Annotated in this window: 417 protein-coding genes, 10 tRNA genes, 6 pseudogenes and 2 riboswitches (2 of these 435 only partly in view); of the genes and pseudogenes, 149 read left to right on the top strand and 284 right to left on the bottom strand. The window is 61.3% G+C overall.

Going from position 1 to position 461,373, the window contains the following annotated elements:
• The 3 genes in view from AB4N98_RS22320 to AB4N98_RS22310 are tightly spaced (at most 1 nt apart) and all read right to left on the bottom strand, a layout consistent with a single transcriptional unit that may run on beyond the window.
• On the bottom strand, nt 1-245 hold the 5' portion of the coding sequence (locus tag AB4N98_RS22320) for a lipocalin-like domain-containing protein (RefSeq protein ID WP_065877597.1). 817 nt of this gene lie to the left of the window's left edge; 245 of the gene's 1,062 nt are visible here — the first part of the coding sequence; it begins with the start codon at nt 243-245; the stop codon falls past the left edge of the window.
• Nucleotides 235-2,697 (bottom strand): ABC transporter permease, encoded by a 2,463-nt coding sequence (locus AB4N98_RS22315; protein WP_460085470.1) that lies wholly within the window; start codon nt 2,695-2,697, stop codon nt 235-237. Before AB4N98_RS22315 ends, AB4N98_RS22320 begins: the two co-directional genes overlap by 11 nt.
• A gap of 1 nt (nt 2,698) precedes the next feature.
• On the bottom strand, nt 2,699-3,367 hold the full coding sequence (locus AB4N98_RS22310) for an ABC transporter ATP-binding protein (RefSeq protein WP_017526998.1): 669 nt from the start codon (nt 3,365-3,367) through the stop codon (nt 2,699-2,701).
• A gap of 276 nt (nt 3,368-3,643) precedes the next feature.
• Between AB4N98_RS22310 and pmrG the strand changes: the two genes are divergently transcribed.
• Entirely contained in the window at nt 3,644-4,318 is a 675-nt protein-coding gene (gene pmrG / locus AB4N98_RS22305; RefSeq protein ID WP_026067206.1) for a lipopolysaccharide core heptose(II)-phosphate phosphatase PmrG, read from the top strand.
• A 188-nt stretch (nt 4,319-4,506) separates the two neighbouring features.
• Nucleotides 4,507-6,189 (top strand): lipid IV(A) 4-amino-4-deoxy-L-arabinosyltransferase, encoded by a 1,683-nt coding sequence (arnT, locus tag AB4N98_RS22300; protein ID WP_460148920.1) that lies wholly within the window; start codon nt 4,507-4,509, stop codon nt 6,187-6,189.
• Here the strand turns inward: arnT and AB4N98_RS22295 are convergent.
• The 7 genes and pseudogenes from AB4N98_RS22295 to AB4N98_RS22265 form a co-directional block, all read right to left on the bottom strand.
• Nucleotides 6,161-6,870 (bottom strand): annotated as a pseudogene (locus tag AB4N98_RS22295) (ATP-binding cassette domain-containing protein). The gene arnT and the pseudogene AB4N98_RS22295 sit on opposite strands and share 29 nt — an antisense overlap.
• Nucleotides 6,870-7,614 (bottom strand): annotated as a pseudogene (locus AB4N98_RS22290) (ABC transporter permease). The pseudogenes AB4N98_RS22295 and AB4N98_RS22290 overlap by 1 nt, the downstream one beginning before the upstream one ends.
• Nucleotides 7,615-7,622: 8 nt before the next feature.
• On the bottom strand, nt 7,623-8,816 hold the full coding sequence (locus AB4N98_RS22285) for a YcaO-like family protein (RefSeq protein WP_460148919.1): 1,194 nt from the start codon (nt 8,814-8,816) through the stop codon (nt 7,623-7,625).
• Nucleotides 8,803-9,603 carry a SagB/ThcOx family dehydrogenase gene (locus AB4N98_RS22280; protein WP_068937406.1) on the bottom strand — a complete coding sequence of 267 codons (801 nt, stop codon included), beginning with the start codon at nt 9,601-9,603 and terminating at the stop codon, nt 8,803-8,805. The genes AB4N98_RS22285 and AB4N98_RS22280 overlap by 14 nt, the downstream gene beginning before the upstream one ends.
• Complete coding sequence (locus AB4N98_RS22275) at nt 9,600-10,457, bottom strand: McbB family protein (RefSeq protein WP_460063616.1); 858 nt, start codon at nt 10,455-10,457, stop codon at nt 9,600-9,602. Before AB4N98_RS22275 ends, AB4N98_RS22280 begins: the two co-directional genes overlap by 4 nt.
• A 918-nt stretch (nt 10,458-11,375) precedes the next feature.
• Nucleotides 11,376-11,528: pseudogene (locus AB4N98_RS22270) on the bottom strand (ABC transporter ATP-binding protein); the annotation flags it as partial.
• A gap of 118 nt (nt 11,529-11,646) precedes the next feature.
• Nucleotides 11,647-12,519 carry a LysR family transcriptional regulator gene (locus tag AB4N98_RS22265; protein ID WP_017528251.1) on the bottom strand — a complete coding sequence of 291 codons (873 nt, stop codon included), beginning with the start codon at nt 12,517-12,519 and terminating at the stop codon, nt 11,647-11,649.
• Between the two features lie 146 nt (nt 12,520-12,665).
• Between AB4N98_RS22265 and AB4N98_RS22260 the strand changes: the two genes are divergently transcribed.
• From AB4N98_RS22260 to AB4N98_RS22245, 4 genes are all read left to right on the top strand, one after another.
• Complete coding sequence (locus tag AB4N98_RS22260; protein WP_017528250.1) at nt 12,666-13,439, top strand: glucose 1-dehydrogenase; 774 nt, start codon at nt 12,666-12,668, stop codon at nt 13,437-13,439.
• A 13-nt stretch (nt 13,440-13,452) separates the two neighbouring features.
• Entirely contained in the window at nt 13,453-14,505 is a 1,053-nt protein-coding gene (locus AB4N98_RS22255; protein WP_460148918.1) for an L-idonate 5-dehydrogenase, read from the top strand.
• Nucleotides 14,506-14,675: 170 nt separating this feature from the next.
• On the top strand, nt 14,676-14,918 hold the full coding sequence (locus tag AB4N98_RS22250; protein ID WP_017528248.1) for a hypothetical protein: 243 nt from the start codon (nt 14,676-14,678) through the stop codon (nt 14,916-14,918).
• A gap of 150 nt (nt 14,919-15,068) precedes the next feature.
• A complete protein-coding gene (locus AB4N98_RS22245; protein WP_116077755.1) occupies nt 15,069-16,277 on the top strand; it encodes a DUF1835 domain-containing protein in 1,209 nt (402 codons plus the stop codon).
• Nucleotides 16,278-16,387: 110 nt separating this feature from the next.
• Here AB4N98_RS22245 and AB4N98_RS22240 read toward each other — a convergent pair whose 3' ends face one another.
• The 21 genes from AB4N98_RS22240 to AB4N98_RS22140 all read right to left on the bottom strand — a co-directional run bounded on the left by AB4N98_RS22240 (nt 16,388) and on the right by AB4N98_RS22140 (nt 36,698).
• The gene (locus AB4N98_RS22240) at nt 16,388-17,161 is read right to left on the bottom strand and encodes an OmpA family protein (protein WP_065877601.1); all 774 of its coding nucleotides are present in this window, start codon (nt 17,159-17,161) and stop codon (nt 16,388-16,390) included.
• A 10-nt stretch (nt 17,162-17,171) separates the two neighbouring features.
• Entirely contained in the window at nt 17,172-17,558 is a 387-nt protein-coding gene (locus AB4N98_RS22235) for a DUF4398 domain-containing protein (RefSeq protein ID WP_223271400.1), read from the bottom strand.
• 174 nt (nt 17,559-17,732) lie between these two features.
• On the bottom strand, nt 17,733-18,155 hold the full coding sequence (locus AB4N98_RS22230) for a RidA family protein (RefSeq protein WP_017528244.1): 423 nt from the start codon (nt 18,153-18,155) through the stop codon (nt 17,733-17,735).
• 11 nt (nt 18,156-18,166) lie between these two features.
• Complete coding sequence (locus AB4N98_RS22225; protein WP_017528243.1) at nt 18,167-19,750, bottom strand: flavin monoamine oxidase family protein; 1,584 nt, start codon at nt 19,748-19,750, stop codon at nt 18,167-18,169.
• A gap of 12 nt (nt 19,751-19,762) precedes the next feature.
• Nucleotides 19,763-20,689, bottom strand: a complete 927-nt coding sequence (locus AB4N98_RS22220; protein WP_017528242.1) for an ABC transporter substrate-binding protein — start codon at nt 20,687-20,689, stop codon at nt 19,763-19,765.
• Nucleotides 20,690-20,706: 17 nt separating this feature from the next.
• The gene (locus AB4N98_RS22215) at nt 20,707-21,480 is read right to left on the bottom strand and encodes an amino acid ABC transporter ATP-binding protein (RefSeq protein WP_460148917.1); all 774 of its coding nucleotides are present in this window, start codon (nt 21,478-21,480) and stop codon (nt 20,707-20,709) included.
• On the bottom strand, nt 21,473-22,438 hold the full coding sequence (locus tag AB4N98_RS22210) for an amino acid ABC transporter permease (RefSeq protein ID WP_017528240.1): 966 nt from the start codon (nt 22,436-22,438) through the stop codon (nt 21,473-21,475). Before AB4N98_RS22210 ends, AB4N98_RS22215 begins: the two co-directional genes overlap by 8 nt.
• Before the next feature lie 16 nt (nt 22,439-22,454).
• Nucleotides 22,455-24,848 (bottom strand): TonB-dependent receptor plug domain-containing protein, encoded by a 2,394-nt coding sequence (locus AB4N98_RS22205; RefSeq protein WP_065877609.1) that lies wholly within the window; start codon nt 24,846-24,848, stop codon nt 22,455-22,457.
• Nucleotides 24,849-25,427: 579 nt separating this feature from the next.
• Complete coding sequence (locus AB4N98_RS22200) at nt 25,428-25,691, bottom strand: DUF6124 family protein (RefSeq protein ID WP_460148916.1); 264 nt, start codon at nt 25,689-25,691, stop codon at nt 25,428-25,430.
• A 799-nt stretch (nt 25,692-26,490) separates the two neighbouring features.
• Complete coding sequence (gene gspD, locus AB4N98_RS22195; RefSeq protein ID WP_065877611.1) at nt 26,491-28,710, bottom strand: type II secretion system secretin GspD; 2,220 nt, start codon at nt 28,708-28,710, stop codon at nt 26,491-26,493.
• The gene (locus AB4N98_RS22190; protein ID WP_116077748.1) at nt 28,707-29,231 is read right to left on the bottom strand and encodes a general secretion pathway protein GspN; all 525 of its coding nucleotides are present in this window, start codon (nt 29,229-29,231) and stop codon (nt 28,707-28,709) included. The genes gspD and AB4N98_RS22190 overlap by 4 nt, the downstream gene beginning before the upstream one ends.
• Nucleotides 29,228-29,839, bottom strand: a complete 612-nt coding sequence (gene gspM, locus AB4N98_RS22185) for a type II secretion system protein GspM (RefSeq protein ID WP_017528252.1) — start codon at nt 29,837-29,839, stop codon at nt 29,228-29,230. Before gspM ends, AB4N98_RS22190 begins: the two co-directional genes overlap by 4 nt.
• Nucleotides 29,814-30,857 carry a PilN domain-containing protein gene (locus AB4N98_RS22180; RefSeq protein WP_026067287.1) on the bottom strand — a complete coding sequence of 348 codons (1,044 nt, stop codon included), beginning with the start codon at nt 30,855-30,857 and terminating at the stop codon, nt 29,814-29,816. Before AB4N98_RS22180 ends, gspM begins: the two co-directional genes overlap by 26 nt.
• Entirely contained in the window at nt 30,854-31,579 is a 726-nt protein-coding gene (locus AB4N98_RS22175) for a hypothetical protein (protein WP_017528234.1), read from the bottom strand. Before AB4N98_RS22175 ends, AB4N98_RS22180 begins: the two co-directional genes overlap by 4 nt.
• Nucleotides 31,576-32,205 carry a prepilin-type N-terminal cleavage/methylation domain-containing protein gene (locus tag AB4N98_RS22170; RefSeq protein WP_017528233.1) on the bottom strand — a complete coding sequence of 210 codons (630 nt, stop codon included), beginning with the start codon at nt 32,203-32,205 and terminating at the stop codon, nt 31,576-31,578. Before AB4N98_RS22170 ends, AB4N98_RS22175 begins: the two co-directional genes overlap by 4 nt.
• A complete protein-coding gene (locus AB4N98_RS22165; protein WP_017528232.1) occupies nt 32,202-32,564 on the bottom strand; it encodes a prepilin-type N-terminal cleavage/methylation domain-containing protein in 363 nt (120 codons plus the stop codon). Before AB4N98_RS22165 ends, AB4N98_RS22170 begins: the two co-directional genes overlap by 4 nt.
• On the bottom strand, nt 32,561-32,992 hold the full coding sequence (locus AB4N98_RS22160) for a GspH/FimT family pseudopilin (RefSeq protein ID WP_267864515.1): 432 nt from the start codon (nt 32,990-32,992) through the stop codon (nt 32,561-32,563). The genes AB4N98_RS22165 and AB4N98_RS22160 overlap by 4 nt, the downstream gene beginning before the upstream one ends.
• A 9-nt stretch (nt 32,993-33,001) precedes the next feature.
• Entirely contained in the window at nt 33,002-33,427 is a 426-nt protein-coding gene (gene gspG / locus AB4N98_RS22155) for a type II secretion system major pseudopilin GspG (protein ID WP_017528230.1), read from the bottom strand.
• Nucleotides 33,428-33,447: 20 nt separating this feature from the next.
• Nucleotides 33,448-34,650: a type II secretion system inner membrane protein GspF gene (gene gspF / locus AB4N98_RS22150; RefSeq protein ID WP_137219787.1), complete on the bottom strand. Its 1,203-nt coding sequence runs from the start codon at nt 34,648-34,650 to the stop codon at nt 33,448-33,450.
• Nucleotides 34,647-36,377: a type II secretion system ATPase GspE gene (gene gspE / locus AB4N98_RS22145; protein WP_068937399.1), complete on the bottom strand. Its 1,731-nt coding sequence runs from the start codon at nt 36,375-36,377 to the stop codon at nt 34,647-34,649. The genes gspF and gspE overlap by 4 nt, the downstream gene beginning before the upstream one ends.
• Before the next feature lie 93 nt (nt 36,378-36,470).
• The gene (locus AB4N98_RS22140) at nt 36,471-36,698 is read right to left on the bottom strand and encodes a hypothetical protein (RefSeq protein ID WP_017528227.1); all 228 of its coding nucleotides are present in this window, start codon (nt 36,696-36,698) and stop codon (nt 36,471-36,473) included.
• Between the two features lie 488 nt (nt 36,699-37,186).
• Here AB4N98_RS22140 and AB4N98_RS22135 point away from each other — a divergent pair, with 488 nt between their 5' ends.
• Entirely contained in the window at nt 37,187-39,925 is a 2,739-nt protein-coding gene (locus tag AB4N98_RS22135; RefSeq protein WP_460148915.1) for a beta-glucosidase, read from the top strand.
• Nucleotides 39,926-40,047: 122 nt separating this feature from the next.
• Here the strand turns inward: AB4N98_RS22135 and AB4N98_RS22130 are convergent, their stop codons facing one another.
• The 3 genes from AB4N98_RS22130 to AB4N98_RS22120 form a co-directional block, all read right to left on the bottom strand.
• Nucleotides 40,048-40,662, bottom strand: coding sequence for a TetR/AcrR family transcriptional regulator (locus AB4N98_RS22130; RefSeq protein WP_065877620.1), 615 nt, complete (start codon nt 40,660-40,662; stop codon nt 40,048-40,050).
• Nucleotides 40,663-40,854: 192 nt separating this feature from the next.
• Nucleotides 40,855-43,260, bottom strand: a complete 2,406-nt coding sequence (locus AB4N98_RS22125; RefSeq protein ID WP_267864589.1) for a TonB-dependent receptor — start codon at nt 43,258-43,260, stop codon at nt 40,855-40,857.
• Between the two features lie 636 nt (nt 43,261-43,896).
• Complete coding sequence (locus AB4N98_RS22120) at nt 43,897-44,223, bottom strand: DUF2388 domain-containing protein (RefSeq protein ID WP_026067284.1); 327 nt, start codon at nt 44,221-44,223, stop codon at nt 43,897-43,899.
• Nucleotides 44,224-44,476: 253 nt separating this feature from the next.
• Here AB4N98_RS22120 and AB4N98_RS22115 point away from each other — a divergent pair, with 253 nt between their 5' ends.
• The 3 genes from AB4N98_RS22115 (at nt 44,477) to AB4N98_RS22105 (ending at nt 45,982) form a co-directional block, all read left to right on the top strand.
• Nucleotides 44,477-45,040 (top strand): acyltransferase, encoded by a 564-nt coding sequence (locus AB4N98_RS22115; RefSeq protein ID WP_068937397.1) that lies wholly within the window; start codon nt 44,477-44,479, stop codon nt 45,038-45,040.
• A 77-nt stretch (nt 45,041-45,117) separates the two neighbouring features.
• Nucleotides 45,118-45,444: a DUF2388 domain-containing protein gene (locus AB4N98_RS22110; protein ID WP_017528219.1), complete on the top strand. Its 327-nt coding sequence runs from the start codon at nt 45,118-45,120 to the stop codon at nt 45,442-45,444.
• 127 nt (nt 45,445-45,571) lie between these two features.
• Nucleotides 45,572-45,982 (top strand): VOC family protein, encoded by a 411-nt coding sequence (locus tag AB4N98_RS22105; protein ID WP_135196121.1) that lies wholly within the window; start codon nt 45,572-45,574, stop codon nt 45,980-45,982.
• A gap of 146 nt (nt 45,983-46,128) precedes the next feature.
• Here AB4N98_RS22105 and AB4N98_RS22100 read toward each other — a convergent pair whose 3' ends face one another.
• From AB4N98_RS22100 to AB4N98_RS22085, 4 genes are all read right to left on the bottom strand, one after another.
• On the bottom strand, nt 46,129-47,085 hold the full coding sequence (locus AB4N98_RS22100) for a cyclase family protein (protein ID WP_020379909.1): 957 nt from the start codon (nt 47,083-47,085) through the stop codon (nt 46,129-46,131).
• A 151-nt stretch (nt 47,086-47,236) separates the two neighbouring features.
• Nucleotides 47,237-48,670: a hypothetical protein gene (locus AB4N98_RS22095; protein WP_017528216.1), complete on the bottom strand. Its 1,434-nt coding sequence runs from the start codon at nt 48,668-48,670 to the stop codon at nt 47,237-47,239.
• A 75-nt stretch (nt 48,671-48,745) separates the two neighbouring features.
• The gene (locus AB4N98_RS22090) at nt 48,746-49,894 is read right to left on the bottom strand and encodes an iron-containing alcohol dehydrogenase (RefSeq protein ID WP_068933789.1); all 1,149 of its coding nucleotides are present in this window, start codon (nt 49,892-49,894) and stop codon (nt 48,746-48,748) included.
• 183 nt (nt 49,895-50,077) lie between these two features.
• On the bottom strand, nt 50,078-51,451 hold the full coding sequence (locus tag AB4N98_RS22085) for a sigma-54 interaction domain-containing protein (protein ID WP_460148914.1): 1,374 nt from the start codon (nt 51,449-51,451) through the stop codon (nt 50,078-50,080).
• 743 nt (nt 51,452-52,194) lie between these two features.
• Here AB4N98_RS22085 and AB4N98_RS22080 point away from each other — a divergent pair.
• On the top strand, nt 52,195-53,691 hold the full coding sequence (locus AB4N98_RS22080; RefSeq protein WP_065877630.1) for a trypsin-like serine peptidase: 1,497 nt from the start codon (nt 52,195-52,197) through the stop codon (nt 53,689-53,691).
• Nucleotides 53,692-54,199: 508 nt separating this feature from the next.
• Here the strand turns inward: AB4N98_RS22080 and AB4N98_RS22075 are convergent.
• The 11 genes from AB4N98_RS22075 to thrS form a co-directional block, all read right to left on the bottom strand.
• Nucleotides 54,200-54,451, bottom strand: coding sequence for an RES family NAD+ phosphorylase (locus AB4N98_RS22075; RefSeq protein ID WP_139113494.1), 252 nt, complete (start codon nt 54,449-54,451; stop codon nt 54,200-54,202).
• Nucleotides 54,384-54,617, bottom strand: coding sequence for a hypothetical protein (locus AB4N98_RS22070; protein WP_175404198.1), 234 nt, complete (start codon nt 54,615-54,617; stop codon nt 54,384-54,386). The genes AB4N98_RS22075 and AB4N98_RS22070 overlap by 68 nt, the downstream gene beginning before the upstream one ends.
• Before the next feature lie 294 nt (nt 54,618-54,911).
• A tRNA-Pro gene (locus AB4N98_RS22065) sits at nt 54,912-54,988 on the bottom strand.
• A 90-nt stretch (nt 54,989-55,078) separates the two neighbouring features.
• On the bottom strand, nt 55,079-55,435 hold the full coding sequence (locus AB4N98_RS22060) for a MerR family transcriptional regulator (protein ID WP_003174972.1): 357 nt from the start codon (nt 55,433-55,435) through the stop codon (nt 55,079-55,081).
• Nucleotides 55,416-55,718, bottom strand: a complete 303-nt coding sequence (gene ihfA, locus AB4N98_RS22055) for an integration host factor subunit alpha (RefSeq protein WP_002553164.1) — start codon at nt 55,716-55,718, stop codon at nt 55,416-55,418. Before ihfA ends, AB4N98_RS22060 begins: the two co-directional genes overlap by 20 nt.
• A gap of 3 nt (nt 55,719-55,721) precedes the next feature.
• The gene (pheT, locus tag AB4N98_RS22050; RefSeq protein ID WP_017528211.1) at nt 55,722-58,100 is read right to left on the bottom strand and encodes a phenylalanine--tRNA ligase subunit beta; all 2,379 of its coding nucleotides are present in this window, start codon (nt 58,098-58,100) and stop codon (nt 55,722-55,724) included.
• Between the two features lie 26 nt (nt 58,101-58,126).
• Nucleotides 58,127-59,143 (bottom strand): phenylalanine--tRNA ligase subunit alpha, encoded by a 1,017-nt coding sequence (gene pheS / locus AB4N98_RS22045; protein ID WP_003234250.1) that lies wholly within the window; start codon nt 59,141-59,143, stop codon nt 58,127-58,129.
• Nucleotides 59,144-59,252: 109 nt separating this feature from the next.
• A complete protein-coding gene (gene rplT, locus AB4N98_RS22040) occupies nt 59,253-59,609 on the bottom strand; it encodes a 50S ribosomal protein L20 (protein WP_005789679.1) in 357 nt (118 codons plus the stop codon).
• A 30-nt stretch (nt 59,610-59,639) separates the two neighbouring features.
• A complete protein-coding gene (gene rpmI / locus AB4N98_RS22035) occupies nt 59,640-59,834 on the bottom strand; it encodes a 50S ribosomal protein L35 (protein WP_002553160.1) in 195 nt (64 codons plus the stop codon).
• Between the two features lie 60 nt (nt 59,835-59,894).
• Nucleotides 59,895-60,446 carry a translation initiation factor IF-3 gene (gene infC, locus AB4N98_RS22030; RefSeq protein ID WP_169850653.1) on the bottom strand — a complete coding sequence of 184 codons (552 nt, stop codon included), beginning with the start codon at nt 60,444-60,446 and terminating at the stop codon, nt 59,895-59,897.
• Complete coding sequence (thrS, locus tag AB4N98_RS22025; RefSeq protein WP_460148913.1) at nt 60,446-62,368, bottom strand: threonine--tRNA ligase; 1,923 nt, start codon at nt 62,366-62,368, stop codon at nt 60,446-60,448. The genes infC and thrS overlap by 1 nt, the downstream gene beginning before the upstream one ends.
• A gap of 356 nt (nt 62,369-62,724) precedes the next feature.
• Between thrS and AB4N98_RS22020 the strand changes: the two genes are divergently transcribed.
• On the top strand, nt 62,725-63,039 hold the full coding sequence (locus tag AB4N98_RS22020; RefSeq protein ID WP_017528208.1) for a hypothetical protein: 315 nt from the start codon (nt 62,725-62,727) through the stop codon (nt 63,037-63,039).
• Nucleotides 63,040-63,328: 289 nt separating this feature from the next.
• Nucleotides 63,329-63,541 carry a cold-shock protein gene (locus tag AB4N98_RS22015; protein WP_003179963.1) on the top strand — a complete coding sequence of 71 codons (213 nt, stop codon included), beginning with the start codon at nt 63,329-63,331 and terminating at the stop codon, nt 63,539-63,541.
• A gap of 73 nt (nt 63,542-63,614) precedes the next feature.
• Here AB4N98_RS22015 and AB4N98_RS22010 read toward each other — a convergent pair whose 3' ends face one another.
• Both AB4N98_RS22010 and AB4N98_RS22005 read right to left on the bottom strand, forming a co-directional pair.
• The gene (locus AB4N98_RS22010) at nt 63,615-63,935 is read right to left on the bottom strand and encodes an I78 family peptidase inhibitor (protein ID WP_017528207.1); all 321 of its coding nucleotides are present in this window, start codon (nt 63,933-63,935) and stop codon (nt 63,615-63,617) included.
• A gap of 144 nt (nt 63,936-64,079) precedes the next feature.
• Nucleotides 64,080-64,385, bottom strand: a complete 306-nt coding sequence (locus tag AB4N98_RS22005; protein WP_017528206.1) for a hypothetical protein — start codon at nt 64,383-64,385, stop codon at nt 64,080-64,082.
• 170 nt (nt 64,386-64,555) lie between these two features.
• Between AB4N98_RS22005 and AB4N98_RS22000 the strand changes: the two genes are divergently transcribed.
• A complete protein-coding gene (locus AB4N98_RS22000) occupies nt 64,556-64,768 on the top strand; it encodes a hypothetical protein (RefSeq protein WP_017528205.1) in 213 nt (70 codons plus the stop codon).
• A gap of 33 nt (nt 64,769-64,801) precedes the next feature.
• Here the strand turns inward: AB4N98_RS22000 and AB4N98_RS21995 are convergent, their stop codons facing one another.
• The 7 genes from AB4N98_RS21995 to AB4N98_RS21965 are packed head-to-tail and all read right to left on the bottom strand — an operon-like array spanning nt 64,802 to nt 71,770.
• A complete protein-coding gene (locus tag AB4N98_RS21995) occupies nt 64,802-65,830 on the bottom strand; it encodes a nucleoside hydrolase (RefSeq protein WP_065877636.1) in 1,029 nt (342 codons plus the stop codon).
• A 27-nt stretch (nt 65,831-65,857) separates the two neighbouring features.
• Nucleotides 65,858-66,262: a D-ribose pyranase gene (rbsD, locus tag AB4N98_RS21990; protein ID WP_017528203.1), complete on the bottom strand. Its 405-nt coding sequence runs from the start codon at nt 66,260-66,262 to the stop codon at nt 65,858-65,860.
• Nucleotides 66,259-67,176, bottom strand: coding sequence for a ribokinase (rbsK, locus tag AB4N98_RS21985; protein WP_116077732.1), 918 nt, complete (start codon nt 67,174-67,176; stop codon nt 66,259-66,261). Before rbsK ends, rbsD begins: the two co-directional genes overlap by 4 nt.
• Nucleotides 67,177-67,199: 23 nt before the next feature.
• Nucleotides 67,200-68,222 carry a LacI family DNA-binding transcriptional regulator gene (locus AB4N98_RS21980; protein WP_017528201.1) on the bottom strand — a complete coding sequence of 341 codons (1,023 nt, stop codon included), beginning with the start codon at nt 68,220-68,222 and terminating at the stop codon, nt 67,200-67,202.
• A gap of 3 nt (nt 68,223-68,225) precedes the next feature.
• Nucleotides 68,226-69,203 (bottom strand): ABC transporter permease, encoded by a 978-nt coding sequence (locus tag AB4N98_RS21975; RefSeq protein ID WP_017528200.1) that lies wholly within the window; start codon nt 69,201-69,203, stop codon nt 68,226-68,228.
• A complete protein-coding gene (locus AB4N98_RS21970; RefSeq protein ID WP_065877641.1) occupies nt 69,200-70,753 on the bottom strand; it encodes a sugar ABC transporter ATP-binding protein in 1,554 nt (517 codons plus the stop codon). Before AB4N98_RS21970 ends, AB4N98_RS21975 begins: the two co-directional genes overlap by 4 nt.
• A 57-nt stretch (nt 70,754-70,810) precedes the next feature.
• Nucleotides 70,811-71,770, bottom strand: coding sequence for a sugar ABC transporter substrate-binding protein (locus AB4N98_RS21965; RefSeq protein ID WP_017528198.1), 960 nt, complete (start codon nt 71,768-71,770; stop codon nt 70,811-70,813).
• 538 nt (nt 71,771-72,308) lie between these two features.
• Between AB4N98_RS21965 and AB4N98_RS21960 the strand changes: the two genes are divergently transcribed.
• From AB4N98_RS21960 to AB4N98_RS21950, 3 genes are all read left to right on the top strand, one after another.
• Nucleotides 72,309-73,397, top strand: a complete 1,089-nt coding sequence (locus AB4N98_RS21960) for an asparaginase (protein WP_017528197.1) — start codon at nt 72,309-72,311, stop codon at nt 73,395-73,397.
• A 189-nt stretch (nt 73,398-73,586) separates the two neighbouring features.
• Complete coding sequence (locus AB4N98_RS21955) at nt 73,587-73,838, top strand: DUF1654 domain-containing protein (RefSeq protein WP_017531144.1); 252 nt, start codon at nt 73,587-73,589, stop codon at nt 73,836-73,838.
• A gap of 4 nt (nt 73,839-73,842) precedes the next feature.
• Nucleotides 73,843-74,532, top strand: coding sequence for an endonuclease (locus tag AB4N98_RS21950; RefSeq protein ID WP_017531145.1), 690 nt, complete (start codon nt 73,843-73,845; stop codon nt 74,530-74,532).
• Between the two features lie 31 nt (nt 74,533-74,563).
• Here AB4N98_RS21950 and AB4N98_RS21945 read toward each other — a convergent pair whose 3' ends face one another.
• A complete protein-coding gene (locus AB4N98_RS21945) occupies nt 74,564-74,929 on the bottom strand; it encodes an SPOR domain-containing protein (RefSeq protein ID WP_068934134.1) in 366 nt (121 codons plus the stop codon).
• Between the two features lie 263 nt (nt 74,930-75,192).
• Here AB4N98_RS21945 and csrA (AB4N98_RS21940) point away from each other — a divergent pair, with 263 nt between their 5' ends.
• Both csrA (AB4N98_RS21940) and AB4N98_RS21935 read left to right on the top strand, forming a co-directional pair.
• Complete coding sequence (gene csrA, locus AB4N98_RS21940; RefSeq protein WP_003192511.1) at nt 75,193-75,387, top strand: carbon storage regulator CsrA; 195 nt, start codon at nt 75,193-75,195, stop codon at nt 75,385-75,387.
• 211 nt (nt 75,388-75,598) lie between these two features.
• Nucleotides 75,599-75,853 (top strand): hypothetical protein, encoded by a 255-nt coding sequence (locus AB4N98_RS21935; RefSeq protein ID WP_065877643.1) that lies wholly within the window; start codon nt 75,599-75,601, stop codon nt 75,851-75,853.
• Nucleotides 75,854-75,873: 20 nt separating this feature from the next.
• On the opposite strand, the gene AB4N98_RS21930 is transcribed toward AB4N98_RS21935, so the two are convergent.
• Nucleotides 75,874-76,551: an HAD-IA family hydrolase gene (locus AB4N98_RS21930; protein ID WP_017531148.1), complete on the bottom strand. Its 678-nt coding sequence runs from the start codon at nt 76,549-76,551 to the stop codon at nt 75,874-75,876.
• Between the two features lie 205 nt (nt 76,552-76,756).
• On the opposite strand from AB4N98_RS21930, the gene AB4N98_RS21925 reads away from it, so the two are divergent.
• From AB4N98_RS21925 to AB4N98_RS21915, 3 genes are read left to right on the top strand one after another with little or no spacing between them, the layout of a single operon-like run.
• Entirely contained in the window at nt 76,757-77,008 is a 252-nt protein-coding gene (locus AB4N98_RS21925) for a DUF2790 domain-containing protein (RefSeq protein WP_017531149.1), read from the top strand.
• Nucleotides 77,009-77,050: 42 nt separating this feature from the next.
• The gene (locus tag AB4N98_RS21920) at nt 77,051-77,722 is read left to right on the top strand and encodes a heavy metal response regulator transcription factor (protein WP_065877645.1); all 672 of its coding nucleotides are present in this window, start codon (nt 77,051-77,053) and stop codon (nt 77,720-77,722) included.
• Nucleotides 77,719-79,161 (top strand): heavy metal sensor histidine kinase, encoded by a 1,443-nt coding sequence (locus AB4N98_RS21915; RefSeq protein WP_223494540.1) that lies wholly within the window; start codon nt 77,719-77,721, stop codon nt 79,159-79,161. The genes AB4N98_RS21920 and AB4N98_RS21915 overlap by 4 nt, the downstream gene beginning before the upstream one ends.
• Here AB4N98_RS21915 and AB4N98_RS21910 read toward each other — a convergent pair.
• The 4 genes from AB4N98_RS21910 to AB4N98_RS21895 all read right to left on the bottom strand — a co-directional run bounded on the left by AB4N98_RS21910 (nt 79,131) and on the right by AB4N98_RS21895 (nt 81,926).
• A complete protein-coding gene (locus tag AB4N98_RS21910; RefSeq protein ID WP_017531152.1) occupies nt 79,131-79,577 on the bottom strand; it encodes an anti-virulence regulator CigR family protein in 447 nt (148 codons plus the stop codon). The genes AB4N98_RS21915 and AB4N98_RS21910 overlap by 31 nt on opposite strands.
• Nucleotides 79,578-79,640: 63 nt before the next feature.
• Nucleotides 79,641-80,255, bottom strand: a complete 615-nt coding sequence (pcp, locus tag AB4N98_RS21905; protein ID WP_460148912.1) for a pyroglutamyl-peptidase I — start codon at nt 80,253-80,255, stop codon at nt 79,641-79,643.
• 7 nt (nt 80,256-80,262) lie between these two features.
• On the bottom strand, nt 80,263-81,213 hold the full coding sequence (locus tag AB4N98_RS21900) for a DUF979 domain-containing protein (protein WP_017531154.1): 951 nt from the start codon (nt 81,211-81,213) through the stop codon (nt 80,263-80,265).
• The gene (locus tag AB4N98_RS21895; RefSeq protein WP_017531155.1) at nt 81,210-81,926 is read right to left on the bottom strand and encodes a DUF969 domain-containing protein; all 717 of its coding nucleotides are present in this window, start codon (nt 81,924-81,926) and stop codon (nt 81,210-81,212) included. The genes AB4N98_RS21900 and AB4N98_RS21895 overlap by 4 nt, the downstream gene beginning before the upstream one ends.
• 344 nt (nt 81,927-82,270) lie before the next feature.
• Here AB4N98_RS21895 and AB4N98_RS21890 point away from each other — a divergent pair, with 344 nt between their 5' ends.
• Nucleotides 82,271-82,891, top strand: a complete 621-nt coding sequence (locus tag AB4N98_RS21890; RefSeq protein ID WP_017531156.1) for a CatB-related O-acetyltransferase — start codon at nt 82,271-82,273, stop codon at nt 82,889-82,891.
• 183 nt (nt 82,892-83,074) lie between these two features.
• On the opposite strand, the gene AB4N98_RS21885 is transcribed toward AB4N98_RS21890, so the two are convergent.
• A tRNA-Val gene (locus AB4N98_RS21885) sits at nt 83,075-83,151 on the bottom strand.
• Between the two features lie 184 nt (nt 83,152-83,335).
• On the opposite strand from AB4N98_RS21885, the gene AB4N98_RS21880 reads away from it, so the two are divergent.
• Nucleotides 83,336-84,619 (top strand): NAD(P)/FAD-dependent oxidoreductase, encoded by a 1,284-nt coding sequence (locus tag AB4N98_RS21880; protein ID WP_017531157.1) that lies wholly within the window; start codon nt 83,336-83,338, stop codon nt 84,617-84,619.
• Nucleotides 84,620-84,776: 157 nt separating this feature from the next.
• Here AB4N98_RS21880 and AB4N98_RS21875 read toward each other — a convergent pair.
• From AB4N98_RS21875 to leuC, 19 genes are all read right to left on the bottom strand, one after another.
• A tRNA-Asp gene (locus AB4N98_RS21875) sits at nt 84,777-84,853 on the bottom strand.
• Nucleotides 84,854-84,958: 105 nt separating this feature from the next.
• Nucleotides 84,959-85,035 (bottom strand) — tRNA-Asp (locus AB4N98_RS21870).
• Nucleotides 85,036-85,090: 55 nt separating this feature from the next.
• A tRNA-Val gene (locus AB4N98_RS21865) sits at nt 85,091-85,166 on the bottom strand.
• A gap of 107 nt (nt 85,167-85,273) precedes the next feature.
• Complete coding sequence (locus AB4N98_RS21860) at nt 85,274-86,038, bottom strand: SDR family oxidoreductase (protein WP_020379919.1); 765 nt, start codon at nt 86,036-86,038, stop codon at nt 85,274-85,276.
• A gap of 11 nt (nt 86,039-86,049) precedes the next feature.
• Complete coding sequence (locus AB4N98_RS21855; RefSeq protein WP_065877647.1) at nt 86,050-87,261, bottom strand: O-succinylhomoserine sulfhydrylase; 1,212 nt, start codon at nt 87,259-87,261, stop codon at nt 86,050-86,052.
• A gap of 65 nt (nt 87,262-87,326) precedes the next feature.
• On the bottom strand, nt 87,327-88,832 hold the full coding sequence (gene purF / locus AB4N98_RS21850; RefSeq protein WP_017530181.1) for an amidophosphoribosyltransferase: 1,506 nt from the start codon (nt 88,830-88,832) through the stop codon (nt 87,327-87,329).
• 41 nt (nt 88,833-88,873) lie between these two features.
• Nucleotides 88,874-89,431, bottom strand: a complete 558-nt coding sequence (locus tag AB4N98_RS21845) for a CvpA family protein (RefSeq protein ID WP_003192538.1) — start codon at nt 89,429-89,431, stop codon at nt 88,874-88,876.
• A 257-nt stretch (nt 89,432-89,688) separates the two neighbouring features.
• On the bottom strand, nt 89,689-90,351 hold the full coding sequence (locus AB4N98_RS21840) for an SPOR domain-containing protein (RefSeq protein ID WP_068931619.1): 663 nt from the start codon (nt 90,349-90,351) through the stop codon (nt 89,689-89,691).
• Nucleotides 90,335-91,642 carry a bifunctional tetrahydrofolate synthase/dihydrofolate synthase gene (gene folC, locus AB4N98_RS21835; RefSeq protein ID WP_017530183.1) on the bottom strand — a complete coding sequence of 436 codons (1,308 nt, stop codon included), beginning with the start codon at nt 91,640-91,642 and terminating at the stop codon, nt 90,335-90,337. The genes AB4N98_RS21840 and folC overlap by 17 nt, the downstream gene beginning before the upstream one ends.
• A complete protein-coding gene (accD, locus tag AB4N98_RS21830; protein WP_017530184.1) occupies nt 91,639-92,559 on the bottom strand; it encodes an acetyl-CoA carboxylase, carboxyltransferase subunit beta in 921 nt (306 codons plus the stop codon). The genes folC and accD overlap by 4 nt, the downstream gene beginning before the upstream one ends.
• Before the next feature lie 247 nt (nt 92,560-92,806).
• Nucleotides 92,807-93,439: a phosphoribosylanthranilate isomerase gene (locus tag AB4N98_RS21825; RefSeq protein WP_017530185.1), complete on the bottom strand. Its 633-nt coding sequence runs from the start codon at nt 93,437-93,439 to the stop codon at nt 92,807-92,809.
• 63 nt (nt 93,440-93,502) lie between these two features.
• Nucleotides 93,503-94,327: a tRNA pseudouridine(38-40) synthase TruA gene (gene truA, locus AB4N98_RS21820; RefSeq protein ID WP_020379920.1), complete on the bottom strand. Its 825-nt coding sequence runs from the start codon at nt 94,325-94,327 to the stop codon at nt 93,503-93,505.
• A 127-nt stretch (nt 94,328-94,454) separates the two neighbouring features.
• Nucleotides 94,455-96,986 carry a FimV/HubP family polar landmark protein gene (locus AB4N98_RS21815; RefSeq protein ID WP_137219791.1) on the bottom strand — a complete coding sequence of 844 codons (2,532 nt, stop codon included), beginning with the start codon at nt 96,984-96,986 and terminating at the stop codon, nt 94,455-94,457.
• Nucleotides 96,987-97,149: 163 nt separating this feature from the next.
• Nucleotides 97,150-98,160 carry an aspartate-semialdehyde dehydrogenase gene (locus AB4N98_RS21810; RefSeq protein WP_017530188.1) on the bottom strand — a complete coding sequence of 337 codons (1,011 nt, stop codon included), beginning with the start codon at nt 98,158-98,160 and terminating at the stop codon, nt 97,150-97,152.
• A 230-nt stretch (nt 98,161-98,390) separates the two neighbouring features.
• Entirely contained in the window at nt 98,391-99,503 is a 1,113-nt protein-coding gene (gene asd / locus AB4N98_RS21805; RefSeq protein ID WP_017530189.1) for an aspartate-semialdehyde dehydrogenase, read from the bottom strand.
• Between the two features lie 64 nt (nt 99,504-99,567).
• Entirely contained in the window at nt 99,568-100,650 is a 1,083-nt protein-coding gene (gene leuB / locus AB4N98_RS21800; protein WP_017530190.1) for a 3-isopropylmalate dehydrogenase, read from the bottom strand.
• A gap of 53 nt (nt 100,651-100,703) precedes the next feature.
• The gene (locus AB4N98_RS21795) at nt 100,704-101,468 is read right to left on the bottom strand and encodes a class I SAM-dependent methyltransferase (protein WP_017530191.1); all 765 of its coding nucleotides are present in this window, start codon (nt 101,466-101,468) and stop codon (nt 100,704-100,706) included.
• 150 nt (nt 101,469-101,618) lie between these two features.
• Nucleotides 101,619-102,263, bottom strand: a complete 645-nt coding sequence (gene leuD / locus AB4N98_RS21790) for a 3-isopropylmalate dehydratase small subunit (protein ID WP_017530192.1) — start codon at nt 102,261-102,263, stop codon at nt 101,619-101,621.
• A gap of 10 nt (nt 102,264-102,273) precedes the next feature.
• Nucleotides 102,274-103,692, bottom strand: a complete 1,419-nt coding sequence (gene leuC, locus AB4N98_RS21785) for a 3-isopropylmalate dehydratase large subunit (protein WP_017530193.1) — start codon at nt 103,690-103,692, stop codon at nt 102,274-102,276.
• A 139-nt stretch (nt 103,693-103,831) separates the two neighbouring features.
• Here leuC and AB4N98_RS21780 point away from each other — a divergent pair, with 139 nt between their 5' ends.
• Both AB4N98_RS21780 and AB4N98_RS21775 read left to right on the top strand, forming a co-directional pair.
• Nucleotides 103,832-104,722 (top strand): LysR family transcriptional regulator, encoded by an 891-nt coding sequence (locus tag AB4N98_RS21780; protein WP_017530194.1) that lies wholly within the window; start codon nt 103,832-103,834, stop codon nt 104,720-104,722.
• Between the two features lie 66 nt (nt 104,723-104,788).
• Nucleotides 104,789-108,067: an EAL domain-containing protein gene (locus AB4N98_RS21775; RefSeq protein WP_460148911.1), complete on the top strand. Its 3,279-nt coding sequence runs from the start codon at nt 104,789-104,791 to the stop codon at nt 108,065-108,067.
• Between the two features lie 3 nt (nt 108,068-108,070).
• On the opposite strand, the gene AB4N98_RS21770 is transcribed toward AB4N98_RS21775, so the two are convergent.
• The 12 genes from AB4N98_RS21770 to uvrB form a co-directional block, all read right to left on the bottom strand.
• Nucleotides 108,071-109,042, bottom strand: a complete 972-nt coding sequence (locus tag AB4N98_RS21770; protein WP_223494558.1) for a hypothetical protein — start codon at nt 109,040-109,042, stop codon at nt 108,071-108,073.
• Between the two features lie 125 nt (nt 109,043-109,167).
• On the bottom strand, nt 109,168-109,629 hold the full coding sequence (locus AB4N98_RS21765; protein ID WP_460148910.1) for a hypothetical protein: 462 nt from the start codon (nt 109,627-109,629) through the stop codon (nt 109,168-109,170).
• A 576-nt stretch (nt 109,630-110,205) separates the two neighbouring features.
• Nucleotides 110,206-111,183, bottom strand: a complete 978-nt coding sequence (locus AB4N98_RS21760) for a tRNA dihydrouridine synthase (protein WP_017530679.1) — start codon at nt 111,181-111,183, stop codon at nt 110,206-110,208.
• Between the two features lie 55 nt (nt 111,184-111,238).
• Nucleotides 111,239-111,673: an acyl-CoA thioesterase gene (locus tag AB4N98_RS21755; RefSeq protein ID WP_017530680.1), complete on the bottom strand. Its 435-nt coding sequence runs from the start codon at nt 111,671-111,673 to the stop codon at nt 111,239-111,241.
• 40 nt (nt 111,674-111,713) lie between these two features.
• On the bottom strand, nt 111,714-112,547 hold the full coding sequence (locus AB4N98_RS21750; protein ID WP_135196132.1) for an alpha/beta hydrolase: 834 nt from the start codon (nt 112,545-112,547) through the stop codon (nt 111,714-111,716).
• Nucleotides 112,548-112,561: 14 nt separating this feature from the next.
• Nucleotides 112,562-113,101 carry a TetR/AcrR family transcriptional regulator gene (locus tag AB4N98_RS21745; RefSeq protein ID WP_017530682.1) on the bottom strand — a complete coding sequence of 180 codons (540 nt, stop codon included), beginning with the start codon at nt 113,099-113,101 and terminating at the stop codon, nt 112,562-112,564.
• A gap of 182 nt (nt 113,102-113,283) precedes the next feature.
• Nucleotides 113,284-113,359: transfer RNA gene (locus AB4N98_RS21740), tRNA-Glu, on the bottom strand.
• A gap of 79 nt (nt 113,360-113,438) precedes the next feature.
• Nucleotides 113,439-113,514 (bottom strand) — tRNA-Ala (locus AB4N98_RS21735).
• Between the two features lie 50 nt (nt 113,515-113,564).
• A tRNA-Glu gene (locus tag AB4N98_RS21730) sits at nt 113,565-113,640 on the bottom strand.
• A 78-nt stretch (nt 113,641-113,718) separates the two neighbouring features.
• Nucleotides 113,719-113,794: transfer RNA gene (locus AB4N98_RS21725), tRNA-Ala, on the bottom strand.
• A gap of 147 nt (nt 113,795-113,941) precedes the next feature.
• Entirely contained in the window at nt 113,942-115,423 is a 1,482-nt protein-coding gene (gene gltX, locus AB4N98_RS21720) for a glutamate--tRNA ligase (RefSeq protein WP_017527824.1), read from the bottom strand.
• A gap of 162 nt (nt 115,424-115,585) precedes the next feature.
• Nucleotides 115,586-117,601, bottom strand: coding sequence for an excinuclease ABC subunit UvrB (uvrB, locus tag AB4N98_RS21715; RefSeq protein ID WP_017527823.1), 2,016 nt, complete (start codon nt 117,599-117,601; stop codon nt 115,586-115,588).
• Nucleotides 117,602-117,945: 344 nt separating this feature from the next.
• Here uvrB and AB4N98_RS21710 point away from each other — a divergent pair, with 344 nt between their 5' ends.
• Both AB4N98_RS21710 and AB4N98_RS21705 read left to right on the top strand, forming a co-directional pair.
• A complete protein-coding gene (locus AB4N98_RS21710) occupies nt 117,946-119,142 on the top strand; it encodes an amino acid aminotransferase (RefSeq protein WP_068935554.1) in 1,197 nt (398 codons plus the stop codon).
• 111 nt (nt 119,143-119,253) lie between these two features.
• Nucleotides 119,254-119,463, top strand: a complete 210-nt coding sequence (locus tag AB4N98_RS21705) for a hypothetical protein (protein WP_017527821.1) — start codon at nt 119,254-119,256, stop codon at nt 119,461-119,463.
• 46 nt (nt 119,464-119,509) lie between these two features.
• Here AB4N98_RS21705 and ptrR (AB4N98_RS21700) read toward each other — a convergent pair whose 3' ends face one another.
• Nucleotides 119,510-120,382, bottom strand: coding sequence for a putrescine utilization regulator PtrR (gene ptrR, locus AB4N98_RS21700; RefSeq protein WP_017527820.1), 873 nt, complete (start codon nt 120,380-120,382; stop codon nt 119,510-119,512).
• A 104-nt stretch (nt 120,383-120,486) separates the two neighbouring features.
• On the opposite strand from ptrR (AB4N98_RS21700), the gene AB4N98_RS21695 reads away from it, so the two are divergent.
• A complete protein-coding gene (locus AB4N98_RS21695) occupies nt 120,487-121,878 on the top strand; it encodes an aldehyde dehydrogenase family protein (protein WP_065877660.1) in 1,392 nt (463 codons plus the stop codon).
• Between the two features lie 173 nt (nt 121,879-122,051).
• On the opposite strand, the gene AB4N98_RS21690 is transcribed toward AB4N98_RS21695, so the two are convergent.
• The 3 genes from AB4N98_RS21690 to AB4N98_RS21680 all read right to left on the bottom strand — a co-directional run bounded on the left by AB4N98_RS21690 (nt 122,052) and on the right by AB4N98_RS21680 (nt 124,160).
• Complete coding sequence (locus AB4N98_RS21690) at nt 122,052-122,528, bottom strand: hypothetical protein (protein WP_017527818.1); 477 nt, start codon at nt 122,526-122,528, stop codon at nt 122,052-122,054.
• Nucleotides 122,529-122,558: 30 nt separating this feature from the next.
• Entirely contained in the window at nt 122,559-123,062 is a 504-nt protein-coding gene (locus AB4N98_RS21685; protein WP_017527817.1) for a hypothetical protein, read from the bottom strand.
• Nucleotides 123,063-123,296: 234 nt separating this feature from the next.
• A complete protein-coding gene (locus AB4N98_RS21680) occupies nt 123,297-124,160 on the bottom strand; it encodes a M24 family metallopeptidase (protein ID WP_223271395.1) in 864 nt (287 codons plus the stop codon).
• Between the two features lie 60 nt (nt 124,161-124,220).
• Nucleotides 124,221-124,414, top strand: a riboswitch (cobalamin riboswitch).
• Nucleotides 124,415-124,529: 115 nt separating this feature from the next.
• On the opposite strand from AB4N98_RS21680, the gene AB4N98_RS21675 reads away from it, so the two are divergent.
• The 3 genes from AB4N98_RS21675 to AB4N98_RS21665 are packed head-to-tail and all read left to right on the top strand — an operon-like array spanning nt 124,530 to nt 127,302.
• Nucleotides 124,530-125,540 carry an ABC transporter substrate-binding protein gene (locus AB4N98_RS21675; RefSeq protein WP_017527815.1) on the top strand — a complete coding sequence of 337 codons (1,011 nt, stop codon included), beginning with the start codon at nt 124,530-124,532 and terminating at the stop codon, nt 125,538-125,540.
• A complete protein-coding gene (locus tag AB4N98_RS21670; RefSeq protein ID WP_065877662.1) occupies nt 125,537-126,541 on the top strand; it encodes a FecCD family ABC transporter permease in 1,005 nt (334 codons plus the stop codon). Before AB4N98_RS21675 ends, AB4N98_RS21670 begins: the two co-directional genes overlap by 4 nt.
• Nucleotides 126,538-127,302 (top strand): ABC transporter ATP-binding protein, encoded by a 765-nt coding sequence (locus AB4N98_RS21665; protein ID WP_116077710.1) that lies wholly within the window; start codon nt 126,538-126,540, stop codon nt 127,300-127,302. The genes AB4N98_RS21670 and AB4N98_RS21665 overlap by 4 nt, the downstream gene beginning before the upstream one ends.
• A 225-nt stretch (nt 127,303-127,527) precedes the next feature.
• On the opposite strand, the gene AB4N98_RS21660 is transcribed toward AB4N98_RS21665, so the two are convergent.
• Together AB4N98_RS21660 and tspO are read right to left on the bottom strand one after the other, a co-directional pair.
• Nucleotides 127,528-128,451, bottom strand: coding sequence for an alpha/beta hydrolase (locus AB4N98_RS21660; RefSeq protein ID WP_460148909.1), 924 nt, complete (start codon nt 128,449-128,451; stop codon nt 127,528-127,530).
• Complete coding sequence (gene tspO, locus AB4N98_RS21655) at nt 128,451-128,891, bottom strand: tryptophan-rich sensory protein TspO (RefSeq protein WP_017527810.1); 441 nt, start codon at nt 128,889-128,891, stop codon at nt 128,451-128,453. The genes AB4N98_RS21660 and tspO overlap by 1 nt, the downstream gene beginning before the upstream one ends.
• A gap of 133 nt (nt 128,892-129,024) precedes the next feature.
• Between tspO and chrA the strand changes: the two genes are divergently transcribed.
• On the top strand, nt 129,025-130,236 hold the full coding sequence (chrA, locus tag AB4N98_RS21650; RefSeq protein WP_460148908.1) for a chromate efflux transporter: 1,212 nt from the start codon (nt 129,025-129,027) through the stop codon (nt 130,234-130,236).
• 121 nt (nt 130,237-130,357) lie between these two features.
• Here the strand turns inward: chrA and AB4N98_RS21645 are convergent, their stop codons facing one another.
• Entirely contained in the window at nt 130,358-130,930 is a 573-nt protein-coding gene (locus AB4N98_RS21645; RefSeq protein WP_135196135.1) for a nucleotidyltransferase family protein, read from the bottom strand.
• Nucleotides 130,931-131,309: 379 nt separating this feature from the next.
• Between AB4N98_RS21645 and AB4N98_RS21640 the strand changes: the two genes are divergently transcribed.
• Complete coding sequence (locus tag AB4N98_RS21640) at nt 131,310-131,549, top strand: DUF6124 family protein (RefSeq protein ID WP_460148907.1); 240 nt, start codon at nt 131,310-131,312, stop codon at nt 131,547-131,549.
• A 3-nt stretch (nt 131,550-131,552) separates the two neighbouring features.
• Here AB4N98_RS21640 and AB4N98_RS21635 read toward each other — a convergent pair whose 3' ends face one another.
• Complete coding sequence (locus tag AB4N98_RS21635) at nt 131,553-131,786, bottom strand: hypothetical protein (protein WP_068935561.1); 234 nt, start codon at nt 131,784-131,786, stop codon at nt 131,553-131,555.
• 191 nt (nt 131,787-131,977) lie between these two features.
• Here AB4N98_RS21635 and AB4N98_RS21630 point away from each other — a divergent pair, with 191 nt between their 5' ends.
• Nucleotides 131,978-132,433 carry a hypothetical protein gene (locus AB4N98_RS21630; protein ID WP_068935563.1) on the top strand — a complete coding sequence of 152 codons (456 nt, stop codon included), beginning with the start codon at nt 131,978-131,980 and terminating at the stop codon, nt 132,431-132,433.
• Nucleotides 132,434-132,555: 122 nt separating this feature from the next.
• A complete protein-coding gene (locus tag AB4N98_RS21625) occupies nt 132,556-132,906 on the top strand; it encodes a DUF7079 family protein (RefSeq protein WP_017527804.1) in 351 nt (116 codons plus the stop codon).
• A gap of 78 nt (nt 132,907-132,984) precedes the next feature.
• Here AB4N98_RS21625 and AB4N98_RS21620 read toward each other — a convergent pair whose 3' ends face one another.
• On the bottom strand, nt 132,985-133,587 hold the full coding sequence (locus AB4N98_RS21620; RefSeq protein ID WP_460148906.1) for a hypothetical protein: 603 nt from the start codon (nt 133,585-133,587) through the stop codon (nt 132,985-132,987).
• Nucleotides 133,588-133,884: 297 nt separating this feature from the next.
• On the opposite strand from AB4N98_RS21620, the gene AB4N98_RS21615 reads away from it, so the two are divergent.
• Entirely contained in the window at nt 133,885-134,841 is a 957-nt protein-coding gene (locus AB4N98_RS21615; RefSeq protein WP_460148905.1) for a hypothetical protein, read from the top strand.
• A gap of 455 nt (nt 134,842-135,296) precedes the next feature.
• Here AB4N98_RS21615 and AB4N98_RS21610 read toward each other — a convergent pair whose 3' ends face one another.
• The gene (locus AB4N98_RS21610) at nt 135,297-136,301 is read right to left on the bottom strand and encodes a tetratricopeptide repeat protein (protein WP_368949255.1); all 1,005 of its coding nucleotides are present in this window, start codon (nt 136,299-136,301) and stop codon (nt 135,297-135,299) included.
• 499 nt (nt 136,302-136,800) lie between these two features.
• On the opposite strand from AB4N98_RS21610, the gene AB4N98_RS21605 reads away from it, so the two are divergent.
• Nucleotides 136,801-138,357, top strand: coding sequence for a methyl-accepting chemotaxis protein (locus AB4N98_RS21605; protein ID WP_460149549.1), 1,557 nt, complete (start codon nt 136,801-136,803; stop codon nt 138,355-138,357).
• Nucleotides 138,358-138,378: 21 nt separating this feature from the next.
• Here the strand turns inward: AB4N98_RS21605 and AB4N98_RS21600 are convergent.
• Nucleotides 138,379-138,489, bottom strand: a pseudogene (locus AB4N98_RS21600) (chloride channel protein); the annotation flags it as partial.
• Between the two features lie 134 nt (nt 138,490-138,623).
• Between AB4N98_RS21600 and AB4N98_RS21595 the strand changes: the two are divergent.
• Complete coding sequence (locus AB4N98_RS21595) at nt 138,624-139,055, top strand: YeeE/YedE family protein (protein ID WP_017527798.1); 432 nt, start codon at nt 138,624-138,626, stop codon at nt 139,053-139,055.
• 2 nt (nt 139,056-139,057) lie between these two features.
• Nucleotides 139,058-139,477, top strand: a complete 420-nt coding sequence (locus AB4N98_RS21590; protein WP_017527797.1) for a DUF6691 family protein — start codon at nt 139,058-139,060, stop codon at nt 139,475-139,477.
• A 23-nt stretch (nt 139,478-139,500) separates the two neighbouring features.
• Here the strand turns inward: AB4N98_RS21590 and AB4N98_RS21585 are convergent, their stop codons facing one another.
• A complete protein-coding gene (locus AB4N98_RS21585; RefSeq protein WP_017527796.1) occupies nt 139,501-139,677 on the bottom strand; it encodes a hypothetical protein in 177 nt (58 codons plus the stop codon).
• A 129-nt stretch (nt 139,678-139,806) separates the two neighbouring features.
• Here AB4N98_RS21585 and AB4N98_RS21580 point away from each other — a divergent pair, with 129 nt between their 5' ends.
• The gene (locus AB4N98_RS21580) at nt 139,807-141,570 is read left to right on the top strand and encodes a S8/S53 family peptidase (RefSeq protein ID WP_460148904.1); all 1,764 of its coding nucleotides are present in this window, start codon (nt 139,807-139,809) and stop codon (nt 141,568-141,570) included.
• Nucleotides 141,571-141,630: 60 nt separating this feature from the next.
• Here the strand turns inward: AB4N98_RS21580 and gbdR are convergent, their stop codons facing one another.
• The 6 genes from gbdR to AB4N98_RS21550 all read right to left on the bottom strand — a co-directional run bounded on the left by gbdR (nt 141,631) and on the right by AB4N98_RS21550 (nt 149,073).
• A complete protein-coding gene (gbdR, locus tag AB4N98_RS21575) occupies nt 141,631-142,716 on the bottom strand; it encodes a choline metabolism transcriptional regulator GbdR (RefSeq protein ID WP_460148903.1) in 1,086 nt (361 codons plus the stop codon).
• A 23-nt stretch (nt 142,717-142,739) separates the two neighbouring features.
• Entirely contained in the window at nt 142,740-144,146 is a 1,407-nt protein-coding gene (locus tag AB4N98_RS21570) for an amino acid permease (RefSeq protein WP_065877689.1), read from the bottom strand.
• A 262-nt stretch (nt 144,147-144,408) separates the two neighbouring features.
• Entirely contained in the window at nt 144,409-145,308 is a 900-nt protein-coding gene (locus AB4N98_RS21565) for a LysR substrate-binding domain-containing protein (protein ID WP_065877691.1), read from the bottom strand.
• Entirely contained in the window at nt 145,308-146,228 is a 921-nt protein-coding gene (locus AB4N98_RS21560; protein WP_065877693.1) for a LysR family transcriptional regulator, read from the bottom strand. Before AB4N98_RS21560 ends, AB4N98_RS21565 begins: the two co-directional genes overlap by 1 nt.
• A 25-nt stretch (nt 146,229-146,253) precedes the next feature.
• Nucleotides 146,254-146,883 (bottom strand): glutathione S-transferase family protein, encoded by a 630-nt coding sequence (locus tag AB4N98_RS21555; RefSeq protein ID WP_017527790.1) that lies wholly within the window; start codon nt 146,881-146,883, stop codon nt 146,254-146,256.
• Nucleotides 146,884-147,027: 144 nt separating this feature from the next.
• Entirely contained in the window at nt 147,028-149,073 is a 2,046-nt protein-coding gene (locus AB4N98_RS21550; protein ID WP_460148902.1) for a 2Fe-2S iron-sulfur cluster-binding protein, read from the bottom strand.
• A 195-nt stretch (nt 149,074-149,268) separates the two neighbouring features.
• Here AB4N98_RS21550 and AB4N98_RS21545 point away from each other — a divergent pair, with 195 nt between their 5' ends.
• Both AB4N98_RS21545 and AB4N98_RS21540 read left to right on the top strand, forming a co-directional pair.
• Nucleotides 149,269-149,727, top strand: a complete 459-nt coding sequence (locus tag AB4N98_RS21545; RefSeq protein ID WP_017527788.1) for a VOC family protein — start codon at nt 149,269-149,271, stop codon at nt 149,725-149,727.
• 62 nt (nt 149,728-149,789) lie between these two features.
• Nucleotides 149,790-150,416, top strand: a complete 627-nt coding sequence (locus AB4N98_RS21540; protein WP_135196141.1) for a glutathione S-transferase family protein — start codon at nt 149,790-149,792, stop codon at nt 150,414-150,416.
• Between the two features lie 24 nt (nt 150,417-150,440).
• Here the strand turns inward: AB4N98_RS21540 and AB4N98_RS21535 are convergent, their stop codons facing one another.
• On the bottom strand, nt 150,441-152,177 hold the full coding sequence (locus AB4N98_RS21535; RefSeq protein WP_068935567.1) for an OPT family oligopeptide transporter: 1,737 nt from the start codon (nt 152,175-152,177) through the stop codon (nt 150,441-150,443).
• 337 nt (nt 152,178-152,514) lie between these two features.
• On the opposite strand from AB4N98_RS21535, the gene AB4N98_RS21530 reads away from it, so the two are divergent.
• Nucleotides 152,515-153,672, top strand: coding sequence for a lactonase family protein (locus AB4N98_RS21530; RefSeq protein WP_460148901.1), 1,158 nt, complete (start codon nt 152,515-152,517; stop codon nt 153,670-153,672).
• Nucleotides 153,673-153,737: 65 nt separating this feature from the next.
• On the opposite strand, the gene AB4N98_RS21525 is transcribed toward AB4N98_RS21530, so the two are convergent.
• Nucleotides 153,738-155,795, bottom strand: coding sequence for a methyl-accepting chemotaxis protein (locus tag AB4N98_RS21525; protein ID WP_017527784.1), 2,058 nt, complete (start codon nt 155,793-155,795; stop codon nt 153,738-153,740).
• Nucleotides 155,796-156,146: 351 nt separating this feature from the next.
• Here AB4N98_RS21525 and AB4N98_RS21520 point away from each other — a divergent pair, with 351 nt between their 5' ends.
• A complete protein-coding gene (locus AB4N98_RS21520) occupies nt 156,147-156,698 on the top strand; it encodes an RNA 2'-phosphotransferase (RefSeq protein WP_026067257.1) in 552 nt (183 codons plus the stop codon).
• Here AB4N98_RS21520 and AB4N98_RS21515 read toward each other — a convergent pair.
• The 3 genes from AB4N98_RS21515 to AB4N98_RS21505 all read right to left on the bottom strand — a co-directional run bounded on the left by AB4N98_RS21515 (nt 156,677) and on the right by AB4N98_RS21505 (nt 158,468).
• Nucleotides 156,677-156,967, bottom strand: a complete 291-nt coding sequence (locus AB4N98_RS21515; RefSeq protein WP_017527782.1) for a DUF3144 domain-containing protein — start codon at nt 156,965-156,967, stop codon at nt 156,677-156,679. The genes AB4N98_RS21520 and AB4N98_RS21515 overlap by 22 nt on opposite strands.
• Nucleotides 156,968-157,048: 81 nt before the next feature.
• Nucleotides 157,049-157,744: a tRNA (adenine(22)-N(1))-methyltransferase gene (locus tag AB4N98_RS21510; RefSeq protein WP_065877701.1), complete on the bottom strand. Its 696-nt coding sequence runs from the start codon at nt 157,742-157,744 to the stop codon at nt 157,049-157,051.
• A 13-nt stretch (nt 157,745-157,757) separates the two neighbouring features.
• On the bottom strand, nt 157,758-158,468 hold the full coding sequence (locus AB4N98_RS21505) for a FadR/GntR family transcriptional regulator (RefSeq protein WP_017527780.1): 711 nt from the start codon (nt 158,466-158,468) through the stop codon (nt 157,758-157,760).
• A gap of 338 nt (nt 158,469-158,806) precedes the next feature.
• Here AB4N98_RS21505 and AB4N98_RS21500 point away from each other — a divergent pair, with 338 nt between their 5' ends.
• Both AB4N98_RS21500 and gudD read left to right on the top strand, forming a co-directional pair.
• Nucleotides 158,807-160,168 carry an MFS transporter gene (locus AB4N98_RS21500; protein WP_065877705.1) on the top strand — a complete coding sequence of 454 codons (1,362 nt, stop codon included), beginning with the start codon at nt 158,807-158,809 and terminating at the stop codon, nt 160,166-160,168.
• A gap of 19 nt (nt 160,169-160,187) precedes the next feature.
• Nucleotides 160,188-161,513, top strand: coding sequence for a glucarate dehydratase (gudD, locus tag AB4N98_RS21495; RefSeq protein WP_017527778.1), 1,326 nt, complete (start codon nt 160,188-160,190; stop codon nt 161,511-161,513).
• On the opposite strand, the pseudogene AB4N98_RS21490 reads toward gudD, so the two are convergent.
• A pseudogene (locus AB4N98_RS21490) lies at nt 161,514-162,640 on the bottom strand (mechanosensitive ion channel family protein).
• Nucleotides 162,641-162,834: 194 nt separating this feature from the next.
• Nucleotides 162,835-164,085: an MFS transporter gene (locus AB4N98_RS21485; protein WP_460148900.1), complete on the bottom strand. Its 1,251-nt coding sequence runs from the start codon at nt 164,083-164,085 to the stop codon at nt 162,835-162,837.
• Between the two features lie 103 nt (nt 164,086-164,188).
• Between AB4N98_RS21485 and AB4N98_RS21480 the strand changes: the two genes are divergently transcribed.
• The 5 genes from AB4N98_RS21480 (at nt 164,189) to AB4N98_RS21460 (ending at nt 168,634) form a co-directional block, all read left to right on the top strand.
• Nucleotides 164,189-165,157: an AraC family transcriptional regulator gene (locus tag AB4N98_RS21480; protein WP_460148899.1), complete on the top strand. Its 969-nt coding sequence runs from the start codon at nt 164,189-164,191 to the stop codon at nt 165,155-165,157.
• A gap of 287 nt (nt 165,158-165,444) precedes the next feature.
• Complete coding sequence (locus AB4N98_RS21475) at nt 165,445-165,852, top strand: hypothetical protein (RefSeq protein WP_017527775.1); 408 nt, start codon at nt 165,445-165,447, stop codon at nt 165,850-165,852.
• Between the two features lie 118 nt (nt 165,853-165,970).
• Nucleotides 165,971-167,011, top strand: coding sequence for an alpha/beta hydrolase family protein (locus tag AB4N98_RS21470; protein ID WP_135196145.1), 1,041 nt, complete (start codon nt 165,971-165,973; stop codon nt 167,009-167,011).
• Nucleotides 167,012-167,184: 173 nt separating this feature from the next.
• Nucleotides 167,185-168,411: an MFS transporter gene (locus tag AB4N98_RS21465; protein ID WP_068935622.1), complete on the top strand. Its 1,227-nt coding sequence runs from the start codon at nt 167,185-167,187 to the stop codon at nt 168,409-168,411.
• 61 nt (nt 168,412-168,472) lie between these two features.
• Nucleotides 168,473-168,634 (top strand): DUF2986 domain-containing protein, encoded by a 162-nt coding sequence (locus tag AB4N98_RS21460; protein ID WP_065877713.1) that lies wholly within the window; start codon nt 168,473-168,475, stop codon nt 168,632-168,634.
• Nucleotides 168,635-168,636: 2 nt separating this feature from the next.
• Here AB4N98_RS21460 and AB4N98_RS21455 read toward each other — a convergent pair whose 3' ends face one another.
• The 3 genes from AB4N98_RS21455 to AB4N98_RS21445 form a co-directional block, all read right to left on the bottom strand.
• On the bottom strand, nt 168,637-169,848 hold the full coding sequence (locus AB4N98_RS21455) for a YeeE/YedE family protein (protein ID WP_460148898.1): 1,212 nt from the start codon (nt 169,846-169,848) through the stop codon (nt 168,637-168,639).
• Nucleotides 169,849-170,023: 175 nt separating this feature from the next.
• Nucleotides 170,024-170,821, bottom strand: coding sequence for a DNA/RNA non-specific endonuclease (locus tag AB4N98_RS21450; protein WP_017527770.1), 798 nt, complete (start codon nt 170,819-170,821; stop codon nt 170,024-170,026).
• Between the two features lie 34 nt (nt 170,822-170,855).
• Nucleotides 170,856-172,121, bottom strand: a complete 1,266-nt coding sequence (locus tag AB4N98_RS21445; RefSeq protein ID WP_065877715.1) for an MFS transporter — start codon at nt 172,119-172,121, stop codon at nt 170,856-170,858.
• A gap of 122 nt (nt 172,122-172,243) precedes the next feature.
• Here AB4N98_RS21445 and AB4N98_RS21440 point away from each other — a divergent pair, with 122 nt between their 5' ends.
• From AB4N98_RS21440 to AB4N98_RS21425, 4 genes are all read left to right on the top strand, one after another.
• Nucleotides 172,244-172,885, top strand: a complete 642-nt coding sequence (locus AB4N98_RS21440; protein ID WP_017527768.1) for a TetR/AcrR family transcriptional regulator — start codon at nt 172,244-172,246, stop codon at nt 172,883-172,885.
• A gap of 87 nt (nt 172,886-172,972) precedes the next feature.
• Nucleotides 172,973-173,494: a sigma-70 family RNA polymerase sigma factor gene (locus tag AB4N98_RS21435; RefSeq protein ID WP_017527767.1), complete on the top strand. Its 522-nt coding sequence runs from the start codon at nt 172,973-172,975 to the stop codon at nt 173,492-173,494.
• The gene (locus tag AB4N98_RS21430) at nt 173,491-174,441 is read left to right on the top strand and encodes a FecR family protein (RefSeq protein ID WP_017527766.1); all 951 of its coding nucleotides are present in this window, start codon (nt 173,491-173,493) and stop codon (nt 174,439-174,441) included. Before AB4N98_RS21435 ends, AB4N98_RS21430 begins: the two co-directional genes overlap by 4 nt.
• 75 nt (nt 174,442-174,516) lie before the next feature.
• Nucleotides 174,517-176,928 carry a TonB-dependent siderophore receptor gene (locus tag AB4N98_RS21425; protein ID WP_135196146.1) on the top strand — a complete coding sequence of 804 codons (2,412 nt, stop codon included), beginning with the start codon at nt 174,517-174,519 and terminating at the stop codon, nt 176,926-176,928.
• 81 nt (nt 176,929-177,009) lie between these two features.
• Here the strand turns inward: AB4N98_RS21425 and AB4N98_RS21420 are convergent, their stop codons facing one another.
• Nucleotides 177,010-177,468 carry an Hsp20 family protein gene (locus AB4N98_RS21420; RefSeq protein ID WP_065877722.1) on the bottom strand — a complete coding sequence of 153 codons (459 nt, stop codon included), beginning with the start codon at nt 177,466-177,468 and terminating at the stop codon, nt 177,010-177,012.
• Between the two features lie 258 nt (nt 177,469-177,726).
• Between AB4N98_RS21420 and AB4N98_RS21415 the strand changes: the two genes are divergently transcribed.
• The 8 genes from AB4N98_RS21415 to AB4N98_RS21380 are packed head-to-tail and all read left to right on the top strand — an operon-like array spanning nt 177,727 to nt 187,049.
• Entirely contained in the window at nt 177,727-178,542 is an 816-nt protein-coding gene (locus AB4N98_RS21415) for an ABC transporter permease (protein ID WP_017527763.1), read from the top strand.
• Nucleotides 178,532-179,800: an ABC transporter ATP-binding protein gene (locus tag AB4N98_RS21410; RefSeq protein WP_017527762.1), complete on the top strand. Its 1,269-nt coding sequence runs from the start codon at nt 178,532-178,534 to the stop codon at nt 179,798-179,800. The genes AB4N98_RS21415 and AB4N98_RS21410 overlap by 11 nt, the downstream gene beginning before the upstream one ends.
• Nucleotides 179,797-181,119, top strand: coding sequence for a polysaccharide pyruvyl transferase family protein (locus tag AB4N98_RS21405; RefSeq protein ID WP_135196147.1), 1,323 nt, complete (start codon nt 179,797-179,799; stop codon nt 181,117-181,119). The genes AB4N98_RS21410 and AB4N98_RS21405 overlap by 4 nt, the downstream gene beginning before the upstream one ends.
• Nucleotides 181,112-181,816: a 2OG-Fe(II) oxygenase family protein gene (locus tag AB4N98_RS21400; protein ID WP_065877728.1), complete on the top strand. Its 705-nt coding sequence runs from the start codon at nt 181,112-181,114 to the stop codon at nt 181,814-181,816. Before AB4N98_RS21405 ends, AB4N98_RS21400 begins: the two co-directional genes overlap by 8 nt.
• Nucleotides 181,817-181,827: 11 nt before the next feature.
• Nucleotides 181,828-184,020: a glycosyltransferase gene (locus AB4N98_RS21395; RefSeq protein ID WP_460148897.1), complete on the top strand. Its 2,193-nt coding sequence runs from the start codon at nt 181,828-181,830 to the stop codon at nt 184,018-184,020.
• Nucleotides 184,002-184,979, top strand: a complete 978-nt coding sequence (locus AB4N98_RS21390) for a class I SAM-dependent methyltransferase (RefSeq protein WP_223494586.1) — start codon at nt 184,002-184,004, stop codon at nt 184,977-184,979. Before AB4N98_RS21395 ends, AB4N98_RS21390 begins: the two co-directional genes overlap by 19 nt.
• 13 nt (nt 184,980-184,992) lie before the next feature.
• Nucleotides 184,993-185,799 carry a glycosyltransferase family protein gene (locus tag AB4N98_RS21385; protein ID WP_460148896.1) on the top strand — a complete coding sequence of 269 codons (807 nt, stop codon included), beginning with the start codon at nt 184,993-184,995 and terminating at the stop codon, nt 185,797-185,799.
• On the top strand, nt 185,796-187,049 hold the full coding sequence (locus AB4N98_RS21380; RefSeq protein ID WP_460148895.1) for a glycosyltransferase: 1,254 nt from the start codon (nt 185,796-185,798) through the stop codon (nt 187,047-187,049). Before AB4N98_RS21385 ends, AB4N98_RS21380 begins: the two co-directional genes overlap by 4 nt.
• A 47-nt stretch (nt 187,050-187,096) precedes the next feature.
• On the opposite strand, the gene AB4N98_RS21375 is transcribed toward AB4N98_RS21380, so the two are convergent.
• The 3 genes from AB4N98_RS21375 to pdxR form a co-directional block, all read right to left on the bottom strand.
• Entirely contained in the window at nt 187,097-187,915 is an 819-nt protein-coding gene (locus AB4N98_RS21375; protein ID WP_223271397.1) for a glycosyltransferase family protein, read from the bottom strand.
• Between the two features lie 284 nt (nt 187,916-188,199).
• The gene (wecB, locus tag AB4N98_RS21370; protein WP_065877733.1) at nt 188,200-189,249 is read right to left on the bottom strand and encodes a non-hydrolyzing UDP-N-acetylglucosamine 2-epimerase; all 1,050 of its coding nucleotides are present in this window, start codon (nt 189,247-189,249) and stop codon (nt 188,200-188,202) included.
• 222 nt (nt 189,250-189,471) lie between these two features.
• Nucleotides 189,472-190,971, bottom strand: coding sequence for a MocR-like pyridoxine biosynthesis transcription factor PdxR (gene pdxR / locus AB4N98_RS21365; RefSeq protein ID WP_065877735.1), 1,500 nt, complete (start codon nt 190,969-190,971; stop codon nt 189,472-189,474).
• Nucleotides 190,972-191,066: 95 nt separating this feature from the next.
• On the opposite strand from pdxR, the gene AB4N98_RS21360 reads away from it, so the two are divergent.
• The 3 genes from AB4N98_RS21360 to AB4N98_RS21350 all read left to right on the top strand — a co-directional run bounded on the left by AB4N98_RS21360 (nt 191,067) and on the right by AB4N98_RS21350 (nt 194,790).
• Nucleotides 191,067-192,293: a benzoate/H(+) symporter BenE family transporter gene (locus AB4N98_RS21360; protein WP_267863786.1), complete on the top strand. Its 1,227-nt coding sequence runs from the start codon at nt 191,067-191,069 to the stop codon at nt 192,291-192,293.
• A 216-nt stretch (nt 192,294-192,509) separates the two neighbouring features.
• Entirely contained in the window at nt 192,510-193,322 is an 813-nt protein-coding gene (locus AB4N98_RS21355; RefSeq protein ID WP_017527752.1) for a DUF1206 domain-containing protein, read from the top strand.
• Nucleotides 193,323-193,995: 673 nt separating this feature from the next.
• Nucleotides 193,996-194,790, top strand: coding sequence for an Abi family protein (locus AB4N98_RS21350; RefSeq protein ID WP_223271398.1), 795 nt, complete (start codon nt 193,996-193,998; stop codon nt 194,788-194,790).
• Between the two features lie 10 nt (nt 194,791-194,800).
• Here AB4N98_RS21350 and AB4N98_RS21345 read toward each other — a convergent pair whose 3' ends face one another.
• The 3 genes from AB4N98_RS21345 to AB4N98_RS21335 form a co-directional block, all read right to left on the bottom strand.
• Entirely contained in the window at nt 194,801-195,553 is a 753-nt protein-coding gene (locus AB4N98_RS21345; protein ID WP_065877739.1) for a ParA family protein, read from the bottom strand.
• Nucleotides 195,554-195,674: 121 nt separating this feature from the next.
• Nucleotides 195,675-195,750 (bottom strand) — tRNA-Asn (locus AB4N98_RS21340).
• 60 nt (nt 195,751-195,810) lie between these two features.
• Entirely contained in the window at nt 195,811-196,707 is an 897-nt protein-coding gene (locus AB4N98_RS21335; RefSeq protein WP_065877741.1) for a LysR family transcriptional regulator, read from the bottom strand.
• 101 nt (nt 196,708-196,808) lie between these two features.
• On the opposite strand from AB4N98_RS21335, the gene lldD reads away from it, so the two are divergent.
• A complete protein-coding gene (gene lldD / locus AB4N98_RS21330) occupies nt 196,809-197,951 on the top strand; it encodes an FMN-dependent L-lactate dehydrogenase LldD (RefSeq protein WP_017527747.1) in 1,143 nt (380 codons plus the stop codon).
• Between the two features lie 281 nt (nt 197,952-198,232).
• A complete protein-coding gene (locus AB4N98_RS21325) occupies nt 198,233-199,159 on the top strand; it encodes a GGDEF domain-containing protein (RefSeq protein ID WP_065877744.1) in 927 nt (308 codons plus the stop codon).
• Nucleotides 199,160-199,180: 21 nt separating this feature from the next.
• Here the strand turns inward: AB4N98_RS21325 and AB4N98_RS21320 are convergent, their stop codons facing one another.
• From AB4N98_RS21320 to trhO, 5 genes are all read right to left on the bottom strand, one after another.
• Nucleotides 199,181-199,981 carry a TenA family transcriptional regulator gene (locus AB4N98_RS21320; protein ID WP_017527745.1) on the bottom strand — a complete coding sequence of 267 codons (801 nt, stop codon included), beginning with the start codon at nt 199,979-199,981 and terminating at the stop codon, nt 199,181-199,183.
• A 47-nt stretch (nt 199,982-200,028) separates the two neighbouring features.
• Nucleotides 200,029-202,494: an EAL domain-containing protein gene (locus AB4N98_RS21315; protein ID WP_135196151.1), complete on the bottom strand. Its 2,466-nt coding sequence runs from the start codon at nt 202,492-202,494 to the stop codon at nt 200,029-200,031.
• Between the two features lie 71 nt (nt 202,495-202,565).
• Nucleotides 202,566-204,368, bottom strand: a complete 1,803-nt coding sequence (locus AB4N98_RS21310; protein WP_017527743.1) for an ABC transporter ATP-binding protein — start codon at nt 204,366-204,368, stop codon at nt 202,566-202,568.
• Entirely contained in the window at nt 204,361-204,996 is a 636-nt protein-coding gene (locus AB4N98_RS21305) for a DsbA family protein (RefSeq protein WP_017527742.1), read from the bottom strand. The genes AB4N98_RS21310 and AB4N98_RS21305 overlap by 8 nt, the downstream gene beginning before the upstream one ends.
• A 3-nt stretch (nt 204,997-204,999) precedes the next feature.
• The gene (trhO, locus tag AB4N98_RS21300) at nt 205,000-205,941 is read right to left on the bottom strand and encodes an oxygen-dependent tRNA uridine(34) hydroxylase TrhO (RefSeq protein ID WP_017527741.1); all 942 of its coding nucleotides are present in this window, start codon (nt 205,939-205,941) and stop codon (nt 205,000-205,002) included.
• Between the two features lie 224 nt (nt 205,942-206,165).
• On the opposite strand from trhO, the gene AB4N98_RS21295 reads away from it, so the two are divergent.
• From AB4N98_RS21295 to AB4N98_RS21285, 3 genes are read left to right on the top strand one after another with little or no spacing between them, the layout of a single operon-like run.
• On the top strand, nt 206,166-208,952 hold the full coding sequence (locus AB4N98_RS21295) for a Tc toxin subunit A (protein ID WP_223494606.1): 2,787 nt from the start codon (nt 206,166-206,168) through the stop codon (nt 208,950-208,952).
• 49 nt (nt 208,953-209,001) lie between these two features.
• A complete protein-coding gene (locus AB4N98_RS21290) occupies nt 209,002-213,819 on the top strand; it encodes a Tc toxin subunit A-related protein (protein WP_460148894.1) in 4,818 nt (1,605 codons plus the stop codon).
• On the top strand, nt 213,816-218,372 hold the full coding sequence (locus tag AB4N98_RS21285) for a SpvB/TcaC N-terminal domain-containing protein (RefSeq protein ID WP_460148893.1): 4,557 nt from the start codon (nt 213,816-213,818) through the stop codon (nt 218,370-218,372). Before AB4N98_RS21290 ends, AB4N98_RS21285 begins: the two co-directional genes overlap by 4 nt.
• A gap of 60 nt (nt 218,373-218,432) precedes the next feature.
• Here AB4N98_RS21285 and AB4N98_RS21280 read toward each other — a convergent pair whose 3' ends face one another.
• The 5 genes from AB4N98_RS21280 to AB4N98_RS21260 form a co-directional block, all read right to left on the bottom strand.
• The gene (locus tag AB4N98_RS21280) at nt 218,433-221,324 is read right to left on the bottom strand and encodes an RHS repeat-associated core domain-containing protein (protein WP_460148892.1); all 2,892 of its coding nucleotides are present in this window, start codon (nt 221,322-221,324) and stop codon (nt 218,433-218,435) included.
• 90 nt (nt 221,325-221,414) lie between these two features.
• Nucleotides 221,415-221,780 (bottom strand): hypothetical protein, encoded by a 366-nt coding sequence (locus AB4N98_RS21275; RefSeq protein WP_460105984.1) that lies wholly within the window; start codon nt 221,778-221,780, stop codon nt 221,415-221,417.
• The gene (locus AB4N98_RS21270; RefSeq protein ID WP_460063450.1) at nt 221,764-224,409 is read right to left on the bottom strand and encodes an RHS repeat-associated core domain-containing protein; all 2,646 of its coding nucleotides are present in this window, start codon (nt 224,407-224,409) and stop codon (nt 221,764-221,766) included. The genes AB4N98_RS21275 and AB4N98_RS21270 overlap by 17 nt, the downstream gene beginning before the upstream one ends.
• Nucleotides 224,410-224,593: 184 nt before the next feature.
• Nucleotides 224,594-224,887, bottom strand: coding sequence for a BolA family protein (locus tag AB4N98_RS21265; protein ID WP_017527735.1), 294 nt, complete (start codon nt 224,885-224,887; stop codon nt 224,594-224,596).
• A 6-nt stretch (nt 224,888-224,893) separates the two neighbouring features.
• Entirely contained in the window at nt 224,894-225,412 is a 519-nt protein-coding gene (locus AB4N98_RS21260; protein WP_017527734.1) for a DUF2059 domain-containing protein, read from the bottom strand.
• 180 nt (nt 225,413-225,592) lie between these two features.
• Between AB4N98_RS21260 and AB4N98_RS21255 the strand changes: the two genes are divergently transcribed.
• A complete protein-coding gene (locus AB4N98_RS21255; RefSeq protein WP_017527733.1) occupies nt 225,593-226,975 on the top strand; it encodes a class II fumarate hydratase in 1,383 nt (460 codons plus the stop codon).
• Here AB4N98_RS21255 and AB4N98_RS21250 read toward each other — a convergent pair.
• The 12 genes from AB4N98_RS21250 to pap form a co-directional block, all read right to left on the bottom strand.
• Nucleotides 226,972-227,928, bottom strand: coding sequence for a DMT family transporter (locus AB4N98_RS21250; RefSeq protein ID WP_017527732.1), 957 nt, complete (start codon nt 227,926-227,928; stop codon nt 226,972-226,974). The two genes, AB4N98_RS21255 and AB4N98_RS21250, sit on opposite strands and share 4 nt — an antisense overlap.
• Before the next feature lie 78 nt (nt 227,929-228,006).
• A complete protein-coding gene (locus AB4N98_RS21245; protein ID WP_068935608.1) occupies nt 228,007-228,966 on the bottom strand; it encodes a fimbrial protein in 960 nt (319 codons plus the stop codon).
• A gap of 78 nt (nt 228,967-229,044) precedes the next feature.
• Nucleotides 229,045-229,581: a fimbrial protein gene (locus AB4N98_RS21240; RefSeq protein ID WP_017527729.1), complete on the bottom strand. Its 537-nt coding sequence runs from the start codon at nt 229,579-229,581 to the stop codon at nt 229,045-229,047.
• A gap of 11 nt (nt 229,582-229,592) precedes the next feature.
• Nucleotides 229,593-230,072, bottom strand: coding sequence for a fimbrial protein (locus AB4N98_RS21235; protein WP_017527728.1), 480 nt, complete (start codon nt 230,070-230,072; stop codon nt 229,593-229,595).
• A 22-nt stretch (nt 230,073-230,094) separates the two neighbouring features.
• Entirely contained in the window at nt 230,095-230,589 is a 495-nt protein-coding gene (locus AB4N98_RS21230) for a fimbrial protein (protein WP_068935612.1), read from the bottom strand.
• A gap of 10 nt (nt 230,590-230,599) precedes the next feature.
• On the bottom strand, nt 230,600-231,172 hold the full coding sequence (locus AB4N98_RS21225; protein ID WP_017527726.1) for a fimbrial protein: 573 nt from the start codon (nt 231,170-231,172) through the stop codon (nt 230,600-230,602).
• 21 nt (nt 231,173-231,193) lie between these two features.
• Nucleotides 231,194-231,943, bottom strand: a complete 750-nt coding sequence (locus AB4N98_RS21220) for a fimbria/pilus periplasmic chaperone (protein ID WP_068935614.1) — start codon at nt 231,941-231,943, stop codon at nt 231,194-231,196.
• Entirely contained in the window at nt 231,940-234,543 is a 2,604-nt protein-coding gene (locus tag AB4N98_RS21215) for an outer membrane usher protein (RefSeq protein ID WP_148674701.1), read from the bottom strand. Before AB4N98_RS21215 ends, AB4N98_RS21220 begins: the two co-directional genes overlap by 4 nt.
• Before the next feature lie 19 nt (nt 234,544-234,562).
• Nucleotides 234,563-235,009: a fimbrial protein gene (locus tag AB4N98_RS21210; protein ID WP_017527723.1), complete on the bottom strand. Its 447-nt coding sequence runs from the start codon at nt 235,007-235,009 to the stop codon at nt 234,563-234,565.
• Between the two features lie 165 nt (nt 235,010-235,174).
• Nucleotides 235,175-235,696 carry a fimbrial protein gene (locus AB4N98_RS21205; protein WP_065877765.1) on the bottom strand — a complete coding sequence of 174 codons (522 nt, stop codon included), beginning with the start codon at nt 235,694-235,696 and terminating at the stop codon, nt 235,175-235,177.
• Nucleotides 235,697-236,167: 471 nt separating this feature from the next.
• A complete protein-coding gene (locus tag AB4N98_RS21200; RefSeq protein ID WP_017527721.1) occupies nt 236,168-237,352 on the bottom strand; it encodes a thiolase family protein in 1,185 nt (394 codons plus the stop codon).
• 107 nt (nt 237,353-237,459) lie between these two features.
• Nucleotides 237,460-238,974, bottom strand: coding sequence for a polyphosphate:AMP phosphotransferase (gene pap, locus AB4N98_RS21195; protein ID WP_017527720.1), 1,515 nt, complete (start codon nt 238,972-238,974; stop codon nt 237,460-237,462).
• A 141-nt stretch (nt 238,975-239,115) separates the two neighbouring features.
• Between pap and mnmC the strand changes: the two genes are divergently transcribed.
• Nucleotides 239,116-241,098, top strand: a complete 1,983-nt coding sequence (mnmC, locus tag AB4N98_RS21190) for a bifunctional tRNA (5-methylaminomethyl-2-thiouridine)(34)-methyltransferase MnmC2/FAD-dependent 5-carboxymethylaminomethyl-2-thiouridine(34) oxidoreductase MnmC1 (protein WP_017527719.1) — start codon at nt 239,116-239,118, stop codon at nt 241,096-241,098.
• Between the two features lie 9 nt (nt 241,099-241,107).
• Here mnmC and AB4N98_RS21185 read toward each other — a convergent pair whose 3' ends face one another.
• Nucleotides 241,108-245,895, bottom strand: coding sequence for an NEL-type E3 ubiquitin ligase domain-containing protein (locus tag AB4N98_RS21185; RefSeq protein ID WP_460148891.1), 4,788 nt, complete (start codon nt 245,893-245,895; stop codon nt 241,108-241,110).
• 190 nt (nt 245,896-246,085) lie between these two features.
• Here AB4N98_RS21185 and AB4N98_RS21180 point away from each other — a divergent pair, with 190 nt between their 5' ends.
• From AB4N98_RS21180 to AB4N98_RS21165, 4 genes are read left to right on the top strand one after another with little or no spacing between them, the layout of a single operon-like run.
• Complete coding sequence (locus tag AB4N98_RS21180; RefSeq protein WP_017527717.1) at nt 246,086-247,858, top strand: N-acetylglutaminylglutamine amidotransferase; 1,773 nt, start codon at nt 246,086-246,088, stop codon at nt 247,856-247,858.
• 3 nt (nt 247,859-247,861) lie between these two features.
• Entirely contained in the window at nt 247,862-249,610 is a 1,749-nt protein-coding gene (gene ngg, locus AB4N98_RS21175) for an N-acetylglutaminylglutamine synthetase (RefSeq protein ID WP_460148890.1), read from the top strand.
• Between the two features lie 31 nt (nt 249,611-249,641).
• On the top strand, nt 249,642-250,826 hold the full coding sequence (locus AB4N98_RS21170; protein WP_017527715.1) for an osmoprotectant NAGGN system M42 family peptidase: 1,185 nt from the start codon (nt 249,642-249,644) through the stop codon (nt 250,824-250,826).
• A gap of 59 nt (nt 250,827-250,885) precedes the next feature.
• Nucleotides 250,886-251,113 (top strand): YheU family protein, encoded by a 228-nt coding sequence (locus AB4N98_RS21165; RefSeq protein WP_003192759.1) that lies wholly within the window; start codon nt 250,886-250,888, stop codon nt 251,111-251,113.
• A gap of 7 nt (nt 251,114-251,120) precedes the next feature.
• Here AB4N98_RS21165 and csrA (AB4N98_RS21160) read toward each other — a convergent pair whose 3' ends face one another.
• Nucleotides 251,121-251,318, bottom strand: a complete 198-nt coding sequence (gene csrA, locus AB4N98_RS21160; RefSeq protein ID WP_017527714.1) for a carbon storage regulator CsrA — start codon at nt 251,316-251,318, stop codon at nt 251,121-251,123.
• A gap of 127 nt (nt 251,319-251,445) precedes the next feature.
• Nucleotides 251,446-252,261 (bottom strand): SDR family oxidoreductase, encoded by an 816-nt coding sequence (locus AB4N98_RS21155; RefSeq protein WP_017527713.1) that lies wholly within the window; start codon nt 252,259-252,261, stop codon nt 251,446-251,448.
• A 327-nt stretch (nt 252,262-252,588) separates the two neighbouring features.
• Here AB4N98_RS21155 and AB4N98_RS21150 point away from each other — a divergent pair, with 327 nt between their 5' ends.
• Nucleotides 252,589-252,741 (top strand): DUF3309 family protein, encoded by a 153-nt coding sequence (locus tag AB4N98_RS21150; protein WP_015885095.1) that lies wholly within the window; start codon nt 252,589-252,591, stop codon nt 252,739-252,741.
• A 52-nt stretch (nt 252,742-252,793) separates the two neighbouring features.
• Here the strand turns inward: AB4N98_RS21150 and AB4N98_RS21145 are convergent, their stop codons facing one another.
• From AB4N98_RS21145 to AB4N98_RS21125, 5 genes are all read right to left on the bottom strand, one after another.
• Nucleotides 252,794-254,881: an LTA synthase family protein gene (locus AB4N98_RS21145; protein ID WP_017527712.1), complete on the bottom strand. Its 2,088-nt coding sequence runs from the start codon at nt 254,879-254,881 to the stop codon at nt 252,794-252,796.
• A 341-nt stretch (nt 254,882-255,222) separates the two neighbouring features.
• Nucleotides 255,223-255,414, bottom strand: coding sequence for a PLDc N-terminal domain-containing protein (locus tag AB4N98_RS21140; protein WP_003172956.1), 192 nt, complete (start codon nt 255,412-255,414; stop codon nt 255,223-255,225).
• A 67-nt stretch (nt 255,415-255,481) separates the two neighbouring features.
• Nucleotides 255,482-256,012: a hypothetical protein gene (locus AB4N98_RS21135; RefSeq protein WP_017527711.1), complete on the bottom strand. Its 531-nt coding sequence runs from the start codon at nt 256,010-256,012 to the stop codon at nt 255,482-255,484.
• A 41-nt stretch (nt 256,013-256,053) separates the two neighbouring features.
• Nucleotides 256,054-256,569, bottom strand: coding sequence for an ankyrin repeat domain-containing protein (locus tag AB4N98_RS21130; protein ID WP_017527710.1), 516 nt, complete (start codon nt 256,567-256,569; stop codon nt 256,054-256,056).
• A 107-nt stretch (nt 256,570-256,676) separates the two neighbouring features.
• Entirely contained in the window at nt 256,677-258,503 is a 1,827-nt protein-coding gene (locus AB4N98_RS21125; RefSeq protein ID WP_017527709.1) for a long-chain-acyl-CoA synthetase, read from the bottom strand.
• 403 nt (nt 258,504-258,906) lie between these two features.
• On the opposite strand from AB4N98_RS21125, the gene AB4N98_RS21120 reads away from it, so the two are divergent.
• Nucleotides 258,907-259,185 (top strand): DUF3509 domain-containing protein, encoded by a 279-nt coding sequence (locus tag AB4N98_RS21120; protein WP_003172952.1) that lies wholly within the window; start codon nt 258,907-258,909, stop codon nt 259,183-259,185.
• Nucleotides 259,186-259,246: 61 nt separating this feature from the next.
• Here AB4N98_RS21120 and AB4N98_RS21115 read toward each other — a convergent pair whose 3' ends face one another.
• The 4 genes from AB4N98_RS21115 to aroC all read right to left on the bottom strand — a co-directional run bounded on the left by AB4N98_RS21115 (nt 259,247) and on the right by aroC (nt 262,517).
• Nucleotides 259,247-259,516 (bottom strand): response regulator transcription factor, encoded by a 270-nt coding sequence (locus tag AB4N98_RS21115; RefSeq protein WP_026067249.1) that lies wholly within the window; start codon nt 259,514-259,516, stop codon nt 259,247-259,249.
• 217 nt (nt 259,517-259,733) lie between these two features.
• On the bottom strand, nt 259,734-260,258 hold the full coding sequence (locus tag AB4N98_RS21110; protein ID WP_017527707.1) for an acireductone dioxygenase: 525 nt from the start codon (nt 260,256-260,258) through the stop codon (nt 259,734-259,736).
• On the bottom strand, nt 260,255-261,463 hold the full coding sequence (locus AB4N98_RS21105; protein ID WP_050553993.1) for an MFS transporter: 1,209 nt from the start codon (nt 261,461-261,463) through the stop codon (nt 260,255-260,257). The genes AB4N98_RS21110 and AB4N98_RS21105 overlap by 4 nt, the downstream gene beginning before the upstream one ends.
• Entirely contained in the window at nt 261,426-262,517 is a 1,092-nt protein-coding gene (gene aroC / locus AB4N98_RS21100; RefSeq protein WP_017527705.1) for a chorismate synthase, read from the bottom strand. Before aroC ends, AB4N98_RS21105 begins: the two co-directional genes overlap by 38 nt.
• A gap of 142 nt (nt 262,518-262,659) precedes the next feature.
• On the opposite strand from aroC, the gene AB4N98_RS21095 reads away from it, so the two are divergent.
• The gene (locus tag AB4N98_RS21095; protein WP_460148889.1) at nt 262,660-263,622 is read left to right on the top strand and encodes an alpha/beta hydrolase; all 963 of its coding nucleotides are present in this window, start codon (nt 262,660-262,662) and stop codon (nt 263,620-263,622) included.
• A 99-nt stretch (nt 263,623-263,721) separates the two neighbouring features.
• Complete coding sequence (locus AB4N98_RS21090) at nt 263,722-264,528, top strand: hypothetical protein (protein WP_065876494.1); 807 nt, start codon at nt 263,722-263,724, stop codon at nt 264,526-264,528.
• Between the two features lie 110 nt (nt 264,529-264,638).
• On the opposite strand, the gene prmB is transcribed toward AB4N98_RS21090, so the two are convergent.
• Nucleotides 264,639-265,547 (bottom strand): 50S ribosomal protein L3 N(5)-glutamine methyltransferase, encoded by a 909-nt coding sequence (prmB, locus tag AB4N98_RS21085; RefSeq protein WP_065876493.1) that lies wholly within the window; start codon nt 265,545-265,547, stop codon nt 264,639-264,641.
• Between the two features lie 240 nt (nt 265,548-265,787).
• On the opposite strand from prmB, the gene AB4N98_RS21080 reads away from it, so the two are divergent.
• The 5 genes from AB4N98_RS21080 (at nt 265,788) to AB4N98_RS21060 (ending at nt 268,563) form a co-directional block, all read left to right on the top strand.
• Nucleotides 265,788-266,378, top strand: coding sequence for a cysteine hydrolase family protein (locus AB4N98_RS21080; RefSeq protein WP_017527701.1), 591 nt, complete (start codon nt 265,788-265,790; stop codon nt 266,376-266,378).
• Between the two features lie 135 nt (nt 266,379-266,513).
• Nucleotides 266,514-266,834 carry a hypothetical protein gene (locus AB4N98_RS21075; protein ID WP_017527700.1) on the top strand — a complete coding sequence of 107 codons (321 nt, stop codon included), beginning with the start codon at nt 266,514-266,516 and terminating at the stop codon, nt 266,832-266,834.
• Between the two features lie 74 nt (nt 266,835-266,908).
• On the top strand, nt 266,909-267,466 hold the full coding sequence (locus tag AB4N98_RS21070) for a Smr/MutS family protein (RefSeq protein ID WP_017527699.1): 558 nt from the start codon (nt 266,909-266,911) through the stop codon (nt 267,464-267,466).
• 78 nt (nt 267,467-267,544) lie between these two features.
• Complete coding sequence (gene folE / locus AB4N98_RS21065) at nt 267,545-268,090, top strand: GTP cyclohydrolase I FolE (RefSeq protein WP_460148888.1); 546 nt, start codon at nt 267,545-267,547, stop codon at nt 268,088-268,090.
• A 101-nt stretch (nt 268,091-268,191) separates the two neighbouring features.
• The gene (locus AB4N98_RS21060) at nt 268,192-268,563 is read left to right on the top strand and encodes a glutathione S-transferase N-terminal domain-containing protein (RefSeq protein WP_068937085.1); all 372 of its coding nucleotides are present in this window, start codon (nt 268,192-268,194) and stop codon (nt 268,561-268,563) included.
• Nucleotides 268,564-268,606: 43 nt separating this feature from the next.
• Here AB4N98_RS21060 and AB4N98_RS21055 read toward each other — a convergent pair whose 3' ends face one another.
• Genes AB4N98_RS21055 through AB4N98_RS21045 form a run of 3 tightly spaced genes read right to left on the bottom strand, consistent with a single transcriptional unit; the run spans nt 268,607 to nt 271,542 of the window.
• Nucleotides 268,607-268,927, bottom strand: a complete 321-nt coding sequence (locus tag AB4N98_RS21055) for an AtuA-related protein (RefSeq protein ID WP_017527696.1) — start codon at nt 268,925-268,927, stop codon at nt 268,607-268,609.
• Nucleotides 268,924-270,249, bottom strand: coding sequence for an acyclic terpene utilization AtuA family protein (locus AB4N98_RS21050; protein ID WP_017527695.1), 1,326 nt, complete (start codon nt 270,247-270,249; stop codon nt 268,924-268,926). The genes AB4N98_RS21055 and AB4N98_RS21050 overlap by 4 nt, the downstream gene beginning before the upstream one ends.
• Entirely contained in the window at nt 270,250-271,542 is a 1,293-nt protein-coding gene (locus AB4N98_RS21045; protein WP_017527694.1) for a CitMHS family transporter, read from the bottom strand. It lies immediately after the preceding gene.
• A 125-nt stretch (nt 271,543-271,667) separates the two neighbouring features.
• On the opposite strand from AB4N98_RS21045, the gene AB4N98_RS21040 reads away from it, so the two are divergent.
• Nucleotides 271,668-272,567, top strand: a complete 900-nt coding sequence (locus tag AB4N98_RS21040) for a LysR family transcriptional regulator (protein ID WP_065876490.1) — start codon at nt 271,668-271,670, stop codon at nt 272,565-272,567.
• 7 nt (nt 272,568-272,574) lie between these two features.
• Here the strand turns inward: AB4N98_RS21040 and AB4N98_RS21035 are convergent, their stop codons facing one another.
• Nucleotides 272,575-273,177: a glutathione S-transferase family protein gene (locus AB4N98_RS21035; protein WP_217855267.1), complete on the bottom strand. Its 603-nt coding sequence runs from the start codon at nt 273,175-273,177 to the stop codon at nt 272,575-272,577.
• Between the two features lie 10 nt (nt 273,178-273,187).
• Complete coding sequence (locus AB4N98_RS21030) at nt 273,188-274,354, bottom strand: aminotransferase-like domain-containing protein (protein ID WP_068937084.1); 1,167 nt, start codon at nt 274,352-274,354, stop codon at nt 273,188-273,190.
• A gap of 82 nt (nt 274,355-274,436) precedes the next feature.
• On the opposite strand from AB4N98_RS21030, the gene AB4N98_RS21025 reads away from it, so the two are divergent.
• From AB4N98_RS21025 to AB4N98_RS21015, 3 genes are all read left to right on the top strand, one after another.
• Nucleotides 274,437-274,865, top strand: coding sequence for a MarR family winged helix-turn-helix transcriptional regulator (locus AB4N98_RS21025; RefSeq protein ID WP_026067248.1), 429 nt, complete (start codon nt 274,437-274,439; stop codon nt 274,863-274,865).
• Between the two features lie 174 nt (nt 274,866-275,039).
• On the top strand, nt 275,040-276,386 hold the full coding sequence (locus AB4N98_RS21020; RefSeq protein WP_017527689.1) for an NCS2 family permease: 1,347 nt from the start codon (nt 275,040-275,042) through the stop codon (nt 276,384-276,386).
• Nucleotides 276,387-276,449: 63 nt separating this feature from the next.
• The gene (locus AB4N98_RS21015) at nt 276,450-277,076 is read left to right on the top strand and encodes a LysE family translocator (RefSeq protein ID WP_017527688.1); all 627 of its coding nucleotides are present in this window, start codon (nt 276,450-276,452) and stop codon (nt 277,074-277,076) included.
• A 283-nt stretch (nt 277,077-277,359) separates the two neighbouring features.
• Here the strand turns inward: AB4N98_RS21015 and AB4N98_RS21010 are convergent, their stop codons facing one another.
• The 3 genes from AB4N98_RS21010 to uraH form a co-directional block, all read right to left on the bottom strand.
• Nucleotides 277,360-278,454 carry a dermonecrotic toxin domain-containing protein gene (locus AB4N98_RS21010; protein WP_460148887.1) on the bottom strand — a complete coding sequence of 365 codons (1,095 nt, stop codon included), beginning with the start codon at nt 278,452-278,454 and terminating at the stop codon, nt 277,360-277,362.
• A gap of 22 nt (nt 278,455-278,476) precedes the next feature.
• Nucleotides 278,477-278,758 (bottom strand): hypothetical protein, encoded by a 282-nt coding sequence (locus AB4N98_RS21005; protein WP_026067246.1) that lies wholly within the window; start codon nt 278,756-278,758, stop codon nt 278,477-278,479.
• Nucleotides 278,759-278,903: 145 nt separating this feature from the next.
• The gene (uraH, locus tag AB4N98_RS21000; protein WP_017527687.1) at nt 278,904-279,257 is read right to left on the bottom strand and encodes a hydroxyisourate hydrolase; all 354 of its coding nucleotides are present in this window, start codon (nt 279,255-279,257) and stop codon (nt 278,904-278,906) included.
• Between the two features lie 380 nt (nt 279,258-279,637).
• Here uraH and puuE point away from each other — a divergent pair, with 380 nt between their 5' ends.
• The 7 genes from puuE (at nt 279,638) to AB4N98_RS20965 (ending at nt 286,535) form a co-directional block, all read left to right on the top strand.
• On the top strand, nt 279,638-280,564 hold the full coding sequence (gene puuE, locus AB4N98_RS20995; protein ID WP_017527686.1) for an allantoinase PuuE: 927 nt from the start codon (nt 279,638-279,640) through the stop codon (nt 280,562-280,564).
• Nucleotides 280,561-281,076: a 2-oxo-4-hydroxy-4-carboxy-5-ureidoimidazoline decarboxylase gene (gene uraD, locus AB4N98_RS20990; RefSeq protein WP_065876486.1), complete on the top strand. Its 516-nt coding sequence runs from the start codon at nt 280,561-280,563 to the stop codon at nt 281,074-281,076. The genes puuE and uraD overlap by 4 nt, the downstream gene beginning before the upstream one ends.
• A gap of 42 nt (nt 281,077-281,118) precedes the next feature.
• Entirely contained in the window at nt 281,119-282,114 is a 996-nt protein-coding gene (alc, locus tag AB4N98_RS20985) for an allantoicase (protein WP_017527684.1), read from the top strand.
• Nucleotides 282,115-282,174: 60 nt separating this feature from the next.
• The gene (locus AB4N98_RS20980) at nt 282,175-282,678 is read left to right on the top strand and encodes an ureidoglycolate lyase (RefSeq protein WP_017527683.1); all 504 of its coding nucleotides are present in this window, start codon (nt 282,175-282,177) and stop codon (nt 282,676-282,678) included.
• A 51-nt stretch (nt 282,679-282,729) separates the two neighbouring features.
• Nucleotides 282,730-284,013, top strand: coding sequence for a urate hydroxylase PuuD (locus tag AB4N98_RS20975; RefSeq protein ID WP_017527682.1), 1,284 nt, complete (start codon nt 282,730-282,732; stop codon nt 284,011-284,013).
• A gap of 159 nt (nt 284,014-284,172) precedes the next feature.
• A complete protein-coding gene (locus tag AB4N98_RS20970; protein WP_065876500.1) occupies nt 284,173-285,519 on the top strand; it encodes a nucleobase:cation symporter-2 family protein in 1,347 nt (448 codons plus the stop codon).
• A 230-nt stretch (nt 285,520-285,749) separates the two neighbouring features.
• Nucleotides 285,750-286,535 carry an outer membrane protein OmpK gene (locus tag AB4N98_RS20965; protein ID WP_017527680.1) on the top strand — a complete coding sequence of 262 codons (786 nt, stop codon included), beginning with the start codon at nt 285,750-285,752 and terminating at the stop codon, nt 286,533-286,535.
• 46 nt (nt 286,536-286,581) lie between these two features.
• Here the strand turns inward: AB4N98_RS20965 and AB4N98_RS20960 are convergent, their stop codons facing one another.
• Both AB4N98_RS20960 and AB4N98_RS20955 read right to left on the bottom strand, forming a co-directional pair.
• Nucleotides 286,582-287,730: a patatin-like phospholipase family protein gene (locus AB4N98_RS20960; protein ID WP_065876501.1), complete on the bottom strand. Its 1,149-nt coding sequence runs from the start codon at nt 287,728-287,730 to the stop codon at nt 286,582-286,584.
• Nucleotides 287,731-287,760: 30 nt separating this feature from the next.
• Nucleotides 287,761-288,696 carry a lipid A biosynthesis lauroyl acyltransferase gene (locus tag AB4N98_RS20955; protein ID WP_065876502.1) on the bottom strand — a complete coding sequence of 312 codons (936 nt, stop codon included), beginning with the start codon at nt 288,694-288,696 and terminating at the stop codon, nt 287,761-287,763.
• Nucleotides 288,697-288,815: 119 nt separating this feature from the next.
• On the opposite strand from AB4N98_RS20955, the gene minC reads away from it, so the two are divergent.
• From minC to AB4N98_RS20920, 7 genes are all read left to right on the top strand, one after another.
• Nucleotides 288,816-289,553 (top strand): septum site-determining protein MinC, encoded by a 738-nt coding sequence (minC, locus tag AB4N98_RS20950; protein ID WP_026067245.1) that lies wholly within the window; start codon nt 288,816-288,818, stop codon nt 289,551-289,553.
• 201 nt (nt 289,554-289,754) lie between these two features.
• Nucleotides 289,755-290,567, top strand: a complete 813-nt coding sequence (gene minD, locus AB4N98_RS20945) for a septum site-determining protein MinD (protein WP_065876503.1) — start codon at nt 289,755-289,757, stop codon at nt 290,565-290,567.
• 3 nt (nt 290,568-290,570) lie between these two features.
• Nucleotides 290,571-290,825 (top strand): cell division topological specificity factor MinE, encoded by a 255-nt coding sequence (minE, locus tag AB4N98_RS20940; protein ID WP_003175252.1) that lies wholly within the window; start codon nt 290,571-290,573, stop codon nt 290,823-290,825.
• Nucleotides 290,826-290,921: 96 nt separating this feature from the next.
• Complete coding sequence (locus AB4N98_RS20935) at nt 290,922-291,557, top strand: RluA family pseudouridine synthase (RefSeq protein ID WP_017527675.1); 636 nt, start codon at nt 290,922-290,924, stop codon at nt 291,555-291,557.
• Between the two features lie 184 nt (nt 291,558-291,741).
• Complete coding sequence (locus AB4N98_RS20930) at nt 291,742-293,031, top strand: M18 family aminopeptidase (RefSeq protein ID WP_017527674.1); 1,290 nt, start codon at nt 291,742-291,744, stop codon at nt 293,029-293,031.
• Nucleotides 293,032-293,276: 245 nt separating this feature from the next.
• Nucleotides 293,277-293,453, top strand: a complete 177-nt coding sequence (locus AB4N98_RS20925; protein ID WP_017527673.1) for a hypothetical protein — start codon at nt 293,277-293,279, stop codon at nt 293,451-293,453.
• A 52-nt stretch (nt 293,454-293,505) separates the two neighbouring features.
• Nucleotides 293,506-295,671, top strand: a complete 2,166-nt coding sequence (locus tag AB4N98_RS20920) for a mechanosensitive ion channel family protein (RefSeq protein WP_065876504.1) — start codon at nt 293,506-293,508, stop codon at nt 295,669-295,671.
• A gap of 59 nt (nt 295,672-295,730) precedes the next feature.
• On the opposite strand, the gene AB4N98_RS20915 is transcribed toward AB4N98_RS20920, so the two are convergent.
• The 5 genes from AB4N98_RS20915 to AB4N98_RS20895 all read right to left on the bottom strand — a co-directional run bounded on the left by AB4N98_RS20915 (nt 295,731) and on the right by AB4N98_RS20895 (nt 300,489).
• Nucleotides 295,731-295,952: an MbtH family protein gene (locus AB4N98_RS20915; RefSeq protein WP_017527671.1), complete on the bottom strand. Its 222-nt coding sequence runs from the start codon at nt 295,950-295,952 to the stop codon at nt 295,731-295,733.
• 82 nt (nt 295,953-296,034) lie between these two features.
• Complete coding sequence (locus AB4N98_RS20910; protein ID WP_017527670.1) at nt 296,035-297,429, bottom strand: aspartate aminotransferase family protein; 1,395 nt, start codon at nt 297,427-297,429, stop codon at nt 296,035-296,037.
• A 171-nt stretch (nt 297,430-297,600) separates the two neighbouring features.
• Nucleotides 297,601-298,368 (bottom strand): N-acetylmuramoyl-L-alanine amidase, encoded by a 768-nt coding sequence (locus AB4N98_RS20905; RefSeq protein WP_017527669.1) that lies wholly within the window; start codon nt 298,366-298,368, stop codon nt 297,601-297,603.
• A gap of 121 nt (nt 298,369-298,489) precedes the next feature.
• Nucleotides 298,490-299,812, bottom strand: coding sequence for an ATP-binding protein (locus tag AB4N98_RS20900; protein ID WP_017527668.1), 1,323 nt, complete (start codon nt 299,810-299,812; stop codon nt 298,490-298,492).
• Nucleotides 299,809-300,489 (bottom strand): response regulator, encoded by a 681-nt coding sequence (locus AB4N98_RS20895; protein WP_017527667.1) that lies wholly within the window; start codon nt 300,487-300,489, stop codon nt 299,809-299,811. The genes AB4N98_RS20900 and AB4N98_RS20895 overlap by 4 nt, the downstream gene beginning before the upstream one ends.
• Nucleotides 300,490-300,665: 176 nt before the next feature.
• On the opposite strand from AB4N98_RS20895, the gene dsbD reads away from it, so the two are divergent.
• Genes dsbD through dsbG form a run of 3 tightly spaced genes read left to right on the top strand, consistent with a single transcriptional unit; the run spans nt 300,666 to nt 303,975 of the window.
• Complete coding sequence (dsbD, locus tag AB4N98_RS20890) at nt 300,666-302,393, top strand: protein-disulfide reductase DsbD (RefSeq protein WP_017527666.1); 1,728 nt, start codon at nt 300,666-300,668, stop codon at nt 302,391-302,393.
• Entirely contained in the window at nt 302,393-303,238 is an 846-nt protein-coding gene (locus AB4N98_RS20885) for a TlpA disulfide reductase family protein (RefSeq protein WP_068937077.1), read from the top strand. Before dsbD ends, AB4N98_RS20885 begins: the two co-directional genes overlap by 1 nt.
• Entirely contained in the window at nt 303,214-303,975 is a 762-nt protein-coding gene (gene dsbG / locus AB4N98_RS20880; protein WP_017527664.1) for a thiol:disulfide interchange protein DsbG, read from the top strand. The genes AB4N98_RS20885 and dsbG overlap by 25 nt, the downstream gene beginning before the upstream one ends.
• Nucleotides 303,976-304,090: 115 nt before the next feature.
• On the opposite strand, the gene AB4N98_RS20875 is transcribed toward dsbG, so the two are convergent.
• Together AB4N98_RS20875 and AB4N98_RS20870 are read right to left on the bottom strand one after the other, a co-directional pair.
• Entirely contained in the window at nt 304,091-316,999 is a 12,909-nt protein-coding gene (locus tag AB4N98_RS20875; RefSeq protein ID WP_460148886.1) for a non-ribosomal peptide synthetase, read from the bottom strand.
• Nucleotides 317,000-317,049: 50 nt separating this feature from the next.
• Nucleotides 317,050-317,802: a thioesterase II family protein gene (locus AB4N98_RS20870; RefSeq protein ID WP_267863798.1), complete on the bottom strand. Its 753-nt coding sequence runs from the start codon at nt 317,800-317,802 to the stop codon at nt 317,050-317,052.
• 303 nt (nt 317,803-318,105) lie between these two features.
• On the opposite strand from AB4N98_RS20870, the gene AB4N98_RS20865 reads away from it, so the two are divergent.
• Entirely contained in the window at nt 318,106-318,657 is a 552-nt protein-coding gene (locus AB4N98_RS20865; RefSeq protein WP_017527661.1) for an RNA polymerase factor sigma-70, read from the top strand.
• A 43-nt stretch (nt 318,658-318,700) separates the two neighbouring features.
• Here AB4N98_RS20865 and AB4N98_RS20860 read toward each other — a convergent pair whose 3' ends face one another.
• The 3 genes from AB4N98_RS20860 to AB4N98_RS20850 form a co-directional block, all read right to left on the bottom strand.
• Nucleotides 318,701-319,714 (bottom strand): GNAT family N-acetyltransferase, encoded by a 1,014-nt coding sequence (locus AB4N98_RS20860; protein WP_065876510.1) that lies wholly within the window; start codon nt 319,712-319,714, stop codon nt 318,701-318,703.
• A 68-nt stretch (nt 319,715-319,782) separates the two neighbouring features.
• On the bottom strand, nt 319,783-320,571 hold the full coding sequence (locus AB4N98_RS20855; protein ID WP_083221583.1) for a substrate-binding periplasmic protein: 789 nt from the start codon (nt 320,569-320,571) through the stop codon (nt 319,783-319,785).
• Between the two features lie 93 nt (nt 320,572-320,664).
• Nucleotides 320,665-321,288, bottom strand: coding sequence for a TetR/AcrR family transcriptional regulator (locus tag AB4N98_RS20850; RefSeq protein WP_017527658.1), 624 nt, complete (start codon nt 321,286-321,288; stop codon nt 320,665-320,667).
• Nucleotides 321,289-321,441: 153 nt separating this feature from the next.
• Between AB4N98_RS20850 and AB4N98_RS20845 the strand changes: the two genes are divergently transcribed.
• The 8 genes and pseudogenes from AB4N98_RS20845 to ppnP all read left to right on the top strand — a co-directional run bounded on the left by AB4N98_RS20845 (nt 321,442) and on the right by ppnP (nt 330,626).
• Entirely contained in the window at nt 321,442-323,220 is a 1,779-nt protein-coding gene (locus tag AB4N98_RS20845) for an acyclic terpene utilization AtuA family protein (RefSeq protein ID WP_065876512.1), read from the top strand.
• Nucleotides 323,221-323,231: 11 nt separating this feature from the next.
• Nucleotides 323,232-324,104, top strand: a complete 873-nt coding sequence (locus tag AB4N98_RS20840) for an SDR family oxidoreductase (protein ID WP_017527656.1) — start codon at nt 323,232-323,234, stop codon at nt 324,102-324,104.
• A gap of 3 nt (nt 324,105-324,107) precedes the next feature.
• Entirely contained in the window at nt 324,108-325,724 is a 1,617-nt protein-coding gene (gene atuC / locus AB4N98_RS20835) for a geranyl-CoA carboxylase subunit beta (protein WP_017527655.1), read from the top strand.
• 16 nt (nt 325,725-325,740) lie between these two features.
• Nucleotides 325,741-326,889: pseudogene (gene atuD / locus AB4N98_RS20830) on the top strand (citronellyl-CoA dehydrogenase); the annotation flags it as partial.
• A gap of 4 nt (nt 326,890-326,893) precedes the next feature.
• Complete coding sequence (locus AB4N98_RS20825) at nt 326,894-327,655, top strand: enoyl-CoA hydratase/isomerase family protein (protein ID WP_017527653.1); 762 nt, start codon at nt 326,894-326,896, stop codon at nt 327,653-327,655.
• 125 nt (nt 327,656-327,780) lie between these two features.
• The gene (locus AB4N98_RS20820) at nt 327,781-329,664 is read left to right on the top strand and encodes an acetyl/propionyl/methylcrotonyl-CoA carboxylase subunit alpha (protein ID WP_065876514.1); all 1,884 of its coding nucleotides are present in this window, start codon (nt 327,781-327,783) and stop codon (nt 329,662-329,664) included.
• 73 nt (nt 329,665-329,737) lie between these two features.
• A complete protein-coding gene (locus AB4N98_RS20815; protein ID WP_017527651.1) occupies nt 329,738-330,280 on the top strand; it encodes a 3'-5' exonuclease in 543 nt (180 codons plus the stop codon).
• A gap of 64 nt (nt 330,281-330,344) precedes the next feature.
• Nucleotides 330,345-330,626: a pyrimidine/purine nucleoside phosphorylase gene (gene ppnP, locus AB4N98_RS20810; protein WP_017527650.1), complete on the top strand. Its 282-nt coding sequence runs from the start codon at nt 330,345-330,347 to the stop codon at nt 330,624-330,626.
• 65 nt (nt 330,627-330,691) lie between these two features.
• On the opposite strand, the gene AB4N98_RS20805 is transcribed toward ppnP, so the two are convergent.
• Nucleotides 330,692-331,498 (bottom strand): MOSC domain-containing protein, encoded by an 807-nt coding sequence (locus tag AB4N98_RS20805; protein WP_065876515.1) that lies wholly within the window; start codon nt 331,496-331,498, stop codon nt 330,692-330,694.
• Between the two features lie 41 nt (nt 331,499-331,539).
• The gene (locus AB4N98_RS20800) at nt 331,540-332,475 is read right to left on the bottom strand and encodes a chemotaxis protein CheV (RefSeq protein WP_017527648.1); all 936 of its coding nucleotides are present in this window, start codon (nt 332,473-332,475) and stop codon (nt 331,540-331,542) included.
• Nucleotides 332,476-333,031: 556 nt separating this feature from the next.
• Here AB4N98_RS20800 and AB4N98_RS20795 point away from each other — a divergent pair.
• From AB4N98_RS20795 to AB4N98_RS20785, 3 genes are all read left to right on the top strand, one after another.
• On the top strand, nt 333,032-333,481 hold the full coding sequence (locus AB4N98_RS20795) for a hypothetical protein (protein WP_017527647.1): 450 nt from the start codon (nt 333,032-333,034) through the stop codon (nt 333,479-333,481).
• A 355-nt stretch (nt 333,482-333,836) separates the two neighbouring features.
• Complete coding sequence (locus AB4N98_RS20790) at nt 333,837-334,730, top strand: sensor histidine kinase (RefSeq protein WP_017527646.1); 894 nt, start codon at nt 333,837-333,839, stop codon at nt 334,728-334,730.
• Entirely contained in the window at nt 334,727-335,386 is a 660-nt protein-coding gene (locus tag AB4N98_RS20785) for a response regulator transcription factor (RefSeq protein WP_017527645.1), read from the top strand. Before AB4N98_RS20790 ends, AB4N98_RS20785 begins: the two co-directional genes overlap by 4 nt.
• On the opposite strand, the gene yegS is transcribed toward AB4N98_RS20785, so the two are convergent.
• From yegS to AB4N98_RS20530, 51 genes are all read right to left on the bottom strand, one after another.
• Entirely contained in the window at nt 335,345-336,265 is a 921-nt protein-coding gene (gene yegS / locus AB4N98_RS20780; protein ID WP_065876516.1) for a lipid kinase YegS, read from the bottom strand. The genes AB4N98_RS20785 and yegS overlap by 42 nt on opposite strands.
• Before the next feature lie 92 nt (nt 336,266-336,357).
• Complete coding sequence (locus AB4N98_RS20775) at nt 336,358-336,750, bottom strand: DUF2802 domain-containing protein (protein ID WP_017527643.1); 393 nt, start codon at nt 336,748-336,750, stop codon at nt 336,358-336,360.
• Nucleotides 336,751-337,233, bottom strand: a complete 483-nt coding sequence (locus AB4N98_RS20770; RefSeq protein ID WP_010208785.1) for a chemotaxis protein CheW — start codon at nt 337,231-337,233, stop codon at nt 336,751-336,753.
• Between the two features lie 81 nt (nt 337,234-337,314).
• Complete coding sequence (locus AB4N98_RS20765; protein ID WP_026067243.1) at nt 337,315-338,127, bottom strand: CheW domain-containing protein; 813 nt, start codon at nt 338,125-338,127, stop codon at nt 337,315-337,317.
• 2 nt (nt 338,128-338,129) lie between these two features.
• Nucleotides 338,130-338,918 carry a ParA family protein gene (locus AB4N98_RS20760; protein WP_017527641.1) on the bottom strand — a complete coding sequence of 263 codons (789 nt, stop codon included), beginning with the start codon at nt 338,916-338,918 and terminating at the stop codon, nt 338,130-338,132.
• A 50-nt stretch (nt 338,919-338,968) separates the two neighbouring features.
• Entirely contained in the window at nt 338,969-339,856 is an 888-nt protein-coding gene (gene motD / locus AB4N98_RS20755; protein WP_017527640.1) for a flagellar motor protein MotD, read from the bottom strand.
• 94 nt (nt 339,857-339,950) lie between these two features.
• Nucleotides 339,951-340,691: a flagellar motor protein gene (locus AB4N98_RS20750; RefSeq protein WP_017527639.1), complete on the bottom strand. Its 741-nt coding sequence runs from the start codon at nt 340,689-340,691 to the stop codon at nt 339,951-339,953.
• On the bottom strand, nt 340,691-341,842 hold the full coding sequence (locus tag AB4N98_RS20745; protein WP_017527638.1) for a protein-glutamate methylesterase/protein-glutamine glutaminase: 1,152 nt from the start codon (nt 341,840-341,842) through the stop codon (nt 340,691-340,693). The genes AB4N98_RS20750 and AB4N98_RS20745 overlap by 1 nt, the downstream gene beginning before the upstream one ends.
• 48 nt (nt 341,843-341,890) lie before the next feature.
• On the bottom strand, nt 341,891-344,131 hold the full coding sequence (locus tag AB4N98_RS20740) for a chemotaxis protein CheA (protein WP_137219827.1): 2,241 nt from the start codon (nt 344,129-344,131) through the stop codon (nt 341,891-341,893).
• Between the two features lie 11 nt (nt 344,132-344,142).
• The gene (locus tag AB4N98_RS20735; protein ID WP_017527636.1) at nt 344,143-344,931 is read right to left on the bottom strand and encodes a protein phosphatase CheZ; all 789 of its coding nucleotides are present in this window, start codon (nt 344,929-344,931) and stop codon (nt 344,143-344,145) included.
• An 18-nt stretch (nt 344,932-344,949) separates the two neighbouring features.
• Complete coding sequence (locus tag AB4N98_RS20730) at nt 344,950-345,324, bottom strand: chemotaxis response regulator CheY (protein WP_003192908.1); 375 nt, start codon at nt 345,322-345,324, stop codon at nt 344,950-344,952.
• A 169-nt stretch (nt 345,325-345,493) separates the two neighbouring features.
• Nucleotides 345,494-346,234, bottom strand: a complete 741-nt coding sequence (gene fliA / locus AB4N98_RS20725) for an RNA polymerase sigma factor FliA (protein WP_017527635.1) — start codon at nt 346,232-346,234, stop codon at nt 345,494-345,496.
• Complete coding sequence (gene fleN, locus AB4N98_RS20720; protein ID WP_003192912.1) at nt 346,231-347,064, bottom strand: flagellar synthesis regulator FleN; 834 nt, start codon at nt 347,062-347,064, stop codon at nt 346,231-346,233. Before fleN ends, fliA begins: the two co-directional genes overlap by 4 nt.
• 104 nt (nt 347,065-347,168) lie before the next feature.
• Nucleotides 347,169-348,485 (bottom strand): flagellar biosynthesis protein FlhF, encoded by a 1,317-nt coding sequence (gene flhF / locus AB4N98_RS20715; protein WP_017527634.1) that lies wholly within the window; start codon nt 348,483-348,485, stop codon nt 347,169-347,171.
• A gap of 12 nt (nt 348,486-348,497) precedes the next feature.
• Nucleotides 348,498-350,612 (bottom strand): flagellar biosynthesis protein FlhA, encoded by a 2,115-nt coding sequence (gene flhA / locus AB4N98_RS20710; protein WP_263290669.1) that lies wholly within the window; start codon nt 350,610-350,612, stop codon nt 348,498-348,500.
• A gap of 272 nt (nt 350,613-350,884) precedes the next feature.
• Nucleotides 350,885-351,094: a cold-shock protein gene (locus AB4N98_RS20705; RefSeq protein WP_017527632.1), complete on the bottom strand. Its 210-nt coding sequence runs from the start codon at nt 351,092-351,094 to the stop codon at nt 350,885-350,887.
• Nucleotides 351,095-351,492: 398 nt separating this feature from the next.
• Nucleotides 351,493-352,629, bottom strand: a complete 1,137-nt coding sequence (flhB, locus tag AB4N98_RS20700) for a flagellar biosynthesis protein FlhB (RefSeq protein WP_017527631.1) — start codon at nt 352,627-352,629, stop codon at nt 351,493-351,495.
• Between the two features lie 3 nt (nt 352,630-352,632).
• On the bottom strand, nt 352,633-353,418 hold the full coding sequence (gene fliR, locus AB4N98_RS20695; protein WP_017527630.1) for a flagellar biosynthetic protein FliR: 786 nt from the start codon (nt 353,416-353,418) through the stop codon (nt 352,633-352,635).
• A gap of 4 nt (nt 353,419-353,422) precedes the next feature.
• Complete coding sequence (gene fliQ / locus AB4N98_RS20690) at nt 353,423-353,692, bottom strand: flagellar biosynthesis protein FliQ (protein ID WP_003175300.1); 270 nt, start codon at nt 353,690-353,692, stop codon at nt 353,423-353,425.
• Nucleotides 353,693-353,696: 4 nt separating this feature from the next.
• Complete coding sequence (fliP, locus tag AB4N98_RS20685; protein WP_017527629.1) at nt 353,697-354,440, bottom strand: flagellar type III secretion system pore protein FliP; 744 nt, start codon at nt 354,438-354,440, stop codon at nt 353,697-353,699.
• Nucleotides 354,440-354,874: a flagellar biosynthetic protein FliO gene (fliO, locus tag AB4N98_RS20680; RefSeq protein ID WP_017527628.1), complete on the bottom strand. Its 435-nt coding sequence runs from the start codon at nt 354,872-354,874 to the stop codon at nt 354,440-354,442. The genes fliP and fliO overlap by 1 nt, the downstream gene beginning before the upstream one ends.
• A 1-nt stretch (nt 354,875) precedes the next feature.
• The gene (fliN, locus tag AB4N98_RS20675) at nt 354,876-355,343 is read right to left on the bottom strand and encodes a flagellar motor switch protein FliN (protein WP_017527627.1); all 468 of its coding nucleotides are present in this window, start codon (nt 355,341-355,343) and stop codon (nt 354,876-354,878) included.
• 56 nt (nt 355,344-355,399) lie between these two features.
• Nucleotides 355,400-356,368, bottom strand: coding sequence for a flagellar motor switch protein FliM (gene fliM / locus AB4N98_RS20670; protein ID WP_017527626.1), 969 nt, complete (start codon nt 356,366-356,368; stop codon nt 355,400-355,402).
• A gap of 9 nt (nt 356,369-356,377) precedes the next feature.
• Nucleotides 356,378-356,878: a flagellar basal body-associated protein FliL gene (gene fliL, locus AB4N98_RS20665; protein WP_017527625.1), complete on the bottom strand. Its 501-nt coding sequence runs from the start codon at nt 356,876-356,878 to the stop codon at nt 356,378-356,380.
• Nucleotides 356,879-357,039: 161 nt separating this feature from the next.
• Nucleotides 357,040-358,374, bottom strand: coding sequence for a flagellar hook-length control protein FliK (locus tag AB4N98_RS20660; protein WP_065878066.1), 1,335 nt, complete (start codon nt 358,372-358,374; stop codon nt 357,040-357,042).
• Nucleotides 358,375-358,461: 87 nt separating this feature from the next.
• Nucleotides 358,462-358,809: an Hpt domain-containing protein gene (locus tag AB4N98_RS20655; RefSeq protein ID WP_065878068.1), complete on the bottom strand. Its 348-nt coding sequence runs from the start codon at nt 358,807-358,809 to the stop codon at nt 358,462-358,464.
• Between the two features lie 30 nt (nt 358,810-358,839).
• Entirely contained in the window at nt 358,840-360,558 is a 1,719-nt protein-coding gene (locus AB4N98_RS20650) for an ATP-binding SpoIIE family protein phosphatase (RefSeq protein WP_017527622.1), read from the bottom strand.
• Complete coding sequence (locus tag AB4N98_RS20645) at nt 360,555-360,860, bottom strand: STAS domain-containing protein (RefSeq protein ID WP_017527621.1); 306 nt, start codon at nt 360,858-360,860, stop codon at nt 360,555-360,557. Before AB4N98_RS20645 ends, AB4N98_RS20650 begins: the two co-directional genes overlap by 4 nt.
• A gap of 116 nt (nt 360,861-360,976) precedes the next feature.
• On the bottom strand, nt 360,977-361,426 hold the full coding sequence (gene fliJ / locus AB4N98_RS20640) for a flagellar export protein FliJ (RefSeq protein ID WP_017527620.1): 450 nt from the start codon (nt 361,424-361,426) through the stop codon (nt 360,977-360,979).
• A gap of 3 nt (nt 361,427-361,429) precedes the next feature.
• On the bottom strand, nt 361,430-362,788 hold the full coding sequence (gene fliI / locus AB4N98_RS20635) for a flagellar protein export ATPase FliI (RefSeq protein ID WP_017527619.1): 1,359 nt from the start codon (nt 362,786-362,788) through the stop codon (nt 361,430-361,432).
• Nucleotides 362,778-363,542, bottom strand: a complete 765-nt coding sequence (gene fliH / locus AB4N98_RS20630) for a flagellar assembly protein FliH (protein WP_065878070.1) — start codon at nt 363,540-363,542, stop codon at nt 362,778-362,780. The genes fliI and fliH overlap by 11 nt, the downstream gene beginning before the upstream one ends.
• A gap of 10 nt (nt 363,543-363,552) precedes the next feature.
• Nucleotides 363,553-364,569, bottom strand: coding sequence for a flagellar motor switch protein FliG (gene fliG / locus AB4N98_RS20625; protein ID WP_017527617.1), 1,017 nt, complete (start codon nt 364,567-364,569; stop codon nt 363,553-363,555).
• On the bottom strand, nt 364,562-366,343 hold the full coding sequence (gene fliF / locus AB4N98_RS20620) for a flagellar basal-body MS-ring/collar protein FliF (protein ID WP_017527616.1): 1,782 nt from the start codon (nt 366,341-366,343) through the stop codon (nt 364,562-364,564). Before fliF ends, fliG begins: the two co-directional genes overlap by 8 nt.
• A 16-nt stretch (nt 366,344-366,359) precedes the next feature.
• Nucleotides 366,360-366,689 (bottom strand): flagellar hook-basal body complex protein FliE, encoded by a 330-nt coding sequence (gene fliE / locus AB4N98_RS20615; protein WP_015885194.1) that lies wholly within the window; start codon nt 366,687-366,689, stop codon nt 366,360-366,362.
• A 530-nt stretch (nt 366,690-367,219) separates the two neighbouring features.
• Nucleotides 367,220-368,596: a sigma-54-dependent transcriptional regulator gene (locus AB4N98_RS20610; protein WP_065878072.1), complete on the bottom strand. Its 1,377-nt coding sequence runs from the start codon at nt 368,594-368,596 to the stop codon at nt 367,220-367,222.
• Nucleotides 368,597-368,602: 6 nt separating this feature from the next.
• Complete coding sequence (locus AB4N98_RS20605; RefSeq protein WP_068938087.1) at nt 368,603-369,814, bottom strand: sensor histidine kinase; 1,212 nt, start codon at nt 369,812-369,814, stop codon at nt 368,603-368,605.
• A 110-nt stretch (nt 369,815-369,924) separates the two neighbouring features.
• Nucleotides 369,925-371,400, bottom strand: a complete 1,476-nt coding sequence (locus AB4N98_RS20600) for a sigma-54 dependent transcriptional regulator (protein ID WP_017527613.1) — start codon at nt 371,398-371,400, stop codon at nt 369,925-369,927.
• A 168-nt stretch (nt 371,401-371,568) separates the two neighbouring features.
• A complete protein-coding gene (gene fliT / locus AB4N98_RS20595; protein WP_017527612.1) occupies nt 371,569-371,865 on the bottom strand; it encodes a flagellar protein FliT in 297 nt (98 codons plus the stop codon).
• Between the two features lie 25 nt (nt 371,866-371,890).
• On the bottom strand, nt 371,891-372,280 hold the full coding sequence (gene fliS / locus AB4N98_RS20590) for a flagellar export chaperone FliS (protein ID WP_017527611.1): 390 nt from the start codon (nt 372,278-372,280) through the stop codon (nt 371,891-371,893).
• 128 nt (nt 372,281-372,408) lie between these two features.
• Nucleotides 372,409-373,776 (bottom strand): flagellar filament capping protein FliD, encoded by a 1,368-nt coding sequence (gene fliD, locus AB4N98_RS20585; protein ID WP_017527610.1) that lies wholly within the window; start codon nt 373,774-373,776, stop codon nt 372,409-372,411.
• A gap of 83 nt (nt 373,777-373,859) precedes the next feature.
• Nucleotides 373,860-374,207 (bottom strand): flagellar protein FlaG, encoded by a 348-nt coding sequence (locus AB4N98_RS20580; RefSeq protein WP_017527609.1) that lies wholly within the window; start codon nt 374,205-374,207, stop codon nt 373,860-373,862.
• A 77-nt stretch (nt 374,208-374,284) separates the two neighbouring features.
• A complete protein-coding gene (locus AB4N98_RS20575) occupies nt 374,285-375,985 on the bottom strand; it encodes a flagellin N-terminal helical domain-containing protein (RefSeq protein WP_135196173.1) in 1,701 nt (566 codons plus the stop codon).
• Nucleotides 375,986-376,260: 275 nt separating this feature from the next.
• Complete coding sequence (locus AB4N98_RS20570) at nt 376,261-377,190, bottom strand: ketoacyl-ACP synthase III (protein WP_116079412.1); 930 nt, start codon at nt 377,188-377,190, stop codon at nt 376,261-376,263.
• A 279-nt stretch (nt 377,191-377,469) separates the two neighbouring features.
• Nucleotides 377,470-379,062, bottom strand: coding sequence for a flagellar hook-associated protein 3 (locus AB4N98_RS20565; protein ID WP_017527606.1), 1,593 nt, complete (start codon nt 379,060-379,062; stop codon nt 377,470-377,472).
• 14 nt (nt 379,063-379,076) lie between these two features.
• Nucleotides 379,077-381,122, bottom strand: a complete 2,046-nt coding sequence (gene flgK, locus AB4N98_RS20560) for a flagellar hook-associated protein FlgK (protein WP_068938085.1) — start codon at nt 381,120-381,122, stop codon at nt 379,077-379,079.
• Nucleotides 381,123-381,132: 10 nt separating this feature from the next.
• On the bottom strand, nt 381,133-382,404 hold the full coding sequence (flgJ, locus tag AB4N98_RS20555) for a flagellar assembly peptidoglycan hydrolase FlgJ (protein WP_032883425.1): 1,272 nt from the start codon (nt 382,402-382,404) through the stop codon (nt 381,133-381,135).
• 4 nt (nt 382,405-382,408) lie between these two features.
• Nucleotides 382,409-383,497, bottom strand: coding sequence for a flagellar basal body P-ring protein FlgI (locus AB4N98_RS20550; protein ID WP_032883431.1), 1,089 nt, complete (start codon nt 383,495-383,497; stop codon nt 382,409-382,411).
• Nucleotides 383,498-383,524: 27 nt separating this feature from the next.
• The gene (flgH, locus tag AB4N98_RS20545) at nt 383,525-384,220 is read right to left on the bottom strand and encodes a flagellar basal body L-ring protein FlgH (RefSeq protein WP_010208725.1); all 696 of its coding nucleotides are present in this window, start codon (nt 384,218-384,220) and stop codon (nt 383,525-383,527) included.
• Nucleotides 384,221-384,272: 52 nt separating this feature from the next.
• Complete coding sequence (gene flgG / locus AB4N98_RS20540) at nt 384,273-385,058, bottom strand: flagellar basal-body rod protein FlgG (protein WP_017527602.1); 786 nt, start codon at nt 385,056-385,058, stop codon at nt 384,273-384,275.
• Nucleotides 385,059-385,115: 57 nt separating this feature from the next.
• Nucleotides 385,116-385,856 (bottom strand): flagellar basal body rod protein FlgF, encoded by a 741-nt coding sequence (locus tag AB4N98_RS20535; RefSeq protein WP_017527601.1) that lies wholly within the window; start codon nt 385,854-385,856, stop codon nt 385,116-385,118.
• 229 nt (nt 385,857-386,085) lie between these two features.
• The gene (locus AB4N98_RS20530; RefSeq protein ID WP_017527600.1) at nt 386,086-387,648 is read right to left on the bottom strand and encodes a sigma-54-dependent phenylalanine hydroxylase transcriptional regulator PhhR; all 1,563 of its coding nucleotides are present in this window, start codon (nt 387,646-387,648) and stop codon (nt 386,086-386,088) included.
• Between the two features lie 257 nt (nt 387,649-387,905).
• On the opposite strand from AB4N98_RS20530, the gene phhA reads away from it, so the two are divergent.
• The 3 genes from phhA to AB4N98_RS20515 all read left to right on the top strand — a co-directional run bounded on the left by phhA (nt 387,906) and on the right by AB4N98_RS20515 (nt 390,346).
• On the top strand, nt 387,906-388,697 hold the full coding sequence (phhA, locus tag AB4N98_RS20525) for a phenylalanine 4-monooxygenase (RefSeq protein WP_217855286.1): 792 nt from the start codon (nt 387,906-387,908) through the stop codon (nt 388,695-388,697).
• A gap of 99 nt (nt 388,698-388,796) precedes the next feature.
• The gene (locus AB4N98_RS20520; protein WP_003192995.1) at nt 388,797-389,153 is read left to right on the top strand and encodes a 4a-hydroxytetrahydrobiopterin dehydratase; all 357 of its coding nucleotides are present in this window, start codon (nt 388,797-388,799) and stop codon (nt 389,151-389,153) included.
• Nucleotides 389,153-390,346 (top strand): amino acid aminotransferase, encoded by a 1,194-nt coding sequence (locus AB4N98_RS20515; RefSeq protein WP_017527598.1) that lies wholly within the window; start codon nt 389,153-389,155, stop codon nt 390,344-390,346. Before AB4N98_RS20520 ends, AB4N98_RS20515 begins: the two co-directional genes overlap by 1 nt.
• A gap of 61 nt (nt 390,347-390,407) precedes the next feature.
• Here AB4N98_RS20515 and AB4N98_RS20510 read toward each other — a convergent pair whose 3' ends face one another.
• Nucleotides 390,408-391,217 (bottom strand): UDP-2,3-diacylglucosamine diphosphatase, encoded by an 810-nt coding sequence (locus tag AB4N98_RS20510; RefSeq protein ID WP_065878084.1) that lies wholly within the window; start codon nt 391,215-391,217, stop codon nt 390,408-390,410.
• Nucleotides 391,218-391,408: 191 nt separating this feature from the next.
• On the opposite strand from AB4N98_RS20510, the gene AB4N98_RS20505 reads away from it, so the two are divergent.
• Both AB4N98_RS20505 and AB4N98_RS20500 read left to right on the top strand, forming a co-directional pair.
• Nucleotides 391,409-392,293, top strand: coding sequence for a DMT family transporter (locus AB4N98_RS20505; protein WP_017527596.1), 885 nt, complete (start codon nt 391,409-391,411; stop codon nt 392,291-392,293).
• Nucleotides 392,294-392,424: 131 nt separating this feature from the next.
• Nucleotides 392,425-392,706 carry a hypothetical protein gene (locus AB4N98_RS20500; protein WP_017527595.1) on the top strand — a complete coding sequence of 94 codons (282 nt, stop codon included), beginning with the start codon at nt 392,425-392,427 and terminating at the stop codon, nt 392,704-392,706.
• Nucleotides 392,707-392,747: 41 nt separating this feature from the next.
• On the opposite strand, the gene AB4N98_RS20495 is transcribed toward AB4N98_RS20500, so the two are convergent.
• Entirely contained in the window at nt 392,748-393,035 is a 288-nt protein-coding gene (locus AB4N98_RS20495; protein ID WP_017527594.1) for an Rdx family protein, read from the bottom strand.
• Nucleotides 393,036-393,118: 83 nt separating this feature from the next.
• On the opposite strand from AB4N98_RS20495, the gene AB4N98_RS20490 reads away from it, so the two are divergent.
• Nucleotides 393,119-395,308, top strand: coding sequence for a patatin-like phospholipase family protein (locus tag AB4N98_RS20490; protein WP_460148885.1), 2,190 nt, complete (start codon nt 393,119-393,121; stop codon nt 395,306-395,308).
• Nucleotides 395,309-395,417: 109 nt separating this feature from the next.
• On the opposite strand, the gene AB4N98_RS20485 is transcribed toward AB4N98_RS20490, so the two are convergent.
• A complete protein-coding gene (locus AB4N98_RS20485) occupies nt 395,418-395,852 on the bottom strand; it encodes a MarR family transcriptional regulator (protein WP_017527592.1) in 435 nt (144 codons plus the stop codon).
• 121 nt (nt 395,853-395,973) lie between these two features.
• On the bottom strand, nt 395,974-398,100 hold the full coding sequence (gene recQ, locus AB4N98_RS20480) for a DNA helicase RecQ (protein ID WP_017527591.1): 2,127 nt from the start codon (nt 398,098-398,100) through the stop codon (nt 395,974-395,976).
• 277 nt (nt 398,101-398,377) lie between these two features.
• Between recQ and AB4N98_RS20475 the strand changes: the two genes are divergently transcribed.
• The 3 genes from AB4N98_RS20475 (at nt 398,378) to AB4N98_RS20465 (ending at nt 402,954) form a co-directional block, all read left to right on the top strand.
• A complete protein-coding gene (locus AB4N98_RS20475; protein ID WP_065878086.1) occupies nt 398,378-398,965 on the top strand; it encodes a UPF0149 family protein in 588 nt (195 codons plus the stop codon).
• Nucleotides 398,966-398,985: 20 nt separating this feature from the next.
• Nucleotides 398,986-399,369: a YbaN family protein gene (locus AB4N98_RS20470; RefSeq protein ID WP_026067239.1), complete on the top strand. Its 384-nt coding sequence runs from the start codon at nt 398,986-398,988 to the stop codon at nt 399,367-399,369.
• A 114-nt stretch (nt 399,370-399,483) separates the two neighbouring features.
• Nucleotides 399,484-402,954 (top strand): hybrid sensor histidine kinase/response regulator, encoded by a 3,471-nt coding sequence (locus AB4N98_RS20465; protein ID WP_017527588.1) that lies wholly within the window; start codon nt 399,484-399,486, stop codon nt 402,952-402,954.
• Between the two features lie 110 nt (nt 402,955-403,064).
• On the opposite strand, the gene AB4N98_RS20460 is transcribed toward AB4N98_RS20465, so the two are convergent.
• A complete protein-coding gene (locus tag AB4N98_RS20460) occupies nt 403,065-404,429 on the bottom strand; it encodes a DNA recombination protein RmuC (protein WP_175404203.1) in 1,365 nt (454 codons plus the stop codon).
• Between the two features lie 175 nt (nt 404,430-404,604).
• The gene (locus AB4N98_RS20455; protein WP_065878088.1) at nt 404,605-404,928 is read right to left on the bottom strand and encodes an SEL1-like repeat protein; all 324 of its coding nucleotides are present in this window, start codon (nt 404,926-404,928) and stop codon (nt 404,605-404,607) included.
• 457 nt (nt 404,929-405,385) lie between these two features.
• On the opposite strand from AB4N98_RS20455, the gene AB4N98_RS20450 reads away from it, so the two are divergent.
• The 4 genes from AB4N98_RS20450 (at nt 405,386) to AB4N98_RS20435 (ending at nt 408,545) form a co-directional block, all read left to right on the top strand.
• On the top strand, nt 405,386-405,691 hold the full coding sequence (locus AB4N98_RS20450; protein ID WP_017527585.1) for a hypothetical protein: 306 nt from the start codon (nt 405,386-405,388) through the stop codon (nt 405,689-405,691).
• Between the two features lie 441 nt (nt 405,692-406,132).
• Nucleotides 406,133-406,357, top strand: coding sequence for a hypothetical protein (locus tag AB4N98_RS20445; RefSeq protein WP_007898912.1), 225 nt, complete (start codon nt 406,133-406,135; stop codon nt 406,355-406,357).
• Between the two features lie 278 nt (nt 406,358-406,635).
• The gene (locus tag AB4N98_RS20440) at nt 406,636-407,118 is read left to right on the top strand and encodes a hypothetical protein (RefSeq protein WP_065878090.1); all 483 of its coding nucleotides are present in this window, start codon (nt 406,636-406,638) and stop codon (nt 407,116-407,118) included.
• 146 nt (nt 407,119-407,264) lie between these two features.
• Entirely contained in the window at nt 407,265-408,545 is a 1,281-nt protein-coding gene (locus tag AB4N98_RS20435) for an OmpP1/FadL family transporter (RefSeq protein ID WP_065878092.1), read from the top strand.
• A gap of 65 nt (nt 408,546-408,610) precedes the next feature.
• Here the strand turns inward: AB4N98_RS20435 and AB4N98_RS20430 are convergent, their stop codons facing one another.
• From AB4N98_RS20430 to AB4N98_RS20340, 19 genes are all read right to left on the bottom strand, one after another.
• On the bottom strand, nt 408,611-409,162 hold the full coding sequence (locus tag AB4N98_RS20430) for a glutathione peroxidase (protein ID WP_017527582.1): 552 nt from the start codon (nt 409,160-409,162) through the stop codon (nt 408,611-408,613).
• A gap of 35 nt (nt 409,163-409,197) precedes the next feature.
• Nucleotides 409,198-409,320: a hypothetical protein gene (locus AB4N98_RS20425; RefSeq protein ID WP_017527581.1), complete on the bottom strand. Its 123-nt coding sequence runs from the start codon at nt 409,318-409,320 to the stop codon at nt 409,198-409,200.
• On the bottom strand, nt 409,317-410,516 hold the full coding sequence (locus tag AB4N98_RS20420) for an MFS transporter (RefSeq protein WP_161979887.1): 1,200 nt from the start codon (nt 410,514-410,516) through the stop codon (nt 409,317-409,319). Before AB4N98_RS20420 ends, AB4N98_RS20425 begins: the two co-directional genes overlap by 4 nt.
• 63 nt (nt 410,517-410,579) lie before the next feature.
• The gene (locus tag AB4N98_RS20415) at nt 410,580-410,984 is read right to left on the bottom strand and encodes a MarR family winged helix-turn-helix transcriptional regulator (RefSeq protein ID WP_017527579.1); all 405 of its coding nucleotides are present in this window, start codon (nt 410,982-410,984) and stop codon (nt 410,580-410,582) included.
• 42 nt (nt 410,985-411,026) lie between these two features.
• Complete coding sequence (locus AB4N98_RS20410) at nt 411,027-411,755, bottom strand: adenosylcobinamide-GDP ribazoletransferase (RefSeq protein WP_135196177.1); 729 nt, start codon at nt 411,753-411,755, stop codon at nt 411,027-411,029.
• Nucleotides 411,756-411,757: 2 nt separating this feature from the next.
• Nucleotides 411,758-412,333: an alpha-ribazole phosphatase family protein gene (cobC, locus tag AB4N98_RS20405; RefSeq protein WP_065878096.1), complete on the bottom strand. Its 576-nt coding sequence runs from the start codon at nt 412,331-412,333 to the stop codon at nt 411,758-411,760.
• Nucleotides 412,330-413,385, bottom strand: a complete 1,056-nt coding sequence (gene cobT, locus AB4N98_RS20400; protein ID WP_116079400.1) for a nicotinate-nucleotide--dimethylbenzimidazole phosphoribosyltransferase — start codon at nt 413,383-413,385, stop codon at nt 412,330-412,332. Before cobT ends, cobC begins: the two co-directional genes overlap by 4 nt.
• Nucleotides 413,382-413,903 carry a bifunctional adenosylcobinamide kinase/adenosylcobinamide-phosphate guanylyltransferase gene (cobU, locus tag AB4N98_RS20395; RefSeq protein ID WP_068938080.1) on the bottom strand — a complete coding sequence of 174 codons (522 nt, stop codon included), beginning with the start codon at nt 413,901-413,903 and terminating at the stop codon, nt 413,382-413,384. The genes cobT and cobU overlap by 4 nt, the downstream gene beginning before the upstream one ends.
• A complete protein-coding gene (locus AB4N98_RS20390; protein ID WP_065878100.1) occupies nt 413,891-415,357 on the bottom strand; it encodes a cobyric acid synthase in 1,467 nt (488 codons plus the stop codon). The genes cobU and AB4N98_RS20390 overlap by 13 nt, the downstream gene beginning before the upstream one ends.
• Nucleotides 415,354-416,343 (bottom strand): threonine-phosphate decarboxylase CobD, encoded by a 990-nt coding sequence (gene cobD / locus AB4N98_RS20385; protein WP_065878102.1) that lies wholly within the window; start codon nt 416,341-416,343, stop codon nt 415,354-415,356. The genes AB4N98_RS20390 and cobD overlap by 4 nt, the downstream gene beginning before the upstream one ends.
• The gene (cbiB, locus tag AB4N98_RS20380; RefSeq protein WP_017527572.1) at nt 416,336-417,244 is read right to left on the bottom strand and encodes an adenosylcobinamide-phosphate synthase CbiB; all 909 of its coding nucleotides are present in this window, start codon (nt 417,242-417,244) and stop codon (nt 416,336-416,338) included. Before cbiB ends, cobD begins: the two co-directional genes overlap by 8 nt.
• Nucleotides 417,241-417,891, bottom strand: coding sequence for a 5,6-dimethylbenzimidazole synthase (bluB, locus tag AB4N98_RS20375; RefSeq protein WP_017527571.1), 651 nt, complete (start codon nt 417,889-417,891; stop codon nt 417,241-417,243). Before bluB ends, cbiB begins: the two co-directional genes overlap by 4 nt.
• On the bottom strand, nt 417,888-419,216 hold the full coding sequence (locus tag AB4N98_RS20370; RefSeq protein WP_217855287.1) for a cobyrinate a,c-diamide synthase: 1,329 nt from the start codon (nt 419,214-419,216) through the stop codon (nt 417,888-417,890). The genes bluB and AB4N98_RS20370 overlap by 4 nt, the downstream gene beginning before the upstream one ends.
• Nucleotides 419,213-419,824, bottom strand: coding sequence for a cob(I)yrinic acid a,c-diamide adenosyltransferase (gene cobO, locus AB4N98_RS20365; RefSeq protein WP_065878106.1), 612 nt, complete (start codon nt 419,822-419,824; stop codon nt 419,213-419,215). The genes AB4N98_RS20370 and cobO overlap by 4 nt, the downstream gene beginning before the upstream one ends.
• A 79-nt stretch (nt 419,825-419,903) precedes the next feature.
• Nucleotides 419,904-420,149, bottom strand: a riboswitch (cobalamin riboswitch).
• Nucleotides 420,150-420,246: 97 nt separating this feature from the next.
• Complete coding sequence (locus tag AB4N98_RS20360; RefSeq protein WP_017527568.1) at nt 420,247-420,786, bottom strand: C40 family peptidase; 540 nt, start codon at nt 420,784-420,786, stop codon at nt 420,247-420,249.
• Between the two features lie 144 nt (nt 420,787-420,930).
• A complete protein-coding gene (locus AB4N98_RS20355) occupies nt 420,931-421,560 on the bottom strand; it encodes a C40 family peptidase (protein WP_065878108.1) in 630 nt (209 codons plus the stop codon).
• 209 nt (nt 421,561-421,769) lie between these two features.
• Nucleotides 421,770-422,474: a DnaA regulatory inactivator Hda gene (gene hda / locus AB4N98_RS20350; RefSeq protein WP_017527566.1), complete on the bottom strand. Its 705-nt coding sequence runs from the start codon at nt 422,472-422,474 to the stop codon at nt 421,770-421,772.
• 203 nt (nt 422,475-422,677) lie between these two features.
• Entirely contained in the window at nt 422,678-423,751 is a 1,074-nt protein-coding gene (locus tag AB4N98_RS20345; RefSeq protein ID WP_065878111.1) for an AI-2E family transporter, read from the bottom strand.
• Nucleotides 423,752-423,790: 39 nt separating this feature from the next.
• A complete protein-coding gene (locus AB4N98_RS20340) occupies nt 423,791-424,828 on the bottom strand; it encodes a DUF2066 domain-containing protein (protein WP_068938079.1) in 1,038 nt (345 codons plus the stop codon).
• Between the two features lie 356 nt (nt 424,829-425,184).
• On the opposite strand from AB4N98_RS20340, the gene purM reads away from it, so the two are divergent.
• The 7 genes from purM to AB4N98_RS20305 all read left to right on the top strand — a co-directional run bounded on the left by purM (nt 425,185) and on the right by AB4N98_RS20305 (nt 433,622).
• Nucleotides 425,185-426,243: a phosphoribosylformylglycinamidine cyclo-ligase gene (gene purM / locus AB4N98_RS20335; protein WP_065878114.1), complete on the top strand. Its 1,059-nt coding sequence runs from the start codon at nt 425,185-425,187 to the stop codon at nt 426,241-426,243.
• On the top strand, nt 426,243-426,893 hold the full coding sequence (purN, locus tag AB4N98_RS20330; RefSeq protein ID WP_017527562.1) for a phosphoribosylglycinamide formyltransferase: 651 nt from the start codon (nt 426,243-426,245) through the stop codon (nt 426,891-426,893). The genes purM and purN overlap by 1 nt, the downstream gene beginning before the upstream one ends.
• 8 nt (nt 426,894-426,901) lie before the next feature.
• Nucleotides 426,902-427,615 (top strand): DUF3108 domain-containing protein, encoded by a 714-nt coding sequence (locus tag AB4N98_RS20325; protein ID WP_017527561.1) that lies wholly within the window; start codon nt 426,902-426,904, stop codon nt 427,613-427,615.
• 307 nt (nt 427,616-427,922) lie between these two features.
• On the top strand, nt 427,923-428,111 hold the full coding sequence (locus AB4N98_RS20320; protein WP_017527560.1) for a hypothetical protein: 189 nt from the start codon (nt 427,923-427,925) through the stop codon (nt 428,109-428,111).
• Nucleotides 428,112-428,360: 249 nt separating this feature from the next.
• Nucleotides 428,361-430,289, top strand: coding sequence for an IucA/IucC family protein (locus AB4N98_RS20315; RefSeq protein WP_137219833.1), 1,929 nt, complete (start codon nt 428,361-428,363; stop codon nt 430,287-430,289).
• Nucleotides 430,279-431,490, top strand: a complete 1,212-nt coding sequence (locus AB4N98_RS20310) for an MFS transporter (protein WP_065878117.1) — start codon at nt 430,279-430,281, stop codon at nt 431,488-431,490. The genes AB4N98_RS20315 and AB4N98_RS20310 overlap by 11 nt, the downstream gene beginning before the upstream one ends.
• 11 nt (nt 431,491-431,501) lie before the next feature.
• Nucleotides 431,502-433,622, top strand: a complete 2,121-nt coding sequence (locus tag AB4N98_RS20305; protein ID WP_017527557.1) for a TonB-dependent receptor — start codon at nt 431,502-431,504, stop codon at nt 433,620-433,622.
• Between the two features lie 92 nt (nt 433,623-433,714).
• On the opposite strand, the gene AB4N98_RS20300 is transcribed toward AB4N98_RS20305, so the two are convergent.
• The 7 genes from AB4N98_RS20300 to AB4N98_RS20270 all read right to left on the bottom strand — a co-directional run bounded on the left by AB4N98_RS20300 (nt 433,715) and on the right by AB4N98_RS20270 (nt 441,444).
• Complete coding sequence (locus AB4N98_RS20300; RefSeq protein ID WP_017527556.1) at nt 433,715-434,260, bottom strand: DUF2058 domain-containing protein; 546 nt, start codon at nt 434,258-434,260, stop codon at nt 433,715-433,717.
• A gap of 25 nt (nt 434,261-434,285) precedes the next feature.
• Nucleotides 434,286-435,119, bottom strand: a complete 834-nt coding sequence (gene mazG, locus AB4N98_RS20295) for a nucleoside triphosphate pyrophosphohydrolase (RefSeq protein ID WP_460148884.1) — start codon at nt 435,117-435,119, stop codon at nt 434,286-434,288.
• A 65-nt stretch (nt 435,120-435,184) separates the two neighbouring features.
• Nucleotides 435,185-437,431: a GTP diphosphokinase gene (gene relA / locus AB4N98_RS20290; RefSeq protein WP_017527554.1), complete on the bottom strand. Its 2,247-nt coding sequence runs from the start codon at nt 437,429-437,431 to the stop codon at nt 435,185-435,187.
• A 122-nt stretch (nt 437,432-437,553) separates the two neighbouring features.
• Complete coding sequence (rlmD, locus tag AB4N98_RS20285; RefSeq protein ID WP_065878119.1) at nt 437,554-438,906, bottom strand: 23S rRNA (uracil(1939)-C(5))-methyltransferase RlmD; 1,353 nt, start codon at nt 438,904-438,906, stop codon at nt 437,554-437,556.
• Nucleotides 438,906-439,808, bottom strand: coding sequence for a cysteine synthase CysM (cysM, locus tag AB4N98_RS20280; protein ID WP_017527552.1), 903 nt, complete (start codon nt 439,806-439,808; stop codon nt 438,906-438,908). Before cysM ends, rlmD begins: the two co-directional genes overlap by 1 nt.
• Before the next feature lie 130 nt (nt 439,809-439,938).
• Entirely contained in the window at nt 439,939-440,544 is a 606-nt protein-coding gene (locus tag AB4N98_RS20275) for a tRNA-uridine aminocarboxypropyltransferase (protein WP_065878121.1), read from the bottom strand.
• Between the two features lie 6 nt (nt 440,545-440,550).
• Nucleotides 440,551-441,444 (bottom strand): LysR family transcriptional regulator, encoded by an 894-nt coding sequence (locus tag AB4N98_RS20270; RefSeq protein WP_017527550.1) that lies wholly within the window; start codon nt 441,442-441,444, stop codon nt 440,551-440,553.
• A 150-nt stretch (nt 441,445-441,594) separates the two neighbouring features.
• On the opposite strand from AB4N98_RS20270, the gene speB reads away from it, so the two are divergent.
• The 3 genes from speB to AB4N98_RS20255 are packed head-to-tail and all read left to right on the top strand — an operon-like array spanning nt 441,595 to nt 444,506.
• Nucleotides 441,595-442,545 carry an agmatinase gene (gene speB, locus AB4N98_RS20265; protein ID WP_017527549.1) on the top strand — a complete coding sequence of 317 codons (951 nt, stop codon included), beginning with the start codon at nt 441,595-441,597 and terminating at the stop codon, nt 442,543-442,545.
• Nucleotides 442,545-442,970, top strand: coding sequence for a YybH family protein (locus tag AB4N98_RS20260; RefSeq protein ID WP_065878123.1), 426 nt, complete (start codon nt 442,545-442,547; stop codon nt 442,968-442,970). Before speB ends, AB4N98_RS20260 begins: the two co-directional genes overlap by 1 nt.
• 21 nt (nt 442,971-442,991) lie before the next feature.
• Nucleotides 442,992-444,506, top strand: coding sequence for a purine-cytosine permease family protein (locus tag AB4N98_RS20255; RefSeq protein WP_460148883.1), 1,515 nt, complete (start codon nt 442,992-442,994; stop codon nt 444,504-444,506).
• Nucleotides 444,507-444,517: 11 nt separating this feature from the next.
• Here the strand turns inward: AB4N98_RS20255 and AB4N98_RS20250 are convergent, their stop codons facing one another.
• Together AB4N98_RS20250 and ptrR (AB4N98_RS20245) are read right to left on the bottom strand one after the other, a co-directional pair.
• The gene (locus tag AB4N98_RS20250) at nt 444,518-444,640 is read right to left on the bottom strand and encodes a PA1414 family protein (protein WP_003193089.1); all 123 of its coding nucleotides are present in this window, start codon (nt 444,638-444,640) and stop codon (nt 444,518-444,520) included.
• A gap of 141 nt (nt 444,641-444,781) precedes the next feature.
• The gene (gene ptrR, locus AB4N98_RS20245) at nt 444,782-445,675 is read right to left on the bottom strand and encodes a putrescine utilization regulator PtrR (RefSeq protein WP_065878127.1); all 894 of its coding nucleotides are present in this window, start codon (nt 445,673-445,675) and stop codon (nt 444,782-444,784) included.
• Between the two features lie 104 nt (nt 445,676-445,779).
• On the opposite strand from ptrR (AB4N98_RS20245), the gene AB4N98_RS20240 reads away from it, so the two are divergent.
• Nucleotides 445,780-446,985, top strand: a complete 1,206-nt coding sequence (locus AB4N98_RS20240; RefSeq protein WP_068938077.1) for an MFS transporter — start codon at nt 445,780-445,782, stop codon at nt 446,983-446,985.
• Here AB4N98_RS20240 and AB4N98_RS20235 read toward each other — a convergent pair.
• From AB4N98_RS20235 to AB4N98_RS20225, 3 genes are all read right to left on the bottom strand, one after another.
• A complete protein-coding gene (locus tag AB4N98_RS20235) occupies nt 446,897-448,339 on the bottom strand; it encodes an NCS1 family nucleobase:cation symporter-1 (RefSeq protein WP_065878129.1) in 1,443 nt (480 codons plus the stop codon). The two genes, AB4N98_RS20240 and AB4N98_RS20235, sit on opposite strands and share 89 nt — an antisense overlap.
• 198 nt (nt 448,340-448,537) lie before the next feature.
• Nucleotides 448,538-448,936 carry a DUF2177 family protein gene (locus tag AB4N98_RS20230; protein WP_017527543.1) on the bottom strand — a complete coding sequence of 133 codons (399 nt, stop codon included), beginning with the start codon at nt 448,934-448,936 and terminating at the stop codon, nt 448,538-448,540.
• Nucleotides 448,937-448,988: 52 nt separating this feature from the next.
• Entirely contained in the window at nt 448,989-449,825 is an 837-nt protein-coding gene (locus AB4N98_RS20225; RefSeq protein WP_017527542.1) for a CvfB family protein, read from the bottom strand.
• Between the two features lie 323 nt (nt 449,826-450,148).
• On the opposite strand from AB4N98_RS20225, the gene AB4N98_RS20220 reads away from it, so the two are divergent.
• The 3 genes from AB4N98_RS20220 (at nt 450,149) to AB4N98_RS20210 (ending at nt 452,189) form a co-directional block, all read left to right on the top strand.
• Entirely contained in the window at nt 450,149-450,328 is a 180-nt protein-coding gene (locus AB4N98_RS20220) for a hypothetical protein (RefSeq protein WP_017527541.1), read from the top strand.
• 205 nt (nt 450,329-450,533) lie between these two features.
• On the top strand, nt 450,534-451,256 hold the full coding sequence (locus AB4N98_RS20215; protein WP_065878130.1) for a TorF family putative porin: 723 nt from the start codon (nt 450,534-450,536) through the stop codon (nt 451,254-451,256).
• 66 nt (nt 451,257-451,322) lie between these two features.
• A complete protein-coding gene (locus AB4N98_RS20210; protein WP_017527539.1) occupies nt 451,323-452,189 on the top strand; it encodes a DUF6279 family lipoprotein in 867 nt (288 codons plus the stop codon).
• On the opposite strand, the gene copD is transcribed toward AB4N98_RS20210, so the two are convergent.
• The 5 genes from copD to AB4N98_RS20185 form a co-directional block, all read right to left on the bottom strand.
• Nucleotides 452,186-453,067 (bottom strand): copper homeostasis membrane protein CopD, encoded by an 882-nt coding sequence (gene copD / locus AB4N98_RS20205; RefSeq protein WP_460148882.1) that lies wholly within the window; start codon nt 453,065-453,067, stop codon nt 452,186-452,188. The genes AB4N98_RS20210 and copD overlap by 4 nt on opposite strands.
• A complete protein-coding gene (gene copC / locus AB4N98_RS20200; RefSeq protein WP_017527537.1) occupies nt 453,064-453,450 on the bottom strand; it encodes a copper homeostasis periplasmic binding protein CopC in 387 nt (128 codons plus the stop codon). The genes copD and copC overlap by 4 nt, the downstream gene beginning before the upstream one ends.
• 50 nt (nt 453,451-453,500) lie before the next feature.
• A complete protein-coding gene (locus tag AB4N98_RS20195; RefSeq protein WP_065878134.1) occupies nt 453,501-454,319 on the bottom strand; it encodes a copper resistance protein B in 819 nt (272 codons plus the stop codon).
• A 10-nt stretch (nt 454,320-454,329) separates the two neighbouring features.
• On the bottom strand, nt 454,330-456,042 hold the full coding sequence (locus tag AB4N98_RS20190; RefSeq protein WP_217855291.1) for a copper resistance system multicopper oxidase: 1,713 nt from the start codon (nt 456,040-456,042) through the stop codon (nt 454,330-454,332).
• Nucleotides 456,043-456,166: 124 nt separating this feature from the next.
• Nucleotides 456,167-456,556, bottom strand: coding sequence for a hypothetical protein (locus AB4N98_RS20185; protein WP_017527534.1), 390 nt, complete (start codon nt 456,554-456,556; stop codon nt 456,167-456,169).
• Between the two features lie 152 nt (nt 456,557-456,708).
• On the opposite strand from AB4N98_RS20185, the gene AB4N98_RS20180 reads away from it, so the two are divergent.
• Entirely contained in the window at nt 456,709-456,984 is a 276-nt protein-coding gene (locus tag AB4N98_RS20180; RefSeq protein ID WP_017527533.1) for a hypothetical protein, read from the top strand.
• Nucleotides 456,985-457,035: 51 nt separating this feature from the next.
• On the opposite strand, the gene AB4N98_RS20175 is transcribed toward AB4N98_RS20180, so the two are convergent.
• The gene (locus tag AB4N98_RS20175) at nt 457,036-458,382 is read right to left on the bottom strand and encodes a DEAD/DEAH box helicase (RefSeq protein ID WP_003193110.1); all 1,347 of its coding nucleotides are present in this window, start codon (nt 458,380-458,382) and stop codon (nt 457,036-457,038) included.
• A gap of 193 nt (nt 458,383-458,575) precedes the next feature.
• On the opposite strand from AB4N98_RS20175, the gene AB4N98_RS20170 reads away from it, so the two are divergent.
• Nucleotides 458,576-459,874, top strand: a complete 1,299-nt coding sequence (locus AB4N98_RS20170; RefSeq protein WP_017527532.1) for a mechanosensitive ion channel family protein — start codon at nt 458,576-458,578, stop codon at nt 459,872-459,874.
• Nucleotides 459,875-459,895: 21 nt separating this feature from the next.
• Here the strand turns inward: AB4N98_RS20170 and AB4N98_RS20165 are convergent, their stop codons facing one another.
• A complete protein-coding gene (locus tag AB4N98_RS20165) occupies nt 459,896-460,762 on the bottom strand; it encodes a carboxylate/amino acid/amine transporter (protein ID WP_017527531.1) in 867 nt (288 codons plus the stop codon).
• A gap of 203 nt (nt 460,763-460,965) precedes the next feature.
• A protein-coding gene (locus AB4N98_RS20160) for an FMN-dependent NADH-azoreductase (protein WP_017527530.1) crosses the window boundary here: on the bottom strand, nt 460,966-461,373 show its 3' portion. Its footprint extends 192 nt past the window's final position; only the last 408 of its 600 coding nucleotides appear in the window; its start codon lies off the right edge, out of view; it ends in the stop codon at nt 460,966-460,968.

Raw genomic sequence — 461,373 nt, 5'->3', positions numbered from 1 at the left:
AGCGTCCATTGCACCCCGAATACGTTGCCCTGTGCGTCCTTGAGGTTGGCGGTGACGTACCACCACTCGATCCGAAAACCGTCATGGGGGCCGTGGTCGTCTGGAAAGCTGAACACCTTGCCCGGCACCACCTGGGCAAAGTCCGCCGCATCATTGCCCAGGCCCGCGAAGCTCTGCGCCGGCGCGGGGGCTTTGTCGCAACCGGCCAGCAGCAAAGCGGCGCACAACAACGCTTTAACCTTCATGGGCAAACGTCCTCAACAAGTCTGCCGGACGGCTGCGGTACAGCTGCCACAGTGGCCACGCCGATGCCAGCAATGTCGCCAGTAACGCCAGCCCGAGCAGTTGCGCCAACTGCCACGGGAACACCTGCAACGGCAGGCGCCAGCCAAAGGCTTGCACGTTGATCACCGCATCCAGGCACCACGCCAGCAGCAGGCCCAGCGGCACCGCCAGCACCAGGGTGAGCACCGCCAGCAGCCAGGTCTGCCCCAGGTTCAGCAGCATCAATTGCCGGCGCGTCACGCCCAGCGCCCACAGCGGTGCGAGTTGGCCCAGGCGGCTCTGGCTCTGGGTCAACAGGCTGATGAACAGCGCTACGCCGGCCACGCCCAACGTCAGGCTATTGAGGGCCGCGGTGGCGGCGAAGGTGCGCTCGAACACTTGGCTCGACCAGCCTTTGAGTTGCTGCTGATCGATGATCCGGCTGTCCTCCAGGGCAAATGCGCGCTGCACTTCACGCACCAGCGGCGCCACGTCGGGCGCGGCGACACGCAGGTTGAAGCGTGCCGGCGAGAGTGTCGGCCAATGCGCCAGCAGGTGCTGCGAATTGACCAGTATGTGGCCCTTGGGGTTGCCGTAGTCGGCGTAGATCGCCACGACTCTGGGCGACCATACACCTTGCGCTGTTGGGATAGGGAGCACATCCCCCAGTGTCACTGAAAGGCGACGCGCCAACTGCTCGCTGAGCATCAGCGTGTCGTTTGTGTGCAATTGGTCCCACGGCTGGTCTACAGCCTCCAACAACGGCCAATGCTGACGATAAGTAGGGTCATCGACCACCCCGAACAGGTCCGCCGGCCAACCCTGTATTTGCACGGCGACTTGCCAGGTGGGGAGCACCGCCCTTACCCACGGCTGTTGCGCCAGCCAGCCGCCGAGCTGTTCGGCCTGGGCCGGGGTTTGCGGGTTGAGGTACAGCTCGGCGGTGAGGCGTTGTTCCAGCCAGTTGTTGAAGGTATGGCGAAAGCCCGATGTCATCGAACCCGCGCCGATATTCGCGGCCAGGGCCAGCAGCAGAGCCATCAAGGCCAGGCTCAGCGCCGGCAACTGCTGGCGGCAGTCGGCGAGAAACCATTGGCCGAGCACTGAGCGGCTGCGCCCGAGCACGGCGTTGAGCACGCCATTGAGCAGCACCGGCAAACCGAGGGCCGCGCCAAGCAGCAACGCCGCCATCAGCACAAAGCCGGCCGCCAGGCTATCGCCCAGCCACAGCGCCAACAGTGCGATCAGCAGCGCGGCCGCCGCCACCCCACCCTGGCGTTGCAACCAACGGCCATGGGCCTCATGCCACGCCTGGTCGTTGGCCAGCGCCAGCAATGGCAAGCGCGCGGCCCGCCACAGGCTGCTTGCGCCGGCAAGCAACGCGCCGAGCAGGCTCAGGCCCAACCCCGCCAGCCACCACCCCGGGCTCAGGCTCAATTGCCCCGGCACTTCGGCGCCATACAAGCCGCGCAGGCTGGCGGCCACATCCGGCAGCAACAGGCTGGCCAGCCCGTAGCCGCTGGCGACGCCGAGGATGCCCCCGAGCAGCGCCAACGCGGCCAACTCCACGCCCAGGCTGAAGATCAAACGCCGCGCACTGACCCCACAGGCACGCAAGGTACGCAGCAGCCCGCGCCGTTGTTCCAGGGCCAGGCCGATGGCGGCGTGCACGATAAACAGCCCCACCACAAACGAGAGGAAACCCAAGGCGTCCAGGTTCAGGTGAAAGCTCTCGGTGAGGCGCGCCAGGTTATTGTCCTCGGCCTGGCGCAGTTGCAGGTCGGTGGGCGGCGTGGGCTGGCCGGCGGCGAACGCCTTGTCTACCAGCAGGCGCGACAGTCGCCCGGGCATGTCGAGCAGCGGTTGGGCGAAGCTGATATCGGTCAACAACAGGCCGGGCGCCATGTCCGCCTGGGCTTGCAGGGGCGGCAGGCGCTGGCCATTGAGCGTCAGTGGTTGCATGCCTTCCTGCAAACCCAGCGACCGCAAGGTCTGCGGGGCAACCCAGGTGCGTCCCGGCGGGTCAAAGAAGGCCAGCAGTTGCGCCTGGCTCAAGCGTTGCCCCGCCACTGTCGCGCTGCCGGGCAACGACAACGGCTCGATGCCCATCAATTGCAGGCGCACATCCTCATGGCCCTGCAACTGCACCCGCCCTTGCACCACCGGCGACACCGGCCAGCCGGTGCGGCGCAGTTGCGCAAACAACCCCTCGGGGAAACTCGCCGAGTCCGCAGCGCTGAGGCTGGCCTGGGCTTCGCCGCCGATCAACTGGCTGGCGCGCGCGTAGCTGTCGCGAGCCTGGCTGTTGAGGGCCTGCACCCCGGTCAACAGCGCCGTGGCCAGCCACAGCCCGGTGAGCACGCTGAAAAACTGCACCGGATGGCGTCGCCAATGGCTGAGCAACGCGCGTAGCGTCCAATAAAACACCGCCATCTCAGCGCGCGTCCGCAGGCACGATATGGCCATGATGCAACACCACCTGGCGGTCCAGCCGCGCCGCGATGCGCGGGCTGTGGGTGACCATCAACAGGCTGGCGGCGCTGTCCCGCAGCAGGTCCAGCAGCAGTTGCAGCACCTCGTCGCTGGTAGCCTCATCCAGGTTGCCGGTGGGCTCATCCGCCAACAACAAGCCGGGCCTGGATGCCAGCGCGCGCCCTACGGCGACGCGCTGTTGCTGGCCGCCCGAGAGTTGTTCCGGGTAGCGCTTGAGCAAATCGCCCAAGCCCAGGCGCTCGACCAGATGCGCCTGCCAGTGCGGATCAAAACGCCCCGCCAGCCGGGCCTGGAACGCCAGGTTGTCGTCGACACGCAAACTGCCGATCAGGTTGAACTGCTGGAACACCAGGCCGATGTCGGTACGTCGCCACTGGGCCAGTTGCGCTTCGCTCATCTGGTCGAGGCGCTGCTCACCCACCTGGATGCTGCCGCGGTCCACTCGGTCGAGCCCCGCCACCAGGTGCAACAACGTGCTCTTGCCGCTGCCCGACTCGCCCATCAACGCCAGGCTGCTGCGCTCGGCCAAGTGCAGGTCGACCCCCGACAGCACCGCCAATGGGCCTTGGGGCGTGGCATAGCTTTTAAACACGGCGTGCACCTGCAACATGACAACACTCGTTTGATGGGGGGCAATCGAGGATAACGGCTATGTATTGATCCTACGCAAATTTTTCACATGGATTTCACCGGTTGCCCACTCCCCCCGCTTTAAATTACCGGTCAAGCGCCACGCGTCGGCAACTTGTTAGTTACAACGCCTGGCAACTTTTTTAACCGCCACGTGTTCAGCGAAAAGACAGCAGCCCTATGACAGCCTCCTGTTTCACTGCGGCGAATAGCCGACACGTTGCGCCAAACAAATACAACATTGCCAACAGCGCCCATGGTGAATGAAGTGGTTGACCTTACCCTGACCAAACCACGTTCGCGCCGGGCTTTTTCCAAGCGCCTGCAACGGCTGTGGCTAGGCATTAGCGTGGTCACCTTGCTGCTCGTGTGCAGCCTGCTGTGGCCGGCGTCCCCACGGAACCTGGGGGTGGGCGATCGTCTCCTGACCTCGCAAGTGATCCCCCTTTGGCGCGACGGCGAAGTGATTGTGCTGGTGCGCCATGAAGAGCGCTGCGACCGTTCGAGCAACCCGTGCCTGGGCCCGCTCGAAGGCCTCACGATCAACGGCAGCCAACACGCGCAGACACTCGGCAACGCCTTTAAATCGCTGGGCATGGCCCAGAGCGACGTGCTCGCCAGCCCCGCTATCCGCACCGCCCAGACTTTGCGCTTCATGTTCGACAAACATGAGCTGACCTCCGGCGAGAGAGCCGTCTGCGGCGCAGCCATGGGCGAAGAATTGCTGCGCTACAAACAGCCTGGGCGCAACCTCGTATTCATCACCCACAGCGGCTGCATCGCCGACTTCGAAACCAGCCTGGGCTTCCCTCGCGCCAGGTTCCCCGAGTACGGCAGCGCACTGTTCGTACAGGTTTTGCCCAATGGCAAATTCAAGACCCTGGGCATCATGAATAACCCCGACTGGCCCGCTGCCCTCAAACAATTCTAAGTCATCGCGCCAACGCGATTACCGCCCATGTTCAGCAAAAAGACAGGCCTGTTCTGGCATGTTTAATTGCGCCTTTTAACTAAGAACTTCATGACTTATTCACGTTATTCAATAAACGCTGTGAACACTTGCGTGATGACTTCATCGCTTAAAAACCTCAACTTTGAACGTCAAGGAGCGACGTGTTCGTGAACCGTTTAACCCCCCTGCCGGTGCTGCTCTTGGCTCTCGCCGCGTTTTATCTATTACCCCTGGGCCTGCACGGTTTGTGGACCCCGGATGAAACTCGCTACGCCCAGATCAGCCAGGAGATGCTCCAGAGTGGCAACTGGGTGGCGCCGCACTTCATGGGCATTCGCTATTTCGAAAAACCGGCCGGCGGCTATTGGCTGATCGCCCTGGGCCAGGCCGTGTTTGGCCAGAACCTGTTCGGCGTGCGCATTGCCTCTGCGCTCACCAGTGGCTTGAGCGTGCTGCTGGCCTACCTCATCGCCCGCCGCCTGTGGAACGACCCGCGCAAAAGCTTCGCCTGTGCCCTGCTATACCTGAGCTTTGGCCTGATCGCCGGGCAGGCCGGGTATTCGAACCTCGATCCGCAGTTCACCTTGTGGGTCAACCTCAGCCTCGTGGCATTGTGGTTTGCCCTCGACAGCAGCACCCCACGCAGCCGCCTGGGGGCTTGGGCCGTGTTGGGGTTTGCCTGCGCGATGGGTTTCATGACCAAGGGCTTCCTGGCCGGGGCGCTGCCGGTGTTGATCGCGCTGCCGTACATGCTCTGGCAACGGCGCCTGGGCGAGTTGCTGCGCTATGGCCCGCTGGCGATCTGTGTCGCGGTGCTGGTGTGCTTGCCGTGGGTGCTGGCCATTCACAGCCAGGAGCCGGACTTCTGGCGCTTCTTTTTCTGGAATGAACACATCCGCCGCTTCAGCGCCGACAACGCGCAACACGTGCGACCGTGGTGGTTCTTCCTGCCGATCATCGCCGTGTCCTGCCTGCCGTGGGCCGGGTTGCTGCCCAGCACCCTGCGCGCCACCTGGCAGCAGAAACGCCAGCCGGCCATCGCTTTCCTGGCGCTGTGGCTGTTGCTGCCGCTGGTGTTCTTCAGCCTGAGCAACGGCAAGCTGCCAACCTACATCATGCCGTGCCTGCTGCCGCTGGCGTTGCTGATGGGGCATACCTTGAGCGACCTGCGGCGCCTACGCCAGGCCCGCACGATCTGCCTCAATGGCCTGCTCAACTTCGTGATCGGCATGGCGGCCATGGTCGGCCTGATCTATCTGCAAATCGCCAGGCCCGTGTACAGCAACAGCCACGCCGAGATGTTCAGCCTGTCCCTGGCGTTTATCGTGTTGCTGGGGTGGATACTCACCAACCTGCTGCAAGCCTTTCGCCCGTTGACGCTGTGGGCCATGCCGGTGCTGGGTATCGGCCTGTTGGTGATTCTGTTGCCGGCGAGCATGCCGCAAGTGATCGCCGATAACGAAATGCCCGACACGTTCGTCTCGGAGCATCAGCAAGTCCTGCAACAGACCCACGCCCTGCTTAGCAACGACCTGAGCCTCGCCGCCGCCCTCGCCTGGCGCCTGCAACGCCCGCAAGTGGCGTTGTATGACACCGAAGGCGAGCTGCGCTACGGCCTGCAATATGCCGATTCGGTCCACCGCAAGATCGACCTGGACCAGGTGCAAGCCTGGCTCAAGGACGCCCGCCAACAGGGGTCGGTCGGCGTGCTGATACGCGTCGGCAGCACCAGCGAAATGCGCGAGGCCGGGCAACTGCCACCGGGGGGCAAGCGCTATTACAAAGGGGCACTGGAATTGATCGTGTATCCACAACTCCCCCTCACGAACGCAGGCTCGCCGCATGAATAAACGCCTCATCCAGGCTCTTGGCCTTGTACGCACTCATAAAGCCTTGCGCATCATTGAAACGATTGAAGCGCCGCTGGCTGAGCATGTAGAAGTCATCGCAGTGCGTGACGATCTCATCGACGTTATGCGATGAAACCAGCACCGCGACACCGTCTGCCGCCGCCCCCTCCAGGCATCGCCAGATGTGGTAGCGAAACTCGGGATCTACACCTGCGGTGGGCTCATCCAGTATCACAATGTCAGCATTGGCGCAGAGCAGCGACAAGGTGAAAAACCAGCGCTTTTCTCCGTAGCTGCAGAGGGAGGACTTTTTGTTCCAGAGTTCGCAATACCGCTGCGCAATGCCTGGGCTCCATTTTTCGATTTGATTGAGCGCGTGCTCTTGCGTGACCTTCGTTTCTGAGCAAAAAAGCATGACCATCTTGAAAATGTCGAACATGCGCAACACAGCGGGCGTGCTGATGACTTGCGAGAGGTAAAGCAGCTTCGAAAAAGAGTTGTTTATCTCGCCGCCATGCCTTTTTTCAGGCCACACATCACGTCAAAAAACGTGGTTTTACCGGAACCGTTAGGACCCAGCAGACCAGAGATCGAACCTGCCTCAACCTCCAGCGAGGCGTTATGAAGCACGGTATGCGATGCATATCGAACATCAAGCGAGTCCACAATGAGCCGCGCCATTAGTAACGACTCCAAACGGGATTAATCAATAAAAAGCGAAACATCAGCCCCCATGAAAGTACGAGACAAACCACCACCACCACAACAACCCACCCGCACTCCGTCACGCCAACCAACATAACTCTATTTGCCCACCACATCGGATTAAAAAACCGGACCAAGGCAAGCGTTGAGTTTAAGGAGCCGATACTTACGATTCCAAGCGCCAACATCCCAAGGGACAACATGGAGAAAACCGTACTCGCATTCTGAAAGCCCACTGGGACCAGGGTTAACAAAAGCGAAGGTATGGAAAACAGCAGAAAACACACATAAAACCGCCCGACGACAACGAGATACTCGGCTATATCTACCGCGCCAAACGAATAACGTGTCAGCAGGTAGAACACAGAGCAATACAGGATTGAAACAATCGAATACGCGAGAAACTGCCCGGCAAGGAAAATAACCTTCGTGCGACCTGTATAGACAAAAGACCGCAGAAAACCGCTCTCTCTGCGACCCACGATGTAAAACGCCAGCCCGAACAACGCAACACTTGATGCGACAAAAGCGTAGAACCATGAAGTGTTCGACAAATAATCGCCAGCCCCCCCCCATCACTGGCGCCCTTGTGTAGGCAATCAGGTAATAGGTAACGACCGGAGAAATCACTGTCCAAAACAATGCAACAGGTTCTTTTAACTGTTCTTTGATAAATAACAGCGCTAACAAAACAGGCTTCGACAGGGCGTACGGGGTCATGATTCACCTCATGGAAACGGAACCATTTTTTCTAACCGAGACTGGAGTATTGAAGATTTAAACCCTTTAGAGTACTTATTGATCGAATTAAAGTTTCTTGAATTATTCATATGAAGAAATAAATCAGGAGAAATAAATTTAACAAAAACGCCTCCCCCTCCATCAACCCCTCCAATTGTTGAATAAAAATATCCAGCAACATCCATTCGCCTCAATACAAACAAGAACTCAGAAACGGTGAAATCCTGCAAAGACCTACAACCTCCGCACTCTACAACATCGGTAATCTCTTGGTAGGTCTCGTAAACATTGCAACCTAGAAAGTAACGTATATATGAATCTTCAAGCATTTTTTCTTCAGAATCAGTTGCCTTGAATAAATTCATAAAACGAAAAGTCTGCCATAACTCCAGCAAAGACTTCTGCATAGCCACCGCCAATTCCGACGCATAAGCCATTCCTGCGCAATATTTTACGTAATGATTAATGTTCTTTTGCCCATATACAACCAGTACGCAAAACCCTGGAAATCTAGTATCAGATATATCTAAAAATGTAATTTCTCCTGAAGCCGCCAGAGCTTTATAGAGTTGCCGAACGGATTGCCCCTTCAATAACTCGCCCGTCTCAACAGTAGAGATTCGAGAGCAGCATTTCTTCGTGAGCCAGAACCTAACAAGAAATTGACGCTCCAGATATTCCTTTATTGCTCCTAAGAAGGCAATATTGGGATTCCAGTGAAAGCTGCATCCACATGTATCCCGAAGAGGATAAAGCAAGCTATCCTCACCTAGACTATGCGATGACAGTGAAATACAGGCAGTAGGGATAAAACACTTGGAAAAGTCTGAAGACCTGATCACTTCACTTAAAGCGAACTCATGCTTCTCAATATCAGAAATGGACATTTTTTTAGATGCCGTCTGAACGAATGCTCTTGCAAAGCCAAGAACCTCACGCCCCGATAAAAACTCACTCAGACGACCACTCCTTCTTGAAGTAACTTCTCTATAAAAATGACGGCGCTCAAAATATTCTCCCAAAGCAGTTTTAACCGAATTTGAGCCTCCTCCAACACCGTTCCCATTCACCGAGAGGAAATCTGAAACCTCGGCAGAGTGAGGTAAAGTGAGAATACATGCAGGTTGAAAAAGGAGGGTGCCGGGCAAATCAGGCTTATGCATTAGATTAATAAGTTTCATTTTGCCTACCTATAAAATGAACGCATACTGGGAAGAACAAAGCTGGATTTATTCCTAGAGCCCTACAAAGCATCGTATCGGTATATGCAGACCATAGTCTACACGCCAGCCCCAAAGATTTAGCTTGCAGTTCGACGAGCATGTAAATTGAACCAATCTCCATCAGTGCCATCCGGTACCCGCGATACCGATACTTGAATAAATTTTTAGGCATATAGATTGCGTAAATGAGCGCCAAGCTTGGCGTTCCAATATTATTAAACGAGGACAACAGCGCCGCTTTTAGTTCTTCAATATCAGTTTCAATTTGCATCACTTCAAATTTACGTGACCGGGGGAGTAAGTGAAGGATTTTTCCGGCACTGGGCCAATTAGAGTTTTCCTCAGTAAGCGAACAGAGGAAAATTTCCGCAGGGTAAAGCGCTCCCGCGCTTGGATATCCTCGCTTGTATGAGTCCTGGCTCTTTGAAAGTAAAGGACACATTAGTTTTTCAACGTCAGAAAATTCTAAAGGCAACGGTAAAAAATGCTCACACGACTCATTTCTACACAACGATTCTTCTCTGTTATCTTGGGGCAATTTTATTGTTAAATCCAGATCCGGATAAAAAGCCAGCTCATTCCCAGTCAATTGGGCCAAATGCTTTTCATCCAAACGATGAAGAATGGTACGATCTTTGAACGCCTTATGAAAAATAAAATTCCCTTTATAATGAAACTCTAGCACATCATCATACACTGAAGAATTTATAAATCTGAGATAGTAATCATGTGGAATATTTTTCATCCCTCCACCCTCAAGCAATCACACATATACCAGTGAGAATTAGATTCTTCGAAAAGCTGACCGTCTTTCAATTGAAGATATGAGCTATACAGAACGTCATCTTGATACTTACATCCGTCGTTATGCTCAGTGAAGAATTTTATCTTTCTGATAACTGCACCGATAACGATCATTTCCTGATAAAGACTCAGCGCTTTAGCAGGAATCCCTACACGTCGACTTTTGCAAAAAGCTAGGGCACTTGACCAACTGTTCTTTGCCGGGGCTATCGACTCATTATTAATTAATCTATCCACAGCACAGAAATGACAAGGATTTCCTATTTCCTGAATGTAAGGCTGACCAATACAAAAAACACTGCCCATCTGCCAACAGACGCTTATAGCGCTCTTTGGCGATGCATGCGCAAGTTTAAAATATAAGCTTCGGATACTTTCATAATTATATGAATGGCACAACAAGACAATAAAGCACTTGAACGGCCGTACCGCTTCAACCAGTTCACTTGAGAATGACTTAAATTCCAAGCAACCAGATAACTCCTCACCAAATAGGGCCTCAATATCAACCTGGCCTTTCCACTCATGAACCACTATCGTCTTTTCAAAATATATCTCATCAATACATTTGAACGGAATAATTCTTTCTAAAAAATCAAACGCATCACTTTGAATCAACCCATTTTCCGCGAGCAATTCATCTAACTCAATTTTCGTCATTACGTTCGACAATTTTAACTTTCGAAGCACATTTAGCAGAGGCTGAGAATGGATTTTTGAAATCCCGACATCAGACACTACAAGACTTTCCGTTTCAAAGTTTAAAATTTCATAGCTGGGTATGATTATATTCATCGAACGATCTCCTGTAGAGGTTTTCTGGCAAACCAGAAAACCTCATTAGGTGAGTGGAGACTGAATCTATTCATCCGCAGCTGGATGCTCCGCTATCGAATTATGGCAGCCACCACTTCCTCCATTACATCCTCCGCCACCACCACATCCTCCGCTCCCCCCGCACCCGCCTTGGCTCCCAGACCCTCCGGCGTTATCTACATAAGGGTTGAACCCATACTCACTTTCGAAACTAAAAACAAACTCTCCAAACTCTTCAATGTTCATTTCAACTCTCCACTTTTTTATTTACAACTCTGACCTCCAATCGCTTATCAACAAGCGACAAAACCAAATCTAGCCGCTTCAAAAAAAACTGCAATATTAATAAAAAACTCACGTACGAAATTTAACCCAAAGCATTAGGAAATTTCACTCAACAATTTCGGACGAAGAATAGTTGCGCAAAACACTAAAAAGCACTTCTTGCCATACATCAAAAATCTGTTTCTTTATTAAATTAATAAGTTAGACGTAATCAGACTAAAAGAAGAAATGACCGCTCTCGAAGGCATTTTCTTTTAGCAAACTGGGCATTCTTCAAAAATGCAGCAGACAATCCGACAAATGGCAAAATCCACTCCGCTTTTACGAACGGTATTGACCCTCACCTGTATAAAAAACCATGCGTGTAAAGCGTTTCAAAAACGTTACTGGCTAGGCTTTGTCCCGCCTACATCTAGGCCGCAGGGCATGCGGTAGATGTCTGCTTGCTGTCAGACCGTTAAGGGAGCCAGAGCCCTCACTGAGGATTAGAAAGTGGCGTGCTGATACGCGTCGACAGCACCAGCGAAATGCGCGAGGCCGGGCAACTGCCACCGGGGGGCAAGCGCTATTACAAAGGGGCACTGGAATTGATCGTGTATCCACAACTCCCCCTCACGAACGCAGGCTCGCCGCATGAATAAACGCCTCATCCAGGCTCTTGGCCTTGTACGCACTCATAAAGCCTTGCGCATCATTGAAACGATTGAAGCGCCGCTGGCTGAGCATGTAGAAATCATCGCAGTGCGTGACGATCTCATCGACGTGTGACGGTTCGAACAACTCTCTAACTGAGGCCCCGCGATCCAAATGTGGGGGCTTGCTCCCGATGGCAGTGGGTCAGCTATAAATGCATTCACTGCCCCTACCGCCCCTCCACTCACAATCACTCCCCAAACAACTCCCCAATCAGGTTGAACACGGTGCTCTTCACCGCACTGTCCAGTTCGGTCCAGGCCAACCCGGTGCTGGCCTTGAACGCGCCCAGTTGCAGAGGCCGCGACACGCAGTTGGTCGGCAGCGCCCGCGCCGCCTGCTCTGGCAATACGCCAATGCCCAACCCGGCAGAGACCAGTGCAAGCATGGTGGTGAACTCGCCCAGTTCGGCAGCGATCTGCAAGGGCATGCCCAGTGCCTGGATAAATTCATCGTAAAAACCCGGCGCATAGCGACGCGCGAGGATATACACGGGCAGGTCGAGCAAATCGCTGGGCAGCACGCAGGGCTGCGCCGCCAGCGGATGGTCCGCCGGCAACGCCACACAAAAACTTTCCTGTAGCACCGCGCGCGTCTGCACGCCGGGATGTGTGGCGGGCAGGCGCATCAGGCCGAAATCCAGCAGGCCGTTTTTCAACGCGGCGGCTTGATCGGGGCCGGGCATGTCCTTGAGTTCCAGCTCGATGCGCGGGTAGCGCTGGTGCACCGCGCGGATCAACTCGGGCAGCCATTGCGGCAACACCGACGAGACAAAACCCAGGCGCACACGGCCGATTTCACCACGGTTGGACGCCCGCGCCGCATCGGCCGCCCGTGCGGCCTGATGCAAGGTGGCCTGGGCTTCGGGTAAGAACACACGGCCGGCTTCGGTCAGCGTCACCGAATGGCGATTGCGGTCGAGCAGGCGCACACCCAAGCCACTTTCGAGCAATTTGATCTGCATGCTCAGCGCCGGCTGCACAATCGACAATTGCGCGGCGGCCCGCCCGAAATGCAGCTCCTGGGCCAGCACCACAAACGCCCGCAAGTGCTTGAGTTCCATCCCGCCTCCTCGGTTATCACAAAAATTGATCAGCCGATCATAAATGAATATTGGCCCCCCACCGCGCCTTGGGGTGAACTAAGGTCACTCGCGATGATTGAAGATGAGTTTGCTTATAACAATAAGCACGTCAGGAGACAGGCTCCATGCACAGCGTTTTAGATAACTTCCGCCTCGACGGCCGGCTCGCGCTGGTCACCGGTTCCAGTGCCGGCATCGGCCTGGCCATCGCGCGCGGTCTGGCCCAGGCCGGGGCGCGGGTGGTACTCAACGGGCGAAACCGCAGCACCTTGCGTGACGCGGCCGCCTTGCTCACGTTGGAGGGCCTGGAGGTGCACACCCAGCCGTTCGATGTGACCGACAGCGCGGCGATCCAGGCCGCCGTTGCGAGCATCGAGGAGCGCCTCGGCCCGCTGGAGATTCTGGTGAACAACGCCGGCATGCAACGCCGTGGGCCGCTGGAAGACTACAGCGAGCACCACTGGCGCGAGCTGATCAGCACCAACCTCGACAGTGCGTTCCTGGTGGGCCAGGCCGTGGCGCGGGCGATGATCCCGCGCAAGCGTGGGCGCATTATTAACATCTGCTCGGTGCAAAGTGAGCTGGGCCGCCCAGGCATTGCGCCGTATGCGGCAAGCAAGGGCGCGCTGAAGATGCTGACCAAAGGCATGGCGATTGATTGGGGCCCGCACGGGCTGACGGTCAACGGCATCGGCCCCGGTTATTTCAAGACCGAACTGAACGCCAACCTGGTGGCCAACCCCGAATTCAGCGACTGGCTGGTGCAACGCACGCCGAGCCGACGCTGGGGCGACGTGGCCGAACTGGCCGGCGCGGCGGTGTTTCTGGCCAGTGACGCGGCCAGTTTCGTCAACGGCCATATCCTGTATGTCGACGGCGGCATCACCGCATCGCTGTAACCCGGAGAAACTCATGCACGCTATCGTCTGCTATGCCTCAAAAGACCTGCGGGTCAGCCCTCAGGATGAACCGCAAACCCTCGCCCCCGGCCAACTGCGCGTGCGCATCGCCCGCGGCGGTATCTGCGGGTCGGATTTGCATTACTACCAACACGGCGGTTTCGGCACTGTGCGCCTGCGTGAACCGATGGTGCTCGGCCATGAAGTGTCGGCGGTGATCGATGCCGTGGGCGTGGACGCCGGGCCGTTCAAGGTCGGCCAGCGCATCGCGGTCTCGCCGTCGCGCCCCTGCGGCGGTTGCCGTTATTGCCAGCAGGGCTTGCCCAATCATTGCCTGAATATGCGCTTCTACGGCAGCGCCATGCCCTTCCCGCATGTCCAAGGCGCGTTTCGCCAAAGCCTGGTGATCGAAACGCACCAGGCCCATCGCCTGGCCGACCACGTGACCCTCGCCGAAGGTGCGCTGGCCGAGCCGTTGTCGGTGGGTTTGCACGCCATCCAACGCGCCGGCGCGGTGTTCGGCAAGCGTGTGCTGGTGACCGGTTGCGGCCCCATCGGCAACCTGCTGATCGGTGGTTTGCGCGCAGCGGGCGCGGCTGAAATCGTCGCCGTGGACTTGTCGGCCAGCGCCCTCGCCTGCGCCGAAAAAATGGGCGCCAGCCGCACCCACAACCTTGCCGACGGCAACGATGCACTCAAGCGCTACACCAGCGAAAAAGGCTACTTCGATGTGATGTTCGAAGTGTCCGGCAGCGCCCAGGCCCTGCGCAACGGCCTGGAATGCATCGCCCCGCGCGGCGTGTTGGTGACGGTCGGGTTGGGCGGTGACGTGACGCTGCCGCTCAACCTGCTGGTCAGCCGCGAGATCGACCTGCGCGGCACCTTCCGCTTTCATCCGGAATTTGCCCAGGCAGTGGATTTGCTCAACCGCCGGATCATTGATGTACGGCCGGTGATCTCGCACACCGTGCCATTCGAACAGGCGGTGCGGGCATTTGAGCTGGCGGCGGACAAGACCCAGGCGATGAAGGTGGTGTTGGATTTTGGCGTGAGCGATCTGGATTAACGCCCGTTTGTGACTTTGCTGTGGGCGCGGTGGTTGCCAGGCAGTGCGACTTTTGCCTGAAAAAATCAAACTATCGCCACCTGCGCGGTTCAGAACTTCAGGTTCCGGCACCGCGCTGCCACACGCGAGCCAGCGCCTCCTGTGAAACTTCAGAACATGGAGCACGCCCCTTGATCGCACAAATCATGATCGCCGCCCTCGGCGTCGTCGCCATCTGGTTCAGCCAGAGCAAACGCCTGAAGGTGCGCCGCTACGCCTGCCTGTTCGGCATGGCGGGCCAGCCGTTCTGGTTCTGGTCTTCGATCAATGCCGAGCAATGGGGCATCGTATTGCTCAGCTGTTTCTACACGGTGGCGTGGGCCAAGGGCATCAAGACGCACTGGATCGACCGCAAGCCCGATGCGCGCGCCTGATTTGCAATCGCGCACCGCACTGCCTATATTTGCCGCCTGGCGCTCTCTACGCCACCTTCCGCGGAAAGGGCTGCGCCCAAGACAGTGAAGCACCCTCTTATTTCTACGACTCCACACCTTAAAGCGGAAAGGTTTGTGCAAGGAGCTCGTATGTCGCAACGTCCCGTCACCTCCAACACCGATGGCCGTCTGAACCTTGAGCAGCAGCGCAAGCGCGCCAAGGAACTGTTATCCCAGCTCAAGACCCAAGACCCGGCAGCCACGCTATCCCAGGCCCAATGGCAAGTCGCCAGACAGCTCGGTTTCAGCAGTTGGCCCAAGCTCAAGGCGCATGTCGACGCCCTCGACTTCGCGGCTCGCCACCCGGGCTTCGATGCCAGCGATGAAGCGCGCACCACCCACTGGCGTTGCGGCAGCGACATTGCCCACACACTGAAGGTGGCAGGCTTCAAGGGCCGCTTCCGGATGCTGACCGACCCGCTGTGCATGGGCCCGGTGCGCGACCTGCCCCGCCAGGCATTCCACGACATGCGCGGCGCGTTCATCAGCCGGGCCTTCGCCATGGACGAAACAGACACCACACGCCGCGTGGTCGACGAATACACCCAACTGCAAACCCTGGCCAGCGCCGAACACAGCGTGCTGTGGTGCGAGGCGGATGCCTATGACCAGCTGTTCCTGATCCGCGCCCTGGCCGGTCTCGAGCAGGCTCCGCCCAGGCTGGAACTGATCGAGGTGGACCGCATTCCCGGCGTCGAGCGTTTTATCGGCATTGGCCAACTGGCACCGGATGTATTGGCCTGGTTATGGCCGCAACGGCGCGTGATCGATGACGACGCGGTTCACCTGGCCAAACAGGCCTGGGCGGCGTACTGCGACAGCTCACCCATCGCACTGGCGCAGTTGGCCCATGCCGAGCACACCGCCCTGCCGCTTATGGCACCCGCCCTGTTGCGCCAGTTGCAGGAATTGCCGGGGCTTGAGGACGGCCTGTCGCTGACCGAACGCCTTGCCCTCACTTACATCGCCGAAGCCGGGCCGGTAGCGTTCGGCCGGGTGTTCGCCGAGTTGATGGCCAAGCGCGAGCCGCTGCCGTTCCTGGGGGACATGATGTTTCATGCGCTGCTGCGGCCGTTGATCGATGGGGCACAGCCGTTACTGCTCGAAACCGAGGCCCACCTGCCATGGCCTCAGCGCAGGCTGGCGTTGACGCCGTTGGGAAGCGAGGTATTGAGTGGCAACGCCAACTGGATAGCCCACACCCAATCCGAGCGGTGGGTAGGCGGTGTTTGCACGCGGCCGGGTGAGGCGCATTGGGCGTTGGACCGCCACCTCAAGCCGGTGTGGCGCGAGCGCTAGCAACGCGCCCTGACGTGGCTGCGTCTGCAGCGTGGGTGACACACCGCACACGCAGCCGCGCCAAAACCCCGCAGCGGCTACGCAAAGGGCTCGTCCATGAGCGTCGAGACTCAGCGGCGAGCACTGACCGCCGAGGCACCGTTGGACACGATCACTTCCACGCGGCGGTTCAGCTGGCGCGAGTGTGCGCTCAGGTTGTCAGCGACCGGGAACTGCTTGCCGTAACCGGTTACCGTCACGCGCTCGGCCGCGACGCCGAGCCGTTGCAGGCCACGGGCGACCGCCTGGGCACGTCGCTCGGACAAGCTCTGGTTGAAAGCATCAGCCCCCGTGCTGTCGGTGAAACCTTCCACGCGCACCTGGCGCTCCGGGTTCTGTAACAGGAAATCCGCCAGCCCCTGAAGATCACGCGCGCTGGCGGGCTTGAGGTCGGCCTTGGCGGTATCGAACAGCACATCCCCAAAGGTGATGACCTGGCCACGCTCGGACGGCTTGGCCTTCATCGCCTGTAAAGCCTTGAGCTGCGCGGTGCGCACATCAAGCTGTACCTGGGTGCGGTCGGCCGCGATGTTGTCGAGCTGGGCATCGGTTGTGCGACCAATGATGGTCTGTTCCGCCAGGGCGATTTTCTGCGTGGCGAGGTAGGCCAACTGGTTGACCTGCGGGTCGGTGCGACTGTGCAGGGAGAGTTGATTGGCGCGGTCCAGCGCGTTGGCGGCAATACGGGTTTCAACCGCCGCCAGGGTATTGGACTCGGGCTTTTGTTGCAGGTCGGAGAACTGGCTGCGGGCTTGCAGCAGTTGCGGGTTTTCCGGCGCAGTCGCACAACCGGCCAACGCCAGGCTCAGGACCGACAGGGCAGGAATGAAAAAAATGGCACGCATGGCAAAGTCCTCAGTGGGTGGTCGCGGGGGCGTTGAGCATTTCTTGCTTGAGCACCTGGATGCCCTCCCGCGCCTGCTTCAAGACCTGTTGTTTACGCGCGGCATTGGCCTTGACTTCGGCCAGGTTGGCGTCGGCTTCGATCTGCTCGGCCAACGTGTGGACCTGGACCGAGTTCTTTTCCCCGATGGCTTGCTCCATGCGCGCCAATTTGTCCTGGGCTGTCCTCAGTTCCAGCGGGGCGAATTGAGTGGCTTGCGCCGACAGCGCGCGCTCTACCGAGTCACGGGCCAGGGAGATTTTTTCTGCGGGCAGAGGCGTTGCGGCGCAGCCCGCCAATGCACTCACGACGATGACGGCGAAAGCCGAGCGGCGCAGGTAGTTACTGACACTCGTCATTTTCACGGTTCGGCTCCTAAGCATTGGGTTCGAGTGGCCCTTAAGGGCCCGCCTGAGTTCAAGCGGGGGCCATGCTAGGAGGAAAAACATTAATCAGAATGGTGAGATTTCCTGCTTATGTGTAGGAAATCTCCCAATAACCAGCGCCCCGGCGCAGGCCCTGCACCGTTGCTGTCAGGCCGGCCTGGCGGCGACCGCTTCAACCTCCACCAACGCCCCCGGCAACGGCAAAGCCACCACTTGCAGCGCCGTGCGCGCCGGTTTGTTCGGCTGTTCGGGCGTGCCGAAAAATTGCGTGTAGCCGCGCTGCAACCCGGCAAAGTCGAGCTTGCCCTGGGTCTGCTCGGCGCCCACCAGAAACACCCGCAGTTGCACGATGTCGCCCAGGTCGAGGCCTTGTTGGCGCAAGATCTGGCGCAGCTTGTTGAACACCGACACCGTCTGAACCTCGGTATCGCCAAACACCCCTGGCACGTTCGGGTCGGCCAGGTCGGGCAAGGTGCCGCTGACGAAAACCAGGCTGGCGCAGGCCGGTACGGTAACGGTCTGCGAGATCGGGAAATCACCGACGCTGGTGCGTTGGATGCTGTCGCTCATGATGAGTCTCCTTAAGAAGCGGCCAGTGCCGCGACCTGTCGTTGTTGGGTAACCCGTTCAGCCAGTTGCGCAATCACGTGCCGCGCCGAGTTGGCCGCCGACTCCTGCCAGATGCCCACGCCGCTTTGCACCAGGCCGTCACCGGCGAAATACACGCGACCGTGGCCGGCTTCGAGCAAGGCGCTGGCATCGGCCGCAAAGTGTTCGCGTTGCAGCCATGGGCCTTCGCTGTAGGGGATCTGCTCCCAGGACACGGCCAAGGGGTTGCGCAGGTGTTTTGAATTGCCGGGGTGCAGCAGCTCCACGGCCTCCTTGGAGGCGGCGTATTGCTCGGCAAAAGGCGTTGCGCCAAACGCATCGGCGCCCTCGCCGGTCACATAGCCCGCCACCAGCACGCCGTCGCGGGTGTTGAGGTCGTTGCTGGGGTACCACAGCAGGCGCGCCGGGTGATCGATCCACGACAGGCCGCCGTAGGTGCGGTAGTCGGTTTCCCAGAAGCGCGGCGATTGCCAGGCCACTTTGGTCGCCTGGTCGTTGCGCGTGCCGTGCAACGCGGCTTTGATCGGCTCGCTGAAGTCGGTGTCGAGCCTGGCCAGCAGCGGCAACGGCAGGGTCGAGATCAAATAATCGGCGCGTACCACCTGTTCGCGGCCGCTGCCGCGGTCGTGGTAGGTCACCGCCACGCCGTCATCCCGTTGGCGGATCTGGCGAACCACCGCGCCCAACTGCACATGGTCACGCACGCGCTGGTAGAAGGCGTCGGTGATGCGGTCCATGCCGCCGACGGGCTGGAACATGGTCGCGGAAAATTCCGGGAACTCGGTGTGCAGCAACGCGCCCCACAGCTCGGGATGCAGCAACCGATCCAACCCCAGCGGTGCGCGGCTGGCCGGCAAGGCGCCGGGATGGGCAAGAGATTCCAAGTGCCCCGAACGAAGCGTGCCCTCAAAGGCCAGCTCCTGGGACAAGTCGCCATACACCTGCAAAAAGCCCAGCAAGCGCGTGCGCTCCTCACCGCTCAGTACGTCATCGAGGGCATCGCGTTGCACCGCTTTGGCCAGCAAGCCGGACACATGCCCGCGCGCATCGTTGATCGCCTGGCCGACCGTGAACGCCGGTTGCCGCAGATCGGGCCGTACCTGGGCGCCGTGGCTGCTGTTGACCAGCACTTCCAGGGGCACACCGAGTTCGCTGCAATAGTCGAGGAGCGTGCGGTGCTGGCTCGGAATCCTGGCCGGGCCGGCGTTGAAATACAGGCCCGGATCGAAGGCCACGGTTTGCGTGCGGCCATTGGTGTAGGCCACGCGATCACCCTGGCGCAGGGTCCAGGTGCGCCCGCCGACGCGGTCGCGCGCCTCCAGCACCTGTACGTCGAACCCGGCGCGGCCGAGTTCCAGGGCGGTGACCAACCCGGCAATCCCCGCGCCCAGCACCAGCACGCGGGTGCCCTGCCCCAGGCCCTCCTGGAGTTGCAACGGTTGCGGGCGGCGGTGCGATGACGGCCCCAACCCCAACACCGCGAGTGCATCCTTGACCGCCTTTTCACCGCCGACCGCAGCGATGCTCGACAACGCTTCACGTCGTGTCAGTCCCATGCTCATTGCTCCTCAGTCCGGCAAGCCGGGTGGGTTGATCTGCGATGCGTCGACACGCTCCACGTCCAGGCCCCAGCGTTGCAGCACCTGCTCGTATTGGCCGCCGGCAATTGCGCCTTGCAGGGCGGTGTGGATCGGCTGCACCAGGCCATTGTCCTTGCGCGTGGTCACCGCGATATCCGCCTGCAACGGCCAGCCGCCATTGACCGTGCCGACGCGCTTGATACCCCCGGTGATCGCCGCCGAATAGGCGTACACCGAGTTGGGCCCGAACAGCGCATCGCTGCGCCCCGACTGCACCGCCAGTTGCGCGGCGGCCTGGTCGTCGAAGTACTGCAACAGCGCGGGCTTGAGGCCGGCCTTTTCATTGGCCTCGTTCCAGGCCAGCAGGACTTTCTCCTGATTGGTGCCGGAGCCGACGATGATCTTCAACCCGGCGATGTCCGCCGCCTGTTTGATCTCGGTGATCCTGCTGGTGGTTTTGACGTAGAAGCCGAGCACATCCTGGCGATAGGTGGCGAAATCAAAGCGCTTCTTGCGCGCCTCGGTCACGGTGACATTGCTGATCACGGCGTCGTATTTGCCCGAGCTGACCCCCAGCGGCCAATCCTCCCAACTGGTCTGCACCACGTTGAGTTGCAGGCCCAGGCTGTCGGCGATCAACTGCGCGGTGTCGGCTTCGCTGCCGATGGTGGTCTTGTCGTCACTGGCCAGCAGCGCCAGGGGCGGCCCGGCCACGCCGGACACGGCCACGGTGAACTTGCCCGGCTGGGCGAACTTGAAGCCCGGCGGGATCTGCGCGATGGCCGCCGCGTTGCGCGGCGCATGAATGCGCGCGCGGTCAGGGCTCAGATCCACCGGTTGCACGGCAGCGAATGCACTGTGCGCGGCACTCAGGGCCAGCGTCAGCCAGGCCACGCGGGCGGTTTTGATAGACATGGCAGTCACTCCGTTAACTAAAGCACCTTGCCGAGAAAGGCGGCGGTGCGGGGATGTCGGGGTTGGCGAAAGATCTGTTCGGGCGGGCCCTCTTCGATCAGTTGGCCGTCGCAGAGAAACACCACGTGGTCGGCCACCTCGCGGGCAAAACCGATCTCGTGGGTGACGATCACCAGGGTCACGCCCAGCTGGGTCAGGCCCTTGATCACGTCGAGCACCTCGCCCACCAGTTCCGGGTCGAGGGCTGAGGTGGGTTCATCGAACAGCAGCACTTTCGGGTCCAGCGCCAGGGCGCGGGCAATGGCCACGCGTTGCTGCTGGCCGCCGGAGAGTTGGCGGGGGTAAGCGTCGACCTTGTCCGCCAGGCCGACCTTGGCCAGCAGTTCACCCGCCTTGGCCTGCGCCTCGGCCTTGCCCCAGCGCTTGTGGGCCAGGGGCGCTTCGGCGACGTTTTCCCAGGCGGTGAGATGCGGGAACAGGTTGAAGTTCTGGAACACAAAACCCACGTCGATACGCCGCTTGAGAATCTCGCGTTCCTTGAGTTCAAAGAGCAGGTCGCCCTTGCGTCGATAGCCGACGTATTCACCGTCGATGGTGATGTGGCCGCTGTCGATCTTCTCCAGGTGGTTGATGGTGCGCAGCAAGGTGGACTTGCCCGAGCCGGAGGGCCCGAGAATCACCGTAACCTTGCCAGGGTCGATGGTCAGGTCGATGTCCTTGAGCGCCTGTTGGTTGCCAAAGCGTTTGCCCACGCCCTGGATTTGAATGCGCCCGGCGTGTGTTTCACCCATGGTGTTTCTCCTTGAACCAGCGGCGCACCCGTTGCACCGGCGTGGGCGGCAGCACTCTTGCCGTACCCCGTGCGAAATGCCGCTCGACGTAGTACTGCGCGCTGGTGAGCACGGTGGTGATGATCAGGTACCACACGGTGGCCACAATCAGCAGCGGGATCACCGCCTGGGTGCGGTTGTAGATGACCTGCACGGTGTAGAACAGCTCCGGCAAGGCCAGCACGTAGACGATGGAGGTGCCCTTGACCAGGCCGATAATTTCGTTGAAACCCGACGGCAGGATCGAGCGCAGCGCCTGGGGCAGGATGATGCGAAAGATCCGTCGCGACGCCGGCAGCCCCAGGGCCGCTGCCGCTTCATGCTGGCCGGCGTCGACACCGATCAGCCCGCCGCGAATGATCTCCGCCGCGTACGCCGCCTGCATCAGGCTCAAGCCCAGCACCGCCGTGGTGAACTGGCTGAGCACGTCCACCGTCGACCACTCGGCGAACACCACGCTGGTGAACGGCACGCCGAGCACGATGTGGTCATACAGGTAGGCAAAGTTGTACAGGATGATCAGCACCAGCAGCGCCGGCATCGAGCGGAAGAACCAGATATAACCCCAGGCCAGCGCCGCCAGCAGCGGCGAGCCCGACAGCCGCGCCAGGGCCAACGCGGTGCCGAGGATGACGCTGAACAGCGTGCTCAACAGGGTCAGCAACAAGGTCTGGCCGAGGCCGCGCAGTACCGACGGCGAGAAGAACCACTGGCCGAACACGCCCCACTCCCAGCGCGGGTTGGTGGCCAGGGAATGCACGACGGCCAGCAGCACCAGCGCGGCGAAGATCGACCCGGCCCAGCGCCAGGGATGCCGCGCGGGTACCACCCGCAGGGCTTTGATCGGTGTGGAAATGCGCGCCTGGCGAACCGGGCGGTGCGTGTCGATCAGGTCATAGGATTTGGCGACGATAGGCATGCTGTATTCCTCGGCCTCAGAAGGCATAGGTCAGGCGGGTGTAGTAATACCCGCCGGTAAAACCGTAGGGCGAATAGGTGCCATAGCTGCTGAGCATGGTGCTGCTGGGCACGCCTTGTTTCTTGGGGTAGAGGTCGAACAGGTTCTTGGCGCCGATGGCCACGTTGAGGTCCTTGGTGAGGCTGTAGCCAAGGTCGAGGTCGGTGATCCATTTGGCGCTGTAGACCCGGTCGAGGCCGCGGTCGGCGGAGACGTTGACCTCCTTGTAGGCGCCGTAGCGGGTCAGGGCCAGGTTGAGGTTGAAACGGTCGATACTCCAGTCACCGCCGAGAATCAACTTGGTGCTCGGTTGCACCCCGGTGATCAGGTTGCGCGCCTGGCGGTCCATCAGGTCGTAGGCGGTGCCGAGGATCGTGGTGGACGCTTTGTAGTTGAGGATTTTGGTCTGGTTCCAGTTGAATGCCGCGGTCCACTTCAGCGCGCCATAAGGGCCCAGGTCCTGGTTGTAGTTGCCGACCAGGTCCAGGCCTTTGGTGCGGGTGTCGGCGCCGTTGATAAAGTACTGGCCGCCGGAGGTGGAAGTGATGCCGTTGCCTTGCAGCACCTGGGTGATTTCGGGGCCGAGCAAGGTGCCGGTCAGGGTGATGCGGTCGCGCAGGTTGATCACGTAGGCGTCAGCGGTGAAGTTCAGGCGGTCGGTGGGCGTGAGGGTGAAACCCAGGCTGAAGTTGGTCGAGCGCTCGGGCTTGAGTTCCTCGGCGCCCAGCGCTTTGGCGGCCGCCGAACCCACCGGCAGCACCCCGTAGTTGATCGACTGATACACCCCGTTCACCACGCCATAGGTGGTGGAGCGCGCACTGAACAGGCTGTTGGCCAACGACGGCGCTCGAAAGCCATTGCTGACCGTGGCGCGCACGGCAAATTTCGGGGTGAAGTCGTAGCGGGTGGTCAGCTTGCCGCTGCGGGTGGCGCCCACGCCCTGGTTGTAGTGTTCATAGCGAAACGCGGTGCCCACGTACCAGTCCGGCAGCGGGTTGAAGCCCACGTCGACGTAACTGGCCAGGCTGTTGCGCGAGGCGCTGCTCTCTTCATCCGGCGAAATGCCGTTGGTGACCTGGGCCCCGGAGGAAGCGCAATTGCCCGGCGCCACGCAGTAACCGCCGTTGGCATAGGAGGCGTAGTCACCGGCCCGGACCTCATAGGTGTCGCGGCGATGTTCGAAGCCGTAGCTCAGGTCCAACGGTTTTTGCAGGCCCACATCGAAGCCGCGCTTGAAGTCGAGGTTGGTGGTCAGCTCGGTGCTGATCCAGGTGCCGGAGGTAAAGCTATTGGGCGTGGCCTCGCCCAGGGACGGGTTCTGGTTGTGGGTGGTGCCCTGCTCCGCTTCGTTGCGCCCGTAGGTGGTGGACAAATCCCAGTCCCACGCCCCGACCGTGCCCTTGCCGCCGAACGCGGCCTGGAAATCGTCCTCGTCGATGTACCAGGTCGGCGTATAGCCGCCGGGGTAGCCATTGGGACCGGTGGTGATGGTGTTGGTGATGGTCGGCAGGCGGAAATTCTGGCCCTGCTCGGCCTTGCGTCGGGAGTAGGTGGTGAAGGAGTACAGGCTGAAGCTGTCGTCGATGGGTAGTTCGGCGTTGTAGCCCAGGGTCAGCAGGTTGGTCTTGGGCGTGCCGTAGCCGCCATAGGTGGCGCGACCGGCCTGCTCATAGGCTTGGGCATAGGTGTAGCCGTTGGCACTGGCCTTGTTGTCATCGTTCTGGCTGCGCGCATCCAGCGCCAGTTGCAGGATGCCGCCATTGCCGATCTCGAAACCCTTGTTGAGGCTTTGTTGCACGGTCTGCTTTTTACCGTCATAGCCCAGGCCGGCATTGGTCACCGAGGTGCCGCTGGTGTCGGCCTTGAGGATCACATTGATCACCCCGGCGATGGCGTCGGAGCCGTATTGCGCGGCGGCGCCATCGCGCAGCACTTCCACATGGTCGATGGCGCTGATGGGGATCAGGTCGAGGTCCGCCGGTGCGGCGCCGGTGTTGATGCCGTTGATGTTCAAGGTGGCGGCGGTATGGCGACGCTTGCCGTTGACCAGCACCAGCACCTCGGCGGCGCTCAAGCCGCGCAGGTTGGGCGCACGGGCAATGCCGCTGGCGTCCCAACCGGTTTTTTCCGGCAGGGTCAGCGACGGGATCACCGCGCTCAAGGCTTCCATCAAACCGGGCTTGCCGGTGCTTTGCAGTTGCCTGGCGCTGACCACATCGATCGGCACCGGGCTGCTGGTGACGGTGCGCTGTTCGGCGCCTCGGTTACCGGTAACGACGACGGTGGACAGGGTGCTGTCGTCCTGGGCTTGCGCGGTGTTCCCCAGGATCGCCAGCGCCAGCACCGTGGTGGGTTGTAAAACGTGCTTCATAGCTACTCCCAGCGTTGCAAATCGCGAAGTCGGGCAGGCACGCGGTCGTGTGCGGTGCTCGGGTTTTGTGAGGGGTGTTGCGGCGATTTGGCGCTAGGTGTGGCGTGGGGGTTGAATCGGCAACATACGTTGAGCTCCCTTCCAACGATTCTGCTGCGGGGATGATCACCCCGTTATGGCACGCAGAATCTTGATTACGCTGGGTACCATCCGAGGTCAGGGGTAGGCTGTTGCGATCAAACATAACGGAATGGGTTTTGAAAATATAATGCTGTTTTGGTATAAGCTAATATTCTCTAATTTTATTATTTTATTGATATAAATAATATATTTTGATATTGGCCTTTAGCTTAGACGGAGGCCTACCTGATCTGTGCAGATCAACGTGTGGGAGGGGGCTTGCTCCCAATGGCAGTGGGTCAGTCATAGATGCATCACTGACACTCCCTCATCGGGAGCAAGCCCCCTCTCACATTTTTAACCGCGTTCCTTCAGTATTTCGCCGGGCGTAACAGCTGCATCTGATGATCGCCCGGGCAACCATCAGGATCAACGCCAAGCAGCAGTCGCTCCCACCTCTCATACAGCCGGGTGGGACTTATCCAATGCCCTGTCCACCAAAAGTTGCACGCTTTCAAGCATTCGACACATGCCCAGCGCGACATTGCGTTGGGCACCGTCGATTTCAAAGGCCAGATGGGTGGCGATGTTGCTGATAGAGGCCAAGTCCTGGGAGGCATTGACCAGTAAGGTTTCCGTGTCCAGATCGGCGCGTACGGTGAAGAGCCCGTAACGGGTATCGGTGTCTGAAGCGCTTGGAGGATTTGGGCTGTCTTTGATCATGGTGGAACTCCTACGAAAATGGAGCCGCCACGATTCGCGGTCAAACGAAATAAGGTGGCAGCTATACGCGGGTTGACCGACCGGCTCGTAGGAACACCGGCATACCCGAAGGTATCCCGCGCACAGCTGCCGCGACACGATACAACAGACGTAAAAAAAACGCCTGAGTCGATGTTGGCACAGAAGCACTACGAGTCGGACGGTCAAATCCGGTCGCTGAATTGGCAGCGACGGCCAGGAGGTTAGTCAGCGCAGTTCCGAGCGACAACCTGAAAGCTTTGTCGGAAAGATCCGAGACTCGCACCTGCGGAACTCCGTTTCATAGGTGGCTGCGATCTGCTTGCTCTTGCTCCCGCTCCCGCGCTGTTGCTGTTGCCGTGGCTCTGGCTCTGGCTCTGGCTCTGGCTCTGGCTTTTGATCTTGATCTCAGGCGCCCCGTCAAACACGCTGGCCGAACGCAGGCTTGAATCCGTGGGTAACCCGGCAGGACGCCGGGTTAGCCACGGATTCAAGCCTGTGTTCGGGCACACCGAGCCTAAGCGAGGTGCCGAGTGTTGGGGCGAAGCGTTTTTGGTTACTTTTGGCGCTCTTCCAAAAGTGACACGCCGTAAGGGCGTAACCCTAAGTGGCCGTTACCGCAGAAATGGATATGTACTCGATCTGATCCAACATCCAGGTCGGCTGTCAGGCCGTCACGGGAGCAAGCTCCCTCGCCACAGGTACAGTGTTCCCCCGCTCTATCGCTTAACTGACTGGCATCAGGGCAAGCCCTCCCGCCCCCCTTTCCAACCGCATTCCTTCAGTTTTTCTCCGGCCGCAACAGCTGCATCTGCTGCCGATAATCATCCGTCACCTGCCTTGCCTGACTGCCGCTGGTGATGACCCTAGGCGTAATCAACACAATCAATTCGGTACGGTCCTTGGACTTACTGGTGCTCCCAAACAGCCACCGCAACCCCGGAATCTTGCCCAGGTACGGCACGGCACTTACCGTGTCGGCGTTGTCCTGTTTGATCAACCCCCCCAGCAATACCGTCTGCCCGCTCTGCACCGCCACCTGGGTCGACACCGACCGCGTGGAAATACGCGGATTAGTCGGCGTGTCGCTGTTGGCGTTCGCCTGGTCCTGGGCATCGCTGACCTGCTGCTGGATATCCATGTACACCAACCCGCCCGGGTTGATGCGCGGCACCACATCCAGGATCACACCGGTCTGCACATACTCGACGCTGCTCAACGTCGTGTCTGAGGTGCCGGTGTTCACCGTGGTCTGGCTGATGGGAATGTTGTCCCCCACCTGGATCTGCGCCGGCTGGTTGTTCATCACCACCAGCGACGGCGCCGACAGCACCTGGGTGCGGCCGTTGGTTTCCAGCGCATGCAACGCCACTTGCAGGTTGGAGCTGACAAAGGAGTAGAACAACGAATCCGCCGCGCCCAACCCCGCCCCGCCACCACCCAGCGCGCCCTGGCTGCCGGCGGCATTGGCCACGGTGGTGCTGGTGGAATTGCCGGCCAGGCGCCCGAGGTACCACTGCACGCCCAAGTCCAATTCACCGGTGAGTTTGACTTCGAGGATGCGTGTTTCGATCTGCACTTGCAGCGGTGGGTTGTCGAGGCGCTTGATCGCCGATTCGATCTCCTTCCACTGCACCGGGCGGGTCCGCACCAGCAGTTGGTTGCTGCTTTTTTGCGCGGTGATGCGGGTGCCGGCGTCGAGGCTTTTGGCGGGAGCGCCGTCGGTAACCTCTGGCTCGGCGGTCTCTTCGGCCTCGGCTTCTGGCGCCTGGTCATCGGCGGCGGGTTGGTTATTGAGCGTACTGCTCAGCCCACCCGGGGTGTTGCCGGAGGTGCTGTTGGTACCGGGCGATGACAGCGTCGCGGTGCGCAAACCGGGGGCAACCTTGGCCGGGGCGTCGTCCTTGATCGCGCCGCTGCCGTAGATCTGCCGCAAGTACTTGGCCAGGTCGCTGGCTTTCATGTTGCGCACGTCGTACACGTACATCTGCGGCTCGTTGCCGCCGCCTTCGTCGATAGTGTGGATCCAGTCGCCGACTTCGCTCAGGTACTGCGGCTGCGACGAGATTGCCACCACCGAGTTGGTGCGCTCGATCGGCAGGAACCGCACCATGCCCGCCAGGGGCATGCCGCTGTCGGGGCCGAACATCTTTTGCAGCTCGGGCATCAGCTCGGCCACGGAGGCGCGTTGCAGGCCGAATACGCCGACGGACATGCCTTTGAGCCAGTCCACATCGAAGGTGTCGATGGTGTCCTGATAGTTGGCCAGTTCCTCCGGCGTACCGGCCAGGCTCAGCACGTTGCGCGCCGGGTCCACCAGCAAAAACGCATTTTCACGGGCGAACGGCTTGAGCAGCTTCTGCATCTCGGTGGCGGAGATATAACGCAGTGGAAACAGGCGCGCCGACAACCCGCTGGCGGGCTGCGACACGCGCATTTGCGGCACCAGCTTGCCCGCCACCGCCTGGTTGGCCGGCAGGATCACGTAGCGATTGCCCTGCTTGATCATGGCGTTGTCGGTCCAGGACAACAGGGTTTCCAGGATCGACAGCGCCTGCTGCTTGTTCACCGGTTTGGAGGTGGAAAAACTCACATTGCCCTTCACGCCCTGGGCAATGCTGTAGTTCTCGTGCAGCAGGTCGCCCATCACGCTGTTGATCACCGCTTCAATCGGCTGGTCGGCAAAATTGAACAGGATGTCGCCACCGCCCTCCTCCTTGAGTGCCGACGCCGCGGCGGGCTGACGCACGAACTGCTGGTTGCCGCGAATCAACTGGCGTTGGGCCGCAGGGTTTGCCGCAGGCTGGCCGCTGTTGACCGGCGCTTGTTCACTGGCCGGATCCACGGGCGGGCGTTGCGCACCGGTACCCTGCATCGCTTCGTGCAACAGGGCCTCGTCCGGGTCGAGGTGGTCGGGGAATGTCCCGCAGCCCGCCAGGGAAATAGCGGTTGCCAGGCAAAGCACGGTGGTGCGCAAGGCGCCAGGGTAGGTATCGATCAAGGGGCGGACTCGTGAGGAAGGGTAATCGGGGGCGTCGTCGACGGCGGCGGTAGACGCAAGGCCCGCAGGCTCAGGGTTTGACTGCGGCCATCGAGCACAAAGCGCGCGTCGCGCGGGGTCAGGTGTTCCAGGCGCCAACCGTTGGGCAGGGTCTGGTTCTGGTGGACTTTCAACGGCGGGCCGTCGGCGCGCTTGAGCAGTGCCACGCGCAGGTCGCCGTCCAGCACGATGCCGGTGAGGGTCAGGCCCGACAGGCTGGAGACCGCCGCCTGGCCCACCGTAGGATCCGGGCTGCGGTCGGTGCTGAACAGCGGCGCCTGCCAGGTACCGGCCAGGCTGTCCAGGCTTGCATCCGGCGCGGTCAGCGCCTTGGCCGCGGCATTTGCGGGGGTGGCGGGCTCAGGCTCCGGCAGCCACTGCGGCGCGTCGCCGATGCTGCTCAAAATACCCAGCATCAGCACGCCCAACGCGGCGGACAGACCGAGCAAAACCCACTCAATCGGGCGCAATGGGTTGATCATCGGGCCACCTGCCGCGCGCCGGCCGGTTGCAGGTAACCGCGCACCAGCAAGTGCACCACCAGTTTGCCGGCGCCTCCGGTGGCGGGCGCGTGCGGGCCACGGCGGATGCTCATTTCATCGACGAACAGAAACGGGCGCTGGTACTCCAGCTCATGCAGGATCGCGGTCAGCGGTTCGATGGCGCAGTTGAGGGTCAGGCTGACTTTGACCTGGCGATAAGGCTCGGCATCGTCCTGCTCCGGGGTGATCGGCATGCGCTGGGTCAGGCTGCAACCGCCACCGAGACCAGCGCGGCTGTTGATCAGGTCGACGATGCGTTGCATCAGGTCGGCCGCGACCGCGCTGGGGTCATTGCCCGGCAACAGACTGGTGCTGCTGGCCGGGTCTTGCCGCGCCTGTTCGAGCTGCTCGCGCAAGCTGTCGCGCTGGCGCAGTACCCCGGCATAACGCTGTTGCTGTTCACGCAATTGTTCGGCCTGCTCGCCCATGGCGCGCAAGGGGCCGGCGAACCAACTGTCGATCAATAACCAGTAAGCGGCGCCGAGCACCACGGCCAGGCCGATCAAGGCCGCGCCACGGCGCTCACGGGGTGTCAGTGGTCGGCGCATCGGCGGCCTCCTGGTGCAGGTGGGCGCGCAAGGAGAACTGATCCTTGCCGGTTTGCGCATCGGGTTGAATCACCCCTTCGAACTGGGCGTTTTCCAGGCTGTGGCAGTTCTTGATACGGGTGATCAACGCACTGGCCTTGGCGCTTTGCCCGGAGAAAGACACCTGGGCGCCGTCGTTGACTTCCAACTGGTCGACCCAGGTGTCGGCCGGCAGGCACGCGGTCAGTTCATTGAGCAACGCGGCCAACGGCGGCTGGGCCATTTTGCGGCGAATCAGGTACTGCGCGGCGCCCCGCGTATTGAGCAGTTGCTGGCGCAGCGCCTGGACCTCGGCGACCTCGGCTTTCTGTTCGCGCACGCTGTGCTGCATGGCGTCGAGCACCCGCTGGCGGTCGTCGAGCCACAGCAACATGGCCGCAATCAGCAAGGCACCGCACAGCCACGGCAGGCTGCGTTGCAAGCCTTTGCCGGCCGGGCGTTGGCGTGGACGCAACGGTGCCGGCAGCAAGTCGATGCCCATGGGCCTGCCCGTGTCATCCGCCACATCCACGGCATGCGGTTGCAGGCCGAGGGCGGCGCAGTCACTGAGGACCCGGTCCAGGCGCTCGCGCAGGATCGCCACCAGCATCACCTGCAAATGGCTGGCTGTGCGGCGCTCCTGGCGCGCGACGAAGTACAGCTGCGCGGCCTCGAACGGGGTGAAGCGGTCCAGTTCATAACCGACCACCGTCGACAGGTTGCGCGCGGCGGCCAGTGGCAATTGCAGGGTTTGCACCAGCACAGCATCAGGCGCCAGTAACAGCACTTGGCGCGCCTGCCCGGTGGGTTTGGCCACGGCGCCAGTGAGCGGCCACGGGTAAACGTGCTCGGGGATGTCGTGCAAGGACAGCCACGCGGGCAGGCAGCCACGCAGTTCCTTGAGCCACCAGCGCCACCCCTGTTGCAGCAGGCTGGCGCGCCAGCGCCGGGCAATCGGCGCGGCCAGCGCCTCCAGCCGCGCGGTTACGTGTTGATTTATTCTTGCCAACGCAATACTCGATAAGGTTGTGCGCTACCTTGCGCGGGGCTCAATAAAACCGTGGCTTGTACTTCGGCGCGGTAGCCACCGGGGCGTTGTGCACGGCTGATCACCACCAGCACCTCGCCGGGGTCGGCGCCCACCGCACTCTGATGCGGCAGGTTGAGGGCGTGGCGCATCAACGGGCTGGCGAAGGCCGGGTCGGGGCGGTCGAGGCCGCTCCACAGGCTGATTTGCGGCACCAGGGCGCTGTACAGCGCTTGGGTCATGCCGGGCAATTGCCGCACTTCTTCCACCACCCGGAACGGCGCCAGGCCCTGGTTGCGCCGCACTTGCAGCGCCCTGGCCAGTTGCCTGGCCTGGGCCTGGGTGGCACCGCACGCCAGGGCCAGACGGGCAAAGTCAGCCACCTCGGCGCTGTTGAGGTACAACTTGCCACGCTCGCTGTACAGACTGACGTGCAACTGCGCATCGTCGAACACCAGCGGGACGTCACGCCCATCGGCAATCCACTGCTTGCGCTGCAACGGGTCGACCACGGCTTGCATCGCCAGCGCCACGCCCGCCTCGGCCGCCAATACCGCCTGGGTATGCTGGCGATGCCAGGCCGCCTGGCGTGTTTCCAGTTGCACCCAAGCGGCGAGGCCGCCCAGCAACAAGCTGAGCAACGCCAGCACCCAGAGCACCAGTAACAGCGCGACACCGCGTTGATGCCTGATCATTCGGGGGAGCCGCTCGACAGGTTCAGGCGCAAGGCAATCACTTGCGTCACCCAAGGCACCGGCCCGTTCACGTGCGCACTGATGCGCACCGCATACGGCAGGCGCCTGGGCCACGGCCACTCACTGATCCAACCGGTGGCCTGGCCCTTGGGCGACAGGCCGCGATAGCTGAAGTGCAAACCCTCAACGCCCTTGAGCAACACCTGCGGTTCGCTGCGCGAGGCCGGCACGCTGACCTGCGCCTTGGACTCAAACTGCGCGAACGCCACCTGTAAATCGCGCGATGCCTCGGGGCCGGTCAACTGCAAGGTGAAGCGCTGGATGCCGCCGCCAAGCACGCCGGGCAAGGTCGCGACAAATTGCATGCGCTGCGGGCCACCGGCGAAAAAACCATCGACCTGGCTGTCGTCCTCGGTCACGTCCAACGGCAACGACTCGCTGATGGCGGTGCGCAAGAACTGCTGGGCGGCGCGCATTTCATCCAGGCTGACCGTGTAGCGCTGGGCCTTGAGCACCGCGCGATTGGCGCCGAGCAACGCGCCGCCGACCAGGGTCAGCAACACCCCGAGCAGGCTCAGCACGAGCATGATTTCGAGCAACGTAAAACCCTGCTGGCGCCGCTTCACGGAGCGTTCCCGGCAGTGCGCAGCTTCAGGGTGCTGAACGTGGCCTGACGCGGGCCTTCGCGCACCGTCAGGTCCAGGCGATACAGGTGGGGCTGGCCGACACGACTCGGTTGCCGGGCAATACGCAGCTGCCAGCCGATGCCGTCCATCTCGCCCTCATGAGTGCCGTTGGCGAGGGGCCCACTCCCCTGCTCATCCATCACGCTCACGGCGGCGTGGGTAAGGCGGTCGCTGTGGGCAACCTGCAACAGCGAGCGCGCGCTCTGGCCGAACGCGACCAGCAGCACGGTGCTACAGATCGCCATCAGCGTCAGCGCGGCGAGCATTTCCAGCAAGGTGAACCCGCGCTGGCGCTTCATGGCAACGCCCTGGACTGAACGCTGCCGGTGAGCCAGCCAATATCGATGCGCCAACGCCGGCTGCCATTGGCCAACAGCAGGTTGCCGCCGGTGGAGCTGCCATCGGCATAAAACGCCACCGCCGAACCGGCTTGTTCGGCGGTGTGCAGGGTCACTTGCAGGTCGGCCGGCCAGTGTTTTTTCGGGCGCCCGGATGCTTGAAAACTCAATTGCTGTAAATCGAAGACGGTGCTTTGGGGGGTACCACTCACAATTGCCCGCGCCCGCGTGCTGCGCAGCGCCTCGACGATCTGCCCGACGGCCTGGCGCTCCTTGGCGGCGCGCAGGCCTTGTTGCAGGCCAAAGCCGACCAACCCGGACGCGATGCTGATCAGCACGATCACCACCAGCATTTCCAGCAGGGTAAAGCCGCGTTGAGCGTTGGCCATGGGGGCGGCTTATTCCCAGTTGCCCAGGTCGGCGCCGTAGCCTTCGCCACCGGGTTGGCCGTCCTGGCCGTAGAAAATCAGGTCGAACGCGCCGTGCTCACCGGGGAAGCGATAACCGAAGGCATGACCGAACGGGTCCTTGAGGTCCGACGGCTTGGCGTATGGCCCGGCCCAGCCGGCGCTGTTGCCGGGCTTGTCGACCAACTGTTGCAGGGTCTTGGGCGGCGAGCCGACGTCCAGCCCGTAGCTTTCGATCTTCATGCTCAGGCTGGCCAGTTGCGCCTTGCCCGCGCCGTACTTGCCCTTGTCCACATTGCCGCCGACCTGGCGTACCACGATGGTCGCGACGATGCCCAGCAGTACGATCACCGCGAGCATTTCCAACAGGGTAAAACCGCCCTGGCGGCGGGCGGGTTTGAATCGGGTCTGACGCATCGGTTTGCTTCCTTGAGGGTTCATATATTGCTGGTCAGGCTCATCAGCGGCAGCATGATCGCCAGCATGATCACCGCCACCAGCACCGCCATGACCACGGTCAGGGACGGCACCAGCGCGGCGAGCAGGCGGTCGATGCCGCGCTTGGCTTCGACGTCGAACACCTCGGCGACTTTGAGCAGCATGCTGTCCAGTTCACCGGCCTGTTCGCCGACTTCAATCATTTGCAGGGCCAGGTCCGGCAGCAATGGCTCGCTGCCGAAGGCGGCGGCCAGGGTGCCGCCGCCCTTGACCGCTTCGGCGGCCTGCGCGACTTGCGCTTGCAGGGCGCGGTTGGTGCAAACCTGTCTCGCGATGACCAACGCCTGCAGCAGGGCCACGCCGTTGCTGAGCAAGGTGCCCAGGGTGCGCGCCAACCGCGCGGCTTCGACCCGTTGCAACAGCGGGCCGATCACGCGAAGGCCCAGCACACGTCGATCATGGCGTTCACGCCGCTGGGGATCACGCAGCCGCGCGGCGAGGCTCCAGACGGTCACGATCAACCCGGCCAACACCGCCAGGCCATAAGCGCCGAGGAACTGGCCGAGCCCCAGGATCACTTCGGTGATCAGCGGGATCGGCACCCCCAGGTCCTTGAAGATCGGCACGAACTGCGGCACCACATACGCCAGCAACAGCGCCAGCGAGCCGAGCACGCCCACGACCAGGAACGCCGGGTAGATCAAAGCGTTGATCACTTCGCCTCGGAGCAACTGGCTGCGTTCCAGGTAGTCGCTGAGTTGGCGCAGCGTGTTTTCCAGCGCGCCGCCGGCCTCACCGGCACGCACCATGCTCTGGTACAGCGGCGAGAACTGGCTGCCCTCTTCTTCCAGAGCCTTGGACAAGGGCTGGCCCGCCTTGACCTGTTCGCGGATACGCTCGATCAACGCACGGGTCTGCGGCGGGCCGGGCTGTTTGAGCAGGATGCCGAGGGAGCGTTCCAGCGGTTGGCCGGCCCCCAGCAGGGTCGCCAGTTGCTGGGTGAAGCTGACCAGCGCCGCGCCGGTCAATTGGCCTCGCCCAAACGCCTTGCGCAGCCCTTGGGCGCCGGCCGCATCGATGTGCAGTAACAACAACCCGCGCTTGTGCAGCGCGGCGACGGCGGCGTCCTGGTCCTTGGCCTCCAGGGAGCCGTTTTGCGGCTGGCCCTGGCTGTCGAGGGCGCGGTACTTGAACAGACTCATGCGCCCTCACCACGGGTGACGCGCAGCACTTCTTCGAGCGAGGTAACGCCGGCCACCGCCTGGCGCAGGCCCTCTTCATGCAAGGTGCGCAGGCCACCGCGACGCGCGGCCTGTTCGAGGGTGGCGGCGTCGGCCTGGCGCATCAGCAGGCTACGCAGTTCGTCATTCATCACCAGCAATTCGGTGATCGCACTGCGCCCGTGATAGCCGCCGCCCGGCGCATCCGCGCGGGGGCGGTAGAGCAGGATCGGGCGCTGGTCGGTAAAGCGATCCAGGCCGTGTTCGGCGATCAATGGCGGCGGTGCCTCAAAGGCCTCTCGGGTGGCCGGGTCGAGGCGTCGCACCAGGCGCTGGGCGAGGATACCGTTGACTGTCGAGGCGATCAGGTAGCTTTCCACGCCCATGTCCAGCAGGCGCGTGATACTCGCCGCCGCGCTGTTGGTGTGCAGGGTCGAGAGCACCAGGTGCCCGGTCAAGGAAGACTGGATAGCGATGCGGCAGGTTTCCAGGTCGCGGATTTCACCGATCATAATCACGTCCGGGTCCTGGCGCACGATGGAACGCAGTGCCCCGGCAAAGTCCAGGCCGATGGCCGGCTTGACCTGGATCTGGTTGATGCCTTCGAGCTGGTATTCCACCGGGTCTTCGACGGTGATGATCTTGCGCTCGGCGGTGTTGAGGCGCGACAGCGCGGTGTACAGCGTGGTGGTCTTGCCCGAGCCGGTGGGGCCGGTGACCAGCAGGATGCCGTGGGGGCGTTCGAGCACTTCAAGGAAGGTTTCGAGACGCCGGCCATCGAAACCCAGGCTCTGGAAATCGAACTGCACGGTTTGGCGGTCAAGCAGGCGCATCACCACCGATTCGCCAAAACTGGTCGGTACCGTGGACACGCGCAAGTCCAGCTCCTTGCCCTGGATGCGCAGCATGATGCGCCCGTCCTGGGGCAGGCGCCGCTCGGCGATGTCCAGGCGCGCCATGATCTTTACCCGTGAAATCACCGCCGCCGACGAACTGGATGGCGGCGCCTCGGCCTCGTGCAGCACGCCGTCGATGCGGTAGCGCACCTTGAGCTGGTTTTCGAAGGGTTCGATATGAATGTCCGAGGCACGATGTTCCACGGCGCGCTGCAGGATCAGGTTGACCAGGCGGATCACCGGCGCTTCGGAGGCCATGTCCTTGAGGTGTTCGATGTCTTCCAGCGCACCGCCCTGCTCGTCGAGGTTTTCGATCAGGGTGCCCATGGCCGAACGGCCCTGGCCGTAGTAACGCTCGATCAGGGTTTCGACTTCGTTGCGCGGACCCACCGCCAGCCACACCGGCACGCCGCAGGCATAGGCCATGGCCTGGAACGGATAGACCAGCGCAGGGTTGGCCGCCAGCACGCGCAGGCCACCGTGGCTCCAGCCCACCGGCACCACTTGATAGTGGCGCATGAAACGCTCGGTCAAGGCCGGCAATGGGTCCAGCAAGGGCGGCGCGGCTTCCGCCAACAACAGCGGCGCGCCGAGCAGATCGGCCCAGGCGCGAGCCAGCTCCACTTCGGGGACCAGCCCGAGACGGGTCAACAGGCCGAGCAATTGGCTGTCGCCAGACTCCTGGGACAAGCGCCGGGCGCGCTCCAGGTCAACGGTTTTCAAGCCGGCGTGTCGCATCAGCCACGCGCAGACCTGTTCGGTGTGCGGGATGTGCAGTTGGCAGGCATCGATGGGGGTTGAGGAGCTGGGCATGGGTGACTGTCTGAGGGGCTATGTTCTAAGGACGGTGGAAAACCCTGTGGGAGGGGGCTTGCTCCCTCCCACTTTTTGATCGCGTTTTCCCCGTTAGTTGGAGGTCTTCGGCGCGGCCTCGCTGCTGCCAGTCAACGGCCGCCCACCCTTGGTGGTTTCAGCCTTCTGTTTTTTCGCGGCCTTGGCATCCTGGGCCTGGGTCAGCACGGTGGAATCGGTGGCGCCGGACTTGGCGTCAGCGTCGGTGGCTTCAGCCGCCATGGCCGCGCTACTCAATGCAACGCCCAGCACAAAACCGGCACCCAACAGGGACATCTTCATGAACATTCTCCAGACAAAAAAACAACGGACCGCTCAAGTAGCGCCCTGAATGCGTTCAAGACCCTACACCAAAGCGTTGTGTATGACAGCTTGTATAAAACATGGCCTTTTAGAACTACCGGACGGAGCCACTATTTTGACATGCCGCCCTTTAATTTCTTAAACCAATCGACTGGTAGGTTTAGACTAAGTTCAAAATCGTAATGAAATATTTCTTATTTCGCGCAAAAATTAGCTTTCATTTGACTTACTGTCGCAATAATTGCCCTAATTATGCCGCTTTAGCGGTTCAAACTGCCATCTCGTGATATCGCCAAGACATTACCCACAAGAACAATCAATACAATTATTAAACTTTTATAACTGAAAAATCCGCCAAGTAATTGCAATTAGCCATCGGTTAAACATTGCGATCAAGGTGAACTATTGCCCACGAAAAAGTGACGCGTGACGTCGCATTTCTCAACGAAGAGTTGTCGGAGAACCCCATGAGTAAACGCAAGATGATCGGTGCACAGTCGGCATTCGCCCTGCTGGCCCTGGCCGTGTCCCACGTGCAGGCAGCCACCAGCCCTGCGCTGGATGAAGGCCGGGTGAACCGTGCGGAAAAAGCCGCGGATAACACCCTGGCGAAGATGACGATGGAAGAAAAACTCGCCTACATCGGCGGCACCGGCGGTTGGGACGTCAAGCCGCTGAGCCGGTACGGCATCCCGCAGATCCACGGCGCCGATGGCGGCGTCGGCGTGCGCTACACCAGCGAAGGCAACGACCAGGGCGTGGTGTATCCGTCGGGCCCGAACCTGGCGGCCAGTTGGAACCCGCGCCGCGCCATTGACCTGGGTCGCGCCCTGGGCTATGACACCGCCAGCGGCGGGTATCAGTTCGTCACCGGCCCCGGCATGAACCTGTACCGCATGCCGTACAGCGGCCGTGCGTTCGAGTACTTGTCCGGTGAAGACCCGTTTCTCGGCGCCAGCCTGGGGCCGGCGGTGATCAATGGCATCCAGTCGCGCGGGGTGTGGGCCAACGCCAAGCACTACGCGGCCAACGACCAGGAAAGCAACCGCTTCCACCTCGATGAAAGCATCAGCGAGCGGGTGCTGCGCGAGATGACCCTGCCATCGTTCGAGTCCGCCTCGAAGAACAGCAAAGTCGCCATGATGATGTGCGCCTTCCAGAAGGTGAATGGCGAGTTCGCCTGCGAAAACGCGCACCTGATCCACGACATCCTGAAGACCGAGTGGGGTTACCCAGGCTTCGTACAGAGCGACTACAACGCAGTGGTCAACGGCTTGCCGGCGGCGCAGGCCGGCACCGACCTGGACATGATGGGCTACCAGATGAACAGCACGGTGCTCAAGCCGTACCTGGACAGCGGCGAGCTGAGCAGCGCGACTCTCGATGACAAGGTGCGCCGCATCCTCAAGCAGATCTACCTGTACGCGTTCGACAGCAAGGCGCCGCTGACCCGCCACAACATGAACAGCGCCACCAGCAACCGCGTGGCCCTGAACGCGGCGCGCGAAGGCATTGTGCTGCTGAAGAACCAGAACAACCTGTTACCGCTGGACGCCAAGCAGGTCAAGATCATCGCGGTGGTCGGCAACCTGGCCAAGTACGCCCCACCGACCGGTTTCGGCAGCGCGAACGTGATGGCGGCCAATTACATCAGCGAGCTGAGCGGCCTGCGGCAATTGGCGCCGGGGGCCAAGGTCGAGTTTATCGACGGGTTGTCCCTGGACCCGGCCAGCTCCAGCTGGACCCATGCCGACAGCAATGGCAACCGTGTCAAAGGCTTGAAGACTGAGTTCTTCAGCAACAGCAACTGGTCCGGTGACCCGGCCGCCAGCCGCACCGACAACCATGTCGACCTGGACTGGTCCACCGATAGCCTGCCGGTGAACGGTGACACCGCCGCCACCTCGATCCGCTACAGCGGCCAAATCACCCCGACCGTCAGCGGCGAGCAGGTGTTCAAGGTACGCGCCGACGGTGCCGTGCGCCTCTACGTCAACGGCCAGAAAGTCCTCGACAACGGCGACGGCAAACCACTGCCCAACAACAGCATTCCGCCGACCATCCCGGTGTTCGCCAAGGTCAATCTGCAAGCCGGCCAACCGGTCGATATCAAGCTGGACTATTCGCGCCGCAACGGCTACCTCTCGACCATGGGCGGCCTGGTGGGCGTGCAGATGAGCTGGGCGTCGCTGGTTGCGCCACAGGACCTGGCCAAGTACGACGCCGTGCTGGTGGCCGCAGGCAACAGCAATGAGTACGAAGGTGAAGGCTTCGACCACGGATTCGACCTGCCGGAATTCCAGGGCCAATTGATCCAGAGCATCGCCAGGGTCAACCCCCACACCATCGTCACCCTGCACGGCGGCACCGGGCTGAAGATGAGCGACTGGATCGACCAGGTGCCGGCCGCGCTGCATGCGTTCTACCCAGGGCAGAACGGCGGCCAGGCGTTGGCGGAGATCCTGCTGGGCAAGGTCAACCCATCGGCCAAGTTGCCGATCAGCATTGAGCGCAACATCGAAGACAACCCGACCTACGCGACCTTCCCGACATTCGACAATCAGGAAACCCTGGCCACGATGAGCTACAAGAACGACCTGTTCCTGGGCTATCGCGGTTACGAGAAAAAAGGCATCAAGCCGCTCTACCCGTTCGGCTACGGCCTGTCGTACACCACCTTCGGCTACAGCAACATCAGTGTGACCCCAGGGGTCGCGGTGGCGGGCGCGCCGATCAAGGTGTCGTTCGACCTGACCAACACCGGCAAGGTGGCGGGCGCCGAAGTCGCCGAGCTGTACGTGGGCCAGAACGCGCCGAAAGTCGAGCGCGCGCTCAAGGAACTCAAAGGCTACAAGAAGGTGTTCCTGAAACCTGGCGAGAGCAAGCGCGTGACGATCGAGCTCAACGATCGCTCACTGGCCTACTACGACGTCAAGCGCAAGCAATGGGTGGTGGACGCCGACAGCTTCACTCTGTCGGTGGGCGCCTCGTCCCAGGACATTCGCCTGAACGCCAGGCTGGTCAACCCGTTCCGCCAGGAACTGTCGACCACCACCAGCAACCCATTGCCGCGCTCGGCCCTCAATTCGACCCTGCGTGAGTCCACGGTCAAGACCGGCGGCGTACTGCATCAGGATGAAAGTGACAGCGGCACCGGTGACGGTGATGGTTACGACAGCAGCCAAGGCAGCGCTGCCGGTAACTGATGCTGGCGCGGTCTAGGGTGGGAGGGGGTTTGCTTCCGATGAGGGTGGGTCAGTCACAGGTGTATCAGTTGACCCGCCGCCATCGGGGGCAAGCCCCCTCCCACATTTGAATGGTGTTCGGCTCAGGTTCTGATTGCCGCTTCGACCCGCGCAAGGTAGGTATCGAAGCGCGCCACCAGGTCCACCTGTTCCGCAAAGCGCAGCCATTGGATCTGCAGGCCATCCATCATGGCCAGGATTTCTTCCACCAGCCCGGCGATGTCGACATCGCCGCGCACCTCTCCGGCCGCGACCAGTTCGGCGAACTGACCCTGCAGGCGCTGGTGAATCGCCGCGTAGCGCACCTGGAACCAACTCCACGCCGGGTGGGTATCCAACAGACTCTCCGCATTCAAAATACTGAATGCCCGCACCACGCCCGGCGCCGTGGCATTGGAACGATTGATCGCCCGCAGGCTGCCGAGCAAACCGTTGAGGGATTTCTCTGCGCGCACTTCATCGGCAATCCGTTGATTGACCTCATCGCGCCGCTGCAACACGCCCATCAACAGCGAGATTTTGCTGGGAAAATGATGCAGCAACCCGGCCACGGAAATGCCGACTATCCCGGCCACCTGGGCCATTGAAGCGCCGCCGTAGCCCTCCAGGGAAAACACCTGCAAGGCCGCGTCCAGCAGCTCTTCGCGGCGTTTTTCACCTTTGGGCGCGCGGCGGGTCTTGGGGGGCAGATCGCTCATGAGAAAGTCCTTGATGGCTGGGTTGCACCCTATCCAAATTGACGGGGGGCCGCAAATAAAGCTCAGCCTTGCGCGATAGGGGACGCTGCCTTGCGATGCAGGCGTACGCCGCACGCCCCTATGTGCTGGCGGTGAAGTGCGCCTAGGCACTTTGCCGCTCGATCACCCGCTGATTTGGCCTGTGTACATCGGTCAGAAGTCGACCGTGGCCGACAGCAGATAGGTGCGCGGCGTCGACAAGGTCAGCCCCGGCTCGCTGTCATCCGACGCGCCCGCCGAACTCCAGTAGCGTTTATCGGCGACGTTCTCCACATTCGCGCGCAAGGTGATGTGTTTGTCGTCCACGTTGAAGGCATAGCGCGCGCCGACGTCGATGCGGTTCCAGGCATCGATTTGCTTGACGTTGGATTGGTCCAGGTACTGCGAACTGGAGTGGATGCCGCGGCTGGTCAGGGTCAGGCCTTCGAAGGTCGGCACGTCCCATTCGGCACCCAGGTTGACGTTGTACTTGGGCGTGGCCGGGGCGCGGTTGCCGTCGAAGGTGCCGTTGGTGGTGCCCTTGAGCTTGCTGTCGATATACATCACACCGCCGAGCAAGCGCATGCCCTTGAGCGGTTCGCCGAACACGCTCAGCTCCGCACCGGTGTTCTGGCGCTTGCCGTTGGGGCCGAACAGCTGCGTGGTGGCGTTGGTTTCGTAAGCCGGCTGCTTGATGCGAAACACCGCGGCGGTTACGGCGAAGGCGCCGGCGTCGTACTTGGCGCCCACTTCCATCTGGCGGCTGATAAACGGCGGGAAGATCTGGTCTTCGTTTTTCGACGTGGACGGTGCGATTTTGCCCTGGCTCAACCCCTCCATGTAGTTGGCATACAGCGACAGCGCGTCGGTGGCTTTGAACAGAAGCCCGCCCGACGGAGAGACCTTTTCTTCGTCGTAGTTGGTGTCGCCCTTGATGCCATCGCTCCAGTCGTCGACGGCCACGCGCTGCCAGCGCGCGCCGAGGGTGAGCAACAGGCGGTCATCGAAAAAGCCCAGGGTGTCGGACAGTGCCACGCCGCTGAATTTGTTCTCGGTGTACACCTTCGCGTCCCGGCGCGTGATCGTAGACGGCGTCGGGGTTTGCACCGGGTTGTACAGATTGCTCGTCGAATTGGTATAGCGTGCGCCGCCGTTGGTGAAGTCCATGTAGAAGTAGCTGGCCGCCAGGTTGACCTCATGGCTCACCGGCCCGGTGTGGAACCAGTTGCGCACGCCGGCGGTGGCGGTCTGCACGTTTTCATCGCGGGTGAAATCCCGGGGCTGCACGCTGAACGCGCCGGCCGCATTGGCCACCGACACGGCGTGGCGCAGGAACTCATGGTTACTTTTGCGCGCGCCGACACCGCCATAGAGCATCACCGAATCGCTGAGGTCATATTCGGCATTCACCGTGCCGAAGGTGTCCTTGGTGCGTGCCTTGCTCCAGGATTGCGCGTAATTGCGGCGCACATCGTTGGCGCTGGGTACCGGTGCGGCGGCGGCCACTTGTACACGCTCCTGCGGGGCATCGGTGTCACGCTCGGTGCGGCCGATGTCGGTGGAAAGGCGCAGGCGTTCGCCGCGAAAATCCAGGCCCAGCACGGCCATCTCGCGGTCGACACTCTGGTGGTCCCATTCGGTATCGCCGGACTGCTTCACGCCGTTGAAACGCAGGCCGAACTTATTGTCTTCGCCAAAGCGTCGGCCGACGTCCACCGCGCCGCCCGCCTGGCTGTCGGAAGCCCAGGTGCCGGTGAACGAGGTGATGTCCTTGTCGGTGGCGCGCTTGGGCACCACGTTGATGCCGCCGCCCACGCTGCCGCGCGGCGAGATGCCGTTGATCAACTGGGTGGGCCCTTTGAAGATATCGACGCGATCGGCCATTTCCATGTCGATGGTGTAGGTCGGCAGTACGCCATAGAGGCCGTTGTACGACACATCACTGTTGAACAGGCTGAAGCCTCGAATGGTGAACTGCTCATAGCGCCCACCGGCCGGGTTGGTGGCGCGCACCGACGGGTCGCTGGCGATCAGGTCGCCGAGGGTACGTGCCTGCTGGTTTTTTACCGCGTCCGCCGTGTAGGTGGTCATGCTGAACGGCGTTTCCATGAAGTCTCGCGTGCCCAGCAAACCTTGCGAGCCACGGCGCGCCACTTGGCCACCGGCATAGGTATCGCCATCGTACAGGCCGGTGGTGCCGAGGATGGCGGTAGGCGCCAGTTCCAGGCTGCTGCCCTGCGGCGCCGGCACCAGCGTGTAGGCTTGCGCGCCCATGGGTTGCAGTTGCAGGCCGGAGCCTTGCAGCAGGCGCGCGAAGCCCTCCTCCACGCCGTATTCGCCGGTCAGACCGCTGCTGCTGCGCCCGCTGACCAGCGCCGGGTCCACCGACAGGTTGACCCCCGACAGCCCGGCAAACCGGGTCAACGCCGCGCTCAGGCTGCCGGCCGGCACCTGGTAGCTGCGCCGGGCGGCGCTGTCTTCGGCAAAACTGAAAGGGACGAACAGTGGGCTGGCGCTGAGGCTCAGCATCAGGCTCAGTTTGAGCAACGGGCGCAAGCGCAGGGGGAGGACGGCGGGCATGGGAGGAAACTCTCGATTTTATTCACTTGCCTGGAATGACAGGCGAGGTGAAAAAAAGGGACAGGCTTCGACGATTATTTTTCAACCCACTGGGGTTTCCAGGCCGACGTTGACCCGGTCCAGCGCCAGCAGGGTCTTGAACCACTTCACGTTGGGGCACTGGGCAAACAACGCAGTCGCACTGCTGCACCTGGGGTACACAGAAGCGACGGGGGTGAGAAAAACTTACCGAAAACAACCTCGATTCAGAGACCAATGACCACCGCGGAGGAAGAAGGTCAGTTGGTGCGCTTCGGCTTTGCATTGGCCTGCTTGAATACCGCATTGGTGGCCCTGGCGGGGTGGGTGTCGCTGGGCGCGCAGTGACGCGCTGCGCCAGGCCAATGTCGACTTTGCCGGCGGCCACGCTTGCGAGCGCGAGGGAAATAAATGAAAACGGGCGCTCTTTACAGGGCGCCCGTTTGCTCAAAGCCGCGTGCGGCAGACGTCGCGAATCAGTGAGATTTTTTTGAAACCGACGCCCCGGCCTTACTCAACCCTTTGGCGTTGTGATCCCCCGGTGTGGACGCAGAGATGGCACCCGCCTTGGCCACGCCGCGCGTGTCTTTGGAAGGCGTTTTCAATCGCGGCGCAGCGTCAGAAGGACAAAGCTATCGCCTGGGCAAGTTGTGCATCCGACATCAGCGGTGGGGAATAGGTGGAACGATAGTGCCGCGAAGCCTGCTCGAACTGTGCCCCACGAATTTCACCATCAGAGCCAATGAACGCCAGCGCATCGGTCTTGGCTGATTTGAAGACCGTTGGCGGCTCGGTCGTGAGGGAGGTGAGGCCTCCAATCACCAGGGTTGGCAAGAACGTCGTGATCATAAACCCCGCAGCGACAGGGTTGACGTTTTCGCCGGACACCGCCGGCGTGTTGATCAACACCATTGCGGATATGGCCAGGATCTTCCATGAGTCCATTCTTCGAGGCTTCCGTTGCTATCAGAGGAGCGCCACCATAGCAGAGTAGGTGTCGCTAGAAACAACAATCACGGCGCCGGGCGCGCTGCTGAAAGGCCGGTCTGTCTGCACTCTTCTTAAAGTCTCCAAAGACTGATAGGTCGCCGGCACACGAGATATTCGCGCGTGCAACCACACACATCGACCTGCTCGCGCTCAGCATTTTCATCCTGTATAAAGTGGCAATTTTTAACTTCGCCGAGGAGAAAACAACATGGCATTTCTGACAGAGGCTCAGTTAAAGGAAATGGGTTTCAAGCATCTCGGCAAGAATGTAAAGATCAGCGATAAAGCCTCTCTCTACAACTGCGACAGAATTTCAATTGGCGATAACACTCGAATCGACGACTTTTGCATGATCTCGGGGACAGTAACACTTGGGCGTAACGTTCACATTGCCGTGTTCAGCAACGTCGCCGGCGGCGAGCCAGGTGTGACGATGGAAGACTTTTCTGGACTGGCTTATGGCTGCCAAGTGTTTGCTCAGTCAGATGACTATTCAGGAAAGACACTGACCAATCCAACCGTTCCCAACGAGTACAAGGCCGAAACCAAGAGCGCCATTTATATTGGTCGGCACGTCATTATTGGCACCCACTCCATCGTACTTCCCGGTGTAAACCTGGCTGAGGGTTGCTCTGTTGGGGCTATGTCAATGGTCACAAAGTCGACCGAGGAATGGGGAATCTACTTTGGGGTCCCGGCCAAGCGTATAAAAAACAGGAGCCGTCAGCTTCTTGATCTTGAAGCCAAGTATCTTGCCTCGGAAATCCAATAGGCAGGCGCTCACTTTAGTTTATTGGTCATGCCCGTTAATCTCGTGGCGCCCTCTGACCGCAATGGATGCATCGAAGAATGGGTTTATGGAAGACGTTGACAGCCGTTATCACGCTATCGATCAGCGCTGACGCTATGGCGTGGTACGTCGAGAATCCGGTCGAGAGAGCGTTGTCCGCTACCACCCTGGTCCCCACTATGATCCTCGGCGGGACGACAGCGTTTACCGTTTATGGCCCATCAATGATGAAGAAAGCGAAGAGCGATGCGCTCGCATTTGTAGGCTCTGATGGTGAGATCCGCGGCGCTCAGTTTGAGCAGGCGTCTCACTACTATCGCGCCACCTACCCATCGCCACTGATGTCTGACATGCAACTGGCCCAGGTAATCGCAGCGCAGTACTGAGTGGGGGCTTTCACGCCTGCGATTGCCTGGCCGAGACTCGCTCTCGCAGTTCCACACAACACCGGCTATACGTGGCAGCCCACAAAATGACACGATAACGCCTCGTCTTTGTCAGCAGGAATACAGGATGTTCAGTCATATCACCGTAGGGACAAACGATCTCGATAGGGCCGCTACCTTCTATGAAGCGGTACTGACTCCCCTGGGCCTTCGCCGTCGGGTTGTAAGCCCTGATGGAGGGCCACCTTCCGCATGCTGGGTTAACCCCGACCATCCCCTGCCTCGCTTCTATGTTTACTGCCCCTACAATCTTAAAAAGGCCGCCGCGGGAAATGGCAGCATGGTGGCTTTTGCCGCGCCACATCCGGAGGCAGTCGATGCGGCCTATACCGCTGGCCTTCGCGCTGGAGGTATTGATGAGGGCAAGCCAGGACCGCGCCCACATTATGGAAACGGATATTATGGCGCCTACCTGCGCGACCCGGATGGCAATAAAGTGCACATCGTGCATCGTGGCGATGTGCAGTTGCCCGTGTAGGCAACGCTCCAACGGGGGTTGTTTGAGGCACACCGATCACGGGCTGTTCTTTGCCTGCGGCCAGGGTTATAACGTGTTGGGCAAGTACCTTTATATCAACGCTTCAATCATGCTGAGGCAGGATTAAACTGCCCCAGCATAAATGACTATTTGATCACAACCGGATTAACCGGCGACCCGGTCGCGCGGTGCACTTTGAGCGGTGCAGCCACATAAAGAAAAGTGTACTGCCCATCTTTAGCGCAACTTTCAGCCAGCGTCTCCAAGTTACAGATTTCCGTAAAGGCGATACCGAGATTACGCATCAAAGCGCAGTGCAGAGGCAGCGCCACGCCTGATACGGGGTCTATCGTCACTTCATTGGCGATGGTATCGGTGACAAGGTTTGGAATTTCCTTATCATAAAACCATTGAACAAGTTCCTGCGAATACGTAAGGCCTGGTTCGCAGAAACCGTCATAAAACGCTTCGCCCTGCTCATAGAACGCTTGAAGAAAGTTGGTTCTGATAATCAGGATATCGTGAGGCTCGATTGAATGGCCCTGAGCCTCTGCGCACGCCTCAAGATCCCTATGAGTGAACGTCTCACCTTTATCCAGCATGCGCTTACCGCGATGCCGTGCCATATCCAGTAATACTCCGCGCCCGACGACTCCTCGTTCGCCGATAGGTGCGACACTGGCCTTGTCGAGGCCGCCCACTGTTGTTCGCGCGTCGTACCCGTTCCATATTTTTCCGCCGTACCAAAGGTGGCCAAGCGCATCATATTGCGTGGATCCTTGCAGGAACGCGTCGATCTTGTCATCCGCGTAGTGCAAGCCGCCCGGATAACAAGGGCCATGATCATTGTCCCAACTCGACTCATCAAGAACCATCGTACGTTCTGCCGGGGTACGGCCTGGCCACACTGGATCGCCAGCAGGATCGCCGATCATCCGTTGTAAGGTAAATACGCTTCCGGTCTTAATGTGCGCAACCCCGCGCATGACTTCCTGCGCAGTCAGGTAATTCAGAGAGCCAACTTCATCTTCCGCGCCCCATCTGCCCCAATTAGAAGGAGCATCGCCCAATAGTTCTTCCATAGTAGGAACTGAAGTCGTCATAGTTTTTCCTTTTTAGTTGCAGTGGTTATTAAGCGCACACCCGTGCGCCTTGCTTCCCTATCAATCAGAGCACACAAAAACCCAATAAAGCGCTCGCTTAATGACGACACGTTTTTAAATGGATGTTCATGTCAGTGAGCGGCTACGCCTATCATTCAACTATAGGTTCTTCTAATCCCCGCTTAACAGCCGTGGCCGACTCAGCATCTTTAACAGGCGCAGCCTTCAGGTCCTTGGTAAATATCCCATCCACCTCTCCCTTGAAGAAATTTTTGCCATAGATCAGCAAGCACAACACAACGCCAATCCCGAATGCCCAGCTCGCGCCTTTGATCGCCAGTACCGCGCCGATCACGCCGGCGATACCCAGGTCGCGCTGGCTTTTGGCTTCAAGAATGCCCAGGCGCACGCTCACGTAACCCTGGATCAGTAACGTCAGCGACAGGGCAACGCCGAGAATCGGCTGTACCAATGTCACGACCGGCAACAGCAGCAGACCGCTGTTGGTGCCCCAGCGGAACGACCCGACGCCGCCGATGATTGACTGCATCGCTTTCGGCCCACCTTTGAAACGCTCGATTACCACCACCAGCATCGCCGCCCATTTCGGGCCGCACATGGCGACGTCCGGGCCGAAGATGCTCATGAACGCGTTACGCGCACCGAAGATCAGGTGGGCGCGGTCGGCGTTGTAGTCGACGACTTCGTCAGTGCGGACGGTTTCTGCTTCGTCGAGAAGCGACTTCGCGCTGAGGACGTCACCGAAAACGATGATGTACGCCGCAAGCATGGTCGGCAGCGCGCAGATGAACATCGACAGTGGCGGCATGCCCAGGCCGAATACCGTGTAGTTGTTCCATAGGCCGGCGAAATCCGGTTGGCTGATGCCCCACTGGAGGGTTGGCCATGGCGCTTCCCCGAACAACGGGGCAAGCACTACGGCCAACAGCACGATCGGCAAGATGCCGAGCTTGGCGAAGTTCCACCAGAAACGGTTGCGTTGCTTGAGCTCATTGAAGTGCTGGGAAAAGATCAAATAGAAGGCGATGCCGACCGCAATGGAAATGGTCCAGGGCAGCACATTGAACTTACCGCCGACCTGGAACACCGCGATCACTGCACTCAAGCCGGCGCCGACGATAATCCCGGACTTGATCGCCGAGGGCACGTATTCCACCACCTTTTTCGCCATTCCGGTCGCGCCCAGGGCGATTGAAAAAATCCCCAGCATCAACTGAAAGGCAATCAACGCGTGGACACGCTCCGGGCCCATTGGAAACTGCGCACAGTACGCCATCAACAACGGCACTGCCGGGGTGATCCAGCCCGGCACGGTCGGGTCGCCGAGCAGATGGTGTGCGAGATACAGCAGGCCGTTGAGCATCACGACGGCAAGCGCGACCTCGAAGGGCATGCCGAGCAGTTCGGTCATCAGCGGAATCGCAGCCAGGTCCACGGCGCACATCAGCAAGCCCTGGAGATAATCTGGAAGCTCGATCTTGTAGTGGATAAACGGCAGCCGGACCTTGAAAGGGCCCAGCGGGATGTACGGGCTTTCGCTCCGTTGCGCAGGAGTGTCAGACATTCGGTTCACCTGTTTTATTGGTTTTGTAATGGCGGGCGCACGCTCCGGCGGCACCGGAATCGTGGCTTTTTCGGATCAATACGCAGCGCGGTAGATCTTCTCGATATCGGCGGCGCTGAGCTTGCGCGGGTTGTTGCGCATCAGGCGGTCGATCTTGCTGGCCTCTTGCGCCATCGCCGGGATGGCATCCTCGGGCACGTTGAAAGTGCGCAGGCCGGACGGGATGTCAACGGCGGCACATAGATCAGCCATGGCTTTGACAGCCTGGTCTGCCGCCTCGTTGTCGTTCAGGTTCGCCACGCGCACGCCCATGGCTTCGGCGATGTCGCGAAAACGCTCGACGCAGGCGGTCTTGTTCCACTCCATCACGTACGGCAGCAGCAAGGCGTTACTGACACCATGGGCAATGTTGAATCTCCCGCCCAGCGGGTATGCCAGCGCATGCACCGCCCCTACCCCGGCATTGCCGAACGCCATGCCGGCCATCAGGCTGGCGGTGGCCATGTCTTCCCGAGCCCGCAGGTTGGTTGGATTGGCATAAGCCTTCGGCAGCGCCTTGGTGATCAGCTTGATCGCGCCCAGGGCGATGGCATCGGTGATGGGCGAAGCGTTCACCGAAATATACGACTCGACCGCATGCACCAGCGCATCGACACCACTGGCCGCCGTCACACCGCGGGGACAGGTCAATGTCATCGCCGGACTGACCAAGGCCACGTCGGGCAGCAGGTAGTCGCTGACGATGCCTTTCTTCAACTGCGCTTGCTTGTCGGAAAAAATGGCGACGTTGGTCACTTCCGAGCCTGTCCCGGCGGTCGTCGGGATGGCAATCAACACAGGGCCTTTGCGTTTCACCAGGTCGACACCGAACAGTTCGCTCAGCGGACCTGCATGCCCGGCATACGCCGCGACGCCCTTGGCGATATCGATGGCACTGCCGCCACCCACCGCAATCAATCCGTCGTGGCCACCCTCGCGATAAGCGCGGGTGCACGCCTCGACGATGGCCACTTCAGGTTCCGGTTTGACCTGATCGAAAATGCCGTAACGGCGATCGCCGAGTTGCGCCAGGGCCAGGCCAACGGTGCCGGAGTTCACTAGGATGACGTCTGTGACGATCAGCGGATTCTTGACCTCAAGGCGCGTCAGTTCCGCGCAAAGCTGTTCGACAGCACCAGGTCCGGTAATCAACTTATTAGCGATTTTGAAAGCAGAGATATTCATCGGGCTCGTCCAGTTGATGTTGTTTTATTGGAAGACGTGCCACAGGAGATAGCGAAAGGCGTGCCAATACCCGCAAAGCCCCTGCGGCATGGGGCTCTGCGCGACTCGCACGAAAACAGGAGGGCTTTTTTGGGTCAGTGCCGATTAGTTTTCTGATCGATTTATCCGGAGCCGATCAGAATCCTAATCAGACTGTTCCCAGCGTTTCATTTTCTGCACCACGGTAGCTTGGCTCACCCCCAGTGCCTTGGCCGCAAGGCGCGTGGTCTTGTGCGCAAGCAACGCGGCACGAATCGCACTGCGCTCGGCATTTTCCAACACCTTGCGCAGCGGCAAGCCTGCGTCCGGGGTGCTGGGTGGATTGAGGTCGAGGATCTCTTCCGGCATATCGAGCGGCTCGACAGTCCCGGTCTGATTGGTCACCACCAACCGCTCGACAAGGTTGATCAACTCGCGGATGTTGCCGGGCCAGTCGTAGTCGCACATCAAGTCTAGGGCCTCGAGACTCCATTGGACTTGGCGTTCGTAACGAGCATTGAACCGGTCGAGGTAGTAATGCAGCAGCGGCGCGATTTCCTCCCGACGTTCACGCAGTGCCGGAATGTGGATCGGCACCACGTTGAGCCGGTAATACAAGTCCGCCCGAAAACGCCCCTGCGCCACCTGCTGTTTGAGGTCATGGTGGGTGGCGCTGATGATGCGTACATCGACCTCCTTCAGCTCCAGGCCCCCAACAGGAATGAAGCGGTTCTCTTCGATCACCTTGAGCAACTTGACCTGCACCGGCAATGGCAAATCACCTATCTCGTCTAGAAACAATGTGCCGTGATGCGCCAGCTCCAGTAGGCCACGCTTGCCTTTTGGACCTGCGCCGGTGAACGCTCCGGGAGCGTAGCCAAACAGCTCGGCTTCGATCAGGTTCTCGGGCAGCGCACCGCAGTTGAGCGCGAGAAAGGGTTCGCTGGCACGCGGGCTGGCGTTGTGAATGAATTGCGCAACGAGGGTCTTGCCGACGCCGGTTTCACCTTGGAGCAACACCTTGACCGAGCTGCTGGCAACCTGGCGGGCCAGCGAGAGAACGCGACCGGACATTTCCTGATTGGCCATCAGGGGAGAAAGCAGGAGGTTGTCTCGTTGGCCGGCATGAAGTTTGGCGGTGCTGTTGCGCAGTTGTTTAAGCTGTTGCAGTTCATCACGCTCATGCTTCATGCGCAGCAGTTCCGTCATGTCGCGCACGGTACTGACCACGTACGAAATCCGCCTTCCAGCGTCAAGAATCGGCGTGGCGCTAACGAGCAATTTCTTGCCCTGGCTCAGGCTCTGCATGACCGACACCGGCCGCCCGCCCTGCAATACCCGCAAGGTGGCCGATTGCGAGATGACACCCTCCTTCACCAGCTCCTGCATGGATCGGCCGACGAGATCCGCACCGCTGAGCCCGGTCAGACGTTCATAGGCTTGATTGACCTTCAGCGTCTTGCCGTCGCCATCCGTAATGTAGACGCCGTCATGTAAAGCGTTGAGCAGTTCTTCGAAACTGGTGTCGTTGAGATTCACCGGGGTCCGTTCCTTCGAGTGGGCGCTGCTTTCAGAAGAGTTTTTTGGGTGGGCCCGCTATTCGCTAACCTCTGGAGAGGCGTACGCTCACCGTGCACAGCTAGCTTTCAGTTTGACAGCAAGTAGCTAAGTAGACAGTGGACGAATGCGGTGCCAAATTCGGAGCCAACTACACTTACACGCAGCGCTACCAAGATCCAAGATATCCGTGGGTGTAATTGTGGGGGTATTTTTCAAGCATGAAAAAGCCCAACCGTTACCGATTGGGCTAAGTCATTGAATAATATGGTCGGGACGGAGTGATTCGAACACTCGACCCCTAGCACCCCATGGGTTTAAGAGCGGTTCGTCGGGCAACCTGGCGACACGTAAAAACGCTGATTAGTCTATATAAAACATAGGCTTAGGTGATTTTTTGATGTGCAGTGAAGAAGATCAACTTGCGCATCGCACACCTCCGATCGACAGACACAGATGCGAACTGAACGGCCACAGAAGGTGGGCGAAAAGCACATCTGCCATCAGCGTTTATACGACGGTGCTGCCAGGGGTTCCAGCGAACCAACATTGAGTTACAAAATTGGTGACGGGCGCTACAAATTCAGTGTGAGATCGCTCACACCTTCAACGTCAACCCGCCCCCAGCACCCGCGTCAAGGGTTACGCAATAGCCATGTACGTCTTCTACCTTGGCCTGATTGGGTAATTTCAGCCAATCAATGACTTCCTTGTCGAGGCCCCTTATGTCGCTTACTCACACCGCCTGCGTCTTCCTGTATTTCCTGTTGCTCGGCACTGTCTGGCCCAGCCACGCCAGAGACCTGGCCGAGGGACTTACGGAACAGTCACCTTCCGTGGCACTTGAAAATAAGAACCAACGGTACCCGCAATGGACCGGCATCGGCTCACTGAAAAACGCCTTAGGCCAGACCTGCAATGCCGTTCTGCTCGACACGCTCAATCGCCAGGGTAAGGCCGTCGGCCCGGCTTATGTGCTGACCGCCGGGCATTGTGTGTTCTACAGCTACGGTACGGCGCGCGTGCGCCAGGCATTCACCGCCGAGGTGACCTTCAATTACTTTCATGACACGCCCGAACAGCGCGCCACTTACGCCGTCAAGACAGCACATTGGAGCAGCATGGCGGGCACTGACCTGGCCGTGCTCGAACTGGATACATCTCTGGGCGTGCTGGTGGCCGGTGCGATCATGCCACTCAAGCTGGCCTCCCAGCGGCAGACGTCGAATCGAGAAGTGATCAACGTGGGAGCGCCGACCGGTTTTCTGAAAAAGGGCCTGCGCATGAGCGCCTGCGTGGAGTCGACCCTCAACAGTTTTGCCGAGCATCCTGGCGTGTTCCCCAGCGCCTTGCGCAACCGCTGCAACGGTCTGCGCCCAGGCAGCTCCGGCAGTCCGATGCTGGACCGGAACACCAATGAAATCACCAGCATCATCAGCAAGGTCGCGTCTGCCATTCAGAAAGACATTCTCAACAGTTGCCAGAACAACTCTGCATGCGAAGCCGCGAAATTCAACTACAGCTATCCCGCCAACGACTTGTACTACTGCTTTGTAGACGGTGTTTTCCGTAACGACACCCCGACCTGCCAGCTCAAGGCGGTTGACATCACGCTGGACGAGCCGTGGAACCTGAAACCCTATGTGCATTTACAACGTGACGACGCCGACCAGGTTACCCGTCCGACCTGGAACCTGAGGTTTTCGATCCAGGAACCGTTCTACCGATTCAAGGCCGTGAATGACGTCAGTGAGTGCGCACGCACGCAGGGCTACCAAGTGGCTGCCGCCTCTGACGAGGCCTATATCAACCAGCCCATTGGACCAGTGCTGGGGCCGCATGTGCTATGCATACTCGGGGTGCAAAAGGCCGAGCAGCCGCTGACCGAAGCGCTGCTGCGCAATGTGTTCACCCATTCGGTGTTCCTGACCAACCCGGCACCTGCACCACAGCTCAAGCACCGCTATCACATCGCCTGGGAAACCCAGCACAACGGTTTTAGCCAGCATTACTACTACAGCGTGAACGCGTCGATCAGCGCCACCTGTGGCGATATTGACGACGATCGCTACGCCCTGGCCATGGACGGCATTTTCCTTGATATAGCAGAGCTGCCAATCGCGCTATGCAGCTATGCACGCAACAACGCTGGGCAACCGTCCGCCATCCGCACAGACGTGATCACAGGCGCAACGGTTCGCTCGCAGCGTCAGGCCAGGTGAGGCAGCGAGATGTTTTAAGCAAATGTTGATGACTCAAGTCAGCGCAATCGAGGGCAATGCCCGAAAGGCACGACTTGAGCGGGATCACTTGGGCTCTCCCCCGCCGAACCACAGCGGGGGCGACCCGGTTACCATTGGCCAGAGAGCCAACAGGTTGCCGCTTCAATCATGCTGAAGTGGTACCACGGCTGAGAATCCTGGCAACTGGTGGCGAACGACGCATGCACGCTTGAAGTCGCTAACAGGCAGGCTGCAGCCGTCATATAGACGTATTTTTTATTCTCATCTTCACTCCCCTTCCCATCGTTAATACATTGGCTTGCGCTTCAAACTCTAATAGTGGGCTTGAGCGAGGATCAATTAGGGCAGGTGTGCTAATGGAGTATCGACATGCCCGGGACAACGCCTATCAACTTCACGCCAGCCATTTCAGGGGAGTGTCCTGCAGCACTGGGCAATCATGCACGCAGCCTTACCACAGCAATATGTTCGCTGTGCCCAGCCGTCGTCAGCGCAGATAACGCTTATCGAACCAGAACCGCTCTAGCATCTCGCTCAGGTGTGTCTGCGCCTGTGGATGAGCGGCATTGATCAGATAGTTAGTCGCGTGCGGCAGCAACGCAGACGGCACTGGCAGGAGCAACTCCACGCCCTCATCCAACCAACGGTTGCCGACCGACTGCGAAGTCGGTTCATTGGCCTGCCAGCCCACCGGCAACGCCGGCGGTGCGCCCATCAACGCCTCCGGCGCCACATCCATGCGTCAGACGCACGACCCGCTCTGACTCGGCCTCGCTAAAGCGTGCATTGCTGCTCAACCGGCGTCGGATGGTGCTCTCCGGCGCCACCAGTGACAGCGACAGCTTCAGCTTGCTGGCGACGCGCTTGTAGCTGTGGGTGGAAATGCCCGCAACCACGATACGCAAGGCATCGGACTCCGATGCGAACTGAATATCCAACAAACGCGAAACGCGCCATTCGCCCGAACACGGACTCGTCAGAGACGTGGGACTGAACTGCCGTGCTCATAGACATGCCCACCATTTGATCAAATTTATACGTCAAATGGCGCCAGGTTTGCAATGACCAGACAAGGTCACGGAGGCGCGAAAACCTCGGGCCCACAACAGCCCACGGTGCGGTAGGGGTTTTAGTAGGGTTTTTTTCGCAGACATGAAAAAGCCCAACCGGTGAAAATTGGGCTAAGTCATTGAATAATATGGTCGGGACGGAGTGATTCGAACACTCGACCCCTAGCACCCCATGCTAGTGCGCTACCGGACTGCGCTACGCCCCGACTAGGCGTGTTACTGGGTTTGCTTCGCAACGAAGCGATCAGGAATATACCGCAAGCTTTTGAAATGTGGAAGTATTTTAAAAGCCTGAATCACTTCTTCAAAACCACCAGCACATCTTCGAGTTCGGAGATCATCTGGCGAATCAGTTGCTTGTACTGGGTGGTGTCATCTTTGGCTTCATCGCCGGACATACGCTGGCGTGCGCCGCTGATGGTGAAACCCTGGTCGTACAGCAATGCACGGATCTGTCGGATCATCAGCACATCCTGGCGCTGATAATACCGACGGTTCCCGGTACGTTTGACGGGGTTGAGTTGAGGAAACTCCTGCTCCCAATAGCGCAGCACGTGCGGCTTTACCGCACATAGCTCGCTGACTTCACCGATGGTGAAGTAGCGTTTGCCTGGGATGACGGGTAGCTCGTCGTTATGACTTGGTTCCAGCATAAGCCTCAACTCGGGCCTTCAACTTCTGCCCTGGACGAAAGGTGACCACACGGCGGGCCGTGATCGGGATTTCTTCTCCCGTTTTTGGATTGCGGCCAGGCCGCTGGCGTTTGTCCCGCAGGTCAAAATTGCCGAAACCGGACAATTTGACCTGTTCGTTGTCTTCCAGAGCGTGTCTGATTTCTTCAAAAAACAGCTCGACCAATTCCTTGGCCTCGCGCTTGTTCAGACCCAACTCTTCGTACAGACGTTCCGCCATCTCAGCTTTCGTCAAAGCCCCCATACGTCACTTCCTTAACGTGGCGTTCAACCTTTGTTCGAGCGAGGTGAGGATATTTTGTGTCGTGGTATTCACCTCATCGTCATTAAGAGTGCGCGATGGATGCTGCCAGGTCAAGCCAACTGCGAGGCTTTTTCTATGCGGATCAATGCCTTTACCCTGATAGACGTCAAATAGCCTGAGGTCTGTCAGCCATTCCCCTGCATTTTCACGGATTACATCCAGAACGGCAGTTGCGGCGACTTCGCTGTCGGCGATCAGGGCCAGGTCGCGACGCACTTCAGGGAAGCGCGACAACTCGCTGAATTTCGGCATCTTGCCCGACGCCACTTCAGCCAATACCAGTTCGAAAACGAAGACCGGGCGATCAAGACCAAGGGTTTTCGACAATTCAGGATGGATCGCACCCACGAAGCCCACCAGGCGACCTTCACGTTCTATACGTGCAGTCTGGCCCGGATGCAGTGCGGGGTGGCTACCCCGAATAAAGGTGAAGGCATCCAATGCGCCGGCGAAGCCCAGCACCGCTTCAACGTCAGCCTTGACGTCAAAGAAGTCCACAGCGTCGCGGCCCTGTGCCCAGCCTTCCGGCAGACGGCTGCCACACACCACGCCAGCCAGCATCGGCTCTTGCTTCAGGCCGTCCAACTGACCGACGAAACGCAGGCCGCTTTCGAACATGCGTACACGATCTTGCTGACGGTTCAGGTTATGGGACAGCGCCTTCACCAGGCCCGGCCACAGCGACGAACGCATGGCGGCCATGTCGTTGGAGATCGGGTTGGCCAGCAGCAGTGGCTCGACGCCTGGGCTGAACAGTTCGAACTGCTTAGGATCGATGAAGCTGTAGGTCACCGCTTCCTGGTAACCACGAGCCACCAACAGGCGACGCAACTCAGGCAAATGCGCACGCGCCTCGGCCTTGGGTTGCGGTGCCAGGCGCGCTTGCGGATAACGAACCGGCAGGCGGTTGTAGCCGTACAAACGGGCCAGCTCTTCGATCAAATCGACTTCCAGGCTGATATCGAAGCGATGGCTTGGCACTTCGACCTGCCACTGCCCTTCCCCGCCCGCAGAAATGCCAAGGCCGAGGGCCGACAACAATTGCTCGATTTCGGCCGGCTCAATCACCAGACCCAACATTTGCTCAACGCTCTTGGCGCGCAAAGTGATCGGTGCTACAGACGGCAGGTACTGTTCGCTGACGGTTTCGGTGATCGGGCCAGCTTCGCCACCGGTGATTTCCAGCAGCAGACCAGTGGCGCGCTCCATGGCTTCACGGGCCAGCTTCCAGTCCACGCCACGCTCGTAGCGGTGCGATGCATCGGTGTGCAGGCCATAGGAACGGGCCTTGCCAGCGATGGCGATCTGGTCGAAAAATGCGCTTTCAAGGAACACGTCACGGGTGGTTGCGGACACACCGCTGTGCTCGCCACCCATCACGCCGGCAATCGCCAAGGCACGGGAGTGGTCGGCGATGACCAAGGTGTCAGCACGCAGGCTGACTTCCTGACCGTCAAGCAGCACCAGCTTCTCGCCTTCTTCGGCCATGCGTACGCGGATGCCACCGTTGATTTCGGCAAGATCGAACGCATGCAGCGGTTGGCCCAGCTCCAACATGACGTAGTTGGTGATATCTACGGCAGCATCGATGCTGCGCACGTCCGCGCGACGCAGACGCTCGACCATCCACAGCGGAGTTGGCTTGGACAAATCAACGTTACGGATCACACGCCCGAGATAACGTGGGCAGGCGTTTGGTGCCAGCACTTCAATCGGACGCACTTCGTCGTGCACAGCAGCTACGCTGGCAACCACCGGACGGGTCACCGGAGCGTTGTACAGCGCGCCCACTTCACGGGCAAGGCCAGCCAGCGACAAGCAATCGCCGCGGTTAGGGGTCAGGTCGACCTCGATGCTGGCATCTTCCAGCTCCAGGTAAACGCGGATGTCCTGGCCCACCGGCGCGTCGCCCGGCAGTTCCATCAGCCCATCATTCCCTTCGCCTACCTGCAACTCCGCTTGGGAGCACAGCATGCCGTTGGATTCGACGCCACGCAGCTTAGCCTTCTTGATCTTGAAGTCGCCCGGCAGTTCAGCACCGATCATGGCAAACGGAATCTTCAGGCCCGGGCGCACGTTGGGCGCTCCGCACACGACCTGGAAGGTTTGCGCGCCATTGCTGACCTGGCATACGCGCAATTTATCGGCGTCCGGGTGCTGCTCGGTGCTCAGCACTTCGCCCACGACCACGCCACTGAAAACACCGGCGGCCGGTGTAACACTATCGACCTCAAGGCCGGCCATCGACAGACGCGCAACCAGCGCGTCGCGATCCACCTGCGGGCTTACCCAGCCGCGCAGCCATTGTTCACTGAATTTCATCCTGCTCTCCTAAAGATTCGTTACGACTAGCGAAATTGCGCGAGGAACCGCAAGTCGTTGTCGAAGAACAGACGCAAGTCGTTCACGCCGTAACGCAGCATGGCCAGACGCTCAACGCCCATGCCGAAGGCAAAGCCCGAGAACTCTTCCGGATCGATACCGGACATACGCAGCACGTTAGGGTGAACCATCCCGCAACCCATCACTTCCAGCCAGCCGGTCTGCTTGCAGACACGGCAGCCTTTGCCGCTGCACATTACGCATTCCATGTCGACTTCAGCGGACGGTTCGGTGAACGGAAAGAACGAGGGACGGAAACGTACCGCCAGTTCTTTCTCGAAGAACACCCGCAGGAACTCTTCGATGGTGCCCTTGAGATCAGCGAAATTGATATCGCGATCAACGAGCAAGCCTTCGACCTGGTGGAACATTGGCGAGTGGGTGATATCGGAGTCGCTACGATACACGCGGCCTGGGCAGACGATGCGGATCGGCGGTTTGTTCGCTTCCATGGTGCGCACTTGTACCGGCGAGGTATGGGTGCGCAGCAACATGTTCGCGTTGAAATAGAAGGTGTCGTGCATCGACCGGGCCGGGTGATGGCCTGGGATGTTGAGCGCCTCGAAGTTGTGATAGTCGTCTTCGACCTCAGGACCTTCGGCAATGCCGTAGCCGATATGGGTGAAGAACTGCTCGATACGTTCCAGAGTCCGGGTAATCGGGTGCAGACCGCCTGAGGCCTGACCACGGCCAGGCAGGGTGACATCAATGGATTCGGCGGCGAGTTTGGCCGCAAGGTCGGCCTCCTCCAGCGACGCCTTGCGCGCATTGAGAACCTCTGTGACACGCTCCTTGGCAACGTTGATCAGCGCACCAACTTGCGGACGCTCTTCAGCCGGCAAATTCCCCAGGGTCTTCATCACCTGAGTCAATTCACCTTTTTTGCCAAGGTAGTGAACCCGGATTTGCTCCAGGGCATTGATATCTTCAGCGCTATGCACAGCCTCAAGAGCTTGGGCAACGAGCGCGTCCAGGTTTTCCATGTACAGACTCCAGATACAAAATAGGGGAAGAGCTTGAAGGCTCTTCCCCTATTTATGACGTTTACCACCTTGGGGTACAGGAGTAACCCAAGGTGACTGTCGGGGGTACTTAAGCCAAGGAGGCTTTAGCTTTCTCGACAATCGCAGCAAACACCGCTTTTTCGTTCACGGCCAGTTCAGCCAGAACCTTACGGTCGATTTCGATGGACGCTTTTTTCAGGCCAGCGATGAAACGGCTGTAGGACAGACCGTTAACACGTGCACCAGCGTTGATACGAGCGATCCACAGAGCGCGGAACTGACGTTTTTTCTGACGACGGTCACGGTAGGCGTATTGGCCAGCCTTGATTACCGCTTGCTTGGCAACACGGAATACGCGTGAACGCGCGCCGTAGTAGCCTTTAGCAAGTTTCAGAATTTTTTTGTGACGCTTACGGGCAATGACGCCACGCTTTACACGAGCCATGAGTTACTTCCTCTATTCTTGATCCAAAAATTAACGAAGGCGCAGCATGCGCTCGACTTTTGCCACGTCAGACGGATGCAGCAAGCTGCTACCGCGCAGTTGACGCTTACGCTTGGTCGACATTTTGGTCAGGATGTGGCTCTTGAAAGCGTGCTTGTGCTTGATACCGTTAGCAGTTTTCAGAAACCGCTTAGCAGCACCACTTTTAGTCTTCATCTTTGGCATGTTCGGATACTCCGCATTCAGTTGATAAACATAATCAGAAGGCCTGCCGTGCCCTGTTGATTACTTCTTCTTTTTCGGGGCGATGACCATGATCAGTTGGCGTCCTTCCATCTTAGGATGCTGTTCGACCGAACCGTACTCGAGCAGGTCAGCTTCAACCCGCTTGAGGAGTTCCATCCCCAGCTCCTGGTGGGCCATCTCACGGCCGCGGAATCGCAAGGATACCTTGGCCCTGTCCCCATCACTCAGGAAACGTACCAGGTTGCGCAGTTTTACCTGGTAATCCCCTTCCTCCGTCCCTGGACGAAACTTGATTTCTTTTACTTGAATCTGCTTCTGGTTCTTCTTCGCCGCAGCAATCTGCTTCTTCTTTTCGAAGATCGACTTGCCGTAGTCCATCACCCGGCAAACAGGCGGGACTGCGTCGGCGGAGATTTCCACCAGGTCCAATTTGGACTCTTCAGCGATACGAAGCGCTTCATCAATCGAGACGATGCCAATCTGCTCGCCGTCAGCGCCAATTAACCGAACCTCGCGTGCCGAGATATTCTCGTTGATCGGGGCTTTCGGTGCAGCTCGTTTATCTTGTCTCATTTCACGCTTAATAATAATTACTCCGAATCTGGGCGACCACGCCGGGAAACCGCTTGCGCGAGGAACTCAGCGAACTGGGCGACGGGCATCGAGCCCAGGTCAGCACCTTCACGAGTACGCACAGCGACAGTCTGCATCTCGACTTCCCGATCTCCGATAACCAAAAGATAGGGAACCTTGAGCAAAGTATGCTCGCGGATTTTAAAGCCGATCTTTTCATTTCTCAAGTCGGACTTGGCACGAAATCCGCTTTCGTTGAGAGTTTTTTCAACCTCAGCGGCAAAATCTGCCTGTTTATCAGTGATATTCATGATCACTGCCTGGGTCGGAGCCAGCCACGCAGGGAATGCACCCTCGTAGTGCTCGATCAGGATACCGACGAACCGTTCGAACGAGCCAAGGATCGCCCGGTGCAGCATAACCGGGTGTTTACGGCTGTTGTCTTCGGAGACATATTCGGCTCCCAGACGGATCGGCAGGTTAAAATCGAGCTGCAGGGTACCACACTGCCAGACGCGGCCAAGGCAATCTTTCAGCGAGAACTCGATCTTGGGACCATAGAAGGCGCCCTCGCCCGGCTGTAGGTCGTACGCAAGCCCCGCGCTGTCCAGCGCAGCGGCCAAGGCCGCCTCGGCGCGATCCCACAGCTCGTCGGAGCCGACGCGTTTTTCCGGACGAGTGGACAGTTTCATTTCGACTTCGGTAAAACCGAAATCGCGATAAACGTCCATGGTCAGCTTGATGAACGCGGCGGACTCGGCCTGCATCTGCTCTTCGGTGCAGAAGATATGCGCATCGTCCTGGGTGAAGCCGCGCACGCGCATGATGCCGTGCAGCGCACCGGATGGCTCATTACGGTGGCAAGCACCGAACTCGGCAAGGCGCATCGGCAACTCGCGGTAGCTCTTCAGGCCTTGATTGAACACCTGCACGTGGCAAGGGCAGTTCATCGGCTTGATGGCGTAATCGCGGTTTTCCGACTGGGTGGTGAACATGTTGTCGGCGTAGTTGGCCCAATGCCCGGATTTCTCCCACAGGCTGCGGTCAACGACCTGTGGAGTCTTGATCTCCAGGTAGCCATTTTCGCGCTGTACCTTGCGCATGTACTGCTCAAGCACTTGGTAAAGAGTCCAGCCGTTGGGGTGCCAAAACACCATGCCCGGCGCTTCTTCCTGGAGGTGGAACAGGTTCAGGCGCTTGCCGATCTTGCGGTGGTCGCGTTTTTCGGCTTCTTCAATGCGCTGGATGTAGGCGGCCAGCTGTTTCTTGTCAGCCCAGGCGGTGCCGTAGATACGTTGCAATTGCTCGTTCTTCGCGTCGCCGCGCCAGTAGGCACCGGACAGCTTGGTCAGCTTGAACGACTTGAGGAAGCGCGTATTCGGCACATGCGGGCCACGGCACATGTCGACATATTCTTCGTGGTAGTACAGACCCATGGCCTGCTCATCCGGCATGTCTTCCACCAGACGCAGCTTGTAGTCCTCGCCACGGGCGGTGAACACGTCGATCACTTCGGCGCGCGGGGTGACTTTCTTGATGACGTCGTAATCTTTTTCGATCAGCGCATGCATGCGCTGCTCGATGGCGGCCAGGTCGTCCGGCGTAAAAGGACGCTCGTAGGCGATGTCGTAATAGAAGCCTTCTTCAACAACCGGGCCGATCACCATCTTCGCGGTCGGGTACAACTGCTTGACCGCATGGCCAATCAGGTGCGCGCAAGAGTGGCGAATGATCTCCAGCCCCTCTTGATCCTTGGGCGTGATGATTTGCAGGCTGGCGTCGGCGGTGATCAGGTCACTGGCATCGACCAGCTTGCCGTCGACCTTGCCGGCCACGGTGGCCTTGGCCAGGCCGGCACCAATGGATGCGGCGACCTCGGCTACGGAAACCGCATGATCGAATGAACGTTGACTGCCATCGGGAAGAGTAATAGTTGGCATGGCGCCTCCTCTCCTAGTGGTGACCCCTACCAAAGGTCACGTGGGTTGGGATGAGCCAGTACAAGATCCAATACCAGGCCGTTCAAGGATGAACGCCTGCCTTACAGCGGCAGGAGCCTTTCGGCCAACCGATAATCGAACCAGAGTGACTGGAGTGAGCTAAAAAAGAACATGGCAAGGCGGCAAATGGCGCGCCCGTAAGAGCCAGGGCGACGATGCTAGCACAGATGGACGGTCATCGCGCCGGCCCGCCTTCGGGTAAAGACAAAATAGCGGCAAAAATGAACTTGGGCTGTACGCAAGGCCTCAAACCCACTGAGAATCGCCGTTCGTCCTCGACCCAAAGGAGCATCCTCATGATGCGTTTTACCTCTACCCTCGCTCTAGCCGCTTCCCTGACCCTCCTTTCCCTCGGCGCACAAGCTGCGGCCCCGTCGAACTGGCCTGCCGGTGCCCGCGACAGCTTCGTCAGCGATTGCAGTGCCGCCGCCAGCCAGAACGTGGACGTCAAAACCGCCAAAGCCCATTGCGAATGCGGCGCCGACAAGATCAACGCGGAATTGAGCACTGCCGAAATCAAGGAACTCATGACCAACCAGAACGCCAGCCCGCAGCTCAAAAACAAAGCAGTCGCGGCTATTTCGTCCTGCAAAGTGGTGAAGAAAAAGTAACAACGCCCCATGACCAGCGGGATTTTGCGCAGTAAAAACAGCCAAAAAACTGCTATTTCTCACAAATTACGCAGCTTTTACGGCTTTTTTTACCAACTGATATTTCGTGCGAAAGCCCCGTAGATCGGGGCTTTCAGCCAACAAAGATGCCAAACGCAACGCTATTGATTAGCAAACAGTGCCTTGGGGGGGCTCCCAAGCCGAACATTTCGACTATGATAGCCCGGTGTGCCCAGTTGGCCTGAGCAGCACAGCACTACTGAAAATATATGTTTCTTGGAGATACACCATGTCTAATCGCCAAACCGGCACCGTTAAATGGTTCAACGATGAAAAAGGCTTCGGCTTCATCACTCCTCAAGGTGGCGGTGACGACCTGTTCGTACACTTCAAAGCTATCGAAAGCGACGGTTTCAAAAGCCTGAAAGAAGGCCAAACCGTTTCCTTCGTGGCTGAGAAAGGCCAAAAGGGTATGCAAGCTGCACAGGTTCGCCCAGAGTAATTTCTGCGCTGATCAAAAAAACCCCGTCCATGTGACGGGGTTTTTTATGGGTGCAAGAAAAGCCCGAGCTCGATCAGCCGCAGTTGACCCGCGTGATCACCAGATTGTCATCGGTATTGAGGTTAAGGCGGTCGGAACGGTATTCCAGCGTGATCATGTCGTTGGGCTTGAGGATCCGCGCATTCTGCGCACCGGCACGGGTACGGGCCTGTTCCAGCAACTGGGGCGAGGCTTTCTGGCCGATGGTGAATTCGGCGGCCTTCGACTCACAGCGGCTATGACCGGCATCGGTCACGGCGGCATCTTTGCCTGGCTCAGAGGCACCCGGGGTGCTGCAACCCGCCAACGCGAGTGCTGCCAACAAAGTACCGAATGATGCGAGCTTCCAAGGCATGAAGCCTCCTATGGTTAAAAATGGACAGAGATCGTGCGACAGCGGTATGGCGGATTGGTTTCAAGACGTAAACCGCCGATGGCCAAGTCTGCCTGAGTCTGCGCAGGCATTCGCCCGGTCAATCGTGACCGGATATGAACGTGATCAGTAGATATCGATATAGTCGAACGGCGGTTTTGGCCAATTCTGCTTGAGGGCGTTGAAAATCTGCATGACCCAGACTTCATCGCTGGCAGCCACATTACCGACATAGCCGGAGCCCTTGGCCCAGGTCTCCAGACGAAACAACAGCCCGTCGATATCAGTACCCCCCACTGTTCCGCAAGAGATGTAGGCAATACCCGCCTTGGTGACGCGCAATTGAGTATGTTGATCGTCGCTGGCACTGGCGAGCAGTTGACGCACGCTTTCCAGGGTCAGGTTCTCGGGGGTGTTCAAATCGATTTGCACGCGGTGTTCCCCGGCAATTAAACAGAAGGACAGTGTCGCATAGCGCCGGCCTCATTCGGAAACGCTTCATGCCTAAGTAGCAGTGCCAAACGCGGCGCAAAGTGCTTAACTGCGCCCGCTGGAACCGCGTTCCAGCGCATTGCCCAGTATTTCAAGCCCGTGAGATTTCCATGACCACCGTAACGCTCCAAGCCGACATCAAAGCCAAGTGGCCCCTGGGACAGAGTTCCTACAGCCCCGGCAGCCCAGAGGAATTGGCAATCATCGGCATCGACCTGCTGGTCAAGGAGCTGGGCACCCAAGCGGCCCAAGCCTTCATCGGCCAGGTATTCGAGAAATACCCAGCCGATCATATGGGCGTGGGCAGCGTCGAGCGCGAATAAACGCCGGGCGACGCGCGTCGACCGGCAAACGCTTTACTTCAGGCGCGCCAGGCGCTCGGTCAGCAGATCGAAGAAGCCTTGGGCATCGCCGCTTTCAACCCAGAACGCGTTCTTCGGCTGTTTCAGGCCGTCGTACCAATCGACGATGGTCTGACCGAAGGTCGGGCCTTCTCTGCTGTCTACCACCACGTTGACCTCGCGCCCGCTGAACAGCGAAGGCTTGAGCAGGTAGGCAACGACAGTGGCGTCGTGCACCGGGCCGCCAGGAATGCCGTAGTGCTCCATATCGCCTTTGACGTACTCATTGAGAATATCCCCAACGATCTTGCTCGCGTTGTTGTTGATCTCGGCGATCGTCTTCAAGCGCGCCTCGCTGGTCAGCACTTTGTGGGTCACGTCCAACGGCAGGTAAGTCAGCTTCACGCCACTCTTGAGCACAATCTCCGCCGCCACCGGGTCGGCAAACAGATTGAACTCCGCGACCGGCGTGATATTGCCGCCATTGAAGTGCGCGCCGCCCATCACCACCACTTCCTTGATGCCTTGGGTGATTTCCGGGTCCTGGGTCAATGCCAGCGCAAGGTTGGTCTGCGGGCCGAGCATGGCAATCGTGATGCTGTGAGGTTTGGCCGCACGAAGGGTCTTGATCAGGTAGTCAACGGCATTGCCGTCCGCCAGGCCTTTTTTTGGTTCATGCACGGTGACACCGGAAATGCCTTCCTTGCCGTGAATGTTCTCGGCATAGATCGGTTTGCGCAGTAGCGGCGCCGGAGCACCGGCGTACACCGGGATGTCCTCGCGCCCCGCCCACTCGCGGGCCAGACGCGCGTTACGGGAGGTCTTGTCCAGACGCACGTTGCCGGCGACGGTGGTCAATGCGCGAATGTTCAGCTCTTGCGGGGACGCCATGGCGAAGAGCAAGGCCACCACATCGTCGGCGCCTGGGTCGGTATCGATGATCAGATCGATTTTTTCCGCCGCATGGGCGCTTGCTGCTGTGAGCGCGGACAAAAGCAGGACACTCCGAAACAGATTTCTCAGGGTTGGGAGACCACGTTGCATAAAAACACTCCTTGTCGTTGGGGAACTCTAGAACGTGACGCCGGACACCAGCGCGATATTGCAATAAGGCTGGCATTCGCCGGTACGCACAACCGCACGTGCCTTTTGGCTCAGTTGCTTGAACGCCTCATGACTGACCAGGCGTCGTGCGCCAAGGGCGGCCTGTTCGGTCAGGGTGTTCAGCTCGGTCAGCGCCGGCGGCTGCTTGAGCAGGATTTCTTCGGCCAGTACATGGCTTTCCACCTGCATCTCGCTGAGCACGACGCGCAAGGTGCTGATGAAGTCGGGAATGCCCTGGGTCAGCGCCAGATCGATCAATTCAACACCCGGAGGGACCGGCAAGCCGGCATCGCCGATCACCAGGATGTCGCCGTGACCCAGGGATGCAATCACCCGCGACAGGGCGATATTGAGCAGAGGAGTCTTTTTCATGAGGGCACAAAACCTTGAACGTCATGCAGCGTGGGAATGGAGGGTTGCGCACCGGCGCGAGTAACCGACAGCGCTGCCGCAACCTGACCGAAACGAATGGCCTCGGCTTCGCTTTTACCGTCGGCCAACGCGGCAGCAAAACCACCGACGAACGTGTCGCCGGCGGCGGTGGTATCCACCGCCTTGACCTTGGGTGCCGCAAGATGCTCAAAGCCGTTGCCATCGGCAAACAAGGCGCCCTCACCGCCCAAGGTAATAATGACTTTACCCGCCCCCGCCTCGATCAGTTTTGTGGCAGCCAGCTTGGCGCTGTCGATGGAATCCACCGTCACGCCGCTGAGTGCGCTGGCTTCACTTTCGTTGGGAATCAGGTAGTCGACCGACGCGTACCATTCAGCCGGCAACGGACCACTGGCCGGCGCCGGATTCAGGATCACCACCTTGTTTAACTCACGGCCACGCCTGAGGGCATATCCGACGGTAGCCATCGGCACCTCAAGCTGGCAGATGATCACATCGCCAGCCTGCAACACCGCATCAGCGGCCTGCAATGACGCCGGGGTCAGCTCACCGTTGCTGCCGGCGACAATCACAATTGCGTTCTGGCTGCTGTCATCCACCACGATCAACGCCACGCCGCTGGAGCCATTCACGGTGCTCACGGCCTGGCAATCGATACCTTCCACCAGCAACGCGCCACGCAGCTCAGCGCCGTAGGCATCGGTGCCGACACAGCCAATCATCGCCACCTCGGCGCCCAATCGTGCCGAGGCCACGGCCTGGTTGGCGCCCTTGCCACCGGAAACGGTGGAGAATGTGCGGCCAATCAGGGTTTCACCGGCACGGGGCAGCCGACTGGCACGGGTGACCAGGTCCATATTCAGGCTGCCTACTACCACTACTTTTGCTGGCATACATCAGTACTCATCAATTCGGTTCAACGGTATTGGGCAAACACACCGGCGACGGGGGCCGTCGACTCACGCAACACGATGCTCGGCGTTACGACGCGTTGATCGATCGGCAATTGGGGGGTTGCAATTCGTCGCAGTAAAAGCTCGGCTGCGGTCTCGCCAAGGTGCAGGATCGACTGCCCGACCGTCGTCAGCGCCGGGTATACGTAGCGGCTCATTTGAATGTCATCAAAGCCAATGACCGACAGCTCGCCGGGCACGCGGATATTACGCTCCGCTGCCGCACGTAACACGCCGAAACCAATCATATCGTTGCTGGCAAAAATCGCACTGGGCGGGTTCTCCGCCAGCAACTCAACGGCGGCGGTGTAACCGCCCGTACTGGTGAAGTCGCTCTCCCGGGTGCGATTGGCCGCCACCTCCACGCCCGCTTCCCGCAGCGCACGGTGATACCCCGCCAGACGCATCTGCGCCACACGCGTATGCGCCGGGCCGCCAATGCAGGCGATGTCACGATGGCCCAACTCGAGCAAATGCCGGGTCGCCAAATAAGCGCCCTCCTCGTGATCGATACGCACCAGATCGACATCGATACCATCCAGCGCGCGGTCGACAATCACCATCGGCGTGCGCACCGCACTCAAGCCTGCGGCCAATCCGCTGTCATCGCCACCCACCGAGGTGACGATCAAGCCGTCGATGCGCTTCTCCAGCAACACCCGTAAATAGCTGCGTTGTTTTTCAGCGTTGTCATCGGAGTTGCACAGGATCACGCAGTAACCATTACGCTCGCAGTAATCCTCAATACCTCGCGCCAGCTCGGCAAAATACGGGTTGAGACTATTGGGCACCAGCAAGCCGATGGTGGCTGTGGTCTTGGCCTTGAGCGAGCGCGCGACGGCGCTGGGCACGTAGTCGAGCTGCTTGATAGCTGCCTCGACCTTGACCCGTACCGGCTCGCTAACAGGGCGCGTCTTGTTCACCACATGGGACACCGTGGTGTAGGAAATACCTGCAAGCGCCGCCACATCCTTGATCGTTGCCATGGTTCAGCCCCGCCGACTGGCGCGTCGGCTGCGGTACGTGTCGAGGACCACCGCAATCACGATCACCGCACCGGTGATGATGCGCTTGGTAGGTTCTGTAGCACCGATCTGCGCCAAGCCAGCGGCCAATACCGAAATAATCAACACCCCAAAGAACGTGCTGATCACCGAACCGCGTCCGCCCATCAGGCTGGTGCCGCCGATCACCACCGCCGCAATCACTTGCAGCTCCAGGCCGGAACCGGCATTCGGGTCCGCCGCTTCCAGGCGCGATATCTGGAACAACGCTGCCACGCCGGCCAGCAGGCCCATCAGGCTGAACACCAGGATCTTGTATGGCTTGGGGTTGATCCCCGCCAGGCGCACGGCTTCCTCGTTGGTGCCGATGCCGATCAGGTAACGACCAAACACCGTGCGGGTGAGTACCAACTGGGCGACGATGATCACCAGCAAGGCGATGATGAACGATGGCGAAATACCGAAGGCAATCGGGTTGGACAGCCAGGCAAACGAATCACCGATATACGCCGTGCGCGAACCGGTCATCTGGTACGCCACGCCCCGCGCCATTTCCAGCACGCCCAGGGATACGATAAACGACGGAATTCGCCAGGCCACGGTGATCGACCCAGTGATGGTGCCGGCCAACGCGGCGCAGCCCATGCCAAGCACAGCAGCCGGCAACACGCTCCAACCCCAGCCAAGAATCGCCACGCTGACCGCCGACGCCGCCAGCGCCAGCACCGAGCCCACCGACAGGTCAATCCCGCCGATAATCAGAATAAAGGTCATGCCCACCGCCAGTACCATCAGATCCGGGATCTGGTTGGCCAGGGTGCTGAAGGTGTCATAGGACAGGAAGTGATCGCTGAGCACCGAAAACAGCGCGATCATCGCGAGTAAAGCGCCCGCCAACCCCAGGTAAGTACCCAGGCCGTAGAAGTTGCCGCCGGTTTTGCCGGGGGATGTTGTGGTTTTCATGGGGTATTCCTAGGCGCGGCTTCGTTGAGCAGCGCATCACGTTTCTGATAGCCGGCAAACGCGGCGGCGAGCAATTCGTCCTGGGTCCAGCTGTCGCGCTCGAAGGTTTCGATCAGGCGCCCGGCGGACAGCACGCCGATGCGATCACAGATCAGCATGAGCTCACGCAGGTCACTGGACACCACCACCAGCGCTTTGCCCCGGCGGGTCAGCTCGCCGAGCAAGGCATAAATGTCGAACTTGGCCCCGACGTCGATGCCGCGAGTGGGCTCGTCGAACAGCATCACCGAGCAGTCACGCTCCAGCCAGCGGCCGATCACGACTTTCTGCTGGTTGCCGCCCGACAGTTCCGACACCAATTGCGCCGGGCTGGAGCTGCGGATGCGCATGGCGTCGATCTGACGCTTGGCCAGGGCCGTTTCATCGCGACTGTTCACCACGCCGCCGCCGGAAATTTCCGGCATATTGCCCAGGGCGATATTGGCGCTGATGGATTGGGTGAGCAGCAGGCCTTCACCTTTACGGTCCTCGGTGATCAAGGCGATGCCATGCCCTACTGCATCCACCGGCGAGCGAATGCTCACCACCTCGGCCGCAGGCCCCAGGGCCACGGTGCCGCTGTCCGCCAGGTCGGCACCGAAGATCAGGCGCAGTAACTCCGTACGGCCCGCGCCAATCAGGCCGGAGATGCCATAGATCTCACCGGCACGCACTTCAAAGGACACGTCTTGGACTTTATCCGAGCGGCTCAAGCCTTTGACCGTCAGGGCCGGGCCGCCAATCGTGCGGGGGCCCAGGTCGATGTGCTCACCCAGCTCGCGACCGACCATCAAGGTCACCAGTTGCTCGCTGTTGTAGTTGGCCATCGGCTCAACGCAGACCAGCTTGCCGTCACGCAGTACCGCAATGCGCTGGGCGACACGGGCCAGCTCTTCGAGCCGGTGCGAAATATAAATGATCGCCACGCCCCGGGCCTGCAGACGGGTGATTTGCTCAAATAGCATTTCGACTTCACGGGCAGTAAGCATCGCCGTGGGTTCGTCGAGGATCAGCACATGGCAGTCGCCGATCAGGTTGCGGGCAATCTCGACCATCTGCTGGTGGCCGATGCCCAGGCTGCCGACCAGAGTGTCCGGGTCGATGGCATCCAGGCCGACCTGGGCCATGGCCTCGATCGCGGCCTTGCGCAGTTGCTTACGGCTGATCCAGCCACAGTGGCTGGGCAAGTTATCCAGGAACAGGTTTTCGGCAACGGTCAGGGTCGGTAACAGGTTGAGTTCCTGCATGACCATACGCACGCCTAGCGCTTCGGCCTGGGTACGGCTAGCCGGATGATAGTCCTGGCCATTGAATTGCATGTGCCCGGTAGTCGGCGTGACCAGCCCGCCGATGATCTTCGACAAGGTGCTTTTGCCTGCGCCGTTCTCACCGGTCAGCGCCAGCACTTCCCCGCGGTTAAGCGTGAGGGTGATGTCAGAGAGAACCGGCTGGGCATAGGTTTTACCGATACCGCTGACCGAGAGGACAGCGTTCGGGGCGGAAGATGACATAGGAAAATCTCCAGGCGTCCGCTCAGGGCGAGCGGACGCTGTTGGGTGCTGCCAGGATTACTGCTTGATGACGAGTTCGACCGGGGTTTCGATCACGCCGTCGTTGGCATCGACTTTCTCACCCTTGACCAACTTAAGCGCGTTCTGGATACCGAATACGGCTTGTTGCGCAGCCGCCTGGTCGGCGGTGGCCAGCACGCGGCCGTCCTGCAGCATTGGCTTGATGGCTTCGATGTTGTCGTAGCCCACCACCAGCACTTTGCCCGCCTTGCCCGCCGCACGCACGGCGGAGACAGCGCCCAGCGCCATGTTGTCGTTACCCGCCAACAAGGCCTTGAGGTCCGGGTATTCGCTGAGCATGGCCGAGGCAACTTTCTGGCCCTGGTCGATTTCCCAGTTACCGGACTGGGTAGAGACGATCTTCATGCCGGCCGCGTCCATCGCATCCTTGTAGCCTGCGGTGCGCTGCTGGGCGTTGGTGGTGGTCGGAACCCCTTCGATGATGCCGACCTTGTCACCTGCCGCCAGTTGCTTGGCCAGATAATCGCCCACCAGCTTGGAGCCTTTGCGGTTGTCCGGACCGACAAAAGGGATCTCGAGTTTTTTGCTTTTCAGTACGTCCGGGTCCAGGCGGTTGTCGATGTTAACCACCTTGATACCCGCATCGGAGGCTTTCTTCAGCACCGTGACCAGCGCCTTGGAGTCGGCAGGCGCGATGACGATGGCGTTGACCTTGGCGAGGATCATCTGGTTGACGATGTCGATCTGCGCGCTGGTATCGGTCTCGTTCTTGATGCCGTTGGTGATCATGTCGAAATCGGCGGCGTGCTCTTTCTGGTACGCCTTGGCACCGTCCTGCATGGTCACGAAAAATTCGTTGGCGAGGGATTTCATCACCAGGCCGACCTTGGGCTTGGCGGCGGTGTCATCGGCGAATGCCGAGGAAAGAGGTAAAGCGGCGGATGCGGCAGCAAGCACAGCGACAGCAAGAAGACGTGCAGCGAATGGCAGCTTCATGGGTTCACTCCGATCTTATGATTATTGTGAGCAACGCTTGCACCGAAAGACGCTTCGGCAGCCCCCCACCCGGGAGGCTGGTACGAGTGATCACAGGGCTCAGGGAGCATCCAGCGAAACATCTCGCAAACGTTTGCGTTATTCAAACTATGCGAACCTTGTCGAGATTTGTCAACGGTAGAACACAGCCTTTCATGCAAGGCCTTGGCGCCCCGTGCTGGCCCCCCCTTAAACAGCCAGCGCTCGCCATGATTTTCTGAAACGCCGTTTTTTTCGAGCCTTCCAGGATTTTTTTGTCATATTTTTCGGACAACCGAACGCGACACTTCAGGTTGTTCGGAAAGCCGGACGACGGTTCGGCCAGAAGCCTGTTGAAAACACTGAAAATCCTTACATATCAAATAGTTAATTTATATTCATAAATACCATCAGCCTGGTACAGATCCTGCTCCTAACAGGCGCCTCGTGGCATTCAGCACCGCCCGGGTGTTCTAGATGAACCGGCTACAGCACTCATCAAAAACCAGAGAGAAAAATAATGAAATCTGCATTGAAGAACTTTGTCCCGGGCGCATTAGCCCTTCTGCTGCTGTTCCCCGTTGCCGCCCAGGCAAAGGAAGTTGAAGCCAAGACCAAACTGTCCAACGTAGTGATCCTCGCTACCGGCGGCACCATTGCCGGCGCTGGCGCCAGTGCGGCCAATAGCGCCACCTACCAGGCGGCCAAAGTCGGTATCGAGCAGTTGATCGCCGGTGTGCCTGAACTGAGCCAGATCGCCAACGTGCGCGGCGAACAAGTGATGCAAATTGCATCCGAAAGCATCAACAACGAAAACCTGCTGCAACTGGGTCGCCGCGTCGCCGAACTGGCCGACAGCAAAGACGTTGATGGCATCGTGATCACCCACGGTACCGACACCCTGGAAGAGACCGCCTACTTCCTGAACCTGGTGGAAAAAACCGACAAGCCTATCGTGGTGGTCGGCTCCATGCGCCCGGGCACCGCCATGTCGGCCGACGGCATGCTCAACCTGTACAACGCCGTGGCCGTAGCCGGCAGCAAGGACGCGCGCGGTAAAGGCGTGCTGGTGACCATGAACGACGAGATCCAATCGGGTCGCGACGTCAGCAAGATGATCAACATCAAGACCGAAGCGTTCAAAAGCCCATGGGGCCCATTGGGCATGGTAGTTGAAGGCAAATCCTACTGGTTCCGCCTGCCGGCCAAGCGTCACACCATGGATTCGGAATTCGACATCAAGAACATCAAGAGCCTGCCCGATGTCGAAATCGCCTACGGCTACGGCAACGTGAGCGACACCGCCTACAAGGCCCTGGCCCAGGCTGGCGCCAAAGCCATCATCCACGCCGGTACCGGTAATGGTTCGGTGTCGTCCAAAGTCGTCCCTGCCCTGGTGGAACTGCGCAAGCAAGGCGTGCAGATCATTCGCTCTTCCCACGTAAATGCCGGCGGCATGGTGCTGCGCAATGCCGAACAGCCAGACGACAAATACGACTGGGTTGCAGCCCTTGACCTGAACCCGCAGAAAGCGCGGATTCTGGCAATGGTCGCCCTGACCAAGACCCAGGACAGCAAAGAGCTGCAACGGATGTTCTGGGAGTATTGATTCGCGCTGACACCTCTGTAGAGGCGGGCATGCCCGCCTCTACCTTCCTCGCTTCCCGCCCTATCCCACTCTGCGTCCTACGCCAAGCCTCCCAATTCGCTGTCAGACGAACTTCTTGAGTTTTAAGTAGTTGCGAAATCGCCCGCAGTTAAATACTGTATGTGCGTACAGCTTATTAAGGAATACCCCGTGGCAAAGTCCTCTTCCGCAGCGCCTACCCCGCCTGATGCCTATGAGCGCCTGGCTATTCGTGTGCAAAAGATCATCAACTCCACCAACGCCCAAAAAGCCAAGGCCGCGTTGATTTTCCGTCTACCGGACGAGCCCGAGGATGAGTGGCAGCGTTTGCTGGAGGAAATTGCAGAGAACGACAACGTTACCCTCGCTTATCGCGACGATGGCGGCGTGCAGATTTTCTGGGTTGTGCCGAAGGAAGATTGATTCGATGAGTGCCCGTTTTATTGCTCTGTGCTGCCTGTTTTTTGCCATTACCGCCCACGCGCAGGCGCCCCGAACCTTCAGCGAAGCCAAGAAAGTCGCCTGGAAGCTCTATTCGCCGCAGTCCACCGAGTTCTATTGCGGCTGCAAATACACCGGCAACCGCGTGGACCTGAAGGCCTGCGGTTATATCCCCCGCAAGAACGCCAGCCGCGCCGCGCGCATCGAGTGGGAGCATATTGTTCCGGCCTGGCAAATCGGGCACCAGCGCCAATGCTGGCAGAACGGTGGGCGCAAGAACTGCACGCGCAATGACAATGTGTTCAAGCGCGCCGAAGCCGACTTGCACAACCTGGTGCCGAGCATCGGCGAGGTCAACGGTGACCGTAACAATTTTAGTTTTGGCTGGCTGCCGGTGCAAAGCGGGCAGTACGGCTCCTGTCTGACCCAGGTGGACTTCAAGGCCAAGAAGGTCATGCCGCGCCCGTCCATTCGCGGGATGATTGCGCGCACGTATTTCTACATGAGCAAACAGTATGGCTTGCGCCTGTCGAAACAGGATCGCCAGCTGTATGAGGCCTGGAACAAGACCTACCCGGTACAAGCCTGGGAGCGCCAGCGTAATCAGACCGTGGCGTGTGTGATGGGGCGCGGCAATGAATTTGTCGGCCCGGTGAACCTTAAAGCCTGCGGTTGAACATGGGCGGCGCCGCCGCCCAATCGGCCTGTTACTGCGCGGCCTTGTGCTCGATAATTTCGGAGACGGTGTCGTTTTTCTTGGCGCGGGCCATTTTTTCGTTCAGCAGCGTCTGCTTGGCCTCGGCCTCGGCCCTGGTGGCGAATGGGCCCAGCAAAACCTCATCCTTGCCGTCGACCTTCACGATATAGAAGTTGAAACCGTGTTCGAGCAACCAGGCGGTCAGGTCGGTGATTGCCTGCAACTTATGATCAGGCGGCCCTACCCGCAGGTCCCATTCCTGGGCGGCAATTGCGCCGGTTTGTGGCTGGCTTTCGGTCGCGGCGGGCTTGGCCTTGGGGGTATCGACAGGCTTGCCCTCACCGCATCCGGCCAATGCCAACACCGCCATTGCCATCGCTACTTTACGCACTACCCTGCTCCTTCAACGGATAAAGAGGCGACTTTATCATTCACTGTCTATTCTGGCCGTCATAAACGTTGGCTTAAACAATGCGAATGATGTATCCCAGACCTGTATGATGCCGCCACGGGAATTAATGCCGCCTCTATGCGTCCTAAAAGAGGCAGTCACAGGGACGCGCTTAGCAGTAAGCTACATACATCCGACACCAGCCCTGTCTGAAACATGTGTCCTTAAAAGTAATCAAGGAGAAGTCCATGCTTATACTCACCCGCAAAGTCGGTGAAAGCATAAACATCGGTGATGACATTACTATCACCATCCTGGGCGTCAGCGGCCAGCAAGTACGAATCGGCATCAACGCACCCAAGGATGTTGCCGTGCATCGCGAGGAAATCTATCAGCGCATCCAGGCTGGCCTGACCGCTCCGGACAAAAACCAGACGCCTTGAAGCGCCCTCAGTAGCCAGCCCTTTCGTTCACTGTAACGGCTGGCGAAAACCCCTCCGGACTGTCCTTGTTTGTGTTGCGCGGTTCGCAGCGCCCTTTATTTCATCCGCGCCCCAAGATGAAACTGTCTTCACGCCCGGAACTTGTCGCGCGCTCTACGGCCGAATCCCCTGACTGACATCCTGCCACTCGTGCGCATTCTGGCGCGCGTCGATGAGGCCCACTGCCGTGCAGCCATTTCTCCCCAGATCCTGGGTGATCACCCTGCTGATAGGGCTGGTATTTGTCGGTTTGGAGTATGGCCTGAGGCTCGAAGTAGAAGGCACAGGCGCCGCGCGCTCGCCGCTGGACCTGGCATTGCTGCTGTGCGGCTATTTGTTCATATTCTGCCTCAAGCCCATCCAGAAGGCCGTGCAGCGTAAGCTGTGCCAGCGGCCCGGGCCAAAAAAAGCAGGCCGAGCCCGATAACGCGGCTCGGCCTTTTTGCGTCAGCCCGTCGTGTGTTGCAAACGCAGCAAGCCATCGGCGTCGCGCTGCACCTGCAACTGCCCATACCCCTCAATCGACGGATGACGCGTGACCATAGGCACAGAGTGCGTCGACGTCACGACCATCACATCCGCCCCCGCTGCCTCCCCGGCTCGAATGCCCACCGCAGCGTCTTCAAATACCAGGCAATCTTGCACCGACACCCCCAAGCGTTGCGCACCCAACACATAACAAGCGGGGTTCGGCTTGCCGATAGCCACGTCTTCGGCGGTAACCAGCGCTGCCGGCGCCGCGATCCCCGCCGCTTCGAGCCGACGTAGTGCCAGCTTCCGGGGCGCAGAGGTCACCAACGCCCACTGATCAGCGGGCAAGCGCTTTAAAAATTCGATGGCCCCGGGAATCGCCACGACGCCCCGCACATCCTTGATTTCAGCCTCGGTAATCCATTGCGCCTCAACTTCAGGATCCACGCCGGGCAGGGCCTGGCGCGTGATGGTATCGATTGCGCGGGCACCATGAATGGTCTTCAGGAACGCCGCCACATCCAACCCATGGCGTTCAGCCCAGATGCTCCACACTCGCTCGGCGGCGGCGATGGAGTTGAGCAGGGTTCCATCCATATCGAACAGGAAAGCGCGGTAACGGCGGGCAAAGACGGCTGAACCTCGGATGGACACTGCGGAGCTTCCTCGTGAGCTGAAACGAATAATCGGCCCGATGCAATCTACGGATCACCCCACGACTTGTAAACGCTGCGGGTGTGTCGCGCCGCCAATCATTACGAACTTGTCATCATCCTGTTGGCCGGCTGTTCGGGTGCACTGGTTACCGTGAGCGCACTGCCATGACCTGGCAGCCCCCCTTTTTAAACGAGAGACCGCCATGAAACTGTTAACCCTCGCCATTGCCGCGCTGTTGGCCACCGGCCCGGTATTTGCTGCTGACCAGAACACTGTTATCCACGACAAGACCGGCTTTTTCGTGCATCTGGACGTGGCCAAAGTGCTGTCGAGCAGCGACACCAACGGCCAGTGCGGCATCGTCCCCGCCCGGCTCGACTACCTCGACCACCAGGGCCGCGAACACGTGCTCGACTATCAGGTCCAGGGCACCGGCTGCGCCAGTGACAATTGATCGGGCTACACTGGCGCCACGTATTGAATCAGGGCATCTCCCATGAACATCCTCGTAGTCGAAGACGAACCCAAGGCCGGCAACTACCTGCTCAATGGCTTGCAGGAATTGGGCTACTCCGTAAGCCTCGCCCGGGATGGCGTGGACGGCTTGCACCTGGCCTTGGAAACGCCGTTCGACGTGATCGTGCTGGATGTGATGATGCCGAAAATGGACGGTTGGGAAGTGCTGCGCCGCCTGCGCAAGGAAACCGACACGCCGGTACTTTTCCTGACGGCGCGCGATGATATTGCCGACCGCATCAAAGGCCTGGAACTGGGCGCCGATGATTACCTGATCAAGCCGTTTTCCTTCGCCGAACTGGTGGCGCGCCTACGCACCCTGACCCGTCGCGGCCCGATCCGTGAAGAAGAGCAACTGCACATCGCCGATCTGCAAATCGATGTGCTCAAGCGTCGCGTCACCCGCGCCGGCACGCGCATTACCCTGACCAACAAGGAGTTCGCATTGTTGCACCTGTTCGCCACCCACCAGGACCAAGTGCTCTCACGTTCTCTGATCGCCTCCAGGGTCTGGGACATGAACTTCGACAGCGACACGAACGTGGTGGACGTCGCCGTGCGGCGCCTGCGCCTTAAAGTCGACGACCCGTTCCCGCTCAAGTTGATCCACAGCGTGCGGGGCATCGGCTACCGCTTCGATACCCAGCCATGAGCACTCGTCGGCATTATTCACTGACCCTGCGCCTGGCGCTGATTTTCGCGCTGCTCGCCTTCGCCCTGCTGGCAACACTGGGGGTGGCGTTGTATCGCGAGCTGGAGCGCGAGTTGATCCGCCGCGACGACGCCCAGTTGATCTCCCGTGTGGACCAGTTGCGCAACCTGCTCAACGACAGCAACACGCTGGACCTGATCAAGACCAAGCCGGAATTGTTCCAGAACATGTTGGGCAACCGTGAATCAGTGCTGAGCATCGCCGCGCCCGGCCAAGCGCCGCTGCTACTGGTAAACCCCGCCAATATAGACTTGCCGACAATCAAACCGGTGCCCAAGGATCACGTGCTTGCGCTAAGCGATGTGCAGCATCTGCCAGGCCTGAATGGCGTGCCCTTCTCCACTCTCGCCGCCTCCATCGACTCCGGCGACCTGGGCAGCCTGCAAGTTACCAGCGGGCGCCTGATGACCGAGCGCACCGCCATGCTCGCCAGCTACCGGCTCAGCGTTTATATCCTGGCGAGTATCGCTGCAGTTATTCTCGCGCTGGCAGGCTATCTACTGGTGTATCGCGGCCTGCTGCCGTTGAGGCGCCTGGCACGACATGCCGAGAATATTGGCGTAGGCAACCTCGCAGAACGCCTCGACAGCCACGGCGCGCCGAAAGAACTGCTGCCGATGATTGACTCGTTCAATACCATGCTGGAGCGCCTGGCCAAGGGCTTTGTGCAACTGGGGCAGGTGGCCACCGACATGGCCCACGAACTGCGCACGCCAATCAACAACCTGCTGGGGGAAACCCAGGTCGCCCTGCAACAGCCGCGCAGCATCGAAAACTACCAGCAACTCCTGGCCTCCAACGTCGAGGAGCTGGAGCGCCTGGCGCGAATGCTCGACAACATGTTGTTTCTGGCGCGCACCGACCCGGCCAGCGCCCTGCGCCAACGCCAGGAACTCAGCGCAGCCGATGAAGTGCAACGCATCGCCGATTACTTTGAAGGCTTGGCGAGCGACGTAAACATCAATATTCGCGCCGAAGGGAAAGGTGTGATCTGGGCTGAACCGATGCTGCTGCGTCGGGCCCTGGCAAATTTGTGCGCCAACGCCATCAAATACGGGGCGCCGAACTCCGAACTGGTGATCCAGGCGGTTCCAAACGCTGAAGGCATTCAGTTGTGCGTCAACAACCAGGGTGAAACCATCCCCGCCGAGCATTTATCGCGGCTGTTCGAGCGGTTTTACCGGGTGGACGAATCCAGGGAACGGTCGGCCCACTCCAACGGGTTGGGCCTGTCCATTGTGGCGACCATCATGCAGTTGCATAACGGCCGCTACAGCGTCAGCAGCGACGAAGGCGTGACGCGTTTCGAGCTGTTTTTCCCTGGGCGTAAAGCACAGGAAGCATCGGCTCAATCAAAGGCGCCATTGAGCACTTCGTAGATAATGCCTGTCGCGACAGCCACCAATATCAGGTCGGTGCCCGCCTGCTGCCACTCATACCCGTCGTAACGGGGCAACTGGCCCAATAAACGGCCATCGAGTTTTTTGGCAATACCCGGTGGCAGCGGCTTGCCGCGCGCCAGGTTCTTCTGGATACCCGGCGGTAAAGACGGCCCCGGGCTCCAGTAGTCGCGATACCCCCCCAACACATTCAGCACGCTGCCGCGATCAACACTAGGGCCGTGGCTGCTCGACCCACCTTTGCCTTTGGGCTTGTCATGGCCCTGCCCGCCTTGGCTATTGCCTTTATTGTTACCTTGCCCCTTGCCATTGCCTGGATCAGCCAGCGCCATGCCGCTCCCGGCAAACAGCACAATCGACAGCGCAACAGACACGAACTTCAACGATTTGATCATGACGATAATCCAAGGCCGGGACGTGATTGAACTGTAGTTGAAGTTGATGAGTAATGCGCCACGTCAACTCACCTGGCCGCCACCTTCGACCACATCCACCGGCGTGTTCCACGCCGCCGACACTGCGCTACGCAGCCCATCTACCAAGGTAGGCAACGCCATCGACGATTGACTGGGCACATGGATAAACCCACTGCGCACCTCTGAGCCCGTCAGCACATGTTGCAAACGGTAGAACACCTGATTGCAGACAAAGGTCCCCGCCGTCTGCGACACCGACGCCGCAATGCCCGCCTCGCGCACCGCCCTGACCATGGCCTTGATCGGCAGCGTCGAGAAATAAGCCGCCGGACCACCGGCCACAACCGCCGTGTCGACGGGCTGCTCACCCAGGTTATCGGGGATGCGCGCGTCGTTGATATTGATCGCTACCCGATCGATGGATATCTCGCTGCGCCCGGTTGCCAGGCCTGTGGCAATCACCATTGCCGGACGCAACTCCTCGATCAGCTTCACCAGGCATTCGCCCGCGGTGGTGAACGCGCAGGGCAACCTACGCGCGACGATTGTCACCTGTTCGTCGATTTTAAAACCATCCAGTCGGCGCGCAGCCTCCCAGGACGGGTTCACCGAGTCTTGGTCAAAGGGCTCGAAGCCCGTCAGCAATACCGTTCGCATCCCGGCCTCACATCAACAGATAAAGCAGCACGATATTGACCACCAGCATCATCAACGCTGTCGGCAACTGCGCCTTGATCACCGCGTTCTTGTCCGGCAACTCCAGCAACGCCGCCGGCACGATATTGAAGTTGGCCGCCATTGGCGTCATCAGGGTACCGCAATAACCGGAAAACATGCCGATGGCGGCCATTACCGCCGGGTTACCGCCGTAGATGCCCACCAACACCGGCACCCCGACCCCGCCGGTCATCACCGGGAATGCCGCGAAGCCATTGCCCATGATCACGGTGAACAGGGCCATGCCCAACACATAGACCATCACGGCCACCAACTTGTAATCCAGGTTGATATAGGTGGTGGTGACGTGCGCAACGGCCGTGCCGACCCCGGCTTCGTTGAACAACAACCCGAGCATCGCCAGCATCTGCGGCAGCACCATGGCCCAGCCCAAGGCCTCAGTGAGGCGACGCGACTCGCGCAAGGCTTGCACCGGTGTGTCGCGGGTCAGCCAACAGGCCAGGCCGAGGGCGATCAGGCAACCGATGCCAAGCGAAACAAACGTGGTGTTTTTCGGGTCCAGCAGCGGCACGCCGCCGATCTCGGTGTGCTTGAGCACTACAGAGCCGATCACCGTGGTCAGCGGGATGGCCAAGGCCGGGATAAACAGTTTGTGCCCCAGGCGCCCGGCACTGGCGCGGGAGGCCTTGTCATGCAACTCGGCATGGCTACCGCGACCGACACCGCCCAATCCTGCGATCAACGCCATCACCACCACGCCCACGCCGATGGCCACCGATGGCAGCCGCTCCCCGACCAGGAACGGGATCGCGAACAACAGCCAGAACAGTGCGCTGGACCAACGTTTAGGATGGGCGCGATCCATCAGGATCATGCCTGCGGTAATGAGCAGCAGCACGCCGGCAAGCCAGTACAGGTATTGAATGGAGATAATCATTGCGCAGCCTCCACGGACGTCGCGGCGGGCGTCAGCTCGCGGGTGAGCCTTCGATCAAAGCGATGCAAGCGGATCGCGTGGATAATAAACGCACAGATCGCCGTGGGAATCCCCCACACCGCGATATGCAGCGGCTCGACATCAATCCCCGAACCCAGAAGAAAGGTGTGCATCAGTGCAATCGCACCAAAGGCCACAAAGATATCTTCGCCAAAAAACAGACCGACGTTGTCCGTCGCCGCGCACATGGCCAAGACCTTGTGGCGCAGCTTGTCGGGCAGTTTGCCGTAGCGCTTTTCAGCGGCGCCTTCGGCCATCGGCGCGAGCAACGGGCGCACCATCTGCGGGTGCCCGCCCAGGCTGGTCAAGCCCATGGCGGCCGTGGATTCGCGCACAAACAGGTAGATGATCAACAGGCGCCCAACCGTGGCGCGCTCAAATCGTGCAATCCAGTTCTGCGCATGCAGGCGCAGCCCATGGCGCTCCAGCAAGCCGATGACCGCCAGGGGCAGTAACAGGATCAATTGCAGGGCACGGGTTTGAAGGAAGCCATCACCCATGGTGGCGAGGATTTTTTCCAGCGGGAAATGGGCGGCAAGCCCGGTGGCGATAGCGGCGGCGGTGACCACCAACAGCGGATTGAAGCGCAAAACAAAGCCAACCACGATCACAAGTACGCCGATCAACGGCCATAAGTTCACAACAGTTTGCATGGCGATGAAGTCCTTAAGTGCGCGCTGCGGCGCCATTACAGCAGGATGTGAACAAAGGGTTCACAGCAGGAAGTGGCGTGCAGTCGGCTCGGTTTTTTATTGTTGACCCGTAAGGGCGAGCGTCAGTGGCGGCAACTTTGCTGCCTGGAAGCGGGAGGTGTCCAACAAGAAAAATTGTTGCTGTGAACCAATAAATTTTGTCGGCGCAAGGCGTCAGCGCTAATTGAACGGTGCCGGCTTGAACAGCAGAGGCCGGGCAAGACTAATGGCACGCCGATCTTGCATCGCACGCGCGCAGTCATCAGGATGGCGCACTGTTTTCAAGATCTGCGAAAGGCCAAGGCATGAAGCTACTGCGTAAATGGCGCGAACATCAGGAACGCAAAGCGTTACGGGCAATGACTGCGCTGGAACGTTCCACCCAGAAATTGCGTAACCGTTACCCGAAGTACAGCTTCGGCCTGGGCACCTATGGTGATGTGAAAGTCCACGACTGGAATGAAGGCACCACCCTGCGCGTAGGCGCCTATACCTCTATCGCAGGCGATGTCGAAGTCTATCTGGGCGGCCACCATCGCACCGATTGGCTCAGCTGCTATCCATTCCCGGCGAAGATCAAGGCGCTTGCTCACATCACCGACTTCGGCGGCAGCAACGGCGACGTCAGCATTGGCAACGATTGCTGGATAAGCTCCCATGCCATCATTTTGTCTGGCATCACCATCGGCAATGGCGCAGTGGTCGCGGCCGGTTCAGTGGTAACAAAAAACGTCGCGCCCTACTCCATCGTCGGAGGCAACCCGGCCAAGCACATCCGCTGGCGTTTCGATGAACCGACTCGCCAAATCCTTGAACAATCCGCCTGGTGGGAGTGGCCCGAGGCGGAGGTTCGCGCAGTGGCCCATCTGCTCTGCAGCAGCGACATCGAGCCTTTCGTCGAGTACCTCAAACAGCGGGCTCGCTGATTTCACTGGGAATACACCGAGCGTCCCTCTTGAACCGGCCTCAGCACGAGGTCGGGTTGGCAAGGAGGATGCAGAGCTGGCGTTCTGAGGTGGGATTAGCAACGTTTTGCAAATCGCAGACAGCAAAAAGGGGTCACCGTTTCCGATGACCCCTCTAGACCGCCCAGCAGAGCGGATTTTGTTTGGTAGGCGCGATTGGACTCGAACCAACGACCCCCACCATGTCAAGGTGGTGCTCTAACCAACTGAGCTACGTGCCTGCTGTGAGGCGGCATTCTACGGAATTGCGCAGGGGTGTCAACCTCTTTTTTGCAGCTAAGCCTATGAATATGCGAATTTTTTATTTGCAGCTGGCACACCCGCCTTTTCCGGGTGGCTGGCAGGCAATTTTCAACTGAGGTAGGATCTGGCCACTCGTAAAAAATATAAAACAGAGGTTCCAGGATGGCGAACACCCCCTACCCCCAATCGTATTACGCCGCTTCCGCGAATGCCGTTCCGCCTCGCCCGACGTTGCAAGGCGACGTCGAAACCGATGTCTGCGTGATCGGCGCCGGCTATACGGGCTTGTCCAGCGCGCTGTTTCTGCTGGAGAACGGTTTTCGCGTGACGGTACTGGAAGCCGCCAAGGTGGGCTTTGGCGCGTCGGGCCGCAATGGCGGGCAGATCGTCAACAGTTACAGCCGCGATATCGATGTGATTGAGCGCAGCGTCGGGGCTCAGCAAGCCCAACTGCTGGGGCAGATGGCGTTCGAGGGCGGCAGGATCATTCGCGAGCGGGTCGCCAAGTATCAGATCCAGTGCGACCTGAAGGACGGCGGCGTGTTCGCCGCGCTCAACAGCAAGCACATGGGCCATCTGGAGTCGCAGAAGCGCCTGTGGGAGCGCTACGGCCATACGCAGCTGGAGTTGCTGGACGAACGCCGTATCCGCGAGGTGGTGGCCTGCGACAATTATGTCGGCGGCCTGCTGGACATGAGTGGCGGGCATATCCACCCGCTCAACCTGGCGCTCGGTGAAGCGGCCGCGGTGGAGTCGCTGGGCGGCACGATCTATGAGCAATCGGCGGCGGTGCGTATCGAGCGCGGCGCCAATCCGGTGGTGCACACCGCCGAGGGCAAGGTCCGGGCCAAGTTCATCATCGTCGCGGGCAATGCCTACTTGGGCAACCTGGTGCCGGAGCTGGCGGCCAAGTCGATGCCGTGCGGCACACAGGTGATCACCACCGCGCCACTGGGGGACGAACTCGCCAGGACGCTTCTGCCGCAGGATTACTGCGTGGAAGACTGCAACTACCTGCTCGACTACTACCGCCTTACGAGCGACAAGCGCCTGATCTTCGGCGGCGGCGTGGTGTACGGCGCGCGCGATCCGGCGAATATCGAGGCAATCATCCGGCCGAAAATGCTCAAGGCCTTCCCGCAACTCAAGGATGTGAAGATCGACTACGCCTGGACCGGCAATTTCCTACTGACCTTGTCGCGACTGCCGCAGGTGGGTCGCCTGGGTGACAACATTTACTACTCGCAGGGCTGCAGCGGCCATGGCGTGACCTACACGCACCTGGCAGGCAAGGTACTGGCCGAAGCATTGAGAGGCCAGGCCGAACGTTTTGACGCGTTTGCCGACCTGCCGCACTACCCGTTCCCGGGCGGGCAACTGTTGCGCACGCCGTTTGCGGCGCTGGGGGCTTGGTACTACGGCTTGCGGGACAAGTTGGGGTTCTGACACTGCCAAGGGGGCCGGCTCGCCGGCTCTCGCAACACATCACCAAATCGCAGACACAAAAAACCCCGGTCTTTCGACCAGGGTCTTTGCTATCGGATCAAAGCAGCCAATGGCTTTCTTTGTGCTTCAAGGCGTTCAGTGGGCCTTGAGGCAGATATGGCGCAGCGGACGGGACTCGAACCCGCGACCCCCGGCGTGACAGGCCGGTATTCTAACCGACTGAACTACCGCTGCGTATCGCTTGACTGGCTGAGCGTAAACCCTCAACCGTCTTTAAACGTCTGACCGAGCAACCTTGGCTGTTCGATCTCAAGCCCGATAACTCGAACCTGGAAAATATGGCGCAGCGGACGGGACTCGAACCCGCGACCCCCGGCGTGACAGGCCGGTATTCTAACCGACTGAACTACCGCTGCGCGTCGGTGCAACCTTTAACGTTGCGTCTTGCCCAAGGGCAAAACTCTCAAGAAGTGGTGGGTGATGACGGGATCGAACCGCCGACCCTCTGCTTGTAAGGCAGATGCTCTCCCAGCTGAGCTAATCACCCTTTGCTTCGTTGAGGCCGCGAAATTTACGCAGGTAGCAGACCTAAGTCAATAGCCTGCTTGAAGTTTTTCTGAAAAAGACAAAATTGCTTCAAGACCGCTGCCGGCCCTACTCGCTGTAAATCATCTTCTTGCTCATGCCGCCGTCCACCACAAACTCCTGCCCGGTCACAAAGCCCGCCTGGCGCGACAGCAGCCACGCCACCATCGCAGCCACGTCCTCGACTGTGCCCACCCTGCCCGCCGGATGCTGGGCGTGATCTGCGTCGGTCAAAGGCTCGGCACGCCGTGCGGCAGGATCACGCGCATCGATCCAGCCAGGGCTGACGGCATTGACCCGCACCTCCGGCCCGAGGCTGATGGCCAGCGCGTGCGTCAAGGCCAACAAACCGCCCTTGCTCGCCGCATAAGCTTCGGTGTCCGGCTCCGATTGACGGGCCCGCGTCGATGCCAGGTTGACGATCGCGCCGCCGTGGGCACGCAGGTAAGGCGCGCAGTGCTTGGCCAGCAACATCGGCCCACTGAGGTTCACCGCCAGCACGCGATTCCAGTAGGCCAGGTCAAGGCTTTCCAGGGTGATATTGCGCGGGTCGGCCACCGCCGCGTTGCACACCAACGCATCCAGGCGGCCAAACTGCCCGAGCACTTCGGCAACGCCTTGGGCGACCTGCTTCTCATCGGCCACATCCATGGTGATGAACCAGGCGTTTTCACCCAGCACCTTGGACACCTTGGCACCGCGCTCGCGGTCCAGGTCGGTCAACACCACTTGCCAACCTTCACTGATCAACCACGCCGCGATCCCAAGGCCAATGCCTCGCGCAGCGCCTGTCACCAGCGCGACGCGCCCGTTAGTGGCCGCCGCGGCTTCCATGGACCACTCGATCACAACGCCGCCAACCCGCGAGCCAGGTCTGCCTGCAGGTCAGCCACGTCTTCCAGGCCCACCGCGATGCGGATCAGACTGTCACGAATACCCGCCGCCTCACGCTCCTGCGGCGCCAGACGGCCGTGGGAAGTGGTACTCGGATGGGTAATCGTGGTTTTGCTGTCGCCCAGGTTAGCCGTGATGGAGATCAGGCGCGTCGCATCGATAAAGCGCCACGCCCCCTCTTTGCCCCCCTTCACTTCGAAGCTCACCACCGCGCCGAAACCACGCTGCTGGCGCTGCGCCAATTCGTGTTGCGGATGGCTCCGGAGCCCGGCGTAGTGGACTTTTTCGATGGCGTCCTGCTGCTCCAACCACTCGGCCAGGGCCTGGGCATTGGCGCAATGGGCTTTCATGCGCAGGCTCAGGGTTTCCAGGCCCTTGAGAAAAATCCAGGCGTTGAACGGGCTCAAGGTCGGGCCGGCGGTGCGCAGGAAGCCCACCACTTCCTTCATCTGCTCGCCACGACCGGCCACCACACCGCCCATGCAACGGCCCTGGCCGTCGATGAACTTGGTGGCCGAGTGCACCACAACGTCCGCGCCCAGCTTCAGCGGCTGCTGCAACGCAGGCGTGCAGAAGCAGTTGTCGACTACCAGCATGGCGCCCTTGGCATGAGCGACTTCGGACAACGCAGCGATATCCACCAATTCAGCCAGCGGGTTCGAGGGCGACTCGACGAACAACAATTTGGTGTTGGCCTTGATCGCCGCATCCCAACCGGACAGATCGGCCAAGGGCACGTAGTCCACTTCGATGCCGAAGCGCTTGAAGTACTTCTCGAACAGGCTGATGGTCGAACCGAACACACTACGCGACACCAGCACATGGTCGCCGGCACTGCACAGGCTCATCACCACCGCCAGGATCGCCGCCATGCCGGTCGCCGTCGCCACTGCCTGCTCGGCACCTTCCAGGGCCGCGATACGCTCTTCGAACGCACGCACGGTCGGGTTGGTGTAGCGCGAGTAGACATTGCCCGGCACCTCGCCAGCAAAGCGCGCAGCCGCATCGGCTGCCGTGCGGAACACGTAGCTGGAGGTGAAGAACATCGGGTCGCCGTGCTCACCTTCAGGGGTCCGGTGCTGGCCTGCGCGCACAGCCAGAGTATCGAAAGCTACGCCATCGAGGTCGCTGTCCAACCGACCGGCATCCCATTCCTGACTCATGCTGCCACTCCTTGCTCAATGCTTTATTTATGATGCAAAACCGGCCCCTCAGGGCCGGTGTCTACTCAGTTGTTGTACAGATCGATGATCGCGCTGACCGCCTGGGTCTTGATCTTCGAGGAGTCGTTACGCGCCTGCTCGATCTTGTTCAGGTAGGCCTCGTCGACGTCACCGGTCACATATTTGCCGTCGAACACCGCGCAGTCGAACTGCTCGATCTTGATCTTGCCACCACCGACCGCTTCGATCAGGTCCGGCAGGTCCTGATAGATCAGCCAATCGGCGCCGATCAGGTCGGCCACGTCCTGGGTGCTGCGGTTGTGGGCGATCAATTCGTGGGCGCTCGGCATGTCGATACCGTACACGTTCGGGTAACGCACGGCAGGCGCGGCGGAACAGAAGTACACGTTCTTCGCCCCGGCTTCGCGGGCCATCTGGATGATCTGCTTACAGGTGGTACCGCGCACGATGGAGTCATCCACCAGCATCACGTTCTTGCCGCGAAATTCCAGCTCGATGGCGTTGAGCTTCTGGCGTACCGACTTCTTGCGCGCCGCCTGGCCCGGCATGATGAATGTACGACCGATGTAGCGGTTCTTGACGAAGCCTTCGCGGAACTTGACGCCCAGGTGGTTGGCCAGTTCCAGCGCGGCGGTGCGGCTGGTGTCCGGGATCGGGATGACCACATCGATATCGTGCTCGGGACGCTCGCGCAGGATCTTGTCGGCCAGCTTCTCGCCCATGCGCAGGCGCGCCTTGTATACCGAAACACCATCGATGATCGAATCCGGACGCGCCAGGTAGACGTGTTCGAAGATGCACGGGGTGAGTTTCGGCGCCACGGCGCACTGGCGGGTGTGCAGCTTGCCATCTTCGGTGATGTACACCGCTTCGCCCGGCGCGAGGTCGCGGATCAGGGTAAAGCCCAGCACATCCAGGGACACGCTTTCGGAAGCGATCATGTACTCGACGCCTTCGTCGGTGTGACGCTGGCCGAACACGATCGGGCGGATGCCGTGCGGGTCGCGGAAACCAACGATGCCGTAACCGGTGATCATCGCCACCACGGCATAACCACCGACGCAACGGTTGTGCACATCGATCACGGCGGCGAACACGTCTTCTTCGGTCGGCTGCAGCTTGCCGCGCTGGGCCAGCTCGTGGGCAAACACGTTGAGCAGCACTTCCGAGTCGGAACTGGTGTTGACGTGGCGCAGGTCAGATTCGTAAATCTCCTTGGCCAGTTGTTCCACGTTGGTCAGGTTGCCGTTATGCGCCAGGGTGATGCCGTAAGGCGAGTTGACGTAAAACGGTTGAGCTTCGGCCGAGGTCGAGCTGCCGGCAGTCGGGTAACGCACATGACCAATGCCCATGTGCCCGACCAGCCGCTGCATGTGACGCTGGTGGAACACGTCACGCACCAGGCCATTATCCTTGCGCAGGAATAACCGGCCGTCATGGCTGGTCACAATACCGGCAGCGTCCTGGCCGCGGTGCTGGAGGACGGTTAGCGCGTCATACAGCGCCTGATTGACGTTCGACTTACCGACGATACCGACGATGCCACACATGCGACGCAACCCCTACTTAATGGATCTTGACTGAACACAGCTTACTGAGGCGTTTTGGCCGGCAAGAGGTGTTCCTTGAACGGAAGATCAGCGGGTACGCTGATTCCGCTGGCCAGCCACTGACTGCTCCACCCCAAAATGAGGTTCTTGGACCAGTCTGCAACCAATAGAAATTTTGGCACGAGTACCGACTCCTGCCACCACGAATCCTGCTGTACCGGCCCCAGGCTCAACAGCCCGACCGCCACGACCACCAGCAATGCGCCACGCGCGGCACCAAAGGCCATGCCGAGAAATCGATCGGTCCCGGAGAGGCCGGTGACACGTATCAACTCGCCAATAAGATAATTGACCATTGCTCCCACCAGCAGCGTGGCGATGAACATGATGGCGCAGCCCGCGATGACGCGAGCCGAAGGTGTTTCGATGTAACCGGCCAGGTAAACCGACAATGAACCACCAAACATCCAGGCTACGACTCCTGCGATGATCCAGGTCAGCAACGACAGTGCTTCTTTTACAAAGCCGCGGCTCAGACTGATCAACGCGGAGATGGCGACGATGGCAACAATCGCCCAATCAACCCAGGTAAATGGCACAGTGCAGCCTACGTACGGATAAGGCGGCGCATTTTAGCAGAGCGCCGGGCTGTCGGTAAGCTGTGATTGCGGCTGCTTTGCAAATCAATAGTTTGTGGCGAGCCAATCGCATTTCAACCCCCACCACACATCAATGTGGGAGGGGGCTTGCTCCCGATGGCGGTGGGTCAGTCAGAAAGTCTGATACTGATACACCGCTATCGGGAGCAAGCCCCCTCCCACACTTAACTGCATTCCAAGCTGAAATCGATGCGGAATCAGCCGCGCTCAGGCTGGAAACGGGTCACGAACCCCTTCAGGTTCTGCTGACGATCCAGCAAATCGCGCAGGCGATCCGCCTCGGCGCGCTCGATCAGCGGCCCGATAAACACACGGTTCTTGCCATCGGCACTGCGGATGTAAGCGTTGTACCCCTGGGCACGCAGCTTCTTCTGCAAAGCGTCGGCACCTTCGCGATTGCCCAGGCTGGCCACCTGGATCGACCAACTGATCGGCAAGCCATTCGGGTCGATGCGGCTCTGCCCCACATCCGGCTTGCCTGGCGCCGCAGGTTGCGGCGCTACCGGCTTGGGCGGGGACGCAGGAGCAGCAGGCTTGGCGGCGACAGCCGGCGCAGCGGGCGCCGGCTTGACCACCGGCACGCTTGGCTGCACCGGCATCGACGGCGCCTGCTGCGCGGCCACTTCCTCATCCGTTGGCACAGGCTCTTGTTCCGGCAACGCCTGGGGCTCGGGCACCACCACAGGCTCAACCTGCACCTGCGGCAAGGCCGGCGCCTGCGGCGCAGCCGGGGCTTCAACCACGACCTGGCGTTGCTCGTCCTGGCGGGAAAACAACATCGGCAGGAAAATCACCGCCAGCGCCACCAGAACCAGGGCTCCAACCATTCGCTGCTTGTACGCGCTATCGAGTAATGCCATGTGCAGCTTCCTCCGTGGAGCGCCGGGCCAACCACTCAAGCGCCTCGGCAACACAATAAAATGATCCGAACAACAGAATCTCGTCCTCCGCCGTCGCCACCGCGCACTGCGCCTCAAGGGCCGCCGTCACGCTTGCATACGATGCCACGGACGCACCAAGGTTCTGCAAGGCCACTTCGAGTTCTGCCGCCGGACGACTGCGCGGCGTATCCAGCGGCGCTACCGCCCAAGCCTGGACACTGCTCGACAACGGTGCAAGCACACCCTCCAGGTCCTTGTCGGCCAGCAAACCGAACACGGCAAGGCGCCGACCGGCCGGCGCCGTGCGCGCCAAACGCCGGGCCAGATAGTCCGCCGCATGGGGGTTATGCCCAACGTCCAACAAGAGGCTCAAGCGCTTGCCCTGCCAGTCGACTACGCGACGGTCCAGGCGCCCTACCACGCGCGTCGCCAGCAAGGTCGCGGCAATCTGCTCGGCATTCCACGGCAGATCCAGCAGCAGATAAGCTTGCAGCGCGAGCGCAGCGTTTTCCATCGGCAGGTTCAGCAGCGGCAGGTCGCGCAGCTCTACGGCTTGACCTCGGGCATCACGCCCACGCCACTGCCAAGACTGCTCGCCGACCTCGAGATTGAATTCGCGCCCCCGCAGGAAAAATGGGCAGGCCAGTTCTCGCACCTTGTCCAGCAAGGGTTGTGGCGGGTCCAGATCACCGCACAGCGCCGGCTTGCCCTGACGGAAGATTCCGGCCTTTTCGTAGGACACGGACTCACGGGTATTACCCAGGTAGTCAGCATGGTCCACGCCAATACTGGTGACCAGCGCCAGGTCCGCATCCACCACATTGACCGTGTCCAGACGCCCACCCAGCCCCACTTCCAGCACGACCACATCCAGTTGCGCGCGCTCGAACAGCCAGAACGCCGCCAGGGTGCCCATCTCGAAGTAAGTCAGGGAAGTTTCGCCCCGGCCGGCATCCAGTGCCGCGAAGGCTTCGCAGAGCTGCTCGTCGGTGGCTTCGACACCATTGAGCTGCACGCGCTCGTTATAGCGCAGCAGGTGCGGTGAGCTGTACACGCCCACTTTCAGCCCTTGGGCTTGCAGCAGCGCGGCAACGAAGGCGCAGGTAGAGCCTTTGCCATTGGTGCCGGTCACCGTGATCACACGCGGTGCCGGCCGGCCCAACCCAAGGCGGGCCGCTACCTGTTGCGAGCGCTCCAGGCCCATGTCGATGGCGGACGGATGCAACTGCTCAAGGTAGGCGAGCCATTCGCCCAGGGTTCGCTGGGTCATAGGTTCGCAGGCACAGGCGGTACGACAATCGGCTCTACTTTAGGCGCGATGTAGACCGGCGTCGGCAGCCCCATCATTTGCGCCAGCAGGTTACCCAGGCGTGGACGCAACTCACCGCGCGCAATGATCATGTCGATCGCGCCATGCTCCAGCAGGAACTCGCTGCGCTGGAAGCCTTCCGGCAGTTTTTCGCGAACGGTCTGCTCGATCACGCGCGGGCCGGCAAAGCCGATCAGGGCTTTCGGCTCGCCGACGATTACATCGCCCAGCATCGCCAGGCTGGCGGATACGCCGCCGTAGACCGGGTCGGTCAGCACGGAGATAAACGGAATACCTTCTTCGCGCAGACGCGCCAATACTGCGGAGGTCTTGGCCATTTGCATCAGGGAAATCAGCGCTTCCTGCATGCGTGCACCACCGGAAGCGGCGAAGCAGATCATCGGGCAACGGTTTTCCAGGGCATAGTTGGCGGCGCGAACAAAACGCTCGCCAACGATGGCGCCCATGGAGCCGCCCATGAAGGAGAACTCGAACGCCGACACGACCACAGGCATGCCCAGCAGCTTGCCGCTGACGGAGATCAAGGCATCCTTCTCACCCGTCTGCTTTTGCGCAGCGCTCAGGCGGTCCTTGTACTTCTTGCCGTCGCGGAACTTGAGACGGTCAACCGGCTCCAGGTCCGCGCCCAGCTCGTTACGGCCGTCGGCATCCAGGAAGATGTCGATACGCGCGCGCGCGCCGATACGCATGTGATGGTTGCACTTGGGGCAAACGTCCAGGGTCTTTTCCAGCTCCGGGCGGTACAGCACCGCGTCGCAGGAAGGGCATTTGTGCCACAGACCTTCAGGAACCGAGCTTTTTTTCACCTCGGAACGCATGATCGAAGGGATCAGTTTGTCTACTAACCAGTTGCTCATGCTTTCTTTCTCCAGTACCGGTGGCTTGAACACAGCCCCGCGTATGCCCTTGAGCTAAATTCATTTATGTGACGATGACGCCAGTTGGACGGGGTCAGACGTTCGACCTGCCATTTCCAACCCGCACCCTCAGCCTTCCAGACAACCTGCCAGTGCAGGGTTGCCACTTCTGTTTCCAGGCCACCCACAGGCGGCACCGGACTGTTTTACACAGTGGTAGTTATGGACGGCGGCAGACTGCCAGCCGTCACATCCCACCGTTGCTGTTGCGCACCGCGTGTAGGAATGCGCGAATCTTGGCGTGGTCCTTGATACCCTTGCCCTGCTCCACCCCGCCACTGACATCCACGGCATACGGCCGGACCTGGGCGATGGCCGCCCCGACGTTCGCCGGGTCAAGGCCGCCGGCCAGGATGATCGGCGTGCCCAGCCCTTCGGGAATCAGCGTCCAATCGAACGCCTCCCCCGTACCACCCGGTACACCTTCGACGTAGGTGTCGAGCAGGATCCCGCGCGCCCCGGCGTACGCGGCACAGGCGGCGGCGATGTCATCACCGGCCTTGACGCGCAGCGCCTTGATGTACGGGCGCTGGTAGCTGTCACATTCGTCCGGGGTTTCGTCGCCGTGAAACTGCAGCATGTCCAGCGGCACGGCATCCAGGGTTTCGTTGAGTTCGCAACGGCTGGCATTGACGAACAATCCCACAGTGGTGACGAACGGCGGCAGTGCCTGGATGATCGCACGCGCCTGCAGCACATTCACTGCGCGCGGGCTCTTGGCATAAAACACAAAACCGATGGCATCCGCCCCCGCCTCGACCGCCGCCAGCGCGTCTTCTATGCGGGTAATCCCGCAAATCTTGCTGCGAACGGCTGACATGTCGTAGAAACCTCAGGGTTTGGCCGAGAAAGTCCCGGATGGTAACAAAAGCTTTTCCGGGCGTCAGCCGCCAAGTTCGCTGAAACCGGTAAGGAAATGTGGCCCGATAAAACGATCCGGCAGTTCGAACTCGTCGCGGTACTCCACATCGACCAGATACAGCCCGAACGGATGCGCCGTGACGCCACCCGTGCGGCGGATGCGGCTCTCGAGCACTTCCCTGGCCCACTCCACCGGACGCTCGCCGGTGCCGATGGTCATCAGCACGCCGGCAATGTTGCGCACCATATGGTGCAGGAACGCACCGGCACGGATGTCCAGCACAATCATCTTGCCGTGGCGACTCACCCGCAGGTGATGCACCTCCTTGATCGGCGACTTGGCCTGGCACTGGCCGGCACGGAAGGCACTGAAATCATGCACGCCCACCAGATGCTGCGCGGCTTCGGCCATGCGCTCGGCGTCCAGCGGGCGGTGGTTCCAGGTAATTTCTTCGTTAAGGTGCGCCGGGCGGATCTGGTCGTTGTAGATCACATAGCGATAGCGCCGGGCAATCGCCTTGAAGCGTGCATGAAAATGCGCCGGCATGACCTTGGCCCAACTGACGCTCACATCATGAGGCAGATTGATATTAGCGCCCATCACCCACGCCTTCATCGTGCGCTCGGCCTGGGTGTCAAAGTGCACCACTTGGCCACAGGCGTGTACCCCGGCGTCGGTACGCCCGGCGCACATCAGCGAGACCGGCGAATCGGCGACCTTGGACAGGGCCTTTTCCAGAGTTTCCTGTACGGTCGGCACGCCCGATGCCTGGCGCTGCCAGCCGCGATAGCGCGAACCTTTGTATTCCACGCCCAGGGCGATGCGGTGAAAGCCTGCGGCCGCCATTTCGGCGGCCGCGTTATCTATATTTGCCAAGAATTGAGAGCCTGATGGGTTGCGCAAAGGCGGCCATTATAAAGACGGCGCAAGGGTGGCGGGCGATTTTGTTATGGAGTGCCCCCTCCCACAACCGTCAGATTCTGCCGAGCATTTCCTTGGCTTCGCCGCGCTGGGACTCATCGCCCTCAGTCAGCACTTCGGCCAGGATGTCTTTCGCGCCATCCGCATCGCCCATATCGATATAGGCCTGGGCCAGGTCCAGCTTGGTGGCAACCTCATTGGCGCCGGAGAGGAAGTCGAACTCCGGCTCATCATCACCCAGTGCAGCGTCTTCGGCCGTGAAGGACGGCCCGATAGGAGGATGCTCAAGGCTCTGGGACAGGCGGTCCAGCTCGGCGTTGACATCATCCAGTTCGGACGCGAAGGCATCGGGCTTGGCATCGGCTTGAGGCTCGTCCGCCAGTGACAGGTCGAAATCTTCCGGCAGATCGAAATCATCCAGCGCTGCGGGGGTGAGGGTCGGCGGCTCCACGGCCGGGACGTCCTTCATCTGCTCTTCCAAGCCCGAAAGGAAGTCATCATCGGACAGGGTCGAAGCCGGCCCATCCACTTGCAGATCCAAGTCGAAGTCCGACAATTCGTTGGCTGCGGTTTGCTGTTGCAGCACCGATTCAAAACTCAACACATCATCCGGATCGGCCGGCGACGCTGCTTCAAGGTCGTCCAGGCTCAGATCAAAATCGGTGTCGGCCGCTTCAGGTTCAGGCGCCGCAGCTGCCGGTTTGTCCTCCAGCAACTCCTTGACGTACTGAGCATCCAGCGCCGCAGCAGCTACCGCAGCACTGACGCCTGCCGCCACGACGGCCATCGCTGGGAAGCGCGACTTGAGCTGCTCGACCTGGGCATGGTTTTCACCATTGGCCACCAACTGACGTTCCTGGGTCACGAAGCCGTCTTTGTCGCTTTGCAGGCCGTAGACTTCCATCAGCTTCAAACGCAGGTCGCTGCGCTTGGGCTCCTGCTTGATCGCCTGCTCCAGCACATCGGCGGCCTGGTTCAGATGACCACGATCGATATGGGACTGGGCTTGCGCCAGCGCATCGTTGGAGTTGACCGGCGCCACGGCGACGGCCAGCGGCGCGAGCACGGAAGCAACCGTTGGCACCACGGCTGCCGGCTGCACTGGCGCCGGGGCGGGCGCGGCCGTCAGCTTGACGTTTGGCGGCGGCGTTTCCAGGCCTTCAAAACTGTCCGATGGCAGGTCCTGCTCGATGTTCGAGCTGAACAGAGGCTCTTCAGCCAGGGCCCGCGCCATGCGCAGGTGCTTTTCCTCTTCACGGCGGGCGTTGCGATGGCGCGCCCACAGCAGCAGGAGCAACAGCACCACCAGCCCCGCCGCGCCGCCGATAACGCCAAGCACAACCGGGTTGGTCAGCAGCTCGTTGAATTTGCCTTCGGCGGTGTCAGCCGCAGCGACTGGCTTGACCGGCTCGGGCGCGGGCGTCGGCGCCGCGACGGGGGCCGCTGGGGCCGCCACGGGCGCGGCAGGCTCAGTGGCCAACTGTGCGGGCATTACCGCCGTCGGTTGCGCGGCCGGCTCGACTTTTTCCGCCTGCAGACGGGCCAATTGATCGTTCTTCAGTTGAATCAGCTTTTGCAGCTTATCCAACTGGCTTTGCAAATCGGCCGCGCGGCTTTTCAGCTCTTCGTTGTCGCGGCGAGTCGTGTCCAGTTGCTCCTGGGTCATCGCCAGTTTGTCGCTCAGGGCCTGACTGTCACCGGACTTGCCTTTGCCACCCTTCTTGGCCGCTTCGGCCGAAACCAAGCTCAAATTGTCCTTGGCATTGGTGGTAGACGGTGCGTTGCCCGCCTGGGTGCGCTTGGTGGCGTCCAGTTGCTGTTTGCCGGCGGCCTGGTTATTGGCCGAGCGCCGGCCCTGGCGCCACGCATCGTTCTGCGCACGCACTTCGGCGATCGCCTGGGGTTGCGGCAGCGCCGTGCTTTGCACCGTGTCCGGCAGGCGCAGCACCTGGCCGGTTTTAAGGCGATTGATATTGCCGCCGACAAAGGCGCCAGGGTTCAACGCCTGGATGGCCAGCATGGTCTGCTGCACCGAGCCGCCGTTGCGGTATTTCTCGGCAATTTCCCACAGGGTGTCGCGGGAGGTGGTGGTGTGTTGGGCCGAGGTGCTGGCGGCGGGCGCGCTGCTGGCAGGCGCACTCAAGCGCGGCGCGGCGGCCTTGGCCACCGGTGCGGGTTGGTCGAATTTGGCCGGGTCGAGCAATACGCTGTAATCGCGCATCAGGCGGCCGTTGGGCCATTGCACCTGCAGCAGAAAGCGCACATAGGAATCAGGCAGCGGCTTGCTGGAGGTGACACGCACCACGCTGCGACCATTGGGGTTGATCACCGGGGTAAACGTCAGGTCATTGAGAAACGCCTGGCGATCCACGCCCGCATCCACAAACGCCTGGGATGAAGCCAGGCTCGGGGTGATCTCGGCCGCCGTGAGGCCACCGACATCCAGCAATTCGATTTCCACCGACAGGGGCTGGTTCAACTTCGACTTGAGGGTCATTTCCCCGAGCTGCAGCGCCTGCGCCATACCGGAGGACAGCGCCGAGGCGGCCGCTATTGCTAACACCAGTTTGCGAACTTGAACCATAGCCTCATCCTTTGTCTGAACACTCCCCGGCCTGCGAGAAGGTTGGTAACCGCTTGCCATAAGGCATGGCGAGCCGATAGGTCACCGACACGCAACTGTTCCTGCTTGGGGCCAAGCATAGCGCCTGGTTAGAATCAATCTACAAATTGCCGCCAAGTATCTTTTACACAAGGCCTTTTATCAACAACTGCGCCAGTTGCACCGCGTTAAGGGCTGCGCCTTTACGTACGTTATCTGACGTCAACCACAAATTTAGTTCCGCAGGGTCATCCACGCCGGTGCGAACACGGCCCACATAGACCACATCCTGCCCCACGGCATCGCCCACGGCAGTGGGGTAATCCCCCTCCTCTACCAGCTCTATGCCTGGTGCGGTGCCGAGCACGCGGTTGACCGCCGCCAGGTCGACCGGCGCGCCCAACTGCAACGACACAGTCAGGCTATCGCCAAAAAACACCGGGGCTTGAACGCAAGTTGCGGAAATCTTTAGCAAAGGTAATTCCAGCACTGCACGAAGTTCGTGTACGAGACGCTTCTCCAGGGCGGTATGACCTTGAGCATCTGGCGTGCCGACTTGTGCCAGCAGGTTGAAGGCCATCTGCCGATCAAAGAACTTCGGCTCCAGCGGGCGTACGTTCAGCAGTTCCGCCGTCTGACGGGCCAACTCACTGACCGCCTCACGGCCTTGGGCCGACACCGCCAGGTTGGCGGTAACGCTGACGCGCTGGATATCCAGCACCGCGCGCAACGGCGCCAGCACCACGGCCAGGTTGGTGGCGGACGGGCTCGGGCTGCCAAGCTGGAAGGGTTTTTTCAGGCTGCCCAGAACGTGTGCATTGGCTTCGGGCACCACCTGGGGCGCTTGGTCGACGGGCAAGGCACCCGACAAATCGATCACCGCACACCCTGCCGCCGTGGCGCGCGGTGCAAAGCTCAGGGTTACCGCAGGGCCAGCGGCGAAAAACGCCAGTTGCGCCTTGCTGAAGTCGAACTCGTCGACTTCCTTGACCCGCACGTTCTTGCCACGAAACGGGACCGATGCACCGGCGGAGTTACTGCCCGCCAGCAAGTACAAGGTGCCCACCGGGAAATTCAGCTCTTCGAGAATCTGCACCAGGGTTTCGCCAACGGTGCCGGTGGCGCCGATTACGGCAATTTCAAAGGTCTGGGTCATGGGGGCTGCCTCGGGCATTGCGGGGGAGCGGCACTTTACCGGGTGGCAGGGGGTGAGGCAATTAGCCTGGGGGTTGTGGTGTGGCTGATGGCCTCATCGGGAGCAAGCCCCTCCCACATTTTGTTCTGCGCAGTGTGCGAGGGGGCTTGCTCCCGATGAGGCCCGAAAGCCCATTAAAAAACCCCGCGCCTGTCACCAGAGCGCGGGGTTTTTAAACAGCCTACAAGCAATCAACGCTCCAGCAAAATCCGCAGCATACGGCGCAGCGGTTCAGCCGCGCCCCACAGCAGCTGGTCGCCCACGGTGAACGCGCCGAGGAACTGGCTGCCCATATTCAGCTTGCGCAGGCGGCCCACCGGTACATTCAGAGTGCCGGTGACCTTGGTCGGGCTCAACTCCTGCATGCTGATATCGCGGTTGTTCGGCACCAGCTTGACCCATGGGTTGTGCTGGCTGATCAGCCCTTCGATATCGGCGATCGGCACATCTTTGTTCAACTTGATGGTCAGCGCCTGGCTGTGGCAACGCATGGCGCCGATACGCACGCAAATGCCGTCAACCGGGATCGGGCTCTTGAAGCGACCGAGGATCTTGTTGGTCTCGGCCTGGGCCTTCCACTCTTCACGGCTCTGGCCGTTGGGCAGTTCCTTGTCGATCCACGGGATCAGGCTACCGGCCAATGGCACACCGAAGTTCTCGGTCGGGTAGGCATCGCTGCGCATGGCTTCGGCCACGCGGCGATCAATGTCGAGGATCGCGCTGGCCGGGTCGGCCAGTTGATCGGCGACAGCGGCGTGGGTCGCGCCCATCTGCTTGATCAGTTCGCGCATGTTCTGCGCGCCGGCGCCGGACGCCGCCTGATAGGTCATGGCGCTCATCCACTCCACCAGGCCAGCCTCGAACAGACCACCCAGGCCCATCAGCATCAGGCTGACGGTGCAGTTGCCGCCCACGTAGTTCTTGGTGCCGGCGTCCAGTTGCTGGTCGATGACCTTGCGGTTGACCGGGTCGAGGATGATCACCGCATCGTCCTGCATGCGCAGGCTCGACGCGGCGTCGATCCAATAACCCTGCCAGCCGGCTTCGCGCAGCTTGGGGAAGACTTCGCTGGTGTAGTCGCCGCCCTGGCAGGTCAGGATCACGTCGAGGGTTTTGAGCTCGTCAATGCTGTAGGCGTCCTTGAGCGGGGCAATATCCTTGCCCACGGACGGCCCTTGGCCACCCACGTTCGATGTGGTGAAAAACACCGGCTCAATAAGATCGAAATCCTGCTCTTCCAGCATCCGCTGCATGAGCACGGAACCGACCATACCGCGCCAACCGATCAGACCTACACGTTTCATCGCAACTACACCTTGTTAAAAAGTGGGCCGCCTGGCGGCAATAACTGCCAGCGGGCCCGAGAGATTACAGATTCCGCAGCGCGGCGACTACTGCGTCGCCCATTTCTTGCGTTCCGACTTTGGTGCAACCCTGCGACCAGATGTCGCCGGTGCGCAGGCCTTGGTCCAGCACCAGGCTTACAGCCTTCTCGATGGCGTCCGCCGCATCGGACAGGTTGAAGCTGTAACGCAACATCATAGAGACCGACAAAATCGTCGCCAGCGGGTTGGCGATGCCCTGGCCCGCGATGTCCGGCGCCGAACCGTGGCAAGGCTCGTACATGCCCTTGTTGTTGGTATCCAGCGACGCCGACGGCAGCATGCCGATGGAACCGGTGAGCATGGAGGCCTGGTCGGACAGGATGTCGCCGAACAGGTTGTCGGTGACGATCACGTCGAACTGCTTCGGCGCGCGCACCAGTTGCATGGCGGCGTTGTCGACGTACATGTGGCTCAGCTCGACGTCCGGGTAGTCCTTGGCGACTTCTTCAACGATTTCGCGCCACAGCTGGCTGGAAGCCAGGACGTTGGCCTTGTCGACCGAGCAAACCTTTTTGCCGCGCACGCGAGCCATGTCGAAACCGACACGGGCGATACGGCGGATTTCGCTCTCGCTGTACGGCAGGGTGTCGTAGGCCTGGCGTTCGCCATTTTCCAACTCACGCACGCCGCGTGGCGAGCCGAAGTAGATACCGCCGGTCAGCTCACGCACGATCAGGATATCCAGGCCCGCCACTACTTCCGGCTTGAGGCTCGACGCATCGGCCAGTTGCGGGTAGAGGATCGCGGGGCGCAGGTTGCCGAACAGGCCCAGTTGCGCGCGGATTTTCAGCAGGCCGCGCTCAGGGCGGATATCACGTTCGATCTTGTCCCACTTCGGGCCACCCACGGCGCCGAGCAGTACGGCGTCGGCGGCGCGGGCGCGGTCCAAGGTTTCGTCGGCCAGGGGCACGCCGTGCTTGTCGATGGCTGCGCCGCCGATCACGTCGTGGCTCAGCTCGAAACCCAGGCTGTACTTGCTGTTGGCGAGTTCCAGCACCTTGACCGCTTCGGCCATGATTTCCGGACCAATACCGTCGCCAGGGAGAATCAGAATCTGCTTGCTCATGCGTTCCTCATTTCATCAAGCAACCCGCCCGTGGGCAGGTCGGGAAAAATCAATCAGCGTTCAGCGAAGACCACCAGCACGTCGGTGCTGAAGGTGCCGTCGGCTTGAATCTCATAGTAATCGCGTACTTCCTGGCCCATCGCCTGCTGCAACTGCAGGATCGCGACGCGCAAGGCTTGGGGCGTGCGCATGCGTTCGACCCAGGAGGTGTATTCCAGGCGCAGGCGCTGGCGACTGCTGTTGCGTACATGCAAACCGGCTTCGCTGAGCTGGCGCATCCACTCGGCGGCGGAGTAATCGCGCACGTGGCTGGTGTCGCGCAGCACTTCGACGGTTTGCAGGTAAGTGTCCAACAGCGGGCTGCCCGGTGACAAGACGTCGACAAACGCCGCCACACCGCCCGGCTTGAGCACGCGGCGCACTTCGCGCAGGGCCAGGCCAAGATCGCTCCAGTGGTGAGCCGAGTAGCGGCTGAACACGAAGTCAAACTCGCCATCGGCAAATGGCAGGCGTTCGGCGGCGCCCTGTACGGTGCTGATGTTGGTGAAGCCGCGATCTTGCGCAGCGCCAGCCACTACATCGAGCATCTGCTGGGACAGGTCATAGGCCACCACGTCTTTAACCAACGGCGCCACGTGGAAGCTGACATGCCCGGCGCCGCAGCCCAGATCCAGTAGCCGTGCACCGCCCTGCCCGGCCAGCTCGGCCTGCAGCAGCGCGAACTCGGTGCCTTGGGCGTGCACGGCACTGCTCAGGTAGGCCGCAGCCTGTTCGCCGAATTGTTTTTGCACGACTTGGGTATGGGCGGTGGTGGTCATGGTGGCTTTCCTTGGGTGGTGTGTTGTTAACACTGGCCATATCGGGGGCAAGCCCCTCCCACCTTTGACTGCATTCACAGATCAAAATGTGGGAGGGGCGGTGCGACGATTCGACTTGCTCCCGATGGCGGCAGTCCTGCCTACAGCAAATCAGGCGTCGCGAAACAACCAAGGCTGGCTAGCCCGGTGTTTGGCTTCAAACGCGGCAATCGCCTCGCCGTCCTGCAAGGTCAGGCCAATATCATCCAGGCCGTTGATCAGGCAGTGTTTGCGGAAGGCGTCCACTTCAAAGTGATACACCTTGCCATCCGGACGGGTCACGGTTTGCGCGGCCAGGTCGACGGTCAATTGGTAGCCCACATCGGCTTCCACCTGCTTGAACAGTTCGTCGACTTCTGCGTCGGTCAAGATGATCGGCAACAGGCCGTTCTTGAAGCTGTTATTGAAGAAAATGTCGGCGTAGCTCGGCGCGATGATGCTGCGAAAGCCATATTCTTCCAGGGCCCACGGCGCGTGTTCACGGCTGGAGCCGCAACCGAAGTTTTCCCGGGCCAGCAATACACTGGCACCCTGGTAACGCTCGGCGTTGAGCACAAAGTCCTTGTTCAACGGGCGCTTGGAGTTGTCCTGGTAGGCGTAGCCCACATCCAGGTAGCGCCATTCGTCGAACAGGTTAGGGCCGAAACCGGTGCGCTTGATCGACTTCAAGAACTGCTTGGGGATGATCTGGTCGGTGTCCACGTTGGCACGGTCCAACGGCGCGACAAGACCTGTGTGTTGGGTAAAAGCTCTCATCGGGTATTCCTCAGATCAATTCGCGAACGTCGATGAAACGACCGTTGACGGCAGCCGCGGCGGCCATGGCCGGGCTGACCAGGTGGGTACGCCCGCCGGCGCCCTGACGCCCTTCGAAGTTACGGTTGGAGGTGGACGCGCAATGCTCGCCCGACTCCAGCCGGTCCGGGTTCATCGCCAGGCACATCGAACAGCCCGGCTCGCGCCACTCAAAACCGGCTTCCAGGAAGATTTTGTCCAGGCCTTCGGCTTCGGCTTGCGCTTTGACCAGGCCCGAGCCCGGCACCACGATGGCTTGCTTGATGGTCGAGGCGACCTTGCGGCCCTTGGCGATCACCGCCGCAGCGCGCAGGTCTTCGATCCGCGAGTTGGTGCAGGAGCCGATGAATACGCGGTCCAACTGGATGTCGGTGATCGCCTGGTTGGCTTTCAACCCCATGTATTTCAAGGCGCGCTCGATGGAACCGCGCTTGACCAGGTCGGCCTCTTTGGCCGGGTCCGGCACGTTCTGGTCAACGGCCAAGACCATTTCCGGCGAAGTGCCCCAGCTGACTTGCGGCTTGATCTGCGCGGCGTCGAGCTCAACCACGGTGTCGAACACCGCGTCGGCGTCCGACACCAGGTCTTTCCAGGCTTCGACCGCGGCGTCCCAATCGGCGCCGCTTGGCGCGAACGGACGACCTTTGACGTATTCAACGGTCTTCTCATCCGCCGCCACCATGCCCACACGGGCACCGGCTTCGATGGACATGTTGCAAATGGTCATGCGGCCTTCGATGGACAGGTCGCGGATCGCACTGCCGGCGAATTCAATGGCGTGGCCATTACCGCCGGCGGTGCCAATCTTGCCGATCACGGCGAGCACGATGTCCTTGGCGGTGACGCCGAACGGCAAGGTGCCTTCGACACGCACCAGCATGTTCTTCATCTTTTTGGCGACCAGGCACTGGGTGGCGAACACATGCTCCACCTCGGACGTACCGATGCCATGGGCCAAGGCGCCAAAGGCCCCGTGGGTGGAGGTGTGCGAGTCGCCGCAAACCACGGTCATGCCCGGCAACGTGGCGCCCTGCTCCGGGCCGATGACGTGGACGATGCCTTGACGCACGTCATTCATCTTGAATTCGGTGATGCCATATTCGTCGCAGTAGTCATCCAGGGTCTGTACCTGCAGACGCGATACCTGGTCGGCAATCGCTTCGATGCCGCCCTTGCGCTCCGGGGTGGTCGGTACGTTGTGGTCCGGGGTGGCGATGATCGAGTCGACACGCCAAGGCTTGCGCCCTGCCAGTCGCAGGCCTTCGAACGCTTGGGGCGAGGTCACTTCATGGATGATGTGACGGTCGATGTAGATCAGCGACGACCCATCATCGCGCCGTTTCACTTCATGGGAATCCCAAAGCTTGTCGTAAAGCGTTTTGCCGGCCATCAGTCGGTCCTCATCAGCGGTATTTCATGCGCCGGGCTTTTCAATAACCCTTTGGCTTGTGAGGCTGATGGTATGGCGCTACATTAAATAACTCAAATTCATATTTTTTATGCTTTGGATTACCAACTGGAATAGCACCATGGACCTGGCCAACCTGAATGCCTTTATTGCCATCGCCGAGACCGGCAGCTTCTCCGGCGCGGGCGAACGCCTGCACCTGACCCAACCGGCCATCAGCAAGCGCATCGCCGGCCTGGAGCAACAACTGAAGGTGCGCCTGTTCGATCGTTTGGGCCGTGAAGTGGGTTTGACCGAAGCCGGGCGGGCCCTGCTGCCGCGCGCTTATCAGATTCTGAATGTGCTGGACGACACCCGTCGCGCCCTTACCAACCTCACCGGTGAAGTCAGTGGCCGCCTGACTTTGGCCACCAGTCACCATATCGGCCTGCACCGCCTGCCACCCGTGCTGCGCACCTTTACCCGGGAATACCCGAACGTGGCGCTGGATATTCAGTTTCTCGATTCGGAAGTGGCCTACGAAGAAATCCTCCACGGCCGCGCCGAAGTGGCCGTCATCACCCTGGCGCCCGAACCGCACAACCTGGTGCGCGCCACGCCGGTGTGGGACGACCCCCTGGATTTTGTAGTCGCGCCGGAGCACAGCCTGATCAGCAACGGCGCTATCAGCCTGGCCGATATTGCCGGCCATCCGGCGGTTTTCCCTGGCGGCAACACCTTTACCCATCATATTGTCAGCCGGTTGTTCGAAGCCCAGGGCCTGACGCCGAATATCGCAATGAGCACTAACTACCTGGAAACGATCAAGATGATGGTGTCGATCGGCCTGGCCTGGAGCGTTTTACCGCGCACCATGCTCGATGATCAGGTGGCAAGTATCGCTTTGCCGGGCATACAGCTCAGTCGCCAGCTAGGCTATATCGTGCACACCGAAAGGACGCTGTCGAACGCTGCGCGGGCTTTCATGAGCCTGTTGGATGCACAGGTGGATTTGCCAGGGATACCGGCATGACGCCGTGCGGCCTCAGGTTCTGAGTAGAACCGCGCTGTTTGCCCATCGGATCAAGGCCCTTTGATAATGCGCAACCCCGTCGATTCCCTGCCACCCCTGCCGCGCATCTACGCCCTGGACCCCCAAGAGGCGGAGCAAAGCTGGGAGAGTGCCCCGCAACTGCTGGCCGCCCTCAACGCTGCCCGGCTGGGCGCATGGTGCTGGGAAATCGACACCGGCAGGATCAACTGGTCGCGGGGCACCCAGGCACTGTTTGGTTTTGACCCGCGCCAACCACTGCCCAATGACCTCGATTACCTTGACCTGCTGGCCGCCGAAGATCGCGCGCGGGTGATACGGGCTTTTCATGCGGTATTGGCGGGCGAGCCGTTCGAGCAGGCCATGCACCACCGCATCCAATGGCCGGACGGCAGCTTTCACTGGCTGGAAATCAATGGCAGTTTGCTGCCGGACAAAAGCGGTCGGCGCCGTATGATCGGCGTGATCCGTGAGATCACCCATCAGCGCGAACGGGAAAGCGCCCTCAGCCACTCCGAAAAACGCTTCGCCACGCTGTTTCACCTGTGCCCGAACATGGTGCTGCTCACGCGCCAGTCAGACGGCCTGATCAGCGAAGCCAACCAATATTTCGAGATGCTCTTCGGCTGGCCCGTCGCCGATGTGATCGGCCGCACCACCCTCGACCTGGGCCTGTGGCGCCATCCCGAGCAGCGCGCGCAGTTGGTCAAGTCCACTCAGCGCAAGGGCGAGCCGATCACCATGGAGGTGCAGTTTTGCGCCAGCAACGGACAGATCCACGACGGCACCCTTAGCGCGCAAAAGGTCGAGCTGGACGGCGAGGCCTATCTGATCAGCACCTTCCTCGACACCACCGAACGCAAAAATGCCGAGCAGGCGCTCAAGGACAGCCAGGAGCGCCTTGACCTGGCCCTGGACTCCGCGCAACTGGGCACCTGGGACTGGCACATCCCCAGCGGCATGCTCTACGGCTCGGCGCGCGCCGCCCAGCTACACGGCTTGCCGCCCGAGCCGTTCCATGAATCCTTCGACGCCTTTTTCGAGGGCATGCCCAATGAAGAGCGCGAGAGCATGCGCAATGCCTACCGCACCCTGCGTGAAGGCCCGGCCGGCAATTATCAACTGACCTACCGCGTCCCCATGGAAGACGGCACCTCGCGCTACCTGGAAAGCCGCGCCCGCTTGTACCGTGATGCGAAACATGCGCCGTTGCGCATGGCCGGCACCTTGCTGGACATCACCGACCAGGTGGAACGCGAACAACGCTTGATCGCCTCCGAAGAAAAATTCGCCAGCCTGTTCCAGGCCAGCCCCGACCCCATCTGCGTCACGCGCCTTGAAACCGGGACCTTTATCGAGATCAACCCGGCTTTTACCCAAACCTTCGGCTGGACCGCCGCCGAGGTGCTCGACCAGCGCGCAGACCAAATAGGCTTGTGGGACGACTCCAGCAAGCGCCTGGAGCGTATCGAGCGCGTCATTCGCGAACAGGCATTGAGCAACGTGGCCGTGGTGGTGCGCCACAAAAGCGGCCAGAGCCTGACCTGTGTGATTTCCAGCCGCTTGATCAAGGTCGGCGACCAACCCTGCATCGTCACCACCTTGCGCGATATCACCCAGCAACAACGCTCGGAGGCGGCGCTCAAGGCCAGCGAAGAGAAATTCGCCAAGGCTTTCCACTCCAGCCCCGACGCAATTTCCATCACCGAACGCGATACCGGCCGTTATGTGGAGGTCAACGACGGCTTCTGCCGCCTGACCGGCTACCGCGCCGAAGAGGCGATTGGCCTGACGCTGTACCAGATCGGTATCTGGGCCGATGAGAACCAGCGTTCGGCGCTATTGGCCGAGCTGAAGATCAAAGGCCGTATTCATCACATGGAGATGCTCTGGCACAACAAACGTGGCGAACTGCTGGCGGTGGAAGTCTCGGTGGAGCCCATCAGCCTGAATGAAACCGCGTGCCTGTTGCTGACCGCGCGAGACGTGAGCCTGTTGAAAAACGCCCAGGCGCAGATCCGGCACCTGGCCTATCACGACCCGCTGACCAACCTGCCCAACCGCGCATTGCTGATGGACCGCCTGAGCCAGCAGATCGCCTTGCTCAAGCGCCATAATTTACGCGGAGCCCTGCTGTTTCTCGACCTCGACCACTTCAAGCACATCAACGATTCCCTCGGCCATCCGGTGGGCGACACGGTGCTGAAAATCGTCACCGCGCGCCTCGAAGCCAGCGTACGCATGGAAGACACCGTGGCACGCCTGGGCGGCGATGAGTTTGTGGTGCTGCTCAGCGGCCTGGACGGCTCACGCGTGGAAGTCACCCATCAAGTGCAGGACCTGGCCAATACCCTGCGCGAACTGCTTTCGGAGCCGATGTTCCTCGATGGCCATCGCTTGCAGGTCACGCCGAGCATCGGTGTGGCATTGATTCCCGATCATGGCTCCACCCCGGCCGACCTGCTCAAACGCGCTGACATCGCCCTTTATCGTGCCAAGGACTCCGGGCGCAACACCACGCAGATGTTCCACAACAGCATGCAAAAGACCGCCAGCGAGCGCTTGCGCATGGAAACCGACCTGCGCCTGGCCCTGTCGCGCGGCGAATTCACTGTGCATTACCAGCCTCAGGTAGACGCGCGCGGCAACAAAATCGTCGGCGCGGAGGCGTTGGTGCGCTGGCAGCACCCGCAGTTGGGTGCGCAGTCGCCGTCCGACTTTATCAAGGTGCTGGAAGACAGCGGCCTGATCCTCGAAGTGGGCACCTGGATCCTCGATGAAGCCTGCGCCGCCTTTGAGCAGTTGATTGCGCAAGGCCTGGTGGACCCACTCAATTTCAGCCTCTGCGTGAATATCAGCCCCCGGCAGTTTCGCCAGAATGACTTCGTCGAACAGGTGGAGCACAGCCTCAAGCAGCACTCACTGCCCTGCAGCCTGCTGAAATTGGAAATCACCGAAGGCATCGTGATCCAGAACCTCGACGACACGATCAGCAAAATGCGCCGCCTGAAAAAGCTCGGAGTGAGCTTTGCGATGGATGACTTCGGCACCGGCTACTCATCGCTGACCTACCTCAAGCGCCTGCCGGTGGATGCGTTGAAGATCGACCAGTCGTTTGTACGCGATGCGACTCACGACCCGAACGACGCCGAGATCATCCGTGCCATTGTGGCCATGGCCCGCAGTCTGAACCTGGAAGTGATCGCCGAGGGCGTGGAAACCCTGGAACAATTGGCGTTTCTGCAAAAGCTGGGGTGCCATTTGTTCCAAGGGTATTTACACAGCCGACCATTGCCTATCGAGGGCTTCAGGCGGTTATTGGAGTAGCGCTCAAATAAGGGCCACCGCTTGCCCTCGGGTGGGAGAGCTGCCGCGTCGCCCCCAGAGTTCTTCGCGACCGTTGATCACCGCTACCGAGTGCCCGGCGCGATTGCACATGCCCAATTGCCCGGCCGCCAGTTCGCGCACGGAGACTCTTTTCATGTGCTTGCGCAACCCCAGCCGCAGGAACCCCTCGCCCGGCCCGGTCTCGTCTTCGCCGTTGTTCAAACTACGAACCGCCGCCTGATAACTGCTGCTGGCCGTACGGTCGTTATTCTCCATCTGGGCACGCTTGGCGCTGGCGGCAAACAGAAACCGCGCATCCTTGAGCATTTCCTGATCTGAACCGGTGAATTTCGCCGCCCGCGCACCTTCGGCCAATTCACGCTCCGTTAAATTGAGCCGAAAATCATCGCGCATGACGATATGGTACAAGTCGCCGGTCTTGCGCACTTCCTTGAAGATGTCCGTGGGGCTTTGACCGAATCGATACATCGCCGCTTTGATGGCCGAGACCGTCACACAGTTACCATCCGGGCCCTGGCGAAACCCACTCCAGATATTGTTCGGCTTTGCGCCATTGCGCTTATTCGACAAGGCCGGAAGATTCACGTCGGAAGTGGGCAGGGGTGCCACCTGCGCGGGTAACACTTTGGGGGTGATTTTGGCTGGCGACGGGGTTATAACCGACACTCTTGTATCGGGGATTATCCTGTTCTGCTTCCCGCCCAGCACGTTCATTAACCGGGTGAAAAAAGAAGCAAACAGAGAGGTCAATGTCTTGAACGATCCTGATGCTCGCCTTACACCGAATTTACTTTGCGAGAGGGCGCGTGGCCGAGCATAAAAGCGAGAAGACCGCCCTTCACCGGCAGGCATAATTTTTGGCGCTACTTCATCAATCGCACGCACGGGCTCAACGGCGACCAACCGACCCACCCTTACCATCTGCTGCATACTTTTAATTGAACAGCACGACATAAATCCCTCCATAAGCACGCACTTCTCCACACCTTTTAAACCGGGAGAAATGCATGCACTTAATTAACCACACTTAAAAGCCGGGGCTAACCTCAGCGTTATAAAGTTCGGCGCGAATTGAATCGCTAGTGCCTTGGACTGAATCGTTTATCAGTCGGGGGCGGGCTGGTCAGATCCGAGTCAGTCTCATCCGGGCTCGGATTGACAGCAGGTGCAGGCGTTGGGGTCACGCTTGGCAATTTGCCCAGGTCGGGTTGTACCGGCGGCTCATTGACATCCGGCTTTATTCGTAAATCGACCGGTTCCTGGCGTGCATCAGGCATTACGGTTCTGGCGGGAAACATATCGCGGATTATTTTGAATACCAGTTCCAGCATATCGAACAACCTCGCAAAGACCGATGCGTCGCGCATTACCTCACTGCGCGGAGCCCAGCTATTATCCTGCTGCAAAGGCGCGCAATGGACGTTGTTATGCGAAGCCGTGGATGCCGGATGCGCGGCTGTTTTCATGAGGGGGACGGCGGTTTGATCATTGGATGATGTATCAAGTTGGACGACAGGGCGATTACCAATCGATAAAGACATGAGCACGTTCCTTTGTTCGGTGTCATCTGGCGCGACAGCGGGCCAGAAAAAAGTTGATCGACTGAAAACAACAGCGTTGCTTTGCAGACGATACTTACGTGGACTGTGACGCTATCGAGTTCCAGAAAATGACACTTCATATAAGGAAATCAAAAAATCTCTCGACTTTTTTATCATGCCCCGCTTTAAACACCACGCGCCAAGCGACTTGGATGACACTTCAATCGACACACATAATAATAAACCGTCGAGTATGCAATTCACCGATATACATTCGCACACCACACCACTTCAGATTGTGATATTCCGCGCAGCGCGAGCCCGCTCATGCCAGCCAAGTCATTCTTTGCGCACCGATGCAATACAACAAATACGCTTACACACCGATCCATTATGAAACTTAAAACATATGAACTTTTCAGTTGTTTTCCAAAAGCCGCCAATACCCTGCGATGGGAGCGGATTCCCGGTGAGAGGCGCCCAGAAACGCAAAATGCTCCGCATCTTTCGATACGGAGCATTCATTTGTTACACCCAAAGCGCTACCGATAACTCACCGCAGCCCTCTCACGTCACTCAAGCGTTACCGCATGCCTCAGAGGCCGCGGCATGCTCCATCCCGAGCAAGCGGCTGACCCGCTCCAAGTCGACTTCCCGACGCATAGCGGTAAACAGCTCCACCGCTTCAGGGTAATTGCGCGTCAGCATCGCCAGCCACTGCTTCAAACGACCAGGCGCTTGTTTTTCGGTGAGTTGCGCTACCGACTGGCGCCAGAACGACTGGAGCATCGGCTGCATCTGCGCCCACGTCATCTCGATCACCTCTTCGCCTGCGCGTGCAGCGGCGATCTGCCGAGCCAGGTCCGGACGGGCCACCAGGCCGCGCCCGAGCATGATGTCTTCGGCGCCGCTGACCTCGCGGCAACGCCTCCAGTCTTCGACGCTCCAGATATCGCCATTGGCGAACACCGGCACCTTGACGACGTCCTGCACCCTCGGGATCCATTCCCAATGGGCCGGTGGCTTGTAGCCGTCGGTCTTGGTGCGCGCATGGACCACAATGTGCGCCGCGCCGCCTTCAGCCAAGGCCGTGGCGCACACCAGCGCGCCGTCCGGGCTGTCGAAGCCCAGGCGCATCTTGGCGGTCACTGGGATATGCGCCGGGACCGCGCGGCGTACGTGCTCGACGATCTGGTTGAGCAACTCCGGCTCCTTGAGCAACACCGCGCCGCCGCGCGACTTGTTCACGGTCTTGGCCGGGCAGCCGAAGTTCAGGTCGATCACTTGCGAACCCAGCTCACAGGCCAACGCGGCGTTTTCCGCCAGGCACACCGGGTCGGAGCCGAGCAATTGCACGCGCAAAGGCACGCCTGCGGCGGTATGGGCACCGCACAGCAACTCAGGAGCAAGTTTGTGGAAATAGGCGGGGGTGAGCAGGCGGTCGTTGACGCGAATGAATTCGGTCACGCACCAATCAATACCGCCCACGCGGGTCAACACGTCCCGCAGGATGTTGTCGACCAACCCCTCCATGGGCGCCAAAGCAATTTGCATGGAAAACACTCAACAAAAATCGTGGCGCAGTTTACTGGGTTTCCCGCAACAAACGTTAACCCCCGGTCAGGGCGGGGCCATACCCGTCGAGAAACTCGGAGGGCATGCGCTTGGGCTTGCCGCTGGACAGTTCGATGCAGACAAACGTGGTGTGTGCCCGCAGCAGGGTCGTGCCATCGCACGGGCGCATCAGTTGGAAGCGGCGGGTCATTTTCAGGCGCTGATCCCAATCGACGATCCAGGTGGCCAGTTGCAGTTCGTCGCCTTCATAGCCCGCCGCCAGGTAGTCGATCTCATGGCGCACCACGGCCATGGCGCGATCCAGGCGGCGATACTCGGTGAGGTCCAGCCCCAGCCGCTGGGAGTGGCGCCAGGCGCAACGCTCCAGCCAGGAAACGTACACCGCATTGTTGGCGTGCCCCAGGCCGTCAATGTCTTCAGCCGCTACCTGCAGATCAATGATAAACGGCGTTGCCAAATCCCAGCCCATGCCTTGCTCCCGGTCGATTAATGTCGGCGGCAGCAGTGTATCAGGCGCTCTGGCGCTGCTGTAGTCGACCGTCAGCCAGCAGCGCCAGCACGGCGTCGATCACCCGGGGGTCGGCCAGCACTTTCTGGTGACCGCCCTGCTCCAGGCGTAGCAGGCGGCTGTCGAACCAGGCATCGTGAATGGCTTGAGAGGCCCGGACCGGCACAAAGGTGTCGTCTTCGGCATGTACGATCAGGCCGGGGATGTTCATCTGATAGTGGGCCACGTCCAAGTGCTTGAGCGGCATGCCGAACGTGTGCTCCACCTCCTGGATAAACGCCGAACGCGCCCGCGGCGGCAAGCCAACCATGCGGGTGAAGCCGCGCAGCACATCCAGAAAGCGTGACGGCGCCGCAATACTGGCCAACACCTCGGTACGCAAACCGAGCTGCACCGCCAGCATCGCACTGGCACCGCCCATGGAATGGCCAATGACCGCATGCAGCGGTGGCAACTCGGCCGCCGCATCCAGCATGGCGCGGGCAAACAGCAGCACATGGGCTTCACGCCCCGGCGAACGACCGTGGGCGGGGCCGTCCAGGGCGATCACTGAATAGCCCGTGTCGACCAGCGCCGTGATCAGGCTGGCAAATTGCGTGGGGCGCCCTTCCCAGCCATGCATCAGCAACACCGTCGGCCCTTGCCCCCAACGCAGGGCCGACAAGCCAAAACGCAAGGTGATGCGCTCTGACTGGGCCAACAGCGGCAATTCCCAGTCACGCGGCGGCAGATCGCGCGGGGTCATGAAGGTGCGGCGCATCCGGTTGGCAACCATGTGCGGCGCCAGGCGGCCAACGGTGCCGTTGAAACTGCGAACCCAGGTCAATGCGCCCATGCTGCAAACCCTCTTCAGCGCACCGCCGACTTGGCCGCGCGTATCACCCGGTCCGACAACTCGCCCGGCCCCAGCGCCCGCGCCAGGGTCAGGCCACCCACCATCAAGGCCATGTCTGCCAAGGCCTTGTCGGTGTCTTCGGGGCTGCCCGCCAATTGTGCGGCCATTAACTCGACATGCTCGCTCAAGACCTCGCGAAAAGCCTCCGGCAAACGTCCCATCTCGCCAACCGTGGCCGGCAAGGGGCACGCCTGGGAGGTGGAGTCACGATGCTTGCGCGACAGGTAAAACGCCGCCACCAATGCACGGCGCTCTTCGCCGGTGATCTGTTCGTCCATGTCGTCGATGGAGGCGCGGCGCTGCGCCAGCAACTGGCTGAACGCCTCCAGCATCAGCGCGTCCTTGCTTTCGAAGTGCGCATAGAAGCCACCGACGGTCAGCCCCGCCGCCCCCATCACTTCGCCGACGCTCGGCTCGGCCGGGCCACGCTGGATCAACGCGGCGCTGGCGGCTTGAAGAATGCGTTCGCGGGTTTGTGCTTTTTTATCGCTCATCAAAGCCTCCGACTCTCATGGGGTGGATATTATTACCATAATAATATTAAGCAAGCGAACGCCATGACCACTGGTCAGAACACAGGAAAGGAGTCGAGAGGAAAATTGGCTAAACGCCAGACAAACAAAAGGGCCATTCAATAATTGAATGACCCTTAAAAATCCCGCAGAGCGGGTAATCGTGGCGTCCCCTAGGGGACTCGAACCCCTGTTACCGCCGTGAAAGGGCGGTGTCCTAGGCCACTAGACGAAGGGGACACAAACCTTCTATACAACGGATCAGGGCTGAGACCTGATCGATTCAAGGACGGTGTGGCCAGACCTTGAACCTGTAAATTGGTGGAGCTAAACGGGATCGAACCGTTGACCTCTTGCATGCCATGCAAGCGCTCTCCCAGCTGAGCTATAGCCCCGGATTTTTCGTCTCGCGACGCAGCAGACCTTTCGAACTGCTTGTTGAAACTGGCGTCCCCTAGGGGACTCGAACCCCTGTTACCGCCGTGAAAGGGCGGTGTCCTAGGCCACTAGACGAAGGGGACAAAACCTTCTGTACAACCGATCAGTGCTGAGTACTGATCAATTCAAGGACGGTGTGGCCAGACCTTGAACTTGTAAATTGGTGGAGCTAAACGGGATCGAACCGTTGACCTCTTGCATGCCATGCAAGCGCTCTCCCAGCTGAGCTATAGCCCCTCATCGGTGAGGACGGGGCGAATCTTAATGGCGGTTTGGAAGTGTGTCAAATTTATTTTCAACAATTTCCAAAGTTTTTTGCCGGGATAACAATCACTTACCGGCGAAACCCCGGAAAACCGGGGTTTCGCCGTTGCAACAGCCTGCTTAAGCGATAGCGCCCAGCAGCTTTTCCCACTCTTTGTTTTCTTTCTTCGACACACCACCAAGCAAATCAAGGGCTTGGCGCAGACGGAAACGCGTGAGGTCCGGGCCGAGGATTTCCATCGCATCGAGCACCGACACCGAACTGGCCTGCCCGGTGATCGCGGCAAACATCAGCGGCATGGCGTCGCGCAATTTCAGCTCCAGGGATTCCACCACCGCCTGGATCGTCGCGGTGATCGCGTCCTTCTCCCACTGGCGCAGGCTTTCGAGCTTCCACAGGATCAACTGCATCAACTGACGAACCTGATCGCCCGAGAGTTTCTTGGACTCGAATAACGTGGCATCCGGGTTCACGCCGCCGGCAAAGAAGAAACCGGCCAAGGGTGCAACCTGGCTGAACGTCTCCACCCTGCCCTGCACCAGCGGCGCGATCTTCATCATGTACTCAGGGTTCAACGCCCACTGCTGCACACGGCTGGCGAACTCTTGCACCGGCAAGTCACGCAGCCACTGGCCGTTGAGCCACGACAATTTCTCGATATCGAAGATCGGCCCGCCGAGGGACACGCGGGACAGGTCGAAATTGTCGACCATTTCCTGCAGCGAGAACTTTTCACGCTCGTCCGGCATCGACCAGCCCATGCGGCCCAGGTAGTTGAGCATGGCCTCAGGCATGAAGCCCATACGCTCGTAGAAGGTCACCGAGGTCGGGTTCTTGCGCTTGGACAGCTTGCTCTTGTCCGGGTTACGCAGCAACGGCATGTAGCACAACTGCGGCTGTTCCCAGCCGAAATATTCGTAGAGCAGGATCAGCTTAGGTGCCGAGGGCAGCCATTCTTCGCCGCGCAGTACGTGAGTGATGCCCATCAGGTGGTCGTCGACGACGTTGGCCAGGAAGTACGTCGGCAGGCCGTCGGTCTTCATCAGCACTTGCATGTCCATGCGGTCCCACGGGATCTCGACGTCGCCGCGCAGCATGTCCGGCACCACGCACACACCTTCGCTCGGCACCTTCATACGGATCACATGGGGCTCGCCGGCGGCCAGGCGGCGCGCCACTTCTTCCTTCGACAACAGCAGCGCACGACCGTCGTAGCGCGGGGTTTCGCCACGGGCCTGTTGCTCGGCGCGCATCTGATCGAGTTCTTCGGCGGTGCAGAAGCACGGGAACGCATGGCCCATGTCGACCAGTTGCTGGGTGTATTGCTTGTAGATATCGCTGCGCTCGCTCTGGCGATACGGGCCATGCGGGCCGCCGACGTCCGGGCCTTCGGCCCAGGTGATGCCCAGCCAGCGCAGGGCATCGAAGATCTGCTGTTCCGACTCGCGGGTGGAACGCAGTTGATCGGTGTCTTCGATCCGCAGGATGAACTCACCGCCGTGCTGCTTGGCAAAGCAGTAGTTGAACAAGGCGATGTAGGCAGTACCGACGTGGGGATCCCCAGTAGGCGATGGCGCGATGCGCGTGCGGACGGTGGTCATGGCGGGTCTCGAATGGGCAATAAAACTGAAAATTGAAACAAGAGGCGAATGGTAACAGCCTGGGGGATTTCTGGAAAACCGAGGCGCGGCCATCGGGGGCAAGCCCCCAGTCAAATGTGGGAGGGGGCTTGCCCCCGATGAGGCCAGTGGCATCACCGCCAATCAAACAGCCAGCAAGCGCTCGCGCAACTTGCCAATCTCATCGCGCGTCTGCGCCGCCGCTTCGAACTCCAGGTCCCGCGCCAACTGGTACATCTTCTCTTCCAGTTGACGAATGCGCTTGGTGATCTCACTCGGCGAGCGCAGTTCGTTCTCGTACTTGGCGCTTTCCTCGGCGGCCTTGGCCATGCCCTTGCGCTTCTTGCTGCGCGAGCCGGGCACGGTGGCCCCTTCCATGATGTCGGCGACGTCTTTGAACACACCCTTGGGGGTGATGCCGTTTTCCAGGTTGAACGCGATCTGCTTGTCGCGACGCCGCTGGGTCTCGCCGATCGCCCGCTCCATGGAGCCGGTAATGCGGTCCGCATAAAGAATCGCGCGACCATTGAGGTTACGCGCGGCGCGGCCGATGGTCTGGATCAGCGAGCGCTCGGAGCGCAGGAAGCCCTCCTTGTCGGCATCCAGGATCGCCACCAGCGACACCTCCGGCATGTCCAGGCCCTCACGCAGCAGGTTGATCCCCACCAGCACATCAAAAGTGCCCAGGCGCAGGTCGCGGATGATCTCCACGCGCTCCACGGTATCGATGTCCGAGTGCAGGTAGCGCACACGCACGCCGTGGTCGGCCAGGTAATCGGTCAAGTCTTCGGACATGCGCTTGGTCAGCGTGGTCACCAGCACACGTTCTTCCAGGGCCACGCGCTTGTTGATTTCCGAGAGCAGATCGTCGACCTGCGTCAGCGCCGGGCGGATCTCGATCTCAGGGTCCACCAGGCCGGTGGGGCGCACCAGTTGCTCGATCACGCGGCCGGCATGTTCGGCCTCGTAGTTGCCGGGCGTTGCCGAAACAAAGATGGTCTGCGGGCTGATGGCTTCCCATTCGTCGAAGCGCATCGGCCGGTTATCCAGCGCCGACGGCAGGCGGAAGCCGTACTCCACCAAGGTTTCCTTGCGCGAGCGGTCGCCCTTATACATCGCCCCCACTTGCGGCACGCTGACGTGGGATTCGTCGATCACCAGCAATGCGTCGTCCGGCAGGTAGTCGTAGAGCGTCGGCGGCGGCGCCCCCGAATCGCGACCCGAGAGGTAACGCGAGTAGTTTTCGATGCCGTTGCAGTAGCCCAGCTCAAGGATCATCTCCAGGTCAAAGCGGGTGCGCTGTTCCAGGCGCTGAGCCTCCACCAGCTTGTTGTTGGCGCGCAGGTACTCCAGGCGCTCGGCCAATTCAACCTTGATACCCTCGATAGCGCCCATCAGGGTTTCACGCGGCGTCACATAGTGGCTTTTCGGGTAGAAGGTAAAGCGCGGCAACTTGCGGATCACCTCGCCGGTCAACGGGTCGAAGGCCGAGAGGCTCTCGACTTCATCGTCGAACAGTTCAATGCGGATCGCTTCCAGGTCGGATTCGGCCGGGTAGATGTCGATCACATCACCGCGCACGCGGAACGTGGCGCGGGCAAAATCCATGTCGTTGCGGGTGTATTGCAGGCTGGTCAGACGGCGCAGCAATTCGCGCTGGTCGAGTTTGTCGCCGCGATCGACGTGCAGCACCATCTTCAAATAGGTTTCCGGGCTGCCCAGGCCGTAGATGCACGACACCGTGGTGACGATGATCGCGTCCTTGCGCTCCAGCAGCGCCTTGGTCGCCGACAGGCGCATCTGCTCGATATGGTCGTTGATCGACGCATCCTTCTCGATAAAGGTATCGGAGGACGGCACATAGGCTTCGGGCTGGTAGTAGTCGTAATAGGAGACGAAGTACTCCACCGCGTTGTTCGGGAAGAACGCCTTGAACTCGCCGTACAACTGCGCGGCGAGGGTCTTGTTCGGCGCCAGCACCAGCGTCGGGCGGTTGATCTGCGCGATCACATTGGCAATGCTGAAGGTCTTGCCTGAACCGGTCACCCCCAGCAACGTCTGGTGCGCCAGGCCGGCCTCGATGCCCTCGACCATCTGACGAATGGCTTCCGGCTGATCGCCGGCGGGTTCAAAGCGGGTGACGAGTTGGAAATCCGACATAACGTACCTCGTGAAGTCACCCCGGACTGTAGACCCGTCGGGGACGAAATAGACCACGACCCGCGAAGTTTCAGAGCGGGCAGTAGGAAAAAACCATGATAGCTGTAGAAGTGGAGACGAATGTGACGGGTTTCAAGGCAATCGCCCTACCCCGCGATCCTGGCGCAATGTTGCAATAAGACTGACGGTCAGCAAATAAACCGAAAAACTTGGCCGAAAAGCCATTTCGGTTGTCGCTCTCAGCCGTGATGGCCTCTATACTAGCTCCCCGTTTGTGCACCGCTCTAGTGCATTCGGCTGGAGCGCGACACGTCCCTCCCTTCCCCCATAGAGCTGCCGCAAAAATGAGCCTGTTCTCCGCTGTCGAAATGGCACCACGCGATCCTATCCTGGGCCTCAACGAAGCATTCAACGCCGATACACGAACCACCAAGGTCAACCTTGGCGTCGGCGTTTATTGCGACGAGGAGGGGAAGATTCCACTCTTGCGTGCCGTTGCCGAAGCGGAAGCCATTCGCGTGGCCCAACACGCCGCCCGTGGCTACTTGCCGATCGACGGCATCGCCGCGTACGACAAGGCGGTGCAAACCCTGCTGTTCGGCGGCGAGTCGCCATTGCTGCAAGCCGGCCGCGTGGTCACCGTGCAAGCTGTCGGCGGTACCGGCGCGCTGAAGCTCGGCGCGGACTTCCTCAAGCAACTGCTGCCTGACGCGGTCGTTGCCATCAGCGACCCAAGCTGGGAAAACCACCGCGCGCTGTTCGAAACCGCCGGCTTCCCGGTGCAGAACTACCGCTACTACGACGCAGCCTCCCACGATGTGAACCGTGCCGGCCTGCTCGAAGACCTCAACGCCCTGCCACCTAAGTCCATCGTGGTGCTGCATGCCTGCTGCCACAACCCGACCGGCGTCGACCTGAGCCCGGCCGACTGGCAAAACGTGCTGGACGTGGTCAAGGCCAAGGACCTCGTACCGTTCCTTGACATGGCCTACCAGGGCTTTGGTGATGGCATCCACGAAGACGCTGCTGCCGTGCGCCTGTTCGCGGAATCGGGCCTGACCTTCTTCGTCTCCAGCTCGTTCTCCAAATCGTTCTCGCTGTATGGCGAGCGTGTGGGCGCGCTGTCGATCGTCGGCGAGTCCAAGGAAGAAAGCGCGCGCATCCTGTCCCAGGTCAAGCGTGTGATCCGCACCAACTATTCCAACCCGCCGACCCATGGCGCAGCGATTGTGGCCGCGGTGCTCAACAACCCCGAGCTGCGCGCCCAGTGGGAAGCCGAACTGGCCGAGATGCGCCTGCGCATCCGTGGCATGCGCGAGCAGATGGTCGCCGCACTGGCCAAGGCCGCTCCAGGCCACGACTTCAGCTTCGTCGGCCGCCAGCGTGGGATGTTCTCCTACTCCGGCCTGACCGTTGAGCAAGTCACCCGCTTGCGCAGCGAGTTTGGCATCTATGCGCTGGACACCGGGCGTATCTGTGTGGCGGCGTTGAACCAGTCGAACATTGCCGCGGTCACACAGGCAATCGTTCAGGTTCTATAACCCTGACGGCGCTATACGAAGGGAAGCCGCGGCTTCCCTTTTTTAATGCCTGTCGGAAAACACCCTGCTCCCCTAGACTGCCCCTGATCGCCCCTTTGCTGTGAGAGCCCTATGAGAAACGACGACCTGGACCTGCGCGCCGACCGCGACGAACTGCACGACTACACCCCACGCGCCCCGCAAGCCAAACGCCAGAAAAGCCTGGTGCTGCAAGTGGCCCTGGGGGTGTTTCTCGGCGGATTGGCCTTATGGCTGGTGCAACTGGGCGCGACGGCAATCATGGCGAAGCTGGCCATGGGCTCCTTCCAGTTCGGCGGCTGATACACAACGAGATGTGGGAGATGGCTTGCCTACTCCCGCCTTCGATTCACGCCGCTACCAGCCCGCGCTCCTCCAATAACTTCACAAAGCTGTTCAAACTCTGCGACACCGTGCCGCGCCGCCAGATCAACCAGGTATTCAACAGGCGAAAGCTGTCGGCCAACGGCCATACACTCACCGCAGCCGACCCCGGCATGCTTTCCAACATACTGCGCGGCATCAGTGCCAAGCCGGCACCGGCGCTGACGCACGCGAGCATGCCGTGGTACGACTCGATCTCGAAGATCTTGCCCGGCACCGCGCCGTCCTGCGCAAACCAGCGCTCGAAGTGGTGTCGGTAAGAGCAGTTGGAACGGAACGTGTAAATGTTCTCGCCGTTGACCTCCCTGCCCCGCGTGATCGGCGCATGATGCAGCGGCGCAATCACCACCATCTCTTCCTCGAACACCGCCACGCCCTCCAGCGTCGAGTGCAACACCGGGCCGTCGACAAACGCCGCCGTCAACCGCCCCGACAACACGCCTTCGATCATCGTGCCCGAAGGCCCCGTGCTCAGGTCCAACTCGACCTTGGTGTGTTTCTGGTTATATGCCGCCAGCAACGCCGGAATACGCACCGCCGCCGTGCTCTCCAGCGAACCCAAGGCAAACGCGCCCTGGGGCTCCTCCCCCGCCACCGTGGCGCGGGCCTCTTGTACCAGGTCGAGAATACGCCGCACATAGCCGAGGAAATTCCACCCGGCCGGCGACAGGCGCAAACGGCTCTTTTCACGGATAAACAACTCCACGCCCAGGTCCTGCTCCAATTGCTTGATGCGCGTGGTGAGGTTCGACGGCACCCGATGAATCAACTGCGCGGCGGCGCTGATGCTGCCTTGCTCGGCAACCGCCTTGAAAATTTCCAGCTGCACCAGATCCAAATCATTCTCCAATCGTGAATGTATTGCTTAATATTATTCAGTTTCCAGAAAACATCCAGCCCCGTACGCTCACCACCATCCCAACGTACCTACAGGACGGTGCCATGAACGCGATTTCCTCCCAGACCCACGCCCTGTCGATCAACCCCGCCAACGGCGAAACGGTCGGCAGCTACCCGTACGAGACCGCCTCTCAATTGGACACAGCGCTCAACCGCGCCACGGGTGTCTTCCGCACCTGGCGCCGTACACCGGTGAGCCAACGCGCCGAACTGCTGCTGGGCCTGGCGACCGCGCTGCGCGGTCAAGCCGAAACCATGGCACAGATGATCACCCTGGAAATGGGCAAGCCCATTGCCCAGGCCCGTGCCGAAATCGAAAAATGCGCGCAACTGAGTGAATGGTACGCCGCCCAAGGCCCGGCCATGCTTGAGCCGGAGCCGACCCTGGTGGACAACGGCACTGCCCACATCGAATACCGCCCGCTGGGCCCGATCCTCGCCGTGATGCCGTGGAACTTCCCGGTATGGCAAGTACTGCGCGGCGCCGTGCCGACCCTGCTCGCCGGCAATACCTACGTGCTCAAACACGCGCCGAACGTGATGGGCAGCGCCTACCTGATCCAGCAAGCCTTCCAGAAAGCCGGTTTTATCGAAGGCCTGTTTGAAGTGATCAACGTGACCACCGAGGGTGTGTCCAGCGCCATCGCCGACCCGCGCATCGCTGCCGTCACCCTCACCGGCAGCGTGCGTGCCGGCATCGCCATCGGCTCCCAGGCGGGCGCGGCGCTGAAAAAATGCGTGCTGGAACTGGGCGGCTCCGACCCGTTCATCGTGCTCAACGATGCCGACCTCGACGCCGCCGTACAGGCCGCGCTGATTGGCCGCTTCCAAAACAGCGGCCAAGTTTGCGCCGCCGCCAAGCGCCTGATCATTGAGGCCGGTGTGGTCGAAGCCTTCACCGCCAAATTCGTCGAGGCCAGCCGCGCCATGGTGATGGGCGACCCGACCTCAGCCGACACCTACGTCGGCCCGATGGCCCGCTTCGACCTGCGGGACGAGTTGCACGGCCAGGTCCAGGCCACTCTGCAAGAAGGCGCCACATTGTTATTGGGCGGCAATAAAGTCGCAGGGGCCGGTAACTATTACGAACCGACCGTACTGGCAGACGTCACCGACCAGATGACCTCGTTCAAACAGGAGCTGTTCGGGCCGGTGGCCTCGATCATCACCGCCCGCGACGCTGACCACGCGGTGGCGCTGGCCAACGACAGCGAGTTCGGCCTCACCGCCAGCATCTTCACCACTGACGCGGCCAAGGCGCGGGATATTGCCAATCAGTTGGAAACCGGCGGGATCTTCGTCAACGCCTTCAGCGTCTCCGACCCACGCGTGGCGTTTGGTGGCGTGAAAAAGAGCGGGTTCGGCCGCGAGCTGTCGCACTTTGGTGTGCGCGAGTTCTGCAATGCACAGACGGTGTGGCGGGATCGCAAATAAAACAGGCAACACCCGTCAACTGTGGGAGCGGGCTTGCTCCCACCTTTGACCTGCGGTGCTTTTCGACCAATCGACCGTCACTTCCCCCACTGCTTTTGCAGCATGCCCTTACTTGCTTCCAGCCGTTGCTCGCGCAGTAAGCCAGTCGCATGCCCGAAGGGAAAGCAGCTGCGTCAAAGCGCCCACAGGCGGATCAAGGCAAACCCCAGGTCTACGTTGACGCAGTCACGCCCATCTACCCACTCATCCCCGCGAAGGCGTCGTCCGGTGTTGGTCTCGCGCTCACCTTTGGCAATCACCAGCACAAACAACCGGACCGGGCATTCGAATGAGCGCAACCGCTCAACATCAGCCCTCACTGACCAATTGCCCTCCAGGCACTTGGCTTGGGATATGTCGCCCAGACACTTGATTTCAGCAACCATGCTCGTTGAGCCACTGTCGTCCAGGGCATACAGGTCGGCTTTGCGCCGCTCGCCAATCGGCAAATCGGTCCAGAGGCTGATCTCATTCTTGAACCAGGCATACAAGCTGATTTCGGCCTGAATCCAGTGCTCGCGGCAACTGTTCAGTTGCAACACCTGTTCGAGTTTATCGCCCATTTCACGAAAGGCCCGCTCGAACAAAACAATCCATTGATCAGCATTCATGACTCACTCCCTGTGTATGACGTATCGAGGCTAGTGCTTGACTGGTGCATCCCAGCAATCCGGGTGGCGTGCGCAGACATCGTATTGGCGATCCATCAAGGCCATGCGGTTAATGTGGGCGTCCGTGGCCGCCCGGAACGACTGATTGCTGGTTGTGATATAGGCCGCGGTGCGGTCAGTCAGGCGTGCGTTTAACTGGCTGCGGGTGTGGGCATCCAGTGCCTGGGGCGCGGTGGCCATGGTTTGCAGTGTCACGTCGTTCAAACGACTCAACTCATCGCGGTAGGTGTTTACGTATTCGGCACGGGCCGCGTCATGCTGGTGGTTCAAGTCGTACTGCATGGCTTCCAGGTTCTGCTTGTAGAGCGCCCAATAGCCCTCGGGCAGCACGCCACCGTCTTGTTTACGCAATTTGGCAATGCGCGCGTCGTTATCCGGAGCCGGTTGGAGTACGGGCTTGCGCGCAGAAGTGACGACGGGGTCTTGATCAATGATCTGGTCGATCCAGCCCAGCCTTGAAGGGTTCGAGGGCAAAACCTGTCCTAACGGTTCAAGCGGCACTGGCGCAGCAGGTGGGGGTGACGACACTGACTGGGCGCAACCACCCAGCAGTAACAAGGTGCAAAGCCGGGTCAGGACAAGGACGTTGCGAAAAGACATAAGTTCTCCATGAACAAAGGCGAATCGAAAGGGCGCGGCAAATAATATCATTGAGCCATCACTGCGTATCACCCCATCGCCCAAGCATTCGCAGGGCGGTACAGCGCATCAATCCAGCATCCGGCTAAGCAGCCGGTGCCCATCTGCCGTCACCTCGACCATCGCCGACAACATCACGCCGTCGGCACCGTCCGTGGAGAGCAGGCTCCAAAAGTCCGGTGGCTGATACCTCACACCAACGGTGCCCGCCTTGGCGATCACATACACGTTGAGCACTTGCCCGGGTTGCATCAACGGGCTGTCACCCTCGACCTTGTAACCGAGCACTTGCGGCTTTTGTATGCGCGCCTGCCCCATGGCATAGCCCGCAAACTCACGCACCGCGACGGCATGGCCCGCGTCCAGTTCCTGTTGTATCGCCGCCCCCACATTGGCCAGCCGCTCGCCGCCCTGAACGTGGGCGACTCCGTTGGCCAGCGCACGGCGCGCAGTCATCAGCAATTGGCGTTGCGCCGGGGTGGCATTGGGTGTGGCAAACGTCCAGACCTGAGCAACATGGGCCTGCGCCGATGCCGCGATCAACTCCACTTTTACCAGCGCCGCGTCCGGGAACGGCACATCGGTGGGCGGCGCGGCGCTCACCTGGTTATTCACCGACACCGCCACCGCTGCCGGGTAGCCGCGATAACCGAACATCATCGGCAGCCAGCCGTGCTGTGCGTACTGGTCGAGTAAAAATTCCTGGACCGCAGTGCCGGTGCCGCCCTTGCGGATCAGCGGCGCGACCTTGCGCAACAGGTCACTGGCGATGGGCGCCAGTTTGGCTTCCTCGGCAAGAATGGTTGCGTCATCCAACTGGGCGATGGCGCGGGCCCTGTCGCCGATCGCGTCGGTGTAGCGGGCGAGCGCAGGGTCAGCGGCGTGTGCGCTCATGCAAAACAACAGTGGCACTATTCCCAGACGTATCAACATGGCCTTCCTTGGGTTGGTTATGGACGGACCCGAATTGTACCTCCACCCAGCGCCCAAGATGGACTACCATACCGCGCCGGTTCCCAAACGGGACTAATAGGGAATTCGAAACGCCGCACGCGGCGCCAATCGAAACTGCCCCCGCAACTGTAGATGCCGAGCCTGCTCCTTCATGCCACTGGACACCGTCCGGGAAGGCCGGAGCGAGGCGACGACGCATCAGTCAGGAGACCTGCCGGCCCAGCAACATCACTCACCGGCGGGGTGTCCGGGAAGGACATCCTCGCCTGCCCGAGCGGCAGCGTTCGAGGGCGTATTTCCGAGCCGTAACGCCCCTGCTGCACGTACGGTTCACACGGAGATTGCCCCATGCTGCCACGCGTTACCGCCCTGATCGCCGGGCTGGGCTTGTGTGCCCTGGCCCAAGCGGCGCCCACTCATTACCCGCTGGCGGTCGAAAACTGCGGCAGCACCGTGACCTTCCAGCACGCCCCCGAGCGCAGCGTGACCATCGGCCAGGCCGCCACCGAAATGCTCTACGCCCTGGGCGTGGGTGACAAAGTGGTCGGCACCTCGCTGTGGTTCAACAGCGTGTTGGCGCCGTTCAAGGCGCAGAACGACGGCATCGACCGCCTGGCCAACAACGAGCCGAGCTTTGAAGCGGTGATCGCCAAGCGCCCGCAACTGGTGGCGGCCGAGCTGGAATGGGTGGTCGGCGCGCAAGGGGTGGTGGGCACGCGCGAGCAGTTCCATGAATTGCAAATCCCCACCTACCTGCTGCCCTCCGACTGTGAAGGCAAAGACAACCTGGTCGGCGCCGACGGCACGCGGCTGGAGCCGTTCCGCATCGAGACGATCTACAAAAGCATCCACCAACTGGCGCAGATCTTCGACGTGCAGGATCGCGGCCAACAACTGAACGACGAACTCAAAGCGCGCCTGGCCAAATCCGTCGCCACCGCGCAAGGCAAGGGCTTGAAACACGCCAGCGCACTGGTCTGGTTCTCCAGCGCCGAGATGGCCAGCGACCCTTATGTGGCCGGGCACAAGGGCGTTCCCGAATTCATGTTGGAAACCCTCGGTTTGCACAACGTGGTGCAGTCCGATGAAGAGTGGCCCGCCGTCGGCTGGGAGACCCTCGCCAAAGCCAACCCGACCTTCCTGGTGATCGCCCGCATGGACCGCCGCCGCTACCCCGCCGACGACCATGAAAAGAAACTCGCCTTCCTGCGCAGCGACCCGGTCACGCGCAACATGGACGCGGTAAAAAACAACCGCATCATCATCCTCGATGCCCTGGCGCTGCAGGCAAGCCTGCGCACCTTTGATGGCCTTGAACAACTGGCCGCGGCCATCGACGGCTACAACCTGCCCAAATGATCCGTACCCTACTCGCCCTCGCGCTGCTGCTGGCCGCCGTCCTCGCCGGCGTGGCCATCGGCGAAACCGCCATCGAACCGCAGGTGGTGTTGCAGGTGCTCGCCAATAAACTGTGGAACGCCGGCTACCTGCTGGACCCCATCGACGAAGGCGTGGTGTGGAACTACCGCCTCACGCGCACCCTGGTCGCCGCCGCCTGCGGCGCCGGGCTGGCCACCTGCGGGGTGATTCTGCAATCGTTGTTGCGTAACCCGTTGGCCGACCCGTACTTGTTGGGCATCAGCGCCGGCGCCTCGACCGGCGCGGTGCTGGTGGCGTTGATGGGCGTGGGCGGCGGCTTGGTTTCGCTGTCGGCCGGCGCGTTTGTCGGGGCCATGGCGGCATTCGCCCTGGTGATTTTATTGGCGCGGGCCAGTGGCTCCATGAGCGGCACCGGGCAGATCATCCTCGCGGGCATCGCCGGCTCGCAGCTGTTCAATGCGCTCACCGCATTCCTGATCACCAAGTCCGCCAGCTCGGAACAGGCGCGCGGCATCCTGTTCTGGCTGCTCGGCAACCTCAGCGGCGTGCGCTGGCCGTCGGTGTGGCTGGCGGTGCCGGTCGCCGTGGCGGGCTTGGCCGTGTGCCTGTGGCACCGGCGTGCGCTGGATGCGTTTACCTTCGGCAGCGACTCGGCGGCGTCCCTCGGCATTGCGGTGCGCCGCGTACAGTTTGTGCTGGTGGGCTGCGCCGCGCTGGTCACGGCGGTGATGGTGTCGATTGTCGGCTCCATTGGCTTTGTCGGCCTGGTGATCCCCCACGCCGTGCGCTTGTTGCTCGGCACCGGGCACTCGCGACTGCTGCCGGCCAGTGCGTTGGGCGGCGCCTTGTTCCTGATCGCGGCCGATGTGCTATCGCGCACCTTGATCAAGGGCCAGGTGATCCCGGTGGGCGTGGTCACGGCGCTGGTCGGCGCGCCGGTGTTTGCGCTGATCCTGATCGGCCGGAGGAATGCCCGATGACAGTGCTCAGTTGCACGGGCCTGGGCTTCAAGGTGCGCGAGGCCGAGTTGCTGCGCGAGATTCACCTGGAGGTAAACCTGGGTGAAACCTTGGGCATCGTCGGCCCGAACGGTTCCGGCAAATCCACCCTGCTCAAACTGCTGGCGGGCTTGCGTACGCCCGCCAGCGGCGAGGTGCGACTGGGCGGCCAACGCCTGGGCGACCTCTCGCGCCGCACCATCGCGCAACAGTTGGCGGTGGTGGAGCAGCAGGCCGACACCGACGACGCGATCCGCGTGTTCGACGCCGTGGCGCTGGGCCGCACACCCTGGCTGTCGGCGCTGAGCCCATGGTCACACGACCACGACACAATCGTGCGCCAGGCCCTGCACGACGTGGACGCCACCCATCTGAGCCAACGCGCCTGGCGCAGCCTCTCCGGCGGCGAGCGCCAACGCGTGCACATCGCCCGTGCCCTGGCGCAACGGCCACAGATTCTGTTGCTGGATGAGCCGACCAACCATCTGGATATCCAGCATCAACTGGCGATTTTGAAAGGTGTCCAGGCGCTGCCGGTGACGACATTGATTGCGCTGCACGATCTCAACCAGGCACTGACCTGTGATCGGTTGGCCGTGCTGGATCGCGGGCGATTGGTGGCGCTGGGCAAGCCGATGGATGTACTCACACCGCAACGCCTGCAGGACACGTTCGGCGTGCAGGGGCACTACCTGACGGACCCGTTTGATGGGGCGCAAATACTGCGGTTGCGCTCTAACTGAGCGACCATGCCGTCGGGCAGCAAAGATCAGCGCTGGGAAACCCACAACAAACAGCCCACCATGCGCCCGCCGACCGTCACGTCTGGCCAAACTTCACTAATGGCGGCCTGAAAAATGGGTGGATATGTGTGCTGAGAATCTGGGGATACCTGCCAAAGTGCTATAAGGACTTTCCGCCTGCCTAGCCTTTTAAATCATGCCGATCAGCCGTTGTGGCGAACGGCTTTATTGTTCGCCATTGATACGTTTCGTGATCCACCTTCGGCCATACCCCAACACCCCATCCGCCATCGCCACCGGAAAATGAATGAACCCGTGCGCCGACTCCGGCAGCAGATGGGCCTCGGCCTGCGGCCATCGTTCAGCAATGAGCAACGTGTCGTCCCTGAGCGGGTCCAACTCGCCCACGAACATCAACGCTGGCGGCATACCTTCAAAGTCGCCATACAACGGCGACAACGGCGGTTGCCTGCGCTGTTCATCACTTAATTCCGGCGTGAGCAAGCGCAACGCCTCGACCATCCCCGGCCCGTCCAGCAATAACGTGCTCGGCCCGGCCTGGCGCACGCTCGGTGTGCCAGTCAAATCGTAAACGCCGTAATACAACACCGCACCGCTTACCCGTTTGAGCAACTCTGGCCATTGTTTGAACACCAGCAACGTCGCCGCCGCCAGATGCCCGCCGGCCGATTCGCCGACGAAGACCACCGGCAAATGCGCAAACTCTTCCTCGGCGAGCAACCAATGCGCCGCCGCCAGGCAGTCCTCCAACAGCCCTTCAACCGGCGTATCCACCGCCAGCCGATAATCCACCGACACCACCGCCACGTCGCACGCATTGACCATGCCGAGGTTGAGGTCGTCGTCCATCTGCGCATTGCCGATCACCCAACCGCCGCCGTGAATATCCAGTACCACCCCCTTGGGCGGGCCGCTCGGGCGCAGGATGCGCACGGGCACGCCCGCCACCACTTTGCATTCGACCACGGGCGCCTGCTTGAACGTTTGGCTTGCACGCAACAGCGCCTGGATCAGACGCGGTGTGACGCGGTTGCGGATTTTAAAGCGCGGCATCCACGCGAGCTTTTGATTGAAGCGGCGCATTTGGGCCAGTTCAGCCTCGCTCGCAGGCCAGAGTTTGTGAGCCATCAGCGGTTATTGCGCAAGATCGAGAAATTCAGCGCCGCCGCCACGCACAGCCACGCCAGGTACGGGAACAGGATCAAGCCGGTGATCAGGTCCAGGCGCACCGCCAATACCACCATCGCCGCCACGGTGAGCCATAGCAGCACGATAACCACCATGCCGGCGAGCAGGCGATGGGCACCGAAGAACACCGGCGTCCACAAGGTGTTCAAGGCGATTTGTGCGGCCCACAGCGCCAACACCATTTCGCTGCCCGGTATCAGGCTCAGACGATAACCGGCCCAGGCCAGCAGCAGGTAGATGATGGTCCACGCGACCGGGAACAGCCAATTGGGCGGGGTGAAGCTGGGCTTGACCAGGGATTCGTACCAGGCGCCGGGCTTGAAGATAATGCCGGTGCTGGCGGCGGCGGCGCAGGCGAGCAGGAAGATGAAGAAGGTCATGGTCGGTCCTTGAGCTGGAGGGGTAGAAAGCAACGCTATGCTTGAGTGACTCGAACTACCGCGAATAAATTCAATAACGGCGGCAAAAATGGCACTCTTCCACCTTTTTTGAGCACCACCAGAGACCCCAACCGTGACCAACACCCGCGCCGATTGCTCCAACAGCCCCTGGTCGGTGTTCCTGATCTTCCTGCGCCTGGGCCTCACCTCGTTCGGCGGCCCCATCGCCCACCTCGGCTATTTTCGCGCCGAGTTCGTGACGCGGCGGCGCTGGCTCAGTGAGCACAGCTATGCCGACCTGGTCGCGCTGTGCCAATTCCTGCCCGGCCCCGCCAGCAGTCAGGTCGGCATCGCTCTGGGCCTGTCGCGGGCGGGTTATGGCGGTGCCGTGGCCGCCTGGGCCGGGTTCACCTTGCCATCCGCCGTGCTGCTGGTGCTGTTCGCCCTGGGCATTGCGCACCACAGCAGCGCCCTGCCGCCCGGCGTGCTGCACGGCCTTAAAGTGGTCGCTGTGGCCGTGGTCGCCCAAGCCGTGTGGGGCATGGCGCGCAATCTGTGCCAGGGCGCGGCCCGCCTCATGCTGATGCTGATCGCCGGTGGCGTGGCCTTGCTCGTGCCTTCCGCCTGGGGCCAAGTGGGCGTGATTGTCGTCACCGGCGTGATCGGCCTGCTGCTTTTAAAACCCACGCCGAACGCCGAACACGAAGCGCTGCCCATGCCCATCCGCCGTCGCACCGGCGCCCTGTGGCTACTGCTGTTTGCGCTGTTGCTGATGGCCTTGCCGCTGCTGGCGCAAAACCTGCCCAACCAAGGCCTGGCGCTGGTAGACGCCTTCTACCGCGCCGGTGCATTGGTGTTCGGCGGCGGCCACGTGGTGCTGCCGCTGCTGCAAGCCGAAGTGGTGCCGCCGCAGTGGATCAGCAACGACCTGTTCCTCGCCGGCTACGGCGCCGCCCAAGCCGTGCCCGGCCCTCTGTTCACGTTCGCGGCTTTCCTCGGCGCCGCCATGCAACCTGACCCGAACGGCTGGCTGGGCGGCCTGATCTGCCTGCTCGCCATCTTCGCCCCATCGTTCCTGCTGGTGTTCGGCGCCCTGCCTTTTTGGGAAACCCTGCGCCGCAGCCCACGCACCCAAGCCGCCCTGACCGGCGTGAATGCCGGCGTGGTGGGCCTGCTGTTGGCCGCGCTGTATCGCCCGGTGTGGACCAGCGCGATTTTCAGCGTCTACGACCTCGGTTTGGCCGTGCTCGCGCTGGTGGCGTTGATGGCCTGGAAGTTGCCGCCGTGGCTGGTGGTGGCGGCAAGCGCTGGGCTGGGATGGCTGCTCAGCCTCACTGCCGGATAAAAAAGCCGCTGGCACCACGGGATTAACCGGTGGGAGCTGTCGAGCCCCAGCGAGGCTGCGATGGGATCGCCTCAGTCTCCTTGCCTGGCCAAGGCACCTGCATCGCCCTCTCACTAAAGCCCTATTGCCCGGCCGACGGCTCCACAATCGTGAGCCAAGGCCACCGCGCCTGATAACTCCTGGCCTTCTCAGCAAACAGCGCCTGCTCCGGATGCAACGGGTTGATCCGCAACACCCCTTGCTCCACATCCGCCAGCCCATACGGGGCGTACACCTCACCGCTGGCGATATCCAACGCGATGCACGTCCCCGCCACCAGGTAACGATCCACCCCCTGCCGGGCCGATTGCAATTGTGGGTAAGGCCGACCGAAGCGCTGCCCATACCAAAGGTGCACCCGCGCCTGGTTCTTGACCTCCACATTCACGCCCAGGTCCTTGAACAAGCCGTCAGCCCGGCGAATCACCGCGTCCTCCGCCTCGTAGGACAGGTCCGTATCGAAGTAAAAGACGTCGTAGTCTTTCACCCCCTGATCGGCCGGCAGCTTCATCTGGTGATTCCACACCGCCTGGAACAGACAACCCGCCGTGAGCATGCACTGGTCCACACCGAGGTCGGGTAGACGCGCGGTGATTTCGGCGTTGATGGGGTTGGCCATGGCCAGCTCGAGGAAGGTGTCGACGGTCAATGTCATGGTGCGTCCTTGGTAAGCAGTCCTTGTCCAGGAGCCGACTGTACACGTTCTCACAAGCGAAAATCGAGCGACTCCAACTTGCTGCATTGCCTACGCGTGCGTCAGAATCCGCCGACTTGTGCACCTGGGTAGCCGTCTCTAAGGTGGCTCGGTCGCCGACATCTCGGGGATCGGGTTTAGTAGCCTGACGGTTTATCCAGACAAAAGTGCACAAGCGTTATCAACCAGACATTCCAGTCTGTACTTGATGGTGGCTGTGCGCAGGGCGCCTTCGGGCGCGCCGGCTTTCGTTTGGATTCCCCGGTCTACTAACCTGCGCACAGCTGCCACCCTTTTGTTTAGTAGCTAAAGGATGGCGGCCCTAGACGGGAATTCAAACATGTATAAGGCCGCACCAGATTCAGCCGCACTTTTCAGCGTCGCACCCAACGCCAGCAACGAAACCCTCATCACCAACAGCTACGAAACCTTCACCAGCGTCAGCACCCTGCTGCCCGACCTGTGCGAAGACCTCAACGGCAAACACCGCGACATCGCCCTGGCCATCCACCAACTGAGCGAACTGGGCGTACTCCTCACCGCCAGACTCCTCGACCGCGAAGCGCCCTGCCCCGGCTGATCATCAGCCCTTCAACTCACTCGCCCGATTGCTCGCCGCGTCGTCATAGGCCACATACAACGACTCGGCGATCTGGCTTTTGATGGCCTTGGTGGATTCAAGCCCCAACACAAAACCCTCGGCCTTGCCGCCTGCGCGGTTGAGCTCGTCATGGGTGGCAGCGCCGGTGATGGCGTCAAGCAGCTTAGTGGCGTGAGGGCCAACGCCTTTGGGGAGGGAGATTTGCTCGATGGACATTGCGATACCTTTAACAGTTGAGTCGGTAGCGCTTGGAACCACTGCCGGGGAAGGCATAGTAGACCGGTTTGCGATGAGAGGGGCTGCTTTCGGCCAAAAGTAGCCGCTCATGAGACCCGCAAACTATAGAGATGCTAACCTCGCCTGGGCCAAGCTGACTCAAACGGGCTGAGAAGTCCCGGGGACTGAAAATGGAAGAAACGCTCTCTTCGATATTTATGCGCACTAAAGGAAAGCCCATAACTTTCAATGGGACAACCGTCGTTGCGATTATGGAGATCGAGATCACGAAGCCCAGAACCGTCTTTTCAATTCGCCGATTGGGTGCTACGAACGGTCGAGTGCAAGGGTTAGCATTAAAGACGGTAAGTGGGCAGATCGTCGTGGACGGCTCCCGCGATGGCTATCCCGAGATAATTTTGTGGTCTGATTCCAGTCCTGATGCTGTAGAGATAGAAGTGTTTTCCAAAGTCGGAAGTACTTTAAAAATCTGGAACGTATGGAAAAGCACTTTTGGCATTAATGCATGGGTTGGCAATGCAGGAATTCACGTCTGCGAGTCCGATAGCAAGATGACATTGGAATGTAGCGACGGTGTTGGTGATGTGGACTTCTCCGATTATGTGGTTGTTTTAGACGAACGATAATAACGATAGTTATGTCCGCTCTGGGCCGAAAGCGGCCCGTCCTGACGGCGAATATCTGTCTGAACGCTTTCGGCTACTATGCCTTCTAGCCGCTGGGCGCCCTCCAAGCTTCGGGATATTGCATGAAAACTGTCGACGCAAACCGCTTGAAGATCTGGCAGGCACTTTCAGAGTTTTTTCTCGATACTGAAATCACCGACTCGACTTTTGACTACGTCGCTCGCGTGGTCCTGGAAACAGGCTATTCGCCCCAAGACATTCACAGCATCCTTTGGGGTGAAGTTTTCCCTGTGCTTGAAGGCAACCTCAAGTCCATTACAGGTGAATGGGCGGGATGGACAGATGAATGGCTGTTAGAGCATTTGTCGGTATGTGAGGTCTCTACGAACAAGCTGGGTGACAGCGGCATTATCAGAGAAATCAGAAGATGCTGGGGGCAAGTGGCAGCGCGGCTTCCGCCGGCATATGCCTGACTCAACTTCGTCAATGCTCCCAGTGGTTACGGGCTCCTATAGGCCAGACGAGCCCATTCGATCTACGAAATCCCCCTTTCAGTTAACGTCGATGCCGGGATAGAGATCCGCAGGTGGGTGGTAGTTGGGGTCTTCAAAGCGGCTATTGTTGTAATGCATTTTGGCAGTGGGCCCCTCGCCTATGTACGTAACCTCAGGATTGGGCGTCAGATGCCATCCGGTCCCGTCGTTATCGCGTTCGATCAGCGACGGATACAACGTACAAGTCCCCCCCGAACCGGATGTCAGCCTGAATTGATAATAGCGCCCGGCCTGTGGCGTGAATTGAGTTGTGACGTAGCACGAGCGGGTGCGCGAGCCCTTCCAGAACATACTCACATGCGTCTCGATGCCCGGTCTTATGGGTGTTTCATAGTAGTCGGAAGTCAAATTCTGCCCGGCCTTGGGCATGCCCACGTCTTGCGTGTGGGTAAATGGAAGAGGCCCCGTCCGGACGGAGCCTCCCGAACGCACGCCGTTCTCGTATTGATAAATATCGGCATGCTGAGTGAAGTTCACGACCCTGACCCAAGCGGGGTTCGGCTCGTTTTCAGGCGCTTTGAAGTAATGGAAATGAGGAAAATACTGACAGCCGGCAAATAGCGGCAGCGTCAGAAAACAAAGGGTACGGCGAATAGACATTGGAACCAGTCCTTTACGGGATTGTTGTACAGACCACAGAACTGGAGATGAATTTCACAGCTGGCGCACTCCAAGCAACGTTCAGCGGGCATCTGTTTGTTTCACCGGGGACGATGACAGGGTGTCGGCGAGCGCGGAAACCACCCCCTGGGATTGGCACCGAGGGTGACCGCATGGACGGAGGCTGTCATCTGGATGGGATGCGCTTAGAAGGCAGGCCCTGCATACGGTATTCTGCGCGACATCAACCTCGACCCCAGCCTACCGGCCCCTGAAGCGGTATTGAGCCCGGCGCCCATGGATCTCGACATGCTAATCGGCCACCGCTTCGAACATCTCGCCAACGGCGATCTGCATATCCATTCACGCAACCTCGTGCAAAGCGCATTTATGCTGCTGACCGGCGCAATCACCTTCATCCTGCCGGTGGCCTGCGTCGGGTTCTGGCTTACCGAATGGCAAGCGCAGCTGGCTGATCTGAATCCGTTGTCGACCCTCCTGTTAATACTCTCGCTGCTGCTGATGCCTGCCTTGGGCCTGTCCCTGATGGTGTACATGGGCTCGCGCGAGTCGTTGTTGTTGTCACGCGTCGGCGGCGAAGGCAAGCGCCGCACGCAGAACTTTTTCGGGCGCCGAGAGCGTGTGAAGTCGGTATTCAACATCGATAACCCGCGCGCCCTGGCACTGCGTCGTCGCGAGCAGGCCGAGCCCATCCACACCCAGTTGTGGCTGGTAATGCGTGATGGCGGCGAGCACCGGTTGACCACCGACAACATTCCGGTGGTGCCGGGCAGCAAACGCACCGACCTGTGGCTGCGCACACTGGCCGACTACCTCGACGTGGCAGTGCCTGGCGAGGTCGTCCTTGAATCGGCGGTCGCTAAACCGGCACCCTATCGGCCGGCGCCAACGCCGGCGAAGATCGCCAGGCAGCGCAAAACCAAAGGCCCCGTGCCGGCGGCTGAGTCGACCGAACAACTCGGCATCCCCGCGCGCGCCCTGCTCGCGCTGATAGGCACTTTCCTCGCAGTGCTGGAGCTGAATCAGATCGTCGCATTAGTGCCGGCGGTGATCAGCGGGCGACTGCGAATCAGCGGTTTTAGATCGGGATACACGACGTTCTACTGGGCCGAGCAGCCGGTCGCGTTTTCATTCAATGTATTTTTGGGTGTGGCCGAGGTTCTGGTGATCGGGTTTATCGCCTGGCAATGCCTGCGCACGGCGATTCTGGGGCGGATGAAAGCCAATCCTTGAACGTAGGATGTTGGCGCATCCGCAAGCTCAAAACCCCTTCCCCATAAACCAGATCCCTACACCTGGCCGCACCGCGTACGTACCGCAGGCGTCCGGCTTCGTTACGCCCAGGGGTATGAGATCGCCAAGATCCAGAACACCACCGCTAACCCCCAGCAGATGGGCCCCGCCGTGGAAAAATCCTGGATGCTGCCCGTCGACATCCCGCCAGCAACCCATCGCTGCCTGGTCCCAAAAACCCCGGCCATCGAAAAACTCGCACGCAACCGGAAGTTCTCTGCGACGCGCCCAAGACCTACAACGTAACCGTGGCCAAGGTGAAGGGCGAACAGGCGCTGAAACTGATCGACCCACGTTTCTCGATTATGCGCGGCATCAGCTTCAGCCAAGGGTTCTGACGCAAGCGTCGGCATGGGAGAGACGCATGAAAAAAATGCCCCTCCGATGCGCACACACTAGCCTTGCAGTGTTCGCAGTTTTTCTTCGAAGTAGCGGATTTGCGCCAAGTCATCGGGGTCGACCTGCCTGAGTATCTGAAGAGCCTTTGTATAGGCGGCGCGTGCCTTGGCGGTGTCGCCTTGAGCCTCGTAGACTCGCGCAAGGTTGAAGTGGCGCAAAATTATTTTGGGGTGATGCTCGCCAAACGTTGCCTGGTCACTGTTCAGCGCCATCGTCAGGAAGGCTTCCGCTTTATCGTACTGGCCCAGGCCGCGATAGGCGTCGCCGAGGTTGTTCCAGCGGATGGCGACCGTCGGATGGCGCGGACCATGCAGGGCCATGTCGATATCCAGCGCCTGTTGAAAAAGCGGCAGCGCCGCCTCGTACTTGCCCTGGAGGTTATAGGCATTGCCCAAGTTGTTCAGCGAGACGGCTACCGAAGCGTCGTTGTCGCCGAGCAGTCGCTTTCTCAACGCGATATTTTTGCGCAGGTTTTCGAAGGCCTCTTCATATCGGCCCAGTTTGCTCTGCGCGGTACCGATGTTGTTGTAGCTGTCGGCAATTATCAGGTCATCCGGGCCAAGTACCGCGAGGCGCATTTTCAAGGATGTTTCATAGTAGCCAAGGGCAATCTCGAAATTGCGTAGTCGCTCGTGAAGATAGCCGAGGTTGTTCCAGTAGGTCGCCTGTTGCGCGGTCGAGGCTTGGCCGTTCTGTTTAGCCGCCTCCAGTGCCTGGGTAACCAGGACGATGGCGGTACGGTCATCGCCCAGCACAGAGACTGCCAGCGCCTTGATATTCAACGCCTCGGAGTTGGCAGGGTCGGCTTCAAGCACGCGATCCGCTTCCTCAATCGTCGCCTGATACTGCCCTGCCGCGAAAAGGCTAACTGCTTTGTCGCTCACGGCCCCCAGGGCGGCCTCAGCGCCAAACATCAGAAAGAGCAATGAGAACGGCAATAGCGCTTTCAGCCAACGAATGCGCAGGGAGGTTCTTGGGTTTGAAATGCAGATCTGACTCATGGTTTTTTTCGATCCAACACACTCATTAAATTGAAGTAACGAAGCGGGCTTTGACGCGGAACGGGGGTGGGTTCGTTTACCCGCCCCCTTCCCAGACGCATGCTATTAAAAGACATCCATCGCTCTACAAAGCCCCGCCTTCTCAACAGCCTCATTTGCAGGTTCCCCCCTGCATTCAAACGCTGCAACGCGACCAGACACCGGCCACTGTCCAACAGGATCAATTCATAGTCCTGATGCGCCGTTGGGGTGAAACGAAAGGTCTGTTGGCAGCTATAGGAATAGCCGGCGCAAACGTGGCCTTCACTCCACGAGTGGTCACCGTAACAGCTGGCGCGTTGACGTGGCACGAATATCCAAAGCAGCCCGATTAAGTTTCCCAACGTCAGGTCGATACCCTGACTAACCCGCTCCCCCTCGCAGCCAGGAAGCTCACATGAACCTTAGAAACCTTAACGTAGCTCCACGAGCTTCCTTGTTTTTCGCGTCAATCATCGTATTGGTCTTTGTACTCGGCGCAGTCGCCGCAGTGCAGATGGGCAAACTGCGGGATGCAGAAAAAGATATTGAAACCAACTGGCTGCCAAGTATCAGGCAAACAGCATTAATGAACTCCGGCGTGATGCGGCTGAGGCTTGAAACTCAGCGCGCGCTCGCTGACCCTACAACCCTTCAGTCGACCGTTGCCTCCTTTGCAGGCTACCGCAAGGCCTTGGCGGATGCGGTAGCCCAGTATGAACCACTGATCGCGAGCAACGACGAGCGCACCCTGTATCTAGTGGTTAAAGCGTCCGCCGATGCATATGCCAAACAGCTGGACATTCTCGAACCTTTGATGGCGCGCGCTGACATACCTGCAGCGGTAAGCCAGGTGAGTACAGGCATCCGCCCGTTGACGAATCGGTTGGAGGGCGAGATCAAAGCCCTGACTGACTACAACAACAATGGCGCGACAGCCGCTGGGCAATACGCAACCGCCACTTACGCCGAAGGCATCTGGGTAATCAGTGGCCTTATTGCCGGTGTCGTAGTCCTGACTATCGCGCTGGCGACCCTTCTGACCAAGAGCATCACCACTCCGATAGGTACAGCCCTGTCCGTGGCCGAACGCATAGCCGGCAGTGATCTGTCCAAAGAAGTGCAGGTCAGCGGGAAGGATGAAGCCGCACGCCTGTTAAAAGCGCTGGCCCAGATGCAGGAAAACCTGCGCAAAACCATCATGCAGATCAGTGATTCATCCACGCAGCTGGCCTCGGCCGCAGAAGAAATGACGGCGGTCACGGAGGAATCCAGTCGAGGCCTTGTTTCACAAAATGATGAGGTCAACCAGGCGGCCACCGCCGTAACCGAAATGAGCGCGGCGGTTGACGAGGTGGCCCGCAATGCAGAGTCGGCCTCCGAAGAGTCGCGTCGCACCCAGGGGTTCACTGAGACCGGCCTGGAGCGCGTCTCTCAAACACTGAAGTCCATTCAAAAACTGAGCGGCAACGTTGAAACCACGAGCGACAAGATTCAGGTGCTGTCAGAGCGCGCTCAAAGCATTAACAAAGTCGTCGAAGTGATCAGGGCCATCGCCGAGCAGACCAACCTGCTGGCGCTGAACGCAGCCATTGAAGCCGCAAGGGCCGGTGAGCAAGGGCGCGGCTTTGCCGTGGTGGCGGACGAGGTCAGGGCGCTGGCGCACCGAACGCAGTCTTCCACGCAAGAGATCGAACAGATGATCTCCGCCATGCAGAGCGACTCAGCCGAAGCGGTGGAAGCCATGAGCAAAAGCAAAGAGCTGGCGACCCAATCCCTCGACGTCGCCCAGGAAGCCAGCACTTCACTGGACCAGATCGCCAAGGCCATTACGCAGATCAACGAGCGCAACACCTTGATAGCCACTGCGTCTGAAGAACAAGCTCATGTAGCGCGTGAAGTCGACCGTAATCTGGTCAGCATTCGAGAGCTGGCCGTGCAGAGTTCCGCGGGCGCCAGTCAAACCGCCAGCGCGTGCGGAGAAATGTCAAAGTTGGCGGTCGACCTTAACAGGATGGTGAGTCGCTTCGTCGTTTGAAACATCAGGCCCCACGCGTTCCGCCAGGGGTGTATTGAAGGCGGCGGCAATACCCGCTGCGCCACCGGCCGGGATCAGGTCTTCAGGGCGGACGATGCGTGCGTTAGGCAGATAGCGGTGAAAGAAATGCAGGCAGCACCGCAAAATCATAGCGGTGCTTGCGCCCCAGGGCTTGAGCCGCCCCATCTACCACCGGCATTTCACGCAATACGGGCAGAAACTGTGCTATCGATGCACTCCCCCAATCCCCGAAGGCTGTCCCGACCATGAGCCTCTCCGCCGATTTCACCCCATGGACCTCCCTGCTCGGCGGTGCCTTGATAGGTTTGTCCGCCGGCCTGTTCATGCTGCTCAACGGGCGCATTGCCGGTATCAGCGGTCTGCTCGGCAGCCTGCTGTCCAGGCGTAGCGATGGTCGGGGGGAGGCGCTGGTGTTCGTCGCGGGGTTGATCGCCTCGCCCCTGATCTGGTTACTCGGCGCGCCGTTGCCGCAGCCCTCGTTCCAGGTCGGTGGCGTGGCGCTGGTACTGGCGGGGGTGTTGGTGGGGATCGGTACGCGCTATGGCGCCGGCTGCACCAGCGGGCACGGGGTCTGCGGGCTTTCACGGTTGTCGGTGCGCTCGCTGGTGGCGGTGGGTTGTTTCATGGGCAGCGGCTTTGCCGGCGTCTACGTGCTACGTCATGTAGTGGGGGCTTGAGCATGCGCAAAATCACGGCTTTGATGGCGGGCTTGATCTTCGGGCTGGGGCTGTACCTCAGCGGGATGACAAACCCGGCCAAGGTGCTGGGTTTTCTCGACCTCGCTGGCGACTGGGACCCTTCGTTGGCCTTGGTCATGCTCGGGGCGCTGATGGTGAGCAGCGTGTTTTTCTTCTTCGCCAGGCGGCGTGACACCGCATTGCTCGGCGCGCCGATGCAGATGCCGACACGGCGCAACATCGACCGCCGGCTGGTGCTGGGCAGCATCGTGTTCGGTATCGGCTGGGCGATTGCCGGGCTCTGTCCCGGACCGGCCGTGGCCTTGCTGCTGACGGGGCGATGGCAGGCGGTGCTGTTCAGCGTGGCCATGCTGGCGGGCATGCTGGTGTTCGCGGGCCTCGAATCACGCAAGCAGCGCTGAACATTGCGGCTGGCGTCAGCCCCTCAATCCGCGGCCTGTTGGAAGGCATAGCCGCTCACCGCCAGCAACACACCGGAGATGGCGTAAGTAAAGCTGATCATCACGCGGCGGCCGATCACGTCAAACAAGCGCCCCAGCAAGACTACCGCTGCGGTGTCGCGTTGGAGCACGTGTTGCTGGGTCATGGCCACGTCCGTCATGTGCAAGTCACTCCCCGTTATGAGTAAGCGCCTGAAACGGGAGTTCAAATTCAATGGCGTCGCTTATGCGCTGAACGAAGCAAGCCCCGGCGTAGTCGGAACAGCAGGCCACCGGCAAGGAACCCGCTCATGCCCTTACGCTTCGCCACCCTGGCAACCCTTTTCAGCCTGGCTGCCACGGCCAGCGCTGCCCAACCACCGCTGCGCCTGGAAAACCTGCAACGCTGCGGCGACGTGTTGGAAAACCGCCAGCAGGACTGGTGCCTGACCGTTCGCGGCCTGAACGATGCCCCGCCACAGCTGAAACTGGCGGGCAAGGCCCTGCCGGCGGATGCGGTACAACGCGACGGCAACCACGTGCACCTGCACCTGGACAGCGCCCGCTATCAGAGCGGCCCGCTGTGGCTGGAAGACGGCCCGCGCGTCAGCAATGCCGCCTGGCTGAGCGTGCGCAACAGCCAGGTGGTAGCGGCCGGCCCCAGCGAAGTGGCGAAGAACATGGACGGCCTGACCACCTATGTGAACCTGGTCAGCGTGCTGATCGAAGAAGACCAGAACGGCCGCCAGGAAGCCGAGCGCCTGGCGCGCAAATATGGAGCGACGGTGGTCGGCAGCATCGCGCCGTTGAATGTCTTCCAGTTGCGCCTGCCGGCCACGGACCTGATGCAACGGGATGCGCTGGTGCTGCGCCTGGGCAGCGAGACCGGCGTGGATGCCGTGGTGATCGAAGAGTCCGCCGCCGAAGAAACCGAGCACGCCGCCACGCGCCGTGAAGCGCCGAAAAAACCGCCCGCCGACTCCGATGAATGGGCCGCCAACCGCTTTCTCGACGCGGTGGCCTACTATCAGCGGCGCATCCCGGGGCAGCACTCGCCGATCCTGCCAAAACCGGTGCGCGTAGGCGTGATCGAGCGCGGCGTGGACTTCGACACGGCGGATTTCGCCGACTACCTGGGTGCCTGCGCGCCCAGTCGAACCTGCGTGTACGCACGCGACACCGACGGTGCAAACGGCCACGGCACCACCGTCGCCGGCATCCTTGCGGCGCGTTGGCACAACGGCGGCAACAGCGGTTTTTTGCGTGGCCTGGACAAGGCCAGCGGTGGTTTCGACGTGATCGTCGAGCGTAATTCCGATGCCGGCATCACGGCCAACATCGCGGCATCGGTCAACCTCGTGGAAGACGGCGTACGCGTGCTCAACTGGAGTTGGGGCATCCATCGCGTCGGCACCCGGGACGTCAACGGCCAGGACGTCGACTCACTGGTGCGCTCGGGCATTGCCATGAGCGGCTACGAAGAATTGCTGGAAGAATTTTTCCTATGGCTGCGCAAGGAACATCCCGACGTGATCGTGGTGAATTCCGCCGGTAACGGCTCGGCGTTCTCCGGCACGGATGACTACCGCCTGCCCTCCTCGTTTATCACCGAGCAACTGTTGGTGGTGGGCGGCCACCAGCGCGGCGAGCAGGCCGGCCTCGCCGTGGATGACCCGGCCTATGCGGTCACGCGCAGTTCCTCGAACGTCGACATGCGCGTCGATATCACCGCCGCCGCCTGCGCCCATGCATCCACGGCCGACGCCGGCGAGGAAGGCGCCGTGCATTGCGGCACCTCCTATGCAACCCCGATGGTCGCGGGCCTGCTGGCGGCCATGCTGTCGATCAACCCGCAACTGCAACCCGAGCAATTGCGCACACTCTTGCGCCGCAGCTCGATGGCGATTGGCGACAACCATGACTTTGAACGCAGCGACGCCCAGGACCTTACCGCGCCGATCCTGCCGTCGGAGCGTAGCTATCAGCTCAATGACAAGGACGTGGGGCGTTCCGCGCGGCTGGACATGCAAAAGGCACTGGACCTGGCCGTACAGAGCAGGACGCGGGTGCGTTGAACCTGAGGGCGACGGTTCTGCGTTATCAGTGGGGCTGAAAACCAGCCCCCCTGCCGAGCGTCAGCGCCGTTGAATCTGCACACTCGCAAAGGTCGGCTCATCGCGCGCCTGTTCCAGCGTGTTCTTCGGCTTTGCCGACGAGCGCGGATGCACCACCGGCCGGCTCGCCTGCGGGGGTTGCAGGCGCATGTCGCAGCGTTCGTCGCTGGGCGCTACGCCGAAGAAATCCCGATAGCACTTGGAAAAATGCGGCGTGGACACGAAGCCGCAGATCACCGCCAGTTCCACAATCGAAATAGGCGTTTGCATCAGTAACTGACGCGCACGCGTGAGGCGCAGCTTGAGGTAATAACGTGACGGCGTGCAGTACAGGTAACGCTGGAACATGCGCTCCAGTTGGCGCCGGGATACCTGCACATAAGCCGCCAGGTCATCAAGATCGAGGGGTTCTTCCAGGTTGGCTTCCATCAAGGCCGCCACTTCCTGCAGTTTGGGCTGTTGCGTGCCAAGCAGGTGCTTAAGTGGCACGCGCTGGTGGTCGCGTTCGTTGCGGATGCGCTCGTACACGAACATCTGCGATATCGCCGCCGACAGCTCATGCCCGTGATCGCGGCCAATCAGGTGCAGCATCATGTCCAGCGGCGCGGTGCCGCCGGAGCTGGTGAAGCGGTTGCCGTCGAGGGTGAACACACTGGAGCTGACAGTGACCCGCGCAAAGGCTTCCTGCATCGACGCCATCAGCTCCCAATGCACGCTGCATTGGAAGCCATCGAGCAAGCCTGCCATGGCCAGTGCCCAACTGCCGGTACACACCGCGCCGAGGCGCTTGCAATGCACGCGGGCCTGGTTGCGCAGCCAGGCGATGTGCTCAGGCTTCACCGCCGTGCGAATACCCACGCCACCGCACACGATCACAGCGTCGAAGCTGTGCGGGTCCTGCGTCGAGGCATCCGGCGTGACCGGCACGCCATCGCTCGCCCACACCGGCTGGCCGTTGAAGCTGAGGGTTTGCCAGCGGTAGAGCTCTTCGCCGGCCAGTTGGTTGGCCATGCGCAGCGGCTCGACCGCCGAGGCCAGTGAAATCAGGGTGAACTGGTCCAGCAGCAAAAAGCCGATGTTCTGGCAAGCAGGCGCGTGAGGCGTCATGACCGGTACCCCCCAACGGCTGATCAGGATTGCCCCAGCGAAACCGGTTCGGCCGTCGGGCCGTGCGGACGCGCCGTGAGCAGGCCGATCAAGGAGATGACCAGCGCCAGGCCAATGGTCGACGACACTTCGGTACGGTGCTCCGGCGTGACCATCATCACCCCCAGCGCCAGGCAGATGAACACGATCACCAGGTAGGTCAGCCAGGGAAACAGCCACATGCGAAAGCTCAACTCGACGTTCTGTCGACGCAGCAACCGGCGCATGCGCAGTTGGGAGATGGCAATCACCAAATACACCAGCAGCGCGATGGCGCCGGAACTGGCCAGCAGAAACTGGAACAACCCGGCCGGCATGAAGTAACTGAGCAATGTCACGCCCGCGCCGATGATGGTGCTGGCAACCACCGCGGCCCTGGGCACGCCTGCCGTCGAGGTGCGTTTGAGCGCTTGCGGTGCGTCGCCACGTTTGCCTAGGGAAAACAACATGCGCGAAGAGATGTAGATCGAGGAGTTCATGCAGCTGGCCACGGCGATCAACACCACGAGGTCAACCATGAATTTGGCATGGGGGATGTTCATCAACTCCAGCGCGCGTTGATAAGAACCGACCGACGCCAGCAGCGGGTCATTCCACGGCACCACCGAAATGACGATGGAAATCGACAACAGGTAAAAAATGCCGATGCGCCAGATCACCGAACGGGTGGCCTTGGCGATGTTCTGCGCCGGGTTACTCGACTCGGCCGCCGCGATAGTCACGGCTTCGGTGCCGATGAAACTGAACATAATGGTGATAAACGCGCCCACCACCGCCGACAGGCCGTTGGGTGCGAAACCGCCGTGTTCCTGCATCAACCGGCTGAGGCCGCTGGCCTCGCGGTCGGGAACCCAGCCCATCAACACGCTGAAACCCAGGCCGATGAACCCCATGATCGCGAGCACCTTGGCCATCGCGAACCAGAACTCGAACTCACCGTACTTGGCCACGCTGAACAGGTTGGTGATGACCAGCAGGATGATCGACAGCAAGGCGAACAGCCACGCGTCCACCTGCGCGAACCACTGGTTGAGCACATGCCCGGCCGCCAGCGCCTCGATCGGGATGACCAGCACCCAGAACCACCAATACAGCCAACCGATGGTGAACCCCGCCCAAGGGCCGATGGCCTGGTCGGCGTAGGTGGAAAACGAGCCCGTGTCCGGCCGCGCCACGGCCATTTCACCGAGCATGCGCATCACCAGCACCACCAGCAGCCCCGAGGCCAGATAGGCCAGCAACACCGCCGGCCCGGCGGCCGCAATGGCATGCCCGGAACCGACAAACAACCCGGCACCGATGATGCCGGCGATGGACAGCATGGTCACGTGGCGCGGCTTGAAGCCTTGCGCCAACTGGCCGTTGGAGTCCGTGGAGTTCAGGCTATTCATTGTTCTTGTTGTGCTCTGCGACCGAATTCGCACCACCTTAAGGGGGCTCGGCAAGGCCAAAGTAGCCTGGTTGCGCCATTGTCATGCTCGATGTCGACACGCAGGCAAACCGTGGGCGTCAGCGGCAGTCGACCCAATCACAACGCAGTTCCAAATGTGGGGCTTGCTCCCGATTGCGGTGTGCCAGCCAACTTATCTGTATCTGACACTCTGCCATCGGGAGCAAGCCCCCTCCCACAGTGGATCTGCGGGCACTTGCGCCTCAGCGCAACGCCGGGTGCTCGCGCAGATGGTCGACCAGGAAATCGACCAGGCTGCGTACACGCACCGGCGCCTTGAGGCCTTCGCGGTATACCACCTGCACCGGAATCGATGCCGGCTCGCAGGCGGATAACACCCGGCGCAGGCGCCCGCTCTGCAAATAGTCGTACAGCGCATAACTTTCGCACCGCACCAGCCCGGCGCCATGGGCAGCGGCGTTGATGGCTGCCTGCACGGTGGAGCAACTGAGGTGAGGGCACGCCTTGAGCAGGCAGGTTTCGACGCCGGCCTGGAACGGCCATTGCACCTTGTCCTGATGGGCCTGCACGGCGATCAGTCGGTGCTGCAGCAGGTCGTGTGGAACCTGGGGTTGGCCATGGGCGGCCAGATACGCCGGGCTGGCGCAGATGATCGAGCGCACCTGCCCGACCGGGCGCGCAATCAACGAGGAGTTGGGCAAATGCCCCATCACCACGGCCACATCCACGCCTTCCTCATGCAGGTTGACGAGGCGGTCATGATAATGCGCAAAGAGCCGCACCTGCGGGTACAGGTCCATGTAGCGCGTCAGCATCGGCGCCATGACATAACGACTGAACAACAACGGCAGATGCACCCGCAGGCTGCCTTGTGCCTGCACGTGCAAGCCCTTGGCAAACGCTTCGGCCTGCTCGACGTCATCCAGGATGCGCGAACAGTCAGCCATGAACGCCGCGCCCGCTTCTGTCAGCGCCACACCGCGCGTGCTGCGCACCACCAGCGGTACGCCAAGCCGCGCCTCCAGGCGGGCGATGGCGCGCACCAGTGTCGGGCCGGAGACCTCCAGCAGGCGCGCCGCCGAGGCAAGGCTGGGGCGCTGCGACAAGGCGCGAAACATCAGCATTTCATGGTAGCGGTCCATCACGCGGCGCCGGGGTGTACAGGCTTGAGCCTGAAATCCTGGCGCAGACGCTCGACCAGAAAGTCCACGCAGGTGCGCACCTTGGCCGGCACCCGTGTGGTGTTCTGGTACACCACATGAATCGGCAACGCGGCAGGCTCGAACGCTTCGAGCACCAGGCTCAGCTCGCCATCGGCCACACGTTGCGCCACTTGATAGGACAACACCCGGGTCAGCCCCCAGCCCTCACAGGCGACATGGATCGCCGCCTGGTTGGCACTCACCACCAGGCGTGGGTCCACGCGCACGCTCAAGGGGCCGGCATCACTGCGAAAGTGCCAGTCGCTCAGCAGCGTGCTGGCGCTGGACATCACCACATTGGCGCGGCTCAACTCGTGGGGATGGCTGGGCCGACCGTGACGCGCAAAATACACCGGCGCGCCGCAAACCACCTGGCGCACCTCACCGACCTTGATCGCGTGCTGCTGGCTGTCGTGCAGATGGCCGATGCGGATGGCCACATCGATGCCTTCCTCCGACAGGTTAACCAGCCGGTCGACCAGCAATGCGTTGACCTGTACGGCGGGAAACAGGTCGAGGTAATCAGCCAGCAACGGTGCGATGTAGAGTTCGCCGAACAGCACCGGCGCGGTCACTGTGAGGGCGCCGCGCGGCAAGGAGTAGCCGCCCGAGGCGGATTGCTCCGCCTCGTCCAGCTCGCTCAGGATGCGCCGGCAGTCTTCCAGGTAGCGCTGGCCCGCTTCGGTCAGGTGCAGGCTGCGCGTGGTTCGCGCCAGCAACTGCGTGCCGATGCGCGCCTCCATGGCCGCAATCGCCCGCGTCACGCTCGGCGCGGAAATGTGCAGGCGACGCGCCGCGGCGGCGAAACCCTCTTCTTCCGCGACGCTGACAAACACCTGCATTTCTTGAAAGCGATCCATGGCAAACCCGTTGTGGTGGTGTGAATCACGCCTGTTGCAGGCCTATGGCGGTACGTTGCATGCCGGCAAAACCGGGCAACGCTTCAATGCGGCCCAGCCATGCACGCACCTGCGGGTAGTCGCTCAAGTCGACATTGCCTTCCGGCGCGTGGGACACGTAAGTGTAGGCGGCGATATCGGCGATGGTTCGCGCGCTGCCGGCCAGGAAGGGGCTGTCGCCCAGTTCTTCTTCCATGACCTTGAGCAAGGCGTGGGAGCGCGCGATCGCGTCCTCGGCGTTATACGCTGCACCGAACACCGTGATCAACCGCGCCGTGGCAGGGCCCGCATGGATCTGCCCGGCCGCTACCGACAACCAACGCTGCACCCTGGCCTGCCCCAGCGCGTCGGCGGGCAACCATTGGCCATCGCCGTACTTGACGGCAAGGTAGGTGAGGATGGCATTCGAATCGGCCAACACCGTGCCGTTGTCGTCGATGACCGGCACTTGGCCAAAGCGATTGAGGGCCAGGAATTCGCGGGTCTTGTGCGCGCCGTTGGCCAGGTCCACCGAGATCAGCTCGGTGGGCAAGCCCAGCAGCGACAGCATCAACTCGACCCGGTGGGCGTGGCCGGACAGAGGGTGGCGGTACAGTTTGATCGGGTTGCGGGACATGACGTGCTCCATTTATCAAAGGTAGGGTTCAAGACGCTAGTGCGTCTGTGGGGCCATGTTCGGCCGTCGCGTTCAACAGCGGAATTACCAGGGTGTGCAATCCAGCATTTCACAAAGCGCAATGATCGGCGCCACGCCTGGGGCTTAGATGTCCAGCACCAGCGGCTCGCTGCCCTGAGCCGGCACGGCGCAGCAGATCAGCACTTCGTTGGGCGCCAAAGGCTCGGCGGGGGTGTTGAGGTAATGCACCTGGCCACGGCGCAAGGTGGATTTGCAGGTGCCGCACGAACCGCCGCGACAACTGAAGGGCGGCGTGAGGCCACGTGCTTCGGCCAGCTCCAGCAAGGTGCCGGCGCCGGGTTCCCAGCGCGCCTCTTTAGCGGAGGTGGCAAACAGCACTTTCACCGCTTCGCTGGAGACCGGCGTTTGTGGCGCCGCGGCCACGCTCACCTCGCTGTCGCGTACCAGCGTGGATGGCCCGAAGGTTTCGGCATGAATGCGCTCGTCCGGGATACGCAGCGCGCGCAGGCCGTCGTACAGCGCCTGGGTGAAGGTGCCGGGGCCGCACAGGTAATAGTCGTAGTCATCCAACGGCAGCACCGACTTGAGCAGCGAAATGTCGATCCTGCCCACCGCGTCGTAGCCCGGCCCCGGCCCAGGCGCCTGGCTGACAACCCGCAACCAATGCAGCTTGTCCCCGGCTCGTGCCAGCAGCGCCTTCAGTTCATCGGTAAACGCCAGCTCCTGCACCGTGCGTGCACTTTGGATCAGCCAGGTCGGGCGCATGCGGTTGATGCGTTTGCCTTCGTATACCACCTCGCGCAGCATCGACAGCAATGGCGTGATCCCCACGCCGGCGCCCAGCAACACCAACGGCCGACGCTCGGCGGGCCGCACCGTGAAGTGCCCCTGGGGCGCCCGCGCTTGCAGCCGGTCGCCAACCTGAAGCTGCGCATGCAAATGCGAAGACACCGCGCCGTCGCGCTTGACGCTGATACGCAGGAAATCATCGGACGGCGCACTGGAGACGCTGTAGGTGCGAATCACCGCCGCCGCGTGGCCCGGCAACGTCACGCGCACCGGCAGATGCTGCCCCGGCGCATAGACCGGCAGCCCCGCACCGTCGTCGGCGTGCAGGTAAAACGAGCGGATGTGTACACTTTCATCAACCACCCGCGCCACCCGCAGCGCCCGCCATTGCGCGCTGAGGGCCTGGGCCTTGAACCGTTCGGCGGCCTGCGACCAATTGCCGGTCATCAGTGAGCTGGGAGACACCCCTTCGGCCTGGTCTTCCCAGCGCAACCCGAGCGCGGCCTTGCGGTAGACGCTGCGTTGCGGGGTAAACCGCCACAGCCGCTCGGCGCCCTGGAACGCGGCGATTTCGGGGTCATCCAACAGCACTTGGGCGCTGCCGCTCATTTGCAACAGGTCACCGCTGGCAAAATCGACAAAAACCAGGCCCGCACGCGGGTTCAGCAGAATATTGCCCAGGGTGTTGAAGAACAGGTTGCCGGAGAAATCCGGCACGGTCAGGCTGCCGTCCGCCTCCACGCGCACGAAGCCGGGCAGCCCGCCGCGATGGGACGCATCGACCTGCATCTGGCCGTCGCGGATCACGTAAGTGGCCACATAGAACGAGTCCGCCGTGGTCACCAGGCGCCGGATCAACGGGTCGTTGGCGGGCAACTCGACCACAGGGCCAGGCTGTTCGTCGACCACGCGGTACTGGCGCAGGTTGATATAACGCGGGCAGTTGCCATAGGCCTGGGTGACTTCGATCTCAACGCCCTGCTTGAGTTGGCGACGCACAATGCCGTTCATGCGGTTGCGGCGTCGGGTATGCAACTCGATGCCCAGCATGCCGATCGCACGCCCCTCGCCCAAGCCCTCCTGGGCCGGGTCCTGGGGTTGCGGCGCCAGCGTAATCCGCAGGGTTTGCGGGGTGGGCGACTGCATGAAGCCCGGCTGCCCGCTGCGCAGGGTCGCCCACACATCGCCCTGGCGGTCCACGCTGCCCAGCACCACAAAGGGCAGTTGCGCATAGAACTCGCGGTGCTGGTCTGGCATCCAGTCGCGTGCCATTTGCCGCTGGCCCACGCCGGCCATCATGTCTACCGCGCCCACGCTGCGCTGCAAGGCCAGTTCGCCCGCGTGCCACGGTGAGGCCGGCGGTGTCGAGATCTCATCCATTGGTGCTCTCCTCGATCGCGCCTTGGGTTAAGCAAGCACAGCGCGCGGTTGGATTTTTGCGCTATCGGCTGCTGGGCGGAACCTGCACGAATGGCAATTGAGTGTTTCAGTGCCTGAAAGGATGCCGTCGAGATGGATACCCCTGTGATACCTATCGTGGTTACGATGGTCGTCGATTCGCAAAGGAGGCACCCCATGGACCTGAAATTCAGTCACGTCGACGTACTGGTCGCCAACCTTGAAGACGCCTGCGCCTACTACGCGCAAACCCTCAAGGCGCGTATTTCCAGGACTTTCATCTGGGACCGGGGCGGCCTGCATGTGCGTTATGCCGTGGCGCTGATGGGCCAGGAGCGCTTCATGCTGGTTCAGCCGATCGCGGGCAACCTGCGGGAATTGTTGGACGCCCATGGCGAAGGCATGATCTATCGTCATTGCTACTCGACGCCGGACATTGAGGTTGCTTACGACGAACTGGTGGCCTCGGGCGTGCAACCCGAAGATGAAAATGGCCAGCCATTGGCGAAGCAAAACCTGCAAACGCCGGCCGGCGGGCGCATTATCTGGCTGCCCAAGCGCTTTGGGCATTTCTCTATCGAGATCCTCGAAGAGAAGGGCCTGGACGCGTTCATCGAGGCGGCGTTCGCCGATTGAGGGCACTCTGCGCCCGCACAGCAGTCTGTTCCTACACCTACCCCTCAGCCGCCGGAGTTTCCATGATCATTGTTCACCACCTCAACAACTCACGTTCGCAGCGCATCCTGTGGCTGCTCGAAGAGCTCGGCCTGCCCTATGAGATCAAGCGCTACCAACGCGACCCGAAGACCAACCTCGCGCCGCCTGAACTCAAGGCGATCAATGCGCTGGGCAAGTCGCCGGTGATCGAAGACGCTGGCAAGGTGGTGATCGAGTCCGGCGCCATCGTCGACTACCTGATCCGCCGCCATGGCGCAGGCCGCCTGCAACCGGACCCGGAGAGCGCGCGCTACGATCAGTACGTGCAGTGGCTGCACTTCGCCGAAGGCTCGGCCATGCTGCCGTTGATGCTCAACCTGTACGTGGGGCGGTTGGGCGATGCCGGTGCGCCGTTGCACCCGCGGATTGAATCGGAAGTGGCCAACTACCTCGGTTATCTCAACGACGCGCTGGCAACGACGCCGTACCTTTTGGGCGATGAGCTGAGCGGCGCGGATATCCAGATGAGCTTTATCGGCGAAATCGCCAAGGCGCAGGGCAAGTTGCAGGCATACCCGCACTTGGCGGCGTGGGTGCAACGGTTTCAGGCACGGCCGGCGTATCGCCAGGCGCTGGAACAGGGTGGCGAGTATGCGTTTGCCAAGTAGATAACAGGCGCTCAATGGTGGCTGCTATCCGAGCATCTGCCATAACGACGCCCCTACCCCGGTAATGCTCTCCCCGGCAATCAATCCCGCCGCCGCGGTAATCGCGAAACGCTCGGTGAGGCTCGGCCAGCGGCAGCTCACCAGCCAGGTCAGTATCGCGCCCAGCGCCATCATCAGCGATACCGACGCCGGCAACACAAAGGCCAGCCCCAGTGCGGCGGCACTGGGCAGGTAACGGGAGCGATGCGCGGGCAACAGGCTGTCAAGCCCCCCCAACAACACGCCCATCACAGCGCCAATGGCAATCGCCCAACGGATACTCAGCGACAACGAATCCAGCCCATGGGTGAGGGTTTGCGCCACGGCTTTCCAGGTCGCCACTGCCGGGGCCGGCCATTCCTCGGTGAGCAACATGGACTGCGGATCGGGAATCAGCGCCAGGTAGGCGCACACGCCGACGATGCTGCCGATGAAAATCCCCAGGATCTGCGCGATCACCTGCTTGTGCGGCGTGGCGCCAATCGCCTTGCCTACCTTGAAGTCGTTCATCAGGTCGGTGCACTGTCCGGCCGAGCCGCCGGCGGTGTTGGCGCTCATCAGGTTGATCGGCACCTGGCCGGGCGCGACGATGCCGAAACTCAGTTGGGACAATTGCCCGATGGCGCCAATCGGCGGAATGCCGGTGGCTCCCACTACACGGGCGGCCACGGCGGCCAGGCAAATCGCCAAGGGGATGGTCAATAACGCCATCCACAGGTTGATGCCGAACAACAGCGCCTGCAGGCTCACCACGAATGCAATCGACAACACGAAGCCTGCGGCAGGCCCAGGTTTTGGCAGAGTCCAGATGGCGCCACCGCCGGCCTTGATGGAGGAGCGCAACGCCCACAGACGGATCGTCAACGAGGCCAACGTGGAGCACACCATCAGGCTCACGCCCGGCCACAGCAGCCATTCCACCAAAGCGGCGAACTGCGGGCCGCTGCTGTCGGCCGGCAACGTCACCAAACCTTGCGCCAGCAGCCATGGGCCCAGGCCGCCCCAGGCGAGCAACGCGCCAAGCAGCAGCGTGAGACCGACGCGGATGCCGATGATGCCGCCAAACCCCAGCAACAGCAGCGAAGGGTCGGCGGTAAAGGTCAGGCGTTCCAGATGGGCCGTCGGTGACCAACGCGGGAAAGTCCACATAAAGGTGTCTACCCACTTCACCATGCCGGACAACAACGCCGCGCTGAGCAACACCTTAAGGCGTGTCGCAGCTTCGCGGCCGTGGTTATAGATATGCAGCAGGGTTTCCAGGGTGGCCATGCCTTCGGGGAATTTCAGCGCCTTGTCATTGAGGAGCGACGGCCGCAGGTACCAGGCGATCCAAATACCCAGGAAACTCACCGAAAACACCCAGGCAATCATCGGCAGCGCGTCCAGTTGGTTACCGGTCAGCAGGGTGTAGGCCGGGATCGGCGCGACCAACCCGCCGGAGATGATCGAAGCGGCGGCCGAAGCGACCGTCTGGTTGATATTGCTTTCATGCAGCGTCCACGGCAGTTGCCCGGACGAACGCTTGGCCACGCCCTGGAAAATCGCATAACCCACCAACAGAGCAATGATGGACATGTTGAACGACCAGCCGATCTTCAGGCCGGCGTACACGTTGGAAGGGGTGAGCAGGATGCCGAGCAGCGTCCCCATGATGACAGCGCGCAGGCTGAGTTCGCGTTCGACGGGGGGGTGCTGGGCAAAGGCTGGCGAGGCTGAAAGCATGCGGATTCCTTTCGGCGATCAAACGGAGCGACCTGACAAGTGAGCCCCTTGGAGCGCGAAAGGTTCCTGAGCCAGCCGCTGACGCACCCGCGTTTGTGGGCAGATCCGTTAAGCGCAGATCCCTGTGGGAGGAGGCTTGCTCACAGGGGATCTTCATTGCTTTGAACATTGCGTTCGCTTAACTGATCGGCACTTTGGGGCAAATAGGCCGTATGGGCCAGGGGATCGGCTCGCCGCCAAACCGTCGGCCCAGGACCAGGTTGGTGCGAGGCGCCAAGATGAAGAAGTCAGTGCGCCGACCAAACACCCATTGCCGAGACTCCCGCATAGTCATACGATGACTGACCACAATCAAAACAATAAAGGTCCGCTCGTGAATACACCTCTCATTCTGGCCGCCGCCATTGCCTGCGGCCTCGTCGCACACGCCAACGCCACCACCTTTGCCTACATCTCCAGCCCCGGCGATGGCTTGATTTCTCAATATCGCCTCGATGAAAGCAACGGTGCACTGAGCCTGGTCGAGCAAGTAACGGCGGGCGATCAGGTCAACCCGATGGCCCTGAGCCCGGACGGCAAGACCTTGTTTGCCGCGCTGCGGGTCAAGCCATTTCAGGTGCAGGCGTTCAGCATTGACCCGGCCAGCGGGCATTTGACGCCAACGTCCAAGGCGCCGCTGGCCGACAGCATGGCCTACCTGGCCACCGACCGCGCCGGGCGTTATCTGCTCGCGGCCTCCTACGGTGCCGACCTGCTCAGCGTGCAGCCCGTCGACAAGGCCGAGCCGATCCTCACCTACAAAACCGGCCTGCACGCGCACTCGTTGCGTACCGACCCGAGCAATCGCTTCGCGTACGCCGGCAACCTGGGCACCGACCATGTGCTGCAATACCGCTTCGACGCCAACACCGGCGCACTCACGCCGATCGGCACGGGCTTTGTCAGCGTGCCGGCCAATACCGGCCCTCGGCACCTGGCGTTCTCGGCCAACGGTCAATACCTGTATGTGGTCGGCGAAATGAGCGGCACCGTGACCGCGTTTGCCATCGACCACAACACCGGCGCGCTGGCCCAGGTCGGCGTGGCCAACGGCATCCCCGCACGCTTGAAACTGGCCCACGGCGAAGTGCGCGATGCGCGCAACAATGACCTCAAAGACGACCCGACACCGCGCATCTGGGCCGCCGACCTGCGTCTGTCGCCGGATGGCAAGCTGCTGCTGATGAGCGAACGCACCAGCAGTTCGGTATCGGCGTTTGCGCTGGACACAGCCACGGGCGGCCTGCGCTTTCTCGACAACTACCCGGTGCAAGAAAAGCAGCCGCGTAATATCGCGTTTTCGCCCAATGGCCGATGGTTGCTGGTGACGGGCGAGAAAAGCGACACGGTCGGGGCGTATGCGGTCAGCGCCAACGGGGCATTGAAGCGGGTGGGAGAAGCGGCGTCGGGCAAGGGGGCGTTGTGGATTGAGGTGTTGCACACCCAGGCGAAGTAACCCTCAGCACCCTTCGGGAACGATGCAGGTGGTGAGCGGGCTTGCCCCGCTCACCACAACGCCGCTCAGCCCAAACGAAACCGCGCCGTGTTGTCACTCAACGCCTGGCTGCCCTTGCTCAAGGTGTCGGCCGCGCGGTTGACTGCGCGGGCGCCGTCCAATAAGCGCCCTGCGGCCTGATCGACTTGCTGGATATTGCCGCTCACTTCGTCCGCCGTCGCCGCTTGTTCTTCCACGGCCGTGGCGATTTGCGCCAGGGTGTCGGTGACGTTCTGCACCGCGCCGGCAATCTCGCCCAAGCGCGCGCCCAGGCCGGTGACGGACTCGGCATCGGTGAGTGCTTGCTCGCACGCGGCGCCCATCAAGGTGACCGCCTGGCTGACGGTCGCGCGCAGGCTGTCGACGGTGCCGGCGATCTGCGCCGTGGAAGCCTGGGTGCGTTGCGACAGGCTGCGCACTTCATCGGCCACCACCGCAAACCCCCTGCCCTGCTCACCGGCACGCGCCGCCTCGATGGCCGCGTTGAGCGCCAGCAGGTTGGTCTGTTCGGCAATGCCGCGAATGGTGTCGACCACCGATTGAATCTGCTGCCCCTGCTGGCTCACCTGCTGCAACGCATCGGCGGTGTCGGTAAGGCGTTGGTTGAGCTGCTGGATGCTCGCGGTGGTGCGCTGGCTGTCACGGCTGCTGTCTTCGGCAATGCGCCGGGTCTGCTGGGCGCTGCCCGAGGCTTGCTCGCAGCTTCTGGCGACGCCCATGGAGGTGGCGGCCAACTGCGTGGCGGCAGCGGCAATCTGGCTGATCTGGTGTTGCTGGTCTTCGACTTCAGTGAGGGTGCTGCCCGATTGCGAATTGAGGGTGAGCACCGCTGAGCCCAGTTGCTGGGTTTCGTGATTGACCCCCAGCAGGCTGGTGCGCAGCTGCATCACCGCCACGTTCAGTGCGGTGCTGATAGCCGCCAGTTCGTCACGCCCTTCCACCGCCACTTCCACGCACAGGTTACCGTCGCGCAGGGACTCGGCCAGGGTGGTGATGCCACTGGCGCTGCGGCGGATGGAAGCTTGCAGGCACACGAACAGGTACAGCGCCGCCAGGGCCAGCAGGCCGAACGTCAGCGCCAGGGGAATGAAGCGTTGGTTGGCGTGGCTGTGGTAGTAGCTCAAGCGCGCATCCAGCGAGGTGAGCGACTGCACACGCAGCGCGCCAAGCGAGGCGAGCGTGGTGTCGACACTGCGCTCAAAGCTGGTGGTGTCAAGCTTGATACTGCCGCCGAACACGCCGTCATCGAGCACTTTGAGTTCGTTATCCAACAGCTGCAGGCTGTTGTCGTACTGCGCGGTCCAGGGTTGCATGCCGTCGAATTGCTTGGCTTTGAGCGCAGTCGCAGCCTTGTCCAACTGGTCGCGCGCGTCGCCGATGCGGCTGCGCAGGTCGCGCATCTGCAAACGGCTTTGCAGGGTGAATTGCCCGGACGCGATGGACGATTGACCGACACTGGCCATGCGACCGATGCGCTCGATCAGGTCCGGCGTCTGCTGCGTGCCCATCTGCATCAGCATGTAGGTTTCCAGCCAGGGGTCGAGGATCAGGCCGGCGTCCAGGGTGATCTGCTCACGCAGGGTTTGCATCGCGCTCAGGGCCGAGGTGAAACGGTCGTAGCCGTCCGGCCACCAGCCCACGGTGCGCAGGGACGCGGAGTCCATGCCCTTGACCGTGGCCTGCAACGCGTCGAAGCGCGCCAGGATATCGGCCCCGGCGTTCTGGGTTTTGAGGGTATCGCCCAAGGTTTGCAGGCTTTGCTGGATCAGTGGGAAATTCGCATCGACCTTGTCCATCGCCGCCTTCGCCGCCGGCGTCGGGGCGTGCAGGATGTCTGCTGCTTTCCAGCGCGCGGCCAGGTTGCGCTGGGCGGTCAATTGGCCGTCCAGTGTGTCCAGGGCCAACAGTTGGCGGACGCCGGACTGTTCGTTGGAAATCACGCTTAATTTTTCACGATAGTCCTGCCCGATCATCCACAGGCTACCGGCCAGGGGCAGCATGAACAGGAAAAACAGAATCTGGAATTTACGTGCGAAACCGAGACGTCCGAGCAGGCGGATACCGGGTGATAACAAGCTGTGCATGTCCGACCACTCCCAAAAACAACCCACGCGAATAAACGGCGGGCCAAGCCTTGAAATGACTAACGGCAAAATGCCATGTCATTGATTAGCTTGGCACTAGCAAGATACGAGCCGCCGGCACGCAGCCCCGAAACAGCGCGCTCGGTGTGCTTATGGTGCCGGTGGCGCGCACGAAAATGGGGCAAAAGCACTCAGTGTCGGCCAGGGTGTTGTAACCGGCGGAGACGACTACCTGAGATGCGCTCCAAAACATCTTCAATTACAGGCATCCTATCGGCCGCGAACCGAACAAACTTGAAGGGCTGAATGCGTCTGACGGCAATCAAGCTCACCTCGGAAAAGGAAATCCTCTTGAATAAGAAACAACGCGACGATATCAGCAGATTCCTCAGCTACGTACTGCGCCATGCCCCGGAGTCATTGAGTATTGCACTGGACAGCGACGGCTGGACCGATATTGACGAACTGATCACAAAAGCCAACCGCCACGGGCATAACGTTGACCGCCAGGCCTTGCTCGATGTCGTTGAGACCAACGATAAAAAGCGCTTCACACTCTCCGACGATGGCTACCGCATCCGCGCCGCCCAAGGCCATAGCACTGAACACGTGCAGGTGCAGCACATCGAAAAGGAACCGCCGGCCGTGCTCTACCACGGTACCGCCAGCCGCTTCATGGCCTCCATCGACATTCAAGGACTGATTCCGGGCAGCCGGCACCATGTGCACCTGACAGAGAACCCTGAGACCGCGATGGCCGTCGGCAAGCGCTATGGGCAACCGGTGCTGCTCAGCATTGATACGCACGCGATGAGAAAGGCAGGCATGCGGTTCTTCCAGGCGGACAACGGCGTATGGCTGGTGGACGCAGTACCGGCGCCCTATTTGACTTGCATGTACTGAGTAAAATTATTGATGTGATCGTCCAGATTGTCTTCAAGCATCATCCGGTACTGCTCACAGAAATACTTCAGCATCGCCTCGCGCTCCTCGGCCATGTGCGCGCCGGATTTAAAATTACGTGCACACGCCCAGGCATTGAACCGGGTGGTGCCGAACATCATTGAGGCGCTGACCTGACCGAGGTCTTCGAAGGTTTTGAGCTGCTCGTTCGACAGTTCGATATGTGCGTCTGCGCGGTCGTAGAAGGCTTGGTCGGTGGCGTCGGCCATGGCGGGTGTCCTGGGTGAGCGAATGAGGCGGTTATTGGAGCATATCCGGCGCCATGGATGCGGATCCGGCGACAACAGCGATCAACCCAGCAATTGAATCATCCACTGAATCTGCCGGGCTATCTCTTGGCGCTTAGCCTCGGGCAGCGTCTGCCGTGCCTGTTCGAAGCCGGCCAGGGTCTTGTGCTTGAGGCGCAGCGCGCGTTGCCACTTGGCCAGGAAGACCGGCGTACGCGCCTGCATGTGCAGCGGGCCGAAGTACAATTCTTCAGCGCTGTACACCACCGGCTCCGAGCGCTCGGCGACGATGATTTCGTAGTAGAAGCGGTTTTCGTGCAGCAACTCTTCACTGACGATGCGGTAGCCGTTGTGCATCAACCACACGCGCAGCGGTTGCTCGCCGCCGTTGGGTTGCAGGACCAGCCGCTCATGACCGCTCAAATGGGCCTTGCCGGCTTCGAGGATGTCGCGGATCGTTTCGCCGCCCATGCCGCACAGGCTGACGGCGGTGATACGGTCGTCGGGTTCGATGGCCGACAAACCATCGGCCAAGCGCACGCGGATGCGCTGCTCCAGGCCGTTGTCACACACGGTACGCTTGGCCGCTTGAAAAGGCGTGGCGGCCACCTCCCCCGCCACGGCCGCCTCGATCACGCCACGGCGCAACAATGCCACCGGCAGGTAGGCGTGGTCCGAGCCGATATCGGCCAGGCGTGCGCCGTGCGGTATATGCGCCGCCACGCGCTCCAGGCGCTGGGACAATGTCTGTTCGTTCAACCTTGAGTCCTTGTCATTCGCCGGAAAACCGATCCCGGCTGTTGGTCAGGTGCAGCACCATGGCGGCCCGCGCCGCGTCCGGGTCCTGGCGTTTGATCGCATTAAAAATCGCCTCATGCTCAAGGTTCGCCAATTGCCCGAGCTTGGCAAAATCGGCGCCGCCGCGCTCGGCGCCCTTGACCTGAGTGCGGGGAATCATCGCATTGCCCAGGTGCGACATGATTTCGCTGAAGAACGTATTGCCGGTGGCCTCGGCGATCAGTTGGTGAAAGCGCTTGTCCTCTTCCACACAGCTGTCGTGGTTGGCCAGGCAGGCCTGGTAGTCATCCAGCGCCTGGCGCATATCGGCCAGTTGCACCTCGCTTCTGCGCAGCGCGGCCAGCGCTACCGCTTGTACTTCCAGGCCCAGGCGCAGTTCCAGCATGTTACGCACGCTGGCCACCGTATCCACATGCAGGCGCAAGCCCTGCTGGGCGTTTTGCTCCAGCACGAAGGTGCCGATGCCATGCCGCGTCTCCACCAGCCCCGAGGCCTGCAACTTGGAAAGCGCCTCGCGCACCACCGTACGGCTGACGCCGTGCTCACGCACGATGGTGGATTCGGACGGCAGTTTTTCACCGGGTTTCAATTGCCCGAGCTGGATGCGCTGGGTCAGGGCATCGACCACGCCTTGGGCCAGGTTGTTAGAGCGTCTACGCAGGGGCGCTGGGCTTTCAATGGGCATTGCGGGAGGTCCACGAGGTTGGGCTGGGCGGAGCTTAACATCCTGCTGGAGGGACATTGCTGAGCGCGTGAGAAAACCATCATCTTGTATGACAACCAATCTGTAGCGTTTAACAACTGACGCTATCGAGCGGGCATTTTCAAACAGAGGAATTCAACGCAAGCGCTCACAAAACCCCAATAAATACGGACTAATAACTAAACCAAGCAGCCCCCTGGTCACCTTATAAACACAAAAACACCCCGCCATGGATTGCGAACCCCAGAAATGCACTTGTATGATGTCTATCAACAACGCATACAAACCCGCATAAAAATAATCAGGGGGAGTTTTCCATTGTGACTCGTTCAAGCCATGCATCCGTTGCACCCACCCGCGATCCCGTCCTCGCGCGCGCCGTGAGCAAAGTGAAGCGCCATGTGCTTCCACTGTTCGTGATCATGTTCATCCTCAACTACATCGACCGGGTCAATATCGGCTTCGTGCGCACGCACATGGAGCATGACCTGGGCATCGGCGCCGCGGCCTATGGCTTTGGCGCCGGGTTGTTCTTCATTGGCTACGCCCTGTTCGAAGTACCGTCCAACATGCTGCTGCAAAAGGTCGGCGCGCGCATCTGGCTGACCCGCATCATGTTCACCTGGGGCATCGTCGCGACGATGATGGCGTTCATCCAGAACGAAACCCACTTCTACATCCTGCGCTTTCTGCTGGGCGTGGCCGAGGCCGGTTTCTTCCCTGGGGTGATCTACTACTTCACGCGCTGGTTGCCGGGCGTGGAGCGCGGTAAAGCCATCGCGATTTTTCTCAGCGGCTCGGCGGTGGCGTCGTTGATCTCGGGCCCGCTGTCGGGGGTGCTGTTGCAGATCGAAGGCTTTGGTTTTCATGGCTGGCAATGGATGTTCGCCATCGAAGGCCTGGCCTCGGTGGTGATCGGGTTCTTTGTGTGGTTCTGGCTCGACTCCAAGCCCCACGATGCCAAATGGATGAGCCGTGAAGAGCAGGACGCACTGGTCGGCGCCATCGACGCCGAACAACGCCAGCGTGAAGCGCTGACCAGCGTCAAACCCACCCTCGGCAAGCTGCTCAAAGACCGTCAGATCCTGCTGTTTTGCGCGTTGTACTTCTGCATCCAACTGACGATTTACGCGGCGACATTCTGGCTGCCGAGCATCATCAAAAAGATGGGCGACTTGAGTGACGTGCAGGTGGGCTTCTTCAACTCGATCCCCTGGCTGATCTCGATCATCGCCATGTACGCCTTCGCGTCGCTGTCGGGCAAGTTCAAGTTCCAGCAGGCCTGGGTCGCGGCGGCACTGTTGATTGCCGCGGCAGGCATGTTCATGTCTACCACCGGTGGGCCGATTTTCGCCTTCGTGGCGATCTGCTTTGCGGCCATCGGTTTCAAGTCGGCGTCATCGCTGTTCTGGCCGATCCCCCAGGGTTACCTGGATGTGCGCATCGCGGCGGCGGTGATCGCGCTGATCAACTCCATCGGCAACCTCGGCGGCTTCGTTGCGCCGACCACCTTCGGCTTCCTGGAACAGACCACCGGTTCGATCCAGGGCGGTCTCTACGGCCTGGCCGGCACCTCGGTGCTGGCGGCGATCCTGGTGTTCTTCGCCAAGACCGCGCCCTCTGCCGTATTGACCCCGACAAGCGTGGCGCCCAACAGCGCCGCCGTCAGCAAACCTCTTTGAACCTTTCAGGACACTTGCCATGAATACTCCAGTCGTCACGCACTTGCAGGTTATCCCCGTCGCCGGCCACGACAGCATGCTGCTTAACCTCAGCGGCGCCCACGGGCCTTTTTTCACACGCAATATCGTCATCCTCAAGGACAGCTGCGGCAACACCGGCGTGGGTGAAGTGCCCGGTGGCGAACGCATCCGCGAAACCCTGGAAGACGCACGCAGCCTGGTGATCGGCCAACCGATCGGCCAGTACCAGCGCGTGCTGAATCAAATGCGCAGCACCTTTGCCTCGCGGGACTCGGCCGGGCGCGGCCTGCAAACCTTTGACCTGCGCATCACCATCCACGCGGTCACCGCCATGGAGGCCGCGCTGCTCGACCTGCTGGGGCAGTTTCTCGACGTGCCGGTGGCCGCCCTGCTCGGCGAAGGCCAGCAGCGCGATGCGGTGAAAATGCTCGGTTACCTGTTCTACGTCGGCGACCGCAACGCCACCGACCTGGCTTACCGTAACGAAGCGGACGCTGACGACGATTGGTTGCGCCTGCGCCATGAAACCGCGCTCACCCCCGAAGCGGTTGTGCGCCTGGCCGAAGCCGCCAAAGCCCGGTACGGCTTCAACGACTTCAAGCTCAAGGGCGGCGTATTGAGCGGCGACGCGGAAATCGAAGCGGTCACCGCCCTGGCCGAGCGTTTCCCCGATGCACGCATCACCCTCGACCCGAACGGCGCCTGGTCTCTGAAAGAAGCCATCCGCCTGTGCCGCGACCAGCACCACGTGCTCGCCTACGCCGAAGACCCATGCGGTGCCGAAAACGGTTACTCGGGCCGCGAAGTGATGGCTGAGTTCCGTCGCGCCACGGGCCTCAAGACCGCCACCAACATGATCGCCACCGACTGGCGCGAAATGGGCCATGCGATCCAGCTGCAATCGGTGGACATTCCGCTGGCCGACCCGCACTTCTGGACCTTGCAAGGCTCGGTGCGCGTGGCGCAGATGTGCCATGAATGGGGCCTGACCTGGGGCTCGCACTCCAACAACCACTTCGATATTTCCCTGGCCATGTTCACCCAGGTGGCTGCCGCCGCGCCGGGCGACATCACCGCCATCGACACTCACTGGATCTGGCAGGACGGCCAGCGCCTGACCCGTGAACCCCTGAAAATCGAAGGCGGCTATGTGAAAGTACCGGCCAAGCCTGGCCTGGGCGTGGACATCGACATGGACGCCGTGGCCAAGGCCCATGAGCTGTACCAAGGCATGGGCCTCGGCGCGCGGGATGACAGCGTGGCGATGCAGTTTTTGATACCGGGTTGGCGCTATAACAACAAGCAGCCTTGCCTGGTGCGCTGATCAAGCATGCTCGGCGCGCGCCGGAGACGGCGTGCGCGAAGGCCGTGCGGCAGCGTCGGGCATTGAAGCGACGTGCACGGTGCGCGCCGGGAAAGCAAAGCAAGCGCCAAGCTCAGCGACCGCCTCCATGATGCTCAGGTTGATCCGCTGCTGCACGTCCATATAAACGTTATAGCTCGCGTCCAGGACGATATAGACCGTCTCGAACTCGAGCGCGCTCTCGCCAAAATTCCTGAAATGGCAGCGATCGAACCTGGCCAATTCTTCACGCTTGATGATCTCCTGCACCCGTCGCGTGACTTGGCGGACCTGTTCGGTGGAGCAGTCATAGGTCAGGCGAAACTCGAACACAATGCGGCGTTCCTGCAGCCGCTTGTAGTTCTGGATGGTGCTGCTGATCATGTCGGCGTTGGCCATGACAATCTGCTCGCCACCCAGGCTTCGGATGCGCGTGGTCTTCAGGCCCACATGCTCAACCGTACCGGCCAGCGTGCCCACTACGATGAAATCGCCGACTTCAAAGGGCTTGTCGACGGCAATGGACAGCGAGGCGAACACATCGCCCAGGATGTTCTGCACCGCCAGCGCCACCGCGATACCGCCCACGCCGAGGCTGGCGACAAACGCGGTGATGTTGACGCCCAGGTTCGACAGCATCGCGAGCAGAATCACTGCCCATAACAACACCCTCCCCCCCACAAACTCAAGGTTGCCAGGGCGCTGGCCTGAAACACCCCGTTGGCGCTGTGGCGAGAGAAATAACGGTGCAGCCCCAGCGCCAGGGCGCGGTTGGCCCACAGGCCGATCTGCAACGCCGCCACCACAAACCACAGGCTGCTGACCCGACCGAGCCAGCGCTGCGGCAAATCCAGCAAACCGACCCCGACCAGAATCGAGGCCAACAGCAACAACGTGGTGCTGGTCGCCGACAGCACTTGGCTGGCGATCAAACTGAGATGACCATTACCGGCGCTCGCCCTGGTCTGGACCTTGCGAAACACGAAGCGGATGGCGGTTCTCGCCAGCCAGTAACTGAGCGCTGCGGCGCACACGGCAAGCGCCCAACTGGCCAATGAAATGCCCAGGATCGTGTAGGTGCTGAAAAAGTCTGCGAATTCCTCGGTCATTCAAACCCCCTTTGAAGCCTGCGACGGCGCATGCGCCTCAGCGCATGGCCGACTGCAGCCCGGTAAACGCCGCTTGCTCTGGCGGTGCCGTCAAACAGCCTGTTTGGGTTAGGCGCCGTGGGTATGCGGCTGTTCAATCTAATCAAAGGCTGGGGCGATAACTGACCGCGCCGTGTTGCTGGGCAAGCTGGCAATCAAAGGTGCGGCGCCGGCGTGGTCCGGGCAGCGCCGTGGGCAGAAGGAACGCGCACACACCATGCAATCAGCAACGCGGCCAGCAGCATCAGCACGGCCGCCGCTAGGAATACACCGGCGCTGCCACCGAGGCTGAACATTGCCCCGCCAGCGGCTGCGCCCGTTGCGATGGCCGACTGCACAGACGCCACCACCATGCCCCCGGCGCTTTCCGCCTGATCCGGGACCGCGCTGGCGACCCAGTTCGACCACGCCACCGGCACACCCCCAAAGGCCAGGCCCCACACCGCCAGCAGCACCGCCTGCCCCGGCACCGAGGCCGGCAGCAGCACCAATGCCAGCGCTGCAACGCCTACCAACGCGGGCATCAACACCAGGGTGCCCAGCGGATGACGGGGCAGCAGCCACCCAGCCACCAGCGTGCCGACAAAATTCGCCACACCAAAACCCAACAGCATCAGCGACAGCCCTTGCGGGCCGATGCCGGTGGTGCCTTCGAGAAATGGCCGAATATAGGTGAACATCGCGAAGTGGCCGCTGTGCACCAGCACACAGCCGAACATGCCCATGGCGATGCCCGGACGCAGCAACACCTCAAGCACGGTGCGCAGGCGTGCCGGCCGGCGCGGCGCAAGGCGCGGCAGGGTGAACGACTGGAAAGCCAGGGTCACCACGCCCACCGCCGCCGCGGCGAAGAACGCGCTGCGCCAGCCATAAAGCCCTCCCAGATAGCTGCCCAGCGGGACCGCAACCACCGTCCCTATGGCAATCCCGCTAAAAATGATCGAAAGCGCTCGGGGCAACAAAGCCCCCGGTACCAAGCGCATCGCCACCGCCGCCGCCATGCTCCAGAACCCACCAAGGGCGATGCCCAACAAGATACGCATCAACAGCAGCACTGCGAAACTGGAGGAAATAGCGACCAGCAGGTTGGACGCGATCATCAACGTAGAAAACCCCAGCAGCACCCAGCGACGATCGATACTGCGGGTCAGGCCGGGCACCAGAAGGCCGGCGAACAGCGCCACCACGGCGGTCACCGTCACCGCCTGGCCAGCCAGCGCTTCAGACACTCCCAGCTCGCCCGCCATCGGCGTCAGCAGGCTGGCCGGAAGGTACTCGGCGGTCAGCAAGCCGAACACGCCCATTGCCAGCGAAAATACGGCCATCCACGCCGGGGTTGCAGGTTCCGCATCCGGCCCGGCATCAAGACGGCGGTCGGCTACGGCATTGCATACAAGGTCAGTCATTTGCACAGATCTCCCAATCTTCATGGCGTCCCGCAGTCTAGGCACCTGAAACCGGATGATCTATGATCCAAAACCTCGATTTATTGACTGAAACACCTGAGCCATGTCTACAGATCAATTTGCCCTTTCCTCGGACCTCGTCAATGAGCTGTTGCGCGGCATGCGCCTGCGCGGCGTCGAGTACCGCCGTATCCAAACGGGCCCCACCTTCGGCTTGGGCTTCGCCGCCAGACCTGGGCATGCCTGGTTCCACTTCCTGGCGGTCGGCAACGCAGTGCTGCGGATGGACGACGGCACCCCCTATGCGCTGTCCGCCGGCAACGCCGTGTTCATCTCCCATGGCGCGGCCCATCAACTGCTCTCCCACATGGACGTGCCTGTTCAGGACATCGACCTGCTGGATCGCGAGCCCCTCGGAGACACCGTCAGCGCGGTGGACACCGGAACCAACGCCGGCCCCACACCGACCGCGATTGTGTTCAGTGGCTGCATGGAGTTCGAATTGGGCAGTATTCATGGCCTGGGCAAGCTGATGCCGGGCCTGATGCTGATCGACGCCGGCGGCCAACGTTACCCCGGACTTGTGCCTATCCTCACCACCATGGAGCGCGAGGTCAGCGCCGCACGCGTCGGCTTCGCCGGCATCCTCGCACGACTGGCCGACGTGGTCGCCGCCATGGTCGTTCGCGGTTGGGTCGAGTGTGCGTGCGGCAATGCCTCCGGCCTGGTTGCCGCCTTGCGCGATCCACGGCTGGCGGGTGCGCTTCTGGCGCTCCATCAACAACCGGGCCGCGACTGGACCGTCGGCCAGTTGGCCGAGCAATGCAATACCTCTCGCTCGGTCTTCGCGGACCGTTTCCAGATGACTATCGGCATGACCCCACTGCGCTACGTCACCGAAGTGCGGATGCGCCTTGCCAGCCAGTGGCTGACGCTCGAAAGGCTGCCGATAGAAGAAGTGGCGCAGCGCTTGGGCTATACCTCCCAAGCCGCTTTCAGTCGCGCATTCAAGCGCATTATGGGCATGACGCCTGGGTTAAGCCGGAAATCGAGGCAGGTTGCTGTCTCTTGAAGGCGGGTGGAGGTGGTGGATGAGTTAGGGGGCATTGGACGGGTTTCGGCCAGAAGCGAATAGTGTTTTGAATGTGGTCTGCCCCCCCATTTTCTTGGTGAAGGCTTGGCGTCGCGGTCCATATCAAGACAAGAACCCCACCAACCCAGCCCCCCCACCTTTCTCAGTGACCTGATCATCGTGACCGCGCGAACGATGCCTGGGAATCGAATGATCGACGACAAAATTGAAGCGTCGCGGTGGCGGGAAACCTACACTAGCGCTCCCCTTCCTGCCGAATCGCCACCATGCCACGCCTTCTTCCCTTGCTGCTGTTGGTTTTACCTTCCCTGGCGTTCGCGCTGCCGCCTCTGGAAGACACTACCCTCTACAGCCAAACCGCCAGAGACTGCCAAGACGTCGACCTCACCACGTGGCAGCACCCAACCCGCGCTTTGCTGGAAAAAAACCACTTCGCGCTGGACCGCATACAACTGTGCAATGGCGGGCACTATCCGATATTCCACGTGCAAGCCCCCTACGACCCACGCGGTCAAACCAAGGATTTTTTCCTACCGCTGTATGAGCGTATGCGTAAGGCGAACGGCAAATGGCCCTACGCATTGGTGGACAGCAGCGATGCGGTGGTGGTGTACGTGAGTTATCCGAAAGAGGATCGGATTGCATTGGATTATGAGGGGTATGCGCTGCCGTAGCTCGACGAGCCCAGGGCGCAACATGGTGGCCTCAGCCTCGGCGTGGGGCGGTTCACCGGTATGCAAACGACTGGTTTCAAGTCATGCTGCGCCGCTCACTTCAAGGACGATAACAACAGTGAAAACCCACTTCGCCGCCCTGCTGCTGATCTGCCTGACCGCACCTGCATTCGCCAACGAAAATCCCGTGGGCTTCAAGACCGTCACCCTGCCCGACGCACAACACAGCCGACCACTCGAATTGGCCGTCTGGTACCCCGCCGCCACCACAGCCAAACCCGAATGGATCGCCGACAACGCGGTGTTCATCGGTGCCCTCGCGGTGTCCGACGCGCCACCGGCTGCGGGTGAGCATCCGTTGGCAGTGCTCTCCCACGGCTATGGCGGCAATTGGGGCAACCAGGTGTGGCTGGCCAGTGCGTTGGCACGCCAGGGGTATATCGTGGCGGCGGTCAACCACCCCGGCACCACCAGCAAGGACCGCAGCCCCGCAGCCGCCGCGCAGTTATGGCAACGACCCAGAGACCTGAGCCGCGTCATTGATGCGGTGCTTGCGCAGCCGCAGCAGTTCGGCGCGGTAGCGAACAACCAGATTGCCGCGGTGGGCCATTCCATTGGCGGCTGGACGGTGATGGAAATCGCCGGTGCGCGGTTTGACCCCGACCTGTTCGCTCAGGACTGCAACGCCCACCCCAAGCTGGGCGGCTGCATCGGCTACACGCGGATGAGCCCTGCCGGCACGCCAACCGGCAAGGCCAAACTGGCCGCTGACTTGAGCGACAAGCGCGTCACCGCCATCGTGTCGCTGGACCTGGGCCTGTCGCGCGGCTTCACCGACGCCAGCCTGGCCGCGCTGCCGGTGCCTGCGCTGGTGATTGCCGGGGGTGTACCCACCGACGATATGGCGCCTGAATTGGAGTCCGCCCACATGGTTGGGCGCATGCCCAAGGCATCCACGCAGTACGTGGAGATCGGCGACGCTACTCACTTCAGCTTTATGGCGATCTGCAAGCCGGACGGCATGGCGTTGATTGAAGAGGACTCGCCTGGGGATGGGATGATTTGCCGGGATGGTGAGGGGGCTCGGCCAAGGGCGGTCATTCAACAGCAGGTGGTGGGGCTGATCAGTGAGTTTCTGGGGCGATCGTTTCGGCACTGAATAAAGCGCAAACCGTTCTCGAAGCGAGGTGCCCAAAGGCTTCGCATCGATAGCACTGATGATTACTATCGAACCGCTCGCCTATAGCCCGCCAAACACGCCTTCCTATAATCGCCTCCTACTTCTTCCCCTGCGCCTGTCTTCAGGCGCATCCCCTCTTGGAACTCAACACCATGCCAAGCGCGAGCCAGGCCCCCAGCGGCCTTCCCGAACATAATCAACAAAGCGTCAAACAGCAGTGGCTGGCGATTCTCTCGGTTGCCGTGGGTGCCTTTGCCCTGGTGACCAGTGAATTCCTGCCGGTGGGCGTGCTCAACGACGTCGCCGCAGACCTCGGCATCAGCGCCGGTCACGCCGGCCTGATGGTGACGCTGCCCGGCATCATGGCCGCGCTCGCTGCGCCTTTTCTGTCGGTGAGCATTGGCGCCATGGACCGCCGTTACCTGCTGATCGGCCTGACGCTGATCATGATCATCGCCAACTCGGTGGTGGCCTTTGCCGGTGATTTCAACCTGCTGCTGTTCGGCCGCGTGTTGCTGGGTATCAGCATCGGCGGGTTCTGGGCCACGGCCATTGCGCTCAGCGGCCGCCTGGCGCCCAAGGGTGTGGGCGTGGCGAAGGCCACGTCGATCATCATGATGGGGGTGACCCTGGCCACCGTGCTCGGCGTGCCCGTCGGCACCTGGCTCAGTGGTTTGATGGGCTGGCGCATGACGTTCCTGGTGACGGCGCTGGTGGGCATCCCGGTGCTGTTGGCGCAGGTGTTTCTGCTGCCGCGCCTCACCCCGGAGAAGGCCATTCGCATCAGTGACCTGCCGGCGCTGTTTATCAACCCACAGGCGCGGGTCGGTTTGATCGCGGTGTTGTTGATTGGCCTGGCGCACTTTGCGGCTTACACCTACGTCGCACCGTTCTTTAAACACAGCTGCGGCTTCGATGGGCCGACCATTGGTTCACTGCTGTTGCTGTATGGCGTAGCGGGCGTGATGGGGAATGTTTTTGCCGGGTTCGCGGCCAATCGTAGTGTGCGTCACACCTTGCTGCTGGTGGCGTTGATGATCGGCACGAGCACCGCGTTGTTCCCGTACTTCGCCACCGGCATGACCGGCGCGGCGATGTTGATCGCACTGTGGGGCTTTGCCTTTGGCGCTTTCCCGGCCTGCGCGAGTATCTGGATGTTCGTGGTGGCGCCCAAGGATGTCGAGCGTGGCATGCCGCTGTTCGTCGCGTTGTTCCAGGTGATTATTGCGTTGGGCTCGTTCTTTGGCGGGCAGATCGTCGACCAGATGGGCAGTGCGGTGCTGTTGAGCCTGGCGACGGCCCTGGTGGGCTGCGGGTTCGTGACGGTGCTGGTGCTGGGGCGCAGCGTCAGTAACAGCTTGGCGGCGCAGCCTTGCTAGGCATTGGCTGCGGTTTTTAAGCTGGTATCATCCGGGCACGTTTAGCCCAGGTAAGAACTCCATGAATCGCCAGAAAAAACTGCAGCAGCTGTTCAAGGCCAAGGCCAAAAAGGCCAGCGCCAAATTGGCGCCCAAATCCAAGGACCGCTACATCAGTAAAGCCGAACGGGAAAAGCTGGCGGCGGAAGCCGATCAGGCGCCAAGCCTTTCCCTGCAGGACTGATCTCAGCAACCGCTCAGCGCCACCTGCGGCCGCTCGCCAGCAAAGAACAACGGCCGCAGGCGCACCCCCACGCCGTTGCCGATAAACGCCGCCACCAGCCACACCCAGCCATGCAGGCTGCCCGAGGCGATGCCGCTGAAGTACGCGCCGATATTGCAGCCGTACGCCAGGCGCGAACCGTAACCGAGCAGCAGGCCGCCGATCACGGCAGCGATCAGCGAGCGGGCCGGGATGTTCAGGCTGGGGGCAAAACGCCCGGCCAGGCCGGCGGCCAATAGCGCACCGAGCACAATGCCGATGTCCATGACGCTGGTGATGTCCTGCCACACCGGCGCCGCCAGGGCCTTGGCATTGCCCGGCATCTGCCAGAACGCCCAGGCGCCGACATCCACACCCAAACCGCTTGCCACTTTGGCGCCCCACAGGGCGAACGCCGAAGTAATGCCCCAAGGCCGTCCGGCCAGCGCCAGGGTGGCGTAGTTGAGCAGCGCCAGGCCAACCGCGCCCCAGACCAATGGCCATGGGCCGCGCAGGAAGCGGCGCAGGCCTTGGTGTTCGCTTTGCACGCCGTGTTCAAGCTGGCCGTGGCGGCGTTTTTCGAGGCGGACGGTGACGGCGGCGATGAGTGCGAACATCGCCAGGCTGGCGAACAAGGCCGGTATGACGCCAAAACTGTTGACGATCGATACCGCCGGGAACGCAGGCAGTGCGAACCACCAGTCCACATGATGAGTGGCGATCAGCGAACCGCAGATAAAGAACAGCAACGTCACCAGCATGCGCGCATTACCACCGCCCACGGTGAACAGCGTGCCCGACGCACAACCGCCGCCCAGTTGCATGCCGATGCCGAAAATAAACGCACCAAACACCACGGAGACACCGGCCGGCGCGACCAGCCCGACCACCGGCTGCCCGAACAAGGTCCCCGCCCCCAGCGCCGGGAAGAACAGCAAGACCGCCAGCGCCAGCATCACCATCTGCGCGCGCAAACCGGCGCCACGGCGTTCGTTGATGAACACACGCCAGGCCGAGGTGAAGCCGAAAGCGGCGTGGTAGAGGGTCAGGCCCAATGCGGCACCGACCACCAGCAACAGCACCTGGCGCGAGCCGACGCTGGCTTGCAAAAACAAGGCGCCCAGCACCAGGACGATAAAGGCCACCAGCGGCGCAAAGGGTTTGCGCGTGGCGGCGATAGGCAAGGAGATACTCATGGCGTATCTCGGTGGGTGGGTAGGAACGGGTTGCGAAGCGGGTGAGTATAAACCCAGACCGGCACTGGGCTGTCGCTTCAGCGCGGCCGGGATGCGCGCGACTCGGTTCGGCGGGTGTACCGAGGCTGCGCAAGCGCTGGCAAGGGCAGCGAACACAGTCACTGCCGCACCGCTGTCAGCCGCGCCCCACCGATCCCGACACGGGAAGGTTACCCAGCAACTTGAGCCCGGTGGTCTTCACAAAGGTGTCGTAGTCCATCGGCCGCTGGATACGCGTTTCGGCGTTGGGCAGCACATACGCCCAGGCCCGCTTGGACGAAGCGTCGTACACCAGTTTGAACAGCCGCGTCGGCACCCACACCTGGTTATCGCCGATGGTGCCGTAACCGGCATCGAACAACGGCCCGGTGAACACATACACGTCACCGCCGGCGCGTACGGCGAATTTGCGCACATCGGCCTCGACCTTGCTCCAGATCTTGCGGTTGTTGGTGGGGTCTTGCGGCACCATGTTCGACAGCGCAAAAGACTGGGCCATGGCTTTGGCGTCGGGGGCATCGGCGGCCGGAGACTGATGCCCGCGGTCCATGGCCGGGTGTTGGCCGTGGTAGTCGCTCAACTCCGCGCGCCCTGCCTTGGGGATGCGCGGGTCGGCGTAGAAATGGTTGGTGCGTTCTTCGCCTTTGGCGTCGTTGAGCTGGCGCGCGTTGAGGCGTTCGACCACCAGCAGCGGGGTCTTGCTGGTTTGTGAATACAGCACGGCAAAATGGTCGGAGCACAGCGCCAGCGGTTTCATGCTGGCGGGGACGGTCGCGGTTTTGATCGGTGTGGCGGTCGGGAAAATATCGGCGCAGCTGTCGAACGAAAGGCGTTGTTCCTGGCTGGAATAGAGGTCCATCGCACCCCGGGCGTGCGCCCCGGTGGACAGCAGAAAAAAGGCCGAGAGCCCGATAGCAATGTTGCGTAAGTGCATGTTTTTAAATCTTATCGTGAGGATTTAGCGGGACCTATGGACCCTCACATTGCACTTTAGTGCTGGCCCTGGCGGTTGCGCTGGCGTTTCCAGCCGCCGCCGGCCCATCGGCAGACCGTTTTCCCGGTTTGAAGCCATGGGCCCGCGCCGTCCACGCGATACTCAGCGCCACGCCCACCAACACCAGCATCGCCCACGCAAACGCAGCCACGCCCCAGGTGTCCAGCAACACCCCACCCAGTACGCCGCTGCCGGCAATTGCGCTGTTCCACGCCACCACGTTCAACGACAACGCCACATCAGCGCCCTCGCCCGCCGCATCCGCCAGCGCGGTTTGCAACAACGTGGCGGCGCCGCCAAAGCTCAGGCCCCATACCGCCACGCCGAGGTAGATCACCTCAGGCATTGCTCCCAGCAAACCGAACACCACACAGACCAGCGCAAACGTCGCCAGGCTCGCCAACACGGTGTTGCGCAGCAACGGCTCGACCAATCGGGCGGTGATCCAGATACCCGCCAGCGCGGCGATCCCGAACACCAGCAACACCAGATCCACACGCTCGGCCAACCCCGCCGGCGCCAAGAACGGTGCGATGTAGGTGTACAAAATGTTGTGCGCTAGCATCCAACTGATCACCACCGCCAGCACCGGGCGCACGCCGGGCGTGGTCAGCACTTTGCCCAACGACAGCCGTTGATTCGCGGGTTGTGGTGCGTAGTCCGGCACTGTCACCAGCACCCACGCGATCAATATCAGGGTCAGCCCCGACATCAGGCCAAACGTGGTACGCCACCCCACCCACCCACCTAGCCAAGTGCCCAGCGGTACGCCTAATGACAGCGCAATCGGCGTACCGACCATTGCCAGCGCCAGCGCCTTGCCCTGTTGATGCGGCTCGACCATGCGTCGTGCGTAACCGGCCAATAGGCTCCAGGCCAAACCCGCCACCGCCCCGGCAAAAAACCGCGCCACCAGGGTCACGCCATAGTGGGAGGACAACGCCGTAATCGAATTGAACAGCAAAAAACCGACGACGGTCAGCAGCAACACATTGCGCCGACGCCAGCCACGGGTGGCGATGGTCATGGGGATCACCGCCAGCACCGAACCCAGCGCGTAGGCCGTGACCATCTGCCCGGCCATCGACGGCGAGATCGCCAGGCCTTCGCTGATCAACGGCAAAAGGCCGGCGGGCAGGGTTTCAGTGACGATGCAGATGAAGCCGGTCATGGCCAGGGCGAGCAAAGCGCCGACGGGCAAGCGTTCGGATGAAGCCGATAGGGCCAGTGAGGCGGTCATGTGAAGCTCCTTGGAGGCAGACTTAAATACTGATCGATACAAATGTTGCAGGCGCGCACCGCGCGTTGTCAACGACTTATGTATCGAATAGTATTTATCTCGCTTTCCACAGGAGACCTCCCATGGCAAAAATGGGCCGCCCGCGTAACTTCGATCGTGAACAGGCCGTGGAACAGGCGCTGCACCTGTTCTGGCAGCATGGCTATGACGCCACTTCCCTCGCCCAGCTCAAGGCCGGCCTGGGCGGCGGCATTTCCGCGCCGAGTTTTTACGCCGCGTTCGGCTCCAAAGAAGCACTCTTCGAGGAGTGCGTGCAGCGTTACTTGGCCACCTACGCCCAAGTCACCGAATGCCTGTGGGACGAATCCCTATTGCCGCGTCAAGCCATCGAAACCGCGCTGCGCCAATCGGCGCGCATGCAATGCGAAGACGGCCACCCCAAAGGCTGCATGGTGGCACTCGGCGTGATGAGTGCGCCGAGCCCGGAAAACGCGCGGGTGGCGGATGCGCTGACCCAGTCGCGGCTGCGCACGCGCGCAGGGATCGTGGCGTGTGTGGAACGCGCGGTACGCCTGGGCCAGTTGCCAGCGCACACTCAGGTGAGCGTGATGGCCACAGTGTTCGATAGTTTCTTGCAGGGTGTTTCGATCCTCGCGCGCGACGGTGTGCCGGCGCAAACCATCGATGCCGCGATCAGCCGGCTCCTGCGCACCTGGGATGTCGCGGCGTCGATCACGCCTGCGTCGCCCCATTCGAAGGCTTAACTACAAATCAGTGCTGGCCACGCTTGCTTTCGTTGATGGCACACCGCTAATCTTGCGAATAATTCTTATCCGCAGACGTAACTTCCGATGTCGGCCAGCGACCTTCCCTTGAACCAGGCTGTCCATGCGCTCTACACCGAGCACCATGGCTGGTTGTTCGGCTGGCTGCGAAAAAAACTCGGTTGCCCGCAAAACGCGGCGGACCTCTCCCACGACACCTTTATGCGCATCCTCGCGTCACGCGAGGCCCTGGGCGCCATGCGCGAACCACGGGCGTTCTTGACGACCACGGCGCGCCACCTGATCATCGACCGCGCGCGCCGCCGTCAGTTGGAAGGCACCTATCTGCGCGAGCTGGCGCTGACCATCGAGATCATGGAGCAGTGCCAGCAATCGCCGGAGCAGATCCTCGTCACCCTCGAGGCACTGGAACAGATCGCCTTCGTACTCGACGGCCTGGCCCTGAACGCGCGGCAGGCGTTCCTGCTGTACTTCCTCGAAGGCCTGCGCCAAAGCGACATCGCCCGCCGCCTGGGGATTTCCGAGCGCATGGTGCGCAAGCACCTGATGAACGCCTTGCTGCACTGCCACCATGCGCTGGATGTATGAACGCCGACCTCGATCAACAGGCCGCCAACTGGGTAATCCGCCTGAGCGAAGGCGACCTCAGCGAACGCGAGCAACAGCAGTTCGAACGCTGGAGAGCCGCCGACCCACGGCATGCGGCGGCGTTCGAGCGCCTGCAAGGGTTCGTGGGGCGCTTGCAGGCGTTGCGCCCGCAACAGGCGCCGGTGCAGGCCGCACTGGAAGCCGCCCGGGTACGCCGACGCAACCCGAGCGGTCGGGTGTTGCTGGGCCTGTTGCTGGCGTTGCCGGTGGCCCTGGCGCTGCGGGCCTACCCGCCGAGCTATCTGTTGGCCGACCAGCGCACCGCCCCGGCGCAATGGCAGCAGGTCAACCTGGACGACGGCTCGCAACTGACTCTTGGTGGCAACAGCGCCGTAGACCTGACCTTCAATGGCCAGCAACGCCAGGTGCGCTTGCTGCGCGGTGAAATCCTGGTGCAGGTGGCCCACGATGCCGCGCGGCCGTTTGTGGTGGTGACCGACGACGGCCAGATGCGCGCCCTCGGCACGCGTTTCACGGTCAAGCGCGAAGCACCGGGTACGCTGCTGACCCTGCTCGAGTCAACGGTCGCAGCCACCGATGCCGGCCATCACGCCACGGTGAACGTCAGCGCGGGCGAGCAGGCGCGCATCACGCCAAACGCGGTGACACGCGTGGGCAAGGTTGACCCGCGCACCCTGAACGACGCCTGGCAATACCATCAGTTGGTGGTACAGGACCGACCGTTGCCAGAGGTCCTCGATGAACTCGCACGCCAATATGGCGGCCATCTGCAGTTCGATCGCGAGCAACTGGCCGACCTGCGCGTATCCGCCGTCTTGCCCTTGGATAACCCGCGCCGCGCCCTGCAACTGATTGCCGATGGCCTGCCGGTGCGCATCCGCGCGTTCAGCCCGTTGTGGCTGCGGATCGAGCGTCACGAAAAATAATCGCGCAGGCCGGGTTCCGCTTTTACGTACTGCCCCGTCAAGGAAGAAAGCACCTCAATAACAGGAATGTCTTCCATGCCGCGCCACTTCCAGCGTTCCCCCTTGCCCCTCGCCCTGGCGATCAACCTGGCCAGCGTTGCCGCGCTGAGCCTGGCCCTGTGCAGCCCGGCTGCCGCGCAAGAGGCGGCGCGTTATGCCATCGCCGCGGGGCCGCTCGGCCCGGCGCTGAACCTGTTCGCCCAGCAGGCCCATGTGGCGTTGTTGTTCGACAGCAAAACCGTCGCCGGTTTGACTACGGCTGGCCTGCACGGTGAGTTCCCGATCAACCAGGGCTTTGCCCAACTGCTGAGCGGCAGTGGTTTGCAGGCTGCGCAAGGCGCCAATGGCTATGTACTGGTGCCGGTCAACACCAGCGGCTCGCTGGAACTGGGGCTGACGTCGATTACGGGCCTGACCGAAGAACGCAGCACCGAGCACGTCAAGGGCTACGTGGCCACGCGTAACCTGAGTGCTACCAAGACCGACACGCCGATCATCGAAACCCCGCAATCGCTGTCGGTGGTCACCAGCGATGAGATCCGCGATCGGCAATCGGAAACCCTCTCGCAAACCCTTGACCTGACGCCGGGGTTCACCAGCCAACCCACCAGTTTCAACCGCACCTCGGACCGTTTCCGCATTCGCGGCTTCGACGTGGAGTCGGCCACCGGTGGCTCCCTGCGCGATGGCCTGCGCCTGCAAAACAACTCGTACGATGGCGTACAGGAACCCTATGGGCTGGAACGCGCCGAGGTGATTCGCGGCGCGGCGTCGGTACTGTACGGGCAGCTCTCGCCCGGCGGGTTGATCAACACCGTGAGCAAGCGCCCCAGCCAAACGCCTTACCATGAGCTCAACCTGCAGGCCGGGCAGAACAACCGTAAACAACTGTCCGCCGACTTCACCGGCCCGCTGGGCGACAGCGACACCCTGAGTTACCGCCTGACCCTGCTCGACCGCAAGAGCGACACCGCCGCCGACCATATCCGCAACGACAAGGTCTACGTCGCGCCGGCCCTGACCTGGCAGCCCAACGACGACACCTCGCTGACCTTGTTGTCGTTCTACCAGAAGACTGAAACCGGCTTCTCCGCGCCCCTGCCCTATCAACTGACCAAGGGCGTGGGCAGCGGCCGGTTCCAGATCGGCCGCCACGACTTTATCGGTGAACCGGACTACGACGAAATGAACGGCGAGATGTCGGCGCTGGGCTATGAGTTCGAGCACCGTTTCGATGAGCACACGCGCATCAGCCACAAGCTGCGCTACTACCAGTCGGACGTGACCTGGCGCTACCTGCAGGTCAACATCGCCGGCAACAACATCGCCACCGCGCAGACCACCGGCCTGCTGCGCCGTCAATACAGCGACCGCGAAGAACGCTCGCGGGGCCTGGCCAGCGACACCCATATCGAAAGCAAATGGCAGTTCGGCGACTGGCAGCACACCTTCCTGCTGGGCTTCGATGGTTACGACACCAGCTACGACTCCCATAACTTTCGCGGCACCGCACAGCCGTTGAACCTGGCGACCTATCAATATGGCCAGCCGGTAGTGGTCAACACACACCCCGCCACCGACCGTGGCTCGCAGATCGACACCCTGCAAAAAGGCATCTACTTCCAGGACCAGATCAAGTTCGACGAACGCTGGATCCTGCTGTTGGGCGGCCGTCACGACTGGGCCGACCAGCACACCGAACTGTTCCGCAACGGGGTCGACAGCGGCAAAAGCGATGAAGCCACCACCTGGCGCGCCGGCCTGGTGTACAAGGCCGACAATGGCCTGGCGCCCTACATCAGCTACAGCGAATCGTTCTTTCCGGTGGCCGGCACCAACAAGGCCGAAGAGAGCTTTATTCCCACCGAAGGCAAGCAGTATGAAATCGGTATCCGCTATCAACCCGAAGGCAGCGCCACGCTGTTGAGCGCGGCGGTGTATCAGTTGGAACAGCGCAACGTGCTGAGCCAGGACCGCACCGACCTCAACTTCTCGGTACAGGTCGGCGAGGTGCGCTCGCGTGGTTTTGAACTGGAAGCCAAGACCGAAGCCACCCCCAACCTCAGCCTGATCGCGTCCTACGCCTACATCGACGCGCGCATCACAAAAAGCGATATCGCCAGCGAAATCGGCCAACGCAGCGAAGACACTCCCTATCATCAGGCCGCCCTGTGGGCCGATTACCGCCTGGCGGCACTGGGTATCCCGCACCTGCGCATCGGCGGCGGCGCCCGCTACAAGGGCACCACCCAAGCCTCCGGCGTACCCTCGTCGATGCCCGCCTACACCCTGTACGACGCTCGCGCCAGTTATGAGCTCGACGAGCATTGGGAGGTCGCGGTCAACGCCAATAACGTCACCAACAAGCGCTACACCTATTGTGAATTCGCGATTTGCCGGTATGGGGATGAGCGGCAGTTGATCAGTTCGTTGACGTATCGCTGGTAATCGGGCTGGAACAAACCCCGTTGACATTCATAGGGCCAAACAATAAAGGCGCTCCAAAGAGCGCCTTTATTCATCGCGACATTACTGCTCGCTGATGGATTTCACCTCAGCCTTGGCCGCACCGCCAATCGCAATGCGCTTCGGCTTGGCTTCCTCCGGTACCACCCTGAGCAAGTCGATGCTCAGCAAACCGTTGGAGAGCTGTGCGCCCTGCACTTCGATGTGGTCGACCAGGCGGAACGACAGGCGGAACGCGCGCTGGGCGATGCCCTGGTGCAGGTAGGTGATGTTTTCATCGTGTTCACGCTTGCCACCGGCGACGGTCAACACACCTTTTTCCACCTGGATCTCCAGGTCGTCCTCCACCAGGCCGGCGGCTGCGATGACGATCCGGTAGTGGTCATCACCGTGCTTCTCGACGTTGTGAGGCGGATACGTGGTACCGGCCTCGCTGCGAAGCGCCGATTCGAAAAGGTCGTTGAAACGGTCAAAGCCAACAGAATGGCGGAACAGTGGGGCCAACGAGAGAGTAGTAGCCATTGCAAAATCTCCTGAGTTTTCTCCAAGTGATTTGATACGCGACCCGTATTCGGCATCGCGTAAAACCTAAGTAGGTTCAGGCGAAAAAATTTCAAGCGGCGTCCCTAAAAATTTTTTTGCAGGGCTCTGATCCCGTGAATACAGGCCACAGCACCGACGGATGAGCAGTGCCGCGAGCAATCTTCCAGGGCCGCATAGCTAAACGGCAGTTCCTGACTAGACTGATGAGCGCACAGACTTGGTCATGGGAATCGTTGGATGAGTGAAGTAAACGCACGGGCCGGCATGTTTTCCAGCCCGTGGCGACATCGAGAACTGTTGGTTTCCATGGTTCAGCGGGAAGTGATTGGTCGGTATCGCGGCTCCATCATGGGGCTGTTGTGGTCGTTCCTGAACCCTCTGTTCATGTTGCTGGTGTACACCTTCGTGTTCAGCATGATGTTCAAGCTGCGCTGGCCTCAAGGCAGCGGTTCCAGGAGCGAATTCGCGCTGCTGGTGTTTGCCGGCCTGCTGGTGTTCAACGTGTTCGCCGAATGTGTGGGCCGTGCGCCCGGCCTGATCATCGCCAACGCCAACTACGTCAAAAAAGTCATGTTCCCCCTGGAGATCCTGCCTTGGGTGGTGCTGGGCGCGGTGCTGTTCCATACCCTGGCCAGCTTATTGATCTGGCTGGTCTTCCACCTGCTGTTTTTCGGTTTTCCGCCCCTGACCAGCCTGCTGCTGCCCCTGGTGCTATTGCCGCTGGTGCTCTTTACCCTGGGCATTTCATGGCTGCTGGCCTCGCTGGGGGTTTACCTGCGCGATGTCGGCCAGATAGTTGGCGTATTGACGACGGCCTTGATGTTCGTCTCCGCGATTTTTTACCCGGCCAGCGCCTTTCCGCCGGCCTATCAAGGCCTCCTGCGCCTCAACCCACTCACGTTGGTGGTCGAGCAAACCCGTGACGTGCTGTTCTGGGGCGTCTTGCCCGACCCTCTCACTTGGGTCTGCGGCCTACTCGCGGCCGGGGGCGTAGCCTGGCTGGGGTTCAGCTGGTTCCAGAAGTCTCGTAAAGGATTTGCCGATGTGCTCTGACATCGCCGTACAAACGGCCCACCTGAGTAAGAGCTATCACATCTATGACACGCCCAGGGATCGTCTGTGGCAGCTGTTGTCCCGGGGTAAAAAGCATTTTTATCGCGAGTTCTGGGCGCTGCAGGATGTGTCACTGACACTGCGCAAAGGCGAAACGGTGGGGATCATCGGCCGTAACGGCAGTGGCAAATCGACGTTGCTGCAACTGATCTGCGGCACATTGAGCGCCACGTCCGGCAGCATTCACAGCCATGGGCGCGTGGCCGCGTTGCTGGAGCTGGGGTCGGGTTTCAATCACGACTTCACCGGGCGCGAAAACGTCTATATGAACGGCGCGGTGCTGGGGCTCAGTCGTGCTGAAATCGACGCGCGTTTTGCCCAGATTACTGACTTTGCCAATATCGGCGACTTTATCGACCAACCGACCAAGACCTACTCAAGCGGCATGCTCGTGCGGTTGGCCTTTGCGGTGGCCGTGTGCGTACAGCCCGACATCCTGATCGTCGATGAAGCCCTTGCGGTGGGTGACGCATCGTTTCAGTTCAAGTGCCTCAATCGCCTGGAGGCGCTGACCCAGCAAGGCACCACGTTGCTGTTCGTGTCCCATGACATGGGCATGGTCAAACGCTTTTGCAATCGAGTCATTTACCTGCGCGAAGGCCGGGTGCGCGCCAGTGGGTCTCCCGAAGAAATGGCCGAACTCTATCTGCTGGAAATGCGCGACGAACAGCGCCGCTGGGCCAGTGGCGGTGCGGTGCCGGTCGCTCCCAAGGCGTTTCTCGACAAACAAGGCGGCATCGCCTTCGGCACCGATGAGGGGCATATCGTGGCCGCCTGCTTTACCAATACCGACAGCCTCTATTCGAGCTTTGTGTACGGCGAAACCATCCAGATATGCATCCAGGCCCAGGTTCGCGACACCATTGAGTTGCCCTCCATCAGCGTGACAATCCAGGAAGCCCGGCTGCTGGTGATCGGCGGCGCCAACCTGCCGCTGCAGATGGAGGCGGCGCACGATGGCTGGCGCAAGGCGACCATCACCGTCCACTTCCCCGCCGCCCTCGCGGCGGGCAAATACCACATCACACTGAAACTGATGAACGGCCACAGCGAAGAAACCGCACAGCTCATCGAGAAGCAGGTCGCGCTGCTGGCGTTCGACACCCTGCCCGGCACCAAGGACTTCCTTGGGTTCGTCGACCTGGGAATCGAGGCCGGTCACGCCCTGCAAACGAGCACTCTGGGGGAGCGCCAATGAGTCGCGCGTGGCAGGTAGGGATCTTCGGCACGTTCGATGTCGCCAACTATGGCGACTTGCTGTTTCCCATCATCGCTGAAGTGGAATTGACCAGGCGCCTGGGCGCGGTAAAGCTCCATCGGTTTTCCTATCACGCAAAAACCCCACCCGAATGGCCGTACGAGGTCACCTCACTGACCGCTTTGCCGGACATCGCCGGCGAGTTGGATGGCGTACTGATCGGCGGCGGTTTCATTATTCGCTTCGACAAAGTGGTTGCCACCGGCTATTACCCGCCGGATGCCTCCATTCACCACCCCACCGGTTACTGGCTGACGCCGGCGCTGATCGCCTTGCAACACGCAATCCCGCTGATCTGGAATGCGCCCGGCATGCATTGCAACGAGATTCCGTCGTGGGCCGTGCCGCTGGTGAAGCTGAGCCTGGATCACAGCCCGCATATCCGGGTGCGGGATGCACTCTCGCAGTCAGCCCTGGCGCAGGTGTCGCCGACCGCCCAGGTCGAGGTGCTCCCCGATACCGCCTTCGGCCTTGCGCGGTTGCTCGACGTGCAAGCGCCGTCGGCCGCCTTCCTGGCACTTCGCGCCAGCGCCGGGCTGACTCAACCGTATCTGGTGGTGCATGCGATGTGGGGGTTGGACAGCTTCCTGCACCTGTGGCGAACCCATGCCGGATTGTTCGAAGACTTGCAGCTGCTGCTGTTGCCCATAGGACCGGTGCTGGGCGACCACGAAAGCGTTCTGGGCGAGGGCCTGGAACGCTCGCGATGCCTGCCGTTCTGGCCTGATCCTTTGCTGCTGGCGGAACTGCTGGCCCATGCCGAGGGCGTCATCGGGCACAGCTATCACTTGGCGATCAGCTCACTGGTGTTTGGCGTGCCGATCTTCTGCTCGGCGGACCTGGGCACCGGTAAATACACCGCGCTGCCCAGCCATGGGCGCATCTTCCAGATACGCCGGGACCAGCCCATTGAGCCGCAGTGGTTTCGCGCCCAATTGGGCAGGCAGCCCCTGTCCCAGGTCACCGCCCACGCGACGGAGCAGCTCGACGCACACTGGGACCGCGTGGCCGAGCTGATCCGTGAAGGCCCGAGGTCGACCCCAGCCGCGCTCAACCGTTATTGGCAAGGCTTGCCTGGGGTACTCGAAGACCTGCATGCACAGGTCCAACATCAGGTCGCCGAGCGGCAAAGCGACCACGCGCAACACCAACACGCGCTTGAGGCGCTGTACCGCTCCAACTCTTTCAAGCTGACGGCGCCGTTGCGCCACATCCGCCGTACCCTGACGAAATGGCTGGGAGCCCTTCGACATGATTGACCTGAGCAAACTGAGCGCCAATCGCTTGAAAAGCGCGCCTTATTCCTGGGCGCAGATCGACGCGCTGTATAGCCCCGAAGACGCCAAGGCACTGGCCCGAACCTACCCCCACGACCACTTCAAGACGGTATCGGGCTACGGCGGGGCAAAGGATTACGAATACGAGGCACGGCAATTGATCGCCATGGGCAGCCACGAGGTGGTCAACCCACAGGCCCTGAGCCGCGCATGGCTGGCATTGAGCGACAGCCTGCGCTCGGCGCAGTACCGCCATGCGATGTCCACATTGACCGGCCAGGACCTGAGCCACGCGCCCATGGAGGTGAATGTCTTCCATTACGGCCCTGGCGCCAACCTGGGGCCCCATCCCGACCTGGACGACAAACGGGTCACGCACATTCTGTATTTCAACGAGACATGGAACCCCGCCGACGGCGGTTGCCTGCAAATCCTCGGCTCTGCCGACCCTGCCGACGTCGTCGCCCAAGTGCCCCCCGTGATCGGCAACTCGGCGGTCCTGGTGCGCGCCGACAACTCGTGGCACGCGGTTTCGCGAGTCGTGGATGGCTGTCGGTCCTCCCGGCGCAGCGTGACCGTGACCTTCTACCGTCCAGGCTCACGCAGCTCGATGTGGCCGGCCGATGACCCGACACCGCTGCACCCTTACAGTGAACCGAACAACGCAACGCTTGTGTAAAGGACGCCCCCATGGACAAGGACAATCTGGCCACACTTGAGCGCGAAAACGCACGGGTAGAACGCGATGCGGCCATCAGGGAACGAGACGCGGCGATTGCCTACATCGCAATGCTGAAAAATACCCGCTCATGGCGCATTACCCGCCCCTTGCGCACGCTGCTGCATTGGCTCAAGTACAAATCCAGGCACACCGAACCCGACACCCTGGAATTCCTGCGTGCTGAAGATCTCCCCTTAAGTCCCATCGCGAAAGCTACCCAGCCATCCTTGCCGGACGAATCGCCGACAGAGGCCCGCTTCGACATTCTCTGTTTTGCCAATATCGACTGGGCCGCACGCTTTCAGCGCCCTCAGCAACTGATGAGCCAGTTTGCCCGGCATGGCTACCGTGTCTTCTACATCGTCCCCTCCCGCAGCGCCGAGCCTGGGCATGCCTACAGCAGCGTAGAAGTGGCGCCTGGCGTGTTCGAGGTTGCGTTGCGGCGCGATGAGTTCGTGGACTGCTACAACCAACGCCTCACTGAAAACACCCTGCGGGGCTACACAAAGGCGATCGATGCGCTGGCCAGGGACCTGCGTATAAAGACTGCGGTTTCAGTGATTCACCTGGCCTTCTGGGCCCCGCTCGCGTACCAACTGCGCAACGATCACGGCTGGAAAATTCAGTACGACTGCATGGATGACTGGGTTGGCTTCCCGGGTATCGGCGAGGTCTTGCTCGAAGAAGAACAAACCCTGGTCAAGCAGGCCGATTTGATGACGGTCACCGCGGCCTTGCTCCAGGAAAAATGGGCCACCGCGAGCGACAACTGCCTGCTGCTGCGCAACGGCGTGGATTTTGAGTTCTTCGAACGCAACTGCGTGCCCAACAACCTGCTGGCGGACATCAAGCGGCCTTTGATCGGCTTTTATGGCGGCCTGGCCGAATGGGTGGACCTGCCGTTGATCGCGGCCATCGCCCGGCAGCGGCCGGACTGGAACTTCGTATTGATCGGCGACCTGTTCGTCAAAGACCTGGCCGGGCTGGACCGCCTGCCCAACGTGCATTTGCTCGGCAGGAAGCCCTATGCGCAGATGCCGTTGTACCTGTACCACTTCAATGCCTGCCTGATCCCGTTCCGCTTGTATAACGTGACCCATGCGGTCGACCCGGTGAAGTTCTACGAATTCATCAGCGCAGGCAAACCGGTGGTATCGGTGCCGCTGGAAGAAATGAAGATCTACCAGGACTTCGTTTATTTCGCCAGCGAACCGCGGGCCTTCATCGAACAGATCGAGTGCGCCCTGAACGAGACCGACACCCGCGCCGCCACCGAACGCGTGGCGCTCGCCAGCGCCAATGACTGGCATCATCGCTTCGAAACCAATCTGAACGCGCTGACGGCCTTGCATGCGAAAGTGTCGATCATCGTGGTCACCTACAACAACGTCGAGCTGACCCAAGGCTGCATCCAGAGCCTGTTGCGCAATACCACCTACCCCAACTACGAATTGATCATCGTCGACAACGCCTCTTCGGACGATACGCGCAACTACCTGCGTTACCTGAGCCGCACCCAGGCGAATGTCACCGTCGTGCTCAATGACCGCAACCTCGGCTTCGCCGCCGCGAACAACCAGGGGCTGCGCCTGGCAACCGGTGACTGCCTGGTGCTGCTCAATAACGATACCGTGCTACCCAAGGGGTGGATCGACCCCTTGTTGCGCCACCTGCAAGACCCGCAAATTGGCCTGGTCGGCCCGATGACGAACGCGGTCGGCAACGAAGCCAAGGTGGACGTCGACTATGTTGACCTTGAACACATGGAAGCCTTCGCCGACCGCCATGTCGCACGGCACCGCGGCCGCACCTTCGATATCAGCATGCTCGCCATGTTCTGCGTGGCCATGCGCCGCGAGGTGTTCGAGCGCATAGGCCTGCTGGACGAAGCATTCGGCATCGGTATGTTTGAAGATGACGACTACAGCCGGCGCATCCAGGCGGCCGGGCTGAGGACGGTTTGCGCCCAGGATGCATACATTCATCACTATGGGCAGGCCTCGTTCAAGAAGCTGATCGCCAGCGGTGAATACCAGGCGCTGTGGGACAAGAACCAGGCCTATTTCGAGAGCAAGTGGGGTAAATGGAAGCGCCCTGAACCCCGCCTGCAATCGCGCGCGCTGACCAACCGGAGGATGACATCGTGTTCAAGCGAATCATGAAAAAGCTCAACGCCCAGCCGGAAGCGGTCAGCGCCGACAAGCAAGTCACCGCCGATCATTGGTCGGAGAACATGGCCGGCTCCGACGCATTTTCCGCGGATGTGTATTGGCTCGCGGTCCCCGCCGTACAACAGCGCCATCAGCACAAAGCGACTGCCGGCAGCGGCCACCCTGGCTGGGTGCAGTACTGCCTCAAGGAGTTTTTGGGCCACTCGGTTTCCGGCGCGCGGATGCTGAGTATCGGTTGCGGCACCGGCACCCTGGAGCGAGAGCTCTACAAGCTCAACGCCTTCGAGCAGTGCGATGCCGTGGACATAGCGCCTGGCGCACTCGACGTTGCCAGAACCGAGGCGCTGGCGATCGGCGCGTCGAGCATCAACTATTCATTGTGCGACATCGAACAGACGGACCTGCCCGGCAACTGCTACGACGCGGTCTGGTTCAATGGCTCGCTGCACCACATCCGCGAACTGGAAATCGTCTGCCAACGGGTTCGCCACAGCCTGAAGCCCGGTGGCTGGCTGTTTTTCAATGAGTACGTCGGGGCCAATCACTTTGCCTTTGATGCGCAACAATGTGCGGCCATCAGCCATGCGTTCGGCTTGATTCCAGAACCGTTTCGCCGCTCATTCGTCAAGGGTTCCTACGGCCAGGTGCAACAGGCCGTGCCATTACCCGACCCCATCGAAGTGGTGAAGGTCGACCCCTCGGAAGCCGTGCGCTCCGCCGACATTTTGCGCGTGGTGCAGGAGCACTTCGAGATTCGCGCGCTGAACCGCTGCGGCGGCTCGCTCCTGCAATTTCTGCTGCACGGCATCGCCGGCAACTTCACGCCGGATAATCCACAGTCGCTCAGGGTGCTGCAAATGTTGTTCGACATCGAGGACGGCCTTATCGAGTCGGGCACGCTGAAAAGTGACTTCGTGGTGGTCGCCGCATCGCCGGGGAAAACCGCATGAAACGGCCCGCGCCATGCTGATCGATCGACGCCCCTCGCGGCTTAGCCGCTGGCGCGCGGCTTACCATCGGCTGCCGTTGCCGGCCAGTATAAAAAAGCTGCTCGCCGCGATTTATCGACGGGTGTTGCTGGGCGCTGTGCGCGCCATACGAAATGCCATGAACGCAGGACAAACCTTTATCAGCCCCTCACCGGTGCCGCAGCCCCAACAGGCAGGGCTGGCCGACTACATCATCTGGGGCGCCATCGACTGGGACTTGCGCCACCAACGCCCGCAACAACTGGCCCAGGCACTGGGCGCCACGGGGCGCCGGGTGATCTACGTGTCGTCGTCGTTGATCGATGCGCGCCATGCCGGCTTTGAACTGGCGCCGCTGGATGAACAGGGCCGGCTGTTCCAGGTCAGCCTGTTCGCCCATGGCGCGCCGCGTATCTACGCCGGTGCCCCAAACGCGGCGCAGGTTCACCAATTGCTGCGCAGTATCGGTGAGGTGCTGCTGTGGTCCGGATCTACCCGTGTTATTTCATTGGTGCAACATCCCTTCTGGTGCGACATCGCCGGTGAATTGCCCGACAGTCGATTGATCTACGATTGCATGGACCATCACCAAGGGTTCGACGACAACGCCCCGGACATCCTGCAGCTTGAGCGGCGACTGGTGCGCGACGCCGACCTCCGGCTGTTTACCTCCGACTGGCTGGCCCGGCAATGGCCGGCCCAGCCACACGAACCCAGCGCTATCGTCCGTAACGCGGCTGACTTCGCGCATTTTTCCAGCCCCCGGCGTCGGTCTATCGGGATCGCCTGCAACGCCGGGTGATCGGCTATTACGGCGCCATTGCCGGTTGGTTCGACGCCGAACTGGTAGCCAGCATCGCCGAGGCCTTTGCACAGCATGTGGTGCTGCTGATCGGTGCCGATACGGCCGGGGTGCAGGCACGCTTGCGCGGCTGCCCGAACGTCGAGTTCATGGGCGAAGTGCCCTATGGCGCCCTGCCCTATTACGCGCATGGTTTCGACGTGTGCATCGTGCCGTTTCGCGTGACGCCGCTGACACTCGCCACCAACCCGGTAAAGGTTTACGAGTACTTGAGCGCCGGCAAACCGGTGGTTTCGGTGGACCTGCCGGAAATGCAGCAATTTGGCGCGCTGGTGCAGGTCGCCAGGGATACGCCTGGGTTTATTGCCGCGATCACCCAGGCACTGGCACCCTCCACCGCCGAACACCTCGCTCAACGACAGGCGTTCGCGGCTCAACAAACCTGGACGCACCGCGCCGATGCGCTCATCACCCTGGCTGAACACCGCGACCACGCCGCGCGGGTCAGCGTGATCGTCGTGACCTATAACAACCTGGCATTGACCCGCGCCTGCCTCGAAAGCCTTGAGCGCCACCGCGAAGGCATCGCGCTGCAGATTATCGTGGTGGACAACGCCTCCAGCGACGCCACCGCAGACTTCCTGGCGCAGTGGGCCGCCGACAGCGGGCACAGGGCCATCTTCAACCCGGACAACCGAGGCTTCGCGGCAGCCAATAACCAGGGGTTGGCGGTCGCCACCGGCGATTATCTGGTGCTGCTCAACAACGACACCCAGGTGACTTCAGGCTGGGCGAGTACCTTGCAGCGGCATTTGCAACGTAACCCTGAACTCGGCCTGATTGGCCCGGTGACCAATAATATCGGCAATCAAGCCAAGGTTGATGTCACCTACACCAGCCTGGCGCAGATGCCGCAAGCGGCTCGACGCTTTACCTGCCGGCACCTTGGCGAGCGTGTCCGGCAGCCGACCCTGGCGTTCTTCTGCGTGATGATGCGGCGCAGTACCTACACGCAAATCGGCCCGCTCGACGAGGTGTATGGCCGAGGCTTTTTCGAAGATGACGATTACTGCCGACGTGTCGAACACGCCGGCCTCGCCTGCGCATGCGCGCGCGATGTGTTCATTCATCACCAGCTGTCGGCCTCGTTCGGGCAAATAAACCAGAGCGAACGCCAGGCACTGTTCGAGAAAAACAAAGCGATCTACGAGGCCAAATGGGGCCCATGGGTGCCCCATCAACATGAATAAGGCCGCGACGACGTTGCGCGCACCACTGGCCTGCGGCAACGTCGCGCTCATGAATGAAGTTTAGTGGCATCAAAACGCGCCTCCCAAGAGTGTTGCAAGGCAAACGCATGGGCCTCATCCGCGTCACGTTCACAGCACAAGGCTGCCTCGGCCAGCGCCGCAAGATCGGTCAGCGAATGACTGATAAACACACCTGGCAGGTCTGAGCGGCAGTGCATTTCGCCAAAGTCGGTGGAGATCACGGGCAACGCCAGGGCGCGGTATTCGTAATATTTGATGGGGTCGACAGAGGCGGTGAGTACGTTCGGTTTGAAGGGGATCAACCCCACGTCGAACTCAGCCATGGCTTGCAGTGCCGCGCCATGATCACAGGCGGGCAGCAAGACGACGTTAGGGGGTAGCTGATGGGCGGCCGGCTCGAACACGGGGCCGATCAAGCGGATTTCGTCGTGGGGCCTGGCCAGGGCCAAGGCGGCTACCCAGCCCCAGTCAAACCAGAAGGCCATCGTGCCCACATAGCCGAACACCTTTCGCGTGGAGGACGTCGGCGCAGGTTGTATGCCGAGCACTGCCGCCAGATCCAGACCGTTATGCACCAGGTGCACATCGTCCCGATAACCGCGCCATTGCGCATTAATGCCAGAGCTCGACGCCCAGATGACATCCACTCGCTGAGCGATCAACCGCTCCCATCGCGCCAGGGACGCGCGCGAAAAACCGGTGTAGAACGCCGGAAAATCGTCCATGGCGTCATACAGCGACGGGCAATGCGGCAGACGCTGCAACAGCAACCCCGCCAGCGCCGACGGCTTGCCGACCACCAGCAAGGTGGGCGCCTCGCGCGCGAAACCTTCGATCAAGCTCAAGGCATGCCGCCACACAAAACGGTTTACCCAGCCTGCCCCCGGTAGCGGCTCAATGGGCAACCCGCCCGGCTTCAAAACCGTGAGCCAGGCGGGCGTTGGGCTGGGTGGCTGAACAACTGGGGATGCGCGCAGACGCCGCAGATCGCTCCACTTGGGCAGCCGCGTGGGGTAAGGGTCCACCCATAGCACCGACACGCCCGTGCGGCGGTGAAGCCAGTCGACAAACTTATGTGGCCGCTGAGCGAAGCTCTCCCAGGGTAGCGGCGAAAGGATGACTACGCGGTTCAAACAAAGTGCTCGCGCAGGGCGTTGACGATACGTCCGGCCGCCTGCCCGTCGCCATAGGGCGAAATGCCGAGCGCCATGGCCCGATAGGCCGATTCATCATCAAGCAGGTGCTGCACGGCCTCAATAATGTGATCGCCGTTCGTACCAATCAGTTTTACGCACCCCTGTTCAACCGCCTCGGGTCGCTCGGTTTCATCCCGCATGACCAGTACAGGCTTACCCAGTGCCGGGGCTTCTTCCTGCACCCCGCCCGAGTCGGTCAGGATCAGATAGGCGGCTTGCATGGCGGCGATGAAGGTCGTGTAATCGAGCGGCGCGCAGAGCCTGAAATTGGGTATCCCGGCCAAACACGCATGCGCGACCTCCTTGATATTCGGGTTCGGATGCACGGGGTACAGGAACTGCACCTCAGGGTTGCGCTCGGCCAGGGTACGCAATGCCCGGCAAATATCGAGAAACGGCGCGCCGAAATGTTCCCTGCGGTGAGAGGTCACCAGCACCAGGCGTCGGCTGGGGTCAAGATCAAGGTTGAGCGCCGGCGCCCTGGCCGCTGCCGTGAGCAGGGCATCAATCACCGTGTTGCCGGTGACCACAATATCTGCAGCGCAGACGCCCTCTTTCAACAGGTTTTGCCGGGCGCTTGCCGTCGGTGCAAAGTGCCAACGCACCAACCTGCCGGTCATCACACGGTTGGCTTCCTCTGGAAACGGCTGTTGCATATCCCAGGTGCGCAGGCCGGCCTCAACATGACCCACCGGTATACGGTGATAAAAACAGGCCAAGGCGCAGGCCAGCACCGACGTGGTATCGCCCTGTGCCAAAACGGCATCGGGCCGCTCTTGCAGGAGCACGGTGTCCAGGTCGAGCAACAAATGGGCGGTCAAGCTGGTGAGGGTCTGATTGGGCCGCATCGCGTCCAGGTCGATGTCGGGTTCGATCCCGAAAGACACCAGGATCTGGTCCAGCAGATGACGGTGTTGCGCCGTGGCAAGTACACGCACATCCACCCAACGTTCTTTTTTCAGGGCCAAAATAACCGGGGCCATTTTGATCGCTTCGGGACGAGTCCCGACAACACACAAGATTTTTTTCAGAGACACGTCGAGCCTATTTCCATATTCAGGGAGTAGCTGAATAACTGCTGAGGTTCGTGACTCAACTGAATTCAAGCCATTGCACGCACATTCCGCTGTGCTTAAGCAGCATAGACACAGAACGCGCTTCCTGCCCGATAGCGCGACGCGCTTTCCCAGATCGGAAAGGTTGCCCTATTTTTTGCTCAGCGCACCGGCCAGGCGCTGCATGGCGACTTCGATTTCATGGGCGGTCAGGGACGAGTATCCCAATAGCCAACCGTGTTTTTTCTCTACGCCGGCATAGAGCCGACTGAGGCCGGGCAGTTGCACGCCCACGCGGGCAGCCTGGCGGATGGTGTTTTCTTCCGACCAACCCTCGGCCAGCAAACAGGGAATCTGCAGCCCGCCCTGGGGGCTTAAGGCCGTGACAATTGCGCCAAGGTGCCGGCCGATCGCATCCAGCATGGCTGCACGGCGCGCGGCGTAGAGTTTGCGCATGGCGCGGACATGCGCGTTGTAATGGCCGTCTTCCATGAAGCGCGCCAGGGTCAGTTGAAGGCTCTGCGGTGTGTGGCCGTCCATGATGCTGCGTGCGTAGGTGAAGGCTTTGACCAACTCAAGAGGCAGCACCATGTAGCCGATACGCAACCCCGGATACAGGGTTTTGCTGAAGGTACCGAGGTAGATCGTGCGTTGATCGTTGTCCAGGCCCTGCACGCACGCAATCGGCAGCCCGTCGTAGTGGAACTCGCTGTCGTAGTCGTCCTCGATGATCCACTTGCCATGCTCGGTCGCCCAGTTGATCAGCTCGAGTCGACGCTCCAGCGGTAAGGTCGCACCGGTGGGGTATTGATGCGAGGGCGTTACATAGACGCAATTGGCACCGCTGCGATCGGCCCGCAGCAGGTCCGTGCGTATGCCCTGGGCATCGACATCGATGGGCACCACGTTGGCCTCGGCGGTTTCAAAGGCCTTTTTGGCACCGAAGTAGCCCGGGTTTTCCAGCAGGATCGGTTTGCCGGCGTCCACCAGCAACTGGGCGCACAGGAACAGGGCTTGGCGCGTGCTGCTTAACACCAGGATCTGCTCAGGCGAGCATTTGGCCCCGCGCTCAAGGTTCAGGTACGTGGCGATTGCCTTGCGCAGAGGCTCGGCGCCTTGGGGGTCGCCATGCAGCAGGACATTGGCCTGGTAATCCTTCGTGACCTGGCGTTGCAGGCGCTCCCATATCCGGGTGGGGAAGGTTCGGGTTTCCGGCAACCCGGTGGCAAATGCCTTGATTACTTGTTGATCGTTAACGCCACCGCTGTTGAAAATCATCCGCCCGCGCTGGCTCAGGCCCGCCCCCGGCGGCGCCTCGCTGTGCGGGGCGCCTTGCACGTTCGTGCGCCGGCGCGCAGCCCCGCGCAATTCGGCGCCGACCGCCGCGGATACGTAGCTGCCCGAGCCCTCGCGCCGCACGATGAAACCGTCACGGTGCAAATGCACATAAGCGTTCTCGACCGTGTCGCGGGCCACGCCGAGCGTCTTGGCCAGGACCCTGGACGCCGGCAACTTCAGGCCTGGGCCGAGGGCACCTTCAAGGATCAAGGCACGCAGGGCGCGCTGGATCCGCTGATGCAAGTCCAGCCTCTGAAACTCGTCATCGTTGAGGCGTATCTGCAACGTTTCGAGTTCGAACGTATTTGCCATGCGGTCTGCCCTGCGTGAATAAATTGGCCGTAAATGACAGGCCAGTTTATCCGTAGACTTTGCTCATCGCCATTTGCAAGGAGCAACGTAACGCCATGTCTTCGTCACCCGCCAACTCATCTGTTCGCCTCAGGGATCTTATCCATCCGATTGTCGCCGCGCTGATCTCGGTCATCGTCAACTATGGCGGTACCTTCATCCTGGTGTTCCAGGCGGCCAAGGTCGCGGGGCTGAGCCCTGAGTTGACCGCTTCGTGGGTGTGGTCCGTATCGATTGGCGTGGGGGTGACCGGGCTGTTGCTCAGTTGGGTCGCGCGCGAACCGATCATCACCGCCTGGTCGACGCCTGCGGCGGCGTTCCTGGTCGTCGCCCTGGCCACCACGCCCTATGCCGAGGCGGTGGGCGCGTACATGATTTCGGGCGCGGCCTTCGTGCTGTTGGGCGTGTCGGGCTATTTCGAGAAAGTCATCCGCCTGATCCCGCCAGGCGTGGCCGCAGGGCTGCTGGCCGGCATCCTGTTGCAGTTCGGCATCGGCGCCTTTGGCGGCATGAGCGTCGAGCCGACGCTGGTCGGGGTGCTGATTGTTGCTTACCTGCTGCTCAAACGCTTTACCGCGCGCTACGCAGTGGTGGGCGTGCTGGCGCTGGGCCTGGTCGTTTTGCTGATTCAGGGACGTTTCGATGTGTCAGGGCTTGGGTTGCAGTTTGCAGCCCCCGTGTTCACCCGGCCTGAGTTCTCGCTCAATGCCTTGCTCAGCGTCGCGTTGCCGCTGTTTCTGATCACCCTGACCGGCCAATACATGCCTGGCATGCTGGTACTGCGCAACGATGGGTTCCGCACCAGCGCCAATCCAATCGTGGCCCTCACCGGGCTGGGTTCCTTGCTGATGGCACCGTTTGGCTCCCACGCGTTCAACATCGCAGCGATTACAGCGGCTATCTGCACCGGCAAGGAGGCGCACGAAGAACCCTCCAAGCGCTGGATCGCCGGCATCGCCGCAGGCGCGTTTTATATTCTGGTGGGGATTTTCGGCGTGACCCTCGCCGCGGTGTTCATGGTCTTCCCGGCCGCCTTCATCACAACCCTGGCCGGGCTCGCCCTGCTGGGCACCCTCGGCGGCAGCCTGGCCGGCGCCATGGTCGACGCCAAATCCCGCGAAGCCGCGCTGATAACCTTCCTGGCGGCTGCCGCCAACATTACCGTGTTCGGCATCGGCGGGGCGTTCTGGGGGTTGTTGATCGGGCTGGTGGCGTATGCCGTGCTCAACGGCCGCTTGCCACGTCGCGAGGCGGGTTCCGATGCTGCGCCAACGCGCGGGTGAAATAGCAGAGGTCGGTGCAACGCAGTGCGTTGAGACGGGTAGCCATAGAGGTCTGCTTGATGTGGCCTTCCTGGTATCCGGCAGGTTAACGCACGTTGGCGGCACGCCAGGCTCGACTGCCGCAGCCGGATCACACATCACAGTCATCGACTGGAAAATAGAACCCAGCCCAACGAGAAGGGTCTGCTCCTTTATCAGAACCTGGGAATACATCGAATGTCCGCGCAACATAGCCTAGTGATACTTGCTCGGGGAGGCTACGCCGCTCGGGGGCTGCTTTATTTGATCATCGGTCTCTTCGCACTGCTGGCAGCGCAGGATTCGACAAAACCCAAAGACAGCCATAAGAGCCTGGAAGCACTGCTAAGCCAACCATTTGGCTATTTTTTAGTGGGGCTGGTGGTGGCGGGTCTGCTCGCATTTGCGGCGTGGCGCGTGCTGCAAGCTACGCGTGATGTCGATCATCACGGCAAAGCACTCAAAGGCCTGGTGATTCGTGCAGGCCTGTTGGCGGGAGGTCTGGTCAACGGCGCTCTAGCGTTCTTTGCATTGGGCCTGCTCATTAGCGGCATTGAACGTTCGGGTCATTCCGGTGGGCAGTCCAAAGACTGGCTGGCGCATGTCTTGTCTTGGGATCACTCGAATTTGATGCTGTACCTGATCGCACTCATTCCGCTGGGCGTCGGTATTGCTCACATCATCAAGGGATGGAAGGCGTCGTTCGAGAAATATTTTGAGGCCGATGAAGACGTCATGCGGTATGTCCGCCCTGTATCTCGATTCGGTCTAGTTGCCCGTGGGGTCGTGTTTATAGAGATTGCGCTGCTGCTGGCAATCAGCGGCTCCACTTATCAAGCCATGGACCCACCGGGGATGAAGGAAGCACTGAACGCGCTGCAAAACCTACCCGCTGGTTGGTTGATTTTGATGGTGATGGCATCAGGGCTGATAGCTTTCTCGGTTTATAGCTTCTCGCAAGCCTTCTGGCGCAAGATCAACATGGATGTGCCGGGAATACCGAGACCCTAGTGCCAGCCATCGCCGTACAAGCCCGTTCGGATCACGAAAGTTAGTCGGGCTGGATTGGGTTGTCAAAGCGTGGCAAAGCAATGACTTGTAGGAAAAGGAGGCGGCAACAGTCAGCTCACGGACCCGTGACCTCTGTGTTTAAATCGCAGAATGTCCACGTAAACATGCGGCCAGTGATGCATTCCAACCGGCGCGGTCGGAACCTGTACCGGCACCAGAACACCTCCGCCCGGTAGAGCAGAAGCTCCGCCCTTCTCCAGCCCACTCAAGATTAATCAAAAGTGACAAATTCATAAATTCGCCAAAGCTTTCAGGCTCTGATAGTCCTATACACTCAGCCTACTCACGCACGCTGCCAGTCGATTGACACTGAGACGCTGATAGCCGAGATTTGGGCCCAATAGCGCCCGATCCTCTGGGGCTGGCTTGTCCAGCTCTGTGTTCGGGCCTTCTTGTTTATGGAACACGGAAGTTGCAGCAGCTCTCGCCACCGAAGCCCTTTCGGACTTACCCAGACCTCGTTGCGTTACTGATTGAACGCGGTATGGGCATCGCCAACCCAGCCCGTTCGGAACGCAAAATCGCTCAGGTAGGCTACTACCGTCTGAGCGGTTACTGGTTCCCGGCTCGTGATTTTGTACGAGACCACCTGCAGAATGTGGTGCTCTGCTAGGTGACCCAAAAGCCCCTTCGACAAAACTCCTTCCTTCCAGACACCACATTCGACGACGCGTTTAGCCTTTACCTTTTCGACAAAAAGCTGCGCCAGTTAATGCTTGATGCCATCGAGCGAATCGAGATCCACGTTCGAACTGTCACTGCCCATGAAGTCGGGTATTACGGGGCATTGGCCTATACGGATCCCAGTTTCATCGTCCCAAAGCAGACCCAAAACTGGACGGATAGAAGCAAAAGGCAACGCAACACCTGGTTAGAGTGGCTTGAAAGACAAAACGGTCTAGTTGCCCGCAGCCAAGAGGACTGCATTGAGTGGCACAAACGAAACCGCAAGGCGATTCCTTTCTGGGTAGCCATTGAGGCCTGGGACTTCGGTACGCTCTCCAAGTACTACGAGATACTCAAGGGCAACCATCAAAACCGTATCGCACAGCGCCTGGGTGTCTCGAACACCAGGACACTCAAGCTTTGGCTGCAAGAAATTAACACCCTTCGAAATCGCTGTGCACATCACAGTCGTATTTGGAACCAGGTGTCAGCGAATGCGCTCCCTGACCTTGCTGCAGAGCCATACTTCCAAACGTTGAAGTTGGATCACAGTGCACTCACCCGTCTTTATGGACAGATCGCTATCATCTGGTTCCTGGTACAGCGTATCGGACCAAGCTCAGACTGGATCCGACATGTAGCGGATGTCATAGATTCCAAACCGAACCTTCCTGGGTGCCCGTTCGGGTCCCTTGGGCTTCCTTCTGAAGATGGTTTTCCGCGGCACTTGTTCGGCATCTAAAATCCCGTCTTTAATCGTCCGGTGAACGGCGGTGAGTAGGGACGCGATATTCCAGGCGGTGCGCAGGAATGCCTTCTGTGGCAGCCCGACGAAAACTCACTGCCGCCGGGATCGTGGTCTGGATCATCTGAACCTTCGGATGATCAGCAAAGGTTTCGGTCAGCGTGTGATAAATCAGGTTTGCATCATTGGTTGCATCAAGCTTGTTGATCACGACATTCAGCATTGGCGTCACTGCGCCCAGTGCTGCCAACGGCTCAAGGTCTCGATAAAGCTGAAGCATCCCACGCTGCAACTCTCGTGCAGTCAGCATATCCGGGGTGATGGGCGAAATCGCCATGTGTGCCCCAAGCAAGGCCATCTCCAGCACGATGGAGCGAGCTCCTTGGGTATCGATCAGAATCAGATCAAAGTCCTGCTCGAAAGCAGGCAACAGATTCTTGAGACGAAGACGCCTGTCAGCAGCATGCCGCGACAGATTTCCCAACTGATTGAACGGATCATTGGAGTGGATCAGCGAGAGATTAGGAGTGCAGGTCCGCGAAATGACCTGGTCGGCCCGAGTTTCGTTATTCGCGATCAGTGGATAGGTGCCACCAGGCGCCTCATGCGATAGCGCATAAAACGACGACAGCGACGGCTGGTTATCCAGATCGATGAGCAGGGTACGGATCCCTGCATCGGCGCAGAACGCGCCCAGATTGACGCCAACCGTGGTTTTACCCGGCCCGCCTTTGGTTGAAACGACCGCAGTGACTTTCATGATATTGACCTCGGAATCGTAGGATTTGAGATGCTTTCATGCAGGTCACGCTGTGCGCTTTGATCACCCCGGAAAATCCAAGGCAAAAAAAAGCCTGCATCGCTGCAGGCTTTTCCCTATCTGGCTCCACGACCTGGACTCGAACCAGGGACCCAATGATTAACAGTCATTTGCTCTACCAACTGAGCTATCGCGGAATGCGCCGTATGTTACTGATTGAAAAGGATAAGTCAAGCTTTGCACAGCATTTCGGCGGATTAATCCGGATGACCGGTCGAACGTTGCGGCTCCCTGGCCAATTCCAGCCAGGCCCGCGCGGCGGGTGGCAGGTGGGCGCTGGCGCGCCAGGCCAGGGCGATGTGCCAGTCGGTGTGGGGTTCGTCCAGGGGGATCAGGGCGATGCCAGCGTGTTGGTGCTTGTGGGCCAGCATGCGCGGCAGGAAGGCGACGCCGAGTCCGGCGGACACCAGGTCGACGATGAAGTCGATCTGCCCGCTGCGGGCGGTTATCTTCGGCATGACGCCTTTGCGCTCGCACGCTTTGAGGATCTTGGCGTTCAGGGCAAAGCCGGCTTCGAACAGGATAAAGGGTGAATCCGCCAGGTCAGTGAAGTCGATACTCGCGCGTGCGGCCAGCGGGTGGCCGATGGGCAGTACGGCCATCAGCGGTTCGTTGCGCACGGGTTGATAGTCGAAGCCTTCATCTATCGGCAGCAGGAGGGCCGCCAGGTCGACCTCCCCGGCGTCCAGGCATTCACGCAGTTTTTTGCTGCCATATTCGGTCAGTTCGATGTCGATGTCCGGGTAGCGGCTGCGGTAGGTGGCGAACATCGTCGCGAACACGACGCCACATCCCACCGGCGGCAGGCCGATGCGTAACACACCGCGCTTGAGGCCGCGCAGGTCATTGATTTGAGCGACGAGGTCGTTATGTTCAGCAAGCATGACCAAAGCGCGGCTGTAGGCGATTTCGCCGGCGGCGGTGAGTTCGTTCTTATGCCCCAGGCGACTGAGCAGCGGCGTGCCCAGTTCGTCTTCCAGGGTCTTGACCGCCTTGCTCACACTCGATTGGGTCAGGGACACCACCTCGGCGGCCTGGGAGAAGCCGCCTTGGCGCACGACTTCGACGAAGGCGCGCAATGTTCTGAGGTTCATCAGTATTCCTTTAGCGACTGGCAACTAGCGATAAAAGTTGCTTTTATCATGACAGATGTTTGCTTATCTTGGAGCCACCCTGCCCTGCCGAGATCCCGAGCATGATCATTTCGTCCGCCTCAGACTACCGCGCCGCCGCCAAGCGCAAGCTGCCGCGCTTTCTGTTTGACTACATTGACGGTGGCGCCTACGCCGAACATACGCTGCGCGCCAACAGCTCGGACCTGGCGGATATCAGCCTGCGCCAACGCATCCTGCGCAATGTCGACAACCTGAGCCTGAAGACCACGCTGCTGGGCGAGGAACTGGACATGCCGGTCATCCTCAGCCCCGTGGGCTTGACCGGTATGTATGCGCGACGCGGCGAAGTGCAAGCGGCCCAGGCAGCGGCCAATAAAGGCATCCCGTTCTGCCTGTCGACGGTGTCGGTGTGTTCGATCGAAGAGGTGGCGTCACAAAGCCCGCGGTCGATCTGGTTCCAGCTGTATGTGCTCAAAGACCGTGGTTTTATGCGCAATGCGCTGGAGCGCGCCCAGGCAGCCGGGGTGACCACGCTGGTGTTTACTGTGGACATGCCGACACCGGGCGCGCGCTATCGCGATGCCCACTCGGGCATGTCCGGGCCGTTTGCGGCGCAGCGGCGCATGCTGCAAGCCGTCACCAAGCCGCAGTGGGCGTTCGATGTGGGCTTGATGGGCCGCCCCCACGACTTGGGCAATATCTCCAAGTACCTGGGTAAACCCACGCACCTGGAAGACTACATCGGCTGGCTGGCCAACAACTTCGACCCGTCGATCAGTTGGAAAGACCTGGAATGGATCCGCGAATTCTGGAAGGGCCCGATGATCATCAAGGGCATCCTCGACCCTCAGGACGCCAAGGACGCGGTCAGTTTCGGCGCCGATGCCATCGTGGTGTCCAATCACGGCGGCCGTCAGCTCGATGGCGTGCTGTCTACCGCCAAAGCCCTGCCACCGATTGCCGACGCGGTGGGCGAGGACCTGACGGTGCTGGTGGACTCCGGCATCCGTTCCGGGCTGGATGTGGTGCGCATGCTCGCCCTGGGCGCCAAAGCCTGCCTGCTGGGCCGCGCGACCGCCTATGCGTTGGCCGCAGATGGCCGGCACGGGGTGGAAAACCTGTTGGATATCTTCGCCAGGGAGATGCGCGTGGCAATGACATTGACCGGCGTGACGTCGATTGAGCAGATTGACGCCAACACATTGGTTCAAGCAGCCAAATAACCGGCGTCATACCCCGACGACTGTTTTCCAGCCGGAAAACGGTCGTTGATTTATAAGGATATTTATTAATTTGTAACTATTGGCATGAATATCGCTCTATTAATTTTCAAGCAGGTCACGCAATGACAAGACGTGCGGCAGGGCCCAAGGGTTATACGCCCTGGCAAAGCGGACTAAACTGTTTCCAATGTTTTACGGAACTGAAGGAACAGTAATACGCTTGGCACTCGCCGCGCTCATCAAGCCTGTAAGACAGTTAAGTACTTAGAGGCCGATTGCTGATGAAAACACCGACCCAGACCCACGCAATCGACTTCGACAGTGCCAAATTGCAACGCCTTGGGTTTGGCCACCCCACCGCCCTGCCCCGTCGCCCCGCGACCATCGTGCAGCTTCGCCAGCAACTGGTGCAGCAACTGCAAACCAGCCTGGAAGTGGAGCGTATCCTCGGCGCATTTTTTCGCGAGGTTCAACGCCTGGTCCCCTTGGACGCCCTGCACTACCGGCACGAAGCCAGCGACCTGCGCCTGGAGTTCGGCCATCGCGGCCACCATTCGGTGAGCTACAGCCTGAGCCACGAAGGCGAGCATTTGGGCGAACTGGTGTTTCGCCGCAACCAACGCCTGACGGAAGAGGAACTCGGCCAGCTCGAATCCCTGCTGTCGACGCTGCTCTACCCGATGCGCAATGCCCTGCTCTACCGCGCCGCCACCCGCAGTGCCCTGCGTGATCCCTTGACCGAAACGGGCAATCGTATTGCCATGGACCAGACGCTGCAGCGCGAAATCGATATGGCGCGTCGGCATCTGAGCCCGCTCTCCGTGCTGATGCTGGACATCGACCATTTCAAAACCATCAACGATACCCACGGCCACGCGGCCGGCGACAACGTCTTGCGCACTATCGCGGCGGCGATCAAGAGCCAGTTGCGCAACGTCGACATGGTGTTCCGGTTTGGCGGGGAAGAGTTTCTGATCCTGCTGTCCAACACCGGGCGGGATGCGGCCAGGATGGTTGGAGAACGTCTGCGCCAGGCGGCACAGGCCCAGGACTATTGGGCGGAAGGTGCGCGGATTGAATTGACGGTGAGCCTGGGTTGCTCGACGTTGCTGGCCGCCGAGTCGGCAGAAAGCCTGTTGCGCCGGGCCGACAGCGCGTTGTATGTGGCCAAGCGCGAAGGTCGCAACCGCTTGGCAATGGCGGGGTAAAACCCCGCCATCCCTTTTACGTCACGCTTCGCTGGCGACGCGCATCTGGCGCTCGCGCACCACCGCCGGCGCTTTCTCCTTCTCCAGGCGCATGCAGCTTTCCAAGAACAGGTACATGTAGTCGTAGCTCTTGCACACGGCTTGGCGCAGCTCTACCTGCAAGGCCCTGCTCGGGTTCATCCCGGCCAGGGTGCAGATGATTTCCAGAGCCTCCCAAGGGTGCGCGTCGTCGTACTGCGCGTGCATCTTCAGCCACTTCATCGCACGCTTGCGGTCTTCCTCGGGAAAGGCTGCCGCATACACACCGGTGGAACACACCACTGCGGACCACTCCCCTGTCGCCCCCTCGATCGCGTAGTTGGTGGCGGCAATCGCCACGATCAACGAATCGGCCGAGCTGGTGTGCCAGCACCAATGGCTCAGTGCATGCAACTCCGGCGGTACGTTCTGCGCTTGCAGCTCTTCAAGGCTGACACCGTGGGCGCGCGCCCAATGCACCCAATAGTCGGCATGGTTCAGTTCCACCCGAATATTGCGCATCAGCCAACGTCGCGCCATATCCTCACCAGGATGACGGGCAAACTTGGTTTTGGTGAGGTTCTGTGCCATGTACAAAGCAAACTGTTCCACGACGGGCCAACCACCGATCAAGTAGTGGCGCAGGGTCTTGGCGCTGAGCGTGTTATCGCGCATGCGCTGGTACAGTTCGTGTTCGACAACGCGGCGCTTGCTCTCGCTACAGTCCAGGATCAATTGCTGTGCCCAGGCGGGGTAACTTGAGGCTTCCATAAGCGGACCGGTTCGGTTGAATGTGTCGATCACTGTAAGGCTCCTTTTTAAGTGTGATGTTGTACAGACCAGCAGTTGTTTCAGCGGAATGTGCCGGGCGCCTTGAATAACACAGGCTGCGGCCGCGCAGGTCGACACTGCAAGCTATCAAAGGTAAACAATTGCGGTCGTTCAATCAGGTAACCCTGAGCGTAATCCACACCAATTTCGAGCAGAGCCTTTTCGATTTGCGGTGTTTCAACAAACTCGGCAATTGTGCGCTTACCCATGACGTGGCCGATGTGGTTGATCACTTCGACCATGGCGCGGTTAATCGGGTCGTCCAGCATATCCTTTACGAAACTTCCATCGATCTTCAGGAAGTCTACAGGTAAATGTTTCAAATACGCGAACGAGGACATTCCGGCGCAAAAATCATCAAGTGAAAAATGGCAGCCTAAGGCTTTGAGTTCATTAATAAATCGAATCGCGCTACCCAAGTTTGCGATCGCGCTGGTTTCAGTTATTTCAAAACAAATCATTTCTGGGGGAATGCGGTAAGTCTCGAATTTCTCACGTAAAAATCCTAAAAATTCGTCGTCTCCAATAGTTATGCCTGACAGATTAATCGCACATATAGCCATAGGCCGGGCCGGACGCTCGAGCATGCAACGAGCGATGATCTTGAATACGTTTTCCACCACCCAGCGATCCAGGGAAGTCATCAAGCCATAACGTTCGGCCGCAGGAATAAAACTATCGGGAAGGATGATGCGGCCCGCTTCATCATGCAGGCGCAGCAGGATTTCGATATGCCCATTGCCGGCGTCGGTAGCACCCAGGGGTGAAATTTCCTGGGCGTACAGGCAAAAGCGGTTTTCCTCCAACGCCATGTGCAAACGCTGCACCCAGGCCATTTCGCCAAAGCGCAGCGACAGCTCCGAATCATCGGCATGGTAGACCTGCACGCGGTTGCGCCCCTTCTCCTTGGCCATATAGCAGGCCATGTCGGCAGCCCGTAGCGAGGTTTCCAGCGTGGTCGGCGTTTGGGATGACAGATGCACCAGGCCAATGCTCACGGTGGTCATGAACGGCCGGCCCTTCCACACAAAATGCAGATTTTGCACAGTATGGCGAAGGCTCTCGGCGATTTTTTCCGCCGCCGACGCCGGACAGTTTTCCAACAGGATGCCGAACTCATCGCCGCCCAGACGCGCCAGCGTGTCGCCCTCACGCAGGTCCGATTGCAGCAACGCACAGATGTGTCGCAGCAACTCATCGCCAGCGGCATGGCCGCAGGTGTCATTGACCAGCTTGAACTGGTCCAGATCCAGGAACATCAGCGCATGCCGCCCGCCCTGCTGCCCCCCGGCCGGGTGCAGTACCTGTTCCAGGCGATACTCGAATTCACGACGGTTGGCCAGCCCCGTCAAGGCATCGTGCGTCGCCTGCCACGACAGGTTGGCAATATATTGACGCTCCTGGGTCATGTCGTGCAGCACCAGCACCGCACCGCTGACCCTGCCGGCGCTGCGGATCGGCGCGCCCACCAGAGTGACCGACACCGTGCTGCCATCCAGGCGCTGGATGGTCTTGGCATGCTCGCTGCCGCCCCGCAACTGGCCCTTGACGATGTGTTCGATCAGGGTAAACCCGTCGGGCTGGGCATCGTCATCCAGCAAGCTGAACAGCGCCGCCAGGGGCAGGCCTTGGGCCTGGGCCGAGTTCCAGTGGGTCAGCGCTTCGGCGGCGGGGTTCATATAGGTGATGGCGCCATCGACGTCGGTGGTGATCACGCCGTCGCCAATCGACTCCAGGGTAATTTGCGCCCGCTCCTTCTCTTCTCGCAGGGCATCAGCAAAGGCATGGCGCTGCGCCAACAGTTTATGCGTGCGCAGCAGCGCCAGTACGATCAGGCCCAGGGCCGTGGCCAGGTTGGTGATCAGCAGCAACCGCAGGATCATGCGCGAGCCTTCGCCCAACGCATCGCTGAAGGCTTTGGCGGCCGGCGTCACGCCCTCGTTGATGGCGGTGATATGCGCCTTCCATTCGCGCACATCGTTGGCACTGACCTGGTCGCGGCTGATCGCGTCGTGCATCTGGCGGGCGAGGTCATCCAATTGCACCAGGTAACCATCACCGACGGTCCACAGTTCGATGGCTTTTTCCAGGTAGCTGAAATGACGAAAATTAAGGTACAGCCAGATCAGGCTGGAGACGTCATCGGCATGGTTGCCGCCCTTGAGGATGCCTTGGCGCGCGGCGGCGAGGTCAGGGCTGGGGCGGTCCAGGGCAATGCGCAATTCATGCCCGCCCTGGGGCACGGCGATGGCCTGCTGGTATTTGAGGTAGGTGGCTGCGTCGCGGTTATCAGCGTAAAGCGTCAGGTAATAGATAGCGTCCTTCTGGCCCTTGGACCATAAGCTCTCGCCGCCCACATAACCACGCACCGCTGAAAGCACGTAGAGACTGACGCAACCCAACAATGCCTGGAACAGGACGACGGCTATAAAAGGCCAGACAATGCCCAACAGCCGAGGCGTTCCGAGAGTCCGCTTTTGCTTCATGAAGTCCCTTGCATATGCACTGCTGGATACGCACGCAAACACCCGCTTCCGATAGCACAGACTAGGCTAAATCAACGCACTTGTTGCAAGTGTCCATAAAGTTTGGCGTAAAGCCCGCCATCGGCAATCAATTGCTGATGATCGCCATCCTCAGCGATATGACCGCCGTCAAACACCAACACTCGATCTGCCTGTTTTACCGCCGACAAACGGTGGGCGATGATCAGTGTAGTACGCCCATTCAGAAACCGCGCCAGGGCCTGGTGCAGGTTGTACTCGGTGGCGGCGTCCAGCGCAGACGTGGCTTCATCGAGTATCACCACCTTGGGCTCGGCCAGCACCATGCGCGCAATCGCCAGGCGCTGGCGCTGCCCGCCGGAGAAGCGCACGCCGGAACGCCCCACCACGCTGTCCAACCCCAGCGGCAATGCCTTGACGGTGGCATCCAGTTGGGCGATTTCCAGCGCCTGCCAGCAGGCCTGGTCACTGCGTTCGCGGCCCATGGTCAGGTTGGCGCGCACGGTGTCGTTAAACAGCGCCGGGTGTTGCAGCACCACCGCGACATGCTCGCGAATGGTCTCCAGGCCAATCTCCTGCTGGGTGGCACCGCCAAAACGGATACTCCCCGCCTGGGGCGTGTACAGCCCGAGCAACAATTGCACCAGCGTGCTCTTGCCACCGCCGCTGGCGCCGACAATCGCGACTTTTTCGCCAGGCGCAATCTGCAGGTTCAACTGGTTGAGCACCCGCTCTTCCCCATAGCCGAAATTGAGGCCGCGCACCTCGATGCCGACGGTCTCATGCCCGGTGAACGGGTCTTCGCCGCCGACGTATTGCGGCTCATCGGCACGCGCCAGCAGCTCGTTGATACGGCTCAGCGCGCCGCCCGCCGCGTAGTAGGCATATTGCAGGTTAAGCAGTTGCTCCACCGGGCCGATCATGAACCACAGGTAGCTGAACACCGCGAGCATCTGGCCGATGGACAGGTCGGAAAACAGCACGGTAAGCATCGCCGCCGCGCGAAAAATGTCGATACCGAACTGGAACAGCAGCCCGCTGGCACGGCTGGACGCGTCGGTTTTCCACTGGGAATGGATCGCATAGTCACGCACTTCCTGGGCGCGCTGGCCCAGGCGCCCGAGGAAAAAGCCCTGGCGGTTGCCGGCGCGCACTTCCTGGATGGCGTCGAGGGTTTCGGTCAGGGCCTGGGTAAACCGCGAGGTGCTGTCGTTTTCCAGTTTCTTGAGGTGTTTGACGCGCTTGCCCAACTGCACCGTGGCGTAGATTACCAACGGGTTGAACAGCAGGATCAGCAATGCCAATTGCCAGTGCATCCACACCAGGATCGCCGAGGTGCCGACCAGGGTCAGCATGGCGACCAGGAAACGGCTGAGGGTTTCGCCGACGAATTTATCCAGGGTGTCCAGGTCGGTCACCAAGTGCGTGGTGACCGTTCCGCTGCCCAGGCTTTCGTATTCACCCAGCGAGATACGCTTGAGGCGCTCGATCAGGCGCACGCGGATGCGGTACACGATGTCCTTGGCCAGGCGCGCGAACAGCCGCGCCTGTAACACGTTGAACACCAGCGCGCCGCAGCGCAGCAGCAGGGTCACCAGCAGCATCAGGCCGATATACCCGGCGGCTTTCTGCCAAACCAGGGGCAGCGCGTGGTTCATCACCTTGAGCGCCGCATCGCCATGGCCCAACAACACTTCGTCCACCAGCAACGGCAACAGCAAGGGGATGGGCACGCTGCACAGGGTCGCCAACACGGCAACGCCATTGGCGGCCCACAGGGATTTCTTGTGACGCAGGGCCAGGCGGCGAATTTCCGCCCAGGTCAGGCGATCGGTGCGTGTATTGGGGTCATACACAGGCGGCTCGCTCCAGCCATCGGCCCAACAAAGGCGACAACTCGGACAGCGGCTGGTAACCGTTGGTCAGCAAGGCCAACTGGCCCTTGCGTTCGGCGAGCAGGGTCGGGAACCCGGCGATGCCCAGATCCTGCACCCAGGTGAAATCGGCAGCCGTGGCGGCGTGCTGCTCGGCGCGGTCGAACTCGCCGGCAAATTCGATGCGCGGTATGCCCGCCTGCTCAGCCAACTCCACCAGCACGCTGGCGAGGGTCACGTCGCGGCCCTCGACATAAAACGCCTGCTGGATCAGCCCCAACAGCGTCCAGGCGCAATCCGGCGCCAGGCTGCGCGCGGTGACGATGGCGCGGCACGCAGGCTCGGTGTCATAGACAAAACCGTCCGGCAGCGCCCCCTCGCGCTTGAACGGCTGGCCGGTAGCCTCGGTGACGGCCTGCCAGTGCTCAAGGATGTAGCGCCGGGTGGTCGGTTCCAGCGCCGCGCCGCTGCCGGTGCGCAAGCCGCCCACCACCAGGTGCACGTCCACGCCGACCGCCCGGGCCTGCTCCACCAAGGCCGTCGCCACCGGGGCAAAGCCCCAGCACCAGGAACACATCGGGTCCATTACGTAGAGCAGGCGCGCGGACATGGGTCAGACCTCGGAAGGGGTTTGCTTATAGTTGAAGCCAATCGGGTGCGGCATGTTGCGGGCCTTGGCCAGCTCAATCTGCTTCTGCCGGTCGATGGCGCTGCGACGGGTTTTCTCCGGCAGCTTATCCCAGCAATGCGGGCAACTGATGCCGGCCACGTAGTGCTCGGATGCACGGTCTTCCACGCTCACCGGTGTGCGACAGGCATGACATTGATCGTAGTCGCCTTCGCTGAGGTCGTGGCGCACGGTCACGCGATTGTCGAAAACAAAGCAGTCGCCCTGCCATTTGGTCTCTTCCTGAGGCACTTCCTCAAGGTATTTGAGGATGCCGCCCTTGAGGTGATACACCTCATCGAAGCCTTCGCTGAGCATGTAGCTCGAGGCTTTCTCGCAACGAATGCCGCCGGTGCAGAACATGGCGACTTTCTTGTGCTTGGCCGGGTCGAAGTTGGCTTTGATGTAGTCGGGAAATTCGCGAAAACTGGTGGTTTTCGGGTCGATTGCGCCTTCAAAGGTGCCAATCGACACTTCGTAGTCGTTGCGGGTGTCGATCAACAGCACTTCAGGGTCGCTGATCAGCGCGTTCCAGTCTTTTGGGTCGACATAGGTGCCGACCTTTTTGTTCGGGTCCACGCCTTCGACGCCCAGGGTCACGATCTCTTTCTTGAGCTTGACCTTGGTGCGGTAGAACGGCTGGTCGTCGCAGTACGATTCCTTGTGGTCGATGTCGACCATGCGTGGGTCGTTCTTCAGCCAGGCCATCAGGCCATCAATGCCTTCGCGGCTGCCGGAAACAGTGCCGTTGATGCCTTCTTCGGCGATCAGCAAGGTGCCTTTGATGCCGTTGTCGACCATCGCCTGCAGCAATGGCTCGCGCAGGGCGACGTAATCTTCGAGGGTGACGAACTTGTACAGTGCCGCCACGACGATGGGTTGGGTCATGGGTGTTCTCTCCAGGTGGCTACCCTCGTAAGGGGTGAACCGGATGCAAAAAATCGCCGGCCGCAGCCGTGCGGCGCGCAGTTTAACAAAACCCCGGCGCCATCGACACGCAGCCAGTGATATTTCCCCACGCCCATCGCGACATGGCTGACCTGAACCTTGGGGACCTACGTGATAGCGTTTCCCGCTACCCGCCGACTCACCGGCGAAGCCCAAGGAAACGTATGGATATGGACGCCGACAGCAGCCCTTTACTGACTCGACTGATCGACCACGCAAACCCTCCCGCGCCGGGCCGGGACGACCTGAAGACCGCCTTGCAACGCTTGAACATCCATTCGGTGTTCGACATCGTGCGGTTATCCGAAAAGCAATTCGCCAGGCAACTGGCTGCATATAACGACGACGACGCCCAATCGATATACCTCAAGGCCCAGAGTGCAGTCGCCCAACTGGAAGGGGTATTTCGCGAAAACCAGGTCGGCTCGGACGCTTCGTCGCTGCGCCACAAACGGCGCATCGGCGCAGCCAAAAGCGCAGCAGGTGCCACCTATAAAGCCCTGTTCGAAGAAAACTGGGATCAGTTCTGCGCCAGCACATCCATTGCCGCGGTCGATTCGCCGGCCGCTTACCTGCGCGAACTCTATCTATTCGCCGAGCAACTGGAAAAAAACGCCCTGGGGCCCAGCGCCACCAAGCTGACCGAGCGCCGCCCCGACCTGAAGGGCCTGCTGATCGACTCGCGCAGCGTGTCGGAACAACAGCCCATGTTGTCGATCATCAACCACACCCTGCTAAGCAATATCGCGGACACGCCAACAACCGATACCTATGCCTTATTGAGCGACACGTGGTACCCCTACTCCCTGCCGTTCAACGTCTACCATTACACCTGCCACTACGCGCTCTCTGGGGCAAAACCCGCGCTGGGGGAGCTCAGTTATCGCATCAGCCGCAAGCTGCCCATAGCAGGCAACTCCAGCGTCTACGGACTCGTCACCGCCCCTAATGATGAGGTGCAGTGCTTACTCAGCGGGTTAAGCCCCGAACAGCAGAACATGCTCAAAAGCCCATTGGCCCACACCCACGGCGCCGCTGACTTCTATCGAACGTATTACAACGCTGATGTGGGCGCGCCGGAAAAGATCGCGGATTTTCTGCAACATACTCAGCTGGACGCCGAACAGCTTCAGGCGCTGCTTGCGCAACAGGCCCATCAACCCAGCAAATCGCCCAACTGCCTGCAAGACACCGGCCTTACCTATGGCGCCTGCTACGTCAACGCGCCAGGGCATTCCCCCATCAGCCTGGACGCGCAAGCGCCGGACAAACTGTCAAACGTGTCGCTTGAACGTTTTGACCGTTTGCAGCGCATGGTCCGCTTGCAGCGCTGGCTCGATATCCCGTTTGCGCACTTGGACACGCTGATCGTCAGCGTCATGCGCGGCGAGAACAGCACCAATAGCACGCTGCTGATGATCAACCACAACACCCTGCGCGCACTGGGCGTCTATCGCTACCTGAATAAACGCTACGGGTTACACGCCGAAGAGTTTGCCGCGCTGGTCCATCAAATGCCCGTTCACGGCTCGGGCCAAGATCTGTCGCTGTTCGATCAGGTGTTCAACCGCACCGACTCGCCGCCACTGCGCCTGGATAACAGGCCATTCGATATGAACACCCGGCAACAACTCAGCGCCGCCCTTGGCCTGCAAGACACACCCGACTCGCTGGGGTTGCTGATCAGCACAAACACCTTTGCAGAACGCAACATCCTCACCCTCAGCAAAATCTACAGGCAAGCACGCATTGCCCGTCTGTTTGGCCTGTCCGTCCTGGAATGCCAGCAACTGGCCAACCTGCTGCAACTCCAGCCACAACTGCTCAACCCGAATTTGCGCGCCGCACCACAGGGGTTGCCTGACTTCCTGGATCTACTGATGCAACTGGACTGGGCCAGCCAATGGCTCAAGGCCCAGGGCACTGGCCCATCGTGGTTGCGTCGCCAATGGTTGCAAGGGCTGGCGAGCACTGACTCGGCGGTTAACGCACTGCTGAAGAGGTTCGCCGACTACGACCAAAACGCCCTGACAGATCGAGTGAACAAGCTGACGCTTCCGCAACAACCCTACGACGAGACACCGCGGCTGACAGCGATTAACTGGCAGTCAATCATTCACAGCGCCATGTCGCGGGCGCGTTTCACAGGCACTGTGGAGCAGGCGCTCGACGAAGCCCTCGGCACCTGCCCTATCAGCGTTCAACATGACCGTCAGAAGCATTTCATTGAGCAAGCGAAGGAAAAACTACTCCCCGAACTGGTCAAGACCATCGGCGAGTTATGGGAACTCTACCTTCGCCTGCGCCCCCTCATTAACGCTCACCCCCAACCCGCCGGCGAATCCGAGCTGCACCTGAAATATGAGAGCCATAGCGCGCTCTCCCGGTTGTACATGCCCTTCACCCAATCAGCGCCGCCTCTGCAAACCCTGGGTTACCTGATCCTGTTGCTGCCCAACGCCACCGAGTTGTTGCAACTGTCGATCAGCCCGCAGGCGCTGCATCAATTCCTGGCCAAACCGCACTGGCTTGATCAGGCATATCCGACGTTTTCATTGCTGGAATTGTCTCTGAACACCCTCTACCTGCTGCAACGGTTCAAACACTGCATCGACCGCTACAACCTGTCGGAACAACAATTATTCGACTACTTCGATTATGCCAATCGCCCACCCAACGGTGTCTCGCTGACCAGCCGTCATGAAACCGATGAGCACCTCGCGCAACTATTGGGCTGGCGCACTGAAGAAATCGAAGTGCTGAGCCACCATTTAAGCCCTCCTCGTATTACCTCAATGAGCCGTCTGGACTGGGTGCTGCGCTGCCACCAGGCAAGTCTCGACACCCAACTGTCGGCCGGGATGCTCCTGCGCGCCTGCCAATTGCAAAGCACCTCGACGCTGGAGGAATGGAAGGTCGTCAGCGAGGCGCTCGCGCGTACTGATCAATAAATAGCCGCACCTTCACCACCGCCCCTTTCGACCTGTTCAAGGACTGATCATGTCTCACCTGTTCAATCAACACCCCGATGAACGCCTGCGCGACGCGATGCTCGCGTACTACCTGGCCCACAAAGTACCTGCCTCACTCAAAGACAAGCTCAGCAACGCCGATGACCTCTACGAATACTGGCTGCTCGACGTTCAAGTCAGCCGAGCGGTACCGACCAGCCCCGTGGCCTGCGCCATTGCCAGCCTTCAGCAATACATCACGCGCATTCAACTGGGCCTGGAAGCGGGTTACGAAAACCAGGGGATGAGCGCGCAGCATGACCGGCTTTGGCGTGAGCGACTGCACACTTACCCGGTCTGGAGCGCCAGCCAGCAATTGCGTTACCACCCGGCCAACTACCTGGACCCGACGCTGCGTCGCAATAAAACCGATAGTTTCCAGCAGTTGGAAAACGAGCTGAGCCAGTATCGAGTGCAATCAGACAGCGTCGTGACGGCGGTACAGAGTTACCTGGCGCGTTTCGAAGAAATCGCCAATATCCGTACGCTCAACGGCTATATCGACGGCAACACCACTGCGCTGTACCGCAGCACCTATTACTTCGTTGGCAAGTCCAGCTCCGAGAATACCTATTACTGGCGCAGCCTTGACCTCTCCAGACGCTCCGGCGAGCGGCTTTTTCCAGACGCTTGGTCGGCGTGGAAAAAGATCAACCTGACACTCTCCGAAGACACCATCGAGGCAAGTATTCGCCCGGTATTTTTTAATAACCGGCTGTTTTTAGTCTGGGCCGAATGCAGTAAACCCGCGCCGACCAGCGCCTTCAAAACCACGCCAGCGAAACCGGACACTAAACAACGCCTCAACGAATGGGCGGACAGTCACTTTCCTAAATTCCGTCTTAATTTTTCTTATAAAAAACACAATGACAGCTGGAGCGCGGCCCAAACCTGTATTGAGGAGTACTGCGCAGCGCAGGAAATCAATGGGGTTGACCTTGCCGCGATCAAATCCCTCACGCACACCGTGGCGATCGTGGATGCCGCTTCCTCGAATACGCCGGCTCGGCTGTTTTTAGGCTTGCATACGACCGATCCGAAACAACAGGAACCCTTCAGTGGCAAATTTTTCCAGGCCGTAGAGGTAGACCCCCACTTCAATATGATAAAAATCGCCGACGGCGGCACGCCTGGGCGATACAAAGTGCCACAGGGCTCGGAGTTATCCGAAGAAATACATGAATTATTGAAGTACTTTCAGCCGTCCCAGCAGCAACAAGTCAAACAGGCCCTCGCCGGCAACGACCCGGAACATGAAGAGTATTACAACGAATTATTGCTCGGCACTTCTCGACAGCACTTCACGCTGTTCGGGCATACAAACCAAGGCAATCTCCAGTTCAAATTTTCCCCTTCAACCAAACACTCAATCACCCAGGCCACCCTGGAGCCGAACTATACAAACTGGGACTATCTGGGCAATAAAACATCCATTGAAGAGGCCAAATACAACTCATCGAGTTTCGACCCAGACACTCAGGAGCTGGTATTCACTTCCACCCTCAATGGCACATTTCAGCACCCTTACACGGTCACCATAAAGAAAGGGGATTACACGTTAACCCTGACCACTGAAACGCTGGGCGATGCCACTACCCCCCAACTAAAACTCAGTGCCGGTTCGCGCTTCACCGATGCGTACTCAAATTACAAAGCGGGCTTCTATGCCATCTTCCTCAGAGATGGGGTTACTCACGAAGAGTTCATCAACTGCATCCACGATGACGAGTCGCGCTTGATCAAGCCGACACCGGATGGCGAAGAGGCTATATCGCTGGAAGGTAAGTTCATCGACAGGAGCGCTTTCATACACCTGTATCAAAACACCCATCACACGTTCGACGTCCTGACCAACCGCTTCACCACGGCCACCCTGCCCAGCGGCCTGGTCGCACTTCACGGAACGAATGCGCTATCGCTTATTCGCTGCGACGCAAAAATCGAGAAATACCGCGTGTATAAGCATGTCGTCATGCGTTCCAACTTTGCCGAATACCCCCTTGTAGAGCATATCAACGAAGGCTCGGCCCGAATCCTCAACTTGCAGGACACCGCCCATACCAGCCTCGTCGGCTCCAGCCCCGAATTGTCGATCGGGCATAAAGTCACCGCCCGCATTCCGATGACAGCCGAAATGTTGAAAGCGGGCGTTACGCTTATCCATGGGGTGTTGACGCTTGAGATTAACGAGAACCGCACCCAGACGCTTGGCTGTGCCCTGAAAGCGGTTGAACTGAAATCAACCGCCGTCTCCACGATATCGGCGGCCCTCCAACAACTTGCCCCGCGTATCAACACCTACACGTCGCTCCCGCTCGGCACCGCCCAATTCATTGATTTCTCGGGCAGCACGCCCAACGCGGCCAGCGATACGCCCAAGACCCTTCGTATGAACACCTGCGTTGCCGACAAGCTGGTCAAGGCCGCCAATACAGGCCTGGAACAGGTGTTTTCGTTAACCCCGCAACACTGGCAAGAGCCTCCCCTGGCGGAAAAACAAGTGGCCGAGGCTATCGACTTTCAAGGGGCTTACGGCCAGTACTTCTGGGAATTGTTTCTGTACCTGCCCTGGCTGGTCGCTCACCGCCTGGATCAGGAGCAGCAACACGAAGAAGCCCAAGCCTGGCTCACTTACATCTTCGACCCCGCACGCGCAGCCGACGCCGCCATCGGCCGCCCGGCCTACTGGGGCTTCAACGAACTGGCCCGGCGGGAGGCCGTGCCTGGCGCAATCTCACACGACCCGCACGAACTGGCGATTCGTACTCCCCTGTACTTTCGCAAGGCGGTGTACCTGTTTTTCCTCGATATCCTGATCAACCGTGGCGATGCCGCCTACCGACAGCTGACGCCCGACAGCCTGACACAGGCCAAACTCTGGTACACGCGGGTCAATCGGCTGCTGGGCGCACGCCCCACCATCACCACTACCGAGCCCTGGGCCAGCATCACGCTGCGTACGTTGGTCACAACCCCTTCGCAGGCGCTACGCGAATTGGAATGGTCGACACCGTCAATCGATATGGACAGACCGGTCGACGACGCCGCACGCGCGCTGCCGGCCCCCACCGACAAGCTCTGCCTGCCGTTCAACACCGACCTCGTGGCGCGCTGGGACAAACTCGAAAGCCGCCTGCATAACCTGCGGCACAACCTCGACATCACCGGCAAACCGCTGCAGCTGGCGTTGTACGGCGCGCCATTGGCAGCGCCAACGCTGTTGGCCAGCCAGGTCAAAGACGGCCTCGTCCCGGCAGTGGGCGCGGCGGCCTTTCCCTCTGCGCAGGTTGGCCACTATCGTTTCCAGATCATGCTCGGCCATGCCCTGGCGGCCACCGACGCAGTGATCCAATTCGGCAATACGCTGCTGACGCTCAATGAGCGCAAGGACCAGGCCGAATACCTGGAACTGCAACATCAACAAGCCTGGGACCTGGCCAATATCGTGGTCATGCAACACACCCAGGCGTTGTTGATCGACGAGAAAAACCGCCAGGCGCTGTCTATCAGCCGACAGATCATCGAAGCCCGGCTGGGCTATTACCAGCATCTGCTCACCGAGGGTGTCAGCCACCACGAAACCAAGGCGGGGCAGCTTTACCTGGCCAGTAATGTGTTCGATGCCGCAGGCGCGGTCGCGGGCGCCGGGGCCGGCATTGCGATGATGGCGCCGAACATCGTCGGCACGTCGGTCGGTGGTTCGCGCTGGGAAGGCCCATTCCATGCCGCACAAGCACTGGCCCAAGGGGCCGCGACAGCCCTGCGCAGCACCGCGTCGGACCTGGACCGTACCGAACAATTCAAGCGTCGCGCACAAGAGTGGGCCCATGCCCAGGAACAGGCCCGATTCGAACTGGCCCAGGTCGATGCCCAGTTGCAAGCCTATGCCGAGCAGGAAAAGGCCACGCGCCTGCAATTGCGCCTGGCGCAGACGACCCTCGCCCAGGCCTGGTCGAGCTATCAATTGCTGATCAAACGCTTCGCCAACGCCCAGCTCTACGATTGGCTCAATGCTCAGCTCGGCCAGTTCTTCTACCAGGCCTACGACCTGAGCCTGGGCCTGTGCCGGGCAGCCGAAGCGAGCTGGCAATACGAAATGGCCGACAACCGCTCATTTATCCAAACAGGGGCCTGGAACACCCGTTACCGCGGTTACCTCGCGGGCGAAGCCCTGAAGCTGTCGCTGCTGAAAATGAACGACGCGTACCTGCAAACCAATGTTCGCGATCTGGAAATCGTCAAGACCCTTTCCCTGCGACACCGCGTGCTCGACTGCAACGTCCAACCCCTTGTCCCGACCAACACCTCCGAACTCAGTGAGACCGCTCAAGCGGACACTCCGGCGCTGTGGGCCCACTTGAAAAAACAACTAATCAGCGATGGCGCGCTTTGCTTCAAATTGCCCCGAACGCTCTTCGAAGAGGACTACCCCAACCACATCCTGCGGCGCATCAAAGGCATCAGCGTGTCGTTGCCGGCGACCCTGGGCGCGTATGAAGACATCAAGGCGATACTGACCCAGACCAGCCACGAGATCGAATTGCCCAACGGTACCTCGATCAAGGATAAGCGCGCCCATCAGCAAATCGCGCTGTCCACCGGTTTGGATGACAACGGCCTGTTTGCGCTCACGTTCGACAGTCACGAGCGCTACTTGCCGTTCGAGTACACGGGCGCCATTTCCGAATGGACCCTGACGTTTCCCAATCACGACATGCAAAAAGCCATCCTGGAATCGATCAACGACATTGTCATTCACCTGCGCTACACCGCGCGGGTCAAGCCCGCAGCGGGGGCCCAGGTATGAGCAACGACACGCCTGACCTGCAGATCAACCCACCCACGCTGCCCAAAGGCGGCGGCGCCATTCAAGGCACCGGCAAGGGCTGGGCCAACGTCGGCATCAGCGGTACGGCGACCTTTGAGATTGCCTTACCGATTTCTCCCGCCAGGGGGTATGCGCCGGCCATGACGCTGAGTTACCACAGCACGGCGGGAAACGGCCCCTTCGGCTTGGGGTGGACGATCAACCTGAGCGCCATCCGCCGACGCACGGCCCATGGCGTGCCTGCCTACACGGAACACGACGAGTTCATCGGGCCCGACGCGCAAACCTGGTTGCCCGAGCGCGACGCTCAAGGCGCGACGCTCGACCGCCCGTCCACGGTAGCGGGCACGGCCTATCGTGTGGTTCGCTACTTTGCGCGAGTCGAAAGCAGCTTCGACATCATCGAGCATTGGCGATCAGCAACCGATACCGCAGGCTTCTGGCTGATACACGGCGCTGACGGCAGCCAGCACTTCTATGGCAAAACAGCGCTGGCGCGCATTGCCGACCCGGACGAACCACAGCACGTGGCGCAATGGTTGTTGCAGGAAAGCCTGAATGCCCACGGCGAGCATATTTACTATCACTACACGCCAGAGACCGACACCTCGCGCTACCCACGCGATTGCCGTGCCCAGCACTACCTGGAACGCATCTGCTACGGCAACTTCACGGCCAGGAAACAAGAACACCTGTACCTGTGGCATACCGACGAGAAGCCGGCTATGGGCTGGCACTTTCAATTGCTGTTCGATTACGGCGAGCGCGCCATCCAATGGTCCAAACCGACGACCTATGAACCCACCCGCGCCTGGCGCATACGACCTGACGCCAGCTCGGACTTTTCCTTCGGTTTTGAGTTACGCACCCTGCGCCTGTGCCGGCAGATCCTGATGTTTCACCACTTTCCCGATGAGCCCAAAATGGCTGCCGAGCCGGTGCTGGCCAGGCGTCTGTTGCTGGAATACCGCCTCATCGGCAAAGTCAATCTGTTGGGCGCCGTGCATGAGCAGGCCTTCGACAGCGCGGGCCAATGCGTGAGCCGCCCACCGCTGGAATGTGCCTATGAATCGAGCCGGCTCAGGACGGATCAGAGCCGTTACCAACCGCTTGGTGCGATGGCGGGACTCAACGATGGCAATCGCTACCAATTGGTCGATCTGTATGGCGAAGGGATCCCGGGGATCCTCTACCGCAGCGACAAAAGTTGGTACTACCGAGAGCCGCTCAGGGCACCCGCCGCACCTACCGGTGACGAAGTGACGTACGGCATCGCCCAAGCGCTGGCGCGAGTGCCGGTCGCTGACAGCAGCCGCCCCATCCACCAGGCACTGGCCGACCTTGAGGGCGACGGCCGCTTGGACTGGATCGTCGCCCAGCCTGGAATGAGTGGTTTTTTCGCCCTGGACGAACAGCGCAACTGGTCGGCATTTACCCCATTCGATGCGTTCCCATCGGAGTTTTTCCATCCCCGGGGCGCGCTGGCTGACTTGATGGGCGCCGGACGCAGTGATTTCGCCATGATCGGCCCCCGCAGCGTGCGCCTGTATGCCAACCGCAGAAAATCCGGCTTCGCGCCGGCCACCGAAGTCCTTCACTTGGACGACGACAGCTTGCCGACGCTCTCGTCCTCACCTGACGAACTGGTGGCCTTCAGCGACGTCCTCGCCAGCGGGCAACAGCACTTGGTGCGCATCCGTCACAACGAAGTGAAATGCTGGCCAAACCTGGGCCGGGGGCGTTTCGCCAAGGGTTTTGTACTGGCCACGCTGCCGTTCTCTTACCGTACGTTCAAGGCAAGCAATGTGCTGCTCGCCGATCTGGCGGGCAGCGGTGCCACGGACTTACTGTACCCGAGCCCCGAACACCTGCTGGTTTTCCTCAACAACGGCGGCAACGGCTTCGAGACGGAGCCGGTCAAGGTGCCCTGGCCCAAGGGCATCGTGCATGACGATCACTGCCAGGTCAGCCTGGTCGATGTGCAAGGCCTGGGCTGCCCGAGCCTGATCCTGAGCGCCGCCCACCAGTCGCCCATTCACTGGCGCTATGACTTTTTCAACAACAAGCCCTGCCTGCTGATCAAAACCTCTAACAACATGGGCGCCCAAGCCTCCATCCAGTACCGCAGCAGCGCCCAAGAGTGGCTGGATGAAAAACACGAACTCAAGGCCGCCGGCCAGCCCGCCATCAGCCATTTGCCCTTTGCGATCCACGTGGTGCGCGCGCATACCCAACAAGACGAAATTACCGGCAACCGGCTTACCCATCACCTGCGTTACCGCTGCGCCTACTACGACCGCGAAGACCTTGAATTTCGCGGCTTTGGCCTACTGCTGCAAACCGACACCGAGGCCGACGGTAACCCCCCAGACGCGGCCGGTTTCAGCGCACCGGTGGTGCACAAAACCTGGTTCCATACCGGGCAACAGCTGGACATGCCGACCCGCGGCGCCAGCGCGCATGACCGGCAAGCCAAGGCATTGGGCCCCACGTTGCTCAGCAAACACCGGGCCGTCGACCCGGCCGATCCCATCGGCCATCACGATGAGGTGATCCATGCGCCCGCGCCCGCGCTGTTGCGTCAGGCCGCGCGCGCACTCAGCGGGATGGTTTTACGCAGCGAAGTGGTGGCCGTGGATACCGCGCCACACCGGCCGCCCTATTCAGTGCAGGTGCATCGTTATCAGGTTCGCGAACTGGCCCCCATCAGCACGCACGCGCGCGATGCCAGGCTGCTGTTACTGCCGCTGGAATCGATCAGTTATCAATATGAAGGCGTAGCGGACGATCCTGTGTGCCGGCACCAGATCAACCTGCGCCGGGACGCCTATGGCTGCCTGGTGCATGGCGTGACGGTACACTACGCGCGCCGGACCACCGCCGAGGACGCGCCACCCGCCGTGCTCACCGACGACCCTCAACGGCAATGGTGGCGCGACACCCATGACAGCGCGCAACAGTCCTATTACCTGAGCGAGACGTTGGCGTACTACATTCATCTGGATAACGCGCGGCCGCAGCGCCTGGCCCTGCCGTATCGCCAGCGCAGCAACGCGCTGGTACTGGGCAAGGCCCCTGCGGCGGGTGGGTTAAGCCTGGAGCAGATCAGCCATGAAACCCTCATCGACCTGAAAAACGGCCCCTTGGCCGCAGGTGCCGCGCGCGAACTGAGCTGCTTGACGGTGCAACGTTACCGGGAAGCCGGCGGCCATGGGGAAACCCTCGCGCCAGGCGTCGCGACCCCGCAGGCCCTGACCGATTATCTTGAAGCGGCAGAGCTGGATGAAAAGGCGCTGGGTATCTATGAAGACATACCGGTGATGCCGAACCAACCCACGGTTGAGTTGACGCAAAAGCTCAAGGACAGCGGTTACCACACCATGGAGCGGTTTTTTTCGTTCGCGGGCGAGGCCGGCAACCTGTGGTCGATCCGACGCTATTTCCCACAGTATGGAAATGCCACACAGTTCTACCGGCTCAAAGCGCTGCAAGCGACCCAGGCGCATGGCAGAACAAGCATTACTTACGACCCTTATTGGCTTCAGGTCACCCAGGTAAAACTGCCCGATGGTTGTTTGACCACCGCCGAATATGACTATGGGTCGCTGCTGCCGACCAAAATCGTCGACCCCAATGGCACTGTTCAAGAGGCACGGTATGACGGGTTTGGACAGCTACTCGCCCATACCTTTTACGGTCATGAGCAGGGGCTCAGAGTGGGCTTCTCAGCGTTGGCCGACGACACCCGGGCCGACGATACAACGCCTGCCTTTGCCATTGAAAACAGCAAGACCGTGTTGCGGAACATGGCCGGCGCTCACTGCTACGCCCCCTTCAGCTGGATGGGCGCGATCAATAAAGACCAGGTAAAAAAAGACTGGGTGACCCGTGGTTATGTTCTGCCCACTGGGCATATTCGGCCCCTTGCACGCTCACGTCTGAAAGACACTCGTCGACCGCTCAACGACAGCGAAAAAGAACTCAAGGTGTTGATCGACGCGGCCCGGCAAACGCCGGTACACGCGCTTACGCTGCTGGCCGATCGTTACCCAGACGATGCCGAACAGCAGGTGCGCATGACCCTGACCTACTGGGACGGTTTTGGCCGCACCCTGCAGAGCAAGCAAAAAACCGAACCAGGACCGGCCAACGCCGTGGACGCCCAAGGCAACCTGCTGGTCGACGAAACGCCTGACGCTGATGCCAACACGGTAAAAAAACAGCTGCGCCAGGTGCAGGCCGATCCTCGCTGGCGAGTCAGCGAACGGGTCGAGTTCAACCACCAAGGCCTGATCATTCGCACCTACCGCCCTTACTTTGCCGACAGGCACGGTTACATCAATGATCAATCCCTGCGCGAACTCGGCTACAGCGACCGGCAGTTCTACGATTCCCTTGGGCGCCCGACACGGACACTCACCGCCGCCGGTTTCATGCGCCGCATGACGTATTGGGCCTGGTATACGGTGAGCGAGGATGAAAACGATACCTACCAAGAGGTAAAGCCTGCGCTGGATTCACCGCTGCGCTGATGCCTCTCGAAAAAAGGCCGTCACCGGTTGCCGGTGACGGCCTGGCCTCCACGGCCGCAGTCAACGCCTGTGGGGGTCACGTACCCCCTGAACGCGATAATGCAGCCCGCCCATATGCTGCAGCATGAGCCGATAGGCACCGCGCCCGCGCGCGCCGGGATACCCATGCAAATCAACGGACCACAGTCGATCCCGATGCTGGTGCCAATGAACCGCAGTAAAGCGCCCCTCGCGCAAGTGGCTGAGCGCCAGAGCAATACTGCGCCCCTGGGTACTCAGGGGGTCTATTCCTTGCACGGCCGTCGTGTCGATCTCAAAGCCGGATGCTGTTACCGCCTGGCTTTGCTGAACCGGCGTATGCGCCTCGGCCACCGCTGACCTGCGCTGGCGGCGTGCACGGGAAGCATGGGACGTAGACGCCACTTCAAATGATGGAGCGGAGGACGCTTGTACGTTTTCCAGGGTTTGCGAGCGGGTTGGACCGCGCAGTTGGCGAGTGTCCCAGCCTATGCGAGCCAACTCGGGTGCGGGGTTGCGGTGCTGGGCGATCAGCGCCTCGGCTTGAGGTTTTGCAGCAAACGGGCCCGCATGCGCGTAAATAAGGTCTTGTTCGTAGGAAACGAGGAAAGAGACCCCTTCCACTTCCCGTCGCTGTTCATAGGCAAGCGACAGCAGCCTGGAAGCCTCTTCGTTGCTCAACCGGTAATGCTCAGCCATCCGCAGGGCGAGGCTCGTCAACTGTTCACCATATTGGCTGTCGGTCATCTGAGCAGGTTCGGTTCGAGGGCGTCGTTGGTGGCGATACACCACAGCAGCCCCCACCAATGCGCCGATAGAAGCGCCTGCCATTTCATGTCCCATCAACGCACCGCCTATAACCCCCAAAAGCATCATCAAAACAGCCACCGCGGTCAGCGCTAGCGGTGACACAGGTGCTGCGCGCTGCCCTTGCAGGCCGTCGCGATCAACAAACGTCACCGGGTTATTGCCCACCATGGCGTAGAGATTCAGCCCATCAACGGCGCCTGCCGGGTCGGGGCTGATCCAGCGCTGCAACCAAGGCGCGTAATACCGAGCCCCGTAGTAATACAGCCCACTGGCATCTCGCTCTTTAGCCGAATAGCGCAGGGTTTTGTAGTTGGCTTCAACGGCATTCCTGGCCGCCCACCAGGCCGTACCACCGAACGGATAAAACACTTCCTGACTGATCAATTGCGCCTGGCCATCCAGTTCCAGCGAACGGCTAGCCAAATGGTCGCCGATGCTGAAGCGGACCTGCTCGTTCGCCAGCCCCTCGGGTTGCCCTGCCTCCCATTGCAGTATCCGTGCGGGGCTACGCCCCAGCGACGCGGTGATTACATTCAACTGTTCCCCGGTGGCCGTATTGCTGCGGATTTCGAGCCCCGGCAAATAACGCACCTCTTGCACGAACGTGCGCATCCGGCCGCGGCTGCGCCGGCGCTTGAACACGCGCTGGCCGCCGCCGTCGTAGCCGTATGTTTCGTCATCGTCGTCGTCATCCTGGCCACGCCGCACTTGGGTCACCCGCGTCAACTGGTTGCGCACATTCCATGACATGGCCTGCCCTTGCACCAACTCCAGCTGATTGCCACATGCATCGAAACCTCGGCCCAAGCCTGGCGCATCCACCGCCGTCGGTTGCAGGCAAGCGTGGTTGCTGTAGCGGCCAACCGTGAAGTCGCGGGTGTACCCCGTGCCGACGGCCGGCCGGTGTTGGACGGTCTTGAGATTGCCACTCGCGTCGTAGCTGTACTGCTGGGTGTAGGCGCGCCACTGGCTGTCATCCACGGCACCGAACAGCACCATCGGCGCCGGCCCCTGTCCCGCCAGGGCGTGTGCATGTTCACGTCCCGTGGCGCGGATCAGTTGATAAAGCGTGTCATAGGCATACACCGCGTCAGCGGCGCTGTGCGCGTTATTGAACCAGCGCGTCGGCTGCACCGCGTCCTGAATACGCACAACGTTGCCAACACCGTCGTATTCATAATTCAAGACTTGCAGTGACGGGTTCTGACCACCCGCGCGATGCACCCGCAAACGCTGCAACCGGTTATCCGCCTCAGCGTAATCGGCCGAGGTAACGACGCCGTTACCGGCTCGCTCCGACAGCAATTGACCCGCCGCGTTGTAGGTACAGCGCTCCACCAGCACCTGTCGACGGCCGCCGGCAAGCAACACCGCGCCGGACATGAGCTGCCCCTCCAGGCCATAGCGCGACTGCGCGCGGTTGCCCTTGGCGTCGACTTGCTCCAGCAGCTGGCCCGACGCCGCATAGTGCCAGGTGGTGACAAACCGTTGCGCTTCCAGCAACGGCTCACGGGCCGTTGGCGATTCAGGCCAATCGAGCATCTGCGGTTGTTGCGCAAAGGCTCGACTTTGCCGCACAACCTGACCCTGCACGCCATAAGCCTCATAAAACAGCGTGCCGGCGGTGTCGTCATGGCGCACCAGGCGCCCGGCGTGCAGGCCACCCTGCGTGGCGGTGCCGTGGGAATAGGTCAGGCGTTCGACGCAACGCGGGGCAGGCTGATCGGCGGCGTGTTCAAACGTCGCCACGGTACGGAGCAGACGGTCGTATTCATAACGCTGATGAGCACCGCGGGCGTCCCACTGCTCCAGCAATTGCCCAGCCGCTCCCGGCAGCCTCAACTGCCAGCCGGCATCCACGCGGTCGATGCGCAGCAACATTCCAGAAAGGCTCAACTGCACGCGCTCATTGGGTTTAACCGCTGGGTCTGCCGCCTGCAGCGCGATCAGCCGCGAATCCCACTGCTCGTGCAACGCCCCCTGGGCGCCGAACACTCGGCGGGTGATACGTGGCTGGGGGCGCTCCCGCGCGGTCTCGCGATGATAAGCCACGCCGCGAACCGGTAACCCGCGCGGGTCAATGGCAGACAGCGTAGGGGTGTGTTGGTGTTGGGCGTAAGACATGGCACATAACCTCAATAATCCAAAGGTGCGCAAAGCGAAGACATGGCGGATGGGCACAAGGGCGGCTTTGGGCGGTGTTGTAAGTGGGCATCAGTGCCGCGCAACCCGGCTTCGCGACCATCTCGACGCCAGGTTCGAATACCCTTCCCTGGCCGCCTGTACCGCGAACCCGCGCCATTCGGTGAGCGCTGAAGTCAGGCCGCGCGCGGCCGTCACAGCGGTACGCGCCAATGCACTTTGCCCGGCCATGGACGAGCCGGTCAGGCGCACGGCCAATGCCTCTATGCCTGTCGAGACCCAGTACGCCCATGTTTGATTGAACATCCGGCTCAGGCCGCCGTGCATCATCGCCGTCGGGTCCGGAAGCTGCAGGGTCTCACCATGCGTATCAGCGACGGCGGTTGCATGGCCGGCACGAATCAACGTGCCCATGGCCCCGTCATAGGCCTCGACCATGGGGGTGACATTCGGCACGAGGGGCACCGGCACGTCCGCGCCGAAAAACGCGTTGCCAACGGTCGCGACCGCATAGGCCGCCGTCGCGCCGGCGGTTCTTGTGAGCCTGGCGCGCAGGGGCGTCGCGCCCCAAGAGAAACCGCTGCCGTGCCCGCGAATAATCTGTTGCACCAGTTCCCTGGCGAACGAGCGCACATGCCCAGCCAAGCGCAGGCGCGCTACAGGGTCCCAACCCTCCTCTGCGGACGGATGCAGCGACTCGGCATGCCCGGCGTACCCTCCTCCCGCCACACCGCCCGCTATCAGCCCGACCAGTGGCGCATAGCGCGTCCACCGACCGGCGAGCCCGGTACTCATGTGCACGACAGCCAGTGCATCCAGCGCCGCGACGGTATAGCGCAACGCCTGGTTGCCTGCCGCTGTCGGCGCAGTGCTGCCAAAGATCGCCACATCGACCCCCGCCGCGATGGCGTTGGCCAGATACGTCGACAACCCATCGCGAATCGCCGCCGAACCGGCCGCTTGGATCCGCGGCCTCAGGATTCGACCAATGTGCGCGGCAGTGCGTGTCCAGGAAATTGTGCGCAGTCGCCTGGGCCGGGAAACTGCCGTGGGTATTGAGGGCGCCAACCCCCTGTTCATCCCCGTGGGTGACGGGATTACCGCCGACCATGGCATACAGGTTCAACCCATCGATATCGCCGGCCGGGTCCGGGCTGATCCAGCGGCATAGCCACGGCGCGTAGTACCTGAAACCGTAGTAATACAGCCCGCTGGCATCGCGTTCCTTACCCGAATAACGAATGAATGTGTAATCCGCCTCGCTGGCATTCCTGGCTGCCCACCACGCGGTGCCGCCATAAGGGTAGTAGCTCTCGTGGCTGATGCGTTGCGCCTGCTCATCCAACTCCAGCGTGCTGCTGCCCAAGTGGTCCGACAGCCCGAAACGAATCTGCGCCGGCTGAGCAACCCCGCCGGGATGCCGATCCCATTGCAACACCCGCACGGTCGTCGTGCCGACAGCCAGGTTGAGCACGTTCAACTGTTCGTCGGTGGCACTGTCATGGCGGATTTCCAGCCCCGGCAGGTATCGCACCTCGGCCGTATGCAGGCGGCCGCGAGCCTTGAACGACCGACGTTTGCGTATTCGTTGCCCTGCGGCATCGTACTCATAACGTTCCTCGTCATCGTCATCACCCGCGCGCGCTACCTGAATCAGGTGGGTCAATTGGCCGCGCGCATTCCACCCCATCCCGCGAATACCCTCCAGGGCCTGAAGATTGCCGCAGCGGTCATAACCCTGCCCCAGTCCCGGCGCAGCCGCACCATCGATCCGGGGCAAAAGATGATTGCTGTGCGCAGCTATCGTCATGTTGCGGGTGTAGCCCACCCCGCTGCTCGGCACATGGCGCAGTTGAAGCAGATTGCCGGCCGGGTCATAGCGAAAGTGTTGGGTGTAACGACGCCAGACACTGTCGTCGGTGGAGCCGAACGCCACCCAACCCGGTAACGCAGGGCCACCGCTGTTGCCGGCGGTTTCCCGTCCGCTGGCCTTGGTCAGTCGCGACAGTGTGTCGTACTCATAGGTGCTGAGCGCATCAACCCGGGTGTTGCGCGACCAGTGCGTCAGTTGTTCACGATCGTCGATCCGCACGATATTGCCGACGGGGTCATAGTCGTATTGCACGTCTTGCAACCGTTGCGCCGCAGCCCCCGGTAAATGGGCGATCATCTGTCGGCAGCGACCATCACACGGGTGATAGTGCAAGGTGCGCACGACGCCGTTTCCAGCCCGTTGGTGGAGCAACTGCCCTGCGGCGTTGTAACGGTATTGATCCGACAGGCACTGGCGCACGCTGCCCTTGAGCACCAGGAAAACGCCCGTCGTTTGACCGTCCACCCCATAGGCGTATTCAACGCGGTGCCCCTTGGCATCGGTGTGATACAAGCGCTCACCGAGCGCGTTGAACCCGGCGGTCGTGGCGAAACGTTCGAGCTCCAGGCGTGCCTCTCGTTGCGCCTCGGGCTGCGGCCAATCCAACACTGCATCCCACTGCCGAAAACGCCGGGTCTGCAGCGCGACCTCCCCGTGTACGCCATAACGCTCATGGAACACGCTGCCGCCGCCGTCATCATGACGAATGACCCGGCCACACCGATTGAGTGCCGCCTCTGCCACCGAATAGGCGCCATATTCAAGTCGCTCGACACAGTGAGGTTGCGCGTCACCGGAGGCTTGTTCGAACACCGCCACGGCCCGCAGGTACGGGTCATAGCGATAGGCCTGGTGTGCACCGCCGCCGCTCCAGATGTCGAGCACCTGCCCTGCCTCCCCGGGCAGCATTAACCGCAGGCCCGCGTCCACACTGTCGGTGCGCAAGGCTAGGCCGCCAAGACTGTAGACCGTGCGTTGATTGGCGAGCGTGGCAGGCTGCGAACGTTGCAATTGGAACAGCCGCGGGTCCCACTGCTCAACCATCGAACCGGCGCTGTCATGCACCTGCCGGCAAATGTGCGGCTGAGGAGGGTCGGAGGCTGTCGCGCGATAGTAGTCGACGTTACGCACAGTCAAGCCGCGAGGATCGTACGCCGTCAGCGAAGGGGTGAATTGATGCAGGGCATGGGACATGGGGTTGTGATCATCGGTTGTTAAATGATCACGAAGGCTATTGCTGGGGGCGCGCTGAAAAGCGGTAGTAGTGGAGCGTTTTGTGTATCCGGATGCGCAAAGCGAATACAGGCGTCAGTGTTCTAGGGGACCGCGTGTTGCGGGGCTTGGCCGATAAGCATCGGTGCAAACCCCGCACACGGTCTCAATGCCCGCCGGCGCAGGTCGGCGAGGCCGGAGCCGCGTCGATTGTGGCCCACTCCTCGGGCGTGTAGGTGTGCAGCGCCAGCGCATGGAACTCGCCCATCAGGTCGCCCAGGGTGGCGTAGACCTTCTGGTGGCGCTTGACCCGGTTGAGCCCCTCGAACTGCTGGCTGACCAGCACGGCCTTGAAGTGGGTCTGCAACCCCCGGCTGTGCATGTGGCTTTCATCCAGCACGCTCAAGTGTTGCGGGCCCAGGGCGGCGAGGGCCGTTTCGATACGCTGTTGCATAGTCATCGCTGCTTACTTCTTCTTGGCCGGTGCGGCGGCTTTGGGCGACAGTTCGTTGGTCATGTCTTCCAACAGCTTGTTGACCACCGGCACGGCGCTTTCCAGCTTGGCCTGGGTCATCTGGGCCGATTGCTGGGTCAGTTGCGGCATTTTTTCCAGGACTTTCTTGCCCAGTGGCGACTGGTAGAACGCAACCAGGTCCTTGAGCTCGGATTCACTGAAGTTGGTGGTGTAGAGCTTGACCATGTCCGGCTTCAGCTTGGGCCAGCCAATGGCCTGGTCCAGCGCGGCGTTGGCCTTGGCCTGGTAGCTGTCGAGTACGGACTGCTTGGCGGCGGGCGCCTTGGTCTGTTCGAAGCGCTGGGCGAACATTTGCTGCACTTGCATGTACACCGGGGTACCCAGCTTGTCGGCATGGGCCAGGGTCAGGAAGGCTTCGGCACTGGCGTTGTGGCTGGCGGTATCGGCAAAAACCTGGCCGCTGGCGCACACCAGAGCAACCGCGGTACAGATGGCACGAAGACGAGTCATCGAGTTTCCTTTCTAGCTGGCGAGGTAAGACCCCAAGGGCGCCCATTCTGCGCCTAAAAAACCTCGCGGCTCAACCCCGGGCCTTATCCGGCATGGATTGGCCGATGAAACGTCTTTTAGGGAACCCACCTGGCCGATCACGGCCTAAACTGCGCAAACGAACCTGAAGGAGTGTGCCCGATGAGCCGAATTGAAACCGACAGCCTGGGAGAAGTGGAAGTCCCGGAGGCTGCTTACTGGGGCGCCCAGACCCAACGTTCGCTGGTGAATTTCGCCATCGGCGAGCAACGCATGCCCCTGGCGGTGCTGCACGCGCTGGCCCTGGTCAAGAAGGCCGCCGCCCGGGTCAACGACCGCAATGGCGACCTGCCCGCCGACATCGCCCGCTTGATCGAGCAGGCCGCCGATGAAGTGCTCGACGGCCAGCACGACGACCAGTTCCCGCTGGTGGTGTGGCAGACCGGCAGCGGTACCCAAAGCAACATGAACGCCAACGAAGTGATCGCCGGCCGTGCCAATGAGTTGGCGGGCAACGAACGGGGCGGCAAGAGCCCGGTGCACCCCAACGACCATGTGAACCGCTCCCAGAGCTCCAATGACTGCTTCCCCACGGCCATGAGCATCGCGGCCGTGCAGGCCGTGCATCAACGCTTGCTACCGGCGATCGCCACGCTGTCCGGCGGTTTGGCGGAACTGGCGGCGCGGCACATGAAGCTGGTGAAGACCGGGCGCACCCACATGATGGATGCGACACCGATTACCTTCGGCCAGGAACTGTCGGCGTTCATCGCCCAACTCGATTACGCCGAACGCGCCATTCGCAGCGCCCTGCCCGCCGTGTGTGAACTGGCCCAGGGCGGCACCGCAGTGGGCACGGGCCTCAATGCGCCCCATGGCTTCGGCGAGGCGATTGCTTCTGAACTGGCCGCCCTCTCCGGCCTGCCGTTTGTGACCGCACCGAACAAATTCGCTGCCCTCTCCGGCCACGAGCCGTTGGTGACCTTGCATGGCGCGCTGAAAACCCTGGCCGTGGCCCTGATGAAAATCGCCAACGACCTGCGCCTGCTGGGCTCCGGCCCGCGTGCCGGCCTGGCAGAGGTGAAGCTGCCGGCCAACGAGCCGGGCAGTTCGATCATGCCGGGCAAGGTCAACCCCACTCAGTGCGAAGCGCTGTCGATGCTGGCCTGTCAGGTCATGGGCAACGATGTGACCATCGGCATGGCCGCCAGCCAAGGCCACTTGCAGTTGAACGTGTACAAGCCGGTGATCATCCACAACCTGCTGGAGTCGATCCGCCTGCTGGCCGATGGCTGCAATAACTTCCAGGAACATTGCATCGCCGGCCTTGAGCCAGACGCCGAGCAAATGGCCGCGCATCTGGAGCGTGGGCTGATGCTGGTAACGGCGCTCAACCCGCATATCGGCTATGACAAGGCGGCGCAAATCGCCAAGAAAGCCTACGCCGAAGGGTTGACGCTAAGGGAAGCGGCGCTGTCGCTGGGCTACCTCACTGACCAAGAATTCGATCAGTGGGTACGCCCCGAAGACATGCTCGGCAGCTAAGCCGTCACACGCAGCCGTCGGGCCTTGAGCCCGGCGAGCAGCGAGGGCGCCAACGCCACGGCCGCCGAGCCGAGCACCACCACGAATGCGCCGAAATAGCCCAAGGCATTGATCTCTTCGGCCTGCACGTAGTCCGGCCACAACCAGGCCGCCAAGGCCACCGCCACAAAGGTCACCAGCGGCGTGAGGGCCAGGGTCGCACTCACCCGCGACGCCTCCCAATGGGCCAGCGCTTCAGCAAACGCACCGTAGGCCACCAGGGTGTTCAGGCAGCACGCCAGCAGCAGCCAGCCTTGCAGCGGGCTCAGTTGCAGGGCCTCCAGCGGATGCGCCCAGGGCGTGAGCAGCAAGGCGCAGCTCAGGTAGATCACCATCATCACTTGCAGCGAGTTCCATACCGTCAGCAATTGCTTCTGGCCCAGGGCGTAGAACACCCACAGAGAGGTGGCGAGCAATACTGTGAGCACGCCGGCGGTGTAGGCGCCGAAGGAGGTCAAGAGTTCGACCAGGCGCTGATTGAAGAACAGGCCAAAACCGATGATCAGTACCACCAGCCCGATCATCTGCCCCAGGCTGAAACGCTCGTTGAACACGAATACGCTGGCGACCATCAGAAAGATCGGCCCCATCTGGATCACCAACTGCGCGGTGCCGGCGCTGAGGGTTTTAAGGCCCACCAGGTACAACACGTAGTTGCCCACCAGGCCGCACACGGCCATCGCCACCAGCCAACCGCCCCTGGGCCCCAGCACTTTGCGGCTCGGCAAACGTCGAGTGGCCGCGAGGTAGACAAACAGGCAACCACCGGCAACCGTCAGGCGAAACCAGGTCACGGTGATCGGGTCCATTGCCTGCAACACCTGCTTGAGTTTGACCGGCAGAATGCCCCAGAGCAGCGCGGTCAACAGGGTCAGGAAAAAACCGTAGACCCAGCGGCCTGAAGAAATGTGCATGAGTGCCCCAAAAACCGGAGGTGGAGGAGCCGGCATTCTAGGGTGATGCGCTGTGCTTTGGGTATCGATGATTGTGTGTCAGGGCACGCCCATCACCAATACACCGCTGCCGTTGATGGGCCCGGCCGCCGGGAAGGAGCCATTGCGCCGTACCAGCGAAAACGTCACATCGTCGCCGCCCACGCTGTTGGTGATACGGGTGAGGAACGAGCCATTTACCGGTACCGCCGTGCCGGCATGCACCATGGCCGTACCCACATCCGGATTGCTCATCATCAGCAGGCGCGTGTCGAACCCTGTTCGGGTGCCTTTGTAGGTAATGGTGATCGGCGTGGTAATGCCGCCATCCGGGCATGAGTAAGTGAGCCTGCGGTTGCTGACGATCGATGAGGTCAACGGGTCAGTGCCGATTGCGCGCTGGTGCACCGTGCCGAAGTTGATCTCGATCGGGTTGTTATTGTTGATCGTGCAGCTGGAGGGGGAGACGGTAAAGTTATTCGCGGCGATATAGGTGACGCTGAGCTGCGCTCGGCTGCCGTCGTAGTTGTTCGAACTGGTAAGGCGCAACAACCCCAGGTTGTCGCCGATGCGCACATCGAACGGATTGGACGGGTAGTTACGCATCAAAATATAGGGCGTGATATCGATCGGGTAGCTTCTCAGGTCGTCCGGCATCGTCGCTGCACGCACTCCATTTTGGATGGGCGTATTGAAAAACCCACCGTTGATACGCAGGCCAGTGCGTTCACCGCTGAACCTCGGTCCCGGTGTCCAGGCGCTCCCTGACGCATTGCCGGTGGCCCAGTAGTCCGCCCTCCAGGACGGGCTCTGCGACCCTGGGGAAAACCTGCATTCAAGCCGCGCGCCTTCCAGCGTGATTCTCGTACGATCGGCGGCCAGAGCAACCGTAACCGGCACCTGCAAGTTAGGATTACCCGTTTGCCAAGCGCCGCCATTCACACGGCAATCAACGGCTTGCGCGGTCGTTGCAACACCCGTCAGGGCGAGAAGCGCGAAGGCTCCCAAAAATCCTTTCATTTTGATCTCTCTTGCTCTTGCCTATCCAGATACTGCCCAACGAGCCTTCACAGCCCGCGTCTTGAGGGCGGCACGCTGCTAGGGGTAGTCCAACGTAAAAGTCGAGGTCACCGTGTAAGCACCGTGCCCAATGGTTTGATCGCGGATGGCCGCCGGCTCGCCCTGCACATAGGCTTTGAGCTCGATCACATTGCTGCCATCACTGAGCACCTGCCTGTCGCTCACGCTATTGACGGGCAACGGCTTGTCGCCGAGGGTTTCCAGCCCGACCCCGATACCCGAGGCACCACTGCCGGCGTCCAGCGCGAGTAGACCGGGGAGCTCTGGGTTTCCCGTGCCGCCAAAGGTGATGGTCACCGAGTCGCTGATGGTGGTGTCGCACTCTTGCAGGTGCAGCTGGAAACGCCGGCCCACCGAACGCGTGTTGATATAGAGATACTTGCTGGTCAGGTCCCACAGCTCCAAGGTGATGGCCTCGTCACCGGGGCGCAGGGTGCAGGCTTCTTCCACCAGACTGCCCTTGAAACGCAGGTTGTCCGCCGCCTGCCCCAGCGGGGCCAGGCCGCAGGTGAGCAGCAGCGCCAGTGCGCCCTTTTGAACCCTTTCATGTCGCATAGACTCGACTCCTACTGGTATTCGGCCAACAGCGTGGCCACCGCCGTGAAGCTGGCGGCGCTCAGGGTTGCGCCGGGTTGTTGGACGGGCACCACTTCCAATGTCGGCGGTGACGACAGGGTTATGTCCAGGGGGGTATTGAGTGGAAACGGCTGGCTGTCCTGGAAAACCCGTATCCCCAGCGCCGGCACGCTGGTCTGCACCGCCGAGCCGTCAAACGTCGTGGGTGTGCCGTTGACGCTCAACTTCAGCACCCAAGGCAGCGTGTCGGTGCCACAGGTGATGGTGTAACCCACGTGCTTGCGGTACTTCACGCCATCGACGCGCTTGACCCCCACATCGCCAAAATCGACTTCAATGGTGTTGCCCCCCTCAATCGTGCAGGGCGGTGGTTCATTCAATGTTCCGCTGAATGTCACGTTGGCCGATGCGCCGCCATGCAGGCCGACGGCGCACAGGAAAAACAGCGCTCGCTGCTGCCTGAATGTCATGGGTCGTTCCTCTTTATCGCCGTCATTGATAATCGACCACCAGGGTGGCGGTCGCATCGAACGCCCCGCCGGTCAGTCGGCTGCCCGCACGCTTGACGGGCACCGCCTGCACCGCGGGGAACTGGGGGTAGGTAAAGTTCACGGCGGTATTCAACGGCCAGTCGGCGCCATTGACGAACAGCTTGACCCCAAGGTCCGCCTTGCGGGTCGCGAGCATGCGCCGGTCGAACGCGGCGCCCGTGCCCCTGAGTTCCAGGGTCAAGGCGTTACTGAAGGGGGAATCACAGGTGACGGTATAAGGCACCTCGCGACGATAGTTGACCCCATCGATCCGTGACGTCAGCAGGTCATTTCCAAACGGTACATTCAGCGTACCGCCGCTGTTGATGACGCACGGTGGTGGCGCAACGATCACCGCGCGGATGGTCAGGTTAGTATCGGCCTGCGCCATCCGGCAGGCCACCCACAGCAAGGCGCCCCCGACCAGAATGGCGCGCGACCTGTTTGTGTAAGCCATTGTTCTGCCCTCACTCATAGTTGAGCCTGAAATCCACGACGGCCCTGAACGCCCCGCTGGTCAAGGGTGCGGCGGTGCGCGTGGGTTGAACCTTCCAGGTCTGGGTGGTGGCGCCCACAGCCAGGAACAACGGTTCGCCCCGCGCCCCCAATTGCACATCCCGCCCCAGCGCATCGGTCAGGCGCAGGCCCATCCCGGTGATGCCTTGCACCCTGACCAGCCGCGGGTCATCGGCATCGGCGGGTGCGATAAACGCAACCGACAGCACCGGCTGATAGGCACTCCATGTCAGGTTCCCGGTACGTTCATTGCGGAGGCTGCCGGCGGTTCGCTGGCAATCATCGAAGCGCAATTGAAAGGCCACCGGGTTCGCCTGATCGCCGGGCCGTTGCAGTTGGCTGGTCGAGACCTCACCCAGGTCAATCGTTTGGTTGACGGCGGTCATCTCCAGGCTGCATGGGCTCTCATGCAGGGACCCGAGCACGTTCAGCAGTCCATTCATACCTTCCACGTCCTGGGCGTGCGCCCGCCCCATCAGCATCAGCAGCAGGCCGGCGAAGACTTTCACGGTGTTCGACTTCATGACGTTCTCCAACCCCTGGCGTTACTCATTGGACGGCGCTACCTGGCACGTTTCGCCACGGCAGGTGAAGGCCAGCAACGGACGTCCGCCGTAGTCGTTCACATAACTCAAATAGGGGGCCGTCCCCAATGCCGTCGCCGTGGGTTTCAACTTCAGCGAGTCTTTGGGCGCCACCATCATGGGCTCGAAACCCGCCACGGTTTTGCCGTCCTTGGTGCTGCGTGCATCCACCAGGGTCACGTAGTAAGGCGTGGGGTTGTTGACGATGTAGTGATCGCCCGCACGGGTCAGGGTGAGCTTTTCCTGCCAAGGGTTGGACAGGTCTTGCTGGCTCGGCTCGATCGCCTGCGGCCGGTAGAACAACTTGATGCGGGTCTGCAGGGCAATTTGCAGGGTGTTGGATTTGTCGCTGCGCGGCGGAATCTCCCGCAGGTTGAAGTAGTACACCGTTTCCCGGTCCTGGGGCAGCAACCTGGCCGCCGGCAACGCCTGCACCTTGACCTGGCTTTGCGTGCCGGGCTCCAGGCGTTGCACCGGCGGCAGGACGATCAACGGCGTGGTGATTTTCTGGCCGGCTTCATCCTCGATCCAGCCCTGGGCCAGGTACGGTAGTTGGGTGTTGTTATTGGTGATGTTCACACTGGTGGCCTGTTTGCCCCCGTCGAAAATTACGCGGGTGCGGTCCAGGCCGACAGCGGCGCTGGCACTGTGAATCAAGCCAGGCCCCAGCAGCGCGAAGGCCAGGGTGATGAGGCGCATGTTCGGCATCATGAGGATGTGTTCTCCGTATCGATAGGCGTCCCGGTCAATGCTGCCGGGTCGGTTGAAGATTGATCAGCGGCCAACAGTTGGCAGCGCAGGTTCAGGGCATCGGTCAGGCCGTCCATGGGCAAAATGGTCGGCAGCGTGACGGTGCAGCGCTCGGCACCGCCCCAACTGACGATCATCCGTTCGCCGGCCTGAATCCCGCTGAGGTAGACATGGCCGTCGTCATTCACAATGCCGGTGTCCTGCTGCCTGAGGTTTTTCACCGTCGCGCCGAAGGGCGGTGCGCTGCTGTCCGGCAGGCGAAGTACCGCCATCGCCTTCTCACCGGAAATCACTTCCAACGAGCGATAGCCGATAGCCCCTTCGGTGAGCGTCAGTTGTGTCACCGATTGGGTGGCTTCGACATTGGCTGGCAAGCGCTCCAGATCGACACTGGCAGAGGTGCGCTGGTAGCTGCCGATGTCGGCAATGACCGCCTTGCCGAACGCGTTGCTGCGGGTGGGCGAGCCATAACCGCGCACTGGCACATCGGGCACACCCGCGGTATCGATCATCAACCGGGTACCGCCGGTGCTTTGGGTGCGATGCAGGGCCGCACCGTAGGGCGTGAGCGTGCCACCGCCACGCGCCGACACGCCGAGGCTGCTGTAACTGCCTTTCTGCGTACTGGCGCTCAGATCAATGTCGGCTGCATCTCCCATGTGGCTCAGATAACCACTGGCCGATTGGTTGCTCGCACCGATCTGGTAACTGTTGCGTTCATCCAGGCGATCGCTGTAGCGCGCCGCCAATGGGTTTTTACCCGAACCGCTGTTGGCATCCAGCGACAAGGTACCGGTGCGCCCCAATGGCAGGCTGACCATCAGCGACATGCCGTTGCCCTTGTAGTTGTAATCCTCGCTGCGGTACATGTTCAGCGACAGGCTCATGTTTTTTATGGTGCCCACGTTGAAGTAGCGCGACACCGCCAGGTTCCAGCGCTGGGTGTCCGAACGGTTCCAATACGTCTGTTTGTTGTAACTGGCATAGACGGTGGCACCCAGGTCGCGAAACTGCTTATTGAGCGTCACGGTATAAAGGGCCTTGCTGGCACCAAGCGGTTTCCAGCTGTCGCGCCCTTCAACGTACTCATCGCGACTGCCGCGTTCGCCATTGAGGCCGTAATAACGCGCGTCCAGGTATTCACTCATGCTCAAGAAGTTCTCCTGGGAGAACCGGTAACCGGCAAACGTCACCTGACTGTCGTAGGCTTCAAAGTTCTTCGAGTATTGAAGGCGCAACGACTTACCCGAGAGGCTTTCATTCCAGACCCTGGCGCGCGATTGCGTCACGTCCAGCGAGACGGCGCCGAACGCCAGCAGGTCGCGCCCCGCCCCCACCGACATTGCCCGGTAGTTGCTATCGGTGATGCCGCCGCCAAACAAGGACCAACCATTGCTGATGCCCCAGGAGAATTCGCCGGTGGCAAACGTCTTACCCTCGGCGCCGTGTTGAAGCCGGGTCGGTCGCCCACTCGCCAACTTGTAACGAACTTGGCCGGGGCGGGTCAGGTAGGGAACGCCTGCCGTATCGATCTTGAAGGTGTGGACCGAACCGTCCTGCTCCTCGACCCGCACATCCAGGGTGCCCGACACTGCGTCATTGAGGTCCTGGATACGAAAAGGTCCCGCCGCCACCAGGGTTTCATACAGCACACGGCCCTGCTGGCTGACGATCACCTTGGCATTGGTTTTAGCCACCCCGACCACCTCCGGTGCGTATCCACGCAGGTTGGGGGGCAACTGGCTTTCGTCCGAGTTGAGCGCAGCACCGGTAAAACGGAAGCTGTCAAACAGGTCCGAATACAGGTAGTTCTCACCCACCAGCAAACGGGCGCTCAGCGAGGGCACCGCGCGATACGCGTAATAGCGGCTCCATTCCAGCTTCTGGGGCCCGGCCGCCGACTCGCGACCATTTTCGACACGCCCCTGCCAATCCGCCCTCAGGCGCCAGGCCCCGGCATTGGCCCCCACCGTTCCGTTGCCACTCAGGTTCTTGCGCTGGCCGTCGTTGCGCTGGAAGATCGACTGCGCCGTCAGGTTGTAGTCAACCAGCAACCCCGGCACGCCTTCATCCCAGCGTGAGGGCGGGTCCCAATTGATAGCGCTGTATTGAAGGTACGCCTGGGGCAGGCTGATGTTCAGCCTGGACGTGGCCAGGTCGGCACTGACCTGCGTGCCGGGCAAGCCCTTCAGATCAAGGCATTCGCCACCGCGCCACGACGCAAGGCCGGCGGCCTGCGTGGCCTTGAGGCCCAGTTGCCCAACCAAGGCCGGCGACAAACACGCCTGACTGCCCTTTGGATCATCGTCAGGCGGATAGAACGTGACTGATTGTTCTGAAACAGGCTGGGCATTGACCTGCACCACCATTGAGTAAGTGCCCGGCAGAATAAACCCGCTGTGCGCAAACCGGGACAAATCAATATTGCTGCGATCACTCAGGTCAAGCACGTCAGTATTGAACTCGATATCCCCAGCACCCAATGCCGTTCCGGCCAACGACATCAGCCCACCCAACACACTTGGGGCGAACGTGTGTCTGACTTTCAATGTATTCAACATGCAAGCAATCCATCACTGTTCAAAAGTATTCCAACTTGAACCGCACGGCGGCACTGTGGGGGCCAACGATCAGTGGCAATCCGTTGCCGATCAAACTGAGCGTGTAGTCAAGAGTCATGCTGCCTTCACTCAATGGCCTGGGCGCCATGCGCTCACCCGGCACGCTTTCCTCGCCGGCGGAATCGACGATATGCAGGGCAACGCCCTGTGAACCGCCGAAGACCGCGAATGAGCGCCCGCTTCGATCGGTCGGGCCGTCAAACGTCACTCGCATGTGCTGCCAATCCGGCAAGGTTCCCCCGGGGCGCGAAGGGTCCGGCCGACTCAACGTGCAATTGACCAGGCGCAACTGGAAGGGATGCGTTTCACCCCGCGTGTTTCGCAGCAGCCGCCCCACCGGTTCCGCAGGCATCTCGACGGTTTGATCGAGGCTGCTCAGCTCCAGCCCGCAGGCCGAATCAACCACCTCGCCGCCTAACGTGACGACCCCCTCGCCCTGGGAAGATGACTGCGCAAAAACGCAAGGGCCAAGGAGCAACGTCACTGAAAAGGCGATAGGGATATGTATGGATATATTCACGTGGACCTCCCGCCAGCGTGCCCCCGCCACCTGCAGTGGCGGGGGCGCAACTTACTGATAGGCCAAGGTGAAATTGGCCACCGCGCTGAAGTCACCGGGAACGATGTCCCCCGTGGCGACGCCTTGCACATAGGCACCGAACTGCAGGGTGTTATCACCGGCGCTGATTGGCTGCGGGGCAGTAGGCACCCCCAATTTCACCGCGCTGCCGCCGTGGGTCATCATGATGCCGATGCCGCCGGCGCCCCCCACGGTGCCGATAGCGCCCGGTACTACGGCCGACGGTGCCCCGGTGAACGTGGTGGTCACCGTGTTATCGGTCAGGTCGGCCAAATCGCACCCTTGCAGTTCGATCAGCACAGGCCGGGCCTCGGACTTGCCACCGGTTTGCAGTTGGTGCTTTGCAATGGCGCCCAAGTTAACGGTTTGATCAACGGATTCAGGCTTGATGGAACACGCCCCCGAATGAACCGAGCCCAAAAACGTCACCGTCCCTTGAGACGCTTGCGCAACGGACAACGAACCGGCCAACACACCGGCAGACAACAGCGCAACGTTCAATATCGTTTTCATTCACAGTTTCCTACTTATCAAGTGTCATTAAAAAGCGCCGCCACGGACGTGCAAGGCGCTTACTAATCAGCGGTTTAAACAATGCGTTTGATCGGGCGACCGTATTGGCCCTGGCAACTTTTTATTGTGCTTTCGGGCCGCCAATCAACGGCATGCAAGTTCCCACTCCACACTTGGATAAACAACCCATCAACATCAGATGATTGCGTAGGCAAAGTCCATCACGACAAATAGGAAACTTATGGCGTCCTACATAAATAATAAGTTGATCTGAAGGAAGCGGACTACATTGGCGTTAGTTAACGCACCTACTCACCAGCAAAAACTGTCAGAACCAAACGAGATAAACTTGAAAGTCCAACCGTGTTAAACATCGACCCATTAATGGCTTATTGATTATTTGAAGGTAAAGAAAAGGGGGAGCAAGCTCCCCCTTTCAATGGTTATCGGATGCCGCAGGGCATCACTGCGCTAGCGCACCGCCTCGAACAACCCTGTCGCGCCCATGCCACCGCCCACGCACATGGTGACGATGCCGTAACGCAGGTTGCGCCGTTGCAACTCGCGCACCAGATGCCCGACTTGCCGCGAGCCGGTCATGCCGAACGGATGGCCGATGGCGATCGAACCACCGTTGACGTTGTACTTGGCGTTATCGATTTCCAGGCGATTGCGGGCGTAGAGGCATTGGGAGGCGAACGCTTCGTTGAGCTCCCACACATCGATGTCCGCCACCTGCAAGCCGCGCGCCTTGAGCAACTTGGGCACCGAGAACACCGGGCCGATGCCCATCTCGTCCGGCTCGCAACCCGCGACGGTAAAGCCGCGGAAGAACGCCTTGGGCTTGAGCCCCAGCGCCAGGGCTTTTTCCAGGCTCATCACCAGGGTCATCGAAGCGCCGTCGGACAGCTGCGAGGAATTGCCCGCCGTCACCGAGCCATCTTCGGCGAACACCGGTTTCAAGCCCTGCAGGCTGGCCAGGGTGGTGTCGGGTCGGTTGCAGTCGTCGCGGTCCACCACGCCTTCCAGTAGCTGCACCTCGCCGGTGGCCTTGTCCTCGACCTTGTAGGTGACCTTCATGGGTACGATTTCATCATTGAACAACCCGTCCGCCTGGGCCTGGGCGGTACGTTGCTGGCTCTGCAGGGCGTACAGATCCTGTTCCTCGCGGCTGACGTTATAGCGGCGCGCGACGATTTCGGCGGTCTGGCCCATGGGGAAATAAATACCCGGCACCTGCGCCTTGAGCAGTGGGTTGATCAGGTTGTCGGTGTTGACGCTTTTCATGGTCAGGCTGATGGACTCGACGCCCCCGGCGACGATGATATCGCTGCAGCCGGAGGCGATCTGGTTGGCGGCAATCGCAATCGCCTGCAAGCCCGAGGAACAAAAGCGGTTGAGGGTCATGCCTGCCGTGCCGGTGCCCAGTTGCGACAGCACCGCCACGTTGCGCCCGATGTTGTAGCCCTGGGCGCCTTCATTGGAACCGGCGCCGACGATGCAGTCTTCTACCGTGGCCGGGTCGATGCCATTGCGGGTCAGCAGCGCGTTGACGCAATGGGCCGCCATGTCGTCCGGACGGGTCTGGTTGAACTTGCCGCGAAAAGACTTGGCCAGGCCGGTTCGCACACTGTCGACGATCACTACTTCACGCATGGGCTACCTCGATCTTGTGGTTGTTGGGAGATGGATCGAGGATAGATCCAGGCCTGCCCGACCGCGACGATCATTCACCCCATGGATGCGAAAGCATGACGGTGAGGTTATTTCTTTTTCTTCTTGTCGCGCTTATCGGTTTCGGCGAACGCCTCCTCCAGCGCCTGGTTGATGGTGCGCAACACCTTGACCCGCGCCCAGCGCTTGTCGTTGGCTTCCACCAAGGTCCAGGGCGAGACTTCGGTGCTGGTGCGATCGACCATGTCGCCCACGGCGGTGCGGTAGGCGTCCCATTTGTCGCGGTTGCGCCAGTCGTCTTCGGTGATCTTGAAGCGTTTGAAGGGGATTTCTTCACGGGCCTGGAAGCGTTCCAGTTGGGTGTCTTTATCGATGGCCAGCCAGAACTTGACCACGATCACGCCCGCATCGCGCAGTTGCTCTTCAAAGTCATTGATCTCGCCATAGGCGCGCATCCAGTCCGCCGGTGTGCAAAAGCCTTCGATGCGCTCCACCAGCACGCGGCCGTACCAGGAGCGGTCGAACACCGTGAACATGCCCCGCGCCGGGATTTTCTGCCAGAACCGCCACAGGTAGGGTTGGGCGCGCTCGTCTTCGCTCGGCGCGGCAATCGGTACGATGTGGTACTGGCGCGGGTCCAGCGCCGCCGCCACGCGACGGATCGCGCCGCCCTTGCCGGCCGCATCGTTACCTTCGAACACCGTAATCAACGCGTGTTTGCGCATGCGCTTGTCGCGCATCAGGCCAGAGAGCCGCGCCTGCTCGGTGATCAGCTGTTCTTCGTAGTCGTCCTTGTCCAGGCGCAGGGTCATGTCGAGGCTGTCGAGCAGGCCCTTCTTGTCCACGGCGGCGATCAGCGGCGCCGGGTTCATGCCGCTGGCCTTGCCCTTGGGCTGCTTCAGGGCATTCTGCATGCCTTCCAGCAGCAGTTTGCCCACGGTGAGCCCGCGATAATTGCTGTCCACCCCTTCGATCACATGCCACGGCGCGTAATCACGGCTGGTGCGGCGCAGCACGCGCTCGCCGAAGTGCACGAACTTGTCGTAGGTCTGCGATTGTTGCCAATCCAATGGGCTGATGCGCCAACTGTGCAGCGGGTCGTCGGCCAGGGCTTTGAGTCGCGCCTTCATTTGCTTCTTGGAAAGGTGGAACCAGAATTTGAAGATCAGCGCGCCTTCATCGCAAAACATTTTTTCCAGGCGCTCGGCGCCGGCGATGGCCTGGTCGAGCCGCGCGTCCTTGATTTGCCCATGCACCCGGCCTTGCAGCATCTGGCTGTACCAGTTGCCGAAAAAGATGCCCATGCGGCCTTTGGCAGGCAACTGGCGCCAGTAGCGCCAGGCGGGTGGCCGGGCCAGTTCTTCGTCGGTCTGCTGGTCGAAGGTGCGCACTTCGATCAGGCGCGGGTCCATCCATTCATTGAGCAGCTTGACCGTCTCGCCCTTGCCGGCGCCTTCGATGCCATTGATCAAGATGATCACCGGGAAGCGCTTTTGCTGTTGCAGCTCGTACTGCGCCTCCAGCAGGGCCTCGCGCAAGGCCGGCACTTCGGCGTCGTAGGTGTCTTTGTCGATGGCGTGACCGATTTCGGCGGATTCGAACATGGGCAGCTCCGTTTCAAGATGGCTCAAGACTAGCGGATTGGGCAGCAACACGCGGGAGGAAATTCCACGCATGCTTGCCATGGGTCAATTGATTGCCTGTTGATCAGCTAGAATGGCGGCCTTGCCTTTGCCGAGCCGCCCATGAACCCCGTATTGCCCCACGCCCAGCTCGACTGGGATGACCAAGGTCGCCCGCGCTCGCGGGTGTTCGACGACGTGTACTTCTCCGACAAGTCGGGCCTTGAAGAAACCCGCTATGTGTTCCTTGAACAGAACCGTTTGCAGGAACGCTTTGCCGCCCTGCCGGTGGGCGGGCGGTTGGTGATTGGCGAGACCGGCTTCGGCACCGGCTTGAATTTCCTGTGTACCTGGCAGTTGTTCGCGCAACAGGCGGTGGCCGGGGCGCACCTGCATTTCGTCAGCGTGGAAAAGTACCCGCTGAGTTACGCCGATCTGCAACGGGCACTGGCCCTGTGGCCGGAACTGCAGCCCTTCGCCGAACAGTTGCTGGCCCAGTACGTCGCCATCCACCAAGGCTTCCAGCGTTTAGTGCTGGACGGCGGTCGCGTGACCCTGACGCTGTTGATCGGCGATGCCCTGGAGCAACTGCCGCAGCTGGATGCCCAGGTCGACGCGTGGTTTCTCGACGGCTTTGCGCCGGCGAAAAACCCCGACATGTGGACCGCCGAGTTGTTCGCCGAACTGGCGCGGTTGGCCGCGCCCGGCGCAACCATCAGCACCTTTACCAGCACGGGTTGGGTAAGGCGGCTGATCAACGCCGCCGGCTTCAAAATGAAGCGCACGCCGGGGATCGGCCATAAATGGGAAATTTTGCGCGGTGAGTTCATCGGCTGGCCCGAACAACTGCCTGCGCCAGCGGCCGGCGCGCCGTGGTTCGCCCGCCCGGCGCGGCACACGGGCGAGCGCCACGCGCTGGTCATCGGCGCCGGCCTGGCCGGTTGCGCCACCGCTGCCAGCCTGGCCGCCAGGGGCTGGCGCGTCAGCCTGCTGGAACGCCATGGGGCGTTGGCCCAGGAAGCCTCGGGCAATCCGCAGGGGGTGTTGTACCTCAAGCTGTCGGCCCACGGCACGGCACTGTCGCAACTGATTGTCAGCGGGTTCGGCTACACACGCCGCCTGCTCGAGCATTTGCAGCAAGACGTCGACTGGCAGGCCTGCGGCGTGCTGCAACTGGCGTTCAATGCCAAGGAAGGCGAGCGCCAGGCGCAATTGGCCCAGGCCTTTGCCCCTGACCTGCTGCATACCCTGGACCGCGCCGAGGCCCAGGCCCGCGCCGGTGTGCAACTGGCGCACGGCGGGCTGTTTTTTCCGCAGGGTGGCTGGGTGCATCCGCCCGCGCTGTGCCAGTGGCAAGCGCAGCAGCCGGGGGTGCAGTTGCTGCTGCATCAAGAGGCCCTCACCTTGCAGCAGGTCGACGGGCAATGGCAGGCACGCGACGGCGAGACTCTGCTGGCCAGCGCGCCGGTGGTGGTGTTGGCCGGCGCCGCCGAGATCAAGCGCTTCCCGTTCAGCGCCCAGTTGCCGCTCAAGCGCATTCGCGGCCAGATCACCCGGTTGCCGCAAACCGCCGACAGCCAGGCACTGGCCACAGTGGTCTGCGGCGAGGGTTATATCGCGCCGGCACGGTTGGGCGAACATACCCTCGGCGCCAGTTTTGACTTCGCCAGCGATGACCTGACGCCCACGGCCGGCGAGCACAGCGGCAACCTGCAGATGCTGCGCGACATCTCGGTCGACTTGCTCGAACGCCTGGCCGCCGACCAGGCAGACCCCACGCAGCTCCAGGGGCGCGCCGCGTTTCGCTGCACCAGCCCGGATTACTTGCCGATTGTCGGCCCGTTGGCCCACAGCGAAGACTTCGCCCAGGCCTACGCCGTATTGCGCAAGGACGCACGCCAGGTCCCGCAAACGCCCTGCCCCTGGCTCGAAGGCCTGTACATCAACAGCGGCCACGGCTCACGCGGCCTGATCACCGCGCCACTGTGCGGCGAGCTGCTCGCGGCGTGGCTCAACGACGAACCGCTGCCGGTGCCCGTCGGCGTCGCACAGGCCTGCCACCCCAATCGGTTTGCCGTGCGCGGCCTGATGCGCAATCAAAAGTAACGGCGTCGCTCAGTCCACGAGCGCTTGGCAGCCCATGTCCACGGTTTTCATTTCCTCGTGGGTCAGCTCCCTGAACAACGTGCGTTCGGCGGCCTCCCTGCGATCGCCAATGGCTTCAAACTCACGCCGAAATTGCGCATCGTCCATGGAGTGAGCGCGTTCCATGATCGCATCCTGCTCCTCGTGAAACGGCGTGTTCATCAAGTCAAACCGGCCGGGATAGCGTTTACGCAAATGGGTACGCCAGAACTTGCGCCCGGTGAGGGAGTCCATGAAGGCCGGCGAAAGTTCGGCCGTGCGCACTCGCATGGAAGCCTTTTCCAGGTCCTCGCGCGTTACTCCGCTTAACCCGGCAAAACGCATATGCGTCGGCTGCCCAGGCAAGTCCAGCGATTCCACAAGGCCGGTGCGATAGGCCAGGCTGACTTCCGCCGGATCCGCCGAGGGGTCGGCCTGGCTGTGTTCATGGGCCAGTTTTTCCAGCTCATCAAGCCGAAACAGGCCACGCCCCTCGCGCAGCAATGCCGCCGTCGAAGTGCCCCGCTCACTCGCCACGCCGGCCTTGTGCACCCGCACCGCCACTTCCAGATGGCTGAAGTTGATGGCCGCCGAGTCCGTACAGTTGAAGGGGTTGGCCGCCAGGTTGAATACCTCGTTACGCAGCTCGGTGTTGTCATGCGCCGCTTCCAGCACCTCCCATACGCGCTTGTGCATGTCTTCTCTGACAAATTCGCTGTCAGCACTGTTACCCAGTTCGGATAACAACGCGAACAGGCTCTCTGAACGCTGGTCGTCTTTCAGATCGGTCCAGATCGCTTTGTGGGCGGCAGGGGACTCCGGCATCCAGATACCGCGTGCGGTCGACTCATTCATCGCCGCGATATCGTCGTGCAGGTAGCCCATGCCGATACCGGTTCGCCTACGGTAAGCGTCGAGGCTCGCGACCGTGGTCGACGACAAGGGGTTGAAACGCAGGTTAATGGTTTGGGCGATACGCCGTGGTGCGGCAAACACCCAATCAGGCAGTTGTCGAATGGCGTTGTTGCGCAGATCCACAAAGTCCAGGAAGGGCAACCGCCCCAAGCCCACCGGGAGTTCGCGGAGGTCACAATTACGCAGTTTGAGATGCACCATATCCAGCATCTTGCCCACCTCCGGCGTTGCGCCGAGGCGGTTTTCACTCAAGTCCAGGGCAATCAGGTTGCGCATATCGGCGAGTTTTTTCAGCGTGTACTCAGACAGCGTCAGGGCGTTGGACGACATCAGCAAACGTTTGAGCCCGGGCATGTGCGCCAGGATTTCCGGCAGCCGGGTAATGTTGTTGCGCTCAAGGCTCAATGATTCGACGTGGGTAAATGCCTTGAGAAAGTACGCCACGCTGTCGTCGAGTTGCATATCGTTGAGTGACACCAGCCGCAGGTGATCGAACTTGACCGCGCCAGGCAGCGACGGCAGATCGCCGACGCGCATGCCGTCGAGCTTGAGGCCCGCGACGCTTTCACGCCCCTCCCCCGGGACGAAGGTCAGACGGCGCCAGGCGTCTTCGATCAGGCCGGCCACTTGCAGGCGGCTGGTGTGCAGCTCGCCGGTAATGCCTTGGGTGGCGCGGGTCCAGCTTTTCAAACTGGCGCGCAACACGTGTAGCTGCTGCTCATGCGCCTTGATCGATTCGGCACGCTCCAGGTGGTCGGCGCCTCGCTCATCCAGGAAATGGTTGATCTGGGTCTCGGTAAACAATGGAAACAGTCTGCGCGTGCGACGCACCAACGCCCGCGAGTGAGCGGCAGGCACTGGGGGGGCCGGCGGGCTGGCCTGGACGCACGCGGGAAGCGGTTCAGTTTTATCCAGAGACTCGCCGCGCAACAACGCCATGACCGCCGGACGATCATTGACGGCATGCTCAAAGAGTTCGTTGCGTAGCTTGAACCCATGGGAGCGCTCGCGCTCAGACAACCCCAGCGCGTTCAATTGTTCCGCGGGCAGCGCACGCAGCGCCGCGTCGTACAGACTCTGGCGCCCGGAGGTGGGAAGCCCCAAGATTCGCCCCGAGACGTCGAAGACTTCATGCAGCTCGCCCTGCTTGGCGATAATCCGGCGGACCTTGGCATCCGACGGCCCCACCTGCTCCAGCAACGGCCCCCCGATACTGCCGTCGCGAACTTCCAGGGCAAAATCCGCCGGCCAGCCGGGCATGCGTTTGAGCAACTGGAGCACCTGGAGCCGGCTCTCGGATAACCCCCGCGCGGGCAGGAATAATTCGGCACAGGCCCGGTCCGCCGCTATCTGTTCCATCATTTCTCGAGCCTCCTGGGCCAGGCGCATGGGGATACGCTGGTCATTGACAACCCGCAGGCGCTCAACGCTGCTGGCCCGATCAATCAGACGCTGAGCGACGCGCACCGGCAATTGGGCAAATCGCTGCTTGAACAGGGTTTGCGAAGGCCCGTTGGGCCGGTCATAGGTCTCATACAGCTTGCCGAAAAACAGCGCCGCGTTTTTCTCCATCCAGTCCGCTACCGACCGGGCCAGGCGACGCGCGGGCGTGCCGCTAGCGGGCGCCTCCTTGAGCAACTGTGCCGTGGCTTGCTCATCCAGCTTATCGAGGGCCAAGCCCAGTACTCCGTCTTCACGCAATGAGTGCTCGGTCAGACGAATACCGGTGTGCTCGGGCGTGAGGCGCAGCCCCTGCGGGTAGTTCGCGATATGCACGCCGTTGTCGTTGAACAATTCGAAATAGACGTGCTTGGGCCATGCCGGCAGCATGGGTAACGCATGCAGCAACAGCCGTTGATTCTCGGCGGTGGGCTGGCCCTCATTCACCAGGTGCCAGATACAGTCACGAATGCGCTGCTCCAGGATGAACCGTTCGGCCTGGTCTCTGAAGCGCCTGGACACGGGTTGGTTCTGCCGCGCCCACGCTTGCAATCGCGGCAGCGGCGCCTGGGTGATGTCCTGGACTGCTTCCAGCCGCAGCGCACTGAGCGCTTTGAGATCAGGCGCTATACGCCGCAGCACATACAGGCTGTTATCCCATTCGGCCGGCCGTTCGCCGCGGTAACGCCAGCCGCCTTCGCCGTTGAGCTCCACAGGCGGGGCAAACAGGTCGTGACCCGCCTGGGGTTGCAAGCGCCAGCCCCCGGACAGCTCATCGAAACGCACCTCCAGCGCATGCCCCTGCAACCGCACAAATGTCTTGTCGCCTATTTGGTAGAGGCCGTTGCTGTCCGGCGTGTCAGACAGGTCTATCGGCTGGCGATAACGACGCAGGTTGCGCTTCCACAGCCGACGCCACCCCCCTCGGGTGACCGCTTCGAAGCCATCGAACCAATCAGCCGTGTCTTGCTGCGGGTGCAGTTTGAGCGCGGAGCTGGCCTTTGCGAACGCGGCCATCAGCGCGACATTGGCCAGCACATTGGTCAGGTGCGAAAACGCTTTGCGCTTATCCCCGGCCTGCCAATCCTCATAACCGTAAAAGATCTCGCCGAGCAACTGCCCCAGGGTCACCCCCATCATCAGTTCGCCCATGACGGGGATGAACATCGCGCAGATGTTGGCCAGGGTGAGCCCGGCCTCCCAGTAGCCCTCAAGACGTTTTTGCCGTTGCTCGGCATCCACATCGGCGGTCGGCACCGCCAGGGTCCGACTGTCCACTTGCAGTTTGCCCAGCAGGCTCTCGAAGAAAAACCTGTTGAGGTCATGGGTCATCGGGCGTTGTTTGATAACCCCCAACTCGGCCTGGTCCGTCAGCGCCTTGAAAAAATCCAGCCGATTGGCCTCATCGATATAACGGGTGAAGGTCTGCCGGTAGGCCTTCGTTTTCAATTTGAGGCTGAGGTACTGCTGGAATTGGCTGAATGCCGCGTACTCGTACACCGGGCGAAAAGGTTCGCCGGGCATGTAAACCATGCATTTTTCGGTAGGGAATTGTTCAACCGAGCGTGCGGAAAACACCACCACGCCCCAGAGGCAGGCGCCGTGGATTTCCAGGCCCTGCAGGCTCACCGGCTTAGCGTTATAAAGCACATCACCTGACGCCAGCGTCGCGCCTTTTTCGAGGAACAGCTGCAGCGTGTCGTAGCCGTCTTTGGACAGGTGCTGCTTCTGATAGGCAATCAGCACCTCCATTTTCAACACGGCGACTCTCAGCTGTTTTATCGATCGCGCGACCGGTGTGAACAACGCCTGGTCATCGTTGGCGGACCGCCCCTGGGTGAGCACGTGCAGCAGGTGTTCTTGATAGCGCTTACCCAGGTCCAAGCGGCGACAGCACTTGGCAAAAGCCGCCGGCGAGGGCTTTGCCGGTGCCTGGGTGGCCAACATCGCCACCGCCGGCATGCCGTCCTCACCGACACCTTCCTGCGCTTGGGTGAAGTTCTGCATCGCGGCTTCCAACAAGCTGTGGCTGACCCACCGCGCCGGCGTGGGCACATCCCGATACAGCGGCGGCCCCAGGTTGAACCACTCGCGCTGTGGCAGCCACAGACGGTCTTCATCCACGTCGAAGCCGTCGCCAAACTCGCTGGACAGCGCGGCTTTCAGGTGTTTGCGGCAAAAAGCCTGGACATCGTCCAAGGTACTCAAGCGCACTTTTACGGCTTCCTGAAGGGACAGCGCCTCGTCTGCGGCCTCATTGAGTTGTTCCAGGAATGTGCCACCGGCGTTCATCAACCAGTCGGGCACGTTCTGTTGCAGGACCTCGGCCTTTTCCAGCTCGCCGGTGAGCTCCAATAACGCCATCGATAACTCACGCGTCGTCATCGGCTGAAGACCCTGCGACACACTGACGTCCTGATCCATGGGGGGTGCTCCTTGAAAAAATGAGGCGTCAGCTTAGGCACCTCACGCCGCAATCAAGGCCGTAATAATTAATACAACGACGCGCCCGCCAGCCTGCTTATAACCGATTGATCTAAAACTACCGCAACACAGGTGGGTCAGTTTTCGGGTACCCCCAAACCTCCCCAACGGAAAAACCGGTAAGGAACTTATGTGTGGATTAGCTGGCGAGTTACGCTTTGATCATCAACCTGCAAGCCTTGCAGACGTAGAACGCATCACCCATCACCTCGCCCCCCGAGGCCCCGATGCCTGGGGTTTTCATGCCCAAGGGCCGATTGCCCTGGGCCATCGCCGCCTGAAGATCATGGACTTGTCGGACGGCTCCGCCCAACCGATGGTCGACGCTCAACTGGGGCTTTCCCTGGCGTTCAACGGCGCGATCTACAACTTCCCCGAATTGCGCCAGGAGCTTGAAGCGCTGGGCTATGCGTTCTATTCCGGTGGCGACACCGAAGTGCTGCTCAAGGGCTATCACGCTTGGGGCGAAGCGCTGCTGCCCAAGCTCAACGGCATGTTCGCCTTCGCCATTTGGGAGCGCGATGCCCAGCGCTTGTTCATCGCGCGTGACCGCCTGGGTGTGAAGCCGCTGTACCTGTCGCGCACCGGCCAGCGCCTGCGCTTTGCCTCCGCGCTGCCTGCGCTGCTCAAGGGTGGCGACATCAACCCGATCCTCGATCCGGTGGCGCTGAACCATTACCTGAACTTCCACGCGGTGGTGCCTGCGCCGCGCACGTTGCTGGCGGGCATTGAAAAACTGCCGCCGGCCAGCTGGATGCGTATCGAGGCCAACGGCAACACCGAGCAGAAAACCTGGTGGACCCTGCCCTACGGCCCGCGTGAAGATGAGAAGTACCTGAGCCTGGAAGACTGGACCGACCGTGTGCTCGACAGCACCCGCGAAGCCGTGGCGATTCGCCAACGGGCGGCGGTGGATGTGGGCGTGTTGCTCTCCGGCGGCGTCGATTCGAGCATGCTCGTGGGCCTGTTGCGTGAGGTTGGCGTGCAGGATCTGTCGACCTTCTCCATCGGTTTTGAAGATGCCGGCGGCGAGCGCGGTGACGAGTTCCAGTATTCGGACCTGATCGCCAAGCACTACGGCACCCGTCACCACCAACTGCGTATCGCCGAAAGCGAAATCATCGAGCAACTGCCGGCGGCGTTCCGCGCCATGAGCGAGCCGATGGTCAGCCATGACTGCATCGCCTTCTACCTGTTGTCGCGGGAAGTGGCCAAGCATTGCAAGGTTGTGCAGAGCGGCCAGGGTGCCGATGAGTTGTTCGCCGGTTACCACTGGTACCCGCAAGTGGACGGCGCAAGCGACCCGTATGCTGCCTACCGTGAGGCGTTTTTCGACCGCAGCTATGACGACTATGCCGCCACCGTCGCACCAAAATGGCTGACCGCCCATGACGCCGCCGGCGACTTCGTGCGCGAGCATTTTGCGATGCCGGGCGCCGATGCCGCCGTGGACAAGGCCCTGCGCCTGGACAGCACGGTGATGCTGGTGGACGACCCGGTCAAACGTGTCGACAACATGACCATGGCCTGGGGCCTGGAAGCGCGCACACCGTTCCTCGACTACCGCCTGGTAGAACTTTCGGCCCGTGTGCCGGGCCGGTTCAAGCTGCCCGACGGCGGCAAACACGTGCTCAAGGAAGCGGCGCGCCGGGTGATCCCGAGCGAGGTTATCGACCGCAAAAAAGGTTACTTCCCGGTACCGGGCCTCAAGCATTTGCAAGGCGACACCCTGAACTGGGTGCGCGACCTGCTGCTGGACCCGAGCCAGGACCGCGGCCTCTTCAACCCCGCCATGCTCGACCGCTTGCTCACCGACCCCCAGGGCCAATTGACCCCGCTGCGCGGCTCCAAGCTGTGGCAACTGGCAGCGCTGAACCTGTGGCTCAGCGAACAAGGAATTTGATCCATGAAACCTAACGCCGCGGCGTATAGCCAACGCTTGCTCAAAGGCCAGGCCCCCACTTACGAACGCCTGCAGGCGCGCCTGGCCGAAGACGGCAGCGCGTTGGCCGCCGAACCGATTGCCGTGCATTGCGGCTGGGGCCGGTTGTTGATCGGCCATACCTTCCCCGACCCGGCCAGCCTGGCGGGGGAACTGCTGAATGAACAGCCCGGCGAACGCGACATCGCACTGTACGTGGCCGCGCCCCAGCAGATCCTCGGGATTGACCCGCAGCAATTGTTTCTCGACCCCTCCGACACCTTGCGCCTGTGGTTCAGCGACTATCGCCCGGCCACCCGTGTGTTTCGCGGCTTTCGTATCCGCCGGGTACAGAGCGAAGCCGACTGGCAGGCGGTGAACCAGTTGTATCAAGGGCGCGGCATGTTGCCGGTCGACGCCGAACGCCTCACGCCGCGTCATCAGGGTGGCCCGGTGTATTGGCTGGCGGAGGACGAAGACAGCGGCGCGGTGATCGGCAGCGTGATGGGGCTCAACCACCAGAAAGCCTTTCACGACCCGGAAAACGGTTGCAGCCTGTGGTGCCTGGCCGTCGACCCGCTATGCGCGCGCCCCGGCGTCGGCGAAGTGCTGGTGCGTCACTTGGTGGAGCACTTTATGAGCCGTGGCTTGAGCTACCTGGACCTGTCGGTGCTGCACGATAACCGTCAGGCCAAGGGGCTTTATGCCAAGCTCGGTTTCCGTGCGCTGACCACGTTTGCGATCAAGCACAAGAACGGCATCAACCAGCCGCTGTTTCTCGGCCCTGGGCCGCAGGCGGGGTTCAACCCGTATGCGCGGATCATCGTTGAAGAAGCCCACCGACGCGGTATCGATGTGCAGGTGGATGATGCCGATGCCGGTTTGTTCACCCTCAGCCATGGCGGGCGCCGCGTGCGCTGCCGTGAGTCACTGAGCGACCTGACCAGCGCCATCAGCATGACCCTGTGCCAGGACAAGAGCCTGACCCACAAGGTGCTCAAGGCCGCCGGTTTGCAGTTGCCGTCGCAGCAATTGGCGGGCAGTGCCGACGAGAACCTGGAGTTCCTCGACGAGCACCAGCGCGTGGTGGTCAAGCCGCTGGATGGCGAGCAGGGCCAAGGCGTGGCGGTGGACCTGCAGACCATCGAAGAGGTGCAGCAGGCAATCGAAAACGCGCGCCAGTTCGACAGCCGCGTACTGCTGGAGAGCTTTCATGAAGGCCTAGACTTGCGCATCCTGGTGATCGGCTTCGAGGTGGTTGCCGCCGCGATTCGCCGCCCCGCCGAGGTGACCGGTGACGGCCAGCACTCCATCCGCGCCCTGATCGAGGCCCAAAGCCGTCGCCGTCAGGCCGCCACCGACGGCGAAAGCAAAATCCCCCTGGACGCCGAAACCGAACGCACCCTTGCCGCCGCAGGCTACGACTACAGCAGCGTCCTGCCCCGTGGCGTAACCCTGGCGGTACGCCGTACCGCCAACCTGCACACCGGCGGTTGCCTGGAAGATGTCACCGCGATCCTGCATCCCACGCTCAAGGACGCCGCCGTGCGCGCCGCCCGCGCCCTGGACATCCCCATGGTGGGCCTGGACCTGCTGGTGCCCGCCGCCGATCAACCAGAGTACGTATTTATCGAGGCCAACGAACGGGCCGGCCTGGCCAACCATGAACCGCAGCCCACCGCGCAAAAGTTTGTGGACCTGCTGTTTCCACACAGCCAACCGGCCGCCCAATGACCTGAGCACGCTTATCTCATCAGGAATTTTTATGACTCGAACCATTCCCGAACCTGATCTCAACTACCTGCAAAAAGTCCTGCTGGAAATGCTCGCCATTCCCAGCCCTACCGGGTTCACCGATACCATCGTGCGCTACGTCGCCGAGCGTTTGGAAGAACTCGGCATCCCGTTTGAAATGACCCGGCGCGGCACCATCCGCGCGACGCTCAAGGGCCAGAAAAACAGCCCGGACCGCGCCGTCTCCGCGCACCTGGACACCATCGGTGCCGCCGTGCGCGCAATCAAGGACAACGGCCGCCTGACACTTGCCCCCGTAGGCTGCTGGTCGAGCCGCTTTGCCGAAGGCAGCCGCGTCAGCCTGTTCACCGACAACGGCGTGATCCGTGGCAGCGTACTGCCGCTGATGGCCTCCGGGCATGCGTTCAACACCGCCGTGGATGAAATGCCGGTGAGTTGGGACCATGTGGAACTGCGCCTGGACGCCTACTGCGCCACCCGCGCCGATTGCGACTCGCTGGGCATCAGCGTCGGCGACTACGTGGCCTTCGACCCCTTGCCCGAGTTCACCGAGAGTGGGCATATCAGCGCACGCCACCTGGACGACAAAGCCGGCGTCGCTGCCCTGCTCGCTGCGCTCAAGGCGATTGTCGACAGTGGCGAACCCCTGCTGATCGACTGTCACCCGCTGTTCACCATTACCGAGGAAACCGGCAGCGGTGCCGCAGCCGCGCTGCCGTGGGATGTGAGTGAGTTCGTCGGCATCGATATCGCCCCGGTCGCGCCCGGCCAGCACTCCAGTGAGCATGCGGTGAGCGTGGCGATGCAGGATTCCGGCGGGCCCTACGACTATCACCTGTCGCGTCATTTACTGCGCCTGGCCGCGGACAATGACCTACCGGTGCGCCGCGACCTGTTCCGCTATTACTTCAGCGATGCGCATTCCGCCGTGACCGCCGGCCACGACATTCGCACCGCGCTGCTGGCGTTCGGTTGCGACGCGACCCACGGTTACGAGCGCACCCATATCGACAGCCTGGCCGCGCTGAGCCGCCTGTTGGGCGCGTATATCCTCAGCCCGCCGGTGTTTGCCAGCGACGCGCAGCCGGCCCAGGGCTCACTGGACCGCTTCAGTCACCAGTTGGAACATGAGACGCAGATGGAGAGCGACACGCGTGTGCCGCCGGTGGACAGCCTGGTCGGCCACAAGTCCTGACGCTGGTCAGCAAGGCCCCGGCGCAGTAGCATCGCCGGGACCTGACACCTGAGGCTTGTATGCTGATTCCCTACGACGCACTTGAAGTCGACACCCTGACCCGCCTGATCGAGGACTTCGTCACCCGCGACGGCACCGACAACGGCGACGACACGCCCTTGGAAACCCGTGTACTGCGTGTGCGCCAGGCGCTGACCAAAGGCCAGGCGCTGATCGTGTTCGACCCCGAAAGCGAACAATGCCAATTGATGCTCAAGCATGACGTGCCCAAGCATCTGTTCGACTGAGGGCGTTCTAGAGTTGGATGACGGGTTGGGCAGACGGCGTCTGGCGTTCTAGGATCTTGCGGTAGACCTCGGCACGATGTACGTGCACGCCAGGCGGCGCTTGGATGCCGAGTTTCACTTGGTTGCCCTTCAGTTCGAGGATATGCACGGTGATGTCATCACCGATGGAGATGATTTCGCCTACGGCGCGGCTTAAAACCAGCATGGCGGTGGACCTTTTGGAGTGACAGGACCCCGACCATGCGCGCTGAGGATGGAGGCTTCAATGGCTCGCGGCGAAATCAGGCAACACCTACGGATGCAGGTAATTTGCCTGACAGACCGCTGCCGAATCAGCCCTTAACTGCCTGCGCCTTGGCGCGCATTTTGTCGGCCATGGTGGTCATTTCGTCGTACAGCAACTGCGGGTTCTTCTGCTTCAACGCCCACGCCATCCGGCCCTGCTCGTGGGGCAGGATCATGAATTCGCCCTGTGCCACGCGCTGATAAATGTAATCGGCAATATCCGCCGCCGAGATCGGCGAACTTTCCAGCAGTTTGCCCACTTGGGCTTTCATGGCGGGGGTCGGCCCACGGAACGAGTCCAGCAGGTTGGTCTGGAAGAACGACGGGCACACCACATGCACGCCGACCTCCTGCTGCTTGAGCTCCACCAGCAAACTCTCCGACAACGCCACGACGCCAGCCTTGGCCACGTTGTAGTTGCTCATGGCCGGCCCTTGCATCAGCGCCGCCATGGAGGCGATGTTGATGATACGGCCCTTGCTCTTTTCCAGCAGCGGCAGGAATGCCTTGCAGCCCTTGACCACGCCCATCAGGTTGATTGCGATCTGCCAATCCCAATCTTCCAGGGACAACTCGGCGAAAAAGCCCCCCGAGGCCACGCCGGCATTGTTGACGATCACATCGATACCCCCGAGCTTGACCTCGCAGGCCTGGGCAAACGCGGTGAGCTGGCTGTAGTCACGTACGTCGCAGCGCTGGATAAACCCGTCGCCACCGGCCTCACGCACCCGCTTCAGGGTTTCCTGCAAGCCGGGCTCACTGACATCCGACAAGGCCAATTGCCAACCCTCGCGAGCCCAGCGCAGAGCGATTTCGCGACCCAGGCCGGACCCGGCGCCAGTGATCATCATGCGATTTTGCATAGGAAGTAGCCTTGTGGTTCACAGAAGAAGTGATCGGCAGTGTAGCGAAGGTTTTTCCCGTACCCACGCACCATCAGAATGATGAATGCCCCAGGCAAACCGAAGGCCGGGTCGGATGCCCGCGCGAGGCCTAAGTTCAATCTTTTTTGACTAACGAGGCGTACGGACGCGTGCGTTAAAAGAAATAAGCGAGCGATCGAAATGCTTTAAAAAAACTTGGAATTTTCTTTGAAGTGACAGAGTCGGAGTTATTAAGGCGTCCGTCATTAAGTGCCGGGCCTATCGTTAATAACCGGTCTTTGCAGAAAGCCAATAAGGAAAAAAAACATGAGCCTGATTCTGATCATTATCTTGATCCTGCTGCTGGTCGGTGGCCTGCCAGTGTTCCCTCACTCGCGTAACTGGGGTTATGGCCCGTCGGGCATCCTCGGGGTTGTGCTGGTGGTACTGCTGGTGCTGTTGTTGCTCGGTCGGATATAAACGCCGGATAAAAAAAGAGGCCTTCACAGGCCTCTTTTTTATTGCCGGTTAGTTAGTCCGGCTTGCCGTCAACCACACCGGCGGTGTTGTTCAACAGGCTCTTGGTGGCCGTTTGCAGGAACGATTCAAGTTTCTGCTTGAGTGCCGCCTCGTCCGGCGAGTCGGGGATCACTTTACCGCTCGGGTTGGCGCCCAATTCGTATTCCCACAACTTCGGCGGCATCTCCTTGGGCAGTACCAGAATGCGCTCGGCGGTGACCAGCGCCACCGTCTGATCGCTGCCCGATGGCTTGATCACGCCGAAGCCCTTGTCGCCTTCCGGCAGGTTCAGCAGGTCGCGACCCCAGCACTGGTGCAGCGTGTCGCCACCGAGGCGGCCCATGATGGTCGGCACGATGTCGATCTGGGTGCCCACGGTGTGGTCGCGCTCGCCGAACTTCTCCTGCATGCCGGGTGCGATCATCAGCATCGGCACGTTGAAGCGGCCCAGGTCCATCTCGGTGATCTGCTGTTCGTTGCCGAAGCCGTGGTCGCCCACGATCACAAACAGGGTTTCCTTGAAGTACGGCTCTTTGCGGGCCTTTTCAAAGAACTGGCCCAGGGCCCAATCGGAGTAGCGCATGGCCGTCAAATGCTCGTTGAGGCTGCCACGGTCTGTGACTTTCTCGACCGGCAACGGCGTCGGCAATGCGTACGGCGTATGGTTGGACAGGGTTTGCAGCAGTGCGTAGAACGGCTTGCCGCCCTCACGCGCCTTCAACTCTTCCAGGCCGCGGTTGAACATGTCCTGGTCGGACACGCCCCACGTCGGGTCGGAGAACACCGGGTTGACGAAGTCGTTGCGACCAATGAAGTTGGTCATGCCCTGGTTGCTGAAGAAACCCGACTGGTTGTCCCAGGCGAAATCGCCGTTGTAGACATACACGTCGTCAAACTTGCGGGCACTGAGCAACTGCGGCAGGCCCGACAGCTTGTGGCTGCCTTCCGGGGTCTGCATCAGGTATTCGAAGCCCGGCAGGTTCGGGAAGCAGGCCATGGTGGCGAACATGCCCTGGTGGGTGTGGGTACCGTTGGAGAAGAAGCGGTCGAACAGCAGGCCCTCCTTGGACAGTTTGTCGAAATACGGCGTGATGTTGCCCGGCCGGCCCAAGGCGCCCACCGAGTGACCGGCGAAGCTTTCCATCAGGATCACGACCACGTTCTTGATCGGCAGGGTCTTCTCGGCCGGTGGCATGTAGTCACGGCGCACGGCGGCGGTATCGGTGTCTACCAGCTTTTCTTGCGGCAGCACCAGCATGTCACGCACGGTCTGGGTGGCCAGCGGCTGGTCCAGGGTAGCCTTCCAGATGTTGGAACGGTCTTCACCGAACCGCGCCTTGGCCGCCGCGATCAGCGACAAGGTGCCATTGAGGCCCAACTGGTTGGCGAAGTTCGAATCGGTGGTGTACACATCGCCCCAACGCAGCGGCGGGCCTTGGCGCAGGGTGCCACGGGCGGCGACCACGGCGATCAGCAGGCAGACCACGAATACCGCGATGCGCGAGTACCACGGGGCCACCTGGCGGGTGCCGATGCTGCCGCCGCTGAACGGCCCGCGTGGGCGCGTGGCGCGGTCGGCGCCTTTGAACGCCATGCTCAGGATCAGCGTGCCCACGGCCCAGGCCAGCAGGTAGCGCACCACTGGGAAACCGTACCAGAGCATGCTCATGACGGTTTTCGGGTCTTCCTTTACGTACTGGAAGACCAGCCCGTTGAGGCGCTGGTGGAACTCGCGGTAGAAGTCCATCTCCATCAAGCCCAGGAACAGGGCGATGCTGGATGCAATAGTCAGCCAGAAACGGAAGAACCCCCGCGCGGCCATGGCGCGTACGCTGAACAATGCCAGCAGCAACGGGATAAGCAGGTACACCACCAGGCGGATATCCAGGCGCAGGCCGTTGGCGAACGCTTCAAGGAAGGTCGAGGCCGGCGTGTCGAGGATCATCTCGCGGTTGTATACCAGCAGCGCCAGGCGCAGCAGGGAGAGCATCACCATCATGACCAGTGCGCAGAGCAGCGTGTACGCCAGATGGGATTTGACGGTCGGTTGCAGCAGGCGATTAGAAGCTCGCTGCTGACTCAGGGCGTCCGGGTTTGCCATGTCGTTTCAGGACCCATTGGAAGTTTATGTGACGAAATATCGCGGTGGCGCGAATGGTGCCCGATCAATCACAGCAAGGCTATTAATTAGTGAACGAGCACCGCTGCGCCACCTTTAATAGCAGGCAGGTAAAGCCGGGGAATTGTCTTGGACGGGGTGTGAAAATTATGTGCAGCGAATATTTCGATACATAAATCTATGGAGCACGCCCAAAGCAAATGTGGAAGGGGGCTTGCTCCCGATAGCGGTGGATCAGTCAGAACAGCTGTGACTGATAAACCGTCATCGGGAGCAAGCCCCCTTCCATATTGACTGTGCCCACTCCAGCAGGAGTGAAGCGATCAGATCCGCACGTTACCCCGCGGCCCGGCAATCGCCCAGATGATCAGGCCAAGTACCGGCAGCAGCAGGATCAGCAGGATCCACAGCACCTTGGCGCCGGTGCTCGCGCCGCTTTTGAATACGTTGATGATCGCCCAGATATCCAGCGCCAGGATGATCAGCCCGATCAAGCCGTTAAAAGTGGAACCCATGGTGTCGCTCCTAAGTGAGGGCATGCACTTGTAGGATAGTCAGCCCTGGCAGGGGTTCCGTTTTATTTCAGATGTGCACGGCGATCTTCAGCGCTTCCAGGGACGGCTCGGCCTTGATACCCACTTCGGCACACAGTTGCAGCACACGCGGCAGGTCGTTACCGAACACCAGCACGGCCTGGATCTCGTCATCCAACAGTTGGCTGAAGTTGAGCAGCACATAGCCACCCTCTTCGGGGCTAAGCGCACTCATCTGGATCTGGATGCGGTTCAGTGCAGTGAGGTCCTCGGTCTTGGCCAATTGCTTGGGCTTGAGGTTGAACGCCACACCCGGACCAAACGACGCGACGATTTGTGCAAACAGGTCGGCATAGGTATCGGCTTGGAACAGCGCGGTGTCCGGCAGGCTACCGACCACCACCCACTCTCCCAGCGGGATCGGAAAGCTGTCGTCGTAGTTGATGTCCGGGTTGGCCGCCAGGAATGCCGCGGGATCGGCGTAGGCCTGGGCGGCTTCCTCGGCGATGCGCGCCACTTCGTCCTCGCCCATGACCCCGGCGCTGATTTTGCTGATGAGTTCGACGAGGGCGGTTTTCATGGGGCAATCCTGTGACGGGCGGGTTTTGGAGGGCGCGTAGCCTACACCAGTTTCTGCAACCGCGCCGCCGTATCCACCGCGCCCATGGTTTGGGCCGCCGCCAGCGCGGTCGCGCCCTGCGCATCGGTGGCCTTGGGGTCAGCGCCCTGGTCGAGCAGGTAGTCGAGCATTTCGACGCGGTTGAACATGGCCGCCATCATCAAGGCCGTGCGCCCGTCGGATGAAGCCGCTGCCACCGGCGTACCGCCTTCGATGAGCGCCTGGACCACAGGCAAATGGCCCTTGAACGCCGCGCCGGCAATCGGCAGTTGGTTCTTGTCATTGGCGATCAGCGGGTCCGCCTTGAATTCGAGCAGTACTTTTACCGCCTCGGCGTGGCCGTGGTAGGCCGCGAGCATCAACAAGGTATCGCCGTTGTGGTTGCGAAAATTGGCCGGCAAGCCCTTGGCCAGCAAGGCGGCGAGCATCGCGGCATCGCCTCGGCGGGCCACGTCGAAGACCTGCTCGGCAAATTCGGCGGCTTCGTCTTCGGTCATTTGTTTTGGCTGGTCGGACATGCGGGGCTCCTGGTGTGGCGACGTCGGGTATTCAATAGAGGCGCCCAGTGTCGCGATGGAGTTCCCACCTGTCATGGCTTTTTTGTCAAAAGCCGCCATAGGCACAATCAATAACGGAACTGGCCGCCCTGAATCTGCGCCAGCAATTGACCCGTCACCGGTACGTAGCAGTCGGACCCCGGCAGCCACGCGTACACCGGGTCATTGCCGGCCTTGTCCGGATCAAACGCCTCCTCCTTGAGCTTGACCTTCTGGTACTTGAACGTACCGGTGGTTTCCATCTTGACCTTGATTCGCAGGAACAACGGCACCGCATAGGCCGGCAACTGGCCATGGGCAAATTGCAGCAATTCGCGCATGTCCAATGCCGCCAGGGATTCGCTCGGCGTGATGGCGACCATGCCTGCGCGACCGTTGGTGTTGTCGATCTCGACGCCATAGGCCACCACTTCGGCGATCTGTGGGTGTTGCAGCAGGACGTTCTCGACTTCGGTGGTGGAGACGTTTTCGCCTTTCCAGCGGTAGGTGTCCCCCAGTCGATCGACGAATTGCGCGTGGCCAAAGCCGATGCTGCGCAACAAATCACCGGTATTAAAGTAGCGATCGCCCTTTTCAAACACGTCGGTGAGCACCACCTTGCCGTTCTTTTGCGGGTCGGTGTAACCGTCGAAGGGTGATTTTTCGTCAATCCTGGCCAGCAACAGGCCTTGCCCGCCGGTGGGCACCTTGCGCATATAGCCATCGCTGCCACGCAGCGGCTCGCCGTTGTCGTGAACGTAGTCCACCAGGGCCCAATGCTGCAGGCAGAAGCCGATGGTGTTGTCGAAATTCAGCACGTTGGTAAACCCGATATTGCCGTCGCTGGCCGCGTACAACTCACAGATGTGTTCGACGCCATACCGCGCCTTGAACTGCGCCCATACGCCGGGGCGCAAACCATTGCCGACCATTTTGGTCACGCGGTTATCGCGGTCGCTTGCACTGGGCGGCTGGTCCAGCAGGTAACGGCACAGCTCACCGACATAGCCAAGGGTGGTCGCCTTGAATTTGCGCGCATCGTCCCAGAACTGGCTCGCGCTGAACTTGCGGCGGATGGCAAACCCCGAAGCCCCGACAATCGCCGAGCCCCAGCACACACACAGACCGGTGGCGTGGTAGAGCGGCAAGGTGCAATACAGAACGTCGTCCCGGCCCATGTCCAGCGCAATGCGGCCAAAGCTGACGGCGGTTTTGGTCCAGCGGCCGTGTTTCATGATGCCCGCTTTGGGCAGGCCCGTGGTACCGGAGGTGTAGATATAAAAGCAGGGGTCGTTGAAGAAGATCTGCGCGGTGCTGGCGGGGTTGTCCACCGGGCACTCGGCGCTGGCCGCCAGCAGGTCGATGTACCCCTCGGGCATTTCGCCGGATAGCTGATCGGCGACGAACCAGGTTCGCGCCGCCGGGATCTGCACCTGATCGCGCACTGCCCCGTAGGCAGCCACGAGTTCCGTGCCCACCACAATCGCCACCGGGCTCACCAGGTTCAGGCTGTGCACCAGCGCAGCTTGAGTTTGCGCGGTATTGAGCATGGCGCAGATGCCACCGAGCTTGGCCACGGCCAATACGCTGAGGAGTAATTCGGGACGGTTTTCGATAAACAGTGCCACCACGTCGCCCTTGCCGATGCCCTGGGCCTGCAGGTGGTAGGCGATGCGGTTGGCATATTGATTGGCTTCGCGATAGCTGAGGACCCGGTCGCCATACAACAATGCCTGGCCGTCGGGGTTGCTCAGGGTGGCTTGCTCAAAGTGCCAGCCCAACCCGCACGGCTGCGCGGGGTCGGTTACGTTGGCGGCACGCATGCCGCGAACCACCCGAGGTAAGGCACGCACAATGGCGGGCACCTTACGCAGCAGCTTGGCCCAGGTGATCATGTCGCTCTGCGGATGCCTCATGGGAACGTCCTTTTTCTTATTCTTCGTATGATCCGGCAACACCGGCATTTTCCACGCAAGCTTCGTAGGCGAGAGGCCCAATGCCATGCAGGAAAATACGCCAGCCATTCTTCGGCTGTACACGCGCGATTTGAAAAGTTTTGTATCCCAGCCCATGCCCTTGCAAAAGGGAATTTACCTACGCCACGGCGGTCTTTATGAATAAGCGCGCCCCCAGCCGCCTCCGCGAGTAGAGCAAAATGCAGTGTGCATGATGGCCATTCATGCAAATTGCACGAAATCGAAAAATCACGATTTTTATAAGTGACTGATTTATAAAGATATTTAACAAAATCACTAGCTGGCACAATCACTGCACCTATCACTCCATGCTTGCCCACTTGAGCCAACGGAGCTGATAGACATGAGCCTGATCCAAGATAAATTCGCTTCAGTATTCTCCAACTACGACGTCACCACCCAACCACGTCCAGACGGCGGCATCCTGTTGACCCTGCGTAACAGTGAAGGCAAACAGGTCAAGCGGTCGATTTCCTACCAGCAATTGCACACCGCCGATCAACTGACGTGGGTGATCAGCGCCATTCGCCGTGATTTGGCTGAACAAGCCAGCGAACTGCCGCAAATTTCGATGTTGCAAAGCCAGAACCGCTTTGCTCTGCCGACCTACCATTCGGCTTAACGCCACACCCCGAAAAAAAGGCCGGGACGCCGTTGAGCGTCCCGGCCTTTTTTTCATGGGCCTACCATAGGCCTTGGCGGGCCGCTTCATTCATGGCCTGCACGCGGTTGGTCACTTGCAATTTGCCGTAGATATTGCGCAGGTGAAATTTAACCGTGGCCTCGGACGTGGCACGGATCTGGCTGATCTCCCAGACGGTCTTGCCTTCCGAAGCCCAGCGCAGAATCTCCAACTCCGCCGGGGTCAGGGGCTTGCCGGACAAGCCAAGCCGCCTCCTGACGGCAGTGGGTACGAAATACGGCGGCGAACACAACTCCTCTGGGCCATTCATCACGTTCTCTCCTTTTTATTTGGCTGATGCCTTAATCACCCCTCGGATTCCTCCTGTTGACAGGCGATATATAAACGTTGAGGCCGCAGAGAGTTACACAATGAATGGAGCCAGTGCGCAGGGCTCGTGACAAACAGCGCTGCCCTACATATATTTAGGCGTCTTCCCACAGCAGTTTCAAACCCACTGGGGTTGAACATTCCAATGGCTGGGGGGCTCAGTCGTCCAGACCCGGGAAGCGACTGGCAATTGAGTCACCGGTCAACTCCGGCTCACCGCCCGCGTGGAATAACCGCAAGGCCACGAAGTGCGGGTTCTCGCCCATGTCAAACCAATGCGCCATACCCGCCGGAATCATCAGCAGGTCGTTTTTCTCACAGCGCACGGCATACACGTAGTCGCCGATGTGCAGGCAAAACAGACCAAGGCCTGCGATGAAAAAACGCACCTCATCTTTCTCGCCGCGGCGCTCCTTGCGAGCCTGCTCGCGCAGCTCGGCTTTGTGCGGGTGGTCGCTGGTGATGCTGAGCACTTGCACCTGAGCGTAGCCGAGGCGGTCGATCTGCATCTGGTACGCCGAGATCATTGCCGCATCGCTGGCCCCCTTCTCGATCGGACTGGGCTGCCAGCGCTCGAACCGTACGCCGTGTTCGGCCAGGATGGCGGCGATGTCGTCGAAATGGGTCAATACCTTGTTCGGGGTATCCGGTGTAGCAACGGGGTAGACGGCGACATAACTCATTGAAGGGTTCCTTGGTTCTGCTCGTGCAATCGAAGGCCAATGATAACGGCCGCGGCCAGGGCGGCGATGCTCGCAATACTAAAGGTGAAGGTCGGCCCCAGCAGGTTCCAGCTATAGCCGCAATACAATGCGCCCAATGCGCCGCCGGTGCCGGCCAGGGCGGCGTACAGCGCCTGGCCCTGGCCTTGTTGTTTAGCGTCGAAACTGCGTTGCACAAAGGCGATCGCCGCCGCATGGAAGCTGCCGAAAGTCGCGGCATGCATCACCTGCGCCAGCAACAGCACCCAGAAGAACTCGGCAAACGACCCCAGCAGCAACCAGCGCAACGCCGCCAACAGGAAGCTGGCCAGCAGCACCCGGCGTACCGAAAAGCGTGTGAGGATACGGCTCATGCCCAGGAACATCAGCACTTCGGCCACCACCCCCAGCGCCCACAGCATGCCGATCACGCCACGGCTGTAGCCCAGATGTTCCAGATGCAGGGTGAGGAAGGTGTAATACGGGCCATGGCTCATTTGCATCAACGCCACGCAAGCGTAAAACGCCAATACCCCAGGGCTGCGCAGTTGCTTGAGGAACCCGTCGCCTGCGACTCGACTGCCGTGGGTGACGGGCTGCGCGTTCGGCACCCACAGGCTGGCGCCGACGATGCCGGCCATGATCACCACGATCACGACCGGGTAGATATCCAGGCTCAACCGGTCGAACAGGCGGCCCATGATCACCACCGCAAGGATGAAACCGATGGAGCCCCACAGGCGGATCTGGCTATAGCGCGAGGTTTGTTTTTGCAGGTGAGCCAGGGTGATCACTTCAAACTGCGGCAGCACCGCATGCCAGAAGAACGCATGCAGGGCCATCACCAGCGCCAGCCAGGCGTAGGTTTGGCTGACGAAAATCAGCGAAAAACTCACCAGGGTGCACACCGCGCCAAACCGCACGATGGCCAGGCGCCGGCCGGTGTAATCGCCCAGCCAGCCCCACAGGTTAGGCGCCACGCAGCGCATCAACATGGGAATGGCCACCAGCTCGCCGATGCGCGCGCTGGAGAACCCCAGGTGATCGAAATACAGCGCCAGGAATGGCGCCGTCGCCCCCAGCAGGGCGAAATAGAACAGGTAGAAACTGGAGAGGCGCCAATAAGGAAGGGCTGTCACAACCAGCCCGTCACAGCTGGCCGAGCACCGGGGTACTGACGCGCACATCGGCGTTCTGCCCGCGGTTGCGCAGCAGGTGGTCCATCAACACGATAGCCATCATCGCTTCGGCAATCGGCGTGGCGCGGATGCCCACGCACGGGTCGTGGCGGCCCTTGGTGATGACGTCCACCGGATTGCCGTGCACATCGATCGAACGGCCCGCAGTGGTGATGCTCGACGTGGCCTTGAGCGCCAGGTGCGCCACAATCGGCTGGCCGGAAGAAATACCGCCGAGGATGCCGCCGGCATTATTGCTGAGGAAACCTTGCGGGGTCAGCTCATCGCGATGCTCGGTGCCGCGTTGGGAGACGCAGGCGAAACCCGCGCCGATTTCCACGCCCTTGACCGCGTTGATGCTCATCAATGCATGGGCCAGCTCAGCGTCGAGACGGTCGAAGATCGGTTCGCCCAGGCCAGGCTTCACCCCTTCAGCGACCACGGTGATCTTGGCGCCAACGGAGTCCTGATCGCGGCGCAGCTGGTCCATGTAGGCTTCCAGTTCCGGCACTTTGTCCGGGTCCGGGCTGAAAAAAGCGTTGTCGTCAACGCTGTCCCAGGTCTTGAACGGGATTTCAATCGGGCCCAGCTGGCTCATGTAGCCACGGATCACGATGCCCTGGGTGGCCAGGTATTTCTTGGCGATGGCGCCGGCGGCCACGCGCATGGCGGTTTCACGCGCCGAGCTGCGGCCGCCGCCACGGTAGTCGCGTTCGCCGTATTTGTGGTGGTAGGTATAGTCGGCGTGGGCTGGCCGGAACAGGTCCTTGATCGCGGAATAATCCTTGGACTTCTGATCCGTGTTGCGGATCAAGAGGCCGATGGCGCAGCCGGTGGTGCGGCCTTCGAACACGCCGGAGAGGATCTCGACTTCGTCGGGCTCCTGGCGCTGGGTGGTGTGGCGGCTGGTGCCGGGCTTGCGGCGGTCGAGATCACGCTGCAGGTCTTCCAGAGACAGCTCGAGGCCGGGCGGGCAGCCGTCGACAATGGCGACCAACGCCGGGCCATGGCTTTCGCCCGCGGTGGTGACAGTGAACAGCTTGCCGAAGGTATTGCCGGACATGCGGGGCGCTCCGTGAAATCAGTTGAATCGAGTCAACCGTAATAACTTAAGGCGGCCAGTATACGCAGGCTAACCGACTAGTTCATCCTCGAAACCTTACCGGTGGACGTTGGTCCAACCGGCACCTCCTCATGATGGCGCGATGATGCTTCGAGTCCTGCTTCTTACCCTGACCTTGTTTACCGCCGTGGCCCACGCCGCCTCCCCCGTCGTACTGCAACGCCCTATCAGCCTGGACACCGGCAGCGGCGAGCTGTTCGGCTCACTGCTGTTGCCACAGTCCGACAAGCCGGTGCCGGTGGTGCTGATCATCGCCGGTTCCGGCCCCACCGACCGCAACGGCAACAGCGCCGACGGCGCGCGCAACGACAGCCTCAAGCGCCTGGCCTGGGTACTGGCCCGGCATAACATCGCCAGCGTGCGCTATGACAAGCGCGGCGTGGCCGCCAGCCTCGCCGCCACCCCGGATGAACGCAACCTGACCCTTGATGCCTACGTCGCCGATGCGGTGGCCTGGGGCCAATTGCTCAAGACCGACAAACGCATGGGCCCGTTGATTGTGCTGGGCCATAGTGAAGGTGCGCTGGTGGCAGCCCTGGCTGCGCCGCAATTAGACCCGGCGGGCGTCATCTCGCTGTCCGGCAGCGCGCGCCCGGTAGACCAGGTGATCCGCCAGCAACTGGCCGATCACCTGCCCCCAGCCCTGCTGCTGCGCAGTAATGAAATCCTTGATCACCTGAAGGCCGGCCAAGTGGATACCGACGTGCCCGGCCCGCTGGAAGGCATTTTCCGGCCCAGCGTCCAGCCTTACCTGATCAGCCTGTTTCGCGCCGCCCCTCGCGCGGCCTTTGCCAAACTGCGCATGCCTGCGCTGATCATCCAGGGCACGCATGATATCCAGGTAGGCGTCGGCGATGCCCAGCAACTGAAACGGGCCAAGCCGGACGCGCAGTTGACGGTGATTGAAGGCATGAATCATGTGATGCGCATCGTGCCCAACGAGGTGAAGCAACAACTGGCCTCCTATAACGACCCGAAGCTGCCCCTCGCCGCCGAACTGGGTGAACGGGTGGTGCGCTTTATCGATGAACTTCAACCCAATTAAGCGGCAATTGGCCTCCAGTCTTGGGAAAAGCGGCCGATAAGCCCACAGTCGGCAGTCAAAAGACTGTCGGCTCGCAAGGCTTGGACAGGATCGCGTCGCATGACTACCACAGAAGCAACACCCGAACCGACCGCCGACACCACGGCTGAAAAAACCGCGGCCGTCGACATGGCGTCGCTGCCGTGGGCAGACGTTCAGGCCGAGCATTTCAAGATGCTGCGCCTGGCCCCACTGGCCACGGACCGTGCCACCGGTGCGCGGCCGTTGCGGTTCGTGCAGTTCGGCTATGCCGAGCGCCATGACAAACACCACAGCCTGTTGCGCATGGTCATCCAACTTCCGGGGCAACGTGTGCGCCGCGAGCAGAACCATCTGGATATCTGGGTCGACCACGATACCCATCGCGTGCACTTCGGCCCGGGCAACAGCCTGGAAATCGAACCGGCCAACCGCGGCATCGGCCGTTTCCTCGTGGCCCAAGCGGCGGCGTGGGCGAAAAAGAAGTGGTCGCATTACCGCGTCGACGGTGTCGACCTGTCCAACAAAGACGCGCTCAACGAAGCCACGCGCCTGCGTCGCGATCACTTCCTGCGTATCCAGGGCTTTGATGTGGCCTACGCCGATGTGCAGCATTTGAAAGGCAACGTGCAGCCCGGCAAGGTCAGCGACGTGCTGGACAGCTGGAACACCGAGAAAGTGCAGTTCGTGGAGATCCTCGAAGCCGCGCAGATGTTGCAACAGGCCGAGCACAACCTGCTGGAGCAGGAAGTGAAGCTGCGCAAGGAGGAAGAAAAGGTCACCAAGTTCAAGCGTGAGGACAGCGGGCTACGGTTTACCATCACCTGTTTGGTGGCATTTACGGTGTTTCAGGCGGGGTTGCTGATCTGGATTGCCACGCACCGGTAATGGACCGGCATGCTATCAAACATGCATGAGGGGGGTGTCAGTCACTCAATGCAGTGCCTGACAGACCGCTATCGGGAGCAAGCCCCCTCTCACATTGGCTCTGTTTACAGTTAGATACGCGCCGCAAACACCGCCTGGTGCTGGCGGCACTGCTCGGCAGTGAGCATAAACACGCCGTGCCCACCGCGCTGGAACTCCAGCCAGGCAAAGTCCACTTCCGGGTACAGCGCCTCGACGTGCACTTGGCTGTTGCCCACTTCGACAATCAGCAAACCTTTCTCGGTCAGGTGGTCCGCCGCTTCGGCGAGCATCCGTCGCACCAGGTTCAAGCCGTCGTCACCACAGGCCAGGCCCAGTTCCGGCTCGTGCTGGTATTCGTCGGGCATGTCGGCGAAGTCTTCGGCATCCACATACGGCGGGTTCGACACAATCAGGTCAAAGCGCTGGCCCGGCAGGCCGTCGAAGCCATCGCCCTGCACGGTGTACACGCGCTCGTCGGCGCCATGGCGCTCAATGTTCTGGTTAGCCACTTCCAAGGCTTCGAAGGACAAGTCGCCCAGCACCACTTCGGCGTCCGGGAACTCGTAGGCGCAGGCAATGCCGATGCAGCCGGAGCCGGTACACAAATCGAGAATGCGGGCCGGCGGCTGCGCCAGCCAGGGTTCGAAGCGGTTTTCGATCAACTCTCCAATGGGAGAGCGCGGGATCAGCACCCGCTTGTCGACGATAAACGACATGCCGCAGAACCAGGCCTCACCCAGCAGGTAGGCGGTGGGCACGCGCTCGTGGATACGGCGATGCAGCAAGCGCTGAACGTGAGAGATTTCCTCTTCTTCCAGGTTGCAGTCCAGGTAGCTGTCGGCAATTTCCCACGGCAAATGCACGGCGCCGAGCACCAATTGCCGGGCTTCGTCCCAGGCATTGTCGGTACCGTGTCCAAAAAACAGGTCTTCCCCATGGAAACGGCTGACAGCCCAACGGATATGGTCGCGCAAGGTGCGCAGGCGGGAAGTGATCACGGGGGCAGACTCCTGAAAAAACGACTGGCGATTCTAACAGCCTTCGCCTGTACCGACGATGTACGAAACCCTCGGCACCGTATGTCGGATTTCATCCAATTTGCCACTATTGCGATAAACAAGCCGCCTACTTGACAAGGCTGCACGCCAGCAACGGCGTACCTTACGATAGTAGCGATTCACAGAACCGCTCAGCCAGTGGACAATGTCGCAAAAGCCCCCCTCACAGGAGCCCCCAGAATGTCCGTTCCAAAGACGATGTTTCAACTCAGCGGTCGCGGTTATGCAGCAGCCAACCTCAACCATGCGACCCTCGTGATCATCGACGCCCAGAAGGAATACCTCAGCGGCCCGCTCGCCCTTTCGGGCATGGACGCCGCCGTCGGCAACATCAAACAATTGGTTGACGCGGCACGCAACGCCGGGCGCCCGATCGTGCATGTGCGCCACCTGGGCACCGTCGGCGGCCTGTTTGACCCGCAAGGCGAGCGCGGGGAATTCATTCCCGGCCTTGAGCCCGAAGGCGACGAAACCATCATCGGCAAGTTGCTGCCGAGCGCCTTCCACGGCACTGGCCTGGAAAAACACCTGCAGGACCTCGGCTCCCTGGACCTGATCGTGTGCGGTTTCATGAGCCACTCCAGCGTCAGCACCACGGTGCGCGCCGCCAAGAACCTGGGTTTTCGCTGCACGCTGGTGGAAGACGCCTGCGCCACCCGCGACCTGCCCTATAAAGGCGGCATCCTGAGCGCCGAGCACGTGCAGCAGACTGAAATGGCGATCATGGCGGACAACTTCGCCACCCTCGCGCTGACCAAGGATCTGATCTGACTGCCCCTCGATGAGCGGTGCCGGGTACGGCCCGCTCATCCGCAAAGCCTCCTCATTTGGCGCATTTACCTTCGGTACAGGAACAACCTGTGTATCTTCCGGTCGAAGGGCCGATACCCTGGAGGAAAGGTCGGAATGAAGATATCCGATGGTTTTGACGCTCGTCGCTTGCGCCCCAAGGGCCCGAGCAATTGGCGTCTGCGCCTGTTGGCGTGCATTGCGGCGCTGCTGGCGATTGTTGGTCTGTTGCTGGCCGGCGCAGGTGGCGCCGGTTTGTTGGGGCATTCACCGGCCCTTGGCGAACTGAATGCCAGCCCTGGCGGTTCGGCCCTCCTAGCGGGGATCGGCCTACTGGTGCTGTGGCTGGGCGTGTGGTTGTGGCGCCGCAGCCGGCGCAAAATGCGCCAGCCACTGTCGCTTAACATCGCTTCGCACCTGATGAAAAAGCACGACTAGTGGCGCTTGGATAGCGTTTCCTGCGCCCTGGCCGCCGCGATTAGGTAAACTGCCCGCCCTTCGCGGAGGCCACCATGCAAGACGACGATTTTTCTCTGTTCAAAAACGAGCTGCGCGGCGTCAAGCCGATCAAGCACGACCGCGCCGACACCGGTAAACCCAAAGCTGACCGCGCGCAGATCGCCACGCTGCGCCAGGCCGCTACCGTGCGTACCCACGCCACCACCGTGGATGGCCTGTCGGATCAGTTCGTGATTGATGTCGGGCCCGAAGACGAGCTGATGTGGGCCCGCGACGGCGTTCAGGAAAGCCAGATGCGCAAGCTCAAGGCTGGCCAGATCCCATTCGAAGGCAGCCTGGACCTGCACGGCATGACCGTGGAAAAAGCCCGGGAAACCCTGTGGGCCTTCCTCGCCGAAGCCACCAAATTCGAAATCCGCTGCGTGCGCGTCACCCACGGCAAGGCCGTGCGACTGGACGGCAAGCGGCCGATGATCAAGAGCCACGTCAATACCTGGCTGCGCCAGCATGCCCAGGTACTCGGCTTTACCTCCTGCCAGGCCCGTCACGGCGGCGCGGGCGCGGTGTATGTGATGCTCAAGCGCACGATGATGGAAGGGCGGGACGAGTAACAAGTGCCATCGTCAGGCTTGCAGCGATGTGTCCACCACCGTAACCTTGCGCTTTGCGAAAATCCCACAGGTAGTTTCATGTCCCTGGAACACAATTACACAGAGATCCTCGGCCAACTCGGCGAGGACGTCTCCCGCGAGGGCCTGCTCGACACGCCAAAGCGTGCCGCCAAGGCGATGCAGTATCTCTGCCGCGGTTATGAGCAGACGCTCGAAGAAGTCACCAACGGTGCCTTGTTCAGCTCCGATAACAGCGAAATGGTGCTGGTCAAGGACCTCGAGCTGTACTCGCTGTGCGAACATCACCTGCTGCCGTTTATCGGCAAGGCTCACGTCGCGTATATCCCGAGCGGCAAAGTGCTGGGCCTGTCGAAGGTCGCGCGGATTGTCGACATGTATGCGCGTCGCCTGCAGATCCAGGAAAACCTCAGCCGCCAGATCGCCGATGCGGTACTGCAAGTGACCGGCGCCCTGGGCGTGGCGGTAGTGATCGAGGCCAAGCACATGTGCATGATGATGCGCGGTGTGGAGAAGCAGAATTCGTCGATGATCACCTCGGTGATGCTGGGTGAGTTCCGCGAAAACGCGGCCACCCGCAGCGAATTCCTCAGCCTGATCAAGTAAAGGCTGCGTAGAAAGCAACCGGCGTTCATCGCCGGTTTTTTTTCGCCCGCAAAATTCAGGTAAGCTGCGACCCCTTCTTCATGGGCAAGAGGCTTTCAGCCATGTTCGTCAAAGCACTTCGAGTCGGTCTCGGCCAAATCATCATCGTGGGCGACTTCCTGACCCGCCCGCGCAAAAAGCAGCGCACCGCCGAGCAACAGGCGCAGGTCAACGATGCCGCCAAGGGCTTGACCCTGTATCAATTCCACGCCTGCCCGTTCTGCGTGAAGACCCGCCGTACCCTGCACCGCCTGAATGTGCCGGTGGCGCTCAAGGACGCGAAGAACAACGAACAGGACCGCCAGACCCTGCTGGAGCAAGGCGGCAAGATCAAGGTGCCGTGCCTGCGTATCGAAGAAAATGGCCAGACCAGCTGGATGTACGATTCCAAGGTGATCATCGACTACCTGGACAAACGCTTCGCCGCCATCTGAGAGGCGTGTGCCATCTAATGTGGGGGCTTGCATCCCTCCCACATTAGTTCGGTATTGGCAGATCCATGCTCAACAGTGCCGAGCCCAGGCACTTGCCATGGGCATCCAGCGCCAGCGAGCGGGTCACGCCGCCGCGCAATATCCCCGGCAACACGAAGTTCAGCGCCTGCACATTCGGCAACTCATAGCGTCGCACCGGCGCCGCGCCCGGCTCCAGCAGCCCGGCAAAAAACTCGGCCACCCGCGCAGCCGTGAGCTGCTCGCACAGTAACGGGTAGTCTTCCTTGCGATAGGCAATGATCGAAATGTTCGAGGTATCGCCCTTGTCCCCGGTACGGGAATGGGCCAGGTTATGCAGTTTCATGCTTCGATCCTCGGGTTGACCGCACCACGCGGCAGCAGCAGCGACGCCACCGCCACCACCTGCCGTAGGCTTTTACTGGCCCCGCCGCCGCCGGACGGGCCGTTGGTGTAGAGGGTTTCCACCTCGTTGCCCACGCGCACCGCGTCGCTGCGCTCCTCACAACGCGCGGCGATGCGCAGGCGCACTTCCCAGGGTTCGACACTGCTGCGCGGGCCGTGCAGCGCGTCCATACCGATCAACTCGGCGCGCACGTCGTGCATCTTTACACCCATCAATTCCAGGCGTTTGAGTACGACATCCCGCGCCAACTGCGCCCGTGCGACTGCGCCGGGGCCGCCGTAGGACATCTGCCCTTCACCGATCCAACCGTCCAGATAACCGACGCTGACCTTCAATTGCTCCGGCCGTGCCCGCCCCGCCGCGCCTTGGGCACGTACCCGATCAAGGCTATCCTCGACAAAACCCACCAGGGAAAAGTCGGCGGTCACATCGGGCGTCAGGTACGCCGCCGGATCGTGCACTTCGTAGATCAATTGCTCGATGCAGGTTGCCCGGCTCACCCGTCCACCGGAGCCTGCGACCTTGGTGATCACGGCTTCACCTTCGGCGTCGACTTCAGCCAGCGGGAAACCCAGGCGCGCCAAGTCGTCAACATCCTTGAAACCAGGGTCGGCAAAATAACCGCCGCTGACCTGCCCCGCACATTCCAGCAAATGCCCCACCAACGTGCCGCGCCCCAGCCGTTGCCAATCGTCCGCCGCCCAGCCGAACTCAAACATCTGCGGCGCCAGGAACAGCGAAGGGTCAGCCACGCGCCCGGTGATCACCACATCGGCCTCGGCGCGCAAGGCCTCTAGGATGCCGTCGACGCCCAGGTAGGCATTCGCGGAAATCAGCCGTTTACCCAGCGCGCCAACCGTCTGGCCGTTATCCAACAACTGCTCGGGGTTCAAGACGCTGAGCACGTCATCGCCCACCACGGCGACGACCTTGAGGTTCAAGCCCAGCTCCCCGGCTATCCGCCGCACTTCAATCGCCGCCGCCACCGGGTTGGCCGCGCCCATGTTGGTGATCACCCGCAGGCGACGGCGCCCGGCCTGCGCGCCTACACACGGCAAAACACGCCGCATACGCTCACTCAGCAGCGGGTCATAGCCGCCCTGTGGGTCGCTGATACGCGCCTGTTGCGCCAGGGCGATGGTGCGTTCGGCCAGGCATTCGAACACCAGGTAATCCAGGTCGCCCTGTTCGGCCAGTTCCACGGCAGGTTCGATACGGTCGCCGGAATAGCCGGCGCCGGAACCGATGCGCAAGGTTTTCATTTAAATCACTCCCAGGAGCAGCGCCGTCAGGGTCATCAACACCGACGCGGCGAACAGAAATGGAATGGTGAAGCGCTGGTGATCGGCTAATTCAATCTTGCACAGGCCCACCAGCAGGAAGGTCGCGGGGGTCAGCGGGCTGACCGGGAATCCGGTGGTATGCACGCCCAACAGCGAAGCCTGGGCCACTTGCAACGGGTCGACCCCCAGGGCTTTGCCCACTTCGGCGATCACCGGCATCACGCCAAAATAATAGGAGTCGGGGTCAAACAGCATGCTCAGCGGCATGGACATAAAGCCCACCACTGCGGGGATCAGCTTGCCGTGGCCGGCGGGAATCTGCGCCACCGCCACTTCGGCAATCGCCTTGAGCATGCCGGTGCCTTGCATGATGCCGGTAAACACGCCGGCGGCGAGCAGAATGCTGGCCATGGTCAACGCGGTTTTGGCATGGGCGTCGATACGTGCGCGCTGGGCGTCGACATTGGGGTAGTTGATGCACAACGCCACCACGGTGCCGAGCATGAACATCACCACCGGGTCGACCCAGCCGGCGATCATCACCACCATCACCAGCACGGTGAGCATCAGGTTGAGCCAAAACAGCCCTGGGCGACGCAGCTTGATGTCGTCGTCGCTGAGCACCCGTTGTGGCACCGCCTCCACGCTGGAACCGGCCCCCAGGCCCAGGCGTTTTTCTTCACGGTGGCCCAGCCACCAGGCACAGGCGAAAACAAAGATAAGCCCGACGATCTGCACCGGGATCAGCGGCTGGAACAGGTCCGCGACCGGCACATGCAGCGCCGCCGACGAGCGCAGCACCGGCCCGGTCCAAGGCAGGAAATTGACCCCGGCGGCCATGGCGCATACACAGGCGAGGATGCGCTTGTCGATGCCCAGCCGCGTGTACAGCGGCAGCATCGCCGGCACCGTCACCAGGAATGTCACCGCGCCGGAACCGTCCAGGTGTACCAACAGCGCCAGGGTCGCGGTGCCGACCACAATGCGCGTGGGCCGCGTGCCGACCGTGCGCAGGATGCGATCAATGATGGGGTCGAGCATGCCGGCATCGGTCATGATCCCGAAAAACAGAATCGCAAAGACAAACATGCCCACCACGGGGGCGACGTTCTTGATCCCGGTAATGATGAAGGCACTGGTTTGCAGGCCGAACCCGCCAAGCAGCGCGGCGATGATCGGCAAGGCGATCAGGGCCACCAATGGCGAGAGGCGTTTGCTCATGACGGCAGCGAGCAGGCACAGGATGGTGATGACACCCAGGGTAGCGAGCATGGGTTACTCCAGAGCGGCCTTTGCGGCCGGTTATTGTTTTCCCAGGAGTATTGGAAGCGGGTTAGTCTTTGTAAATTGGAATATTCGGCCTGGTATGTTCGGAAAAACAAAATGAAGCGATCGCTATGAAGAACTCTATCCAGCACATACAAGCCTTTCTCGCGGTAGCGCGGACGGGCAGCTTCACCAAGGCTGCCAACGAATTGCATCTGTCACCTTCGGCCCTCACCGTGCAAGTGCAACAGTTGGAAGACTGGCTCGGCGTCCCCCTGCTCGATCGCAGCCCGCGCCATGTGAGCATCACCGCCGCCGGCCAGGAAGCGCGCGGCCCCATGGAAAAGCTGCTGCTGGACCTGGACAACATCGTCACGGGCTCACGCGACCTCGCCGCCTTGCGCCGCGGCGTGGTCAGCATTGCCGCCCTGCCCTCGGTGTGCGCAGGAGCCCTGCCGCCGGCCTTGCGCCTGTTTCGCGAACGCTTTGCCGGGATCGACGTGCGCTTGCATGACCTGGTCGCGCACCGCATCCATGCCCAGGTGCGTGAAGGCCTGGTGGACTTCGGCATCGGCGTACGCGCACGGCTGAGCCACGGGCTGGATTTTGTACCGGTGCTGAATGACCGGCTGTGTGCGTTCGTGCCGCTGGGTCATCCCCTCGCCCGTCACCGCCGGTTGACGCTGGAGCAATTGGCGGACCAGCCGATCATCCTGACCGGGCGCGACAGCAGTGTGCGCGAGCAGGTGGACGCCTTGTTCGATCAGATGCGGCTGACGATGACCGCAGGCATGGAGGCCAACTACATGTCGACGGTGCTGGCGTTGGTGCGCCAGGGCTTGGGGATCAGCGTGCTGCCGGAATCGGCGGCGGACAGCCTGGAGGGGTTGAAGCGCATCAACATCGACCATCCCGGCGTAAACCGGGAGATCGGGCTGATCAGTCGCAGCGGGATGGGGCTGAGCCCGGCGGCGCGGCAGTGTTTTGACCTATTGAGCGACGAACTATCTGACAAACCACCCCACATTTAATCTGTGTTTAGTCCAGCATCGAGACATGCTTGGGGTGGCTGGCCACTCGTTGCAACCATGCCTGCACAGCCGGGTAAGGCGCCAGGTCGAAACCACCTTCATGCGCCACATGGGTGTAGGCATACAACGCGATGTCGGCAATCGAATACTGCTCGCCCACCAGGTAGGGCGTGGCCTGCAGTTGCCGTTCCATCACGCGCAGGGCTTTGTAACCGCCCTTGTGGGTCGTCTTGTATTCCTCAAGACGATCCTCCGGCATGTTCAGGTAAAACTGGATAAACCGCGCCACTGCAATGTACGGCTCGTGGCTGTACTGCTCGAAGAACTGCCATTGCAGCACTTGCGTGCGCAAGCGCGGCTCGCTCGGCAAAAATTCGCTGCCGTCGGCGAGGAAGTTGAGAATCGCGTTGGACTCCCACAGGCAGGTGCCGTCTTCCAGTTCCAGCACCGGGATCTTGCCGTTGGGGTTCTTGGCCAGGAACTCTGCGGTCTGGGTGTCGCCGTTGAGGATGTCGACATTCACCCATTCGTACCGGATGCCCAACAGGTTCAGCATCAACTTGACCTTGTAGCAGTTGCCCGAACGGTAATCGCCATAAACCTTGTACATGGGGCTCCCCTTATGCCGCTTGCGCGTGCTGTGCTTGACGGATCACGCTGGCCAGGCGCTTGAGGCCTTCATCCAGGCGGGCCGGGTCGATATGGCTGAAATTGAGGCGCAACGAGCCCAGGTGCTGGTCCGGCTCGGAGAAGAACGGTTCACCGGGCATGAACGCCACATTCTGCTGCAACGCTTGGGGCAATAAGGTGCGGGTGTCCAGCGGCCGTTTCAAGGTCAGCCAGAAGAATAATCCGCCCTGAGGCACCTGCCAGTCGGCCAAATCGCCAAAGTGATGCTCGAGCGCGGTCTGGAACGCATCGCGGCGCTCACGGTAAAAGCTGCGCAATTGCAGCAGGTGTTGCTGATATTTTTCGCTGCCGACCCACTGCATCGCCTGCCACTGGCCCACACGGTTGGTATGCAGGTCTGCCGATTGCTTGAGCTTGAGCAGGTGCGGGAACAGGTCCGGGCTGGCGATCAGGTAGCCGACACGCAAGCCAGGCAACAGGGTTTTGGACACCGTGCCGGTGTAGATCCAGCTGGCCTTGTGCAGGCGGCTGACGATCGGTCGCGCGCTGCCACCGTCGAAGGACAGTTCGCGGTAGGGTTCGTCTTCGATCAGGGTCACGCCGAACTCATCGAGCAGGGCCGCCACGGCGTCACGCTTGGCTTCGCTGTAGCGCACGGCCGACGGGTTCTGGAAGGTCGGGATCAGGTAGATGAAGGCCGGATGATGGCGTTCGAGATTGGCGCGCAACGCGGCCAGGTCCGGGCCGTCGGCTTCCAGCGGCACGGTGAGGCATTCGGCGCCGAACAGCTGGAAGATCTGCAATGCGGCCAGGTAGGTCGGGCCTTCCAGCAGGATCTGCGTGCCTTTATCGATATACAGCTTGGCCGCCAGGTCCAGGGTTTGCTGGGAACCGCTGACCACCAGCACCTGGCTGGCCTGGCACGGCACGCCCAGGGCGCGGGCTTGGGCGGCGAGCAACTCGCGCAGCTGCGGCTCGCCTTCGCTCATGCCGTATTGGCCGATGTTCAGCGGCATGTCGTCCCAGTTCAGCGCGGGCAACATGGCTTCGGCCGGCAGGCCTGCGGCAAATGACATCACTTCCGGGCGCTGGGCTGCCGCGAGGATTTCACGGATCAAGGAGCTTTTAAGGCGGGTAACACGTTCAGAGAAGGGCATGGAGGTCACCGCTGGCGGAGGCTGTGGGAAATACGTCAAACTGGTTGACCGAAACTACGACGACTTGAGTGGATACGTCAATATGCTTGACCTTAAAAACCAGACCAGTCAGCAACTCGCCATGGAAGCGTTCTTCTTCGGCTACCAGGCCTTTACCGCCAAGGCTGACGAAATGCTCGAGCGGCGCGGCCTGAGCCGGGTGCACCAGCGCATTGTGTTTTTTATCGCGCGCTACCCGGCGTTGAGCGTCAAAGAGCTGTTGGAATTACTCGGCGTGAGCAAGCAGGCGCTGAACATGCCGCTGCGCCAATTGCAGGAAATGCACCTGGTGCAGAGCATTGCGTCCGAGACCGACAAGCGCAAACGCTTGCTGGAGTTGACCGACGAAGGCCGGCGTTTCGAGCAGTCGTTGCGCCGTGAACAGGTAAAGCTGTTGCAGCGTGCGTTCAGTGAAACCGGGGAAGAGGCGGTGGCCGGATGGTTGGCGGTCAATCAGGCCCTGAGTGGGTGAATTAGCCTTTCATCCAATTCTGAGTACATAATCAAAAACATTATTTGCTTTATTTGTATACAAAAGCATAATTCGCTTCGTGCGAGTTCCTGACCTATTAGTCAACAAACCCGCCAGTACCTCACAGCGCCCGCGCGCTGGCCATAACAATAAAATGCTTGAGGAGTACTCGCTGTGGATAGCCGCAAATCCGAAGCCCCAACGCTCGACCACGCCATACCGCACAGCGGCTGGCTGGAACGCCTGTTTAAACTGCGCTTGCATGGCACCACAGTGAAGACCGAGCTGATCGCCGGCCTCACCACCTTCATCACCATGGCCTACATCATCTTCGTCAACCCCAACATCATGGCCGACGCCGGCATCGATCACGGCGCGGCCTTTGTCGCCACCTGCATCGCCGCTGCGCTGGGCTGCCTGCTGATGGGCCTGTATGCCAACTGGCCTGTAGGCCTGGCACCAGGGATGGGGCTGAATGCGTTTTTTACCTACACCGTGGTCGGCACCATGGGCTACAACTGGGAGACCGCGCTGGGTGCGGTGTTTATCTCAGGGGTGCTGTTCATGATCCTGACCCTGTCGCGCATTCGTGAATGGCTGCTCAACAGCATTCCCGTGAGCCTGCGCCACGCCATGGGCGCGGGCGTCGGTTTGTTCCTGGGGGTGATCGGCCTGAAAACCGCCGGCATCATCGTCGACAGCCCAGCCACTCTGATCAAGCTGGGCTCGCTGCATGAGCCCGCGCCGCTGCTGGCGGCCATCTGTTTTCTGTTAATCGCGATCCTCAGCTATCACCGCGTGTTCGGCGCGATCCTGCTCAGCATCATCGCCGTGACCCTGGCGGGTTGGGGCCTGGGCCTGGTGCAGTACCAAGGCATCGTCGCCAGCCCGCCGAGCCTGGCGCCGACCTGGATGGCCATGGACGTGATGGGCGTGTTCAACGTCAGCATGATCAGCGTGGTGTTTGCGTTCCTGTTCGTGCACATGTTCGACACCGCCGGCACCTTGATGGGCGTGGCCCAGCGCGCGGGCCTGGTGAACGCCGACGGCCGGATCGAAAACCTGTCCCGTGCGTTGAAGGCCGACAGTGCGTCCAGCGTGTTCGGCGCCATGGTCGGCGTGCCACCGGTGACCAGTTATGTGGAAAGCGCCGCCGGCGTGGCCGCGGGTGGGCGCACCGGGTTGACCGCCGTCACCGTGGGCGTTTTGTTTGTCGCCGCGATGTTTTTCGCGCCGCTGGCCGGCATGATTCCGGCGTATGCCACAGCGGGTGCGTTGATCTACGTGGCGATGCTGATGATGAGCGGCATGGCGCAAATCGAGTGGGACGACGCCACCGACAGCATTCCGGCGATTGTCACCATGATCATGATGCCGCTGACCTTTTCGGTCGCCGACGGTATCGCCCTGGGCTTTATCACCTACGTGGCGCTCAAGGCCGGCACCGGCAAGCACAAGGAAATTTCCGTGAGCCTGTGGGCGTTGTGTGCGATTTTCATTGCCAAGTTTGTCTTCCTGTAACCGCGGAAGTGGCGAATACTGCCTCGCCTTCGGGCGGGGCTTTTACATGAATGGAGGACTGTAATGAGCGTGGAAACCTGGCTGCTGTTCAGCGGCGCTGCATTGATCGTGATCCTGATCCCCGGCCCGCTGTCGCTGCTGATGATCAGCAACAGCCTCAACTATGGCCTGCGCCGCTCCTACCCGGCGTTCCTCGGCGGGGTATTTGCGTCGATCTGTCTGTTGAGCGCGTCGGCCTTGGGCCTGGGCGCGCTGTTGCTGGCATCGGAACAGTTGTTCAGCGCCCTGAAGATCGTCGGCGCGCTGTACCTGTTCTACCTCGCCTGGCAGAGCTGGCAGCAATCGCGCCTGCCGTCCCAGGGCGCGGTGGTTCCACAGGCCGCTGCGGTGCCGCGCTTTCGCGCGTTGTTTGGCCGCGCGTTTGTGCTGGGCGCCAGCAACCCCAAGGACATCCTGTTTTTTGCCGCGTTCCTGCCGCAGTTTCTCAGCAGCGAACACCCTTTCCTGGCGCAGTTGCTGGTCATGATCGCCACTTGGACCGTGCTCGACCTGCTGTGCAAGCTGGCTTACGGCCTCGGCGCCCATGGCGCGGCGCGGTATTTGCGCAGCGGCAAGGGGCAGAGTTGGTTCAATCGGGTGAGTGCGGGGTTGTTTGGCGGGGCGGGTGCCGCAGCGCTGATCAACCGCTGATCTTTCATGACGAAGACCGTTCGGTTCAGCGGCGCATCCGTACCCGTCTCAAGCAACCGGTAATACTTGCCCTGCTGTTTAAGCACGTAGTAATTGCGTTCCAACGGCAACCCTCCGGCCCCGGAGAGAGCCGAGGTCGCGGCAAAGGGAGCACTCGACAAAGGCACCACCGGCTCAACCTGCACCAGAAAGCCCCCAGGCGCCGATTCTACCGCCGGCAGATCGGCGATTATCTCAGTGCTCCAGCCACGCCATTCGTCGGTAGCAGCCGCAGAATTGCGGATCATCCGCTCCGGAATCGTTCCAGAGCCTTGAAGCGAACGATGGGCGACGGCGACGTCAAGCGGTGGAGTGAGCCAGGCCTGGCTAAGCGCAGGCGGGGCATACGACTGAAAGCGGCATGCAACCTGGCCACAGAAAAGCCAACGGGAACGCCGGGCTTTTTCACCTTCGGCCCCGGCAGAAAGTTCATCAACAGGTCAATGATGAAAAACGCCGCCATAAACCCCACATCCACCGCATCACGGGCATCGCCACTCAGGTGATAACGCCGCGCCGCGAGCAGCAGCTCATAGGCTTGGTTAATAAACCCAGATAACGGTGAGAAAAAAGACCACGCACCCCGCCAGACCGAGCTGCCCTGATCCAGGCGGCGCACGCGATATTTATCCAATGTCTTGGCGGAATTGCAGGCCGCTTGAGTCTGCCTTTGCAGATCCTGCACAGGGGCGCGGTATAACAGCGCCGACGCATCGCTTTGTGACGTAGCGACAATCGCCAGCCAATTGAGCGGGTCCGAGGCGATTTGCTCATGAACCACTTGCTCGATTTCGTCGGCGAGGGCTGTCGGTGCAAGGTGCTTGACCTTGAACGAGCGGATGAACTCAGCCACGACCCACGCGCCGCGAATGTAAAAACCCAAGGGTGTCTGTATGAGTTGATCGAGAACGCCGGCTTTGCGGGCTGCGTCGGGGTGATGGGTGATCGCCTCAAACGCCCAGTCCGGCGCGACTTGGCGCGCCAGCCGCTTAACGTTTGCGGCCAATGCACCGATACGGTTGAGTTCGGCATGGGCCAATTGCAGGCTGGCATATTCGCTAAGGACCAAGGCGTGCGGCGCGGCCGGCCAATACACCACGCAGTGCCCGCTGTTTTGGTCATGAATGACCACGATGCCCGCGATATAGCGATCGTGCTGCATGGTGTGCCCTACCAGATGCACCACGCACAGCTGCAACGCGTGCTGGTTTTTCCGCAGATCTTGCGGCGTTCGCGCGGCCATCGCCAGGGTGAACAGGCTTTGGGCGGTCACACTCAGCCCCTGTCGCGCCGCTGAAAAAAGCTGCAATCGCCCACGGTCTTCCAACGTGCGGTTCATGAGTGCAGGCAGACGCCCCTCCTCAACGACAGGCTCGAAGGCAGAACGCGAACTCGAACACGCGTTTACCGGCGTCGTTTATCAAGGTGCGTATCGTGGCCGCATGAGCCTGGCACTGAGTGTCCAACGCCAAAAGCGCCTGATAGGCCGGCGTGTCCTGGCCCGGCTCGGCCAGGTCCAACAACGCCAGCAGGCTTTTCCCATAACGCTTGACCTGGTGCTCGACGGTTCGCAGGGCCAGGTCAGGCGAGGTACTGGCAAAGATGATTTCTTCGTGTCGGCGCTGTCGGTCCCACTCCAGCAAGTCTTCGCGGATCCCTCCCAGGCGCGCAGTGCCCGCCCACAGTTCCCTGGGCCTCTCGATCTATCGGCGAGACTCACCTGAAAGCCCGCAGTGTGCACGGGCAAAGTCTTTGAGTCGCTTTGGGGGTGTGAAGCGCGGTGACGACTCAGCTGCCTCGGTAGGTCGAGTAGCTGTAAGGCGAAATCAGCAGCGGCACGTGGTAGTGGTCTTGCTCGGCACTGATGCCAAAGCGCAGCACCACCACGTCGAGGAAGGCAGGTTCGGGCAATTGCACGCCACGGGCACGGTAGTAATCGCCGGCGCTGAACTGCAACTGGTAGACGCCACTGCGGTAGTCGTCGCCTTGCAGCAGCGGTGCGTCGCAACGACCGTCGCTGTTGGTGACCGCGCTGGCGACCCACTCAAGCTGCGTGCCTTCGACGCGGTACAGTTGAACCTGGATGGCGCTGCCGGGGCAGCCGTGGGCAGCATCCAATACGTGTGTGGTCAGTCGTCCCATGGATCGGGCTCCCTTAAGTCGAGTGAAAACGGGCCGCCCCGTTACAGGGCATGAAAAAGCGGGCGATGGGCTGATTAAGACACTTTAAACAAAAATTGTACACAATAAAAATTACAAAGTTTTGCTGCGGCTTCCCAGCGTGGTCTTGGCCGCGAATTCTCAAGAGGCCTTGCTTTTAAACGACCTTTTATCCATTTACTGACCAAGCGGGCAAGTTTATTGCAAGGCTAAGCGGTGAGGGCAGGCTGGAAAAAATGCAGAAATACAGGCTTACAAAGTGATCATCAAGTTGTATACAATCAGCCCATCGCTGTGACGCCACCCGATCTTTTCCGCCGGCCGCCACACACTTGCTACCACGCACAAGAAGGAAGACTGCAGTGAGCGCTGACTACCCACGCGACCTGATCGGTTACGGCAGTAACCCTCCTCACCCCCACTGGCCGGGCAAGGCGCGCATCGCGTTGTCTTTCGTACTCAACTACGAAGAAGGCGGCGAGCGCAACATCTTGCACGGCGACAAAGAGTCCGAAGCCTTCCTCTCGGAAATGGTCTCGGCCCAACCGCTTCAGGGCGAGCGCAACATGAGCATGGAGTCGCTGTACGAATACGGCAGCCGTGCCGGCGTGTGGCGCATCCTCAAGCTGTTCAAGGCATTCGATATTCCGTTGACCATCTTCGCCGTGGCCATGGCCGCCCAGCGCCATCCGGATGTGATCCGTGCCATGGTCCAGGCCGGCCACGAGATCTGCAGCCACGGTTACCGCTGGATCGACTATCAGTACATGGACGAGGCCCAGGAGCGCGAGCACATGCTCGAAGCCATCCGCATCCTCACCGAGCTGACCGGCGAACGCCCGCTGGGCTGGTACACCGGCCGCACCGGCCCCAATACGCGGCGGCTGGTCATGGAAGAAGGCGGTTTCCTCTACGACTGCGACACCTACGACGACGACCTGCCCTACTGGGAGCCGAACACCCCCACCGGCAAGCCGCACCTGGTGATCCCTTATACGCTGGACACCAACGACATGCGCTTCACCCAGGTGCAGGGTTTCAACAAGGGCGATGATTTTTTCGAGTACCTCAAAGACGCTTTCGACGTGCTTTACGCCGAAGGGGCCGAGGCGCCGAAGATGCTCTCCATCGGCCTGCATTGCCGCCTGATCGGCCGCCCTGCCCGCTTGGCGTCGTTGAAGCGCTTTATCGAGTACGCCAAAAGCCACGAACAGGTGTGGTTCACCCGTCGCGTCGATATTGCCCGCCACTGGCACGAAACCCACCCCTGCACGGGAGCGGTGAAATGACTGCGTTTCACAGCCTGAAACCGTCGACCTTGAGCCGTGACGCCTTTGTCGCCGCCTTCGCCGATATCTACGAACATTCGCCATGGGTGGCCGAAAAGGCCTACGACCTGGGCCAGGACGCGTCGATCGACCAGATCGAAACCCTGCACCAGCGCATGAGCGACATCCTGTTGAGCGCCGATCATGCCAGCCAACTGGCGTTGATCAATGCTCACCCGGACCTGGCCGGCAAAGCGGCCGTCCAGGGCCAACTCACCCAAGCCAGCACCGATGAACAGGCTGGCGCGGGGATTCACCAATGCACGGCCGAAGAGTTCTCACGCTTCACCGAGCTGAACGATGCCTACAAGGCCAAGTTCAAGTTTCCCTTCATCATGGCGGTAAAAGGCAGCAACCGGCACCAGATCCTTGCCGCGTTCGAAACGCGCATCCACAACTCTGCGGACGCCGAGTTCAAATGCGCGCTGGACGAGATCAACAAGATCGCGTTGTTCCGCTTACTGACCCTCTAAGCAGTCCATCCCCAGCCACTCTATCTAAGGCAGACAAGAAGAATGAAAGCGCAACCCGTACCTTTCGAGAAGTTCGTCAACCTGGCCGACGCCCGCCTGGGCACCAAGATTCTCTCGGTGACCGATGACTGGTTCGCTGACGCCAACCGCCTGTTCCAGCCGACCCCGGCCGTGTGGAAGGAGGGCGTTTTCGATGACAACGGCAAGTGGATGGACGGCTGGGAATCGCGCCGCAAGCGCTTCGAAGGCTACGACAGCGCGGTGATCCAACTCGGCGTACCGGGCCGAATCAAGGGCGTGGACATCGACACTTCATTCTTCACCGGCAACTTCCCGCCGTCGGCCTCCCTGGAAGCCTGCTTCCTGGCTTCGGGCGAGCCGGACGAAAACACCCAGTGGACCGAAGTGCTGTCGGCCGTCGAGCTGCAAGGCAACAGCCACCACTACCACGAGATCAACCACGAACAGGCGTTCAGCCACCTGCGCTTCAACATTTACCCGGATGGCGGCGTGGCCCGCCTGCGGGTGTACGGCGTGCCGTACCGCGACTGGTCGTCTGTAGGCGACAACGAACAGGTCGACCTGGCCGCCGCGCTCAATGGTGGCCGTGCCCTGGCCTGTTCCGATGAACACTTCGGCCGCATGAGCAACATCCTCAACCCCGGCCGTGGCATCAACATGGGCGACGGCTGGGAAACCGCACGGCGTCGTACACCGGGCAATGACTGGGTGATCGTCGCGCTGGGCCACCCGGGCGAGATCGAAAAAATCATCGTCGATACCCTGCACTTCAAGGGCAACTACCCGGACACCTGCTCGATCCAGGGCGCCTTCGTAAAAGGCGGCACCGACAGCCAGATCGAAACCCAATCGTTGTTCTGGCGCGAACTGCTGCCGGCGCAGAAGCTGGAAATGCACGCCGAACACACCTTCGCCGAGCAGATCAAGGCGCTGGGGCCGATTACCCACATCCGCTTGAATGTGTTCCCGGACGGTGGTGTGAGTCGCCTGCGTGTGTTGGGCAAGGTAGCCAAATAAGGGTCGACCCAATCGCGGTAGACCAGACAACATCAAATTCGAAAACTTAAGAAGACAGCCATGCGCACACTGATGATCGAACCCCTGACCAAAGAAGCCTTCGCCCCTTTCGGAGACGTTATCGAAACCGACGGCAGCGATCACTTCATGATCAACAACGGGTCGACCATGCGCTTTCACAAACTGGCGACGGTCGAAACAGCACAGCCTGAAGACCGCGCCATCATCAGCATCTTCCGCGCCGACGCGCTGGATATGCCGTTGACCGTGTGCATGCTGGAGCGACACCCGCTGGGCAGCCAGGCTTTCATTCCGCTGCTCGGCAACCCCTTTCTGATCGTGGTCGCGCCACTTGGCGATGCACCTGTATCGGGCTTGGTCCGCGCCTTCGTTACCAACGGCAGGCAGGGCATTAATTACCATCGCGGCGTCTGGCACCACCCGGTGCTGACGATCGAAAAGCGGGATGACTTCCTGGTGGTTGATCGCAGTGGCACAGGCAATAACTGCGATGAGCATTTTTTTGAAGAGGATGAGCGGTTGATCCTCGCCCCCCACCAATAAGAGAAGGCCGGATCACCCGACAACAAGGGTGACAGGCGAGAGGTAAAGACTGTGGAAGCACATCTGTTGGAATGGCTGAACCTGAGCGTGCGCTGGGTTCACATGATCACTGGCGTCGCCTGGATCGGCGCTTCTTTCTACTTTGTCTGGCTGGAAAACAACCTTAATCGCGTCAATCCCAAGAGCGGCCTGGCCGGTGACTTGTGGGCGATCCACGGTGGCGGTATCTACCACCTGGAAAAATACAAACTGGCCCCACCGACCATGCCGGACAACCTGCACTGGTTCAAATGGGAAGCCTATTTCACCTGGATGTCGGGCGTCGCGCTGCTGTGCGTGGTGTTCTACTGGAACCCCACGCTGTACCTGCTCGCCCCCGGCAGCACACTCAGCGGCACCGAAGGCGTGTTGCTGGGCATCGGCTCACTGTTCGCCGGCTGGTTTATCTATTCCTTCCTGTGCGACTCGGCCCTGGGCAAGCGCCCTGCCCTGCTCGGTTTTATCCTGTTCGTGCTGTTGATTGCGGCCGCCTATGGCTTCAGCAAAGTGTTCAGCGGCCGTGGCGCCTACCTGCACGTGGGTGCGGTGATCGGCACCATCATGGTGGGCAACGTGTTCCGCATCATCATGCCGGCGCAGCGCGCGCTGGTGGCCGCCATCGCCGAGAACCGCACACCCGACCCGGCCCTGCCGGCCAAGGGCTTGCTGCGTTCACGCCACAACAACTACTTCACCTTGCCGGTGCTGTTCATCATGATCAGCAACCACTTCCCGAGCACCTACGGCAGCCAATACAACTGGCTGATCCTGGCGGGTATCGCGGTGGCGGCGGTGTTGGTGCGGCATTACTTCAACACCCGTCACAACAGCCAGAAGTACGCGTGGACCCTGCCGGTGGGCGCGTTGGCGATGATCAGCCTGGCGTACGTCACCGGGCCCAAGCCGGCGGAGCCGATTGCCAAGGCACCCGCGGCCATCGAATACCAGCCACTGCCGGAAACGGCGTTGGGCGGCGGCTTGAAACCCGCAGCGCCCGCCGCGCCGGCCGCTGAACCGGCACCGGCCCAGGCCGGCACCGACTTCGGCCAGGTGCACCATGTGATCGAGCAACGCTGCACGGTGTGCCACTCGGCCAAACCCACCAGCCCGTTGTTCAGCACCGCACCGGCCGGCGTGATGTTCGACACCCCGCAGCAGATCCAGCAGCAGGCCGCGCGCATCCAGGCGCAAGCCGTGGCGAGCCAGATCATGCCACTGGGCAACATCACGCAGATGACCCAGCAGGAGCGGGATTTGATTGGTGCCTGGATCAATCAGGGGGCGCGAACCAACTGATCTGATACATACAGGATTGCTCCAGAGGGCGGTGTTTGAGTCACTGATGCTTTGAATGACACACCGCCATCGGGAGCAAGCCCCCTCCCACAGGGGATCAGCAGTGTTTTGAAGAGTGCGTTCCACACAACACAACAATAAAAAGATTCGAGGTGTTGCATGTCCCAGTTAGAACCGCAGACTCCTGCCGCGCCCGCAATGGCGCGGCTGCCCCTCTTGCAACTGATCCTGGTAGGCCTGCAACACGTCTTGCTGATGTACGGCGGCGCCGTCGCCGTGCCTTTGATCATCGGCCAGGCCGCGGGCCTGAGCCGTGAAGAAATCGCCTTCCTGATCAACGCCGACCTGCTGGTGGCCGGTATTGCCACCATGGTGCAGTCGTTCGGCATCGGCCCGGTGGGCATTCGCATGCCGGTGATGATGGGCGCCAGTTTCGCCGCCGTCGGCAGCATGGTCGCCATGGCCGGCATGCCCGGTATCGGCTTGCAAGGCATCTTCGGCGCAACCATCGCCGCCGGGTTCTTCGGCATGTTGATCGCGCCGTTCATGTCCAAGGTGGTGCGCTTCTTTCCACCCCTGGTGACCGGCACGGTGATCACCGCCATCGGCCTGTCGCTGTTTCCCGTAGCCGTGAACTGGGCCGGTGGCGGCAGCGCCGCCGCTACCTTCGGTTCGCCGATTTACCTGGCGATTGCCGCCCTGGTACTGGCCACCATCCTGCTGATCAACCGCTTCATGCGGGGTTTCTGGGTGAATATCTCCGTGTTGATCGGCATGGGCCTGGGCTACGGCCTGTGCGGCATGATCGGCATGGTCGACCTCAGTGGCCTGGCCCAGGCGCCCTGGGTGCAGGTGGTGACACCGCTGCACTTCGGTATGCCGACGTTCGAGCTGGCGCCGATCCTGTCGATGTGCCTGGTGGTGGTGATCATCTTTGTCGAATCCACCGGCATGTTCCTCGCCCTGGGCAAGATCACCGACCAGGAGGTCACGCCGAAGATGCTGCGCCGCGGTTTGCTGTGTGACGCCGGCGCATCGTTCTTCGCCGGTTTTTTCAACACGTTTACCCATTCCTCCTTCGCGCAGAATATCGGCCTGGTGCAGATGACCGGCGTGCGCTGCCGCTCGGTGACGATCATGGCCGGCGCGTTCCTGATCGTGCTCAGCCTGCTACCCAAGGCCGCCTATCTGGTGGCGTCGATACCGCCGGCAGTGCTCGGCGGCGCGGCCATTGCCATGTTCGGCATGGTTGCGGCCACCGGTATCAAGATCCTCCAGGAAGCCGACATCGCTGACCGTCGCAACCAGTTGCTGGTGGCGGTGAGCATCGGCATGGGCCTGATCCCGGTGGTGCGCCCGGAATTCTTTGCACAACTGCCGCTGTGGATGAGCCCGATTACCCATAGCGGCATCGCCATGGCCACCCTCAGCGCGTTGTCGCTGAACATACTGTTTAACATCCTTGGCGGCGCTGAACGCGTTGCGGTTGAGCACGCCCATACCTGAAACATGCCCCATTGTCGCCCTGTGCGCGCTGTAACGGCGCACTTGAGCCCAGACGTGGGAGCCAGTATTCTCCGCGCCCGCTTGAATCGACGGTGGTTTTACCGCCTTGGCGCGGCTTTTGCTGTAGTCATAAAGCTGACCAATCAGACGAGTTTTTCAGCGAAACCAAAGGCGCCACATCAGAGCGCCACATGAGAAAAACCATAAAACCTTAACTCGGGAGCAACCGAATGAAACCTCTGTTCAAAGGCCTGGTGTTGGCAGGATCCCTGCTGGCCGGCGGCCAGGCCGTGGCGGGTGACTTGTTGCAGTGGCAGAACAACAGCCTGACCTACCTGTGGGGCAAGAGCTTTACCATCAACCCGCAGATCCAGCAGACCGTCACCTTCGAACACGCCGACGCGTGGAAGTACGGCGACAACTTCTTCTTCCTCGACCGCATCTTTTACAACGGCAAGGAAGACGGCAACGTCGGCCCGAATACTTACTACGGCGAGTTCAGCCCACGGTTGTCATTCGGCAAGATTCTCGACAAAGACCTGTCCTTCGGCCCGATCAAAGATGTGCTGCTGGCCATGACTTATGAGTTCGGCGAAGGCGACAACGAGTCGTACCTGGTCGGCCCGGGCTTTGACTTGAACATCCCCGGTTTCGATTATTTCCAGCTGAACTTCTACCAGCGCCAGACCGAAGGCAATCGCCCGGGTGATGGCGTGTGGCAGATCACCCCGGTGTGGTCGTACACCCTGCCGGTGGGCAACTCCAATATCCTGATCGACGGCTTTATGGATTGGGTGGTGGACAACGACAAGAACGCCCGTGGCACCTATCACGCCAACCTGCACTTCAACCCGCAGGTCAAATATGACTTGGGCAAGGCGTTGCATTGGGGCGACAAGCAGCTGTATGTCGGCTTTGAATACGACTATTGGAAGAACAAGTACGGGATCGAAGATTCGGGCGCGTTCAAGACGACGCAGGACACGGCGAGTTTCCTGGTCAAGTACCACTTCTAAAGAGCACTGCAAACCCATGTGTGAGGGGGCTTGCCCCCTCACACATTCAGATTGGGTTTATGCCCAGGAACCGCGTGATTTCTTCGCGCTTGGCCAACGCATCGCTGCGCCCCAACTCGATCAACTCGCTGCAATACCCCGCCTCGAACAGCAAATAACTCAACACCCCCGCCCCGCTCGTCTTGGTCGCCCCTGGGCCACGCAAGAACAAACGCAACGCCGCCGGCAGCTCCTGGCGATGCCGTGCCGCGATTTCATCGATCGGCTGGCTGGGTGCAATCACCAACACGTCTACAGGCGCCAGGCCACGGGCCGTGCTGTCGGCCGGTTGCAAATGGCTGAACTGGTTCAGGCGTTCCAGCAGTTCGATGTCGCTTTCCAGGCTGTCAATGAACGTGCTGTTGAGCATATGCCCACCGATCTGCGCCAGCGTGGGTTGCTGGCCGGTGTACGTGCGTTGTATCGCCGGCTCGTTGCCCCGTGGGTTGCCGCTGACGCCCACCACCAGTACGCGACTGGCGCCCAGGTGCAGGGCCGGGCTGATGGGTGCGGATTGGCGCACGGCACCGTCGCCGAAGTACTCCTCGTCGAGTTTGACCGGGGCAAATAACAACGGGATCGCCGAACTGGCCAGCAGGTGTTCAACCGTCAGTTGGGTGGGTATGCCGATACGGCGGTGCCGCAGCCATGCGTCGATGGTGCCGCCGCCTTGGTAGAAGGTCACCGCTTGCCCGGACTCGTAGCCGAACGCGGTCACCGCTACCGCATGCAGGTGCTGTTGCCGGATGGCTTCGTCGATCCCCGCCAGGTGCAGCTTGTCCTGCAGCAAGTCGCGCAGCGGTGAACTGTTGAGCAATGCCACAGGAAATTGCCGGCCCAGGCCGAACAGGCTGTGGATCAGGAAGCGACTCGCCTGGCGGACCACGCCAGGCCAATCGCTGCGCAACACCAGATGGCTGCGAAAGCCCTGCCAGAACGCGGTAAGGCGTTGCACCGCCGCCCTGAAGTCCATCGCACCGCTGGCCAGGCTCACCGCATTGATCGCGCCGGCCGAGGTGCCGACGATCACCGGAAATGGGTTGGGTGCCCCCGGCGGCAGCAGTTCGGCAATTGCCGCCAACACCCCCACCTGATACGCCGCGCGCGCACCGCCGCCGGAAAGAATCAAACCTGTAACCGGTTCAGATGGGGGCATTGCGTCACTCCATGTGGGGAAAAGTCGGTCTTATCGACGGCGTTTTTCGTACAGTTTGGGTTCACCCGGTGGCCGGCTCTTGAAACGCCGGTGGGTCCACAGGTATTGCTCGGGGCACTCACGCACCGCGGCTTCGACCCATTGATTGATGCGCAGGCAATCGATTTCGTCGGTCTCGCCGGGGAAGTCGGTCAACGGTGGGTGGATCACCAAGCGGTAACCGCTGCCGTCGGCCAGGCGCTCCTGGGTGAACGGCACCACCAACGCCTTGCCCAGGCGCGCGAACTTGCTGGTGGCGGTGACGGTGGCGGCCTGGATGCCGAACAATGGCACAAAGATGCTTTGCTTGGCGCCGTAGTCCTGGTCCGGCGCGTACCAGATGGCACGGCCGGCACGCAGCAGCTTGAGCATGCCGCGCACGTCTTCGCGCTCGATGGCCAGGGAGTCGAGGTTATGGCGTTCGCGGCCACGGCGCTGGATAAAGTCGAACAAGGGGTTGCCGTGCTCACGGTACATGCCATCGATGGTGTGCTTCTGGCCAAGCAGCGCCGCGCCGATTTCCAGGGTGGTGAAGTGCAGGGCCATGAGGATCACGCCCTTGCCATCCAACTGCGCTTGTTTGAGATGCTCCAGGCCTTCGACGTGGGCCAGCCGCGCCAGGCGCTGGCGCGACCACCACCAGCTCATGGCCATTTCAAAGAAGGCGATGCCGGTGGACGCAAAGTTTTGCTTGAGCAGTTGCTTGCGCTCTTTGGCGGTTTTTTCCGGGAAGCACAATTGCAGGTTACGCGCGGCGATGCGGCGACGTTCGCCCGCCACGTGGTACATGCCGGCGCCAAGCAACCGACCAATGGTCAACAGCGTGCGGTAGGGCAACTGGGTGACCAGCCACAGCAGGCCTAGCCCCAGCCATAACAGCCAGAAACGCGGGTGAAAAAATGCAGCTCGAAAACGCGGGCGATCCATTACAGATTCCGGTAAAGACAGGGCCGCGCATTCTACAACGGTTCGACCCGGCTTGCGGCGGGTGAGTGTTCTCGTTATAAGTCTCGACACTTTTCGTGACAAGCCGCTTTATGCCGACCATGAGCCAAACCGAACCGCTAGACCAAGATCCCGTGTTCCAGCTGAAAGGCAGCATGCTCGCCATTACCGTGCTGGAACTGGCCCGCAACGACCTCGACGCCCTGGACCGCCAGCTCGCCGCCAAGGTCGCGCTGGCGCCGAACTTTTTCAATAATGCCCCGCTGGTACTGGCCCTGGACAAACTGCCCGCCGGCCAGGGCGTGATCGACTTGCCCGGCCTGATGCGCGTGTGCCGCTCCCATGGCCTGCGCACTCTGGCCATTCGCGCCAGCCGTATCGAAGACATTGCCGCCGCCATCGCCATTGAACTGCCAGTATTGCCGCCGTCCGGCGCTCGCGAGCGTCCGCTGGACCCGAGCGAAGGTGAAGTGAAGAAAAAACCGGAAAAACCACCCGAGCCGACGATCAAGCCTACAAAGATCATCACCTCGCCCGTACGCGGCGGGCAGCAAATTTACGCCGAAGGAAGCGACCTGGTGGTGATCGCTTCGGTCAGCCCCGGCGCGGAACTTCTCGCCGATGGCAACATCCATGTATACGGCCCGATGCGCGGACGTGCACTCGCCGGCATCAAGGGTGATACCAAGGCGCGTATTTTCTGTCAGCAGTTGACCGCTGAGCTGGTCTCCATTGCAGGCCGGTACAAGGTTTCCGAAGATTTGCGCCGTGATCCGCTATGGGGGGCCGGGGTGCAGGTCAGCCTGGCGGGCGATGTGTTGAACATCACCCGGCTTTAACGGATACTGCCGCATTTTCCAAGCATCTCTAGACTCTGATAGCACAGCGAAACCGGCAATACTTGTGTAGGAATCTTCTGAAGTTGGCGTTTCCTTTACGCAAACGACATCTTTTTCCTACAAGGGCTGTCCGCCTGCAGCGAGTTTCAAGAGATGTTTTTCAGGGGCTGAAAAGTCCTTTTTCCTTAGGGGTGAAACACCTTGGCCAAGATTCTCGTGGTTACATCCGGCAAGGGTGGTGTGGGTAAGACCACCACCAGCGCCGCTATCGGTACCGGCCTCGCTCTGCGCGGCCACAAGACAGTCATCGTCGACTTCGACGTCGGTTTGCGTAACCTCGACCTGATCATGGGCTGCGAACGCCGCGTGGTGTACGACTTCGTCAACGTGGTAAACGGCGAAGCCAACCTGCAACAGGCCCTGATCAAGGACAAGCGCCTTGAGAACCTGTACGTACTGGCCGCCAGCCAGACCCGTGACAAAGACGCGCTGACCAAAGAAGGCGTGGGCAAGGTCCTGGCCGAGCTGAAGGAAACCTTCGAATACGTGGTGTGCGACTCCCCGGCCGGCATCGAAACCGGTGCTCACCTGGCGATGTACTTCGCCGATGAAGCCATCGTGGTGACCAACCCGGAAGTTTCGTCGGTACGTGACTCGGACCGCATGCTGGGCCTGTTGGCGAGCAAATCCCAGCGCGCCGAGAAAGGCGAATCGCCGATCAAGGAGCACTTGCTGCTCACCCGCTACAACCCTGAGCGCGTCAGCAACGGCGAGATGCTCGGTGTTGAAGACGTGAAGGAAATCCTCGCGGTGACCCTGCTGGGCGTGATCCCGGAATCCCAGGCCGTGCTGAAGGCTTCCAACCAGGGCGTGCCGGTGATTCTTGACGACCAGAGCGACGCCGGCCAGGCGTACAGCGATGCCGTCGATCGTTTGCTGGGCAAGACCGTGGAACATCGCTTCCTCGATGTAAAGAAGAAGGGATTCTTCGAGCGTATCTTTGGAGGCAACTAAACAATGAAATTTCTCGACTTCTTTCGCGCCAACAAAAAGCCAAGCACCGCGTCGGTCGCGAAAGAGCGTCTACAGATCATCGTGGCGCACGAACGCGGCCAACGCAGTACCCCGGACTACCTGCCCGCCTTGCAAAAGGAACTGGTCGAGGTGATCCGCAAGTACGTCAATATCGGCAACGATGACGTGCATGTCGCCCTGGAAAACGACGGCAGCTGCTCGATTCTGGAACTCAATATCACCCTGCCTGATCGTTGATCGAACAGGCGGCCGCCACGGCGGCTCGATCACCTTGATCTCTGTGCGAGAGCGGGGTGGTCGAGCCGCCGTTGGCGTTTGTTACGAGGCTGTTTAATGCCGTTGTCCAACATCCATATCCTTCATCAGGACGCCGCCGTCCTGGTGGTGAACAAGCCGACCCTGCTGCTCTCGGTGCCTGGTCGCGCCGACGACAACAAAGACTGCCTGATCACCCGCCTGCAGGAAAACGGCTACCCCGAAGCCCGCATCGTCCATCGACTGGACTGGGAAACCTCGGGGATCATTCTGCTGGCCAGGGACGCCGATACCCATCGCGAACTGTCCCGCCAATTTCACGACCGTGAAACCGAGAAGGCCTACACCGCCCTGGCCTGGGGCCAACCGGCACTGGACAGCGGCAGCATCGACCTGCCCCTGCGCTACGACCCACCGACCAAGCCCCGCCACGTGGTGGATCATGAGTTCGGCAAGCACGCGCTGACCTTCTGGAAAGTGCTGGAGCGTTGTGGCGAGTGGTGCCGGGTAGAACTGACGCCGATCACCGGGCGTTCGCACCAGTTGCGTGTGCATATGCTGTCCATCGGCCACCCGTTGCTGGGTGATGGCCTGTACGCCCACGAACAAGCCCTGGCCGCCTGGCCGCGCCTGTGCCTGCATGCCAGCATGTTGAGCTTCACGCACCCGCAAAGCGGTGAGCGCTTGCGCTTCGAGTGCCCAGCTCCTTTTTAAGCTGTGAACACCGTCAAAGGTGGGAGGGGCGGTGCGACGATTCGACTTGCTCCCGATGGCGGTGTATCAGCTCCAGAGGTATGGGCTGACCCACCGCCATCGGGAGCAAGCCCCTCCCACATTTGTTCTGTGCACTTGCCGCTATCGAACGGTAAACTTGCGGCACTGCTGTCTGGAGCTATTTATGCGCGAAGCGTTGAATCAAGGCCTGATTGACTTCCTCAAGGCCTCCCCTACTCCTTTTCATGCCACTGCCGCCCTGGCCCAGCGCCTCGAAGCGGCCGGTTACCAGCGTCTCGACGAACGCGAGACCTGGACCACCGAAGCCAACGGTCGCTACTACGTGACCCGCAACGACTCCTCGATCATCGCCTTCAAGCTCGGCCGTCACTCGCCGCTGCTGGGCGGTATCCGCCTGGTCGGCGCCCATACCGACAGCCCGTGCCTGCGGGTCAAGCCCCAGCCGGAGCTGCAACGCCAGGGCTTCTGGCAACTGGGCGTTGAAGTCTATGGCGGCGCACTGCTGGCACCGTGGTTCGACCGTGACCTGTCCCTGGCCGGCCGCGTGACTTTCCGCCGCGACGGCAAGGTCGAGAGCCAGTTGATCGACTTCAAGCTGCCCATTGCCATCATCCCCAACCTGGCCATTCACCTGAACCGTGAGGCCAACCAGGGTTGGGCGATCAATGCCCAGACCGAGCTGCCGCCGATACTCGCGCAGTTTGCCGGTGACGAGCGCGTGGACTTCCGCGCCGTACTCACCGAGCAATTGGCACGCGAACATGGGTTGAACGCCGATGTGGTGCTCGATTACGAGCTGAGCTTCTACGACACGCAAAGTGCTGCGGTGATTGGCCTGAACGGCGACTTTATCGCCGGTGCGCGCCTGGACAACCTGCTGTCGTGCTACGCCGGCCTGCAAGCCTTGCTCACCAGCGACAGTGATGAAACCTGCGTGCTGGTGTGCAACGACCACGAAGAAGTCGGTTCCTGCTCAGCGTGCGGTGCCGACGGCCCGATGCTGGAACAGACCCTGCGTCGCCTGTTGCCCGAAGGTGACGAGTTCGTACGCACCATCCAGAAATCCCTGCTGGTGTCTGCCGACAATGCGCATGGCGTGCACCCCAACTATGCCGACAAGCACGACGCCAACCACGGCCCCAAGCTCAATGCCGGCCCGGTGATCAAGGTCAACAGCAACCAGCGCTACGCCACCAACAGCGAAACCGCCGGGTTCTTCCGCCACTTGTGCATGGCCGAAGAAGTGCCCGTACAGAGCTTCGTGGTGCGCAGCGACATGGGTTGCGGCTCGACCATCGGCCCGATCACCGCCAGCCACCTGGGCGTGCGCACCGTCGATATCGGCCTGCCGACGTTCGCCATGCACTCTATCCGTGAACTGTGCGGCAGCCATGACCTGGCGCACTTGGTGAAAGTGTTGGGTGCGTTCTACGCGAGCCACGACCTGCCCTGATCTCAAGGGCTGAATGCGGTCAAAAAATGTGGGAGGGGCGGTGCGACGATTCGACTTGCTCCCGATAGCGGTGTATCAGTCAATGAATCTGGTGACTGAAACTCTGCTATCGGGAGCAAGCCCCCACATTGGGTTCTGTGTGTTTCTGGAAATATGACCCAGGCCAAACTGATCTGCATCATCTGCACTTTCCATAATCCGACCTAGACTTGTCAGTATTCCCACTCCGACAAGGCCGTCGCCCCATGATCTCCATGTCCGCCTTCCACGCCATGCTTATCCCTATCCTGATCGGCATGTTCCTGCTTGCCGTGGGGTTCAATTTTCGGGACAAGCCCGTCGGCGTGTTCGGCATGTGGGTCGGTATGCTGCTGATCCTGGGTACCGTGGTGTACAAGATCCTCGCCAAACTGGCCGAATGACGCCTGCCCTCGTACACTCGGTCAACCTGCCGTCTCCAAGGTTGACCGCCTCGTGCTTTCCCGTCTGTTCGCCCTGCCCTGCTACCTGTTGATCGCCCTGCTCATCCTGCTTCCCACTTCGCCTGCCCACGCCGTGGGTTTGCCCGGACTGTTGGGGGGCACCGCCAAGGCTCAACCTCAGGCCGAGGTACCTCTGGGGCAGTCGCTGGATGAGGTGATCAAGACCCTGGAAAACGACCAGCAGCGCAGCCAACTGCTCAGCGACCTGAAAAAGCTGCGTGCCGCCACGCAAAAGGCCCAGCCCGTGGCCGAGCAAGGTGTGCTCGGGCTGATCGGCAGCACGCTGTCCGGTTTTGAACAGCAATTTTCGGGTAACGACAGCCCGCTGGGACGCTGGTCCAATGAAGTCGACCAGGCCAAGGAGGAACTCGACGCCTTGATGCTGCCGGCCAGTGAGTGGCTGCCGATCATCTTCGGTTTTGCGCTGATCCTGGCGGTGTGGAGCCTGTTGGCGGCCGCGCTGATCTGGCTCAGCCACCGTGTGCGCGAGCGCTTCGGCCTGCCGGAAGAACTTCCCCAACACCCGCGCACCTGGGACATGCTGCGCTTTGCCCTGCGCAAACTGGGGCCTTGGCTGATCGCATTGGTGATCACGGTTTACCTGAGCTATGCCCTGCCCTCGTCCCTGGGCAAATCCCTGGCGATGGTGCTGGCCTACGCGCTGGTGGTGGGTACCTGTTTTTCGGCGATCTGCGTGATTGCCTTTTCCCTGCTCGACGGCCCGCACCGTCACCGCGCGCTGTATATCCTGCGCCACCAGGCATTTCGCCCACTGTGGCTGATCGGCAGCTTTGCCGCCTTTGGCGAAGCGTTGAGCGACCCGCGCCTGGTGACCGCCCTGGGCCAGCACCTGGCCCATACCGCTGCGACCGTGGCCAATGTAATGGCGGCGCTCTCCACCGGCGTGTTTATCCTGCGTTTCCGCCGGCCGATTGCGCACCTGATCCGCAACCAGCCGCTGTCGCGCCGCCTCACCCGACGCGCGCTCACCGACACGCTGTCGATCATCGGCACCTTCTGGTACCTGCCGGCGATGTTATTGGTGGGTATTTCGCTGTTTGCCACCTTCCTGTCGGCCGGCGACACCAGCACCGCCCTGCGCCAATCGTTGTTATGCACGGTGTTGCTGGTGTTGTGCATGGTGATCAATGGCCTGGTGCGGCGCCATGCCCTGAAACCCCAACGGCACAAACGTCATGCGCTGTATTCCGAGCGCCTGAAAAGCTTCATCTACACCCTGGCCCACTTGGCGGTGTGGCTGGTGTTTATCGAGCTGGGCCTACGGGTGTGGGGCCTGTCGCTGATTGGCTTTGCCGAAGGCGAGGGCCATGAAATCGCGGTCAAGCTGTTTGGCCTGGCCGGCACGCTGCTGTTTGCCTGGCTGATCTGGATCCTCAGCGACACCGCGATCCACCACGCGCTCACCCGTTCGCGCAAAGGCCTGGCGAATGCGCGGGCGCAGACCATGATGCCGTTGATCCGCAACGTGCTGTTCGTAACCATCTTTATCATCGCCGCCATCGTGGCCCTGGCGAACATGGGCATGAACGTCACTCCACTGCTGGCCGGTGCCGGTGTGATCGGGCTGGCCATCGGTTTTGGTGCGCAGTCGCTGGTGGCGGATTTGATCACCGGCCTGTTCATCATCATCGAAGACTCCCTGGCCATCGACGACTACGTGGATGTGGGCGGCCACCTCGGTACTGTCGAGGGCCTGACCATCCGCACCGTGCGCCTGCGCGACATCGACGGCATCGTGCACACCATCCCGTTCAGCGAAATCAAGAGCATCAAGAACTACTCCCGTGAGTTCGGCTATGCGATCTTCCGGGTGGCGATCCCCTACAACATGCAGATCGATGCCGCGATCAAGTTGATCCGCGACGTGGGCCAGAAAATCCGCAACGACCCGCTACAGCGCCGCAATATCTGGTCGCCGCTGGAGATCCAGGGGGTGGAGAGTTTCGAATCAGGCAGCGCGATCCTGCGTGCACGCTTCAAGACGGCGCCGATCAAGCAATGGGAAGTGTCGCGGGCATTCAACCTGGCGCTCAAGCGGCAACTCGACGAAGCAGGGCTGGACCTGGCCACGCCGCGTTTGAGTGTGCAGGTGGTGACGGGCGCTACGGGCGGGCTGGAAAAAGACAAGACCGCGTGAACCCGCAGAAGCCGTCCGGTGGTGGCGAGAAAGCGTGCTTGCTCGCCACACGGGGTGAGTCAGGCCAGCGCAGCGCCGTCCATTTTCTGGCGCAGGCTTAACGGGCGCATGTCGGTCCAGGTTTCTTCAATGTAGGCCAGGCATTCTTTTTTCAGACCGCTCTTGCCCACGGTGCGCCAACCTTCCGGCACGGCCTTGTAGTCGGGCCAGATGGAATATTGTTCTTCATGGTTGACCACTACCTGAAACAGGATGTCGTCGCGGTCAAATACTGAGGTCATTGCTGTTCTCCGTTGCTCAAAGGCTGGCTGCGCACCACGCGCAGCGCTGATATCTGTAGAAACGTACCAAGTCGTCGAAAAATTAGAGGCTGGCGACCGCGGCCGCCAGGGCTCGCCCGAAAATCTCGGCCACACGGTCGACTTCGGCGGCGGTAATCACCAGCGGCGGCAGGAAGCGCACCACGCTACCGTGTCGGCCGCCCAGCTCCAGGATCAGCCCGCGCTTGAGGCATTCGCGCTGCACACGCGGCGCCAATTGGCGGTCCACGGGCGGATGGCCCTGGATATCCGGCGTACCGTGCGGGTCTACCAGTTCCACGCCGAGCATCAGCCCACGACCACGAATATCCCCCAGTTGCGGGAAATCCCGTTGCAGGATGCGCAGATGCTCGCCAAGGCGTTCGCCCATGGCCGCGGCATGGCCGGCCAGGTCGTGTTCCTTGAGGTAGCGCATCACCGCCGAGCCCGCCGCCATGGCCATCTGATTGCCACGGAACGTCCCGGCATGCGCGCCCGGCAGCCAGGTGTCCAGCCAGTCGCGATACACCACCACCGCCAGCGGCAAGCTACCGCCGATGGCCTTGGACAGCACCACCACATCCGGGATGATCCCGGCGTGTTCAAAGGCAAACATCTTGCCGGTGCGCGCAAAACCGCTCTGGATCTCATCGACGATCAACGCCACACCGGCCTGCTCGGTGATGCGCCGCAGGCCACGCAGCCAGTCGAGGTCCGCCGGGATCACACCGCCTTCGCCCTGTACCACTTCAACAATCACCGCCGCCGGCAGCAGCACCCCGGCCTCCGGGTCGTTGAGCAGGTTTTCCAGGTAATGCAGGTTGACACGCACGCCTTGCGCGCCGCCCAGGCCGAACGGGCAGCGATAGTCATAGGGGTACGGCAAAAACTGCACGCCATTGCCCAGCAATGCACCCAAGGGTTTCTTCGGCCCCAGGCTGCCCATCAAGCTCAACGCGCCCTGGCTCATGCCGTGATAACCGCCCTGGAACGAAAGCACGGTGCTGCGCCCGGTGGCAGTGCGCACCAGTTTCAACGCGGCTTCCACCGCATCGGTGCCGGTGGGGCCACAGAACTGGATCTTGGCTTGCCGCGCCAGCGCTTCAGGCAACAGGCCGAACAGGTCCTGTACGAATTGGTCTTTGACCGGCGTGGTCAGGTCGAGGGTGTGCAACGGCAATTCGTCGCTCAGCACCTGCTGGATGGCCTGGATCACCACCGGGTGGTTGTGCCCCAGCGCCAGGGTACCCGCACCGGCCAGGCAGTCGATGAACTGGCGACCTTCCACGTCTTCCACGTAAATGCCCTTGGCACGTTTGAGCGCCAGGGGGATGCGCCGTGGGTAGCTGCGGGCGTTGGACTCCTGCTGACGCTGACGGGCCAGCAGCGGCGTCTCGTCGAACTGGTAGAGCGTTTCATGCACCTGGGCGTCTTCGATACGACTGGTAGCGACTGACATTTCTCGATCCCTCAATACGCTGATGATGGTGACCAAACTGCCGATCCGTTGGCGTCTGGCCCAAGGGCATGCGCACGGATTTCCTGTTCTGGAAACGCATCAGCGCCGCAGGGATTTAGGGCCGGTAATCGTTATGGGTGGATCAAGCCTGAAATGTGAAAGCGATCAGCGTTACAGGCCGCGGTATTTTTCGTTCAGCGCGTACAAAATCGCGCAGGTCTCGGCATCCAGAAACCCACAATAATCCCGCGCCCGAAAATGCATCTGAAACGCCCGCGTCCGGAGCTCAAAGCCCTGGCGATTTTTGGCCGGTGCATAGCCATAGCGCTGGAACGCCCGCTCCACTTCCACCTCCGGCGGCAGCCCGAGGCAAAACCGGCGCTGGTACATGGCACGCGTCGCCTCATCAAACCAGGCGCCGACGCCCGCCTCGAACAAACGCCGCCAGGGCAGACGAGGTCCGGGATCGCTCTTGCGCCAAAAGGCCACGTCCGAATGTCCGAGGATGTCCGTCGGCCCAACCCGTGGGTAGCGGCCAAGAATGTCGCGCAGCAGCGCTATCAACACCTCGATCTGTTCCTCGCCATACGCAGGAAAGGTGAACACGCCACCGTCATCCCTTGCCAGGTTGACGATCTCGATGCCAATCGAGCGGCTATTGAGGTTATCCCGCCCGCCCCACTGGCTTACGCCGGCATGCCAGGCGCGCTTGTCTTCGTCGACCAGGCGAAACGCGCGCAACTCGTCGTAACCGGCGGCGCGATAGCTGGGTTCATGCGGGTCGGGCAGCAAGTAGTGAGCGCTGACGCCGTCCCGGGTCAGGGTGCGCAGGGACGACGCAAAAGGCGCCGCGGTGTAATGCACAAGCAGCTGCCCAACGGGCTCGCCGTTGCGATCGTTGAAACCGGTGGCGGGGAAACTGGTGTCGATGACCAACATAAGAAACGTCCTTTTCAATACAGGCCGAGTCTTTCGGCCCGTTCAAGCACAAAAAAATTACCGCCATCCTGAAGGCTTGAACCCCAGGCGGGCGGTAACTATTTGGCACTTGGAAAAAGGATCAGCGTCGCAGTGGCATGCCCAGGTCGACACGCAACCCATCGACCTGACTGTCAAATTTCAGCGAGCACGAACAGCGCTGCACGATCGCTTGCACGATTGCCAGGCCCAGCCCGCAGCCTTCGCTGTTGCCGTTGCGCCAGAAGCGCTGGGTCAGGTATTGCAGGTCTTCGCTGGAAATCTGCTGGCCATGGTCACGCACGCGGAACACCACGTGATCCTTGGCAGTGAACACACTGAGTTCGACCCGAGTGTCCGCCGGGGTGTGGCGCAAGGCGTTATCCAGCAGGTTGCGCAGGGCCGCAACCGCCAGGCCAACGGGCATTTCCACCGGCGCGCCGGTGAGGTTTTGCGCCAGGATCAGGTCGATACGTGCGTTATCCCCCGCATTGGCATCCTCAATCGCCAGCCGCGCGACCTCTTCGGCGCTGGACTGCAAGCCATCGTCAAACGACAGGCTGCCTTCCACCCGCGCCAGCAGCAGCAATTGTTCCAGGGTGCGATGCAGGCGGTCGGCGCCCTCCTCGGCATGTGCCAGCGACTGGTCGCGGGCCGCGCCGTCGGTCATGCGCGCCACTTGCAGGTGGGTCTTGATCGCGGTCAACGGGCTGCGCAGTTCGTGGGCGGCGTCGCCGGTCAGGCGGCGTTCGCGCTCGATGGTCTTGGCGATGCGTTGCAACAGTTGGTTCTGGGTGTCGAGCAGCGGCTTGAGCTCACTGGGCAACGGGTGGATCTGCAGCGGCTCAAGGGAGTCGGCACTGCGCCGCATCAGCGCGTCACGCATGCGGTTGAGCGGCAGCAGGCTTTGGCCGATGCCCAGCCACAGCAGGCACAGGCAGCCCAGCATGGCCACGCCCACCGGCACCGACGCCGCCAGCAGGATCGACATGTTCAGCGCTTCACGCTCCACCTGGCGGTCGGCGGTGGTAATCAACAGGTCGCCACGGGACAGGGTAAAGCTGCGCCAGCCTACGCCGTCGATCGTCTGGTCGCGAAAGCCACTGCGTTGCGACTCAAGGCCCTGATCCGGCGTGGTGTGGCTGCGCGCGAGGATTTCCCCGCGCAACGAGCTGACCTGACAGGCCATGCCGCCCGGCACATGCAGCTGTTCGGTACGCAAGTGCGCGCCGCCGCTGATACTGGCCAGGCCCGGCATCTGTTCGGTCAGCCCCGCCACCATGCGCGCCGACGCCACCAGGCGCTGGTCGAGGGAAAACATCATCTGGTTACGCAGATCGTTGAGCATCCAGGCCGCCGCCAGGGCCCAGATCACTACAAAGGCAGCGCCGAGCTTGAAGGTCAGGCGCAGGCGCAGGCTCTTCACGACGCACTCTCGCCGTCGTCCGCCGGGCCCAGGCGGTAACCGAGGCCGCGCACGGTTTCGACGATGCCATTCCCCAGTTTTCGGCGCAGGTGATGGATATGCACATTGAGCGCGTTGCTTTCCAGTTCGTCGTTAAAACCGTAGACGCTGTCTTTGAGTTGTTCGCTGGAGAGCACTCGCCCCTTGTTGTGCAGCAGGGCCTGCAACAGCGCCTGCTCGCGGCGCGACAAATCAACCGGCTGGCCGCCGAGCAAGGTTTCGCGGCTGCTCGGGTCGTAGCTCAACCGGCCATGCTCGATCAAATTGACACTGCGCCCCGCCATGCGACGCAGCAAGGTTTGCAGGCGGGCGGCCAATTCGCGCAGGTCGAAGGGTTTGAGCAGGTAGTCGTCTGCGCCGGCTTGCAGGCCGTCGACGCGGTTGGTCACCGAATCGCGCGCGGTGAGGATCAGCACTGGAATTTCCAGGCCCTGGCTGCGCAGTTGTTGCAGCAGCTTGAGGCCATCTTCGTCGGGCAGGCCCAGGTCCAGCACCATGATGTCGAAGGTCGCGGCCTTGAGCATCGCCCGCGCGGCAGCGGCCGTCGCCACGCGCTCGACGGTAAAGCCCTGGGCACCGAGGCCGGCCACGATGCCGCTGGCGATCAGTTCGTCGTCTTCACAGACCAGTACGTGCATGCTGAACCCTTCATAAAAGATGGGGCGATTAGAGAAGCCGTGGATTAAGCGCGCATTATGCCGTCAAAGTTCACAACACCCGGCAATCCCTACACTCTAGAATAGCGACCGGTTAATCATCGGTTAATCAACGCCACACATTGTGTGCCTCACTTGCATCGAACTAAGGCTTGACCATGCGGCATCTGTTTACCTTTCTGCTGGTGTTGTTCGCAGGGTTCGCCCAGGCCGCGCCGGGCAACCCGTTTGAGACCAAACCCGATTTCCTGCCGGTGGGCAAGGCATTCACCTTTACCTCCGAACGTCTTGAAAGCGGCGAGACCCAGCTGTATTGGCAGATTGCCGACGGATATTACCTGTACCAGCAGCGCATGAAGTTCGATGGCCTGGCCGAAAAGCCCGTGCTGCCCCAGGGCGAAGCCCACAGCGACGAGTTCTTTGGCGAGCAGCAAGTGTATCGCCAGGGCCTGGAAGTGAAGATCCCGGCCGGCGTCACCGGCCAGGTCAAGCTGGGCTGGCAGGGCTGCGCCGATGCGGGGCTGTGCTACCCGCCGCAGTCGATCACCGTGGACCTGGGCGGCAACCCGGCAGTTGCGGCCACCACCCAGGCTCAGGACCAGAGCCTGGCCAGCGGCCTGCAACAGCGCAGCCTGGGTTGGAGCTTGCTGGTGTTCTTCGGGCTGGGCCTGTTGCTGGCGTTTGCCCCGTGTTCGCTGCCGATGTTGCCGATCCTCGCCGGCCTGGTGGTAGGCAGTGGCGCCAGTGCGCGTCGCGGCTTTGCCTTGGCCGGCAGCTACGTGGTGTGCATGGCGCTGGTGTATGCGGCGCTGGGCGTGCTGGCCGCCCTGCTTGGCGCCAACCTCGCCGCATGGCTGCAAACCCCCTGGATCCTGGGCAGTTTCGCCGCGCTGTTTGTACTCCTCGCGCTGCCGATGTTCGGCTTCTTTGAACTGCAATTGCCGGCCTTCCTGCGCGATCGCCTGGACACCGTCAGCCGCCAGCAAAGCGGCGGCAGCCTGGTGGGTGCGGGTATTCTCGGCGCCTTGTCCGGCCTGCTGGTGGGCCCGTGCATGACCGCGCCCCTGGCCGGCGCGCTGTTGTATATCGCCCAAAGCGGCAATGCGCTGCACGGTGGCCTGGTGTTGTTCGCCATGGGTATCGGCATCGGTATTCCGCTGTTGCTGCTGGTGACCGTGGGTAACCGCTTCCTGCCCAAGCCGGGCACCTGGATGAACGTGCTCAAGGGCGTCTTCGGCTTCCTGTTCCTGGGCACCGCCGTGCTGATGCTTCGCCCGATCATCGGCGACAGCCTGTGGCTCGGCCTGTGGGGCGCGCTGGCGCTGGCGATGGCTTATTGCGGCTGGCGCCTGGCCCAGGATTTCGGCCGCGTGGCCATGCTGTTCGGCGCCGGCGCCGTGGTACTGGGTGTATGGGGTTGCGTGCTGGTGGTGGGCGCCGCCGGTGGCAGCGACGACCTGTGGCAACCGTTGAAGGTGTACAGCGGCTCGCGGGTTGCCGAGGCGCCGAGCGCCCATCAAGCCTTCATGACGATTAACGACCCGGCCGTGCTGCAAAGCCAGCTCGACAGCGCCAAGGCCCAGGGCCAATGGGTACTGCTGGACTACTACGCCGACTGGTGCGTGTCGTGCAAGATCATGGAAAAACAGGTGTTCGGTAAACCCGACGTGCTCGACGCGTTGAAAGACGTACGCCTGCTGCGCCTGGACGTGACCGCCGACAACGCGGCCAGCCGCGAGCTGCTGAGCCGCTACAAGGTGCCGGGGCCGCCCAGCTTTGTGTGGATCGGCCCCAACGGTGAAGAACGCCGCGCCCAGCGCATCACCGGCGAAGTGAATGCCGATGCCTTCCTGCAACGCTGGACCCAAGCCCGGGACGCCCTCTGATGCTGACCCTGACCATCGGCACCTTCGCCATTGCGCTGAATCACATCCTGCTGATCAGCGCACTGATTCTCGCCACCCTGGTGGGCTGGCGCGTGGCAAAGCGTGGCGGTGAGAACCCGGAGTCGGTGCTGTTCAGCCTGTTCCTGCTGGGCATGCTCGCAGCGCGCGTGAGCTTTGTGTTGATGTACTGGAATTATTACAGCAGCGACTGGTTGCAGATGGTCGACCTGCGCGACGGTGGTTTTCTCGCCTGGCCCGGCGTGGTCGCCCTGGTCCTGGGCGCGCTGGCCTACGGCTGGCGGCGCCCGGCGCTGCGCAAGCCGCTGAGCGCCGGGGTGGTCACCGGCCTGCTGTTCTGGGGCATGACCAGCCTGGCCCTGAGCCTCTACGACAAGGGCACGCAGCTACCGCACATCACCTTGCGCACGGCCGATGGCCAAGAGGTGCAACTGACCGACTACAAGGGGGGCCCGCTGGTGATCAACCTGTGGGCCACCTGGTGCCCGCCGTGCCGCCGCGAAATGCCGGTACTGGAACGCGCGCAGCACCAACGCCCCGACGTAACCTTCCTGTTCGTCAACCAGGCCGAAAGCATGCAAAGCGTCAGCACCTACCTGGCCACGCAAGGCCTGACCCTGGACAACGTGCTGTTCGACGCCAGCGGCCGCCTCGGCCAGGCCGTGGGTTCCATGGCATTGCCGACCACGCTGTTCTACTCAGCCGACGGACGCCTGATCAACAGTCACCTGGGCGAGTTGTCCCAGGCCAGCCTGGCCCATGCCATGGAACCCTTCGACACCGCCCCTGAAAGGAAACCCTCATGCCAAGCCTCCGCCACCTGCTGACCCTGCTGCCGCTGATGGCGGCGGCCACTCTGGTGCAAGCCGAAGACTGGCCGGCGCCCATCAAACAGATCGAAGCCAAGGGCGCCAAGATCATCGGCAAATTCGACGCCCCCAGCGGCCTCACTGGCTACGCCGCGCAATACCAGAACCGCGGCATGGCCCTGTACCTGACCGCCGACGGCAAAAGCGTGATCGCCGGCAGCCTGTACGATGCCCAGGGCAATGACCTGAGCAGCGCGCCCCTGGAACAACTGGTGTACGCCCCGATGGCCAAGGAAGTGTGGGCCAAGATGGAAAAAAGCAGCTGGATCCAGGACGGCGACAAGAACGCCCCACGCACCGTTTACTTGTTCAGCGACCCCAACTGCCCGTACTGCAACATGTTCTGGGAACAGGCGCGGCCGTGGGTCAAAGCCGGCAAGGTGCAGTTGCGCCACATCATGGTAGGGATCATTCGCGAAGACAGCCCCGGTAAATCCGCCGCACTGTTCGCCGCCAAAGACCCGCAAAAAGCCCTGGAAGAACACGAAGCCGCCGGCAAAGGCAGCACATTGCAGGCGCTGACCAAGATCCCGGCGAATATCGAAGCCAAGCTCGAAGCCAACATGAAGTTGATGGACGAGCTGGAACTGTCGGCGACGCCGGCGATTTTCTACCTGGATGACAAGGGCGGGTTGCAGCAACAGCAAGGGGCGCCGTCGCCGGATAAGCTGGTGAAGATACTCGGGCCCAAATAGGCCGTGCCTGGGCGGGCGCTATCGGGGGCAAGCCCTCTTCCACAGGTTGACTGTGAATACACTCAAACTGTGGAAGAGGGCATGCCCCCGATGAGGCCCTGACAGGCAACCAAATCTACAGCCCTTCCAACTCCGCCATCAGGTCACTCAACCGATCCGCCTTCTGCGCGCTGATCTCGTTGGCCGCCAGCCCATCAATGTATTCGGCCAACTGCGCCACCGTGCTGCACTCGAACATCGCCCGCAACGGCACATCGCGCTGTAGCGTCTTCTGTACCCGCGAGGCGATCTGCGTGGCCAGCAACGAGTGCCCGCCCAGTTCGAAAAAGTTGTCCTGCACACCGACTTTTTCGACTTTCAGCACTTCGGCCCAGATGGCGGCCAACGTGGTTTCCAGTTCGTTGCGTGGCGCCAGGTAATCCTGGCCCTGCAACTGGCCGATCTCCAGCGCCGGCAGGGCCTTGCGGTCGAGTTTGCCGTTGGCGTTGAGCGGCAGGCGCTCCAGCCACAGCCAGTGCAGCGGCACCATGTATTCCGGCAGTTCGGCACGCAGGCGTTGCTTGATACGGTCCAGGCGTTCGCCTGAACTCAGCGTTTCATCAGTTGGCACCAGATAACCCACCAGATGCCTGCCATTGGCGCCGTCCTGGACGCCGACCGCCGCGTCACGCACTTCGGGTTGCTCGTGCAGGCGCGCTTCGATTTCGCCCAGTTCGATGCGGTAGCCGCGAATCTTCACCTGATGATCGATCCGCCCGACGTATTCCAGCACACCGTCGCTGCGGCGGCGGGCCAGGTCCCCCGTGCGGTACACACGTTCCCCCGGCGCACCGAACGGGTTCGGCACAAACACCTGGGCGGTGCGCAGCGGGTCGCTGACATAACCGCGCCCTACCCCGGTACCGGCCACGCACAACTCGCCCACCGCCCCTTGAGGCACCAACTCCAGCGCGCCATCGAGCAGGTACAAACGGTTGTTGTCAGTGGGCGTGCCGATCGGCAAGTAGGTGCCTCGGGTCGACGCCAGGTCGACGCGGAAGAACGCCACGTCATCCGAGCATTCCGCCGGGCCATACGCATTCACCAGGCCGATCTGCGGGTAACGCAGCAACCATTGGTGCGCCAGCTCCGGTGGCATGGCTTCGCCGGTGGGCAGCATCCAGCGCAGGCCGTCGAGGCTGATGCGGTCCTGGGCGAGCATGCCCTGGATCAGCGACGGCACGCTCTCCAGCACCGTGATGCCCTGGGCCTGCACATGTGCCAGCAAGCCCTGGGGGTCATGGGCGATGCTGTTCGGCACAATGTCCACCCGCGCGCCGAACAGCGGCGCGGCGAGGAATTGCCACACGGAAATATCGAAACTTTGCGAGGCCGTCTGAGCGATCACATCCGCCGCGCTCAGGTCCAGGTAGGGCAGTTTGCTCAACTGGTTATTGAGCATGCCGCGCTGTTCAACCATCACGCCTTTGGGCAGGCCGGTGGAACCCGAGGTGTAGATCACATAGGCGAGGTTGTCCGGGCCACTGTAGATACCCGGGTTCTGCTCTGACGCCGCCAGCGTTTCCCATACCAGCAACGTCGGCCGAATCGCACAGCCCAATTGCGCCAGCAGTTCCAGTGCCTGCTCGTGGCACGCCTCGGTGCATACCAGCAACGGCGTGCGGCTCAAATCGATAATGCGGCTCAGACGCTGGCTTGGCAGGCCGGGGTCCAGCGGCAAGTAACCGGCACCGGCCTTGAAGCTGCCGATGATCATGCCCAGCAGGTCCAGGTTGCGCTCGGCCAGCAACGCCACCGGCTGATCCAGGCCGACGCCCGCCGCGACCAGCGCATGGCCCAAGCCGTTACTGCGACGGTTGAGTTCGTCAAAGCTCCAGTGCCGGCCCAGGCAACTGGCCGCGATCCGCTGCGGATGCGCGGCCACTTGCGCTTCGAACAGCTCGACATAACTACGCGCCAACGGGTAGTCGTGCTCACTCTGGTTGCAGCCTTCCACCAGGAACTCGCGTTCCTGCTCGCCGATCAGCGGCAGGTCGGCCATGTCGCCATGGAAGCCTTGCACCAGCGCCAGCAGCAAGCGCTTGAACTCGCCGAGCATGCCTTGCACGGTGGTTTCGTCAAAATAACGCTGGTCATACGACAAGTGCAGGCCGAGGTCATCACCGGGGTAGCACACGGCGGTCAACGGGAAGTTGGTGTGGGTGCGGCCGGAGTCCGAGGTGGCGTTCAGGCTTTGCGCACGGTCCAGCACCGAGGTTTCCACAGGGGCGTTTTCGAACACGAACAGGCTGTCGAACAACGGTTGGCCCTTGGGCAGTTCGCTGTGTTCCTGGATCGTCACCAGCGGCAGGTATTCGTACTCGCGCAGCTGCATATTGCTGTCGAGCAGGTCGCTCAGCCACTGGCGCACGCTGCACCGCTGGTCATCCTCGGGCAGTTTCACGCGCAGCGCGACGCTGTTGATGAACAGGCCGACGGTGCGTTGCATCTCTGGCATGTCTACCGGGCGACCGGCCACGGTGACGCCGAACAGCACGTCACGCTCCCCGCTCAAGCGCCGCAATACCAAGGCCCAGGCCGCTTGGGCGAAGGTGTTTACGGTGAGCTGATGGGCCTGGGCCAATTCGCGCAGTTGCACGCCATCAGCGGCGTCGAGGCGGGTGTAACAATCGCCCACTACCATGCCACCGCTGTGGCCGGCGTGTTCACGCAGGAACGGCCGGTCACTCGGGATCGGCGTAGTGCGCTCGAAACCCTGCAGGTTGTGTTGCCACCACTGGCGGGCCTCATTCAGGTTCTGGCGTTGCAGCCAAGCGATGTAGTCGCGGTAGCGCGGCGGCGTGGCCAGTTGCGCGTCGCGGCCTTCACCGAGCGCCAGGTAGATTTCGAAGAAGTCATTCATCAGCAGCGAACGGCACCAGGCATCGATCAGAATGTGGTGGTTGCTCATCATGAACCAGTAGCGCGCTTCGCCGACGCGGATCAGGCGCAGGTGGAACGGCGCCTGGTTGAGCAGATCGAAACCGGCTTCGCGCTCGGCTTTGAGCAGCGCTTGCAGGCGCGGCTCCTGCTCGGCCTCAGGCGCGGCGCTCCAATCGAGATATTCAATGGGCGTGCTGCCCGGTGTGTGGATCACTTGCAGCATGTCTTCGCCGACGTTCCAGCAGAACGAGGCGCGCAGGGCTTCGTGACGGGCGATCACCGCGTGCCAGGCCTGGGCGAAACGCTCAGGGTCCAACGCGCTGTTGATACGGTAGCGGTCCTGCATGTAATACAGGCCGGTACCCGGTTCCAGCAAGGTGTGCAGCAGCAGGCCTTCCTGCATCGGGGTCAGCGGGTAGACGTCTTCGATGGCATTGGCCGGTACCGGCAACGCATCCAGTTGCGGCTGGGTCAGGTGCGCCAGGGGGAAGTCGGACGGGGTGAGGCCGCCGGCATCGTCCTGAAGGCAGTGGGCAATCAGGCTTTGCAGCTCAGCCAGGTACGCCCCGGCCAATTCGCGGACGGTGTGGGCGTCGTGGCGTTCGCGGCTGAAGGTCCAGCGCAGCACCAGTTCCCCGCCGTACACCTGGCTGTCGACGCTCAGTTGATTGGGCAGCGGCGCGTCCGGGTCATGGGCCAGGCCGGCAGGCTCCTCCAGCGGATGGAACAGCGCATCGCCGCCGAAGCTCTGGTCGAACTGGCCGAGGTAGTTGAAGGTGATGTCGGCGGTTGGCAACGCCGCCAGGGTCCGCCTGCACAGGTCGTCCGCCAGGTAACGCAGCACGCCATAGCCGAGGCCCTTGTGCGGCACGCCGCGCAGTTGTTCCTTGATCGCCTTGATCGAGGCGCCCTGCTCCGCTTGCGGGGTCAGGCGCAATGGATAGGCGCTGGTGAACCAGCCGACGCTGCGGGTCAGGTCGATCTCATCGAACAGGGGTTCACGGCCGTGGCCCTCCAGTTGGATCAGAGCCGATGCATGCCCGCTCCAGCGGCACAGCACGCGGGCCAAGGCGGTCAGCAGCAGGTCGTTGACCTGGGTGCGGTAGGCGCTCGGCGCTTGTTGCAGCAATTGGCGGGTGTGTTCGGCGCCCAGGCGCACGCTGACGGTCTCGGCATCGCGATTACGCAACGTACCGTGCGCACGGTCCACCGGTAACGCCACAGCGGGCCCGGCCAATTGCTGCTGCCACACCGTCAGTTCTTCGCGCAGGGATTCGCTGCCCGCATACGCCTGCAAGCGCGCGGCCCAGTCACGCAGGGCGCTGGTCTTGGCCGGCAGGTTCACCGACTGGCCGTCGCTCAATTGGCGATAGACGTTCTGCAGGTCTTCGAGCAACACACGCCACGACACACCGTCCACCACCAGGTGATGGATCGCGATCAGCAGGCGTTGCTGGCCGTCGGGGCCATCCACCAGCAAGGCGCGCAGCAGCGGGCCGTGTGCCAGGTCGAGGCTGCGCTGGGTGTCGGTGAACAGCGCGGCGCATTGATCCATATCGCGCACATGCGCCTGCATCAGCACGCCGCCCTGGGGCACGGCCAAGTGTTCGGCGTGCCACTGGGCGTCCCGCTGCGTGAAGCTCAGGCGCAGGGCATCGTGGTGTTCGAGCACGGCCAGCAGCGCTTGCTCCAGGCGCTGGGGGTCGAGCAGTTGCAGCGGCTTGAGCAGCAGGGCCTGGTTCCAGTGCTGGCGATCAGGAATATCGGTGTCGAAGAACCAATGCTGGATCGGCGTCAGGCCCGAGCTGCCGGTGAGCACGCCTTGCTCAGCCGTGACGCGCTCGGAGCGCGTGGCGACGGCGGCCAGGGTGCGCACCGTCTGGTGCTGGAACAGGTCGCGCGGGCTGAAATGAACCCCGGCCTGGCGCGCGCGGCTGACCACTTGGATCGACAGGATCGAGTCGCCACCCAGCTCGAAAAAGTTATCGTCCAGGCCGACTTGCCGCACGTTCAACACCGCGCACCAGATCGCGGCCAGGGTTTGCTCCAACTCGCTGCGTGGCGCCACGTACTGCTGACGATTGGCCTCGGCGTCCGGTTGCGGCAAGGCGCGGCGGTCGAGTTTGCCGTTGGCGGTCAGCGGCATGGCATCCAGCACGATCAGGTGCGCAGGGACCATGTAGTCCGGCAGTTGCGCCTTGAGGTGGGCCTTCAACGCATCGCGCAGCGTGACCGGCGCCTGGTCGCTGACCAGGTACGCCACGAGCTGCTTGCCGCTTGGCGAGTCGAGCGCCAGCACCACGGCTTCGCGCACGGCCGGATGTTCCAGCAGGCGGGTTTCGATCTCGCCCAACTCGATACGGAAGCCGCGAATCTTCACCTGATGGTCGATCCGCCCCAGGTATTCCACCAGACCATCGGCGCGTTGGCGCACCAGGTCACCGGTGCGGTACAGACGGCCGCCCCGGGTGCTGAACGGATCGGCCACAAAGCGTTCCGCCGTCATGCCCGGACGCTGGTGGTAACCCTGGGCCAGGCCGGCACCGCCGACGTACAGCTCGCCGGTCGCGCCTTGCGGTACCAACGCCAGGTCGGCGTCGAAAATATACGCCACGCGGTCACCGATAATGCTGCCGATCGGCACGCTGCCGGCGCCCTCCTCCAACTGCTGCGGCGCCAGGCAGGCCAGCGGCATCACCACGGTTTCGGTCGGGCCATAGGCGTTGAAAAACACCTGGGGCTGGAATGCCGCACGGATGCGCTGCAAATGCTCGCCGGTCAGCGCCTCGCCACCGGTGATGCACATGCGCACCGGCAGGGTTTGTTGCTGGGTCGCCAGCCATTGCGCCAACTGGCTGCCATAGCTGGGGGTAAAGCCAAGGACATTGATGCGATGGGCACGGATCAGCCCGCAGATTTCTTCGGCATCCCACTGCCCCTGGGCACGCAACACTACCTGCGCGCCGCTGAGCAACGGCACCAGCAAACGCTCGGTGGCGGCGTCGAAGTTGATCGAATAGAAATGCAGCTCGCAATCATCCGGGCGCATGCCGAAGCGTTCGATCACCGCCTGGCAATGCATAGCGATTTCGCCGTGAGAGACCACCACGCCTTTTGGCTTGCCGGTGGAGCCGGAGGTGTAGATCAGGTACGCCTGGTGTTGCGCCAGGCTGATAAACGGCAGCTCATCCGCCGGGTAATCGGCAAGCCTTGGCGAGTCGTCTTCCAGGCACCAGCACGCCAGCGTGGCCGGCAGTTCACCGAGGGCTTGGAACATCGCCGCATCGCTAAGCAACAGGCCGATACCGCTGTCTTCGATCATGTAGTGCAGGCGGTCCAGCGGGTATTCCGGGTCCAGCGGCACATAGGCACCGCCGGCCTTGAGGATCGCCAGCAGGCCGACGACCATTTCCAGCGATCGCGGCAGCGCCAGGCCGACCCGCACCTGCGGGCCCACGCCGCGCTCGCGCAACATCCAGGCCAGGCGATTGGCGCGGGCGTCGAGTTCGGCGTAAGTCAGGGTCACGCCGGCAAAGGTCAGGGCCGGTGCATCCGGGCGACTGACCGCCTGCCGGCTGAACAGCGCGTGGATGCACTGGTCGAGACGATGTTCACCGGCCTCCACACCGAGGCTGCCGCGCAACGCCCGTTGCTCGTCGGCATTGAGCAACGGCAGTTCACTGAGGCGTTGTTCGGGACCTGCAATCAGCGCTTCCAACAGGTTGCGCCAATGCGCGGCCATGCGCGCGATGCGCGGTTCGTCGAAGAGGTCAGTGCTGTACGTCAGGCAGCAGCCCAGTCGATGGTCGAGGTCGGTGACCTCCAGGTTGAGGTCAAACTTGGTCGCGCGGGCATCGTTGGCCAGGTACTCGACGGTCATGCCAGCCAGTTGGCGACTCTGCTGGAACTCCCAGCGCTGCACGTTGCACATCACCTGGAACAACGGGTTATACGCAGCACTACGCGGCGGTTGCAGGGCTTCCACCAAGTGGTCGAACGGCAAGTCCTGATGGGACTGGCCTTCGATCACGGTGTGGCGCACCTGCTCAAACAGTTCGCCGACCTGCATCTGCCCATTGAGCCGGCAACGCAGCACTTGGGTGTTGAGGAACGCACCGATCAGCCCTTCGCTTTCAGGGCGAATACGGTTGGCCACCGGCGCGCCGATGCGCAGGTCGGTCTGGCCGCTGTAGCGGTAGAGCAACACGGCGAGGGTCGCGGTCATGGTCATGAACAGCGTGAGGCCGCGTTCGGCGTTGAAGGCGCGCACGCGGGCGGCCAATTCGTCGCTGAGATCGAAACGGTACAGCTCGCCCTGGTGGCTTTGCACCGGTGGCCGTGGCCGGTCGGCAGGCAGTTCGAGCAGTGGATGTTCATTGCCCAGTTGTGCCGTCCAGTAATCGAGCTGGCGTTGGCGCTCCCCGGCTTCCATCCACTGGCGTTGCCACACGCTGTAGTCGAGGTATTGCACCGGCAACGGCGCCAGCGGCGACTCGCGCTCGTCGATAAAGGCTTCGTACAGCGCGCTGAGTTCACGGGCAAAGATGTCCATGGCCCAGCCTTCGGTGACGATATGGTGCAGGGTCAGCACCAGGTAGTGTTCCTGCTCGCCGGCCTTGACCAGGCACGCACGCAGCAATGGCCCGGTTTCCAGGTTGAACGGCGTGTGGGCTTCATGCTCGGCCAACTCCTGCAAACGCTGCGCGCGCGCGGCTTCATCCAGCGCCGAAATATCCTGCCAGGCCATGCGCAGGCCGGTCTGCGGCGAGACCTTTTGACAGGCCACGCCATCGACATTCGGGAAGGTGGTGCGCAGGGTTTCGTGGCGCATGATCAACGCTTGCAACGCGGCCTCGAAACGCCCCACGTCGAGCACGCCGCGCAGGCGCGCCATGCCGCCGACGTTGTAGGCCGGGCTGTCCGGTTCCATTTGCCAGAGGAACCACATGCGCTGCTGGGAATAGGACAGCGGCACCGGTTGGCTGCGGTCGACCTTGGCGATTGCGGTTTGCCGGTTACGCTGGCCCGAGGCCTGGATCAGGCTGATCTGCTCAACGAACGCCCCCAGTTCACTGGCTTCGAACAAGGTACGCAGCGGCAACTCGACGTCACAGGCCTGGCGGGTGCGCGAGATGATTTGCGTGGCCAGCAACGAATGGCCGCCGAGGGCGAAGAAGTCGTCGCGCAGGCCGATACGCGGCAGGCCGAGAACTTCGCGCCAGATGGCGGCAATTTGTTGCTGCAACGGTGATTCGGGTTCAAGGTGTTCACGCACCTGCCACACCGGTTCCGGCAGCGCACGGTGGTCGAGTTTGCCGCTGGGGCTCAGGGGCATGGCGTCCAGGCGCATCAGCAGCGCGGGCACCATGTACTCCGGCAATTCGGCGGCCAGGGCGGCCTTCACGTCCTGCTCCACCCATGCGGTGTGGGCGGTGTAGTAGCCGATCAACGTGGCGTTGCGCACCAGCACCACGGCCTGGGCGATACCGTCCAGGGCCAGCAGGCGTGCTTCGATTTCCTGCGGCTCCAGGCGCACACCGCGCAGCTTGATTTGTTGATCGAGACGGCCGAGGTATTCGAGCACGCCATCGTTGCTCCAGCGCACGCGGTCACCGGTGCGGTACAGGCGCGCACCCGGCTCGCCCAACGGGTCGGCCACGAAGCGTTCGGCGGTCAACCCGGCACGGCCAAGGTAACCCCGCGCCAGGCCGATGCCGCCGATGCACAGTTCACCCGGCACACCGGCCGGCAACAGGTTGAGCTGGTCGTCCAACACGCGACAGATCACATTGCCCAGGGGTCGGCCAATCGGCGAGCGCTCGCCATCTTCGGCCTGGCAATGCCAGTGCGTGACGTTGATCGCGGTCTCGGTCGGGCCATAACGGTTGTGCAATTGCACCGCCGGCAACTGCGCCAGGACGCGGTTGCGCAACTCGGCAGGCAAGGCCTCGCCACCGGAGAACAGGCGACGCAGGCTGGTGCACCCGGCCGCCAGCGGTTCGTCGATAAACAGCTGCAACAGCGGCGGCACAAAATGCAGGGTGGTCACGCCGTGTTCCTGCACCAGTTGCGCAATGCGGTGCGGGTCGCGATGTTCACCGGGGCCGGCCAGCACCAATCGGCAACCGGTGATCAGTGGCCAGAAGCACTCCCACACCGACACGTCAAAACTGATCGGCGCCTTTTGCAGCAGCACGTCGGTGGTGTCCAGTTGATAGGTGGCCTGCATCCACTGCAAGCGCTCGGCCAGGGCCGCGTGGGTGTTGCCCACCCCTTTGGGGCGGCCGGTGGAGCCGGAGGTGTAGATCACGTACGCCAGGTTGTCGCCGTGCAGGCGCAGGCCCGGTGCCTGGGTCGGCCATTGATCCAGATGCAGGCTGTCCATGGCAATCACGCACACACCGGCGGGCGTCGGCAGGTGGTCAAGCAATGAGGTCTGGGTCAGCAGCAGGTGTACGCCGCTGTCCTCCAGCATGTAGGCCAGGCGTTCGGCGGGGTAGTCCGGGTCGAGCGGCACATAGGCGCCACCGGCCTTGATGATCGCCAGCAAGCCGATCAACAGTTGCGGCGAACGCTCGGCGGCGATGGCCACGCAGACGTCGGGGCCGACGCCTTTGTCGCGCAGGTAATGGGCCAGGCGGTTGGCCTGGGTATGCAGGTGGGCGAAGCTCAGGCTGCCGCCCTGCCAGACCAGTGCGGTGTCGTCCGAAGCCGCTTGATTGAGCTGTTCAGGCAACCACTGCCGGGCCGGCGCGCACGGCGCCTGGGCCCACGGTTGTGGTTCGTTCGCCGGCATCAACGGCAGGTCGCCGAGGGCTTGGCGCGGTTGTGCGCAGACCGCCTGCAGCAGGTGGCTGAAGTGTTCGGCCAGGCGCTGGATCGTCCCAGGGTCGAACAGTTCGTCGGCGTAGTCGAACGACAGGCTCAGGCGTCCGTTACGGTCTTCTTCGCTGTGCAGTTGCAGGTCGAACTTGGCTTCGCGGCTGTGCCACGGCAGTTCATCGGCCAGTATGCCCGGCAGGCGGCGCAAGGCGCTGAGGTCGCGTTGCTGGTGGTTGAACATGACCTGGAACAGGCCCTGCTCGCGCGCTTGCGCAAAGGCTTCGAGCAGTTGCTCGAACGGCAAGTCCTGATGGGCCTGGGCGCCCAGCGCCGTCTCGCGGGTGGCCGCCAGCAGTTGGTCGAACGGCAGGCGCCCGTCCAGCTCGGCGCTAAACACCAGCGTGTTGATGAAGAAGCCGACCAGGCCTTGGGTTTCCTGGCGCGGGCGGTTGGCGTTGGGCACGCCGATGCGGATATCGCGCTGGCCGCTGTAGCGGTAGAGCAAGGTCTGGAACGCCGCCAGCAACAGCATGAACGGCGTGGACTCATGGGCCTGGGCGGTCTGGCGAATCGCTTGGCTGAGGTTGACGCTCAGGCGCGTGGTGTGGCGCGCGGCACTGTTGAGGCGCCGCGCCGAACGCGGGTGATCGCCAACCAGGTTGAGCGTCGGCTGCTCGTCGCCCAGGTGGGCTTTCCAGTACGCCAGTTGGCGCTGGCCTTCACCTTCGGCCAGCCATTGGCGCTGCCAGGTGCCGTAGTCGGCGTATTGCAGGGCCAGTGCTGGCAGCTCCAGGGGCTGGCCCTGTGAAGCGGCGGCGTACAACCGCGAGAATTCATCGATCAGAATGTTCAGCGACCAGCCGTCGGCAATGATGTGATGCAGCGTCACCAGCAACTGGTGGTCTTCATCATCCAGGCGCACCAGGGTCACCCTCAGCAACGGGCCTTTCTCCAGATCGAACCGGGTGCGCGCTTCATCCTCGCGGATCTGCTGCGCGCAGGCTTCGCGTTCCACGGCGGGCACGTCGCTGAGGTCGATGACGTGCAGCTCGAACGCCCCGTGTTCATCGATGCGCTGGAAGCCCCGGCCGTCGCGCTCGTAGAAACGCGTGCGCAGGGCTTCGTGGCGCTGGACCAACTGCTGGAAGCTCAGGCGCACGGCGTCTTCGTCCAGCTCGCCGCGCAGGCGCAGCGCGCCGGGGATGGTGTAGGCGCTGCTGTGCGGGTCCAGTTGCCAGGTGATCCACAGGCGATTCTGGGCCAGGGATTGCGGTAGTTCGTGCTGGCGCGAGAGGGGCTGGATCGCACCTTGGGCTACGCCACCCTCCTGTTGCAACTGCGCAACGCGGGTAGCAAAGGCGGCCAGTGTGGGCGCTTCGAAGAGCATGCGCAGGTTCAGCTCCAGGCCCAGGGTTTCACGCAGGCGTGCGACCACCTGGGTGGCAATGATGGAGTTGCCGCCGAGCAGGAAGAAGTGATCGTCGGCGGCGACATGGGCCACCTGCAACTGCTCGCACCAGATCGCGGCGATCCGGTTGTGCAGTGCGGACTCCGGCGCGGCCTCGCTGACCGGCGCTTGCACACCGGGGAACTGCGCATAGCTGTCGAAGCTGCCGTCGGCATGACGCAGCGCGCACGCGGCACGCTGCAGCTTGCCGCTGGAGGTCTTCGGCAACGCGCCGGGGTTGAGCAGCACCACCACGCTTGGCGCTTCTTGACAGGCCTCGGCCACGGCCTGGCGGATGGCTTTGATGAGGGCTTCGGGCGGCAGAATCTTCTGCACGCTGCGGCTGATTTCGGCGGCAATGCCGATGCCTTCCAGGCCCTGGTCATTCACCGCGAACGCCGCGACGCGGCCCTTGCGCACCACTTCCACTTCGCGCTCGATGGTCTGTTCGATGTCTTGCGGGTACAGGTTATGGCCACGCACGATCAGCAGGTCTTTCAGGCGCCCCGTGATGTACACCTCGCCTTCACGGATAAAGCCCAGGTCACCGGTGCGCAGCCAGGTGCGCCCGGCGTGCTGCACGAAGGTCTTGGCGGTGGCTTCGGGGTTGCGCCAGTAGCCGTGGGCGATGCTCGGGCCGGTGGCCCAGAGTTCGCCGACGCGGTTGTCGGCCAGTTCACTCAAGGTGTGCGGGTCGACGATCAGTACCGCGTGTTCGGGCTGGGGGGTGCCGCAGCTCATGATCGCGCTGCCCTGCCCGGGCTCGGCGCGATTGGCGGCCAGGGCCTGCTCGTCGACGCGCAGCGTCGGGATACCGTGGCCACGGCGGCCACCGGCGACAAACAGCGTCGCTTCCGCCAGGCCATAGGAGGCGAAGAATTGCTTCGAGCTGAAGCCACAGGCGGCGAACTTCTCGGCGAAGCGTTCCAGGGTGTCGAGGCGAATCGGCTCGGAACCGGAATAGGCCACGCGCCACTGGCTCAAGTCCAAGCGATCCAGAGCCGACTCGCTGACCCGCTCGCTGCACAGGCGGTAGGCGAAGTCCGGGCCGCCGCTGATGGTGCCGCCGTATTCGCTGATCGCCTCCAGCCAGCGCAACGGCCGAGCGAGGAAATACGCCGGCGACATGAGCACGCACGGCACGCCGCTGAAGATCGGCTGCAGCAGGCCGCCGATCAAGCCCATGTCGTGGTACAGCGGCAGCCAGCTGACGATCACGTCATCCGGGTTCAGATCAATGCCGAAACCACGCCGGATCAGCACTTCGTTGGCCACCAGGTTGCCGTGGCTGACTTGCACGCCCTTGGGCAGCGCGGTGGAGCCGGAGGTGTATTGCAGGAAGGCAATGTCGCCGGGTTGCAGGTCGGGGGCAATCCAATGGTCGGCCAGTGGCGCATCGAGGGTGTCGACGCTCAGCAGCGGCGGCGCATGCTCGATCTGCGCCAGGCCATCGGCGAGGCTGGCGATGGTCAGCAGCAGGCGCGGCTCGGCGTCGCTGATGATCGACAGCAAACGCTCCTGGTGATGACGGCGGGCGGATTCCGGCGGGTAGGCCGGCACCGCGATCACGCCGGCGTACAGGCAGCCAAAGAACGCCGCGACGTAATCCGGGCCGCTGGGAAACAACAGTACCGCGCGGTCGCCCGGCTCGGCGTTGGCTTGCAGCGCGGCGGCGATGGTGCGGGCACGCTGGTCGAGGTCGCGGTAACTGAGCACCACGCTGTGCTCGGCGGACTCGGCGAGGAAGCGCAGGGCCACCTGGTCCGGGGTCTGCGCGGCACGGCGTTGAAGGGACTGGACCAGAGTAGAGGGAAGTTCGAAGGCGTCCATCATGGGGTTCCTGCCTGAAATCGGCTTACGGGAAATTATGAAATTGGGGGGCTTCAGCCGGCAACCCGTTGCCGCGCCGCGCCATTGCGCCAGCGGGCCAGATGTTCTTCGGCGTAGCGCCGCAGGCAGCGCAGCACGGCGCTTTCGTGCTGCACGAGGAAGAAGTGGTGGCCGTCGAACAGGTCGAGGGAGAAGCCGCTGGCGGCATCGAGTTGCCAGTCGAGCAATTGGTCGGCACGCACGCTGTCCTGCTTGCCGCCGAACACATGAATCGGCATGCCCAGCGGCGCGCGCCGGCCGTAGATGAAACTGCCGCAAAGCAGGAAGTCGGCGCGCAGGATCGGCAGCATCAGTTGCATCAATTCGGGGTTGGCCAAGGCTTCTTCGGCAGTGCCCTGCAACTCGCGCAGGCGGTCGATCAGTTGTGCATCGGTCTTTTCGATGGCGTATTCGCTGACATCGCGGCGCGCGGGGCCTGCGGTGCCGGAGGCGAACAGGGCCAGTGGCGCCGGCAGGTTGCGTGCGGCCAGCGCATGGACCAGCTCGAAGGCCAGCAGCCCGCCAAGGCTGTGACCGAACACGGCATAAGGGCCGCTCAGGTCATGGCTGATCTCCTCGGCGAGTTGCGCGGCCAACGCCTTGATATCGCGCTGCAAGGGCTCGTCCATGCGCATGCCACGACCGGGCAATTCCAGCGGGCACACGTGCAACCAGTCCGGCAGGCTTCGCCGCCAACGCGCATAAACCATGGCACTGGCGCCGGAATAGGGCAGGCAGAACAGGCGCAGTCTGGTCGGTGCACTCATCGCTTGAGCACTCCCCACTGAAACACGCTGTGTGCACGGTAAAAACCCATTTCGTCCTCCTGCGGGTGGCTGATCCTTGGCCGCTTGACTAACGGACCTGTCACCCAGAAGAACGGACGGCACCGGCAAATAATTAGTCGCAGGCGCCGAGCGAGAGGTGGTTCACATCGAACCGGAAGGCATAAGATTAGTTCCTCTTCTCATTTGACAATAATTATCATTAAGCATAATTTGTTGCCCGATGTGTAGGAGGCCTCAGCAAGGACGCCCTCTCCCAACCTCTTTTGCGACAAGGTGATTTCCATGACGGAACAAGTATCCACAGGCAGGTGCGACTCACCCCTTCTCCAGGCATTCGTCGACAATCGGCTGATTCTGGTGAAGATCGCGGCACGCATTACCGGTTGCCGCTCCCGTGCCGAAGACGTTGTGCAGGACGCCTACTTTCGACTGCAATCGGCGCCTACGATCACCTCATCGTTCAAGGCCCAGTTGAGTTACCTGTTCCAGATCGTGCGCAACCTGGCGATCGACCACTACCGCAAGCAGGCCCTGGAGCTCAAATATTCGGGGCCGGAGGAGGAAGGCTTGAATGTGGTGATTCACGGCGCCTCGCCGGAAACCTCGCACATCAACTTCAACACCCTGGAAAACATCGCCGACGCGCTGACCGAGTTGCCCCAGCGCACCCGCTACGCGTTCGAGATGTACCGCCTGCATGGCGTGCCGCAAAAGGACATCGCCAAGGAGCTGGGGGTTTCGCCCACACTGGTGAACTTCATGATTCGCGATGCGCTGGTGCACTGCCGCAAGGTTTCGGGCAACCACAGCGACACCTTCGCGCGGCGGGTATGACCGCCCGCTGATCGTTCCCACGACGGGAACGATCAGCGCCCCTTCACGCTAACCCACACCGCTCAAAAAACCGCTCGCGCCCCAGCAGCATCAGCGCCGCGCGCTTATGCGGGAAGTCGAACTCCTTTTCGCAGTGGAAACACTGGTTGTGCATATGGCCGATCATCTTCGCGTTGTCGGCACGCGGCTCCGCCACCACACGCTGGGTGCGCGGGTCATCCAGTAACAAGTAGTGCACCAGCGCCGATAGCCAACTGGCGACCTTGTGCGGGCCGCGATGATGCTCCTCGCCTACCAGCATGTGGATGCCGCGATCGTAGTCAGCGGCGTCGTAGAACGGTGCGATGCGATCTTCCTTGGCCCAGTACGCTTCAAAATAGGCAAAGGGTTCGTCATCGAAGCAGCCGATCAAGGTGAGGGTGTGCGGGTCGGCCTCAAGCTTGTCCAGGTACTCGCGATGCTGTTGCAGGCTGCCGCTTTCCTGCCAGAAACTCGCCACGCGCGGGCTGTTCTGCCAGCGATTGAAGCGCGCCAGGTCGACGTCAATCTCCACGGTTCGCAGGGAAATCCAGGCACCCAGGCGCGCGTCGAAACGGCGATAAACCTCACCCCGTGGTTTCGGCGGGCGCGCAGGGTGGCGCTTGCCGGCACTGATAACCATCTGTTGCGGGTAACTGCCAGCAGGGGAATGCCCGAGCCACGGCTGGGGCAGTTGCCAAAACAGGGTGCGCTTACAGTGATACTGCCCGGCAATCTCGGTGGTCCGCAGCAAACCGCTGCGCAACGCATCCTCCGGCACATGTTCAAGGTGCCAGGCCAGGCGCTGGCGGGTCGGCTCTTTGGCGAACAACCAATAGCAGGCGGCCCACAACGCCTTTGCGGACGGCACCTCGCCGGGTTGCTGCCAATGCACATGCAGTTCGTCGCCGCGCTCCAGGCGCAAGCGGGCCAGTGGCTGGCCTTCCAGGGTCAGGCTCAGGTGGTTTTCGGTTTCATCGGCATTCAGGGCCGGCCCGGCCGGCAAGGGCAAGACCGACGGGTCATTCGGATTGGACATGGAGAGGGCTCACGGTAGCGTCGACTGGATAAAGAAGTGACGTGAGCCGCGTGCACAAATTTAGCCGATCAGGGTACTGCCATCACATCGATGCGGTACGGCTCGAAAATTTTCAGCATCTGGCCGCTGTCGCGCAAACGCTTGAGCATGGCGCTGAACGCTTCGCCGGTAATCGGCGCCCCGGGCCGTAGCAAGGCGTAATGGTGATACACCTGGTCGATGCGCTGCGAGACCAGGAACGTGCCGGCTATGGCGGCGTTGCGCACCATGAAGTCGCTCAAGTAAGAACGGGTCACCAAGGCGATATCAGCACGGTCACGGGCGACCATTTGCAGGTTGCTGTCATGGGAGTAGGTCAACGTGGCGTTGAAGTGCTCGGCCATGTACTTGGGGTCGGGGTTGAAGTGAGCGAAGGCATAGTGATAACCACTGAACACTGCCAGGCGTTTGCCATCGAGGTCAGCGAAATAGCGCTGCTCACGACCTGGCTTGCGCTGCGCGACAAACACTTCCGCATCTTCCAGGCCCATGTCGACGGCTGTGTGTTGAATGTTTTTCCAGCCCCAATCGGGGTTCTCGAAAATCGCCATGTCGACCCGGCCTTGTTCGAAATCGCGAAAACGTCGGGGGATGGAGGTGGGCACCAGCACAAACTGGTAGTCGCTTTGCGAGGCATTCAGGGCCTCGACCAATTGCGGCAGCAAACCGGTGTCGGCGCCCTGCTCCGGGCGCACGGTGTAGGGCGGAAAATGCGCCGCGCCGATGCGTACCAGTTGCGCAGCCGAAGCCGGCATCCACCACGCGGTGCCCAGTGCCCATAAAGTAAGTCCTGCAGCCAACCGCCATGGCGATAACATCAAGGCACACACCGTTCAACACATTGATGGCGATAAGCTAGGCGTTTTTGCCTGGCGAAACAACTTTCCGTCGGCAAATTAATAGCTTGCGCCTCAGTCAGGTTTGAGCACCATCAACAGCGCCTCTTGGGCCAATTGCTCAAGGGTCAGGCTGCCCTCGGCGCGAAACCAGGTGGTGGTCCAGGACAACGCGCCGGTGAGGAAACGTCGGACGATAAACACATCGCCTTTGATGTAGCCGGCCGCCTTGGCCTCCCCCAGTACCTGCAACCAGAGCTCTTCATACACGTCGCGCAGGGCCAGGACCTGGGCCTGGCCCTCGGCCGACAGTGAGCGCCATTCGTACACCAGCACCGCCATGGCCTCGCCGCTGCCGCCCATGATCGACTGCAATTCGCAGCGAATCAGCGCCAGCACACGCTCGCGCACGGTGCCGGCCTCTTCCAGCGAAGCCCGCATCAGCGCGGTGTTGTAATGGATGGTTTCCTCCATCACCGCACGCAGGATCTCATCCTTGCTCTTGAAGTGATGAAAGATGCTGCCGCTCTGAATGCCCACCGCGCCTGCCAGGTCGCGCACGGTGGTGCGTTCAAAGCCTTTGTGGCGAAACAGGTGAGCCGCGGTTTGCAGCAACTTGCCCCGGGCGCTGTCGGGGTCGGTCAATTGCCCGCCGTCGACCATGGTGCGCATCACCCGCAGGGCTGTTTGCTCATCCATGCTGCTCTCCTTTACTTCTACTGACGTCTTGGCCGGCAATTTAGGCGGTGCCGGCCAACCAAGCAAGCGCTTGGGTGAAACTTGTATCCAATGTTTACAAACCAAGCGCTTGCTTGGTAGTCTCATCGCCAGCCACTCGAGGAAGGATTTCTCATGAGCAAGACGGTTCGTATCGGCTGCGCCAGTGCCTTTTGGGGCGACACCTGCACCGCCGCCGCGCAGTTGGTACACGGCGGCGCGCTGGATTACCTGGTGTTCGATTACCTGGCGGAAGTCACCCTGTCGATCCTCGCCGGTGCGCGGATGAAAGACCCACAGGCCGGTTACGCCACGGATTTCGTCGAAGTGCTCACGCCGCTGCTGGCCGAGATCCAGCGCCAGGGCATCCGCGTGATCAGCAATGCCGGCGGGATCCACCCCCAGGCCTGCGCCACCGCCCTGCAAGCGGCCTGCGACAAGGCCGGCATCGCGTTGAAAATCGCGGTATTGCTCGGGGATGACCTGCACCCCCGACTCAAGCAATTGCCCAATATCCGCGACATGTTCAGCGGCGCGCCATTGCCGCCGGTGTGCGTATCGGCCAATGCCTACCTCGGTGCTCCGGGCATCGCACAGGCTTTGACGCTGGGCGCCGACATCGTCATCACCGGCCGGGTCGTCGACAGTGCGGTCGTCAGCGCGGCGTTGGTGCATGAATTCAAGTGGGCATGGCATGACTATGACCAGCTCGCCCAGGCCGCGCTCGCCGGCCATATCATCGAATGCGGCGCCCAATGCACCGGCGGCAACTTCACCGATTGGCGCGAGGTGCCCGACTACGAGCACATCGGTTTTCCCATCGTCGAGGTCAGCGCCGACGGCTCGTTCACCGTCGCTAAAGTCGACGGCAGTGGCGGGCTGATCAGCGAACTCAGCGTGGCCGAACAACTGCTGTATGAGATCGGCGACCCGCGCGCGTATCTGTTGCCCGACGTGATCTGCGATTTCAGCCAGGTCACCTTGCAGCAACAAGGGGAGAACCGCGTTCACCTGCGCGGCGCCAAAGGGCTGCCGCCGACCGACCAGTACAAGGTCAGCGCCACCTACCCCGACGGATTCCGCTGCACCGCCAGTTGCCTGATCGCCGGGATCGACGCGGTGGCCAAGGCCGAGCGCGTCAGCCAGGCGATCATCCACAAGACCTCGCAGCTGTTCAGCCAACGCGGCTGGGCGCCTTACACCGACGTGAATATAGAACTGCTGGGCAGCGAAGCGACCTATGGCGCCCACGCCCGGCGCCACGACTGCCGCGAGGTGGTGATGAAACTGGCGGTGCGGCACCCGAGCAAGCAGGCACTGGTGCTGTTCGCCCGCGAAATCGCCCAGGCCGCCACGGGCATGGCGCCGGGGCTCACCGGCATCGTCGGCGGGCGGCCCACGGTGTATCCGTTGATTCGGCTGTTTTCGTTCCTGGTCGACAAAACCCTGTGTGAGCCGCTGATCGAGTTCGAAGGCAAGCGCCACCCCTGCACCTTGCCTGCCGCTACCGTATTGGCCACTCCCGCAGCGCCACTTGATCCGCCAACCGCGCAAGGCTGCGCCGACGCCAGCGTGCCGCTGGTGAAACTCGCGGTGGCGCGCTCCGGCGACAAGGGCAACCACAGCAATATCGGCGTGATCGCCCGCCAGCCCGAGTACCTGCCGTGGATCGCCGAAACGCTGACCCCACAAGTCGTCGTCGACTGGATGAGCCACGTCCTCGACCCCGTGTATGGCCGCGTCGAGCGCTGGTACCTGCCCGGCAGCCACAGCCTGAATTTCCTGCTGGAAAACGCCCTGGGCGGCGGCGGTATCGCCAGCTTGCGCATCGACCCGCAAGGCAAGGCCTTCGCCCAGCAGTTGCTGGAAATCCCCATCGCGGTGCCGCAACACATCGCCGATCAATTCAAATAAGGAGCGCTGCCGTGGCTTTCGACTCGATCTTCAAAGCCGACCTTTTCCAGGGGCACACCCTGATCGTCACCGGTGGCGGCAGCGGTATTGGCCGGTGCACCGCCCACGAGCTGGCAGCCCTGGGCGCCCGCGTGGTTCTGGTGGGGCGCAAGGCGCCAAAGCTGCAACAGGTCGCGCAGGAAATCACCGAGGACGGTGGCAGCGCCCATTGGCACGCCTGTGATATTCGCGACGAAGAGGCGGTGACGGCGCTGGTCACGCAGATCATCAACGAGCACGGCCCCGTGCACGGGTTGGTCAACAATGCCGGGGGCCAGTACCCCTCGCCGCTTGCCTCGATCAATCAAAAGGGCTTTGAAACCGTACTGCGCACCAACCTGGTGGGCGGCTTCCTGATGGCGCGGGAAGTGTTCAACCAGTCGATGAGCACGCACGGCGGCGCCATCGTCAATATGCTCGCCGACATGTGGGGCGGCATGCCTGGCATGGGCCACTCGGGCGCGGCGCGCGCGGGCATGGACAACTTCACCAAGACCGCCGCCGTCGAATGGGCCTGCGCCGGCGTGCGGGTCAACGCCGTAGCGCCAGGCTGGATCGCATCCAGCGGCATGGACACCTACGAAGGCGCATTCAAGGCAGTGATCCCGACCTTGCGCGAACATGTGCCACTCAAACGCATCGGCACCGAATCGGAAGTCAGCGCCGCCATTGTGTTCCTGCTCAGCCCCGCCGCCGCGTTCATCAGCGGCAGCACCCTGCGCATCGACGGCGCCGCCAGCCTGGGCAGCCGCGCCTGGCCGCTGCACAAGGCGCAGCCGCCAAGCGAGCCCTTCAATGGTTTTCATCGGGCGTATCTACCCGATGTGCTCAAGACGGAGCAATAGCGCATGCCGGTGATTGAAAGCCTGATCGACCCGCACAGCCCGCAGTTCGCGCAGAACCGCCAGGCCCTGCTGGAAAGCCTCCAGCACCTGCGCCAACTGGAGCAGAACCTGCTGAGCAAAGCCCAGGAAGCCAAGCCCAAGTTCGACACACGCGGCCAATTGCTGCCCCGCGAGCGTCTGGACCTGCTGCTGGACCCTGGGGCGCCGTTCCTGGAACTGGCCAGCCTGGCCGGCTACAAGCTGCATGACGACAAGGACGGCAGCGCCGCCGGTGGCGGGTTGATCGCCGGTATCGGCTATGTCAGCGGGGTGCGCACGCTGGTGGTGGCCAACAACAGCGCGATCAAGGGCGGCACCATCTCCCCTACCGGCCTGAAAAAATCCCTGCGCCTGCAACAGATCGCCCTGGAAAACAAACTGCCGGTGGTGACCCTGGCCGAAAGCGGCGGCGCCAACCTCAACTACGCCGCCGAGATCTTCGTCGAAGGCGCGCGCAGCTTTGCCAACCAGGCGCGCATGTCGGCCATGGGCTTGCCGCAGATCACCGTGGTGCATGGCTCGGCCACGGCCGGCGGGGCGTATCAGCCGGGGTTGTCGGATTACGTGGTGGTGGTGCGCGGCAAGGCCAAACTGTTCCTCGCCGGGCCGCCCCTGCTCAAGGCCGCGACGGGTGAAGTGGCCACCGATGAAGAACTGGGCGGCGCCCAGATGCACGCGCAAACCGCCGGCACCGCCGAATACCTGGCGCAAAACGACGCCGACGGCGTGCGCATCGTACGGGAGATCGTCGGCCTGCTGCCGTGGAATGATCGCCTGCCGGCAGCGCCACAACGCACCTACACAGAACCGCTGTACCCCGTCGACGAACTGCTGGGATTGATCCCCGATGACCCGAAAAAGCCCTACGACGTGCGCGAGATCCTCGCGCGCCTGGGCGACGGCTCGCGCTTCCTCGAATTCAAGGGTGAGTTCGACGCCCACACCGTCTGCGGCCATTTGCACATCCAGGGTCGCGCCGTCGGCGTGATCGGTAACAACGGCCCCATCACGCCCAAGGGCGCCAGCAAGGCCGCGCAGTTTATCCAGCTGTGCGACCAGAGCCGCACGCCGCTGCTGTTCCTGCATAACACCACCGGCTTCATGGTCGGCACCGAATCGGAGCAGCAAGGGGTGATCAAGCACGGCGCGAAGATGATCCAGGCGGTGGCCAATGCACGGGTGCCTAAACTCACGATTGTGGTGGGCGGCTCCTACGGCGCCGGCAATTACGCGATGTGCGGCCGCGGCCTCGACCCGCGCTTTATCTTCGCCTGGCCCAACAGCCGCACGGCGGTGATGGGCGGGGCGCAGGCAGGCAAGGTGCTGCGTATCGTCACCGAGGCCAAGCAACTCAAGGACGGCCTGGTGCCCGACCCCAAGATGCTAGACATGCTGGAGCAGGTCACCGCGCAGAAACTCGACAGCCAGTCCACTGCGCTGTATGGCAGCGCGAACCTGTGGGACGACGGGCTGATCGATCCTCGGGATACGCGAACGCTGCTCGGTTTTTTGCTGGATATCTGCCACGAGGCCGAAGTACGGCAATTGCAACCGAACAGCTTCGGCGTGGCGCGTTTCTAACAGGAGAACAAAAACCATGATCTTCACCCAGGAACACCAGGAACTGCGCCGCAGCGTGCGCGCCTTCGTTGACCGCGAGATCAACCCCCATGTGGACGAATGGGAAAAGGCCGGGCGTTTTCCCATCCACGAGATCTTCCGCAAGGCCGGCGACCTCGGCCTGCTGGGCATTTGCAAGCCGCAAAAGTTCGGCGGCATGGGCCTGGACTACAGCTACTCGATTGTCGCCGCCGAAGAGTTCGGCACCATCCATTGCGGCGGCATTCCCATGTCCATCGGCGTGCAGACCGACATGTGCACCCCCGCCCTCGCCCGCTTCGGCTCCGATGAGCTGCGCGAGCAATTCCTGCGCCCGGCCATCAGTGGCGAGCAGGTCGGTTGCATCGGGGTCTCGGAAACCGGCGCCGGCTCCGACGTGGCCGGGCTCAAGACCCACGCGCGCAAGGATGGCGATGACTACGTGATCAACGGCAGCAAAATGTGGATCACCAACTCGCCCAGCGCCGACTTCATTTGCCTGCTGGCCAACACCTCCGACGACAAGCCGCACATCAACAAATCACTGATCATGGTGCCCATGAACACCCCCGGTGTCAGCGTCAGCCCGCCCCTGGAAAAGCTCGGCATGCACAGCTCCGAAACCGCCCAGGTGTTCTTCGATGGCGTGCGCGTGCCACAACGCAACCGCATCGGCCATGAAGGCGCGGGTTTCATGATGCAGATGCTGCAATTCCAGGAAGAACGCCTGTTCGGCGCGGCCAACATGATCAAGGGCCTGGAGCACTGCATCGACAGCACCATCGACTATTGCAAGGAGCGCCAGACCTTCGGCAAGGCGCTGATCGACAACCAGGTGATCCACTTTCGCCTGGCCGAACTGAGCACCGAAATCGAATGCCTGCGGGCGCTGGTGTACCAGGCCACCGAGCAATATATCAAGGGCCAGGACGTGACTCGCCTGGCGTCCATGGCCAAACTCAAGGCCGGGCGCCTGGGCCGCGAAGTCAGTGACAGCTGCCTGCAATATTGGGGCGGCATGGGCTTTATGTGGGACAACCCGGTAGCGCGGGCCTATCGCGACGTGCGCCTGGTGTCGATCGGCGGCGGCGCCGACGAAATCATGCTGGGCATCATCTGCAAACTGATGGGCACCCTGCCGGGGAAAAACCATGAACACTCTACTGCTCGAACCGCACAACGGCGTGCTGCACATTACCCTCAACCGGCCGGAATGCCGCAACGCCATGAGCCTGCAGATGGTCAACGAACTGCGCACGGCCCTGGCGCAATTGGACAGCCAGGTGCGGGCCGTGGTGATCAGCGGCGCGGGCGGACACTTCTGCGCTGGGGCGGATGTGAAGGACCTGGTTACGGCGGGCGATCAGCTGGCCGCATTAAACCGAGCTTTCGGCGCCTTGTTGCAAGAGGTCGAAGCCGTTTCGCAGGTGGTGATCGTGGTGCTGCAAGGTGCGGTGTTGGGCGGTGGATTTGGCCTGGCATGCGTCAGCGATATCGCCATTGCCGACCACAAGGCGCAGTTCGGCTTGCCGGAAACCAGCCTGGGCCTGTTGCCGGCGCAGATCGCACCGTTCGTGGTCAAGCGCATCGGCCTCACCCAGGCCCGACGACTGGCCCTGACGGCAGCGCGCTTTGATGGGGTCGAGGCCGAGCGGTTGGGGCTGGTGCACTTTACCGAAAGCGATCCACAGGCATTGGCGCAGCGATTGGACGCGTTGCTGGGCCAGGTGTTGCAGTGCGCGCCGAAGGCCAATGCGCGCACCAAAGCGCTGTTGCTGGCCAGCGCGCAACAGCCGTTGGGGCCGCTGCTGGATCAGGCGGCGCAGTGGTTTGCCGAGGCGGTGACCGGTGAAGAAGGGATTGAGGGGACCCAGGCTTTTGTGCAGAAGCGCAAGCCTGGGTGGTGCAAATGACGCCATCGGGGGCAAGTCGAATCGTCGCAACGCTTCTCCCACAGGGGAACGCGTTTCAAATGTGGGAGGGGGCTTGCCCCCGATGAGGCCGGAACAGACACCCGTATAACCCGAGGGATAACCCAATGCCCGCATTCAACAAAATCCTCATCGCCAACCGCGGCGAAATCGCCTGCCGCATCCAGCGCACTGCCCAAGCCCTGGGCTACCGCACCGTGGCGGTGTACAGCGAGGCCGACAGCCAGGCCCTGCATGTGCAAATGGCGGACGAAGCGGTGAATATCGGCGCGGCGCCGGTGCAGCAGTCGTACCTCAACATCCCGGCCATCCTCGACGCAGCCCGACGCACAGGTGCCGACGCCATCCACCCCGGCTACGGCTTCCTTTCGGAAAACCCCGACTTTGCCCGCGCCTGCCGGCAGGCCAACCTCACCTTTATCGGCCCCAGCGTCGAGGCCATCGAGTTGATGGGCAGCAAGCGCCTGTCCAAACTGGCCATGCTCGACGCCGGTGTGCCCTGCATCGCCGGTTACCAGGGCAGCGCCCAGGACGACACCACGTTGCAACGGGAAGCCGAGCGCATCGGCTACCCGTTGATGATCAAGGCCAGCGCCGGTGGCGGCGGGCGTGGCATGCGCCTGGTGCATCAGCGCGAACATTTGCTGGAACACGTGCGCACCGCGCGCTCCGAGGCGCAGAACGCGTTCGGCAGTGATGAGCTGATTCTGGAACAGGCGCTGATCGAGCCGCGCCACGTCGAAATCCAACTGTTCGGCGACACCCATGGCCACCTCATCTACCTCGGTGAGCGCGACTGTTCGATCCAGCGCCGCCATCAAAAAGTCATTGAAGAAGCGCCGTGCCCGGTGATGACGCCCGAGCTGCGCCAGGCCATGGGCGCAGCCGCGCTCAGGGCCGGCCGCGCGGTGACGTATGTGGGCGCCGGTACCGTGGAGTTCCTGCTCGACCGCAACGGCCGGTTTTACTTCCTGGAAATGAACACCCGCCTGCAAGTGGAGCACCCGGTCACGGAGTTGATTACCGGCCTGGACCTGGTTCAGTTGCAATTGCAGATCGCCGCCGGCCAGGCGCTGCCCTTGACCCAAGAAGACGTGACGTTGACCGGCCACGCCATCGAAGCGCGCCTGTACGCCGAAGACCCGGCCCAGGGCTTTCTGCCGCAGACCGGTGAGGTGCTGCGCTGGGAACCCGCGCCCGGTGTGCGAATCGACCACGGGCTGTGCGAGGGCGATACCATCGGCCCGTTCTACGACGCCATGCAAGGCAAGATCATCGCCCACGGTGCCACCCGCGAAGAGGCACGGCGCAAGTTGTTGCGCGCGGTGCAAGACACGCAACTGCTCGGAGTAACCACCAACCAGCGCCTGTTGGCCGACCTGCTCACGCATCCAGGCTTTATCGGCGGCGATTTCACCACCGGGTTTATCGCCGAGCACTTCAGCGTCATTGCCCGACAGCCTGCGACCGACGAACAACTCGCCCTGGCCGCCGCGCTGTTTTATCACCACAGCGCCCGCCCGCATCCCCCAGGCTTGGCGGGATGGCGCAACAACGCCAGCACGCCCTGGACCTGCCGCCTTGAGGTCAACGACCAGATCCACAGCGTCACCGCCGCCGCCCTGCCGCTCACCACCGACGGCCGTCACGCCACGTTTGTGCTCAACGGCATTCGCCGTCGCATCGCCTACCACCTCGACGGCGACCGCCTGTGGCTGCCGGGCCTGGCGCTGACCAACCGCACCCAACCCGTCGCCAACCCTCAGGCCGACGCCGGCAGCGGTACGCTCAAGGCACCGATGGACGGCGCCATTGTCGATGTGCGCGTCAATGCCGGTGAGCGTGTGAGCAAAGGCCAACTGCTGCTGGTGCTGGAAGCCATGAAAATGGAGCATCCACTGACCGCGGGCATTGATGGCATCGTCAAAGGCGTGCAAGTCGCAACCGGCGATCAGGTGCGCAATCGCCAGGTTTTACTGGAGATTGAATAGGCCCTGGGCGGAACTACAAGGCCGGGCTACGCTCTATCCCCATCAGGAAGAGACGAGTACGGGAACCTGCACGATGCCTCATTGGCTGATTATTGACCTTGAAGCCACAACGGATGAAGGCGGCTGGCCCGTGACGGAAATGGAAGTCATCGAGATCGGCGCGAGCCTGGTCAACCGCCAGGGCCGCGAACTGGACCACTTCCAGCGCTTTGTGCGGCCGCTGCGCCGCCCCTTGCTGACGCCTTTTTGCCGCCAGCTCACCCACATCACCCAGGCGAACATCGACAGCGCGGCGCCCATCACCGAGGTGTGGCCGCTGTTCGAACGCTGGCTGGGCCAGCATCAACCGCGCCTGGAGGGCTGGGCCAGTTGGGGCGACTATGATCGCGCGCAGTTGGAGCTCGAATGGCAGCGCAATGGCCTGGCCAGCGCACTCACCGAAAAGCCCCATGTGAACCTCAAGCAGCGCTTCGCCAAGGCCCGGCGCCTGGACAAGCCCCTGGGGCTCAATGGCGCCCTGCAATTGGCGGGGATGCAGTTCCATGGCCAGCAACATCGGGCACTCGAAGATGCGCGCAACACCGCGCGCCTGCTGCCGCTGATTTTGCCGGTCTAGGCAGCCCCGTTGGCCTTGGGCATACTGGCCGACCTTTTCAGACCCTTTTTCCGAGGAATCGCCCATGTTTAAAGTCAACGAGTACTTCGACGGCACCGTCAAGTCGATCGCTTTCGGCACCGCAGAAGGTCCGGCGACCATCGGCGTCATGGCCCCGGGCGAATACGAATTCGGCACGGCCCAGCGTGAAATCATGCATGTGGTCTCCGGCGCCCTTATCGTCAAGCTGCCTGACGCCGAGTGGGAAACCTTCGCCGCCGGCAGCCAGTTCAACGTACCAGCCAACAGCAAGTTCCAGCTGAAGGTCGCCGTCGATACCGCTTACCTGTGCGAATACCGCGGCTGAGGGTTCAACCGAACAAAAAAATGCCCGTCTCCTGCGAGACGGGCATTTTTTATGGGCACTGAAAATTATTCCAGGACAGTCACCGGCATGCCTACTTCCAGGCGCCCTACCCCGTCGTTGACCAGGTTTTGGCCGAACATCGCGCCCTCTTGCGTGTTGCGGTAGGTTTGCAGCGTGGCAAAGGGTTCGCGGTCGGCGCTGCGCTCGCCGGTCTGTGGGTCGATGGTGGTGAGGATGCAGCGCGAGCAGGGCTTGACCACACGAAATTCGATATCGCCGATGCGCAGGCGCTTCCAGCCGTCCTCGGCAAAGGCTTCAGCGCCTTCGATCACCAGGTTGGGGCGAAAACGCAGCATCGGCATGGGGCGGCCGATTTTTGCGCAGAGGTCATCGAGGGAGCCCTGGCCGATGAGCAGCAACGGGTAACCATCGGCGAACGCCACCTGGTCATCATCGCGGCCATAACCCGCCTGGGTGCTGCGCGCATATTCCACGGGCATCTGCACCAGGCGCGTCGGCTTGCCGATGAAATCGCTGACCCAGGCAGCGGCGGCGTCACCGGCATCCGGCACACGCAGGGTGTCGCGCCAAATGGTCACGCCGCGCAGTTCGTTGGCGCTGCCGGGCAACGCCACGTCCAACGGCAGGTAGCCCGGCGAACTCAGGGTGAGCCCGCCGGCAGCGTTCCACAACGCCGACAATTGGCTCATCTTCGCCACGGCGCGCTGCGTGAGGAAACGCCCGCTGGCTTCGTCCACCAGCATCCAGCGTCGATCGCCCTCCAGCCCGAGTTTATCCAGGCCGACAGCCTGCAAGGTTTCGGCCTTGCCGGACTTCAAGGGGTAACGGTACAACGCGCTGAGACGAAGCATGGGCCTGCATTCCTCGGGGGGCAAAGAGTGCAACCCTAAGGTCAAGCCGAGGCTTCGTCCAGCATCAGTCGCTGACGCACCACATCCACCAGTTTGTCGGGCTGGAATTTGGACAGGAAATTGTCGCACCCGACCTTCTTCACCATCGATTCGTTGAAGCTGCCCGACAGCGAGGTGTGCAGCACCACGTAGAGTTTGCGCAGGCGCGGGTCGTTGCGGATTTCGGTGGTGAGGCGGTAGCCGTCCATCTCGGGCATTTCGGCGTCGGTGAAGATCATCAGCAGTTTGTCGGTCATCACGTGACCCTCATCGGCCCAGGCCTTGAGCATGTTCAACGCCTTGAGGCCGTCGCTGGCGATGTGCATCTTCACGCCCAGTTGGCCCAGGGTGTCGCGCAGTTGCGAGAGGGCAACGTTGGAGTCGTCCACCAGCAGCACTTCGCGCCCACGGGCACGTTCCAGCACCGGGTCTTCGAGTTTTTCACGCGAGACCTTGGCGTTGTAGGGCACGATTTCGGCGAGGACTTTTTCGACGTCGATGATTTCCACCAACTGGTCATCGACCTTACTGATGGCGGTGAGGTAATGCTGGCGCCCGGCGCTGGTCGGCGGCGGCAGGATGGCTTCCCAGTTCATGTTGACGATGCGGTCCACGCCACCGACCAGGAACGCCTGCACCGAGCGGTTGTACTCGGTGACGATGATGGTGCTGTTCGGGCCCGGTACCAGTGGGCGCATGCCGATCGCCTGGGACAGGTCGATCACCGGCAGGGTCTGGCCACGCAGGTTGACCACGCCACACACAAAAGGGTGGCGCTGGGGCATCAGCGTGAGCTTGGGCAGTTGCAGGACCTCCTGCACCTTGAACACGTTGATCGCAAACAGTTGCCGGCCGAACAGGCGGAACATGAGGATCTCCAGGCGATTCTCACCCACCAGTTGCGTACGTTGATCTACGGTGTCGAGAATGCCGGCCATTAAATGCTCCTGATGTGCGCTGGAAATGTGGCGCGAACGGATTATGCAGTTCACTTGAGCTAGTTATCGGCGGCAAATGCCAGACCTTGACCCCCTGTAAAGTGCCACGGAAATTGATTGATGTCACACTGACATCATGCTTTACTGCGCGGGCCTCTCCAGACGGCAGTACAGCGACGTTGCGTGACATTCAAATCGACGCAAGGTTCCGCTATGTAAGGGGTTCCCCTATGCACAATCAGGCAAAACCTGATATTCGCAGTATCTAATAGCCATTAATGTGACGCCATTCTCATTGCATGAATGGAGTCAGGCTTTTGTTTGCCATGCCAAGCCCTCGGCCCACAGGCCTTTCAGACGTCCATGTCACGGCAAGTGAAGGTGTGCAACAAAGCCCACTCACCAAGGCTACGCACGGCCCTTGCCGTCATTCCAATAAACGTCTTACTAAAAAATCAGAAGCGACCTACAGGTCCAAGCCAAATTTCAGCGCTATTTTTAAGCCATCCACCCAGTGCGACATCTCATCACCCGACCGTATGTTGTGGAGGCTTGCATGATGAATAGCGCAAATGAATGGCAGACCACCTTCCCCGAGTTCTTGATTGAAGCAGAAAAACTGCTGGCAAAATCAGAAGAATGCTTGAGCCATCTGCACTTGATCCGCGACGACAGCGATGCCATCGAGTGCATGAAAAACAGCTTGGCCAAACTGGCCGAGACAGCCGACAGCCTGGCCCTGCAAGCTATCAGCGAATTCTCCCGGCATATCGAGTATCTGATCGCCAACGCCGCCAGCCCCCTGCAATTGCATGATCAGGCGCTGGACGCGTTGCACGCCTGCTTGAGCCTGCTGGCCTGGCAACTGGAATTGATCGACACCCGCACGGGTGAGCTGGGCATGGACGACACCGAGCAAACCACCTTGATTGCCACGGTAAGCCTGCAGATTCCGCAAAAAAGCTTCAGTTATAAGCCGCAGCAACGCCTGCATCACGCGAGTTGATGGGTCGTCTTCAACTCACGTGTTCTTTACAGCCCAGAAGCTTGTTCACCCGTTAAAACGGCGCGCATAGATATCAATTAGCTATTAATGTTTATCACCACACCCCCACTCAAGTACGACAACTTCCTCTCACTGCCTACACTCCGGGAATGCCGCCTGGGGCAAGACCGCGGCCAAGTAAGCCTGCCGGTCATGGCACCAGGCGACCAACGGTAAGAGTGGTGGTACTATGCCTGCGCTCGAAGTGACCCAACTTCATGATGCGAATAAACGACTCGATAACGTATTCCAAACAAGACCGCTCAGCCGCCGTGACCGGTCTTCCCGCAGCGAACCTTTATTGGCTCCATCCGCTATGAATGCCAGCCTCAAGACACTCATTGCCAGGTCCGCGTCCCGCAGCAATGCACGCCGTTTGATCCTCACCCTGTGCCTTGGCTCGCTGCTGTTGAGCCTGTGGGCCTACGTTCGATCCGCGCCGCTGCCGCTGATGGTGTTGCTGCTCAACCTCGCTATCTTGCTGGTGGTGGGCCTGCAGCAGTGGTATTCGCGCAAGTCCATCAAGTTCCAGCCTCACGAACTGGCCAAGCGCCTGTTGCAAGTGCAAGAAAACGAACGCCACCGCCTCAGCCGCGAATTGCATGACGATATCGGCCAACTGCTGACCGCCGCCAAGCTGCAAAGCGAATGGCTCAAGCGGCGTCTGCCGGACGAACTGCAAAGCCAGTGCAGCGTGTTGTGCAACACCTTGAATGAGACCCTGGCCAAGGTGCGCGACGTGTCCGCCATCCTCAACCCGCGACAGCTCGCCAGCCTGGGCCTGGAAGCCAGCCTGCGCGCGCACTTGCTCAAGACGCTGGCAAACACCCCGGTGCACTGGAGCCTGGAATGCCAGCAACGGCTGACCGGCATCCCCGAAGAAATGGCCGTGGCGGCCTTTCGCATTACCCAGGAAGCGGTGACCAACATGCTGCGCCACGCCCAGGCGCGCAACGTGCTGGTTCGCCTGCAACGCCTGCCTGAAGGGCTGTCGCTGAGTATCTGTGATGACGGCCAGGGCTTTTCGCCCGCCATCGACCCAGGTAGCGAAGGCCAACGGGGCATGGCCGGCATGGCCGAGCGGATCGATCAGTTGGGAGGCACCCTGTCCGTGAGCAGCCAGCCTGGCGCCGGCACGCGCATCGAAGCACTTTTCCCCTGGGCGCCGCGCGCCCTCGAACGGGCCAGCTCCCCTAAGGTTCTCGAGTGACCTGTACATTATTGCTGGTGGATGACCACGCACTGATCAGGGCCGGCGTACGCGCGCTGATCCAAGACATTCCCGGCTATGCGGTGGCCGGCGAAGCCAGCGATGGCGCGCAATTGCTGGAGCAGTTCAGCGCGCTGCAGCCGGATATCGTCCTGTTGGACCTGTCGATGAAGCACACCAGCGGCCTGGATGCCTTGCAGCAACTCAAGCGCGCCTACCCCAGGAGCAAAGTGCTGATCCTGTCGATGCACACCGACCCGCAGTTGATCATGTGTGCGCTGGAGGCCGGCGCCCATGGCTACCTGCTCAAGGACACCACCGCCAATGAGCTGGAACACGCGCTGGCGGCCTTATCCAACAACGAGCGCTACCTGAGCCCGGCCATCGCCCACACCGTGATCAACCAGGCCTTGGTGCGTAACCAGGCGACCAGCGCGCCTGCCGGCCACAGCCATAACCTTACGGCGCGCCAATTGGAGATCCTGCGCCTGATCGTGCGTGGCAAATCCACCCGGGAGATTGCCCACGGCCTGGGCCTGAGCATCAAGACCGTGGAAGCGCACCGTTCGCAAATCATGAAGCGCCTGCAGATATTCGACGTCGCGGGCCTGGTGTTATTCGCGGTGCGCGAGCAGATCATCAGCCTGGATGACTAGCGGCGAACCCAGCGGCAGGTGCACACGAAGCGCCTTGGGCAAGGCTTCAAAACGCAGATCGTCACCCTGCAGCGGCTCACCGTCGAGGTTGATGTAAAGCCCTTCAGCCTGCTGGATCCGGACCCACGGCAGGCGCGCGCGGACAAACATGGTGTCCAGGCCCCACCCGTTGCTCATCAGCTCACGCAACGTGCCGACCACCTCCTGAGGTGCCGGCAGAATACTCACGTCGAGCAAGCCATCATCGGCCATGGCACCCGGGCACAGCTCATGCCCACCGCCGGCCTGGCGACCATTGCCGATGCCCAGCGCCAGCAGCTCGCCCTTCCAATGAAAATCCGGCCCGTCCAGCTCGGCATAGGCCGCCGTCAATTCGCTGAAACGCGTCAAGCCGGTAAACAGGTAGGCGGCGCCGCCCAGGACTTTTTTCAGGTCTTCGGAGGTGTTGGCGGTGACCTGGCTGCCGAAGCCGCCGGTGGCCATATTGAGAAAGATCTGCCCGCCGACCTGGCCGAGGTCGATCGCCCGCGGCGGCACGTCCAGCATCGCCAGCGCCAGGGCCGGCTCCAGCGGCACACCGGCGGCCTTGGCGAAATCATTGGCGGTGCCCAGGGGCATCAGCACCAGGCTGGCGTCGGTCCTGGCCAGGGCCATCGCTTCGGCCACATCGCGCAAGGTACCGTCGCCGCCACCGGCGATCAGGCAGGTGTATCCGTCGTCCAGGGCTTCGTTGACCAAGCGCTGGGCGTCGCCCCCCTCCCAGGTCACCCGTACCGCCAGCTCCCAGCCCTGCTCACGCCGGGCCTGCACGGCTGCGCGCACGCCCTCGTTGAGGGCTTGCTTGCCGTGGAGGATCAACAGTGCCTTGGGGCTGGTCATGGACGAGGTACTCCTGGATTCAAAGGTGCTTGAAGGATGTGGACCTTGAACCCGTAGCAAAAGTGCGGCAGCAAGTGACAAGCTTGTCGCACTCAGCCCTTGTGCAACTTACTCATCAACTGCGCCTCAGCCTGGGTCAGCCCGCACGACTGGGTCAGCTCGTCCACCGTCGCGCCCATGCCGACCAATTTCGCGGCCTGAGCGAACGACAGGCTGGCGGGATCACGCTGCTCGAGCTGCACCAGTTTGTCCGGCAACGGCGCGAGAATGGCGCGCAGTTCATGCACCTCATCCCCGACCTTCACCGCGCTACGCTGGTACTGGTCGACCCGCTTGACCAGCTCCAATACACGCCGGTCGCGCACAGCGTCGCGCTCGGCCTGCTGCATCGCCAATTCCCGTTGCTGGCGCAGGTAGCGCAGCAAAAAACCCAGGGTCCCGGCCCACAACAGGGCCAGGACAATCACCGCAGCCTCAAAGAACAATCAGATACTCTCCAGTTCCGACCATTCTTCTTCGCTCATCATCTTGTCCAGCTCAACCAGAATCAGCAGTTCGTTGTTCTTGTTGCACACGCCCTGGATGAACTTGGCCGATTCTTCGTTGCCCACGTTCGGCGCGGTTTCCACTTCCGATTGGCGCAGGTAAACCACTTCCGCCACGCTGTCGACCATGATGCCGACCACTTGCTTGTCGGCTTCGATGATGACGATACGGGTGTTGTCGCTGACTTCGACGGTACCCAGACCGAAGCGCTGGCGGGTGTCGATTACCGTCACCACGTTGCCGCGCAGGTTGATGATGCCCAGTACGTAGCTCGGCGCACCCGGAACCGGAGCGATCTCGGTGTAGCGCAGCACTTCCTGCACGCGCATCACGTTAATGCCGTAGGTCTCGTTGTCCAGCTTGAAGGTAACCCATTGCAGGATCGGATCATCCAAACCTTGTGCGGACGCTGACTTGTTCATATCTCTGACCCCTTCAGATGCCGATGTAGGCGGCGTATTTACTGCTTTTGACCACACTTGCGCGCGGCCCTTATTGTTCAATCAACTGCGTTTGTTGGCAGGCATCGCCTTGACGGCACCGCTGGCGATCAATTCGGCCAGTTCGGCAACGTCGAGCAACGCGCACATATGTTCGATCACGGTGCCCGCCAGCCAAGGCCGCTGGCCCCGGTGGCTGCGCCATTTGATTTCATTGGGATCCAGGCGCAGCGAGCGGCTGACTTGATGCACCGCCAACCCCCACTCGTAGCCCTGCACCGAAATCACGTATTGCAAGCCTTGGCGGAAGTCATCGCGGTAGCGGTCGGGCATCACCCAGCGCGCGGTGTCCAGCACCTTGAGGTTGCCGGCCTGGCTGGGCAGGATGCCGAGGAACCACTCCGGTTGCCCGAACAGCGGCGTCAATTCCTGGCCTTCCAGGGAATAGATCGAGCCCAGGCACACCAGCGGCACCGCCAAGGTCAACCCGGCGACGTCGAACAGCAAGCACTCGAACGGCTCGGCGGCCCACGACGGACGACCGTCGCCGGTGACCGGCGGCGGTGTGATGCTGGGCGGCAGGTGCACTTGCACCACCGGCTCGACCACCACCGGCGGCGTCAGCGCTTCCACGACAACCGGCGCCTCGGGCGCCACGGTCAGCGGCGCGGCGTGTGCATCGCGGGCCTGCTCTTCCAATACAGCCAACTGAAACTCATCCAGGGCGTCCGACGGCGGCACTTCTACCGCCGGTTCCAGCACCAGGATCGGTTCCGGTAATTCTTCTGCGGTCGCGTCTTGCAGCAGGGCGTCCAGGTAGGACTCCAGCGCCAGTTGCGGCCGGGTCTTGGTCTTGAGTTCAACGGGGCGGTTCATCATCAAGCCACCTGCGCCACGAGTTGCTGCGACAGCAGATGCTTGAGCAACGCACGGTAAGCCATGACGCCACGGCTCTTGGCGTCGAACTGCGAAGGCGTGAGCCCGGCGCGGCTGGCATCGCGCAGGCGCGTGTCCACCGGGATGTAGCCGTTCCAGATGCTCTGCGGGTAGGCGTCGCGCAATACGCGCAAGGTACCGAGGGAGGCCTGGGTGCGGCGGTCGAACAAGGTGGGGACGATGCTGTACGGCAGCGGCTGCTTGCGCGAGCGGTTGATCATGGCCAAGGTGCTGACCATGCGCTCCAGGCCTTTGACCGCCAGGTGTTCGGTCTGCACCGGGATCACCAGTTGCTGGCTCGCCGCCAAGGCATTGACCATCAGCACGCCGAGCAACGGCGGGCTGTCGATGATCGCGTAGTCGAAGTCCTGCCACAGTTGCGCCAGGGTCTTGGCGATCACCAGGCCCAGGCCGCTCTGCCCCGGCGACTGACGCTCCAGGGTGGCCAGCGCGGTGCTGGACGGCAACAGGGAAATGCTCTCGTTGCTGGTTGGCAGCAGCAATTGGCCGGGCAAGTCGCCAGGCACACTGCCCTTGTGCAGGAACAGGTCGAAACAGCTGTGCTCCAGCGCATCCGGGTCATAGCCGAAGTAGCTGGTCATCGAGCCGTGGGGGTCAAGGTCAACCACGACCACGCGCTTGCCCGCTTCGGCCAGCAAGCCGGCTAAGGCGATGGAGGTGGTGGTCTTGCCGACTCCACCTTTTTGATTGGCAACTGCCCAGACTCTCATTCGGATGGTTCCTCCCGGTGGGCACAAGCGCGACCGAGACATTGCATAGGTTATTGAGCCGGTGACGGAGAATTGACGGCACTCTGCCGAACCAGCGGTTTTACCGGGGCCGGTGCAGTTTGTGTGCCAGCGCGCTTCAGGGCCGCGTCCGGTGTTGCATTGGCGGTGCCGGTCCCGGTCAGGCTGCGGCGCACATCCAGGTTTCGCGAGACCACCAACACCACCCGCCGGTTGCGCGCGCGGCCTTCCAGCGTGGCGTTATTGGCCACCGGCTGAAACTCGCCGTACCCCACCGAGGCCAGGCGCCCGGGGTTTACGCCCTGCATCGCGAGCATGCGCACGATGCTCGCGGCACGCGCCGATGACAGTTCCCAGTTGGTCGGGTACTGCGCGGTGCTGATCGGCACGTTGTCGGTAAAGCCCTCGACGTGCACCGGGTTCTCAAACGGTTTGAGGATCGCCGCCACCTTGTCGATGATTGTGAACGCCTGGTCGCTGGGCATTGCATCGGCGCTGGCGAACAACAGGCTGGAGTTGAGTTCGATCTCTACCCACAACTCGTTGCCGCGCACGGTCATCTGGTTGGAGCTGATCAAGTCGCCGAACGCGGCACTGATGTCATCGGCGATGCTTTTCAGCGGGTCGCTGGTGCCCCCCACGCCGGCGGCTGTTTCGTCACTGTCGTTGACCAGCGGCTTGGCCGGCGTCACGGTCTTGGGTCGCTCTTCGCCGATGGGGATCGGCTTGAGCGCGCGGTCGGCGTCGTTGAACACGCCGATCAGCGCCTGGGAAATGACTTTGTACTTGCCTTCGTTGATCGACGAGATGGAATACATCACCACGAAAAACGCAAACAGCAAGGTGATGAAGTCCGCGTAGGACACCAGCCAGCGCTCGTGGTTGACGTGTTCTTCAGGCTCGCGGCGGCGACGGCTCACAGGCAGGCACCTCTCTGTACACCACTTATGTAACCGCCCCGCTCACAGGGGTGAGCGAGCAAGCTCGCTGGCCACACGTCATTGTTCATATCCATCAGTCCATGAAGCCCTGGAGCTTCAATTCGATGGAGCGCGGGTTCTCGCCCTCGGCAATCGACAGGATGCCTTCGAGCAGCATTTCGCGGTAACGGGATTGGCGCATGGCAATCGACTTGAGCTTGCTCGCTACCGGCAACAACACCAGGTTGGCGCTGGCCACACCGTAGATGGTGGCAACGAACGCCACGGCAATCCCGCTGCCCAGTTGCGAAGGGTCGGCGAGGTTGCCCATCACATGGATCAAGCCCATCACCGCACCGATGATGCCGATGGTCGGCGCGTAACCGCCCATGCTTTCGTAGACTTTGGCCGCGTTGATGTCGCGGCTTTCCTGGGTGTAGAAATCCACCTCAAGGATGCTGCGGATCGCTTCCGGCTCGGCGCCGTCCACCAGCAACTGCAAGCCTTTGCGCGCGTAGCTGTCGGGCTCGGCATCGGCCACGCCTTCCAGCCCCAGCAGGCCTTCCTTGCGGGCGGTGAGGCTCCAGTTGACCACGCGGTCGATGCCACCGGCCAAGTCGACGCGTGGCGGGAAAATGATCCAGATCGCGATCTGCATTGCACGCTTGAACGAACTCATCGGCGACTGCAGCAACGCGGCGCCCACGGTGCCGCCAATCACGATCAGCGCCGCCGGCCCGTTGGCCAAGGCGCCCAGGTGGCCGCCTTCGAGGTAGTTGCCGCCAATGATTGCGACAAACGCCATGGTGATGCCGATCAGGCTCAACACATCCATTAGAGGCAGGCCTCCACCAAATGCTTGCCGATGTCGTCCAGGCTGTACACGGCGTCGGCCAGGTCCGCCTTGACGATGGCCATGGGCATGCCATAGATCACACAGCTGGCTTCGTCCTGGGCCCAGATCGCACTGCCGCCCTGCTTGAGCAGGCGCGCGCCTTCACGGCCGTCGGCGCCCATGCCGGTGAGCACCACCGCCAGAACTTTGTCACCGTAGGACTTGGCCGCCGAACCGAAGGTGATGTCCACGCACGGCTTGTAGTTGAGGCGCTCATCGCCCGGCAGGATTTTGATCGCGCCACGGCCGTCGACCATCATCTGCTTGCCGCCGGGGGCCAGCAGCGCCAGGCCAGGGCGCAGAATGTCGCCATCCTCGGCTTCCTTGACACTGATGCGGCACAGCTTGTCCAGGCGTTCGGCAAAGGCTTTGGTGAACGCGGCGGGCATGTGCTGGATCAACACGATCGGCGCCGGAAAGTTGGCCGGCAACTGGGTCAACACGCGCTGCAAGGCGACCGGGCCACCCGTGGAGGTGCCGATGGCGACCAGCTTGTAGGCTTTGCGCTTGGGTGCCGGCGAATGCGCCGTTGCAGTGGCCGGGGCCGACGTGCGTACCGGTGGCGGTGCAGGCCGTGCAAGCGGCGCCGGCGCCGGGCGACCGAACGAGGCACGGCTGGAGGCAGCCGGCGGAGCCACCGCTGCCGGGGCAGGCGTCGGTGTCGGTGTCGGCGCGCTGAACAGGCTGCGGCGGTTACTGCGCGAGATGCTGTGGACTTTCTCGCACAGCATCTGCTTGACCTTCTCGGGGTTGCGCGAGATGTCTTCGAAATTCTTCGGCAAAAAGTCCACCGCACCGGCATCCAGCGCATCGAGGGTCACTCGGGCGCCTTCATGGGTCAGCGAGGAGAACATCAATACCGGGGTGGGGCAGCGTTGCATGATGTGCCGGACTGCCGTGATGCCATCCATCATCGGCATCTCGTAGTCCATGGTGATCACGTCCGGCTTCAGCGCAATGGCTTGATCAATCGCCTCTTTGCCGTTGGTGGCCGTGCCGACCACCTGGATGCTTGGATCGGCGGAAAGAATTTCCGAGACGCGGCGGCGGAAGAAACCCGAATCGTCCACCACCAGGACCTTGACTGCCATAAACACTCCGTTAGGTGGGGCGGGCGAGACCGCCCTGCCCCACCAGAATCAAATACGCCGAGCGGCGTAACGCTTGAGCATGCTCGGAACATCGAGAATCAGCGCGATCCGACCGTCACCGGTGATGGTCGCACCCGACATGCCCGGGGTTCCCTGCAGCATTTTGCCCAAAGGCTTGATGACCACTTCTTCCTGGCCCACCAGTTGATCGACGACAAAGCCGATACGCTGGGTACCCACGGAGAGAATCACCACATGACCTTCGTGCTGCTCTTCATGGGCGGCCGATGCAACCAGCCAGCGCTTGAGGTAGAACAGGGGCAGCGCCTTGTCGCGCACGATCACCACTTCCTGGCCGTCCACCACGTTGGTGCGCGACAGGTCGAGGTGGAAGATCTCGTTGACGTTGACCAGCGGGAAGGCGAACGCCTGGTTGCCCAGCATCACCATCAGGGTCGGCATGATCGCCAGGGTCAACGGCACCTTGATCACGATCTTCGAGCCCTGGCCCTTGGTCGAGTAGATATTGATCGAGCCATTGAGCTGGCTGATCTTGGTCTTCACCACGTCCATGCCGACGCCACGGCCCGACACATCGGAAATCTCGGTCTTGGTCGAGAAGCCAGGGGCGAAGATAAGGTTGTAGCACTCGGTGTCGGTCAGGCGGTCGGCGGCGTCCTTGTCCATCACGCCACGCTTGACCGCGATATTGCGCAGGATGGTCGGGTCCATGCCCTTGCCGTCATCGGTGATCGACAGCAGGATGTGGTCGCCTTCCTGCTCCGCCGCCAGGATGACTTTGCCGCCACGGGACTTGCCCGAGGCTTCGCGTTCTTCCGGGGTTTCGACGCCGTGGTCGACCGCGTTGCGCACCAAGTGAACCAGCGGGTCGGCCAGGGCCTCGACAAGGTTTTTGTCGAGGTCGGTTTCTTCACCCACCAGTTCCAGGTTGATCTCTTTCTTCAGTTGGCGCGCCAAGTCACGCACCAGGCGCGGGAAGCGGCCGAAGACTTTCTTGATCGGCTGCATCCGCGTTTTCATCACGGCGGTTTGCAGGTCGGCGGTCACCACGTCGAGGTTCGACACGGCCTTTTGCATGGCTTCATCGCCACTGCTCAGGCCCAGGCGCACCAGGCGGTTACGTACCAGCACCAGCTCGCCGACCATGTTCATGATGTCGTCCAGCCGCGCGGTGTCCACGCGCACGGTGGTTTCGGCTTCACTGGCGGGTTTGTCCGCAGGCGGCGCCGCGGCGGCGGCACGCGCTGGGGCCGCAGCCGGCGCCGCCGCTGGGGCAGGTGCCGGTTTGGCGGCTGGAGCGGCTGGAGCGGCTGGAGCGGCAGCTTTGGCGGGTGCAGCCGCTTTGGCGGCAACCGGTGCTGCCGTAGCGGCGGCAGGTGCAACCTCGCTGAACTTGCCCTTGCCGTGCAAATCGTCAAGCAGGGCTTCGAATTCGTTATCCGTGATCAGGCCATCAGCGGCAGGCTGCGCAGGGGCGGCAGGCGCAGCGGCGGTGGCGGCGACTGCCGGCAAGGCATCGGCCGCAAAGGTGCCTTTGCCGTGCAGTTGGTCGAGCAACGCTTCGAATTCGTCGTCGGTGATGTCGGTGCTGACCGGCCCGCCCGCTGCGGCAGGTGCAGGAGCGGCAGCGGCAGGCGCCACCGCATCAGCGGCGAACTGGCCTTTGCCATGCAGCTGGTCGAGCAGCGATTCGAATTCTGCGTCGGTAATGTCTTCGCTGGTCGGCGCCGCTGCCGGGGCTTCGGCGGCCGGTGCTTCGGCTTCGGCCTTGACGGCACTGAGGGAGTTGAGCAGTTGTTCGAACTCAGTGTCCGTGACATCCGCTTCAGGCTCCGCCACAGGCTCCGGCGCCGCTTCAACCACCGGCGCGCAAGTGTCCGCAGGCTCTGCATAGCGCGCCAGGGCCGCCAACAGTTCCGGCGTGGCCGCCGTGATCGGGGCACGTTCACGCACTTGGCTGAACATGCCGTTGACCGCATCCAGTGCTTCGAGAATCACGTCCATCAACTCCGAATCAACGTGACGCTCACCCTTGCGCAGGATGTCGAACACGTTCTCGGCGATGTGGCAGCACTCCACCAGCTCATGGAGCTGGAGGAAGCCGGCGCCCCCTTTTACAGTGTGAAAACCGCGAAAAATTGCATTGAGCAGGTTCGCATCATCCGGGCGGCTTTCCAGCTCGACCAGTTGCTCGGACAGTTGCTCTAAAATTTCGCCGGCCTCTACAAGGAAATCCTGAAGGATCTCTTCATCGGCGCCGAAGCTCATGTGGGTGCTCCTTAGAAGCCTAAACTGGATAACAGGTCATCTACGTCATCCTGACCTGACACAACGTCTTCACGTTTATCGGCATGAATCTGCGGACCTTCACCCTTGGCGAGATGTTTTTGTGGATCTTTTTCCGAGAGGATCGCTTCGCGGTCATGTTCAATGCCGGCAAAACGGTCAACCTGGCCTGCCATAAGCACCAATTTGAGCAAGTTGCTTTCCACTTCGGTGACCAACTGGGTCACACGCTTGATCACCTGACCGGTGAGGTCCTGGTAATCCTGGGCCAGCAAAATATCGTTGAGGTTGCTGGAAACCGTGCGGTTTTCCTGCTCGCTGCGCGACAAGAAGCCTTCAACCCGACGTGCCAGCTCACGAAACTCCTCAGCCCCGACTTCCCGGCGCATGAAGCGGCCCCAATCGGCGCTCAGGGCCTGGGCTTCAGTGGCCATGCCGTTGACCAGGGGCGTGGCGTTCTCCACCAGGTCCATGGTGCGGTTGGCCGCCGCCTCAGTCAGCCTGACCACATAGGACAGGCGTTCGGTGGCATCGGTGATCTGTGAGATTTCTTCGGCCTGGGGCATGTGCGGGTCAATCTGGAAATTGACAATCGCACTGTGCAGCTCGCGTGTGAGCTTGCCCACTTCCTGATACAGGCCGCGGTCACGGGTCTGGTTGAGCTCATGGATCAACTGCACCGCGTCGCCGAACTGGCCTTTTTCAAGGCTGTCGACCAACTGGTGAGCATGTTTTTTCAGGGTCGACTCAAAGTCTCCCTGTGACGTTTCGTTATGCTCCATAGCTCCCCCGCGATGGCATCAGCCGTGGATGCGTTCGAAGATTTTTTCGATCTTCTCTTTCAAGGCCAGTGCAGTGAATGGCTTGACCACGTAACCGTTAACACCCGCCTGGGCAGCTTCGATGATCTGCTCACGCTTGGCTTCGGCGGTGACCATCAGCACGGGAAGGCTGCGCAGCTTTTCGTCGGCCCGCACATGACGCAGCAAGTCGATACCGGTCATGCCCGGCATGTTCCAGTCGGTTACCAGAAAGTCGATGCTCCCGCTGTTGAGGATCGGAATCGCCGTAAGGCCATCATCCGCCTCGACCGTGTTTGTGAACCCAAGGTCACGCAACAGGTTTTTTATGATCCGCCGCATCGTTGAGAAGTCATCAACGATGAGGATTTTCATGTTCTTGTCCAATTCGACCTCCAAGCAGTCTTAAACGCGCCCAGCACCTGGACGCGTCATTTCAATCAACAGGCATTACACAAAAAGGACTGCCGGGGGCACCACGGGCCGAACCCGCGAAGATCCATCACCTTCGCGGTATCGCTTTGCAGTGTCCCCACACTGCCTGTCAGCGCGCTCGCCACTCTCCCAAACGCCCCCGCAAGCGAGCGGCGCACTGGCTGTGTAACTGGCTGACTCGCGATTCGCTGACCCCCAGGACCTCACCGATTTCCTTGAGGTTCAGCTCTTCGTCGTAGTACAGCGCCAATACCAGTCGCTCACGCTCAGGCAAATTGGCAATCGCGTCCGCCAACGCACCCTGAAAGCGTTCATCTTCCAGGTCTCGCGCCGGCTCCATATGAGTACTCGCGCCGTCCTCGTGCAGCCCTTCGTGTTCACCGTCCTGCAACAGGTCGTCGAAACTGAACAGGCGGCTGCCCAAGGTGTCGTTCAAAATCCCGTAATAATCGTCGAGACTCAATTGGAGTTCGGCCGCAACTTCGTGATCTTTAGCGTCGCGACCGGTTTTTGCTTCAATTGCGCGAATTGCGTCACTGACCATGCGCGTATTGCGGTGTACCGAACGAGGCGCCCAATCACCCTTGCGCACTTCATCGAGCATGGCGCCCCGGATACGGATACCCGCATACGTCTCGAAACTCGCGCCTTTGGTGGCATCGTATTTGGTTGACACTTCGAGCAGGCCAATCATGCCGGCCTGGATCAGGTCTTCGACCTGGACGCTGGCGGGCAGGCGTGCCAGCAGGTGATAGGCGATGCGCTTGACCAGCGGCGCATAACGCTCGATCAACTCGCCCTGACTGTCACGGGCGGACTTCTTGTAGGCGTTATAGCCGTTCGCTGTCATAGCACGGGTCCTGCGCTCGTCTGATGTACCAATCGCTCGACGAAAAACTCCAGATGCCCCCGTGGGTTGGCGGGCAACGGCCAAGTATCGACCTTTTGGGCAATAGCCTTGAACGCCAATGCGCATTTGGAACGAGGGAACGCTTCGTAGACCGCACGCTGCTTTTGCACAGCCTTGCGCACACACTCGTCGTAGGGAACTGCACCGACGTATTGTAAGGCGACATCGAGGAAGCGATCCGTGACCTTGGTCAACTTGGCGAACAGGTTGCGCCCTTCCTGCGGGCTCTGGGCCATGTTGGCCAGTACGCGGAAGCGGTTCATGCCGTAGTCACGGTTAAGTAATTTGATCAGGGCGTAGGCGTCGGTGATCGAGGTGGGTTCATCGCAGACCACCAGCAACACTTCCTGCGCCGCGCGCACGAAGCTGACCACGGATTCGCCGATCCCGGCGGCGGTGTCGATCACCAGCACGTCGAGGTTGTCGCCGATATCGCTGAATGCCTGGATAAGGCCGGCATGCTGCGCCGGGCTCAGGTGCACCATGCTCTGGGTGCCGGAGGCGGCCGGCACGATGCGGATCCCGCCAGGGCCTTGAAGCAGCACATCGCGCAGCTCACAGCGCCCCTCGATCACATCGGCAAGCGTGTGTTTGGGCGTCAACCCCAGCAGAACGTCGACGTTCGCCAGTCCCAGGTCAGCATCCAGCAGCATGACGCGACGGCCAAGTTCTGCCAGGGCCAGGGACAAATTCACTGACACGTTAGTTTTTCCGACGCCACCTTTGCCGCCGGTCACCGCGATCACCTGTACGGGATGCATGCTGCCCATTTTATTTCTTTACCTTGTCTTGCTTAGACGCAGGCTACATGGCTTGGCCGCGTGAATCGCTTGCAGACCATCGATGTAGATACTTTTCACGGTGTTCATCTGACTCAACCGACCCGTTTTGCCGGGTTGTGATAGAGATCGGCGAACATGTCGGCCATCGCTTCCTCGCTAGGCTCGTCTTGCATTTGTACGCTGACGGCGCGGCTGACCAACTGATGACGGCGCGGCAGATGCAGATCATCCGGGATCCGCGGCCCATCGGTCAGGTAAGCCACCGGCAGTTCGTGGCTGATAGCCAGGCTCAGCACTTCACCCAGGCTGGCGGTTTCATCCAGTTTAGTCAGGATGCAACCGGCCAGCCCGCAGCGTTTGTAGCTGTGATACGCAGCGGTAAGAACCTGTTTCTGGCTGGTGGTTGCAAGCACCAGGTAATTTTTTGACTTGATGCCACGCCCGGCCAGGCTTTCGAGCTGCATACGCAACGCCGGGTCGCTGGCTTGCAGGCCGGCGGTGTCGATCAGCACCACGCGCTTGCGCAGCAGCGGGTCGAGGGCATTGGCCAGGGATTGACCGGGGTCGACATGGGTAACCGGCACATTGAGGATGCGGCCCAGGGTCTTGAGCTGTTCCTGGGCGCCGATACGGTAGCTGTCCATGCTCACCAGCGCGATATTCTGGGCGCCGTACTTAAGCACATAACGGGCGGCAAGCTTGGCCAGCGTGGTGGTCTTGCCCATGCCGGCCGGGCCGACCATGGCGATCACTCCGCCCTCTTCCAAGGGTTCGATCTGTGGCGTGGTGATCATCCGCGCCAAGTGGGCCAGCAACATGCGCCAGGCCTGGCGAGGCTCTTCGATTTCGTGGGTCAGCGCCAACAGGTCGCGGGACAACGGGCCGGACAGGCCGATGCGTTGCAGGCGACGCCACAAGTTGGCCTGTTGCGGTTTGCTGCCTTGCAGTTGGGTCCAGGCCAGCGAGCCGAGCTGCACTTCGAGCAACTCGCGCAGGCCATTGAGTTCAAAGCGCATCGAGTCGAACGCGCGCTGGTCGACTGCGGCGGCCGGGGCGGGCGCGGCAGGACGCGGCGGTTCGATGAAAGTGGGCTCGACCAACGGCTCGGCAGCCGTCAGCGGCAGGCCGGCGAACAACTGGCGATTGGTGGTGGCATCGCTGTCGCCGCGCATGCTCAGTTCGGCCTGGGCCGAGACGATGCGCGAGGCAGTCTTGCGCAGCTCGTCTTCAAGCTCCATGTTCGGCACGCGCGGCGCCAGGGCCTGGGGGGTGTAATCCAGGGCAGCCGTCAGCTCGACACCGCCGGCAATACGACGGTTACCGATAATCGCGGCGTCGGCGCCCAGCTCATCACGGACCAGTTTCATGGCCTGACGCATATCGGCGGCGAAAAAACGCTTCACTTGCATAACCCACTACCCTCAGCCGTTGGGCCCTACTGTCGCGACGATAGTCACTTGCTTGTTGTCAGGAATTTCCTGATAAGCCAAAACGTGCAAATTCGGTACTGCCAGGCGCCCGAACCGCGACAACATTGCCCGGACCGGGCCTGCCACCAGCAGAATCACCGGTTGGCCCTGCATTTCCTGGCGCTGCGCGGCGTCGATCAACGAACGCTGCAGTTTTTCAGCCATGCTTGGCTCCAACAGAACGCCCTCTTCCTGGCCTTGTCCTGCCTTCTGAATACTATTGAGCAATATTTGTTCCAACCTTGGTTCCAAGGTGATCACAGGCAGCTCAGAGTCAAGCCCTACAATGCTTTGCACGATTGCACGCGACAATCCGACACGCACCGCCGCCACCAGCGCGGCGGTATCTTGACTCTTGGCGGCATTGTTGGCGATGGCCTCGGCAATGCTGCGAATGTCGCGCACCGGCACCTGTTCGGCCAGCAGCGCCTGCAGCACTTTGAGCAGTTGCGACAGCGACAGCACGCCCGGCACCAGCTCTTCGGCGAGTTTTGGCGAGGCCTTGCCCAGCAAACCCATCAATTGCTGGACTTCTTCGTGACCGATCAACTCGTGGGAGTGCTTGTACAAAATCTGGTTGAGGTGGGTGGCGACCACGGTGCTGGCGTCCACCACGGTATAGCCCAGGGACTGCGCCTGGCTGCGCTGGCTGATTTCGATCCATACCGCCTCCAGGCCAAAAGCCGGATCTTTGGCGGTAATGCCGTTGAGGCTGCCGAACACCTGGCCGGGGTTGATCGCCAGCTCGCGGTCCGGGTAAATCTCGGCTTCGGCCAGGATCACCCCCATAAGCGTCAGGCGGTAGGCACTGGGCGCCAGGTCGAGGTTGTCGCGGATGTGCACGGTGGGCATCAAAAAGCCCAGGTCCTGGGACAACTTCTTGCGCACCCCCTTGATCCGCGCGAGCAATTGGCCGCCCTGGTTGCGGTCCACCAGCGGAATCAGGCGGTAGCCGACTTCCAGGCCGATCATGTCGATGGGCGTCACGTCGTCCCAGCCCAACTCCTTGGTTTCCTGGGCACGGGCCGGGGATGGCAGCAGCTCCTGCTGGCGCGCGACCTCCTGCAGCGCCTGCACTTTGACTGCGTTTTGCTTTTTCCAAAACAGGTAGGCACCGCCGCCGGCCAATGCGGCCATGGTCAGGAACGACACATGAGGCATGCCCGGCACGATACCCATGATCGCCATAATGCCCGCCGCCACGGCCAGGGCCTTGGGCGAGGCGAACATCTGCCGGCTGATCTGCTTGCCCATGTCTTCGGAGCCCGACGCACGGGTCACCATGATTGCAGCGGCTGTTGATAACAACAGTGATGGCAATTGCGCCACTAAACCGTCACCGATGGTCAGCAAGGCGTAGACCTTGCCCGCGTCGCCGAAGGTCATACCGTGCTGGAAGATACCCACGGCAATGCCGCCGATCAGGTTGATGAACAGAATCAGCAGGCCGGCGATGGCGTCACCGCGCACGAATTTGCTGGCGCCGTCCATGGAGCCGTAGAACTCGGCTTCCTGGGCCACTTCCAGGCGGCGCGATTTGGCCTGGTTCTGGTCGATCAGGCCGGCGTTGAGGTCGGCGTCGATGGCCATCTGCTTGCCGGGCATGGCGTCGAGGGTAAACCGCGCGCTCACCTCGGAAATCCGTCCGGCGCCTTTGGTCACCACCACGAAGTTGATGATCATCAGGATCGCGAACACCACGATACCGACCACGTAGTTACCACCGATCACCACTTCACCGAAGGCCTGGATCACCTTACCGGCCGCGGCGTGGCCGTCCTGGCCATGAAGCATCACCACGCGGGTAGAGGCCACGTTCAACGCCAGGCGCAGCAGAGTCGCCACCAGCAAAATCGTCGGGAACACCGCAAAATCCAGGGGCCGCAGGGCATACACGCACACCAGCAGCACCACCACCGACAGGGCGATGTTGAAAGTGAAGAACACGTCGAGCAGGAACGGCGGCATCGGCAACATCATCATTGCCAGCATCACCAGCAACAACAACGGCACACCCAGATTGCCCCGCGAGAGGTCAGTCAGGGTCGTACGGGCCGTGCCGAGCATTTGAGAGCGATCCACCACCGGTATTCCTCGTAACGTAAAGCAAACTTTTGACGCCGGGAGGCATCCTGGTGGCGGTATTGCAAGAAGCTGTCCAACTTTGGTTTGGGGGCGTGAACAACCTCACAAGCGAGCGTTTCTACAGCCCTAGCCCCAGTTAAATGTGGGAGGGGGCTTGCTCCCGATGGCGGTGTATCAGGCAATAGATTAATTGGCTGAACCACCGCTATCGGGAGCAAGCCCCCTCCCACATTTGGATGTGTGTGCGTCCAGCGCTACCCCGCAACGGGTCGTACGTTCATAGCCTGAGGCCCTTTCTTTCCTTGCTCGCTCTCGAACTCAACCTTCTGATTTTCTTCGAGCGTCCTGAACCCTTCACCCTGGATCGCGGAAAAGTGAACAAAGAGATCAGCTCCACCCTCATCCTGAGTAATAAACCCAAAGCCCTTTTCCGCGTTGAACCACTTCACCGTACCCCTAGCCATTGTCGTTCTCCCTAATCGTGACTGAGCCGCGACTCAGATATCGGCGCTCGCATCAACACGCAACGCATAAATGCCATCGGGCCGATGAATCATTCGAAAGGTCAGTTTTTTACCTGCATAAAGCACCGTCCCAGCCCAATCGTCCCGGCGAATCATCACGCCCTCTTCCCCGGAGCGCGGCACAACCCACCCCAACCCGGTCTCGGGGTCATACGATCCGACACGCCCTCTGTACCTATTCACCGCCACGCTCCCAGCCTCTCGTCTACGACCTGTGCGCCGTGCCTGCTGTAATGAAACCCGGGCGAGCGGCGGCTGGCTACTGTCAGAGTTGACAGGTAGACACCGATTGAGAAGAGGTGGTAGCGGCAACCGTTGAAGGCCAGGTGAGATGCGAATTAAGAGTCGCGGCGCAATTCCGGCGGAATCGGCAGGTCCTTGAGCGGGTCCGGGCGTTTGCCCGTGCCGGCGCGGTATTGGCGGATTTGATAGACATACGCCAACACCTGCGCCACGGCCAGGTACAACCCGGCAGGGATTTCCTGGTCGAGGTCGGTGGAGTAGAAGATCGAACGCGCCAGCTCCGGCGATTCCAACAGCAGGATGTCGTTGGCCACGGCGATTTCGCGGATTTTAAGGGCGGTGAAGTCACTGCCCTTGGCCAGCAGCATCGGCGCGCCGCCCTTCTCCGGGTCGTACTTGAGGGCCACCGCATAATGGGTCGGGTTGGTGATGACCACATCGGCGTCAGGCACTGCGGCCATCATCTTGCGCTGGGACATTTCGCGCTGCAGTTGGCGGATACGTTGCTTGACCTCGGGCCGGCCTTCCTGGTCCTTGTGCTCGTCACGCACTTCCTGCTTGGTCATCAGCAATTTCTTGTGGCTTTCCCACAGTTGGATCGGCGCATCCACCGCCGCAATGATGATCAAACCGGCCGACATCCACAGCGCGCTCCAGCCGACCACCTGCACGCTGTGGATGATCGCCGACTCCAGCGGCTCGTGGGCGATGCGCAGCAAATCGTCGACGTCGGACGACAACACCGACAGCGCCACGAACAGAATCAGGATGAATTTGGCCAACGCCTTGAGCAGTTCCACCAGCGCCTTGGCGGAAAACATGCGTTTGAGCCCGGCGGCCGGGTTCATGCGGCTGAATTTGGGCGCCATGCTGCCGGCCGCGAACAACCAGCCACCAAGGGCGACCGGGCCGATCAGCGCGGCCAGCAGCAAGGTAATCAGAATCGGCTGTACCGCCAGGATCGCGATTTTCCCCGAGTGCAGCAGGTATTGCCCCATGGAGTCCGGGTTGAGCAACACTTCACGGGGCAGGCTGAAGTTGTGCTTCATCAATTCCAGCAGGTCCAGCGCCAGACCACCGCCGTAGATCAGCAAGGCGCCGGCACCGGCCATCATGGTCGCAACGGTATTGAGTTCTTTGGAACGGGCAATCTCGCCTTTTTCCCGGGAGTCCTTTTTACGTTTCTCCGTGGGGTCTTCTGTCTTGTCCTGACCACTCTCGCTCTCGGCCATGGCTCAGCGCGCCCGTGCCAGGTCACGTAAGAACTGCAGGGCATCGGTCGCCAGCGGTTGATACTGATTGAGAATGTCGGCCATGCCGATCCAGAAAATCCACATGCCCAATACGAGGGTCAATGGGAAACCAATGGAGAAGATGTTCAGTTGCGGTGCGGCGCGGGTCATCACGCCGAACGCGATATTGACCACCAGCAGCGCAGTGATCGCCGGCAGTACCAACAACAGGGACGCGCCCAACACCCAGCCCAGGCGCCCCACCACTTCCCAGAAGTGATTGACCACCAGCCCCGAGCCCACCGGCAGGGTGGTGAAGCTTTCGGTCAGCACCTCGAACGCCACCAAGTGGCCGTTCATGGCCAGGAACAGCAAGGTCACCAGCATGGTCAGAAATTGCCCGATCACCGCCGCCGACACGCCGTTGGTGGGGTCGACCATGGACGCGAAACCCATGCCCATCTGGATCGAAATGATCTGCCCGGCAATCACGAACGCCTGAAAAAACAGCGACAGGGAAAACCCCAGCATGGCACCGATCAACACCTGCTCGGCGATCAGCAGCAACGCGCTCAGGTCCAGCGCATTGACCGGCGGCATCGGCGGCAACCCCGGCACGATCACCACGGTAATCGCCACCGCGAAATACAGGCGAATACGCCGTGGCACCAAGGTCGTGCCGAACACCGGCATAGCCATCAACATGGCCGTCACACGGAACAACGGCAGGATGAACGAAGCCACCCAGGTACTGATCTGGGTATCGGTCAACGCCAGCAGCGAGTTCATCGGATCAGCCGATCAACTGCGGAATACTGCCGTACAACTGCAGGATGTATTCCATGAAGGTCTGCACCAGCCACGGGCCGGCGACAATCAGCGTGACCAGCATCACCAGCAGGCGCGGCAAAAAGCTCAAGGTCTGTTCGTTGATCTGCGTCGCGGCCTGGAACATCGCCACCAGCAGGCCCACCAACAGGCTCGGTACCACCAGCACCGCGACCATCATGGTGGTCAGCCACAGCGCTTCACGGAACAGGTCAACGGCTACTTCTGGAGTCATCGCGCTATACCCCGCCGAAGCTGCCGGCCAAGGTGCCGATAATCAGCGCCCAGCCATCCACCAGCACAAACAGCATGATCTTGAACGGCAACGAAATGATCAGCGGCGAGAGCATCATCATCCCCATGGCCATCAGCACGCTCGCCACCACCAGGTCGATAATCAGGAACGGGATAAAAATCATGAAGCCGATCTGGAACGCCGTCTTGAGTTCCGAGGTCACGAATGCCGGCACCAGAATGGTCAGCGGCGCCTGGTCCGGGGTGGCGATATCGGTACGTTTGGATAGACGCATAAACAGCTCAAGGTCGCTGGAACGGGTCTGCGACAGCATGAAATCCTTGATCGGCCCCTGCGCCTTGTCGATTGCATCCTGGGCCGTCATTTTTTCCGCGAGGTACGGTTGCAGGGCTTGCTGGTTCACCTTGTCGAACACCGGCGCCATGATGAACATCGTCAAGAACAGCGCCATGCCGGTGAGGATCTGGTTCGATGGCGTCTGTTGCAGGCCCAGTGCCTGGCGCAGGATCGAGAACACAATGATGATCCGCGTGAAACTGGTCATCAGCATGACGAACGCCGGAATAAAACTCAGCGCGGTCATGATCAGCAGGATCTGCAGGCTGACCGAATATTCCTGGGCCCCGGCGGCGTTGGTACCCAGCGTAATGGCCGGGATCGACAACGGATCGGCGCCAAACGCCAACGGCGCAGCCAGCAACAGCATGAGCGTCAATAAAACGCGCATTACTTCTTATCCTTCTGATCCTTGCCCAGCAACTCCATGAGGCGCTGAGCGAATTCGGGCGTGGCGGGCTGGGATTGGGTGGTTTGTACCGGCGTCTTGAGCACGTGCAGCGGGGTGATGCGGCCAGGGGTGATGCCCAGCAGGATCTGCTCCTCGCCCACCTGCACCAGCACCAGCCGATCACGCGGACCAAGCGCACGCGAGCCGACCAGCTCAATCACCTGGGCGTTGCCCGGGCCGATGCTCTGCACGCGGCGCATCAGCCAGGCCAGCACGAAAATTACACCGACCACCAGCAGCAGGCCCAACACCAGTTGTGTCAATTGCCCTGCAACGCTGCCGGTAACCGGCGCGGCGACGGCCTGCACCACCGGCTCGGCGGCCCAGGCATCCAGTGGCAGCGCGACCAACAGTCCCACCATCAGCCGTTTCATATCAGCGCAACTTCTTGATGCGTTCACTTGGGCTGATCACGTCAGTCAGGCGGATGCCGAACTTCTCGTTGACCACCACCACTTCACCGTGGGCAATCAGGGTGCCGTTGACCAGTACGTCCAACGGCTCGCCGGCCAGGCGGTCCAACTCGATCACCGAACCCTGGTTGAGTTGCAGCAGGTTGCGGATGTTGATGTCGGTGCTGCCCACTTCCATGGAAATCGACACCGGAATGTCGAGAATCACGTCCAGGTTCGGACCGTCCAGGCTCACCGGCTCATTGTTCTTGGGCACGCTGCCGAATTCTTCCATTTGCAGGCGGTTGCCGGCAGGCGCGGTGGCGGCGTCAGCGGCCAGCAGTGCGTCGATATCGTCCTGGCCAACTTCGCCGGTTTCTTCCAGGGCAGCCGCCCATTCGTCAGCCAGGGCCTGGTCTTCGGCGGAAGTGTTTTCGTGTTCGGTAGCCATTACATGTCCTCGGCGGAGCAAACATTCATAAATAGGGATGTTTCAAACGGGTGGCGTCAACGACGAGTGATCGACTCCACCACCTGCAGCGCCAGGTTGCCCTTGTGGGAACCAAGCTTGACCTTGAACGACGGCACGCCGTTGGCGCGCATGATCATTTCTTCCGGCAACTCGACGGGAATGATGTCCCCCGGTTGCATGTGCAAAATATCTCGCAGGCGCAACTGGCGACGGGCCACGGTGGCGCTCAGCGGTACGTCGACGTCCAGCAGGTCTTCGCGCAGGGCCTTGACCCAACGCTCGTCCTGGTCGTCCAGGTCGGACTGGAAACCGGCGTCGAGCATCTCGCGCACCGGCTCGATCATCGAGTACGGCATGGTCACGTGCAGGTCGCCGCCGCCGCCATCGAGTTCGATGTGGAAGGTGGACACCACAATCGCTTCGCTGGGGCCGACGATGTTGGCCATGGCCGGGTTCACTTCCGAGTTGATGTACTCGAAATTGACTTCCATGATCGCCTGCCAGGCTTCCTTCAAATCGATGAAGGCTTGCTCCAGCACCATGCGCACCACGCGCAATTCGGTTGGGGTGAATTCGCGCCCTTCGATCTTGGCGTGACGGCCGTCACCGCCGAAGAAGTTATCCACCAGCTTGAACACCAGTTTGGCGTCGAGGATGAACAACGCGGTGCCGCGCAGCGGCTTGATCTTGACCAGGTTGAGGCTGGTGGGCACGTACAGCGAGTGCACGTACTCGCCGAACTTCATCACCTGCACGCCGCCCACCGCCACGTCCGCCGAACGGCGCAGCATGTTGAACATGCTGATGCGGGTATAACGGGCAAAACGCTCGTTGATCATCTCCAGGGTCGGCATGCGCCCACGGACGATACGATCCTGGCTGGTGAGGTCATAACTTTTGACGCTGCCGGGGTCGGCAACCATTTCGGTCTGTACCAGACCATCGTCCACACCATGCAGCAGCGCGTCGATTTCATCCTGGGACAGCAGGTCTTGCACGGCCATGTCGTGATCCTACTGCAATACGAAGTTAGTGAAGAGCGCCTGCTCGATCACGACTTTGCCGAGTTCCTTCTGGGCCACTTCCTGCACACTGGCAGTGACCTTCTGACGCAGCATTTCCTGGCCCACCGGAGTGGCCAGGGTGTCGAAGCTCTGGGCGGAGAACAGCATGACCAGGTTGTTGCGGATCACCGGCATGTGCACCTTGAGTGCGTCCAGGTCCGACTGGTTGCGCGCCAGCAAGGTAATGCTCACCTGCAAATAGCGTTGGCGACCGTTCTGGTTGAAGTTGGCGACAAAGGCCGGAAGCATCGGTTCGAAGATAGCCGGTTGCTTGGCGTTACTGGCGGTTTCGGCAACCGGCGCCGGTTTGCTTGCACTGCTGTGCATGATGTACCAGGTGCCACCCACCGAAGCGCCGATGGCCAGGAGCAGGCCCACGACTATCAACAGGATAAGCTTGAGCTTACCTTTGCCTGCGGGTGCTTTTGCTGCGTCGTCGCTCTTCGCCATGCCAATAATCCGTCACTATTCGGGGATTCATAGATCTACGCAAAGGCAAGAGCAAGTGTTATGCCAGAGTTGTCCGGCAAGTCGCAGACGAAAGCACACCCCAAAGCAAATGTGGGAGGGGGCAAGCCCCCTCCCACATTTTGTCCTACGCCAGGCTCAGGTCAGGCGTAGTAGTCCACGGCGCTGGAGCCGATCACGGTTGAGGTCAGGGGCGCCACGGCCTCAGCCACATCAATGGGGTTGCCGCCATCGCCATTATCACCACCGCGCCCGCCGCTGCCGCTCACACCACGGGTCTGGGCCTGCTGTTGTTGTTGCTCCTGGCCACGGGACTGGTCGGAAACGTTGACGTCCACCTGGCCCATGCCCTGCTGCGCGAACATTTCCCGCAGGCGGCCGGACTGGCTTTCCAGCGCTTCACGCACCACCGGGTGGGCGCTCATGAAGTTGACCTGGGCCTGTTGATCGGCGGTCATGTTGACTTTGATATCCAGGCGTCCGAGTTCGGCGGGCTGTAATTGGATCTCCGCCGATTTGAGGTTGGCGCTGGACAGGTACATCACACGGTTGACGATTTCGTCGGTCCAGCCGCTCTGGTGCATGGCCAACGGTGCGTTGGCCACCGGCGGCAAGGCGTTGGCGGTTTTCGGCGTGGCCGCCTGGGTCAGTGCCGCCAGGCGATTGGCGAAGTCGTCGACACGGGTGTCGCTGCTGGCGCCCTTGAGGTCCTTGAGGCCCTCTTCGATCAGCCCGGTAAAAGCTTTGTCGCCGCCCTGGTCGGTGCTGTCCTTGGTGGCCTGCTGGTCGACCATGCCGGCCAGGCCGGCGGCGAAATTCTGCGCGGCGGTCGGCTGATCCTGGGCGGGCGGCGGCGCAGTCTTGGCCGAGGCCTGACTGCTGGCCGACACATGCCCGCCCTGCTCCATCGCCAGGCGCACGGCCGGCATCGCATCCAGCGGGTCGGCCGCAGGGTCGAAGGCGGGCTTGATCTCATCGGTGGCCGTGATCGGCGCGGCAACCTGCGCCTTGGGATCAGTCGGCGCAGCGGCGGGTGCCGGCGTCTCGACGGGAACCGGTACCGCCACCGGGGTGACGGTGGCTACCAACGCCGGATCGACCACCGGGTCAACCGCAGGCTGTTGCGCCAGGGTCGGGTCAACCGGCGCCGCCTCATCCGTACTGGCGCTGTCATCGGAGGTGGCCGCCGGCTTGGCAGGCAAGCTATTGCCGCTATCGGCAACCGCCGGTTTGCTGGCGGCAGGCTTGTCGCTGCCGGCTGCCGGTTTGGCGGCGGCATCGGCGGTCTTGTCGCGCATCGGCTTGGTCGGGGTATCGTCGCCCTTTACCGTCGGTTTCGAGCCTTGGCTGGCAAACACTTGAGCGAAGCCTGGGCCCTTGTCCCGTGGCTCCGCGGCCACCACCGGCGGGTTGGCGGCAGGTGCCTGGGGTTTGGCCGCGGCGGCAGTCTGAAGCAGCGAATTGGGAGCGACTGGCATAGGTAAAGGTCTCCACTGCATGGGGATCGGGGATGCAGTATCAGGAGGTAGAGCAAGAGTCGGGCCAGGTTCGCGATTAACCTGCCATCACAGCTGAAACCGTTGCCGCTCGCGCTCATACAAAGGCCGAACCAGGGCGAACTCAAGGTCAATCTCGTTCACCAGCTTCCCCAAGTCTATGTGGGCAGGTTCGGCCGACCCGTCTTCCAGTCGCCGGCAAAGATCGGCCAGCCGCACCGCCCCCAGGTTGCTGCTGCTGCCCTTGAAGCTATGCGCGATCCGCCCCAGCGCCTTGGCATCGTCACGCGCCTTGCGCAGCGCTTCGACGCGTTTCTGGGAGTCGTCAAGAAAGGTGTCGAGCAGCTTGGGATACTCACTTTCCATGACTTCCTGCAAACCCGACAACACCTGCGGGTCCAAATGAACCTCAGCCACTTGCTCGCTCCTTGATCAAGAATCGGCGGATTATGCCAGAGCCTCCCAGCAAAACTCTACGCAGACGCTGCGCCCACCGTCAGACCAGCCTACATCGCTGCTCAATTGGCGCACCAGGCTCAAGCCCCGGCCGGACAGGCGGTCCGTATCCAACGGTCGGGCCAGCACCTGCTCCACGTCGAACCCCGCGCCGCTGTCCTCCAGGCACAGGGTCATTTTGCCGCCCGTCGCGGTCGGCACCACGTGGATGCGCACCCGCACGTACCCATCGCTCAACTGCGCCAGGCGGTCATTGCGCTGGCGGTAGTACTCGGCGAAACCCTCGGCATCGCGTTTGAGCCGCGAGTCCAGGCCAAGCACGCCATGCTCCAGGGCGTTGGAATACAACTCGGCCATCACGCTATAGAGCGCCCCGCTCTGCTCGCGCAGGCCATGGATCTCCAGCAACAGCTGCAGCAGATAAGGCAACGGGTTGTAGCGCTTGAGGGTGTCGGCCCTGAACTCGAAATCCACCGACCAATCCAGCGGGCACGACTGGCCGCTGTCGGCATACAGCGGCCCCGTCACGCGCACCGCCGGGCCGGGCTCCAGGGTGATTTCCAGCAGGCTCACATCATCGCGCGCCTCACCACGAAACGCGGCCAGCGCCTGTTCGATATCTTCGAACAGGCGGTCCGGCTCGCGGTTGGCGGCGAACACCTGATGCAAACGCTGCGTGCCAAACAGTTGCTCATTGGCATCGGCCGTCTCCAGTACGCCGTCGGAGAGCAGGAACACCCGGTCGCCAAGCGCCATCGGCCAGACTTCGGTGCGGTCATCGAACGCTTGCGGCGACAGCACCCCCAAGGGCAAATGCCGCGATTGCAGCGGCGTGCGTTTGCCGCTGGCCACTTCATGCACATAGCCGTCGGGCATGCCGCCGTTCCACACCTCGACCACGCGCCGCTGGGTGCTCAGGCACAGCAGCGTGGCGCAGCAGAACATGTCCACCGGCAGGATGCGTTTGAGCTTGGCGTTCATCTCCCGCAGGGTTTGCGCCAGGCCATAGCCTTTGGCGGTCATGCCATAGAACACTTCGGCCAGGGGCATGGCGCCCACCGCCGCCGGCAGGCCGTGCCCGGTGAAGTCGCCGAGCAGCACGTGCATATCGCCGGACGGCGTGTAGGCCGCCAGCAATAAATCACCGTTGAACAGCGCATAGGGCGATTGCAGATAGCGGATATTCGGCGCGGCGTTGATACAGCCCGAATGCGCGACCTTGTCGAACACCGCCTTGGCCACCCGCTGCTCGTGCAGCAGGTAATCATTGTGCTTGGCGATCAGGTCGCGCTGCTCCAGCACCGTGGCTTGCAGGCGGCGCAGGCGGTCCATGGCATTGATCTTGGCCGCCAGGATCAATGCGTTGTAGGGCTTGGGCAGGAAATCATCGCCACCCGCATCCAGGCATTCGGCGAGGTCGGCGCTTTCGCTCAGAGAGGTCAGAAAAATAATCGGGACCAGCGCTTCACCCGCCAACTGCTTGATCCATCGCGCGGCGATAAAACCGTCCATCACCGGCATCATGGCGTCCATCAGCACCAAGTGCGGACGCGCGCGGGCAAAGACTTCCACGGCTTCCTCGCCGTTGGTGGCGGTGAGCACGTGGTGACCCTGGCGCCGCACGATAGTCGACAGCAGCAACAGGTCGGCCGCGCTGTCTTCGGCGATCAGAATGCTCAGCGGCTCGGAAACTGGGGCCAGGACTCTCAATTGATATCGAACAGCTTGTCGAAGTTGGAGATGGCGAGGATCTTGCGCACGTCGGAGTGGGTGTTGATAACCCTGACTTCCGCGTCGTCACCGCCCGCGTGGTCGCGCAACAGCAGGAGCATGCCCAGGGCCGAGCTGTCCATGTAGGTGGTTTCTTTCAGGTCGACGATGTAAGTCTCGGGAACCTTGTAGAAACGCTCATATGAATCTCGAAACGCCCGGTGACTGCCGAAATCGAACCGGCCCTTGATTGCAATCGTCAACTTCTTCCCATCCAGGGATACTTCTGACTCGACTGACATACGACAGCTTCCTTGTCATTGAGATACACACAAGGTTTAGCAGGTGAACCGGAAGTGGGCAACACAACAAATCAAATGTGGGAGCAAGCCCCCACATTTTTTCCTGCCGGGCGTAGTTAGAACTGTTGTTGGCGCGGAAGGCGTTGTGATAATTCGTCGAGCAGTTTTTGCTCGCGCTTGTCTTCCAGCGCTCGCGCCTCGTCGATATAGCGCTGCACCAGCTTGCGCAGCCCCTCGACCCTGGCAAACGCCGCTTGCCAGCTTTCGCGGGCTTTATCGAGATTGTTCTGATGCCAGGCCAGGCTCTGGCGCTGCTGGGCGACCGCCGTTTCCAACTGGTTGAGAAAGCCCTGGTAGCCCATCAACCACTGGCCCGACACGCCCTTTGTGCCGCGTTCGATCCATTGCTGCTGGTACTCGCTGCGAAAGCGCTCCAGGTCGCCCAGCTTGCTTTCGGCCAGGCGTACCTGGCCTTGGAAGTAACCCAGGCGCTGAACCGCGGTTTTCTCGGCCTTTTCGGCCATCTCCACCACGGGAGCCAGGCGCGCGGCGCGGCTGTTGGCCATGGCTTAGCCGCCTGGCGCAGGGGCAAAAATGGACTGCAAATGCGCTTCGCTTTCACCCATGCTGATCTTGTCATTGAGGCCCTGGCGCAGGTAGGTCACCAACTGCGGCTGCAGGGCGATCGCCAGGTCGGTGTCGCGATCACCACCGGCCACGTAGGCACCGACGCTGATCAGGTCACGACTCTGTTGATAGCGCGACCACAGCTGCTTGAACTGCTGCGCGCGGGTCATATGCTCGGGCGTGACCACCGCCGGCATCACCCGGCTGATGGACGCTTCGATATCAATGGCCGGGTAGTGCCCTTCCTCCGCCAGGCGCCGCGACAGCACGATGTGGCCGTCGAGCACGCCCCGCGCCGAGTCGGCAATCGGGTCCTGCTGGTCGTCGCCTTCGGACAAAACGGTATAGAACGCGGTGATCGAACCGCCACCGGCCTCGGCGTTACCGGCACGCTCCACCAGCTTGGGCAGCTTGGCGAACACCGACGGCGGGTAGCCTTTGGTGGCGGGCGGCTCGCCGATGGCCAGGGCGATTTCCCGCTGGGCCTGGGCGAAACGCGTGAGCGAGTCCATCAGCAACAGGACGTTCTTGCCCTTGTCGCGAAAATATTCGGCAATGCGCGTGCAGTACATGGCAGCGCGCAAGCGCATCAGCGGCGCATCGTCCGCAGGCGAGGCGACCACCACCGAGCGCTTGAGGCCTTCTTCACCGAGGCTGTGCTCGATGAACTCCTTGACTTCCCTACCCCGCTCGCCGATCAGCCCGACCACGATGATGTCGGCCTCGGTAAAGCGGGTCATCATGCCCAGCAACACCGACTTACCCACGCCGGTACCGGCGAACAGGCCCAGACGCTGGCCACGGCCGACCGTCAATAAACCGTTGATGCTGCGAATACCCACGTCCAGCGGCACGCTGATGGGGTTACGGTTGAGGGGGTTGATGGTCGGCCCGTCCATCGGCACCCAATCTTCGGCCTTCATGCCGCCCTTGCCGTCCAGCGCGCGGCCGGCACCGTCGAGCACACGGCCGAGCATGCTCATGCCCATGGGCAGGCGGCCGGTATCGGCCAGTGGCACTACACGCGCACCGGGGGCGATGCCCGCCAGGCTGCCGACCGGCATCAGGAAAATCTTGTTGCCGGAGAAGCCCATCACTTCAGCCTCCACCTGCACCGGGTGGTAGCTGTCGTCGTTGATCACCATGCAGCGGCTGCCCATGGCGGCACGCAGGCCTTCGGCTTCGAGCGTCAGGCCGACCATGCGCAACAGACGCCCTTCGAGGATCGGCTGGCCGGGCAACTCGGTGGCCTCGACGTAGCCGCCCAGGCGCTTGGCGAAGCTGGTGCGATCAAGGCGCATCGGCGGCGTCCAGGTCCACGCTCAGGTCGGGTTCGGCCGGGTTCAGCGCTTGCTCGTGCTGTTGGTCCAACAGCTTGGCCATGATCTGACTGATGCGGGTTTCCACCGTGGCATCGATGCGGCTGTGTTCGGTCTCGACCCGGCATCCACCGGGCTGCAAGGCCGCATCTTCGACGATGCGCCAGGTTTCTTCATGGCGCTCGCGCAGGGCTTTGACCTGCTCGAAATCCTGCGGGTTGATGTACAAGCGCACATTGCCGACGCCCAGGGGCAGCAGCTTGAGGGCCTCGCGCATCACGCTTTCAATATGGCTGGAGTCCAGCACCAGTTCGCGCTGGATCACTTGGCGGGCGATGTGCTCCACCAGGCGCACCATGGCTTTTTCGATCTGCGAGTCCTGCTCGGCGATGGGCTCGAACAGCCCGCCCATCAAGCGCTCCAGGCTGCCCAGCTTGACGCTCAACGCCGCCTCGGCTTCCTGGCGCACTTTGAGGGTGGTGCTGCGAAAGCCGTCTTTCTCACCGGCGGCGAAGCCTTCGTTGTAGGCCTCCTGACGGATGCTTTCCAACTCTTCCAGGGTCAGTGGCTGGACTTCTTCCAGCGGCACTTCTTCCATTTCCACCGGCAGTTCGACCACCGGTTCCGGCTCGGGCTCCGGCACATGCGGGTCGAAACTGGGCAACGACCAGATGTCGAACCCACCGACATCCCGTGCGCGAATCAGATCGCTGGGCGCCTCATCTTTGTTCGACATGCGTGGCGCCTTAGATCATTTCTTCGCCGCCCTTCCCACCGAGAACGATTTCTCCGGCTTCGGCCATACGGCGGGCAATGGTGAGGATTTCTTTCTGCGCGGTTTCCACGTCGCTGACACGCACCGGCCCCTTGGCCTCGAGGTCGTCGCGCAGCAGCTCGGAAGCACGTTTGGACATGTTCTTGAAGATCTTCTCCTTGACGCCTTCGTCGGACCCCTTGAGGGCCAATACCAGCACGTCGGAGGACACTTCGCGCAGCAACGCCTGGATGCCACGGTCGTCGACATCGGAGAGGTTGTTGAACACGAACATCAGGTCTTCGATCTGGCCGGACAGGGTGTCGTCGATCTCGCGGATCGAGTCCATCAACTGGCCTTCGACCGAGCTGTCGAGGAAGTTCATGATGTCGGCCGCGCGCTTGATACCACCCAGGGTGGTGCGCGAGGCGTTCGAGTTGCCGGAGAACTGCTTTTCCAGAATCGTGTTCAATTCTTTCAAGGCCGCCGGCTGTACGGTGTTCAGCGATGACACGCGCAGGATGATGTCCAGGCGCACCTTATGGTCGAAGTGGCCGAGCACTTCACCGGCCTGGTCGGGGTCGAGGTACGCCACCACGATCGCCTGGATTTGCGGGTGCTCGTAGCGGATCACGTCGGCGACGGCGCGCGGCTCCATCCACTTGAGGCTGTCCAGGCCGCTGGTGTTGCCGCCCAACAGGATGCGGTCGATCAGGCCGTTGGCTTTGTCTTCGCCCAGGGCCGAGGTGAGCATCTTGCGGATGTAGCTGTCGGAACCGACGCCCAGGCTGGTCTGGTCGCCGACGATCTCGACGAACTCGCTCATCACCTGTTCGACTTGCTCACGGTGCACATTGCGCATCTGCGCCATGGCCACGCCCACGCGCTGGACCTCTTTGGGGCCCATGTGGCGCAGCACTTGGGCGGCGTCGGTTTCACCCAGCGACAGCAGCAGTACTGCGGCTTTGTCGACCCGGGAGAGTTTGGCAACTGCGGCTCGATCACTCATCTGCGTTAATCCACTCTTTCACGACCTGGGCCACACGGCCCGGGTCTTCTGCCACCAGACTTTTGATTGCGTTCAACTGAGCGTCGTAACCTTCGCTCGGGCTTGGCAACAGAATGCTTTGCGGGCCGCCGAGGCTGACGCGGTCGTTGGCCAGTTCGCCGTCCAGGCCGCCCATGCCACCCAGCTCCACGTCGCCGCCACCAAAGGCCGCCAGTTGTTGTTTCTTGCCGTTGCCGGTGATGTTATTGAGCACCGGACGCAGCACGCCGAACACCAGCACCAGGATGAACAACACACCCAGCACTTGCTTGACGATGTCCCAGAACCACGGCTGCGAGTAGAACGCAGGCTCGGCGATGGTTTCGCCACGCTCGGCGGAGAACGGCATGTTGATCACGCTGACGCTGTCACCCCGGCTGGCATCGAAACCAACGGCGTCCTGCACCAGGCGTGTGAAGCGCGCCAATTCGTCGGCGCTCCACGGAGCGCGGGTGACCACGCCGTCAGCGGGGTTGACCTTGACCTGGTCATCGACCACCACCGACACCGACAGGCGATTGACGCGCCCTTGTTGTTGCTTGGTGTGGCTGATGGAGCGGTCGAGTTCGAAGTTCTTGGTGGACTGGTTCCGCTTGTCCGCCGGGTACGGGGCGAGCATCGGTTGGCCGGTGGCCGGGTCCATGATCTGCTGACCGTTGGCGTCCAACAGTGGCTGCCCAGGCTGGATCGCGCCCGCAGCGGCTGTGGCGCCGCCGGTGGTTTGCGGTGCCGAGGCCGGCGATGGTGGCTGGTTGCTCAGGGCCCCCGGCACACCTTGCGGGCCATTGCTGGCGGTACGTTGTTCGCTGGTGGACTGCTCACTGCGCAGGGCCGGCTGGTCTGGGTTGAACTGCTCGGAGGTCGACTCGACCGCGCTGAAGTCCACGTCGGCGGACACTTCAGCCTTGTAGCGGTCGTTGCCCAGCACCGGCTGCAAGATGTTATGCACACGCTGGGTGAGCATGCTTTCCATACGGCGGCTGTAGTCGAACTGCTTGCCGGCCATGGTCAATGCCGAGTTCTCGGCCTGGTCGGACAGCAGGTTGCCCTTCTGGTCGACCACGGTGATCTGCGACTTGCTCAGCTCGGGAACGCTGGTGGCCACCAGATTGATGATCGCCATGACCTGGCCAGGCTCCAGGGAGCGGCCGGAAAACAGCTCGACCAATACCGAAGCACTTGGCTTGCGTTCATCGCGCACAAACACCGAGCTTTTTGGAATGGCCAGGTGCACGCGGGCACCCTTGACGTTGTTCAAGCTGGAAATGGTGCGCGCCAACTCGCCTTCCAGGCCACGACGGTAGCGGGTGGCTTCCATGAACTGGCTGGTACCCAGGCCCTGGTCCTTGTCGAGGATCTCAAAACCGATGTTGCTGTCGGACGGGGTCACGCCGGCGGCGGCGAGCTTCATGCGCGCGCGGGCCACGTCATCGGCCTTGACCAGCAGCGCGCCGGAGTTGGGCTCCACGGTATAAGCGATGTCGGCGGCGGCCAGGGTTTCCATGATCTGCTTGGAATCCATGCCCGCCAGGCTGCCGTACAGCGGCCGGTAATCGGGTTGCTGCGACCACAACACCACGGCAAAACCAATCGCCACGCTGGCAGCCAGGCCGACCAACAGGCCCACCTGACGCAACATGGTCATTTCCGAGAGGTTTTCCAGGAACGACAGGCCAAACAGCGGCGGTTTGCCGTCTGCCTTGGCGGGGACGTTGTCGGAGACTGCTTCTGCCATGATTTAAATCTCGCCCTTAAACCGGCATCTGCATGATGTCTTGATAGGCCTGAACCAGCTTGTTGCGCACTTGGGTCAGGGCCTGGAAGGAGACGCTGGCCTTTTGCGAGGCAACCATCACATCGGTAAGGTCCACGCCACTTTTGCCGATCTCGAACGCATTGGCCAACTGGCTGGAGGCTTGCTGGGTATCACTGACTTTGTTGATCGCCTGGCCGAGCATGTCGGCAAAGCTGCTTTGGCCCAATTCCGGCGCTGGCGCGACGGATTTCGGTTGAGCCATGGCATCCATCTGCATGGAGCGCATATCCAACATCAACCGATTGAACTCAATACCCTGGCTCATGACCTTTCTCTCTCCGACAACCCGTATTTTTTTGACGCTACGCCGTACTTACCTGGGGAGGTAGCAACAAGGGTGCCAGATTCCTATCAGCTCGTAAGAAAAGGCGACAAAGCTTGTCCAAATTGTTACCGGCTATAGGCATGGGTATCTACACGACTGCAGGCTGTTGCTCTGGCTTTTGATCTTGATCTAAGGCGCCCCGTCAAACACGCTGGGCGAACGCAGGTTCGGGCACACCGAGCCTAAGCGAGGGGCCGAGTGTTGGGGCAAGAGCCCTTTTGGTTACTTTTGGGGCTCTTTTCCAAAAGTGACCCGCTGTAAAAGCGGAACCAATAGCCGCCGTTACCGCAGAAACGGATATGTACTCGGTCAGATCCAAAAAATAGTCGCCTGACACGCCGCCATCGGGGGCAAGCCCCCTCCCACATTTTTAGTCGCGGGGCATCAGTTAGATAGTCGTCTGCGCCCGAACCGCCACAGGTTCAAACCCACGCCAACGTTGTGTAGAGACCAATGGCTATAGGGCGAAGTCAGGTGGCAAACAGATACGCCTCCACATCCATCCCGGCATCACGCATTTGCGCCAGCTTGTAGCGCAGGGTGCGCGGGCTGATACCCAGGCGTTCAGCCGCCTCTTTGCGGCGGCCGCGCTCGGCGCGCAGGGTGTCGATGATCATCTGGAACTCGCGACGGCGCAGGTCGTCGCCCAGGGCACCGACAGACTCCGCCTCGGCAACCACCGGCGCGGCGGCCAACGTGGGCAGCGGCGCGGCGCCGCTGCCCATGGCCAGGCAAAAATCCTGGGGCTGGATCAGGCCGCCCTGCTGCAGGATCAACGCACGCTGGATGGCGTTGTCCAGTTCACGCACGTTGCCGGGCCATGGGTAACCGACCAGGCACGCCTGGGCCTCGGCCGACAGCCGTGCCTGGGCGTGCTTCATTTTTTTGACGTGGTTATTCAGCAGGCGCTCGGCCAGCGGGAGGATGTCCGCCGGACGCTCGCGCAGCGGGCGCCAGGCCAGCGGAAATACCGAAAGCCGGTAGAACAGGTCTTCACGGAAACGCCCCGCCGCCACTTCGCCGGCGAGGTCGCGGTTGGTCGTAGCGATCACCCGGATATCCAATTGGATCGGCTTGCGCGCGCCCACCCGCTCCACTTCGCGCTCCTGCAACACCCGCAGCAGCTTGGCTTGCAGGCCCAGGGGCATTTCCGAGATTTCATCGAGCAGCAGGGTGCCGCCGTCGGCCTGTTCGAACTTGCCCGCCTGGGACGCGATGGCACCGGTGAACGAGCCCTTTTCGTGACCGAACAACGTGGCTTCGAGCATGTTGTCGGGGATCGCCGCGCAGTTGATGGCGATAAACGGTTGCGTGGCGCGGGTCGATTGCTGGTGGATATACCGCGCCAGCACCTCTTTACCGGTACCCGACTCGCCGGAAATCAGCACCGTGGAATCACTGCGTGCGACACGGGCCGCCAGGTCGAGCAATTGCGCGCTGGCCGGCTCGAACGCAATCGGGCCTTCGCCTTCGCCGGCCGCGACCACGCCCAGGGCATGCCGCGCCACCAGTTCGATCAGCGCCTTGGGCTCGAACGGCTTGACTAAATAATCCGCCGCGCCTTGGCGCATGGCGTCCACCGCCCGCTCCACGGCACCGTGGGCGGTCATCAGCAACACCGGCAGTTGCGGCTGGCGCGCGCGCAGCAGGCCCAGCAACTGATGGCCGTCCATGCCGGGCATATTCACGTCGCTGACCACCAGGCTGAAGGCCTCTTGTTCCACCGCTTCCAAGGCGTCCTCGGCGGAACCGACCGCACGGTAGTCATGGCCCGCCAGCAGCAGCGTGTCAGCCAATGCTTCACGCAGGGCGCGATCGTCTTCGACCAATAGAACCTTGATAGCCATTTCCTTTTACTCCGCGCTTGCCGCGCATGAAAACAGCGGCAAGGTCATCAATGCACAAGTGCCACGCCCGACACGGGAACGCAGTTGCAATTCTCCCTGATGGGCACGCGCCACGGCCTTGACCACGGTCAGGCCCAGCCCGGTGCCGTTGGTCTTGGTGGTAAAAAAGGGTTCGCCGAGGCGTCGCAACACGGTCGGCTCAATGCCGCTGCCGTTGTCGCTGATGCACAGGCGCAGGGTTTGCTCGCGGTGGTACAGGTGCACCTTGAGCCGCACGCCGGGGCCGCTGGCCTGGATGGCGTTTTCGATCAGGTTGAGCAGCGAGCCCACCAGGGTGTCGCGGTTGCACAGCAACTCACCAAGGTGGCTGTCGCATTGCCAGCGCACGTGGGCATCCTGGATATGCGTGGAGGCCGCCGCTTGCAGGGCCTGCATCAACTGGCCGGGGGTGACGCGGTCGGTCAGCGGCAATTCGCCACGGGCGAACACCAGCATATCGCGCACCTGATGCTCCAACTCGTGCAGGCGCTCTTTGAGGCGCCCGGCAAAACGTTGGTGGGTGGCGGCGGGCAACTGCTCGTCGGTCAAATGGCTGGCATAGATCAACGCCGCCGACAATGGCGTGCGGATCTGATGGGCCAACGAAGCAACCATGCGTCCCAACGACGACAAACGCTCGTGGCGCGCCAGTTGGTCTTGCAGGTGACGGGTTTCAGTCAGGTCATTGAGCAGCACCAACTGACCGGGCTCGGCATCCAGAGAACGCGTGGCGATAGACAGGCGGCGCCCGTCCTTGAGGGAAATTTCGTGGCCGTCGTCTTCACGCGGCGCAAAGCAGCGGGTGATGACATGACGCCACAGCTCGCCTTCCAGCGGCAGGCCGAGCAGGTCGCAGGCTGCCGGGTTGGCTTCGCGCACGCGGCCCTGGTCGTCGATGACGATGACGCCACCGGGCAACAAATCCAGCAGGTTTTGCAAACGGTTGGCCAGGCGCTCTTTCTCGGCCAGCTCTTCCATGCGCTGGGCGCTGACCACCGCCAGTTCGCCCTTGAGCTCGGATACTCGGGCTTCCAGCAGGCTGTAGGAATCGCTCAGTTGGCTCGACATCTGGCTGAACTGCGAGAACGCGTGCTCAAGACCCTGCCGGGCCAGCGGTTCTACAGGCGGAACCAGCCCCTGGATGGCAGGGGCCGAAGGAAGTTGGGCGGCGTGGGGCATCATGCTCTCTCGCTTGGCTGACCGTCAGTTAAACGGAACGTTGCGAGGGCTGTAGCAATACCCGTGCCTAAAAAAAACCAGCTATAAATCAGTCAGTTGAAAAACAGGCGTCAATCATCCGCCTGTTCATCACCTTCGCGACGGCTCATACCGTACTTGCGCATCTTCTCCACCAGGGTGGTTCGGCGGATGCGCAAGCGCTCGGCGGCACGGGCGACGATGCCGTTGGCGTCGTCCAGGGCCTGTTGGATCAAGCCTTGTTCCAGGTTGCCGAGGTAGTCTTTGAGGTCCAGGCCTTCCGGCGGCAGCATGGCGGTGGACGCGAAGTCCGGCGCATGGCCATTGATGGCCACTCGCTCTTCCATGTCGCTGCGCAGGCTGTCGACCATTTGCTCGTCTTCGTCGTCGACATAGCGGAATTTCTTCGGCAACTCGACCACGCCGATCACACCGTAGGGGTGCATGATCGCCATGCGCTCCACCAGGTTGGCCAGTTCACGGACGTTGCCCGGCCAGCCATGACGGCACAGGGACATGATCGCGGCGGAATTGAAGCGAATCGAGCCGCGTTTTTCGTGTTCCATGCGCGAGATCAATTCGTTCATCAGCAGCGGGATGTCTTCCACGCGCTCACGCAGCGGGGCCATCTCGATAGGGAAGACGTTGAGGCGGTAGTAAAGGTCTTCGCGGAAGCTGCCGACCTCGATCATGCTTTCGAGGTTCTTGTGGGTCGCGGCAATGATGCGCACGTCGACGCTCTGGGTCTTGTTGCTGCCCACGCGTTCGAACGTACGTTCCTGCAACACGCGCAGCAGCTTGACCTGCATCGGCAGCGGCATGTCGCCGATTTCGTCAAGGAACAGGGTGCCGCCGTTGGCCAGCTCGAAACGCCCGGCACGGCTGGTGATCGCCCCGGTAAAGGCGCCCTTCTCGTGGCCGAACAACTCACTTTCAAGCAACTCTGCCGGGATCGCCCCGCAGTTGACCGGCACAAACGGCCCGTCGCGACGCTTGGAATGGTAGTGCAGGTTGCGCGCGACCACTTCCTTGCCGGTGCCCGACTCGCCGAGGATCAGCACGCTGGCGTCGGTATCGGCCACTTGCTGCATCATCTGGCGCACGTGCTGGATGGCACGGCTGGTGCCGACCAGGCTGCGGAACAGGTTGGGTTCGCGGTGGCGACCGCGCTCGCGGGCCTGGTCGTACATCTCGCGATAGACCTGGGCACGGTGCAGGGAATCGAGCAATTTGCTGTAGCTGGGTGGCATTTCCAGGGTGGAAAGCACACGGCGGCGCTGGTCTTCCGGCAGCTCGACAGAAGAAATATCGCCGATCAGCAACACCGGAAGGAACTCATCCCAGGTAGACAGTGTCTTTAACAAGCCCAAAACAGCGCCAGGAGCATTTACCGTCCCGATCAGTACACAAATGACTTCACGGCTCGATGACAATGAGCTCGCAGCCTGCTGCCAATCATGGCTACCGCAGGGCAAATTTTCTTCGCCAAGAAAATTTAAAATCACCGCCAAGTCGCGGCGACGGACGCTATCGTCATCAATCAGCAGAATTTTGGTTTCACGCCACATGCAATAGCAACTTCCCTAGTAAAACTTCCTGCCCGGTGTAAGGGCAATCGAGACGGCTGTAGGACTTCGTACTCTATAGACGTCTGAACTCTGAAAACAGCACTAGTTAAGTCAAAAAAGCTGGCACGGTCAAATTTATGACGCGCCGGTTGGATTAACTGCGTCTGCTCAGCCGAAAAGATGGTAGACCTTTGACGCATTCTTCGCTTGGTTGATCTGCGACATCTCTTCAAAAATCGCCTGGCGCTCGCCCGTCGTCACCTCGAGCAACTGCTGGTAAACCGCCAACAGGCTCTCTAGCTTCTCGCGCAATGCAGCTTCGTCCACCGGTGGCTCACTGAGCACCTCATCAATCGCTGCGCGGCATCCCAGGTCCAACTCGCCAACGGCCTCCCAGTTGCGCTCAGCCAGCGCGCCGATCAGGGCTTCGCGGGTTTCGTCGATGCGTTGCAGTGCTTGGCTCATGATGCGTACCTCAAGGCGATCCGCCTTATTGTGGAGCGATGGCATCCCAGCCGGTCTTGACTGTGATCAGCAGACGGGCGACTTCGTCGATCATGTCGGCATCATTGACCTGATTAGCCTCTACCAAACGATTGCCCATGTAGTTATACAGCGCATCCAGACGCTGTATGGCTGCCGGATCTTCAGCTTTCTCCGGCTCCAGCCCATCGCGCAGGCCGGAAATAATTTCAATTGCCTTGCCCAGCATCAGCCCTTTTTGTGCAATATCACCGCGACTCAACGCCCCCTTGGCCTGCGCCATACGATCCAGACCGCCTTCCATCAGCATCTGCACCAGGCGATGCGGGCTGGCCTCGGAGACCTGAGCATGGGAATTGACCTTCTGGTACTGGCGAAGGGCTCTCATCGGGTTCATGTTGCTACCTCGTTACTGGCGACAATCGAATAGGTTTGCTTAACCAGTTTTTCGACCGTGGCGGCTAAAACTTTAATCCAGAACCACGCGCCAGGGCCCTGAAGCAGGGCCTGCCGGCGCACCGCCCATCAGCTCGACTTCGGATTATTCAGTGAGTTGAGGGTGGTCATGATGCTGGAGCTGCTGGAGTTGATCTGCGCGATCATGGTGTCCATGGCGGTGTACTTGGCCGTCAGGGATTTTTGCAAAGCATCCATACGCCGTGTCAGGTCGTCCGTCTCTTTGGTCAAGTCGGTCAACTTGTTATTCAGATCAGTGGCACGGGTCGCCAGGGTGCCCGTGGTGCCCACGTAGCTGCTGGTCGCCTTGTTCATGCGCGTGATCAAGCCAGTGTCGCCTGTGAACAGCTTGGCAATATCGCCAGCGCCCTTGACCACCGCCTTGTTCCACGCCGTATCGTCCAGGCTCAGCAGGCCGGTTTTCTGGTCAGTGGTGATCCCCATCTGCGCCAGGCTGGTCATGGTGCCCGCGCCGGAGCCGCTCACCAGTTCGGAACGCAGGCTGTTCACCAATTGACGCATCGAGGCATCGCCGGTCAACGCGCCTGCGGTGGTGGTCGAGGCGTCGCCGGTCGCGGTGACTTTGGTCTGGGTGTTGACGGCCGTCATCAGCGCGTTGTACGCGGTAACGAAGGACTGTACCGAGGTTTTCAGCGTGTCGGTGTTACTGGACACGGTGATAGTCGTCGGCTTGGCGATGTCGAATGTGTCCAACAGATCCAGGGTCACGCCACTGATGGCATTCGTGATCTTGTTGCTGGTGGATGACATGGCAACGCCATCAATGGAGTATTTGGCGTTAGTCGGCGCCGCACCCTTGTCATAACCGACAGCCAGTTGCGAGTCGCCTGTCAGGGTGATGTCGGTGCCTTCACCCATATTGGTCGAGGTCAACACGAGGCGCGCGCCGTTGGAGTCACTCAGCACGTTGGCGCTGATGCCCTGGGACGAGAACTGGGCATTGATGGACTCGCGCACCTGCTGCAAGGTCGCGCCGCCCGGAATCACCACGTCGTAGCTCTTGCCCGACTGGTTGATGGTCAGCGTCTGGTCTTCGTCCGTGCTGTTGGCCTTGCCCGATGCGCCGTCCGCATTGACGGCTGTAGTGACTTTCGAGGCCGTGGCTAGGCTGGCAATTTCCAATCGGTATTTGCCGCTGGACGCACCGTCAGTCAGGGTGACCTTAGCGTTTTTCTCTTCCGAAGAAGTCGCCGCCAGACCGTTGAAGGCCGAGGCATTGTTCAACTTGGTGATCGCCGCCTGGTAGGCTTCCAGCGCCGTCTTGACCGAACCAACCGCAGACAGCTGCACGGTGGCCTTTTTCTGCTCGCTGGTGATCTGAGCTTGCTTGGGTGCCTGTTCAGCCCCCACCAATGCCTTGACGATAGCCTGGGTGTCATAGCCCGAACCTGGGCCGGAAATCGTTGAACTAGCCATTTGCCATTCTCCTTGTTCTGCAGCGGCCGTTTTTTTGGCGCGAGCGCGCCCTGACCGCAATCAGAAACATGTTTCGTGCCAACTCAAGCCTTGCTGTCAAACAACAGGCTGCTGGCATCGCTCAGGTTCTGCGCCAACTTCAGCGCAGTTTCCGATGGAATCTGTCGAATTACTTCACCACTGTCAGTGGCGATCACCTTGACGACCACTTTGCCGGTGGAGTCATCGATGGAAAAATCCAGGTTGCGCTGTGAAGCCTGCACAAACTCACGTATATCGGTTACCGCTTTTTCCAGCGCAACGCGCTGTGGCTCTTCGCCTTGGACTGGCTCAATGCTGGCTGCAGGCTTGGCCTGAGCGACCACGGGTGTGGCGCTGGGCTGGACTGTGCCAGAGAGGTAAGGCGTGTTCAGCTTGATGCTCATGTCCATGTCACCACCTCCAAACTGAAAAAACGGAAGGGCACGTTGTTAAACGCACCCTCCCGTTATTTAACCGCTACCGCCTATTACTGAAGCAGCTTCAGAACAGAGGATGGCAGTTGGTTGGCCTGGGACAGGATCGCAGTGGAAGCCTGTTGCAGGGTTTGTTGCTTGGTCAGTTCAGCAGCTTCAGAAGCAAAGTCAGCGTCTTCTACGCGGCCTTTGGCAGCGGAGGAGTTCTGCGAAATGCTCTGCAGGTTGGCCACGGTGCTGGCGAAGCGGTTTTGTACGGCACCCAGCTGCGAACGCTGGCTGTCGATCTGCTGCATGGCGTCGTCCAGAGCCTGGATAGCCTGCTGCGAAGAAGCGGCAGTCAGGATGTTCAGGTCGGAAACGGTGGTTTCCATGGTCACAGCAGCCTTGGTGCCGGCAGCAGCGACAGTGGTCAGACCCAGTGCAGCCAGGCCAGTACCTGCGCTGCCGTCTTTAACGGTAATGTCTTTGTCAGCGAACAAGTTCAGAGTGCCGTCAGCGTTTTTGCTGGCTTGAACACCGGTGCTGGCGCTGTTGATCGAAGAAACGATCGCGTCAGCGGTATCGCCTTTCTTGAACTTGACTTCAACACCGTTGAGGCTGATCGAGGTATCTGCGGTCAACTTGGCCTGAGTAGTACCGGCGGACAGACCCAACTGCGACAGAGAACCGCTGGTGTTGTTGGCCAGCTTGATGTCAGCGCCCTGACCAGAGGTCACCTGGAAACGACCGTTGGTGAACGATGCAGTACCACCAGTACCGGCAGCGGTTGTCAGGCTTGTTACGACGCTGGCGATGGTAGCGTTCGCAGCCCAAGTCACGTTGTTGCCATTTACAGAAACCGAACCGGCAGCAGCCAGAGTGGTCGGGGTAGCGGCAGCGGTAGTACCAGCTGTCATGCCCAGAGCGGTAGGACCGGTAGCTGGGGTGGCACCAATGGTGATTGCACTGCTGGAAGACAGAGAGACAATGCCTGCAGCGGTTGTGCTTGCGGTAACGCCAGTGGTTGCTGTTTGTGCGTTGATAGCGGCGACAGCAGCGGTACCAGCAGCTGCACCAGCAGCAACTGCACCAGTGGCCAGAGTGATTGAAGTACCGTTAATGGTAATTGCATCACCAGCAGCAAGTGCAGTCGCAGCGGCGGAACCTGTAACAGTTGCCTTATCGCCAACAACCGAACCAGTAGCGGTAGCAGCTAGGCCAGTCATTGCAGCGCCGTTTACGGCAGCTTCTTTGTAGTTGCCTTTCAGAGCGGTAGAGCTGATATCGGTCATACCGAACGAGATAGTCTCGTTGGCGTTGGCGCCGATCTGGAATGCTACGTTGTTGAACGAGCCGTCCAGCAGGTTACGACCACCGAAGGTGGTGGTGCTGGCGATACGGTTCAGCTCGCCCACTTTAGCGGTGAATTCTTGCTGCAGGGAAACACGGTCAGCGTCGCTTTTATCACCGTTCGCCGCTTGCAGGGCGAGTTCACGCAGACGCTGCAGGGTGTTGGTGGATTCTTGCATCGCGCCTTCAGCGGTCTGGGCAATCGACACGCCGTTGTTGGCGTTGGAGATTGCAACGTTCAGGCCTTTGACCTGGTTGTTCAGACGGTTGGCGATCTGCATGCCGGCAGCGTCGTCTTTGGCGCTGTTGATTTTCAGGCCGGAGGACAGACGGTTCATCGACTGGCTCAGAGCGTCGGAAGCTTTGTTCAGGTTCTTCTGGACACCCAGGGAAGTGATGTTGGTGTTTACTGATAATGCCATGACGAAATCCTCGTTGATTGGATGCTGCGGCTTCCGGCCCTGGCAACCGCCGGGTGTGGCCTAGAGAACCTACGTAATAGTTATCGTCGTGGTAGCCGGTTGCTTGAGGGTTTTTTTGATTTTTTTTACTGGCGCGGTGCCACCCCTTGTAATTCAAGGGTTTAGACCCCCGCAAACACCCACTTTTACGGGTTTTTTTGGCGCCAAATAAAAAACGCCGATGATCTTTTGATCATCGGCGTTTGCTTTTGCGGTGAACGCGGTCTACGACAGCCTCACGGACGATAAAGAATCGCCGACCCCCACGACAACCCCACGCCAAAACCACTGACTGCCACGCGTTTCCAGGTGGCATCCATCACGTGCTTTTCCAGCAGCAACGGAATGCTCGACGACACGGTGTTACCGGTCTCGACCATGTCCTTGATGAACTTGTCCACCGGTGCATCTTCGAAACGGCGCGCCACGGCGTCGACAATCGCCGCGCTGCCCTGGTGAATACAGAACGCATCGATCTCATCGGCCTTGAGGTCCGACTCATTGAGCAGCTCGTGCAAATGCGCCGGCACCTTGAGCAAGGCGAAGTTGAACACCTGGCGGCCGTTCATGAAGAACACGCCGTCGCTGACCTTCAAGTGCGGCGCGCCGGAACCGTCGGTGCCAAACTTGGCCTTGCCGAGCTGCCAGGAGGCGTCTTCTCCCATCCAGGTGGCGGTGGCGGCATCGCCAAACAGCATGGTGGTGTTGCGGTCTTCCGGGTCGACGATCTTGGAGTACGGGTCGGCGGTGACCAGCAGGCCGTTTTTCAGGCCGGCGGCTTCCATGAAGCCCTTCATCGCGTAGATGCCGTAGACATAACCGGAGCAGCCCAGGGAAATATCAAACGCGGCAACGTGGGTCGGCAGGCCCAGTTTGTCCTGGACGATGGCCGCTGTGTGGGGCAAGCCCTCTTCATCACCGTTCTGGGTGACGACGATCAGCGCGTCAATCGATTCGCGCTTCAAATCCGGGTTGTTGGCAAACAAAGCGTTGACCGCCTCGACACACAGATCGGAGGTTTCCTGCGCAGCTGCCTTGCGCGGCAGGAACGCGGAACCGATCTTGCCGATGATGAATTCTTCATCCTTGGCGAATTTGGCACCCTGGGCGTAGTTATCGATCCCGTCTACCGGCACGTAACTGGCGATGCTTTTTATGCCAATCATTGTGGCTTCCCAATACTAAATAGCTGGAGAACACCCCTCGGGCTACGCCTGGAGTGCTGACAATAAAGGGGATAACCCCGTAACAATCTCACTGAAAGCCGCCCCGCAAGGACCCTGTGACGACTTATCCTTTTCACACGATACAGTGAAGATGCGCTTTATGACTCACAGGTCACCTAATTGTGTGTGGTTTATGCAAAACCTTCAAACAATTAAGCCGCGAAAACGACAATGGCCCAGCCTGTTTCCAGGCTGGGCCATTGCATGACAGAGCGCCGATCACATCTTGTTGAACAGGCTCAACTGCGAGATTTTCACGAACGCCAGCTGCGACGCCTGCAGCATGGTTTGTTGCAGGCTGAGGTTGATGGCGGCTTCGGCGAAGTCGACATTGCCCAACGAATTCATGGTGGTGGTGTTGGCCAGGCTGAGGCTGGTGTTTTCCTGCACCTGAATATCCAGGGTATTGAGGCGCGCACCGATGCCCCCGCGGATCTGGTCGACCTGACTGTAGGCATTGGTCAGGTTACCGATGGACCTGGCCACCACATCCTTGAGTTCCTTTTGCGCTGCCGGGTTGCCATCCGACGGTGTCTCCAGGGTTTTACGCAGACGCCCCAGGGTATCGAGCACATTTTCATTCTTGTTGCTGGTGGCACCGACCAGGAACTGGTCACCGTCTTGCGGGTCGGCACTCACGCCCAGCGTGACGCCCGCCACTGTGATTGAGGTGGCACCGGCGGCGAGTGTATCGCTGGCAATGGCTTTGCTGTCGGCAGTGTATGGCTGGGCATAGACACTGTAAGCCCCCGCCGCGCCAAACTTGACCACCATGCCGGAGTTGGGAAAGGTACTCGAATAGGCCGCCGGATCGGTCACTGCGCCGCCCGTCAACTGCGCCGTGCTCGGGTTGCTCGGCGTACGGGATACGCTGAACGAGTCTGGCTTGATCGAGAGGCTGAACTCACGTCCCGCGACCACGGCGTCCGACGGCGCGCCCGGCAATACGCCTTTGCCCAGGTTCAAGCCGATATCGAACTTGACCCCACGCAGGTTGATGGTGGAAGCCCCCTCCTTGGTGGAATCGAAGGTGCCATTGCCCGGGATCTCGGCGGTGATGTCCTGGCCGGCGGCGTCCTGGACGGTGTACTGCGTACTGCTGACAAACGTCAGCTTATACGGTTGGCCGTCGGCAAATTTAACGCTGGTGGTGCCTGAAGCGATCAGGCCCGCCGACACGGTGACTTTACCGTCATCCACATCCACAAGCGGGTTCGGCAGCACGCGCGTGGCTTGCGTACGCCCGGTGTTGGCGGCCGTCTCAAGCATGCTCTTGGCGGTATCACCCATCGAAATCGACAAGTTCTCTGCCACTTTCAGGGTCAGCGGAGTGTCGTCGCCCTTATACGTGTAGGTGCCGTCGTTGTTGCGCGAATACGGCGGGGTATCGGTCTTGCTTCCGGAAAACAGGTAATTGCCGCTGGCGTCCTTGGTGTTGAGCAGGCCCATGATCTGGTCTTCAAGGGAACCGACCTCAGCTGCAATCGACTTGCGGTCGGCGTCACTGATACCCACGTTACCCGCCTTCAGGGCCAACTCACTGGCCTTCTGCACAGCGATATTGATGTTTTCCAGCACGCTGTCTTCGGTACTCAATGAATTTTTCAGCGTGTCGATATTGCCATTGAACTGCGCCAGCATATCTTTCTGCTGTTGCAGCATCAGCAACCGCGCCGCCGCCACCGGATCATCCGCCGCCGTTTGCACGCGCACGCCGCTGCTGGCCTGATCCTGGGCCTTCACCACGCTGGAATAATTCTGCTGGTAGTTGGCGGAGCTGGTTTCGAAATATTGCTGTGTAGAAATACGCATCTTCCCAGGCTCCCTTAAAGGCTATTGATCAATGTGGTGAAGGTTTCTTGCGCAGCCTTAATGATCTGTGACGATGCGGTGTAGTACTGCTGGAACTTGATCATGTCGCCCGCCTCGTCATCCAGGTTGACCCCGGACACCGAGTTACGCGCGGCTTTGTTGGCTGCCAGCAACGCCCCTGTCGCGGAAACATCAACGCCAGACTGGTTCGCCTTGGCACCCACCTGGGAAACCAGGCGGCTGTTGGCGCCGGTCAGGCTCACCCCCACGTTACCGTCGCCCAGGCCGACCGTGGCCTTGGTCTGCAGATCGAGCAACTGCTGAGCGTTACGGCCATCGGATTTGCCGCCACTGTTGAACGAAAAGGTCGTGCTGTCACCACCCGCCGGCGAACCGTTGATGGTGGTGTCGAATTTGAAACCGGACCCCGGGATCACGGCGCCAGTGGCGTCCAGTTCGGGCACATTCACGGTGATCTTGTTGCCCTGCCCCGGAATGATGGTGCCGGTACCCAGCGGTTTGCCCTGGGCATTGCTGATCGTGTACGACTGCGTGCCATCCGCCGCCGGCTTGTCGAAGACCATTTTTACCGGCATCAGCGCTTTGATATCCGTACGCAACTGCGCAGTCGCAGCGCCCCCGTGGATATCCAGCGGCACGGTCAACGACGGCTGGGTAAACGTGCCCGTGCCAGCGTTGGTCTTGCCACTTTCGCCAATCAGCGGCCCGGCAAACGCGAGCTTGTTGGCATCGACCATATCCACTCCGATGGCGCTGGCCCCGGTAGCGGTTGGACTGACCTTGAAGCTGTCCGGGTAGCTCATGGTGCCCTTACCATCGAGCGCCAGAGTGAAGCCGTCCATCGGCACCTGGTTCGCGGCCGTGATGTCGAAGGTGCCCATGGCCTTACCGTCGGAGCGCAGCACCGTCACCATGTTCGGGTTGGCCTGGTCGCTGAAGGTGACCTTGTAGTCGAATGTCGTGAGCTTACTGCTGTCGGTGATCGTCACGTTCAGGTTGCTTGCCGTCGCGCTGTTACCCGACGCGCCCTGGCTGCGTGAAGCGATGGCCGTGGCACTGTTGATGTCCTTGAACAGCGAGGTGCCGAATTCACCGTTCAGGTCCAGGCCCTGGCCCAGCTGATTGTTGACGGTGTCCGCGGTGGCCACGGCCAGACGGCCCAGCTCATTGATGGCGGGCATCAACGCATCGCTGCGATAACGCAACAGGCCACCAATGCTGCCGCCGGTGACGACCGAACCGAGGTCCAGGGTGGTGCCGCTGACATTCAACTGAATGGTGTATTGGCTGTTATCGCTTTTGCTCGGCACCGCCGAAATAGTGTTGGAAATACCGCCTTCCACCAGCGACTGCCCGGTACCGGTGTTAATGCTGAACTGGCCGTTCTTTTCCGTCGCCGTCACGCCGATCAGCTCGTTGAGCGCACGCACGGCCTCGTTGCGCGAGTCCAGCAGGTTAGCCGGTGGGCTGCTGGCCGAACCCTGGGCCTGTTTGATCTGCTTGTTGAGCGAAGCGATCGAAGACGTCAGTTGGTTGACCTGATCGCTCATCGTGCTCAACTGGCTATTGATGGTTTCTTTTTGCTGGGTCAGTTGCGTCGACAGCGAGTTGAAGCGATTGGTCAGGGTCTGGGCATTGGCAACCAGCAGCTGCCGGGCCGAAAGATCATTGGGGTTCGAAGACGCCGTCTGCAACGTTGCGAAAAACGTGCTGAGGACCGACGACATGCCCGTGGTGCGATCCGACAACAGCTTGTCCACGCTGCTGACCTGACCCAGGTACGCATTGGCATCGGCACTCAGCGAGGTACTGTTCTGATACGCGGCATCGAGGTACTCGTTGTACACCCGGCGCACATCCGCCAGGGTCGTACCGCTGCCGATAAACACACCGCCGAACTGGTTCGACGCATTGGCGGTCTGACTGCTCTGCTGGCGCGAATAGCCCGGCGTATTAACGTTGGCGATGTTGTTACTCAAGACCGACAACGATCCTTGAGCGGCGTTAAGACCCGACATCCCGATATTGAGCAAACTCATGGTTCAGACCTTATAAATGAGTGGTCGCGCCAGCGGCAGCGTAATTCTGGTAACTGTTCATCGTTTTTGCGATCTGCGAAATCTTGCTGGCGTAGGCCGGGTCGGTGGCGTAACCGGCTTTTTGCAACTCGCGCACAAACTGTTCCGGGTTGTCGGCCGACTTCAGTACTTCTTTATAGCGATCATTGCTTTGCAGCAAAGTCACCAGGTCATGGAAGCTGTCCTGGTAGGAGTCGTAGGAGCGGAACTGCGCCGTTTCCTTGACCATCGCCCCATCACGAAACTCGCTGGTAATCGCACGTGCCTGGCCGCCCTGCCAGCTCTGGCCGGCCTTGATGCCGAACAGGTTGTGGCTGCTGCTGCCGTCCTCGGCGCGCATCACCGATTTGCCCCAACCGGTCTCCAGGGCGGCCTGGGCCACCAGGTACTTCGGATCGACACCGATGCGCGCAGCGGCCGCCTTGGCCATCGGCAACATGGTGGCGACGAATTCATCCTGTGAACTGAACGCCTTTTTCGCCGGCGCCAATGGCGGCTGGGCCACGGCGCGGCTGTAGATCTGCATGCGGTCGCTGGGCACGGCAAAGCTGCGCGCGGCGCTGTTGACCACGTTGTCTTGCAAGGCGCTGTTACGCAGCGGCGCGGCCTTGGCCTCGCTGGCGGCCTGGGTGGTCGGCACGATGCCGGCGAGCAGGCGATCGGTCAGCTTGCTCGGCAAGGCGATACGGCGCTGGTTCATCAGCTCCATGTCGTTGCTGTGGGCAGCAGCGGCACCGGCCTGGGGCTCGGCTACGCGGTAAGCCCACAGCGGGCGCTGACCATTGGAGCGGCCCAGCGGCCCGGTGGCCTGGGTGCCGGCGGCAATTTCGGTCGGCACATCGGCTTTTTTCGCAGGCTCGGCAGCCGCCGGGCCCTGCAAGGTGGCCGCCTGGGCGTCCACCGGTTTGTTCTTCTGCATCTGGCGCATCAGCACGTCGGCCAGGCCGATACCGCCGCCTTCGCGGGACATCGACACGGCCAATTGCTGGTCGTACATCTCCTGATACTGCTTGGCGGCCGGGGTGTTCATCGGGTTGTCCTTGCCCAACACCTCGGTGGCCGAGCGCATCGACTTGAGCATCTCGTTGAGAAACAGCGACTCGAACTCCTGCGCCACCTTGCGCATGTTGCCTTCGCTGTTCTTGTCGTCACCGACCTTGAGCTGGTTAAGCCGGTTCAGGTCGGAGTAAGACCCCGAGTCCGCCGTGCTGGTAAGACCGCTCTTGCGCATATCCATGACCATGGCCTCAGATCACGATCAGGTCGGCTTGAAGGGCGCCGGCCTGTTTCAAGGCTTCGAGGATCGCCATCAAGTCGCCGGGGGCTGCGCCCACCTGGTTCACCGCGCGGACAATTTCATCCAGGGTGGTACCGGGGCCGAACTTGAACATCGGCTTGGCTTCTTGCTGGGCATTGACCCGCGAGCGTGGCACCACGGCAGTCTGGCCATTGGACAGCGGCCCGGGCTGGCTGACGATCGGGTCTTCGGTGATGGTCACGGTCAGGCTGCCGTGGGTCACCGCGGCCGGCGACACCTTGACGTTCTGGCCGATCACGATGGTGCCGGTACGCGAGTTGATGATGACTTTGGCCACGGCCTGGCCCGGGTCGACTTCGAGGTTTTCCAGGATCGACAGGTAATCCACGCGCTGGCTTGGGTCCAGCGGCGCGGTTACACGGATCGAGCCGCCATCGATGGCCTGGGCCACGCCAGGGCCGAGCATATCGTTGATCTTGTCGACCACGCGCTTGGCGGTGGTGAAGTCGGAGCGGTTGAGGTTCAGGGTCAGGCTATTGCCCTGGTTGAAACCGCTGGGCACGGTACGTTCCACCGTGGCGCCGCCGGGAATACGACCGGCCGACGGCACGTTGACGGTGATCTTCGAACCGTCACGGCCCTCGGCGTCAAACCCGCCCACCACCAGGTTGCCCTGGGCGATGGCGTAGACGTTGCCGTCGATACCTTTGAGCGGCGTCATCAGCAAGGTGCCACCACGCAGGCTTTTCGAGTTACCGATGGACGACACGGTAATGTCCACCGCCTGGCCCGGCTTTGAAAACGCCGGTAATTCGGCGCTGATGGACACTGCCGCGACGTTCTTGAGTTGCACGTTGCCCGAGCCCGCCGGCACCTTGATGCCGAACTGCGAGAGCATGTTGTTGAAGGTCTGCAGGGTGAACGGGGTCTGAGTGGTCTGGTCACCCGTACCGTTGAGCCCTACCACCAGGCCGTAGCCGATCAACTGGTTGGACCGCACGCCGGAGATGCTGGCGATGTCTTTCAGGCGCTCGGCCTGGGCGACAGCGCTCAACGAGAGCAGGAGTGCGGCCGCCATCAGCTGTTTGAGTTTCAAAGTGGCCACCTAGAAAGGGAACAGCGGGCTAAGGAAGAAACGGTCGAACCAGCCCGGCTGGCTTGCATCAGCGAACGCGCCGGTGCCGGAATAGGTAATGCGTGCATCGGCAATCCGCGTGGACGGCACGGTGTTGTCGGTGGAGATGTCATCGGCGCGCACCATGCCGGCGATGCGTACCAGCTCGTCACCGGTGTTGAGGGTCATCCACTTCTCACCGCGCACGGCGATGATGCCGTTGGGCAATACATCGGCCACGGTCACGGTGATCGAACCGGTCAGGCTGTTGCCCTGCCCTGCCGCGCTCTTGCCGTTGGTGGCACGGTCGCCGCTGTAGCCGGCGCTCAGGCTCAGGTCGCCATCGCCCAACGGGTTATTGACGTTGGGCACCGCGCCGAACAACGAGGTCAGGCCAATGCCCGCCTTGCTGGTTTTACCCACCTGGGAGTTGGCGTTCTTGCTCGCCTGGGTGCGCTCGTTGAGGGTGATGGTGATGATGTCACCGACCCGGAACGCCTTGCGGTCGCTGTACAGGTTCTGTTCGAAACCGGCCTGGTAGATCGAGCCATTGTTGGCCGCCGCCGGCAACGGCGTGCGCGGCAACACCGGCGCGTAGTACGGGTCATTGGGTTTTGGCGTCGGGGCGACGCAGCCCGCGAGCACGGCAATCCCACTCAATGCCAGAACGGAAACATAGCGATTCATGACCCTACCTCACGGTGTTGCAGGCGCCCTCAAGAGCGCCCCATAGACTTGATTACAGATTCTGCGTTACGAACGAAAGCATCTGGTCGGCGGTGGAGATCACCTTGGAGTTCATCTCGTAGGCGCGCTGAGTGGTGATCATGTTGACCATCTCTTCAACGGTGCTCACGTTGGACGTTTCCAGGGTGCTTTGCAGCGTGGTACCGAAACCGTTCAGGCCAGGGGTGCCGATTTGCGGCGCGCCGCTGGAGGCGGTTTCCAGGAACAGGTTGTTGCCCATCGCCTGCAGGCCGGCCGGGTTGATGAAGTCGGCGGTTTGCAGGTTGCCGATCACTTGCGACGCCGGGTTGCCGGCCACGGTGATCGACACGGTGCCGTCGTTGCCGACAGTGAAGGTCTTGGCATCGGCCGGCACGATCACGGCCGGTTCCAGGGAGAACCCGTTGGCGGTGACGATCTGGCCATTGGAGTCCAGGTGGAAGGTACCGTCACGGGTGTAGGACGTGGTGCCATCCGGTTGAAGGATCTGGAAGAAACCACGGCCGTTGATGGCCATGTCCAGCGGCTGGCCGGTCTGCTGCAGGTTGCCGGCGCTGAAGTTTTTCTGGGTGCCGACAATTGCCACACCTGTACCCAATTGCAGGCCCGACGGCAGTTCGCTGTCCTGGGTCGACTGGGCGCCAGGCTGCTTCTTGATCTGATAGAGCAGGTCCTGGAATTCGGCGCGGTCACGTTTGAAACCCGTGGTCGACACGTTGGCCAGGTTGTTGGAAATGGTGGTCAGGTTGGTGTCCTGGGCGGACAGGCCTGTTTTGGCAACCCATAGAGCCGGAAGCATGCTGTTCTCCTCTGTGCGCCTGTTTGTTGGCGCCGTGCTGCGAAATTAGTGAATGACTTAGCTCATCTGCATGACGCGAGTCATGGCCTGGTCGTCTTCCTTGGCGCTGTTCATCATCTTGATGTGCAGCTCGAATTGCTTGGAGAGCGCCAATACCGCCGTCATTTCTTCCACAGCATTGACGTTGCTCGCCTGCAGGAAACCCGAGGTCAGCTTGACGCTCGCATCGACCACGGCCGGCTGGCCATCCTTGGTGTGGATGGTGCCATCGAGGCCCTTGTTCATGTTCTTGAGGTCCGGCTGGACCAGCTTGATGCGGTCTACCTCGGCCATCACGCGCGGGCCTTCGCCCATGGCGCGAATGCTGATGGTGCCGTCGGCGCCCACTTCAATCTTCTGCTGCGGCGGTACGGCAATCGGCCCACCGTTGCCCATGATCGGCATGCCGTTACCGGCACGCAGCACGCCCAATGCATCGACGTTCATGCTGGCGCTGCGCACGTAGGCTTCGCCGCCATCCGGGGTTTGCACGGCCATCCAGCCATCACCATTGACGGCCACGTCCAGGTCACGACCGGTTTCGATCATCGCGCCAGGGCTGAAATCGGTGGCTGGGCGTTCGGTCATGGCAAACGCCCGCGCCGGAAAGCTGTCACCGAACACCGGCATCGAACGCGCCTGTTCCAGGTCACGCTGAAAACCGTTGGTGGAAATGTTCGCCAAGTTGTTGGCATGGGCCTTCTGCGCCAGTGCATTCTGGCTGGCGCCGGTCATTGCCACATAAAGGTACTTGTCCACACTCTTTCCTCTTTCTGACGCAGGCTTGCCGCCTACCGCTGTACTGAGGAGGCTTAAGCAATTTGCGAACCAACTTTTCAAAAGAGGACGAAGCCCAGCAACCACGGGGGCTTGCGCAAAGGCATTAAAAAATATGGAGGGAGGGATAGTCGAAAAAACGGCGGACTACTGCCGCTTACGGCAACGGCGCAGATCAATGTGAGAGGGTGTAGCCCCCTCCCACCTTGGGTTATTTGTCGGCCTTGAGAATCTCGTAATCGCGCAGTTTGTTGGCGATGGTGGTATGCGACACGCCCAGTCGCTTGCCCAATTGCCGACTGCTGGGGTGCTCGGCATACAAACTTTCCAGCACCGCCTTCTCGAAGCGCCCGACAATCGCCTCCAAGCCGCCCTCCAGGGAAAAATCGCCAAGCGGCTGACGCACGCCATAGTCCGGCAGGCGAATATGCTCAGCCTTGACCGTCCCGCCCTCGCACAACGACACCGCCTGGAACAGCACGTTTTCCAACTGCCGCACATTGCCCGGCCAGTGGTAGTGGCTGAGCTTGTCCATCGCGGCAGGCGCCAACCTGGGCAGCGGGCAGCCGATCTGCCGACTGGCCTGATCGAGAAAGTGCTCGACCAACGGCGCCAGGCCATCGAGGCATTCGCGCAGTGGCGGAATATGCAATGACAGCACGTTGAGGCGGTGATAGAGGTCCTGGCGGAATTCGCCACGGGCGCACAGTTCGGACAAATCGACCTGGGTCGCGCAGATCACCCGCACATCCAGGTACACCTCCTCATCGCTGCCGACCCGTCGGAAGCAGCCGTCCTGCAGAAAGCGCAGCAATTTCACCTGCAGGCGCGCGCTCATTTCCCCGACGCCATCCAGAAACAACGTACCGCCCGCCGTCAGTTCCAACAGCCCCAACTTGCCCTCGGCCCGCGCGCCTTCAAACGCGCCAGGTCCATAGCCGAACAGCTCGGTCTCGGCCATCGATTCGGGCAAACCGGCGCAGTTCAACGCCATCAGCGGCGATTGGCCACGCGGGCTGGCCAGGTGACAGGCGCGCGCCAGCAGCTCTTTGCCGGTGCCGGTTTCGCCTTCTATTAATAGAGGCGCGTCCAGCGGTGCCATGCGCCGGGCTTCACGCACCACCGCCGCCATGACTCTGGAACTTTGGAAAATGCTGTCAAAGCCGCGCAGCTCCTGCTTGCGCACGTTGTAGATGCGCTCCCCCACACGGTCGGCGCGGTGCAGGGTCAGCACGGCGCCGGCCATGGCTTCGCTGTCATCGTGCTCGGACGATTGCAGCGGCGCGATATCCGCCAGGAACACGTCGCCCTTGACCTTGACCCGCAGGCCGTTGATCCGCGATTTGCTCGCACGCACCAACTCCGGCAGGTCGAAATCCTCGGCATAGCGCGACAGCGGAATGCCCGGCACCTCGTCCACCCGCACACCGAGCAACTGCGCCGCCGCACGGTTGGCGGCGACGATGGAGCCGCCCATATCGATGGACAGCACCGGGAACTCCAGGGCGCCGAGCAACGCGTTGAGTTCCATGTGTCGACGCTCGCTGGGCATCAGCCCTACCCTTTTCACGCCAAACACCCCGGCAATCGCTTCGAACTGCGGGCGCAGTGCCTGGAACTGCATGTTCACCAGGTTCGGGCAAAACAAATAGATGGCATTGCCATGTTCCCCGCCGACCTCGCCCTTGGCGACGTTGACGCCGTACTCCACCAGCAGGTTGAGAATGTCCCGCAGGATGCCGATGCGGTTCTGGCAGTGCACTTTGATACGCATGAAGAGGCCCGAACAATGGGTAGGCGCCGCGTCTTTTTGTCGCTGGGCGCAGATAGTCGTCAAGATTATGTTACAGCCTGTGAGCTTTTCACAGCCCGGCGCGGCGATGGGCTACAGAAACGTAACGAATACTTTACGAAAAGCCGCGTCTTTTCCTACAAGAACACCGCGCAGGCGGGTGGAATCCTGCCCTTCACGGGTTATCAATAGGTACATCGCAGGACATAACAAGAACGAATGCCTAGCAGGAGAACCGTATGAAGCAGACGCACTACGTGGCCCGCGAGCCCGATGCGCAAGGTTTTATCCACTACCCGCCGGAAGAACACGCGGTGTGGAACACCCTGATCACACGTCAGTTGAAAGTGATCGAGGGTCGCGCCTGCCAGGAATACCTGGACGGCATCGACAAGCTCGGCCTGCCGCTGGACCGCATCCCCCAGTTGGGCGAAATCAACGCCGTGCTGGCCGAAACCACCGGCTGGCAAGTCGCACGGGTACCGGCGTTGATTCCCTTCCAGACTTTTTTCGAATTGCTCGCCAGCAAGCAGTTTCCGGTGGCGACCTTTATTCGTACCCGTGAAGAACTGGACTACCTGCAAGAGCCGGATATTTTCCACGAGATCTTCGGCCACTGCCCCCTGCTGACCAACCCCTGGTTCGCTGAATTCACCCACACCTACGGCAAACTCGGCCTGGCGGCCACCAAGGAGCAGCGGGTGTACCTGGCGCGCCTGTACTGGATGACCATCGAGTTCGGCCTGGTGGACACTCCCCAGGGTCGACGCATCTACGGCGGCGGGATCCTGTCGTCGCCCAAGGAGACGGTGTACAGCCTGTCCTCCGAGCCCGAGCACCAGGCCTTCGACCCGCTGGAGGCGATGCGCACGCCGTATCGCATCGACATCCTGCAACCGCTCTATTTTGTGCTGCCCGAGCTCAAGCGCCTGTTCGAGGTAGCCCAGGAAGACATCATGGGCATGGTCGAACGCGGCATGCAGCTGGGTCTGCACGCCCCCAAGTTCCCGCCCAAACCCAAAGCCGCGTGAACCACGATTTTTATGGCCAGGTGAGCCTTTTCCCTGGCCCCGCGTTGCTTTAGGGTGACGCTCACTGATCTTCAATCATTCGAATTCAGGACACCGCACATGACCACCTTGAACCAAGCCCACTGCGAAGCCTGCCGCGCCGATGCCCCACAGGTCAGCGATGAAGAACTGCCGGTACTGATCAAGCAGATCCCCGACTGGAACATCGAAGTACGCGACGGTGTGATGCAGCTGGAAAAAGTCTTCCTGTTCAAGAACTTCAAGTTTGCCCTGGCCTTTACCAACGCCATGGGTGAAATCTCCGAAGCCGAAGGCCATCACCCAGGCCTGCTCACCGAGTGGGGCAAAGTCACCGTGACCTGGTGGAGCCACTCGATCAAGGGCCTGCACCGCAACGACTTCATCATGGCCGCGCGCACCGACGAAGTGGCCAAGACCGCCGAGGGCCGCAAGTAATGCATTTCGATGCCATTGGCCGCGTACCCGGCGACCCGATCCTGGGGCTGATGGACCTGTACGCCCAGGATCCCAACCCGAACAAGTTCGATCTGGGCGTGGGCGTGTACAAGGACGACCAGGGCCTGACGCCGATTCCCCCTTCGGTGAAGCTGGCGGAGCAGCGCCTGGTGGAGCGGCAAACCACCAAGACCTACATCGGCGGCCACGGCGATGCAGCCTTCGGCGCGTTGATCAGCGAACTGGTGCTCGGTGCCGATTGCGCGCTGATTCGCGACCGCCGTGCCGGCGCCACCCAGACGCCTGGCGGCACCGGCGCCCTGCGCCTGAGCGCCGACTTTATCGCCCACAGCCTGCCCGGCCGGGGCGTGTGGCTGAGCAACCCGACCTGGCCGATCCACGAAACCATCTTCGCCAAGGCCGGCCTCAAGGTCAGCCACTACCCCTACGTAGGCGCGGACAACCGCCTGGATGTAGCCGCGATGCTGGCAACATTGGCCCGCGTACCCGAGGGTGATGTGGTGCTGCTGCATGCCTGTTGCCACAACCCCACCGGTTTCGACCTGTCCCGGGATGACTGGCGCCAAGTGCTGCAGATCGTGCGCGAGCGCCAGTTGCTGCCGCTGATCGACTTTGCCTACCAGGGTTTCGGCGATGGCCTGGAGCAAGACGCCTGGGCCGTGCGATTGTTTGCCGCCGAACTGCCGGAAGTGCTGGTCACCAGTTCTTGCTCGAAGAACTTCGGCCTGTACCGCGACCGGGTCGGCGCGCTGATCGTGTGCGCCGCGGATGCCGAGAAGCTGACGGACGTACGCAGCCAACTGGCGAATATCGCGCGCAACCTGTGGTCGACGCCGCCGGATCATGGCGCGGCCGTGGTCGCGACCATCCTCGGTGATGCCCAGTTGAAAAAGCAGTGGAGCGACGAGGTCGAAGCCATGCGTTCACGGATCGCGCAGTTGCGTTCCGGGCTGGTGGAGGCGCTCGCGCCCCATGGGCTGGCCGAGCGGTTTGCGCATATTGGCGCGCAACGCGGGATGTTTTCCTACACCGGTTTGAACGCCGAGCAGGTCAAGCAACTGCGCGAGAAGCACAGTGTGTATATGGTCAGTTCGGGCCGGGCCAACGTGGCCGGGGCGGATGCAACGCGGTTGGCGCTATTGGCCGAAGCGATCGCCGACGTCTGCAACTGAACAAACCGGTTCAAATGAGGGAGGGGTTTTCCACCTCCCTCATTTGGACTGTGGTTGGCCTTCAGCTTGCGACCATCTCAGCCTTGAGCAGTGCCTCTCTGGCCTGCGCATCCGCCAGCCGATACAACTCGATATGCCCATCCCAGTGCTCGATCAGCGCCGTGCACGACTCCACCCAATCCCCACAGTTGAGGTAGTCCACCTCGCCCACTTTGCGGATCTCCGCATGGTGGATATGCCCGCACACCACGCCATGCAATTCGCGCTTGGTCACTTCGTGGGCGATGGCTTCTTCGAAATCGCTGATAAAACTCACGGCGGTTTTGACCTTGTGCTTCAAATACGCCGAGAGTGACCAATAGCCATAGCCGTACCGTGCGCGCCAATGGTTCAGCCAGCGGTTCAAGGTGAGGGTGAACTCGTAGGCCGAGTCGCCGAGAAACGCCAGCCAACGGTGATAACGGGTGATCACATCGAACTGATCGCCATGGATCACCAACAGATGACGGCCATCGGCAGTCACGTGCACCGCCTCATCGACCAATTGGATATTGCCCAGGATCAACTTGGAATAGCGGCGCAGGAACTCGTCATGGTTACCGGTGACGTAGATCACCTCGGTGCCGCGCTTGGCCATGGTCAGCAGGCGGCGGATGACGTTGGTGTGCGCTTGTGGCCAATACATGCCCCCGCGCATTTTCCAGCCGTCGATGATGTCACCCACCAAGTACACTTTGTCGGCGTGGTAGCCCTTGAGGAACTGCGACAAGTGTTCGGCCTGGCAATCCCGGGTGCCCAGGTGCACATCGGAAATCCACAAGGTACGTACGCGCTGTTTACGGCTGGGCTGGGTGAGCTCGGCACTGGTCATGGGCATCCCTCGACGCTGTTTTGGCGAGCTTGCGCCCTGGCGATTAATAGCCCATGACAGCTGTGCGTCAGTCTGATGACAGCGACGAGCCTGTTCGCCCGGGTTTGGCCAAACGCGCTGCAACCCACAGACATCGGCATGACCAACCCATTAGACTGCGAGGCTGTTAGCTCGTCTGCTCAAGGATCGCAATGACTCCCCGCTCAGCCCTCGGCGCCCTGCATATCGGCGCATTGATGTTTGGCCTCACCGGCGTCTTCGGCAAGCTGGCGGCCGCCTCGCCGTCGATCATCGTATTTGGGCGCGCCCTGTTTGCCGTGCTGGCGCTGGCGGTATTCGCCCGATTTGCCAGCAACACCGCGTGGAAAACCCTGGAGCGGCGCGATTGGCGCCGCCTGTTGGTCAGCGGCGTGTTGCTGGCGGCACATTGGGTGACGTTCTTCATCGCGGTCAAGGTGGCCGGTGTGGCCGTCGCCACGCTGGGGTTCACGGCGTTCCCGGCGTTTACCGTGATCCTTGAGGGGCTGATTTTCCGCGAACGCATCCGCGCCAATGAAATCGTGCTGGTGGTACTGGTGAGCGTTGGCCTGGTGCTGGTCACCCCGGACTTCAACCTGGCCAGCGAAGCCACCGGTGGCTTGCTGTGGGGCATCGCCTCGGGGCTGCTGTTCTCCCTGCTTTCGCTGAACAATCGCGCCAGCTCCGGGCGTATACCGGCGGTGCAGGCGGCGTTGTGCCAGAACGTGGTGGTCGCGGTATGCCTGCTGCCCGTGGCCGCGCCGGGCCTGATGCAAGTAAGCGCGCTGGACTGGTTGTGGATCGGCCTGCTCGGCGTGTTCTGCACTGGCCTGGCCCACAGCCTGTTTGTGGCCAGCCTCGCGGTGATCAAGGCCCGTACCGCCTCGGTGGTGTTTGCCATGGAACCGGTCTACGGCATCACGGCGGCCTGGCTGTTGTTCGCCGAAACGCCGACGCTGCGCATGCTGCTGGGCGGCGTGCTGATCATCGTCGCCATCGTGCTTTCGGGGCTGCTGGGCAGCGCCAGCCAGGCTAAACAACCGGCTGCAACGGCCTGATCTATACTTTAAACATCCGCAACAGTCTGTAGTCGTTCAACGGATAAAGACCGCTCGACGACAGCCACGGCGTTTTCTGAAGTTGCTGCACGTGGGTGGTCATCCCTCAACGCGATGCAGGAGCTTTAACCATGGAAATGCTCATCAGCTTGCTGGTTCAGGTGATCAGCGGCGCCGTCGGCGGTAACCTCGCCGGCATGACCAAACAAAGCCTGGGCACCGGGCTCAATACCACTCTCGGTGGCGTCGGCGGCCTGATCCTGGGCCAGGTTGTTTCGGCGCTGACCGGCACCTCCGGTGGCGAAGCACTGGATGTGGCGGCGGTCGGCAGCAATATTGTCGGCGGTGGCGTCGGCGGCCTGGTGCTCACCTGGGTGGTAGGCTTGATCAAAAGCAAGATGGCCGAGAAATAACGGCGCACCACCGGGTCACCGCCCAACAGCGGCGGTGACTTTTACTGCGTACGGTCGTTGTGCCCCAGGTCGCGCTGCGGGTCGATCCGATCGCGCACGCGCTGCTTGAGCACCTTGGCTTCGGGGAAACCTCCGTCCGCCTTGCGCTCCCAGATCTGCACGCCATCACAGGTGATGCGGAACGCCCCACCGCTGGCAGGCTCCAGCGACACCTTGGCCAGGTCATCGCTGAAAGTGCTCAACAGCTCCTGGGCCAGCCAGGCCGCACGCAACAGCCACTGACACTGGGTGCAATAGGTGATGACGATCTCGGGTTTGCTCGCGGACATAATTCAGAAATTCCTGGCGTAACGAGGGATGAGGGTCAGGCGGCTATAATAGCGGCCTTTATCGCCCAGCCTCGAGATTCACGATGCGCCGCCTGTTGCCCTACCTGTTTCTGTGCCTCATCCCTCTGTTTGCCGATGCCGTCGAAGCCCCACGCCCTAAAATCGGCCTGGTGCTGTCTGGTGGCGCCGCCCGTGGGCTGGCGCATATCGGTGTGCTCAAGGCGCTGGAGGAACAAGGTATCCACATCGACGCCATCGCCGGCACCAGCATGGGCGCGGTGATCGGCGGGCTGTACGCCTCGGGCTACAAGATCGATGAGCTGGAAAAACTCGCGCTGAGTATCGACTGGCAGCAGGCCTTGTCCGATGCGCCGCCGCGCGAAGACGTGCCGTTTCGGCGCAAGCAGGACGATCGTGATTTCCTGGTCAAGCAAAAGCTGAGCTTTCGTGATGACGGCAGCCTCGGCCTGCCGCTCGGAGTGATCCAGGGCCAGAACCTGGCGCTGCTGCTGGAAAGCATGTTCGCCCACAGCAGCAACACGCGTAATTTCGACAAGCTGCCGATCCCCTTCCGCGCCGTGGCCACCGATATCACCACCGGCGAAAAGGTGGTGTTCAGCAAGGGCCACCTGCCCCAGGTAATCCGCGCCAGCATGTCGATCCCGGCGGTGTTCGCCCCGGTGGAGCTGGACGGCCGCCTGCTGGTGGATGGCGGCATGACCGACAACATCCCCCTGGATGTGGCACGGGAGATGGGGGTCGATATCGCCATCGTCGTCGATATCGGCACCCCGCTGCGCTCGCGCAAACAACTGGCAACGGTGGTGGACGTGCTCAACCAGTCCATTACCCTGATGACCCGGCGCAATTCCGAAGAGCAGCTCAAGGCGCTGAACCCCAAGGACGTGCTGATCCAGCCGCCCCTGGCCGCCTATGGCGTGACCGACTTCGGCCGCGCCAAAGACATGATCGACGCCGGCTACCGTGCCACCCGCGCCCTGGACTTGCGCCTGGCCCACTTGCGCCCCGCCGAACCCATCGACCCCACACTGGTGGCCGCGCGTACACCGGGCGAACGCACCCCGGTGATCACTGCAATCAAGCTGGAGAACGACTCGAAAGTCAGCGACGACGTGATCCGCTACTACATCCGTCAACCGCTGGGTGAACCGCTGAACCTCGGCCGTTTGCAAACCGACATGGGCACCCTGTATGGCCTGGACTACTTCGATCAGGTGCAATACCGCGTCGTGAAAAAAGGCCAGGACAATACGCTGGTCATCAGCGCACGCGGCAAACGCAGCGGCACCGATTACCTGCGCCTGGGCTTGAACCTGTCGGACGACATGCGCGGCGACGGCGCCTTCAACCTCGGCGCCAGCTACCGCATCAATGGCATCAACCGCCTCGGCGCCGAATGGCTGACGCGCGTGCAGATCGGTGATCGGCAAGAACTGTACAGCGAGTTCTACCAACCGATGGACGCCGGTTCACGCTACTTTATCGCGCCCTATCTCAGCGCCCAGGCGCAGAACGTCGAGTTGATCCTGGACAACGACCCCATCTCCGAATACCGCCTGGAACGCTATGGTTTCGGTTTGAACGTGGGGCGCCAGATCGGCAACAGCGGCGAGATCCGCTTCGGCGTCGGCGAGGCCTGGGGCAAAGCCGATGTGCGCATTGGCGACCGCGACCTACCGAGTTTGAGCTTCAACGAGGGTTTCTATGAGTTGAAGTATTCCTTCGACTCCCTGGACAACGTGTACTTCCCGCACACCGGCGAGGACATTGGCCTGGCCTTCCGTGAGTTCGAGCCCGGCCTGGGCTCGGACCAGCGTTACCGGCAGTGGGAATTCAAGCTCGACAAAGCCATGAGCCACGGCCCGGACACGTTGGTGCTGGGCGGTCGCTACGGGCGCACCCTGGATGATTCGGACGTGGTGATTTCCAGCTTCCTGCTGGGCGGTGCGCGGCAATTGTCGGGCTTTCGCCAGGATGCGATTTCAGGGCAGAACATCAGCCTGATGCGCGCGGTGTACTACCGCCGGCTGACGCCGCGTTCGTACCTGCCGCTGGATTTCCCGCTGTACCTCGGCGCGTCGCTGGAACGCGGTCGGGCGTGGAACAACGACAATGAATTCGATAGCGGTTATATCAACGCCGCGAGTATTTTCCTGGGGTTTGATACACCGCTGGGGCCGCTGAATTTCAGCTATGGCTTCAATGATGATAATCAGAAGGCGGTGTACCTGAACCTCGGGCAGACGTTCTAGAGCCCTACGCAAATCAAATGTGTGGGGGGGGTGGTGATGAGCGGGACTTAATGAGGTGAGCGGGCCCGCTCACCACAACAAGTCCGGCCGGCATACATCAGCGTTCAGGTCAGGACTTTTCCAGATTCGCCAGGATGTGCCCATGCACGCGCATGCACACGCGCAGATCCGCCTCGTCCACGCCCACAAAGAGCTCGTGGCGCAAAGCGGTGGCAATGGTTTCAATCTGCTCGATCAACGGCCGGGCGGTGTCACACAGCAGGATGCGTTTGGCGCGACGGTCTTCCACCACGGCCTGGCGTTGCACCAGGCCTTGGCCTTCGAGGCTGTCGAGCAAACGGGCCAGGGTCGGCCCTTCTACACCGACGCTTTGCGCCAGCTCACGCTGTGTCGGTGCTTCTTCGAAACGGGCCAGGTGCAACAGCACCAGCCAGCGCGCCTGGGACAAACCCAGCCCCGCCAAACGGCGGTCCAGCTCAGCGCGCCAACCTCGGGACATTTGCGCCAGCTGCATGCCAAAACGGTGTTGATCGGTTAACGGCATAAAAAACTCATGATTTAGACTAAAAACAAATTGTGGCTAATTATTAGTCAGCTAAGCATGCGCCATGCCCGTAGGCAAGAGTCGCTATGTACTGATTCGTTACATTGTCGTAATTGGCACACTAAATTTCGAATTCAGACTGCAAAGCGGCCCGCACGCAGTACAACACACCGTCTGGAACGCGCCCTGAAAACAGCGGCGCGATCTCGGCCACCGGTGGCAGTTCGCCCTCGCCATCAAGAAACGCGTCCTGGATCTCGCCGAGCAAATCTTCCGGCAAATCAAGCGCCTGCTCCAGCGACAGCTGTTGTTTGCCGATGGCTTCGGCCAGCAAGGTGTAGACGTTCTTTTCCGAGCATTGCAACTGGCCGGCGATCTGGATCGGCGTCATGCCGGCACGTGCCAGGCTGATCAGCTCGTGGCGAATATCCGCGATTTCCTTCGGCGCTTCGGCCTGGCCGCCGAGCACTTCGAGGAACGCCTGGCCGTAGCGCTCAAGCTTGCGCGCCCCCACACCACTGACCCGCCCCATTTGCGCCATCGTGGTCGGCTGCTCGCGCAGCATCTCCAGCAAGGTGGAGTCGGGGAAAATAACGTAAGGCGGCACGCTGTGTTCCTGCGCCAGTTTGCGTCGAAGGGTACGCAGGGCTTCCCACTGTTCGCGTTCCTCCAAGCGCACCAACTGGCTGGCCTGGCTGGTGCTGCTCTTGGCCGTGGTCTGCGGCTTGAGGTCGCGGCGCAGCTCCAGGCTCACCTCGCCCTTGAGCAGCGGCCGGCAACTGTCGTTCAGGCGCAGGCCGCCATAGCCCTCAATGTCGATGTCCACCAGGCCGCGCGCGACCATCTGCCGGAACAGCGAACGCCACTCACCTTCGGCGCGGGCCTTGCCGACCCCATAGACCGACAGCTTTTCGTGACCGAAGCTGCGCACCTTTTCGTTGTCCTTGCCCAGCAGTACATCCACCAGATGCCCCACGCCATAACGCTGGCCGGTGCGATAGATCGTGGACAAGGCCTGACGCGCAGGCTCAGTGGCGTCCCAGGTCTGCACGCCGTCCATGCAGTTATCGCAGTGGCCACACGGCTGTGGCATGTCTTCGTCGAAGTACGCCAGCAAGGTCTGGCGCCGGCAGCGGGTCTCTTCACACAGGGAGAGCATGGCGTCGAGCTTGTGCTGCTCCAGTCGCTTGTGGCGTTCGTCGCCTTCGGAGTTCTGCAACATCTGCTTGAGCATCACCACGTCTTGCAGGCCGTAGACCATCCAGGCATCCGCCGGCAGGCCATCACGGCCGGCACGACCGGTTTCCTGGTAGTACGCCTCAAGGGACTTGGGAAGGTCCATATGAGCCACGAAACGTACGTTGGATTTGTCGATACCCATGCCGAACGCGATGGTGGCCACCATGATCAGGCCTTCCTCGTTAAGGAAGCGCTTCTGGTGCGCAGAGCGCGTTTCATTCGGCAACCCTGCGTGGTACGGCAGTGCCGGGTAGCCCTGCTCGCAGAGGAACGCGGCCACTTCGTCGACCTTCTTGCGCGACAGGCAATAAACGATGCCCGCATCGCTGCGCCGTTCGGAGAGGAACGCCAGCAACTGCTTGCGCGGCTGCTCCTTGGGCACAATGCGGTAGAAGATATTCGGACGGTCGAAGCTCGACAGGAAACGCTCGGCATTCTGCAGGTGCAGGCGCTCGACGATTTCTTCGCGGGTGCGCTTGTCGGCAGTGGCGGTCAGGGCGATACGCGGCACATCGGGGAACAGTTCGGCCAACTGACCCAGTTGCAGGTATTCGCGACGGAAATCGTGGCCCCACTGCGAGACGCAGTGCGCTTCATCGATGGCGAACAAGGCGATTTCCAGGCTTTGCAAAAAGGCCAGCATGCGCGGCTGCACCAGGCGCTCAGGGGCCAGGTACAGCATTTTCACTTCGCCACGCTTGATGCGCGCAGCCAGATCGCGCTGCTGCTCGGCGCTGAGGGTGGAGTTCAAGGACGCAGCCGCGACGCCGAGTTCTTCCAGGGTAGCGACCTGATCGTCCATCAACGCGATCAACGGCGACACCACCACGGCCAACCCATTGCGCAGCAAGGCCGGCACCTGGAAGCACAAGGATTTGCCGCCGCCGGTAGGCATCAATACCAGGGCGTCTCCACCACTGGCCACGCGCTCAATGATCGCACCCTGGCGGCCACGAAAACTGTCGTAGCCGAAGATGTCCTTGAGGACGCGTTGAGCCTGCTCGAGCATGTAAAACTCCAAAAATAGTCCCGAAAACCCTCTGTACAGGCTGGCCGAAAAAATACGGCTTTACGGGAAATAATCCGTAAGCGAAGTTTTCGCGGACTGGCGCCTAACCTGTAAGGGCATCACAAAACGCGGCAGTATACCCGAGCGTCATCCACCGAAGGGCACCACTGACGAATTGCAGCCCGTCTCTAAAACCTGGCAAATCTGCATGGCGACTGGCTTGGGCGCGCAAGAACGCCTAGAATTCAGCATCGTTTATTCCCAAGGTAGTCCTTCAATGTCCTTCGCTGAGCAACTAACCCGCCTGCAAGCCTTCCTCGACGCCGATGAGCTGCATGACGAGGCGCTGGACTATGTGGCCGCCCACGGCTACCTGACCGCCCTGTCGATCTGCGCCGAAGAAGTGCCTGATCGTGAATGGATCGACGCACTGTTCGCCGAAGAGCCGCATTACGCCAACGACGCCCAGCGCGAAGAAATCGAAGCCACCCTGCTCGCCCTCAAGGCCCACATCGGTCGTCAACTGGCCTCCGACGAGGAATTCGAGCTGCCATGCGAGCTGGACCTGGGTGAAGACCCGGATGACTCCGACCTGCGCGGCTGGTGCATCGGTTTCATGGAAGGCGTGTTCCTGCGCGAAGCCGCCTGGTTCGAAACCGCCGAGGAAGAAGTCAGCGAAATGCTCCTGCCGATCATGGTCGGTTCGGGCCTGTTCGACGACCAGCCGGAATTCGCCGACATCGCCAGCGATGCCAACCTGATGGACGACATGATCGTCCAGATCCCGGAAGCCCTGACCGCGCTGTACCTGCTGTGCAACGCGCCTGACGAAAAACCGGCGATCCTCAAGCCTCGTCACCACTGAGTCGCTTGCCCGTGACACCCATGGGCAACCGCTCGCTGCTCCTGCGTTACGCACTGCTGGCCATCGGCTGGTTGAGCGTTGCGCTGGGAGTGATCGGCATTTTCCTCCCGGTGCTGCCGACCACGCCCTTCCTCCTGCTCGCTGCCGCCTGCTTCGCTCGAAGCTCACCGCGCTTCTACCAGTGGCTGGTCGAACACCCACGCCTGGGCCCCTGGATCCGTGACTATTTGGAGGGCAACGGCATCCCGCTCAAGGGCAAGGTCTACGCCATCGGCCTGATGTGGCTGAGTATCGGCCTCTCCTGCTACCTGGTGCCGCTGCCGTGGGCACGTGGGTTCATGCTGACCAGTGCCGTGCTGGTGACTGTCTACATCCTGCGCCAGAAAACCCTGCCGCCTCGATAGGCCGCGACATCACGTCGCGCTCAGACCATGGTCGACACTGACTAACCCCAAGCATCATGCGAGACTGTCCAACCGGGCCTGGAATGCCCGGGCGTTCTTGTGCTCGGAGTTACCATGACGCTGTCCAGCGGGCTGATTGCCGCCGTTGCCCTGGCCTATATGGCCATTATGTTTGCCATCGCCTTCTACGGTGACCGTCGCCACGCGCCCTTGCCGCCGCGTGTGCGCGCCTGGGTGTACAGCCTGTCGCTGGCGGTTTACTGCACCAGTTGGACTTTCTTCGGCGCTGTAGGCCAGGCCGCCGAACAGTTGTGGGCGTTCTTACCGATATACCTGGGGCCGGTGCTGCTGCTGGTGTTAGCGCCCTGGGTTCTGCAGAAGATGATCCTGATCAGCAAGCAGGAAAACATCACCTCAATCGCCGACTTTATCGCCGCGCGCTACGGTAAATCCCAAGCCCTGGCGGTCGTGGTCGCACTGATCTGCCTCGTCGGCGTATTGCCTTATATCGCCCTGCAACTCAAAGGCATCGTGCTGGGGGTGAACCTGTTGATTGGCGCGGGTGCCGACACCACCGGCACCCGCGCCCAGGACACGGCATTGATCGTGTCGCTGGTGCTGGCGTTGTTCACCATTGTGTTTGGTACGCGCAACCTCGACGCCACCGAACACCACCGTGGCATGGTGTTGGCGATTGCATTTGAATCTCTGGTCAAGCTGCTGGCTTTTCTTGCCGTCGGCGCGTTCGTGACCTACGGCCTGTACGACGGTTTCGGCGACCTGTTCAGCCAGGCGATGCTCGCACCACGGCTGGAAGAGTACTGGAAAGAAACCATCAACTGGCCGTCGATGGTGGTACAGACCGGCGTGGCGATGATGGCGATCATTTGCCTGCCGCGCCAGTTCCACGTGACGGTGGTGGAGAACATCGACCCTCAGGATCTGCGCCTGGCCAAATGGGTCTTCCCTGCCTACCTGATCCTCGCCGCGCTGTTTGTGGTACCCATCGCCCTCGGCGGCAAAATGATGTTGCCCACGTCGGTATTGCCGGACTCCTACGTGATCAGCCTGCCCATGGCCGAAGCTCACCCGGCACTCGCCGTGCTGGCCTTTATCGGCGGCGCCTCGGCAGCCACGGGCATGGTGATTGTGGCCAGCATCGCCTTGTCGACCATGGTCTCCAACGACATGCTGCTGCCATGGCTGTTGCGCCGCTCCAGCGCCGAGCGGCCATTCGAAGTGTTCCGCCACTGGATGCTCTCGGTACGCCGGGTCAGCATCGTGATCATTCTGTTGCTGGCGTATGTCAGCTACCGCTTGCTGGGGTCTACCGCGAGCCTGGCCACCATCGGCCAGATCGCGTTTGCCGCCGTGACGCAGCTCGCCCCCGCCATGCTCGGCGCGCTGTACTGGAAGCAGGCTAACCGACGGGGCGTGTTTGCCGGGTTGGCGGCAGGTACGTTCCTGTGGTTCTACACCTTGGTCCTACCGGTAACGGCGAAAAGCCTGGGTTGGTCACTCAGCCTTTTCCCTGGCCTGACGTGGATGCATTCACACCCGCTCGGCTTGTCGGTGACCTCTCTTACACTGGGCACGGTGTTTTCCCTGGCGGGGAATTTCACCTTATTTGTGTGGGTGTCGATGTTGTCGCGCACGCGGGTCTCCGAACACTGGCAAGCCGGGCGTTTCATCGGCCAGGAAATCAGCCAGCGTGCCAGCGCCCGCTCGATGTTGTCGGTACAGATCAGCGACCTGCTCAGCCTGGCGGCGCGCTTTGTCGGTGAAGAACGCGCCCAACAGAGCTTTATCCGCTTCGCTTACCGCCAGGGCAAAGGCTTCAACCCCAACCAGAATGCCGACAACGACTGGATTGCTCACACCGAGCGCCTGCTGGCCGGTGTACTCGGCGCTTCTTCGACACGCGCCGTAGTAAAAGCTGCGATTGAAGGGCGGGAAATGCAGCTGGAGGACGTGGTACGCATTGCCGACGAAGCGTCTGAAGTGCTGCAATTCAACCGCGCACTGTTACAAGGCGCCATCGAGAACATCACCCAGGGCATCAGTGTGGTGGACCAGTCCCTCAAGCTGGTGGCCTGGAACCGGCGCTACCTGGAGCTGTTCAATTACCCGGACGGTTTGATCAGCGTGGGCCGACCGATTGCCGATATCATCCGCTACAACGCCGAGCGCGGCCTGTGTGGCCCCGGCGAGGCCGAAGTGCATGTGGCGCGACGCCTGCACTGGATGCGCCAGGGCCGCGCGCATACCTCTGAGCGCTTGTTCCCCAATGGGCGAGTGATCGAGCTGATCGGCAACCCAATGCCGGGCGGCGGTTTTGTCATGAGTTTCACCGACATCACCGCGTTCCGCGAAGCCGAACAGGCCCTCACCGAGGCCAACGAAGGCCTTGAACAACGGGTGACCGAGCGTACCCATGAACTGTCGCAGCTCAATGTGGCGCTGACCGATGCCAAAGGCGTGGCCGAATCCGCCAGCCAGTCGAAGACACGCTTCCTCGCGGCCGTCAGCCATGACTTGATGCAGCCGTTGAACGCCGCACGCCTATTCTCCGCCGCCCTCTCCCACCAGAACGACGGGCTGTCCAGCGAAGCCCGGCAACTGGTGCAGCACCTGGACAGTTCGCTGCGCTCCGCCGAAGACCTGATCAGTGACTTGCTGGATATCTCACGACTGGAAAACGGCAAGATCAACCCGCAACGTCAGCCCTTTGTCCTCAACGAGCTGTTCGACACCCTGGGTGCCGAATTCAAGGCGCTCGCCCACGAACAAGGCCTGCGCTTTCGCTTGCGCGGCAGCCGTTTGCGCGTCGACAGTGACATCAAGCTGCTACGGCGGATTTTGCAGAATTTCCTGACCAACGCCTTCCGCTATGCCGACGGCCCGGTGCTGCTTGGCGTACGTCGACGCAAGGGCGAACTGTGCCTGGAAGTCTGGGATCGTGGCCCCGGTATTCCGCAGGACAAACAGAAGGTGATCTTCGAAGAGTTCAAGCGCCTGGACAGCCATCAGACTCGCGCTGAAAAAGGCCTGGGCCTGGGCCTGGCGATTGCCGATGGCCTATGTCGCGTGCTGGGCCATCGCCTCAGCGTGCGCTCATGGCCGGGCCAAGGCAGCGTGTTCAGCGTGCGCGTGCCATTGGCGCGCAACCAAACCGCTGCACCGGTCAAGGCCCCGCAGGAAAATGGCCTGCCACTGAGCGGCGCGCAAGTACTGTGCGTGGATAACGAGGAGAGCATCCTGATCGGCATGCGCAGTTTGCTGACACGCTGGGGTTGCGAAGTGTGGACCGCCACCGACCAGGCGCAGTGCGCGGCGTTGCTGGCAGAGGGTGTGCGGCCACAACTGGCGCTGGTGGATTACCACCTGGACCACGGCGAGACCGGCACCGAATTGATGGGCTGGCTGCGCGCGCAATTGGCGGAGCCGATTCCCGGCGTGGTCATCAGTGCCGACGGCCGCCCCGAGATGGTCGCCGAAGTGCATGCAGCGGGGCTGGACTACCTGGCCAAACCGGTGAAGCCGGCGGCGTTGCGGGCGTTGATCAGCCGGCACTTACCGCTGTAGGCAAGCAGATCAACCTGTGGGAGCGGCTTGCTCCGCCAGCGGGATGCCAGTCAATAAATACCGACTGGCACTGCGCTATCGGGAGCAAGCCCCCACATTTAGCACTGCGTTTACTCGGGAAGGTGTGCCACGCCGTCTGAGTCGGTCATGGCCCGTTCCAGCAAATCTGCCGACAGGCTTTTACTGGCGCGGGCGCCGAGCAATTTTAATTGCTCGGTGCGGCTGACCAGATTTCCACGTCCATCCGTCAGCTTGTTTCTCGCAGCGCTGTAAGCCTTGTCCAACTGCAGCAGACGGTTGCCCACCTCATCCAGGTCTTCGATAAACAGCACAAACTTGTCATACAGCCAGCCGGCGCGCTCGGCGATTTCACGGGCGTTCTGGCTTTGGCGTTCCTGCTTCCACAGGCTGTCGATCACCCGCAAGGTGGCCAGCAAGGTGGTGGGGCTGACGATCACGATGTGGCGGTCGAAGGCTTCCTGAAACAGGTTCGGCTCAGCCTGCAACGCGGCGGAAAACGCCGCTTCGATCGGCACGAACAACAACACGAAATCCAGGCTGTGCAAGCCTTCCAGGCGCTTGTAGTCCTTGCCGGCCAAACCTTTGACGTGATTACGCAATGACAGCACATGCTGTTTCAACGCCGCCTGGCCGATCAGTTCATCATCGGCGGCGACGTATTGTTGATAGGCCGTCAGGCTGACCTTGGAATCCACCACCACCTGCTTGTCGCCGGGCAACATGATCAGCACATCCGGTTGGAAGCGCTCACCATCCGGCCCCTTGAGGCTGACCTGGGTCTGGTACTCGCGACCCTTCTCAAGACCTGCATGTTCCAGCACCCGCTCTAGGATCAGTTCACCCCAGTTGCCCTGGGTTTTCTGGCCCTTGAGCGCGCGGGTCAGGTTGGTGGCTTCATCCGACAGACGCAGGTTCAATTGCTGTAGGCGCTCAAGCTCCTTGGCCAGGGAAAAACGCTCGCGCGCTTCGTTCTGGTAGCTCTCTTCCACGCGTTTTTCGAAGGACTGAATGCGCTCCTTCAGCGGGTCGAGCAACTGCCCGAGGCGTTCCTGGCTGGTTTGCGCAAAGCGCTGTTCACGCTCATCGAAGATCTTGCCGGCCAGCTCGGCGAACTGTGCACGCAGTTCATCCCGCGAACCTTGCAGGTCATTGAGGCGCTGTTGCTGGCTTTCCTGTTGCTCGCGCAGTTCGGCGCGCAGGGCGGCCGACAACGCATCGAGGCGCCGCAATTCGGTTTCCTTGGCGCTGCGGTCGAGGCTCCAGGCGTGGGCGGCGTCGCGTGCGTTGTCGCGGTCGATGTGGAGCAACTCGACTTCGCGGCGCAGCGCGGCCAGGTCGGCTTGCTTGGCGGCATTGGCGTGGCTCAGGTCGCTGATTTCATCGCGGCTGGCATCCAACTGCGCAGCGAGGCCTTCCTGGGCCAATTGCGCCGTGGCCAGGCGTTCTTCCAGCAATTCCCAGCCGGTGGTGCGCGCAGTCAGCCGCCGTTGAAGCTGCCAGCACACCGCCAATAAAGGCACTGCGGCACCCGCCAGGCCCAAGGCAATACTGGTCCAGTCAAAAGCCATAGCCATCTCTGCCATCACCGAAAAAGAGCAAGGTTAACCAAGCATAGAGCGGGAGGACAGCTCAGTCTTCGACCTGACCCAGTTCACGTTGGGCGCGGCGGTCACCGGCGCGCGCAGCTGAACGCAGCAGCTCATGGCCAATGCGGCGGTCGCGCGCGTTGCCGCACTCACGGCACATCAATTGGCCCAGGCGGCTTTGCGCGGCGACTACGCCTTCACGGGCCGACTGCTTGAGCAAGCGCCCGGCAAAGTGCTTGACGTTGGTGCTGTGGCCCAGGCGCGGGCTGTCGAGCAACCACAGGGCGACTTTCAAGGAGAAGCGCCTGGGTGCGGTAACAGCTTGCGGGGCGTCGGTAACAGAAGGTGATACTGAGCGAAACTTCATAAAGCACTGTGGGACAGAACGGAAGGCGCGCAACTCTACTCTTTTTTTCGTACAGGTAAAGCTGAAAAAACCGTGCACGCCCGTCCTAGAGCAAGCGCTTGGGACAATCCACAGAAGCTGTGGATAACTCAGTGGACAACCTCCCTCTAACTCGCGCAAACGCCCATGGAGCGGGCCTCGCAGTCAAACTGACGATTTTTTCACCAATTAAAAAAAGCCAGATTTTTCATTGACTTAAATTTCCATTACAGGCAAATGGCGACCCTGCCTTACCCTTGACAGCCTGGCTACACACGCCGCAACTAATGTGCACAAGTACCCACCCGATGGTTATATCACCGGCTTTTTTTGGAGCTGCCAGCCTCAAAAATGTTACCGGCAGGACATAACAGGCACTTTTCAAACCCTCAAAGGCTCGCCACACTGCCCGACCGACAGCGCAACGGTGGGAGGCGCGATGAAAGGAATTCTGATATTCGCCGGGTTATTGCTGGTGATTTGCGCCACTTCCCTGGGGATCAACGCCGCACTGCCGTCGCCGGACGGGGCCTTGTTTGCCATTGCAATCTTGCTGTCGGCCGCTTTCACAGCCGTGAGCCTGTGTATCGAACTGGGTGAAGGCCGCATCAATGACATGGGCGATGTGATGAAGGTGGTCGAGACCGGCCAATCCCTGCGCCTGACCCTGGCCGCTTACGCACTGGGCTGTTCACTAGCCGCGGCCGTCACGGTGCTGGTCTATCGCGGCGTGTTGGGGGGCTGATTGAAGTTTTTTGGTCAGTGCGCTTCCTTTCCCTGTATCAATCCGTTACTATCCGCGGCGTTAGTACCAAGCTGAAAGTCAATTCTGGTCGAATAACTCCCCTGAACAACACGGGATCGACCACCTCGATGGTTTCCAGGTATCACTTGCGACGACACTGCCTTTGAATAAGCAAAGGGTGGCGCGAAGTTTTCATACTCTGACCGAACCAACCTGCAAATTGATCAGGATCTTCACCTCGGGCCCAGAACCTTTGCCCCTGTTGTGATGCCTGCCCTCCTAAGTACCTACCTGCCAGCCCAAGCGCGCCCATTAACAGCGCTTTAAACTGGCTGCTTTGTTCCAGTCGGGTTCTTCGTTTGATCAATGGTGATCAACGTTACTGGAACGTTTTAACGTTGCACGGTTCTTATCCGTGTCATTTGTAGGAACACCAATAATATGTCCACTCAAATCCATACTCAGGATGCCATTCGCACCCTCACCAATGCTTTTGCCCCGATGAACTGCCTGATCATGGCCGCTCGCAAAGGCTGCTTCAGTTTTACCCTGGTCAACGAACACGGTATCGCTCGTCACAGCGAACGCCTGTACCCCGATCAATACTCCAGCGCAGAACCGCTGCAGGCCGTGATCGAGCGTACCCGTCAGGCACTGGTTGCCTGATCGACCCGAGTTGCTGAAACCCAAAAAACCCTGTTTAAAACACAGGGTTTTTTATTGCCTGATATTTACGTATTGAGCTTTTGCACTAAGTTCAAATAGATATAAACGTTATAACTGAATAACGAAGATGTTTTAAAAACAGTCCTTTACATCATGAATATGACACTACACTTCAACTCAAGCGGCGTGATCCGCTTCCGGCGAGCCTGAGATCCGATTCACTGCTGCCAAGCCCCCCTCTCAGGCCTCGCCAACCACTTTCACGGATTGAGGTATGTATGGGTATCGCAGCCAGTGAATTGTGTTGTTATGTGATCCGACCGACATTGTCGTACCTCGGCCGGCAGAGCCCGACGGCCGAGGCTCTGCTGCTGGGCATTGCGGCCAGCCAGTCGGAACTGGGCTCGGCACTGCACGACCGGCGCGGCCACGGCCTGTACAGCATCACCGAACCCCGGCATCGCGCCTTGTGGGACACCTACCTGGCGCTCGATCCAGAACGTGCCAGCCTGGTGCGCGGGCTGGCCAGTCAACATGCCTTTCTCAGCGCCCCCCAGCTGGAACTCACGGTAAACCTGCGTTACGCCACGGCCATCGCCTGGCTCCTGGTGGAACAACACAGCCCCGCCCTGCCACCACCCGGTGATGTTTTAGCCATGGCGCGTATCTGGAAAGAAATATTTCATCCGCAAGGAAGGCTGCGTGATTTCAGCCAAACCTGGAAAACCTGTGTTTCACCCTTGAATCACGTGGTTTGCTGACCGGGCAATTTGCAAGATTCGCCAAAAACGCTGAATTTTGGTCGGATTGTCCTACAAAACCGCTCTATCTCCTACATTACAGCCTATAGCGCGATGTTAATTTTATTGTTACTTTCCGCAGCGGTGATCACCCCGGAGTTCTAATAATGAAAAAAGTAATGCTCAAGACCACACTTAGCCTCGCCGTTGCCATGGCATCCTCCCAACTGTTCGCGAGCGGTTTCGCACTGAACGAACAGAGCGTCAGCGGGATGGGTACGGGTTTCGCAGGTCGCTCTTCTTCTGCCGATGATGCAAGCACTGTCTACGGTAACCCTGCCGGTATGGCCCGCCTCAATGGCCAGCAGATTACCGGTGGTGTCGCGGCGATTGACGCCTCCACCAATATCAGCGATACCAGCGGCCGTTCGCGTGGCAGCAACAAAGGCGACATGGTGCCTTTCACTGCGGTTCCTTTCGGTTTCTACACCAATAAACTCAATGATCAGTGGGCTGTCGGCTTCGGCGTCTATGCGCCGTTCGGCCTGGTGACCGATTACGAAAAAAACTTCCAGGGCCGCAGTTTCGGCAGCAACAGCGAAGTTAAAGTCATGACTTTTCAACCGACCGTCAGCTACGCCTTCAATGATCGCGTTTCCGTTGGTTTTGGCCCGACCATCAACCGCATCTCCGGCACGCTGGAATCGGATCTGTCGTTCAACCAAGCGTTACCCGACACCAATATCAAGATCAAGGGCGACGACACGGCGCTCGGCTTCAACGTCGGCGTACTGGTGCAAGCCACCGACACCACTCGCGTGGGCCTGACCTATCACTCCAAGGTCAGCTACAAGCTGGACGGTCACACCGAAGTCAGCGCGCCCGCTGCAACGTCCGGCCTCTTGCGCAGCAACCGTTATGACGCGTCTCTGAAAATCGACACGCCTGAGTCCTATGACCTTTCGGTGACTCAAGACCTGACCGACGCCTGGAAACTCTACGCAGGCGCCACCTGGACCCGCTGGAGCCGCCTGAAAGACATCACCGTCAAGAACGAAGGTGTCGTTGGCGGTGCCAGCGGCGGCGCGCTCGCGCCTAGTCTGGTCGGCACCATCAAGGAAGATCAGAACTGGCACGATACCTGGGCTTACGCCGTGGGTACTTCGTACCAGTTGACCAAACAGGTCGTGCTGCGTACCGGCCTGACATTCGACCAGTCGCCAACCAACAACACTGATCGTTCGCCACGCATTCCTACCGGCGACCGCACCATCTTCAGCCTGGGCCTGGGCTACGAGGTCATGCCGAACATGACCATCGACGTCGCCTACTCCTACCTGAAGGAAGAAGACGTCAAGGTCACGCGCTCCAACCAACTGGCCAGCTACAACGCCAAGTATGAAAACAGCGCCAACGGCTTCGGCCTGGGCATGACCTACCGCTTCTGATTCACAGTGGTGTAAAAAAGCCCCGCTCTCCTGCAAAGGAGGCGGGGCTTTTTAGTCGGGGTTGCTCAGGGTTTGGAGGCGATGGCCTTCTCCACCGCCTCGATCAGCTCCGGGCTGTCCGGCTTGGTCAGGCTGGAGAAATCGGCGACCACCTTGCCCTGACGGTCCACCACGTACTTGTAGAAATTCCACTTCGGCGCATTGCTCTGCTGCGCCAGCACCTTGAACAGGTGTACCGCGTCCGGCCCCTTGACCTTCTGCGGCTCGGTCATGGTGAAGGTCACGCCATAATTCACGTAGCAGACCTTGGCGGTTTCCTCGCCCGTCTTGGCTTCCTGCTTGAAGTCATCGGACGGCACGCCGATCACTTCCAGCCCTTGGTCCTTGTAGCGCTGATACAAGGCTTCGAGGCCTTTGAACTGCGGCGCGAACCCACAAAAGCTTGCGGTGTTGACGATGACCAGTGGCTTGCCGGCAAAGCGCTGGCACAGGTCGATGGACTCCTTGGCGCGCAGCTTGGGCAATTGGCCCTCAAGCAAGGAAGGGCACTCGGCGGCCAACGCCACGCCGCCAAAGGTCGCCATCAGCACAGGTACAGCCAGCCAGCGCATCTGCATGTCAAAAAGTCCTTTAAAGAATCCGGACATCGAACTTAACAGATCGACATACCCAGTTGCATCAATGCCAGCCCACCCCGCTGCCAGCCCCACCATGCCAACACCAGCAGCAGCGCTATCGCGCCAACCCCGCCGAACAGGTACCCCATCGAATTCATGCTGCCTCCATCTGTGCCTGCAATCGCGCGACCGGCCGCTCACGCACCGGCCAATTCAGGGCCGCAGCGAGCAGGCTAAGCAGGATCGCCATTTGCCAGATCAAATCGTAGTTGCCGGTTCGATCATAGACCACTCCGCCTAACCAACCGCCCAGGAATGAACCCAGTTGATGGAACAGGAACACGATCCCACCGAGCATGGACAGGTTTCGCACACCAAACAGCGTGGCGACCGTGCCGTTGGTTAGCGGCACCGTGGACAGCCACAGAAAGCCCATGGCCATGCCGAACAGATAAGCGCTGATTTCGGTGACCGGCGCCCACAGGAACAACACGATCACCACCGCGCGCAACAGGTACAAACCCGTCAACAAGCGTGGTTTGGACATGCGCCCACCGAGCCAGCCGGCGGTGTAGGTACCGAAGATGTTGAACAGGCCGATCAGCGCCAATACGGTCGTGCCGACGGTGGCCGGCAAGTGTTGGTCCACCAGGTATGCCGGCAGATGCACGCCGATAAACACCACCTGGAAACCGCAGACGAAAAAGCCAAAGGCCAGCAGCCAGAACCCGGAGTGCGAGCAGGCTTCCTTCAAAGCTTCGCGCAGGGTTTGCTGGCCGGCCAGCACCGGCAGCGGCCGGTCCTTGAGCATTATCACCAGCGGCAGGATCAGCGCCACCATCAAGCCCAGCGCCAGCAGCGCGGCCGACCACCCCAACCAACTGATCAAGCCCAACGTGCCCGGCACCATGGCGAATTGGCCAAAAGAACCGGCGGCGCTGGCAATGCCCATGGCCATGCTGCGTTTTTCCGGCGCCACCGCGCGGCCGACCACACCCAGAATCACCGAGAACGAGGTGCCGGACAGGCCAATGCCGATGAGCAGGCCCGCACTCAACGACAACGTCCAGGCCGAATCGGACATGCCCATCAGCACCAGGCCGGCGGCGTACAACACCCCACCGACAAAGACGGCCTTGGTGGCGCCGAAACGGTCGGCCAACGCACCGGTAAATGGCTGCGCCAGACCCCAGATCAGGTTCTGCAAGGCGATGGCGAAGGCAAAGGTCTCACGGCCCCAGCCGAATTCGCTGCTCATCGGCGCCAGAAACAGGCCGAAACCATGCCGCACGCCCAAAGACAGCGCCAGGATCAGCGCACTCCCCACAAGGATCCAACCGCTGGTGCGCCACATCGAGGTCATTTCTTATTCTCCGCTCACGGGTATATACCCGCTTGTGTTCGAACAAACCCGCACTCAGGCGAGTTCATCCAGCAAGGCCAACAAGGTTTCGCGTTTTTGCGCGCCGAGTCGATCGATCAATTTCTGTTGTGCCGCTTCCCAGGCCGGCAAGGCGTCGGCCAGGCGCTGCGCACCCGCTTCGGTGAGCAACACCAGGCGGTTGCGCAGGTCATTGCCCTCGACCAATTGCACCAAGCCTTCGCATTCCAGCACCCGCAGGTTTCGCCCCAGGGTGCTGCGATCCAGGCCCATGGCCTCGGCCAGGCTGGAAATGCTCGGTTGATCGAGGCGCTGCAGGTTACACAGCAAGGAATACTGGGCGACGTTGATCCCGAAGCCGTCGAGAGCGCCGTCATAGTGCCTGCTGACGCCACGGGCGGCACGTCGCAGGTTGGTGCATAAACATTGGGAGGCAAGCATGGAACGTGTATATACCCGCGATTAAGGGAATGCAAGAAAGTGTTACAGCGCCAGGCCGACCACTACCGCGACCTCAAGCAACTCCAGCAAGGCCCCAGCGGTGTCGCCCGTGGTGCCGCCGAGACGCTTGATCATCAATTGGCGCAGCCCCATAAAGCACAGCGTGGCGAGCAACACGGCCACCCCGCCGTTGAAACCGCCGATGAGGACGCACGCCAGACCGCTGAGAACCAGCACCTGCTGGCCGACGGTTCTGGGTAAATGATCCGACAGTGCCTGGCCCAATCCGCCTGCCCGCACATAGCGCGTGGTGAGGAACAACGCCAGCATCGAGGCCCGCCCGATCAGCGGCGCCAGGATCAATGCCGCACCGTTGTGCTGTTCGATCAAGGCCACCAACGCGGTGAATTTGAGCAGCAGCACCAAACTCAGCGTGACCACGGCAATCGGCCCGCTGCGTGGGTCTTTCATGATGGTAAGGGTGCGTTCGCGGTCGCCGAAGCCACCCAGCCAGGCATCGGCGCTGTCCGCCAGGCCATCCAGGTGCAGGCCGCCGCTGAGCAACACCCAGGCGGTCAACAGCAGCGCGGCATGCAGCAACAGCGGCGCGCCCAGCAGGGCCGCATTCAAACTCCACAGCAGCAACCCGAACAGCAACCCGACCAACGGATAAAACAGCAATGAACGCCCCAATTCCAGGGGCTGCGGCATCCCCGGCAGGCGAATCGGCAAACTGCTGAGAAATTGCAGAGCGATCCAGAACGGCAGCATCGTCAGATTCCTTCCTTCAACCCACCATCGGCGGCCACCCGCAGGCTGAACAAGCCGCCATGGCCGACCTCCACGTTCAGCAGTTGCTCACGGGGCAACCCCCGCGCACGCGCCAGCAGCAAGCGCATCACGCCGCCATGGCTGATCAACAACACCCGCTTACCGGCATAGGCCTGATACAAGCGTGAGACAGCGCCCAGAACCCGCTCAGAAAATTCGCCCACCGGCTCGCCATCGGGCGGCGTAAAGCTGTAGGGATCGGCCCAGAACAGCCCCAGGCCTTCGGCATCGGTGTTCATCAACGCCGCCGCGCTCTGACCTTCCCAAGCGCCGAAATGCAGTTCTTGCAGATCGTTCTCCAGGCTCACCGGCAGGTTGAACCGCGCACCCAATTCATCGGCGAACCGCGCGCAGCGCTGCAATGGCGAACTGACCACCCGGTCCCAAGGTCCTCGCTGCGCCACTGCGGCGCGCATCTGCTCCCAGCCCCTGACGGTCAATGCGTCGTCCAGGCTGCCACGCAGGCCGCCGCCCAGTTCGGTTTCGCCGTGACGCAGCAGGTCCAGGTGCAAGGTCATGCCGGGCGGTCCGCCACGGCCGCTTCGGCAAAGGTCGCCATTTGCCCGTGCAACGCACAGGCCAGGCGCAGCAGCGGCACGGCCAACGCGGCGCCACTGCCCTCACCCAGGCGCAGGCCCAGGTCGAGCAACGGTTGCGCATCAAGGCTGTGCAACACGTGCCGATGGCCGGGCTCCGCCCCGCGATGGCCGAACAGCAACCAGTCGCGGCATGCCGGGTTCAACCGCGTGGCGACCAGCGCAGCGACGGTGCAGATAAACCCGTCCACCAGCACGACGATGCCTTCCTGGGCGCACGCCAGGTAGGCCCCCACCAATGCGGCAATCTCAAAACCGCCAAGATTGAACAGGGTGTGCAGGGCATCATCGCGCTGCCCGGCGTGCAGCGCCAAAGCGCGTTCAATCACGGCCACCTTGTGGCTGACACCGTCGGCGTTCAAGCCCGTGCCAGGGCCGGTCAGGTCACTGGCCTGGCACTTGAGCAACGCACACGCCAGCGCACTGGCGGCGGTGGTGTTGCCGATGCCCATTTCGCCGCCGATAAACAATTGCGCAGCGTTTTCACGGGCACGCAGCACGCTATCGCGACCCGCTTGCAGCGCCAATCTGCCCTGGGCAGCAGTCATTGCCGGGCCCTTGACGAAATTGGCGGTGCCGACGCCTATGTTCAGGTGATGCACGCCAGGCAAGTTCAGCGAAGGGTTCACCGTGCCGAGGTCCACCACTTCCAGCTGCGCGCCCAACTGACGCGCCAACACGCTGATGGCCGCACCGCCGGTGACAAAGTTATGCAGCATTTGCCCGGTGACTTCCTGGGGATAGGCCGACACGCCCTCGGCGACCACGCCGTGGTCACCGGCAAAAATAGCGATCCACAGCCGGTCCATCGACGGTTTGACCTGGCCCTGCAAGCCGGCCAATTGCACGGCCAGCGCTTCCAACTGGCCGAGGGAGCCGGCAGGTTTGGTCAATTGCTGTTGGCGCGCCAGCGCCTGCTCGTACGCAGAGGCGTCAATCGCCTTACACGGGTTGAGCCACCAAGTGTCAGTCATAACGCAGTACCTTTCAAAGTCAGGGGCAGGCCGGCAACGGTCAGGACCACGCGCTGACACCGTTCGGCCAAGGCTTGATGCAGCCAACCGGCTTCATCCACATAGCGGCGAGTCAATTCGCCCAGCGGCACGACACCCAGACCGGTCTCGTTGCTGACAAAAATGATTTCACCCGCCAGCGTGCCCAGGCTTTCCAACAATTGCTCGCGCTCGAACGCCAGGCGCTCCCGGTCTTCGAGCATGAGCAGGTTGGTCAACCACAACGTCAGGCAATCCACTAGCAGGCAGCGGCCGGGGGCGGCGTTTTCGCGCAGCACCCGCGCCAACTCGATCGGTTCTTCGATCAAGCCCCACTGCTCGGGGCGACGCTTGCGATGCAAGGCCACGCGGGTGTTCATCTCGCCGTCCAGCGGTTGGCTGGTAGCGATATAAATGACAGGCAACGCGCTGTCGCTGGCGAGTTTTTCGGCGAGGCGACTTTTACCGGAACGGGCGCCGCCCAGGATCAGTTGGTGCATGAGGCGACTCCACACAAGGTGCGCAACAAATCCGTATCCAGGTGGCGCTCCACCAGGTCCGCCAACCGCTCGATGTCGCGCTCGCGCAGGGCGTGGTAATCCACCGCCTGCACGTTGGCCAACCCCGCCCAGCGCAGCAAGGCGCTGCACGCGGCCGGGGTTTCGAACAGCCCGTGCAGGTAGGTGCCGAGGATCTGCCCGTCGGCACTCAGGGCGCCATCGGTACGGCCGTCATCCAAGTGCACGGCAGCGCTCGACAAGGCTTCGCCCGATGTTACGCCGGCATGGATCTCATAGCCGCTGACCTCGGCATCTTCCAGCAACAAGCGACCGCGAACGTTGCGCAGCTGTTTTTCGTGCTCCAGCGTGGTGCTGAACGCCAGCAGGCCCAGGCCATCGCTGGAACCCGCCGGCCCTTCCAGGCCCAACGGGTCGTGCACCTGCTCGCCAAGCATCTGCAAGCCGCCGCAAATACCGAGCACCTTGCCGCCATAACGCAGGTGCCGCGCCACGGCGGTGTGCCAGCCATTGGCGCGCAGATACGCCAGATCGCTGCGCACGCTTTTCGAGCCCGGCAGGATAATCAGGTCGGCGGCGGGTATAGGTTGGCCCGGCCCGACGAACTGCAGATCCACTTGGGGATGCAGGCGCAGCGGGTCGAAATCCGTATGGTTGCTGATGCGCGGCAACACCGGGACCACCACCTTGAGTACCTGCGCGGCCTTGTCGATCTGGCGATGGTCAATGCCGTCTTCGGCTTCCAGGTGCAGGTCCATCACGTACGGCAATACGCCCACTACCGGTTTGCCGGTACGCGCTTGCAGCCAATCGAGGCCAGGCTGCAGCAGCGCGATATCACCGCGAAAACGGTTGATGATGAAGCCTTTGACCCGCGCCTGTTCGCTGGGTGAGAGCAACTCCAGCGTGCCGACCAAATGGGCGAACACCCCGCCCCGATTGATATCGGCGATCAACAACACCGGGCAATCCACCGCCTCGGCGAAGCCCATATTGGCGATGTCGTTGGCGCGCAGGTTGATCTCTGCCGGCGACCCCGCCCCTTCCACCATCACCACCGGGTAGGCCTGGCTCAAGCGCGAGTGGGAAGCCAGCACCGCTTGCATCGCGATGGCTTTGTAGTCGTGATAGGCCACCGCGTTCATGCTGGTGACCGCACGGCCATGGATGATCACTTGGGAGCCGGTGTCGCTGTTGGGTTTGAGCAGCACCGGGTTCATATCGGTATGCGGCGCCAGGTTGGCCGCCTGGGCCTGCACCGCCTGGGCGCGGCCTATTTCGCCGCCTTCGGCGGTCACCGCACTGTTGAGCGCCATGTTCTGCGGTTTGAACGGTGCCACTGCAATGCCTTGGCGCACCAGCCAACGGCACAGCGCAGTCACCAGGGTGCTTTTACCCGCATCGGAGGTGGTGCCTTGCACCATCAGCGTACTCATGCAGCGTCCTTATAGGCAGCCAGCGCCGCGTCGAGGCGCAGCCAATCGACCTCGGTGTCGGGCAGGCCGAAGCGCAGGCTGCTGTCGTGCACAAACAGGCGCAGCAGAATGCCGCGCTGGGCCATGAATTCGTGCATGCGTTCGGCATGCGGAGTGATCAACCATTGGAACAAGGCGCAGCCGCCCTGCGGTTCAAAGCCATGGCGTTGCAGCAACTCGAACAAGCGCCGGCCGGCCTCCAGGCACCGGGCGCGCTGGTGCGCGTGGCCGGCGGTGTCGCGCAGGCACGCTTGGCCAAGCACCCGCGTCGGCCCACTGACCGCCCACGGCCCGACCTGCTCGGCGAGCAACTTGAGCAGCCGGCGCTCGGCCAGCACAAAGCCCAGCCGTACACCCGCCAGGCCGAAAAACTTGCCGAACGAGCGCAGTACAATCAGGCCAACCTGATGGGCCTGGCTCGCCAGGCTCAATTGCGGGGTCACGTCCATAAACGCTTCGTCCACCACCAGCCAGCCGCCGCGCTGGGCCAGCCGCGTGTGCCAATCCAGCAGGCGCTGCGGGCTGAGGCTCAGACCGGTGGGGTTGTTGGGGTTGACCACCACCAGCACATCGAGGCCATCGAGGAAAAAGTCGACTTCCTGCTCCTGCACCTCACGCACCACGTAACCCGCGCGGCGCCAAGCTTCGGCGTGTTCGGCGTAGCACGGCGATAACACGCCGACCTTGCCCGCACGGCGCAGGCGTGGCAGCAACTGGATCGCCGCCTGGGAACCGGGCACCGGCAACACGTGCGCCGCGCCGTAATACTCGCCGGCGGCCTGCTCCAGGCCGTCGTCGGTTTCCGGCAGGCGCGCCCAAGCGCGTAGCGGTATCTCGGGGATCGGCCAGGGCCAGGGCGCAAGGCCGCTGGAGAGATCCAGCCAGTTGGCCTCGGCAATCCCGTATTGAACCGACGCTTTGCGCAGCCGACCACCGTGTTCAAGCATAGAATTGCGCCCCCGCGCATAGGATCAGCAGCCACAGCCAAACGCCGCGCTGCACCAGTTGCCAGCCTCGTTCGATTGAATCGGCATCCGCCGCCGGGCCTTCGCCCAATGGCGGGCGCTGGTGCAGCTCGCCGTGATAAATCGCCGCACCGCCCAATTCGACGCCCAGTGCGCCGGCCCCGGACGCCATCACCGGCCCCGCGTTGGGGCTGTCCCATGTCGGCCCCTGGGTACGCCAGCATTTGAGCGCCAGGGCGGTTTTGCCCAGCACCGCGTAGGTCAAGGCCACCAGGCGCGCAGGAATGTAGTTCAGTACGTCGTCGATTTTCGCCGCCGCCCAGCCAAAGCGTTCAAAGCGCTCATTGCGATAGCCCCACATGGCGTCGAGGGTATTGCTCAAACGGTAGAGCACCACCCCCGGTACGCCAGCGACCACGAACCAGAACAACGCGGCAAACACCGCATCACTGCCGTTTTCGAGCACCGATTCGGTGGCGGCACGGGCTACTTCGGTGCTGTCCAGCTCGCTGGTCTGGCGGCTCACCAGGTAACTCACCCGCGTGCGCGCTTCATCCAGGTCATCGCTGCGCAACGCCTGGGCGACAGGCAGTACATGTTCACCCAGGCTGCGCATGCCGAGGGCACAGTACAGCGCCAGAATCTCCAGCGCCCACCCGATATAGGGCGCCCACGACAGCGCGGTGGCCAGCAGCGTCAACGGCACCACGGCGATAAACCATGCCGTCACGCCATGGCTGCGCCAGCCACGGCCACCGCTATTGAAGCGTTGCTCGATGCGCCCGGCAAAATTGCCGAACGCCACCAGCGGATGCCGACGCCTGGGTTCACCCAGCAGCGCATCCAACGCCACCCCGGCGACACACAGCAAGGCCACACTCATTGACTCGCTCCCCACGTATTCTCATACAACATGTCTTTCAGCGGCCGCGGTTCGGCCCAGCCTTCGAGCTGCAACATCGGTGCCGGATAGAATTCGGCCACCGGCCCCAGGCACAGCACGGCCAGGGGTTTGGCGCCGGGCGGCAGGCCCAGCAGATCGGCCAGGGCCTGGGGGTCGAACAACGATACCCAGCCCATGCCCAGCCCTTCGACACGGGCAGCCAGCCATAGATTCTGGATCGCACAGGACAGCGAAGCCATGTCCATTTCCGGCAAGGTACGGCGGCCGAAAATGTGCCGCTCGCGATCATCCATCAACGCCGCCACCAGTACTTCAGCGCAGTCGTGAATGCCTTCGACCTTGAGCTTCATGAATTCATCGGAACGTTCGCCCAGGGCTTGGGCGGTGCGCACGCGCTCTTCTTCGACCACTTGCTGGATTTGCCCACGCAGGTGGCGGTCGCTGATGCGGATAAAACGCCACGGCTGCATCAAACCCACACTGGGTGCCTGATGCGCGGCCTGGAGCAGGCGATGAAGCAATTCGGGAGCCACCGTACCGCCGCTGAAGTGGCGCATGTCGCGGCGCTCGGCGATGGCGCGGTAGACGGCGTCGCGGTCGGCCGGGGCAAATGCGTTGTCGGTCATGGCCCTATCGAGGGCAAGCCCCCTCCCACATTGGGTGCAAACAAGGCGGCGACCGCTGATGGGTTCGATGGGAAATAAAAGTGCACATAAGAGGCTGTCATCCGCCCCTGTCGGTAAACCGCCTCGGCACCGCGCCCACCGTTAGGGCTCAGGCCACGGGCAATCGGCTGGCACTCGGTGCTGGTCAGGGAATGGTGATACGTGTGCCCGCGCAACACGCCTTCCGGCAATTCGACGCTTTGCAGGGCCAGGGCCGCGAGTTTCTTTTGCATCACCGCATCGCCCGGTAAAAGGCCGAGCAGTTCGGCACGGTTGCCGTCGACGTCGGTGAGCGAGTCCAGCAGGTAGAGCATGCCGCCGCATTCGGCGAGCAACGGCTTGCCGGCGGCGTGGTGGGCGCGGATGGCAGCGAGCATCGGGGTATTTTCCGACAGCGCCTGGTGGTGCAGTTCCGGGTAACCACCGGGCAGATAGAGGCTGTCGGCGTCGGGCAGTGCGTGATCATGGATCGGCGAAAAGAAGCTCAACTGAGCCCCCATCGCTCGCAGCAGGTCGAGGCTGGCGCCGTAGGTGAACGCGAAGGCTTCGTCACGGGCGACGGCGATGCGCACGCCCTTGAGCAATGGCTCCGCCTCGATCACCTGCGGTGCGGCGAAGGCCACCGGCGGCGGCAGCGCGACTTCGCAACTACCGCCCAGGGCTTGGGCGGCGGCGTCCAGGCGCATATCGAGATCATTCAATTCGCTGGCCTGCACCAGCCCCAGGTGACGACTGGGCAGCTCGATACCGGTCTCACGTGACAACGCGCCGTACCAGCGCAGGCCTTCGGTGAGGCTGCCTTCGAGCAACTGCGCATGGCGCAGCGTGCCGACGCGGTTGGCCAGTACCCCGGCAAACGGCAGGTCCGGCTGATAGCGCGCCAGGCCCAATGCCAGCGCGCCAAAGGTCTGGGCCATGGCGGTGCCGTCGATCACGCCCAACACCGGCACGCCGAAGTGCCGCGCCAGGTCGGCGCTGGACGGCGTGCCGTCGAACAGGCCCATCACGCCCTCGATCAGGATCAGGTCCGCCTCCCCCGCCGCTTCCCACAACAAGCGGCGACTTTCCTGCTCGCCCACCATCCACATGTCCAATTGATAAACCGGCGCACCGCTGGCGCGCTCATGGATCATCGGGTCCAGAAAGTCCGGGCCGCATTTGAACACGCGCACGTTGCGCCCCAGGTTACGATGCAAACGGGCGAGCGCGGCGGTGACGGTGGTTTTGCCCTGGCCGGACGCCGGAGCGGCGATCAATACAGCCGGGCAATGACGGGGCGGGTTCACAGTTCGACGCCCTTCTGTGCCTTGATACCGGCCTGGAACGCATGCTTGAGCATGCCCATTTCAGTGACGGTGTCGCCCATTTCGATCAACTCGGGCTTGGCGCCACGGCCGGTGACGACCACGTGTTGCATCGGTGGGCGGGCTTGCAGGTCGCTCAGAACATGATCGAGGTCGAGGTAGCCATGCTTGAGGGCAATATTGAGCTCATCCAGCACCACCAGGCCAATGGACGGGTCTTGCAGTAATTGGCGCGACACGGCCCAGGCGGCTTCGGCGGCGGCAATATCGCGCTGCCGGTCCTGGGTTTCCCAAGTGAAGCCTTCGCCCATCACGTGAAAGCGCACTTGCTCGGGGAAACGGCGGAAAAACAATTCTTCGCCGGTACTGTTACGCCCCTTGATGAACTGCACCACGCCGCACTGCATGCCATGGCCCATGGCGCGGGCGAGCATGCCGAATGCCGAGCTGCTCTTGCCTTTGCCATTACCGGTGAGCACCAATAGCAAGCCGCATTCATTGGGTGAATTGGCGATGCGCTCGTCGATCACGGCTTTTTTGCGCAGCATGCGTGCCAGGTGGCGTTCATCGCGGTCGGGGGTATCGGTCATGGCAGCTCTCCGTTGGGGCTGAACAAAAACGGCGGGCAGGGAAAAGAAAAAACAGACAGCCAAGCATCGCCCACCGTGATGCTGTTGGATGATCCTGGCCGGTCTCCGGGCTCATGAGTGGCGTTCTGAAGCGAACAGGCCGACGCTGCGCCTTCCCATATCGCGAGCGATACAGTGGCTCAATGCAGGGTCTTGACTCATTTACCGTTGCGGGGGCAGCGCCGGAATTGCGGCGGCGCTGTGTATAAGCGCGCTCACTCACCGGTTTCCCTGTTTCACTCTGTCGACCCACGGGTCACAGAGCACCTGGAACAAGCGGCGAAGGTTAGTGGGTTGGAGGGCTAGCTGCAAGCGTCAAGCCTAAAGCTACAAGCAGGCATTGCGCCGTCTTGCAGCTTTAAGCGTGCAACGTGGCATTGATTCTAAGGATTACGCGCCAGATTGCCCGGCAATACGCGCTTGGCACTCAGGTAAGCATTCTGCCAATACGCTTTGGACAGGGTGTCCAGTTTCACCGTGCCACCGGTTTGCGGCGCATGGACAAAGCGACCTTCACCCACGTAGATCCCAGCATGGCTGACCTGCGAGCCACCACCGGTGGCGAAGAACAATAGGTCGCCGGTTTGCAGGTTCTGCTCGCTCACATCCTGGGCGCGCATCACGATCAGCTCGCGCGTGGTGCGTGGCAGGGAAATGCCGGCGGCGTCGCGGTAGACGAAGCCGATCAGGCCGCTGCAATCAAAACCGGAGTCCGGCGTGTTACCGCCCCAGCGATAAGGCGTGCCGACCAGGCCCAGCGCACGAAAGAGCACGTCTTCGGCAGCAGGCGAAAAGTTCTGGGTGGAATAATTGAACACCGGCTTGGGCTTGACCGCGATGGGCGCGGGCGGCGGTGTGCGGCTGGCGCAGGCGCTGAGAAGCGCGGCGCAAACAATTAGAATCAGGCGGGCCGAGGTCGACATGTGCAGAACAATCCTGGTCTGGATGCGGCTTTCGCTGCCGAACGCTGAAAACCAGAACGCGCAAGCAAAGCTCGCGCGAACGGGTTACAACAATATCCAGGGATTCTAGCGCTTACGCGTCAAACTTCAAGTATCACTTTAAGTTTACTTACTGGCGGTAACCGTAGTCGGGGCCATGGCGAGTGCGCGCTTGGCTTCGATGAAGGTTTTGCTCCAGTAGCTGTCACCCAGGCTGTCGACTCGCACACCGCCACTGCGACGGCTGCTGGAGTGGATAAACTGGTTGTCACCCAAGTAGATACCGGCGTGACTGACACGACCACGGCCTGCCGTACTGAAGAAAAGCAGATCACCGGGCTTGAGGTTGTTGCGTGCGACCAACGGTGCTTTCACGTTGATCATTTCGCGCGTGGAGCGTGGCAGGTTCATGCCGGCTTCTTCGCGAAACAGATAGCCGATAAAACCGCTGCAATCGAAACCGGCTTCGGAGGTACCGCCGAAACGGTAACGGGTACCGATCAGGGACATGCCGCGTTCTAGGATGCTGTCGGCCAGAACTGGAAGCTGGTAAGGCTTGTTGCCGGAGAAATCGGCCAGTTCTTTCTCGGTTGCCAGCTCTTCTTCATAAACGGAAGCAGACTGCGCAGCGACGAATTTTGCCTGGGACTGTTGTTGAGGCTTCTGCTGCTCTGCCACTTGTTGAGGGTGGGAGGCGCAACCAAACAACAGGGTAACGAGTGCGAGAGGCACGAGGGGTGCGAAGCGATTTAGCATGGGCACGACCGTGGCTGATGTGTAAAGAAGCCGAGACTATGCCCTCTATCACATCGATTTGCAAATTCAATCGTGCGCTATGTGACTTCGCGATTGGACCGTGACATCTAAGCCCTGATTCCAATTAATGACGTAAATGCGTAGCCCGCCGGGCTCAGACGTAGGTTTTCTGGCGCCTGAAAAGTGCCGAATCGTGACAAATCAACGTGTTACCAACCCAACGTCTCTTTGAGAAAAGGGATCGTCAATTTTCGTTGCGCCTGCAAAGAGGCCTGATCGAGCTGCTCAAGCAAATCGAACAAGGCGCTCATGCTGCGGGTACCGCGGGTGAGGATAAAGTGCCCCACTTCGTCGGTGAGGTGCAGGCCACGACGGGATGCACGCAATTGCAGGGCGCGCAGCTTGTCTTCGTCGGACAGGGGGCGCATCTGGAAGATCAGCGCCAGGGTCAGGCGTGACTTGAGGTCGGCCAACTTGACCGGCAATTCCCGAGGCGACGTGGCGGCGGCAATCAGCAAGCGCCGGCCGCTGTCACGCAAGCGATTGAATAAATGGAACAGCGCCTCTTCCCAATCCGCCTTGCCGGCGATCACCTGCAGGTCATCCAGGCACACCAGTTCGTACTGTTCAAGGTTGTCGAAGATGCCGATGCCGCGATCCATCAGCTCAGCCAACGGCAGGTATACCGCCGGCTCACCCATTTGCTCGAAGCGCAGGCAGGCGGCCTGCAACAGGTGGGTACGCCCCACGCCATGCTTGCCCCACAGATAGATCAGGCTTTCAGTCCACCCGGCGTCGGCTTCGCAGAGCCGCTCGACATAGCCGAGTGCAGCGGCATTGGCGCCTGGGTAGTAATTGATAAAGGTGGCGTCATCACGCAGACGCACACCTAAGGGCAGCTGAATCGGTTTCATGCTGACTGAACGGCTCCCATCGAACCGTTAGTGGCCTCTGTGTAAAGTTTGCAAAGTTTATACCCGTGAAGCCGGGCGCACAATGCAGCAGACCACAAGCAAAATCAAAGGTTTGCGTTAACTTGCCGGTTTTTTGCGGTTTGTTTGACGGCACAGGGCCATAAACGCCAAACCCGGCCGAAGCCGGGTTTGTGACGCCGCGATTACAACTCGGGGTCTTCGACGCCCGTGTACACCTCGGAATCCTTGTACAAATCATGTACATGGCGCACCAGCACCATAATCACCGCCGCCACCGGCAGCGCCAGGAGGATGCCCGTAAAGCCAAACAGCTCGCCGCCCGCCAGGATCGCAAAGATCACCGCCACGGGGTGCAGGCCGATTCGATCGCCCACCAGCAATGGGGTGAGCACCATGCCTTCCAGGGCCTGGCCGACCATGAATACCGCAACAATGCCCAGCATCGGGTAAAGGTCACCGCCAAACTGGAACAGCCCGGCCACCAGCGCCGCACCGATACCAATCACAAACCCCATGTACGGCACGATGGCGGCCAAGCCCGCGATCAGGCCGATCAACAGGCCCAGCTCCAAGCCTATCGCCATCAAGCCGGCGGCGTAGATGATCCCCAGTGCCAGCATCACCAGCAACTGCCCGCGCACGAACGCCCCGAGCACTTCATGACACTCACCGGCCAGGGCGACGATGCGCTCCTCGCGGTTGCGCGGCAGCAGGCTGCGGATCTTGGCCATCATCACATCCCAATCGCGCAGCAAATAGAACGCTACCACCGGGATCAGCACCAGGTTGGTCAGCCAGCCGATCAATGCCAGGCTGGAGGCGGTGGCCTGGCTGAGGATCACACCCACGATATCGGTGGTCTGGCCCATATGTTCGCTGATCGCCGCCTTGACCTTGTCGAACTTCCAGAAGCCGTCCGACAGCCCGAGCTTGGCCTGGGCCCACGGCATCGCCGTGTGTTGCAACCAGTCGAGCATCTGTGGCGCCAGTTCATAGAGGCGGAACAATTGCTTGGCCAACATCGGCACCAGCACCAATACCAACGCGGTGATGATCAGGGTAAACAGCGCGAACACCGCGACAACCCCCAAGGTCCGCGACAGCCCGGCCTTCTCCAGGCGATCCACCACGGGATCGAACAGATAGGCGAGCAGCAACGCAACCAGGAACGGCGTCAGGATCGAATGCAGCAAGAACACAAAAACGCACAGCAGGACAATCCCGCCAAGCCACACCCAACGACGCGTATCCGCCATACACCACTCCATGCTTCTATCTATATAAGGAAGAACTGTTTACCAACGAAACCGCAGTTGCGCCTGAGGCTCAGGTGCGGCGGGCGGTTGCGCGCCTGGCGCTAACGGTTGCGGCGCAGGCTCGCCCGCGGGAATTTCCTGCAACTTGGCCAGGCTCAACTGGGTGCGCAACTGATCGGCGCTGCCATTGACGCGATACACGATGCGATCGCCCTCCACCCGCAGCGGCTGGCCACCAAACGGCTCAAGCAAATGCCCCAGCGCCGCATAGCGTTCCAGGGTCATGCCCTGCACTTGCAGCAATTGTTCGGTGCTCACGCCCGGCTTGACCGCAAAACGCGGCGCCAGCTTTTGGCTGATCGCCAGCATCACCGCGTCGGCCACGGCGCCGGTATCGGCACCTTGGGCGGTGCCCTGCTCGCTCTTGTCACCCAGCCACAGGCGCCATTTGGCTTGCCATTGGTTGCCTTCCTGGCGCGCATGCACCGCCAGCAAGGCGTCGGCACCGTAACGTTCGGAAGCGGCGCGCAAGGGGGTGGCATCGGCGCTTTCCAGGTTCGGCGCGGTGGCCACGACCTGCTCGTCCAGATCCCCCAGGGGCAGGCGCAGCGGCAAACCGCGATGTTGTGCCGCGCGGCGCAGGGCCTGGGCAACGCTCTGGCCATCGCCTACCAGGCTGCTGCCTTCGGTGGAATCGTTGAGCCACCAGCCGAGGATCGACGGCCGATTGCTGCCCCAGATCGACAGGCCCGCGTCACGCAGGGCGCGGTCGGTGCTGACCGGATCGAAGTCCACTTGCAGGCTCTCGGGCGGCCCGGCGTCATAGCCATATTGGGTGATGATTTGCTGCGGGTCCTTGCGAATCGCCGCCAGGCCCGGGCCTTCGGCGGCTTTGGCGTCGCCGGTCAGGCGGATCACCATCGTCTGCACCGCACGCTGGGTGGCCTGATCGCGCTCTTGCGGCGATTGGCTGCTAACCGGTTCAAGTACTTGATACAGGCCATTGAGGGTTTCGGCATGACTCGCCAGGCTGACCAACGACAAGCAGCCCACAAAGAAGAATTTACACAGACGCATGGAAGATTCCCGAACGACAAATTTAGCGGCTGGAACAGACCGCATGATCTCGGTTTGCCATGGCTGTGACCATGGCGACCGACAAAACATTCACAGGGCCTCGGTAAGTTTTCGCGCCGTCATAACGATAGCGGGTTCAAGGCTATACCTTAATACGGCCCGAAGCAGAGCCGATTAGCATTTTTTTAACGCGCTTTTTTCAGCTATATAGCCCTGCCCGTCGGCCCGAGGATGGCCGCTGCCCCTCAAGCCTGATAAAATCGCGCGCCTTCGCAGACCGTCAACGGCTGGGCCTTTTACCAAAAGCGCCTGCCCGCTCGGTCGTTACCCAGAAATCCCCCCTAAAGGCCTGGATCATGAGCAAGCAACCCTCCCTGAGCTACAAGGACGCCGGTGTAGACATCGACGCCGGTGAAGCATTGGTCGAACGCATCAAGAGCGTCGCCAAGCGCACTGCGCGCCCCGAAGTCATGGGCGGCCTGGGCGGTTTTGGCGCCCTCTGCGAAATCCCGGCCGGCTACAAACAGCCTGTATTGGTGTCCGGCACCGACGGCGTGGGCACCAAGCTGCGCCTGGCACTGAACCTGAACAAGCACGACAGCATCGGCATCGACCTGGTGGCCATGTGCGTCAACGACCTGGTGGTGTGCGGCGCCGAGCCGTTGTTCTTCCTTGACTATTACGCCACCGGCAAGCTCAACGTCGAGACCGCTACCCAGGTAGTGACCGGCATTGGCGCGGGTTGCGAACTGTCGGGTTGCTCGCTGGTCGGTGGCGAAACCGCCGAAATGCCCGGCATGTACGAAGGCGAAGACTACGACCTGGCTGGCTTCTGCGTCGGCGTGGTAGAGAAAGCCGAAATCATCGACGGCTCCAAAGTGACGGCCGGCGACGCCCTGCTCGCCCTGCCATCGTCCGGTCCGCACTCCAACGGTTACTCGCTGATCCGCAAGATCATCGAAGTGTCCGGTGCCGACATCGAGAATATCCAGCTCGACGGCAAGCCGCTGACCGACCTGCTGATGGCCCCGACCCGCATCTACGTCAAGCCACTGCTCAAGCTGATCAAGGACACCGGCGCGGTCAAGGCCATGGCCCACATCACTGGAGGCGGCCTGCTGGACAACATCCCGCGCGTGCTGCCAAAAGGCGCCCAGGCGATTGTCGACGTAGCCAGCTGGCAGCGTCCTGCGGTCTTCGACTGGCTGCAGGAAAAAGGCAACGTCAACGAAACCGAAATGCACCGCGTGCTGAACTGCGGCGTGGGCATGGTGATCTGCGTGGCCCAGGAGCACGTCGAAACCGCGTTGAACGTATTGCGTGAAGCCGGCGAGCAGCCTTGGGTCATCGGCCAGATCGCCACCGCTGCCGAAGGCGCGGCTCAGGTTGAACTGAAGAACCTCAAGGCTCATTAATGTCTCAGACCTGTGATGTCGTGGTGCTGCTTTCCGGCACCGGCAGTAACTTGCAGGCCCTGATCGACAGCACGCGCACCGGCGACAGCCCGGTGCGCATCGCTGCGGTGATCTCCAACCGCAGCGACGCCTATGGCCTGCAACGCGCCAGAGACGCGGGTATCGAAACCCGCTCGCTGGATCACAAGGCTTTCGAAGGCCGCGAGGCCTTCGATGCCGCCTTGATCGAACTGATCGACGCCTTCAATCCAAAACTCGTGGTACTGGCCGGTTTCATGCGCATCCTCAGCGCTGATTTCGTTCGGCACTATGAAGGGCGCCTGCTCAATATCCACCCTTCCCTGCTGCCCAAATACAAAGGCATGCACACCCACCAGCGCGCACTCGATGCCGGTGACAGCGAACATGGCTGCAGCGTGCATTTTGTCACCGAGGAACTCGATGGCGGGCCTCTGGTCGTACAGGCAGTGGTTCCGGTAGAGTCTGACGACTCGGCGCAGACGCTTGCGCAACGGGTCCATACCCAGGAACACAGGATTTACCCGCTGGCGGTACGCTGGTTTGCCGAGGGGCGATTGATTCTTGGTGACCAGGGTGCATTATTGGACGGTCAGCTACTCGCGGCCAGCGGCCACTTGATTCGAACCTAGGAGATTTTATGCGTCGCGCCTTGCTCTTCGCTTTCGCTCTGTTTGCCTTGCCTGCCGTGCAAGCGGCAGACCTTCACCCTTTCTCCGCCAGCTACACCGCCGACTGGAAACAGCTGCCCATGAGTGGTTCGGCTGAACGCAGCCTGACCAAGAATGGCGACGGTACGTGGACCTTGAATTTCAAGGCCTCGATGATGATCGCCAGCCTGACCGAAACCAGCGTCATCCAGTTTGACAAGGACGCCCTGCAACCCAAGAGCTACAGCTTCGAGCGCGGCGGCCTGGGCAAGGCCAAGAAGATCAACCTGGACTTCGACCAGACCGCTAAGAAAGTCACCGGCTTTGAAAACAAAGACCCGGTCAACGTGCCCCTGCAAAGCGGCATGCTCGACAAGTCGACCTACCAACTGGCGCTGCAGCGCGATGTGGCGGCCGGCAAAAAGAGCATGAGCTACAACGTGGTGGAAGGCACCGACGTCGACACCTACGACTTCCGTGTGATCGGCCCGGAAAAGGTCCAGACCAAGGTCGGTTCCATTGATGCGATCAAGGTCGAGCGCGTGCGCGACCCGACGCAAAGCAAGCGCATCACCCAGATGTGGTTTGCCAAGGACCAGGGCGGCATTCTGGTTGCATTGCGTCAGGTGGAAACCGACGGCAAGGAATACAACATCATGCTGCAGGACGGTACCGTTGACGGTAAGGCCGTCAAAGGCAGCTGATTGCGCAGATGAGCTGAACCGGAGCCTCGCTGAATGCGGGGCTTTTTTTCGCCTGGATATTTTGTGTTGAAGCTTCTACCGCCATCGGGAGCGAGCCCCTCCCAGTTTTGGACTGCGAACACTTTTAAATGTGGGAGGGGCTTGCTCCCGATAGCGGCGGCATGACCCACCCAGCCCTATCAAGCTGCCATACAACATGAAACTTCTGTCATAAACCGTCAAAGCCGTTTACTTAGCAAGCTAACAAATCATATAACAAAGGCCTGCGACGACTTGCCGCAGGTCCACCAGAGATTGGAGCAAGCAGATGACTGTAAAAGTAACTGAACGCGACGACGAACATATGTCCCACGAAGCCTTGGGCCATGGGATTCACATCTGGGATGTACACCAACAAGACCTGCTGGTCGGCATGTTCCATAACGAGAGCGACGCTCATAATTATAAAAACGAGCTCGAAGCCCTTGAGATGCAACGTCAGCCGCAAAGCTCCTGAAACGCTGAAATCGCGCCAATGCCCAGGCCCCACGCAGCCTGGGCACTGCAACCAAAAAACCCGTCTTTGAACGGGTTTTTTGCTTTTCCAAGCCCCCTGCTCCCCCGCATGAGCGCTGCAACCGCCCTAAAACACGGCTCTGGGGAAATGTTTCCAACAAATATATGTAACAACAAATAGACAATTGGTAATGGTTCTCGATAACATCCCGACGCGTTTTACCTAGCCCCACGAATAAGGAATTCGATTGTGACGCACGGAAACTGCAGGACGCCGGAGATTTCATTGCTGGAACGTTGGACGCAGGCACTTGCTACCCCACAGTTTCAAACCGATCGCATCTCCCTCGACTCATTGGTCTGCACGCTGGCCCCCGCCGCCGAGCGCAGCTTTCAACGCTTGGTCCAGGCACTGTTTCGTGAAGGCCTATTGGCCTGCGACGCCCTTGCTTACAACGAGCGCGGTCAATGCTCGCTGGCACTCCCGGACCACAGCCACCTGCGTTTCGATCACCTTGTTCCCGGACGCATGGGCAGTTGGGACCTGCGCGGTCACGTCACCCTCTGCCGCGCAGATCAGCCTGCACAAAAAATTCAGTTCCCTTCGCAGCTGTTGACGCTGCTCAACGGTTGCCTTGAATCGCCCGCCACCTCAGAGGTACTGGCCCGGCTCAACACAGAGATCGACGACAGCTTCGTCAACGACACCCTGTGCCTCGCCTTCCATGAGCAGTGGACACTCAAGCTGCACGCCGCCATGGCCCCTGCGCATCAACACAACCTGCTCAGCCATCTCAAGCACGACCCTAGCGTCAGCAACCCTACCTCGGTGCTTGAACAGTGGGGCACGCTGGGCCATCCGTGGCATCCCAACTACAAAACCAAACTGGGTTTGAGCACGCACCAGGTCATCGACTTTTCGCCGGAATTCGAAGCTCGTTTCCCCGTGCTCCTGTGTGCGCTGCACCGCCAGTTCGCGCATGTCGAGACATTGGCCGGTACGGCGGATTATTGGCCGTGGTGGCAACACCACTTCCCACAGGCCGCCCAACAACTGACCGCGCAGTTGGCATCCCAGGGGCTTGAGGCCAGCGACTATCTTCCATTGCCGGCCCACCCTTGGCAGGCACGCCAGGAATTGCCGCAACTGTTCGCCAACGAAATTGGCGACCGCCTGCTGGTGCTGACCGACATCGTCGCGTTCAACGCCCACCCCACCATGTCCTTCCGGACCGTGCTGCCCGAGGGCCGGCGCGACGCGCCGATGGTCAAACTGCCGGTTTCACTGCGACTGACCAGTGTGCAGCGCACTGTTTCACCCCGTTCGGCCCGTATGGGCCCGCGCATCAGCCATCTGTTGCAGACCATTTTGAAGCGCGAGCCTGCGATTCAGAAAATGCTCAGCATCGTTCCCGAGCGCATCGGCGTGCACTTCAAGCCTCAGCCCGCCAATGACGAAAGCTCCCGCCACTTGGCCGTGCTCTACCGCGACAACCCGCTGAGCCTGCTCACGCCCGGCGAAATGGCCGTGCCCGTGGGCAGCCTGTTTGCCATCGACCAGCATGGGCAACCCCTGCTGAGGCAATGGGTACGCCTGAGCAAAGGCATTGACGACGCGGATGCGATGCTCGCCTTCTTTCGGGACTACGCCGCGATCACGGTGCCGGCGCTGCTGGGTATGTACCTGCGCTACGGTGTGGCTTTCGAGGCCCATCAACAAAATGCCTTTATGGTCATGGCGGCGGATGGGCAACCGAACCGCCTGTTGTTGCGTGACTTCGGTGATATCCGGATCGACCGCAAGACCTTGCACGCCCAAGGTCTTGACATCGAACTGCACGATCCCAAGATGACCCTGTACGACGACGCGAGCTTCGTGCGTGACAAGCTCTTGCACACGGTCTTCATGTGCCATCTGGGAGAGCTGGTGTTGCTCAGCGCCCGCTACTTCGATATTCCCCAGGCGTTGCTATGGGATGAACTGTCGGCGCAGGTCAACCAGTGTTTTGATGATTTGCGCAGCCAAGTCGAACCGCAGCGCTGGGAGACTGAACGCAAAGCGCTGCTGGAGCAGGACTGGCCGGCCAAGTCGTTTATGCGCATGCGCTTGCTTGAAAGCCATGCCGACATTGTGGGTCGCCTGCCGAACCCGCTGAGCAGCCTCGCCCGTGCAGGCTAACCACACTGCGCTACGCCTGCTGGTGGTGATTCAGTTGGTGTCCATGGGGGCCATGGAAATGAGCGGGCCGTTCTGGCCGCTGCAAATCCAGAAGCTGCTGGGAGTTGCCGACGCCCACTACACCGGCCTGCTGTCGTCCCTGGTATATGCCGGGCCGATGATGGCGGCGATGCTGCTCACGCCGATGTGGGGGCGCCTGGGTGATCGTACCGGCCATAAGCCGATGATCATCCGGGCATTGCTGGCGCTGGCGGTGTGCCAGGCGTTGGCTGCCTTCACCACCGACCCGTGGCTACTGGTGGCCATCAGAGTGGCACAAGGTGCACTGGCCGGCTTCATTGCCGCGGCCCAAGCCTATGCGCTGGCCTGCTGCGGCGATGGCGGGCGCGGCCACATTTTGGCGCGCCTGCAATCGGCCACCGCCGTGGGCTCGCTGGCCGGGCCAGTGCTGGGCGGCTGGCTGATGGATATCTCGGGCTTCGCCCTGCTGTGCTACAGCGCTACCGCGGTCTGCTTGTTGTGCGCGGTGATCAGCCTGTTCTTGCCGGGCGATACGCAGCACGTGCGGCCGGCGCGTACCACGCCCGCCAACGCGCTGCCCAAGGGCTGGCTGGGCGCAATGCTGGGAATCATCGTGCTGATTCAAGCCGCCAAGATGATGCCGCAACCGTTTTATGCCCTATACGTCGCCGACGTATTACACGCCCCGGCGTGGCTGATCGGTGCCAGCTATGCCGCCAGTGCGCTCACCCTGGCAGTGTCCGCTCCGTTGTGGGGGCGCCTGTTCGACCGTCATCAGCCGGCGCAGACGCTACGCATCATCGAATGGGTCACGTGGTCCTGCGCCCTGACGTTGGCCTTGACGGCGATCGCAAGCGAATGGCTGGGGTTCCTCGCCAGCCGGTTGATATGGGGCGTGTGGCAAGGCGCTTTGTTGCCGGTCGCGTACACCCTCATCGCCAATACCGTGGCGCCCAGCCAACAAGGTTTCGCGCTCGGCCTGGGCAACAGCGCCGCCAAAGCCGGCGCGCTGTGCGGCGTCCTGATAGGCGGTATCGGCATGGGCCTAGTCGGTCTGGCTCATAGCTTCTGGCTGGTAGCACTCACGTATGCCCTGGCCGCCCTGGGTATCCGCGCAATCCGTTCGTTCACCCGAACGCCCGAAACATCGCGTTTTTCTGTCAATACTTCTAATAACTGAAAGGCAAGGTCATGAACAAATCGCAATGGGCGGTTTTGCTGCCCCTCCTCGGATCGATCAGCGCGCCGGCCTGGGCCGATCAATCCGAGCAAACGCAGGCAGCCCCCACCAACCTGCAGCTACAGGCCACAGTGGTTTCCGCCACACGCAGTGAAACCAGCATTGCAGCGATCCCAGGCTCCGTGCAGGTCATCGACGAAAATCAGATTCGCCAGCAGGCAGGCGCGGGGCGCCGGGTCGCCGACATCCTCGGCCAGTTGGTACCGGGCATTTCGCCTTCCAGCGGCGGTATGAGCAACTTCGGCCAGACACTGCGCGGGCGCAGTACGCTGATCCTGATCGACGGCGTGTCCCAGAACGCAACGCGCGATAACTTCCGTCAGCTCAACAGCGTGGCGCCGGAAAGCATTGAACGTATCGAAGTGATATCCGGCGCCAGCAGTGTCTATGGCGCAGGCGCATCGGGCGGCATCATCAACATCATCACCAAGCGCAACAAAGGTGAAGACCTGGCGTTCAGCAGCAAGCTCGGCATGACCTCCGGCAACAACCTCAGCCACAAGGGCTTCGCCTACGAGGCCTTTCAGAGCGCAACGGGCCGTCAAGGCCCCGTGGACTGGTACTTATCGGCCAACACCGTACAACGCAACGACCAGTTTGACGGCAACGGCAAGCGCATTCCCCAGGACACGTCCCAGGGCAGCAACATGGACACCGACACCTACGACCTGCAAGGTCGTTTCGGCTATGAGTTGGATGACGACAAGAAGATCAGCCTGTCACTGCAAGACTACAAAGACGAACAAGACACCCGCTACACCAAGAACCCACGCATCACCAGCAATGCCGTCGCGGTAAAAGGCCTGGACCTGGATGACCAGCCTTATACCCACAACCAGGCGGTCAATCTCAACTACACCGATAAGGATTTCTACGGTCAGGGCTTACAGATCGAAAGCTACTGGCGGCGCGCCGACGCGCTGTTCTTCCCGGACCTGTCGCGCGGCCGCGCCGGCGTGGCCGACAACAACAGCGTGCAAGATGTGTATGGGCTGCGCGCGGCGATTGACAGCCAGATGCCAGACATCGGCCCGGCAACCGGCAACCTGGTGTGGGGCGCGGACTATGACCATGAAACCTCACGCCAGCGCGGCGACCAATACCGCGTCAATGGCCTGACCTACACCAAGACCGGCACTACCTTCGAACTGGGCCCGGACATCGAGACCACCACCAAAGCCATTTTTGGTCAGCTGTCCTACGACATCGGTGACTGGACCCTGCGTGGCGGTGTGCGTCGCGAGTGGATCGAAAGCGACGTTGCCGACAGCATCGCCTACGGGGAAATCGTTCAGACCGGCAACCGTGCAACCCTGCCCGGCGGCACCCTTAAATACGATGACACGCTCTACAACCTCGGCGCGGTGTATCACCTGAGTGAAAACCAGGACGTGTTCGCCAACTTCAGCCAGGGCTTTTCGCTACCGGATATCCAGCGCTTCCTGCGCGACGTCAGCAGCACCTATGACATTCAGAAACTCAACGCACAAGCGCTCAAGGTCGATAGCTACGAGTTGGGCTGGCGTGGCAATTGGGACAAGTGGCTGGCCAACGTAACGGCCTATGAGAACACCTCGGATGTCACCCAGTTCTACGACGCAAACGATCGTGTGCTGCGCCTGGTCAACCAGAAAGAGCGGGTGCGCGGCATCGAAACCAGCCTCACCTACAACGTGACCGAGCAATGGTCGGTTGGCGGCACCTACGCTTACGCCAAAGGTGAAACCAAGCAAAACGGCAAATGGATCGACCTGCCCGCCACGCGTATCTCGCCGGCCAAGACCACCGTCTTCGTCGGTTATGACCACGATGACTACAGCCTGCGCCTGCAAGGCATGCAACTGGCGGACTATGACGCTGCGTTCAAAGACAACAATGGTCGCGATATAAAAGGCTATACGTTGGTCGACCTGCTGGGCTCAGTGCGGTTGCCGGTCGGGCGCCTGGAAGGGGCGATCTACAACCTCAGCGACCGCAACTACCAGAACATGTTCGCCCAGGCCAACGCACGCGCGCCTTACCCGAATGCTCAAGGGCGCACGTTCAGCCTGAGCTATGCGGTGGATTGGTGATTGCTTGATGTAGCCCGCGGTCGGCCATACGCCGCGTAGAAACCACAAACCCCGCCTGTTGAGCGGGGTTTGTGGTTTACGGGGTTAGCGCCTTACCACATCAGATCATCCGGGATCTGGTAGGCCGCGTACGGGTCATCCTCATCCGGCACCTGGCTTTCGGTCAGGATATTGAGCTGCACAATACGCTCCGGTGCCCGTTCCTGGATCTTCAGCGCCGCTTCACGGGGGATCACCTCGTAACCGCCACCGTGGTGCACGATCGCCAGTGAGCCGTTGCTCAGCTTGTTGCGCATCAGCGTATTGACCGACAGGCGCTTGACCTTCTTGTCATCCACGAAGTTGTAGTAGTCCTCGGTGGTCAGCTTGGGCAGGCGCGAGGTCTCGATCAGTTGCTTGACCTGCGCCGTGCGCGCCTTGGCCTCGGCTTTTTCCTGCTGCTGGCGGTTCAGCTCCTGATCGCGCTTGACCTTCTCGGCCTGCGCTTCCTGGGCCAGGCGCGCCTGGGTGTCATCAACCTCGGCCTGACCTTTGTGAACCAGGCGCTGCTGCTTCTGTTTCTCTTTGCCGACCTGCTTGGCCTGCTTTTGGTTGACCAGACCTGCTTTGAGCAACTGGTCGCGAAGGGAAAGGCTCATGGTGCTTACTCACTTAGGCAACTGCTCAACCGCAGCTGGACACGTTCTTTTCCTGACGTTTGGCTTCGCCCCAGAGGGCGTCCAATTCTTCAAGGGTGCAATCTTCTATGGGACGCTGGGTATCGCGCAATGCCTGTTCGATAAATCGGAAACGTCGTTCGAACTTGGCATTGGCGCCACGCAGCGCGGTTTCCGGGTCGACCTTCAGGTGCCGGGCCAGGTTGACCGCCGCAAACAGCAGGTCACCGACCTCATCGGCAATGGCCGCCGAGTCGTTATCGGCCATGGCTTCGAGCACTTCATCCAGCTCTTCGCGCACGTTATCCACCACCGGCAAGGCGGATGGCCAGTCGAAGCCGACCTGGCTGGCGCGTTTTTGCAATTTGGCGGCACGGGATAACGACGGCAATGCGCTAGGCACATCATCCAGCAGGGAGAGCTGCTCCGGCGCGTCAGACTTTTGTGCACGCTCCTCGGCCTTGATCTGCTCCCAGCGCAGCTTGACCTGCTCTTCGCTCAATTGCGGGATATCCAGCGGCGCATACAGGTCGCCCGTGGGGAACACGTGCGGGTGGCGACGGATCAGCTTGCGAGTGATGCCGTCGATCACCCCGGCAAATTCGAAACGCCCTTCTTCCCGCGCCAGCTGGCTGTAATACACCACCTGGAACAGCAGGTCGCCCAGTTCACCTTGCAGATGGTCGAAGTCACCGCGCTCGATGGCATCGGCGACTTCGTAAGCCTCTTCCAGGGTGTGCGGCACGATGCTCGCGTAGGTTTGCTTGATGTCCCACGGGCACCCGTATTGCGGGTCCCGCAGGCGATTCATCAAGTGCAGCAGGTCATCCAGTGAATACATCAGTCTCTTTCCGATCAGGTACGAACACTGCCTCCCACACGTTGGAACCGTGTTCATCCAGCTATTCATGAGGGTGTGCGGTTGCGCCGGGTCTCGATGATGTTCGGCAACTGGGAAATACGCCCCAGCAACCGCCCCAACGCGTCCAACCCCGGGATCTCGATGGTCAAGGACATCAACGCCGTGTTGTCCTCTTTATTCGAGCGGGTATTGACCGCCAGTACGTTGATCCGCTCATTGAGCAGTACTTGCGACACGTCACGCAGCAAACCGGAACGGTCGTAGGCACGGATGATGATGTCTACCGGGTAGGTGAGCACCGGCACCGGGCCCCAACTGACCTGGATAATCCGCTCCGGCTCGCGCCCACCCAGTTGCAGCACCGAGGCACAGTCCTGGCGGTGAATGCTCACGCCACGGCCCTGTGTGATGTAACCGACGATGGCGTCGCCCGGCAGCGGCTGGCAGCAACCGGCGATTTGCGTCAACAGGTTGCCCACGCCCTGGATCTGGATATCGCCGCGCTTGCCGGGCTTGTAGCCGGTGGCTTTGCGTGGGATCAGTTCCAACTGTTCGTTACCGCGTTCGGGCTCGACCAGTTGCTGGGCCAGGTTGACCAGTTGCGCCAGGCGCAGGTCGCCGGCGCCAAGGGCGGCGAACATGTCTTCGGCGATCTTCATGTTGGCCTTTTCGGCCAGCTTGTCGAAGTCCACCTGAGGCAGGCCCAGGCGCGCCAGTTCGCGTTCGAGCAAGGTCTTGCCGGCGGCGACGTTCTGGTCGCGCGCCTGCAGCTTGAACCAGTGCACGATCTTAGCCCGCGCCCGCGAGGTGGTGATGTAACCCAGGTTCGGGTTCAGCCAGTCGCGGCTTGGCGTGCCGTGTTTGCTGGTGATGATCTCGACCTGCTCACCGGTCTGCAGGCTGTAGTTGAGCGGCACGATGCGCCCGTTGATCTTCGCGCCCCGGCAGTTGTGGCCGATTTCGGTGTGTACGCGGTAGGCGAAGTCCAGCGGCGTGGCCCCCTTGGGCAGGTCGATGGCGTGGCCGTCGGGGGTGAAGATATAGACCCGGTCCGGCTCGATATCCACCCGCAGCTGTTCGGCCAGGCCGCCGATGTCACCCAGCTCTTCATGCCATTCGAGCACTTGGCGCAGCCAGGAGATTTTTTCTTCGTATTGATTGGAGCCGGCCTTGACGTCGGTACCCTTGTAGCGCCAGTGCGCGCATACGCCCAGCTCTGCCTCTTCGTGCATGGCGTGGGTGCGGATCTGCACCTCGAGCACCTTGCCCTCGGGGCCGATCACCGCCGTGTGCAACGAGCGATAGCCGTTTTCCTTGGGGTTGGCGATGTAGTCGTCGAACTCCTTGGGGATGTGCCGCCACAGGGTGTGCACGATGCCCAGCGCGGTGTAGCAGTCGCGCATTTCCGGCACCAACACGCGCACGGCACGCACGTCGTAGATCTGGCTGAAGGCCAGGCCCTTGCGCTGCATTTTGCGCCAGATGGAATAGATGTGCTTGGCGCGGCCGCTGATGTCGGCATCGACGCCGGTGGCCTGCAATTCGGCACGCAGTTGGCCCATCACGTCGGTAATGAAGCGTTCGCGGTCGAGCCGCCGCTCATGCAGCAACGTGGCGATCTGCTTGTATTGATCGGGCTCCAGGTAGCGGAAGGACAAATCCTCCAGCTCCCATTTGATATGGCCAATACCCAGGCGGTGCGCCAACGGCGCGTAGATGTCGAAGACTTCGCGGGCGACGCGGTTGCGCTTTTCGTCGTCGGCGGTCTTCACCGCACGAATCGCGCAGGTGCGTTCGGCCAGCTTGATCAGCGCGACGCGTACGTCGTCGACCATCGCCACCAGCATCTTGCGCAGGTTCTCGACCTGGCCCTGGGTGCCCAACACCAGGGACTGGCGCGGGCTGAGGCTGGCGCTGATGGCAGCCATGCGCAGCACGCCGTCGATCAGCTTGGCCACCACGGAGCCGAAACGCTGGCCCACGGTGGCCAACGGGATGTGCCCTTCGCGCACGCCGCGATAGAGCACGGCGGCGATCAGCGAATCCTGGTCCAGCTTGAGGTCGGCGAGGATCTCGGCGATCTCAAGGCCGGTGCGAAAGCTGGAAGTGCCCTCGGCCCACAGGTTCTTGGCCGCATTGTCTTGCTGTTCAGACTCACGAGCGAACTCGCAGGCTGCTTTCAAGGCTTCACGGTCCAGTGCCGGATCGACACTGACGGCATGATCCAACCATGCCTCGAGATTGATACTGCCGTCAGTGTTGATCGGCTGGTGTGCTCTCACCTGTACCATCTTGCTTACCTTCCCTATGACGCATCTTCGATGCGCCAGAATCATCGCCGACCTTTTACTGCGAGCTCCGTGGCAGTTCACAGGCCTTGGAGAACGCAGGCCAGTCGGATTAAACGGGCATCCTAGCCCGCTTCAAATAACGCCATGGCCTCGACATGCGCTGTCTGCGGAAACATGTCGAGGATCCCGGCACGTTTTAGCCGGTAGCCTTGCTTGACCAACTCAACTGTGTCCCGCGCCAGCGTGGCGGGGTTGCAGGACACATACACCAGGCGCTTGGCCCCCAGAGTGGCGAGCTTGCGCACAACCTCATGGGCACCATCGCGGGGTGGGTCCAAGAGTACCGCAGAAAAGCCCTGTTTGGCCCATTCCGCGTCAGTCAAAGGCTGGGACAAATCGGCCTGAAAAAACTGCGCATTATGCAAATTGTTGCTGAGGGCATTGTGTGCCGCCCGGTCCACCATGGTCTGCACACCCTCCACCGCCACCACTTCCCGCGCCTGCTTGGCCAGCGGCAAGGCAAAGTTGCCCAGGCCGCAGAACAGGTCCAGAACCCGCTCATCAGGCTGCGGTGCCAGCCATTCCAGAGCCTGGGCAACCATCGCCTCGTTGACCCCGGCATTGACCTGCACGAAATCTCCTGGCCGGTAAGCCAGATCCAGATCCCATGCGTCCAAGCGAAAACCGAGGGCCTGATCGGGCTCGACGGGTTCCGGCCGGCCTTCGCCATGCAGCCATAATTGAGCCTCATGAAAGCTGCAAAATTCTTTCAAGACGTGCAGGTCCGCTTCGGACAGCGGCGCCATATGTCGCAGCAACACGGCGATGGACGAACCGCCGAACAGCTCCACATGCCCCAGCGCCTGGGGTTTGCTCAGGCGGCGCAGCATGTTCGGCAAGCGCTGCATGATCGGTTGCAAGGCCTGTACCAGCACCGGGCAATCATCGATGGCGACGATATCCTGGCTGGCCACGGCGCGAAAACCCACCTCGAGTTTTTTCGCCTTGGCATCCCAGCGCACAGCCACGCGGGCGCGGCGTCGGTAGCCAAACTCCGGACCACTCAAAGGTGGCGCCCACTCTTGCGGCTCGACACCGGCCACTCGGGACAGTTGTTCGGCGAGCATGCGCTGTTTCAGGGCGAGTTGTTCGTGGTGGGGCAAGTGCTGCACGCTGCAACCGCCACAGCGGCCAACATGCGCGCACGGCGCCGGACGACGCAGTTCGCTGGGCTTGAACACCCGCTCCGTGCGGGCCTCGACCACTTTGCCATGGGCCCCCAACACGCGCGCTTCGACATCTTCGCCGGCCAGCGCGCCATTGACGAACCAGGTGCGGCCTTCAAAGAACACGATGCCACGGCCGTCGTTGGCCAGCCGCTCGATGGTCAGGCGTTGCTTCTTGCCCACTGGAACCTGCGGGGCCCGGCTGCCGCCCGTCGGTTGGAAGCGCAGGCCTCTCTCGTGCTTGGCCATCAGTTGGGTTCGTCGAAGATGCCGGTCGACAGGTAACGGTCGCCTCGGTCACAGATGATCGCGACGATCACCGCGTTTTCCACTTCTTTGGAGAGGCGCAACATACCGGCCACGGCACCGCCGGACGACACGCCGCAGAAAATACCTTCTTCACGAGCCAGACGGCGAGTGGTGTCTTCAGCCTCACGCTGGGCCATGTCGATGATGCGATCGACCCGCGCAGCGTTGTAGATCTTCGGCAGATATTCTTCGGGCCAGCGGCGAATACCCGGGATGGCCGCGCCTTCCATCGGCTGCAGGCCAACGATCTGGATCGCCGGGTTCTGCTCCTTGAGGTAGCGCGAGTTGCCCATGATGGTGCCGGTGGTGCCCATGGAGCTGACGAAATGCGTGATGGTGCCCTGGGTCTGGCGCCAGATCTCCGGGCCGGTGCTGGTGTAGTGCGCCTCGGGGTTATCGCCGTTGGCGAACTGGTCCAGCACTTGGCCACGGCCTTCGGCGGCCATACGCTCGGCGAGGTCGCGGGCGCCTTCCATGCCCTCTTCCTGGGTCACCAGCACCAGCTCGGCGCCATAAGCGGTCATCGCCGCCTTGCGCTCGGCGCTGCCGTTGTCGGGCATGATCAGCACCATCTTGTAACCCTTGATCGCCGCAGCCATGGCCAGGGCGATTCCGGTATTGCCCGAGGTGGCTTCGATGAGGGTGTCGCCGGGCTTGATCTGCCCGCGCAACTCGGCACGGGTGATCATCGACAGCGCCGGGCGGTCTTTTACCGAGCCGGCCGGGTTGTTGCCTTCGAGCTTGAGCAACAGGGTATTGCTGGTTTCACCCGCCATGCGTTGCAAGCGGACCAGGGGCGTGTTGCCGACGCAATCGGCGATTGTTGGGTACTGCAAGGTCATGGCGTATTCGCAATCCAGACTGCGGGGCGCACATCATACCGGGAAAGGCCGGCGGGCCATATCACGCAAAGTGTGGTGCTTATGGCTTAAAGGAATAAGCGCGGAGTGGAGTGGCTGGGCAGGCATCCTCCTACCCCAAATGCCCGTCGCCATGATTTCTCTGGAAAACCTCCTCCCCCATCGCCGCAATCTGCCCCTCAATCAAAGCTTCGAAAGGTGTGAGCAACGGCTCGAACGAAAGCGGCGCCTCCAGCACCTGCAACGCCCGCACGATGGCTTCTACCGTCGACAGCGCTCCCGGCCCCGGCGCCTTGCGCAGTCGATAACGCGACACGCCGCCCTCGGCCAAGGTCACCCGAGGCAACGCCGCCAGCAGCGGATTCAGATGCAGCAGTTTGCGCGCCTTGCGCCAGGTGCCGTCGGGCACCACCAGCAACAGCGGTTGCTCATCAGGCGCATAGGTTTGCAGCGGCTGGGCGTCGTCGGCGGGAAACAACAGCCGAGCCTGATAACCGGGCGGACTCAACAACGTAGCCAAATCATCGAACACCTCCCCCACCACCAATTGCGCATTGCTCAAGCCCAACGCCGCCAACCGCGCAGTATTGAGCGCGTGGCCGACCTCACTCGGGTGCTGCAACAGCAATACGCGGGTGCGACTGTCGAGGCTGGGGATCAGCGCGCACAAGCAGTGGCTGATTGGCCTGAGGCAACGGGAACACTGGGGTCTGGACATGGTTTTTCAGGCCTGGTTGAGCTGTGCTTTGAGTAGATCGCGAAACGTTTGGATCAGCGGCTCGCGGCTGCGGCCACGGCGCATGATCATTGAGAACGGCGCCTGGTAACCGAAGGTCGCAGGCAGCAGGACGCGCAAATCGCCTTTATCCGCCCAGGCCTGGGCGTAGTGCTCCGGCAGGTACCCGATGTAGGCACCGGACAGGACCAGGATCAGTTGCGCCTCCATGCTTTCCACCGTGGCGGCGCTGTGCTTGAAGCCGTGGCGCGCCAGCTCCGCCTGGCTCCAGTAGCCGCGCCCGACCATGCGCTGCTGAGTGATCACTGGCTCGGGAATGCGCCGCTCATTGAATAGCGGATGCCGCGTGCTGCAATACAACCAGTGCTGCTCGCGGTACAGCGGCATGTAGATCAGCCCGCTCATGCGGTTGGAGAAAGCGCCGATGGCCAGGTCCAGACGGTTGTCCTGCACGCCCAGTTGCAATTCGTAAGGGCTCATCACCGATAAATTCAGGTGCACCGCCGGGTGTTCCAGGCTGTAGGCGCCGATCACTTCGGCGAACGGCAGAGCCTTGTCGCTGACGGTTGAGTCGAGCACGCCAAGCTTCAGGGTGCCGCGCAACTCGCCTTTCAACGCGGCGGCGTACTGCTCGAAGCCTTCGAGCTCAGCGAGCAGGCGCAGGGTTTCCTGATGGAACAACTCGCCCTTGCTGGTCAGGCTGAAGCCGCCCCGGCCGCGATGGCACAGCACCAGCCCGAGTGCCGATTCCAGTTGGCTCATATAAGTGCTGATGGCCGACGTCGACAGGTTGAGTTCGTGCTGGGCATTGGCGAACCCCTGGTGCCGCACGACGCTGACGAAGATGCGCAGCAGTTTCAGGTCGGGCAAGGCGTTGGCCATGAAGGCTCCAGGAACACATTTTGTGGCGAGTTTACCCCAGGCGTTAGTTTAGAAAAATCTGAACTAAGTATTTGCCCCAGCCGATTCTTCCCCGCCTCAGCTTTTCGCAGAATCGGCCCAAGACAAACACAACAACGCTGAGGCACTCCCGTGGACAAGACTTACCATCAACCACTGGGCGGCAATGAAATGCCGCGCTTTGCCGGAATCGCCACCATGATGCGTCTTCCCCACCTGCAAACGGCCAAGGGCCTGGACGCCGCCTTTATCGGCGTGCCGCTGGACATCGGCACTTCGCTGCGCGCCGGCACCCGTTTCGGGCCACGCGAGATTCGCGCCGAATCGGTGATGATCCGTCCGTACAACATGGCCACCGGCGCCGCACCCTTCGACTCGCTGTCGGTGGCCGATGTCGGCGACGTGGCGATCAACACCTTCAACCTACTCGACGCCGTGCGCATCATCGAAGAGGCCTACGACGAGATCCTCGAACACAACGTGATCCCCATGACCCTCGGCGGTGACCACACCATCACCCTGCCGATCCTGCGGGCGATCCACAAAAAACACGGCAAGGTCGGGCTGGTGCACATCGATGCCCACGCCGACGTCAATGACCATATGTTCGGCGAGAAAATCGCCCACGGCACCACCTTCCGCCGCGCCGTGGAAGAAGGCCTGCTCGATTGCGACCGCGTGGTGCAGATAGGCCTGCGTGCCCAGGGCTACACCGCCGAAGACTTCAACTGGAGCCGCAAACAGGGGTTTCGTGTGGTGCAGGCCGAAGAGTGCTGGCATCGCTCCCTCGCACCGCTGATGGCCGAAGTACGCGAAAAAGTCGGCGGCGGCCCGGTGTACCTGAGCTTCGACATCGACGGTATCGACCCGGCCTGGGCACCCGGTACAGGCACCCCGGAAATCGGCGGGCTGACCACCATCCAGGCGATCGAGATCATCCGTGGCTGCCAGGGCCTCGACCTGATTGGTTGCGACCTGGTCGAAGTTTCGCCGCCCTACGACACCACCGGCAACACCTCGTTGCTCGGCGCCAACCTGCTGTACGAGATGCTCTGCGTACTGCCCGGCGTGGCGCATCGCTGATGAGCACGCGCGAGGTACTGCACGCCGCCGCCGTGCTGGTGGCGGCCTTCGCTCGCAATGACCGCGACGCCTACTTCGGCGCGTTCACGGCCGATGCCAGCTTCGTGTTTTATACCCTCCCCCGGCCGCTGCTCAGTCGCGAGGCCTACCAGGCGTTGTGGGACGGCTGGCGTCGGGACGAGGGCTTTGAAGTGTTGTCATGCACTTCAAGCAATGCGTTCGTCAGCCTACAAGGTGAGGACGTGGCGATATTTGTGCATGACGTGGCCACCGAGCTGCGCATGAACGGGGAGCAATTCTCTAGCCAGGAACGCGAGACCATTGTCTTCAAACGGCAAAGGCTGCGCGCACAACAAAAACAAGGCCTGTGGCTGGCCTGTCACGAACATTTGTCCGCTATGCCGGAAGGGCTGCCGCCCCCTTAGCCAATGTGATCGGAGCTGATCATGAATAATAAAAACAACGACAACAGTATTCGCAAAATAGAAACCAACGGGGTCGAACAGATCCCGGACCACGAACGTACCGCCAGCCCCACGGATCTGTTTCGTCTGATCTTCGGCGGTGCCAATACCTTTGCCACCGCCGTACTGGGCGCGTTCCCGGTGCTGTTCGGCCTGTCGTTCCAGGCCGGTGCCTGGGCGATTGTGCTGGGCGTGCTGGTGGGCGCGCTGATCCTGGCGCCCATGGGTCTGTTCGGGCCAATCACTGGCACCAATAACGCGGTGTCTTCCGGTGCGCACTTTGGTGTGCATGGGCGGATTGTCGGCTCGTTCCTGTCGCTGCTGACGGCAATTGCCTTCTTCTCACTGTCGGTGTGGAGTTCAGGCGATGCGCTGGTCGGCGGTGCGAAACGTCTGGTTGGCCTGCCGGAAACCGACCTGACCCTGGGCTTGGCCTACGGCCTGTTCGCCGTGATGGTGCTCACCGTGTGCATCTACGGGTTTCGCTTCATGCTGTGGGTCAACCGCATCGCGGTGTGGGCGGCGAGCCTGCTGTTCCTGTTGGGGATATTCGCGTTCGCGAAGGCTTTCGACAGCCACTTCGCCGGCAGCGTCGCCATGGGCCAGCCCGGGTTCTGGGCGGCGTTTATCGGTGCGGCGCTGGTGGCCATGAGCAACCCGATTTCCTTCGGCGCGTTCCTCGGTGACTGGTCGCGCTACATTGCGCGTGAAACGCCGAAAGCGCGCATCCTTCTTGCCGTGATTGCGGCACAGATCGCCACGTTGATTCCGTTCCTGTTCGGCCTCGCCACCGCGACCATCGTGGCGATCAAGGCCCCGGACTACATCGCGGCCAGCAACTACGTCGGCGGTCTGCTGGCGGTGGCACCCACGTGGTTTTTCCTGCCGGTGTGCCTGATCGCGGTGATTGGCGGCATGTCTACCGGCACCACCGCGTTGTATGGCACCGGGTTGGACATGTCCAGTGTGTTTCCGCGCCTGCTGTCACGGGTCAAGGCCACGTTGCTGATTGGGGTGATGTCGATTGCCTTCATCTTTATCGGACGTTTCGCCGCCAACCTGGTGCAAAGCGTGTCGACCTTCGCCGTGCTGATCATCACCTGCACCACGCCGTGGATGGTGATGATGATCATCGGCCTGATCGCACGTCGCGGTTTCTACTGCCCGGATGACCTGCAAGTGTTCACCCGCGGTGAAACCGGCGGGCGCTACTGGTTCAGCCATGGCTGGAACTGGCGTGGGCTGGGGGCGTGGGTCCCAAGTGCGCTGGTGGGCCTGTGTTTCGTGAATCTGCCGGGGCAGTTTGTCGGGCCGCTGGGCAATTTGGCCGACGGCATTGATATCAGTTTGCCGGTGAGCCTGGGGTTGGCGTCGGTGGTGTACCTGACGTTGCTGCGCCTGTTTCCGGAACCGGCTGCGGTGTATGGCCCCGAAGGGCCGCTTCGCAGCCCAGCGGGAGCAAGCTCCCTCGCCACAACGAGCGCACCTACAACGTAAAAAATCGGATCTTACCTGCGCCGAGGACGACGCTGCTCGTCATCCGTACGAATTGGCACGGGCTGCAGCGGCGGCTCGATCAAGCCCAGGGCCACGCCGAGGTCATGGAGCCAGTTCTGGATTTTCTCTTTCATGATTGCCCCCTTTGAGGGTAGTACGGTTCGGCGCAGTTTTGTCGCCTTTTCCTACATAGATAGTAGCCCTAAGTCCTACGTATTGCTTGTACGAAACCACAACGAACTATTACTGGATTCATCCAAATGCTGACGGACCGGTCAAGCAATGGCGCGCGTGTCGTTCGCCAACGCGGCCGTGCCTTCTTGCTGCAGGTCGATCCATGCATTGAGGTTAGCGCCGAGCATACCCTTTCGCCACATCAGCCAGGTTGTCGCAGTGGCAAAATGCCCAGTCAGCGGATGAACGGACACGCTGTCCTTGCCGGGCAGGCTGTCGAGCATGGACTGGGACATCAACGCCACACCTGAACCGGCGATCACACAGGCGAGCATGCCTTGGTACGACTCAATCTCAATGGCCCGCCCCATGGGCACGTGTTCGTTGGAGAACCAGTTTTCCAGACGCGTGCGATAGGCGCAGCTGCGTCGGAACGTGAATACCGAGCGCCCGATCACATCCTGAGGACCCTGTACGGGTGGGTGATCGGCTTCGCAGATCAGCACCAGTTTTTCCTCGCACAATTGCACGCCGTCCAAGGTGGCGATGGTCACTGGGCCGTCCACAAAGGCTGCATCCAGCCGCCCGGTGATCAGCCCTTCCAGCAGCTCACCGCTGGGCGCGGACTGCACCTGCAAATTCACCATCGGGTAAGCCTTGTGATAACGCGCCAGCAGCCCGGGTAAATGCACTGCGCCGGTGCTGTACATGCTGCCCAACACGAAGTCGCCGACCGGCTGCCCTCCTTGCACGGCACCGTGGGCTTCGTCGTGCAGCGCCAGCAGGCGAGCACTGTAGTCCAGTAACACTTTGCCCGCAGGAGAAAGCTGCAAACGCTGGCGTTCGCGTATGAACAGGTCAACACCGAGCTGCTCTTCCATCTGTTTAAGTCGGGTCGACAGGTTCGACGGCACACGGTGCAGGCGCTCGGCCGCCCGGGTAATAGAGCCTTCTTGCGCCACGGCCTGGAAAATGCGCAATTGACTGAACTCCATACCTTTCTCCAAAACTAAACAAGTTGCTCACTATTATTCAATTTTACAGAAAGTCAATCCACCTTAGGCTGAAGGTCATTCGTTTTCTCAGCAGGACACTGACCATGTCACCCCTCACTCGCTTACTCGCCAGTTGTATTGCCCTGATGATGGCCATGGGCATTGGCCGCTTCGCCCTCACCCCCCAAATGCCCCATATGCTGAGTGAAGGGCAGATCGACCTGACCGACGCCGGCCTGATCGCCGCCGCGAATTACCTCGGCTATTTGGTGGGCGCGGTGGATTCGATTTTCGCCCGCAGCCATCACCATGTCAGGAGCCGGCTGTACGCGGGGCTGTGGCTATGTGTGCTGCTCACGTTCGTGTCGTACTGGGCCCATGGCTTCTTGCCGCACCTGTTATTGCGCTTTGGTACCGGCGTGGCGAGTGCCTGGGTATTGGTGATGATCACCAGCCTGAGCCAGCCGTTGGCGATCGCTGCCGGACGCCCGCACCTGGGTGCCCTGGTATTTGCCGGGCCGGGACTAGGGATTTTGTTGACCGGTTTGCTGGCGCTGGGCTCAAACCTGCTGGGGCAAAATTCCGCCACGTTGTGGCTGCTGTATGGCGCCGTAGCGCTGGCGATGTTGCTGGCGATCCTGCCGTTTTTACCCAAACCCTGCGCCAGCGCCCCGTCCCCGCACCACAGCGCTTCGGGCAACGCCGGCAGCATCACGCACCTGTGCTGGGTTTATGTGCTATTCGGGCTGGGCTACATCATTCCGGCGACCTTTCTGTCACAAATGGCCAGCGCGCAGTTCAACGGTGCCTGGCAGGCCGACCTGTTCTGGCCATGTTTTGGCCTGATCGCCGCGATTGGCGTGGGAGTCGCAAGCCTGCGCCGCAAGGACCCGACCACTACACGTCGCTGGCTGATGACCACGTTATGGCTGCAAGCGGCCGGGGTGTTCGCCTGCTTGCTGGGCAATGGCTGGGGGTTGGCACTGGGCGTGTTGCTGTGCGGCGGGCCATTTCTGGCGTGCATGCAATTGGTGATGGCCCGTCTGCGCGATGTCGCGCCACACGGCTACCAGCGCAGCACCGGGTTGCTCACCGCCAGCTTCGCCATCGGCCAATTGGGCGGGCCATTGCTGGCCTCGGTGAGCAGTCACCTGAGCGGCGGCCTGCAACCGGCGTTGGTGGTCGCCGGTGCAGGCCTGTTACTGGCGGGAGGCGTGTTGGTCAGCTGGCAACCAACGGTGCAGGCGCGCGAATCTGTTCACGCCGTGACAGCACCAGGAAAAACAACCCACCCAGCAAGCACCCGGTAAACCAGGCGAAGTTGGCCAAACCTTGCAGCGCCGGCGTGAAGGTGATCGCGACGCCCGTCAGCGTCGCGGGCACCAGCGCCTTGATCGCCGTCCAGTTCACGCCGCCGTCAAAGTAGTAACGCCCATTCGGGCTGTCGTCGAACAGCGCATCCACGTCGATCTGCTGTTTTTTGATCAGGTAAAAATCCACCAGCAGAATCCCGAACAGCGGCCCGATGAACGCCGCGAGGATGTCCAGGGTGTAATGGATCATCAGCGGGTTGTTGAACAGGTTCCACGGGGTGATGAAGATCGAGGCCACGGCGGCGATCATCCCGCCGGCGCGCCAGCTGATTTTGCTTGGCGCCACGTTGGCGAAATCGAAGGCCGGCGAAACGAAGTTGGCGACAATGTTGATGCCGATGGTCGCCGTCACAAAGGCAAAGGCGCCCAGCAGCACGGCCATGCTGTTGTCGATGCGCGAAACGGTGGCGATCGGGTCATGAAGCATTTCACCAAACACCGGCAAGGTGCCCGAGACGATCACCACGGTGACCAGGGAGAACGCCAGGAAATTCACCGGCAAGCCCCAGAAGTTGCCGCGCCGCACGTCTTGCATGCTTCGGCAGTAACGGCTGAAATCGCCGAAATTCAGGGTGGGCCCGGAAAAATACGACACCACCAACGCGGTGGCCACGATCACTTGACCAACCGCTTGCCAGCCCGACAGGGCCTTTTCCGACAGCGTAAAACTGATATTCGCCCAACCGGCCTTCCACACAATCCAACCGGCCAGGGCAAACATCACCGCATACACCACCGGCCCGGCCCAGTCGATAAAGCGCCGAATGGATTCCATGCCGGCCCAGAACACTGCAGCCTGCAGCACCCACAGGCTAAGGAAACCAAACCAGCCCAGGTAAGACAGACCGGCGAAATGCGGCTCTGCATACACCGCCATCTGTGGGAAAAAACGCAGCACCACAATGATCAAGGCGCTGGAGGCAAGGTAGGTCTGAATGCCGTACCAGGCAACCGCAATCAAACCGCGAATCACCGCAGGAATGTTCGCGCCAAATACACCAAACGCCAGTCGGCAAATCACCGGATAAGGCACCGCCGCCTGTTGGCTGGGTTTGGCCACCAGGTTGGCGACCAACTGCACGATGCAGATGCCGGCGAGCAAGGCGATCAGCACCTGCCAACTGGCCAGGCCCAAGGCGAACAGGCTGGCGGCAAATACATAACCCCCGACGCTGTGCACGTCGCTCATCCAGAAGGCGAAGATGTTGTACCAGGTCCATTTTTGCGGCAGTGGGCCCAGGTCTTGGTTGTACAGACGCGGGCTGTAGCCTTTGGGCAATTGTTCGGTCATCGCTGGCTCCTCGAAATACCGGCCTGCGCTTCCGTTGCGGTGGTGCATACGGGAGGCGGCATGGTTTGTATACGAGGCAGTCAGCAGAATACGTGCCAATAGCACACAATCCCTCTAACACGGGACACCAAAGACACTGACGTGGGTTTAGTCGTAAGGGCTACGCTCAGCAACGGTGCATAGGGATCCTGTACACAATCATCGGTGCACCCGTTGTGCACACAAGTAGCCAACCGTGCAGCAAGCGGCGCTCAGGAAGGTTCCCCAGACCATGTCCATCAGCGCCAACCCGGCGGACCAGCCTTGCAGCGTGGCCCAATTGCTCAGGTCATACGTGCCGTAGGCAACCAGGCCAAGCAGCGCCCCCAGGCGCGCAGAACGCTGCCAACTGACGCTGGGCAAGACCACGAACACCACGCAACCAAGAACGTATAAGAGATAGAAGAGTACAGCGGGCAACAGCCGTGGCTGATCGAGCATCAGCGGGCCCAGCAGGGATTTGTAGGTAGGGCCCATGAGGACGCCGAGCCAGAGCCCGTCCAGGATCAGAAAGGCGAGCAAAGTGCCGAGGTAGGCAAACAGTATTTTCTTGGACATGGACGCAGCCTCTGTAGGCGCCGATTGGCGCCTACAAAAGAGCAAAGCGCATTCAGCTTAGTTCAATGCGATCGGCATGAATCACAATCTGGCCCTGTTTGTAGAGCGCACCAATGGCTTTCTTGAAGTTGCCTTTGCTCACGCCGAACAAGTTGCTGATCAGCACCGGATCGCTCTTATCGCTGACCGGCAGGGTGCCGTTGTTTTCGCGCAACTTGGCGAGGATCTTCGAGTTCAGGCTGGAGGCCGCTTCCTGGCCAACCGGCTGCAGGCTCAGGCTGATGTTGCCATCGGCGCGGATCTCTTTGATAAAACCTTTCTCTTCCTTGCCTGGGCGCAGGAACTTGAACACTTCGTTCTTGTGGATCAGGCCCCAGTGCTTGTTGTTGATGATCGCCTTGAAGCCCATGTCAGTGGCTTCGGCCACCAGCAGGTCGACTTCCTGGCCGACCTGGTAGTTGGCCGGGGTTTTGTCCAGGTAGCGGTCAAGACGTGCGGTCGCGGTAATACGCTTGGTGTGCTTGTCGAGGTAGACGTGCACGACGCAATATTCACCGGCGGTCAGCTGACGCTTTTCTTCCGAATACGGCAGCAACAGGTCCTTTGGCAAACCCCAATCGAGGAAGACACCAATACTGTTGACTTCCACTACTTTCAAACTGGCGAATTCGCCAACTTGAACTTTGGGTTTTTCGGTGGTCGCGATAAGTTTGTCATCGCTGTCCAGATAAATGAAAACGTTAAGCCAGTCTTCATCTTCACTGGGAATATCTTTGGGGATATACCGATTAGGCAAGAGGATTTCGCCATCTTGCGCACCATCGAGGTACAAACCAAAGTGAGTGTGTTTAACCACTTGCAAGCTGTTGTAGCGCCCGACTAAAGCCATTTCCAATACCCTCATTGCGTGGGCGGCATTCTACCCGAGTTGCGCCCGCCACGCGCGCGCACCTGAAAAATCGCGGCCTGGCGTGGCCTTCCAGTGGCACCGCCCCGCTCGTCCGATCAATCGGCTGAATTTCGTCCCGCCGCCAGCGCCGATTCGCCGCGTGGTTTCGAGTTAAAACAGTAAGTTAGCGGCTAATTTCCAACAGCAAGTTTGCCGATGATTCGACGCAACGCTTATTCCTGGGGGGATATTTACCAAGCAATTGTCAAGTATTTCCTGTACGATGCCTGGCCAAGTTAATTTTCTACAGGTTAGTGGCCGCCATGCGCGTAAAAGCATCCAACAGCAAAGCAAAGCCAGCTCCCGCCGTTGAAACCAGCGAATCGATCAACAACCAAATCGCGGCTTTCCTCAAGTCCGGTGGCGAAATCCAACAAATTGCCAAGGGCGTCAGCGGCCAGACTTTCGGCCCATCCAAGCAGATCAGCCTGGGTAAAAAGTAAAGCCTCGCAACATGCCTGGTCCCTAAGCGTCTTGTTCTCAAGGCGCTAGGACTAGAGTCCGCAATACCTCGCCCACCCATTCAATATCGTGCTAATCGACGAACGGGCCTCACCGCCTGGCATACGTCGGTATCCTTGCACACGTCTAGCACGGGCATCTGCCCGATTTTCCCGTTACTGCTCCTCGCTTTTCATGGAGTGAAGCATGCTTAAACCCTGCATTTTCCTGGTCTGTGCCTTAGTGGCTTGCCCCCTCGCCGAAGCGCAGATTTTCCAGCGCGAGTTGGGCGACTTCGACCTCAAATTAGGCACCACGCCCAGCCGCAGCATGGCCCAGGGCCTGGTCAAGCCCACCTCACCGGGCAGCGATTCGTTCCATGGCGGTCTGGACCTGAGCCACGACAGTGGGCTGTACTTCGGTCAATTTTCACCCAACATGGGGTTTTCTTCGGCCAATACCCTCGAAGTCGACTCCTATATGGGTTTCAAACATCCCTTCGACCAGACACTGGGCTACGAAGTGGGGTTGATTCACTACAGCTATCCCAAGCTCAGCCCACTCGACAGTCAGGAGTTCTACGGCGGCCTGAACCTGCTGGGCAATCGTTTCGGCGCCTCGTTCAGCAACGATCCGGACCGCCAGGACAGCACCCTGTTCGCCGACCTGGGCGGCACCCAGCCCTTCGGCATCGGCGTGAGCATGAAGTACACCACCCATCAATTGGGCACCCCGGCCTCGGTGGAGGGCGGCACCATCAGCAGTTTCAGCGACTGGTCGGTGCAGTTCTCCCGCGCGTGGAAGGGCGTTGACCTGAACCTGATCTACAGCGACTCCAGCCTCAGCGGCGGCGATTGCTCAGCCTATTCAGGGCACAATTCGCAATGCGACGGCCTGTTGACCTTGAAGGCCGTGCGGCCGTTTTATTGATGGGCTGAACTGTCGCCCTCGGCGTGGGTTCACATGCATTAACCCACTCTGCGCCAGGACCTACCCATGCTGCGTCGGCTCAAACTGCTGGTGATACTGCTTACCCTGAGCCTGGCGCTCGCCGGCTGCAATCGCGTAGGCCTGGCCTATCGCAACCTGGATGTGATCATCCCCTGGACCCTCAACGACTACCTGGACATGAACGCCGGGCAAAAGAGCTGGTTCAACGACACGCTCAAGGAACACCTGGCCTGGCATTGCACCACGCAATTGCCCGGTTACCTGGACTGGCTCGACCGCCTGCAACGGATGGTCGATGACAACCAGGTCAACGACGCCGCGCTGCAAAGCCGTACCCTCGAGGCCAAACAGGCCATCGCCGACGTCGCCCGCGAAATCACGCCGTCAGCCATCGAGTTGCTCCAGGGTCTGGATGATCAACAAGTCCAGGATATGAACGAGGCGTTGGCCAAGGACCTGCGCAAACGCCAGGACGAATACCTCAAGCCGCCGCTGGCCGAGCAAATCAAGCAACGCGCCGAGCGCATGACCAAACGCCTGGATACCTGGATGGGCCCGCTCAGTGCCGGCCAGCAGAACCGCGTCATGGCCTGGTCCATCGCCCTGGGTGAGCAGAATACGCAGTGGATAGGCAACCGTGCGAACTGGCAGGCGCAATTTATCGACGCCGTGCGACAACGCCACAACGCCGACTTCCCGCAAAAGATGCAGCAACTGCTGGTGGACCGCGAAAGCCTGTGGACGCCCGAATACCGCGCCGCCTATGCCCAGACCGAAGCCGCCGCACGCAGCCTGCTGGTCGATCTGATGGCGCAAAGCACTGCGCAGCAACGCCGCAAGCTCACGCAAAAAATCGACGGCGTACGCAGCGACTTCAAGGCACTCAAATGCCTGAAGAGCGCCGCGCCCTAAACAGGTGACAGTGTCCCCAGCCAGGCCACCAACCCGAGTATCAGCACCACGGCGCCAAACTCCAGGGCCATGCTGCGCCGCAGTGCGGCAATGGCCGGCTCAGTGTCGCCCGCCGCTACGGCGCGTTGCAGAAACGGCGTGAGATGGAAGCGATTGAGCGCCGCCAGCCCCAACATCACGCCGAACAAGCCCAATTTCAGGCTCAACAGCAACGCGTAGTTGCCGCCGGTGAGGCCGTCCAGATTCGGCCCCACCACCCATAGATAATTCGCCACCCCGCTGACGATCAGCACGGCGACGAACCCCGCGCCGATTCGCTCGAACCCCGCCAATGCAGCGGCCAATGCCTCAACGCGGCGCGCGTCCGGCACCGACGCGCGCATCAGCAACAGGCCAAACGCCGCCAACGCACCCACCCACCCCGCCGCCGCCAGCAGGTGCGCACCGTCGCTGAGCATGTGCCACACCCCTTGCGCGCCCTCGTGCATCGCGCCGTGCCCGCTCCACATCAGCGTCACCAGGGCAACACCGCCAAACAGCGTGGCCAGATGCAGGCTGGCGCTGAAGGCGACCAGCACCAGCGCCGCCAGGCGCAGGCACGCTGTCCATCCCAAGTCTGTCTGCGCCAGCATCATGTACAGGTGCGGCCACAACGTCGGCCAATCCGTGGCTCCGCTCATGGCCTGGGTGATGCTCAACATCGATGCGATCGACAGCAACACGCCAAGGCCCGCCGTACACCCCAGCAGTCTCTTGAAATTCAACAGCGTACGCTCTGCGGCCTTCAGCCCGTAGAGGCCAAAAAGCCCCAGGCCAAACACCAGCATCAGGTCCAGATAAAGCGCGAAGCGCAACAGGATTTGGCTCAGTTCGCTCATGGCTGGACGCTGAACACGACGTTACCGGTGATCGGGTGGGTATCGGATGACACCGCGCGCCAGTCGACCCGGTAGGTGCCTGCCGTCAGCGCAGACGCAGGCTTGATCAGCATGACTTTGGGGTCAGTGCCCGCCGCCACACTGGCCTTCACCGGCATCGGCGAATTGGGCATGCCGGGCATATCGGTCATGGTCAGCTTGGCCCCGGAAAACTGCGTCAGCAGGTTTTCCGAGAAGCGCAGTTCAATCACCCCCGGCGCGGCCCCCTGGGCACCGGCCGCAGGGGCGGAGGACAGCAGTTTCGGATGGGCCGAAACCGACACGCTGAACATTAATCCGGCCCATAGGGCACCTCCCGCTAACGCAGTTTTCAACATCGACATGCAAGGCTCCAGGCCGCTCCAGGCGGCGAGTTATAGGTATAAGAAAAAGCTCAAAACCACAGGCGCACACCGACGACCCAGCGCCATTGGCTGATGTCTTCGTCTTCTTCCCGGGCGTAGTGCGCCGTCTGGCCATAGGTGCGGTTCCAGCTGACACCCACGTAAGGCGCAAACTCCCGGCGTATTTCGTAACGCAAGCGCAGGCCCAGTTCGCTCTGCGACAAGCCCGCCCCCACGCCACGCTGCGGATCGTTTTGCGCATAAAAGTTGAGTTCGGCGGTCGGCTGCAGAATCAGGCGATTGGTCAGCAGGACGTCGTAATCCCCTTCCAGCCGCGCGGCGGTGCGTCCCGACTCGCCGACAAACAGCGTCGCCTCGGCTTCGACGTTGTACAGCGCCATGCCCTGCACACCGAACGCGGCCCAGGTTTGGCTGTCATCGGGCTTGAAGTCCTGGCGCACGCCACCCACCACATCCCACCATGGGCTGATCGCATGCCCCCACAACGCCTGGGCTTCGGCGCTGTCGGTACGCCCGGCGCTGCGCTCGCCTTCGCTGCGCAGCCACAGGCGGTCGACGTCACCGCCGACCCAGCCCTTGACGTCCCAATTCAGCGCCCCACTGCCTTCACCGCCCTGCCATTCCAACTGGTTGAACAGCAGCATCGAATGCACGGCACTGTCATGCACGTTGTGCCCGCCCGGCTCGTTGTACACCGCCGCGCGGTCCGCGTCGGTCAGCACCGGGATCGGCGTGCGGCTTTCGGTCAACGCCGGCACTGCGGGGCTCATCCCCTGGAACTCTTCTTCGGCGGTCGCCAGCGAACTGAACACCAGCGCCATGCAAACCGCTAAAACCCGGTGGCTCATATTCGCTTCCTTATTCATGCACGCGCACTTCACGGAACATGCCCATTTCCATGTGGTACAGCAGGTGGCAGTGATAGGCCCAGCGGCCCAAGGCATCGGCGGTCACGCGGTAACTGCGGCGCGACCCCGGCGGCATATCAATGGTGTGTTTGCGCACCTGGAACTGGCCGTTCTCGTCCTCCAGGTCGCTCCACAGGCCATGCAAGTGGATCGGGTGACTCATCATGGTGTCGTTGACCAGTACCAGCCGCACGCGCTCGCCATAGGTGAGTTGCAGAGGCTCGGCATCGGAAAACTTCACACCATTGAATGACCAGGCGAACTTCTCCATATGCCCGGTGAGGTGTAACTCGATGGTACGCGTGGGATCACGGCCATCAGGGTCCTCGAACGTGCTGCGCAGGTCGGCGTAGGTCAGCACCCGCCGGCCGTTGTCGCGCAGGCCGATACCGGGGTCGTCGAGCTTGGGCAGCGGGTTCATGGCCTGCATGTCCACCAGCGGGTTGTTTGCCTCGCTGGCCGGGTGCGCCTGCATCGGCATCGCGCCCATGCTGTGGTCCATGCCTTCCATTGCGGGCATATCCGCCATGGCGCCGTGGTCCATGCCGCCCATGCTCATGTCTTGCATGCTCAGCCAGACACGTGGGTCGAGCGGCGGCACCGGGGCCACCGCGCCGGCCCGCCGGGCCAGGGTGCCTCGGGCATAGCCGGTGCGGTCCATCGATTGGGCAAACAAGGTGTAAGCCTCGGCCGTGGGCTCCACCAGCACATCAAAGGTTTCGGCGACCGCGATGCGCAACTCATCCACGCTGACCGGCGTCACCGGCTGGCCGTCGGCGGCGATGACGGTCATTTTCAGGCCCGGAATGCGCACATCGAAATAGGTCATCGCCGAGCCATTGATAAAGCGCAGGCGAATCGTCTCCCCGGCCTGAAACAGCCCGGTCCAGTTCCGACCGGGCGGCTGGCCGTTGAGCAGGTAGGTGTAGGTTTGGCCGCTGACGTCGGCAAGGTCGGTGGGGTTCATCTTCATCTGCGCCCACATCCAGCGGTCGGCAACGGTGGCCGACCAGCCCTGCTTGCCCACATCGCGCGCAAAATCACCCACGGTAGGTTTGTGCAGGTTGTAGTAATCGGACTGCTTTTTGAGGGTCTTCATCAGGGCCACCGGGTCTTCGTCGGTCCAGTCCGACAGCATCACCACGTAATCGCGCTGATAGGTGTAAGGCTCGGGCTCCCTGGGGTCGATCACCAAAGGGCCGTACACGCCCTGTTGCTCCTGGAACCCCGAATGGCTGTGGTACCAGTAGGTGCCGTGCTGCTTGAGCGTGAACTGATAGACAAACACGCCGCCCGGCTCGATGCCCTTGAAGCTCAGCCCTGGCACGCCGTCCATGGTCGAAGGCAGCACAATCCCGTGCCAGTGAATCGAGGTAGGCGCGGCCAACTGGTTTTTTACGCGCAGGGTCACGGTGTCGCCTTCGCGCCAGCGCAACAGCGGGCCGGGCAGGCTGCCGTTGATGGTCAACGCGGTGCGCGCCTGGCCGGTAAGGTTGACGACGGTCTGGCCGATGAACACATCAAATTCAGTGCCCGCCAGCACCGTCGGCTGGTCGGGGCTGGTCAGCGCCCACACCGGGGGGCGCCAAAGCCCGAGCCCGCCCAACAGGCCGCCGGCGGCCAGGCCTTTGACGAAAGTGCGTCTGGAGGTAGTGGAATGCATGCCGATTCAAGTCCATGAGTTGAATGGCAGCAGATTAGGCGGCGCCGGCTGTCAGCAACCTTAGCGGCAGATTACCGATCCGACAGTTTCGCGCCGGCCAGGCGGGTGCCGGCGCGTGATGAGGTCAGGCGATCTGGGCCTTGGAGGCCACGTCGGCAAATGTCGCTGGGTCCAGCGCATCCGCTTGCTCGTCCAGCACCTGGCGCGGGTGGTCATTGCCCGGAATGGAACTGTCGATCAGCGCCAGCAATTGCGCGCCCAGCGCCGTCAAAATGAAATTCTCGCCATTGCCGCCCTCTTCCTCCGGGCGTGATTCGATAAAACCGCGCTTGAACAGCAACGCCTCGTAATCGGCGGCGGTCTTCTTCAGCGCATCCAGGTTGCCGGTGTCCTCGCCTGCCGTGGCCTTATCCGCTGCTTCCTGTTCGGCGTATTTGCGTGGGGCAAAGCTGCCTTCGCCGTTCTGCACTTCATGCAGCAGACGTTCGATCAAATCCCAGTTGTAAGTCGTCATCCTGATTCCTCCTGCAGGCGAAAAAGTAGCCCGTCATAAGGAGTGACACACCGCGTCGGCAGCCGTTCAGCCAAACGGACGAGCGTCACTTCTCTGAACTTTCCAGACGTTCGCCCCCTCAACCGCACATCATTACCAAGGAGGTCCGAACCATGAGCACCCTGAAAACCCTGGCCATCGCCGCCGCCCTGCTTACCGCCCTGCCCGCCTGGGCCTGCACGCCCGAAGAAGCCACGGCCAAGCGTGAAGCGCTGGCCAAGGAAGTCACCCGTTTGACCGAGCAAAACCCGACCCAGGCCAAGGAGATGAATGCCGAGCTACAAAAAATGGACCTGGACACCGAAAGCGCGCGATTGCCCGATAAGTGCCAGTTGATCGACGCACGCCTCAAAGAGCTGAAAGAAGCCGCCGCCAAGGCCAAAAACTGAAGGCAAAAAAAACCGGACAATGTCCGGTTTTTTTTCACAGCAGCCGGCGCCTTACTCGGCAGCGGGTGCTTCTGGCTTGCGGCGCTTGAGCGGGGCCATGCCGTCCTTGCTGACGAGCGACAGGTTGTCGGTCTTCGGCCGGTTGGCGATCTTGCGCTTGGTCGGCGACTTGGCGCCGGTTTTCTTCTTGTCACCCTTGGCGTCGGTCTTTTTCTTCTTCACCCCAACTGCCTTGCCCGAGGCCTTGACCTTTTTCGGCCCGGTGTAGGTGCCTTTGACTTCCTTGATGGTACGGCGCTCGAACGACTGCTTGAGGTAGCGCTCGATGCTCGACATCAGGTTCCAGTCGCCGTGGCAGATCAGCGAGATGGCCAGGCCATCGTTGCCGGCACGCCCGGTACGGCCGATACGGTGCACGTACTCGTCGCCGCTGCGCGGCATGTCGAAGTTGATCACCAGATCCAGGCCGTCCACGTCCAGACCGCGGGCAGCGACGTCGGTGGCGACCAGAATCTTCACGCCACCGGCCTTGAGGCGGTCGATGGCCAGCTTGCGGTCCTTCTGGTCTTTTTCGCCGTGCAGCACGAACGCCTTGTATTCCTGGGCCACCAGGCGACCGTAGATGCGGTCGGCCGCCGCGCGGGTGTTGGTGAACACGATGGCCTTCTGATAGGTCTCGTTGGCCAACAGCCAGTTGAGGATCTGCTCTTTGTGCACGTTATGGTCGGCAGTGACGATCTGCTGACGCGTGGTCGCGTTCAGGTCGCTGACGTTGTTGACCTGCAAGTGCTCAGGGTTGTTCAGCACCTTGGCGACCATGTCGCGCAGGGTCGAACCGCCGGTGGTGGCGGAGAACAGCATGGTCTGCTGACGGTTGACGCATTCGCCGACCAGGCGCTGCACATCGTCGGCAAAGCCCATGTCGAGCATGCGGTCGGCTTCGTCCAGCACCAGCACTTCGACTTCCTTGAGGTCAAGGTTGCCGGCGTTGAGTTGCTCGATCATGCGGCCCGGGGTGCCGATGAGGATGTCCGGCACCTTGCGCAGCATGGCCGCCTGGACCTTGAAGTCTTCGCCGCCGGTGATAATGCCGGACTTGATGAACGTGAACTGCGAGAAGCGCTCGACTTCCTTGAGGGTCTGCTGGGCCAACTCGCGGGTCGGCAGCAGAATCAGGGTCTTGATGCTGACGCGGACCTTGGCCGGGCCAATCAAACGGTTCAGGACCGGCAGGACGAACGCGGCGGTCTTGCCGCTACCGGTTTGAGCCGTCACCCGCAGGTCACGCCCTTGAAGCGCGAGCGGGATGGCCGCTGCTTGCACAGGCGTAGGCTCGACAAATTTAAGCTCGGCCACGGCTTTGAGCAGGCGTTCGTGCAGGGCGAATTGGGAAAACACGGGTGCTACCTCGAAGAAATACAAAATATCAGCTGCATAGGGTAACGGTTTCGGGCGTCCAAACCGAGTTTCTTTACGCGCACGGGGCTAAACAGCTGATTTTTGTCATGGAATTTATACGCAAGGTCAACTTTGCAGCACTTAAATGCTCTAATCGCCCCATCTTGTCTTAACAGAAGAATCGGTTTCACCCATGGATATCAAACAGCTCTGGCTCAACGTCCAAGACCTCTGGGGCGCCCTCGACGAACACCCGATGCTGCATGCCAGCCTGGGTTTTCTGGTGTTGCTGGTCGTCGCCCTGTTACTCGGACGGGTGGCGCGTTACCTCATCCTCCACGCCGTCAAACTGCTCGGCCGGCAACCGGCGCTGCACTGGCTCAATGACCTGCGGCACAACAAAGTCTTCCACCGCCTGGCGCAGATGACGCCGTCGCTGGTGATCCAGTTCGGCCTGTACCTGGTGCCGGCCCTGAGTAAGACCGCCATCCTGTTTATCGGCAATGTTGCGCTGGCCCTGTCCATTCTGTTCCTGGTGTTGGCGATGAGCGCCCTGCTCAATGCCCTGCTGGACATCTACGCACGCACCGAACACGCGCGTACCCGTTCGATCAAGGGCTACGTGCAATTGGCGAAGATGGTGCTGTTCGTGTTTGGCGCGATCATCATCGTCGCCACCCTGATCGATCGTTCGCCGCTGTTGCTGCTGTCGGGCCTGGGTGCGATGTCGGCGGTAATTCTGTTGGTGTACAAGGACACCCTGCTCTCGTTCGTCGCCAGTGTGCAGCTCACCAGCAACGACATGCTGCGCGTGGGCGACTGGATCGAAATGCCCCAGGTCGGCGCCGACGGCGATGTGGTGGACATCACCCTGCACACGGTCAAGGTGCAGAATTTCGACAAGACCATCGTCTCCATTCCCACGTGGCGACTGATGTCCGAGTCGTTCAAGAACTGGCGCGGCATGCAGGCCTCGGGCGGCCGCCGGATCAAGCGCAGCCTGTACATCGACGCCAGCGGCGTACGCTTTTTGCATGACGATGAAGAAGTCCGCATGACCCAGGTTCGCCTGCTCACCGACTACATCAGCCGCAAACAGGCCGAGCTCAAGGCCTGGAACGAGGCCCAGGGCAACACCGCGCAACTGTCGGCCAACCGCCGGCGCATGACCAACCTCGGCACCTTCCGCGCCTACGCCCTGGCTTATCTGAAAAGCCATCCGGACATCCAGCCGAACATGACGTGCATGGTGCGCCAGATGCAAACCACCGCCCAGGGGGTGCCGCTGGAGATCTACTGCTTTACCCGCACCACGGCGTGGGCCGATTACGAGCGCATCCAGGGCGATATCTTCGATTACCTGCTGGCGGTGCTGCCGGAGTTCGGCTTGAGCTTATATCAGCAGCCGAGTGGCAATGACTTACGCGCGGGGATGTTGCCGGCGGTGGTGGGGGCCAGCCACTTGCCGACCACCGAACACCGCGCTATATAACGCCTCGGCTCAGCGGTGTGCTCAGGCGCGGGTCGGGGCTTTGCGCACACCCAACCGACTGATCCACACCGCCCCCAGAATCACCAACCCGCCCAATGCCAAACGCCCCAGCGGCTCGTGCTGGTTCCAGATCAGCAAGTTCAGCAACAACCCCACCGGCACATGCAGGTTATTCATCACTGCCAGCGTGCCGCCATGCACCAGGCACGCGCCTTTGTTCCACCAATACATGCCGAGCGCGGTGCTGACCAGGCCCAGGAACACCAGCACGCCCCATTGCAGCGGCGCTTGCGGCAGGAAATCGGCCTTGGCGAACAACAGGAATGCCGGCAGCACCACCAACAAGGCGCCGAGGTAGAAGTAGCCGAAACGCCGGTAATGCGGCAGGTCACTCGGATAACGCGCCACCAGGTGCTTGTACATCACTTGCCCGGCGGCGTAGGTGAAGTTGGCCAGTTGCAGCAGCAAAAAGCCCATCAGGAAGTGCGGGGTAATCTGGTCGAAACGAATCACCGCCGCGCCCGCCACCGCCACCAGTGCGGCGACCAGCGCCCACGGGTTGAAGCGTCGGTTGAGGGCATCTTCGATCAAGGTCACGTGTAACGGCGTAAGAATGGTGAACAGCAACACCTCCGGCACCGTGAGCACACGAAAGCTCAGGTACAGGCACACGTAGGTCACACCGAACTGCAGGGCGCCGATCACCAGCATGCCGCGCATGAACGCAGGCTCCACCGAGCGCCAGCGCGTCAGCGGGATAAACACCAGCCCGGCCAGTACCACACGCACCAGCACCGCGAAGTAGCTGTCGACGTGGCCGGCGAGGTATTCGCCGATCAAGCTGAAGGAAAAAGCCTGTATCAGGGTGACAACCAGTAGATAGCCCATGCGCGCCTCGTTTTGAATGGGCGCGACATTAAAGGTTTTCGGGATGTGAAGAAACTCGGGGCAAAAAAAACCCGACCTCGCTAAAGCGTCAGTCGGGCAGGAGCACTCAGGAGCAACAAGTGCAAAGGGAGGTTCGATACGCGTACTTGAAGGGTTTGCGTGAAGCGATATAAACACCGGGCGATTACGTGACGATTAAAGGATCACGCCACCTGGGCGATCAGCGCCTTGGCGTGATTGATGCCCTTCTCCTGGAAGTCACCGCTCAGGTTCACCCCTTCGGCATGGATGAAAGTCACATCGTGAATCCCGATAAAGGCCATGACCTGGCGCAGGTACGGTTCCTGGTGATCGGAGCTGGCGCCGGTATGAATGCCGCCGCGAGCGGTGAGCACAATGGCGCGCTTGCCGGTCAGCAAACCCTGCGGTCCGGTCGCGGTGTACTTGAAGGTCACGCCGGCCCGCAACACGTGGTCCAGCCAGGCTTTCAAGGTGCTCGGGATGGCGAAGTTGTACATCGGTGCAGCCATGACCAGCACGTCGGCGGCCAGCAGTTCGTCGGTCAACTCGTTGGAGCGGTCCAGAGAAATCTGTTCGTCGTCGTTGCGCTG

The organism is Pseudomonas sp. S3_E10, assembly GCF_054667615.1.
The sequence above is the reverse complement of the archived record's forward strand: the minus strand, read 5'-3'. Positions and strand labels throughout refer to the sequence as shown.

Coding starts and splice junctions, on each gene's coding strand:
- AB4N98_RS22315 (WP_460085470.1), bottom strand. CDS start 2,697: ATGGCGGTGTTTTATTGGACGCTACGCGCGTTGCTCAGCCATTGGCGA.
- AB4N98_RS22310 (WP_017526998.1), bottom strand. CDS start 3,367: ATGTTGCAGGTGCACGCCGTGTTTAAAAGCTATGCCACGCCCCAAGGC.
- pmrG (WP_026067206.1), top strand. CDS start 3,644: ATGGTGAATGAAGTGGTTGACCTTACCCTGACCAAACCACGTTCGCGC.
- AB4N98_RS22285 (WP_460148919.1), bottom strand. CDS start 8,816: ATGAAACTTATTAATCTAATGCATAAGCCTGATTTGCCCGGCACCCTC.
- AB4N98_RS22280 (WP_068937406.1), bottom strand. CDS start 9,603: ATGAAAAATATTCCACATGATTACTATCTCAGATTTATAAATTCTTCA.
- AB4N98_RS22275 (WP_460063616.1), bottom strand. CDS start 10,457: ATGAATATAATCATACCCAGCTATGAAATTTTAAACTTTGAAACGGAA.
- AB4N98_RS22265 (WP_017528251.1), bottom strand. CDS start 12,519: ATGGAACTCAAGCACTTGCGGGCGTTTGTGGTGCTGGCCCAGGAGCTG.
- AB4N98_RS22260 (WP_017528250.1), top strand. CDS start 12,666: ATGCACAGCGTTTTAGATAACTTCCGCCTCGACGGCCGGCTCGCGCTG.
- AB4N98_RS22255 (WP_460148918.1), top strand. CDS start 13,453: ATGCACGCTATCGTCTGCTATGCCTCAAAAGACCTGCGGGTCAGCCCT.
- AB4N98_RS22245 (WP_116077755.1), top strand. CDS start 15,069: ATGTCGCAACGTCCCGTCACCTCCAACACCGATGGCCGTCTGAACCTT.
- AB4N98_RS22240 (WP_065877601.1), bottom strand. CDS start 17,161: ATGCGTGCCATTTTTTTCATTCCTGCCCTGTCGGTCCTGAGCCTGGCG.
- AB4N98_RS22235 (WP_223271400.1), bottom strand. CDS start 17,558: ATGACGAGTGTCAGTAACTACCTGCGCCGCTCGGCTTTCGCCGTCATC.
- AB4N98_RS22230 (WP_017528244.1), bottom strand. CDS start 18,155: ATGAGCGACAGCATCCAACGCACCAGCGTCGGTGATTTCCCGATCTCG.
- AB4N98_RS22225 (WP_017528243.1), bottom strand. CDS start 19,750: ATGGGACTGACACGACGTGAAGCGTTGTCGAGCATCGCTGCGGTCGGC.
- AB4N98_RS22220 (WP_017528242.1), bottom strand. CDS start 20,689: ATGTCTATCAAAACCGCCCGCGTGGCCTGGCTGACGCTGGCCCTGAGT.
- AB4N98_RS22215 (WP_460148917.1), bottom strand. CDS start 21,480: ATGGGTGAAACACACGCCGGGCGCATTCAAATCCAGGGCGTGGGCAAA.
- AB4N98_RS22210 (WP_017528240.1), bottom strand. CDS start 22,438: ATGCCTATCGTCGCCAAATCCTATGACCTGATCGACACGCACCGCCCG.
- AB4N98_RS22205 (WP_065877609.1), bottom strand. CDS start 24,848: ATGAAGCACGTTTTACAACCCACCACGGTGCTGGCGCTGGCGATCCTG.
- AB4N98_RS22200 (WP_460148916.1), bottom strand. CDS start 25,691: ATGATCAAAGACAGCCCAAATCCTCCAAGCGCTTCAGACACCGATACC.
- AB4N98_RS22190 (WP_116077748.1), bottom strand. CDS start 29,231: ATGATCAACCCATTGCGCCCGATTGAGTGGGTTTTGCTCGGTCTGTCC.
- gspM (WP_017528252.1), bottom strand. CDS start 29,839: ATGCGCCGACCACTGACACCCCGTGAGCGCCGTGGCGCGGCCTTGATC.
- AB4N98_RS22175 (WP_017528234.1), bottom strand. CDS start 31,579: ATGATCAGGCATCAACGCGGTGTCGCGCTGTTACTGGTGCTCTGGGTG.
- AB4N98_RS22165 (WP_017528232.1), bottom strand. CDS start 32,564: ATGAAGCGCCAGCGCGGGTTCACCTTGCTGGAAATGCTCGCCGCGCTG.
- AB4N98_RS22160 (WP_267864515.1), bottom strand. CDS start 32,992: ATGGCCAACGCTCAACGCGGCTTTACCCTGCTGGAAATGCTGGTGGTG.
- gspG (WP_017528230.1), bottom strand. CDS start 33,427: ATGCGTCAGACCCGATTCAAACCCGCCCGCCGCCAGGGCGGTTTTACC.
- gspF (WP_137219787.1), bottom strand. CDS start 34,650: ATGAGTCTGTTCAAGTACCGCGCCCTCGACAGCCAGGGCCAGCCGCAA.
- gspE (WP_068937399.1), bottom strand. CDS start 36,377: ATGCCCAGCTCCTCAACCCCCATCGATGCCTGCCAACTGCACATCCCG.
- AB4N98_RS22140 (WP_017528227.1), bottom strand. CDS start 36,698: ATGAAGATGTCCCTGTTGGGTGCCGGTTTTGTGCTGGGCGTTGCATTG.
- AB4N98_RS22135 (WP_460148915.1), top strand. CDS start 37,187: ATGAGTAAACGCAAGATGATCGGTGCACAGTCGGCATTCGCCCTGCTG.
- AB4N98_RS22130 (WP_065877620.1), bottom strand. CDS start 40,662: ATGAGCGATCTGCCCCCCAAGACCCGCCGCGCGCCCAAAGGTGAAAAA.
- AB4N98_RS22125 (WP_267864589.1), bottom strand. CDS start 43,260: ATGCCCGCCGTCCTCCCCCTGCGCTTGCGCCCGTTGCTCAAACTGAGC.
- AB4N98_RS22120 (WP_026067284.1), bottom strand. CDS start 44,223: ATGGACTCATGGAAGATCCTGGCCATATCCGCAATGGTGTTGATCAAC.
- AB4N98_RS22115 (WP_068937397.1), top strand. CDS start 44,477: ATGGCATTTCTGACAGAGGCTCAGTTAAAGGAAATGGGTTTCAAGCAT.
- AB4N98_RS22110 (WP_017528219.1), top strand. CDS start 45,118: ATGGGTTTATGGAAGACGTTGACAGCCGTTATCACGCTATCGATCAGC.
- AB4N98_RS22105 (WP_135196121.1), top strand. CDS start 45,572: ATGTTCAGTCATATCACCGTAGGGACAAACGATCTCGATAGGGCCGCT.
- AB4N98_RS22100 (WP_020379909.1), bottom strand. CDS start 47,085: ATGACGACTTCAGTTCCTACTATGGAAGAACTATTGGGCGATGCTCCT.
- AB4N98_RS22095 (WP_017528216.1), bottom strand. CDS start 48,670: ATGTCTGACACTCCTGCGCAACGGAGCGAAAGCCCGTACATCCCGCTG.
- AB4N98_RS22090 (WP_068933789.1), bottom strand. CDS start 49,894: ATGAATATCTCTGCTTTCAAAATCGCTAATAAGTTGATTACCGGACCT.
- AB4N98_RS22080 (WP_065877630.1), top strand. CDS start 52,195: ATGTCGCTTACTCACACCGCCTGCGTCTTCCTGTATTTCCTGTTGCTC.
- AB4N98_RS22075 (WP_139113494.1), bottom strand. CDS start 54,451: ATGGATGTGGCGCCGGAGGCGTTGATGGGCGCACCGCCGGCGTTGCCG.
- AB4N98_RS22060 (WP_003174972.1), bottom strand. CDS start 55,435: ATGCTGGAACCAAGTCATAACGACGAGCTACCCGTCATCCCAGGCAAA.
- ihfA (WP_002553164.1), bottom strand. CDS start 55,718: ATGGGGGCTTTGACGAAAGCTGAGATGGCGGAACGTCTGTACGAAGAG.
- pheT (WP_017528211.1), bottom strand. CDS start 58,100: ATGAAATTCAGTGAACAATGGCTGCGCGGCTGGGTAAGCCCGCAGGTG.
- pheS (WP_003234250.1), bottom strand. CDS start 59,143: ATGGAAAACCTGGACGCGCTCGTTGCCCAAGCTCTTGAGGCTGTGCAT.
- rplT (WP_005789679.1), bottom strand. CDS start 59,609: ATGGCTCGTGTAAAGCGTGGCGTCATTGCCCGTAAGCGTCACAAAAAA.
- rpmI (WP_002553160.1), bottom strand. CDS start 59,834: ATGCCAAAGATGAAGACTAAAAGTGGTGCTGCTAAGCGGTTTCTGAAA.
- thrS (WP_460148913.1), bottom strand. CDS start 62,368: ATGCCAACTATTACTCTTCCCGATGGCAGTCAACGTTCATTCGATCAT.
- AB4N98_RS22020 (WP_017528208.1), top strand. CDS start 62,725: ATGATGCGTTTTACCTCTACCCTCGCTCTAGCCGCTTCCCTGACCCTC.
- AB4N98_RS22015 (WP_003179963.1), top strand. CDS start 63,329: ATGTCTAATCGCCAAACCGGCACCGTTAAATGGTTCAACGATGAAAAA.
- AB4N98_RS22010 (WP_017528207.1), bottom strand. CDS start 63,935: ATGCCTTGGAAGCTCGCATCATTCGGTACTTTGTTGGCAGCACTCGCG.
- AB4N98_RS22000 (WP_017528205.1), top strand. CDS start 64,556: ATGACCACCGTAACGCTCCAAGCCGACATCAAAGCCAAGTGGCCCCTG.
- AB4N98_RS21995 (WP_065877636.1), bottom strand. CDS start 65,830: ATGCAACGTGGTCTCCCAACCCTGAGAAATCTGTTTCGGAGTGTCCTG.
- rbsD (WP_017528203.1), bottom strand. CDS start 66,262: ATGAAAAAGACTCCTCTGCTCAATATCGCCCTGTCGCGGGTGATTGCA.
- rbsK (WP_116077732.1), bottom strand. CDS start 67,176: ATGCCAGCAAAAGTAGTGGTAGTAGGCAGCCTGAATATGGACCTGGTC.
- AB4N98_RS21980 (WP_017528201.1), bottom strand. CDS start 68,222: ATGGCAACGATCAAGGATGTGGCGGCGCTTGCAGGTATTTCCTACACC.
- AB4N98_RS21975 (WP_017528200.1), bottom strand. CDS start 69,203: ATGAAAACCACAACATCCCCCGGCAAAACCGGCGGCAACTTCTACGGC.
- AB4N98_RS21970 (WP_065877641.1), bottom strand. CDS start 70,753: ATGTCATCTTCCGCCCCGAACGCTGTCCTCTCGGTCAGCGGTATCGGT.
- AB4N98_RS21965 (WP_017528198.1), bottom strand. CDS start 71,770: ATGAAGCTGCCATTCGCTGCACGTCTTCTTGCTGTCGCTGTGCTTGCT.
- AB4N98_RS21960 (WP_017528197.1), top strand. CDS start 72,309: ATGAAATCTGCATTGAAGAACTTTGTCCCGGGCGCATTAGCCCTTCTG.
- AB4N98_RS21950 (WP_017531145.1), top strand. CDS start 73,843: ATGAGTGCCCGTTTTATTGCTCTGTGCTGCCTGTTTTTTGCCATTACC.
- AB4N98_RS21945 (WP_068934134.1), bottom strand. CDS start 74,929: ATGGCAATGGCGGTGTTGGCATTGGCCGGATGCGGTGAGGGCAAGCCT.
- csrA (WP_003192511.1), top strand. CDS start 75,193: ATGCTTATACTCACCCGCAAAGTCGGTGAAAGCATAAACATCGGTGAT.
- AB4N98_RS21935 (WP_065877643.1), top strand. CDS start 75,599: ATGAGGCCCACTGCCGTGCAGCCATTTCTCCCCAGATCCTGGGTGATC.
- AB4N98_RS21925 (WP_017531149.1), top strand. CDS start 76,757: ATGAAACTGTTAACCCTCGCCATTGCCGCGCTGTTGGCCACCGGCCCG.
- AB4N98_RS21920 (WP_065877645.1), top strand. CDS start 77,051: ATGAACATCCTCGTAGTCGAAGACGAACCCAAGGCCGGCAACTACCTG.
- AB4N98_RS21915 (WP_223494540.1), top strand. CDS start 77,719: ATGAGCACTCGTCGGCATTATTCACTGACCCTGCGCCTGGCGCTGATT.
- AB4N98_RS21910 (WP_017531152.1), bottom strand. CDS start 79,577: ATGATCAAATCGTTGAAGTTCGTGTCTGTTGCGCTGTCGATTGTGCTG.
- pcp (WP_460148912.1), bottom strand. CDS start 80,255: ATGCGAACGGTATTGCTGACGGGCTTCGAGCCCTTTGACCAAGACTCG.
- AB4N98_RS21900 (WP_017531154.1), bottom strand. CDS start 81,213: ATGATTATCTCCATTCAATACCTGTACTGGCTTGCCGGCGTGCTGCTG.
- AB4N98_RS21895 (WP_017531155.1), bottom strand. CDS start 81,926: ATGCAAACTGTTGTGAACTTATGGCCGTTGATCGGCGTACTTGTGATC.
- AB4N98_RS21890 (WP_017531156.1), top strand. CDS start 82,271: ATGAAGCTACTGCGTAAATGGCGCGAACATCAGGAACGCAAAGCGTTA.
- AB4N98_RS21880 (WP_017531157.1), top strand. CDS start 83,336: ATGGCGAACACCCCCTACCCCCAATCGTATTACGCCGCTTCCGCGAAT.
- AB4N98_RS21860 (WP_020379919.1), bottom strand. CDS start 86,038: ATGGAAGCCGCGGCGGCCACTAACGGGCGCGTCGCGCTGGTGACAGGC.
- AB4N98_RS21855 (WP_065877647.1), bottom strand. CDS start 87,261: ATGAGTCAGGAATGGGATGCCGGTCGGTTGGACAGCGACCTCGATGGC.
- purF (WP_017530181.1), bottom strand. CDS start 88,832: ATGTGTGGCATCGTCGGTATCGTCGGTAAGTCGAACGTCAATCAGGCG.
- AB4N98_RS21840 (WP_068931619.1), bottom strand. CDS start 90,351: ATGGCATTACTCGATAGCGCGTACAAGCAGCGAATGGTTGGAGCCCTG.
- folC (WP_017530183.1), bottom strand. CDS start 91,642: ATGACCCAGCGAACCCTGGGCGAATGGCTCGCCTACCTTGAGCAGTTG.
- accD (WP_017530184.1), bottom strand. CDS start 92,559: ATGAGCAACTGGTTAGTAGACAAACTGATCCCTTCGATCATGCGTTCC.
- AB4N98_RS21825 (WP_017530185.1), bottom strand. CDS start 93,439: ATGTCAGCCGTTCGCAGCAAGATTTGCGGGATTACCCGCATAGAAGAC.
- truA (WP_020379920.1), bottom strand. CDS start 94,327: ATGGCGGCCGCAGGCTTTCACCGCATCGCCCTGGGCGTGGAATACAAA.
- AB4N98_RS21815 (WP_137219791.1), bottom strand. CDS start 96,986: ATGGTTCAAGTTCGCAAACTGGTGTTAGCAATAGCGGCCGCCTCGGCG.
- AB4N98_RS21810 (WP_017530188.1), bottom strand. CDS start 98,160: ATGACCCAGACCTTTGAAATTGCCGTAATCGGCGCCACCGGCACCGTT.
- asd (WP_017530189.1), bottom strand. CDS start 99,503: ATGAAACGTGTAGGTCTGATCGGTTGGCGCGGTATGGTCGGTTCCGTG.
- leuB (WP_017530190.1), bottom strand. CDS start 100,650: ATGAGCAAGCAGATTCTGATTCTCCCTGGCGACGGTATTGGTCCGGAA.
- AB4N98_RS21795 (WP_017530191.1), bottom strand. CDS start 101,468: ATGACCACCACCGCCCATACCCAAGTCGTGCAAAAACAATTCGGCGAA.
- leuD (WP_017530192.1), bottom strand. CDS start 102,263: ATGAGAGCTTTTACCCAACACACAGGTCTTGTCGCGCCGTTGGACCGT.
- leuC (WP_017530193.1), bottom strand. CDS start 103,692: ATGGCCGGCAAAACGCTTTACGACAAGCTTTGGGATTCCCATGAAGTG.
- AB4N98_RS21780 (WP_017530194.1), top strand. CDS start 103,832: ATGGACCTGGCCAACCTGAATGCCTTTATTGCCATCGCCGAGACCGGC.
- AB4N98_RS21775 (WP_460148911.1), top strand. CDS start 104,789: ATGCGCAACCCCGTCGATTCCCTGCCACCCCTGCCGCGCATCTACGCC.
- AB4N98_RS21770 (WP_223494558.1), bottom strand. CDS start 109,042: ATGTCGTGCTGTTCAATTAAAAGTATGCAGCAGATGGTAAGGGTGGGT.
- AB4N98_RS21765 (WP_460148910.1), bottom strand. CDS start 109,629: ATGTCTTTATCGATTGGTAATCGCCCTGTCGTCCAACTTGATACATCA.
- AB4N98_RS21760 (WP_017530679.1), bottom strand. CDS start 111,183: ATGCAAATTGCTTTGGCGCCCATGGAGGGGTTGGTCGACAACATCCTG.
- AB4N98_RS21755 (WP_017530680.1), bottom strand. CDS start 111,673: ATGGGCTGGGATTTGGCAACGCCGTTTATCATTGATCTGCAGGTAGCG.
- AB4N98_RS21750 (WP_135196132.1), bottom strand. CDS start 112,547: ATGGGCGCATTGACCTGGGTTCGCAGTTTCAACGGCACCGTTGGCCGC.
- AB4N98_RS21745 (WP_017530682.1), bottom strand. CDS start 113,101: ATGAGCGATAAAAAAGCACAAACCCGCGAACGCATTCTTCAAGCCGCC.
- gltX (WP_017527824.1), bottom strand. CDS start 115,423: ATGACCACCGTCCGCACGCGCATCGCGCCATCGCCTACTGGGGATCCC.
- uvrB (WP_017527823.1), bottom strand. CDS start 117,601: ATGTCGGATTTCCAACTCGTCACCCGCTTTGAACCCGCCGGCGATCAG.
- AB4N98_RS21710 (WP_068935554.1), top strand. CDS start 117,946: ATGAGCCTGTTCTCCGCTGTCGAAATGGCACCACGCGATCCTATCCTG.
- AB4N98_RS21705 (WP_017527821.1), top strand. CDS start 119,254: ATGAGAAACGACGACCTGGACCTGCGCGCCGACCGCGACGAACTGCAC.
- AB4N98_RS21695 (WP_065877660.1), top strand. CDS start 120,487: ATGAACGCGATTTCCTCCCAGACCCACGCCCTGTCGATCAACCCCGCC.
- AB4N98_RS21690 (WP_017527818.1), bottom strand. CDS start 122,528: ATGAATGCTGATCAATGGATTGTTTTGTTCGAGCGGGCCTTTCGTGAA.
- AB4N98_RS21680 (WP_223271395.1), bottom strand. CDS start 124,160: ATGTTGATACGTCTGGGAATAGTGCCACTGTTGTTTTGCATGAGCGCA.
- AB4N98_RS21675 (WP_017527815.1), top strand. CDS start 124,530: ATGCTGCCACGCGTTACCGCCCTGATCGCCGGGCTGGGCTTGTGTGCC.
- AB4N98_RS21670 (WP_065877662.1), top strand. CDS start 125,537: ATGATCCGTACCCTACTCGCCCTCGCGCTGCTGCTGGCCGCCGTCCTC.
- AB4N98_RS21665 (WP_116077710.1), top strand. CDS start 126,538: ATGACAGTGCTCAGTTGCACGGGCCTGGGCTTCAAGGTGCGCGAGGCC.
- AB4N98_RS21660 (WP_460148909.1), bottom strand. CDS start 128,451: ATGGCTCACAAACTCTGGCCTGCGAGCGAGGCTGAACTGGCCCAAATG.
- tspO (WP_017527810.1), bottom strand. CDS start 128,891: ATGACCTTCTTCATCTTCCTGCTCGCCTGCGCCGCCGCCGCCAGCACC.
- AB4N98_RS21645 (WP_135196135.1), bottom strand. CDS start 130,930: ATGACATTGACCGTCGACACCTTCCTCGAGCTGGCCATGGCCAACCCC.
- AB4N98_RS21640 (WP_460148907.1), top strand. CDS start 131,310: ATGTATAAGGCCGCACCAGATTCAGCCGCACTTTTCAGCGTCGCACCC.
- AB4N98_RS21635 (WP_068935561.1), bottom strand. CDS start 131,786: ATGTCCATCGAGCAAATCTCCCTCCCCAAAGGCGTTGGCCCTCACGCC.
- AB4N98_RS21630 (WP_068935563.1), top strand. CDS start 131,978: ATGGAAGAAACGCTCTCTTCGATATTTATGCGCACTAAAGGAAAGCCC.
- AB4N98_RS21625 (WP_017527804.1), top strand. CDS start 132,556: ATGAAAACTGTCGACGCAAACCGCTTGAAGATCTGGCAGGCACTTTCA.
- AB4N98_RS21620 (WP_460148906.1), bottom strand. CDS start 133,587: ATGTCTATTCGCCGTACCCTTTGTTTTCTGACGCTGCCGCTATTTGCC.
- AB4N98_RS21615 (WP_460148905.1), top strand. CDS start 133,885: ATGGATCTCGACATGCTAATCGGCCACCGCTTCGAACATCTCGCCAAC.
- AB4N98_RS21610 (WP_368949255.1), bottom strand. CDS start 136,301: ATGAGTCAGATCTGCATTTCAAACCCAAGAACCTCCCTGCGCATTCGT.
- AB4N98_RS21595 (WP_017527798.1), top strand. CDS start 138,624: ATGAGCCTCTCCGCCGATTTCACCCCATGGACCTCCCTGCTCGGCGGT.
- AB4N98_RS21590 (WP_017527797.1), top strand. CDS start 139,058: ATGCGCAAAATCACGGCTTTGATGGCGGGCTTGATCTTCGGGCTGGGG.
- AB4N98_RS21585 (WP_017527796.1), bottom strand. CDS start 139,677: ATGACGGACGTGGCCATGACCCAGCAACACGTGCTCCAACGCGACACC.
- AB4N98_RS21580 (WP_460148904.1), top strand. CDS start 139,807: ATGCCCTTACGCTTCGCCACCCTGGCAACCCTTTTCAGCCTGGCTGCC.
- gbdR (WP_460148903.1), bottom strand. CDS start 142,716: ATGACGCCTCACGCGCCTGCTTGCCAGAACATCGGCTTTTTGCTGCTG.
- AB4N98_RS21570 (WP_065877689.1), bottom strand. CDS start 144,146: ATGAATAGCCTGAACTCCACGGACTCCAACGGCCAGTTGGCGCAAGGC.
- AB4N98_RS21565 (WP_065877691.1), bottom strand. CDS start 145,308: ATGGACCGCTACCATGAAATGCTGATGTTTCGCGCCTTGTCGCAGCGC.
- AB4N98_RS21560 (WP_065877693.1), bottom strand. CDS start 146,228: ATGGATCGCTTTCAAGAAATGCAGGTGTTTGTCAGCGTCGCGGAAGAA.
- AB4N98_RS21555 (WP_017527790.1), bottom strand. CDS start 146,883: ATGTCCCGCAACCCGATCAAACTGTACCGCCACCCTCTGTCCGGCCAC.
- AB4N98_RS21550 (WP_460148902.1), bottom strand. CDS start 149,073: ATGGATGAGATCTCGACACCGCCGGCCTCACCGTGGCACGCGGGCGAA.
- AB4N98_RS21545 (WP_017527788.1), top strand. CDS start 149,269: ATGGACCTGAAATTCAGTCACGTCGACGTACTGGTCGCCAACCTTGAA.
- AB4N98_RS21540 (WP_135196141.1), top strand. CDS start 149,790: ATGATCATTGTTCACCACCTCAACAACTCACGTTCGCAGCGCATCCTG.
- AB4N98_RS21535 (WP_068935567.1), bottom strand. CDS start 152,177: ATGCTTTCAGCCTCGCCAGCCTTTGCCCAGCACCCCCCCGTCGAACGC.
- AB4N98_RS21530 (WP_460148901.1), top strand. CDS start 152,515: ATGACTGACCACAATCAAAACAATAAAGGTCCGCTCGTGAATACACCT.
- AB4N98_RS21525 (WP_017527784.1), bottom strand. CDS start 155,795: ATGCACAGCTTGTTATCACCCGGTATCCGCCTGCTCGGACGTCTCGGT.
- AB4N98_RS21515 (WP_017527782.1), bottom strand. CDS start 156,967: ATGGCCGACGCCACCGACCAAGCCTTCTACGACCGCGCAGACGCACAT.
- AB4N98_RS21505 (WP_017527780.1), bottom strand. CDS start 158,468: ATGCCCATTGAAAGCCCAGCGCCCCTGCGTAGACGCTCTAACAACCTG.
- gudD (WP_017527778.1), top strand. CDS start 160,188: ATGAATACTCCAGTCGTCACGCACTTGCAGGTTATCCCCGTCGCCGGC.
- AB4N98_RS21485 (WP_460148900.1), bottom strand. CDS start 164,085: ATGACTGACCTTGTATGCAATGCCGTAGCCGACCGCCGTCTTGATGCC.
- AB4N98_RS21480 (WP_460148899.1), top strand. CDS start 164,189: ATGTCTACAGATCAATTTGCCCTTTCCTCGGACCTCGTCAATGAGCTG.
- AB4N98_RS21475 (WP_017527775.1), top strand. CDS start 165,445: ATGCCACGCCTTCTTCCCTTGCTGCTGTTGGTTTTACCTTCCCTGGCG.
- AB4N98_RS21465 (WP_068935622.1), top strand. CDS start 167,185: ATGCCAAGCGCGAGCCAGGCCCCCAGCGGCCTTCCCGAACATAATCAA.
- AB4N98_RS21460 (WP_065877713.1), top strand. CDS start 168,473: ATGAATCGCCAGAAAAAACTGCAGCAGCTGTTCAAGGCCAAGGCCAAA.
- AB4N98_RS21455 (WP_460148898.1), bottom strand. CDS start 169,848: ATGAGTATCTCCTTGCCTATCGCCGCCACGCGCAAACCCTTTGCGCCG.
- AB4N98_RS21450 (WP_017527770.1), bottom strand. CDS start 170,821: ATGCACTTACGCAACATTGCTATCGGGCTCTCGGCCTTTTTTCTGCTG.
- AB4N98_RS21445 (WP_065877715.1), bottom strand. CDS start 172,121: ATGACCGCCTCACTGGCCCTATCGGCTTCATCCGAACGCTTGCCCGTC.
- AB4N98_RS21440 (WP_017527768.1), top strand. CDS start 172,244: ATGGCAAAAATGGGCCGCCCGCGTAACTTCGATCGTGAACAGGCCGTG.
- AB4N98_RS21435 (WP_017527767.1), top strand. CDS start 172,973: ATGTCGGCCAGCGACCTTCCCTTGAACCAGGCTGTCCATGCGCTCTAC.
- AB4N98_RS21430 (WP_017527766.1), top strand. CDS start 173,491: ATGAACGCCGACCTCGATCAACAGGCCGCCAACTGGGTAATCCGCCTG.
- AB4N98_RS21425 (WP_135196146.1), top strand. CDS start 174,517: ATGCCGCGCCACTTCCAGCGTTCCCCCTTGCCCCTCGCCCTGGCGATC.
- AB4N98_RS21420 (WP_065877722.1), bottom strand. CDS start 177,468: ATGGCTACTACTCTCTCGTTGGCCCCACTGTTCCGCCATTCTGTTGGC.
- AB4N98_RS21415 (WP_017527763.1), top strand. CDS start 177,727: ATGAGTGAAGTAAACGCACGGGCCGGCATGTTTTCCAGCCCGTGGCGA.
- AB4N98_RS21410 (WP_017527762.1), top strand. CDS start 178,532: ATGTGCTCTGACATCGCCGTACAAACGGCCCACCTGAGTAAGAGCTAT.
- AB4N98_RS21405 (WP_135196147.1), top strand. CDS start 179,797: ATGAGTCGCGCGTGGCAGGTAGGGATCTTCGGCACGTTCGATGTCGCC.
- AB4N98_RS21400 (WP_065877728.1), top strand. CDS start 181,112: ATGATTGACCTGAGCAAACTGAGCGCCAATCGCTTGAAAAGCGCGCCT.
- AB4N98_RS21395 (WP_460148897.1), top strand. CDS start 181,828: ATGGACAAGGACAATCTGGCCACACTTGAGCGCGAAAACGCACGGGTA.
- AB4N98_RS21385 (WP_460148896.1), top strand. CDS start 184,993: ATGCTGATCGATCGACGCCCCTCGCGGCTTAGCCGCTGGCGCGCGGCT.
- wecB (WP_065877733.1), bottom strand. CDS start 189,249: ATGGCCCCGGTTATTTTGGCCCTGAAAAAAGAACGTTGGGTGGATGTG.
- pdxR (WP_065877735.1), bottom strand. CDS start 190,971: ATGGCAAATACGTTCGAACTCGAAACGTTGCAGATACGCCTCAACGAT.
- AB4N98_RS21360 (WP_267863786.1), top strand. CDS start 191,067: ATGTCTTCGTCACCCGCCAACTCATCTGTTCGCCTCAGGGATCTTATC.
- AB4N98_RS21355 (WP_017527752.1), top strand. CDS start 192,510: ATGTCCGCGCAACATAGCCTAGTGATACTTGCTCGGGGAGGCTACGCC.
- AB4N98_RS21345 (WP_065877739.1), bottom strand. CDS start 195,553: ATGAAAGTCACTGCGGTCGTTTCAACCAAAGGCGGGCCGGGTAAAACC.
- AB4N98_RS21335 (WP_065877741.1), bottom strand. CDS start 196,707: ATGAACCTCAGAACATTGCGCGCCTTCGTCGAAGTCGTGCGCCAAGGC.
- lldD (WP_017527747.1), top strand. CDS start 196,809: ATGATCATTTCGTCCGCCTCAGACTACCGCGCCGCCGCCAAGCGCAAG.
- AB4N98_RS21325 (WP_065877744.1), top strand. CDS start 198,233: ATGAAAACACCGACCCAGACCCACGCAATCGACTTCGACAGTGCCAAA.
- AB4N98_RS21315 (WP_135196151.1), bottom strand. CDS start 202,494: ATGAAGCAAAAGCGGACTCTCGGAACGCCTCGGCTGTTGGGCATTGTC.
- AB4N98_RS21305 (WP_017527742.1), bottom strand. CDS start 204,996: ATGTCCGCGCGCCTGCTCTACGTAATGGACCCGATGTGTTCCTGGTGC.
- trhO (WP_017527741.1), bottom strand. CDS start 205,941: ATGACCCAACCCATCGTCGTGGCGGCACTGTACAAGTTCGTCACCCTC.
- AB4N98_RS21295 (WP_223494606.1), top strand. CDS start 206,166: ATGGATATGGACGCCGACAGCAGCCCTTTACTGACTCGACTGATCGAC.
- AB4N98_RS21290 (WP_460148894.1), top strand. CDS start 209,002: ATGTCTCACCTGTTCAATCAACACCCCGATGAACGCCTGCGCGACGCG.
- AB4N98_RS21285 (WP_460148893.1), top strand. CDS start 213,816: ATGAGCAACGACACGCCTGACCTGCAGATCAACCCACCCACGCTGCCC.
- AB4N98_RS21280 (WP_460148892.1), bottom strand. CDS start 221,324: ATGTCTTACGCCCAACACCAACACACCCCTACGCTGTCTGCCATTGAC.
- AB4N98_RS21275 (WP_460105984.1), bottom strand. CDS start 221,780: ATGGTCGAGGCCTATGACGGGGCCATGGGCACGTTGATTCGTGCCGGC.
- AB4N98_RS21270 (WP_460063450.1), bottom strand. CDS start 224,409: ATGTCCCATGCCCTGCATCAATTCACCCCTTCGCTGACGGCGTACGAT.
- AB4N98_RS21265 (WP_017527735.1), bottom strand. CDS start 224,887: ATGACTATGCAACAGCGTATCGAAACGGCCCTCGCCGCCCTGGGCCCG.
- AB4N98_RS21260 (WP_017527734.1), bottom strand. CDS start 225,412: ATGACTCGTCTTCGTGCCATCTGTACCGCGGTTGCTCTGGTGTGCGCC.
- AB4N98_RS21255 (WP_017527733.1), top strand. CDS start 225,593: ATGAGCCGAATTGAAACCGACAGCCTGGGAGAAGTGGAAGTCCCGGAG.
- AB4N98_RS21250 (WP_017527732.1), bottom strand. CDS start 227,928: ATGCACATTTCTTCAGGCCGCTGGGTCTACGGTTTTTTCCTGACCCTG.
- AB4N98_RS21245 (WP_068935608.1), bottom strand. CDS start 228,966: ATGAAAGGATTTTTGGGAGCCTTCGCGCTTCTCGCCCTGACGGGTGTT.
- AB4N98_RS21240 (WP_017527729.1), bottom strand. CDS start 229,581: ATGCGACATGAAAGGGTTCAAAAGGGCGCACTGGCGCTGCTGCTCACC.
- AB4N98_RS21235 (WP_017527728.1), bottom strand. CDS start 230,072: ATGACATTCAGGCAGCAGCGAGCGCTGTTTTTCCTGTGCGCCGTCGGC.
- AB4N98_RS21230 (WP_068935612.1), bottom strand. CDS start 230,589: ATGGCTTACACAAACAGGTCGCGCGCCATTCTGGTCGGGGGCGCCTTG.
- AB4N98_RS21225 (WP_017527726.1), bottom strand. CDS start 231,172: ATGAAGTCGAACACCGTGAAAGTCTTCGCCGGCCTGCTGCTGATGCTG.
- AB4N98_RS21220 (WP_068935614.1), bottom strand. CDS start 231,943: ATGATGCCGAACATGCGCCTCATCACCCTGGCCTTCGCGCTGCTGGGG.
- AB4N98_RS21215 (WP_148674701.1), bottom strand. CDS start 234,543: ATGTTGAATACATTGAAAGTCAGACACACGTTCGCCCCAAGTGTGTTG.
- AB4N98_RS21205 (WP_065877765.1), bottom strand. CDS start 235,696: ATGAAAACGATATTGAACGTTGCGCTGTTGTCTGCCGGTGTGTTGGCC.
- AB4N98_RS21200 (WP_017527721.1), bottom strand. CDS start 237,352: ATGCGTGAAGTAGTGATCGTCGACAGTGTGCGAACCGGCCTGGCCAAG.
- pap (WP_017527720.1), bottom strand. CDS start 238,974: ATGTTCGAATCCGCCGAAATCGGTCACGCCATCGACAAAGACACCTAC.
- mnmC (WP_017527719.1), top strand. CDS start 239,116: ATGAACCCCGTATTGCCCCACGCCCAGCTCGACTGGGATGACCAAGGT.
- AB4N98_RS21185 (WP_460148891.1), bottom strand. CDS start 245,895: ATGGATCAGGACGTCAGTGTGTCGCAGGGTCTTCAGCCGATGACGACG.
- AB4N98_RS21180 (WP_017527717.1), top strand. CDS start 246,086: ATGTGTGGATTAGCTGGCGAGTTACGCTTTGATCATCAACCTGCAAGC.
- ngg (WP_460148890.1), top strand. CDS start 247,862: ATGAAACCTAACGCCGCGGCGTATAGCCAACGCTTGCTCAAAGGCCAG.
- AB4N98_RS21170 (WP_017527715.1), top strand. CDS start 249,642: ATGACTCGAACCATTCCCGAACCTGATCTCAACTACCTGCAAAAAGTC.
- AB4N98_RS21165 (WP_003192759.1), top strand. CDS start 250,886: ATGCTGATTCCCTACGACGCACTTGAAGTCGACACCCTGACCCGCCTG.
- csrA (WP_017527714.1), bottom strand. CDS start 251,318: ATGCTGGTTTTAAGCCGCGCCGTAGGCGAAATCATCTCCATCGGTGAT.
- AB4N98_RS21155 (WP_017527713.1), bottom strand. CDS start 252,261: ATGCAAAATCGCATGATGATCACTGGCGCCGGGTCCGGCCTGGGTCGC.
- AB4N98_RS21150 (WP_015885095.1), top strand. CDS start 252,589: ATGAGCCTGATTCTGATCATTATCTTGATCCTGCTGCTGGTCGGTGGC.
- AB4N98_RS21145 (WP_017527712.1), bottom strand. CDS start 254,881: ATGGCAAACCCGGACGCCCTGAGTCAGCAGCGAGCTTCTAATCGCCTG.
- AB4N98_RS21140 (WP_003172956.1), bottom strand. CDS start 255,414: ATGGGTTCCACTTTTAACGGCTTGATCGGGCTGATCATCCTGGCGCTG.
- AB4N98_RS21135 (WP_017527711.1), bottom strand. CDS start 256,012: ATGAAAACCGCCCTCGTCGAACTCATCAGCAAAATCAGCGCCGGGGTC.
- AB4N98_RS21130 (WP_017527710.1), bottom strand. CDS start 256,569: ATGTCCGACCAGCCAAAACAAATGACCGAAGACGAAGCCGCCGAATTT.
- AB4N98_RS21125 (WP_017527709.1), bottom strand. CDS start 258,503: ATGAGGCATCCGCAGAGCGACATGATCACCTGGGCCAAGCTGCTGCGT.
- AB4N98_RS21120 (WP_003172952.1), top strand. CDS start 258,907: ATGAGCCTGATCCAAGATAAATTCGCTTCAGTATTCTCCAACTACGAC.
- AB4N98_RS21115 (WP_026067249.1), bottom strand. CDS start 259,516: ATGAATGGCCCAGAGGAGTTGTGTTCGCCGCCGTATTTCGTACCCACT.
- AB4N98_RS21110 (WP_017527707.1), bottom strand. CDS start 260,258: ATGAGTTATGTCGCCGTCTACCCCGTTGCTACACCGGATACCCCGAAC.
- AB4N98_RS21105 (WP_050553993.1), bottom strand. CDS start 261,463: ATGTGCGCGTCAGTACCCCGGTGCTCGGCCAGCTGTGACGGGCTGGTT.
- aroC (WP_017527705.1), bottom strand. CDS start 262,517: ATGTCCGGCAATACCTTCGGCAAGCTGTTCACTGTCACCACCGCGGGC.
- AB4N98_RS21095 (WP_460148889.1), top strand. CDS start 262,660: ATGATGCTTCGAGTCCTGCTTCTTACCCTGACCTTGTTTACCGCCGTG.
- AB4N98_RS21090 (WP_065876494.1), top strand. CDS start 263,722: ATGACTACCACAGAAGCAACACCCGAACCGACCGCCGACACCACGGCT.
- AB4N98_RS21080 (WP_017527701.1), top strand. CDS start 265,788: ATGTCCGTTCCAAAGACGATGTTTCAACTCAGCGGTCGCGGTTATGCA.
- AB4N98_RS21075 (WP_017527700.1), top strand. CDS start 266,514: ATGAAGATATCCGATGGTTTTGACGCTCGTCGCTTGCGCCCCAAGGGC.
- AB4N98_RS21070 (WP_017527699.1), top strand. CDS start 266,909: ATGCAAGACGACGATTTTTCTCTGTTCAAAAACGAGCTGCGCGGCGTC.
- folE (WP_460148888.1), top strand. CDS start 267,545: ATGTCCCTGGAACACAATTACACAGAGATCCTCGGCCAACTCGGCGAG.
- AB4N98_RS21060 (WP_068937085.1), top strand. CDS start 268,192: ATGTTCGTCAAAGCACTTCGAGTCGGTCTCGGCCAAATCATCATCGTG.
- AB4N98_RS21055 (WP_017527696.1), bottom strand. CDS start 268,927: ATGAAACTGCATAACCTGGCCCATTCCCGTACCGGGGACAAGGGCGAT.
- AB4N98_RS21050 (WP_017527695.1), bottom strand. CDS start 270,249: ATGAAAACCTTGCGCATCGGTTCCGGCGCCGGCTATTCCGGCGACCGT.
- AB4N98_RS21045 (WP_017527694.1), bottom strand. CDS start 271,542: ATGCTCGCTACCCTGGGTGTCATCACCATCCTGTGCCTGCTCGCTGCC.
- AB4N98_RS21040 (WP_065876490.1), top strand. CDS start 271,668: ATGAAGAACTCTATCCAGCACATACAAGCCTTTCTCGCGGTAGCGCGG.
- AB4N98_RS21035 (WP_217855267.1), bottom strand. CDS start 273,177: ATGTACAAGGTTTATGGCGATTACCGTTCGGGCAACTGCTACAAGGTC.
- AB4N98_RS21030 (WP_068937084.1), bottom strand. CDS start 274,354: ATGCCCTTCTCTGAACGTGTTACCCGCCTTAAAAGCTCCTTGATCCGT.
- AB4N98_RS21025 (WP_026067248.1), top strand. CDS start 274,437: ATGCTTGACCTTAAAAACCAGACCAGTCAGCAACTCGCCATGGAAGCG.
- AB4N98_RS21015 (WP_017527688.1), top strand. CDS start 276,450: ATGAGCGTGGAAACCTGGCTGCTGTTCAGCGGCGCTGCATTGATCGTG.
- AB4N98_RS21010 (WP_460148887.1), bottom strand. CDS start 278,454: ATGAACCGCACGTTGGAAGACCGTGGGCGATTGCAGCTTTTTTCAGCG.
- uraH (WP_017527687.1), bottom strand. CDS start 279,257: ATGGGACGACTGACCACACACGTATTGGATGCTGCCCACGGCTGCCCC.
- uraD (WP_065876486.1), top strand. CDS start 280,561: ATGACTGCGTTTCACAGCCTGAAACCGTCGACCTTGAGCCGTGACGCC.
- alc (WP_017527684.1), top strand. CDS start 281,119: ATGAAAGCGCAACCCGTACCTTTCGAGAAGTTCGTCAACCTGGCCGAC.
- AB4N98_RS20980 (WP_017527683.1), top strand. CDS start 282,175: ATGCGCACACTGATGATCGAACCCCTGACCAAAGAAGCCTTCGCCCCT.
- AB4N98_RS20970 (WP_065876500.1), top strand. CDS start 284,173: ATGTCCCAGTTAGAACCGCAGACTCCTGCCGCGCCCGCAATGGCGCGG.
- AB4N98_RS20965 (WP_017527680.1), top strand. CDS start 285,750: ATGAAACCTCTGTTCAAAGGCCTGGTGTTGGCAGGATCCCTGCTGGCC.
- AB4N98_RS20960 (WP_065876501.1), bottom strand. CDS start 287,730: ATGCCCCCATCTGAACCGGTTACAGGTTTGATTCTTTCCGGCGGCGGT.
- AB4N98_RS20955 (WP_065876502.1), bottom strand. CDS start 288,696: ATGGATCGCCCGCGTTTTCGAGCTGCATTTTTTCACCCGCGTTTCTGG.
- minC (WP_026067245.1), top strand. CDS start 288,816: ATGAGCCAAACCGAACCGCTAGACCAAGATCCCGTGTTCCAGCTGAAA.
- minE (WP_003175252.1), top strand. CDS start 290,571: ATGAAATTTCTCGACTTCTTTCGCGCCAACAAAAAGCCAAGCACCGCG.
- AB4N98_RS20935 (WP_017527675.1), top strand. CDS start 290,922: ATGCCGTTGTCCAACATCCATATCCTTCATCAGGACGCCGCCGTCCTG.
- AB4N98_RS20930 (WP_017527674.1), top strand. CDS start 291,742: ATGCGCGAAGCGTTGAATCAAGGCCTGATTGACTTCCTCAAGGCCTCC.
- AB4N98_RS20925 (WP_017527673.1), top strand. CDS start 293,277: ATGATCTCCATGTCCGCCTTCCACGCCATGCTTATCCCTATCCTGATC.
- AB4N98_RS20915 (WP_017527671.1), bottom strand. CDS start 295,952: ATGACCTCAGTATTTGACCGCGACGACATCCTGTTTCAGGTAGTGGTC.
- AB4N98_RS20910 (WP_017527670.1), bottom strand. CDS start 297,429: ATGTCAGTCGCTACCAGTCGTATCGAAGACGCCCAGGTGCATGAAACG.
- AB4N98_RS20905 (WP_017527669.1), bottom strand. CDS start 298,368: ATGTTGGTCATCGACACCAGTTTCCCCGCCACCGGTTTCAACGATCGC.
- AB4N98_RS20895 (WP_017527667.1), bottom strand. CDS start 300,489: ATGCACGTACTGGTCTGTGAAGACGACGAACTGATCGCCAGCGGCATC.
- dsbD (WP_017527666.1), top strand. CDS start 300,666: ATGCGGCATCTGTTTACCTTTCTGCTGGTGTTGTTCGCAGGGTTCGCC.
- AB4N98_RS20885 (WP_068937077.1), top strand. CDS start 302,393: ATGCTGACCCTGACCATCGGCACCTTCGCCATTGCGCTGAATCACATC.
- dsbG (WP_017527664.1), top strand. CDS start 303,214: ATGCCAAGCCTCCGCCACCTGCTGACCCTGCTGCCGCTGATGGCGGCG.
- AB4N98_RS20875 (WP_460148886.1), bottom strand. CDS start 316,999: ATGATGGACGCCTTCGAACTTCCCTCTACTCTGGTCCAGTCCCTTCAA.
- AB4N98_RS20870 (WP_267863798.1), bottom strand. CDS start 317,802: ATGAGTGCACCGACCAGACTGCGCCTGTTCTGCCTGCCCTATTCCGGC.
- AB4N98_RS20865 (WP_017527661.1), top strand. CDS start 318,106: ATGACGGAACAAGTATCCACAGGCAGGTGCGACTCACCCCTTCTCCAG.
- AB4N98_RS20860 (WP_065876510.1), bottom strand. CDS start 319,714: ATGTCCAATCCGAATGACCCGTCGGTCTTGCCCTTGCCGGCCGGGCCG.
- AB4N98_RS20855 (WP_083221583.1), bottom strand. CDS start 320,571: ATGTTATCGCCATGGCGGTTGGCTGCAGGACTTACTTTATGGGCACTG.
- AB4N98_RS20850 (WP_017527658.1), bottom strand. CDS start 321,288: ATGGATGAGCAAACAGCCCTGCGGGTGATGCGCACCATGGTCGACGGC.
- AB4N98_RS20845 (WP_065876512.1), top strand. CDS start 321,442: ATGAGCAAGACGGTTCGTATCGGCTGCGCCAGTGCCTTTTGGGGCGAC.
- atuC (WP_017527655.1), top strand. CDS start 324,108: ATGCCGGTGATTGAAAGCCTGATCGACCCGCACAGCCCGCAGTTCGCG.
- AB4N98_RS20825 (WP_017527653.1), top strand. CDS start 326,894: ATGAACACTCTACTGCTCGAACCGCACAACGGCGTGCTGCACATTACC.
- AB4N98_RS20820 (WP_065876514.1), top strand. CDS start 327,781: ATGCCCGCATTCAACAAAATCCTCATCGCCAACCGCGGCGAAATCGCC.
- AB4N98_RS20815 (WP_017527651.1), top strand. CDS start 329,738: ATGCCTCATTGGCTGATTATTGACCTTGAAGCCACAACGGATGAAGGC.
- ppnP (WP_017527650.1), top strand. CDS start 330,345: ATGTTTAAAGTCAACGAGTACTTCGACGGCACCGTCAAGTCGATCGCT.
- AB4N98_RS20805 (WP_065876515.1), bottom strand. CDS start 331,498: ATGCTTCGTCTCAGCGCGTTGTACCGTTACCCCTTGAAGTCCGGCAAG.
- AB4N98_RS20800 (WP_017527648.1), bottom strand. CDS start 332,475: ATGGCCGGCATTCTCGACACCGTAGATCAACGTACGCAACTGGTGGGT.
- AB4N98_RS20795 (WP_017527647.1), top strand. CDS start 333,032: ATGATGAATAGCGCAAATGAATGGCAGACCACCTTCCCCGAGTTCTTG.
- AB4N98_RS20790 (WP_017527646.1), top strand. CDS start 333,837: ATGAATGCCAGCCTCAAGACACTCATTGCCAGGTCCGCGTCCCGCAGC.
- yegS (WP_065876516.1), bottom strand. CDS start 336,265: ATGACCAGCCCCAAGGCACTGTTGATCCTCCACGGCAAGCAAGCCCTC.
- AB4N98_RS20770 (WP_010208785.1), bottom strand. CDS start 337,233: ATGAACAAGTCAGCGTCCGCACAAGGTTTGGATGATCCGATCCTGCAA.
- AB4N98_RS20765 (WP_026067243.1), bottom strand. CDS start 338,127: ATGAACCGCCCCGTTGAACTCAAGACCAAGACCCGGCCGCAACTGGCG.
- AB4N98_RS20760 (WP_017527641.1), bottom strand. CDS start 338,918: ATGAGAGTCTGGGCAGTTGCCAATCAAAAAGGTGGAGTCGGCAAGACC.
- AB4N98_RS20750 (WP_017527639.1), bottom strand. CDS start 340,691: ATGGATGTGTTGAGCCTGATCGGCATCACCATGGCGTTTGTCGCAATC.
- AB4N98_RS20745 (WP_017527638.1), bottom strand. CDS start 341,842: ATGGCAGTCAAGGTCCTGGTGGTGGACGATTCGGGTTTCTTCCGCCGC.
- AB4N98_RS20740 (WP_137219827.1), bottom strand. CDS start 344,131: ATGAGCTTCGGCGCCGATGAAGAGATCCTTCAGGATTTCCTTGTAGAG.
- AB4N98_RS20735 (WP_017527636.1), bottom strand. CDS start 344,931: ATGGAGCATAACGAAACGTCACAGGGAGACTTTGAGTCGACCCTGAAA.
- AB4N98_RS20730 (WP_003192908.1), bottom strand. CDS start 345,324: ATGAAAATCCTCATCGTTGATGACTTCTCAACGATGCGGCGGATCATA.
- fliA (WP_017527635.1), bottom strand. CDS start 346,234: ATGACAGCGAACGGCTATAACGCCTACAAGAAGTCCGCCCGTGACAGT.
- fleN (WP_003192912.1), bottom strand. CDS start 347,064: ATGGGCAGCATGCATCCCGTACAGGTGATCGCGGTGACCGGCGGCAAA.
- flhF (WP_017527634.1), bottom strand. CDS start 348,485: ATGCAAGTGAAGCGTTTTTTCGCCGCCGATATGCGTCAGGCCATGAAA.
- flhA (WP_263290669.1), bottom strand. CDS start 350,612: ATGCTCGGCACGGCCCGTACGACCCTGACTGACCTCTCGCGGGGCAAT.
- AB4N98_RS20705 (WP_017527632.1), bottom strand. CDS start 351,094: ATGGCTAGGGGTACGGTGAAGTGGTTCAACGCGGAAAAGGGCTTTGGG.
- flhB (WP_017527631.1), bottom strand. CDS start 352,629: ATGGCCGAGAGCGAGAGTGGTCAGGACAAGACAGAAGACCCCACGGAG.
- fliR (WP_017527630.1), bottom strand. CDS start 353,418: ATGAACTCGCTGCTGGCGTTGACCGATACCCAGATCAGTACCTGGGTG.
- fliQ (WP_003175300.1), bottom strand. CDS start 353,692: ATGACTCCAGAAGTAGCCGTTGACCTGTTCCGTGAAGCGCTGTGGCTG.
- fliP (WP_017527629.1), bottom strand. CDS start 354,440: ATGCGCGTTTTATTGACGCTCATGCTGTTGCTGGCTGCGCCGTTGGCG.
- fliO (WP_017527628.1), bottom strand. CDS start 354,874: ATGAAACGGCTGATGGTGGGACTGTTGGTCGCGCTGCCACTGGATGCC.
- fliN (WP_017527627.1), bottom strand. CDS start 355,343: ATGGCTACCGAACACGAAAACACTTCCGCCGAAGACCAGGCCCTGGCT.
- fliM (WP_017527626.1), bottom strand. CDS start 356,368: ATGGCCGTGCAAGACCTGCTGTCCCAGGATGAAATCGACGCGCTGCTG.
- fliL (WP_017527625.1), bottom strand. CDS start 356,878: ATGGCGAAGAGCGACGACGCAGCAAAAGCACCCGCAGGCAAAGGTAAG.
- AB4N98_RS20660 (WP_065878066.1), bottom strand. CDS start 358,374: ATGCCAGTCGCTCCCAATTCGCTGCTTCAGACTGCCGCCGCGGCCAAA.
- AB4N98_RS20645 (WP_017527621.1), bottom strand. CDS start 360,860: ATGTCAGTCGAGTCAGAAGTATCCCTGGATGGGAAGAAGTTGACGATT.
- fliJ (WP_017527620.1), bottom strand. CDS start 361,426: ATGGCCAACAGCCGCGCCGCGCGCCTGGCTCCCGTGGTGGAGATGGCC.
- fliI (WP_017527619.1), bottom strand. CDS start 362,788: ATGCGCCTTGATCGCACCAGCTTCGCCAAGCGCCTGGGCGGCTACGTC.
- fliH (WP_065878070.1), bottom strand. CDS start 363,542: ATGTCGAACAAAGATGAGGCGCCCAGCGATCTGATTCGCGCACGGGAT.
- fliG (WP_017527617.1), bottom strand. CDS start 364,569: ATGAGTGATCGAGCCGCAGTTGCCAAACTCTCCCGGGTCGACAAAGCC.
- fliF (WP_017527616.1), bottom strand. CDS start 366,343: ATGGCAGAAGCAGTCTCCGACAACGTCCCCGCCAAGGCAGACGGCAAA.
- fliE (WP_015885194.1), bottom strand. CDS start 366,689: ATGAGCCAGGGTATTGAGTTCAATCGGTTGATGTTGGATATGCGCTCC.
- AB4N98_RS20610 (WP_065878072.1), bottom strand. CDS start 368,596: ATGGCTATCAAGGTTCTATTGGTCGAAGACGATCGCGCCCTGCGTGAA.
- AB4N98_RS20605 (WP_068938087.1), bottom strand. CDS start 369,814: ATGCCCCACGCCGCCCAACTTCCTTCGGCCCCTGCCATCCAGGGGCTG.
- AB4N98_RS20600 (WP_017527613.1), bottom strand. CDS start 371,400: ATGTGGCGTGAAACCAAAATTCTGCTGATTGATGACGATAGCGTCCGT.
- fliT (WP_017527612.1), bottom strand. CDS start 371,865: ATGAGCCAAGCACTGCAACGCATCGACGAAACCCGCGAAGCCCTGATC.
- fliS (WP_017527611.1), bottom strand. CDS start 372,280: ATGAACCCGATGAGAGCCCTTCGCCAGTACCAGAAGGTCAATTCCCAT.
- fliD (WP_017527610.1), bottom strand. CDS start 373,776: ATGGCTAGTTCAACGATTTCCGGCCCAGGTTCGGGCTATGACACCCAG.
- AB4N98_RS20580 (WP_017527609.1), bottom strand. CDS start 374,207: ATGGACATGAGCATCAAGCTGAACACGCCTTACCTCTCTGGCACAGTC.
- AB4N98_RS20575 (WP_135196173.1), bottom strand. CDS start 375,985: ATGGCATTATCAGTAAACACCAACATCACTTCCCTGGGTGTCCAGAAG.
- AB4N98_RS20570 (WP_116079412.1), bottom strand. CDS start 377,190: ATGATTGGCATAAAAAGCATCGCCAGTTACGTGCCGGTAGACGGGATC.
- AB4N98_RS20565 (WP_017527606.1), bottom strand. CDS start 379,062: ATGCGTATTTCTACACAGCAATATTTCGAAACCAGCTCCGCCAACTAC.
- flgK (WP_068938085.1), bottom strand. CDS start 381,122: ATGAGTTTGCTCAATATCGGGATGTCGGGTCTTAACGCCGCTCAAGGA.
- flgJ (WP_032883425.1), bottom strand. CDS start 382,404: ATGGTCATGGATATGCGCAAGAGCGGTCTTACCAGCACGGCGGACTCG.
- AB4N98_RS20550 (WP_032883431.1), bottom strand. CDS start 383,497: ATGGCGGCCGCACTCCTGCTCTCGTTGAGCGCTGTCGCCCAGGCCGAG.
- flgH (WP_010208725.1), bottom strand. CDS start 384,220: ATGAATCGCTATGTTTCCGTTCTGGCATTGAGTGGGATTGCCGTGCTC.
- flgG (WP_017527602.1), bottom strand. CDS start 385,058: ATGCTTCCGGCTCTATGGGTTGCCAAAACAGGCCTGTCCGCCCAGGAC.
- AB4N98_RS20530 (WP_017527600.1), bottom strand. CDS start 387,648: ATGCGTATCAAAGTGCACTGCCAGAACCGCATCGGCATCCTGCGGGAC.
- phhA (WP_217855286.1), top strand. CDS start 387,906: ATGAAGCAGACGCACTACGTGGCCCGCGAGCCCGATGCGCAAGGTTTT.
- AB4N98_RS20520 (WP_003192995.1), top strand. CDS start 388,797: ATGACCACCTTGAACCAAGCCCACTGCGAAGCCTGCCGCGCCGATGCC.
- AB4N98_RS20515 (WP_017527598.1), top strand. CDS start 389,153: ATGCATTTCGATGCCATTGGCCGCGTACCCGGCGACCCGATCCTGGGG.
- AB4N98_RS20510 (WP_065878084.1), bottom strand. CDS start 391,217: ATGACCAGTGCCGAGCTCACCCAGCCCAGCCGTAAACAGCGCGTACGT.
- AB4N98_RS20505 (WP_017527596.1), top strand. CDS start 391,409: ATGACTCCCCGCTCAGCCCTCGGCGCCCTGCATATCGGCGCATTGATG.
- AB4N98_RS20500 (WP_017527595.1), top strand. CDS start 392,425: ATGGAAATGCTCATCAGCTTGCTGGTTCAGGTGATCAGCGGCGCCGTC.
- AB4N98_RS20495 (WP_017527594.1), bottom strand. CDS start 393,035: ATGTCCGCGAGCAAACCCGAGATCGTCATCACCTATTGCACCCAGTGT.
- AB4N98_RS20490 (WP_460148885.1), top strand. CDS start 393,119: ATGCGCCGCCTGTTGCCCTACCTGTTTCTGTGCCTCATCCCTCTGTTT.
- AB4N98_RS20485 (WP_017527592.1), bottom strand. CDS start 395,852: ATGCCGTTAACCGATCAACACCGTTTTGGCATGCAGCTGGCGCAAATG.
- recQ (WP_017527591.1), bottom strand. CDS start 398,100: ATGCTCGAGCAGGCTCAACGCGTCCTCAAGGACATCTTCGGCTACGAC.
- AB4N98_RS20475 (WP_065878086.1), top strand. CDS start 398,378: ATGTCCTTCGCTGAGCAACTAACCCGCCTGCAAGCCTTCCTCGACGCC.
- AB4N98_RS20470 (WP_026067239.1), top strand. CDS start 398,986: ATGGGCAACCGCTCGCTGCTCCTGCGTTACGCACTGCTGGCCATCGGC.
- AB4N98_RS20465 (WP_017527588.1), top strand. CDS start 399,484: ATGACGCTGTCCAGCGGGCTGATTGCCGCCGTTGCCCTGGCCTATATG.
- AB4N98_RS20455 (WP_065878088.1), bottom strand. CDS start 404,928: ATGAAGTTTCGCTCAGTATCACCTTCTGTTACCGACGCCCCGCAAGCT.
- AB4N98_RS20450 (WP_017527585.1), top strand. CDS start 405,386: ATGAAAGGAATTCTGATATTCGCCGGGTTATTGCTGGTGATTTGCGCC.
- AB4N98_RS20445 (WP_007898912.1), top strand. CDS start 406,133: ATGTCCACTCAAATCCATACTCAGGATGCCATTCGCACCCTCACCAAT.
- AB4N98_RS20440 (WP_065878090.1), top strand. CDS start 406,636: ATGGGTATCGCAGCCAGTGAATTGTGTTGTTATGTGATCCGACCGACA.
- AB4N98_RS20435 (WP_065878092.1), top strand. CDS start 407,265: ATGAAAAAAGTAATGCTCAAGACCACACTTAGCCTCGCCGTTGCCATG.
- AB4N98_RS20430 (WP_017527582.1), bottom strand. CDS start 409,162: ATGCAGATGCGCTGGCTGGCTGTACCTGTGCTGATGGCGACCTTTGGC.
- AB4N98_RS20425 (WP_017527581.1), bottom strand. CDS start 409,320: ATGAATTCGATGGGGTACCTGTTCGGCGGGGTTGGCGCGATAGCGCTG.
- AB4N98_RS20420 (WP_161979887.1), bottom strand. CDS start 410,516: ATGTGGCGCACCAGCGGTTGGATCCTTGTGGGGAGTGCGCTGATCCTG.
- AB4N98_RS20415 (WP_017527579.1), bottom strand. CDS start 410,984: ATGCTTGCCTCCCAATGTTTATGCACCAACCTGCGACGTGCCGCCCGT.
- AB4N98_RS20410 (WP_135196177.1), bottom strand. CDS start 411,755: ATGCTGCCGTTCTGGATCGCTCTGCAATTTCTCAGCAGTTTGCCGATT.
- cobC (WP_065878096.1), bottom strand. CDS start 412,333: ATGACCTTGCACCTGGACCTGCTGCGTCACGGCGAAACCGAACTGGGC.
- cobT (WP_116079400.1), bottom strand. CDS start 413,385: ATGACTGACACTTGGTGGCTCAACCCGTGTAAGGCGATTGACGCCTCT.
- cobU (WP_068938080.1), bottom strand. CDS start 413,903: ATGCACCAACTGATCCTGGGCGGCGCCCGTTCCGGTAAAAGTCGCCTC.
- AB4N98_RS20390 (WP_065878100.1), bottom strand. CDS start 415,357: ATGAGTACGCTGATGGTGCAAGGCACCACCTCCGATGCGGGTAAAAGC.
- cobD (WP_065878102.1), bottom strand. CDS start 416,343: ATGCTTGAACACGGTGGTCGGCTGCGCAAAGCGTCGGTTCAATACGGG.
- cbiB (WP_017527572.1), bottom strand. CDS start 417,244: ATGAGTGTGGCCTTGCTGTGTGTCGCCGGGGTGGCGTTGGATGCGCTG.
- bluB (WP_017527571.1), bottom strand. CDS start 417,891: ATGACCGACAACGCATTTGCCCCGGCCGACCGCGACGCCGTCTACCGC.
- cobO (WP_065878106.1), bottom strand. CDS start 419,824: ATGACCGATACCCCCGACCGCGATGAACGCCACCTGGCACGCATGCTG.
- AB4N98_RS20360 (WP_017527568.1), bottom strand. CDS start 420,786: ATGTCGACCTCGGCCCGCCTGATTCTAATTGTTTGCGCCGCGCTTCTC.
- AB4N98_RS20355 (WP_065878108.1), bottom strand. CDS start 421,560: ATGCTAAATCGCTTCGCACCCCTCGTGCCTCTCGCACTCGTTACCCTG.
- hda (WP_017527566.1), bottom strand. CDS start 422,474: ATGAAACCGATTCAGCTGCCCTTAGGTGTGCGTCTGCGTGATGACGCC.
- AB4N98_RS20345 (WP_065878111.1), bottom strand. CDS start 423,751: ATGGCGGATACGCGTCGTTGGGTGTGGCTTGGCGGGATTGTCCTGCTG.
- AB4N98_RS20340 (WP_068938079.1), bottom strand. CDS start 424,828: ATGCGTCTGTGTAAATTCTTCTTTGTGGGCTGCTTGTCGTTGGTCAGC.
- purM (WP_065878114.1), top strand. CDS start 425,185: ATGAGCAAGCAACCCTCCCTGAGCTACAAGGACGCCGGTGTAGACATC.
- purN (WP_017527562.1), top strand. CDS start 426,243: ATGTCTCAGACCTGTGATGTCGTGGTGCTGCTTTCCGGCACCGGCAGT.
- AB4N98_RS20325 (WP_017527561.1), top strand. CDS start 426,902: ATGCGTCGCGCCTTGCTCTTCGCTTTCGCTCTGTTTGCCTTGCCTGCC.
- AB4N98_RS20320 (WP_017527560.1), top strand. CDS start 427,923: ATGACTGTAAAAGTAACTGAACGCGACGACGAACATATGTCCCACGAA.
- AB4N98_RS20305 (WP_017527557.1), top strand. CDS start 431,502: ATGAACAAATCGCAATGGGCGGTTTTGCTGCCCCTCCTCGGATCGATC.
- AB4N98_RS20300 (WP_017527556.1), bottom strand. CDS start 434,260: ATGAGCCTTTCCCTTCGCGACCAGTTGCTCAAAGCAGGTCTGGTCAAC.
- mazG (WP_460148884.1), bottom strand. CDS start 435,119: ATGTATTCACTGGATGACCTGCTGCACTTGATGAATCGCCTGCGGGAC.
- relA (WP_017527554.1), bottom strand. CDS start 437,431: ATGGTACAGGTGAGAGCACACCAGCCGATCAACACTGACGGCAGTATC.
- rlmD (WP_065878119.1), bottom strand. CDS start 438,906: ATGGCCAAGCACGAGAGAGGCCTGCGCTTCCAACCGACGGGCGGCAGC.
- cysM (WP_017527552.1), bottom strand. CDS start 439,808: ATGACCTTGCAGTACCCAACAATCGCCGATTGCGTCGGCAACACGCCC.
- AB4N98_RS20275 (WP_065878121.1), bottom strand. CDS start 440,544: ATGTCCAGACCCCAGTGTTCCCGTTGCCTCAGGCCAATCAGCCACTGC.
- AB4N98_RS20270 (WP_017527550.1), bottom strand. CDS start 441,444: ATGGCCAACGCCTTGCCCGACCTGAAACTGCTGCGCATCTTCGTCAGC.
- AB4N98_RS20260 (WP_065878123.1), top strand. CDS start 442,545: ATGAGCACGCGCGAGGTACTGCACGCCGCCGCCGTGCTGGTGGCGGCC.
- AB4N98_RS20255 (WP_460148883.1), top strand. CDS start 442,992: ATGAATAATAAAAACAACGACAACAGTATTCGCAAAATAGAAACCAAC.
- AB4N98_RS20250 (WP_003193089.1), bottom strand. CDS start 444,640: ATGAAAGAGAAAATCCAGAACTGGCTCCATGACCTCGGCGTGGCCCTG.
- ptrR (WP_065878127.1), bottom strand. CDS start 445,675: ATGGAGTTCAGTCAATTGCGCATTTTCCAGGCCGTGGCGCAAGAAGGC.
- AB4N98_RS20240 (WP_068938077.1), top strand. CDS start 445,780: ATGTCACCCCTCACTCGCTTACTCGCCAGTTGTATTGCCCTGATGATG.
- AB4N98_RS20235 (WP_065878129.1), bottom strand. CDS start 448,339: ATGACCGAACAATTGCCCAAAGGCTACAGCCCGCGTCTGTACAACCAA.
- AB4N98_RS20230 (WP_017527543.1), bottom strand. CDS start 448,936: ATGTCCAAGAAAATACTGTTTGCCTACCTCGGCACTTTGCTCGCCTTT.
- AB4N98_RS20225 (WP_017527542.1), bottom strand. CDS start 449,825: ATGGCTTTAGTCGGGCGCTACAACAGCTTGCAAGTGGTTAAACACACT.
- AB4N98_RS20220 (WP_017527541.1), top strand. CDS start 450,149: ATGCGCGTAAAAGCATCCAACAGCAAAGCAAAGCCAGCTCCCGCCGTT.
- AB4N98_RS20215 (WP_065878130.1), top strand. CDS start 450,534: ATGCTTAAACCCTGCATTTTCCTGGTCTGTGCCTTAGTGGCTTGCCCC.
- AB4N98_RS20210 (WP_017527539.1), top strand. CDS start 451,323: ATGCTGCGTCGGCTCAAACTGCTGGTGATACTGCTTACCCTGAGCCTG.
- copD (WP_460148882.1), bottom strand. CDS start 453,067: ATGAGCGAACTGAGCCAAATCCTGTTGCGCTTCGCGCTTTATCTGGAC.
- copC (WP_017527537.1), bottom strand. CDS start 453,450: ATGTCGATGTTGAAAACTGCGTTAGCGGGAGGTGCCCTATGGGCCGGA.
- AB4N98_RS20195 (WP_065878134.1), bottom strand. CDS start 454,319: ATGAGCCACCGGGTTTTAGCGGTTTGCATGGCGCTGGTGTTCAGTTCG.
- AB4N98_RS20190 (WP_217855291.1), bottom strand. CDS start 456,042: ATGCATTCCACTACCTCCAGACGCACTTTCGTCAAAGGCCTGGCCGCC.
- AB4N98_RS20185 (WP_017527534.1), bottom strand. CDS start 456,556: ATGACGACTTACAACTGGGATTTGATCGAACGTCTGCTGCATGAAGTG.
- AB4N98_RS20180 (WP_017527533.1), top strand. CDS start 456,709: ATGAGCACCCTGAAAACCCTGGCCATCGCCGCCGCCCTGCTTACCGCC.
- AB4N98_RS20170 (WP_017527532.1), top strand. CDS start 458,576: ATGGATATCAAACAGCTCTGGCTCAACGTCCAAGACCTCTGGGGCGCC.
- AB4N98_RS20165 (WP_017527531.1), bottom strand. CDS start 460,762: ATGGGCTATCTACTGGTTGTCACCCTGATACAGGCTTTTTCCTTCAGC.